A 461,373-nucleotide genomic window follows, 5' to 3' on the forward strand; every position below is an offset into this window, starting at 1 on the left:
CTCTAATCTTATCGGCCTGATCCTGCGCGACTTCAGCGACAGCTTTTCCATCAAGGTGATGGCGAGCATCGTCCAGGAGCTGGAGAAGCAGGGGTATATGGTTTTTCTCGGCCAGCCGCTGAACGATAGTGAACATCTGGAACGCACCCTGCTGTCGTTTAAGCAACAGGGTGTGGCAGGGGTTATTTATCTTGCGTCCGATACCTGCACGCCTGCCCTGCCTGAACAAATCCGTCAGTGCCCGCTGCCGCTGGTGGCGGTTTCTCAGTCTCTGCTGAATGAAAAGTGCAACCTGGTGATGCGCGATAACCGCCAGGCGGCGAACCTTGCCGCGCGCTATTTGATTGAGCGCGGGCACCGCAACATCGCCTATATTGGCGGCCGGGAAGGCTGCCTGATCCGCGAGCAGCGCCTGCTCGGCTTTCGCAGCGCGATGACGCAAAACGGGCTGGTCCTGCGCGATGAATTTTCCCCCGCCTGCAGCGACGACACGCAGGCCGCCGCGATGGCAACGCGCCAGCTGCTTGAGAAAAACAGCTCCATCACCGCCCTGCTCTGCCATTCACCGGATGCCATGATCGGCTCTATTTCCGGCATACATCAGGTCGGCCGTACCGTGGGGAAAGATGTGTTCCTGACCCAGCAGGTTGCGCTGGTCGGCTTTGAAGATATGCTCCACATTAACCTCACCTCGCCGTCATTTACCTACGTCTCCTCGGCCAGCGACGAAACCGGGCGCCAGGCGGCGGGGCTGATTATCCGTAAGCTGAAAGAGCCGGATCTGCAAACCCAGCGCATTACCCTTTCCGGGCAGCTTATCGCGCGGGAGTCAGCGTAAAATCAGAATGTAGCACAGGTTTTCTGGTGCGAGATTACTGCTATATTTCCATGATTTGCCATGGATAATCGCGATGCCTACCGTTATCACTCACGCCGCTGTACCTCTTTGCCTGGGCTTAGGCCTGGGAACTAAAGTTATCCCTCCCCGCCTGCTGTTTGCCGGCGTCGTGCTCGCCATGCTGCCGGACGCCGACGTGCTGGCGTTCAAACTTGGCGTCGCCTACGGCAATATTTTCGGCCACCGCGGCTTTACCCATTCGCTGCTGTTTGCCTTTGTGGTGCCGATACTCTGCGTTTTCATAGGGCGGCGATGGTTCATGGCCAGCCTGACGCGCTGCTGGCTGTTCTTAACGGTCTCGCTGCTGTCGCACAGCCTGCTGGATTCCGTTACCACCGGCGGGAAAGGCGTCGGCTGGCTGTGGCCGTGGTCAGATGAAAGGTTCTTCGCGCCGTGGCAGGTGATTAAGGTCGCGCCGTTTGCGCTGTCGCGCTACACCACGCCGTACGGGCATCAGGTGATTATCTCGGAACTGCTGTGGGTGTGGCTGCCGGGGGTAGTGCTGATGGGGTTGTTGTGGTGGAGAAAACGTGCGCGCTGATGCCCTCACCCCGGCCCTCTCCCACAGGGAGAGGACCGAACGATCCCCTCTCCCTGTGGGAGAGGGTTAGGGTGAGGGTGGAAATTACTTACGACGCCAGGTCGTCCCCTGCGGGCCGTCTTCCAGAATAATGCCCATCTCGGTCAGACGATTACGCGCCGCATCCGCCGCCGCCCAGTCTTTGGCCTGACGCGCTTCCAGACGCGCCTTAATCAACGCTTCAATCTCCGCCACTTCGCCGTCGTCCGCCTGCGCGCCGCTCTGCAGGAACGCGTCCGGCTCCTGCTCCAGCAGGCCGAGCACGGAAGAGAGCTTGCGCAGATGGGACGCCAGGGCATTTGCCGCGGCCATATCCTCTGACTTCAGGCGGTTCACTTCGCGCGCCATGTCGAACAGCACGGAGTAGGCTTCCGGGGTGTTGAAGTCGTCGTTCATCACCTCAATGAAGCGCGCTTCGAACGCCTCGCCGCCCGCAGCAGGAACAGACCTGTCGGTGCCGCGCAGCGCGGTGTAGAGACGCTCCAGCGCCGAACGCGCCTGCTTCAGGTTCTCTTCGCTGTAGTTCAGCTGGCTGCGATAGTGGCCGGACATCAGGAAGTAGCGCACGGTTTCCGCGTCGTAGTACTTCAGCACGTCGCGCACGGTGAAGAAGTTGCCGAGCGATTTCGACATCTTCTCGCGGTCAACCATCACCATCCCGGAGTGCATCCAGTAGTTAACGTACTCGCCGCCGTGGGCGCAGGTAGACTGCGCGATTTCGTTTTCGTGGTGCGGGAACATCAGATCCGAACCGCCGCCGTGAATATCGAAGTGTTTGCCGAGCTGCTTGCAGTTCATCGCGGAACATTCAATGTGCCAGCCCGGACGGCCTTCGCCCCACGGGGACGGCCAGCTTGGTTCGCCCGCTTTGGACATTTTCCACAGCACGAAGTCCATCGGGTTACGCTTCACGTCAACCACGTCAACGCGCGCACCGGCCTGCAGCTGATCCAGATCCTGACGCGAAAGCGCGCCGTAGGTTGGGTCCGTTGGCACCGAGAACATCACGTCGCCGTTATCCGCAACGTAGGCGTGACCGCGTTCGATCAGCTTCTCGGTGATGTCGATAATTTCATGGATATGGTGGGTCGCACGCGGCTCGCTGTCCGGGCGCAGAATGTTTAAGGCGTCGAAATCCTTGTGCATTTCGACAATCATACGGTCCACCAGCGCAACGAAGCTTTCGCCGTTCTCATTAGCGCGCTTGATGATTTTATCGTCGATATCGGTGATGTTACGCACGTACTTCAGGCTGTAGCCCAAGAAGCGCAGGTAGCGTGACACTACGTCGAAAGAGACAAACGTACGGCCATGGCCGATGTGACAGAGATCGTAAACCGTAATACCACACACGTACATGCCAACTTCCCCGGCATGGATAGGTTTAAATTCCTCTTTTTGGCGCGTCATTGTATTAAAGATTTTTAACATCGAAGATTCCATGTAAACACGTGTGTGGACGAAAACCGGGTATTCTACCCGTAATTCAAACCCGAAGCAGCACACAATGCAAGGTGATCGCATCCTGTGGTTATGCTATAACAAGCCCCTATAGATGACCCGAACGCGGGTCGATGTACCACAATAACGGAACAGGATGCAAAAATGGTTACTTTCCACACTAATCATGGCGATATCGTAATCAAGACCTTTGATGACAAAGCGCCTGAAACAGTTAAAAACTTCCTGGACTACTGCCGCGAAGGTTTCTACAACAACACTATTTTCCACCGCGTGATCAACGGCTTTATGATCCAGGGCGGCGGTTTCGAACCTGGTATGAACCAGAAAGAGACCAAAGAAGCGATCAAAAACGAAGCAAATAACGGTCTGAAAAACACCCGCGGCACGCTGGCAATGGCCCGTACCCAGGCGCCTCACTCCGCAACCGCACAGTTCTTCATCAACGTGGCAGACAACGACTTCCTGAACTTCTCTGGCGAAAGCCTGCAGGGTTGGGGCTACTGCGTATTCGCAGAAGTGGCTGAAGGTATGGACGTGGTTGACAAGATCAAAGCCGTCTCTACTGGCCGCAGCGGTATGCACCAGGACGTTCCTAAAGAAGACGTTGTGATTACAAGCGTGACCGTCAGCGAGTAATTGGTGGCGACACTCTTTATTGCGGATCTGCATCTGCAAACGGAAGAACCGGCGATCACCGCCGGTTTTCTGCGTTTTTTACGCGGTGAAGCGAAAAGCGCCGACGCGCTGTACATTCTGGGCGACCTGTTTGAAGCCTGGATTGGCGACGACGATCCTAACCCGCTGCACCGTGAAATAGCTGCCGCCATTAAAGCACTCGTGGATTCCGGCGTTCCCTGCTACTTCATTCACGGCAACCGTGATTTCCTGCTCGGCAAGCGCTACGCCCGCGAAAGCGGCATGACGCTGCTGCCTGAAGAGCAGGTGCTCGATCTCTATGGCCGCAAGGTACTGATCGTGCACGGCGACACGCTCTGCACCGACGATACCGGCTACCTAGCCTTTCGCGCTAAGGTTCACACCCCGTGGATCCAGACGCTGTTCCTGGCCCTGCCGCTGTTTATCCGCAGCCGCATCGCCGCCAAAATGCGCGCGGGCAGCAAAGCCGCCAACAGCAGCAAATCCATGACCATTATGGACGTTAACCCGCAGGCGGTCGTTAACGCCATGGAGAAGCATCACGTCCAGTGGCTTATCCACGGGCATACCCATCGCCCTGATGTCCATACTCTGATGGCCAACGGCGAACCCGCCCACCGCGTGGTGCTGGGCGCGTGGCACGCTGAGGGCTCGATGGTCAAAGTCACGCCGCAAGGCGTTGAGCTCATCGCCTTTCCTTTCTGATTCTCCCACCGCACTAAATGATCAAACACATTCAATTTTATTGAATGATATCGGCAAATTGTTTCGATTTTAATCACTCCATGGTCGGTCTATTATTTATCACATCAGGGCAACACACCCTACTACAGACAAAACACTTAAGGAATACGACCATGAAAACCATCAAAACTTTCGTTGCAGTTGCTGCTCTCTCCCTGGTTTCTTTCGGTTCTTTCGCCCAGAGCGTTAGCGCGACCGGTTCAACTCTCGACCGTGCAGAAGCAAAAATTGCCGCTCAGGCTGCTGAACAGGGTTCGTCTTACAAAATCACCAGCGCACAGTTCAACAACCGCGTACACATGACTGCAGAACTGACTAAATAAGAACCTGGATTGCCGTGCCGCCAGCTGAGACTAGCGACAGCGACAAGATGATGAGGAAGGAACAAAGAATGAAAAAAATCAGCATCGTGAGCGCCCTGCTGCTAGCAGCCTTAGTGTCCAGTGGCGCGATGGCAGCGGAGAATCGCTTCTCCATGCCAGAAGCAGGCTCAAACAGGGACACCGGCATGGTGAATCATATTGACGTCAGCCACGCGTTCGACAAAGCGAACCTGACCGCAGGGGATCTTCAGTAAAATCCGCGCAAAACAGACCGCTCTACGCGGTCTTTTTTGTTATGCATTCCCGCCCACAACGGCTCATCTTTTAACCGCGCAACCGTTTTCCTTGCCCGTATTACATGCTATTCTCTGTGCCCTCGAAAGCAGTGTGTTTCGCACCACAGGAGTTTTAAGACGCATGTCTTCCCGCAATAATCCGGCGCGTGTCGCCATCGTGATGGGGTCCAAAAGCGACTGGGCTACCATGCAGTTCACCGCCGAAATCTTTGAAATCCTGAATGTTCCGCACCACGTTGAAGTGGTCTCCGCGCACCGTACTCCTGACAAACTGTTTAGCTTCGCCGAAAGCGCCGAAGAGAATGGTTATGAAGTGATTATTGCCGGTGCGGGCGGCGCAGCACATCTGCCGGGCATGATTGCCGCCAAAACGCTGGTACCGGTTCTGGGTGTTCCAGTGCAAAGCGCCGCGCTAAGCGGCGTGGATAGCCTCTACTCTATCGTCCAGATGCCGCGCGGCATTCCTGTCGGCACGCTGGCGATCGGCAAAGCGGGTGCGGCAAACGCAGCCCTGCTGGCAGCCCAAATCCTGGCGACTCACGATAAAGACCTGCACCAGCGTCTGGCCGAATGGCGTAAAGCCCAGACCGACGAGGTGCTGGATAACCCGGACCCGCGGGGTGCGGCATGAAGCAGGTTTGCGTTCTTGGCAACGGTCAGCTAGGCCGGATGCTGCGTCAGGCCGGTGAACCGCTGGGCATTTCCGTCTGGCCCGTCGGGCTGGACGCCGAGCCGGAAGCCGTGCCGTTCCATCAGAGCGTGATTACCGCTGAGATCGAACGCTGGCCGGAAACCGCGCTGACCCGCGAGCTGGCCCGTCACAACGCCTTCGTGAACCGCGACGTTTTCCCGATCATTGCTGACCGTCTGACGCAAAAGCAGCTGTTCGACAAGCTCGGCCTGGCGACCGCGCCGTGGCAGCTGTTGTCGGATAAAAGCGAATGGAATGACGTTTTCGCCATGCTGGGCGAACTGGCCATCGTGAAGCGTCGCGTTGGCGGCTACGACGGCCGCGGGCAGTGGCGACTGCGCGCGGATGACGCCGCCGAGCTGCCGGACGACTGCTACGGCGAGTGCATCGTTGAGCAGGGCATTAACTTCAGCGGCGAAGTGTCGCTGGTGGGCGCGCGCGGGCACGACGGCCACACCGTGTTTTACCCTCTGACCCATAACCTGCATCAGGACGGCATCCTGCGCACCAGCGTCGCCTTCCCCCACGCGAACGCCGAGCAGCAGGCGCAGGCGGAAGAGATGCTTTCAGCCATTATGCACGAGCTGGACTATGTCGGCGTCATGGCGATGGAGTGCTTCATCACCCCGGCCGGCCTGCTGATTAACGAGCTAGCGCCGCGCGTGCACAACAGCGGCCACTGGACGCAAAACGGCGCGTCCATCAGCCAGTTCGAGCTGCACCTGCGCGCGATTACCGAGCTGCCGCTTCCGCAGCCGGTGGTGAACAGCCCGTCGGTGATGATCAACCTGATCGGCACCGATCTGAACTACAGCTGGCTTAAGCTGCCGCTGGTGCATTTGCACTGGTACGACAAAGAAGTACGTCCGGGGCGTAAAGTAGGCCACCTGAACCTGAACGATTCGGATACCGACCGCCTGAGCGCCACGCTTGAAGCGATCTCCCCTCTCCTGCCGCCAGAATACGCGAGCGGCATTGTCTGGGCACAGTCAAAGCTGAAATAGCTCTCCCTTCGCCGGGGAGTTGATATTCCTCCTCCCCGGCGTAAAATCCCCGCCCATTGCTGCTTAGCTTTCTTCTGGAATAACCATGAACGATGGAACGGACTATCGCGCGATCCTCGCGTCCGGTACCCCTTTAATCGACGTTCGCGCGCCGATCGAATTTGCACAGGGCGCGATGCCCGCCGCGCTCAACCTGCCCTTGATGAACGATGACGAGCGTGCCGCCGTCGGCACCTGCTATAAGCGCCAGGGGCCCGACGCGGCGCTTGCGCTCGGCCATAGCCTGGTGAACGGCGAGACGCGTGAAGCGCGTATCAACGCCTGGCGCGAAGCGAGCCTTGCGCACCCGGAGGGCTATCTCTGCTGCGCGCGCGGCGGCCAGCGTTCGCATATCTCGCAGGCGTGGCTCAAAGAGGCGGGCATCGACTACCCGCTGATCCGCGGCGGCTATAAGGCCCTGCGTCAGGCGGCGATACAGGCAACAGTTGAGCAGTCGCAAAAGCCGATGGTGCTTATCGGTGGCTGTACCGGAAACGGCAAAACCCTGCTGGTGAAGCAGCACGCGCAGGGTGTCGATCTGGAAGGGCTGGCGCACCATCGCGGTTCGTCGTTTGGCCGCACGCTCACGCCGCAGCTTTCCCAGGCCAGCTTTGAAAATCACCTTGCGGTTGAGCTACTGAAAAAAGATGCCGCACGCTGGGTGCTGGAAGACGAGGGCCGGATGATTGGCTCCAACCACCTGCCGGAGTGCCTGCGCGACCGCATGGTTGACGCCCCTATCGTTGTCGTTGAAGACCCGTTTGACGTCCGCCTTGAACGCCTGCGCGAAGAGTATTTCGATCATATGTGGACGGATTTTTCTGCTGCGTACGGTGAAGAGGCGGGCTGGAAGGAGTACAGCGAGTACCTGCATCACGGCCTGTTCGCCATTCGCCGCCGTCTGGGGCTGCAGCGGTATGCGGAATTCACCGCGCTGTTAGATTCCGCGCTGCTGGAACAGCAACGCTCTGGCAGCACGGACGCGCACTTCAGCTGGCTTGCGCCGCTTTTGAAGGACTATTACGACCCAATGTACGGCTATCAGCTGGAGAAAAAGGCGGAAAAGATTGTGTATCGCGGTACGTACGCAGAAATTGCTGAGTGGCTTGATCGCTGAAAAATAAAGCCGGGTGGCGAGGTAAAAGCAAAACGGCAACTAGGGTTGCCGTTTTTAATGTTTGTTCCCTCTCCCGTGGGAGAGGGTTAGGGTGAAGGCATCAGGCCGCACCCTACAAGACGGCTTAGAAGTCGTAACGCAGACGCACCAGGTTCATGTCGCCCAGGTTGTCGGTGCTGGAGGTGAACACGTGTTCGTAATCCACGCGGAAACCGTAATCCAGCTGGAAGCTGATACCCACACCGTTGTCGATGCGCTGGTAGTTACGGCCGTTCACGTACTGAATACGGTCACCCATGAAGTAAGGCTGGATGGATTTAACCGCATACTGACCGATTGGGAACTTGTAGCCCGCAAAGTATTCAATACCCCATGCGTCACCGGCGAAGTAGTCGTTAACCGACACTTTTTTGGTGGTCATGAAGTTCTGATACCAGCCGCCGCCGGCGGAGAAGGTCCAGTTGTCCGGCGTCCAGCTCAGCGCGGTACCGAGAATGTTCTGGTCGTAGGTTTTGCTGTCGCCGTTGTCCGGGTTACGCATGTCCGCGCGGGTGTAGTTCCACGCTGCGCCCCAGGTCAGATCGGTGGTCAGGTGATAATCCAGACCCAGCGAGCCGCCGCCTTTACGCTTGTAACGCAGGCCGTTACCCGGCAGGTATTCGCTGTCTTCAAACAGGTAGGATGCATAGATGTCTGCATCGCCAACGGTTTTCTTGTACTTCAGCATCTGGCGTGAACGATAAGAACCGTCGTAGTCGCCGTTGATGCCGTTGCCCGGTGCCTGGCCGATCATGTCGTAGTCCCAGATATCGGTTTTCGCGCCAACCACATCATAGTAAACGCTGTTCTGTTGACCGAAGGTCAGCGTACCCCAGGTGTCGCTCTTCAGACCGGTGTACAGCATACGACGAGACGTGTCGTGCGCACCCTCGGCGTAGTGGTTATCCCAGTTGAACTGCGCTGGAATGTTCACACCCAGCTCGTAGTAGCTGATCCAGCTGATGTCATCAAACAGATAGTAATCTGCTGCGAAACGGAAACGGGTGCCGCCGTCAAAGCCGTTACGCTTATAGCTGTTTTTACCGTCGTCGCCGGTCATGTTCTGGAACTGAGGACGAATACTGCCGCCAACGGTGAAATTCAGACGGCTCAGCGGGTTACCCGCCTGAGGATCTTGCTTAAGTACTGTGATTTCCGCCTGGGATGCGAAAGACGTCAATGCCACCGCCGCGCCGATCGTTACCGCCAGCGCTGATTTTTTTATAGTCATTATTTTTCCTTGATAGACACGCTGCTAAATATTTAGCAGGTGAATATTAACTGGAAATAATGGGGCTGTGTGGGCGGGTTTTTAATGTTTTGTGCTACTAAAGCTTGTGGTATTACCGATTTGTGCTACTAAGTGATTACGCACCAGCATATAAACCGGCGCGCAATCATCACGGAAGTGAATTAACTGACAAACTGGCGAAACAGCGCTTTGCCCTTGAGCAAACGCGTACCAAGCCAGCCGCCGCACAGGGACAACAGCACCGCGCCGCAGACGGGCAGCGTGATCCACAGCCGCCAGTCGGGCTCCCACGGGAAGTCGAAGACCTTTGTCTGCAGCACCGCCAGCGCGGTTTCTGCGCCAATGGCCGCCACCAGGCCTGCCACCAGCCCCAGCAGGGCAAACTCGCTCCAGAGCGTCGCGCGCAGCAGGCGCTTGCTGGCCCCCAGCGTGCGGTAAACCACCAGCTCCTGATGCCGCTGGCGCATGCCAACCTGCACCTGCGCCAGCAGCAGCAGCACGCCGCAGATCGTCACCAGCACCACCATGACTTCCAGCGCGCGGCTTACCTGCTCCAGCACCTGCCCCACCTGCTTCAGGATCGCGCCGATGTCCAGCAGGCTCACCGTCGGGAACTCCCGGTTGAGCTGGGTCAGCATGCCGTTGCCGTTTTCCCAGCGGAAGCTGGTCAGCCAGCTTTGCGGCTGACCGTCCAGCGCGCCTGCCGGGAAGATGAAGAAGAAGTTCGGCCGCAGGCTTTCCCAGTCCACCTTGCGCAGGCTGGTCACTTTGGCGCTGAAGTCCTGAGTGTCGCCGGTAAAGGTCACGCTGTCCCCTAGCCCCACGTTCAGACGCTTCGCCAGCCCCTCCTCCATCGATACTTCACCCGCCTTTGGCGGCCATGTTCCGGCGGTAATCGGGTTATGGTCAGGGCGCGTCTCCTGCCAGGTCAGGTTAAGCTCGCGGTTAAGGGACTCATCCTTATTTCCCTCCGTCGGCTGCCCGTTGATCTGCGTCAGGCGCGCGCGCACGATCGGATAGAACGACTCCGGTATTACCTGATGCTCCGACAGGAAGCCCTTCAGCGGCGTCACCTGCTCAGGGGCAATGTTGATCAGGAAATAGTTCGGGCTTTCCGGCGGAAGCTGCTGCTGCCAGCGGTCCAGCAGATCGCCGCGCAGTACCAGCAAAAGCGCCAGCAGCATAAACGACAGCGAAAACGCCGAGAGCTGGCTGAGCGTAGACCACGGCTGGTGCAGCAGGCGGTTGACCGCCAGCCGCACGGGAAGCGATTTAACCGTCAGCTTTCTCAGCAGGTTAAGCAGTATCCAGCCCACTACGCCGCACAGCAGCGCCAGAACAACCGCCCCGGCGAGTACGGCCCACAGCAGCGTGCTGCCGCCCATCAGCCAGGCCAGCAGGCCAACCGCCACGGCGATAATCACCGGAAGATAAAATTTCAGCGGCCAGACGTTGGCCACCACGTCGCGGCGCAGCACGCGCAGCGGCTGGGTCGCAAGCAGCAGGCGATAAGGGCGTAACCCCACCAGCAGCGAGATCGTCGTCATCGCGCCAACTGCCCACAGCCACGGCCAGAGGCTGGCGGGCGGGAGCGCGGCGGGCAGCACCGGCTTGAGGAGCACCATCAGCAGCTTTTCAAACAGCAGCCCGATGGCTCCGCCGGTCACGGCCGACAGCGCCAGCACCATCAGCCACTGGCCGACAATCAGCTTGCGCAGCTGCGCCCTGCCCGCGCCGAGCGTTTTAAGGATTGCCACCAGATCGTAACGGCTGCGGCAGTAATGCCCCATCGCTACGGCTACCGCAGCCACGGCCAGCAGCAGGGTTAACAGCGCCGACAGCAGCAGGAACTGCTGAGAACGTTCAAGGGATTTGCCGAGCGCCCCCTCGTCCTGCTCCAGCCCGTACCAGCGGTGTTCCGGCTTGAGCTGCGGCAGTAGCCATTTTTCATACGCATAAAGCTGCGCGGGCGTGCCGCCAAACTTATAGCGCCAGGTGACGCGGCTTCCCGGCTGCACGGCGTTGGTTTTCGCCACGTCGGCGGCGTTCATCAGCAGACGCGGCGCAAGCTGAAACGGGTTAAAGCCCGAGTCGGGTTCCTGTACCACCTCTCCGGCTATTTTCAGCGTGGCGTCACCCACGTCGATGCTGTCACCCGTTTTCAGGTTCAGCAATGCCATAAGACGCGGGGCCAGCAGCACATTGCCGGATGTCGGCTTCAGCCCCGGGGGGCTGGTTTGCAGTTCGCCGTACATCGGGTAGATATCATCGACGGCTTTGACGCTGGCCAGCTGCGGCGTATCGCCCGCAAAGGTCATGGTCTGGAACGTTATCTGCTCGCCGACCTTCAGCCCCAGCCTGCGGGCCTCGTCAATCCACGCTGGGGATATCGCGCGCGAGCTTTGCAGCGTTCTGTCTCCCGCCATAAATTCACGGCTTTGCTGGCTGAGCCCTTTTTCCATGCGGTCGCTGACGCTGCCCAGCGCCAGCACGCAGGCCACCGCAAGGCTCAGCGCCAGCCAGACGATCAGCAGCGAAGGCGAGCGCCATTCGCGCCAGAACCAGCGGGCAATCATGCTTCCTCCTGGAGAATACCGTTCACCAGGCGCAGGCGGCGATCGCAGCGGGCGGCGAGCTGCGGATCGTGGGTGACGAGAATCAGCGTCGTGCCGTGCTCGCGATTGAGCGTAAACAGCAGATCGGCAATTTTGTCCCCGGTATGACGGTCGAGATTGCCGGTTGGTTCATCGGCGAATAACACCTCAGGCCGGCCGTTAAACGCCCGAGCCAGCGCCACGCGCTGCTGCTCACCGCCGGAAAGCTGCGCCGGAAGATGGTCAAGCCGTTTGCCCAGCCCCAGCTGCTCCAGCAGCGCTTTCGCATGATCGCGGCTTTCTCGGGTGTTTTCACCGCGCAAAAGCCCGGGCAGCTCGACGTTTTCCAGCGCGTTTAGCGTCGGAATAAGCATGAAGGACTGAAAGACGAAACCGATATGCCGGGCGCGCAGCGCGGCGCGGGCCTCTTCATCAAGCGCATGCAGCGGCTGGCCAACCAGGTTCACTTCGCCACTGCTGCCGTCATCAAGCCCGGCTAAAATCGCCAGCAGCGTGGACTTTCCGGAACCGGATTCGCCAATCAGCGCGATGGTTTCGGCGCGTTTGACAACGAGTTCAACTCCGGTGAGGATGGATAGCTCGTGTTCTCCCTGACCGACGGACTTCTTAAGACGATGAACTTCAACAATGTTTTCCGCTGGCATTTGCCCTTCCTGTTTTTGATGCTGATGACCTTCCGCGCCGCGGCTGCGGACACGTTACTGGTTCTCGGCGACAGCCTGAGCGCAGGCTATCGCATGGCAGCCAGTGCGGCATGGCCGGCACTGCTGAATGATAAATGGCAAACGCAAACGACCGTCATTAACGGCAGCATCAGCGGCGATACCTCGCAGCAAGGCCTGTCGCGCCTGCCGGCCCTGCTCAAGCAGCATCAGCCGCGCTGGGTGCTGGTGGAGCTTGGCGGTAACGATGGGCTACGCGGCTTCCAGCCTCAGCAAACGGAGCAAACGCTGCGCACCATTCTGAAGGACATTAAGGCTGCAAACGCGCAGCCGCTGCTGATGCAAATTCGCCTGCCCGCCAACTACGGTCGTCGGTATAATGAGGCCTTTAGCGCGATCTACCCTAAGCTTGCCAAAGAGTTTGATATTCCGCTGCTGCCATTTTTCATGGAAGAGGTCTATCTCAAACCCCAGTGGATGCAAGACGATGGTATTCACCCCAATCGCGATGCACAGCCGTTTATTGCCGACTGGATGGCAACCCGGCTGGCCCCTTTAGTTAAACATGACTCCTGATTACGCGGAGATCCTGACAGGTAAAGTTATGCAAAAATCGGTCTTAATAACAGGATGTTCCAGCGGAATTGGTCTTGAAAGTGCCCTTGAGCTGAAGCGCCAGGGTTTTTGGGTGCTGGCGGCCTGCCGCAAACCCGAGGACGTCGAGCGCATGAACAGCATGGGCTTTACCGGCGTATTGCTGGATCTCGACTCGCCGGAGAGCGTTGAACGCGCCGCGGACGAGGTCATTGCCCTGACCGACAACCGCCTGTTCGGCCTTTTCAACAATGCCGGCTACGGCGTTTACGGCCCGCTGGAGACCATTACGCGCGAGCAGCTGGAACAGCAGTTTTCCGCGAATTTCTTCGGCGTACATCAGCTGACCATGCGCCTGCTTCCCGCCATGCTGCCGCACGGTGAAGGACGTATTGTGATGACCTCTTCGGTGATGGGGCTGATTTCCACCCCCGGCCGCGGTGCCTACGCCGCCAGCAAATACGCCCTTGAGGCCTGGTCAGATGCCCTGCGCATGGAGCTGCGCCACAGCGGCATTAAGGTGAGCCTGATTGAACCCGGCCCCATCCGCACCCGCTTCACGGAAAACGTCAACCAGACGCAGTCAGACAAGCCGGTCGAAAACCCCGGCATTGCCGCACGGTTTACGCTGGGCCCGGAAGCGGTCGTCGCCAAAGTGCGCCATGCTTTTGAGAGCACTAAACCCAAAATGCGCTATCCGGTCACGCTGGTGACCCATGCTGTAGGCTGGTTAAAACGCCTGCTGCCGGGCAGAATGATGGACAAAATTTTACGCGGTTGAGTTGAAGCATCCCCGCTCACCCCCATGTAAAGAGTAAACCGATAAAAGAGAATGCCGCATGTCCGTACAGAATATCGTCAACATCACTGAAGCTAACCTGCAACAGACCCTCGAACAGTCGATGGCGAAGCCGGTACTGTTTTACTTCTGGTCTGAACGCAGCCAACACTGCCTGCAGCTGACGCCGGTACTGGAAAGCCTGGCCGCGCAGTACAACGGCCAGTTCATTCTGGCGAAGCTGGACTGCGACGCCGAGCCGATGGTGGCCTCTCAGTTTGGCCTGCGCGCCATCCCAACGGTATACCTGTTCCAGAACGGTCAGCCTGTGGATGGCTTCCAGGGCCCGCAGCCTGAAGAGGCCATTCGCGCCCTGCTGGATAAAGTCCTGCCGCGCGAAGAGGAGCTGAAGGCGCAGGAAGCCGTAGCGCTGATGCAGGAAGGCAAGTACGACGAGGCGCTGCCGCTGCTGAAAGAGGCCTGGCAGCTGTCGAATCAGGATAGCCAGATTGGCCTGCTGCTAGCGGAAACGCAGATTGCCCTGCACCGTTCAGAAGATGCCGAAGCAGTCCTGAAAACGATCCCGATGCAGGATCAGGACACCCGCTATCAGGGTCTGGTTGCGCAGATTGAACTGCTGAAACAGGCGGCTGATACCCCTGAGATCCAGCAGCTCCAGCAGCAGGTTGCCGCGAGCCCGGACGATGCGGCGCTCGCCAGCCAGCTGGCGCTGCAGCTTCATCAGGTTGGGCGTAACGAAGAGGCGCTTGAGCTGCTGTTTAGCCATCTCAAGAAAGATTTGGCTGCTGCCGACGGTCAGGCACGTAAGATGTTCCAGGAGATCCTGGCCGCCCTGGGCACCGGTGACGCCCTGGCGTCGAAATATCGTCGTCAGCTGTACGCGCTGCTCTACTAACAAAAAAATGCCCGGTGGCGGCTTCGCCTTACCGGGCCTACAAAAGCCGATATTACCCCGTCTTTTTCAACTGCGTTACCACCAGCTGGTGACGCGAGTTGTAAAACTTCCGATAGGTCAGGTAGCAGGCAATAATGGTCGACAGGCTTGCCGTTGAGAGCAGCATAAAGGTGACCATAATCTGATACTTAATCGCTTTTACCGGATCGATCCCCGCAAAAATCAGCCCCGACATCATGCCGGGCAGGCTCACCAGCCCCACCGTTTTCGCCGAATCCACCGTTGGGATCAGCGACGAGCGAATGCTTTCTCGGATCAGTCGCGCAGAGGCTACTTTCGGCGTTGCCCCCAGGCTTAACTTCTCCTGTAGCTGCTGCTGTTCACTGTTAAAGCGCTGGCCGAGGTTGTTGTAGCACAGCCCGACGGCTACCATCGCGTTACCGGCGATCATCCCGGAAATCGGAATCACCTGCATCGGGGTAAACTCGATAGAACCGGACAGCACCAGCACCGCCAGCGTGAGCGCCGTTCCGGTGGTGATGGCGATAAACGATGAGATAAAGGCTTTATCGATATATTTGCTTCGCTTCTGCGCGTTCCATGCCGCGTTGAAGCAGATAAAGAGCACCATCAGCAGCGTTAACACCGCATGGTTAACGTTGAAAATGTACTTCAATACGTACCCAACGATAATAAGCTGGATGACCGCGCGGCAAATACTCCACAGGATATCTTTCTCCAGCCCCAGCTTTTCCCGGTAGCTCACCAGGATCGCCACGAACACCAGCACCATCGACAGCGCCAGCGATCCGTTGGTTATATTATGTTCACCCACGGTTTTCCTCCTGCATTTTCCCGCCCTGCGGCTGAAGCCTGATGACATCGTCCGCGTGCGTAATTTCGTTTGCGTCGTGCGTCACCCACAGCACGGCGATGTTCTGCTCGCGCGCGTAGCGATGAATGATGTCGTCAACGTTACGTTTGTTGGCATCGTCCAATGCGCTGGTGATCTCATCCAGCAGCAGCACCTTCGGCAGGAACTGCAGGTTGCGGATCAGCGATACCCGCTGCTTCTCCCCCCCCGACAGCTCGTGAATGGATTTGGTCAACGTCTCCTCAGACAGGCCAAAGCGGGTGAGATCGGTGATGAACGCTTCAGGCTCCGGCGTTTTGCTGCGGATCTGCCAGGGGAAAATCAGATTGTCATATACCGTATCGCCAAACAGCGACGGCGTTTGCACACAGTAAGAGACCTGCTGGCGATACTCTTCCGGCGACAACTTCATGATGTCTTTGCCTTCAAAAAGGATCGCGCCCTCCGTTGGGCTAAGAAGAGACGCCACCAGCTTCAGCAACGTACTTTTGCCACAGCCCGACGGGCCGGTGATGAGCTTGAATTCTCCCGGAGAAAGACTGAGGTTGACGTGCTGAAGGATGGTGTTATTCGCCACACGGAAGCCGACGTCCCTGATCTGCAATAACGCGTTTTTATTGTTCATGTTTTTTCCAGTAGCTATTGAGCATTATTAGCATAATCCGTGCAGCGCGTTCGTCACAACGCGTTTTAGCCACCCTTTCCCCACGATGACTTTGCGTTGTGTTTAAGGTGTATTCATTAGACATTCTTTACACTTGAACTTTACAGTTTACGGTGTGACCTTGCCTACACTTCCGCACCCAGGGTTTAGAACATTCGTTAAAGTGGTGTTAAACTCTGCGCGCAACACAACCAGGAAGTACCATAATGTCTAATAATCACACTTTTTATGAGTTCTCTGAACTTGAGCCAGGCGTGAAAACCATCGATCAACTTCTTGCCGCGATTGCCTCAGAGGCGGTAACCGCTTATGTATTCGGCGGGGAGCTTGTTCGGTTTGTTAAAGGCCTGCTGAAGATGAAGCCAGTCATTCAGCTCAAAAATTGCCGCTTTGCGTTTGATGACGGTACGCGCTTTGTCGAAATCGACGGCAAAGGGAATGTTAAAGAGTTCGCGCCCGGTCAGGTTCCGGCCTGGTTCCAGTCTCCCGGTGATTTCGCCCGGGGGCAGTGGTTAGTTAACCATAATTTTGCCGATTTAATGACGCCAGCGTTTATCAGCGCCTTTATCGAACGTTTTCCTGACGTTAAGAAAAGACGCGAACATGCAAACCTGCTTTTTGATCTGCAGTTAAATAAGTTAGCTCACGCAGCTGCTCAGCCTGCGGCCAAAAGGATCGGCAATATTCTGGGGAAAACGACGAAGCCAAGGGTGACGGACCTGCAGTCTTTTGAACTGTTCAGCCAGTTCTATGCGCGAATGAAAGCCGCCGTTAATTCAGACCAGTTCCCAACGTTACAGATCCTGACGGGTCACCCGTCGTTGAATGAAGCGCCAACCTCCCTCAAGGGAGCCGTTCGCACGTGGTTCAAGGGGATCACGGGCCAGCTCCCGCCAAACAATAAACGCGTGGGAGCAGGCAATGCGGAGCTTTTCTGTGCGCCAATCCGTGAACAGCTGCAGCAGGTAGAGGAGATTGGGCTGGAGGTCTTTTACCAGGGGCTATCAAGAGCGATTGCTGACGCGGGTGAAGATGCCCTGATTGCCGACTTCACCTACAGCGTCCACTAAGTCTTTTAAAACGCTACGCCCTGCCCCTCCAGCAGGGCTTTTTAATACAAGAAGTCTGTTTCCCACCTCTTTACAGGGGCGAATTTCTCGCCAATAGCCGATATACTAACGAACAACAAACACGCAATTTTTCTGGTCACAGCATTCAAAACAGGAGGTTTTATGCTCATCGTTGTTCCTGTCCTTATCTTCGTTGCGCTGGTTATTGTGGGCGCCGGTGTCAAAATTGTCCCTCAGGGTTACCAGTGGACCGTAGAGCGCTTTGGGCGCTATACCTCAACGCTGCAGCCGGGCTTGAGCCTGATTGTGCCGTTCATGGACAGAATCGGACGCAAGATCAACATGATGGAGCAGGTGCTGGACATCCCTTCCCAGGAGATCATCTCTAAGGACAACGCCAACGTCACCATTGACGCGGTCTGTTTTATTCAGGTGATTGATGCGCCAAAAGCGGCATATGAGGTCAGCAACCTGGAGCTGGCTATCGTCAACCTGACGATGACCAACATCCGTACCGTTCTCGGCTCGATGGAGCTGGACGAGATGCTCTCTCAGCGTGACAGCATCAATACCCGCCTGCTGCACATCGTCGATGAAGCCACCAACCCGTGGGGCATCAAGGTCACCCGTATTGAGATCCGCGACGTTCGCCCACCCGCCGAGCTTATCTCTTCAATGAACGCCCAGATGAAAGCGGAGCGAACCAAGCGTGCTTATATTCTGGAAGCTGAAGGGGTACGCCAGGCGGAGATCCTGAAAGCGGAGGGTGAAAAGCAGTCGCAGATCCTGAAAGCCGAGGGCGAACGTCAGTCTGCATTCCTGCAGGCGGAAGCGCGTGAGCGTTCGGCAGAAGCAGAAGCCCGCGCCACGCAGATGGTGTCGGAGGCGATTGCCGCCGGTGACATCCAGGCCGTGAACTACTTCGTTGCGCAAAAGTACACCGATGCGCTGAAAGAGATTGGTTCCGCCAGTAACAGCAAGGTGGTGATGATGCCGCTGGATGCCAGCAGCCTGATGGGCTCCATTGCGGGAATTGCAGAACTGATCAAAGACAGCGGAAACGAGCGCAGAAAATGATTGAGCTTATCGTCGCACATCCCCACGCCTTCTGGCTGAGCCTGGGTGGCTTATTGCTGGCGGCAGAGATGCTCGGCGGCAACGGCTACCTGCTCTGGAGCGGTGTCGCCGCGGTAATCACCGGGCTTGTCGTCTGGCTGTTACCCGTCGGCTGGGAGGGGCAAGGGGCGTTATTTGCCGTGCTTACGCTGGTGGCTGCCTGGCTATGGTGGCGATGGTTAAATAAGCGGGTGAAAGAGCAGAAACCCGCCGATGCTCATCTTAACCAGCGCGGGCAGCAGATTGTCGGCAGGCGTTTTACGCTGGATACGGCGCTGGTGAACGGACGTGGGCACATGCGCGTCGGCGATAGCTCCTGGCCCGTCGTAGCCGACAGCGATCTCAGCGCCGGTACCCAGGTTGAGGTCACTGCGGTAGAGGGCATTACCCTGCGGGTCAAAGCCTGCTAGGCATGCGCCTTGCGATGACAGCAGCCGGAAAGATTATCGATAATCGGACACTCGGCGCTGTCGTCGCCAGGGCATGATTCCGCCAGCCCGAGGAGCTGCTCGCGCATCGCCTGCAGTTCAACAATATGGCGTTCGATCTCCGCCACTTTTTCCAGCGTGCGCTTTTTCACGTCGGCACTGTGGCGCTTCGGATCGTTGAACAGGTTAACCAGCTCGCCGCACTCTTCAAGATTAAAGCCCACCTGCCTTGCCTGGCGCAGAAGCGTCAGTTCATCAAGATGCAGCTGCGTATAGCTGCGGTAGCCGTTTTCACTGCGCAGCGGCGGCGTGACCAGCCCCTTCTCTTCATAAAAGCGGATCGCTTTGCTGGTTAGCCCGGTTTTTTTCGCAACGTCGCTGATATTCACATTTCCCCCTTGACCTTCTCCTTGATGGAAGGTTTAACCTTCATAACTGTTAGCGAAAAGCATCGTGAAGGTCAATAACTGACCAGATAATTATACGGGAGTTTTGTTATGTCTCAAACAATCAACCTGACGCTGGACGGCCTCTCCTGCGGCCACTGTGTCAAACGCGTGAAAGAAAGCCTGGAGCAGCGTCCTGACGTTGAGAGCGCTGATGTCACTATCGATCGTGCCGCCGTCACCGGCAGCGCCAGTGCGGATGCGCTGATCGATACCATCAAACAGGCCGGTTACGGGGCGGAGCTGAGCCACCCAAAGGCTAAACCGCTGGCAGAGTCATCATCTCCGTCGGAAGCGCTGACAGCGGACACTCCTGAGCTTCCGGCAGCTGATGATATTGATGACAGCCAACAGCTGCTGATCAACGGCATGAGCTGCGCCAGCTGCGTCTCCCGGGTACAGAATGCGTTGCAGGCCGTACCGGGCGTCGCACAGGCACGGGTCAACCTTGCGGAGCGTACTGCGCTGGTGATGGGCAGTGCCTCCGCTGCAGAATTAGTGCAGGCCGTTGAGAAAGCGGGCTACGGTGCGGAGGCCATTGAAGATGATGCCAAACGCCGCGAGCGCCAGCAGGAAACGGCGGTTGCCACCATGAAGCGCTTCCGCTGGCAGGCGATTGTCGCGCTGCTGGTCGGTATTCCGGTAATGGTGTGGGGCATGATGGGTGACAACATGATGGTCACCGACGACAACCGCACGCTGTGGCTGGTGATTGGTCTGATAACGCTTGGCGTAATGGTATTTGCAGGCGGTCATTTCTACTCAAGCGCCTGGAAGAGCCTGAAAAATCGCACGGCAACGATGGATACCCTGGTCGCTCTGGGTACTGGTGCGGCATGGCTCTACTCAATGAGCGTGAACGTCTGGCCCCAGTGGTTCCCTATGGAGGCGCGGCATCTTTATTATGAAGCGAGCGCGATGATTATTGGCCTGATCAACTTAGGCCACATGCTCGAAGCCCGCGCGCGTCAGCGCTCCTCAAAAGCGCTGGAAAGACTACTCGATTTAACCCCGCCGACGGCACGCGTAGTAACGGACGACGGTGAAAAAAATGTTCCGCTGGCGGACGTCCAGCCGGGAATGACGCTGCGCCTGACGACCGGTGACCGCGTTCCGGTCGATGGCGAAATTACCCAGGGCGAAGCCTGGCTTGATGAAGCCATGCTGACCGGTGAACCCATCCCCCAGCAGAAAGCGCAGGGCGATGCGGTGCATGCCGGGACGGTGGTTCAGGACGGTAGCGTGCTGTTCCGCGCCAGCGCCGTCGGCAGCCATACCACGCTCTCGCGCATTATTCGCATGGTACGCCAGGCGCAAAGCAGCAAGCCGGAGATTGGCCAGCTGGCTGATAAGATCTCCGCCATTTTTGTGCCCGTTGTTGTCGGTATTGCCCTGCTCAGCGCGGCCATCTGGTACGTTTTCGGCCCGGCACCGCAGATTGTCTACACCCTGGTGATCGCCACCACGGTGCTGATCATCGCCTGCCCGTGCGCGCTTGGCCTCGCCACGCCGATGTCGATCATCTCCGGCGTCGGACGTGCCGCCGAGTTTGGCGTGCTGGTGCGTGATGCCGATGCCCTTCAGCGGGCGAGCACGCTCGATACGCTGGTGTTTGATAAAACCGGGACGCTGACGGAAGGTAAACCGCAGGTTGTCGCGGTGCATACCGTCGACATCTCCGAGGCTGACGCGCTGCGCCTCGCCGCCGCGCTGGAGCAAGGTTCCAGCCATCCGCTGGCCCGCGCCATCCTCGATAAAGCGGGCGATGCCCCCCTGCCGCTGCCGGGCAACTTCCGCACCCTGCGCGGCCTTGGCGTAAGCGGTGAAGCCGAAGGCCACACGCTGCTGCTGGGTAATCAGGCGCTGCTGAAGGATAACGGTATTGATACCTCGGCGCTTGAGAGCGAGCTGAACGCTCAGGCTTCGCAGGGCGCAACGCCGGTTCTGCTCGCCGTAGACGGCAAAGCGGCCGCGCTGCTGGCCGTTCGCGACCCGCTGCGACAGGACAGCGTCGATGCGTTAAAACGCCTACACCGCGCGGGCTACCGGCTGGTGATGCTGACGGGCGATAACCCGACTACCGCCAACGCCATTGCCAAAGAGGCGGGTATCGATGACGTTATTGCGGGCGTGCTGCCGGACGGCAAAGCGGAGGCAATTAAAAACCTGCAAAATCAGGGCCGTCAGGTGGCAATGGTCGGTGACGGTATCAACGATGCCCCCGCGCTGGCGCAGGCGGAAGTGGGGATTGCGATGGGCGGCGGGAGCGATGTCGCCATTGAAACGGCGGCCATTACCCTGATGCGCCACAGCCTGATGGGCGTTGCGGACGCGCTGGCAATTTCAAAGGCCACGTTGCGCAACATGAAGCAGAACCTGTTGGGCGCATTTATCTACAACGCGTTTGGCATCCCGATTGCCGCGGGGATCCTATGGCCGCTGACCGGCACGCTGCTGAACCCGGTGGTGGCAGGGGCCGCGATGGCGCTCTCCTCCATCACCGTGGTGAGCAACGCCAACCGTCTGCTGCGGTTTAAACCGAAGGATTGAACCTTCTTCTCCTACGCGCTAGCATGAACCTTTCCGGTCATGGAGCGCGTATGAGCCTGTTTAATCGTATAAAAGCGTCGTTTCGCGCTCTCTTCCCCCGCCGCTATGCCTGGCCCGGCCTGGACATCTCCCTTGCCGGCGGCCAGCACCTGCACCTGGTGGGCAGCATCCACATGGGCACGCAGGATATGTCACCGCTGCCGCCCGGCCTGTTAAAACTGCTGAAGCATGCTGATGCCCTGGTCGTTGAAGCCGATATCTCGGGCCATGAGTCGCCGTTTGCGGGGCTTGAAAGCGCTCTGCCCCTGCATGAACGCCTGAACGATGCACAGCTCGCCGAACTGACGCGCCTCGCCGATGAGGTGGGCGTGTCGCTCTCTATGCTGGACACCCTTCCGCTGTGGCAAATTGCGATGGTGTTACAGGCTACGCAGGCGCAGCGTCTCGGATTGCGGGGAGACTACGGCATAGACTATCAGCTGTTGAATATAGCAAGGGCGCGCAACATGCCCATCATCGAGCTGGAAGGCACCGACAGCCAGATTGCCCTGCTACGCCAGCTGCCCGATGACGGCCTGATGCTGCTGGACGATACTCTGACCCACTGGCACACCAACGCCCGCCTCCTGCAAACCATGATTGGCTGGTGGCTGGACGCACCGCCGACGGGCGCAAAGCTGGCGCTACCGTCGACGTTCAGCGAATCGTTGTATGACGTGCTGATGAACGAGCGCAACGTGGCGTGGCGGCAAATGCTGCACGATCTCCCTCCCGGACAGTATGTTGTCGCGGTTGGGGCGCTGCATTTATACGGAGAAGGGAATTTACCGTCGCTGCTGAAATAAAAAAAATGGCCAATATCTCTATTGGCCCGTCAAAGAGGAATTTCATCGTTTTTATTATGCCGAAGGAGACCTTCGGTTGAGCCGATTGTCGCTCAAAGTAACCATCACTGCCAATACTATTGCGCAAGATGGTGCTATTTTTTAGACAAGCGTCAGGGGTATGCTGTTGGCATGAACCGTCTGTCGTAAGAAGGATAGCTATGACTCCCGCCGTTAAATTACTCGAAAAAAACAAAATTTCTTTCCGGATCCACACCTACGATCACGATCCGAATGAAACCAACTTTGGTGATGAAGTGGTGCGCAAACTGGGGCTGAACGCTGACCAGGTCTACAAAACCCTGCTGGTGGCGGTAAACGGCGATATGAAACACCTCGCCGTCGCGGTTACGCCCGTTGCCGGTCAGCTGGATCTGAAAAAGGTCGCCAAAGCGCTGGGGGCAAAAAAGGTCGATATGGCGGATCCGATGGTTGCGCAACGCACTACCGGCTATCTGGTTGGCGGGATCAGCCCGCTCGGGCAGAAAAAACGGCTGCCAACGCTGATTGATGCGCCTTCCCAGGCGTTTGACACCATCTTTATATCCGGCGGCAAACGCGGGCTGGATATTGAGCTGGCGGCGGGCGATCTGGCAAAAATGCTGGACGCGACGTTTGCGGATATTGCGCGCCGGGATTGAGAAATTGCCCGGTGGCGCTGCGCTTACCGGGCCTACGATTCGAATGTAGGCCGGGTAAGGCGAAGCCGCCACCCGGCAAAAAAAAACCGCACTACTCCCAGCTCACCTCACCCTTCGGCTCGTACGCATTCACATCAATCGGTGAATTCTGCTGGATATACTGCTTCAGCACTTCCGCATCGATAAAGCCGGTATTTACGTAGCCCGGTTTGGTATCAATATGCGGATAGCCGTCGCCGCCCGTAGCGTTAAAGCTTAGCGTCGCAAGACGGTACGTTTTGGCAGGATCGACCGGTTCACCTTTGATTTTAAGATCGTTAAGCTTGCCGTCCTTCGCGACAAAGCTGACGTTGGCAAACTGCGGATAGGCGCCCGAGTCCGGCTTCATCTGCGCTACGGCAGTCAGGTATTCGATCGCCTCTTTGCCGCTCATGTCCGCATAGACCACCACGTTGCCGAACGGCTGCACCTTAAGCACGTCTTTGTAGGTGATATTTCCGCCTTCGATGGAATCACGAATACCGCCGCCGCTCATCACGCCAAAATCCGCACCGGTGCGCGCCATTTGCGCCGCCAGCAGCAGGTGCCCCATGTTGGTCTGCACGAAGCGGACTTTGCTGCGATCCCCTTCCAGGCGACCGTTCAGCGTGCCAATCTTCACGTCCAGCTGGGCTTTACCTTTGCTCTGGAACGGGGACAGAAGGGAGAGCATCTGCTGGTTCTCAGCAATCTCAGGCGTATAAAGAACGCGCTCGCTTTTCCCGTCCGGGTAGGTCACTTTCTTCTTCAGGTTGACCGGAATAAGCTGATAGTGCACCAGCTTCATCTCGCCGTTACGGAACTCAAAGTCCGCGCGGCCAACGTATTTTCCCCACTCGTGGGCCTGCACAATCCAGATATCGTTCTGACGGTCCGGCGCGCACGGCGTGCCCGGCACGTAATCCACCTGCTTTTTGTTTTCTGACGCCATGCACACCGGATCCTGTGAGTGACCGCCCACAATCATTGCCAGTGAGCCTGCCGGCAGGCTGCGCGCCATCTCCACGTCGCCCGGCGCGTTGGAGCCGTGCGCGCCGTTATCGTAGTGGCCCATGTGGGTAGTGGCGATGATGACGTCCGGCTTTTCGTTTTGCTGCAGCTCCTGAATCACCAGCTTCGCTTCGTCCGCCGGTTTGCGGAACTCGATATCGGTAAAGAATTCAGGATTACCGATTTTTGCCGTGTCGTCGGTGGTTAAGCCAATGACCGCAATTTTTAAGTCCTGACGCTTGAACAGCGCCCATGGCTTGAACAGACGCTCGCCGGTGCTTTTCTGGTAAATATTGGCGGAGAGGAACGGGAATTTAGACCACTTCTCCTGCTGGCGCAGCACGCTCAGCGGGTTGTCGAACTCGTGGTTACCGACGGCCATGGCATCATAGCCAATCAGGTTCATACCGCGAAAGTCAGGTTCGGCATCCTGTAAATCGGATTCCGGCACCCCGGTGTTAATATCGCCTCCTGAGAGCAGCAGCACGCTGCCGCCCTCTGCGGCAACCTCTTTGCGAATGCCGTCCACCAGCGTTTTTTGCGCCGACAGGCCGTATTCACCGTATTCGCTGCGCCAGAAATGACCGTGGTGATCGTTAGTATGCAGAATGGTGATTTTATAGGTTTTGTCTTTTTCATATGCCTGTGCGGGCAGGCTTGCCAGCCCCCAGGCCGCTATCAACGCCAGCGCGACGCCACGCTTCATTAACTTCATCATCTCTCTCCCTGACCAATAGACAAACGCAAAAATTACAGTGACTCACAAGAATAGACAAATATGTTTTCAGAATTGCGACTTTCTTCAAATGTCACAGACGGGTATGTTAGTTGGATAATAATTACACCCTGCATTTCTAATAACAAACGACGTGGTATTTATATTTATGGCAATCAGTGAATCAACCCAGCCCGTTCCGGGCGCGCCGGCGTCTCCGCCGCAATCGCGAACTTCCTTTAAAGTTTTAGGTGCAATCAGCCTTTCTCACCTGCTCAACGACATGATCCAGTCGCTGATCCTGGCAATCTACCCGCTGCTGCAGTCCGAGTTCTCGCTAACCTTCGTGCAGATCGGGATGATCACCCTCACCTTCCAGCTGGCCTCCTCGCTGCTGCAGCCGGTCGTGGGCTACTGGACGGATAAATACCCGATGCCGTGGTCTCTGCCGATTGGCATGTGCTTTACCCTGAGCGGGCTGGTGCTGCTGGCGATGGCCGGCAGCTTTGAAGCGGTGCTGGTCGCTGCCGCGCTGGTGGGTACCGGTTCATCGGTCTTCCACCCGGAATCGTCCCGCGTGGCGCGTATGGCCTCCGGCGGCCGTCACGGGCTGGCGCAGTCTCTGTTCCAGGTTGGCGGTAACTTTGGTAGCTCCCTCGGCCCGCTGCTGGCGGCGGTGATTATCGCCCCTTACGGTAAAGGTAACGTCGCGTGGTTTGTGCTGGCCGCGCTGCTGGCGATTGTGGTACTGGCGCAAATCAGCCGCTGGTATGCCGCGCAGCATCGCGTGAACAAGGGAAAACCTGTAGCGAAGGTTATCAATCCCCTCCCACGTAATAAGGTTATTCTGGCCGTCAGCGTGCTGCTGGTGCTGATTTTCTCGAAATACTTCTATATGGCGAGCATCAGCAGCTATTACACCTTTTATCTGATGCAAAAATTCGGATTATCGGTACAAAACGCGCAGTTTCACCTGTTTGCCTTCCTGTTTGCAGTAGCAGCAGGCACGGTAATCGGCGGGCCTGTGGGCGATAAAATTGGGCGGAAATATGTGATTTGGGGTTCGATCCTCGGCGTGGCACCTTTTACCCTCCTTTTACCGTATGCGAGCCTTGAATGGACGGGGATTTTGACCGTTATCATTGGTTTTATCCTCGCCTCCGCCTTTTCGGCTATCCTGGTCTACGCGCAAGAGCTATTACCTGGGCGTATCGGTATGGTTTCCGGGCTCTTTTTCGGTTTTGCCTTCGGGATGGGTGGCCTGGGAGCCGCGGTGTTAGGGATGGTCGCGGACCATACCAGCATCTTCCTGGTCTATAAAATCTGTGCTTTCCTGCCACTTCTGGGGATGTTGACCATATTCCTGCCTGACAACCGTCATAAAGCGTAATATAAGGGACGCCAAAGTTTAACTTTGGCGTCCTGTCGCCCTGATGCCATAAGGGTTTCTTCTTCTTCGCCCCGCCAAATTTGTCATAACCTGCTTTTTTTCACGCATATTGCTGTTTTATTCAAAGTTCAACAATTATTCATAAACATAAGCGTGAAAATTGTCATAAACTATTATTCGGCCTTTTGGTATTTATACCAAAAATGGAACACTCACCGCGAAAGGAGACGGAATGCACCACGCCACACCGCTTATCACCACCATTGTTGGTGGACTTGTGCTTGCTTTTATCCTCGGCATGATTGCCAATAAACTGCGTATTTCTCCTCTTGTAGGCTATTTGTTAGCGGGTGTTCTGGCGGGTCCCTTCACGCCGGGTTTCGTGGCGGATACCAAACTGGCTCCCGAGCTGGCGGAATTAGGCGTGATTCTGCTGATGTTCGGCGTGGGCCTGCATTTCTCACTGAAGGACCTGATGGCGGTAAAGTCTATCGCCATACCGGGAGCGATCGCCCAGATTGGGGTGGCCACGCTGCTGGGGATGGCGCTTTCAGCGATGCTGGGCTGGTCATTAATGACCGGCATCGTGTTTGGGCTGTGTCTTTCAACCGCCAGTACCGTGGTGCTGCTGCGCGCGCTTGAAGAGAGACAGCTGATAGACAGCCAGCGCGGACAAATCGCGATTGGCTGGCTGATTGTTGAAGATCTGGTGATGGTGTTGACGCTGGTACTGCTGCCTGCCGTTGCCGGGATGATGGAAAAAGACAACGTCGGCTTTGCCTCGCTGGCGCTGGATATGAGTATCACCATCGGTAAAGTCGTGGCGTTTATCGCCATCATGATGCTGGTGGGTCGCCGTCTGGTGCCGTGGATCCTGTCCCGCAGCGCGGCGACGGGTTCACGCGAGCTGTTTACCCTTTCTGTTCTTGCCCTTGCGCTGGGGATCGCCTTTGGCGCCGTTGAGCTGTTTGACGTCTCCTTTGCCCTGGGCGCGTTCTTCGCCGGGATGGTGCTGAACGAATCCGAGCTGAGCCACCGCGCGGCGCACGACACTCTGCCGCTGCGAGACGCCTTCGCCGTGCTGTTCTTTGTCTCCGTCGGAATGCTGTTTGATCCGCTGGTTCTGATCCAGCAGCCGCTGGCGGTGCTGGGCACGCTGGCGATCATTATCTTTGGTAAGTCCGTTGCCGCCTTCTTCCTGGTGCGGATGTTTGGCCACTCGCCGCGTACGGCACTCACTATTGCCGCCAGCCTGGCGCAGATCGGTGAATTCGCCTTCATCCTGGCGGGCCTGGGCATGGCGCTGAACCTGCTGCCGCAGGCGGGTCAGAATCTGGTGCTGGCGGGGGCGATCCTCTCCATCATGCTGAACCCGGTGCTGTTTGCCCTGCTGGAAAAATACCTCGAGAAAACCGAAACCCTCGAAGAGCAGACGCTGGAAGAAGCAACGGAAGAAGAGAAGCAGATCCCGGTGGACATCTGCAACCATGCGCTGCTGGTCGGCTTTGGCCGCGTGGGTAGCCTGCTGGGTGAAAAACTGATGGCGCAGGGTATCCCGCTGGTGGTAATTGAAACGTCGCGCACCCGCGTTGACGAGCTGCGCGACCGTGGCATTCGCGCGGTGCTGGGCAATGCGGCAAACGAAGAGATCATGAATCTGGCGCATCTGGACTGCGCCCGCTGGCTGCTGCTGACCATCCCGAACGGCTACGAAGCCGGCGAAATTGTGGCCTCTGCCCGCGAGAAGTGCCCGCATATCGAGATTATCGCGCGAGCGCACTATGACGATGAGGTGGAGTACATCACCGAGCGCGGTGCGAATCAGGTGGTCATGGGTGAACGTGAGATTGCGAATACGATGCTGACGCTGCTGGAAAAACCGCCGGTTGAAGAGGCAGTGACGGGGTAAGTTTTGAGCGGCCTGATGCCCTCACCCTGGCCCTCTCCCACAGGGAGAGGGAACAAACACCAAAACGGCAACCACTGGTTGCCGTTTTGCTTTTACCTGTCCCAATACGCCTCTTCAAGGCTGTCTTCCCGCTCCGGCAGGCCGCGCGTTAAGCGCGGAGAGTGCTGGTTCAGCACCTGGTAGCTCACGCGGTTAGCGTACTTACACACCTGCGCAAACGACGAATAGGTCAGCCAGCTAAACGTGTGTTTGCTGGAGTTAGGCACGTTGGTTTTGTGGTAGGCATTGGCGGTGATGTCGTGCAGCAGCGCCGCCAGCGCGCCGTCGCCCGCGCCGTTGGTGTTCATGATCTTCTCCGGCCCGCCCATGTACGGCGCGATGTGAGAGTAGATACGCAGCGGGTTGGTGCAGTCTTTATGGCGCATACCGCGGCTGAACTCGTACTGGTTGAACTCGGCAATCGCTCCCGGCAGCAGCGGGTGCTGGGTTTTTCGCTTGCTCTCTTCTTCCGTGAAGCCCGCCATATACAGGCCAACCGGTCCGGCGGTGCAGAGCACCAGATCCACCCAGTCCAGCGCTTTATCAGACGCCAGCAGCGGATCGCTCTCGCCGGTTAACGCTTCTGCCTCTTCTTCGTTCATCGCCAGAATCGAAACGTGCTCCTTCAGGAAGGCTTGCCACCACTCCGGGTTGTCGGCAATGACGAATTTCGTCCCCAGCGTCAGAACAACAGGAACGTCATATTTTTTCGCATACTCAATCGCCTTCATGGTCGCTTCCGGCATCGGCTCGCCCGGCTTGCAGCGCACCAGATAGGAGGTCAGCACCAGCGCAGAAGCGCCCGCGATAACCGCTTCCGGAATACTCTCTGCGCGCAGCTTGTTCATGTGGCCCGGGCTGATGGCAAAGGTACGCTCACCGGATTCGCCGATCAGGGTAAAGCAGCGGCCAATCGGCCCGTCGACGCCCTGCAGGTAGTTCAGGTCGGTACGGCTGGAGGTGTTGCACAGGTAGCGGTAGGCGTAGCCGCCGATTTCGATATTGCTGCACATCACGCCCAGCAGGACCGAGCGGTCGTCCGCCAGCACCGAGTAGTTGTGCATAGTGTTGCCGATGGTGCCACCGGCAAACTGGTGGGTGATCAGGTTTTCACGCACCAGCTCCTGATACAGAGCTTCGGCAACGTCGTCTTCAATGACCAGCGAATGCCCGGCGCTCAGACCGTAACGCGCAACAAACGCATCATCCACTTTGGCTTCAATATCCACCAGCGTCTGGTCGATACCCACCACCCATGCGGCGCTGGTTTCGTTTACCGGCTGAATTTGCTGCAGGAGCGGATCGCGAGCGTTGACGGGGAAATAGTGCTTGGATTTACGTTTACCGGGAAATTTCATGGTCTGAACTGTGCAAGGAATAGAAGCCGGGAATGGTAGCACAAACCCGGCCTGTAGCGCGATCAGCGGCTGTTCGTCACCAGCGAGACCATCATATCGATATGCTCAGGAGAGTCGTTAAGCGCCGGAATATACTCGTACTTTTCTCCGCCCGCTACGAGGAAGAACTCTTTATTTTGTACGGCAATCTCTTCCAGAGTTTCCAGACAGTCTGCCGAGAAGCCCGGCGACATCACCTGAATATGCTTCACGCCCTTCTCGCCCAGCATTTTGAGGGTTTCGTCAGTATACGGCGTTAGCCACGGCTCGCGGCCAAAGCGCGACTGGAAGGTCATCATCACCTTCTCCGGCGGCAGGCCGAGCGCGGAGACCAGCTCGCGCGTAGTATCGCGACAGCGCTGCGGGTAGTCGTCGCCTTCATCGGCGAAGCGCTGCGGAATGCCGTGATAGGAAAGCAGCAGCAGATCCGGCTCGCCGTGCTTCTCAAACGACGCGCGCGCGCTGCTGGCGAGGGCCTTGATGTACAGATCGTTATCCGCGTAGTCGCGAATAAAGGTCACCGCAGGAATGCGTCGACGCGTCTTCAGAATTCGCGCCAGCTCGTCCCAGACGGCGGCCACCGTGGAGCAGGAATACTGCGGATAGAGCGCCAGCACCACAATGTGTTCAACGCCCTGCGCGAGCAGTGCGTCCACCGCGCTTTTCAGCGAGGGTTTACCGTAGCTCATGCCGAGCGCAACGGGCATATCCGGCAGGCGGGCGGCCAGCGCTTTTTCCTGACGGCGGCTGTACACCATCAGCGGCGAGCCCTCCTCCATCCAGACGGACTGGTAAAGTTTTGCCACGCGCGGAGAACGAATCGGCAGAATGACGCCACGCAGCAGCGGCCACCACAGCAGTCTAGGGGTATCCACAACGCGCGTATCGCTCAGAAACTGACGCAGATAACGGCTTACCGCTGCGGGGGTGGGGGCTTCGGGGGTACCTAAATTGGCAAGCAGGATGCCGGTTTTTGCCTGACTCATTCACGCCTCATAACCATTTGACTGGCTGATGATTGTATCTGAAAAGCGCGTAAACGGAACCAATTGCAGTGAAAGGGAAAATGGGAATTTTTCTCACCCGGAGAACCCGGGTGAGAGCGGTGCAGTTAGCCGAGGATTTTTTCCAGCTCTGCACGTACGTCGGCAACGGCCTGGGTGCCGTCTACTTTCACGTATTTGGTGTTACCCGCCTGCGCTTCTTTAGAGTAGTAGCCGATCAGCGGCGCGGTCATCTGATGGTACTCCACCAGGCGCTTACGCACGGTCTCTTCCTGGTCGTCTTTACGGGTGGTCAGCTCTTCGCCGGTCACGTCGTCTTTGCCTTCAACCTTCGGCGGGTTGAATTTGATGTGGTAAACGCGGCCTGAAGCAGCGTGTACGCGACGTCCTACGATACGGTCAACGATCAGCTCGTCCGGCACGTCGAACTCCAGAACGTAGTCCACGTTGATGCCCGCTTCTTTCATGGCGTCAGCCTGAGGAATGGTGCGCGGGAAGCCGTCCAGCAGGAAACCGTTACGGCAATCTTCCTGAGTGATGCGTTCTTTTACCAGGGCGATAACCAGCTCGTCAGTCACCAGCTTGCCTGCGTCCATGATGTCCTTCGCCTGTTTGCCCAGCTCGGAGCCAGATTTAACAGCGGCACGCAGCATGTCACCGGTAGAGATTTGCGGAATACCGTATTTCTCCATGATGAACTGAGCCTGAGTTCCTTTACCCGCGCCCGGAGCGCCAAGCAGAATAATACGCATTGCGAAAATCCCCTCAAAAGTTGGTTCAATTTTTCAAAAGCGCTAAACAATACCATCAGAACGGACGTGGCTCAAGGAAGGCGGGGAGGCTGAAACGGTTAAGGGGGGAGATAATTTGGGATAGTGCTGTCTGGTGCCCTCACCCCGGCCCTCTCCTACGGGAGAGGGAGAAGACCAGGGGAGGCGTGGTCAATTACGCCAGCAGCAGCGCATTCACACGCTTAATGAACAGGTTAGGATCTTCCAGCGTGCCGCGCTCGGCCAGCAGGGACTGATCCAGCAGCAGCTCAACCCACTCGGCGAAGCGTGCTTCGTCCTGGGTATCCGCCGCGCGTTTCACCAGCGGGTGATCCGGGTTCAGCTCGAAGATATATTTCACTTCCGGCATCGCCTGGCCCGCAGCCGCGAACAGTTTCGCCATCTGGGTGCCCATCTCGTCCGCATCGGTGGTAACGATCGCCGGGGTGTCGGTCAGACGGTGCGTGAAGCGCACCTCTTTCACGCGCTCGCCCAGCAGAGTTTTCACGCGCTCAACGAACGGCTCCAGCGCCTTCTCGGCCTCTTTCGCGCTTTCGTCCACTTCATCCGCCAGCTTGTCGATGGACTCGTCGGCTTTGGCCACGGACTGGAAGGATTTACCGTCGAACTCGGTCAGGTAGTTCATCATCCACTCGTCGATGCGGTCAGAAAGCAGCAGCACTTCGATGCCTTTCTTACGCAGCAGCTCCAGGTGCGGGCTGCTCTTCGCCGCAGCGTAGCTGTCTGCGGTGATGTAGTAGATCTTCTCCTGCCCGTCTTTCATACGGGAGATATAGTCTTCGAGCGATACGGTCTGCTCGGAGGAGTCGGTATGCGTAGAAGCAAAGCGCAGCAGTTTAGCGATGGTTTCTACGTTCGCCGTGTCTTCCGCCGGGCCTTCTTTCAGCACCAGGCCGAACTGTTTCCAGAAGGTCTGGTATTTTTCCGCGTCGTCTTTCGCCAGTTTTTCCAGCATCTGCAGCGTACGCTTGGTCAGCGCGTTGCGCAGGTTGCGGGTCACCGTGCTGTCCTGCAGAATTTCACGCGAAACGTTCAGCGGCAGATCGTTGGAGTCGATCAGGCCGCGGGTGAAGCGCAGGTAGTTCGGCATGAACTGCTCGGCGTCATCCATGATGAACACGCGCTGCACGTACAGCTTCAGGCCGTGCTTGTGATCGCGGTTCCACATATCCCACGGTGCCTGCGCCGGGATGTACAGCAGGCTGGTGTACTCCTGCTTCCCTTCCACGCGGTTGTGGCTCCAGGTCAGCGGGTCGGTAAAGTCGTGGGCAATGTGCTTATAGAATTCGTTATATTCGTCGTCTTTGATTTCAGACTTGTTGCGCGTCCACAGGGCCTGCGCCTTGTTGATTTTCTCCCAGGAGACCACGGTTTCACCGTCCTGCTCTTCCTGTTTCTCAATCTCAACCGGCAGCGCAATGTGATCGGAATACTTGCTGATGATGGAGCGCACGCGCCAGTCGTTCAGGAAATCATCTTCGCCTTCGCGCAGGTGCAGGGTGATTTCGGTGCCGCGATCCGCTTTGGTGATGTCATCAACGGTGTATTCGCCCTCACCGTGGGATTCCCACAGCACGCCGTTTTCCGCGCTGTCGCCCGCCGCGCGGGTACGCACGGTGACTTTGTCCGCCACGATAAACGCCGAGTAGAAGCCCACGCCAAACTGGCCGATCAGCTGGCTGTCTTTCGCCTGGTCTGAGCCCATGGACTCAAGGAAGGATTTGGTGCCGGATTTGGCAATTGTCCCGAGGTGGTCAATCACCTCATCACGGTTCATACCAATGCCGTTATCGGCGATGGTCAGAGTGCGGTTCTCTTTATTGAAAGAGACGCGCACGCGCAGCTCGCCGTCGCCTTCATACAGATCCGGGTTCGACAGCGCGCGGAAGCGCAGCTTGTCCGCCGCATCGGATGCGTTGGAAATCAGCTCGCGCAGGAAGATTTCTTTATTGGAATACAGGGAATGGATCATCAGGTGCAGAAGCTGTTTTACTTCTGACTGGAAACCACGGGTTTCTTGTCCTTTCATCTAAGTCGACCTCAACAATGCCATTTAATGGGGTTTTAAAACGTTGAGTGAGAGATGGGGATAAGGGGGAGAATTTTCAAGCGGAGGCCACAAATGCAGCCTCCGTTTGGTCAGAAAATAATCTTGTGACGCCCGGCCAGAGAGTGCGACAGCGTGGTGCCGTCGACCATTTCCAGCTCGCCGCCTACCGGCACGCCGTGGGCGATGCGGCTGGCGTCAACGCCGTACTGTGAGCACAGCTCGGCGATGTAGTTGGCGGTCGCCTCCCCTTCCACCGTCGGGTTGGTGGCGAGGATCACTTCTTTGATGGTCTCGGACTCAAGACGCTGTTCAAGGCGGTCAAGACCGATATCATCCGGGCCGATGCCGTCCAGCGGGGAGAGATGCCCCATCAGCACGAAATAGCGGCCGGAAAACTGCCCGGTTTGTTCGATGGCGTAGATGTCCGCAGGACTCTCCACCACGCAAATCTGACCATTTTCCTGGCGACGCGGGTTCGTACAGATGTTACACACGTCCTGCTCTGTAAAGGTACGGCAATCCGCACAGTGACCAATTTCTGACATGGCGCGGGTCAGAGCCTGCGCCAGGCGCATCCCGCCGCTGCGGTCGCGCTGCAGGAGCGTGAACGCCATGCGCTGCGCCGACTTCGGGCCAACGCCCGGCAGGCAGCGCAGTGCTTCCATTAGCTGCGTGAGCAGCGGACTGGTTTGCATCAGAATGGCATCTTGAAGCCCGGCGGCAGCTGCATGCCGCTGGATACAGAGGCCATTTTCTCTTTCTGGGTTTCGTCGATACGGCGCGCTGCGTCGTTAAACGCGGCTGCAACCAGATCTTCCAGCATATCTTTGTCGTCTTCGAGCAGGCTTGGGTCGATTTCCACGCGGCGGCAGTTGTGCGCACCGTTGATGGTCACTTTCACCAGACCGGCACCGGATTCACCCGTGACTTCCAGCTGAGCGATCTCTTCCTGCATCTTCTGCATTTTTTCCTGCATCTGCTGAGCCTGCTTCATCAGGCCACCCAGACCGCCTTTTCCACCGAACATAGGCTTCTCTCTCTTTCACGTTTAAGGATTACAACCGTAAGTCAGACTCACGATCAAATGGGGCGAATACTCTCTTCATCCAGATCGGCGTCGAAGAACCGGCGCAGAGTCTGGATGTTGTTATCCGCGATTATCGACTCACGCGCCTGCGCGAGCTTCTCTTCATAAATAGCCTGACGCCACTCCAGCGGCGTTCGCACCGCCGGATTATCATCTTCAATGATAGTCAATTCAACCGGCACGCCCTGTACTGCGGCGAGCGCCTCCGCCAGCGCCTTTTGTGCGCCAGGGGAGTTCAGGTGCCGCTGGCTGGGACGCAGATGCAGACGCACCTGATTGCCTTCCTGCTCTTTCCAGGCGTTCAGCGCAACCTGCTCAACCAGCTTCGGCAGCTGCAGCCTGCTGACCTCAGCGGCCCAGGCATCGCGTTCGATAGACTCTTCGGCGAGCTTCGCGGAAAGCTCCGGCGTCTTTTCATGCTCAAGCGCTTTCTTCAGCGCTTTTGGCGTGGCAACCTCTTCCTTCACCGTCTCGATGATGGTGGTCGCCTTCCAGCGGTATGCCTCTTCTTTCGCCGGGGCTTTTTGCTCGAGCGCGGACGGTGTCGGGCGCGACTGTACGCGCTCCGTTACCGAGGCCAGTCGTTCAAGCGCGGCGTTGTTAACCGGCCGCGCTCTTGAAGGCGCTGCCGGTTCACTCTTTTTTGGTTTGGTTGCTCCCTGCGCACGCTGCAGCTGGCTTCGTGCGGCAAGCACCGAACTGGTGGCATCCGACAGCGGCACGTTTTGCGGCGGCGGCGTCGGCTGCGGTGTCACCTGCTGCGGCGACATCACGGCCGTGGGTGCGGCCGGCGCGAAAGACTGCCGCGACACCTCCGGCTCCGGCAGCGGCATGCGCGGGTGGAATGCCAGCGCGCGCAGCAGCGTCATTTCAACGCCCATGCGGCGGTCCGGTGCGAACGGCAGCTCTTTGCGGCCAATCAGCAGCGTCTGGTAGTAAAGTTGAACGTCAGCAGGCGGTACGGTACGGGCAAGCTCACGCATCCGGTGTTCGATGGTCGCCATATCCGCGCCAATCGCCGACGGAGAGAGCTGCAGCATGGCCACACGGTGCAGCAGGCTGAGCATTTCGACCAGCAGCGCTTCCCATTCCACACCGCGGGCGGCGGCGGCATTCACCAGCGACATCACCAGCTCACCGTTGGCGGCAATCATCGCTTCGATAAGCGACAGCGCCTGATCGTCGTCGAGCGTGCCGAGCATGGTGCTGACCGCGTCGGTCGAGAGCTTGCCGTCACCGCTGGCAATCGCCTGGTCGGTCAGGCTCAGTGCATCACGCAGGCTGCCGTCGGCCGCGCGGGCCAGCAGCTGCAGAGCGCGCGGTTCGTGGACAATTTTCTCTTCATCAAGAATGTGTTCCAGCTGAGCGCGGATCTGTTCGACGTCCAGCGCCTTCAGGTGGAACTGCAGGCAGCGCGACAGGATCGTGACCGGCAGCTTTTGCGGATCGGTGGTCGCCAGCAGGAACTTCACGTGCGCGGGCGGCTCTTCCAGCGTCTTCAGCAGGGCGTTAAAGCTGTGGCGAGACAGCATGTGCACTTCATCAATCAGGTAGACCTTGAAGCGGCCGCGCGCCGGGGCGTACTGCACGTTATCCAGCAGGTCGCGAGTGTCTTCCACTTTGGTGCGCGAGGCGGCGTCGATTTCGATCAGGTCGACAAAACGCCCCTGCTCGATTTCACGGCAGTTATCGCACACGCCGCACGGCGTGGCGGTGATCCCGGTTTCGCAGTTCAAACCTTTTGCCAGCAAGCGGGCAATAGAGGTTTTTCCGACGCCGCGGGTGCCGGAGAAAAGATAGGCGTGATGGATGCGACCTAGCGACAAGCCGTTCGCCAGGGCCGTCAGCACATGTTCCTGACCGACAACGTCAGCAAAGGTTTGTGGTCGCCATTTACGGGCTAACACCTGATAACTCATGGGCAGGCTCTGCAACGCTGGAAGGTGAATTTATGGAGGGGAATGCTATCACAACCTCACTCATTGAGCGAGGTTGTGAGGAACGGGATTAGTGACCCGGGAATGGCACCAGGCTGTAGCTGGTAATACCTTGTTTTTCCAGGCGCTGTTCGCCGCCCAGATCGAACAGGTTGATGATGAATGCCGCGTCGGTCACTTCACCACCCAGACGACGGATCAGCTTCACGGTCGCTTCGATGGTGCCGCCGGTTGCCAGCAGATCGTCCACCACCAGCACTTTGTCGCCTGGCTTGATGGCATCCACGTGGATTTCCAGCTGATCGGTGCCGTATTCCAGCTCGTAGCTCTCTGCGATGGTTTCGCGCGGCAGTTTGCGCGGCTTACGCACCGGCACAAAACCTACGCCCATCGCCAGCGCAACCGGTGCGCCAAACAGGAAGCCGCGGGCTTCGGTACCTACTACTTTGGTGATCCCGGCGTTTTTATAACGCTCCACCAGCAGTTCAATGCTGAGCGCGTACGCTTTCGGGTCTTCCAGCAAGCTGGTGACATCACGGAAAAGAATGCCAGGCTTTGGGTAGTCCTGGATGCTTTTGATGCTGTTTTTCAGAAATTCAAGCTGCTGTGCAGTTGCGGTCATCGGTTTGTGCCTAAGTGAAACAGTGTTACTCACGGCGCGCAACGAGTCGGTAAAGGTAACAATTGCTTAACCTTTAACCAGGCGCACCTGTGCTCGAAAACGGTCGAATTTACTGGCTGTACGCAATAATTGCAACAGCCATGATGAGGCTTCAGTGCTTTTGTTGCTTTTCATCCACCACGGGGATCCGCCACATGAAGATGAGCAGGCAGGTGAGGATCGCCAGCAGCAGGATGCGCACCCACGTCATTTTTACCAGCCATAGTGAAATGGCGAAGGTTATCAGTATTATGGCAACCGCGCGCGGTTTAGCACCCGGCGGCATTGCCCGGTGTTTTTGCCAGTAACGCAGATAGCCGCCAAACCAGGAGCGGTAGAGCAGCCAGTGGTGAAAGCGCGGCGACGAGCGGGCGAAGCACCAGGCCGCCAGCAGGATAAACGGCGTGGTCGGCAACAGGGGCAAAACGACGCCGAGCGTGCCAAGCACTACCGCGAGCCAGCCAATGATGATTAAAATAGTACGCTGCATAATGCGAATCGTTATCAAACTGAACGGCTACTTTACCACTGGAGAGCGTTTTGAAAACAGCCCTGCTTCTTGAGACGCTACAAAATCAGCTGATCGCCTTACGCGCGCAGGCCACGCCGCTGATGGGGCACGCCACGCTCAAGCCGCGCTTCGACCGACAGCTTTTCCGCACCCGCAGTACCCTAATTCAGGATTACCTTGCCGAGGCGCAGCACAATCTCGACGAGCTTCGCCACGCGGTGGAGAACGCACAGCAGCAGCAGGTGGCATGGCTGGCGGAGCATCTCGCCGAGCAGATCACCGCCCTGCACCGCGAAATCGCTGCATGGCCACTGCGCGCCTGGGACAGCCCTTCGCCGGGCCTCGGCAAATGGCAGCGCAAGCGGCTGGAGAACCAGGAGTTTGAGCGCCGCCTGTTTGAAATGAAGCGCGAGCGCGAGGCGCGCCTTAACAACAGCGAGACGCTGGAAGAGCAGCAGCTATTGATGCGCGAGATTAGCGCCCTGGAAGGCCGCATTGCCCGCTGCCGTCAGGCGCTGGATGAGATTGAGCGCGTTATTGAACGTTTGACCCGTTAACAGGAGCCACACAGATGTCACTGGAAAATGCACCCGATGAGGTCAAGCTGGCCGTGGATTTGATTATGCTGCTGGAGAACCACGAGCTCCCGGTTGAGACGGTGCTGAAAGCGCTGGAAATTGTGCGGCGGGATTTTGAGGGGAAATTACCCTCACCCCGGCCCTCTCCCTGAGGGAGAGGGGGAAAACATCCGCAGATGTTAAGCGGGAGTGGGGTCATCCCCCTTAATCTCGCGCTTCACTTCCGTATGCTCTTCACCTTTTTCGTTACGCAGGTGAACCTCAAGCTGGTTGAAGGCGATATTAATGTCGTTTTCACGGCACAGGCGATCGATCGCGCGGTTCAGTTCGTCGACGGTGTAGCTGCGATCGCGCAGCTCGCGCACGTACAGGCGCAGCTCGTGGTCCAGCGTGCTCGGCCCGAAGGTGGTGAAGAATACCGCCGGTGCCGGATCGTGCATGACTTTCGGATGTTCGGACGCCGCCTGCAGCAGCACCTCTTTCACCTTGTCCAGATCGGAGCCATACGCTACGCCGAGGCGGATCACTACGCGGGTGGTGGTATCTGAGAGCGACCAGTTGATCAGGCGCTCGGTCACGAACGCTTTGTTCGGGATGATCACCTCTTTGCGATCGAAATCGGTAATCGTGGTCGCGCGGATACGGATCTTGCTAACGGTCCCCGAGAAGGTGCCGATGGTGACGGTATCGCCGATACGCACCGGACGTTCGAACAGGATGATTAGGCCGGAGACGAAGTTACCGAAGATCTCCTGGAGGCCGAAACCAAGACCGACCGAGAGGGCGGCGGCGAGCCACTGCAGCTTATCCCACGAGACGCCCAGCGAGCCAAAGACCGTCATCGCGCCGACAATAATGATGACGTAGTTCAGAATGGTGGTGATGGCGTATGACGCCCCCTGACGAAGGTTCAGGCGGGACAGTACCAGCACCTCCAGCAGACCCGGCAGGTTGCGGATGAGTGCCCAGGCGACCACCAGCGAAACCAGCGCAAAGAGCAGGCTGCCCATGGTCACGCTTTTCATCACCGTGACACCGGCTTCGGTTCCGCTGTACTGCCAGAGGGTAACGCTATCAAGGTAAGCGAACACGGTGATTAAATCCGACCAGATGGCCCAGAACATCACCCCGAACAGCGCCACCATCACCAGCATGGTAATACGCATCGTCTGCTGGTTGACCTGCTCAAGGGCAATGGTCGGCTCTTCCTGCGGCTCAGCCCCTTCGGCCCCCTCTTTCACCTGATGCTGGCGACGGGCAATAGCACGGCGGTAGGCAATGCGACGCGCCGCCACGCTCAAACCGCGCAGTACGGTCTGGAACAGCAGGTTCCACACAATCACAAGGTAAACTGTTTCAATCCAGCGGCCCGAGAGGCGCAGCGTGGTATAGAAATAGCCCGTTGCCGTCAGCACCATCAGCGCCAGCGGAATGATCGCCAGCACCGTTACGGTAACCAGACGAAGATTGTGGGACTCTTTATCACGCCAGCTATCGCGGCACATTGGCCACATCAGAACGGCAATAAGCAGCAGGTTCAGCATAATGACCAGCTGCCCCAGCACGTCATCCATCAGGTGCAGCGGGGAAAGCTCGGCCACAACCGACCAGAAGTGCAGCGGCAGCAGCGCCAGGCTGATGCGCACAATCTGGCGGCGCCAGTGGCTGGTGAGCTGTTCCGGCATGTTGAAGTGACGCACCGCCACGCCGTCTTTTTCCAGCACTTTCCAGCACAGGCCAAACACCAGCCAGAACAGCGCCAGTTTTTTACTGAATGCCCACAGCAGATCGCTAATATTTAGCTGCATCGTCAGCAGGATCAGACCGGTGGCCAGGATCAGCAGGCAGACCGGCAGCGCGCGGATCAGGTCAATCAGGATCGCTTTCGGCGTGTGCAGCTGGCTGTCGTTTCGCAGCTGCCCCACTTCGGATGCCAGCTTCGCCTGATAGGTTTTCAGCCAGTTCAGACGCCAGCGAATTAGCCCGGCGATAAGCAACAGCGGTAATCCCGCCAGGAAAGCTATCATCACCGCAGGCCACGCCTTCTCCCAGTTGACGGTGATTTTCATGCTCTTGATTTGAGATTTCAGCGCCTCGGGGAAGGATTTAATCCAGTCCCAGTCCATCGGCTTGTTGCTGTTCACCCAGAAAATCTGCTGGGTCAAAATCTCCTGCAGGCTTTTCGATACGCTGACCAGCTGCTGCTGGTTGATCTGCAGGTTGATGGCCATCATCAGCTGGTTGCCCAGCTGTTTATTGAGCTGGTCGAGCAGCTCGCGGCGCATATCCACCACCTGCAACAGCGCGTCATGCACTTCCGGATTCACCTCGGCGGAGTGACCCTCTTCCACTTTAGCGACAAAGTTATCGCTCTGGAAAAGCGCGTCGCGCTGCTGGTTAACGTCAAACTGCTCCAGACGCAAATCCGCAATGCGGTTGGTCATGTCCTCCAGCTCGTCAGCTGACGGCAGCGTCTGCTGCTGCTGGTACAAAATACGAGACAGCAGAAGGCTGCCTTTCAGAACGGCGATCTGCTCTTTGATGTTACGTTCGGCCTGCAGCGCACGATCCAGCCAGTTTTTAACTTTGATGTTTTGCTGGACCAGCGAGTTACCGCTTTCGGTAGCCTGAATCAGGCGCTGGCTCAGCTGATGGTTAACATCCAGCTCCTGCTTCACCAGCGGGTTGGCCTGAATGCGGGCAGTTTCATCAGGCGATACGGCTTCCTGAGCCGTTTTTTCCGTCAGCGTCAGGCGCTTGCTGTTTACCGCCTCCTGCAACAGCTGGAGCTGGTGCTCCAGGCGGTTGATGTTCGCAGTGACGTAATCGCGCTGTTTTTGCAGCGTGTCCTGCAGCACCGTATTCCCTTCCAGGCTTTTACGCTGCTGTTCAATTTGCGCATTGAGCAACGCCTGCTGAACCAGCAGCAACGTCTGCTGCGTCGGTCGAAGCGCCCCGTCACCCACCGAAGTTCCATTCAGGCGGTTACGGATTTGCTGCAGCTGCTGCGACGCGCTATACATCGCGTTCTGCACGCGCTCTGGCTGGGTTTGCAGCGAAACCAGCTGGCTGTTATAGGTCGCAAGGTCGGACTGGGCCGTTTGCAGATCGTCCAACAGCTGCGCCACGCGCGACTCCAGCTGACGCAGCGAAAGCGTGGCAAGCGTTTTGCGCGTCTCGGTATCGTTATCAACGTCGCTCAGGGCATTGAGCGACTCCGTCGCCTTGCGCATGTTCTCAGGCGCCTGTGCGACCTTCTGGCGAAGCTGCGCGGTTTCCGCTTTTACGCGCTCAATTTTATCAATGGACTCCAGCGTTTCCGTCAGATCCTGCTGGATGAGCTTATCCTGAGGCGTGAGGTCTTTTTGCTTATTCAGGGTATCCAGCTGCGACTGAACGTCGGCGCGCGTGGGGATGTCACTGGAATTATCTGCACGCGCATAAGAAAGAGGCGCTGCTGCAAGGAAAAACAGCATGGCAAAAATAAATGCAAGAACGGGATGTTGCGAGCGATTGGTGAGCAGCATAGTCGTGAGTGATGTCAGAAGATGACCGAAAATAGTCCGGCGTGCAGAATATCACGCTCGCCTGTAGCAGAATAGCGTGAACATTCTTATCTGAGACAATTAGGCGTTGAGCGAAGGGGTTTCGCTGCGCAACGTTGGGCAAAACTGGCACATCTCCAGCAAAATGGTGACATAGCTTCGCGCTTCTGCTTTGAGGTCAAAGGACTGCGGTGCAAAGAGCCAGTTTTCCATCAGGCCCGAAATATAGCTGCGCAGCAGGATCGCCGCCCGACGGGTCAGTAAATCCGGGGGTAACATTTTTGCCTGGATGCATTGGCTGAGCGTCTGCTCTATGCGGTCGTAACTCTCCAGACACAGGCTGCGCTGCGCCTGCTGGACAACCGCCATCTCTCCCACGAACTCGCATTTGTGGAAGATAATTTCCATCATCAGCCTGCGACGCTCCTCAACAACAGTTGCTTCAAGGATATATACTAGAATTTCTCTTAATACTGAGAGTGGATCGTCGGGGAATTTTGCCCGATACTCAGTCTCAAGATCGCTAATGCTGGACTCTGAAAGTTGCCAGATTTCACCGAACAGATCTGACTTATCTTTAAAATGCCAGTAAATCGCTCCCCGCGTGACGCCCGCGGCCTGAGCAATCTGCGCCAGCGAGGTTGCCGAAACACCCTGCTGAGAAAACAAACGCATTGCCACATCCAGAATGTGTTGACGAGTTTCAAGCGCTTGTTGTTTGGTTTTTCGTGCCATACGTCGGTGAATTTACAGGAGTCAGATTTACATACATTTATGAATGTATGTACCATAGCATGACGATAATATAAACGCAGCAATGGGTTTTTGGACTCAGGACCATTGATCAATTTGAAATCGGACACTCGAGGTTTACATATGAACAAAAACAGAGGGTTAACGCCTCTGGCGGTCGTTCTGATGCTCTCAGGCAGCTTAGCGCTTACAGGATGTGACGACAAACAGGCTCAACAAGGAGCTCAGCAGGCGCCTGAAGTAGGTGTCGTGACGCTCAAATCCGAACCTCTACAGATAACAACCGAACTACCAGGCCGCACCAGCGCTTACCGCATTGCGGAAGTTCGTCCTCAGGTAAATGGCATCATCCTGAAACGTAACTTCACCGAAGGTGGTGACGTTAAAGCCGGTGAGTCTCTGTATCAGATTGATCCAGCAACCTATCAGGCGTCTTATGAAAGCGCGAAAGGCGACCTGGCAAAAGCTGACGCTGCGGCCAAAATTGCCCAGTTAACGCTGAATCGCTACAAAAAACTGCTCGGTACGAAGTACATCAGCCAACAGGATTATGATACTGCCCTGGCGGATGCACAGCAGGCTAACGCCGCCGTCGTGGCAGCAAAAGCGGCTGTCGAAACCGCACGCATCAACCTGGCCTATACCAAAGTCACCTCACCTATCAGCGGTCGCATTGGTAAATCTTCCGTAACGGAAGGGGCACTGGTACAGAACGGCCAAACCACAGCGCTGGCCACCGTGCAGCAGCTTGACCCGATCTACGTCGACGTGACGCAGTCCAGTAACGATTTCCTGCGCCTGAAGCAAGAGCTGGCAAACGGCACGCTGAAGCAGGAAAACGGCAAAGCCAAAGTTGAGCTCGTGACCAACGACGGTATCAAGTTCGCTCAGGCAGGCACACTGGAATTTTCTGATGTGACGGTCGATCAGACCACCGGCTCCATCACCCTGCGTGCGATTTTCCCGAATCCTGACAACACGCTGTTGCCGGGGATGTTCGTTCGCGCACGTCTGGAAGAAGGGACTAACCCAACCGCAATTCTGGTTCCGCAACAGGGTGTGACCCGTACGCCGCGTGGCGATGCGAGCGCGCTGGTTGTGGGTGCAGATGACAAAGTCGAGACGCGCAATATCACCGCAACCCAGGCGATTGGCGACAAATGGCTGGTGACGGAAGGTCTGAAAGATGGCGATCGCGTGATTATTACTGGTTTGCAAAAAGTTCGTCCTGGCGCGCAGGTTAAAGCACAGGAAGTGAAATCTGACGAGAAACAACAAGCTTCGGCCGCAGGCCAGTCAGAACAAACCAAGTCTTAACTTAAACAGGAGCCGTTAAGACATGCCTAATTTCTTTATCGATCGCCCCATATTTGCGTGGGTGATCGCCATAATCATCATGCTAGCAGGGGGACTTGCGATCCTGAAGCTGCCCGTCGCGCAATATCCAACGATTGCGCCACCGGCGGTAACAATTTCCGCAACCTACCCTGGGGCTGATGCGAAAACGGTGCAGGATACCGTTACGCAGGTTATCGAACAGAACATGAACGGTATCGATAACCTGATGTACATGTCCTCAAACAGTGACTCAACCGGTACTGTTCAGATCACCCTGACCTTCCAGTCAGGTACGGATGCTGACATCGCGCAGGTTCAGGTGCAGAACAAACTGCAGCTGGCGATGCCGCTGCTGCCGCAGGAAGTACAACAGCAGGGCGTGAGCGTCGAGAAATCGTCCAGTAGCTTCCTGATGGTTGTTGGCGTTATCAACACCAACGGCACCATGACGCAGGAGGATATTTCCGACTACGTGGGCGCCAACATGAAGGACGCCATCAGCCGTACCTCGGGTGTGGGTGACGTACAGCTGTTCGGTTCTCAGTACGCGATGCGTATCTGGATGGACCCGAACAAACTGAACAACTTCCAGCTGACGCCGGTCGACGTGATCAGCGCCATTAAAGCGCAGAACGCCCAGGTTGCAGCCGGTCAGCTCGGCGGTACCCCGCCGGTGAAAGGCCAGCAGCTTAACGCATCCATCATCGCGCAAACGCGTCTGACCTCCGCAGATGAGTTCAGCAAAATTCTGCTGAAAGTGAATCAGGACGGTTCTCAGGTTCGCCTGCGCGACGTGGCGAAAGTGGAACTGGGCGGTGAGAACTACGACATTATCGCGAAGTTCAACGGTAAACCGGCTTCCGGTCTGGGTATCAAACTGGCGACAGGTGCTAACGCCCTGGACACCGCAACGGCTATTCGTGCAGAGCTGAAGAAGATGGAACCTTTCTTCCCGTCAGGTCTGAAAATCGTTTACCCGTACGACACCACGCCGTTTGTTAAAATCTCGATTCACGAAGTGGTAAAAACCCTGGTTGAGGCGATTATTCTCGTCTTCCTGGTAATGTACCTGTTCCTGCAAAACTTCCGTGCGACGCTGATCCCAACCATCGCCGTGCCGGTTGTACTGCTCGGGACCTTCGCGATCCTGTCCATATTTGGCTACTCGATAAACACCCTGACGATGTTCGGGATGGTGCTCGCCATCGGCCTGCTCGTGGATGACGCCATCGTGGTGGTAGAGAACGTTGAGCGTGTGATGGCGGAAGAAGGCCTGCCGCCGAAGGAAGCAACCCGTAAATCCATGGGCCAGATCCAGGGCGCGCTGGTCGGTATCGCGATGGTACTGTCCGCGGTATTTATCCCGATGGCCTTCTTCGGCGGCTCCACCGGTGCGATTTACCGTCAGTTCTCCATCACCATCGTTTCCGCGATGGCGCTGTCTGTACTGGTCGCGTTGATCCTGACGCCTGCCCTGTGTGCCACCATGCTGAAGCCGATTCAGCAAGGCGGCCACGGCGAGCACAAAGGGTTCTTCGGCTGGTTTAACCGCATGTTCGAGAAGAGCACGCACCATTACACCGACAGCGTGGGCAACATCCTGCGCAGCACCGGTCGTTATCTGCTGCTCTATATCATCATCGTGGTGGGCATGGCTTTCCTGTTCGTTCGTCTGCCAAGCTCGTTCCTGCCGGATGAAGACCAGGGCGTGTTCCTGACGATGGCACAGCTCCCGGCGGGCGCATCGCAAGAACGTACCCAGAAAGTGCTGGATGAAGTGACCGACTACTATCTCAACAATGAGAAAGCGAACGTTGAATCCGTGTTTGCGGTTAACGGCTTTGGCTTTGCGGGCCGTGGTCAGAACACCGGTATTGCCTTCGTTTCTCTGAAAGACTGGGCGGATCGTCCGGGCGATGAGAATAAAGTAGAAGCGATCACTGGCCGCGCAATGGGCACCTTCTCGCAGATTAAAGATGCGATGGTCTTCGCCTTTAACCTGCCAGCGATTGTTGAACTGGGTACCGCGACCGGCTTCGACTTCCAGCTAATCGACCAGGGGGGTCTGGGTCACGAAAAACTGACGCAGGCGCGTAACCAGCTGTTTGGTGAAGTTGCGAAGCACCCTGACCTGCTGGTTGGCGTGCGTCCTAACGGCCTGGAAGATACCCCGCAGTACAAGATCGACATCGACCAGGAAAAAGCACAGGCGCTGGGCGTATCCATTAGCGACATCAATACCACGCTGGGCGCAGCCTGGGGCGGTAGCTACGTTAACGACTTCATCGACCGTGGTCGCGTGAAGAAAGTGTACGTGATGTCCGAAGCGGAATACCGCATGTTGCCGAACGATATCAACACCTGGTTCGTTCGCGGCAGCAACGGGCAGATGGTGCCGTTCTCCGCCTTCTCAACGTCGCACTGGGAATACGGTTCGCCGCGTCTGGAACGCTATAACGGGCTGCCATCCATGGAAATCCTCGGTCAGGCCGCGCCAGGCCGAAGCACCGGTGAAGCCATGAACCTGATGGAAGAACTGGCCGGGAAGCTGCCTGCGGGTATCGGCTATGACTGGACGGGTATGTCCTATCAGGAACGTCTTTCCGGTAACCAGGCCCCTGCCCTGTACGCCATCTCACTGATTGTGGTGTTCCTGTGTCTGGCGGCACTGTACGAGAGCTGGTCGATTCCGTTCTCCGTTATGCTGGTGGTTCCACTCGGGGTTATCGGTGCGCTGCTTGCCGCAACGTTCCGTGGGCTGACCAACGACGTTTACTTCCAGGTGGGCCTGCTGACAACCATTGGCCTGTCGGCGAAGAACGCGATACTTATCGTGGAATTCGCCAAAGATCTGATGGAGAAAGAAGGCAAAGGCCTGATTGAGGCAACGCTTGATGCGGTTCGCATGCGTCTGCGCCCAATCCTGATGACGTCACTGGCGTTTATCCTTGGGGTAATGCCGCTGGTTATCAGCTCCGGTGCAGGCTCCGGTGCACAGAACGCCGTAGGTACTGGCGTAATGGGCGGGATGGTTACCGCGACGGTTCTCGCGATCTTCTTCGTACCGGTGTTCTTCGTGGTGGTTCGCCGCCGCTTCAGCCGGAAGAATGAAGATATCGAGCACAATCATTCAGTAGATCATCACTGATACCGGTTTCATCCGATCAAAAGGCCGCATTAGCGGCCTTTTTCATTTGCAGAAAAAATCATAAAATACGCTTATTGTCGGTCTATTTATTTTCTGCCATCGTTATTAGGCCTATCATAATTACCGGAAAACTTAATCGTAGAGCTAACGCTTTTTTTAATTTCATTTCACCGCAAAAATTATTAGGAATATTCCTAACCCACAGCCCCGTATAGATAAAGTCTGAAAAAAGACTTCAATTGAACGAAAATGTTAACTGGATGAAATGTAAGGTGGCGGTAAAAAATGGCTGCGTTAACGATCGTGTCTTTCCTGCCACGATGAACATTTGCGTACCTCCTCGCAGCATCGCGTTTTAATTGTAATTTTTCGTAATAGCGCGGTGAAATCTTGATCAGAGTGGCTTATAGTTAGAGTTATCAGGAACACAGCACCCGTGTGGCTAAGTTAGTTGTATCCATCCCGACAATGATGTTCGGTGAGTAAGAAATCACTCAGAAGGGGATGCGCTATGGACGAGTACTCGCCAAAAAGGCATGATATCGCGCAGTTGAAATTTCTCTGCGAATCCTTGTACCATGACTGCCTTGCCAATCTTGATGAAAGCAACCATGGCTGGGTAAATGACCCAACGTCTGCCATCAATCTACAGCTAAACGAGCTGATAGAGCATATCGCGACCTTCGCACTTAATTATAAAATTAAGTACAATGAAGATAATAAGCTGATTGAGCAAATTGACGAATACCTGGACGACACCTTTATGTTGTTCAGCAGCTACGGCATTAACGCACAGGATTTGCAGAAATGGCGTAAATCAGGAAACCGACTATTTCGCTGCTTCCTTAACGCAAGCAGAGCGAACCCTGTTAGCCTTTCCTGTTAAAATTATTACAATTACCAAGGTGAATTTATGTCTGATAAACCATTAACAAAAGTCGATTATTTGATGCGTCTGCGACGCTGTCAGTCAATCGACACGCTCGAACGCGTAATTGAAAAGAATAAATACGAGCTACCTGATAATGAACTGGCGGTATTTTATTCAGCCGCTGACCATCGTCTTGCTGAGCTAACAATGAATAAACTTTATGACAAAATCCCTACTTCTGTGTGGAAATTTGTTCGTTAATTCCTGAAGTGTGTCTGTAGAGTTTCTACGTCACCCATTTAGCAAAATTTACCTTCGCGTTACGATCCCTGTGTGACAGACGGGCCCCCGCTTGAAGTGCGCTTATCGGCAACTAAGTTGTGATTGTTATCACACAGAAATTCCGGGAACGTTCCCTTTCCTGTTGTTCCCCTTTACTCTAGGGGAATCCATCATTTCAGAGACATTCCCATGAGCGAAGAGAAGCAGAAGATGATTGCAGGCGAGCATTACCGCCCGGGCGATACCACCTTACGAGAAGACCGCCTGCGCGCCCGCCATTTGATCCATCGCTATAACCACACTGCACCCGACGAGAAAACAGAACGCAAAGCGTTGCTGGCCGAGCTGCTCGGACAAAGTGACGGTGCCTACATCGAGCCCAGCTTCCGCTGTGACTACGGTTACAATATTTTCCTGGGCAAAGCGTTCTATGCCAATTTTGACTGCGTGATACTGGACGTCTGTCCCGTGACGATTGGCGACAACTGCATGCTCGCGCCTGGCGTACATATCTATACCGCCACCCATCCTCTTGATGCGTCTGAACGCAACAGCGGCGTTGAGTACGGTAAACCGGTGACCATTGGTCATAACGTCTGGATCGGCGGACGTGCGGTGATTAATCCTGGCGTAACCATCGGTGATAATGTTGTTGTGGCCTCAGGCGCCGTTGTCACCAAAGATGTGCCGGCAAATGCCGTGGTGGGGGGGAATCCGGCGAGGATCGTTAAAATGCTGGAGGCGTAAAGCGCGTAACTGTTATGGTTTTTCACCTCGTAACTGTTACTTTTTTCGATCTGACGGCTCTCCTAAAATAGGCAGATCCCCTGTATTGTCAACATTCATGAAGGTTAAAAATGACCGAGATACAGCGCCTGCTTACCGCCACCATCGACGATCTGAATACCCGCGAAAAGCGCGATAATCGCCCGCGCTTTAGCATCAGCTTTATTCGCAAACATCCTGGCCTGTTTGTCGCGATGTACGCCGCCCTGCTGGCAACGCTTGTCGTTATGCTCACGTCCGAAACGCTGGTAGATTCCGTCTGGCTGCTGGTTGTGCTGTTTGTGGTGTTCAATGCGTTTTTCTTTTTCGACGTTAACCCGCGCTACCGCTATGAAGACATCGACGTGCTTGATTTTCGCGTCTGTTATAACGGCGAGTGGTATAACACCCGCTTTGTGCCCTCTGAACTGATCGACACTATTCTGCATTCACCGGCAGTCGAACCCGTTCAGAAAGAGAAGCTGCAGAAAATGGTGTCGACGAAAGGCGAGCTGTCGTTCTACGACGTCTTTACGCTTTCCCGCCCCGCTGCTGCGTAATCAACGTTTGTAAACGTCGAATGCCCGGCGTGAACTGTGAAGCAGAGGTATTGCCATACCCCATGACCAGACCGGTTTGCCCCTGCTTCGTATCAAGGTAGTACCCGCTTAAGGCCGCGGGCGCCAGCTGAAAGGCGCTGGCCTGCTGAACAATGGCCTTGTCATCTATCCCGTCAATCGCCACCGTCAGATGCATCCCCCCTTCCCCTGCCAGCACGCGGTGCGAAACGTGCAGCTCAGCGCTGAGCACCTCGCGCAGCTGCCGGTAGCGTTTACGATACAGTCGACGCATGGCAGCAAGATGACGGGCGTAATGGCCCTCTTCAATAAACAGGGCCAGCGTGCGCTGCTCGGCACGGTGTCCCCCTCGCAGTAAAGAGCCGATTGCCGGGCGCGCGGCCTCTGCCAGCGCAGAAGGTAAAACCATGAAGCCGATGCGCAGCGAGGGAAACAGCGTTTTGCTGAACGTCCCAAGGTAGACCACGGGCGCATTTTTCAACATGCCCAACATGGCAGGCACAGGCTCCCCGGCGTAACGAAATTCGCTGTCGTAGTCATCCTCAATAATCCAGGCCTTATGCTCTTTAGCCAGCTCAAGTAACGCCAGACGCCGACGGGCGCTTAATACGCTTCCACAGGGAAACTGATGCGACGGTGAGGTGAAGATAAACGAGGGAGGCGAAACCTGTCTCCCTTCCCAGTTCATACCTTCGTCATCCACCGGCATGCCGTACATGGTTAAGCCGGATTTCGCAAACGCGCTTTTTGCTCCCGCGTATCCGGGATCTTCAATCCATACAGCGTCACCCGGCTCGCTCAGCAGCTGTGTACAGAGGTTAACCCCTTCCAGCGCACCCTCGGTAATCACAATCTGGCTGGCGTCACAGTCTATCCCGCGCGACAGCGCAAGATGGCGGGCTATCGCCCTTCGCAGAGACGGCTCTCCCGCAGGGTCTCCGTAGCCCAGTAGCGCACTTCCCTCTTCACGCAGCACGCGATCGAACAAGCGCCGCCACAGCGGCAGGGGAAAATAGTTAATCGCAGGCGTGCCGGGCGTAAAAGCCGGAACGGGCGTACCTCTCGGGGTCGGAGCAGGCAGAAGTGCTACCCGTTTTGCAAGCGAGACGGTCAGTTCAGGAAAAGCCTGCTGCCTGGCCCTGCGCGCCAGCTGCGCCACGCGCGTCCCCTGTCGGCTGCGCAGTAAATACCCTTCAAGCGTGAGCTGTTCCAGCGCGGCGTTAACGGTATTCCGAGAAACGAAAAGCTGCTGCGCAATGATGCGGGATCCCGGTAAGCGACTTTCAGCCTGCAATCGTTCCTGCAGGATCATCTCCCTCAGGGCAAGATAAAGCGTGCGCTGGAGGCTCTCCTCCTCACGCTTGTTCAGTGCGGCATTTAACAGGGCATAAAATTCATCGCCGGGTATATTCATATTCGCCTCCGTGGTACCACAAGAACATACTTCACTGGATCTTCTTAAGGAACCAGTAATTACTTAATCTTGGATTTCATTGCACCGACATGGAAATTAAGATGAATACATTCAATCAGTTTGGGCAGCCCGTTGGCGAAGCGCTTATCGACTGGCAGCCGCGCCAGCCGCCTTCGCGCGTAACGCTAAAGGGCCGCTATTGTTACCTTGAACCTCTGCGCGTCGATCATGCGGACGCCCTGTTCCGTGCCTATCATCTGGCAGAAGACACCCGCAGCTGGACATGGCTGCTGCGCGAGCCGGACGCAACGGCGGCCGATTTTTCCCAGTGGGTCGCGGGCGTAAGCGATCTCCCCGACCCCATGCATTTCACCGTATTCGATAACCAGACCCACTCTCCGGTGGGAACCCTGGCGCTGATGCGCATTGATCCTAAAAATGGCGTGGTGGAAGTCGGCCATGTGCATTTCTCGCCGCTGTTAAGCCGCACGCCGATGTCCACGGAAGCGCAATATCTTCTGATGCAGTACGTCTTCGACACGCTGGGGTACAGGCGCTATGAGTGGAAGTGCAATAGCCTGAATGAACCCTCACGCAGGGCCGCGCTGCGTCTCGGCTTTCAGTATGAAGGGCGCTTTCGCCAGGCGCTGGTCATAAAAGGCCATAACCGGGATACCGACTGGTTTTCGATCATCGACGCAGAGTGGCCAGCGCTGGCCAAGGCGTTTGAGAACTGGCTTGCCACCGACAATTTTACCGCCGATGGCACGCAGAGAAGATCCCTGGAAAGTTGGCGTAAGACCGGCTTTTAGCGTCTTTTTTTACGACCCTGGACGGCTTTAAAGCGTGGATTGGATTTACAGATGACGTACAGACGCCCTTTGCGTTTGACTATCTGGCAATCCGGGTGGCGCTGCTTCGCGCTGCGCAGTGAGTTAAGCACCTGCATGATTAACCTCGCTTCGCATTAATAAAGCCGCCAAAACGCTTGCGGAAGCGCGCCGCGCTGCCGTCCGTGGAGAACGTTTTCTGCTTACCGGTATAGAACGGATGCGATTTTGAAGAAACCTCGATGGTGATGTACGGATACGTTTCACCGTCGAGCGTAATTTCACGGTCCGTTTTAATCGTTGAACCGACTTTAAAGTATTCATTTGCACTGGTGTCGTGAAACACCACGGTGCGATAGGCTGGGTGAATATCAGGCTTCATAATAGACTCTTTATGTTTTGTTATAACATAACAAAAATAATATCCGAGCCTTGCTGCAAAAACAACCCCTCGGCGGGTATCCCAAACCCGAAATTTTTTCTGATTTCCCCCTGCACAAACGAATTCTAAGACTTTCACATGCTATAACTATATCATTTCGCAATAAAATCTTTCTCCACTGGCGAGCAAACTCTGTGCCCCCGGGAGCGGGCATCTGAGGAAGGAAACGGCTGCATGAGAACCCGACATCTGGTTAGCCTGGTCACAGGCATACTGATCTTTTCTGTGCTGGTACCGATTTGCCTCAGTATCTGGCTGGCACATCGCCAGGCTGAAGATAAATTTGTAGATGCGCTGGATAACTATGCCTCGCGGGTGCTCTTACGCTCAGACCGGGTTGTCGATCAGGCCAAGGAAGCGCTCACTCAGCTGCAAAGATTTGAAGGGGGTCCCTGCAGCCACCTGCACCTACGGGAAATGCGCAGGGTCGCCTTCTCGTGGCGTTATGTTCAGGAAGTGATCTATATCGACAACCTGAAGCCGCTCTGTTCTTCTCTGGAACAGGCCAGCAACGCTCCGGCCTTTCCGCCCCCCATGCGCATTACCGAAGATGGTTACAGCGCGTGGATCACCCCGCAAAACGATCTGGGCTTTAACCGCTACATGGCCGTTCTGGGAAAAGGCCACTACCTGGTCATGATAGATCCCGCCTCGCTGGTGGACGTGATCCCCTTCGGCGAGATTGCGATGGAAGCGGCGCTGGTGGGCAGCGCGACCCATCTTGTTTTCGCCAGCAGCAATAGGCTTGATCCGCATATCCGCGACCTCATCAAGGATCGGGAAAACACAAGCATTCAATACAACGGGTCAATGTACATACTGAAGCCCGTTCCTGAGCTGGGGTTCAACGTCGTGGCGTGGGCATCGTTAAAACCGCTGGCGGAAACCTGGCATCAGCAGCTCCTCTTCTGGCTACCCTTTGGCATATTGATTAGCCTGGTCGCTGCGCTCTTTGTCCTGCGGATCCTTCGCCGCATTCAGTCCCCCCGCAACCGGCTGATGGATGCGATAAACAGCCGGGAGATTGTGGTTCACTATCAACCCATCGTTGAGCTCAGCAGTGGAAAACTGGTGGGGGCAGAAGCGCTGGCGCGCTGGCCGCAGCCGGACGGAAGCAGCCTGTCTCCCGACATATTTGTCTCCCTGGCTGAGCAAACGGGACTGATCTCAGACCTGACCCGGCTCATCATCGAAAAAGTGTTCGAGGATATGGGCAGCTGGCTGCACCTGCATCCCGATCAGCATGTTTCCATTAACCTCGCGCCCGCGGATCTCATCTCCGGCAAACTGCCGCCGCTGTTAAGCCGGCTCCTGAACCACTGGCAGGTTCAGCCTCAGCAAATCGCCCTTGAGCTAACCGAGCGCGGCTTTGCCGATCCGAAAATCAGCGCGCCGGCCATCGCCGCATTCCGGCGCGCCGGCCATGCCGTCTACATCGATGATTTCGGAACCGGCTATTCCAGCCTCAGCTACCTGCAGGATCTGGACGTGGATACGCTGAAAATTGATAAATCCTTCGTGGATGCGCTGGAGTATAAGAACGTGACGCCGCACATCATCGAAATGGCGAAATCACTCAATCTGGCAATGGTCGCCGAAGGGATCGAAACGGAAGGTCAGCTGGCCTGGCTGCATCGCCACGGCGTGCAGTACGGTCAGGGCTGGTTCTACAGCAAGGCGCTGCCAAAAGTGGAGTTTATTCTCTGGGCCGATAATAACCTTGAGACGAACGCGGGCTAGCCCCGCAGTGCGGCCGCAGAGCGTGGCCGCACCGTCGGGACGATTACGCCTGACGCCAGCTAAAGGCGTAGCGCAGCTGCCGGTCTGGCAGAATAAATTCCGCCGAAACGCTTGGGCTCCAGGAATCATCTCCCCCAACGCCCATATGGAACGCATCCAGACTGAGCCAGCAGCCCGGCTCGTCGCGCAGCAGGTGCCGGTGCGTTGTCTCACGCAGCTGCTGCTGGCCGTGGCGGCTCAGCGAGAAGTGGAAGTTCCCCTGAAGCACGTGCGCACCCACGGCGAGCTCGCGCGTATCACAGCGCAGGCCATTTTCCGTCGGGAAGATGTAAGGCGTCTGCAGGGCAGCCAGCGGCAATTCCCAGCGCCCCTGCTGAGCGGCCAGCTTCCTGTCCGGATAGTTCTCCAGCGGGCCCAGCCCCAGCCAGCTTGCTTTTTCCGGCGTCTGCGCCAGCTGAACGTTAAGGCCAATGCGCGCGGGCTCAGGGATATCGGACGCCACCTGCACCTGCACGTCAGCGTGCAGCACGCCGCGGTCATCCACGCGCCAGAGTTTATGGCTCACAAACAGCGCTTTGTCGCCATGTTCCCAGACGTGCAGCGTTCTCACTACCACCTCTCCGGCATGCTGTTCCGCTTCACACGCCAGCACGCGCGCAGACATCTCATACATTCCCGCCGCTTTCCAGCGTTCGACCCATGCGTTCGGGTCAATTCGGGTCGCTTCGCTGACGCCAATATCGTTATCCAGCGGCGCGCGGGTAAAGTTATCCGTCAGCGGCGTTAGCAGGGTTTCCGACGCCTTGTTCCACCACTGAGTAAGATTTCCTGACGCACGGCTGAACTGCCAGCGCTGCTGCCCATGGGTTATTTCCAGCACGTCGTCCAGAATGGTCAGGACCGGCGGGATGCCCGCAGGCTGACGTGGCGCAATGTACAGCGGTACCGGAAGCGGCCATTGATCCCACGCGCAGCGGTGGTTGGCCGGTGACCACGGCGTTGCCTGCGGCTGGACCACCTCCACGTTCAGCCAGAGTTCACCCTGCTCGGCCGTAAGCTCAGGCAGCGGTATCTCGAGACGCTGAGTGCCCTGCGGGGCGACGGAGAGCGCAACGTCACCGGAGGCCAGCGCCTGCCCGTCCCGCGCGATGGACCACTTCAGCAGCTCGTTGTCGGTCTGGCGGAACAGGTAATCGCTGTGCACGTCAACCACCAGCGGGCGAGTACTCACCAGCGTAAAGGTGAAGAACTGCTGCGCACGCTGCGCTTCATAGAGCGCCGGATGCGGCGTACGGTCGGGGAACACCAGTCCGTTAAGGCAGAACTGTCGGTCATTCGGTTTATCGCCAAAATCCCCACCGTAGGCCCAGAAGGCGTTGCCGTTTTCATCTTTTTTCGTCAGAGCCTGATCGACCCAGTCCCAGACAAACCCGCCCTGCAGGCGCGGGTGGCTGCGAAATGCTTCCCAGTATTTGGCGAAGCCGCCGAAGCTGTTGCCCATGGCGTGGGCGTATTCGCACAGGATCAGCGGACGCGCTTCATCCGGCATTCCGATCCATTTTTTAATCGACCATTTCGGCACCGCCGGGAACGGCTGATCTTGATCGACGCGCGCGTACATCGGGCAGACAATATCCGTTGCCGCCGTATTGGCCCCGCCGCCTTCATACTGGACGGGACGCGTCGGGTCGGTGGTTTTCAACCAGCGGTATAGCGCATCGTGATTCGCGCCGTGCCCGGATTCATTCCCCAGCGACCAGATGACGATCGACGGATGGTTGCGATCGCGTTGCACCATGCGTGTCACGCGCTCGCTCATGGCAGGCAGCCAGCGAGGATCGTCAGAGAGACGGCTCATCGGAACCATGCCATGGGTTTCGATATTGGCCTCGTCGACAACGTACAAACCATAGCGATCGCAGAGGCTGTACCAGAGGGGGTGATTTGGGTAGTGCGAGCAGCGAACGGCGTTAAAGTTATGCTGTTTCATTAGCTCAATATCGTGGCGCATCGTTGCTTCATCCATCACCTGACCGTGCTCAGGATGGTGCTCATGGCGGTTAACGCCGCGGATCAGCAGCGGTTTTCCGTTCACCTTCAGCAGGCCGTTGCTGATTTCAACGCGGCGGAAACCCACGTCGCAGGCTTCCACATCCAGCGTCTTACCCAAGGGATCCAGAAGCGCAATCGTCAGGCGATAAAGCTCCGGCGTTTCGGCGCTCCACAGCGCGGGTTCCTTAACGGGGATCGCGACCGTAAGCCGCTCGGCCCAGTTTCCGCGCTCGTCCACGATGGCGGATCCTGCCCGCTGAGTCGCGGCGGCGCACCGTTCGCCGTTGCGCCACAGGGTTAACGCTACGTCGCACTCCGCGTAGCGATTACCTGCCAGCGCAACCTCAACCTTCAGCACCGCACGGTCGAACTCGGCGTTCAGATCGGTCACCGTGTGGTAGTCGGCAATCCGTGTTTCAGGCTTATGCAACAGCGTCACATCGCGGAAAATACCGCTCATGCGCCACATATCCTGATCTTCCAGGTAGCTTCCGTCACACCAGCGCAGAACCATGACCGCCAGGCGGTTCTGGCCAGGGCGCAGCGCCGTTGAGAGATCAAACTCGGCGGGCAGGCGACTGTCCTGCGAATAGCCTATCCACCGTCCGTTACACCACAGGTGGAACGCAGAATTCACCCCGTCGAAGACAATACGGGTTTGGCCGTTCTCCAGCCACTCGTCATTCATCTCAAATGTGAGCGAGTAACAACCGGTAGGGTTTTCTGCCGGAACGAATGGAGGGTTTACCGGTATTGGATAGGTTACGTTGGTGTAGACGGGGGTATCAAAGCCCTGCATCTGCCAGTTCGACGGGACGGGCATGGCGACCGCATCCGCGCCATCCTCCGTGATCCAGGCTTCAGGTACCTGCTCTGGTGCACTAAAGAAGGTAAAGCGCCAGGTTCCGTTAAGCGAACGTCTGCTGGGTGACGCGCTCTCTTCTCTGGCAGACAACGCATCGCGCCAGCTGTGTAAAGGCGCATGTGCGGCCAGACGGTTCCATTGGGTGACGCCGGGATTTTCCCAGTCACGACGAGCCAGAAGTGCGCTGAGGGTCAGCGGCGATGTGTTGGACATGTTAACCTCTTTGCGAAGCGCTCACAATTTTAGCCAACATGCCCTGGTGAACCACGCGGGTAAAGCGTTCGATCTCTTAACAGCGAGTCAGATCACAAAAGAATCACCCCCGCGCGAGCTGCTCCGCCAGCAGCGCGAGGCTTTTGAGCCGCTGCGCCAGATCTTCACGATCCGCCTGCTGCGGCGTGCACGGCGCCGTGGAGTGACGGGCGACCAGCGTGACGGGAAGCTGCACTTGCCAGTGCTTTTCACCGCGAGTCGGTGCCAGCAGCCATTCCACGCTTCGCTCGCCTGCCTCGCGAAACGCCTGTCGAACCGTGGTCAGCGGCGGGGAAAACCAGGCGCTGTCCGCCGTATCGTCAAAGCCAACTACCGAGATTTGACCGGGAACCGCAATCCCCTTCTCCGCGCAGGCGCGCATGACGCCCAGCGCCATTTGATCGTTCGCCACGAGGATCGCCTCGGGTATTTTTGCGCCTGCCAGCAGCTGATGCCCTTTTTCATAGCCTGAGGCGGCGCTCCAGTTGCCGTGCGCTTCTCCAGCGGGCTCAAGCCCCGCCTGAGCCAGGGCGTTTTTCCACCCCGTCAGGCGCGCTCGCGCAGAAACCGAACTTTCCGGGCCGCTGAGCAGCGCAATGCGCCTGTGCCCCAAAGAAAGCACATGCTCAGCGCCCAGGCGGGCACCCTGTTCCGCATCGAATACGAGGCTATTCACCTGCGCGGAACCGGAAACATCGAGAAAGAGGATCGGGACGGGCGAAGCCAGTGATGCCAGCCGTTCCGCCTGCGCATCGTCCAGCGGCACATTCACCAGCAGGGCTTCCACCCGCTGGGCCAGCAGCTCTTGCAGGGCGGCCTGGCACCGATCCGGCTGCTCAACCATAGAGATCAGCACGCTCGCCCCCTGCTCAACCGTGCGGGATTTCACGACGGAGGCGATTTGCGACGGAGCATGCAGGGCAAGATCGGTGGTTATCAGCCCCAGCGTGCGGGTACGTTTACCGGCCAGCTGCTGTGCCCCGCGGTTTGGCACATAGTGCAGTTCCGCCATGGCCCGCTGGACCTTTTCCCGCGTCCGGGCGGAGACATGCTCCGCATCGTTAATCACGCGGGAAACGGTCTGATAGGAAACGCCGGCAGCGCGGGCAACGTCATAAAGAGTGATAGCTTTCATGTGTCCAGGCTTCACGAAAAGAGATACCGCTATTCTGGCATACCTGTGCGATGAATACCTGTGAGCGCTTCGCAGAATTAAACAATTTGCTCAGGCTGGGGTATCTTCTGCACGGCGGGCTTATGGCGGAACCACGGCAGGCAGATTTGGATCATTGGGCCGATGGTCAGGGCGTAGACTACCGTCCCCACGCCGAACGAACCGCCGAGAATACAGCCGATAATTAACACGCTCACCTCGATGCCGGTCCGCACGCTGCGAATCGACCATCCCAGGCGAGCATGGATACCCGTCATCAGGCCGTCTCGCGGGCCTGCCCCAAAGCCCGCGCCAATATACATGCCCGTTGCAACGGCGTTCACCACAATGCCGGAGAGCAGGAGGGTGATGCGAACCGGTAGAGAGGTCAGCTCGGGGATCAGCGCCATGGACGCATCTGCCGCCAGGCCGATACAAATCACGTTACTGATGGTACCGAGACCGGGAAGTTGACGCAGCGGTATCCACAGCAACAGCACCGCCGCGCCGGTCAAAATAATCACCGTTCCGATACTCATCCCCAGCTGCAGCGCCACGCCAAGGTGAAAAACGTCCCACGGATCGACACCCAGATCCGAACGAATAAACATCGCGGTTGACAGGCCGTAAAGCCCTAAGCCGACATACAGTTGTACCAGACGACGCAGCATTTTTTATTTTCTCCGATGAACCAGACTTCCATCCTGAACGAAAATGGCTCTATGATTAATGTCCAGTTTTCAAATAGTGGCCTGCATATGTCATCACGTCGATTCGGAAGCCAGTCTTTACTGCGCCTGCTAGGGCACTGGCAGCAAACGTCATCCCGTACCCCACTGTGGCGTCAGCTTGCCGACGCGATACGTCTCCTGATCCTGGATGGCAGGCTGGCCCTCGCGACGCGCTTGCCCGGGGAACGGGAGCTGGCTTCCGTGCTGGAGGTGAGCCGCACCACCGTCAGCAGCGCGCTGGCTCACCTGCGGGAAGAGGGATATCTGGAGAGCCGTCACGGCAGCGGCTCGCGCGTGATCCTGCCGGATACTCGTGCCATACCGACCCTGTCAGCTGCCAGCGCGGCGCTGGATCTCTCCACTGCCGCACTCAATGCCGGGCCTGAGATCCATCAGGCTTATACCCATGCGCTCGCGACCATTCCGCAGCACCTTGTCTTGACGGGATACGATCAGCTTGGGCTGTTGGCACTGCGCGAAGCCATTGCCGCCCGCTACACCGCGAGGGGGCTTCCAACCCAGGCGGATGAAGTGATGGTGGTGAATGGTGCGGTCAGCGGCTTTGCGCTGGTGCTGCGGATGATGACCGGCCCGGGGGATCGCGTGGTGGTTGACCATCCCACCTATCCACTGGCGATAGCCGCCATTCAGGGGGCGCAATGTCGGCCCGTGGGCGTGTCGTTACCGGAAAAAGGCTGGGATACGGATGGCTTTGCTGCAACCCTTGCCCAGACGGCGCCGCGCCTGGCCTACCTGATGCCGGATTTTCATAACCCAACAGGGCGCTGTATGGACCGCGCAACCCGTCAGTCCATAACCGACATCGCAGCGCAGACCCGCACCACGCTGGTTGTCGATGAAACGATGGTGGATTTGTGGTTTGACGCCCCGCCGCCCCCGCCGCTGGCCTCGTTTAACCCGCAGGCAAACGTGATAACGCTCGGCTCCGCCGGGAAAAGCTTCTGGGGCGGGCTCCGTCTTGGGTGGATCCGCGCCTCCTCGCGCACCATCGCAACGCTGACCCAGACGCGAGATACTCTTGATTTGGGATCGCCCATGCTGGAACAGCTGGCGACACAGTGGCTTATTGAAAACAGCGATACGTTCCTGCCCGCCCGGAGGAAAATGCTGAAGGAACGCCGCAACCGTTGCAGCAGGCTCTTGCAAACGCACTTCCCGGAATGGACATTTCATGAGGCTGAAGGTGGGCTTTCCTGGTGGATAGAGCTGCCCGGAATGCTGGCGACGCAGCTGGCGGCACGAGCCGAAACGCTGGGGATTAATCTGGGGACCGGCACGCGGTTTGGGCTGTCCGGTGCGTTCGACCGCTACCTGCGCATGCCCTTCTCGCTCGACCCGGCTCAACTTGAAGAGGCGCTGATAAGAATTAAACCGCTTTGGCTGGCGCTGAATAAAAGCCCACCGGCAATTAAACGAAGCCTGGTATAATTCACATAATAAAAACTGCTGACTGTAACGCGTGCAGTCAGCAGTTTTCATGAGGGAGGATTCAGTGCTGAGGAGGAATAGGGAAACCTTTCAGTGAAATAACAAACATTTCGCCTTCTTTCTTTATTTTTGCACCGGTATCACACCAGTCAGATGCAATACGAAAGAACTCATCACTTCCTACATTCCAGCCGAGACGTACATGCTTCACGTAGCCTGAACGCAACAAATCGCAGGCTTCTTTGTAGTCACAGGCAGTTGACGGTTGTTGTTTCATTTTCTCTTCTTCAGAATTTTACGTAATGCTTTGATTTCTTTAGGAGTAAATGGAGATACGCTCTCTTCTTCCGTATGCTGATTATCGATATCCTCTTCCGATACTCCCGCCTCTTCTACTGCTTCAAATGCCAGCAGCAGCAGTTTCTCTGTGGTCACGCTTAAATTCTCATTATTCACTTCGGCATAGTGGCGAAGTCTTTCTTTAAGCGCTTCATCAATTTTAACGTTTAGTACCGCAGTGGCCATGATTATCACTTCCCTTCGGAATAAGTTCTTTATTTAATACACGAAGTTATCTTGCTAATCCAGATATATATTTTTTGCTTATGACAGAAAAAAGACGCCCAATAATAAAATGACAGTCTATTATTACAGGTTTATGACAATAATATTTCAAGTGAATGAAAGATATATTACACGCGCGAGAAAAGGCCTTTTTTTAATAAGGTTATTTTAGCTGGTAGTACGCTGAGGATGTGAAGGGGGCAGAAATGGGTGGGGGCCCTGCCAGCTACATCCCGGCACACACGTCGTCTGCCCTGGCTGCTTCCTTCCGGACCTGACCTGGTGAACAGAGTAGCGTTGCGGGAGAACCAACAGAGCCCCCATTGAGAGCGTTGATAACCAACGCGCAGCCGCATTATCCCTGTGCTGCCCAGCAATTGCAAGCCGCTGAGATCTGGATGCTGGTTTATTGCGCAAACTGGCGCAGCAATCAGCGCAGTCTTCGTTTAACATGATGCCATTATCTTCGCGGCCGAAATAACAATGAACGAACAAGACTCTTTTCCCCAGCGCGTATGGCAAATTGTGGCCTCTATCCCGGAGGGCTATGTCACCACCTATGGTGACGTTGCGCGGCTTGCGGGTTCTCCTCGCGCGGCGCGCCAGGTGGGCGGCGTGCTGAAACGGCTGCCGGAAGGAAGTACGTTGCCCTGGTATCGGGTGGTAAATCGCCACGGCGCGATTTCACTCACCGGGCCAGATTTGCAGCGCCAGCGTCAGGCACTGTTGTCAGAGGGGGTACACGTATCGGGATCGGGGCAAATCGACTTGCAGAAGTATCGCTGGAGATACTGACGCCCTCTTCAGCGAAGAGGGCGTAAGGCGAGATTACAGCTGAGTAGGCGGTGTAGGCAGCGCTGGCTGATTAGCCTGCGGCGACAGAGGTACTTCTGTTTGCTGCACCGGCACCAGGTTCAGGTCGACCTTGGTCCCACCGTTGTTGACCGCTTCCTGCACGGTATCGGTAATAAAGACCAGCTTGTCGTTGATCGTTACTGCCGCACTCAGCAGGATACGCGCGTTGGGCTGCACGTCTGATGGGTTATACGGCAACACGAAGCTGAACGGCGCCTGTTTACCCTCTGTACGAACGGCACGCTGCGCCAGCACCTTCGACGGCGCATCGGCCAGGGACGCATCAGACAGCGTTACGGTTAATACCGCGTCTGGCGGTAAGGCGACTTTCTGCTTAATCCAGATAGTACCGGAAACATTTGGCTGCTGAATGGACTGCTGTGAAAGTGTGTTTATTCCATTCGCATCTGCAGTGGGCACCGGAACCTGCGCGCTCTTACCGGCACAGGCGGACAACGCCACCGCAATAGCTACACCACTTAGCATTGGCACGAGTTTCATTGAAGTCTCCTTATCATCAATGCACCAGCGGGATCGATCCCATCCGATGTCGTTTCATTCACATAACGTAAACAAGTGTGGCACAAATCACTGATTAATGCCTAATTTCGTCCCGATATTCAGACTAATCTACCCATCGGACCACTTTCATTTCTGCGTTATACTCAGCCTATCTATCGCCACGGCGTTTTATTGAGGACGACTATGAGTCAGGCACTGAACAATCTGCTGACATTACTGAACCTGGAAAAAATTGAGGAAGGACTCTTCCGTGGACAGAGCGAAGATCTCGGCTTACGCCAGGTTTTCGGGGGACAGGTCGTGGGACAGGCGCTGTATGCCGCGAAGGAAACCGTCCCTGCAGACCGTCTGGTGCACTCATTTCACAGCTATTTCTTACGCCCTGGCGACAGCGCAAAACCTATCGTGTACGACGTTGAAGTTTTACGCGACGGCAACAGCTTCAGCGCACGCCGCGTGGCGGCCATTCAGCATGGCAAGCCGATCTTTTACATGACCGCCTCATTCCAGGCGCCGGAGCCGGGCTACGAACATCAAAAAACGATGCCGCCCGCTCCCGCTCCGGACGATTTGAAATCTGAAACGGAGATTGCCCGGGCGCTGGCGCATCTGCTGCCCCCTCAGGTGAAAGAGAAATTTCTGTGTGACAAACCGCTGGAGATTCGTCCTGTCGAATTCCATAACCCGATGAAAGGCCACACCGCTGAACCCAGGCGTCAGGTCTGGATGCGAGCCAATGGCGCCGTGCCGGAAGATCTTCGCGTACATCAGTACCTGCTGGGCTACGCGTCTGATTTCAACTTCCTGCCGGTTGCGCTACAGCCGCACGGCGTTGGGTTCCTGGAGAAAGGGATGCAGGTCGCAACCATTGACCACTCCATGTGGTTCCACCGTCCGTTTGATATGAATGAATGGCTGCTCTACAGCGTGGAGAGTACGTCAGCGTCGAGCGCTCGCGGGTTTGTGCGTGGGGAGTTTTATACGCAGGACGGCGTGCTGGTGGCTTCTACGGTGCAGGAAGGGGTGATGCGTAACAGAGGGTGATGTTGTGCGGCCTGATGCCCTCACCCTGACCCTCTCCCACGGGGAGAGGGAATACATACTAAAAACGGCAACGAAGTTGCCGTTTTGCTGTTTATTAGGCGTTATACGCATTCTCGCCGTGGCTGTTGACGTCCAGACCTTCGCGCTCCTGCTCTTCCGGTACGCGCAGACCCACCGTCATGTCCGCCAGCTTGTAGCCGATAAACGCAACCACGCCAGACCAGACGACGGTAATCGCGATACTTTCCAGCTGTACCAGCACCTGGTGAACCATCGTTACGCCTTCTGCATAACCTACGCCACCCAGAGATTTCGCGGCAAAGATACCGGTCATGATACAGCCGACGATGCCGCACACGCCGTGTACGCCGAACACGTCACAAGGGTCATCAACGCGCAGAACGCGCTTCAGCGCCGTCACGCCCCACAGCCCGGCCAGACCCGCCACGATGCCAACCAGCAGCGCGCCGCCGACGCCAACGTAGCCACACGCCGGGGTGATACCGACCAGTCCAGCAATCGCACCAGAACAGGCGCCCAGCAGAGACGGTTTACCGCGTACGGCCCACTCGCCGAAGACCCAGGAGAGAATCGCGCCCGCCGTGGCAACAACCGTGTTCACGAAGGCCAGCGCTGCGATTTCGTTCGCTGCACTTGCTGAACCGGCGTTGAAGCCGAACCAGCCAAAGTAAAGGATGGCTGTACCGGTGAACACCATCGGCAGGTTGTGCGGTTTGAATGCTTCCTTACCGAAGCCCACGCGTTTGCCAATCAGGTATGCCCCCACGAGACCTGCTACAGCGGCGTTGATGTGAACAACGGTACCGCCTGCAAAGTCCATCGCACCATGAGACGCCAGCAGACCGCCGCCCCAGACCATATGCGCAATCGGCACATAGGAGAGCGTCAGCCAGACCACGACGAAGATCAGGACGGCAGAGAAGCGAATACGTTCCGCCAGCGCGCCGACAATCAGCCCTACGGTGATACAGGCGAACGAGCCCTGGAACGCAACGTGGATGTACTGATAAAAACTGCCCATCAGCGCGGTCAGCTCAATATTCTTTAGCATTGCCCAGTTAAAGCTGCCGAAGAAGGCGTTACCTTCACCGAAGGCCAGCGAGTAGCCGTAGACAACCCACAGCACGCAGACCAGTGCGAACGTCACGGCAACCTGCGTCAGCATGGAGAGAACGTTTTTGCCGCGGATCAGGCCGCCATAGAACAGCGCAATGCCCGGAATAGTCATGAACAGCACCAGCGCGGTGCAGATCATCATAAAAGCGTTATCGGCTTTGTCTGCCACCGCAGGCGCAGCCAATGCCAGGCCCGGCAGCAGTGCCAGCGACCCCAGACCCGTTTTGAGTGTTGCTATCTTCATTTTCTCGATCCCTATCACTGTGTGCCAGGCGTTATTTACAGTGCCGCTTCGTCAGATTCGCCTGTACGGATGCGAATGACGCGCTGCAGTTCAGCAACGAAAATTTTGCCGTCGCCAATTTTGCCGGTGTAGGCCGCTTTGCTGATGATATCGATGACTTCATCGAGCTGATCGTCCGCAATGGCCACATCAATTTTTACTTTTGGCAGGAAGTTAACGCTGTATTCCGCCCCGCGATAAAGCTCGGCATGACCCTTCTGACGACCAAAGCCTTTCACTTCGGTGACAGTCAGTCCCTGAATACCCATGGAAGACAACGCTTCACGCACGTCTTCGAGTTTGAATGGTTTGATTACAACCGTAACCAGCTTCATAAATCCCCTCCAGTCAGAATTCGGTAATGGCCGCAGCTAACACGAAAGATATTGCAAGGGGTGTGCCAGAATTGAAAACAGAGGGGAAACGCGGCGTAACGTGCCTGAAATAGCGCGCTCTCACGTTGTGGCGAAAAAAAACGCACCATGACGGTGCAGGGTGCGTTTCCATTTTGCACCAACAGCTGAGGCTGTCAGCGCGTTGCCTGTTTTTGGTGCATCAGGCGCTAAGCGACTCTTCTTCCCGCGCGCTGGCAGCCAGCTCTTCGCCAGCCAGCTGAAGCTGGTACATCTGCCAGTAGCGCCCTTTAGCCTCAAGCAGCTGCCGGTGCGTGCCGCGTTCAACGGCCTGGCCGCGATGCAGCACCAGAATGGTATCCGCCTCGACGATGGTTGAGAGACGGTGGGCAATGACGACCAGCGTCGTGTGGTCACGGACGGCGGCCAGCGCCTGCTGAATGGCCTGCTCGGTGCCGGAGTCTATACTGGCCGTCGCTTCATCCAGAATCAGCACCTGCGGCGTTTCGATCAGCACGCGCGCCAGCGCCAAAAGCTGCTTTTGCCCGACGGAGAGGTTATTGCCCTGTTCGCCGAGCTTCGTGTTAATACCGTCGCTTAGCCCACGCGCCAGATCGGCCAGCTGAACTTTCTCCAGCACGTCCCAGACCCGATCCTGGGTAAAAGGCCGCCCCAGCGTGACGTTGGCGTAAAAGGTATCGGCCAGCACGACCGGGTCCTGCTGCACCATCGCGACGCCTTTACGCAACACATCGTGGCTAAGGGATTCCAGAGGACGCCCGTCCAGACGGATCTCCCCCTGGGTTAACGGGTAATAGCCCATTAGCAGGCTGGCGAGGGTACTTTTACCGCTTCCGGTATGCCCCACCAGCGCGACAAATCCGCGAGAGGGAATATCCAGATTGATGTCCTGCAGCACAAGGCGATCGTCACGATAGGCAAACGAGACGTTATCAAACGCAATCGCGCCGCTTTGCAGCGGGCGGTCGTCGTTTCCGTAGGTCTGACGCGGCCTGTCCATCAGCTCAAAGACGCGCTCCCCGGCAACCACCGCCTGCTGCAGCATGGATTGCTGGGTAGTGAGTTCAATGAGGGGCTCATTAAGGCGCCCAAGGTAGCTGATAAAGGCGTAAAGCACCCCAACCTCAATAGTCCCGCGGGTTGTCAGGCCGAACATCATCAGCAGGCCGCAGAGCACCAGCGCCGAGAAAAGACTCAGCAGCGGGCGCAGCAGGAAACCGTCGAGGCGCAGCGTCTGCATACGCGCCATATAGTGCGAACGGCTCGCTTCCCCCATCCGCTCGCCAAAGCGCGCCTGCTGGCGGAACTGCTGGATGACGCTCATGCCGTTGATCACTTCGTTGAAGCCATCGTTAATATCGGCCAGATAGGCGCGCACCCGGCGAACTATTGGCGTGCTGTAGCGCTGATAAATGATCATCACAATCAGCACTGCCGGGAAAATGGCGATCGCCACCAGCGCCATGCGCCAGTCAAGGCTGAACATCGCCACCAGCATTGCGCCAACCAGCGCCGCGCTGCGAAGCACGGTCGCCACGACGGTCACGTACAGATCGCGGATCACCTCGGTGTCGTTAGTGACGCGTGAAATCACCTGCCCGACCGGCTGGGTGTCGAATTCACTCAGCGGCTGGCGAAGTGCTGCATCCATAACATCGGTACGCAGCTGCTGTACGACCCCAACCGCCGCGCGGTTAAAGAGCAGCGACTGCGCATAGTGCAGCCCCGCTGCCGTCAGCTGCAGCCCCACGTACGCCACGCCTAGCCCGGCCACCAGCCCCAGGGGCAGATAGCTTTTCGCCACCATATTGTCGATGAAATAGCTGATAAGCAGCGGGCCCGTCACTTCAGCAATCGCCGCAATCCACAGCAGTAGCACGGCGACGGAGAGCGGTTTGCGCCACGGTGAGCCGTAGGCCAGAAGACGCTTCAGCGTCGGCCACATCGTTCCGAGCTTACGCATGCGTCTCCTCCTCGTCCTGTACTGGGGCATCGTCAAGCGCCGCCTCAAGCTGCTGATAGCGGTACATATCGCGATACCAGCCCGGCTGTTCGGCAAGCCGATCGTGCTGCCCGCGCTGGGCAATGTGTCCGTGCTGCAATACCAGAATTTCACTGGCTTCCGTCAGCGCCGACAGGCGGTGGGCGCTGATGATCACCGTACGCCCTTCTCCCCACTGGCGCAGGTTGTGCAGGATCTGGTGCTCTGTGCGTCCATCAACGGCGGAAAGCGCATCGTCCAGGATCAGAATTTCAGCATTCAGCAGCAGCGCGCGGGCAATAGAAATACGCTGTTTTTGCCCGCCGGAAAGCATGACACCGCGCTCGCCAACCTCCGTTTCATACCCCTGCGGCAGACGCAAAATATCCTCGTGCACGCTGGCCAGGCGCGCCACGTTTTCGATCTCTTCCTGCGTCGCGGCAGGGTGGCCGAGAGCAATGTTGTTGGCGATGGTATCTGAGAATAAAAACGGCGTCTGGCTGACCACCGCCAGGCGGCTGCGCCAGCCGTCTAACAGCAGGTTGGTCAGCGGAACGTCGTGGAAACGAATATCGCCCTGCGTCACGTCAAAATGTCGCTGCAGCAGCGACAGAATGGTGCTTTTACCGGATCCCGTTGGGCCGCAAATCCCCAGCATCTGGCCGGGCTGCAGCGTAAAGCTGACGTTTTCGAGCACCGGGTGGGCGGTCTGCGGATAGCTAAACGACTGGATATCGGCCTTCACCACGCCGCGCCCTTCCGGCACCGGCTCGCTGCCGTCATTCACTACCGGCGCCTCGGCCAGCATGGCGCGAATGCGGGTGTAGGCGGCGCTGCCGCGCTCAACGATGTTAAACATCCACGCCAGGGCCAGCATCGGCCAAATCATCAGCCCCAGATACATCGCAAAGCTGGTTAGCTGGCCAAGGGTCATTGAGCCCTGCACCACCAGCCAGCTTCCGCCGCCGATCGCCAGCAGATTTGCCGTGCCGATTGCGATATAGATCGTCGGGTCAAAACGGGCATCAATGCGCGCAACGCGCATGTTTTTTGCGCCTGTTTCTGCTGCATCGGCGGCAAACAGCGCGGACTGACGGTCTTCCAGACCAAAGGCTTTAATCATGCGGATGCTGGTCATGCTCTCCTGGGTGCGATCGTTGAGCGATGAAAACGCCGCCTGCGCCAGCTTGAAGCGCTCGTGCAGCTTTTCACCGTAGCGATTGATCGCCAGCGCCATGACCGGCATCGGCAGCAGCGCCAGCAGGGTCAGCTGCCAGCTAATCTGGGTCGACATAACAATCAACACCGCACAGCCCATCACCAGCGAATCCACCAGCGTGAGCACCCCTTCCCCGGCGGCAAAGACCACGCGGTCCACGTCGTTGGTGGCGCGGGCGATGAGATCCCCGGTGCGGTGGCGGAGGTAAAACTCCGGGTGCTGGCGGCTTAACTGGCGATAAAAATCTTCGCGCAGCTCGACGGCCAGCTGATAGGACGCACCGAATAAGAGAACGCGCCAGACGTAGCGCAGCAGGTAAACAATCACCGCGGTCAGCACCAGCGTGCCAACCCACATCAGCACCCGTGCGGTGGTGTAATGTTGTTCCGTAACGCCATCCACGACGTATCCCACCACCTTTGGCGGGATCAGCTGCAAAATGGCAATGATAATAAGCAAGGCCACAGCGCCGAGGTAGCGCTGCCACTCCCGACGAAAGTACCAGCTTAATTGGGCAAATAATCGCACGCGGTTTGTTCCTGAAGGTATTTAACGAAGTTATTCAATGGGTAGCGCAGTGGTGTACTTAATCTGTTCCATGGCGAAGCTTGAGGTGACATCCGACAAGCCCGGTACGCTGTTAACCAGCCGCTTGTAGAAATCATCGTAGCGCTTCATATCGGCGACCTGAACGCGCATCAGGTAGTCATACTCTCCGGCCATGCGCCAGAAGCCAAGCACTTCGGGCATCTCGGAAACCTGAGTCACGAACCGACAATACCACTCGCTGCTGTGATGCTGCGTTTTTATCAGGACAAACGCCGTCAGGCCAAGCCCCAGTTTTTCGGGATCCAGGAGCGCAACGCGCCCGAGCAGAATGCCGTCATCTTCCAGCTTCTTGAGGCGTTTCCAGCAGGGTGTGGTGGTCAGATTAACGGCATCGGCCAGCGCCTGCAAAGAGAGGGTGCAGTCAGTTTGCAGCAATGAAAGCAGCTTGCGGTCAATTTTATCTAGCATACCCACCTCATAGAGAAAATTTTTCTCCCTTCATTCTATTTTAAAGGCCAGATAGCAACAATTTTTTCTGTGCTTTTCGCTATGCTGGGCACAAAATGACAAACGGATAAACACGATGAATAGCACCTGGGTTAAACATGCCATCAGCGAAATCAATGCCGACTACCAGCGCTCGGCGGACACCCATTTAATCCGCCTTGCCCTTCCGGGGTTTGCGGGCATTCAGCTCTACCTGAAAGATGAAAGTACCCATCCCACCGGTAGCCTGAAGCATCGCCTGGCGCGTTCGCTATTCTTGTACGGCTTATGTAACGGCTGGATTAAAGAGGGTACGACCATCATTGAATCCTCGTCCGGTTCAACGGCGGTGTCCGAAGCTTACTTTGCCCGCCTGCTGGGCCTGCCGTTTATCGCCGTGATGCCCTCCTGCACCGCGAAGCGCAAGGTCGAACAGATCGAATTTTACGGCGGCCGCTGCCACTTTGTAGAAAGCGCCTGCGAAATCTACGCCGCCTCTGAAATGCTGGCCCGCGAGCTAAACGGCCACTATATGGACCAGTTTACCTTCGCCGAACGCGCCACCGACTGGCGCGGCAATAACAACATTGCCGACAGTATTTTCCGCCAGATGACCCACGAGCCGCATCCGGTCCCTTCCTATGTTGTCATGAGCGCGGGTACCGGCGGCACATCTGCCACCATCGGGCGCTATATCCGCTGTCAGGGTTATGACACCCGGCTGATGGTGGTTGACCCGCAGAACTCCGTGTTCCTCGACTACTGGCAAAGCCGCGATGCCGCCCTGCGCAGCCCGGTGGGCAGTAAAATCGAGGGGATTGGCCGTCCGCGCGTCGAGCCGTCGTTTATTCCTGACGTGGTCGATGAGATGCTCCGCGTACCGGATGCAGCCAGCGTGGCTACCGCGCACTGGCTGGAAACGCAGCTTGGCCGCAAGGTTGGCGCGTCGACGGGAACGAACATGTGGGGCGCGCTTCAGCTTGCCGCCCGCATGCGCGAAGAGGGCCGCACCGGTTCAATCGTCACGCTGCTGTGCGACAGCGGCGAGCGTTACCTTGAGACCTATTACAACGCGGAGTGGGTGCAGAATAATATCGGCGATATCGCGCCGTGGAAGGCGCAGATTGCAGAGCTGGTGAAATAAAAAAAGCCAGACCGAAGCCTGGCTTGCTGGAAGGGTCTCACTATTCGGGGGAATACGGGAGGTTGTTTTTGTCCAGCCAATGCGTCAAAAAATGGGACACCGCTTCGTTACGGCAGTGGCCAATAACCGGCAGGTGAGGAAGCTCTGCAATCAGCTGCGGCATCGCATTCCCCATAATCAGACCGCGACCAACGCTGCCCAGCATTTCGCGGTCGTTCATGGCGTCGCCAAACGCCATACAGTCCTGCATCGTTAAGCCCAGGTGGTCGCTCAGGACCGCCAGGGCAGATCCTTTGTTACAGCCGACCGGCAGCACTTCCAGACAATCCACCGCCGAGAAGGTCAGGTGTGCCCGATCCCCCAGCGCCTCATTGAGCTGGATGCGCAAGCGGCAGAGATCGTCGTGATCGCCGCAGAAGCAAATCTTCGTCACCGCATGGGCAGGGATCCGACGCAGGTCGACAAGCTGATATTTAAAGCCGCTGTAGACGTGCGCGTGTAGCAAATCCGGAATTTCACGGCCGGTGAACCAGCCCTCATCGTTAAACACGTGAATGCTGGCCTGCGTATCCCAGGTGCTGTGCAGCACGATATCCGCCACTTCCGGATTGAGATCCTGACGGTGCAGCACATCGCCTTCAACGGAGTGAATACGCGTCCCGTTGCCGGTAATCAAAAACGCATCAAGGGAAAACGCCCCCAGCAGATGGCGCATCTCCAGCACATGACGGCCGGTGGCAAACGTCAGGGTGACATCACGTTCGTTCAGGCGCTTCAGGGTGCTCAGGGTTTTATCCCCTAAACGGTGATCCGGCATTAACAGCGTGCCGTCCATATCAAATGCTGCGAGCCGAGCCATGATTACTCCCGAAATGTGATGCGTTTAACTTGTGGATCAGTATTGCGTGAGATATACGGAAGTAATAGTGAATAGATGATAATTATTGTTCCGGATTTATCATGCGCCAGCTTAACCGCCTTAACCAGTATCAACGCCTGTGGCAGCCCTCCGAGGGTGCCCCCCAGCAGGTCACCGTTACGGAACTTGCCAGCCGCTGTTTTTGCAGCGAAAGGCATGTTCGCACGCTTCTGCGTCAGGCGCAGGACGCGGGCTGGCTACGCTGGCGCGCGCAGTCCGGACGCGGCAAGCGCGGGGAGTTAACGTTCTACGTCACCCCAGAATCACTGCGCAATTCGATGATGGAAGAGGCGCTAAAGAGCGGACAGCAGCATAACGCCCTTGAACTGGCGCAGCTGGCGCCCGAGGAGCTACGCAGCCTGCTGCATCCCTTTTTAGGCGGCCACTGGCAAAACGACACCCCGACGCTTCGTATCCCCTACTATCGCTCGTTGGATCCGCTTCATCCCGGCTTTTTACCCGGCCGGGCGGAGCAGCATCTGGCCGGGAACGTGTTCTCCGGGCTGACGCGCTTTCAGGGCAACAGCAGCGAGCCTACGGGCGACCTGGCGCACCACTGGGAGGTATCTGATAATGGTCTGCGCTGGCATTTTTACATCCGCTCTACGCTGCACTGGCATAACGGCGATAAAATCGAGACGGCGCAGCTGCAGCGAAGCCTGACGGCGCTGCTGGCACTCCCCGCGCTGCGTAAGCTGTTCCAGAGCGTATTGCACATTGAGGTGACGCACCCGCAGTGCCTGACCTTTACGCTGCATCAGCCGGATTACTGGCTGGCACACCGGCTGGCGACCTACTGCAGCCGTCTGGCCCATCCGAACCAGCCCATGACGGGCTGCGGGCCGTTTAGGCTGAGCGTGTTCGATACCGATCTGGTTCGCCTGGAAAGCCATGAGCAGTACCATCTTAGCCACCCGCTGCTGAAGGCGATCGAGTTTTGGATAACCCCTACCCTGTTTGACTATGGCCTTGGGACAAGCTGCCGTCATCCGGTGCAGATCGCTATTGGCGAGCCTGACGAACTGGAAAGCCTGCGGCTGGTGAGCAACAGCACCAGCCTGGGCTTTTGCTATCTCACGCTAAAGCAGAGCGCACGGCTGACGGATATGCAGGCAAGGCGACTCATCAATATCATCCATCTCTCGGCGCTTCTGCATACGCTTCCGCTAAACGAAGGGTTAATTACCCCAACGGAGGAACTGCTTCCCGGTTGGTCAATTCCCCGCTGGCCGGATTTAACGGAGGTAGCGCTGCCGGAAAAACTGACGCTGATCTACCATCTTCCCGTTGAGCTGCACACCATGGCAAGCCAGCTAAAACAGTACCTTGCGCAGCAGGGATGTGAACTTAACGTTATCTTTCACGACGCCAAAACCTGGGACGGGTGCGTGAGGCTGGCAGAGGCAGACATCATGATGGGTGACAGGCTGATTGGCGAAGCGCCGGAGTATACGCTTGAGCAGTGGCTACGCTGTGATGCCCTCTGGCCACACCTGTTAAGCGCGCCGCAGTTTGCCCATCTGCAGGCCACGCTGGATGCGGTACAGACCCAGGCCGACGAACAGGCGCGGCACGCTGGCCTGAAAGCCATATTCAGCCAACTGATGGAAAACGCGGTCATTACGCCGCTGTTTAACTACCAGTATCAAGTTAGCGCCCCGCCGGGCGTTAACGGCATTCGGCTCAATACCCGCGGCTGGTTTGATTTCACCGAGGCCTGGATCCCGGCGCCTAAATCGTGAAGAAGCTGGTCGCCGCCGTAGCCAGGCGGTAACATGACGTTTTTATCGTAACTGTCGAGATGATTTATGAAACGTGCCGTCGTCGTGTTCAGCGGAGGACAAGATTCCACAACCTGTCTGGTTCAGGCCCTGCATCAGTATGATGAAGTTCACTGCGTCACCTTCGATTATGGCCAGCGCCATCGCGCGGAAATCGACGTGGCCCGTGATCTGGCGCTTAAACTGGGCGCGCGCGCGCATAAGGTGCTGGACGTAACGCTGTTAAATGAACTGGCCGTCAGCAGCCTCACCCGCGACAGTATTCCCGTACCGGACTACGAACCGGACGCCAGCGGCATTCCCAATACCTTCGTGCCTGGCCGCAATATTTTGTTCCTGACCCTGACGGCGATTTATGCCTACCAGGTGAAAGCTGAAGCCGTCATCACCGGCGTGTGCGAAACCGACTTCTCCGGCTATCCAGACTGTCGCGATGAGTTCGTGAAGGCGCTCAATCACGCGGTAAACCTGGGTATGGCGAAAGAGACGCGCTTTGAAACACCGCTGATGTGGCTTGATAAAGCGGAAACCTGGGCGCTGGCCGACTACTGGGGCAAGCTGGATTTGGTCCGCAGCGAAACCCTGACCTGCTACAACGGCATTAAGGGCGACGGGTGCGGCCAGTGCGCCGCCTGTAATCTGCGCGCGAACGGGTTGAACCACTATCTTGCCGATAAAGTCGGCGTGATGGCCGCGATGCAGAAAAAAACCGGGCTTAAATAGGGCTATTTCACCGTGCTGTCGAAGAGTTTCACGCCGGCAGCACGAGTGACTTTCATTAGCGTTGTCAGCGTTGGGTTGCCGTTATCAGACAAGGTTCGATATAGCTGCTGACGCGACAGGCCAGCTTTGGCAGAGATTTCACCGATGCCGCCACGGGCTTCGATAACCTGACGAAGGGCAATAAGATAAGCAGGGATCCCATGATCTTCATAGATCTCTTCCAGTGCTATCTGGAGGTAACGCTGGGCGTAGGAAGGATTTTCTCGTAGCATTTTCACCACAGCATCATGGTGGCTAACGGAACTCGCATATTTTTGTTTAGTGGCGCTCATCCGATTGTCCTTTTGATTGATGATCTTTCCAGTAGTCTATTGCCAGTTTGATATCCGCTTTCTGGCTCTTTTTGTCACCACCGATCAGTAACAATAAAACCTGCCGATTCTCTACAGCAAAATAGATCCTATAGCCGGGACCACTGTCGACTCGCATCTCCCAGACACCTTCCCTGAGGTACTTGTAATCGCCAAAATTACGTTTTATCGCGCGGTTGATCCGCACCAGGATCCGGAAAGCAACATCCGGATCCCTTCGGTTCATTTTTTCTATCCATTCATCAAACGGCACCTTCCCGTCACGGGCCTGATAGCGTTCAACAACGTAGTCCCTGTCCATTATTCTATCCCTGAAAATTCCCTTTGTCTTTTATAAAAGACAAAAATCTACACGATAATCAGCTCCAGCTTCTCTCGCAGCTCCCCTTCCAGCGGCAGCGCTTTCTGCGTTTTCAGATCGATACAGACAAAGGTAATCAGCGCATCGGCCACTACCTGTCCTTCGGGATCCAGCGTCACTACCTGGCTTAACACCCCGCTTTTACCGTTTAGCTGCTGAACCTGACTGGTGACGGTTAGCACATCACCCAGTACGGCCGGGCGTCGGTAGTTGATGTTGATGTTGACGACCACGAACGCGATGTTGTGTGCGGTCAGCCACTGAAAGCTCTCGCTGTTTTCCAGCCCGTCCCAGCGCGCCTCTTCAAGGAACTCAAGATAGCGGGCGTTGTTAACGTGCTGGTAAACGTCGAGGTGAAAACCGCGTACTTTGATTTTTGTCTGCATAGCGCAATAGCCTTTACTGTTATTGTAGGATGAGAGGTCACAACTGGTATGACCTCTTTATCCTGGCAAATTTTTGCCGCAGTGCAAGAAATTGCGTAATTACAGCGTCAGGTGTGAGAGGTTGCGCTCAACTAGCGCGCCGCCCATTCCCGGCACCTGCTTGAGATCGTCCACCGTTTTGAAAGGACCGTACTCTTCGCGGTAGCTCACAATGGCCTGGGCCTTTTTAAGCCCCACTCCGTTCATCGCACGCGCGAGATCTTCTGCCGATGCCGAGTTGATGCTGACTCGCGTACCGTCATCTTCTGCGCTTTTACCCGCTTCCGTCGCTTTTGATTGCGGTGTACCCTGCGCGGTTGAATCTGATTTCGTCTGTACCGCCTGCGATTTCGCCGCGGGTGACGCCGCCAGCGCGCCTGCGCTCATCCCGGTGGTGGCAATAGCCAGCGTAATTAACAGTGCTTTGATTCCACGTTTCATGCTGTTTTCTCCTTGTTTGTTGACAGCCACGTCACAGTAGCCGCACGGGGAAACAGGCACAAACAGCGGATTTCAGAAATGGAAAAGGCCGCGAAAGCGGCCTTTAGTTTTTGCAGTGCGTTACGAAAATCTGCGAACAGACACGTAATTATTGCTGCTGAGTAATCGCATCACCCAGCTTGATTTTGGCTTCTTTACGCAGGTTGCTCATCATCGCTTCGAAGGCAATCTGGGCATTATTCTGGGTGATACCCTGCACCATTGCTTTCTTCTGCTCTTCCGGCATGGTGCCCGCTTTCACTTCGTCGAGTGCCAGCAGAACCACGTTACCCTGCATATCGGTTGCGCTACCAAAACTTGGTTTGTCCTTCGCCGGCAGGCTCAGACCAAATGCCGCCTGGCTAACAGGATCCTGACCGGTACGGCTCAGGGTTTTCGCCTCACCGAAGCTCAGCCCCGCCGCTTTCAGCGCGTCATTTTTACCCGCCTTCAGGTCGACAAGGATCTTCTCAGCATCCAGTTTTGCCTGCTGTTCCGCTTTGTTATGCTTAACCTGCGCAACAACCTGATCCTTCACGTCTGCCAGCGGTTTAACTGCCTCAGCTTTGTGTTCGCTGACGCGCAGAACGAACGCGCGGTCGCCGTCGACGGTAATGATGTCGGAGTTGCTGCCCGGCGTGCCGTTCTCTCCCACCAGCCCACCGTTGAAGATGGCATCAGAAACTGGCTTAAAGTTCAGCTCTTCCGGCAGGTTGTCATGACCAAACCAGCCTGTCTCAACCGCTTTAACACCCGCAGCCTGCTCTGCACCCGCCAGAGATTCGTTATCGTTGCTCGCGGCATCGCTCACCTTCTGCTGCAGCGCATAGAAAGCGTCCAGCGCTTTCTCTTGCTTCACTTTCGCCGCGATATCGTCACGAACGTCAGCCAGCGGCTTGGTTTTTGCAGCCTGAACATCGTCCAGACGAACCACCAGGAAGCCAACAGAAGATTTGATCACACCTGAAAGCTGGCCTTTGTCTTTCAGACCCGCACCTTTCAGTTCATCAGGCGTTGTGGCCTCTTCCAGCCAGCCCATATCACCGCCATTTTTAGCAGAGATAATGTCGGTGGATTTTGCTTTCGCTACGGTCGCGAAATCTGCACCCTTGTTCAGTTCGTCCAGCACCGCTTTTGCATCTGCTTCAGTTTTGGTCTGAATCACGCTGTAACGGTTACGCTGCGGCTGAGTGAACTGATCCTGATGCTGGTCGTAATAAGACTGAATATCCGCGTCAGAGGCGGTTTCCTGCAGCGCAGCCGCATCAAGCTTGATATAGCTTACGCGGAACTGCTCGGGGGCAACGAAGCTGTTCTTGTTTTGCTCGTAGTACGCATTGATCTCTGCGTCGCTAACCTGCTGCTTCGCCGCCAGCGCATTCACATCGATGGTTGCCTCACGCACCACGCGTTGCTGGGCCACCAGCGCAGCCAGTTCGTCGGTTTCACCTTTGAGCATGAAATCGGTACCCACAACAGCGTTAATCAGCTGCTGAGTGGTGAGCTGGTTACGCAGCGCCTGTGCGTACTGATCGGCCGTCATGCCCATCTGGTTCACAATGCTGTTGTAACGGGCGTTGTCGAACTTGCCGTTAGACTGGAATGCCGGGGTCGAGAAGATGGCTTTTTTAACCTGCTCGTCGCTGATGCCCAGGCCCAAATCCTTCGCATACTGATCGAGCAGCGCTTCGTCGATGAGGCGGTTCAGCGTCTGCTGACGCAGCGTTTTCATATAGCCTTCATTCGCCGCAAGCTCGGAGAACTGGTCACCCAGCTGCTGCTGCATGCGGTTACGTTCACCCGCGAAAGCGTTCTCGAACTGCCCACGGCTGATTTCCTGGCCGTTCACTTTAGCGGCGTAGTTAGCGCCACCGCCGATAAGGTAACTGCTCACGCCGGTCAATATGAACGACAGGATAATGAGACCGAATATAATCTTGAGCACGAGACTGTTAGCAGCCGTGCGTAAGCTGTCCATCATGGTGTAACAACACTCCGCTGTATGTGACTGGTTACCTGACGCTAACGGAAAATCCTTACCGCTGCGCGTAAAGTCGTATTGTGACAAGAAACCAGTACGATTGTCAGCCCACAACTCGCATAAACTCGAACAAATCAGGCCTGGACAAACAAAAAAGGCACATCAAACGATGCGCCCTTGTACTTTTCGGCTTCCCTTAAGCGGGAAAGCAATCAGTTTACTGCGTCTTTCAGCGCTTTACCTGCACGGAAACCCGGCACTTTAGCCGCAGCAATGGTGATCTCTTTACCGGTCTGAGGGTTGCGGCCAGTACGGGCAGCACGCTCTTTAACAGCAAAAGTACCGAAACCTACCAGTGCAACGTCGTCCCCAGCCTGCAGAGATTCAGTAACAGAAGCAATTAAAGCATCTAACGCACGTCCAGCTGCAGCTTTAGAAATATCAGCACCCGCAGCAATTTTGTCAATCAGTTGAGATTTATTCACTGTTCTCTTCCTCTCTTTATAATTTATATCGCGCCTGAATCCTTCACAACGCGACCGCGCAGCAGTTATATCAGGCCTGCCATGACCTTACAACACCCGTTGTTGATGGCTAACCCAATCAGCAATCTAAATTAGCTATACAAAAAAAGGCTGGCAAGCCCGAAATGGCTTACCAACCTTATTTTTATTGACGCTCTTTGCGCGAGGTCACTATTTTGCGGTTACAACCTGCATTCCGGAGGGTTCATTCTGCAGTGCGAGACTCAGAACTTCCTCAATACGTTTAACCGGATGGATCTGCAGATCGGCAATCACGTTGTCCGGAATCTCTTCCAGATCGCGTTTATTCTCGTAAGGGATCAATACGGTTTTGATCCCACCACGATGTGCCGCCAGCAGTTTCTCTTTCAGTCCACCGATTGGCAGTACCAGGCCACGCAGGGTGATTTCACCCGTCATCGCCACATCAGCACGTACCGGGTTACCCGTCAGGCAGGATACAAGTGCCGTACACATTGCGATACCGGCGCTTGGGCCATCTTTTGGCGTCGCCCCTTCAGGAACGTGAACGTGGATGTCGCGTTTTTCATAGAAATCCGCGTTGATGCCCAGTTTTTCCGCACGCGCACGCACTACGGTCAGCGCAGCCTGAATAGACTCCTGCATGACTTCACCCAACGAGCCGGTGTAGGTCAGCTTGCCTTTACCCGGTACGCAGGCGGTTTCGATGGTCAGCAGATCGCCGCCCACTTCCGTCCACGCCAGACCGGTCACCTGGCCAACGCGGTTCTCATTGTCCGCACGACCGTAGTCGAAGCGCTGAACGCCGAGGTACGCATGCAGGTTATCGCCGTTAATCACGATGTGCTTCAGGCTCTTATCCAGCAGCAGCTGTTTAACCGCCTTACGGCACAGCTTCGAGATTTCACGCTCAAGGCTACGCACGCCCGCTTCACGGGTGTAGTAGCGAATGATGCCGACAATCGCGCTGTCCTCTACGGTCAGCTCGCTGGCTTTAAGCGCGTTACGCTCAATCTGCTTCGGCAGCAGGTGCTGTTTAGCAATGTTCAGCTTCTCGTCTTCGGTATAGCCGGAAAGACGGATCACTTCCATACGGTCGAGCAGCGGAGCCGGAATGTTCATGGAGTTAGACGTCGCCACGAACATGACATCGCTCAGGTCGTAGTCCACTTCCAGGTAGTGATCGCTGAACGCCACGTTTTGTTCTGGATCAAGCACTTCCAGCAGCGCCGAAGCCGGATCGCCGCGCATGTCAGACGACATTTTGTCGATCTCATCCAGCAGGAACAGCGGGTTTTTAACGCCCACTTTCGCCATTTTCTGGATCAGTTTACCCGGCATGGAGCCGATGTAGGTACGGCGGTGACCGCGGATTTCCGCTTCATCGCGCACGCCACCCAGCGCCATACGGATATACTTACGTCCGGTCGCTTTAGCGATGGACTGGCCCAGAGAGGTTTTACCTACCCCCGGCGGTCCCACCAGACACAGGATTGGGCCTTTAATTTTGTTCACACGGCTTTGTACCGCGAGGTACTCAAGAATGCGGTCTTTCACGCGCTCAAGGCCGTAGTGGTCGGTGTCCAGGATCTCCTGCGCCTGACGCAGGTCTTTTTTGACCTTGCTGCGGGCGTTCCACGGAACCTGAACCATCCACTCAATGTAGCCGCGTACAACGGTCGCTTCAGCCGACATCGGAGACATCATTTTCAGCTTCTGCAGTTCTGCTTCCGCTTTCTCTTTCGCCTCTTTCGGCATCTTCGCCGCGTCGATTTTACGCTTCAGCGCTTCGTTTTCGTCCGGCGCGTCGTCCATCTCGCCCAGCTCTTTCTGAATGGCCTTCATTTGCTCATTCAGATAGTACTCACGCTGAGATTTCTCCATCTGCTTTTTCACACGGTTGCGAATACGCTTCTCAACCTGCAGCAGATCGATTTCAGACTCCATCATCGCCATCAGATATTCCAGACGTTCATTAACGTCGGACATTTCCAGCACGGACTGTTTGTCAGCCAGCTTCAGCGGCATGTGTGCAGCGATGGTGTCCGCCAGACGCGCAGGATCGTCGATGCTGTTCAGCGACGTCAGCACTTCTGGTGGGATTTTCTTGTTCAGCTTGATATAGCCTTCAAACTGGCTAATCGCGGTGCGCACCAGCACTTCCTGCTCGCGCTCATCAAGCTCAGGCGAATCAAGGTACTCTGCCTTCGCAGAGAAGTGCTCGCCATCGTCTGACAGCGTGGTAATACGCGCACGCTGTAAACCTTCTACCAGCACCTTAACGGTGCCGTCAGGCAGCTTCAGCATTTGCAAAATAGAGGCCACGGTCCCGACGGTGAAAAGATCGTTTACACCCGGCTCATCCGTTGATGCTTCTTTCTGCGCAACCAACATGATTTTTTTATCATGATCCATGGCGGCTTCGAGGCAACGGATAGATTTTTCCCGCCCTACAAATAAGGGTATGACCATGTGCGGATAAACCACCACATCGCGCAACGGCAATACGGGGATTTCAATGCGTTCAGAACGCTCAGGATTCATAGAGCTCTCTCTTAGTTTAGTGTCCGCCAGGTAAGCTGGTCATGTAACTGTGCTTCACACAACCATTAACATGTAACCAGTATATGGGGATGTTTCCCACACATTCAACGTCATGAATACGGAAAAAGCAAAGGGGAGATAAAATCCCCCCTTTTTGATTAACTGCTTGTATGATTTGGTGAATTATTCGCCAGATGCCTGCTGGGCTTCCGGTTTACCGTAAATCAGCAGTGGCTTGGTCTGACCGCTAATGACGGACTCATCGATAACCACCTTCTCGACATCTTCCATGGACGGCAAATCGTACATGGTATCGAGCAGAGCTGCTTCAACGATGGAACGCAGACCACGTGCACCGGTTTTACGGATCATTGCCTTCTTGGCAATCGCATCCAGCGCTTCGTCACGGAATTCCAGATCTACGCCTTCCAGATTGAACAACGCCTGATACTGCTTGGTCAGCGCATTTTTCGGCTCTTTCAGGATCTGAATAAGCGCGTCTTCACTCAGCTCGTTCAGCGTCGCTACAACCGGCAGACGACCAATGAACTCAGGGATCAGACCAAACTTGATCAAATCTTCTGGTTCAACCTGCGACAGCAGCTGCCCTTCGTTCGGTTTTTCAGACGAGGCTTTCACCGTTGCGCCAAAACCAATGCCGGAGCCGGTTTCAACACGGTGAGAGATCACTTTATCCAGACCGGCGAATGCACCGCCACAGATGAACAGGATCTTGGAGGTATCAACCTGCAGGAACTCCTGCTGAGGATGTTTACGACCACCCTGTGGCGGAACCGCAGCAACGGTACCTTCAATCAGCTTCAGCAGCGCCTGCTGTACACCCTCACCCGATACATCACGGGTGATGGACGGGTTGTCTGACTTACGAGAGATTTTGTCGATCTCATCGATGTAGACGATCCCGCGCTGTGCTTTCTGTACGTCGTAATCGCACTTCTGCAGCAGTTTCTGGATGATGTTTTCAACGTCTTCACCCACGTAACCGGCTTCGGTCAGGGTGGTGGCATCCGCCATGGTGAACGGAACATCCAGCAGGCGCGCCAGCGTTTCTGCCAGCAGCGTTTTACCGGAACCGGTCGGCCCGATCAGCAGGATGTTACTTTTACCCAGCTCCACACCGTTGCTGGTATCGCCGTTACGCAGACGTTTGTAGTGGTTATATACCGCCACCGCCAGCACTTTCTTCGCCTGCTCCTGACCGATGACATAGTCGTCAAGGTGATGACGAATTTCATGCGGTGTCGGCAACGCGCTACGCTCACGGTGCGGGGCAACTTCTTTAATCTCTTCGCGAATGATGTCGTTACATAAATCGACACACTCGTCGCAGATATACACGGACGGCCCGGCAATCAGTTTACGCACTTCATGCTGGCTTTTGCCGCAAAAAGAGCAGTACAGCAGTTTGCCCGAACCATCTTTGCGTTTATCTGTCATGAGTCCAAACCTCTTTTTAAGTTCTTTGTGCCGCACATGACGACGCAAATGCCATTCTCAGACGCAAGCTGCTTTCGGCAGAATGCCGCCCTACCTTAGTATAGCGGCACACTCGCGTCGCGGGCATCAATTACGATGGGTCAAAACGGAGTCGACTAAGCCGTACTCAACTGCCTCAGGTGCAGAGAGGAAGCGATCGCGTTCGGTATCGCGCTCGATCTGCTCGAGAGGTTGACCCGTATGCTGCGCCATAAGTTCATTCATGCGCGCTTTTACTTTCAGAATTTCTCGAGCGTGGATTTCGATATCCGTCGCCTGGCCCTGGTAACCACCCAGCGGCTGGTGAATCATCACGCGGGAATTTGGCAGGCAGAAACGCTTGCCTTTCGCCCCTGCGGTTAACAGGAATGCCCCCATGGATGCGGCCTGTCCCATACAAATGGTGCTAACATCCGGCTTGATGAATTGCATGGTGTCGTAAATAGACATACCAGCCGTAATCACGCCGCCTGGCGAGTTGATGTACAGATAAATGTCTTTTTCCGGGTTTTCCGCTTCCAGAAACAGCATCTGCGCCACAATCAGGTTTGCCATGTGGTCTTCCACCTGGCCGGTCAGAAAGATAACGCGTTCCTTGAGCAGACGGGAATAGATATCAAAAGAACGCTCACCACGTGAGGTCTGTTCAATAACCATTGGCACCAGAGCCATATGGGGTGCAAAGTTATCTCGTTCGCCACTGTATGACATTTCCGTCTCCTGGATCAAAATTGAAAACACCTGCTGTACTGATTGTAACCTTATGGACGGATTATCAGCCAGTCTCATTCATCGTGATTACATACTTATGGGGTTCACAGTGCCCTATTTCAAGCATAACAATCTTTTGTTGTTACGCTAACACTGAAAGGGCGTTTTAGCACTCTTCCTGGGCTATTGGTGTGATAAAAAAAACCCGTCGCCGGAAGGCAACGGGTTTTCTGTTCAAACTTTAAACCGTTGGGGCGAAATTACGCCTGCTGGTTCATCAGTTCGTTGAAAGAGGTCGCTTTTTCGGACACTTTAGCTTTCGCCAGTACCGCTTCAACAGCCTGCTCTTCCAGTGCGACGTTGCGCATGTTGTCCATCAGCTCTTTGTTCTTACCATAGAACTCAACAACTTCTGATGGGTCTTCGTACGCAGAAGCCATCTCTTCGATCAGGCCTTTAACGCGCTCTTCGTCAGCTTTCAGCTCGTGGGTACGAATCACTTCGCCCAGCAGCAGGCCAACAACAACGCGGCGTTTCGCTTGCTCTTCGAACAGCTCGCGCGGCAGTTCCATCGCTTGCTGCTGGTTGCCACCGAAACGCTGTGCAGCCTGACGGCGCAGAACGTCGATTTCGCTGTCGATCAGTGCAGCTGGAACGTCAATCTCGTTCGCTTTCACCAGACCGTCGATCGCCTGAGATTTCACACGGTTACGCACAGCACCGTTCAGCTCGCGTTCCATGTTCTTACGCACTTCGGTACGCAGGCCTGCAACAGAACCATCTTCCACGCCGAAACGTTTGATGAATTCTTCAGTCAGTTCTGGCAGTTCGCGCTCTTCAACTTTCTTCAGGTTGATAACGAACTTCGCTGCTTTCCCTTTCAGGTTTTCAGCGTGGTACTCTTCAGGGAAGGTCACGTCGATGGTGAACTCTTCGCCCGCTTTGTGGCCTTTGATACCGTCTTCGAAGCCTGGGATCATACGACCCTGGCCCATTGCCAGTACGAAGTCAGACGCTTTGCCGCCTTCGAACTCTTCGCCGTCTACAGAACCGGTGAAGTCGATGGTGACACGGTCTTCAGCGTCAACTGCGCCTTCTTTATCTTTCCAGTTCGCCTGCTGCTTGCGCAGGGTGTCCAGCATGCCGTCAACGTCTTCGTCAGTCACGGAAACAACCGGCTTTTCAACCTCGATAGATTCCAGACCTTTCAGCTCAACTTCCGGGTACACTTCGAACTCTACGGAGTAGGTGAAGTCTTCGCCCTGCTTGTATTCGCCTGGAACGTAGTTTGGCGCGCCAGCTGGATTAATTTTTTCTTTGATGATCGCATCGATAAAGTTGCGGCTCATCAGTTCACCCAGCACATCCTGACGCACGGAAGCGCCATAACGCTGAGCAACAACATTCATTGGAACTTTGCCCTTGCGGAAGCCGTCAATACGTACTTTTTTTGCTACGTTGACCAGCTCGCTTTTCACAGCAGTTTCGATGCTGTCAGCAGCGATAGTAATCGTTACACGGCGGCCAAGGCCTTGAGTGGTTTCAACTGAAACTTGCATCTTGTTACCTCAAAAAAATCACAGTGCTCGGTCAACTCTGAATCTGTCTGTGTTTACCGGGATGCTCTCTTAGTGCAGATTCACATTCCCTGTCGCCAGAATCATCCCGAAGACATTCAATAAGACGCGGCATTATAGCGGCATCACTTAGGTGAGTCGAGAACGGTTGGGGCTAGTTGCTGCGGCTTTTTTCACACTTTACGGCTATTTTTAGCCTTAAAATCGCACCATCCGCTCAAAACTCAGACAAAACAAAACGGCCCGGAGGCCGTTTCGACGAAATCTCTATGCAACATACTGGAAATACTCCGGCTGTTGCAAATCCGATTTTTCAGGCTAAGGTGCCTGCACCGCGACAGGGCGGTGATGCAACTACCGTATCCTGCAAGCCTTCCCATTCCTTAATGGTATAGGTATGCAATGCTAGCGCATGCACGGTCGTGGAGAGTTCTTCCGACAGGGTGCTGTAGATCATGCGATGTCGGTTCAGGAAACGTTCTCCCTGAAAACGATCGCTGACCAGAACCACTTTGAAGTGGCTTTCAGAACCCGCCGGCACGTTATGACGATAGCTTTCGTCGACAACTTCGAGGAAAACAGGGTCGAACGCTGCCCTTAATTTATCTTCTATCTGCTCACGTATCATCATGAAATTACTCCTCCGACAACCCCAGGATGTCACCCATCCCTTTAAATATTAGCCGCTTTTACCGTTTCCATTACATTAAGACAACAAATATTTAGCTTTCGTCTGATTTTCTCATTCAAAGGAATGAAGTTAACTGTGAGGCTCACACGTTTTGTCATTTACGGGTGGAGAAAAGGGCTAAGCGGGTCAGATTTCAGACAAGGCGATGAATTTACATGCGTTGACCACTTCCCCTGGCCGTTGGCGATGTTATGATGGCGGCAATTTTTCTCTTTATATGCTTACGATTCGTTGAGAACCTGAAAATGTTAAAAAAAATCTTCTTTCCGTTGGTAGCACTTTTCATGCTGGCAGGCTGTGCAACCCCGCCAACGACAATTGATGTTTCACCAAAAATCACCCTGCCTCAGCAGGATCCAAGCCTGATGGGCGTGACCGTTAGCATCAACGGTGCCGATCAGCGTCAGGATCAGGCGCTGGCGAAAGTCACTCGCGACAATCAGCAGGTTGTCCTGACCGCTTCCCGCGACCTGCGCTTCCTGCTGCAGGAAGTGCTGGAGAAACAGATGACCTCCCGCGGTTACATGGTTGGCCCAAGCGGCGCGGTTGATCTGCAGATCATCGTGAACAATCTGTACGCAGACGTATCCCAGGGTAACGTTCGCTACAATATCGCGACCAAAGCCGATATCGCCATCATCGCAACCGCGAAGAACGGCAATAAGATGAACAAAAACTACCGTGCGAGCTATTCGGTTGAAGGCGCATTCCAGGCGTCCAACAAAAATATCGCCGACGCGGTTAACAGCGTGCTGACTGACACTATTGCCGATATGGCACAGGACACCAGCATTCACGACTTCATCAAGCAGAACGCGCGTTAATCCCGCTGACTGACCCGGTGCATAGCCGGGTCAGTTTTATAAAACATGTCCAGTCACTACTTACGCATTTTCCAGCAACCGAAATCAGCCATTCTGCTGATCCTCGGCTTCGCCTCCGGTTTACCGCTCGCGCTCACCTCCGGCACGCTCCAGGCGTGGATGACCGTCGAGAATATCGATCTCAAAACCATCGGCTTCTTCTCGCTTGTCGGCCAGGCTTACGTCTTTAAGTTCCTGTGGTCGCCGGTGATGGACCGCTACACGCCGCCGTTCCTCGGGCGACGTCGCGGTTGGTTAGTAATAACGCAGCTTCTCTTGCTCATGGCGATCGCCGCGATGGGCTTTCTTGAACCGTCAACGCAGCTGCGCTGGATGGCCGCTCTTGCGGTGGTCATCGCCTTCTGTTCCGCTTCGCAGGATATCGTTTTCGACGCCTGGAAGACGGACGTTCTGCCCGCTGACGAGCGCGGTGCCGGGGCGGCCATTAGCGTACTCGGCTATCGTCTTGGGATGCTGGTTTCCGGCGGTCTGGCGCTCTGGCTTGCCGACCGCTATCTCGGCTGGCAGGGCATGTACTGGCTGATGGCCGCGCTGCTCATCCCCTGTATTATTGCCACCCTGCTTGCACCTGAACCAAGCGACGTGATCCCGGTTCCACGCTCGCTGGAGCAGGCCGTTGCCGAACCGCTGCGCGACTTCTTTGGCCGCAACAATGCCTGGCTCATCCTGCTGCTGATCGTCCTTTATAAGCTGGGCGATGCGTTTGCCATGAGCCTGACCACGACCTTCCTCATCCGCGGCGTCGGGTTTGATGCTGGCGAAGTGGGGGTAGTAAACAAAACGCTCGGCCTGTTTGCCACTATCGTCGGCGCCCTGTACGGCGGCGTGTTGATGCAGCGTCTGACGCTGTTCCGCGCCCTGCTGATCTTCGGCATCCTGCAGGGGGCATCGAACGCGGGGTACTGGCTGCTTTCGATCACCGATAAACATATGATCAGCATGGCGACGGCGGTGTTCTTCGAAAACCTCTGCGGCGGGATGGGAACGGCAGCCTTTGTCGCCCTGCTGATGACCCTGTGCAACAAATCATTTTCCGCCACGCAGTTTGCCCTGCTCTCGGCGCTTTCCGCCGTCGGACGCGTTTACGTTGGCCCCATTGCCGGCTGGTTTGTTGAAGCCCACGGCTGGCCAACCTTTTATCTCTTCTCGGTGGTCGCGGCCGTACCGGGGATTTTATTGCTGCTGGTCTGTCGCCAGACGCTGGAATATACCCAGCGTACAGAACACTTTATGCCGCGTACCGAATATCATCGAGCCTACCGCTTTGCCTTACGTCTGCTAATGGTGGGTTGCCTTGCGCTGGTATTATGGCTTGCGGTGCTGATCGTCAATGCGACAACCGCGCTGGCGCTCCCGCTTGAAGGCCTGTTGCTGGACATCGGCGCCCTGCTGGCTATCGTCGGGATCGTGCTTGGTGGCGTCCTTGATTATCTGGCTTTACGCAAAACGCAATTGACCTGAAGAAAAAAGCGAAAGGTTATTTCCCGTTGTAATCACGATGCGTAATTATAACGGGAGAATAAACGCCAGCTGATAAAAAAAATATTTGTTGTTTTGTGCGGGATAGCTTTCGGAAATTATAGGAGCCAATTCCAAAACGGTATTTTTCATTAAACGATTCAGCTTTTGAAAGATTGAATTTTCGTTTTTTAATTGTCTTTATATTGATAATTATTTGTTAATTTTTTGTATATTTTTAACAATGGTTATACCAATTGCCCCTTTTAGGGTATGCTTGGGGGACCATTCGTTATAAAGCCCATGCCGTGCGGCTTTTGTCTGAAAAAGCGACATAATTTGCAACACTTGTGACATGCGCGGCAGAACCCAGTAACACCTTCCTGACACAGTCCTAATGATGTTTACAGTAATGTAACCTTCCCGTAAAATGCCCCCACACTTTAAACGCCACCAGACTCCGTGGAATTGAGGTCGTTAAATGAGACTCGGGAAATACAATAAAAGTTTGGGATGGTTGTCATTATTCGCGGGCACTGTATTACTCAGTGGCTGCGATTCTGCACTACTAGACCCCAAAGGACAGATTGGACTGGAACAACGTTCACTGATTCTGACGGCATTTGGCCTGATGATGATTGTGGTTATTCCAGCCATTTTGATGGCTGTTGGTTTCGCCTGGAAGTATCGTGCGAGCAATAAAGATGCGAAGTATAGCCCTAACTGGTCACACTCCAATAAAGTGGAAGCTGTGGTCTGGACGGTACCTATTCTGATCATCCTGTTCCTTGCCGTGCTGACCTGGAAAACCACTCACGCGCTTGAGCCAAGCAAACCGCTGGTTCACGATGAGAAACCTATTACCATTGAAGTCGTCTCCATGGACTGGAAATGGTTCTTCATCTATCCGGAGCAGGGCATTGCTACCGTGAATGAAATCGCCTTCCCGGCGAACACTCCGGTTCAGTTCAAAGTGACCTCCAACTCCGTAATGAACTCCTTCTTCATCCCACGTCTGGGTAGCCAGATTTACGCGATGGCCGGTATGCAGACTAACCTGCACCTGATCGCGAATGAAGCAGGCACCTACGACGGTATCTCCGCCAGCTATAGTGGCCCGGGCTTCTCGGGTATGAAGTTCAAAGCTATCGCTACGCCAGATCGCGCCGCTTTCGACCAGTGGGTTGAAAAAGCGAAGCAGTCTACTAACACCATGTCTGACATGGCGGCGTTCGACAAAGTGGCTACACCTAGCGAATACAACAAGGTGGAGTACTTCTCTAATGTGAAACCTGATTTGTTCAAGGACGTTATTGGCAAATTTATGGATCACGGCAAGAGCATGGACATGACCCAGCCTGAAGGCGAGCACAGCGCGCACGAAGGTATGGAAGGCATGGACATGAGCCACGCGGAAACCGCTCACTAAGGGGCCGAGGAAGAAAATGTTCGGAAAATTGACACTGGATGCGGTGCCGTACCACGAACCGATTATCGTGATTACGGTGGCTGCAATTATCATCGGTGGCGCAGCCTTACTGGGCTTAATCACTTACTTCGGTAAGTGGAGCTACCTGTGGAATGAGTGGCTGACCTCGGTTGACCACAAAAAACTCGGTATCATGTACTGCATCGTCGGTATCGTCATGTTAATTCGTGGCTTTGCGGATGCGATCATGATGCGTAGCCAGCAGGCGCTCGCCTCGGCGGGTGAAGCCGGCTTCCTGCCGCCGCACCACTACGATCAGATCTTTACCGCCCACGGCGTTATCATGATCTTCTTCGTGGCGATGCCGCTGGTTATCGGCCTGATGAACGTTGTCGTTCCGCTGCAAATCGGCGCGCGCGACGTTGCGTTCCCGTTCCTGAACAACCTGAGCTTCTGGTTCACGGTTGTCGGCGTTATCCTGGTTAACCTGTCACTGGGTGTGGGCGAATTCGCACAGACCGGCTGGCTGGCATACCCGCCGCTTTCAGGAATTGAGTACAGTCCTGGCGTAGGCGTCGATTACTGGATTTGGGCGCTTCAGCTCTCCGGTGTCGGTACTACCCTGACCGGTATCAACTTCTTCGTGACCATTATCAAGATGCGTGCCCCTGGCATGACCATGTTCAAGATGCCGGTATTTACCTGGGCATCTCTGTGCGCCAACATCCTGATTATTGCTTCATTCCCAATTCTGACCGTCACCGTCGCGCTGCTGACCCTGGACCGCTACCTGGGCACCCATTTCTTCACGAATGATATGGGTGGCAACATGATGATGTACATCAACCTGATTTGGGCCTGGGGTCACCCGGAAGTGTACATCCTGGTTCTGCCGGTCTTCGGGGTGTTCTCCGAAATCGCAGCAACCTTCTCGCGTAAGCGTCTGTTTGGTTACACCTCTCTGGTGTGGGCAACCGTGTGTATTACCGTTCTGTCGTTCATCGTTTGGCTGCACCACTTCTTTACCATGGGTGCGGGCGCGAACGTAAACGCCTTCTTCGGTATCACCACCATGATTATCGCCATCCCTACCGGGGTTAAGATCTTCAACTGGCTGTTCACCATGTACCAGGGCCGTATCGTGTTCCACTCAGCGATGCTGTGGACCATCGGCTTCATCGTGACCTTCTCCGTGGGTGGGATGACCGGCGTACTGCTGGCGGTACCGGGCGCTGACTTCGTACTGCACAACAGCCTGTTCCTGATTGCGCACTTCCATAACGTTATCATCGGTGGCGTAGTCTTCGGCTGCTTCGCTGGCGTAACCTACTGGTGGCCAAAAGCGTTCGGTTTTACCCTGAACGAAAAATGGGGTAAACGCGCGTTCTGGTTCTGGATCATCGGCTTCTTCGTAGCATTTATGCCGCTGTACGTGCTGGGCTTCATGGGTATGACCCGTCGCCTGAGCCAGCAGATTGATCCGCAGTTCCACCCAATGCTGATGGTTGCAGCGGGCGGCGCAGTGCTGATTGCCTGTGGTATCGCGTCTCAGCTGATTCAGTTCTACGTGTCTATTCGCGACCGCGACCAGAACCGTGACCTGACCGGTGACCCGTGGGGTGGCCGTACGCTGGAGTGGGCGACCTCTTCTCCTCCGCCGTTCTATAACTTCGCCGTTGTGCCGCAGATCCATGAACGCGACGCATTCTGGGAAATGAAAGAAAAAGGTGAAGCGTATAAGCAACCTGCTCATTACGAAGAGATCCACATGCCGAAAAACAGCGGCGCGGGCATCGTTATTGCCGCATTCGCAACGGTATTTGGTTTCGCAATGATCTGGCACATCTGGTGGATGGCGATTGTTGGCTTTGCCGGCATCGTAATCAGCTGGATTGTGAAGAGCTTTGACGAGGACGTGGACTACTACGTACCAGTCCGTGAAGTTGAAAAGCTGGAAAATCAGCATTTCGACGAGATTTCTAAAGCGGGGCTGAAAAATGGCAACTGATACTCTGGCGCACTCAACTGCCCACGCGCATGAGCATGCGCACCACGATACGGGACCGATGAAAGTCTTCGGTTTCTGGATCTACCTGATGAGCGACTGCATTCTGTTCTGCTGTCTGTTCGCGACCTATGCCGTTCTGGTGAACGGCACGGCGGGCGGCCCGGCTGGCAAGGACATTTTTGAGCTGCCGTTCGTACTGGTAGAAACCGCACTGCTGCTGTTCAGCTCCATCACCTACGGCATGGCGGCTATCGCCATGTACAAAAACAACAAGAGCCAGGTTGTCTCCTGGCTGGCGTTGACCTGGCTGTTTGGTGCTGGCTTTATCGGGATGGAAATCTATGAATTCCATCACCTGATCATGGAAGGTTTCGGCCCGGATCGCAGTGGCTTCCTGTCCGCGTTCTTCGCGCTGGTAGGTACCCACGGTCTGCACGTAACTTCTGGTCTGATCTGGATGGCGGTACTGATGTTCCAGGTACACCGTCGCGGCCTGACCAATACTAACCGTACCCGCATCATGTGCCTGAGCCTGTTCTGGCACTTCCTGGACGTGGTATGGATCTGTGTGTTCTCTGTTGTTTATCTGATGGGGGCGATGTAATGAGTCATTCAAACGATCATGGCGCTTCCCACGGTAGCGTAAAAACCTACATGACAGGTTTCATCCTGTCGATCATCCTGACGGTGATCCCGTTCTGGATGGTGATGAACGGTTCTGCATCTAAGCCGGTTATTCTGGGCGTCATCCTGGTAACCGCTGTGATTCAGATTCTGGTGCATCTGGTTTGCTTCCTGCACATGAACACCAAGTCCGATGAAGGCTGGAATATGACGGCCTTTATCTTTACCGTGATTATCATCGCTATCCTGGTAGTCGGTTCCATCTGGATTATGTGGAACCTTAACTACAACATGATGGTTCACTAAGAGCGGCGAGTATGTTTAAGCAATACCTGCAAGTAACAAAACCAGGCATCATCTTTGGCAACCTGATCTCCGTGATTGGAGGGTTCCTGCTGGCCTCTAAGGGCAGCATCGATTACGCCCTCTTTATCTACACGCTGGTCGGTGTGTCACTGGTTGTTGCGTCCGGTTGTGTATTTAACAACTACATCGACATGGATATCGACAAGAAGATGGAAAGGACCAAAAATCGGGTGCTGGTGAAAGGCCTGATCGCCCCTTCCGTCTCGCTGGTGTACGCCACCTTGCTGGGTATTGCTGGCTTTATGCTCCTGTGGTTTGGTGCTAACCCGCTGGCCTGCTGGCTGGGGGTGATGGGGTTCGTTGTCTATGTGGGCGTCTACAGCCTGTATATGAAACGTCACTCCGTTTACGGTACGCTGATTGGTTCTCTCTCCGGCGCTGCGCCGCCGGTGATTGGCTACTGCGCCGTCACGAACGAGTTCGACAGCGGTGCGCTGATCCTGCTGGCTATCTTTAGCCTGTGGCAGATGCCGCACTCCTATGCCATCGCGATTTTCCGCTTTAAGGATTATCAGGCAGCGAACATCCCGGTTCTGCCGGTCGTGAAAGGCATTTCGGTTGCCAAGAACCACATCACGCTCTACATCATCGCCTTTGCTGTAGCAACGCTGATGCTCTCTCTGGGCGGTTACGCTGGATATAAATATCTGGTCGTGGCAGCTGCGGTGAGCGTCTGGTGGCTCGGTATGGCCCTGCGGGGGTATAAAGTGGAAGATGACAAAGTTTGGGCACGCAAGCTGTTTGTGTTCTCGATTGTCGCCATCACCTCTCTGTCCGTGATGATGTCCGTGGACTTCATGGTGCCAGATTCACACAGCCTGCTGACGTACGTCTGGTAAGCGTGCTGAATTGAAAAAGCCAGGTTAATCACCTGGCTTTTTTTTTGCCCGGCGGCGCTACGCTTGCACGGGCCTACGGGATCGGTAGGTCGGGTAAGGCATTGCCGTCACCCGCCGCGGTTTTGCACGATGGTAATATCTCTTAAACAAACACCTGTTTACCGCACTTAACGCCCCGCCTAAACTAGTGCCTGCTTTTGAACTGAGGTGGTAATGAACGATTATAAAATGACGCCAGGCGAGCTACGCGCGACCTGGGGCTTAGGGACTGTTTTCTCGCTACGGATGCTTGGCATGTTTATGGTCCTGCCTGTTCTGACCACGTACGGTATGGCACTGCAGGGCGCCAGCGAAGCGTTGATTGGCCTGGCCATTGGCATTTACGGTTTGGCCCAGGCGGTCTTCCAGATCCCCTTTGGTCTGCTTTCAGACCGCGTCGGCCGTAAACCGCTGATTGTCGGCGGACTGCTGGTGTTCGTGCTCGGCAGCATTATAGCCGCCCTCTCCCACTCCATCTGGGGCATTATTCTTGGCCGCGCCCTGCAGGGCTCCGGCGCGATTGCCGCCGCCGTGATGGCGCTGCTGTCGGACCTCACCCGCGAGCAGAACCGCACCAAGGCGATGGCCTTTATCGGCGTCAGCTTCGGCGTGACGTTCGCGATTGCGATGGTGCTCGGCCCGATCGTTACCCATAAGCTGGGCCTGCACGCCCTGTTCTGGATGATTGCGGTACTGGCGACTATCGGTATTGCGCTGACGCTTTGGGTGGTGCCCGACAGTAAAAATCACGTCCTCAACCGCGAGTCCGGGATGGTGAAAGGCTGCTTCAGCAAAGTGATTGTCGAGCCGCGCCTGCTGAAGCTGAACTTTGGCATTATGTGTCTGCATATCCTGCTGATGTCGACCTTCGTCGCCCTGCCCGGCCAGCTTGCCGCCGCGGGCTTCCCCGCCGCCGAGCACTGGAAAATCTATCTGGTGACGATGCTGATCTCATTCGTCTCCGTGGTGCCGTTTATTATCTACGCGGAAGTGAAGCGCAAAATGAAGCGCGTTTTCGTGGGCTGCGTGGCGCTCCTGCTGATTGCCGAAATCGTGCTGTGGGGTTCTGGTCCGCACTTCTGGGAACTGGTTATCGGCGTACAGATCTTCTTCCTGGCCTTTAACCTGATGGAAGCGCTGCTGCCGTCGCTCATCAGCAAGGAATCCCCTGCCGGCTACAAAGGGACGGCAATGGGCATTTACTCCACCAGCCAGTTTCTCGGCGTGGCGATTGGCGGCTCGCTCGGCGGGTGGGTGGACGGCCTGTTTGATTCGCAAACCGTGTTTCTTGCGGGGGCATTGCTGGCGATGGTCTGGCTGCTGGTCGCCAGCACCATGAAAGAGCCGCGCTACGTAAGCAGCCTGCGCGTGGAAATTCCGGATGATGTCGACATTAGCGATGCGCTGAAAGCGCGTCTGGCAGCAAAAGAGGGTGTAACTGACGTGCTGATTGTCCCGGATGAACGCAGCGCCTACGTCAAAATAGACAGTAAGGTCACCAACCGCTTCGAGGTAGAACAGGCTTTGAAAGCGTAAAAAAATGCCCGGTTGAACCGGGCATTTTTGTTTTAATCGCGGAAGTTTTTGAACTGGAAAGGCTGCCCCAGATCGCCGCCGCGAATAAGCGCCATCACGCCCTGCAGATCGTCACGAGATTTCCCGGTCACGCGGATCTCTTCGCCCTGGATTTGCGCCTGAACCTTCAGCTTGCTGTCTTTGATAAGCTTAACGATTTTCTTCTGCACCGCGCTCTCGATGCCCTGCTTCAGCTTGGCTTCAACGAACCAGGTTTTGCCGCTGTGCACGAACTCTTCCGGCACGTCCAGCGAGGTTCCTTCAATGCCGCGCTTCAGCAGCTTGGCGCGCAGAATATCGAGCAGCTGGTTAACCTGGAAGTCAGACTCGCTCAGCACCTTGATGGTCTTATTTGCGTCGTTCAGTTCAAAACTCGCCTCAACGCCGCGAAAATCGAAACGTGACTCAACTTCACGGCTTGCGTTGTCCACGCCGTTGCGAACTTCCTGGATATCAACTTCGGAAACAATATCGAAAGATGGCATCTTTTCTTCTCCTTTCATTTTTGTTGCGTTGCATAATACCCGCAACAAGGCATAACTCAAAAGCATAGTCGACGGCGCTATACTTAGGCCGTAACACCTGGCGCAGTTGCAGGTGAGGAGGATAAATGAAAATTACAGTGCTCGGATGCGGCGCTCTGGGCCAGCTTTGGCTGACCGCGCTATGCAAGCACGGACATGAAGTTCAGGGCTGGCTGCGCGTGCCCCAGCCCTACTGCAGTGTAAACCTGATTGCTGAAGACGGAAGCCTCTTTAACGAATCTCTTACCGCTAACGATCCCGATTTCCTGGCACAAAGCGACCTCCTGCTGGTGACGCTCAAGGCGTGGCAGGTTTCAGATGCGGTAAAGACGCTGTCCGCACAACTTCCCCCCGGCTCGCCCGTTTTGCTGCTGCATAACGGTATGGGAACGATTGATGAGCTGAAGAGCATTCCTCAGCCCCTGCTGATGGCCACCACCACCCACGCTGCGCGTCGCGACGGCAATATCATTATTCACGTAGCCAGCGGTGTGACGCATATCGGTCCGGCCCGCGAGCAGGACGGCGACTACAGCTATCTAGCGGATGTTCTACAGAAGGTGCTCCCGGACGTAGCGTGGCACAACAATATCCGTGCGCAACTCTGGCGCAAACTGGCGGTGAACTGCGTGATTAATCCGCTGACGGCGCTGTGGGATTGCCCAAACGGCGAGCTGAAAAACCATCCGCAGGAGATCGCCACGCTCTGTGAAGAAGTCGCTGCCGTAGTTGAACGCGAAGGCTTGCACACTTCGGCCGAAGATTTACGTTATTATGTCGAGCAGGTTATTGATAGTACGGCAGAAAATATCTCGTCGATGCTGCAGGACGTTCGGGCGTTACGCCACACCGAAATCGACTACATCACCGGCTATCTGCTAAAGCGCGCCCGTGCCCACGGCATTGCGGTGCCGGAAAACGCGCGTCTGTACGATCGGGTTAAACGTAAGGAGAGTGAGTATGAGCGCAACGGCACTGATATGCCTCGCCCCTGGTAGCGAAGAAATGGAAGCCGTCACCACCATCGACTTGATGGTGCGCGGCGGTATTGCGGTGACCACTGCCAGCGTCGCCAGCGACGGTAATCTGGCGATCGCCTGTTCACGCGGGGTGAAGATCCTTGCGGATGCGCCGCTGGTTCAGGTGGCGGACGGGGATTACGACATCATCGTGCTTCCCGGCGGCCTGAAAGGGGCAGAATGTTTTCGCGACAGCCCGTTACTGGTGGAAACCGTGCGTCAGTTCCATCTGTCCGGCCGCATCGTCGCCACAATTTGCGCTGCCGCCGGTACGGTCCTGGTTCCTCACGATATCTTCCCCATCGGCAATATGACCGGTTTCCCGGGGCTGAAGCATACGATCCCGGAAGAGCATTGGGTGGATAAACGCGTCGTCTGGGATCCGCGCGTCAACCTGCTCACCAGTCAGGGGCCCGGTACCGCGATTGATTTTGGCCTCAAGATTATTGACCTGCTGGTCGGGCGTGAAAAAGCGTACGAAGTCGCGTCGTCGCTGGTGATGCCGGCGGGGATTTATAATTACTATGAAGAGTAGTGCATAAAAAAGCCGGGTGGCGGCTACGCCTTACCCGGCCTACAAATGCACGGTACCGTAGGCCCGGTAAGCGAAGCGCCACCGGGCGAGAAACTACGGGCGATACACCTTCACATTCGCAAAGCCCTGCTCGCGCAGATACAGCGCCTGCAGACGGCTCATCACCCCTCGCTCACACCACAGCAGGTAGGTTTTGCTCTTATCGAGGTCGCCGAATTTGGTGCTCAGCTTGTAGAACGGCAGAGGCATCACCTCTACACCCTCAACATTCAGCGGTTTGGCATCCTGTTCGTCAATCGAACGGATATCTACAATCACGTCATTAGCGCTAAAACCGCTGACGGTTTCCACTTCAACCACGTCCTGCTCGGTCTGCTGGGCAATCTCGCGGATATCGATGTTTGACGCTTCCGCCACCACCTTCTCCAGGATCGCGAAATCGAAGTTTTCTTCTTCCGCTTCAATCTTCGCCTTCACCGCTTTGACGGTCGGGCTTTTTGAGATCACGCCGCAGTATTCCGGCATCGTGCGCGCAAAATCTTCGGTGCCGATTTCGCGCGCCAGATCGATGATGTGCTCTTTGTCGTGGGAGATCAGCGGACGCAGGATCAGCGTATCAGACACATTGTCGATAAGACGCAGGTTGGTCAGCGTCTGGCTGGAGACTTGGCCCAGCGCTTCGCCGGTAACCAGCGCCTGCACGCCGTAACGCTCGGCCACTTTGGATGCAGCACGCACCATCATGCGCTTCAGCACGACGCCCATCTGGCCGTCGTCCACTTTCTCGAGGATTTCGCCAACCACGGGCTCAAAGTTGATCGCCACAAAACGCACGCGGTGGGAGCTGCCGAAGCGGTTCCACAGGTAATGCGCCACCTGACGCACGCCGATTTCATGCGCCGCGCCGCCCAGGTTGAAGAAGCAGTAGTGTACGCGACAGCCGCGACGCATCAGCATATAGCTGGACACGCCGGAGTCGAAGCCACCGGAGATCAGCGACAGCACGTCTTCCTGAGTGCCGATCGGGAAACCGCCAATACCTTCGTAACGGCCTTTCACCAGCAGCAGGCGATCGTTTTCGATCTCAAGGTTAACGGTCACTTCTGGGTTGGTCAGACGCACGCGCGCAGACTCAACGTGCTGGTTCAGACCGCCGCCGACGTAACGTTCAACTTCAATGGAGCTGAACTCGTGCTTGCCGCGACGCTTCGCGCGCACGCAGAAGGTTTTGCCTTCGATCTGCTCGCGGTACTGCGCCAGCGCTTTTTCGAAGATGTCATGCATATCGGTGAACGGGACATCTTCCACTTCCAGAATATGGTGGATACCCGGAATACGGGTCAGCGCGTCGCGAATATCAAGGCGTTTGTTCTCGTCTTTGGCGCGGACTTCTACGTGGTCCCAGTGGCGCACCACGGCAAGGGTTTCGTCGTAGTGCTTTAATACGTTACGGATGTTCCCGGTGAGAATTTTAATAAAGCGCAAACGCACAGATTGGCTTTTGATGGTGATTTCAGGGAACAATTTAATGATAAACTTCATGGCGGCAATGTTTCTTAGGCAAGCTTATAAAGGCTTGTAGTGGAAAATGATACAGCAGCCCACACCCGTGGCTGCATCCAGGCGCGCAAGTATACCACCATCGCGCCGCTCGCGTTATTTGATAATTGCCCCGAGTCCGTTACCATGATGGGGCGAAGAATATAAGAGTTAATTCACTATGCCGAAGAAGAACGACGCACCGGCCAGTTTCGAAACTGCGCTGAGTGAACTGGAGAACATCGTTACCCGTCTTGAAAGCGGCGATCTCCCGCTGGAAGAGGCGCTCAACGAATTCGAGCGTGGCGTGCAGCTTGCGCGTCAGGGGCAGGTCAAACTGCAGCAGGCCGAGCAGCGCGTGCAAATCCTGCTTTCCGACAGCGAAGACGCGAAAACCACGCCTTTTACACCGGACGCCGAGTAAATGGATTTTGCCAACGAGCTTCAGGCGCGCGTCGTTCGCGCCAACGACGCCCTGCGCCGTTTTATTGCGCCACAGCCTTTTCAGAACACTCCACTGGTTGAGGCCATGCACTATGGCGCACTCTTGGGTGGAAAGCGCCTGCGCCCGTTCCTGGTGTACGCCACGGGCAAGATGTTTGGCATCAGCGAGACCACGCTGGACGCCCCGGCAGCCGCCGTTGAGTGCATCCATGCCTACTCGCTGATCCACGATGATCTGCCGGCTATGGATGATGACGATTTGCGTCGCGGCCAGCCAACCTGCCACATCAAGTTTGGCGAAGCGAACGCCATTCTGGCGGGCGACGCGCTGCAAACGCTGGCGTTCTCGATTTTAAGCGATGCGCCAATGGTTGAAGTGAGCGACCGCGATCGTCTGGCAATGGTGTCCGAACTGGCGATGGCCAGCGGCGTTGCCGGAATGTGTGGCGGTCAGGCGCTGGATTTAGAGGCAGAAGGTCGTCAGGTTAATCTGGAACAGCTGGAGCGCATCCACCGTCATAAAACGGGCGCGCTCATTCGTGCAGCCGTTCGCCTTGGCGCGCTGAGCGCGGGTGAACAGGGGCGCAAAGCGCTGCCGACTCTGGACAGATACGCAGAAAGTATCGGTCTGGCATTCCAGGTTCAGGATGACATTCTGGATGTGGTGGGCGATACTGCAACATTGGGTAAACGTCAGGGTGCGGACCAGCAGCTTGGCAAAAGTACCTACCCCGCCCTGCTGGGCCTTGAGCAAGCCCAACGTAAAGCCCGGGACCTGATAGCGGATGCCCGCCAGTCGCTGAACCAGCTGGCCGCGCAATCACTGGATACCTCGGCACTGGAAGCGCTAGCGGACTACATAATCCAGCGTGATAAATAAAACAACCTATCTCGATGAGCCTTTGATGAGTTTTGATATTGCCAAATACCCGACGCTGGCGTTAGTAGACTCCACCCAGGAGTTACGCCTGTTGCCGAAAGAGAGCCTGCCGAAGCTGTGCGACGAACTGCGTCGCTACCTGCTCGACAGCGTTAGCCGCTCCAGCGGTCATTTCGCCTCCGGGCTTGGCACGGTTGAGCTGACCGTGGCGCTTCATTACGTCTATAACACGCCGTTCGATCAACTCATCTGGGACGTCGGCCACCAGGCCTATCCGCACAAAATTCTGACCGGCCGTCGCGATAAAATTGGCACCATTCGTCAGAAGGGTGGCCTCCACCCCTTCCCGTGGCGCGGTGAGAGCGAGTACGACGTGCTGAGCGTCGGCCACTCCTCTACCTCCATTTCGGCGGGTATCGGTATTGCCGTTGCCGCCGAGAAAGAGAACAAGCAGCGCCGCACCGTCTGCGTCATTGGCGACGGGGCGATCACCGCCGGTATGGCATTTGAAGCCATGAACCACGCGGGGGATATCAAGCCGGACATGCTCGTTGTCCTCAACGATAACGAAATGTCGATCTCCGAGAACGTCGGCGCGCTGAATAACCATCTGGCGCAGCTGCTCTCCGGCAAGCTCTACTCCACCCTGCGCGAAGGTGGCAAGAAAGTCTTCTCCGGCGTACCGCCGATTAAAGAGCTGCTCAAACGCACCGAAGAACACATCAAAGGCATGGTGGTGCCGGGCACCCTGTTTGAAGAGCTGGGCTTTAACTACATCGGCCCGGTAGACGGCCATGACGTGCTGGGGCTGGTGACGACGCTCAAGAACATGCGTGACCTGAAAGGCCCGCAGTTCCTGCACATCATGACCAAAAAAGGACGTGGCTACGAACCGGCGGAAAAAGATCCGATTACCTTCCACGCGGTACCGAAGTTCGATCCTACCAGCGGCTGTCTGCCAAAAAGCAGCGGCGGCATGCCGAGCTACTCGAAAATCTTTGGCGACTGGCTGTGTGAAACGGCGGCCAAAGACAACAAGCTGATGGCGGTAACGCCTGCCATGCGTGAAGGCTCCGGCATGGTGGAGTTCTCAAAAAAATACCCTGACCAGTATTTTGACGTGGCGATTGCCGAGCAGCATGCGGTGACGTTTGCGGCGGGACTGGCGATTGGCGGCTACAACCCGGTGGTGGCGATTTACTCCACCTTCCTGCAGCGCGCCTACGACCAGGTGATCCACGACGTCGCCATCCAGAAGCTGCCGGTGCTCTTTGCTATTGACCGCGCGGGCATTGTGGGGGCCGACGGCCAGACGCACCAGGGCGCATTTGACCTCTCCTTCCTGCGCTGCATCCCGGACATGGTGATCATGACGCCAAGCGACGAGAACGAATGTCGCCAGATGCTGTTCACCGGCTACCACTACCAGGACGGCCCGAGCGCGGTTCGCTATCCGCGTGGAAACGCGGTGGGCGTTGAGCTGGCTCCGCTGGAAAAACTTGAGGTGGGTAAAGGTCTGGTGAAGCGCCGCGGCGAGAAAGTGGCGATCCTGAACTTCGGCACATTAATGCCGGAAGCGGCAAGCGTTGCCGAAACGCTGAACGCCACGCTGGTGGATATGCGCTTTGTGAAACCGCTTGATGAATCCCTGATCCTCAGCATGGCGGAAGGTCATGACCTGCTGGTAACGCTGGAAGAGAACGCCATCATGGGCGGCGCGGGCAGCGGCGTAAACGAAGTGCTGATGGCGAACCGTAAAATGATCCCGGTGCTGAACCTCGGCCTGCCGGATCGCTTTATTCCTCAAGGCACGCAGGACGAGGCCCGCGCGGCTATTGGCCTGGATGCCGCCGGTATCGAAGCCAAAATCCGCTCCTGGCTGGCATAACCCCTCCCCTTTTCTGCTCCTGCTATGCTTAAACGTAATGTTTAAAACAGCAGGAGCGGACCGTGCAATACAATACATTAGGAAAAACTGACCTTAAGGTTTCCCGACTGTGCCTGGGCTGTATGACCTTTGGCGAGCCTGACCGGGGTAAACACGCCTGGACGCTGCCGGAAGAGAGCAGCCGCCCCATCATTAAACGCGCCCTCGACGGCGGCATTAACTTTTTTGATACCGCCAACAGCTACTCCGACGGCAGCAGCGAGGAGATCGTTGGCCGCGCCCTGCGCGACTTTGCCCGACGCGAAGACGTGGTCGTTGCGACCAAGGTGTACCATCAGGTTGGCGATTTGACTGAAGGTCTTTCCCGCGCGCAGATCCTGCGCTCCATTGACGACAGCCTTCGCCGCCTGAACATGGATTACGTGGACCTGCTGCAGATCCACCGCTGGGACTACAACACCCCAATTGAAGAGACGCTGGAAGCGCTGAACGACGTGGTGAAAGCCGGAAAAGCGCGCTACATCGGCGCATCGTCTATGCATGCTTCGCAGTTTGCCCAAGCGCTGGATCTGCAGGCGCAGAACGGCTGGGCGCGCTTTGTCAGCATGCAGGATCACTACAACCTGATCTACCGCGAAGAAGAGCGCGAAATGCTGCCGCTATGCTACCAGGAAGGCGTGGCGGTGATCCCCTGGAGCCCGCTGGCGCGAGGCCGCCTGACCCGCCCGTGGGGTGAAACCACCGCCCGCTCGGTGTCTGACGAGTTTGGCAAAACGCTGTATGAAGGCACAGAGGGCAGCGATGCGCTGATTGCCGAACGTCTGGCAGGCATTGCCGACGATACGGGCGCAACGCGCGCGCAGGTCGCCCTGGCGTGGCTGCTGAGCAAACGCGGCGTTGCGGCACCGATCATTGGCACGTCGCGCGAGGAACAGCTGGATGAGCTGCTGAGCGCGGTGGATTTAACGCTAACGCCGGAGCAGATTGCCGAGCTGGAAACGCCGTATCAGCAGCATCCGGTGGTTGGGTTTAAGTAAGCCCTCTCCCTAACCCTTTAATCCGTAGGCCGGGTAAGGCGAAGCCGCCACCCGGCAATACAGAGCGCACGAACTTACGCGAAGTGATCGTACCCTTTCCAGTCCAGCGTAACCGGAGCACCTTCCCGGACAAACTTCAGCCCTTCGCTCTCCGGCATGATTTGACCAATGCAGGTAAATTTCGCGCCAAGATGCGCTAACGCCACGTCCAGCGTTCCACGGTTCAGCTCAGGAACGGTGAAGCACAGTTCGTAATCCTCGCCGCCGGAAAGCGCCCAGCGCAGCGCCTGCTCAGGTTCCACATGGCGAAGCAGTTCCTCAGACAGCGGGAAGAGATCCAGATCAACGCGCGCGCCGACGCTGCTGGCCTGCAGAATATGACCGAGGTCTGAGATAAGCCCGTCAGACAGATCGATAGCCGAACTTGCCCGCTCGCGCAGCGCCTGGCCGTGCAGAATACGCGGTGTTGGGCGCAGGTGACGCTTCACCAGGTAGGCCGCATCGTCGGCATCTTCAACCGTTAAGCGATTCTGAAGGATAGCTAACCCAGCGGCGCTGTCCCCCGGCGTACCGGTCACGTAGATCCAGTCACCCGGCTTCGCGCCCGAGCGCTTCAGCGCGCGGCCAACCGGCACGTAGCCGTGGATTGCCAGCGTCATCGACAGCGGCCCGGCGGTGGTATCACCGCCAATCAGCTGCATATCGTAATAATTCAGCTGTTCAAACAGCGCGTCGCTAAACGCTTCAAGCCAGGATTCATCAACATCGGGAAGGGTCAAGGCGAGGGTTAACCACGCGGGATCGGCTCCCATGGCGGCCAGGTCGCTCACGTTGACGGCCAGCGCTTTGTACGCCAGATCGGCAGGATTGATATCCGGCAAGAAATGACGTCCGCACACCAGGGTGTCGGTGCTGATTGCCAGCGTCTGTTTTTCGGGAATATTGAGAAGTGCACAGTCATCGCCAATGCCGGTTTCAACATCAAGACGAGAGGTTCTGACACGATCGAAATAACGGGCAATCAGGGAGAATTCGCCGCATGCCATACGTTATGCCTCAGCAAATTAAATAAAAAAACCGGAGCCGCACTGCCAAAAAGGCAATGCAAGACTCCGGTTGGCGGATCACTTTTTGTGGGGACGGATCGCAGGTGCAGCTTTATCCAGCACGCCGTTAACAAACTTGTGGCTGTCTTCAGCGCCGAAGGTTTTCGCCAGTTCGATCGCTTCGTTGATAGCCACTTTGTACGGCACATCATCACGTTTAGACAGCTCAAACAGCGCGATACGCAACACTGCTTTTTCAACCTGGCCCAGCTCTTCGAGCAGGCGGGACAGATATGGCTTCATCAGACCATCGAGATACGCGCTATTAGTCGCCACTCCCGACAGCAGTTCACGGAAGTACAGAACGTCAACGTCTTTCACGTCCTGTTCTGACAGGAACTGGTATTCAACATCAGCGATGTCGTTCTGGGACAACTGCCAGGAGTAAAGCGCCTGAACGGCACATTCACGGGCGCGGCGACGAGCAGCAGGTTTCACGGAATTCCCCTTACAAAAAAATCAGGCCTTGATGGCTTTCAATACATTGATCATTTCAAGCGCGGTCAGTGCAGCTTCTGCACCTTTGTTACCGGCTTTGGTGCCAGCACGTTCGATGGCTTGTTCAATACTTTCGGTGGTCAGCACGCCGAACGCGACAGGGATTTCAGCATCCTGTGCAACGTGTGCCAGACCGTTGCTTGCACCGCCCGCAACGTATTCGAAGTGCGCAGTGCCGCCACGAATAACAGTACCCAGCGCAATCACCGCGTCGTATTTACCGGTTTTCGCCAGCGCGCCGGCTGCCAGAGGCAGTTCATAAGCACCTGGAACCCAAACAACGGTAATGTTGTCATCTTTAACCTGGCCGATACGTTTCAGGGCGTCAATCGCACCTTCAAGCAGGCTGTCGTTGATGAAGTTGTTGAAACGCGCAATGGTGATGGCGACGCGAGCGTCCGGGGTAGCTACAGCAGCTTCAATAATGTTCATACTCTTCCTTTACGGGTTCATTTGGCCCCGCAGGGGGGCGGATTTTATCATAATACTTTGCGCACTGCTTCCCTATTTCAGGAGCAATTACGCTGTCGTTAAGTGGAGGCAGACATCCGGACCTACCGGACGAATCTCGCTAAATTTGAGTTGCGGTGCATCAGCCAGTTTTTCAAGGCCGGGCAGCACAAACAGGCCACGCGCGTCGTTGCCTAACAGTTTAGGCGCAACGTAGACGAGAAGCTCGTCCACCAGCCCCGCCTGGAGCAGCGCGCCGGCGAGCGTTGGGCCCGCTTCCACCCAGATGCTGTTCACCTGCTGCTTGCCCAGCAGCATCATCAGCACCACCAGATCGAGATGCCCATTGTGCTCTGGCACCATAATGCTGCGTAGGCCTTCCGGCCATTCACGCGTATCTTCCTTCGTGCGGGCAATCCAGGTTTCGCCCGGCTGCTGCACAATGAGATGTTCCGGCGTCACGCGGTTCTGGCTATCAATGATAATCCGCAGCGGCTGGCGCAGGGTTTCCTGCGGATAGAGCGCCTGGGTATCGGCATTCAGCTCGTTCCAGCGCACGGTCATGGCCGGATCGTCAGCCAGAACGGTTTCGCTGCTGGTGAGAATAGCATGGCTTTGCGCGCGCAGACGTTGCACATCGCGCCTTGCCTGTGGCGAGGTTACCCACTGGCTCTCGCCGCTTGCCATTGCCGTGCGGCCATCCAGCGAGGCGCCCAGCTTAAGCTGGATATACGGGAAACCGGTGCGCATGCGCTTCAGGAAGCCTTTATTCAGGGCCTCTGCATCCTGCATCATCAGGCCATGGCTGACGTCGATCCCTTCCTGCTGGAGGCGGTACAGGCCGCGCCCGGCCACCTGTGGATTCGGATCCTGCATCGAAGCAACCACGCGCGCGACGCCTGCCGCAATCAGCGCGTCGCAGCACGGCGGCGTGCGCCCGTGATGGCTGCAGGGTTCCAGCGTGACGTAGGCCGTCGCGCCGCGCGCCTTCTCACCCGCCATGCGCAGGGCATGCACTTCGGCATGCGGCTCGCCGGCGCGGTGGTGATAGCCTTCGCCCACAACCTCGCCGTCTTTAACAATGACGCACCCAACGTTCGGGTTGGGATGAGTAGTAAAACGACCGCGCTGCGCCAGCTTCATGGCTCGCGCCATGTAAATTTCGTCCTGCATGGGCCTAATCCTGTAAGCGGGCGATCTCTTCGCCAAATTCTTTGATGTCTTCGAAGCTGCGGTAAACGGAAGCGAAGCGGATATAGGCGACTTTATCGAGCTTTTTCAGCTGCTCCATCACCAGGTTGCCGATCATCTTGCTCGGCACCTCGCGCTCGCCTAAGCCACGAAGATAAGATTTGATATGGTTTAAGGCCATTTCCACGTCGTCCGCGCTGACCGGACGTTTTTCCAGCGCCTTCAGCATTCCGCTGCGCAGCTTCTCTTCGTTGAAGGGCTCACGCACATCATTACTTTTCACGACGCGCGGCATCACCAGTTCAGCAACCTCAAAGGTCGTGAAACGCTCGTTGCACACCAGACACTGCCGACGACGGCGAACGGAGGACCCTTCGCCCACGAGGCGAGAGTCAATGACTTTGGTATCCACAGCGGAGCAAAATGGGCAATGCATACGGTGTCCCTGTTATCTGGTTAACTGATTTCTATTTTACCCTGAACTGGCCTGACAACAAAGGAAGAGCTTTTTGAGACAAAGGATCTATGCCTGACGCCCTTAAGATGTCTACCATTATCAGGATCCGTTATTTCAAGGAAATAAACGCAATGACAAGACGTTACCTGAAAATTCTGCTGGTGGGGAGCCTCTTCACCCTTAGCGCATGTGCACAGCAAACTGAAGTCCGCCAGATGAAACAAAGCGTGAATACGCTAAATACGGCGCTGGACAAGCTGAACAAAGAAACCGTTAAAATCACCCAGCAAAACGCCCTCAACGCCAAATCCGCCAGCGGCGTGTATCTTCTGCCAGGCGCCAACACGCCTGCCCGCCTGAAAAGCCAGATCGGTACCTTAAAGATGTCTCTGGTGAATGTTGCGGCGAATGCAGATGGTACTCGCGCAACATTACGTATACAGGGCGAGTCTAACGATCCGCTTCCCGCGTTTACCGGCACCGTAGAGTGGGGGCAGATCCAGGGCACTACAGAGAGCTATCAGGAGGTGAACGTCAAGAACCAGCTCTTTACGGCTCCCGCCAGCACGCTGGCGCCGAGCGACGTTGATATCCCGCTGCAGCTGAGCGGACTCACTCCTGAACAGCTGGGCTTTATCCGTATCCACGACATACAACCCGCCGCGCAATAACCCCCCTTTTTGCGGAGTGCAGTGTCACTCCGCTAACATTTACATTTCGTATGGATTGGCAACATAAATGTTTGCCGTTACAATCCCGGCCGTTTAAAGTACGCAAACGTGAACGCAATCGATTACGCGTGTGAGAGATATGTGAAACAACACATATTTTTGTGAGCAGGGATTCCTATAATAGGCTCCGCAGAAACACGAAATATTTAGAAACGCAATTCGCGCATTTTTCACTCCCGGAAGGGAATTTCAATCAGTGGCATGATTATGAAAAAAACATTACTCGCAGCCGGTGCAGTACTGGCACTGTCCTCCTCTTTCACTGCTAACGCAGCGGAAAACAATAAACCAGAATATGTTTCCGACTGGTGGCACCAGAGCGTTAACGTGGTCGGCAGCTACCACACCCGTTTCGGACCACAGATCCGCAACGACACCTACCTGGAATACGAAGCGTTCGCCAAGAAAGACTGGTTTGATTTCTACGGCTACATGGATGCACCGGTCTTCTTCGGCGGTAACACCGACGCGAAGGGTATCTGGAACCACGGTTCCCCACTGTTTATGGAGATCGAACCGCGCTTCTCCATCGACAAGCTGACCGGTTCTGATCTGAGCTTCGGTCCGTTCAAAGAGTGGTACATCGCGAACAACTATATCTACGACATGGGCCGTAACAAGTCCGGCCGTCAGAGCACCTGGTATATGGGTCTGGGTACCGACATTGACACCGGCCTGCCGATGAGCCTGTCCATGAACGTGTACGCGAAATACCAGTGGCAAAACTACGGTGCAGCGAACGAAAACGAGTGGGACGGCTACCGTTTCAAAGTGAAATACTTTGTGCCAATCACCCAGCTGTGGGGCGGCAACCTGAGCTACATCGGCTTCACCAACTTTGACTGGGGTTCAGACCTGGGCGACAACGACTTCCGCGATCTGAACGGCAAGAAAGCACGCACCAACGACTCCATCGCGTCCAGCCATATCCTGGCGCTGAACTACGATCACTGGCACTACTCCGTTGTTGCGCGTTACTGGCACAACGGTGGTCAGTGGAACGACGACGCTAGCCTGAACTTCGGCAACGGCGACTTCAGCGTCCGTTCTACCGGCTGGGGTGGTTACCTGGTAGTGGGTTACAACTTCTAATCAGTGCGGATTTCGCCCGGTGGCGCTACGCTTACCGGGCCTACGATCCGAATGTAGGCCGGGTAAGGCATCGCCGCCACCCGGCTTTTTACTGCTTAACTTTCCGCAAAAAATCCGCCAGAGACCTGTCCGCACTCTCGCTAAAGCGTCTTTCCGTCAGTGCAATATTCAAACACCTGTCGAGCCGGAAACAGCGATAGTCATCGCGCCGCTCGCACCACGCCGCCAGCAGCCAGTGCTCGCCCCAGAAGAACAGCCCCAGCGGCTGCACCTCACGCCAGGAGAGCTGCCCGGCTTCATCGCGATAATGCAGCGCCAGCACGCGCTGAGCCGATATCGCCTGATGGATCACATCAAATCCGCTGCGGGAATGAGGCTGAAGCGCGATATCCGGCGCATAAATCCGCGTCTGCTCCGCCTTGCGTCTGCTCTCCTCTGGCAGAATAGCCAGCACCTTCTCCTGAGCCGACTCCAGCTCGCGGGATAGCGACTCTCCGCCCCAGGTTTTCAGCAGGCGAATCGCCACCATCAGCGCCTCGGACTCTCTGTTGGTCAGCATCAGCGGCGGCAGGTCAAAACCCGACATCAGCCGATATCCGCTCCCCGCTTCGCCCTCCACCGGCACGCCGGAGAGCGACAGGTCGCGGATATCCCGGTAAACCGTGCGTTCAGATACGCCGAGCCTCTCCGCCAGAAGCGCTGCCGTGGTCAGACGCCTGCCGCGCAGGACCTGCACAATCTGAAACAAACGGTCAGCGCGTCGGGTCATGTTTTTTCAGCTCTCAGACAGGTTGATGGAGGCCAACGCGATTACCTTCGCTGTCGGTAAACAACGCTATAGTGCCAATACCGTTTGGCAGTTCCAACGGCCCGAATACGCACTCACCGCCTGCGGTAACGATACGGTCGAGCGTTGCCGCCAGATTGTCAGTATGCAGGTAAATAATAGCGCCCTGCTGTGACGGCGTAATACCGTCAAATTTAGCGAGCGCGCCGCCGGTTGCCGGGTCTTCATGCGGAAAAATGGCCAGCTCTGCGACATCCATTTTCTCGCGCTTCAGCGTAACCTGCATCACGGGTTCATAAAATTTGATGGCGCGATCCATATCAGCGACCGGGATCTCAAACCAGTTAATCACATTTTTCATACGTCCTCCTGCCTGTTGTTTGGGTTCAGGAGAAGTCTACGACAGGGCTCCTGACAGCATACTGTCAGGAGTGTTTGTCAGCAGCGGGCAAAAAAAATCCCGGCCAACTGACCGGGATTTCGATAGCGCTTCAGACGATGTCTTACGGCAGAATTGACGGCTGATCCGCCCCTTCTTTTTCGACCTTCTGCTGGAGCAGGTGCTCGCGCTTCATGCCGAGCTTCAGTGCCAGCGCGGACGCGACGTAAATAGACGACGCCGTACCGATAGACACACCGATCAGCATGGTCAGCGAGAAGCCTTCCAGCACCGGGCCGCCGAAGAGATACAGCATCAGGATAACCATTAAGGTCGTTCCGGATGTGATCAAGGTACGATGCAGCGTCTGGGTCAACGACACGTTGAAGATTTCGTACGGCGTGCCGCGACGGATCTTACGGAAGTTTTCACGAATACGGTCAGATACCACGATACTGTCGTTCAGTGAGTAACCGATAACGGACATCAGGGATGCCACAATCGTCAGGTCAATCTCAATGTGGAACAGAGACAGTACGCCCATGGTGATCACCACGTCGTGCGCCAGTGCGATAACCACCCCTGCCGCCAGTCGCCACTCGAAGCGGAAACCAACGTAAATCAGGATGGAAATCAGCGCCACCATCAGCGCCATCGCGCCGGTCTGCGCCAGGTCTGCACCCACGCTCGGGCCGACGAACTCAATACGCTTCACCGTCGCATGCTGGTTGGTCGATTCGTTTACTACCTGCACGACCTTGCTGCCCAGCTCCTGGCTGCCGTTAGCATCGTGCACTGGCGGCATACGCACCATGATGTCACGGCTGCTGCCGAAGTTCTGCAGCAGCGGCTCTTCAAAGCCCGCTTTCTGCAGAGACAGACGCATTTCGTCCATATCGACCGGTTTTTCCAGGGTGATTTCAATCACCGTACCACCGGTAAAATCGAGACCCCAGTTAAAGCCCTTCACGCCCATAATGACGATGGACAGAATCAGCAGAAAACCTGAAATGCCGAAGGCCCAGTAGTCCCAGCGCATAAAGTCCCAGACTTTACGGCCGTGGTTCAATTGTTCAACAGTATATTCCTGTGCCACAACGCACTCCTCAGATAGACAGCTTTTTGACGCGCTTGCCGCCGTACAGCAGGTTCACGATGGCACGGGTGCCGACAATAGCGGTAAACATCGACGTTGCGACACCGATACCGGTAGTAATCGCAAAGCCTTTGATCGCGCCAGTACCCACTGCATACAGGATAAGAACCTTAATCAGTGTTGTTACGTTCGCATCGAAGATGGAGCTGAACGCTCCTTTGTAGCCTTCTTCAATCGCCTGCTGTACAGAACGACCGTTGCTCAGCTCTTCTTTGATACGTTCGTTTATCAGTACGTTGGCGTCGACCGCCACCGCAAGGGTAAGAACGATACCCGCAATACCCGGCATGGTCAGCGTCGCCCCCGGCAGCAGGGACATAATGCCGATAATCAGCACCAGGTTCGCCACCAGCGCGGAGGTCGCAATCAGACCAAACTTCTTGTAGAAGAAGATCATGAAGAGAATGGAGACCACCAGGCCGGCCAGACACGCTTCCAGACCCTGCTTGATGTTCTGCATACCCAGGGTTGGACCGATGGTACGTTCTTCAACAATCTGGATTGGCGCAATCAGCGCACCGGCACGCAGCAGCAGCGAAAGCTGACGCGCTTCGTTCGGGTTGTTGATACCGGTGATACGGAAGCTGTTACCCAGACGAGACTGGATATTGGCGATGTTAATCACCTCTTCCTCTTTCACCAGCACGGCACGGCCGTTAGCGTCTTTCTTACCGCTGTCTTTGTACTCCACAAACAGGGTCGCCATCGGTTTGCCGATATTGTCCTTGGTGAAGTTAGACATGATGTTACCACCCGCGCTGTCAAGCGAGATGTTAACCTGCGGCTGATTGTATTCGTCCTGGCTTGAAGTGGAGTCGGTGATGTGGTCACCGGTCAGGATCACGCGTTTGTACAGCACAACCGGCTGACCTTCGCGAGTCTGTTTCACTTCGGAGTCACCCGGGATACGGCCAGAGGCAGCAGCGGACTGATCGACGTTAGAGTTAACCAGACGGAATTCCAGCGTTGCCGTCGCGCCCAGAATCTCTTTCGCACGCGCGGTATCCTGGATACCCGGCAGTTCAACCACGATACGGTCAGCACCCTGACGCTGTACCAGCGGCTCAGCCACGCCCAGTTGGTTTACACGGTTACGCAGGATGTTGATGTTCTGCTGAACGGCATACTCACGCGCTTCGCTCAGACGCGCATCCGTCATCACCGCGCGCAGCTGGTTGCTGCCCTGAGAGGTGATCACCAGATCGCGGTGACGCTGAGACAGATAAGTTACAGCCTGATCGCGCGCCGCGCTGTCGCGGAACGTGATGCTCATGCCGTAATTATCTTCTTTACGCACGGTGGTATAGGCGATGCCTTTCTCACGCAGATCGCTGCGCAGGCTGTCGATATTCTGTTCCTGCAGCTTGCCAAGCGCGGTATCCATATCCACTTCCATCAGGAAGTGAACGCCACCACGCAGGTCAAGACCGAGTTTCATTGGCTCTGCGTTCAACGCAGCCAGCCAACGCGGGGTTGCAGGAGCAAGGTTAAGCGCCACGACGTATTTATCACCCAGCACGCCCATCAGCGCTTCACGTGCGCGGAGCTGCGTGTCGGTGGTGTCGAAGCGAGCAAGAATTGCGCCCTCTTCCAGTGCCACAGACTTAGCGGTAATTTTTTCTTCTTGTAACGTTTTCTGGACCTGGATCAGCGTTTGCTCACTGGCGGCGACACCGCGCGCGCCAGTGATTTGAACGGCCGGATCCTCACCATACAGGTTGGGAAGCGCATACAGTAGGCCGACAACAATGACGACCACCAGCATGACGTACTTCCACAAAGGATAACGGTTTAACACGGCAGTTCCCTTTGGGAAAAGTTGGGATTACAGCGCCTTCATGGTGCCTTTCGGCAGAACGGCAGCTACGAAGTCACGTTTGATAACCACTTCAGTGGTGTCGTTCAGGGCGATAGCAATGTAGCCGCTTTCCGCTACTTTGGTCACGCGACCTACCAGGCCACCGTTGGTCAGCACTTCATCGCCTTTCGCAATGGAGTTCATCAGGTTTTTGTGCTCTTTGGTGCGCTTCTGCTGTGGACGCAGGATCATGAAGTAGAAAATCAGACCAAACACAACCAGCATCAGAATCAGAGACATCGGGCTGCCCTGTGATGGCGCGCCAGTTGCTGCTACCGCATCAGAAATAAAAAAGCTCATTCAAATTCCCTCATTATTAAAATTAATCAACGTTCAAAGGTGGGACATCCCGGCCCTGACGTTGGTAGAAATCGGTCACGAAGCTCTCTAATTTACCCTCTTCGATAGCCTTACGTAAACCAGCCATTAAGCGCTGATAATAACGAAGATTATGAATGGTATTGAGACGCGCGCCCAAAATCTCGTTGCAACGATCGAGATGATGCAAATACGCGCGAGAATAATTGCGACAGGTATAGCAATCGCACTCGGAATCGAGCGGGCTGGTGTCACTCTTATGCTTCGCGTTACGGATTTTCACCACGCCATCGGTAACGAACAGATGCCCATTACGCGCGTTACGGGTTGGCATCACGCAGTCGAACATATCAATGCCGCGACGCACGCCTTCCACCAGATCTTCTGGTTTACCCACGCCCATCAGGTATCGTGGTTTATCCGCCGGGATTTGCGGGCAGACATGCTCCAGAATACGGTGCATATCTTCCTTCGGCTCACCCACAGCCAAACCGCCGACAGCGTAGCCATCAAAGCCTATCTCTACCAGACCTTTAACGGAGATATCGCGTAAATCTTCGTAAACGCTGCCCTGGATAATGCCGAACAGCGCATTTTTGTTCTGCAGGGAGTCAAAACGGTCGCGGCTGCGCTGCGCCCAGCGCAGAGACATCTCCATGGAGCGTTTTGCATAGTCCCAGTCCGCCGGGTACGGCGTACATTCGTCGAAGATCATCACGATGTCGGAGCCGAGATCGTACTGAATCTCCATCGATTTTTCGGGATCGAGGAAAATCGGATCGCCGTTGATTGGGTTACGGAAGTGAACGCCCTTTTCGGTGATCTTGCGGATATCGCCCAGGCTGAACACCTGGAAGCCGCCGGAGTCGGTCAGGATTGGGCCTTTCCACTGCATGAAATCGTGCAGGTCGCCGTGCAGCTTCATGATCTCCTGACCAGGACGCAGCCACAGGTGGAAGGTGTTACCGAGGATAATCTGTGCGCCAGTGGCTTCAACTTCTTCCGGCGTCATCCCTTTTACGGTGCCGTACGTGCCCACAGGCATAAACGCAGGGGTTTCCACCACGCCGCGATCAAACACCAGGCGACCGCGACGCGCGCGGCCATCGGTGGTATCGAGTTCAAATTTCATTTTTTCTCCGACGTCAGAAAAACAGTCCAACGTTGTAAAACGGTGCCGCGGAGTTATTCCCCGACACGCTCATTCAAAGCCTGCGGATTGTACGTGATAAACATCGCGTCCCCGTAGCTAAAAAAGCGATATTTTTGTTCTACCGCAGACTTGTAGGCGTTCATCGTATGCTGATAGCCCGCAAATGCGGAAACCAGCATAATCAGCGTCGATTCAGGCAGATGGAAGTTGGTCACCAGGGCATCAATGACTTTGTACTGGTAGCCAGGGTAGATAAAGATCTGCGTATCGCCAAAGAACGGCTCGATAAGATCGCGCTTCGCCGCCTGCGCGGCGCTCTCAAGCGAGCGCACGGACGTCGTCCCGACCGCCACGACGCGGCTACCGCGCGCTTTCGCCGCCAGCACCGCGTCCACAACCTCCTGAGGCACTTCGGCATACTCAGAGTGCATGATGTGATCTTCAATGCTGTCCACGCGCACAGGCTGGAAGGTGCCCGCGCCGACGTGCAGCGTCACGAAGGCCATCTCAATGCCTTTCGCGCGCAGTTTTTCCAGCAGCGGTTCGTCAAAGTGCAGGCCCGCGGTCGGTGCCGCAACCGCGCCAGGCTTCTGGCTGTAGACGGTCTGGTACAGCTCGCGGTCAGCCTCTTCGTCCGGACGCTCAATGTACGGCGGCAGCGGCATGTGGCCGATGGCGTTGAGAATGTCCAGCACCGTGCGCTCGTCGTCGAACGCCACCTCGAACAGCGCGTCGTGGCGCGCGGTCATGGTCGCCTTGATGCTTTCGTCATCGCCCAGCAGCAGCTCCGCACCCGGCTTCGGCGCTTTAGAGGCGCGAATATGTGCCAGAATACGTTTATCATCGAGCATACGTTCGACCAGCACCTCAATCTTGCCGCCGCTGGCTTTACGGCCAAACAGGCGCGCCGGGATCACGCGGGTATTGTTAAAGACCAGCAGATCGCCAGGGTTGAGCTTGTCGAGCAAATCGGTGAAAGTACCGTGCGTCAGCTCGCCCGTTGGCCCGTCCAGTGACAGTAAGCGACAGCTGCTGCGCTCAGGCATTGGATAGTGAGCAATCAGGGATTCAGGTAGTTCAAAGGAGAAATCGGCGACGCGCATGACGTATACTCGTGACTTAAAAACAGGCGGCATAGTCTAGTGCTCACACCCTCTTGCTGCAACAACTAGCCGCTTCTGGACAAATAAAACGCATGAATTTTCTCGCTCACCTGCATCTCGCTCATCTCGCTGACAGCTCCCTTTCCGGCAATTTGCTGGCCGATTTTGTGCGCGGTAACCCCGCGGAGGACTATTCCCCGGAGATTGTCGACGGGATTTTTATGCACCGCCGTATCGATGTGCTGACCGATAACCTGCCCGAGGTAACGGAGGCCAAGGCGTGGTTTCGCCCCGAAACCCGCCGCGTCGCGCCGATTACGCTCGACGTCATGTGGGATCATTTCCTGTCGCGCCACTGGTCACAGCTTTCACCGGACATGCCGCTGCCGGAGTTCGTGCGCTATGCCCATCAGCAGGTGTCGGTTATTTTGCCAGACTCGCCGCCGCGCTTTGTGAACCTGAATAATTACCTGTGGTCGGAGCGCTGGCTGGAGCGCTATCGCGAGATGGACTTCATCCAGAATGTGCTCAACGGCATGGCGAGCCGCCGCCCGCGCCTGGATGCGCTGCGCGATTCGTGGTACGACCTGGATACACATTACGACGCGCTGGAAACGCGCTTCTGGCAGTTTTACCCGCGCATGATGGCGCAGGCGAGAAACAAATCGCTATGACTGTATTTATATTGATAGGCGAAATCTTATTGAACGATTGTCGCCACCTCTTTGTCTTATTCGCGAACACTCTCTATACTGGCCCGCGTTGCGTTCCAAATAACCTTAGTATCTACAGGAGAATCATATGGTTCTGGTAACTCGTCCGGCTCCGGATTTTACAGCTGCAGCAGTTCTGGGCAACGGTGAAATCGTTGAAAACTTCAACTTCAAGCAGCACACCAACGGTAAAGCGACCGTTCTGTTCTTCTGGCCAATGGACTTCACTTTCGTTTGCCCGTCCGAGCTGATCGCGTTCGACAAACGTTACGAAGAATTCCAGAAGCGCGGCGTGGAAGTTGTTGGCGTCTCCTTCGACTCTGAATTTGTACACAACGCATGGCGTAACACCCCTGTCGAAAACGGCGGCATCGGTGCGGTGAAATACGCGATGGTTGCGGACATCAAACGCGAAATCCAGCAGGCTTACGGTATCGAACACCCGGACGCTGGCGTTGCGCTGCGTGGTTCCTTCCTGATCGACGCAAACGGCATCGTACGTCACCAGGTTGTGAACGATCTGCCGCTGGGTCGTAACATCGACGAAATGCTGCGCATGGTTGACGCGCTGCAGTTCCACGAAGAGCACGGTGAAGTGTGCCCGGCTCAGTGGGAAAAAGGAAAAGAAGGTATGAACGCGTCTCCAGACGGCGTGGCTAAATACCTGTCCGAGAACGTATCCAGCCTGTAATCGGCACGGTTTACGAAGAAGGCCCGCTTATGCGGGCCTTTTTGTTTTAAAACGCGAAGCAGGAACAGCCTAATACGCCCCAGAATGCCTGCTCGTCCGACACCGGAATAGCCGACTGGCGCGCAATGCCGTGCGCGTGGCCGTGCACGCCGCAGCTGCCGATGCACTGATGCATCTGCACCACCGCCCCGACCCTGCTGGCTGCGGGCGGCGCTGAGCGGTAATGGCCGGGCACTTTCACGACCGGCGACCACTCCGGTACCACCGGAATCGGCGGCGGCGACAGCGGGCTGAAGTGCCCGGCAGCGTACACTACCTTGCCGTCCACCACGGTCAGCACCGATTCAATGCCCTTAATCTCCTCTTCCGGCACGCTGAAGTAGTCTTTCGACAGCACCACCAGGTCGGCCAGTTGCCCCTCGACCAGACGGCCTTTTTTGCCCTGCTCGCTGGAGAACCACGCGCTGCCTGCGGTCCACAGCTCCAGCGCCACCTCACGCGGCAGACGATTGTTATCGTCATACATCGCCAGCCCGCCGACGGTGCGCCCGGACACCAGCCAGTACAGCGCCGTCCACGGGTTGTAGCTCGCCACGCGGGTGGCATCCGTCCCGAGCCCGACCGGCACGTCCAGCTCCAGCATTTTCGCCACCGGCGGCGTGTGTTTCACCGCCTCCTTGCCGTAGCGGTCGACAAAATACTCACCCTGGAACGCCATGCGGTGCTGCACCGCGATCCCGCCGCCGAGCGCCTTTACGCGTTCAATATTGCGCTCGGTGATGGTCTCCGCGTGGTCGAAGAACCAGTGCAGGCCGTTGAAGGGAATATCGCGATTCACCTTCTCAAATACGTCGAGCATGCGGCTGATGGATTCGTCATAGGTGGCGTGCAGGCGGAACGGCCAGCGGTGTTCCACCAGATGACGCACCACGCGCTCCAGCTCGTCCTCCATCCCTTCCGGCAGGTCGGGGTGCGGCTGGAGGAAGTCTTCGAAATCTGCCGCCGAGAAGACCAGCATCTCGCCCGCCCCGTTCGCACGATAAAAGTCCGTCCCCTGCCCCGGCTTGAGCATATCGGTCCAGCGCTCAAAGTCTTCCAGCTCCTGCTTCGGACGCTGGGTAAACAGGTTATAGGCGATACGCACGGTCATCTGCTCTTTGGCGTGCAGCTCGGCAATCACTTCATAATCTTCCGGGTAATTCTGGAAACCGCCGCCCGCATCGATGGCGCTGGTCAGCCCAAGGCGGTTCAGTTCGCGCATAAACTGGCGGGTGGAGTTGACCTGCTGCTCAATCGGCAGTTTCGGCCCTTTTGCCAGCGTGGCGTAGAGGATCATCGCATTAGGCTTCGCAATCAGCATCCCGGTCGGGTTGCCGTGGTTATCACGCACGATTTCGCCGCCCGGTGGATTCGGCGTTTCTTTGGTGTAGCCAACGGCTTTCAGCGCGGCGCGGTTGAGCAGCGCGCGATCGTAGAGGTGAAGCACGAACACTGGCGTATCCGGCGCGGCCTCGTTGAGTTCTTCGATGGTGGGCATCCGGCGTTCGGCAAACTGGAACTCGCTCCAGCCGCCCACCACGCGTACCCACTGCGGCGATGGCGTGCGATCGGCCTGATCTTTCAGCATGCGCAGCGCATCCACCAGCGAGGGCACGCCTTCCCAGCGCAGCTCAAGGTTGTAATTCAGCCCGCCGCGGATCAGGTGCAGGTGGGAATCGTTCAGACCCGGGATTACCGTGCTCCCCTTCAGGTCAACGATCTGCGTCCCCTGGGTCGCGTAGCTCATGATGCGATCGTAGTTACCCGTGGCAAGGATCTTGCCGTCAGCGATCGCTACCGCCTCCGTGAGCGGGTTTTCGCGATCGAGGGTATGGATCTTACCTTTGGTTAAAATCAGTGTGGCAGTTTGAGACATAACGTACTCCTTTAAGCCGAATCAGGCTTTTTTCAGCCATCCGGCAAACAGACGGGTCACGATGGGCATCCACAGCCAGACCACCAGCGCGACCACGCAGGCATCGTTAATCAAATGCAGCAGCAGCGAGCCTTTCAGGCCAGGAAGCAGCGCGCCGGTTACCAGCGGCACCATGTTGGTGCTGGGGAAAATCACCAGCAGGGTGATAAGAAACTGTTTCCACTGCTTAGGCTTGCGCACGTGCGGCTCAGGCGGCGTAAACCAGAATGCCGGCTCGGTGCGCACGTCGGTTTTATCCCCTTCCGCCAGCAGCGGTTCGATCTCTTTAACCAGCGCATTGCGGGTGTCGGAGTGCGTCCACGCGTCGAGGTGCTCGATGGTGTCGAAGCGAATAATCACCGTCCACAGGTTTTGCCCCTCCGACGGGCGAATAACGTTCGCGCCCAGATGGCCGGGGAATTCCGCCGCGACGGGCATGATCTTGCCCAGCCACTGTTCGTAACGCTCAGCCTGCCCCGGAAGCAGCGTGTGGGTGATCACCAGCGTCACATGTGATGTTTGCGCCATAAGAGTTCCTGGTCATTGAGGGGGCGGAAAACCCGCCCCGAAAGGATTACGCCTTGCGCTCAGGCGCGCCGTGAACGAGGGTGTAGGCATAGTCGACGCCCATGCCGTACGCCCCGCTGTGCTCGCGCACCAGATCCATCACCGCGTCGTAGGTGCCTTTGCGCGACCAGTCGCGCTGGTACTCAAGCAGCACCTGCTGCCAGGTGACCGGAACCGCCCCCGCCTGCACCATACGGTCAATGGCGCGTTCGTGAGCGTCAACGGAGGTGCCGCCGGAGGTATCGGTTACCACGTAAACTTCAAAGCCTTCGTCCAGGGCCATCAGCGCCGGGAAGGTCAGGCACACTTCGGTCCACAGCGCTGAGATGATGAGTTTCTTGCGGCCCGTTGCCTTGACTGCCGCAACAAACGCATCATCTTCCCAGGAGTTCATTGAAGTACGTTCAATCGGTTTAACGTCCGGATGCACCGCCAGCAGTTCTGGCCAGATATAGCCGCTAAAGCTTTTCGTTTCGACGGAGGTATAAATAACGGGTACATCAAAAATTTTGCCGGCTTTCGCCAGGGCAACCGTATTATTCTTCAATAGCTGTCTGTCAATATTGGCCACGCCAAAGGACATTTGCGGCTGGTGATCGATAAAAATCAGTGTGGAATTGGATGGATCAATCAGTTCACGAATAGACATAAAAGTACCTTTTAAACAATAAGTTAAAAGCCAACGATTGTGTGTGCTATATGAGAAAGGGCCCTGACTGATAAAGCAATTTGAGTATAGCGAGAATTGATCGTGCGGATAGTAAAGATATTTGTCCCCTCTGTTGAATTAAACCGAACAAGATGGGGAAAACAGAACAGCCAGCGATATACGCTGGCTGCTGCTAAGGGTTAATTACCGAACCAGACGGAGGCGGAAACGGCGGGTAACGAGAGGACGCCATCCTGAACCGTGCCTTTCCCCTCTTTCAACTGCCACGCCTTCACGTTGAGCAGCGGAGAGTCGTCCTGCACCACTTCGCAGGCCTCGCCCCGGTTAATCGCCACCAGCACGCGCTGCTGGTTATAGACGCGGGCAAATACCACCACGTTGTCGTGGGCATACACCACCTGACAGCCGCCGTAGCGCAGGGCGAGACTCTGCTTACGCAGTTTTGCAAGACGCTGATACAGGCTGAACAGCACCTTGTCCTGCTTCTCTGGCTCCCACGGGAAGGTTTTACGACAGAACGGATCGTTGTTGCCGTCCAGCCCAACCTCGTCGCCGTAGTAAATGCACGGCACCCCAGGCCAGGTAAAGAGCCAGGTGACCGCCAGCGGCAGCCGCGCCACATCCTTGCCGAGCAGGGATTTGAAACGGGCGGTATCGTGGCTGTCGAGCTGGTTAAACATCCGCAGCTGCTGCTGATGAGACAGACCGGCGCGATAGTTCTCCATCCACGCCATACAGGTTTCGGCGTCGATATGATTCGGATCGTAAGAAATATCGGTGTTAGCGAGGAAGCCCCAAAGCGGGAAGGTAAACCCGCGATAGTTCATCGACGCATCCTCCGCATCGGCCTGCAGCCACTGGCGCGCGTCGCCAAAGTGCTCGCCAAAGACAAACGCCTCCGGCTGAGCCTGTTTTGCAGAACGGGTGATGCCCGCGACGTGCTGCAGATTGTTCCGCGCCCCGCCCGCTTCACCCAGCATATGCACCACGTCCAGACGCCAGCCGTCCATGTTCCACGGCGCTTTCAGCCAGTGGCGCACGATGCTGTCCTCACCGCCGTAGATTTCATTCACGAGCGTTGGCGACTGGAAATCGAGCTTCGGCAGGCTGGCATACCCCAGCCAGTCGAGCGCGCGACCATCTTCGCTAAAGCTATACCAGTCGCGCTGCGGCGAATCCGGATTATGGCATGCCCCGCCCATCGACTGGTTATGGCGGTCAAACCATGCGTGAGAGTCGCCGCTGTGGTTGAACACGCCGTCAAGAATCAGGCGCATGCCTTCGTTTTGGGTGTTCTTGCGCAGGCGCAGCAATGCTTCGTCACCGCCAAACTGTTCGTCAACGTGGCGATAATCCTGAGTATCATATTTATGTACGCTCGGCGCCTTAAATACCGGGTTCAGGTACAGCGCCGTCACGCCAAGCTTTTTCAGGTACGGAAGCTTTTCGCTGATGCCGTCGAGATCGCCGCCGTAGAAGGTCGATCCGCCCGCCTGCGCCGTAAGCGGTTCATCCCACGCTTTCATGATGATGTCGTGTCCGGCGGCGTGGTGGTAATAAACCTTATCCTGCTGTGCGGTGCGCTTATCGCTGCGCGCAAAGCGGTCCGGGAAAATCTGGTAGAACACCTGATCGTTAACCCACCGTGGGCCATTATCCGGGTAATCCACGGCAAACTGCTCCAGCCTGGCCGGTGGAAAACGGCTGAATCCCTGCGGGGTAAACCACAGCTGACGATGGTTCCACAGCAGCTTGAAAGCGTAGCGACGACGCGGCTGTCCGCTGCGCAAATCGATATTAGCCCGCCACGCGGTCACGCCCGGCTGCGGCTGGCTGCGCTGTTTGTGCATTTTCAGCGTCGTTTCTTCGTTATCCACTTCCGCGCGGAGCGTCACGCGTTCAGGCTGATTTTCCCCCGCCAGCCAGAGCGTAATCACAAGGTTGTCTTTGTTTTGCTTAACAAATGGGGCAACCGGAAGGTGCCAGGCATTTAACATCACGAATCCCCTTTGATGAAATTGACGTCACCTTGCCACAGGGTGGTTAAGGTTAGCTCATCATGCAAAGGTTTATTAGGGGAGGAGGACGGGGGATGAGGCACCGGTGCAGCCTGGTGCCCTCACCCTAACCCTCTCCCACGGGGAGAGGGCAAAAGGATGTTACTGTGCTTCTGCCAGCTGACGGTCGTGTCGGCGCTTAAACATCCAGCCCACCAGCAGCAGGGCGATCCACGCGAAGCCCACGTACAGGGAGATACGGGTATCCGGATGGTAGCCAATCAGGGCAATAATAAAGACCAGGAAGATCAGGCCGACCACGGTGGTTGGCACGCCGCCCGGCACTTTGAACTTCAGCGCTTTGGCCTCTTCTGGCGACAGGCGGCGACGGAAAGCAATCTGCGACAGCAGGATCATGATCCACACCCACACGGTGGCGAAGGTCGCCAGCGAGGCAATCACCAGGAAGACGTTCTCCGGCATGATGTAGTTCAGGTACACCGAGAACAGCAGCGCCACGGTCATCACCACCACGGTCACCCACGGCGTTCCGCGGCGCGAAGTTTTCGCAAACACCTTCGGCGCGCTGCCCTGCTCTGCCATCCCGTGCAGCATACGGCCTACGCCGAAGACGTCACTGTTGATCGCCGACAGCGACGCGGTCAGCACCACAAAGTTGAGAATGCTGGCGGCAAAGGCGATGCCCATGTGCTGGAAGGTCAGTACAAACGGGCTGCCGTTGGTGCCGACCTGATTCCACGGGTAGATGGACATAATCACGAACAGCGTACCCACATAAAACACCAGAATACGCATCGGCACGGAGTTGATGGCGCGCGGGATGGACTTCTCCGGGTCTTTCGCTTCACCGGCGGTAATGCCGATAATCTCGATACCGCCGTAGGCGAACATCACCATCTGAAGCGACATCACCATGCCGAGCCAGCCGTTGCTGAAGAAGCCGCCGTTGCTCCACAGGTTATGAATGCCGGTCGGCTGGCCGCCGTTACCGATACCCCAGATGATGATGCCGAAACCGGCGAGGATCATGATAATGATGGTCGCGACTTTGAAGAACGAGAACCAGAACTCCAGCTCGCCGAACACCTTCACGCTCATCAGGTTGACGGCGCAGATGATCAGCACCACGCTCAACACCCATATCCAGTGCGGTACGTCGGGGAACCAGACGCCCATGTAGATCCCAAACGCGGTTACGTCGGCAATCGCCACAATCAGGATTTCAAAGCAGTAGGTCCAGCCGGTGATAAAGCCTGCCAGCGGGCCTAAGTTTTCTTGTGCATAGCGCGAGAAGGAGCTGGCGGACGGGTTGTGAACAGACATCTCTCCCAGCGCGCGCATAATGATATAGGCCGCAACCCCACCGATAATGTACGCCAGCAGCACGCTTGGACCGGCCATTTTGATGGCATCTGCCGAGCCATAAAAAAGACCGGTGCCGATAGCAGAGCCCAGCGCCATAAAGCGGATGTGGCGCGTGCTCAGTCCACGCTTAAGTTTGTTAGTGCTTTCCATTTAAATCTTGCCATTCAACACGAAAAAAACAAAAAACCACGGGGCCTTAAGCCCCGTGGTTAAACAGTTTGTTGCCGTTGATTAATGGGCGTTCGATGCGACCTGACGCCCTGCAGCACGGTCCCAGATAATCGCCAGAACCAGCGCAACAACGGTAGGCATCAGCCAGGCCAGGCCCTGCTCGGACAGCGGCAGACGCTGTGTCCAGGCAGGCAGCACGTCTGTAAATGCTGATGCTTTGATCCCGTCAAGGATACCAAAAATCAGGCTGATAAACATGGCTGGTGCAATAATTCGCGACGAGTTGTTCCACCACGGACGGGTGAAGCTCAGCACCACCAGCACAATGCACGGCGGATAAATGGCCGTCAGCACCGGAATAGAGACCTGAATCAGGTGGCTCAGACCGAGGTTCGATACCGCCATAGAGAAGATGCCGAGGATAAACACCAGCGTGCGGTAAGAGAGCGGCAGATACTGAGCAAAGAACTCTGCGCACGCGCAGGTCAGGCCAACAGCGGTAACCAGACACGCCAGGAAGATCAGCGCCGCCAGCAGCATGCTGCCCGCACCGCCAAAGGTGTGCTGAACGTAAGCGTGCAGGATAGCCGCACCGTTCGCGTTTTGGTCAACCAGCGTTGCGCTGTCAGAGCCCAGGCGGAACAGCGCCAGGTACAGCAGCGTCAGGCCCACGCCGGCCATCAGGCCAGCCCAGATGGTATAGCGCGTCAGCAGACGTGCTTCGGTCACGCCACGGGAGCGCGCGGCGTTAACGATAACAATACCAAACACCATGGCGCCCAGCGTATCCATGGTCAGGTAGCCGTTCACAAAGCCGTTAGAGAACGCCGCGTTCTGGTACGCATCCATCGCCGTACTGATAGGACCCGCCGGCCAGACGATAGCGGCAACCGCCAGCACAATCAGCGCGACGATTTTCAGCGGAGCGAGGAAGTTGCCCACGGTGTCCAGCAGCTTGCCCGGATAGAGGGAAACCAGAATCACGATCGCAAAGTAGACCAGGCTGTAGATAAACAGCGGCATCGCGCCGTCACCGGTCAGCGGGGCAATACCCACTTCGAAGGAAACCGTTGCCGTACGCGGCGTAGCGAACAGCGGGCCCACGGCCAGATAGCAGACGGTCGCCAGCAGAACGCCAGCCACTTTGCCAATCGGCGTGCTCAGGCTATCCACGCCGCCGCCGACCTTCGCCAGCGCGACAACGGTCAGAACCGGTAGACCCACGGCCGTAATCAGGAAGCCAAACGCAGCGGTCCAGACGTGTTCACCCGCCTGTAAGCCAACCATTGGAGGAAAAATGATATTACCTGCGCCAACGAACAGCGCAAATGTCATAAAGCCCAGCGCGATGATGTCACGCGATTTTAAATGATGGGTCATAAAACCTTACTGCCTGTGGATGTGGTGTTGAAAACGTTGAGATTTTCGCCATCCCGTACGGGACGATACAGCGGAAAATTTGCTCAATTTCAGCGGGATATGCTCCCGTCCTGGCGTGGAGAAGAATAGTTTTTCGATTTACCACGCAAATACAGTCGGTCTGACAGTATATGGGGGGCAATTTAAACGCTTATAACGTTTAAAGGCAAGGTGGGATCGTAAAACCAGAACAATATGCCAGCATGAAAATACAAACCAGCACATCAGGCTAGTTATAAGAAAAACGCATGGCTAATCATGCGAACAAAAAAACATCAACCGTATAAAATTCATTCGCGTTTCGCTTGACCGCAAAGCAAACGGGCCAGCAATGGCTGGCCCGTGGAAAGGAATAATGACAGGTCCGCTATCAGGCGCTTTTTTTGGCAATTAATCGTTCCGGAATCACGAAGCTGAAGCGGGTTCCCTTGCCTAAGGTGCTCTGGATATCGAGACGGCTCTCATGGTGATTCACCGCGTGTTTCACAATCGCCAGCCCCAGGCCGCTGCCTCCGGTTTGTCGCGAGCGCGCTTTATCGACACGGTAGAAACGTTCGGTAAGACGCGGGAGGTGTTCAGATGAGATCCCCGGCCCGTTATCCTCAACGCTAAACTCCGCGCCCGCTGCGGTAGGCTGCCAGCGCACCCAAATATGCGTTCCTTCCGGCGTATGGTTCACCGCGTTATAGACCAGATTGGAGATGGCGCTGCGAAGCTCGTCTTCGCTGCCAAGCACTTTAAGGGTGTTATCGACCTCAAAGGTGAACTCATGTTTTTTATGGCTGAGCGTCTGCGCTTCACGCTCCACGACCCGCAGCATCATTGGCACATCGATGGTGTCAGTCAGCGCAAGCGAGGGGGCCGCTTCAATCTTCGAGAGCGTAAGAAGCTGTTTGACCAACCCCTCCATCCGGTGGGTTTGCTCCCGCATGGTGTGCAGCGCTTTCTCGCGCGGCGCGCCTTCCAGGATCTGCTCCTGCATCATCTCCAGATATCCCTGCAGCACCGTCAGCGGCGTGCGCAGCTCATGGCTCACGTTGGCGAAGAAATTACGCCGCGCGCCTTCCAGCTGGTGCATCTGGGTGACGTCGCGCGCCACCATCAGCCACTGCCGATCGCTGTAGGGCATCACGCGAATTTCAAGATGCCGACCATTATTGAGCTTCAGATTGTGCGGACGCGTAAATTCGCGCGTTTTGAGATACTGCGTGAACTCCGGGTAACGCAGAAGGTTGAGGATGTTCTGTCCGTTATCGTCCGGCCAGCGCAGGCCCAGCAGCTGTTGCGCCAGGCCGTTACACCAGAAGATGGTGCCCTCTTCTGTGGTCAGAATGACCGCATCCGGCAGCGATTCTGCACCGCTTCGGAAACGTTTGATAAGGCTTCCCAGCTCGCGGCGGCGCTTTTTATTTCGCATCTGCATCTGGTGCAGGCCGTACAGCAGCGGCTCCCAGCTTCCGCTCCCCGGCGGGGGCGTCATACTTCTGTCGACCCACAGCCACCAGGAAAGACGCAGTAAATTCCAGAAATGCCAGATCAGCAGGCCGGTGACTGCCGCCAGCAGAAACCAGGGTAGATGTCCAAGAAAGGCCCCCAGAATGAAGGCCGGAATACAGCATAAGATCAGTTCAAAGACGAGCCTTTTCCATGACAGACGTTCCAGCACGCGTCACACTCCTGTCATTGTTCAGAAACGGGTTGAGAAACGATAACCCGTGCCGCGGACCGTCTGCACCATGCGATCGTGGCCGCTCAGTTCCAGCGCTTTACGCAGGCGGCGAATATGGACGTCAACCGTTCGGTCTTCGACATAGACGTTAGTTCCCCAGACGTTATTCAGCAACTGCTCGCGGCTGTAAACGCGTTCCGGGTGCGTCATAAAGAAGTGTAAAAGCTTAAACTCGGTCGGCCCCATGTCGAGGGGATTTTCGCCCGTCATGACACGGTGTGAGGTTGGGTCAAGGCTCAGGCCCTGCATCTCAATCACCTCTTCTACCGCCATCGGGGAAATACGGCGCATAACGGCTTTGATGCGGGCCACCAGCTCCTTCGGGGAGAACGGCTTGGTAATGTAATCGTCCGCGCCGGTTTCCAGACCGCGCACGCGATCCTCCTCTTCACCGCGCGCCGTGAGCATCACAACCGGGATATCGCGGGTCATCGCTTCACGTTTAATGTGTTTGATGAACTGCAGTCCAGAGCCACCCGGCAGCATCCAGTCCAGCAGAATCAGATCGGGCCAGGGTTCATTCAGCTGGTTCACCGCGCTGTCATAATCTTCCGCTTCAACCGGCTGGAAGCCATTTTGTTCGAGCACGAAGCACACCATTTCACGAATTGGAGCTTCATCTTCTACGACCAGAATACGTCTCGCCATACTTTGCCCTGTCTTATCTTATTTAAATTACAAGTTTGTAATGCGGCGTCATTATGCGTCAGATTTATGACAGATTTATGAAAAACATTACCACCATAACTGGCAAACTGTTGTTTTATGACAGCGGTTATTTTCCGTTCCCTGACAGTTTATAATCCGCACCATCATTTTTCGCCACGGATCTCTTATGCGCATACTTCACACCTCGGACTGGCATCTGGGTCAAAACTTTTACAGTAAAAGCCGCGCCGCAGAACATGAAGCGTTCCTGAACTGGCTGCTGAAGACGGCTCAGTCGCATGACGTTGATGCCATTATTGTCGCGGGTGACATCTTTGATACCGGACAGCCGCCGAGCTATGCGCGTGAGTTATATAACCGCTTCGTGGTCAACCTGCAGCAGACTGGATGCCATCTGGTGATTGTTGCCGGAAACCACGACTCCGTGGCCACGCTCAATGAGTCTCGGGATATTCTGGCGTTTCTCAATACCACCGTGGTCGCCAGCGCAGGGCATGCGCCGCAGATCCTGAAAAAACGCGACGGCACGCCGGGGGCCGTGCTGTGCCCGGTTCCCTTCCTGCGCCCGCGCGATATCGTGCAAAGCCAGGCGGGGCTGTCCGGCGGCGAAAAGCAGCAGCATCTGTTACAAAGCATCACCGACTATTATCATCGGCAGCATGAAGATGCCTGCGCCCTGCGCGGTGAGCTGACGCTCCCGGTGATTGCCACCGGACATCTCACTACCGTCGGTGCCAGTAAAAGTGACGCCGTACGTGACATCTATATCGGCACGCTGGATGCCTTTCCGGCGCAAAACTTCCCGCCAGCCGACTACATTGCGCTCGGACATATACACCGGGCACAGATCGTCGGCGGCGCGGAGCACATTCGCTACTGCGGTTCCCCCCTCGCGCTCAGTTTCGATGAAACCGGCAAAGCCAAATCCGTCCACCTGGTGAGCTTCACCGACGGTAAACTCAGCGCGGTAGAGACGCTTGAGGTGCCCGTTACCCAGCCGCTGGCGGTGCTGAAAGGCGATCTCGACGCCATCACCGCACAGCTAGAGCAGTGGCGCGGCGCGGCGCTTAATCCGCCCGTCTGGCTGGATATCGAAATCACTACCGACGACTACCTGCACGATATGCAGCGAAAAATTCAGTCGCTGACGGAAGATCTGCCCGTGGAGGTGTTGCTGGTGCGCCGCAGCCGTGAACAGCGCGAGAAAATTCTTCTCGGCGCCCAGCGTGAAACCCTCAGCGAACTGAAGGTGGAAGAGGTGTTTGAACGCCGCTTGTCCCAGGAAGAGATTGACGACGACAAGCGCGCAAGGCTTAACGAGCTATTCGCCCATACCCTGCACGCGCTCAACGATGAGGAAGAAAACGCATGAAAATTCTGAGCCTGCGTCTGAAAAACCTCAACTCACTCAAGGGCGAGTGGAAAATTGACTTCACCGCCGAGCCTTTTGCAAGCAACGGGCTGTTTGCCATTACCGGCGCCACCGGCGCGGGCAAAACCACCCTGCTTGACGCCATCTGCCTCGCGCTGTACCACGAAACCCCGCGCCTGCAAAAAGTGTCTCAGGCGCAAAACGACCTGATGACCCGCGATACCGCCGAGTGCCTGGCAGAAGTGGAATTTGAGGTAAAAGGCATAGCCTACCGCGCTTTCTGGAGCCAGAACCGCGCGCGTAATCAGCCGGACGGAAATCTGCAGGCTCCGCGCGTGGAGCTGGCGCGCTGCGAAGACGGCAAGATTCTGGCCGACAAGGTAACGGATAAACTTGAGCAAACCGCGGCGCTCACCGGGCTGGACTATGGCCGCTTTACCCGCTCCATGCTGCTCTCTCAGGGGCAGTTTGCCGCTTTTCTTAACGCCAAACCCAGCGATCGCGCGGAACTGCTGGAGGAACTCACCGGAACGGAAATTTACGGCCAGATTTCCGCCATGGTCTTTGAAAAGCACAAAGCCGCCCGCAGCGCGCTGGAGATGTGCGAGGCGCAGGCCGCAGGCATCGTACTGCTTAGCGAAGAACAGCAGCAGCAGTTGCAGCAAAGTTTGCAGTCACTTACTGACGAAGAGAAAACGCTTCTCACGCAGCAGCAGAGTCAGCAGAAGGATTTTCAGTGGCTTACGCGTCAGGATGAACTCCTGCGCGAGCGGGAGCGCGCCGCGCTTTCTCAGCAACAGGCGCAACGGGCGCTTGCGGAGGCGGCACCTGACCTGGCTAAGCTCCAGCATGCGCTGCCTGCCGCCCGGCTCCGCCCGCTGTGGGAGCATCAGCAAGAACAGACGTCACGACTGGCGCAAACGCAGCAGCGAATTGCTGAAGTAAATACTCGCTTACTGGCAAAAACTGCCCTGCGCGCGCGGATCCGTAACGCGGCGCAGCAAAACCGGCTGCAGCTACAGGCTGAACTCGCCGCCCTGGCTCAGTGGCTGGCAGAACATGACCGGTTCCGCCTGTGGGGCCAGGAAATTGCAGGCTGGCGGGCACACTTCTCTCAGCTCAATCGCGATAAACATCAGCTGGCTACGCTGGCTGCGCGCATCGCTGAATTGCGCCAGAAGCTGGCTGGCCTGCCGGTGAGTCCCCTGACGCTGACGGCAGACGAGGTTGCTGCGGCAATGGAGCTGCTGGGGCAATCCCGCGCGCTGCGTCAGCGTCTGACCGCGCTAAACGCCCGCTATCAGCCGCTGCAAAAACGCCTGCGTCAGAATAATGAAAGCGTACAAAAAGCGCAGGCGGAACAGTTAAAACTCAATGAAACCCTGGCCCTGCGTCGACAGCAGTACAAAGAGAAAAACCAGCACTTTGTCGACCTGAAGGCACTGTGCGAGAGCGAAGCGACGATCAAAAAGCTGGAAAATTATCGCTCCCAGCTTGAGGCAGGTAAACCCTGCCCGCTGTGCGGTTCCAGCGAACACCCCGCCGTTGAGTCGTATCAGGCGCTTGAGCTCACGGATAACCAGCGCCGCAGGGATACCCTGGAAAAAGAGGTCGTCGCGCTTAAAGAAGACGGTCTGCTGGTGCTGGGCCAGGTTAATGCCCTGTCACAGCAGATCCAACGCGAGACAGACGAAGCGCAGGCGCTCTCTCAGGAAGAGCAAGCGCTCACTAAAGAGTGGCTGGAAGTGTGTGCCTCTCTCAATATTACGCTGAATATTCAGGATGATATTGCCCCGTGGATGAGCGAGCAGGAACACTACGAGCGGCAGCTTTATCAGCTCAGCCAGCGGTTGACGCTGCAAAGCCAGCTTAGCCAGCAGGAAGAACAGGAGCGTCAGTATCAGCAACAGCTGGCGGCGACGCGTGAGGGTCTGGAAAACGCCCTGGCGGCGCTGTCGCTTAACGTTCCTGAAGAGGGAACAGAGGCCGTCTGGCTGAAGACCCGCGAAACCGAATTCGCGCAGTGGCAGGAGAAACAGACCCAGCACGGCGCCACCCAGGAGCGTATTAACGCCCTGACGCCACTTCTGGACACCCTTCCGGCGGGGGATAGCACAGAAGCCGAAGCGGTTATTCCTGACGGCTGGCGTGAAGTTCACGACGAGTGCGTGTCGCTGCAAAGCCAGCTTATCGCACAGCAGCAGCAGGAGACGCTGGAGAGTGAACGTTTGCAGCAGGCGCAGTCTCAATTCAGCGCGGCCCTGTCAGCCAGCCACTTTGACGATCGAGACGCGTTTCTTTCCGCGCTTCTTGATGCCGACACCGTTCAACACCTGGAAGAATTAAAGCAGATGCTGGAGAAGCAGATACAGCAGGCTACGGCGCTCTTTGCCCAGGCGGAGCAGCAGCTGCAGAGCCATCAGGCGCTGCGTTCGGATGAGCTTAATGCCGACGCCCAAACGCTGCAGGCCCAGCTGCAGCAGCTGGCGCAGCAGCTGCGTGAGAACACCACTCGCCAGGGTGAGATCCGCCAGCAGCTCAAGCAGGACAGCGATAACCGTCTGCACCAGCAGGCGCTCATGCGGCAAATTGACGAGGCGGCACGTCTGGCCGATGACTGGGCCTATCTGAACGCGCTGATTGGCTCAAGCACCGGCGACAGATTCCGCAAGTTTGCTCAGGGGCTGACGCTGGATAATCTGGTCTGGCTTGCTAACCAGCAGCTCAACCGCCTGCACGGACGCTATCTGCTTCAGCGTAAGGTCAGCGACGCGCTGGAGCTGGAAGTGGTCGATACCTGGCAGGCGGATGCTGTCCGCGACACCCGCACGCTTTCAGGCGGCGAGAGTTTCCTGGTGAGCCTGGCGCTGGCGCTGGCGCTTTCCGACCTGGTCAGCCATAAAACGCGGATTGACTCCCTGTTCCTGGATGAAGGTTTCGGCACGCTCGACAGCGAAACCCTGGATACCGCGCTGGATGCGCTCGACGCCCTGAATGCTACCGGGAAAACCATTGGCGTGATCAGCCACGTTGAGGCGATGAAAGAGCGCATTCCGGTGCAGATCAGGGTGAAGAAGATTAACGGGCTGGGATATAGCAGGCTGGACAGAGAATTTTCGGTGGGGTGAATGGGGGGACGGTGCGGTCTGGTGCCCTCACCCTGGCCCTCTCCCACAGGGAGAGGGAATAAACCTTAAAAACAGCAACTTGTGTTGCTGTTTTGCTTTTCCCTTGCCTCACCCTGGCCCTCTCCCACAGGGAGAGGGTACAAACATTAAAAACGGCAACGCAGGTTGCCGTTTTGCGTTTATTCCGGCCACAGCCACGCCGCGCCGCGCACGCCGCTGGAATCTCCGTGCACCGCTTTGCGTATCGGGGTTTCACACTCCCCTCCGAAGACCCACTGTTTCACCAGCGTCGGCACCGTCGCGTACAGGCGGTCGACGTTGCTCATGCCGCCACCCAGCACAATCACGTCCGGATCGAGAATATTGATCACGTGCGCCAGCGATTTCGCCAGCCGCGTTTCGTAGCGGCTGAGCGCCAGCTCAGCGAGCGGATCGTCTTCTTCAACCAGGCGCATAATCTCGTTACCCTTCAGCGGCTGGCCGCTCAGGCGATGGTAATCGGTCGCAAAGCCCGTGCCGGAAATAAAGGTCTCAATACACCCCTGCTTGCCGCAGTAGCAGGGTACTTCAGCGCGGTATTTGAGCTCATCTTCATCCATCCACGGCAGCGGGTTGTGCCCCCACTCGCCTGCCGTTCCGTTACCGCCAATGTGTGAACGGCCACCGAAGGCCACGCCCGCCCCGCAGCCGGTGCCGATAATCACTGCAAAAACGGTCTGCGCCCCGGCAGCGGCGCCGTCAATGGCCTCTGAAACCGCCAGGCAGTTGGCATCGTTAGCCAGTCGGACCTCGCGGTTCAGGCGCGCGCTCAGGTCCTTATCAAAGGGCTGACCGTTAAGCCACGTCGAGTTAGCGTTTTTAACCACGCCGGTATAGGGCGAAATCGAGCCTGGGATCCCCATTCCGACACTCCCCGTTTCCCCCGTCGCCTGTTCAGTCATCTCAACCAGACGGGCAATCGTCTCAATCGTCTGCTGATAATCATCGCGCGGCGTGGGCAGCCGGTGGCGGAACAGCTGCTCCCCCTGCTCGCTCAGCGCAATGACTTCCGTTTTGGTGCCGCCCAAATCAATCCCAATACGCACAGGACACTCCTCATTATTTTGATTATCAACAGAGTAGAAGCCGGCTACCCGATTAGCAATGCAAGCGATGCGACAATTCGTTATCATGCCCGCTGATTTAACGACAAGGCCGTGGAAATTATCATGCTGTGGTTCAAAAATTTGATGGTTTACCGTCTCAGCCGCGACGTTTCGCTGCGTGCAGAAGAGATGGAAAAACAGTTAGCCGCTTACACCTTTTCCCCTTGCGGTAGCCAGGATATGGCCAAAACCGGCTGGGTCCCGCCGATGGGTTCACAAAGCGATGCCCTGACCCACGTCAGCAGCACCGGTCAAATCATCGTCTGCGCCCGTAAAGAGGAAAAAATCCTGCCAACGCCGGTGGTCAAGCAGGCGCTGGAAGCCAAAATCTTCAAGCTGGAAGCCGAACAGGGCCGTAAGCTGAAAAAGACTGAAAAAGATTCTCTGAAAGACGAAGTGCTGCACTCTCTGCTGCCGCGCGCCTTTAGCCGCTTTAGCCAGACCATGATGTGGATCGACACCGTCAACGGGCTGATCATGGTGGACTGCGCCAGCGCCAAGAAAGCAGAAGATACGCTGGCCCTGCTGCGCAAAAGCCTTGGCTCGCTGCCGGTAGTGCCGCTGGCACTGGAAACCCCGATTGAGCTAACCCTGACCGAATGGGTTCGCAGCGGTACGGCCGCGCAGGGCTTCCAGATCCTCGATGAAGCGGAGCTAAAAGCGCTGCTGGAAGATGGCGGCGTGATCCGCGCGAAAAAACAGGATCTGGTGAGCGACGAAATCGCCGTACACATTGAAGCGGGCAAAGTCGTAACCAAACTGGCCCTTGACTGGCAGCAGCGTATTCAGTTCATGATGTGCGATGACGGCTCGGTGAAGCGCCTCAAGTTCTGCGACGAGCTGCGCGATCAGAATGAAGATATCGACCGGGAAGACTACGCCCAGCGCTTTGACGCGGACTTTATCCTGATGACCGGCGAGCTGGCGGCGTTGATTCAGAATCTGGTTGAAAGCCTTGGCGGCGAAGCACAGCGCTAACAGGCAAAATGTAGGCCGGGTAAGCGAATGCGCCACCCGGCTTGCTTTTATTTCAGGTAGCGGCACAGATAAGAGGTGGGTTCAGCAACCTGCAGATGAAACTCGCTGTGGCCAGGAACGTTGAAAACCGCTCCGGCAGAATAGACTTTCCATTCCGTTTCACCCGGTAATAAGACGTTCAGCGCACCGCTGACAACCGTCATCTCTTCAGCTTCTGCGGTACCAAAGGTGTATTCACCTTCAGCCATAACGCCGACACTGGCGCGGCCAGTGCTGCTGCTGGTAAAACCGATGGATTTCACTTTACCGGAAAAGTATTCGTTACTTTGAAGCATGAACTGGCCCTTATATTTATAGATAAAAATCCACTATAGGGGCCATGCTCATGGCCTGTCACGTAAAATCATTACACCAGTAATTCCGACGCCAGACGGGCCATCAGAACGTTCGACAGCAGCACGGGGACATCAAGCGCCTTTTGCAGTAAATCGCGATGCCGCTGATGGAACCCCAGGCAGTCCAGCATCAGGACATCCGCCCCTCTGTCGAGCAGCTCCTGCCCGGCCGCAATAAGCTTGGCTTCGCTGTCCCAGAAGGGATTGGCCAACGCATACAGCGGTATTCGTTCAAGCACGCTCCACTTCACCGTCTGGTTATCCAGAAGCTCCTCAATGGGGACAATAACCCCCACCTGATGACCATCAACGATCGAGGCCACCAGCGGCGGAATAATCCGCATCGGCTCCAGCAAGATCGAATTGCGCGCAACCAGTCCTTTAATCGGTGCGGTGCTCATCAGTAAAATCACGTCATAGCCTTGATTGTCGAGCACTTCTATCACCCCCTGCAGCGCGCGCTCGATTTTTTGCCGTGACACATTTGCCAGTTTACCGTCACTTAATAACGTCGGTAGAGCATCCTCCCCCTCGTCTATAGCGTAGTCTTCCATGACCTCGTCCCGACTCATCTTACCCAGCAGGCTAAGATGCGTGATCTGTTGTTCTGAGACATGCTCCGTCAGGAGCGGTAATACTTCGCTTACAGGGACCACACCAATGGTGAGGATCGCCAACGTCGCCTTCATCTTGATCGCCTTCCATTACTACCACAGCGGTTACACAGGTACAGGCTCACTACGCTGCACAGTTCATTTTTTCAACAAAACAGCACCAAGCGTAGCAGGGGATCTCTGCACCGAAGTGTAAAGATCCCCTGCCTGGTAAGAATCTACCTGTAATAACTGAATATTAACCCGTGCTTAACATTCACGGTGGGTTAAAAGTGTGATTTGAGCACGGTTTTAGGCGGTTTAGGAATTGTGTCAGGACTTTTCAGGATCTTCGTAGCGCCGCTTAGCGTCCAGCGCTTCCTGCTCGGTTTCATGTTCACTAATCAGCGAATCGGGTTTGGGGTGATCTGCGCGCAGCTGATACCAGGTAACGGTTTGATCGCCGTTACCTTTCTCGACGGTAACGATACGTGCTTCGCGCGGATAGGGAGGTCTGGTTGGCATAGCTCATCCTTTTTTTATGTCTGAGCTATCAGTATAGACGGCGGTTAGCTGGCGCAGGCCAAACGAAGGGCGGTAATAATCTGAATAACAACCTCTTCCGGCGATGCAGAGGCGTCCACAACGTGGTGTGCCGCCTCGCGGTAAAGTGCATCACGCTCCGCCAGAACCTCGCTGACTTCGTCACTGAGCGGCTTAGCCGTGAGCGCCGGGCGTTGCCCCTCTTCAGGAAACGCTTCCAGACGCGCCACCAGGGTAGAAACCGGCGCACAGAGATAAATCACAATCCCTTTCTCACGCATAAACTGCCGGTTGTACTCAGCCAGAATAATTCCGCCGCCCGTTGCAATGATGGTCGCAGGTGAGGTAACCGCTTCCAGCGCCGCGGTTTCACGTGCGCGAAAGCTTTCCCAGCCTTCTGTTTCGACAATCTCAGCAATGGTTTGGCCCGCATGCTCCTGAAGCCAGTGGTCAGTATCGACAAACTGACTCTGGCACGCGCGCGCCAGTTCCAGGCCAACGGTGGTTTTCCCACAGCCGCGAGGGCCAACTAAAAAGATGGGTGGGTTCATAACCAGGTGTTCCCCTTGATGCCGGAAGGCTGAAGACTGTAAAGAATTGATTGCAGAAGATGTTGCGTTTACTTTACTGCAAAGCGGTACGGGATGACAACCCTGTGGAGGCCACACTGTACCACATTTTGACAATGGTTATCATTACGCCGTGCGACGCTTAACCTCGAGCAGCCATTTATCCAGCTCGGCGGCGAACTGCTGGCGATCGCGCTGGGACAGGCTGTCCGGCCCGCCGGTCTGCACGCCGCTGGCACGCATCGTGTCCATAAAATCACGCATCGTCAGCTTTTCACGGATGGTGGAAGGCGAATACCGCTCACCCCGCGGGTTTAGTGCAGCAGCCCCCTTCTCCAGCACTTCGGCGGCCAGCGGAATATCTGCAGTGATCACTAAATCCTCCGCGCTGCACAGCCGCACAATCTCGTTATCCGCCACGTCGAACCCGGCCGGGACCCGCAGGGACCGGATGAATTTAGAAGGCGGCACGCGGATATTCTGGTTCGCCACCAGCGTAAGCGGCATCTGCACACGATCGGCAGCACGAAATAAAATCTCTTTAATCACATTCGGACAGGCGTCCGCATCAACCCAAATCGCCATAATGTCACCCTTGTATTGCAATGACGGCTATTGTCGCCTGCTTTTCGTTGTTAAGCTATAAACCTATCAATCAGCGATAACAACGCATAATAACGGAGAGACGTGATGGAGAAGAAAATCGGGTTTATCGGCTGCGGCAACATGGGCAAAGCCATCCTTGGCGGTTTGATTGCCAGCGGGCAGGTCCTGCCGGGTCAGATTTGGGTTTATACCCCTTCACCAGACAAAGTAGCGGCGTTACGCGACGAGTACGGGATCAACGCGGCGGAAAGCGCACAGGAAGTCGCTCAGGTCGCCGATATCGTGTTTGGCGCCGTTAAACCGAACGTCATGATCAAAGTGCTGAGCGAAATCACCTCCAGCCTCAATAAAGAGACCCTCGTGGTATCGATTGCCGCAGGCGTCACTCTCGACCAGCTGGCGCGCGCCCTCGGTCATGACCGTAAAATTGTGCGCGCCATGCCAAACACGCCGTCGCTGGTTAACGCCGGCATGACCTCCGTCACGCCGAACGCGCTGGTCACCTCCGAAGACGTGGCCGACGTGCTGAACATTTTCCGCTGCTTCGGTGAAGCTGAAGTCATCGCCGAGGCCATGATCCATCCGGTCGTGGGCGTGAGTGGCTCAGCGCCGGCCTACGTCTTTATGTTTATCGAAGCGATGGCAGATGCTGCCGTACTGGGTGGAATGCCGCGCGCGCAGGCCTACAAATTTGCCGCGCAGGCGGTGATGGGCTCCGCCAAAATGGTGCTGGAAACCGGCAAACATCCGGGTGAACTGAAAGATATGGTCTGCTCGCCGGGCGGTACCACCATCGAAGCCGTGCGCGTGCTGGAAGAGCGCGGGTTCCGCTCGGCCGTCATTGAGGCGATGGCAAAATGCATGGAAAAATCAGAGCAGTTGAGTAAATCCTGACAGCGATTGCCGGGCGTCAGGCCGCCACTTCCGTGCGGCCGCGTCCGGCATTTTTAGCTTTATAGAGAGCAACGTCCGCCGCTTTCAGCCATTCACGATAGTGCCCGAACTGCGGTCCCCACGGCGCGACCCCAACGCTGATACGCAGCCTCTCCGTCGGCGCGCCGGGCAGCGGCATATTTTTCAGGCGTTCGTGCACGCGGGACATCGCGGCAATCGCGCTTTCCGCAGTCGTCCTGGACATAATCACCGCAAATTCATCCCCGCCGAAACGACCAATAACATCACACGAGCGCAGGGTAAGCTGCAGCTGCCGGGTAATAGCCACTATCGCTTCATCGCCCACATCGTGGCCCCAGGTGTCGTTAATGCTCTTGAAGTGATCGATATCGATGAGCAAAATCGTCGCCAGATATTGGCTGCGGCGGCATTTATCAAATTCATTACGCAGGAGTATCTCCCAGTGGCGGCGGTTGAATACGCCGGTCATGCCGTCACGGGTGCTCATTAGCTCAAGCCGCCGTTTATGTTCTGCCAGCCGAAGCGCCGTCCGATGGCTGACCCAGGCGAACAGCATCGGGTACAACATCAGCACCGGCAGCGTCAGCCACCACTCCAGAGGGCCTGGCGAAAGCAAAACCAGACTGCCGGTCAGCTGCAGCGTCACCAGGGCCGTGAGCAGCGTAATAATGATACCGACCATAAAGAGCCTAAAGCCGCCCGATCCCAACAAATTCATGCCGATCATCACGATCAGCGCCGCCGTGGGCAAGGCCATCACGCCCATCAGCCCTATCCAGACGCCAGCGATAACGGCGTCTATCTTTAGATTGAAGATTTCCCTGCAGTGAGGTGCTGGCGAGCGACAGGCAAGCTGCCAGGCCAGATGGGGCCAAATGAAGGCCCAGCCGACCAGTAATAGCCACCAGCCGCCGGCAAGAAAATGGGTGACCAGCACACCCGCTATGGGGAAAAACATCGCTGCCAGCCCCACCGTGCGCGCCAGCCGAACTCGCCGGGCAAACTGAATGCCGGAACGGTGTGAGTCATCCTGAGAAAGATCCTGATTCAACTCTTCCCGAATGTTCTCTTTGTTGTAATAGATTTCATCATTCATCATTTTTGGGAATATTCTGAAACAATTTCCCAAATTATAGAGAGGGGGCCTGCGGGGAAAGTATGAAATTTCGGGTGAGCCAGAACCACGACTCACCCGTTAGGACTACACCGCTTTCTTGAGGCAAGCACTCATGAATTTGCTGCGATCGTCGCCTTTAAGCATCTGCTGCGTGGCCTGGGCATTGCACTCGCGCATTTTTTGCTGCTGCGGCGTCAGGCTTTTTTCGCCCGGTTTGGCTGCACCATTTTTGAGGCAATCGCTCATATACGTTTTACGGGCGTCGCCTTTCAGGGTTTGCGCGGTGGCCTGCTGATTACAGGTGGTCATGCGCTGCTGTTGAGGGGTCAGGGTCTTTTCTGCCGCATTTGCGGACGCCATCAGAAACACGCCTGAGAGTAGGGTAACCAGTATTGTTGTTTTCATTGCACCATCCTTTTGTGAACATACACAGTAAGTCTGGTTCGTGGCGGGAAAAAAACCACCCGACGGTTACGATTTCCGCCGGGCGTTGTTCTTATTTCAGCCCAAGCGCAGCCTTCATGGTGTAGAACAGATCCGTCTGGTCCGTCAGTCCAACCACGTTTGCCGCATGCGGACCGTACGCCGCAATGCGCAGCTGCGTGCCGGTATGTTCCATAGACTCTTCTTCAGAGTTGCCATAGCTCATGACCATCACCGCACCATCTTTGGTGTTCAGCGCCTGCGTCAGACCCGGCGCTTTGGTGTCTGATGGGATAATCTGGCTGGCGTGCGCATGGTCAGCGGTGACCACGACCAGGGTATTACCGTCTTTTTTCGCGAATTCCAGCGCTTTCTGCACCGCTTCGTCCAGATCGACCGTTTCACCAATCTGGCCGCACGGATTCGCGGCATGGTCTTGTTTATCAATTGACGCACCTTCTACCTGCAGGAAGAAGCCTTTTTCGCTCTTGCTCAGCAGAGAGATAGCTTTATCCGTCATCGCCGCCAGCGTCGGAACGCTGCCATCGCGTTTCGGGTTTGGCGTACAGGTCACCGCAGGTTTGTCGATATTGCCGTGATAAGAGGCTTTCGGCCCTTCCCAGCGAACCGGCATGTTACCTTCAGAGAAGAGCCCCAGCAGCGGTTTATCCTGATTCGCTTCCGTAATGGCGGCCAGCGAGGCCGCATCGCTCACCATCTGATAGCCCCGCGCCTGCGCCTGCTCGCGCAGCGTTTTCCCCTGCCACTCGCCCGCCGTTGCGGATTCGGCAAAGGTTTTCGCCCCGCCGCCCAGCGTCACGTCGGGACGTGCGTTCAGTAACTGCTCGGTAATCGACCCCTTGCCGCCTTTTTCCAGCGCATTGGCTGGGCATTTTTCGCTGGTGACGGACGGACCGTAGCATTTACGGGACGTGACATGCGAAACCAGCGCGGCCGGCGTCGCGTCCTGCAGCTCGGCGGTAGAAACGTTGCCGGTTGCCAGCCCCGCCGCTTTCGCCATTTCGAGAATGGTTTGATGATCTTTTTCGTGAATATCCACGCCCAGCGCACCGTTATAGGTTTTCACGCCGGTTGACCACGCCGTTGCAGACGCGGCGGAATCCGTTACGTAATCCGGTTTTCCGGTTTTTTTGTCCAGCGCGTAATGGGTATATTGTCCCGTAAGCGGTAACGCATCAATCCCCTTAAAGAAGCCGCCCGCCCCTTCGGCATAATTTCGCGCGGCCGTAATTTCGGAATCCCCCATACCGTCGCCAATCAGCAGAATTATATTTTTTGCTGGCTTATCATTCAGCGAAGCGCGAATAGCCGCGGTTTGATCTTCAGAAAGTCGGCGTGCGCCGCCGGGCTGGGTGATATCACCCTGCGCTGCACGATTATCCAGGACTGCGGTATTCGTGGTATCGGCATGAGTGACGGGGGTAAATAACAGCGGGATTAATGCGATGAAAAGTGCGCTCTGTTTCAATTTATTTTCTCCATGTACAAATACGTAAAAATAAAAACAGAGCGACTATAGGCAACCTGCATGACATTTCTATGACAACCCGTCACGTCCTGTGACGGTTTAACTGCGCGGATGCCTTAACAGCTTCTTTACGTATTGGTGGAGCATCTCCGCGTCCTGCGCTGGCACCACTGAATCCGGCTTGGCGTTGTCCAGCGCGCCTTCGATGCTGTCGATCAGCGCTTGCTGATCCTGTTTGGCCATGTTTCTCAACAGTGCGGTAACCACAATTTCCAGCGCCTCGACCTGAGCGACCAGTTCTTTTGACTCTTCTTCCTTTTGTGCAAGCTTAACCAGCAACTCAGCAATGAGATTTTTCATCGTGCTATTTCCTTATGGGATTTTTCCTGAAATTAGCACTCTCATTGAGTAATGCAAAGAGGAGAAAAGTATTATCTTATGCAAAAGTGACCTCGCTGCCAAAATAGAAGTATCCGGCCGTCAGCGAAACGTTTTTCTATTACTCTACAGCCACATTCCGTTATATAAAAATGTGGCTACCATAAGAATATATAATGCATCAGCGGGCAGATTTTTCCGCCGCTAATTCCCTGCGTCGACGCAGGGCAAATGCCAGCTGAATAATATTCAGCAAGACCACCACTGCCGTGGCGGCAAATACCCAGCGGAAACCGGCCATCGCGGAGACAGAAGCCCCGATAAGAGGACCAGCAACGTTCCCGAGGTACATAAACGACTGGTTATAGCCAAAAATGCGCCCGGTGACCTGGTCGCTGGAGTATTTTACCAGCAGGGTTTGCACAGCCGGCAGCATGGCGCCATCGGCAAACCCGAGCAGGAAGCGCAGAACCCCAAGCTGCAGCGGCGACGTCACGAACGACATGGCAAAAAAGAGTATGACCGCAAAAATCAGCGTTGCCATCAGTATGCGTGCCGTGCCGATCCTGTCACCTAACTTTCCGAGGCGCGGCGCGGAGATGAGCGCAGATACGCCGGGCACTGCGGCAATCATGCCGCTCAGAAACGCAATATTGCTGCTGTCCGGCGCCATCGATTTAATGAACAGTGCAAGGATAGGCCCGACAGAGCCGTTACAAAGCTGGATGACCATCGTGGTCACAAAAAGGCTGATCATCAGGCCAGGGTAAGGCAGCGTGGCAAACACCGCCCTGCCGCTCAAACGCTCGGATTTGCTGACGACAGGACGCCCGCCCTCTTTGATCAGAAATAGCGTGACCAGAAAACTGACGACCAGCAGGATCGCCGTAATCAAAAATACCGCCCGCAGACCCACGTGATCGGCGAGAAAGCCCCCCATCAGCGGGCCACCAATAACCCCGCTGATCTGCGCCGTTGAGAGCGTGCTCAGCGCCCAGCCGCTGCGTTCGCGGGGAACCTGTGAGGCCACCAGCGCCATGGCATTGGGAATATACCCGGAGGTTAGCCCCATAATCGCGCGCAGGATAAACAGCTGCCAGACGTTTGTGGCAAAAGCCTGCAGCAGAATCGCAATCGCCATCCCCAGCGACGCGCGCAGCAGCATCAGCTTGCGTCCTTTGCGATCCGCCAGGCTGCCCCACATTGGGGAGACAATCGCAGAGACCAGGAAGGTGACGCTGAACGTCAGGCCTGACCACATTGAGAGGGCTTCATGGGACGAAACGCCCAGCTGAGAAACGTACAGCGGCAGAAAGGGCAAGATCTGGCTGATGGCCAGTCCGGTAAAGAAGCAGCCGAACCAGACCGAGATGAGGTTTACTTTCCAGGATTCCATAACAGAATTAATCTTCATTTTTAGGCGAATTCGCCTACAGATTAGCAAGTTACGTACCTTTACGGTGCGCCAGAGATGCGGCGTGGCTGACTTTGGTGTTTTATCTTCCCAGTCATCATATTTGTGAAACATGTCACAAATTATCCATTTCAACGCGGAAGATTATGCTTTAGCGGCACAGACCGAAACCGCGCATTCCGAGATGAAAATGGTTGGCGTGCGCCGCGTTGTACTCCGGTCCCAGACCGTTGCCGTAATAGCCGCAGCTTGCTGCCAGCAGCGCCTGAAGCCAGGGCTGCGTTTTTGCTGACCGCCACCCCTTCAATACGGTGATCCGCTCCCCGTTTGCCAGCCGAAACGCGCTGATATCCAGCGCCTCTGCCGTCGCATGTTCACTGCGTCGCGCATCAGGGCGATGGTAAATATTCCGGCAGGCAAAGCTGCCCACGTGCTCAATCCGGGTAAGTTCGCTTCCCATAAAGGTTTTGGTGAGCGGCCTGGCCTGCTGGCTCACAAACAGTGCGGAGCTCAGCGCCAGCGGACAGCTGGCCAAAAAACTGCTGTTCAGGCTCACGGGGCCAAAGTCACGCACCCGCACCACGTTGCTGAGCGGACACTCGCCTGCGCTATCGGCCACCGCCTGCGTGCGGATGAGCGCGCGCTGATTGGCCTGGGACAGCAAACGCTCACACGCATGAGGCGTCAGGCGGCGAAGTTTAAACTGCGTAATTTTACCGGGCGGATCGTCAAGCGTCAGCGGGGTGAAAGGATTGTAGTAGGACGGCAGCCAGCGGTAACCCACTGTTGCGACAGCGACAATAAGGCAAACGGTCAGTACACTTTTTCCTTTCACACTCCCCCCTCGGCATGCTCAAAACATTATGGCAGAAGGCCGCGAAACCCGCCGGGCATCGTGGTATGTTATTGGCTTTTCGTCAGACTGGAAGAGAGTGAAATGACCAAGCAGCGGGTAGGTATTGTCTTTGGGGGAAAGTCAGCAGAACACGAGGTTTCATTGCAATCGGCCAAAAATATCGTCGATGCCATTGATAAAAACCGTTTCGACGTGGTGCTGCTGGGCATTGATAAACAGGGCCAGTGGCACGTTAACGATGCAAGCCAATATCTGTTAAACGCTAACGACCCCGCCCACATTGCGCTTAATCCTTCTGACATCAGCGTAGCGACCGTGCCAGGCCAGGTTCAGGGGCAGTTCATTGACGCCGGTAATGCACAGGCCCTGACCCAGATTGATGTGGTGTTCCCGATCGTACACGGCACGCTGGGCGAAGACGGTTCACTGCAGGGCATGCTGCGTATGGCTAACCTGCCGTTTGTCGGCTCCGATGTGCTGGGCTCTGCAGCCTGCATGGATAAAGACGTCACCAAGCGCCTGCTGCGTGATGCCGGGCTAAATATTGCGCCGTTCGTTACGCTCACACGCGCAAACCGCGAAAAATTCACCTTCGCCCAGCTCTCAGAGAGGCTGGGTCTGCCGCTGTTCGTCAAACCGGCGAACCAGGGATCGTCCGTCGGCGTCAGCAAAGTAAACACTGAAGCACAGTTTACCGAAGCCGTGCGGCTGGCATTCGAGTTTGACCACAAGGTAGTGGTTGAGCAGGGGATCAAAGGACGTGAGATTGAGTGCGCCGTACTGGGGAATGATTTTCCGCAGGCAAGTACCTGCGGTGAAGTGGTGTTAAACAGCGATTTCTACTCTTACGACACCAAGTATATTGATGATAAGGGCGCGCAGGTTGTGGTACCCGCCGCCCTCGATCCCGCCATCAACGACAAGATCCGTGCGATCGCCGTCGAAGCCTATCAGGCGCTCGGCTGCTTCGGTATGGCGCGCGTTGACGTGTTCCTCACGGCCGAGAACGACGTGGTGATCAACGAAATTAATACGCTGCCGGGCTTCACCAACATCAGTATGTATCCAAAGCTGTGGCAGGCAAGCGGAATCAGCTACCCTGAGCTGATCACCCGCCTGATCGAGCTGGCGCTGGAGCGTTACGCCGCTGACAGCGCCCTCAAAAGCTCCGTCAACGGTTAACCCCCCTACTTAGCCGCGTCCGTCTCGTCCGCTGTCGCCTCTTCCGGGCGGCGGCGGATGATAAATCCCGCCAGCCAGAAGCTAATCACCCAGGTCACCAGGCCAACGGCATAGGTTTGCCAGCCTTTCGCTTCGAACCCCAGCAGCCCCACAACACCGTTAAGAATAAAGATCAGGCCAATAGCAAAAGCGTAGTAGTGCCAGTCACGGCGTAGTTTGGATGTGAGCTTCATGACGACTCCGGCAGAAAAAAACTATCCTCTCACAGTTTTACGGCCAGGTCTGTGGCGAATGCGGAAATTCTGAAACGCGACGCAGTTTCACTTAAGTTTCCGAATTGTGATGTGCTGCAGAAATCGACAATCCAGGAGTAATCGCTGGGCAAAATTACCACGATTCTGATATTGACAAATGCTATGACCTGTCACACTTCACCTGTAAGACGCGTATAAAACAGTGTGCTATTTCGGGAGGTCTTTATGGCTGATTTTACATTGTCGAAACCGATTTTTGGCGGCAAACAACCAAAAACCTCCACGGCGGGTAATATTGCCTACGCCCTGTTTGTGTTGTTCTGCTTCTGGGCAGGCTCACAGCTCCTCAACATGCTGGTTCATGCTCCCGGTGTTTATGAACACCTGATGCAGGTTCAGGATAACGGGCGCCCTCGCGTGGAGATTGGTTTCGGCGTAAGCACCCTGTTTGGTCTGGTCCCCTTCCTTGCAGGCTGTATGGTTCTGGGCGTTATCGCGTTAGTGCTTCGCCTGCGACGTCGTTTCTAAAGCCCCATACAGCGCGCCCGGCGGTCATCGACACGTTTTGCGAACCAGGCCGTGGTCAGATTACGCGTGATCTTCGGGCTTTCAAGCTGTATCCCCGGCAGCATGGCCTTCGGTAGCGTTTTACCGCTCTTCTGCTCTGCAAGCTTAAAGACCTGCTGATACAAATCTGTTTTCTCAAATGCCAGGCTGTCGCCCTTCTCCAGCTGGCGGCGAATCTCGTTGTTGCTCATATCCAGCTTTGTTGCCAGTTTGCGCACCGCACGCTCGGTGGTTCCTGCCTCGCTGCTGCCGTAAGCGATCAAATCGCCATCCAGCGCCAGCTTAATCCCGCTTGCGCGGCTGACGGCATTCTGGAACGCCGCGTTCCGGCTCGCATACCAGCCTGCGTTGAAGTCCGCAAAACGGTACAGCGGCTCGCTGTAGTTTGCCGGATAGTTCAGCAGGTGATAGGTGCCAAACCATAGCCCACCGCGCAGGGAAAATACCTCCTGACGCACCGTTCCATCAATTTTCCACGGATAGCCATCGGTATGTTTTTCGGCGAACGCAATGCTGACCTGCATTGGGCCGCCGGTATGCACCGGATTAAGCGAGCCAAACAGCTTCTGCCCCATCGGCACCATGCTGATGAAATCATCGAAAATGGCGCTCAGCTGCTTCTCGGTTTTCACCGAATCCAGCCGTTCGCTGTAGCTTTTGCCGTTTGGCGAGGTGATTTTTAGCGCGGTATGGACCAGGAAAACCGGTATATGCATCGATTCGGCGCGGCGGTCGATCTCCTTCCAGGCGATCTTATTTAGCCCCGGCACGGCAGGATCTGACTGGTACATGGATTCCTGCTGCGCGACGGCCAGCACCGAGCAGATATTCTCCTCGGTGGGGGCTATCTTCTGGCTTTCAAAAGTCTTTGCCAGTGCCTCTGCCCACGCGTTGCGATCCTTCACGCTGGCGGGCATTTTTTGCCGGACAACGCTTGCGACATCCACCGGCTTTTCACCCTTTTTAAGTGGCGCAGCCCCTTTCTCAGCACAGCCCGCCAGCACAAAGGCAGCCAGTAAGGACAGCGGTAACGCGCGCGGTACGGCAAAGGTCATAGCAACTTCCTGTATTAACTGAATGTATGGGTCACTTCCTGCAGGTCTTTGTCGTCCAGCTCACGCTCAAAGCTGCGTAAACGTTTATAGATGGACATCAGCTCGACCAGCGTGGTCCAGGAGCTGATCAGATACTGGAACGAGCCGCGAACCTGCCCAAAGACGTTGGTGATCTGCGTCATCAGACCGAGCGTAATAGTACCCGCAACAATCGACGGGAACAGCAGGAACAACCCGAAAACGTTATCAACCTGCAGGTATAAGATACGCGCGATGTTGAAATACATGTAGTGGAAGTAGAGGCGGAAGTAGTTACGACGCACCGCGCCAAACAGTTCGCGCACGGTTGGAGGCGACGCGCGGTTGGCATCATCTTCACCGTAGACCAGCTCCTTACGGTAAGCGGCTTCCACGCGCTGGTTTTTAAACTCCAGGCCCGGCAGTTTGATCCCCACCACTGCCAGCAGGCCCGTTCCCATCAACGACCAGACGATCGCGGCAATTACCAGACCATACGGCAGATGACCGATAATCGGTAGCTCAGGAACGTGCGCAGAGAGGGTCACCAGCACCGGCAGGAAGGCAATCAGCGTCATAATGGCGTTGATAAAACTGGTTCCCATGTCCTCAAGGGTAGAGGCAAAACGCATGGTGTCTTCCTGCACGCGCTGCGCAGCGCCTTCAATATGACGCAGGTGCTGCCAGTGCGCCATATAGTGTTCGTTCATCGCGGTACGCCAGCGGAAAACGTAGTGGCTGACGAAAAAGTTATTCATCACGCCGATAACCACCGCAATAAGGGCGATGCCGAGGAAAATGCCCACTTCATGGTAGAACTGATTAATCGTCACCTTGTGCGGTGAACTGAGCGCGGTCTGGATCAGGTCGTAGAAGGGTGCATACCAGGCGTTAACGGCCACCCCCACTTCCACCAGGAACCAGGTCACAAAGATGATCAGTGACGTACCCAAAATCGACCAATACTGCCAGCGGTGCGGTGAGTAGATAAACCAGAAAACTGCAAAGAGCCCCACGCAAACCGTGTAGTAAGCATAAAACAGCAAATAGCTCAGCGACCAGAAGCGTGCGGCGCTAATCGGCACATCGCCCGTTGCTCCCGTGATGCGCGTCAGCCACGCTCCGCCGCCAGCCTGCCAGAAAATGACAGCGATCAGCGCCCAAATAAATGCCGACAGGAAAAATGGCCCCGGCTTTGGGAAAAAAGACTTAAACATTATGCTTCCTTCTTGTTGTTATGGATGTTGCTGTGCTCAACACATCACCACACGAAAATCCTGCCTGAGCCAGCCTGCCGGCTCAGGCAAAAAGGTCAGACCCGAGGGTTTATTATTAGTTCGCTTTCCAGTTTTCGAGAATTGTTTCGACGCGTTTCACCGCGGGAGGATTGGCTGGGGCAATGAAGTTACGCCAGACATCGTTGTAGTGGCTAATCAGAATCTGAGCATCCGCTGCCGGACGATTACTCGTGGTGTGGGCATCCTCCGCAACGGTAATGAGGTATCCCCGGCTAACGCCGTTCTTGAACGTGGCATCAACGCAGTAATCGGTAGCGCAGCCGCAGATAACGAACTCATGGACTCCGAGATCGCGTAACAGCCCCTCAAGCGTAGTGTGGTAAAAGGCATCGCAAGCGGTTTTGGTTACGTAGAATGCATCCTTTGGCTGGCGTAGTTCAGGCAGAAGCGCAAATCCTTCGCTTCCCTCTTCCAGCCCACCCGCCTCGGTATGCTGAATGAAAATCACCGTATCGGCGGCGTGGGTGAGCTGATTGATCAGTGAGACACATTTTTCACGTTGACGACGTGGGGTTTCAAAGACCCCATTCTGCATATCAACGACCATAACCACACGCTTCTCAGACATACCCATCCCCGAAAGATTGAATGACACATGCGTCTATCATAAGCCCGATGTCACAAAATGGGAGGTGGCTCGCAAGTAAATTGTTCTTATTTACCCATGGTTACGTTTTTCTCGCTATCGTTATGCAATTCGGGTCATTGCACGGCTCCGATTAGTAGTATAAATACCCATTACTTTCCCAATTCACTTGATGGATGTTTTTTTGTTGAAACGTTGTCTGCTCTCTTTTGCCGCGCTCTGTGCGGTAAGCTTCTCCACCGCCCAGGCAGCACAGCCGCTGACGGCCCCGGTTTTGGCCTCTGATATTGCCGATCGCTATGCGAACCTGATTTATTACGGTAGCGGCGCAACGGGAATGGCGCTGGTGGTGATTGACGGTAACCAGCGAGTGTTTCGCAGCTTTGGCGAAACGCGACCGGGAAATAACATTCACCCTCAGCTGGATTCGGTTATCCGTATCGCCTCTATTACCAAGCTGATGACCAGCGAAATGCTGGTGAAGCTGCTCGACCAGGGCGTGGTGAAGCTCGACGATCCGCTCAGTAAATACGCGCCTCCTGGCGCACGAGTTCCGACATATCAGGGCACACCGATCCGGCTGGTCAACCTGGCGACGCATACCAGTGCCCTGCCGCGCGAACAGCCCGGCGGCGCGGCGCATCGTCCGGTCTTTGTCTGGCCGACACGCGAGCAGCGCTGGAACTACATGAGCACCGCAACGCTGAAAACCGCGCCGGGCTCTCAGGCATCCTATTCGAATCTGGCGTTTGACCTGCTGGCCGATGCGTTAGCAACAGCATCAGGCAAGCCTTACGCAAAGCTGTTTGAAGAGCAGATTACGCGTCCGCTGGGTATGAAGGACACGACCTTTACCCCCTCTCCGGATCAGTGCGGCCGTCTGATGGTTGCGGAGAAAGGTGCCAGCCCGTGTAACAACACCCTTGCGGCGGTCGGTAGCGGTGGAGTGTATTCCACGCCGGGCGACATGATGCGCTGGATGCAGCAGTTCCTCTCTTCGGATTTTTATGCACGCAGCAGCCAGGCTGACCGTATGCAGACGCTGATTTACCAGCGCGCCCAGCTGCACCGCGTTATCGGAATGGATGTCCCCGGTAAAGCCGATGCCCTCGGCATGGGCTGGGTGTACATGGCACCAAAAGATGGCCGTCCGGGCATTATTCAGAAAACCGGTGGCGGCGGCGGATTCATTACCTACATGGCGATGATCCCGCAGTCAAACGTCGGTGCGTTTGTGGTCGTTACCCGCTCGCCTAACACGCGCTTTATTAATATGAGTGACGGCATTAATAATCTGGTTGCCGAGCTCAGCGCCAACAAAGCCCAGGTGCTCACGGCATCTAATTAGTATCAATAGTCCGCGGGCAAACGGTTAATGCTGACCAGTTTGCCCCGGCTCATATTGATGTAATTTCCCTGTCGCAATGCAGCCAGAACCTCCGCGACAACCGAGCGCGAGATCCTCGTACTTCGCTGAATATGATTCATAACACCAATTTTTGAGCGCAGCGAGTCATCCCACTCGGCCATGTTGAGCAGCATTGCACGGATCTGGCTATACGAGTTATTTCCAACAAGCTGCGTATCGCGTTTACCCAGTATATGGTTTATCCAGGACAGCCAGCAAAAAGCCTCTTGCCAAAGGGATCCCTCCTGAATACGCTGTCGCGACGTTGAGGCGGGTAAATAAAATCCACTAGAGGACGTATGTGCCACCATCTCATATTCCTGATGCGTATCATTTATCCATGCACTCAGACCAAAAATATAAGGCGCTCTGGCGATACCTACGAGAAGTCCATCTGATTTTCGATGGATTGCAATAATGCCTGTCTTTATTACAAACGTATAAGGCTCATCGTCTTTATTGCCAATTGAGATTATTTTCTGCGGCGTGGCCTTGAATGGGGTGCTGGCAACTTCCAGACACTGTACGAGCCGGCTTAATTCAGAAAGCGGTTTCGCATCGACTTTCATGCAGACCTCTGGTCATCTGTATCTGTCGGTTCTATATTATTTTTAAGCTAAATAAAAAAGCGGGGGAAAAATCCCCCGCTCTGATATTTTACCAGGTGTATTTCACGCCCAGATTTGCTCCCCAGTTCTGGTCAACGTCGCCGCCGCCCAGATAGGTTGCATCGGTATACGCGCTGAAGTTCTTAGTGAAGCTGAACTGTGTGCCCAGACCCACGCGAACCGCAGAACCTTCCACGCCGTTATCTATGCTGTCACCGTTGATGTCGGCATTGTTATCGGCATCGTCATACACGTAGGCCAGCTTGAAGTATGGTGTCAGAGCCTGATCGCCACCGTAGCTGAAAGTATAGCCCGCATCCACCCCAAGCTCATAACGCATGCTGTCATAAGACTGACCGTCGATACGCATGTCGTTGCTCAGCTGGTAGTCATCTCCTGACTGGAACAGACCGGAGACCGCCGCGTAAGGAGTGACATAGCCTGACAGGTTTGGCTTCCAGTCATAGCCCAGCTTCATACCGAAGCCTACCGCATCGGTAGTGGTGTTACCGTCAACGTACTGGCCGTTGCTCATGGTCGCGGAGAGATCGTTGTTGAAGCGGGTATAGCTCAGTGAACTGTCGAGGAACAGATCGTTCATGAACTTCGCTGAGGCATAGATCATCGCGGTCTGGCTGTCCTGATCGACCTGACCCGTGCGGTCGCTAATGTCGCCTTTCGCGAAGCCTGCAGCGCCACCGACAATCCATTTAGCATTGTTGCCGTCAATCTGCGTATCCAGGCCGACCATAATGCCGCTTACGTCCTGATCGTAGCTTACGCTGCCGTTATCCGCGTCAAAGTTGCCGCCGAAGTAGCTTACCCACGCTCCGCCGTTATCGGCCAGGCCGTGACGGCTATTGGTCAGACGAGCGCCAACGGCATCCTGCTGCAGGTTCCAGATGTTGGTGTTAGCAGAAGGAATGCTGAGCGCCATGTTAGCGTAGTCGGTCAGCTCTTCCTGCTGGAGAACAACCGTGTCGCCTTTCTGCTGCGCCTGATAGGTATAGGCACCTAAATCGGCTTTGTTTGCGGCAGTAAAGCTGGCTGCGGTATCCGCGTTATTGTCATAAACGCGAACAATCTCTTTGTTTTTGTAATCAGCAACGGAACCTGCACCGGTCGCATCATCGATGCGCACTTTATAGTTACCCGCCACGTCACCGTTCACTGACAGGTGGCCGTCAGAGTTCAGCGCAACCACGCCATAGTCGTAGTCCGCTTTGCTCCGATCGTTAGTGATATAGCGCGCGTTGTTCAGGTCGCTGTTGAGCACATAGTCACGGCTGGCAACGTTCAGTACACCGCCGTCGGTCAGTACCATGTTATGCGTATCAACCTGGCCCAGCCCCAGCGCCAACTCTGCACCGTTATCCACGGTAATGGTGTTAGCATACAGCTCTGCAGTTTCTTCCGTCAGCGCCGCGCGGCTGTAGCTATCAAGATACAGGCTGTCGGTTGCAACCGCGCCGCTGTCGCCGATATTCAGAGAAGATGCGTTAGTCAGGGTGATGGTATCCGCCAGCAGACCCGAGTTTTCAACATTGACCTGCGACTGGTTATTCACCGCCAGGGTGTCGATGTTTGATACCTTGCGGGTATCCCACTCCGAGCCATTATCCAGTGTCACATTGAACAGACCGCTCTGATATACCTCTTCGCCTGCAACATGACCGTTGCTGTCGAAGGTAGAGTCCGGCCAGATGCTGTTAGGTGTCAGCGCGCGCCAGTCTACATTGCTGTAGCCCTGACCATACATCTGCGCAGTACCGATGGCTTCAACGCTGGACTGCGCTGCCCCCACCCACTTGCTGCCGTTAGTCAGAGTGACATCCAGCGTATCGGTGCCATCCCAGCCGTTAGTGGTTGGGTTATACACGCCATCATCGGTGGTGTCCGTTGCCGGATCGCCATTCTCGTAGAAGTTGTTGTCAAAGGTGCTTGAGAAAAGGATGTCGCCGGTGATGGTCGAATGATCGAACGTGGCGGTGGTCTGCATCGCGTTGTCAGAGGCGCCAGCTGCAACGATCAGCGCCGCATCATCCGCCGCGGTGGCGTTCGTTTCACCGTAGTCACTCGGCTTCGCGGTTTGACCGTAGAAACCGCTGGTACCCAGATCGCTGTAGGCGCCCGAGGTCAGCACAGAGTCTTTAACTACGAGCGTATCCGTGAACACGTTGCTACTGTTGGCAACGCCTTCAACGCCGTCGTATGGGGTATTATCCAGCTCCTGATAACCCTGCGTCAGCGTAATACCCGCCACGTGGGAGTTATTCTGGATAACAATATCAGACTCCACGTCCAGCGTAATCGCGTTACCGAGGGCATAGGTATCCAGATAATGAGTGTCCGAAGTCTCGCCATTCACTACGTCATACGCGTAATGCTCGTAGGTATCGTTGATGGTGCTGTTATCGACGGTGAGGCTGAAACGGTCATACTGAGAATGAGCCGTGCCATCCGGATCTACGCTATCGGAACAGCTCGTGGTCATACATTCAGAGGTGATCATGCCATTGATAGTGCTGTTCGAAATGCTCAGCGCATTCGCCCGGCCGTTAACGCCATCATCAAGATAGTAGGTTGAAATAACGCCATTTACCGTTGATTTGTTAATTACCGGATAAATATCACCATCGTGGGTTGCATCTGTGTAACCCCAATCTGCGTATCCATAATACCAGGGAGTAGATGCTGTATTATCATATCCAAAAGTATTATATGTCGTGCCGGAAATATCCTTCGCATTGGCCTGAGAAGCGATAGCCAGAGTGCAGGCTAATGCAAGTTGAGATACAACCAGTTTCTTTTTCCATGTTTGCATTGGGTCATCCCTCCTCAGGGACGTAAGCAAGTTTGTCCATCAAATCATTTAGCAATGTTAATTGCGGAGAGAATTATGCAGTTTCATTTAGAAAAGGTTCAATGAATGATTCAATTAAGTCCGTATCCAGACAAATAGCCAGAACCAGTTAAGAAAAAAAGATCGTCAAAGATTAATATTATAAAAACATTAACTTAGTAATAATATCGCCTGAGCACCAATAATATATCAATGATAAATAAATCATCCTTATTTATATATTAGAAGAGACACAGATATAAAACTAATAATTCAGAACCTCGTCTCTTCAGACCTGCGCGCAGTATATATTACTCCGCAGCCAACTGACGCATGCCGCTTTGGTTAAATCAAAATGCCCACTTTAGTAAAACACCCTACCCCGCTTTCAGGTACACTGAGCCTCTTTGTTCCACAAACGTCAGGCATACCATGACCGATTTAATTGCACGTCCCCGTCGCCTGCGCAAGTCACCCGCACTGCGCGCTATGTTTGAAGAGACAACACTATCCTTAAACGATCTGGTGTTGCCGATTTTTGTTGAAGAAGAGATCGATGACTACAAAGCCATTGATGCGATGCCGGGCGTGATGCGCATTCCGGAAAAACATCTGGCGCGTGAGATCGAACGTATCGCCAATGCGGGCATCCGCTCGGTGATGACGTTTGGCATCTCCCACCACACGGACGCCACCGGCAGCGATGCCTGGAAAGAAGATGGCCTCGTCGCCCGCATGTCGCGTATCTGCAAAGAGAGCGTACCGGAGATGATCGTGATGTCCGATACCTGTTTCTGCGAATATACCTCTCACGGCCACTGCGGCGTGCTGTGCGATCACGGCGTGGATAACGACGCGACCCTGCAAAACCTCGGTAAGCAGGCCGTTGTTGCCGCCGCCGCCGGGGCGGATTTCATCGCGCCTTCTGCGGCGATGGACGGACAGGTCCAGGCGATCCGCCAGGCGCTGGATGCGGCGGGTTTCACCGACACCGCCATCATGTCCTACTCCACCAAATTCGCCTCGTCCTTCTACGGTCCGTTCCGCGAAGCAGCGGGTACTGCGCTGAAGGGCGATCGCAAAACCTACCAGATGAACCCGCTGAACCGTCGCGAAGCCATCCGCGAGTCTCTGCTGGACGAAGCCCAGGGCGCTGACTGCCTGATGGTCAAGCCGGCTGGCGCGTATCTGGACATCCTGCGTGACATCCGCGAGCGTACCGAGCTGCCGCTGGGCGCATACCAGGTCAGCGGCGAGTACGCGATGATCAAATTCGCCGCACAGGCGGGTGCCATCGATGAAGAGAAAGTGATCCTCGAAAGCCTGGGGGCGATCAAACGCGCGGGCGCGGACCTCATCTTCAGCTACTTCGCGCTGGATCTGGCTGAGAAAAAAATCCTCCGCTAATCTTCACCAAACTGCAATACAACCGACATCTGCTCCTTCTACTGTCTTCGCAAGACGGCAGGAGGAGTAACCATGTTTAGTCTCGACAGCGTTCTCGACGATCTTTGGCCTCAGGCGAGGCCCGCCCCCTGGCAAAAAAGTCTGTTAAAACGGCTATTCTACGAAGAAGAATTCCAGCAGTTTGCCGCAAACCATCGCCACCTGAAGGGGCTGGATATGGTGGAGCACGTTCTGGAACACCTCGATATTCTCTGCACCGTTTCCGCCCGCGATCTCGAACAAATCCCTGAACATGGCCCGCTGGTCATTATTGCCAACCACCCGACGGGTACGCTGGACGGGCTGGTGCTGATGTACGCCGTCTCCCGCGTGCGACGCGACGTTAAAGTTGTGACCAACCGGATGCTGACGCATCTGGAACCGCTCAGCTCGCTGTTTATTCCGGTGGACAATATGGGCGGCAAGACGGCGAAATCGTCGCTGGTGCAGATGGAACAGCATCTGCAAAACGCGGGCGTGCTGATCTTCTTCCCGGCCGGAGAAGTTTCCCGCCCCACGCGCAAAGGCATTCGCGACAAAAAGTGGCACTCTGGCTTTATCAAACTCGCCAGCAAACTGCGCACTCCGCTGCTGCCGGTGCATATTCAGGCGCACAACAGCCTGCTCTTTTATGCCAGCACGCTGGTGTCGCCAACGCTTTCCATGCTGCTGCTGATGCAGCAGATGTTTCGCCGCCGCCACAGCCAGCTGCCGATAAAAATTGGCCCGCAGATTGCCTGGCGCAGCTGGTTCAGCACCACCCTTTCGTCGCGTGAGATGGCCGAGCAGTGCCGTCAGCACGTGATGCGTCTTGGCAAGGGATTGCCCGGCGTCTTTAAAACGCACTGCGCCATTGCCCGCCCGGAAGACAGGGCCACGCTGAAGCGGGAACTGGCGCAGGCGGAATGTCTGGGTAAAACCGGCGACGGCAAAAGCATCTATCTTTGGCAGCGCAACGGTCAGGAAGACGCGCCTGTGCTGCGCGAGCTGGGGCGTCTGCGTGAGATTGCCTTTCGCGCCGTGGAAGAAGGGAGCGGGAAACGACGGGATACCGACACCTACGATGATGATTACCTGCACCTGATCCTGTGGGATAACGACGATCTGGAGATCGTCGGCGCGTATCGTTTTATGCCGACCGCCCGGCAGGTGGAAAAGCGTGGCGTCGAGGGGCTGTACAGCCACAGCCTGTTTCACTACGACGACAAAATGCAGGACGTGCTGGATCACGGTATTGAGCTGGGGCGCAGCTTTATTCAGCCGCGCTACTGGGGACGCCGCGGCCTGGATTATTTATGGTCTGGGATTGGGGCCTATCTGGCGCGCTATCCGCACTATCGCTACCTGTTTGGCCCGGTCTCAATCTCCGGCGGCTTACCGCCCGCCGCGCGGGATCTGCTGGTGGCATTTTACCGCCTGTGGTTCCCGGCGACGCATCCGCTAGCCGCGTCACGTCAGCCGTATCCCGCATCGCTGCCGGACGTGCTCGCGCAGTTCGGCGGTGTGGATTACGTGGACGATCTGACGAAGCTGAAATCCCTGCTCGGCAATCTTGGCTGCGGCATTCCGCCGCTCTACAAACAGTATTCCGAGCTCTGCGAACCCGGCGGCGTGCAGTTTATTGATTTTGGCAGCGACCCGGCGTTCAACAACTGCGTCGACGGGCTGGTGCTGGTTGATTTGTGTTACCTGAAGGCGAACCGCTACCAGCGGTATATTGAGGCGCACCTTTAACCTCTTTGCCCGGTGGCGCTACGCTTACCGGGCCTACAATGAAACGTAGGCCGGGTAAGGCATCGCCGCCACCCGGCAATCAAGGCGCACGGTAAAACGGTTTATCACCCAGAATCGTCGCCCGCTGCATAATCCGGCGCTGCGGAAGATAGTCCGCATTCGCATAGTGCTGCGTCACGCGGTTATCCCAAATAGCCAGGTCGTTCTCCTGCCAGCGCCAGCGCACCTGAAACTCCGGCTTAGTGATATGCGCGAACAGGAATCCCAGCAGTGCCTCACTCTCTTTCTCGGACACGTCCACAATGCGCGTCGTGAACCCTTCGTTCACAAACAGCGCCTGCTTGCCCGTGACCGGATGGGTCCGCACTACCGGGTGCAGCAGCGGAGGATGCTTCGCAACCGCCTCCTGCCAGCGCTGATGTTCCTCTTCCGTTTTACGGTACTTGTATTCCTGGAACGATTTTTTAAAGTCGTGCTCTGCCCGCAGCCCGCTCAGAAGCGTCCGTAACGGCGCGGAGAGCGCCTCATACGCCGCAATGCCGCTGGCCCACAGGGTATCGCCGCCGGTTTCCGGCAGCAGCTTCGCCGCCAGAATCGCCCCCGCCGGCGGCGTATCGATAAAGGTCACGTCGGTGTGCCAGTTGTCGTTATCCGGCGGGTTATCGTTGTGGGTATCCAGAACGATAATTTCCTCAACGCCCTCCGCATGCGGATAGACCGGATGGATATGCAGGTCGCCAAAACGCAGCGCCAGCGCGCGCTGCTGCTGTGGGGTGATCGCCTGCTCGCGCAGGAACACCACCTGATGGCGCAGCACCGCGTGATACAGCTGCTCGAACTGGTTATCACTCAGCGGACGGGTCACATCCAGGCCCGACACCTGTGCACCAATGTACGGCCCCAGCGGGGTAATGGTCAGACGTTCACTCATTGTATTTCTCCATGCCAGGGCGTCAGGCGGCGCTGTAACGCGCGCAGCCCCAGTTCTAATCCAAAGGCGATCGCGGCGATCACCGCGATCCCTGCCAGCACCACGTCAGTCGCCAGGAACTCTCCCGCCGACTGCACCATAAACCCAAGGCCGCGCGTGGCTGCAATCAGCTCCGCCGCCACCAGCGTGGACCAGCCCACGCCGAGGCCGATGCGCAGCCCGGTTAAAATCTCCGGCAGCGCGCCCGGTAAAATCACGAACAGCAGCACCTGCGTGCGGCTGGCGCCAAGCGACTGCGCCGCGCGAATGCGCACCTGCTGGGCGCTCTTCACGCCCGCCAATGCCGACATGGCCACCGGGGCAAAAATCGCCAGGTAAATCAGCAGGATTTTGGAGGTCTCGCCGATGCCGAACCAGATCACCATCAGCGGCAAATAGGCCAGCGGCGGCACCGGGCGGTAAAGTTCAATGAGCGGATCGAGAATGCCGCGCACCGTCGGGCTAAGGCCCATCGCGATCCCGACCGGGACACCGATAACCACCGCCGCCAGCAGCGCCACCAGAATGCGCGCCAGGCTGGCGCCCAGGTGCTGCCACAGCGTCGCATCCATAAAGCCCTGCGGCCCGGCGATGGTAATAAGTTTGGCCAGCACCTGTCCCGGCGGCGGCAGAAACAGCGGGCTGACCCACTGCTGGGCAGCAACCGCCCACCACACCGCCAGTAACACCAGAAGCGTACCGACGCTCAACGTGATTTGGCGCGAGAAAGGCCAGCGCAGCCCCAGACGCGTGCGGCGCGTTTTTTCACTGAAGACGATGCTCATGAGAATGCCTCCCGTTGTTCAAACACGCGGCTTAAGACGTATTCACGCTTTTCGATAAACTGCGGATCGGATTTAATGCTGCGCACCGGTTCACCGGCCACATAGCGGCGCGCAAACTCGAGCGGCAGACGCTCCAGCACGCGGCCCGGCCCGGGCGATAACAGCACCAGTTCGGTCGCCATAAACACCGCCTCTTCGATGTCGTGCGTAATCAGCAGCACCTGCTTGCCCGTTTCATGCCACAGGCGCAGGAGCAGGGTTTGCATCTGCTCGCGGGTGAACGCATCCAGCGCCCCGAACGGCTCGTCCAGCAGCAACAGCTGCGGATTGGCTGCCAGCGCGCGGGCGATCCCAACGCGCTGGCGCTGGCCGCCGGAAAGCTGCCAGATAAAGCGTTTTTCAGCGCCCTCCAGCCCTACTTTTTTCAGCATCTCCCGCGCGGTTGCCAGCCGTTGTTCGCAGGCAACGCCGGCGAGCTGCAGGCCAAACGCCACGTTTTCCTGCACGTTGCGCCAGGGCAGCAGACCTTCGTTCTGGAAGACCACGCCGCGCTCTGCGCCGGGCCCTTCAACTTTTTTACCTTCAAGCTGGATAGCGCCATGCTGATAAGGGACAAACCCGGCGATCAGATTCAGCAGCGTGGTTTTCCCGCACCCGGACGGTCCCAGCACGACAAGCAGCTCACCGCCGTCCAGCGTCAGGTTGATATCTTCCAGCGCGGGCTTGCCACCGTAATCGGCGTACAGGTTTGTAATATTCAGCATGGCGGGCTCCTTATTTCACAAAGCGGTCGGTGACGTACTGGCTGTAATCCGCCGCGACCGCAGGCACTTTGCCCTGCTCTTTCAGGAAGGTGGCGGTATCCACAATCGCTTTATTGACCGGACCGGTCAGCTGTTGAACCTGCTGGGCAGGCGTCAGATAAGTATTGCCCTTCACCAGACCCGGCACGTCCGCTTCCGGCACGCCGCTCAGGCGGGAGAGTTTTTCCAGGTTGGCGGGCTGCTTCAGCCATTCATCTGGGTTACTGATATAGGGCTGCTGGGCGTCAATCGCGCTTTTGGCGAACGCTTTGACCACCTCAGGATGTTTCTCGGCGAAGTCTTTACGCACCACCCACACGTCAAGCGTCGGCGCGCCCCACTGGCCCACTTTTTCGGAGTCGGTCAGCACGGTGCCGTCTTTTTCCAGCTCGTTAACCGCCGGAGCCCAGACGTAGGCGCCGTCAATGTCGCCGCGCTGCCAGGCAGCGATAATCGCCGGCGGCTGCAGGTTGAGAATTTGTACCTGACCCGGCTTGATGCCCCAGTGTTTCAGGGCTGCCAGCAGGCTGTAATGGGTGGTTGAAATGAACGGCACGGCGATGCGCTTGCCAATCAAATCTTCCGGTTTAGTGATAGTTTTCTTCACTACCAGCGCTTCGGAGTTGCCGAGCTGGGATGCGAGCAGGAAAACTTCAATCGGCACCTGCTGGCTGGCCGCTACCGCCAGCGGGCTGGAGCCGAGATTGCCAATCTGCACGTCGCCGGAGGCCAGCGCCCGCACGATTGCCGCGCCGCTGTCGAACTTGCGCCAGTCGACTTTCGCCCCGCTCTCTTTCGCGAAGGTGTTATCTGCCTGCGCGACTTTCGCCGGTTCCGCAGAGGTTTGATACGCGACGGTGACGTCCACCGCCTGCGCCTGAAATGCCCACAGCGCCAGTGCGCCGAGAAGTGTGATACGCGATGAAATTGCCATAGTGCCTGCTCCCCTTGTTGTTATGGAGGCAGTATTTCCGGCGCGGTAATTTTGATAAAGGAATAAAAATGAATCGCTCATAACGATTCGTTTTTAGATAAAAAGTGGGAAAGGATAGTGAATTTTGTGCGGTTGTTTCGCCGGGTGGCGCTGCGCTTACCCGGCCTACGGTTCGTGCAATTTGTAGGCCGGGTAAGGCGTAGCCGCCACCCGGCAAAGCACTCAGCGCTGCGCGTTCAGCTCAGCGATGTCTTTCGGCGTGGTGCGACAGCATCCGCCAATCAGCTTCGCCCCCGCAGCCAGCCACTGCGGCAGGTACTCCACCAGCGTCTCGCACGCTTCACCGTGGTGGTGCCATGTTTTACTCACCGCGTCATAGTGCTCGCCGGAGTTTGGATAGACCACCAGCGGCAGCGTCGTGAGGCTTTGCAGGTGCTTCAGCGCCGCGGTGGTGTTTTCCAGCGCGATGCAGTTAATGCCCAGCGCCACAATCTGCGGATAATTTTCCAGCACGCCGATCGCCTCACGCAGCGGCGTACCGTCGCTCAGGTGCTCGCTGTCGCGTAGGGTAAACGAGAACCACGCTCTGGCGCGCGGATATTCGGCCAGCAGCGCCGCCAGCGCTTTAATCTCCGCAAAGGACGGCAGGGTTTCGCAGGCCAGCAGGTCTGCCCCTGCGTCCAGCAGCGCTTCCACGCGCGGACGGTGAAATTCTGTGAATTCGTCAGCGCTACGCACGTAGTCACCGCGATACTCAGAGCCATCCGCCAGATACGCGCCGTACGGCCCAACGGAACCGGCCACCAGCAGCGTGCCTGCACTGGCGTTCTCGGCCAGGTATGCTTCCCGCGCCTTGCGCGCCAGCTCCACGCTTTTACCGATCAGCGCGCGGGACTGCGCTTCGTCCAGCCCGCGAGTCGCAAAGCCCGCAGGCGTGGCCTGATAGCTGGCGGTGATCGCCACCTGTGCGCCTGCGCGGTAGTAATCAAGGTGGACGTCACGGATAAGCTCCGGCTTTTCCACCAGCACGTTGGCAGACCAGAGGCTGTCTGCCAGGTTACAGCCGCGCGCTTCCAGCTCCGTTGCCATCGCGCCGTCCAGCACCACAAACGGCTGCTTTTCAAGGAGGGCGGTAAGCGGATTATTCTGCGACATGTTCAGGCTCCTGCGTTGTCAGGTTTCGGGTCAGGTAGTAGGCACCATAACACAGCGCGACGAACGGTAGCCCGCAGTAAAGGGCAATGCGCTGGCTTGGGTCAAACCAGAGGCCGACGCAGGCCACCACGCAGAGGATAAAGCCCAGCACCGGCACCACCGGATACCACGGCGCACGGTACTGCAGCGCAGAGAGCGGCTGGCCAGACTGCAGATGGCGACGACGGAACATAAAATGCGACGCGCAGATGCTGATCCACACCGCCACTACCGCAAAGCCGGAAATCGCCGACAGCGCGACAAACACCGTGTCCGGCGCCACGACGCTTGAGAACAGCGCCAGCACGCCGCCGAGCATTGAGACCGAGAGCGCCGTCAGCGGCACGCCGTTTTTGTTCACGCGGGCAAAGCAGCGCGGCAGCGTTTTCTCATTCGATAGCGACCACAGCATGCGGCCCGAGGCGTACAGCCCGGAGTTCGCCGCCGAGAGGATCGCCGTCAGGATCACAAAGTTAAAAATATCCGCCGCGTAAGGAATACCGACTTTTTCAAACACCAGCACGAACGGGCTTTTTTCCACCCCGGCCTGCTGCATCGGGATCAGCGCTGCCAGCACAAACACGGTCCCGATAAAGAAGATAATGAGGCGCGCTATGGTCGTGCGGATCGCCACCGGAATGACCTTGTGCGGGTTTTCGGTTTCACCCGCCGCGATGCCGATAAGCTCGGTGCCGGAGAAGGCAAAGTTCACCGCCACCATGGTCATCAGGATCGGCAGTCCGCCGTGCGGGAACCATCCCTCGGCAGTGATATTGCTCAAGCCCGGCGCGGGTGAACCGTCCTGCATCGGAATAAACCCGAAGATCGCCGCGCCGCCGAGGATGATAAAAGCGATGATGGTGATCACCTTCACCAGCGAGAACCAGAACTCACCTTCGGCAAAGAAGCGCGTCGAGATAACGTTGAGGCCAAATATTACCGCGCAGAACACCACGCACCACGCCCAGACGGGCACCTGCGGGAACCAGTACTGCATGCAGAACCCTGCGGCGGTAAAGCTCGACCCGAGCGCAACGGTCCAGGTGAGCCAGTAGAGCCACGCCACGGTGTAGCCCGTCGCCGGGCCAAGATAGCGGGCGGCGTAAACGTGAAACGCGCCGGTTTCCGGCATCGCCACGGAAAGCTCGCCCAGACACTGCATCACCAGCCAGACCACCAGCGCGCCAATGAGGTACGCCAGCAGCGTGCCCGCCGCGCCGGTTGTGGAAATGATGTATCCCGTATTGAAGAATAACCCTGTGCCGATCACGCCGCCCAGCGAGAGCATAATCAGGTGGCGCGTTTTCATGGTGCGCTTTAGCTGCCCATTGTCATGTTCTGTTTGCATATCACCTTCTAAACGTATGGACATCTAAACATCCAAAGAAGGTGTGTTATACCGTGATTGTTAATAAAAAGCTAGCCAACCAGCCGCAGGCGGGCTCGACGCGCGCCGAGTCTGGGATGGGTTGTGAGGATCACGTAGAGAATCGGACGCCAGGCCATAAGCACCTCCGCAAGCAGATGCTTACAGCATGGTGCGGGAAGAGGCGATCTTCGGTCAGTCGAAAGTGGTATCCGTGAAGAGCAAATTCATACCGCCACACTGTCCACAGGACGGGTAAGGCGCAGCCGCCACCCGGCGGAAGGGTTGGTAATTCTCACAATCAGTTCTATAGTCGTCACAGATTATTCGTTACCAGGACTCACTATGCGCTTTAATGGACTGACCAAAGGTTTCTTCATTTTTATTCTCGCCCTCGTTACCTGGGCCTTCTTCGATGTGCTGTCGCCCTACTTCTCCGCCATTTTATGGGCCGCCATTCTGACCATCATCTTCAACCCGGTAAAAAACAAGCTGCGAACGGCGCTGGGAGAGCGCAACGGGCTGGCGTCGTTTCTGACGCTCTGCATTATCTGCCTGATTGTCTTTATTCCCTTGATGGTGATCCTCTCCTCGCTCGCCATTGAGCTGAACGTGGTGTATACCAAGCTGCAGCAGAACAACACCCAGTTCCCGGAAGTCGTCGCGGGGATCTTTAACCGCCTGCCCGACTGGGCCAGCGGCTTCCTGGCGGATCACAACCTCACTAACGCCGAGCAGATCCAGAAAAAGCTTTCCGATGTGGCATTACAGGGCGGGCAGTATCTGGCGGGCAGCGCGTTCCTGATCGGCAAAGGCACGTTCGGGTTTGCCATCAGCTTCGGCATCATGCTCTACCTGCTGTTCTTCCTGCTGAAGGATGGTCCGTATCTGGTGCGTCAGATCCTCGACTCTCTGCCGTTGTCTGACTTCGCCAAGCAGCACCTTTTCGCCAAGTTCGTCGGCGTCTCCCGCGCGACGGTAAAAGGGACGGCAGTGGTCGCCGTGGTTCAGGGCACGCTCGGCGGCATCGCGTTCGCGATTGTCGGCATTGACGGCAGCGTACTCTGGGGCGCGCTGATGGCGTTCCTCTCGCTGGTGCCTGCCGTGGGCTCGGCGATTGTCTGGGTACCTGCCGCCATCTTCCTCTTTGCCACCCACCAGCTGTGGCAGGGGCTGTTTATCGTCGGTTTCTTCGTCATTATCGTTGGGCTGGTGGATAACATCCTGCGCCCTCTGCTGGTCGGCAAAGACACTAAAATGCCGGACTACCTGATTCTGATCTCGACCCTTGGCGGGATGGAGCTGTACGGGATCAACGGCTTTGTGATTGGCCCGCTGATTGCGGCGCTGTTTATCGCTTGCTGGAACCTGTTCTCCGGCCGCGATCACGAGGGTAACGCCGAAGAGCTGGACGCTGACTTCATCGAAGAGGGAAAAAACCCGCCAGATTTATAACGTTCCCTGCATATCGGGCGGCTCCATGCCGCCTTTTTTTATACGCTAAATCAAACATTTTCTATAATTTGAAAGAACGCTCTTCCACTCTTGTCGTAGAAGGATCCCACAGGTGCGAATCGCCACGATAACAAACTGGGCCTACGGTGCCACGGTGTGCCTGACCATCGCCTCTGGCATCGTTATGCTGATGGCATCCCACGCCGACAACGTGGAACGACAGGCCGTTAAGCAACGGCAGGTGTTCGACCAGCTGACGGAAGATGTAGAGACAGATGCCTGGATGCTCTCTGACCTGGCGCGCCTGTTCGTTATCAAAAAAGATCCGAACATTCTTGAGGAGTATCAGCAGAAAGAGAGCACGTTCAGCGGTATGGAAAGCCGGCTGGAGAAATTAAAAGATAACGGTGCATCGGGCGAAGAGCTGCTGCTGCTCCGGGAAGGGTTAAACATCATTGATGAACTGCAGGACGAGCAAAAAACCGCACTGAGCAGTATGTCACGAGGCGAAGAGCAGCAGGCCGTTGCCCTGCTTTATGGTACCTATTATGAACAAGAGCTGGAGCGCGCTCAGAGAGAGATCGACCATTTCCGCCAGATACTTGATAAGCGCATCATCGCCGACGTGCAGGCCGCCACGAAAACGTCAAAAAACCTGCGAACAGCCTCTGAGGTCATGGTCGGACTGACCGCCCTGCTCTTTCTGTTCGTGATGGGCTTTATTCTTAAGCGTCGCGTGCTTCATCCGGTAGTGCGGCTGAGCGACGTGGTGCATCGCCTGGCCTCGCAGGATTACGCCGTCGAAACCCCGCACTTCACCCAGATCGACGAAATTGGCGACATGGCGCAGGCCATTCACATCTTCCGTGAAAACGGACTTGCGCGGCAGCGGCTGGAAAAAGAGCGCGATGCCGACTGGGCCATCCGCGAACTGCTGGCGCGCATGACCCAGCGACTGCAGGGCTGCGAAAACTTCGCCGACGTGATTAATGTGGCCGAGCTTTTTGCCCCCAACATTGCGCCTGGCGTTTCCGGGCGCTTGTATATTCTCGATCGCGAGGCGTGGGAAATGCGCTGCGCGGCTGAATGGTTCTCTCCTGAAGGTGAAAAAAAGCCTTTCCCCCCTGACGCGTGCTGGGCCGTCCGCCGCGGGCAGAGCCATCCGCCGGTCAGCGGCGAGCCGGATATTGCCTGTTATCACCTGCCTGAATCGCAAAATCATCGGTCGCTGTGCGTGCCCTTAATTGCCCAGGGCGAAGCCATCGGCCTGCTCTCTTTCCAGAACATCACGCCGGAAACCGCGCCCTCGCGCGCCTATCTGGAGCTGATGGCTGAGGCGCTGGGTCTGGCGCTGGCCAACCAGCGCTTGCGCGACGCCCTGCTGGAAAAAGCCCTGTTCGATCCGCTCACCGGCCTACGTAATCGCCATCATCTGGAAGACACGTTACGCACGCAGATGACGCAGGCCGCGCGCAATAATGAACCGATAAGCTGCCTGATGATCGACATCGATCACTTCAAGAGCATCAATGACCGTTTTGGCCATGAGGCCGGGGATCTGGTGATTAAAAGCGTAGGGGCCATTGTTCAGCGTGCGGTACATGATTCCGGCCTGGCCTTCCGCTACGGGGGAGAAGAGTTTCTCGCGCTTCTGGCGGGTGCGAATGAAAAGGCGGCATTTGCCTGCGCGACGGAGATCTTCAACGGCGTGCATGCGCTATCCCTCCGCTACGGGCTGTCTGAAATTGGCCCGGTGGATGTCTCTATCGGCATCGCCAGCTATCCAGAGCACGCCCAGAGCGACAACCTGCTGCGCGCAGCAGATGTAGCGCTGTACCGGGCGAAGGAGCTGGGGCGTTCGCGGATTGTGAGTTTTGGTATGCTGGAGGCAGGATAACGCCGGCACTGCGGCCCATCCCCACGGCTGTTCCCTCATAAAGAATATGCGTCCCATAGCAGCTGCCCGGCAGCGCTTTTCTCGCGGCCTCCAGCGGACGCGATATCGCGTGCCGATCGGCTTCACAATTTTTATGCCAGGCTATTCCCCTGTAAAAAACAGGTGTTATTATTCACCTCGTAAATACCTTTCAACTCTCACCGAGGCTTTGATGCTGGAGAATGTAATCATCAGATAATCAGTTTCCCGCCCTTTTCAGGACGGACTGGTTATCGCTGCGCCTAAACCTTACGCACGCACCTGCCGGTGTGGGCTCGTTTTTACGCATGATGATTAAACAGGTTTTCCGGTATGAATTTATCCCGTCAGGAACAACGTACCTTACACGTTCTCGCAAAAGGTGGACGTATTGCGCACGTCCGCGACAGCGCTGGCCGCGTCACTTCAGTTGAATGCTACACCCGCGAGGGGATGCTTCTCAGCGACTGCACGCTCGCCGTCTTTAAAAAACTCCGCACCAAGAAGCTGATCCGCTCTGTAAACGGACAGCCTTACCGCATCAACGCCACCGGGCTGAACAACGTTCGCGCCCAGCTGGATAATCGCTAAGGAGCAGTGATGAATACACCTTATACAGACCGCTACGACCGTGCTTTTTTACTCGACACCATGATGGGTCCAAACGCCATGCGCCTAACCGAGGAGCTGGTGGCCCAGCTTCCGATAGCCCCAGGCATGCGTATTCTGGATCTCGGCTGCGGGAAAGGGATCTCCTCTATTCTGCTTGCCGAGAAATACGGTGCGACGGTTTTTGCCGCCGACCTGTGGATCACCCCCACCGAGAACGCAGAGCGGTTCACCGCGCTGGGGCTGGACGGGAAAATTTTCCCGCTTCTGGTAGATGCAACAAAAGAGATCCCCTTTGCGCATGACTACTTTGACCTGATCGTCAGCGTGGACGCCTATCAATATTTCGGCAGCAACGACACCATGCTCGCAACACTGCTGCCGTACCTGAAACCTGGCGGGTATTTTGCCGCCGCGGTCCCGGGTTTTATCGGGGACTATAGCGAAGACAACTTGCCCGACGTGGTGAAACCGTTCTGGACGCCCGAGTGGTATTTCTACCCGCTCCACTGGTGGAAAACGCTTTGGGAGAAAGAGCCGGGCATTACGCTGAACACGGTGCGCGAAATGGACACCTGCCAGCAGGCCTGGGACGAGTTTATGACGTGCGACATCGCGCAGGAGATGATGGTGCCGATCATGGAGGCCGGCGCCGGAGCGTATTTTAATATGATCCAGCTTGTCGCCCAAAAACGGGAGTAATCTTTGCCCGGCGGCGCTGCGCTTGCACGGGACTACAGTGTAGGCCGGGTAAGCGCAGCGCCACCCGGCAGTTCATCGCTTGCTCATCGCCAGCTTTGCGGCAAACAGCAGGAACACGACGCCGGTAGTTCGGTCCATCCACTTCACTACGGCAGGCTTCTTCAGCACATCCGCAGCATACCCCGTCGCAATAATCAGCGTGAGTGACCAGAGTGTGCCAATCAGCACATGAATCCCGACCAGCAAAAACGTCCAGGCAAAAGGCGAATGTCCTGCGGGAATAAACTGCGGGAGAAACGAAACGTAAAAGATGCCCATTTTAGGGTTCAGGACATTCCCCAGCATGCCGCGCAAAAAGCCGTTACCGCTGCGGGAAGAGCCTTCTGCTGAGAGGGAAAACTGCTGTCGCGGGCGAAGCAACAGCTGGAGGCCGAGCCAGCACAGATACGCTGCACCACACCACTTTAGCAGCGAGTACGCGACTTCAGAGACGGCCAGCAGCGCACCCAGACCAAACGCCACCACTGCCCCCCAGATAAAGCAGCCAGTATCAATTCCCAGCGCGACGTGTACGGCTTTTTTACTGCCGTCAGCGGCGGCGGTTCGCAGGATCAATGCCGTGTCGAGGCCGGGGGTGAGCGTCAGAAGCGTGGCAGCGAAGGTGAATGCAAGAAGGGCATCGGTGACGGACATGCTGTTTCTCCGAAAACGCAAAGCGTAATGGGAAGTTAACAATACCGCAACACTAAAAATGAGGATGCCATTGCAATCAGTATGCTGTTGACGTCAATCAGAACAATAAAAAGACCCGCATTACGCCGTAACAGGTTATAGGCCCGTAATATTCTCTATACTTCTGTTCGGACAGCTGTAATTTGTGCGACATCCTTCCTTACCGCGTCGACCAGATCGGCAACCGCGCTAATCACCTGCCCGTTCTCTGATGCAATACGGGAGAAGCCGAGACGTTTTAGCTGTTCCGTATCGAGTCCCGAACACACCGCGTGCGCCCTCAGTAAGGCGTCCGCCAGCTCCTGATGCTTTCCACTGTGCATCGACAGCAGCATTTTTTCCTGACTGCGGCGATCCAGTCGGGCGAATGCCTGAAGCATTTCACTGTAATGCAGGAATTTATAATCAAAAGGTTTTGGTGAACTGTATAAGGCTTGGGAAGACGTTTGAATGGTGCGATAATAGGAACACAACAAAACCAACATAACCATTGATAAATAAATATATTTCCTTGTTTCATCTTTATAAATGCCCCCTTTTGTGCCCCCACCTCGTTTTTCATGCGACTCGTTGAGCCTTTCATCGAGTCGCTAATCTCACCAATTTCTTCACAGACCGTGCAAGCCTTCTCAGCTCTTTAAGCCGTCCCCTCACTGACGCGATCTGCTAAGAACAATATTACTTACTTCCCGATAAGAACAACTGTTCATTAATCCACATGCTTTTCTGGCATGATGGATATCTGTCACGGTCAGATATGGCGCTTGTCCTTGTGAGGAAAATCCACTGCGATCGATACGGGCTAACTCATATTTCTCCACCAGAAAGTTAATAGCATTAGCCAGAGTGATATCGGCATCAATATGTTCCTGTATGACGGTTTCATCATAGAAAGGTGTATCGTTTAGCGTCAGGCCATAATGCTGTTCCAGCAGACGACTAAGTAACATTTTCCAGATAGTCACGGGCGACAGGCATGGCCTCGCCGCCCGCAAATTTGTTGCAGGTAGAAATTTCATTTTTTCTCTCGTGAAAGTAATTAACGTTGTGTGGGATAAACGGCGATGTATACGTAACCACAACTACCAAGCGTATCGGCTTCGCAGGTAAAACCGTTGTGGTAGAGAGTGACACAGTGATGGTGACAGGGGATCAGTTCACCAGTGGTCAGCATCGATTCCATCTGGCTGATGAAGTGTGGAAATGCGTCATTCAATTTGAAGCATTCCGTATCGCTGAAATTGCCTATCAAACTAGCCCTGTCAGCCAGATAATGCAGCCGGTTACCTTCCTGAACTAATCTGGCACCAAACCGTGGAACAATATCGCTTTTTAGACCCCATTCATGGGCTGGTATTAATGACATAAAAATCTCCCTTTAAAGCAAACCAAGCTCAGCAAATGACGCCACCTCGTTTCCCACCACAAGATGATCCAGCACACGTACTTCCACTAGTGCCAGCGCTTTCATAATCCTCTGAGTAATATGTTTGTCCTGCTGGCTGATTTCTGTCGTGCCGGACGGATGGTTGTGTGCCAGAATGACCGCAGCGGCGTTATGTTTCAGGGCTGATTTAACCACCTCGCGGGGATGCACTTCGGTATGGCTGAGCGTGCCGGTAAACAGTGTTTCTCGCTCCAGCAGGCAATGCTGATTGTCGAGATACATCACGATGAAAACTTCCCGCTCCAGGCTAGCCATCTGCAGTTGCAGCCAGGTTTTTGTGAGGCTGGTGGAGGTAAATGACTCACTCGGTTGACGCTGGTATTTCTCCAGCAGACGTAATGCTCGCTGGATGACTCGCTGCTCGTTTGCAGGAAATACAGGGGATAAATTGATCGTAGACATGGTTGTTCCTCAGAAAGAAAAGCCCTTCCGAATTTTCGGAAAGGCGTTTAGGGAGAATGGTGGAATGGTTCATGAAGCAAGCTGCAGCATATTCTCAGCCATCACCCAGAGGGCACGGTTGAGCTTCACATCACCGTCAATACCTGTCACTGCTCGGGTATGGGCGCGCTTTCCTTTGGTTGTTCTCCCCGAGAGCCCGCCTTTGATCAGGTTTTCCTGAATGCGCTGGTAAGTGGTCCAAAGGTCGTTGCTTTCGTCCTGCCAGCGGCGTGGGGAAAGTATCTGCGTCTCTGTCACCGGTTGGTGCTCCTCACCGAAGCGATATGTCAGCGCCGCTTTCGCCATCGCCTGCTGAGCGGGCGGCGGCAACAAAAGCGACTGCATGGCATCGCGTTTCTCTTCTACCCGGTCAAATATTCCCAGTACTTCGTAGGCCCCTTCGATGACTTTCTCTACTACGTTGCCTTTATGCGGGACGCGCACCTCGCCAAAACTCTCACCGCAAATCAGCCCATTTTGGCAAACTGCTCTGAATAACCCCGGTAGCATCTGATATGAGCTGGAGCCGTCGTGGCTATTCAGCAGAATAATTTCGGGAACCTGTTTGCCAGTAATCTGGCCTTCACGACGCAGGCGCAGCATGTGCTTCGTATGCTCTCGTTTGCTCTGGTCGCGGACTCTGGTCTGGCACGCGAAGAATGGCTGGAAACCTTCGCGTTGCAGGTTATCGAGAAGGGTAATTGTCGGGATGTAGGTATAGCGATCGCTACGGGATTCATGTTTTTCTTCGCTGAAGACACTGGGCACATAATGAGCCAGTTCGTCGCGAGTTAACGGGCGGTCACGACGAACAAGGTTGACTGCACCAAAGCGGCTGGCTAAACGGGTCATAGTTGATTCCTTTTAAAACGGACATAAAAGCCACTCCAGTAGAGTGGCATTGGATGGAAGATAAAATGTTCAGGGAAAGGCTGGTGGCTGGCTCTGCTGTGGCGAGAGTTCTCTGTCAGGTAATGCCGGTGGTATTTGCTTTTCGGCCTGGTGATGTTGTAATCGCCGCAGAATAAAGGGTTTACTGTACTGGAAGTATCGAAGACACCATTCGTGCTTAACGACTCGCCTTATGTTCAAAGGTAAGCGTTCATACGCTTTGCTGCACACCGATAAAACAAAGGCATCATCATTGATTCTGTCCTCTGCTATTGCAGCCAGCCCTTTTATAAAGGAACGCTTCAGCTTTTGTCGAAAGTTAGCTTCCAGGTGAGCTTCGGAATCGGAAGGTGATAGTACGTCTGGTACAGGTGCTGGCACGCAAACCGTGTTTCCTGATTGGGACTTTTCAGGCAAGCGTGGCGAGTTTTTTTATGAGTCTTATCAGGCTATAGGTCATCAGGCTGGCTCCCATTGCTTGGCATACGGCCGACTTACTTCTCAGCAGAGTGAGCCCTGCGACGCTGAAAACAACGGGCCAGGTCAGCCCAAATGATTCTGCATCTGGCGTTGTATTGTCCGGGGATTTTTTAGTTTTCATAGGTTGGTCCAAAAGGTGTCCGGTACAGCAGGAAGCTTATACCGGACTGGAAGAGTAATTAGGGGAGATCGACTGAGGCTATTTCCTCAGAAGCGTTTGTGGGGCCACTGTAAACGCCGACATATTCATTTTGAGGGAAGATAATTACTGCATTTTTCTTCGGATCAAAAGAGCAACCTCTTAATCCTGCAATTGCGGCGGTTTTCCCGGAGCTTGTGTTTTTGACAATCAGTTTGTTGTCTGCACAGTTGCTGGCTTTAACAAAACTCACCACATAACCGTCCTGCTCTGCGACGGTTTCAGCGGTCGTTGATTTTGGCCCAGACTTACGTTCTTTCTGCCCGCTTGCCCGATCGCTGCTATAAGGAATATATTGCGCAGCATCATTCCGCATGGTCGGTGGATCATTGTTCAGACCAAGATATACAGGACAACTGGAGGCACCCACCTCGCAGCTCTTTTCGACAATAGCACGTGACGGCCAGCCTTTTGTGCCGATGTAGGCAGCACCGGTTTCATCCAGGCAATAGGTTTCCTCCCATGAGTAATTTTTATTCTGACCCGGCATAGTGCGGGTCGTTACGAGACAAGTCAGAGCCTTAACCGGTTTACTGTCGTAGCGGATAAAGTTCTGTTCAAGCGGTGATGCTGCGTACAATAAAGGAGAGATATTCGCTGCAGCCGCCTTGCTCTGTGCCTCCGCGCTGAAACCAGCTTTATTGTTGAGTTTTACGCTGACTGCCGCATCGTTCATTTCGCGAAGCATTTCACCACCGCCATCTGTCAGAAAGAACGTGTAGCGTTCTGGATGAATATTACCGGGAATGGTGATGGCAAAGCTGAAGGCCGGGAGCGAAAGCGTACAGAGTAAAATAAGGCGTGAAATGAATGTCGCCATATAAAGATATCCTTACTGATGATTAACAATGCGGGAGCATGGGCTACCGGATGGGGTGGTTAATGGCTGATGCAGTCTTCCCAATTAAGACCCTCCAGAGCTTCCCTGAGCCCTGCGGTATTGAAGGGGTGAGATACGGATTTATTCATCCGGGTGATTTCAATTTGCCCATGGCTGTCTGTGTTTTTGAGCGCTATAAAAGCCGCCTCATTCGGAGGGTAATGAACTGCATTGATATTGATTCCCATAGCTTCTTTCCCATTATCTGGTATATACATTGGCTCCTTATCTGACCCGCTGTAGCTCACTATCAAATGACTGTCCCGGCAGGTGAGCGTCATACGCTCTCCGGCGCTATTGTCGGCGTTAAGTTCAAACTCCATCGCATTGACAGTGCCAAACCAGTTGCCCCATTGCTGCTCCGGGCCCATTGCATGCACAGCACCACTGAACAATGCTGCGTCGAAAAGAAATGAAGGGATGATCTTCAACATAGATATTCCTTACTGTGTGTTTTATAAGCGGAAGTGGGCCTTTTTTGCATAAAAGGCCACTTGATCGTATGCATTTGAGAGGAGATGGGATAATCGTTAATACAGATCAGTTTTACGCAATTGATCGTCATTACCTATAATAAAAACGATCAATATCAATATATTAATAGTTTTCACCTATCATGCGTTTGATTTCGATCGGTATAACAGATCAATGTACAGAAGCCATACCGGTAATACATACCGGCGTGGCATCATACAGGTAATACAGGCATGAAATAATCTGGAATGCGCAATAGAATGAATTATACTGAATGTTACCGGCGTCTCAGTAAACATCCCAGGAAATATAATCGTTAATAAGGCAGCCACATAAATGGATGATTGCCATCGTATTTATCGTCCATGTTTTCATCAGCTGGATGGGGACTGCTTTTCTCATTCAATGCCCCCATGGCCTCCGAGGGAGTTTTTTCATAGGGTAATTCCACACAGGATTGCGTTGCAATTTGACTGACAGGGACGTTATTATCTTCCGGCACTCTATTTTCAGAGGATACCTTCGATTTCTTCTGGCTTCGGGACTTCCTCCTGGCATTCCTGCCTTCCCACGCTTTATTGAATCGTTTTATAAAATCACTGTCTTTATGATACCAGCATGTGTAAAGGCAACGAATGATAAGGCATTTCTCTGCATTAGAGGCAGGTTTAAGATACGGCATTAAAGTAGCTGTATTTATATGCACTGAACTTTCGATCATATTTTTAAGCGGGCCATTAGCATTATATTCATCATGCTTCACAATGGAAGGATGATATTGAGCAAGCTGAGCTAATGTTGATGCCGGGTACTGTTGCGGTATATATTGAGCAACCTGAGTCAGTGTTGTTATATGAGGGGGATGATATATATTTTGATAATCCATGATAAAATTGCTGTTTTGCGATGCGTTTTGATAGTTACTCTCTTGTCTTTCTTTCTCTGACTCTTTATTTTGTTTTCTTTTTTTTGCGCCTTCTTTGATGTTGGCTCTGTCTTTTTGAAAGTACTTCCAGGCCCATTCACACTTCTCTTTTTCTTTTTTATTTAAAGGAAACTTATCTTTATAGATATACAAACGATACCATTCTGTTCTTATGGTATTCATCAACTCAATTTTGTCCTTTAAACCGGAATCACAACGATCAAAAAAATCGGTGATGGTGAGCATTCGTTCTGTGTGATTTGCAGGGTACTGGATAAGATTGAGTTGATCATAAGTTAATATTTGAGATATGGGTGGATTGCCATAAACCTGTGCATCAGGAAGAGTAGAGAATAATGAAGGCGTCTTAATATTTATTGTTCTTATAACCAGCCAGACATAATAGCATGCGTCTGGGCAGTTTTTTATCCATGCAAAATCACGTGAAGGTATGAAGCGCTCATTAACATTCATTCGGATAGCTCTGATGAATCCATTTGCTATTTCAGGATGATAAAATGAATGTACTGCTGTGTTAATTACTCTGGATGCCTGCCGGTTATCCATGGAATAAAGGTGGCTAATGTTTAATGAATTAATAGAAGGTTTTAAATGATAATTTAATATCGCGGACTCATACTGGTAAAACCACCTGTAAAATCTTAACTCCCTCTCACTTTTTAATTTTACAACTGACTCATTCCTGCTCATTCGATTCCCCTCACTCACCGTATACGTTTCCCATCCCTCAGCCACCCGAGTGTCAGTCACAGGGTGTTTCATGGCGTTGACTATAGCAAATTCATAGGGAAAAACGTAGGTGTTAAATCATCTGAAGAAGCTATGAATACTGAGTTTAATGCAGGAAAAGTGAAAATTCATACCCTTCAGATATGCTGGAGTAAAGCGATGGATGTGAGCGCAACGCGCAGCATCCAAAAGAGGGAAGAGAAGGTTATGGACCGGCTGCACAGCCATGACGTTAAAATATGGCCACTGTTACGTCATTCGCGTCTCCTGTTCATAAAAGTAAAATCTTACATATGCGACCCATGACATGAAAGGATGCCGACCGGTGTCCTCCTGTTACATTTACGGAGACATGTCATGAACACGATTGATATTTACGAAGATAGATTTGTCAGCATGCAGTTTATTACCGAAATGACCGGTTTGTCTGATAAGTGGTTTTATAAAATGGCTCAGCAAGGTAAATTTCCAAAACCTGTAAAGTTTGGCCGCAGTTCCCGCTGGATTGAACGTGAAGTAAAAGAATGGTTTGAAGCCCGCATTAATGAATCGAGAGCATAAAGACAATTAAAGATAGTGATAAAAAGATCACTAACTTTACACCATGATTTTATATTTCCGTGTCTTGTCGCACATGAGTTTCATGTGATTTATAAAGGCGGTTTATTTATTATTGTGTTTAATGCATTATCAAATGACCTTTAATACATTATCACCTATCAATAATACTTCATATAAACATGCGATATCACATCCAGTGTAGTTTCACACAGGTACATTGTGTTATCGCACAAGTATCACCTCTGATATGACTATTCATACTGAATATCATACAAAGACATTCATTCAATAAACACCCTTACATATTGCCAGTTAGCTATTGTTGACTGGCTTTAGAGAAATACATTATGGACTTACCAGAATCAATACTGTTATCTCACGCTGAATATCACATTGAGAATAACAATCCTTATCTCATCATATCCGATGACAATGAATTCAGGTTCAGAGTAGAACAACTGGACAGTTGCCTTAAAACTCTCAGCAGAGGACGTAAGTTACCCTTCACTATTTTGTATAACCGTTCAGGATACAAAGAGAGTGCAGAGTCAGCCATCATTCTTGATGCCATCCGTTATCTCAATATGTTGCCCCTGGATGCGATGAAAGTACGAATAGCTAATCCACGTATAGCAACTTTCCAGCGTTTATTTACTAGCGCCGATTTATATTCGCGTGTTCATAATGGGAAAATAGCAGGGGCAGACACTGTTACTACAGCAGAAATACTGAATAAACTGATACAGGATTACCGGTTTACTGTGAGTCAGGCAGGATTTAAACAAGCATGCAGAAAGTACCAGAGGGCTTCGGTTAAAAACCTGAAGGGAGTGATGAATTACATCAGACATCTGCAGGAGCGTCATTCGCGACTTCTGGTCTTGCGGGTTGATTTATCATGGGCAAATGAGCATAAAGATGATATCACTGCTGATGATGCCCGTAAGCACCGTCAGCAGCTGTTTCGTAATATGCAAAAGAATCCAATGTTTCGCCATGTCCTCGGGACGATATGGAAACTGGAATATGGCCCACAACGTAAATTTCATTACCACATGCTGTTTATCTTAAATGGAAATAAGGCACAACAGGATGGCGTGATTGCTCATGCTTTCGGGAAATACTGGAATGAAACCATTACTAAAGGTAGAGGCATGTTCTACAACTGCAACGCTTACAAAGAGCGTTATGAGGACTGCTGCCTCGGCAAACTGAAACGCGGTGACAGTAGTAAGGACAAGGGGTTACTTAAAGCGCTAAGTTACATCACCAAGATCGATACCTGTGCCCGACTGGTTCTCCCTGGAAATGCCAGAACCTTTGGTCGCGGAGAAGTACGTTCATTGAAAAAAGGAAGAGAACATAAATAGGCCGGTTAACCTAATCCGTTGTAACTGTGGGTAATGCTTCCTTCCCTCCTTCTATCCACAAAGCCAGCTAACCATGCTGGCTTTTTTCATTTGTTACGGAGTTCATGATGCATTACTTCGTCTTACCAGCATTCAGGAGTCGATCAGAGTTTTACCGCGGCAAAGCGACTTTCCGGTAAACCGGCGAATACGGCGGATTCAGCCTTTAACAATGCACCATCATACTTCGATGGTGCGGAGAGCCCCACGTTGGCTGTAGTACAATAAAGCGTTGTCAGATTTTCACCTGCCAGTGTTGGGCACGTGTTCTGAACACCTGGTGAGGGCAAAATACAGTCCGTAGTTCCATCGGGACGGTAACGTACCACACGATGTCCACCCCATTCAGCGTTCCATAAATAGCCCATTGCATCAACACATGAGCCATCAGGTGCCCCTTCTCCTTCTATTTCAACAAACACGCGCTGGTTATTCAGAGAGGGGTAGTCGCAGCAAAAAATGCGGCCCTGCATCGAGTCGCAGTAATACATTGTGTCACCATCCGGGCTAAAACAAATGCTGTTGGGTATAGCTACACGGGGTAGCGGCAGTGTCTCAATAGTCATTTTTGCCGCATTGAGTCTGTGAAATTCACCAATGGCTTTAACAGGATAACCATCATCCATTGTACCGAAAATAAAATTACCAGAGCGGTCGCAGCGACCATCACCTGTGCGGGTTCCCGCTTCTCCTGGCGTGGCTGCGATAGTAGTGAAAATACCGGTACTGAGTTCGTAAAAACCAAACCTGGACGCCAGCCCCATTAACAATACGTCCTCATTTTCGGTGAGGGCAAAGGATCCGAGGCGTTCAGGCAGAGACCAACGCATCACGACCTCAGATCCTTCTTCTGAAGCAAGTAGTTCACTCCTTTCAATGTCAGTCCAGTAGAGTCTGCGTGTTCTTTCACACCAGACAGGGCACTCTCCCAGCAAATTTCTGACATCAGCTGCTACTGAAAACATCTTATTTCTCCGGTGGGATACAAAATACACATTATGCATATGTTAATGAATACGGACGTCTGCGCATGGCAAACGTCCGTCTGGGGCAGGAACAGTCATTATGTTAGTGCAGAAAACGCTCAGAAAGACGATCGCCGAAAAGCATGATGGCCAGACCGGCCAGCATAACCAGCATCCCGCCCAGTTTTAACAGCGAAACAGGACGTCTTATGGCACCCAGAAGACCGAAGTGATCGATCATCTGTGACGACAGTAACTGTCCTACAATCGCCAGTCCGAGAAGGGCTGAAAACCCGATTTTGGGTGCCAGTACCACATAGCTAAAAAGGGCTCCGGCCCCGATCAGCCCGCCCGCCAGACTCCAGATGGGCTGAGAAGGAATGGCCGCTAGAGAGGCGAACAATCCCCCACGCAGCAGCGAGTAAATCCCCAGCACAAATGCTCCGGCAGAGAAGGAAAATAATGCGGCGGTAACCGAATCGCCTCCAAGTCCTCGTGCAAGCTGGCTGTTCAGGGTCGTCTGCAGGGTTATCCCAAGACCTGCGGCAAAAGCGATTATGTAATAAATCATGCTCATGCGTTTCATACCTTTCAGTGTGCCTGCTCCAGCGGCAGGAAGGTTTCTGCAAATATGTCAGGTTTATATCCAGCAGCGGCAAACAGATGTTCGCGAGATTCATCAATCGCTGCATGAAGGCGTGCACTGTCGACGCCAATAACCTTCCCGTTCTGTTTAACAATACGTCCGCCAATCATGACGGTATCGATGTTGCTGCGCTCAGTTGCATGTACCACCGTGCCAAACGCATTTCCGTTAGGATAGAGGTTAATGTCGCCGGCATTGATCAGGATGAGATCGGCCTGCTTTCCTGGCGTCAGACTGCCGACTTTGTCCTGCAAGCCTGCACAGTAAGCGCCATCGACGGTCGCTGCCTTGAGAAGTTGTGCTGCAGGAAGCGTTGTAAGAGAATGTTCCGAGTCGCAGCAGTGCTGATGCTTGTGCATCCCCATGACACGTTGCAGGTAAAATGCCACACGCATTTCCATAAACATGTCGGTACTGTAGGACGTTTCGTTGTCAACGCTCAGACCCGGCGTGATACCGTGTCGATATGCAGCCTCAATAGCAAACATGCCATCTTCGATGCCATAATGCGCATCGGAGCGCGGGCAAACGTTAACCCGGACCCCGGCTTCGCGCAGGATTTTCCATCCCTCGTCCGGCAGAGCCGTGCAGTGATTGAAAATATTATCCGGACCCAGCAGCCCCTGCTGATGCAGCGACTCAAGTTCAGACCCCATCTCAGCGCCAAAGAACTCAGTCACAATCGGCAGTCCCAGCCTGCGGGCCTCGGCCCACAACTTTGGTTCCAGCTGGGCCATGACTGCGAGAGAGACCAGGCTATCAGGGTTGTCGGTGAAATACTTCTCCTGCAGACGCTGCCAGTTTCCCGGCCAGTGCGCGTTATCCCATTCGCCGGCTACTGGTGCGCCGGAAGCATGAATGGCGCGAATACCGGTATCAAGCAGGGCCTCGACGGCGGCATCGGAATGCGCTGCGGTTCTGCTGTTGTGCGAGTTATCGATCATCGTGGTGATGCCCGCGTCAATAGCGCCCAGCGCCGTCAGCAGGTTGCCAACATAGATATCGGCAGGACGGTAATATTTAGCGAAGGAAAAGTGCGTGGCATTGCTGTAGTCGTCCAGACAGGTGGCGTTTGGGTTAATGCGGCGCAGCTGTCCTTCCCATGCGTGACGATGAGAATCGACCATTCCCGGCATGACGATCATGTTGCTGGCATTAATGACATGCGCACCCGGGACATCAAGGTTCTGACCCACGGCGGTAATCGTTGAGCCGTTGATCAGAATATCGCCGCGCTCAATGTTACCGACGTTCTTGTCCATGCTCAGTATCGTCGCGCCACGAATCAACGTAACCTGTGAAGTGACATTCTTGTTGTTAACAATATTTCTGATGTAACCGGTCATAAACTTGCCTCTTTCCTGATTAATGGGGAAACGATATGCCACGTCATTAGCCTGAAAAAGATGCTTAAAGCGTTTTCATAATTCACAATTCGCGAATAATCAGACTCACTTTTACTTAGGAGCAGAACGATGGATCGGATTCACGCTATGCAGGTTTTTACGCGGGTTGCTGAAGCCGGGAGTTTTGTACGCGCGGCAGAAACACTTTCACTGCCTTCTTCCACAGTTACCAGCACGATTAAAAACCTGGAGAAATACCTGCAGGTGCGTCTGTTGAACCGCACGACAAGGCGGGTCAGCCTTACTCCTGAAGGCCTGCAATATCTGGCGCAGTGTCGGGAGATTCTGTCGCTAATTGAACATAGTGAATCCAGCCTGACTGATTCCATCAAACGCCCTCAGGGGCGGCTGCGGGTTGATATGCCTGGCGGAATCGCCCATTTCATCATCATGCCCAACCTGAAAGACTTTTACCGGCTTTATCCGGATATTTACCTTATGATTGGCGTGAGCGATCGGCAGGTCGATCTTGTGCAGGAAGGGGTGGATTGCGTCATACGAACCGGTGAATTAACGGACTCCACACTGGTTGCCCGTCCGCTTGGCCGGTTTCGCTGGGTGACCTGCGCCTCGCCGGACTATCTCAGGAAGTTCGGTGTCCCTGAGACGCCTGAAGCGTTGTCACAACATCGGGCGATTCATTACTTTTCCGGTTCTGGAAGACGCAATAGTGAACTGCGTTTTACACGAGGCACTGAGGCCTTCTCTGTTCCGGTTGAGGGGGATGCAGCCGTTAACGAAACGGGACTCTACATCAGACTGTGTCTTGAAGGTTTTGGGCTGGCGCAGCTCGCTGAGAATGTGATTTCGGAGAATCTGCAGCAAGGCAAACTGATCGAGGTTCTGGCAGACTGGCAGCCCCCCTCCGTGCCGGTAACGATGCTCTATCCGCATCAGCGTTTTCTCTCTCCCGCCGTGCGTGCTTTTGCTGACTGGATCTCCGGACTTTTCAACGAGGGCGCAGGTGAGAAAGGTCTTTCCGGTAAAAGACGGCTCCGGTAAGAGGACAGCTCTTCAGTACGACAACTAATAACCCCCTCAGCAGAGGAACCGAACGTTCCCCTGCTGTGTCTGTGAATTCAGCCCGGCTGCAGTGCAGGTTCCAGGTGAGCGTTTCGTCCGGCAGCCATTCCGGTGCAGGCGCCTGCGACTGCGATTGCTGTGGTCATCAGTAATGGCACCGTCCAGCCTCCGGACAACTCTTGTACTTTGCCCAGCAACAGCGGACCCGTCGCCGCCATCAGATAACCGACACTCTGCGCCATGCCTGACAAGGCGGCAGCATCACCCGCATTTTTAGTACGCAGCCCGATGAATGTCAGCCCCAGCATCATGCTGGCACCTGAGCCGAAGCCGAGAAGCGCGGCCCACAGCATCGCCATAGCCGGCAGATACAGGATGCCGATAAAGGACACTGCGGTTAACAGGCTGACGCCAGCAGCAGCTAATTTCTGATCGTTGAGACGACGCAGCGTGGCCGCCAGAATCAGGCCGGGAATGGCGGTGGTCAGCTGAAGGATGCCGTGTACCTCGCCAGCCTGAGCTGAGGAGAGTCCACTGTCCGTAAGAATGGCTGGAAGCCAGCCCACCGCAACATAAAACGGCATCGCATTCAGGCCCATAAACAGGGTGACCTGCCATGCCAGAGGCGAGCGCCAGACCGCGACGGACGCCGCTTGTTTCTCACCCGCTGCTGGCAGCTGATGCTTGTTCGTTAACTGCGGCAACCATAAAAGCAGCGCAAGGAACGGTGCTATAACCAGCATGGCTAACGCGATGTTCCATCCCCAGCTCTGCGTCAGAGGAATGACAATGGCTGAACCAATGGCACCCGCGGCACCCATGGTGATGGAATACGCCCCCGTCACAGAAGCCACGTTGCCGGAAAAGTCACGTTTGATAAGACCTGGCAGAAGGACATTGCCCAGGGCAATCCCGATACCTATTAATATGGTTCCGCCATAAAGCGCCCAGACGCTGCCTGTGGAGCGAAGCAGGATGCCTGCAGAAATCACGGCCAGGGCACCAAAAAGGGTGCGTTCCAGGCCGTACTTGCGGGAGATGGATGCGCTCAGGGGTGAAAAGGAGGCAAAGGCCAGTAAAGGTAGCGAGTTAAGCAACCCAACGGCTGTGATACTTAGCCCAAAATCATGGCGAATAGACTCTAAAACGGGTGCGATAGCGGTAAAAGGAACACGCAGGTTAATGGCGATAAAAAGGATGCCGGTCACAAGTATGACTGAAGACCATTTGTTCGTCGTGTGGGACATAAATTTTGCTTTCTCTGGAAAAAAGAAAGACTTTAAAGAACGCATGAGTTACAGAATATAGATAACCTGACAACATATAGCTAAATCATGCCAGTTAATAAAAAAATCGTGACCTCGCCGGAGGAGTTTAACGCCGATGCTTTCAGTCAGGCTGCTATTGCCCTGCATGTATCATCGTCAGGCGAGTATGCCGGGCAGAGTCCGCACACTCATCGCAAGGGACAACTTATTCTCTCTTTGCGCGGTGCAGTGAGCTGTGAGGTTGAGGATGCGCTGTGGCTTGTTCCACCGGGACATGCAGTCTGGGTTCCGGGTGAAATCCCTCATAGTTGCCGGATTACGAAGAATGCAGATACCTGCTTTCTGTTTATCGAACCCGGCGCGGCGGTGATGCCGGAAATCTGCTGTACCCTGGCGATTACGCCTCTGGTCCGCGAGCTTGTTATGTATCTTGCAGAGCAGGAACAGGTTTATTCTCCTGACAGTAAAACCGCCAGGCTCGCAGCAGTGCTGCTGGAACATATTCCGGATGTGCCGGTTAAAGCGCTCCATCTTCCCGTATCGGATCATCCTAAAATCCGGAAAATGGCTGAGGCACTTTTTAATGAGCCAGATGACCGGCGAACGTTAAAGCAGTGGGCTGCTCAACTGGCCATCAGCGAGAGATCTCTGGCCAGACGGATAAAAGAGGCAACAGGAATGAGCTTTGGTCGCTGGCGTCAGCAACTGCATTTAATGATAGCCCTGAGCCATCTGGCAGAAGGTCAGCCAGTGCAGCGCGTCGCCGGAATGCTGGGATATGATTCGGTCAGCGCGTTTATTACGATGTTTAGGAAAGCGCTGGGTAAATCACCGACGCAGTATTTCTCGTCCCTAAACTAATGCAAAACAACACAAACCGGATTTTTTTTAAACAACGCTAACGTCCGCTCATCGCTCACAGCGGACCTTTAGCTCAGTTAGCATGTCCGCTCAGTGCCAAAAGCGGAAGTTGGCACCCTACCGCCAGGATTCCTGATACTATTGATTTAAATATGTTAAATGATTTTCCCAGCTGTTTGATTAATCTGGTACAGTTATTTTTGTTTACAAAAAACCTTCAATATCTAAAAATCAATGCGGCATTGTCTCAAAAAGCAAATGGCTAAGGCGCTGTGACGAGGCTCATTTATTGATGTCTATTTTCAGCATAAGCTAACTCACCTCAGATATTTTCTCCAGGAGAGAACTAACCGGCAATGTTAAGAAAACGCGGAAATTTTCTGGAGTTAGTCGATTCAATCCGGGGTACACGTGTGACAAAAAAACTCAAAGTTGATGCGACAAAACTTTTTGAATCCATGGCATACCAGATCCACGTCGCCATTGAGCATTGTCACGCCCTCGAGGATGGAGATGAGCTTTGGATTGAAGTGCTTGGTGATGTTTCGATCCCTGGCAAGTCACAAACAGAAGTCAAAAATTACTCAGATGAATTGACCGATTCACATGAAAACTTCTGGAATACTCTTAACAACTGGCTTGACCCGGACTTTGATCATACCCAATTCGTGGACCTTATTCTTCTGACCACGCAGCCTTACAGTGAAAGAACCGCCTTTGATGGCTGGAATGAGATGACCATCAATGATCGACTTAAAGTGCTGACTGATATCCATAAAAGTTCAGAAGTCCGTTTCACTGAGGCACAGAGGCGTAAAGAAGAAAAGAAAGACGAGCGTATGCCTGGCGAGAAAGAAGTTTCCCGCCCTGCTGAGCCGTCAAGAACTGTTCGCCTGCAGCGTATCATTATGGATGACATGAAGCGTGATTTGTTGCTTGAGTTGCTGCCTAAAATCAGGATCTGGACTGAGCAGCCAGGCCTGAACGATCGGATAGCTAAATATAAGAAACGTTACCTCAAGGGCATCCTTCCAAGTAAACATAATGATTTTCTGAACGATATGTTTGGTTTTATGACAGATGCGATCAAGATTACGGAAGGATGGAAATTTGAGGTCGGGGAGTTTGATAAAAAATTTGCTGATCTTACCCGCCGTTACATGCATGGCACGGTAGTTTTTCCGATTATCGATAGTAATGCAATCAAAGACAAAGCCGCAAAAATGGACGTCAGCAATGATCGTTATGCACAAAAACTGACTGAAATTGGGGCGACTAAGCGAGATATCATTCTGGCTGCGGGAGACATGTTACATGCGGAAAAATATCTCTATGAGCTAACTAAGCATTTCGACACCTCACAGCAGGAAGTCGATGAATACTGGGACGGCGAGCTATCGCGCCATCTCAGTAAAAGGAAGAGCGCCATGATTAAATTTAAAAAGTCCTCGATGGAAGAATTAAAGGACGAGTCCCTTGCTTTTTATCACGAACGTCAGGGTGAAGCCGTTACTGTATTTAGCCGTTACAATTCTACACCCGCTACTTTCCGGAATGGAATTTATCACCTGCTCGCCGATGAAGAACCTGAGGATACCGACGATGAGTTCCACTGGAGGCTGTGGGAATGAAATCGAAAGCTATCAATCATCTCTTTACACTTCAGCGATCCCCTATTTTGCTTGCCCCCTGTCTTCACCAATTTTATACACAATATGCCTCACGTGAGCGAGATCTGCTGCTGAGTTATCTCGTACTCCCAATGCTGCTGTCTCCACCTATGCAGGCCTTTCTGATTCATGCTAAAGAATCCAGCAGTCTAAGAACAATGTGCTCCCAGCAGTCGCGACTGGTGGGTTTAACGCACCTGGTGCAGCAAAATAAATCCCTAACACATGCCTCGTTGCTTTTTCTCCAGGCGACAGAAAGTATTGAAGTCACTGACAGTCTTTCCGTTAAATCCCTGCATGCCGTCGATACAGGAGGTGCTAATCCGGTGCATTTAACCGCTGCTAGCCGCCTGGCGGTTTTGTTCGCCGAAGTGGATATCGTTACCATTTATAGAACGTTAGGATTCAAATCACTATGACATGCTTCGTAAAATATATCGGTGTAGCGGATACGCAGAATAAGATTCATAAAGTGAGCCTCACGCCTGGACTGAACGTCATTACAGGCAAGTCTTCAACAGGAAAGAGCGCGGTACTCGAAATTTTCGACTACTGCATGGGTAGTTCTGAAGATACGATACCCGTTGGGATTATCACCGAACGCGCAGAGACGTTTTTTATTGCGCTGCAGTTCCCACGATACGCAGTTATCGCCGCGAGAAAAAAGAAATCTGACCTATGCTTTTTGATTGATGTTCCAGGTGTCGATCCCGACCATCTGTCAGCGCTGATAGAAGACCCCGCCGCGTTATTCGGTTCTGAACAGGGCATGCCTCTGAGTGCGTTCAAAAAAAATCTGGGCCGGCATTTTGGCGTAACCATGGAAAACGTCGATGAGTCCCCCTTAAAGCTGTTGTCAGGTCGTCACAAATCCCCAACGCCCACCGTGCGCAGTTTTTCTTCATTTATGCTGCAGCACCAGAATCTTATAGCTAATAAGCACGCAATCTTTTACCGCTTTGACGAAAAGGAAAAACGAGACCAAGCCATCAAGCACTTCAAGATCCTGATGGGGCTGGTGAATGAAGATTATTTTGATCTTCACAAAGAATTTGAGCTCGCTAAATTTGAGCTGGGCAGAGTAAAGCGTCAGATCCCAAAGCAGACTCAACGAAAAGCCATGCTTACCGACCGCTATAACCGTTACCTAAAAGAGTATTTGAGCCTCGCGGGTAAGCCACTTATTGAAGGTCAGGGTGAAGCCATCTACGCCCGTCCGGCCATGTGGCTTAAACATATTTCAGGGAGCACAGTCAGCGTGAATGTCCTCTCTGATCAGATCGAAGCGCAAAGAGACAAGCTTGAGAAAGAGCGAGCTGAAGTGCTGGGAAAAAAACGGAAAATTCAGGGACAGTTGAGGCTAATCAAAGATTCTAGGGCTTCTGCAATACAATTCACGCAAGACATGTCCAAGAGCCATCTGCCCGGTTCTGCGACGTTGTCTCACGTCTATTGCCCGATGTGTAAAGCAGAAAACTCTTTACCCATTGTTGAGGTCAACAAGCTTACGGAGGCAATAACATGGTTGAACGATGAGCTTGCATTCTCTGCATATGCGCGTGAGAGCTTTGAAGGAGAACGCCGGAAGTTAGAGGAGGAACTGGATGCCCTCAATGATTCCCTTTCCCTGATTCAGGAGAGTATTGAGCCATTTGATGAAGAGTTTTACAGGCTCCAAACTGGTGGTTCGATAAACGAACAGGCAATAAAAGCTAAAATTCGACTTGAGCTGGCTATCCAGGAGCAACTGGACAGACCGGTAACGGATCTCGACGAACTGGAAACCTACTGGCGCGCTAAGGTTATCCGGCTTTCAGACCGTCTGGCAAAATTTAATATCGAACGTAGTTTGCATGAGCTCTCAATCAGCATTAATGACAAAATGTGTGAGTATGGTGATCTCTTCGATTTTGAAGAGACCTACAAGCCCTCGGCTCTCCGTTTTGATACTGAGACGTTCGATTTATGGTATCAACAGGATCCCAAAAATCGTGTTTATTTGCGCGCAATGGGAAGTGGAGCCAACTGGCTTTACTCGCACCTGGCACTCTTCATGGCTTTACATCATCAGTTTGCAGCGCATTCCAAAAGGGGATGTAAAATCCCACCAATTCTGTTTTTAGACCAACCGACACAGGTTTATTTCCCCGCGGCATTGGACGATGCGGATAAGTTCAGGCCGAAAGAGCTTGCAAGACAAAACCGGCGTGAAAACATTCTGGATGACGATATGAGAGCGGTAACGAATATGTTTACCCAACTGGCAAAATTCTGTGAAAAGACAGGAGAAGAAACCGGAGTGATCCCGCAGGTGATAGTCTCTGACCACGCAGATAATCTTATTTTAGGAGAGGGTTATCATTTTCAGGACTATGTAAGGGCTACCTGGCGTTCACGCGGTGAGGGGCTGATAACTCATGATGAGTGAACCTCTCTTTAGGGAGGTCCTTCTTCGCTGAGCGGATAAACTTTCTAAAGCCAAACTCACTGCCTCACGCTTGCTGGGACCCCGCTTTCCTGCTCACTCTTGATAACCGCCCACGGGCGGTTGTTGCGCATATCATTCATATTCAGTGACCGGGTGCAGCCGTTTACCGATATTCTTCAGGTGCTTCCTCTGCTGGTTCAGCGCTCCCCAAAGGATTTTGGCTGGCTGCGCTCACGCTGGAGTACGGAGTTGCTGTCCCGCATCATCAACCAGATTTTTAACCTGACACTGCATAGCGCCACTCTGCACCGATACCTGAAACGTGCGGGCATTGTCTGGCGCAGAGCCGCGCCAACGCTGAAAATCCGGGACCCGCGGTATGAAGAAAAACAGCTTGCTATCGAACAGGCGCTGAGTGAGGCTCCGGCAGAACATCCCGTGTTTTATCAGGATGAAGTCGATATCGACCTGAACCCTAAAATTGGCGCGGACTGGATGCCCAAAGGGCAGCAGAAACGTATCGCCACGCCGGGGAAGAACCAGAAGCATTATCTGGCAGGCGTACTACATTCGGGTACCGGGAAAATCCACTATGTCAGCGGCAGAAGTAAGAGTTCTGATTTATTTATCAGCCTGTTAGAAGCATTACGGGGCACATACCGACGAGCGAAAACCATCACGCTGGTACTTGATAACTACGTCATTCATAAAAGCCGCAAAGTGGAACGCTGGCTGGAAAAGAACCCGAAGTTCCGGTTGCTGTTCCTGCCAGTATATTCACCATGGCTGAATCCGATAGAGCTGTTGTGGTTATCGTTACACGAAACCATAACGCGAAATCATCAGTGCCGGTATATGTGGTAGTTGCTGAGACAGGTCAATCAGTTTATGAAGGCTGCCTCGCCATTCCCTGGCAAGCAACACGGTCTGGCTAAAGTGGAGCGGTAATATGCGAAGTTATTTAGTCATTGCCTGCTAGTGATCGATGGCTACGACATCTTTCGGAAACCTCTGAATGCCTCTATGATAGTAGCCAGGGTGACGTCGTGACGGAATTCCTCAATGAAATGTTACTGCCTTTTCCCTTTCCGCTGCATAAAGTACCTTCGTTCATCCGGCTAAGTGACCTTATTAGCGGTAGTCCATCGAAAATATCAAATCAGCACCCTTGATCGATAGCGAGCCATACATGGAAAGTACCGAAAGCAATAACCTCTATAGTAAATTGACTGACGGCTTCGAACACGCGGTCGTTCATGTCGCAGTGATTGTACCGCCAAGCTCTACTTCTGAGCAGCCCCCTCTACGTTTGCTGTTCGCATCGGTCTGGTTGCTGGCATCAGGAAGGCAAGCTCCTATAAGACCTCCCAAGCCTTACTTCAAAAAATTTAACAAAGAAGGCGGCATTGCGGTCGATCGTATAGTCATGACAGCAGAAGAGGCCATCAAGTGGTATCGAAGTGAATCCAAAGAACTTCATACACCGACTCCTCTTCATAGTTTCCGGGCTAATTCTGATGGCGAGCCCCTCACAAGTGGCAGGCTAAGCGACTTTCCAAGATGGCCAGTACTGGGTGTACCAATGGAAAGTGAAGACATTACGCTGAGATCTGAGCGTTCTTCACTCCCCTTCCGCAATCTTGGTATCATCAGGTATTCACGCCGAATTTCAGACAGCCAGGAATGGCCGAGCTTTCTTGACACAGATGGACAAAGCAAGCAGTGCCAGGAAGCTTTTCAATTCTTGGAGCACCACATGCACGTCGATTTTAGGGAGTATCCTGAATATTTGGGTGGGATGGCGCTCGCTGTCCCTGATTGTGACGTTCATTCTGTCCGACAGTTCGTTGACCCTAGAGAGGACGGTTCCGAATTGTTGTACTTCCATGTGAGGCCTCACCCTGGCCGGAAACTCAAAAATCTCAGCTTGACTTCGATGGAAGGACAAGAAGGGATGCTCACCTCCTTCGATACAGTTCCTGTACCAGAGGATGGCTTGGTTGTGATTGAAAGGCCTTCCACCATCCACGGCTCTGGTCTTGTCCTCACACATACGGAACGCGGTGTCTTGCTGCAAACGCCCATGCGACAATTCATACGACAAATGAACATGAGGACTGAGATAGTAGAGCGACGTGTCAAGGTTAGTTCCCCAGAAACAGATAGAAAGAAAAGTCCAATCAATGAGTATTTTACCGAAAAAAAAACCTTAGCTTCCTCACAAACATGGGGTGAAGCACCATACACAGCAGACGCCTTCCAGCGTTTGTTAGAGGCGAAAAACGAGCGACTCCTTAATTACAGCGCCCAAATTTATGATCAGACATGGTTTACAGCTAACCAGCGCAAGGAAGCACTCGATCACATCAGGAAAAAGCTCAAGCATGCGCGCTCAAGCATCTTCATAGCCGATCCCTACTTCAGTGCAAACCAAATATCCCAATACCTATTTGCTATTGAGCGAGACGAGGTCAAGATACAAATCCTTACTTCAAAAAATGCTTTCAAACAGATCAAAGAAGCGGGATCAGGTATTGAAGCCGATAGTGAGGAGGAACTGGACACACAGCAGGCATTGCTGCAAACCCTAACTATCTTCCATGCCAGCCACAAAAACAGCATTGAAATAAAAGTCGCCAATACTGAAAGTAGCCTGTTCCATGATCGATTCATCGCGGTCGATGGACGTGTATGGATGATCGGCAGTTCTTTGAACTCTATCGGTATACGGCCAACGCTGACCATGCGCATACCCCATGGTGAAAAAATACTCACCCACCTCACGGACCTTTTTAACAATTCTATCCCTTTGAAGGACTTCAAAGTCCTGAAAGGAGCGACAAAGAAGATATGTGTGTATTGCGGGCGTGGTATGGCAGACGCTAAAGAAGCGAAAGGTGGGACTAAGGCTCAAGGTAAACCGGACGCACAAGGGACGCAGGATGCGGAAACGCGGGGTGAACAGGACATTGATAATGGTTAAACTTCTGTCACAAAATAATGTCAGTATGCTCACTCCGGTGGTAGAGGCAAATTTTACTCCGCAGCTACTTATACCTTGCGAGGCACCCTACCGGGACGAGTCTCGTCATCATTTCCCATGTGCCAATGCCATGATTGCTCGTCGTGAGGCACCGAATGTACGGTTAGTCGAGGAGTTTGAAAAAGCACTTAGTACTGCTCGAGAGGTGTGGATAATTGACAGGCACTTATTTTCTGCAGATGGTCAGAAGCCCGATCATAATCGAAGAATAAATCATGTTGTGGAGTGGTTTTACACAGAACATATTAAAACAATAAAAATTTTGACTGGTTATCATAGTTTACAGAAAGACATCGAGAAAGCTTTCGAGGATTTAAAGCAGGTCGTAACAGAAGACCGTTCCAAACTCTCCTCACCTATAACAGTAGAGCTCTCATTTACCCTCAAAGACGCCGACTGTATTCACGATCGCTTTGCTATCATCGATAACGAATTATGGCATTTTGGCGCAACTGTCGGCGGTTTTCACCGAGATGTAAATGCCGTGAGTAGAGGCTGGAATGCTGAGGCTCATGATGCCGTGCAATTTTTTGAAACAGTTTGGAAGATGGCCAACATTAAAGGGAAGAAATAGGCATGAACAAAGAATGGCATTTGCCGCCTGCTTATGAATCGGAAAGATATAAATCGTACATAATCGCAGAGTCAGTTATTGAAGAGTTTGCAGAAGGTAACTTTTCTTCTCCCAATCCATTGATCACTTCTGTTATTGAGTACTTCTTTGCTCAGGATGATGCCAAGAATGCCATTAAGAGGTTTACCACCATCCTAGGTGGTTCCAATGAGGACTTCGATGCGTCAGACGATCCAAAAATTCAGGCTGCCCTGGCGATTGGAATTGTAACGACATGGGCCTCTTCAGAAACCGAAAACCGATATAACGCCTTTAAGGCTCTCGTCCGAAACTCATGGTGGCTTGAACATTTGTGGACGGAAGTTGCACTGGCTATAGCTTTAAAAAATGCTTCTTTCAAAGAAGCATTATTAGATTTAGCCGAACAACATTTCGTCGATGCTGAAAAAAAACTGCTTCAGGAAGATGGGGTTGATCCATACAATCCTAACACCCTCGATGAAATTTGGTACGGGCATGCTAGGGAAAGCCGGTTCGATCAATCCAGTTGGCCATGGATTGAATTAATGGCGAAACTTGATCCAGAAAAACTGTTCAAATGGATGAATTCGACAAACAATCTAATCTTGATCAATCGAGTACTCGGCAGCCCGGAGTTTTACCGTAATTACGAACTGTGGGAACAGTTCACACTCTGGTCTCAACCGAGTTTCAAAAATGATGGTTCATGGGATGGTGCTATATTGCTTCCCAGCTTGCTCAGGCATGGAAGTGCGAAAATCCTCCACATAGCCAATGGCGAAGAATATCATCCGTCAGTGCTAGAGCAGCACGTCAAGTCACTGCTAGCCAGTTTTGTTGATACTGTCTCTAAAAGAACCGATTTCGAGGGGCTTTTTAAGCGGTGGGGCACATGGCTCACTCGGCAACACCTTAACTTCCCTGATAATAATTCGGATAAAAAACGACCTCTAAGCAGCCAAGACATATTATGGGCATTAGCCGAAAAACTCCCTATTCCCTATTCACCAGCCGTTTCCGGACAATTGAATTTTTCTTGGGAGCCATGGGTTTACCAATCCATGCTGGCACTACTACATTCGAACTACCCCGACAAGTTTCCGATACCGGATGTCAGTGCTTTCATCAAAGAATGGAACTTGACACCTACCGAGTGGGACGCTTCCAAAGGTAAGTCGCTTCGAAGCCATGTTAGCCAATATCATGCCACTCAGCCCAACAACTATGCTTGCCGAGTGCTTGGATACTCTGTCGCATTGAGCGATAACTTCACCAGCCACTGGTTGAGCATGTGGAACTCTAGTGTTGCGCTGAGAGAAATCCTCGAATTCCGTCCCATTTATAAAATTTCTAAGGAATGGCAACCTTCTGATGCTTCGGGACTGATGCGCATATTGGTTGACGTAGGCTTGGGAATTCTGGACTGTACTACCAACGCGCAGGAAACGCTCAATCCCGAAATACTTAAGCAATCCGCCGCGCTATTTCAAGCGCTGTGGGAGGCTACAACTGAGATGTTGAGTATTGACTTCTATGGTGACGACTTCTGGCCAATCATGCAGCAACACCTAGTCATTCGTCGACTACGGTGGACAGTCGAAGCAAAGATCGCGAATGAAGGTCATTACAGCACGTGGCTTGATCAAGCCGCTTACCCAACGTCACGGGAAACATTGGTTTTAGTCTCCAGTAATCCTTGTTCACTCATAAGCCTTCTTCCCCTGCTTGTGCAAAACCAGATTCCCAAGCAAGACTTGAAGGACTTGTTAAATCAAGCCGAAATTGACTTGGAGTCTCTTGCATCGAGTGCAGTCAGATACCAGGGTGGTCCTGAGAGGAAATTCAAGATACATCCTCATCACGTCAACTTGATCGAAGAGTTAGCTTGGGTCAACAAATGAAATTGGGGTGAAACGCTTTCGACTTTTGGATACATCCTTCTCGTTCATAGGTGAAGTCATGTCCCTCCAGCATGGCCGGCTTTGTGCCAGAAACGGTAGAGGAGCATCTTAAGATGCCGGACTTAAAATGTTGCGATAAAGAACAATACGTGCAATATTGAACACAAAGTGCAATATGTAACGATCAGTTCAATTCTAACAGGTGGCTATTGTGAATAAATTGTACGAGCTAAAACATTTTGTGAAAGGCGACAGAATTCATGTTCAGGCTCAACAAATATGGTTAATTCTCGTTAGCCATATCGAAAGTTCCAAACTGAGTAACCCTCGCCCGCGATGGGTGCAACCTATTACGTACAGTGAAGTCGCTTCCCGCATGAAACGTGAGGAGCCGAATGCCGGATTGTTTCTTTCGAGACAATTGGGCATCTTGGGTAATTTGTGCCTTGAAAATGGCTTACCACCCATCAACTGCATCGTTGTCAACAAAAGTACTCGTGTACCGGGAAGTGAAGTTGTGCTGACAGGTGATGATTCGCTTGATGACGATCAGAAGGCAGTGTTCAGTTATGACTGGTTTAGTGTAAGAGTACCTACAACAGGAATGCTGCGTAGCGTTTGGGAAGACAGGGCTAGCTGGAAATAAAATTCGCCAGACCGAAGCATTTTAGTGTGCTCCGGTCTGGCCTGCTCTTGATTTCACCAACAGTTACATCCTATTCGTCAGGTTGTGTTCATTATCCCATCAACAGAGGATGTATGGGCTGCGATCACAACATCGTAAAACAGCCCAAAGGACTCAGCCGAATGTACGTTTTCCCGGTTGTACCCAATGCAGTCTCAGACTCTTAAATAACATCTCGTGATGAGTCACGAGGCGCATCTGCCTTCTGCTATCATTTTGTGCCAGAAGCATAACTTGTCTGAACATCATTTTAGGATAATAAACGATTCTGGATAGATCTGCCGCAAAAAATGAGCAAAATTCAGTTGCATACTTTACGTGAAACCTCATCATAAAAAGGTTTTTTACTTTAAAGAGGGGTTTTAAGTTGGAAATTTCATCTCTGAAACTTAAAGGTTTTAGGAATTTTAAAGATGCATACATCAAGTTTAATTCGAACACTCTAATCATCGGAGCTAATGATGTTGGCAAAAGTAATATGCTGCATTCGCTAAGAATGCTATTAGATAAAAGTGTCTCAGAATCAGAAATTGAACCAAATGAACTTGATTTTCATTTAGAAAAAGGAAAATCATGTGAAGAATTTGAAATTGTCATTCATTTTAAAGATATTAATGAAGATGCAGTACTTTCGATTTTGAAAGGGAATGTCAGTGACTCAGGTGAATCATTCATTAAGTATGTCGCACAAAAATCTGATCTCAGCTACAAACTTTTTATTGGTGATTCTTTAGAGTCTTTACAAGAAATCAATTCTCGCTATTATCTTAAATTCGTAAATTTAAAATATATTCAGTCACAACGAGATTTGGAGAGGTTTATTCGCAAAGAAAAAAGACAACTCTTAAAAATTGCACAGCAATCATTGAACTCTGATGAAAGAGAAGAAGATGATGATTTGTTAGGAGAGATAAGTTCAGATTTACATTCAATTAATGATAAAATATCTCAGCTTATATATGTAGAAAGAGCAACAAAAGAAGTCAACGATGAGCTAAAAAAACTTGCACATCATTACTCTGAATATTCTGTACAGTTAGATACTGGGGCAATTGGAATAAATGACTTTATTGATAACCTACAACTTGGAGCTAATACAAATGGCTCTAACGTAATGCTTGGAGGAGACGGGCGAAACAACCAAATCTTATTAGCATTATGGAAAGCGAAAAGTATTAAGGAACATGATATAGATAACGAAGTTATCTTCTATGTTATCGAAGAACCTGAAGTACACCTACACCCTCATCAACAGAGAAAATTAGCTGATTATTTGATAGCTGAACTTCCAGGTCAAACAATCATTTCATCCCATTCCCCCCAAATAGCGGTAAACTTCGAGCCAGACTCAATAATAAGATTGCTTGACAGGGAGGGACACACTGTAGCCGCAAGTGAAGGATGCTCTAAAGGTATTTCAGATGGCTGGGAAGATATGAGCTATCGGATGAGTATATTGCCAGCAGAATCATTCTTTTCAAATGGTGTTTTTTTAATCGAAGGGCCATCCGAAATTTTATTTTACCATTCCTTAGCTAAAAGTTTAAATATTGATCTGGATTATTTGAATATTTCATTAATATCAGTGGATGGAATATCATTTAAAATATATGCAGCAATACTTGATGCTTTAGAAATTCCATGGGTAATGCGAACTGATAACGATATATCAAAGCTAAAAGGTCAAGAGAAGTGGAACTTTGCAGGCATAAACCGATGTTTAGATATAGTTGGTATCGAAAAGTTTGAGCATAGCGACAAAAAAATTACATCTCTAGATACTCTTACCAACGGTGACTGGCAAACAGTTTCTGAGGAAATAAATAAATCGGGAGTGTATTTGTCAAAAATTGATTTAGAAACCGATCTTGTCGAGGAGATGAGTGCTTCAATATTAGATGCGTTAGATAAAAAAGATAATCAAAGCGCAATTGAATACTTACAAAAGAAAAAAGCAATCCGAATGCGTATGCTTCTAAAAAAAATCAAAAAAGACCTTCATACCCTTAACTCAGGTGATCTGGCTAAACCGCTAGACCACCTTGTAAAAATAGTTAAAGGTGAATGAAATGAGTGTTTTCTCTCCAACTACTCAGCAAATATTAGCCATTGATTACCCTAAAAGCATGGTAATAACAGCATGTCCTGGAAGTGGTAAAACTACAGTTATAAAAGAAAAGATTAGAAATATTACCGCCTGTCTTCCTGAGCATAAAGGTGTCATTGCAATTACATTCACAAGGAAAGCAAGTTCAGAACTAGAGCGCAGATGTAAGGCGGAAGGACACGATACAAAACACAGTTTCTTCGGTACGATTGATAGTTTTTGCTTGAAGGAGATAATCATTCCATTTCTTCCAAGAATATGGGGGGGTAAACCAACAGAATGCAAAGTATTAAAGGGGTTAGAGTCTCCATATAAACATTACCTCAAGGAAGAATTTATTGGCACACCATCATTCGTTAATGTCAATGAAGATTCCGGTTATAAGAAACTGTACGATGAGGGAATGCTTTGGATGAGTTCATTTGCTGCCTTAGCATTAAAAATACTTAATGAATCTCCTGCAGCAACGCGATATATCAAAGCGAGATATAGCCATATATTTATAGATGAATATCAAGATTCATCCTTATCTCAGCATCAATTATTTCTAAAAATAAATGAACTTGGTTTATGCTCTATTGCTGTTGGTGATGTTTGGCAATCAATTTATGAGTTTCGAGGTGGAAATGCTGAGCTGTTACTTGACTTGGTTAGAGATAAGCAGGTGTTTGCACATTTTGAAATAAATTTAAATCATAGATGTCATCCATCAATAATTAATTATGCATCTAGGCTACTCGATTCAAATTTCGTGTTATTACCAAGCGAAAGCATCAATGTTTACAGAAAGAGATTATCTGGGAACTTAAAAGATGTTTCGATGACAATATCATCATGGATTTCAAAATGGTTAAATGAAAGAAGATGGGGGTTGGAGCAAGCTAACCAAGTAGCTATTTTTGCAAGAAAAGAGCAATCATTGCTATTATTATGCTCAGGATTAACATCAAGTTTTAGAGTTTATATTGATACACCATTAGATAAACTGGACACAGAATGTTCAGATTTATATAAAGACCTTCTAGCGTATAGGTATAAGGCCATAGGTACTGCGCAAGAGTTAATTAATAAAGTATTTGGTGGATTGATTATAAATGACAATCATCAGTTTTTATTAAGAAAAAAAATTAAAACCCTCAGGGGTAAACTAACAAATGAGGAACTAATTAATAAGTTCCACGAAATCGCTGAAATGCTAAATATTCAGTTTTCTATACCTAATGATAATGCAGTTTTTGACGTTATATCAGACGATATTTACTTAAAGCAGTTTATGCCATTAGATAAAAATGAAGTTCAAGTCATGACCCTTCATAAGTCTAAAGGGCTTGAATTTAAAATAGTATTGCATTTGGATATGGATGAATGGTCTTTTCCATATAGATCAGTTAATGAAGTTGATAGAAATACAGCACTATATCCCAGCCTTCCGCAAGAAACAAACCTTCATTATGTTGGTATTACAAGAGCTGAGAAATGCTGCGTATTAATTAATGCGGAGTTACGCCAAAACTCGACTGGGGCATTTAAGAACTCTGAACCATCTTACTTTTTCAAGTTACCCCAACTAGAGGGTCTTTATCGCTAGGAAATACTGGTGCATATTAAAATATGCACCATATTTATTTTTATCTGCTTTAAATATCATCAATGGCTTCTGCATTAATAAATATAATTAACACATTACATATTGATGGTTTTTAGTTGTGGAAAGGAATTTGTACTATCTCTATCAACAATAAAAGTGTGCAGATAATTCCCATACCACTGCATCATTTCCCTACGCCCCTCCAAATACTGCGCATGGTTGTAAGTCCCACGTATCGCGTTCTTATCCACATGCGCAAGCTGCGTTTCAATCCACGCTGAGTTAAAGCCTTCTTCATGCAGGATGGTACTCATCGTGTGACGAAAACCATGCCCTGTAACCTTCCCCGTATATCCAATCCGCTTGAACACCTGATTTATACTCGCTTCGCTCATCGTTTTGCGGGGATCATTTCGCCCTGGGAATACCAGTGGATATTGCCCAGTCATCACTTTGAGCTGCTGTACGATTTCCAGCGCTTGGGTAGAAAGGGGGACAAGATGGGGCCGTTTCATCTTCATACGCTCGGCAGGTATTTCCCACACCGCTTTTTCAAGATCAAACTCACTCCAGGAAGCACCTCGGAGCTCGCCAGTGCGAACTCCCGTAAGGATCAGAAGACGTGCTGCAAGAACAACTAACGGGCTTCCTGTGTAGCCTGCGAGGGCTTTAAAGAAGTCTGGTAACTCCTCAACAGTCAGGAAGGGATAATGCTTTGATTCATGCCCTGACATCGCGCTGGTTAGATCTGCTGCAGGGTTGTATTCCGCACGGCCAGTAACGATGGCGTAACGAAAAACTTCGCTGCAGCGCTGGCGAACCTTCTTAGCCTTCTCTGTCGCGCCACGGCTTTCCATTCGACGCAGCACATTAAGCAGAACCAGCGGTTTGATTTCATTCACCGGTTGTTGGCCGATATAGGGAAAAATATCTTTATTAAAGGCTTCGATAATGTCCGAGGCATAACCTTCTGACCATCTGCTCACCTTCGTTCCATGCCATTCAAGTGCCACAGCCTGAAACGTATTATTGAGCTGCACATTTCGAACCAGCTTTTCTTCTTTCTTGGCAAACGATGGATCGATACCCTCGGCCAGTTTTTTCTTGGCTTCATCACGTAGCGCCCTCGCTTGTGCAAGAGACACTGCTGGATAAACACCAAAAGCCATACGCTTCTCTTTTCCATTGAAGCGATATTTCATTCGCCAGTATCGAGAACCAGAGGGCACAACCTCAAGATACAAACCAGCACCATCTGCCAGCTTGTAGGCTTTCTCTCTGGGTTTAGCAGCGTCTACCTGTCGTGCATTTAGCTTCATTGGGGGCATCTCCCTGGACCGAACATAGAATGCCCCCACTTATGCCCCCAACTGCAACTTGATTTCGGTTGAGTCCAGTTGATAACAGGAGATAAGATACGAGCCAGAAACCGCAGTATACGGGCTTTTAGTTGATTTCGGTAGACTTGGGAAGAGTTTGAAATGGTGCCGATAATAGGAGTCGAACCTACGACCTTCGCATTACGAATGCGCTGCTCTACCAACTGAGCTATATCGGCCCTGAAAGGCCGGTTACGAGCGTAACCACGGGGCAAAAGAGTAGATCTAACCGGGTGATGCGTCAATGGCCTTGTGAATCAAACGGCTATTTTTGCATCACCCGAGATTCATTACGCACGAATCGTATCGTCACCGAAGCCGATCCACTTGTAGGTGGTCAACGCTTCCAGCCCCATCGGTCCGCGCGCGTGCAGTTTTTGGGTGCTGACCGCCACCTCAGCGCCGAGACCGAACTGGCCGCCGTCCGTGAAGCGTGTGGAGGCATTGACGTACACGGCGGAAGAATCCACTTCGTTCACGAAGCGATCGGCATTGCGCAGGGTGCGCGTCAGGATCGCGTCAGAATGCTGCGTGCCGTGTTCACGAATGTGCGCAATGGCGTCGTCGAGGTCCGCAACCACCTTCACGTTCAAGTCCAGCGACAGAAATTCGTCGTCATACTGCTCGGCTTTTACGGGAACAACGTTAGCCGGGCCGTCCTGAAGCAGCGTAAGCGCGTTGGCATCTGCATGCAGCGTCACGCCGCTTTCCGCCATCTGCTTGCTCAGCGCAGGCAGGAAGACGTTCGCGATGCCCTGATGCACCAGCAGCGTTTCCACGGTGTTACAGGTGCTCGGACGCTGGGTTTTGGCGTTCACGATAATCTTCAATGCCGGTTCAATCTCCGCGGTGTCATCCACCACGATATGACACACGCCGATACCGCCGGTGATCACCGGAATGGTCGACTGCTCGCGGCACAGCTTGTGCAGGCCCGCGCCGCCGCGTGGGATCAGCATGTCGATATATTTATCCATACGCAGCATTTCATTCACCAGCGCACGGTCCGGGCTTTCAATCGCCTGCACGGCGCCCGCCGGCAGACCGCACTCTTCCAGCGCCTGCTGGATGACTTTCACCGTCGCGGCGTTGGTGCGCCAGGTCTCTTTCCCGCCGCGCAGAATGGCGGCGTTTCCGGTTTTCAGGCACAGGGAGGCGACGTCAACGGTTACGTTTGGACGCGCTTCGTAAATCACACCGATAACGCCGAGCGGCACGCGGCGACGCTCCAGACGTAAGCCGCTGTCGAGCAGCCCACCGTCAATCACCTGCCCTACCGGGTCAGCGAGGCTGCAGACCTGACGAACATCGTCGGCAATACCTTTCAGGCGCGCAGGGTTCAGCGCCAGACGGTCAAGCATCGCGTCGCTCAGACCGTTGCGGCGGGCTTCCAGCAGATCCTGCTCGTTGGCGAGCAGAATTTCCTGAGACTGTGATTCCAGATAATCAGCGATTTTTTCCAGCACGCGGTTTTTCTCACGGCTGGAAAGGAGCGCCAGTTTGTAAGAGGCGGCCTTCGCGGCTGCGCCCATTTGTTCCAGCATGTTCTGGCTCCTTAACGAATAATCATGTCATCGCGATGCACGGCAACCGGGCCATATTCATAGCCCAGGATGGCGTCGATCTGCTGCGAGTGATGACCCGCAATGCGGCGCAGCGCGTCGCTGTTATAGCGGCTCACGCCGTGGGCAATGTCGCGACCTTCAAGGTTACGGATGCGAATCACTTCACCACGCGAGAAGTTGCCTGTCACGCTTTTAATTCCTTTTGGAAGCAATGAGCTTCCCCTTTCCAGAATTGCGGCGGTGGCGCCTTCGTCCACGGTGAGCTCGCCTGCCGGAGGCGCACCGAAAATCCAGCGCTTGCGGTTTTCGAGCGGGGATTCCTGAGCGTGGAAGCGCGTGCCCACAGAAATACCCTCCATCACGTCGCCAATCACGCCCGGGCGGCTGCCCGCAGCGATGATGGTGTCGATGCCGGCGCGGCAGGCTACGTCTGCTGCCTGCAGCTTGGTGCCCATGCCGCCGGTGCCGAGGCCAGAAACGCTATCGCCCGCGATGGCGCGCAGCGCATCGTCGATGCCGTGTACGTCGGTAATCAGCTCCGCTTCCGGGTTGGAACGCGGGTCAGCGGTGAACAGCCCCTGCTGGTCGGTGAGGAGCAGCAATTTATCCGCACCCGCCAGAATGGCGGCCAGCGCGGAAAGGTTGTCGTTGTCGCCCACCTTAATTTCAGCGGTCGCAACGGCATCGTTCTCGTTAATTACTGGAACGATGTTGTTGTCCAGCAGCGCGCGCAGCGTATCGCGCGCGTTCAGGAAACGTTCTCTGTCTTCCATATCCGCGCGCGTCAGCAGCATCTGCCCGACGTGAATGCCATAAATGGAGAACAGCTGCTCCCAGAGTTGAATGAGTCGGCTTTGTCCCACGGCGGCCAGCAGCTGTTTGGAGGCGATCGTCGCGGGGAGTTCGGGGTAGCCCAGGTGTTCACGCCCGGCGGCAATCGCCCCCGAGGTCACAATAACGATACGATGCCCTGCGGCATGCAGCTGAGCGCACTGACGCACAAGCTCAACAATGTGGGCGCGATTAAGGCGGCGCGATCCGCCTGTTAATACACTGGTACCGAGTTTTACCACCAGCGTCTGGCTATCACTCATGATTCTCTGCCGTTCAACGATAAGGGAAAATGATGTTAATCAGACGTTTTAACAGGTGTCAGCCCCGTTGCCAACTGCCTTAGCACATCACGAAACACTTTGTTGCGCGGGATCAGGAAGCGTAGCGGCAGATTTTGACGTTTTTATTACCGAAATAATAAATCACAGTTTTTTAAAATTATTCTTAGTTTGTCATAAAACTTTCATTCCAGAACGATAAAACCCTTCCTGTTTTTTCACGGGACTTAAGCATGAGCTTATCGTCCAGCGAATTTTTAGCGCGTATATAACACTCAGGATTGAAAATGAAAAAGAGCACTCTGGCATTAGTGGTAATGGGCGTAGTTGCTTCCGCATCTGTTCACGCAGCAGAAGTTTATAATAAAAACGGTAATAAGCTGGACGTGTACGGCAAAGTTAAAGCAATGCACTACATCAGTGACGATGCTTCCAAAGACGGTGACCAGACTTACGTGCGTTTCGGCTTCAAAGGCGAAACGCAGATTAACGATCAGCTGACCGGTTACGGCCGCTGGGAAGCCGAATTCTCGGGTAACAAAGCCGAGAGCGATGCGACTCAGAAAACGCGTCTGGCCTTTGCAGGTCTGAAACTGAAAGACTTTGGCTCGCTGGACTACGGTCGTAACCTCGGCGCGCTGTATGACGTTGAGGCCTGGACCGATATGTTCCCTGAGTTCGGCGGCGACTCTTCCGCGCAGACGGATAACTTCATGACCAAGCGTTCCAGCGGCCTTGCGACCTACCGTAACACTGACTTCTTCGGTGCGGTTGACGGTCTGGATATGACGCTTCAGTACCAGGGTAAAAACGAAAACCGCGACGCTAAAAAACAGAACGGCGACGGCTTTGGTACCTCTCTGAGCTATGATTTTGGCGGCAGCGACTTCGCGGTCAGCGGCGCGTACACCAACTCTGACCGTACCAACGATCAGAACCTGCTGGCACGTGGTGAAGGTAAAAAAGCGGAAGCCTGGGCAACCGGTCTGAAATATGACGCTAACGATGTTTACCTGGCGGCGATGTATTCTGAGACCCGTAATATGACCCCTATTTCGGGTGGCTTTGCGAATAAAGCGCAGAACTTCGAAGTTGTGGCGCAATATCAATTTGACTTTGGTCTGCGTCCGTCCCTGGGCTACGTTCAGTCTAAAGGCAAAGATATTGAAGGTATCGGCGACGAAGATATCGTGAAATATATCGATGTGGGCGCGACCTATTATTTCAACAAGAACATGTCTGCGTTTGTTGATTATAAAATCAACCAGATCGATGACGACAATAAGCTGGGCGTGAGCAGCGATGACATCGTTGCCCTGGGTATGACGTACCAGTTCTAATCCTGTGGAAATAAAAAAACCGGCTTGATGCCGGTTTTTTTTATTGTCGGGGATTCATGCGGTCTGGTGCCCTCACCCCGGCCCTCTCCCACAGGGAGAGGGAGAAGACCATCAGGCCGTTAGCTTCACCGCTTCGCTGGAAAAATCATCCGCAGGCTCCAGCTTCAGATCCAGCGTTGCCAGCAGCGCGCTAGCCTTGCCGAGATACTCTTTCAGCGTATGCTCAAGGCGGTCGATCACTTCCTGGTCTTTGATAGGCGCCGCTTCCCAGTACCCGTCTTTGTTAAACAGGCCAAACTGGTAGCTATAGGTAAACCGTTTTTCCTCTGCTTCCATTTCCATCCACCAGCCCCAAAACTCCCGTTTTTCGGGTGCAGGCTTCACGTTGACGCAAACAGCCAGGCAGTCGAAAAAAAAGCGATTCTCTTCACATTGCTCTTCTCGAATATACGGGCCAAGAGCCATGAACTTCTTAATCAGTCTACTTTTCGGGTGTCCACTCGGTAACGTCATTGCGATCTCCTTTTGTGAAGCCACTGTTTTATCAAACCATCAAAATTTAGCAATCTATTAACACAATCTCTGCGCGATCCAGCCCGTAATCTCGTTCAACGCTTTGTCAAAATTCTGATACACCGGGCTGAACGGCACCTCAAGCAGTTTGCCATCCGAAGATGACGAGGTGATTAAGCGCGACTCTTCCTCCGGGCTGAACGGATCGTTCTTCCAGAACCCTGACAGCATCGGCGTTGGGCAACGGCGGCCCAATAACCCCTGCGTTTTTAACGAGTAGCGATTGAGCTCAACGCGCAGCGCTTCGTCCGATGCATCATGCATGCCAAGCCGGCTGGCCAGCACGTCCAGGTACATCTCCGGTACGCTGCCCTGCCGGGTTGGATCGCTGAGCAACGCGTGCACCACCGGGCCAAGACAGGCCACTGCTTTCAGGCGGGACGACTCCAGGTAAGCCAGACGCACCGCGACGTTCGCTCCGAAGCGGAAACCAAACGCCGCCACGCGGGTATGGTCAACCCACGGAATATTTTCCAGCGCCTTAAGCGCATGCTGGTGCAGCAGGCTCGAATCCTGAGTGAGCTTCCACTTGGAAGAGAAGCCAATAGAAGGCATGTCGAGCGTCAGCATCGCGATCCCTTTCGGGGCGAAGTAGCGCTCATACAGGCTGTAATAGTCAATCTGCAGGGCGTCCAGCCCCCCGCACATCAGGACGGTCGGGAACGGCCCCTCGCCTTCCGGCATATGCAGGAACCCGGTGACGGGGGCACCGCCGGGGATCGTGAACTCAAGCTCGCGCATCTGGCCCGGCAGACGCTGGGCGGCCTCTTCATAGGCGCGATTTGCCAGCGCCTGCGCCTGCTCGGCCAGCTCATCTCCTTTCAGGTGAGGGTAAGCGGCGATGCTATAAAGGTTAGCCGCATGCAGCCAGTGCTTGCCGCTGCGCGCGGCGTCCTCTTCCTGGCTCGCCTTTTGCTGCCAGAGCATCGCCTGCTTAGACCATTCGTAAATCCAGTTGCCGCCGCGATAGCCCACCACCGTATCGTAGAGTTCGCTGTCGGTACGTTCAGACTCGCTCATCACGATACGCGCCTGCACGTCAAGGATTTCACGCGGATCGATACCGCGCCAGATCCACATCAGGCGGTTAATCATGCGATACCAGTGGGGCACGTTTTTACCGTCTAACGCTGACTGCACGGAAGGCATGATGCCAGGGTTAAACCGACGCACCAGCGTCGACGTTTCAGGATGCTTGAAACGGGGTTTGAAGAGAGTCTCGGTGAGATTCGCCTGCGTCATTGCATTGCCTCCATGGATACGTCAGATGAAGACTATTGTAACGCGCTGCGGACTAAAAAGAACAACGCCCGGCATGCCGGGCGTGTAAAGTTACGTGCTGGTATTAACGGCCTGAAATAGGCGGTACGAAGACCACGCCCATATCCCATGGCTGTTCAATCCAGGTATCCTGAGGGATATCAATCACGTAATCATCAACCAGTGGGCGACCAGCAGGTTTGGCGAAGATCGTGACGAAGTGCGCTTTTGGATACATTTCACGGATAGCCACCGCGGTACCGCCGGTATCCACCAGGTCATCGATAACGATGAAGCCTTCACCGTCGCCTTCCGCGCGCTTCAGCACGGTCAGCTCACGCTGGTTGTCGTGGTCATAGCTGGAGATACATACGGTATCGACATGACGAATACCCAGCTCACGTGCCAGCAGCGCCCCCGGTACCAGACCGCCACGGCTAACGGCAATAATGCCTTTCCACTGTTCGGAAGGCATCAGACGCGCAGCCAGTTTGCGTGCGTGAATCTGCAACATGTCCCAGGTGACGACGTATTTTTCGCTCATGTGAAGTGTCCCAGCCTGTTTATAAACGGCTTAAAAAGTGTTCTAGGGGGAAATAGGTTGCGCGAGATTATAGAGATCTGACGCACTAAAAACCAGTGTTTAGCGCCCTGAGCCTGAGTTTTTACATGCTTTATGCTACCCGCCGCCGGAGAAAGTGGTATTCTCAAAGGCATCTCGCAAGCCTGACTTGTGGTAACTATTAACCTGCTAACCCTGTGACCTGCAACATTGTTTTGCAGTGCATCGACAAGGAGACTTATCGTGTCTGAACTGTCTCAGTTATCTCCACAGCCCCTGTGGGATATTTTTGCCAAAATCTGCTCTATTCCGCACCCTTCCTATCACGAAGAACAGCTTGCCGAACATATTATGGGCTGGGCGAAGGAAAAGGGCCTGCACGCCGAGCGTGACCAGGTTGGCAACATTCTGATCCGTAAACCCGCAACTGCAGGCATGGAGAACCGCAAACCGGTTGTGCTGCAGGCGCACCTGGACATGGTTCCACAGAAAAACAACGATACCGTTCACGACTTCACTAAAGATCCTATCCAGCCGTACATCGACGGTGAGTGGGTGAAAGCGCGCGGCACGACCCTGGGCGCGGATAACGGTATTGGTATGGCCTCTGCACTGGCAGTCCTGGCGGACGACAGCGTTGAGCATGGTCCGCTGGAAGTCTTGCTGACCATGACCGAAGAAGCGGGCATGGACGGGGCGTTCGGTCTGCAGGCTAACTGGCTGCAGGCGGACATTCTGATCAACACCGACTCCGAAGAAGAAGGCGAGATCTATATGGGCTGTGCGGGCGGGATCGACTTCATCTCTACCCTGCCGCTGTCCCGTGAAGCCATTCCTGCTGGCTTCGAGACCTTCAAGCTGACGCTGAAAGGGCTGAAGGGCGGCCACTCCGGCGGCGATATTCACCTGGGCCTGGGCAACGCCAACAAACTGCTGGCACGTTTCCTGGCGGGCCACGCGGCCGAGCTGGATCTGCGTCTGGTAGATTTCAACGGCGGCACCCTGCGCAACGCGATCCCACGTGAAGCCTTCGCCACCGTCGCCGTGCCTGCTGCGAAAGCAGACGAGCTGAAAAAACTCTCCAGCGTTTATCTCGACATCCTGAAAAACGAGCTGTCTGAGAAAGAGAAAAACCTGACCGTGGTGCTGGAATCTGTTTCTACAGATAAAGCGGCGCTGACCGCACGGTCACGCGACGGCTTCGTTCAGCTGCTGAACGCAACGCCAAACGGCGTGATCCGCAACTCTGACGTCGCGAAAGGCGTGGTCGAAACCTCGCTGAACGTGGGCGTAGTGACCATGGCTGAAGACAGCGCGGAGATTATCTGCCTGATCCGCTCTCTGATCGACAGCGGCAAAGAGTACGTGGTGAGCATGCTGGAATCCCTGGGCACGCTGGCAGGCGCGAAAACGTCTGCAAAAGGCAGCTACCCGGGCTGGCAGCCGGATGCAACCTCTCCGGTCATGGCGCTGGTGCGTGAAACCTATCAGCGTCTGTTCAACAGCACGCCGAATATTCAGGTTATCCACGCCGGTCTGGAATGTGGTCTGTTCAAGAAACCGTATCCGGAGATGGACATGGTGTCTATCGGGCCAACCATCACCGGCCCGCACTCGCCGGATGAGCAGGTTCATATCGAAAGCGTTGGCCACTACTGGACGCTGCTGACTGAACTGCTGAAGGCGATCCCAGTTAAGTAACACCCTCACCCCAGCCCTCTCCCAAAGGGAGAGGGTGAAAAACCTCTCGCCACCGGGCGTTTTACAATCCCAAAACCAGCTGCCGCTCTAACTGCGGATCCAGCAGCGTGACGTGCAATCCCACCAGCCTCACCCCGCGCCCGCCTCGTCGTTCTTCCCATGCCTTTTTCGCCGTCGCGATAAGATCCTCTTTATTCAGACGCGGCCAGACGTGTTCCTGCGTGGTCTGCTGAAAATCGTTGAATTTTAACTTGATCCCCTGACGTGCGATCAGCAGGTCCGGTTTCACCTTGATTAAGCGCCGCTCCAGCTCGGGATAGAGCTGCTCTGTGATAATGGTCTCGCAGTCAGACCAGTCGTGGATGTCTTCAATTAACGTGCGTTCAACCCCAACGGATTTTCGCAGCCGTTCGCTGTTTACGTCACGATCGTCAATGCCCTGGCTGCGCTCCCACAGCACGCGGCCAAACTTCCCGAAGCGCTTGAGCAGCATGGCGAGGTCGCTTCGCTGTACGTCTTCACAGGTGCGCAGCCCCATGTTTTCAAGCTTTGCGGCCGAGACTTTACCCACCCCCGGAATTTTGCCAAGCGGCAGCGTCTTTAAAAACGCCGGAACCTCTTCAGGGGTGATGACGTACTGGCCGTTGGGTTTATTTAAGTCGGACGCGATTTTAGCGAGAAACTTCACCGGCGCGACCCCCGCTGACGCGGTCAGGTTCAGCTCGTTGAAAATGGTCTGGCGAATTTCCTGAGCCATCAGCGTGGCGGAACCGTGGCAGTGCAGGCTGTCAGTCACATCGAGGTAGGCTTCATCCAGCGAGAGGGGTTCAATCAGTGACGTGTAACGCGAGAAGATCTCCCGGATATGCACCGACGCTTCCTTGTACGCCTCGAAGCGGCCGGGCAAAAGGGTGAGATGCGGGCAGAGCTTGAGCGCCGTCGCGGTCGGCATGGCGCTGCGCACGCCAAATTTGCGCGCGGGGTAGTTGGCGGTGCTGATCACACCGCGCTGAACGCGGCTGCCGCCAATGGCGATGGGAATATCCCGCAGCGCCGGGTTGTCTCGCATCTCCACTGCGGCAAAAAAGCAGTCCATATCGACATGGATTATTTTGCGCATAGTAAGCCCTCACTCATCACTGGATAAGTATACAGTAAATAAATGAGGGTTGAGAAGCGGATGTAAGAACGCCGGGTGAAGGCTTTGCCTTACCCGGCCTACAAAAACTTAAATAATGCGCTGCTGTTCACGGGCCATTCTTTTTTTCCGGGCATCGCAGGGTTCCGGGCAGTCGCAAACCTTTTCCATACCGAGAGATGAAATCCCCCCACAGCTGCCCTGAATGCTTTTACGCTTAACGATCCAGCCTAAAGACATACCGAATACCACCAGCACAAACACGGCGAATGTTGCCAGAAACGTCACCATCATTAGCCTCCAAAGTCATCGAGCATGATGTTTTCGTCTTCCACGCCAAGGTCGTGAAGCATCTTGATCACGGCGGCGTTCATCATTGGCGGCCCACACATATAGAACTCGCAGTCTTCCGGGGCCGGGTGCTGCCTGAGATAGTTTTCATACAGCACGTTGTGGATGAACCCCGTGTAGCCGGTCCAGCTATCTTCCGGCTGCGGATCGGAGAGCGCCACGTGGAAGGTAAAGTTCGGGTTCTCACGCGCGAGCTGTTCAAACTCCTCGTCATAGAACATTTCCCGCAGCGAACGCGCTCCGTACCAGAAGCTGATTTTACGCTGGCTGCCAAGCCGCTTGAGCTGGTCGAAAATATGCGAGCGCATCGGCGCCATACCGGCACCGCCGCCGATAAAGACCATTTCCGCGTCGGTATCTTTAGCGAAGAATTCCCCGAACGGGCCGGAAATCGTCACCTTGTCGCCCGGCTTGAGTGACCAAATGTAGGAAGACATAATGCCCGGCGGCGCGTCCGGCACGTTAGGCGGCGGCGTGGCGATACGCACGTTCAGCATGATGATGCCTTTCTCTTCCGGATAGTTTGCCATGGAGTAGGCGCGCAGCGTTGGCTCCTTCACCTCAGAGACAAAGCGGAAGAGATTAAATTTATCCCAGTCGGCACGGTATTCGTCCGGTACGTCGAAATCAGTATACGCCACGGTATGCGCCGGGCACTCAATCTGGATGTAACCGCCCGCCCGGAACGGAACGCTCTCTCCTTCTGGAACGCGAAGCTTCAGCTCTTTAATAAAGGTGGCTTTGTTATCATTGGAGATAACCTCGCACTCCCATTTTTTAACGCCGAAGATCTCCTCCGGGAGCTCGATTTTCATGTTCTGGCGCACCGCGACCTGGCACGCCAGCCGACAGCCCTCTTTTGCCTCGCGTTTCGAAATGTGCGAAAGCTCGGTTGGCAGGATATCGCCGCCGCCCTCCTTCACTTTTACGCGGCACTGCCCGCAGGAGCCGCCTCCGCCGCAGGCTGAGGAGACAAAAATCCCGTTACCGGAAAGCGTGTTAAGCAGCTTGTCGCCGGCAGGCGTGCGGATCTGATTCTGCGGATCGTCGTTGATATCAATAACGACATCGCCTGCGTTCACCAGCTTCGCGCGTGCGGCCAGAATCAGCCCCGACAGCACCAGTACAATCAGCGTGAACATCACCACGCCAAGAATTATTTCCATCTGTTAGCCCTTATAGCTGCACACCGGAGAAGGACATAAAGCCCAGCGCCATTAGCCCGGTGGTGATAAAGGTGATCCCTAAGCCGCGCAGCCCTGCGGGCACGTTGGCATATTTCATTTTTTCGCGGATCCCCGCCATGGTGACAATCGCCAGCATCCACCCGATACCGGAACCAAAGCCATAAACAACCGACTCGCTGAAGTTGTAGTCGCGCTGAACCATGAACGACACGCCACCGAAGATGGCGCAGTTCACCGCAATCAGCGGGAGAAAAATCCCCAGGGCGTTGTAGAGCGAGGGGAAATACTTATCGAGGATCATCTCAAGGATTTGCACCAGCGCGGCAATCACCCCGATAAAGGTGATGAAGTTCAGGAAGCTGAGATCGACCCCCTCCACCAGCGCGCCGTCCCGGAGCACGTAGTTAAACACCAGGTTGTTAATAGGCACAGAAAGCCCCAGCACGACCGTCACCGCCACGCCCAGACCAAATGCCGTCGACACCTTTTTGGACACCGCGAGGAAGGTACACATGCCCAGGAAGAACGCGAGCGCCATGTTTTCAACAAACACCGCGCGCACAAACAAACTCAGGTAATGAGCCATTGTCGGTTACTCCTTTTCCTGCTGTTCAGGCTTCAGCGTGCGAATCAGCCAAATCAGCAAACCGATAATGAAAAATGCGCTGGGTGCCAGCAGGAACAGACCGTTTGGCAGATACCAGCCGCCGTTCTGCACCGTGTCGAGCACCGTGATGCCAAACAGCTTGCCGCTGCCAATCAGCTCGCGCAGGAACCCTACCGTCAGCAGGATCGCGCCGTAACCAAGGCCGTTGCCGATACCGTCCATAAAGCTCGCCAGCGGCGGCATTTTCATGGCGTACGCTTCCGCACGCCCCATCACGATACAGTTGGTGATGATCAGCCCGACAAACACCGACAGCTGTTTTGAGGTTTCGTAGGCGAAAGCGCGCAGCAGCTGATCGACCACGATCACCAGCGAGGCGATGATCGCCATCTGCACGATGATCCTCACGCTGTTCGGGATGTGGTGACGGATCGTGGAGATGAACATGCTGGAAAACGCCGTCACCAGCGTGACCGCCACGGTCATCACCAGCGCGGTTTCCAGTTTGGTGGTCACCGCCAGCGCCGAACAGACGCCCAGAACCTGGAGGGTGATCGGGTTATTGGCTAACAGCGGGCCAATGAGCACCTTTTTAACTTCTTTGAGTTCGCCCGTATCAGCCATTGTTCAGCGCTCCTTCACGTACGTTTTTCAGGAAAGGACCAAAGCCCAGCTCGCCCATCCAGAAATCAAAACTGTGCTGCACCCCGTTGGAGGTGAGCGTCGCCCCGGAAAGCCCGTCTACGGCGTAGTCGTCTCCCGGACGTGCCGCCCCTTTCATCACTCTCAGCGCGGGCTGGCCGCTGTCGTCGAGCACTTTCTTCCCGACGAACTGCGCACGCCAGTTAGGGTTCTCAATTTCGCCCCCAAGCCCCGGCGTTTCGCCCTGGTCATAATACGTAATGCCTTTGACCGTACGGCCATCGGGATCCAGCGCCACAAAGGCGTACATCATTGACCATAACCCGTTGCCGTAGATGGGCAAAACCACTTCCTGCACGCGCTTTTGTTCATCGCGGACCAGGTAGATCTCCGCAAGATTGCTGCGGCGCTTAATGCCCGCCGGGTCCTGTGATGCATCAAGGGCGGTGCTCATCTGCGGATCTTTTAGCGCCTGCGCCTGGTTATATTTCGCCGGGTCTTTGTCCAGCAGTTCACCGGTTTTCAAATCCACCAGCCGTGTGGAGATGCGTTCTGCAAATACCTCCGCAACGTCATCCTTCGTCATCCCTTCCTGCATCAGCCCGGCGACGGCGAGAATATTGCGCTGTTTATCCAGCGCGCGCTGTTCCTGCTGCAGCGGCTTTAACCCCACGGCAGAGCCGGCCACCACAACCGAACAGACAAGGCAGAGCACCAGCACCACCAGCAGCGTTTTGCTGATGCTGTCGTTATTTTTAACCTCAGCCACGCGCCTTCCTCCGCTTAATGTTGGCGCGCACGACCAGGTAGTCGAACAGCGGCGCAAACAGGTTGGCAAATAAAATGGCCAACATCATCCCTTCCGGATACGCCGGGTTGACCACGCGAATCAATACGCACATCACGCCAATGAGCCCCCCGTAGCTCCATTTACCTTTGTCGGTAAACGAGGCTGAGACCGGGTCAGTCGCCATAAACATCATGCCGAAGGCAAAGCCGCCGAGAACCAGATGCCAGTACCACGGCATTGAGAACATCGGGTTGGTGGTTGAACCAATAAGATTGAACAGCGTGGCGGTGAGCACCATGCCCACCATAACGCCCGCCACGATGCGCCAGGACGCCACGCGGCCAAACAGAATAATGGCCCCACCGAGCAAAATCATCAGCGTAGAGACTTCCCCAATGGAGCCCGGGATGTTGCCAATAAAGGCATCAAGCCAGGTGACAGGCTGGCCCGTCGCGTTGTTAACCAGCGTTTCGCCGCCGCCTGCCGCCCACTGTGAAAGCGGCGTCGCGCCGGAGAAACCGTCTGCCGCCGTCCACACCAGGTCGCCAGAGATTTGCGCCGGATAGGCAAAGAACAGGAACGCACGCCCCGCCAGCGCCGGGTTGAGGAAGTTACGCCCGGTGCCGCCGAAGATCTCTTTAGCAATGACCACGCCAAAGCTGATCCCCAGCGCCGCCTGCCAGAGCGGCAGCGTCGGGGGCACAATCAGCGCAAACAGAATAGAGGTAACGAAGAAGCCTTCGTTGATCTCGTGCTTGCGGATGATGGCGAACAGTACTTCCCAGAAACCGCCCACGATAAAGACGGTCATGTAAATCGGCAGGAAGAAGACGGCGCCCAGCGTCATCATGCTTATCCAGCCTGCCTCAGCGCTGAAGCTCACGCCGAGGGACTGCGCCAGACGGTAGTGCCAGTCAGACTGGATGACCTGCGCCAGCTGCGGTGCATCGTACAGATGGTGCAGCGCCGGGATGGTCTGCAGGCCGACGTTGTACATCCCCCAGAACATGGCCGGGAAGACCGCAAACCAGACCAGAATCATCATTCGCTTGAGGTCGATGGCGTCGCGAACGTGCGCCGCCCCCTTCGTCACCAGCCCCGGCGTGTAGAATATGGTCGCCGTCGCTTCATACAGCGGGTAATACTTTTTCAGCTTACCCTCGGTGAAGTGCGGCTCTATTTTTTCAAAGAGGTGTTTTAAGCCCATCGGTTATCCTTCCTGCTCAATGCGGGTTAACACCTCGCGCAATACGGGTCCGTATTCGTATTTGCCCGGACACACATAGGTACAGAGCGCCAGATCTTCTTCGTCCAGCTCCAGGCAGCCCAGCGCCTGCGCCCCGTCAGTGTCTCCGGCAAGGAGATCGCGCAGCAGCACGGTCGGCAGAATGTCCAGCGGCATCACGCGCTCGTAGTTACCAATGGGTACCATCGCACGCTCACCGCCGTGGGTGCTGGTGGAGAAGTTAAAGAGCTTGTGGCGCAGGAAGTGGCCCAGGGTGGTGCGAGTGACGGAGAACTTATCCGCGCCGGGCAGCACCCAGCCGAACAGCTCTTTCTCACGTCCTTCCTGCACGATGCTCACCTGAAGATGGAAGCGTCCCAGATAAGCCTGCGCCCCCACCGCATGGCGGCCGCTGAGCACGGAGCCGGAAATCAGACGGTTCTCGCCCGCTTTCGTTTCGTCTGCCAGCAGTTCGTGGATATCCGCGCCCATAAGGGTGCGCACCAGGCGGGGATTGACCGCCTGCGGCCCACCGAGGGCAATTACACGTTCAGCACACAGTTCGCCTGTCGTGAAGAGCTTCCCGATGGCAATCACGTCCTGATAGTTAAGGTGCCAGACCTGCTTCGTCAGGCTCACCGGTTCCAGGAAGTGGATATGGGTTCCCACCAGCCCCGCCGGATGCGGGCCGGCGAATTCATTAAAGGTGACTTGCCCGTGAGAATGGCCCCCGAGCTTGCCGCCGCTGGCCTGACAGACATGCACCTTGCCCGAGGTCAGGCGCGTTAACACGGTCAACCCGGCATCAAACGCCTTTCGCTGCGCCAGAATAACGGGCTGCGGATCTACGCTGAGCGGGTTGGTGTCGATTGCCGTAACGAATACAGCGGCAGGTTCGGTGCCGGGCACCGGAGATTTGCTGAAGGGACGCGTGCGAAACGCCGTCCATAAACCGGACTCCAGCAGCTGCGCCTGTACAGCATCCCGGCTCAGCGTAGTGAGGTCTTCTGGATCATAGCGCGCAAACTCGCGCTGCTCGTCGCCGTCAATGCCGATGACGACCGACTGCAGAATGCGGCGCTCCCCCCGGTTGATCGCCACGACGGTGCCGCTGGCGGGGGCCGTAAACAGGACGCCGGGATTTTTTTTATCTTCGAAGAGCGCCTGGCCCTTAACGACGCGATCGCCCTCCTGCACCCGCATTGAGGGGCGCATCCCCAGATAGTCGTCCCCCAATATGGCGACATGACGAATGCTGGCGCCCGTTGCCACGTGCTGTTCAGGCACGCCGGAGATCGGCAGATCAAGTCCTTTTCTGATTCTAAACATGTGGTTAGCAGGTATCCATGAACAACAATCCAGTGGGAGCGAAGTTTATCATTTTCCCCCTGACGAGTGCAGGGAATCCGCGGCTGAGCGCGCCAAATTGCGAGCTATTGCGCAAAGTTCCTGGAGTCAGGGCGGTTTGGATCGGTTATAAAGTCAAACTAATGTGTAAACCCAAAGGTTGGCTCTTGCGAAAATCTATATCGGTGCTAATGTGAGCGCTCCTGTCCAGATTTATCTGATTTCGGGTTTCTTTTGCCGTCCTGGCAAGTTGGTCATAGTTTTATCAAGGAACCAGTAGTATGCGTAAAATCGCATTGTTCATTGCGATGCTTCTGATGCCGTGTATTTCGTTTGCCGGGCTGCTCAGCAGTAATAGCTCAACGACGCCGGTCAGCAAGGAATATAAACAGCAGTTAATGGGATCGCCGGTTTATATTCAAATATTCAAGGAAGAGCGCACGCTCGATCTGTTTGTGAAAATGGGCGAGACATATCAGCTGCTTGATAGTTACAAAATTTGTAACTACTCCGGCGGGCTGGGGCCAAAACAGCGTCAGGGCGATTTCAAAAGTCCGGAAGGGTTTTATAACGTTCAGCGTAACCAGCTAAAGCCTGACAGCCGCTTCTACAAAGCGATTAACATCGGCTTCCCGAATGCCTTTGACCGTGCACACGGTTATGAAGGTAAATATCTGATGATCCACGGCGCCTGCGTGTCCGTCGGCTGTTACGCGATGACCGACTCCGGCATTGATGAAATTTTCCAGTTTGTGACCGGCGCGCTCGTCTTCGGCCAGCCTAACGTTCAGGTCAGCATTTATCCGTTCCGCATGACCGATGCCAACATGGCGCGTCACAAGTACTCGACCTACGCGGAGTTCTGGAAACAGCTGAAACCGGGCTACGACTATTTCGCCCAGACCCATAAGCCGCCGATTGTCTCCATCGTGGATGGCCGTTACGTGGTCAGCAAGCCGCTGAGCCACGAAGTCGTCCAGCCGCAGCTGGCGTCAAATTACGCGGTCCCCGAGGCAAAATAGTACCCACTCGCCTGGCATAATCTTTTGCCAGGTTTCGTTGCCCGTTAGCGGCTGCGTCGCAATGACCGTGACCACATCGTTCGGTGTGGTCTCTTTCTGAAAGTCTATCTCCACATCCTGATCGAGCAGCGTAGCGACGCCAAACGGCGCGCGGCGCGTTATCCAGAACAGATTCGTCGAGCAGAACGCCATCACGTAGCGCCCGTCGGACAACAGCATGTTAAACACGCCTTTTTCACGTAGCTCAGACGCCAGCGTCGCGATGTATTTGAATACGGCGGCCATGTTGCCCGGAGTACGCGGGTAGCGCTCTGTCAGCTTGTGCAGCAGCCAGCAAAAGGCTTTTTCGCTGTCGGTTTCACCTACGGGGCGGAAGTTTCCCGTTTCCAGCGATTTATAGCCCGTGAGCTGCCCATTGTGCGCGTAGGTCCAGTTACGGCCCCACAGCTCGCGGGTGAAAGGATGGGTGTTTTCCAGCGCCACTTCGCCGCGGTTTGCCTGGCGGATGTGCGCAATCACCGAGCGGGACTTGATGGGGTAGTCCTGCACCAGTTTGGCAATCGGTGAGTTAAAGCTGGGCTGTGGATCTTTGAACGTGCGACACCCTTTGCCTTCGTAGAAGGTGATGCCCCAGCCGTCTTTATGCGGCCCGGTTCCCCCGCCGCGCTGAACCAGCCCGGTGAAGCTAAAGCAGATATCGGTTGGCACATTGGCGCTCATCCCGAGCAGTTCGCACATACAACACCTCCACAACAGCGGGGGCAAGAGTGCCCCCAGCGAAGTCTTACTTAACCATCTCTTTTTCGATCAGTTGAATCAGGATATGGATCACTTTGATGTGAATTTCCTGAATACGGTCAGCATAACCGAAGTGCGGAACGCGAATTTCGATATCCGCTGTACCGTCCATCTTACCGCCATCTTTACCGGTCAGGGTGATGACCTTCATCCCTTTTTCACGCGCGGCGGCGATCGCTTTGATCACGTTGCCGGAGTTGCCGGAGGTCGAAATCCCCAGCAGCACGTCACCTTCACGTCCCACCGCTTCAACGTAGCGGGAAAAGATGTAGTCGTAACCGAAATCGTTGCCAACGCAGGAGATGTGGCTCACGTCGGAAATCGCAATCGCCGGGTAGCCCGGACGGTTTTCACGATAGCGTCCGGTCAGCTCTTCTGCGAAGTGCATCGCGTCACAGTGAGAACCCCCGTTACCGCAGGAGAGCACTTTGCCGCCGGCTTTAAAGCTGTCGGCCAGCAGGACGGCTGCGCGCTGAATAGCGTGAATATTGGCATCATCTTTCAGAAAGTTTGCCAGCGTTTCCGCCGCTTCGTTCAGTTCGTTACGAATAAGATCCTGGTACATGAGGATAATCCTTCAGTATTGATGAAATAACACAGTGGAGTGTACCGGATAGCGATAAAAGCGAGAAGCTAAAGCCATGCGAAACGTCCGGCGTTTTGATTTTTTGTGCCGACTAAAACGCGAACAATGTGAACCAGGTTGTAATTATTTTGTAAACACATTGCTAAAGGAATTCACATCAACTACAACCATATCATCACAAGTGGTCAGACCTCCTACAAGCAAGGGAGCTTTTCTTTATGATGATTTTGAGCATTCTCGCAACCGTTGTTCTGCTCGGTGTGCTGTTCTATCACCGCGTAAGTTTATTCCTGAGTAGCCTGATTCTACTGGCCTGGACGGCTGCGCTTGGCGTCGCAGGTCTCTGGAACATCTGGCTTTTGGTTCCGCTGGCCCTCATCCTTTTGCCGTTAAACCTGACCCCGATGCGTAAATCAATGATCTCCGCACCGGTGTTTAAGGGCTTCCGCAAAGTGATGCCGCCGATGTCGCGCACCGAGAAAGAAGCGATTGACGCAGGCACCACCTGGTGGGAAGGCGACCTGTTCCAGGGCAACCCGGACTGGAAAAAGCTGCACAACTATCCACAGCCGCGCCTGACCGCAGAAGAACAGGCCTTTATCGACGGTCCGGTGGAAGAAGCGTGCCGCATGGCCAACGACTTTGCCATCACCCATGAAATGGCCGATCTGCCGCCGGAGCTGTGGGCGTATCTGAAAGAACATCGCTTCTTCGCGATGATCATCAAGAAAGAGTACGGCGGGCTGGAGTTCTCGGCCTACGCTCAGGCTCGCGTGCTGCAAAAGCTGGCGGGCGTGTCGGGGATCCTGGCGATCACCGTTGGCGTGCCAAACTCCTTAGGCCCGGGCGAACTGCTGCAGCATTACGGTACTGAAGAGCAGAAAGATCACTATCTGCCGCGTCTGGCACGCGGTCAGGAAATCCCCTGCTTCGCGCTGACCAGCCCGGAAGCGGGCTCCGATGCAGGCGCCATTCCGGATACCGGCGTGGTCTGCATGGGCGAATGGCAGGGCGAGCAGGTGCTGGGCATGCGCCTGACCTGGAACAAACGCTATATCACGCTGGCGCCTATCGCCACCGTGCTGGGTCTGGCCTTTAAGCTCTCTGACCCGGAAAAACTGCTGGGAGGTGAGGAAGATCTGGGCATTACCTGTGCGCTGATCCCAACCTCTACCCCGGGCGTTGAAATTGGTCGCCGTCACTTCCCGCTGAATGTGCCGTTCCAGAACGGTCCAACCCGCGGGCAGGATATTTTTGTGCCGATTGACTACATCATCGGCGGCCCGAAAATGGCCGGTCAGGGCTGGCGTATGCTGGTGGAATGTCTGTCGGTCGGCCGCGGCATTACCCTGCCGTCGAACTCAACCGGCGGCCTGAAGTCGGTGGCGATGGGGATTGGCGCTTACGCCCACATCCGCCGTCAGTTCAAAATCTCCATCGGCAAGATGGAGGGTATCGAAGAGCCGCTGGCGCGTATCGCGGGCAACGCCTACGTGATGGACGCTGCCGCCTCTCTGATTACCTACGGCATCATGCTGGGTGAAAAACCTGCCGTGCTGTCCGCGATTGTGAAGTATCACTGTACCCACCGCGCGCAGCAGTCGATCATTGACGCGATGGATATCGCAGGCGGTAAAGGCATTATGCTCGGCGAAGGCAACTTCCTGGCGCGCGGCTATCAGGGCGCACCGATTGCCATCACCGTGGAAGGGGCGAACATCCTGACCCGCAGCATGATGATCTTCGGCCAGGGGGCAATCCGCTGTCATCCGTACGTGCTGGAAGAGATGGCCGCCGCGCAGAACAACGACGTGGACGCTTTCGACAAGCTGCTGTTCAAACATATCGGTCACGTGGGCAGCAATAAGGTACGCAGCTTCTGGCTAGGCCTGACGCGCGGTCTCACCAGCGCTACCCCAACCGGTGATGCGACCAAACGCTATTATCAACACCTGAACCGCCTGAGCGCCAACCTGGCTCTGCTGTCGGATGTTTCCATGGCGGTTCTGGGCGGCAGCCTGAAGCGTCGCGAGCGTATCTCTGCCCGTCTGGGCGACGTGCTGAGCCAGATCTTCCTGGCCTCTGCGGTACTGAAGCGCTACGACGACGAAGGCCGACAGGAAGCGGATCTGCCGCTGGTGCACTGGGGCGTCCAGGATGCAATGCATCAGGCCGAGCAGGCGATTGATGACCTGCTGGCAAACTTCCCGAACCGCTTTGTGGCAGGCGCGCTGCGCGCGGTGATCTTCCCGACCGGCCGTCATCATCTGGCCCCGTCCGACGTGCTGGACCACAAGGTGGCGAAGATCCTGCAGGTACCGAGCGCAACCCGCTCCCGAATCGGCCGCGGCCAGTTCCTGGAACCTGCACCGCATAACCCGGTCGGCCTGCTGGAAGAGGCGCTGCTGGACGTGATGGCTGCCGATCCGATTCACCAGAAGATCTGTAAACAGCTGGGTAAAAACCTGCCGTTTACGCGTCTGGACGCACTGGCAAAACAGGCGCTGGCCGGTGGCATTATCGATAACGCTGAAGCCGCAATTCTGGTGAAAGCGGAGGAGAGCCGCCTGCGCAGCATTAACGTGGATGATTTCGAACCGGAAGAGCTGGCGACGCAGCCGGTAAAGCTGCCGGAGAAGCACCGCAAACCTGAAGCCGCGTAACGCGTTCCGCTCTGATAGACCCCGCCCCGCGCGGGGTTTTTTATTGCCACATTTTCCCGTTATGACGTGCTACAGTGAAAAAAAGCGGTCGTTTGAGGAGTCTGTATCGTGCCTGGTCTGAAGATTTCAATTTTGCAGCAACCTTTAGTGTGGATGGATGGCCCAGCCAACCTGCGCCACTTCGATCGCCAGCTGGAAGAGATTACCGGGCGCGACGTGATTGTCCTGCCGGAAATGTTCACTACCGGCTTCGCCATGGAAGCGGCTAAACAGTCGATGCCGCAGGAAGAGGTGGTGGCGTGGATGCATGCCAAAGCGCAGCAGACCAACGCGCTGGTCGCCGGCAGCGCCGCACTGCAAACCGAACGCGGGCCCGTGAACCGCTTCCTGCTGGTTGAGCCGGAAGGGAAAGTGCATTTTTACGATAAACGTCACCTGTTCCGCATGGCGGATGAGCATCATCACTATGAAGCGGGTAACGAACGGGTGGTGTTTGAGTGGCGCGGCTGGCGCATTTTGCCGCTGGTCTGCTACGACCTGCGCTTCCCGGTCTGGTCTCGCAACCGCAACGATTATGACCTGGCGCTGTACGTCGCCAACTGGCCAGCGCCGCGCTCGCTGCACTGGCAGGCGCTGCTGGTGGCGCGCGCCATTGAGAACCAGGCGTACGTGGTGGGCTGTAACCGCGTGGGAACGGACGGCAACGGGCATCACTATCGCGGCGACAGCCGAGTGGTGAACCCGCAGGGTGAAATTATTGCCACCGCCGAGCCGCATCAGGCGACGCGCATTGATGCGGAGCTGTCGTTAACGGCGCTGAAGGAGTACCGGGAGAAGTTTCCGGCATGGCAGGATGCGGATCCGTTTAGCATTGGGTGAAAAAAAGCCGGGTGGCGGCTACGCCTTACCCGGCCTACGAAAGCTGCAATTTTCCCCTCCCCCCCTCTCCCTGTGGGAGAGGGGGGGATAAAACATTAACTCACCAACGCCTGCCCGTCTTTGCGGCTCTCCGTCGCGGCAACGTAGTGCCCTTCCGGCATACGGTAAATCACCTGCGCGCCGCCGAAGTTGTAATCCTGCAGCGGGTCTTCCACCACGATCTTGTGCCCGCGCTCGCGCAGCGCCGCGATCGTATTGCGATCGAACGTCGATTCAACGATCACCTCCCTGCCCTGCACCACGCGCCAGCGCGGAGCGTCAATTGCCGCCTGCGGGTTTTGCCCGTGCAGCATAATGCGCAGCGCCATCTGCATGTGCCCCTGCGCCTGCATTGGCCCGCCCATCACGCCGAAGGACATCAGCGGCTTGCCGTTACCGTCCATCGCAAATCCCGGAATGATGGTGTGGAACGGACGCTTGCTGCCCGCCAGCGCGTTCGGGTGCGTTGGATCCAGCACAAACCCGCAGCCGCGGTTTTGCAGGCTGATCCCGGTGTCCGGCACCACGATGCCGGAACCAAAGCCCATAAAGTTGGACTGAATAAAGGAGATCATCATCCCGCTGGAATCCGCGGCGCTGAGGTAGACCGTGCCGCTCTGCGTCGGTGAACCGTAAACGAAGTCAGAGGCGCTGTCGTGGTTAATAAGCGCGGCGCGCGATTTCAGATAGTGGTCGCTCAGCAGCTCTTTGGCGGCGAACTCCATATGCTCTTCGTCCGCCACGTAGCGGTCGAGATCCGCCAGCGCCAGCTTCATAGCCTCGATGGAGAGATGCAGCCCCTGCACGGAGTCCGGGTGATGCTGCTCGATGCCGCACTGCTCGAGAATGCCGAGCGCAATCAGGGTGGCGATCCCCTGGCCGTTTGGCGGCAGCTCCTGCACCGAACCGCCCGCGAAGTCGCGCGACAGCAGCTCCACCCAGTCCACGCGGTGGTTCGCCAGGTCCTCTTCGGTCAGATGCGCGCCGTGCTCTTTCGCAAAGGCGGCAATTTTCTGCGCCAGCTCGCCCCGGTAAAACGCGTCGCCGTTGGTTTTCGCAATCAGCTCCAGCGAGTTCGCCTGCGCCGGGTTACGGAAAATCTCCCCTACGCGCGGCGCGCGGCCTTCCGGCGCGAAGCAGGCGCTGAAGCCGGGCTGGTCTTTCAGCTTGTTATAGCCGCGCTGCCACAGGTGACCAATCAGCGGAGAAACCGGGAAACCGTTGCGCGCGTAGTCTATGGCAGGCTGCGCCAGCGTGGTCAGCGGCAGCGTGCCGAAGCGTTCCGCCAGCGCGACCCAGCCGGATACCGCCCCCGGCACGGTCACCGCGTCCCAGCCGATTTCCGGCACCGCCGTTTTACCGGCAAACAGATCCGCATGCCAGCTGGCCGGCGAGCGGCCCGAGGCGTTCAGACCGTGAAGCTTTTCACCGTCCCAGACGATGGCAAAGGCGTCGCTGCCGATCCCGTTGCCGGTCGGCTCAACCACCGTCAGCGCCATCGCCGTCGCAATCGCTGCATCCACCGCGTTGCCGCCCAGCTGCAGCATCTTCATCCCCGCCTGCGCCGCCAGCGGCTGCGAGGTCGCCACCGCGTTGTGGCCCAGCATCGGCGGGCGACGTGAATCGTAACCAGTCGTAAAATCAAGCGCTTTGGTCATCATGACTCCTTAGTCGTGGCGCGGATCGAGCGCATCGCGCAGCCCGTCGCCGAGTAAATTAAAGCCCTGTACCGCCAGGAAAATGGCGATACCGGGGAAGACAGACATCCACGGCGCCTGCTCAAGGAAGCCTTTGGCGGTGTTGAGCATGGAGCCCCAGGACGGGTTCGGCGGCTGCTGCCCTAAACCCAAAAACGAGAGGCTGGCTTCGGCGATAATCGCCGAGGCGATGGCCAGCGTGGCCTGCACGAGGATCGGCGACATCACGTTAGGCAGGACGTATTTAATGATTATCCAGCGGTCCGGCAGGCCAATCGCCCGCGCGCCGTCGATGTACTCTTCGTTGCGAATGGCGATCACCTGGCCGCGCGTCAGGCGGGCGAAGATCGGCATTGCCGAGAGACCGATGGCGATCATCGCATTCGTCAGGCTTGGGCCTAAGAACGCCCCGAGCGCGATCGCCATGATCAGGAACGGGCAGGCCAGCAGCGCTTCAATGAAGCGTGAGATAACGCCGTCCCACATCTTATGGAAGTAGCCCGCCACCAGCCCCAGCGGCACGCCGATGACCACCGCAATCACCACCGACATACAGCCCGCCATCAGCGAGGTGCGCGCCCCCCAGATAATGCGGGACAGGATATCGCGCCCCAGCTCGTCGGTGCCGAACCAGTACATCGCCGACGGCGCTTTGCGCACCGCCAGGAAGTTAGCTTTGACCGGATCGAACGGGGCGATCCACGGCGCCAGTAGCGCAAGCAGCACAAAGAAGCCCACCACCACGGCCCCCATCACCGCGCTTTTGTTGGCGACGAATTTCTTGAGCACCCGGTTCTGCGCGCGCGGCAGCGCGGGCGCAACGGTTTGAGTCGTCAGTTCCGCCATGGTTAACCTCGCATTTTCGGGTTGATAAGAACGTAGAGCACGTCGGCCAGCAGGTTGAGCATCAGGAAGCCGATCGCCACGATCAGCACCACGCCCTGCACCACCGCGTAGTCACGGTTGAATACCGAGTCGACGATCATCTTGCCGAAGCCCGGAATGGTGAACACCTGCTCGGTCAGTACCGCCCCGCCCAGCAGCTCGCCGAACAGCAGCGTGGTGAGGGTGATCACCGGCACCAGCGCGTTGCGAAACGCGTGCTTCAGGATCACCGCTTTTGGCAGCAGCCCTTTCGCCCGCGCGGTACGGATGTAATCCGCCTTCAGCACCGCGATCATCGAGGCGCGGGTGTGGCGCATCAGCGTCGCCGCCAGCCCCGTGCCGAGCACCGAGGCAGGCAGCAGCAGCGTGCGCAGGTTCTGAAGCGGATCTTCACTGAACGGCACGTAGCCGGAGGCGGGCAGCCACTGCAGGTTCACCGAGAAGACCAGAATCAGCAGGATCCCCAGCCAGAAGTGCGGTATCGAGATCCCCGAGATCGCCACAAAGTTCGCCCCGTGATCGACCCAGCTGTTTTTGTTCACCGCCGCGAGGATCCCCATGCTGATTCCAAACACCAGCGCGATAATCATCGCCAGCAGCGACAGTTCTACCGTCACCGGCAATTTGCTGGCAATCAGCTGCGTGACCGGCTCGTGCGTGCGTAAGGAGACGCCCAGGTCGCCCTGCAGCGCGCGCGTCAGCCAGTTAAAGTACTGCACGGGAATGGGCGCATCGAGGTTCAGCTCCGCACGCAGCTGGGCGATAACCGCGGGGTCGCGCTCCTCCCCGGCCATGGCGATCAGCGGGTCGCCGGGCAGCAGCTTTTGCAGCCCGAACACCATCATGCTCACCAGCAGCAGGGTCGGGATGGCCAGCAGCAGACGTTTGCAAATCAGTTCCAGCATGGGTTCTCCTCAGGACGTTTATTTCGCCAGCGTTAAGCCGGCCAGACGCACGATGCCGTCCGGATAAGGTTTAAAGCCCTGCACGCTCTTGTTCAGGCCGAAAATACGCGGCTCAAAGTAGAGGTAGGCAATCGGCATGTCGGTCTGGAGCTGCTTCACTACCTTGTCGTACAGCGGCTGGCGTGCGGACTGATCGGTGCTCTGGCGCGCCTGGGTCAGCCACTCGTCGACCTGCGCGTTGCTGTAGCGGCCGTCGTTCAGGGTGCCTTTGCTGTTGATAAAGCCGTAGATGCTGCCGTCCGGATCCGGGCGTCCCGACCAGCCGGAGAAGCTCAGCTGGTAGTCACCGCTCTGCTGGCGATCCAGCAGCGTGGCGAATTCGGTCATCTGCAGGTTGAGGGTGAAACCGGCTTCGGCCACCATCGCCTGCAGCACCTGGCCGACCTGCTGCGAGGTTGGGTTGTTTGGCACCAGCAGGTTGACGGTCAGCGGCGCGGTGATGCCTGCCGCTTTCAGCAGGGCTTTGGCCTTGTCGACGTCACGCGGCGGCACCGGCAGCTTAACGTGGTACGGGCTGACCGGTGAAAACGCCTGGTTCGCCGGGGTGTAAAGCCCCTCAAAGACCACCTGGTTCAACGCATCGCGGTCAATCGCCAGGGAGAAAGCTTCGCGCACGCGGGCGTCCTTGAACGGATCGTTCGCCGGAACCTTGCCGTTGTTGATGTTGAAGGTGATGCCCTGATAGCCCAGGCCGGTTACCTTCGCCAGCGCCAGCCTGCTGTCGGCTTCCACGGTTTTGACGTCGCTGGCGGCAATGCCCTCGGTCAGGTCGAGATCGCCCGCGCGCAGGTTTGCCAGGCGCACGGAAGCATCCGGGATCGGCAGGTAGATGATTTTGTCGAAGTGGTAGGCGTCTTTATTCCAGTAGTTGTCGAAGCGCGTCAGAACGATACGGTCCTGCGAGACGCGGCTGTCGAATTTGTACGGGCCGGAACAGACAGGGTGGGCGGCAAAGTCGGGCTTTTTCGCCGCCTCGGGGGCCATCATCGCCCCCGCGCGGTCGGTGAGCTGCATCAGCAGGGCGGCATCAGCCGTTTTCAGGTGCAGGGCAATCTGCATCGGGCCGGTGACCTCTACCGACTCAACGGAGGAGATCTCGCTTTTGCGCAGGGAGCCTTTTAAGGTCAGGGCGCGGTCGAGGTTGTATTTTGCCGCGGCGGCATCGAATTTCTCACCGTCGTGGAAGGTAACGCCTTCGCGCAGATTGAGCGTCAGGGTTTTACCGTCTTCGCTCCAGGCCCAGTCTTTTGCCAGACCCGGCACGACCTTCAGGTTTTCATCCACGTCCACCAGCCTGTCGCACAGGGAGGCAAACACGAAGCGGCCGTAGTAGGTGCGCGCCAGATACGGGTCGAGCATGTCCGGGTCTGCCCCCAGGCCAATTCGCAGCACGCTTTCAGAATGGGCGGGCAGCGCCGCGCCAAGCAACATAACACTTCCCAGTACGGTCAAAAGAGAATTACGCATTGTCATTATCATGAGTTCCTTGAAGGAAGGGAGGAGTGAGTAGCCGCGTGTTCAAACAGCGCGCGGCGGCGCAGAAATGCGGCGGATGGCGGTGCAACCTGGATAACGCTGCGATCGCGATTAATCTCCTGCCAGCGGTGGCAGGCAACCTGACGTCCGCCGTCCAGCACCTGATTAATCGGCTCGACCTGGCGGCATTCATCGGTAACGTACGGGCAGCGGGTGTGGAAACGGCAGCCGGACGGCGGGCTGGCCGGGTTAGGCAGATCCCCCTGCAGCAGCGGCGCGTTTCGCTCAACGCCCGGCTGCATTTGCGGTGCAGAGGCGATCAGCGCCTGCGTGTAGGGGTGCAGCGGCGCGTCGAAGATCTCATCCACGGTGGCAAGCTCGACGATTTGCCCGAGATACATGACCGCCACGCGGTCGCTCATGTGGCGGATTACCGCCAGGCCGTGGGCGACAATCACCATCGTCAGCCCCAGCTGGTGCTTCAGGCTTTCCAGCAGGTTCACCACCTGCGCCTGGACGGAGACGTCCAGCGCGGAAACGGGCTCATCGCCCAGCAGCAGCTTTGGCCCCGACGCCAGCGCGCGCGCAATGCCGATACGCTGGCGCTGCCCGCCGGAGAACTCGTGCGGATAGCGCCCGGCCCAGGCTGCAGGCAGGCCAACGGTTTTGAGCAGCTCGGCAACGCGGTACTGCCGATCCGCTTTTTTCATGTTCTGATGCAGCCACAGCGGCTCGCCGACGATCTGCTCCACCGTCATACGCGGGTTCAGCGAGGCGAAGGGATCCTGAAAGATAATCTGCAGCTCGCGGCGAAGCTGGTTCAGACGAGCGCCCGAGGCGTGGGTGATCTCCTCTCCCTGATAAAACACGCGCCCTTCGCTGGCGGCCAGCAGGCGCAGCAGCAGACGGCCGAGGGTGGATTTTCCGGAACCGGATTCGCCCACAATCGCCAGCGTTTCGCCCGGCATGACGGCAAGCGAAACGCGGTCGACCGCCGTGACAAACCGCGCCGGGGCAAAGAGTTTTTTCGGTCCGGGGAAAAGCTTGCTCAGATCGCAGGCTTCAAGAATGGGCGTGGTCATGCGGTCTCTCCCAGGGCAATGTGGTGTTCGAGCGGCACGCGGAAGCAGGCAACCTGATGGCCGGCGCCGAGCGCGGTGAGCTGCGGTTTTTCAGCGTGACAGCGCGTCTGCGCGAAGGGGCAACGCGTCGCAAAACGGCAGCCCGTCGGCATGGATTCCGGCAGCGGCACCGACCCGGGAATGGTCGAGAGCTGGCCCTTGCGTGCGCCAAGCGACGGAATCGAGCCCATCAGGCCGATGGTGTATGGGTGCTGCGGGTCGGCAAATATCGCCTCAACGCTCCCCTGCTCCACCACCTGGCCGGCATACATGACCGCCACCTGCTGCGCAACTTCCGCCACCACGCCCAAATCGTGGGTGATCATCAGCACCGCCGTGCCCGTCTCGTCTTTCAAGGTGTTAAGCAGGGTGAGAATTTGCGCCTGTATGGTGACGTCGAGCGCGGTGGTGGGTTCATCTGCAATCAGTAATTTAGGATGGTTGATGAGCGCCATGGCAATCATCACGCGCTGGCGCATGCCGCCGGAAAGCTGATGCGGATAAGCCTTAAGGCGCATTTCCGCCGCCGGGATCTGCACCTTTTCGAGGATCTGCAGCGCGACCGTCATCGCCTCAGCTCGCGAGACGTTCTGATGGCGCATGACCGCCTCACTGAGCTGGTCGCCCAGCGTGAACGCCGGATTGAGCGAGGTCATTGGCTCCTGGAAAATCATCGCCAGCTCGCTGCCGCGCAGGCCTGCGTATTCCCGCGGCGAGAGCTTTCGCAGGTCGTGGCGGCGAAACTGCATCTCGCCGCTGACAATCTGCGCGCTGGCGGGCAGTAAGCCCATCAGCGCCAGCGATGTGATACTTTTCCCGCAGCCAGATTCGCCCACCAGCGCCAGCGTTTCGCCCGCCCTTACGGCCAGCGATATGCCATCGAGCACGCTAACCGGGGAGCCTGCAAACCTAACGTTAAGGTTTTGCAGCCTCAGTACGGGGGCGGCGTCCTTAAAGGGTATTGTCGTCATAGCGTGGAGTCGTCCTCAAGGTGAATGGCCTGTATAAGGGCGGTTTGCAGTGTGAGTAAGTGCTCACGCATGGCGGCCGCGGCTTCATTAGGCTGGCGATGGATAATCGCGGACATGATTTTGTGATGGTGGTCGTTGTAGCTATCGACACGTTCAGGGGTGCGGGCAAGCTCGCGCAGATGCTGCCAGCTGGGTTCACGGCGGACGGCATCAATGGCATCGAAAAGGCCGAGCATCAGGCGGTTACCTGCGGCCTCCGCAATGGCGCGGTGGAAGGCGCTGTCCCACAGTTCGTTGAGATCGCGGTCATCCGGGCTGACCTTATCAATGCGTTCCAGCATGCGCTGCATGAGCGCGAGGTTTTCCCTGGTGGCACGCAGTGCCGCAAGCCGGGCCAGGCCGGGTTCGAGCTGTAGACGAGCTTCCATCACTTCCAGAAGGTTGGTTTGCTGAACCAATCCCTGAAGGGCCAGCGGCTCAACGGGCGCAGCAGGACCAATAAAGGTGCCTTTGCCCTGCTTACGCCAGATACGCCCTTCTTCTTCCAGCACGTCCAGCGCGCGACGCACTTCACGTCGACCTACGCCGAGAGTATCCGACAGCTCACGTTCAGTGGGCAGCGGAATGCCTGGTGTTGACTCGTGCTGGTTGATTAGCCCGCGCAGCTGCTCAAGCGCGGTGCTGGAATTTGCCAGAAACCGTGACGGTTTTTCCATATTGGTTCGCTCGCTTTCATCATGACTTTATTTTTATTAACGATAAGTTATTGATATGAAATGAAGCTTATCGTGCTAATGATTAAGCAATAAGCGAACCAATAAATGATTGGTTTATGAACCTTGTGGAAATTAAGCGGTAACTAAATGATTTTCTATGAATTATTTTTACATAATTATTACATTCAGAGACGGAAAGATGCGTGTTTAAAGGGATTAAAGCACAAAATAAGTGCAATAAATGCACCAACACAGTGCGAATGTAAAATTAATGCACTAAAATAGTTAATTAATGGTTAACAAAAAGAAATGAGTCACTGGTGTTTTGTCCCCTCCACTGTGTATCCACTGCCTTAGCGTCTGGCGGTGGGCCATAAGGCGGCTAAAAACGAACGCTACCTGTCAGCAGTGTCCGTCTTGAGAGTATCCCTAAACCGGCAATGAGCGCTCAAAGGCGCGGATAGATAGATAAACATTATTTGATAATTTCATGTGGGGATAATAATACGCTCCATGTAATCTATAATTATAAACATTCTGGCTTATAAAGAAGGCAATCATTAATCAAAAGATAACAGATTTAAACCTGGCAGCATTTGACGCTGTATAAATCACAGTATTTTGGATATTTCGGTGACCTAAATAATCCTGTATAAGTCGAGTGTCACATCCTTTATCTGCCAGGGCATAACCACACGCATGACGTAACATGTGCGGATGCACATCAATATTAATATTCGCAGCCTGTCCAGCCTCTCGAAAAATACGATACAATTGCTGTCTGGATATCTTTTTACCGTGCCTCGACAAAAAAAGATACTCCGACTCCGAGCCTAAGTAGCCCGCTCGTTTCTGCATCCATGCTTTTAGCGCCACCAGCTCACGGTGTTGCAGAGGGTGTTGTACCGAAAATCCATTTTTTAGCCTTGAGATATAGATTATTTTGTTAGAAATTTCGATATCCCTCAACTTTAATTGCGACAACTCGCTTACGCGCAGTCCGTGTATAAAACACATTAACAGCATGCATTTATTTCTTTCACTGTTTTTTGTGGTAGCCACGGCAGAGATTAATCGTTCAACCTCATGCACGGTCAGGTATTTTCTTCTCTTCATTGTCATATTTCTTTTTTTATATTTTCACTTTTTCGTCTACACCTTACACTCATAAACATTAACTGCGGGCAAGGACATCAGCGACATATGAAAAACTCATCATTCAGTTAAATCAGGTGATTTTTTAGTACTGCCCAGATAAATTTATCATACGGGAAAACATTAAGGATATTTTTTGATTCAATAAGATAATTACTTCATCATTGTGCAAAACTTAGCGCAGTCAGGATTCGCAGTCACATAATCCTGGCCTGGAAAGATTAAATCACAATGAGATGGAAAGTTGGAAGTGCAATTTTTTATAAAAACGGAACGAATGCGGAACCCTGGCACTCTGAAAGACTACAAATTAGATTTATAAACTATAAATAAAACATTTAATAGATTATTAAACCTTAAAATACAATTAAAATGCCAGGTAACAGAGGATTCATCTAAAAGAGAGCAAATAAAATACATTTATGGGAAATGACTTAAAGTTTAATAGGAATACCCGTTCCATACCTTATGAAGATCATAACGCAGTGAAATAGAAACAAACAATTTCCTTTAAAAACATCTAGTTATATAAATTTCAACACGCTATTTTTTAACTTATAAAAAATAATTGAAATGTTTACCTTCCAATCAATTAGTGAGAAAAATCTTATTAACTCGGTTTTTTCTGAGATAATGAGTAAGAATTCTCCCCCTCCATAAAACGTTTTACGTTTTGAATTTGTCGCACTTATGCGGTGTGGACTAAGAGTAAGTAGCACATAATGCAAAATTCTAACCTTTGGTCCGGCAACATGCATGGTCAAGCTCCCCTCACAGGCTTTCCCTACAACTTAAGCAAAGTATGAGATGGCTAGATTTTGTTGGTAAAGAACGGGATAAGGATATCGACGTTCTTGAAAAGAATAAATTGAAAAAATGACGCATTTTCAAAACCAAATTTACTCATAATCGTTGATCTTACCTGATAAATCGATCGGAGAGATAAGCATGCATGTTCTGAAATTGAATGAACATTATGTTCGGCAGCAAGGTAGCGAATCATCGAACATTCACTTTTCGTTAATCGAGCACAACGGCTTTTTCCCGTCCGGGAGTCTCGCCCACAGAAGATGTCGTTCAGGCTGCGTTTGAACTCAAGCAACGATTGTTTGCTCTCAATCAGGTAGCTTTTCCCAGGTTTGAAGGGCGTAAAGGCGCCAGTTTTACCCCCTTGTAACCAGACGATTTTCTTGAAGGTGCATGCTTCAAACATACTCAGCAGGGATAACCATTTTCCCTGTATATAGATATCGTTATCCACAATTAGCACAACAGAGCTGTCATTTCCCCACAGTTTACTGTGAAGATTATCATCATTTAATCTGACGTGAATAACGGTCGATTGCTGATACAATTGCGATATACCAAAATACAACCAGTAGTTATCAGTGAGGACAACGATGGGACTCTGATTAATGCGACCGCCCTCCACTGCGTTAACGCGTTTTTGCCTAATCATCTACCCCTCCTCCTTGATTAAATACACTGCTTAGCTGTAAAAACAGTTCCGAATCCGTCCTGATATCAAGCTTACGCATCGCGTTACACTTATGAGCGCTGATGGTTTTGATACTTAATTGCTTCATCTGAGCAATTTGCTGCAGATCCATACCGTGAAACAGATGCTTTAAAACATCCATTTCGCTTCGGGTTAATCGGGATGTGACACAAGGATGAGCCTCGGTAACTCGCGCAAGATCGCTACAGATTTTCGGGCTCAGGACGTGTTTTTTATCAAACGCCTGCCTGAAAAAACTCTCCGTATCCTGAAGTGACTCCACGCGTGCAATCACGCTGATGTTGTAATAATTCAGCAGATTTCGCAGCACATTGCTGTCATGGCAAGAGGTATAAACCACGATTGTCATGTCAGGAAACATGGCGTTCATTCGCAGCAGAGTTTCAAGCCCTGCCTGGACGTCCTCCTCAAAGCTTTGCAGGTCGGTGACCAGAAGATCGACGGGCTGATACATCAGGGCTTCCTGCATTTTGCGCAAACTCAGCTCCTGAAGCAGGATTTCATAATCATTGTTAATGGATTTAATCAGCGTCGAGAGCCCAAAAAGCGTCAAGGGATGGCTATCCATTAATGCTACGGTTCGTCGTGGGGTGCATGTCTGATTCATCAGGCTTTTCGCTCCTTGCTGGCCGGGGCTCCCGGCGCTTATCCATTTAAAAATACGGGTGAAATCAAAGGCCCGAAGTGGGTCCCACTTTCGCCATCCATGTTCCCTGAGCAAAGAGTTCACTATCATTGTGAAAACCCAGCTTCATCATAGCGTTACGTTTATGGGTACTAATGGTGCGAATATCGCGATGCAGCGTATGGGCCACGCTGGACACGCTCTGGCCGGAGAACAAACAGGCGAGGACATCTAGCTCTCTGGCGGTGAGCGCGGCATTTTTTGGGGTCGTTTTGGCAATAAGCTGCTGCACTTTTGGGCTCAGCCACTGCTGGCACCCTTGCATGCCTCTGGTAATACACTGCGTTAACGCCAGTGCAGGTTCATGTTTCAACAGGATGCCGTGTGCTTTAGAGGACACAAGCATTTCAAGCACGCGGTAGTCGCTAAAATCAGTACAAATCACAATCTTCATTGTGGGATGCGCTTCGCGCAAGTGCGCCAAAAGTCTCAGTCCATCGAGCATGAGTTCGTTTTCGCCACACACATCCATGATCAGCAGTGCAGGCGGCGCGATGAGAATTTGCGATGAAATTTCAGCAAGCGTGTGTACGACGTTTATCGGCTCGCGGATGCCGCAGGACGTCATCAGGACCTGCTTGATACCCAGCGCGGTGACTGAGCATGCATCCATGATCAATACCCCTTCCCCTTCAGAACGAGCGGGAGATAGGCGTGATGAGACATGGAGTGCCGTCAGGTTGTTAACACAGTTCATCTTCCCTCCTTGTTTTCTCAGTAACCCTCCCTGACGGGAGCATTTTCTGGAACAGATGCCTTACGTTATGCACGGGTCGCTTCTTGCGACCCGCTTCCTCACTCAATCATTGATAGGTAAAGGTGACCTGCATCGTTCCAACGATAGTTCCCGGTGTTGCATTGCCCTGCGCGGTATAAACGCGCGCAAGCATGTTGAACGTGGTACTGCGGCTTGCGGAATCAATGTTCTGCTGCATTTGCGCCGCATTTCCCAGCGGCGTGCCCGCGGAGTTTTGCACCTCGATTTGCACCTGAGACGCCGTGCCGGTGTTCGCATACATACTGCTTTCGACGTCATCCGCCGTGCCGTTCAGGGTCATGGTGGCAACCGTCGTCGAAACGGGACATTCGCTGAGTACAATTGAAAAAGGTTTCCAGTCTGTCGACGAACCAGGCTCTGCCAGCGATGACGCCTGGATTTTCTGGCCCAGGTCCACATTCAGCCCGCCAGACGGCAAATCGATGCTGCATGGCGAGGCTTTAATGTTGCCCGTGATGTTAAGTTGCGTATCAGCACTCGCCGGGGATGAAAGTACTACCGCAGCCAGCCACAGCATCAAGGCGGGCATTTTCCCCATGTTGTTCACATTGACCATTGCTTCCTTAACCATTTATTTTCCCTTCCCGTTTCATCGCGGAGTTACTCTATTTCAGCGCGTATCGTCGCTGTCGCATTGAAATCACCCGTGTCTGGCGTATTTCCCGTGGTATTAACCGGGAATAATTGAATTGCCGAGGTACCCACCTGCGCGGCGTAGTCCATGGTGAGCGGCAGACGTCCGCTTAATGGCGCAACGGTAGTTCCCGCGGCATCCTGAATTTTGACGCCTACGTCGCTGTTGGTCGTCGATAATACGGTTGGGTCGTTTGCATCCGGGGTCCCCTGGAATGAGAGACTCACCTTGACGCCTTCCGAAATATTGGTGCAGGCGACGTTAAAATTGACGTTTTTAGGCGTGAAGTTTTTCGCCATTTCACCCTTGGTGGCAATATCGCCTGACATAATGTCGCCGAATGGTACGGTGATAACCCCTCCGCCGTTGATCTCGCACGATTGCGGCACAGTCACTGACCCGCTCATCCACACGGTGGAGACCGGCACGGTAGACTGTGTCAGGGCATCGGAAGCGATATAGACATCAACGACTTTGGTCAGCGGGATAGCCTGAACCCCAACAAACGGACGCTTGAAGTATAAAGAGATCGACCCACGCGCCCCGGTAGCATAGGGATATCTGGCGCAGTTGACCGCGGTATTCTGGTTACTTACGCTTGTGAACGGCGTCGCTTTATTCGCGCCATATCCGCCCGCGATATACACCTCACTCGCCACCGCCAGATATTCGCTAATGCTGTAATAATTGAGGTTACCGTCGGTGTAGGCGAGCCCGGTATCCGGCACTTTTGCCGTGACGTACGCACCGGTATACGTACCGGTGCATGAACAAGTCACGTTGTAGTTTCCGCTCAGGTTCCACTGATAGGCGTTGTTAATAATTCTGCCCGTGGTGTTCTGCGTCGGATCCTGTAATAAATAATCCATCGGGAAGTTGTACGTCTTCGTGCCATCCGTTGGGGCACAGTCGCTGGCATGCGCGCGGGCACTCAGCGTGCCACCGGCCAGCGCCAGAAGAAGTAACGCCGCTTTTTTGCCACCGAAGGAACGGCATGAGGTGATATTGGCAATAAACATTTTCATGCGATTGATCATGTCCCTGTCCCGCCTTAACGGCAGTCTCCATTAATAAGTTGAATACCCGATGCAGCCGTTTGTTCTGGCAGACGATAGTTGACCAGGCACGTCTGAGCCGCTGACGTCCCCCATTTCACCCTGAGCGTCCCGCTGTCCGGCAGGCCGGACAGATAAACCTGCCCGCCGTCGCCAACGATGCTACCGTTACTTTTCTTGTCGTCGTTGAGGCCAGCCATTGCGCCGAACGGCACCGGCTCACCGTTTGCACGCGCGATCATCATCAGCACACGTCGACCGACGTTCGGATCAAAGTCAGCCCGTACCACGGCGCCGCGCGTTGGAATGACCGACGTACTGGTCAGGGTCATATCCACGTTGTCCGGTAAGGTTGCGGTATCAAGAGATATCTGGTTACGGCGATACGCCGTGGCGTATGGCACCACGGCATAACCACGCCAGTCGGTTTTTACCCCGGTATTGCTGGAGATGCTTACATCGTCCGCGCCCGGCGCTTTGACCAGTACCACCGTTTCGCTCAACGGTTGTGAAAGGGTTACGCCATTTTCATGAACCACAATGCCTCCCTGGAGACCGTAATCCATACGGCGCTGGCTACGGTCATAGCCGTAACCGGCATTCACTTCACCGTAAGTCCCTTTGTAATCCGCGCTGGCGTAACCGTTCGCACCCTGTCCCTGAGTGGTGTATCCCTGGCTGATGTTGTAGTTAAGGTTGCCGTCACGTAATGCTGTACCGCTCAGCCCCACGTTATGGGAGGTGCTACCATTTTTGCTACTGTTGAGGTTATAGGTGGCATAACTTCCCGGCAGCCATTTGCTGAGTGGCACGCTGATATTCATGGCAACAATTTGATCGGTGTAGTAAGTGCGGTGACCGTAGCTGTCCATGCCGTTTCGGTTGTAGGTGTAGTTCACCCCCCATGAGATACCTGACCAGGTGTTGTTATATCCCACACTCGCTGATTCGCTCGAACGGTCGTTGTTCCAGTATTCTTCTTTTACAAGGCTTAAAGAGAGCGCGCCGCCCTTTTGCCATAAGTTCTGGCTAAGGGTTAGTTCTGCCCGGCTCTTCTTGTGGTCGCTGTAATAACTGTTGCCGCTGGCATAGCTTTCCAGGGCTTCCTGAAGGGTATAGAAACCTGACGTCGAATAACGGTAGCTGGCCAGACTGAAGTTGGTGCCCGTCTCCACGAAGCTCTTACCGTAGCGCAGCCGCCAGGACTGGCCATTTTCTTTCTGAGCATCTTCCTGCTTGGTCCAAGCCTGCGTCACGTCAGCAGAAAGGGCACCAATGCGACCAAGGTTTTGCCCAATCCCGACCGCCACGGACTGATATTTACTTGCCGCCTGGATACCACCATAAACGGTAGCTCCGTGCGACAAGCCATAAATTGCGGTGCCCTGAGTAAACGGGGTCTTCTCAACATCATCGTTGTACGAGCGGTATTGACCGCTGGTAAAGCTGTATTTCAGGTGACCCTCACGCTGAAGTACCGGTACGGAAGCGAAAGGAACGACCAGCGTTCGCTCGGTGCCATTCGCTTCTTTAATCGTGACATTCAGATCGCCGCTGCCCGCCGTGGGGTAAAGGTCGGAAATGGCAAACGGCCCGGCAGGGACATAGCTTTGGTAGATAACGTATCCGTTCTGACGGATAGTGACCTGCGCATTACTTTGCGCTATTCCCCTTACTACTGGCGAATAGCCTTTCATGCTGTCCGGGAGCATATCGTCGTCCGAAGCAAGCTGAACGCCGCGGAAAGGCACAGTATCAAAGACCTCCGTCGGCGAGTTACTGTCGCCCAGCGTCAGCTGGCTTCTCAGTGCCTGAATATCACGTTGCAAATAGGTATTGATGGAGTCCCAGCTTTGGTTACCCTTGCTGTCGCGGTTCCAGGTGGAATAGTTGCGCAAACGCCAGGCACCCAGGTTGGCCCCGGAACGAAGGTTCAGGTAATAGGTGTTGGAATTATTCGTGTCACTGTTGCGCGCATCGGTGTTCGCACCGCTGAAGCTGTAATTAAGCAACAGAGCCGGAATTCCCGAATCCCATTTATCTGGCGAGACATAACCGCGTGCCTGCGAATTCAAGGCCGCCTGCGGAATGCTCAAATCCAGCCTCTGCTGGTCAAAGCGGAAATTAGCGGAGGACTGCGCAATTGAACCGGTAAAATTGGCACATTCATCTGTGGCCTGAATGCCCGGAAACATACCTATTTTGACGCCCATATCGCGTAGCAGTTCTCCGCTCAGACACGGCTGAAGGCTTTGCTTACCGGCAGCGTCAGTGGCCAACGCGAATTTAACGTCGCGAGTATCAACAGCTGAACCATTGAGATAAATATCAACACGGTAGGTGCCGGGGGCCTGTAAATCGCCGTCTTCAAAGATAGATAAATCAGCGTTACCCTGAACCGGGTTATCGATTTCTAATAAGGCAGGATTGAAATACTCTGCCGCATTGACCGCCCCCATTCCGCCGATTAAAAGCGCAACCTGACATGCGATAAGGCGCGCAAGACGGGACAGCCTGAAATTGGCCGCAACAGGAATCTTGGTTATTTCATTCATTTTCGTTGTTCCATGTGTTAACGCAGCTTAACGCTTGCGTTCATCACTTCCTTATTGACAGACGTAACAGCCCCCTGACGGCGATATCAGATAGTGCCCGTCATCGCTTTGCTGGTACCGCCATAGTCGTTAATAAACTGCCAGGACAGTGCCCCTCCGGCGGCGCTGGCCGGCAATTCAAAATTGGCCTGCGATTGCGGCGCGACTATGTTGGCGCTCTTCACCGCCGTGCCGTTGATGTTGACGTTGAAGAACGTGATGTAATGCGCGGAGGGGTTGGTTACCTGAAGTTGGTTACCGACACGTTTCCAGGTAAGGGTTTTCGCCGCCTCTTCAAGCGTGCTTTTCACCCCAGCAGGACGGAAAATAAGCTTTATGCGTGTCTTCACCGCAATTTGCAGCGTGTTTTGCCTCTTCTCCGCAGAAGGAATCGATTTGATATTCAGCCAGAACAGGGACTCTTTCGTCTCCGGGAGATCCCCACCAGCACGAACCACGCGCAAAATGTTTTGCTGATTACCGTCCAGGCGGAATAGAGGAGGTGTAACGATAAACGGAGCTTTGCTGGCCGGAACGCCCGCGCGCGCTTCCCCGCCGTCGACCCATGACTGAATTAAGTAAGCATGTTTGTCAGGATTACTGATATTGATGGATGACTCTTTCTTTGCACCGTCATAGATCAGACGCGTACCGCCAACCACTACACCCGCCTGCACTAACGTGCTGAAGGTCATTAATACTACTGCCACCGCAGCTGTGCGCCATGTATTCATGGTGTCTCTACCTGTCTTAACATTCAAAAAGATCAGAGGCACACACGGCCTCTGATCTGATTTAGCTCTATCGAATTACTGATAAACGACAGTGAACTGAGTTACGCCGTTCGCATCACCCACGGTGACTGAATCAGTCAGAGAGATATAACGCGCGCTGAAGTCCAGGTTGTTAGGACCGGTGCTTACCAGAGGGTATACGGAGGAGTCTTCGTACAGTGGAACAACTTTGTTCTGGCTGTCAGAGATCTGAATACCCACGCCAGTTGCCGTGCTGTCACCTGCGGTCAGTGCCAGAATGCTGTTATCACCGGAAACCTGGTTACCATCGAAACGTACGGTTGCGCCAGTTACGGTGTCCGGGCAGTCGGTCAGTACCAGAGTGAATTTCTTAGCCGCAGCCAGAGAGCCTGCAACTGGGAAAGCGGTACGAGCGATGTTGCCCAGGAAAACGTCCTGGTTCTGAGATGCGGTATCGATAGTACAAGCAGCATCAGTGATGGTGCCGGTGAAGTTAACGGCACCATCGGCAGCGAATGCAGAAGAAGCAACAGCAGAGGAAGCCATCAGAGCAATAGCAAGAAGAGTCTTTTTCACGAGTGTTATCCTATAAACAATGAAAGACGATATACCTGTTTTACGGCTATCGAATTAGTCATGACAAAACCATCTGTCATTCCTTTATTTAGTCCATGAGTTTCCGCCTCAATTAATAAATCGCCGAACGGGCTTACCCGATTCAGAAACGATTCATTTTGAACTAAAGTGACTCCTTTGGTTTTTTATGCTGAACAACGAATAAATAACAACATAAAAAACCAATATGCGTGACTGTAACGGGTTTTGATGGGCGTGTTTTTTAAGCGACAATAAAATTTGGTGTAACGAGTGGCAGGGATATAAGAAAAAACCGAGAGAGAAGGCGCGGCTGTCAAATACAGAATTCGTCCATAACGCATTGAAAATACGATATTAACAGCAAATTATTAGGCATTAATACATTGTGAGTTGACAGAAATTTACCGCTTGATTACAGTATGTTCCAATTTAGTTCAAAATGACTCCCTTGAAATAATTAATTACATCTCAACTACCAGACTTCTTTAAATCTATTAGCATTACTTGCCGTATAAATTACGGTATTCTGTATATTCCGATGACCTAAAAAATCCTGAATCAGTCGGGTATCTATTCCTCGGTCTGCCAGAGCGAATCCACAGCCATGTCTTAACATATGGGGATGTGCGTTAATTGTCAGATTGGCTGCCTGGCTGTAATTCCTGATCAACCAATAAATTCGTTGCCGGGATAATTTCGCGCCCCGATTAGAAAGAAATAGCCAGTCGGTATCTGCTCCACGATATTCTTTTCTCTTATTCATCCACAGCATTAATGATTTCCTTTCGCGTCTGTAAAGTGGATGAACGGTTGAAAAGCCATTTTTCAAACGATGTATATAGATATTGTTCCCCTCGATATCGATATCGGACAGGCGCCAACTGCTGATTTCACTGACCCTACAGCCATGGATGAAGCACATCCAGATCAGGCAGTAGTCCCGCTCCGCATGCTTACCGCGCAGCGTAGCCTCAAGCAGTTTCTCAACTTCGAACGGCGTCAGGTATTTGCGATTTTTCATAGTGCCTCTTCATGTTCATGGTGGTCCCAGATAAGCATTGATTTCGGTAGCACTCACCCAAAAATGCTATTCTGATATCGGAAATGTCCTCTCGAGAAAAAAGAGAGATGATGGTGCATTATCTAATAATAGCGTTAAATTTAGTCAGTGAGTTTATAAACCCTCCTTTTGATAAGGTATAATTATAATAATGTATTTATTCCCAATATACGTCTTAAAGGATAATACAGCAAATAAAAGGGAATGAAAGGCGGTCTTTGCGCCAGAAAAAATTAGAGATATGTATATAAAAAAAGCCATCGCGACAAATGGCTTTAAAGATTGCACATACTTCAACCTAACGATAACGCTTTATTCAGCAGTGCCCCAGGTGAAACAAACGCTATAATTGCCTAATTTCACGCTATTTTTTGCCAATTTCCCGGCATTTTATGGGGTGATATTCCATCATGAACGGCACTCTTATGAGGATTTTTCTGAGAATTAAAGTGGTTCCCCCTCAGAATATGCACAGCGTTTTTTTTGATAACGGAGGCGAATAGCGGCGAGCAGGGCTTTTTTACCTTCAGTCCCATCGACTGCGGCAGGTGAATGTGGGTAATAGCAGGGATAAAGGCAGGAACAACCTGAGGTATTGTCGGGAACAAAAAAAAACAGGACGTGTTAGGTCCTGTTTGAGCCTTGCAGAATGAACGCTATCGATCAGGCAGAGAGGCCGCCGTCCAGAATCAGGGTTTGCCCGGTCATATAGGTACTCTCATCGCTCAGAAGCCAGGCGGCGGCGGCGGCCACTTCGGTGACTTTACCAAAACGTTTCATTGGGATCGTTTTACGTAAATCTGCCCGTTTCTCTTTGGGGATAGTGTGCATAATGTCGGTATCAATGTAGCCCGGAAGCAGGCAGTTAACTCGCACGCCAAAACGTCCTAGCTCGATCGATAATGTTCTCGCCAGACCAATCATTGCCGCTTTACTGGCTCCGTAGGCGCTTTGCCCGCTATTACCTTTCACGCCAGTCACTGACGACATCAGCACTACCGAGCCTCCCCCCTGCATCATCATGGGTTCGAGCAGCAGATGGTTCCAGTAAAAAATGGCATTGAGGTTAGTGTCCATCACCTGACGCCAGTTCGCCGGACTTTGATGAATATGAAGCGCATCGAGAGTGATACCGGCATTGTGTACGACCCCAAAAGGGGAACCATAGCGCGCCAGCAGATCGGCGGCCAATCGGGTTACCGCCTGCTCATCACTTCCGTCGCACTGATAGCCTTCCACCATGCCTGGTAAACTCTCACATTCGCGCTCCACGTCATGCGCCGCATCGCTATCCTTGCACCAGGTGAAGATCACATTCCACTGCTTTGCCAGACGTAATACCGTTGCACGCCCTATTCCACGGCTCCCGCCGGTGACTAAGATCCATTGATTACGCATCGCTTAGTGACTTTTTTCGCTGAGATACTGGCACAGCTCACCCAGCGTCATGTCGACGTTATTGATGAAAACGTCAGCTTCAATCGTGACGCCAAACTCTTTTTTCGCCAGCACCATCAGTTCCACATAATCCAGGCTGTCGAGTTTAAGTCGATACAGAGGCATCTCAGGAGAGAGATCGTCCATCTCCAAATCTTTTGCATCACACAGCATTTCACAAACCTTGCTGTAAACGTCATCAAATTGAGCCATGATTTATTCCTTTAACGTAGTCAGTTAATAATGTTGTTATGTCTTATTCAGCCAGCGGGCCGGTTTTTAGCGTTGCCGACACTGATATCAGCGGATGATTGGCCCGCCATGCCTGAATGCCTGCAACCAGAACCAGTCCAGCCTCTTTTTCGCCCATGACCAGCGTCGGCAGGACGGAGTAATGTAAAGGTTCACAGGCTGAACCTTCGCTTGCAGGCTCGAGCAGCAGGGGCGAAAAACGAGTTTCGTGGTGGGTCTGTACCACCCGCACAAGCCTGAAAATGTCGCTCAGCCTCGCCGCCTCATGCCCGGCGATAATACGCTGTACGGTCTCAAGCGTTTCCGTGGCGTTTACCAGCTGGCGAAAAAGCACCGCGTCATAAAAGCTCCACTGCGGGGCTGTTTGAGGTTCAACGGTCTGGAATTGCTGAAACAGCGTTGATAATTCTTCCCTTCCCAGCGTGTTCGCTCGCGTGGCTGGGGCTAACACCAGGGCATGACTCTCACCGAGCTTGCTTCTCATACTGAGCGCCTGGGTCTGAGCATGGCGTAACGTGCCGGAGACCTGCTGCAGACCTTTAGGCTGTGATTCGCTTAACGCTATCTGATAGGGTTGTTCGCATAGCACGGGTTCACACAGCCGACAGTTGAAAAGCAGACCGGCTGAGGACAACGTCTGTTTTTCCAGCGCCTGGCTTAGGCCCAATTTCACCTCAAGCATCGCGCGCATGCCGTGCACGCAGACGTCCTCCATGCCAAGATGCTTCGCCTCAGCGGCATCAAAATGGATAGGATTGTAGTCACCGGAAAATGCGGCCCAGCGTTCGGCGTCGCGCAGCGTGTAGTACAGGGACATTATTGCCCCCGTCCGATAACCAATGCCGCATTTGCGCCGCCGAATCCGAAGCTCAAATTGAGCGTGAGTGAGAGCGCGGCGGGACGATGGATATTGGGGACATAATCCAGGTCGCATGCCGGATCGGGCGCATCAAGATGACAGGTAGCGGGCATAATCTGCTGCTGCAATGCCTGCAGGCAAATGATGGATTCAAAGCTGCCCGCTGCGGCAATCAGATGCCCGCTATAGGATTTGGTGCTCGAACATGGCGTGGCGTAGGCCGCCTCTGCGCCCAGCGCAATTTTAATGGCCTCGGTCTCATTGAGATCGTTTAGCGGAGTTGAAGTGCCGTGCGCATTAATGTAATCCAGATCGCTGGCCTCAACGCCGGCCTGGCTGAGGGCACGCCGGATGGTCTGCACCCGGGCAATTTTATCCTCGGCCGGAGCGGTAAAATCATAGGCATCAGAGTAATTCCCGTACCCGAGAATTTCGCCAAGGATCGTTGCGCCGCGCGCAATGGCTGACTCATACTCCTCCAGACATAAGACCGCAGCGCCTTCGCTGAGAACAAAACCGTTACGATGCTGGCTAAATGGACAGCACGCACGGGTCAGTTCCTCTTGCTCACTCGCCAGCGCACCAAGAACGTCAATATTCCACACCGCCGAATCCGAGCGCAGGGACTCACCCGCCCCTGCCAGCATCATATTTGCGTAGCCGTTACGGATCAGCTCAAATGCGTCCCCAATGGCGATGGTTCCGGTAGCGCAGGCGGCTACCGGCGTGTTCTGATATCCGCGTAGCCCCCAGAGAAGGCTGACGGCAGCGGTGGCGGCGTTAGGCATTGAGAAGAAACAGCCGAAGGGCGATCCCACCCCCGTACGCATGTAGTCTTCATAATGAATCTGGGTTTCATCCTGCCCCGCCCAGCCAGTGCCCATGATGACGCCGCAATCGCGCAGATCGTAATAGTGCTCGGGTTTTTCGTCGCCAAAGGCCATCTGCATCGCCTCCCTCGCAGAGGCCAACGTCAGGCGCGCAAAACGCGGCAGTCGACGACGGATCGCAGCGGGCACTCCCTTGAGCGAAGGTTCCTCATCGATCAGCCCGTAAAAGCGAGATTTGATCCCGGCGGCCGATTTGTCGCAATAGCGATACCCGGGCTTGTAGTCCATGATGGCCGCCCAGCTTTCAGCGGAATTCATCCCCAATGGGGTAACCGCGCCATAGCCGGTGACCACCACCCGGCGTGGCCTTTTCGAGGTCTGTAAAATATCCGTTTGCATGATTTATCCTTGTTGATTCACGGTGTCGTTTTCCCCACCCCCCAGCGCCAGCCAGAGTTTCATCGTGGAATACAGATAGTTGTATTGGGTTTTCACCAGCGCGTTTTCGCTATCCAGCAACGTGTTTTGCGCATCCAGCAGCGTTTGATACACCACGGCACCGTGGCGATACTGGCTTTCCACCAGCGTCAGTCGCTGCTGGCTTAACGCCAGATCGTCCAACTGACGCTGTTTTTCCTGCTGCCAGGTCAGGCGCTGCGACATTGCGTTATCGATATCCTGCAATGCGCTATAGGAGGCTTTCCTGAACTGGATCGCCGCGGTCTGTACATCCAGCTCGGACTGTTCGATGGTGAGGCGTACCTTGTTCCACTGGATGAACGGCAGATCCAGGGCTGAACCCAACGTTCTTGCCGGATTACTGAACCACTGTTGGAAAATGGCCGCCCCGGCATTGAGCGACGCATTCAGCGTCAGAGAGGGATAAAAGCTCAGGTGCGCAACATCCGAACCGGCCAGCGCAGCACGTAAATTAAGTTCTGCTGAATGAACATCTGGCCTTCTGGCAATAACCTCCAGCGGCAGGCGCTGGGCCACCGGCACGCTTTGATGAATATCCAGCCCATCTCGTTGTGCAGGGTACTGACCCGGTGGACGACTCAGTAAAATCGCGAGGGCATTACGGCTTTCATCACGCTGCTGAGAGAGATCCTGCAGGCTTACCTCCCGACTGAGAACGGTTTGCTGCGCCTGCAGGTAATCAAGCTGGCCGAGATCGCCGGCGCGCCAGCGAGAAGTCACCATCTTCAGCGTTTCCTGAGCAATGTGCAGGCTCCGCTGCATATTGGCGATTTGCTGGTTCAGGCTGGCTATCTGCCAGTAGAGTTGGGACGTTGTGCCAATCAGCGTCAGGGCGGTGGCCCGCAAATCTTGTTCCGATGCCTTGGCCAGCCAGTCGGACTGCTCACGCGTGCGCGCCAGCTTTCCCCACAGATCCAGCTCATACGAGGCCGACAGAGCATTGCTGTAACTCTCCGCGGGTGTCGTATTGCGTCGCAAATTCTGGGTATTACTTGCGCTGGCGCTGGCGGAAAAATCCGGCGTCACATTAAGATTTGAAATACCTGCTGCGAGTAGCGCCTGCTTAAGCTTGATGCCTGCCAGCGCCAAATCGTTATTAGATTGCAGGCTGGCAACAATAAGATTTGATAACGTCGGATCGCCGAAGTTGTCCCACCAGTGAGGGGTAAAATGCGCCACGCCTTCACCTGTATCCTGCACGCGCCAGGCATCGGGGACGGAAAGTAGCGGCCGTTGATATTCACTTTTCAGTGCCTGGCCACAGCCGACAAGCAGCATAGCCATCGCCGCCGTTACGGATAGCGTAAATGTATTCATTCTCGTGCCAGCGCCTCCGTCGGGTGCAAACGGGCAGCATTGCGTGCCGGGAAAAAGCCAAATCCCAGCCCGATCAGCGCGGAGAATCCGCAGGCCAGAAGGATCGGTGGCCAGGTAAAAATCATGGTGAATTCCTGGGTAATCTGAGAAAAGATCAGCCCCGCCACGCCTGAGCCGATAATGCCGATCAGACCACCAAGCGTACAAATAACCATCGCTTCGATCAGGAACTGCCGCATGATGTCTACCGGGCGGGCCCCCACCGAGAGACGAATGCCAATTTCATGCGTTCTTTCCGTCACGGAGACCAGCATGATGTTCATCACGCCAACGCCCCCGACCAGAAGAGAGATCCCCGCAATCGCGGTGATCAGCAGCGTCATCGACTCCGACGTTTTGCGGATCGTTTTCGTCAGCTGATCGTTGGTCATGGTAAAGAAGTCACGCTTGCCATGGGCAGAGTCGAGCAGTTGTTCAACCTGCTGCTGAGCGACTTCAATGGGGTAGCCGTCAGCAATACGGAGCGTAATTGACTGCAGCGGCGTATCACCTGACATACGTTCCAGCAGGGAGGTATAGGGGATCCATGCGGCGAGCTGCTCACCGATATACTTCGGCCCTTTTTTATCCGCCACGCCAATAATTCGGAATGGGACGCCGGACAGTTGGATGATGTCGCCCAGCGGATCCTTCCCCTCGCCAAACAGCGTGCTGCTGATGTTGGGATCAATGATCACCACCGGCTCACGATCGTCGAGATCGCGCGGCGTAAAACGGTTTCCGGCAATAAAATGCAGACCCTGCACGCGAAAGAACCCGTTGCTGACGCCCGACAGTGAAACCAGTACCTGTTTGCCTCCACGAATCGCTCTTACGGTCTTACTGACGACAGGTGAAAGGCTATCGATAAAAGGCTGCTTGCCGAGGAGCTCTACATCATCGAGGGTCAATGAGCGTTCGAAGTCCGGACGCGGCTGATCCCACCCCAGTCCGGGCTGGATCTCGATGGTGCTTGTACCAAGCTGGCTTATCTGGCTAAGAATATTTTGCCGCGCGCCCTCACCCACCGCCATGGAAGAGACGACTGAAGAGATGCCGATAATAATGCCGAGCATGGAGAGAAACGCCCGGATACGGTGGCCCAAAAGAGAGCGCCACGCCATACGCACAGCCTCTTTTATGCTCTGCCAGAGCGGCGTTCGCCCGGTGGTGGTAATGGTCGGTAACCCCTGAGATGTCACCTGCGGTATAGCCGGGTTGACGCGATCGGCGACAATCTGGCCATCATGGATTTCAACGATGCGCTGGCACTGCTCTGCAATGCTTCGGTCGTGGGTCACGATAATCAGCGTATGCCCGGACTGATGGAGACCATGCAAAATCGCCATCAGCTCCTTGCCGCTGGTGCTATCCAGCGCACCGGTAGGCTCATCGGCGAGGATCACAGGCGCGCCGTTCATCAGGGCGCGCGCGATACTGACGCGCTGCTGCTGACCACCCGAAAGCTGGGCAGGCCGGTAGTGCAGGCGGTTACCTAACCCTAAACGGTTCAGCAGAGACTCAGCCCGCGATTGACGTTCGTGAGCGGGCATATCCGTATATAGCGCCGGGATCGTGACGTTCTCAATGGCCGTCAGATAGGGCATCAGATGATAGCGTTGAAAAATAAACCCCAGATACTGGCTGCGAAGCTGGGCCAGTTGTTCACTGCTGGCCACCTGCGTAGACACGTCCATAATGCGCATTTCGCCTTCCGACGGCTTATCCAGGCAGCCAAGGATATTCATCAGCGTCGATTTTCCCGATCCCGATGCGCCAATAATGGCTAACATCTCGCCGGCATTAACGCGCAGGGAAATATCCTTCAATACGGTGACGGCCGCATTGCCTGAACCGAAACTACGAGAAATATGCGAAAGCTCGATAACCGGAAAGTTAGCCATTTGCGGTCCCTGCGGAAGGTTGCATCACCACGCGTTCGCCTTCATGAAGGCCATCGATCACTTCGATATACTGTCTGTCGTTAATCCCGACGCGAACGAGCCGCTGCTCCGGGATATCGCCCTTCATCACCTGGACATAGTAACTGTCTCCCCCCTGCGGCTGGCCGAGGGCCATCACCGGCAACCGCAGCACGTTTTTGGCCTGCTCGGTGACGATAAACACCTGTGCCGTCATTGAGGTACGGAGAAGATGCTCAGGGTTCGGCACGGTAAATACACCGTTGTAATACACAGCGGAAGGCTGTTGTGACTGCGCGCTCACGCTCTCATCCTGCAAAGCGTCGTTGGGGGCATCCTGAAGCGCGCCCATAACGCTGTGATAACGATGTTTAGGTTCGGCAACGACATAGAACGACAGCGGCTGGCCCGGATGAACTTTGAGAATGTCGGTTTCTGAAATTCGAGTTTGTACGGTCATGGTGTCGACATTTGCCAGCACCAGGATGGTCGGCGCCGTTTGTGACGAGACCACGGTTTGCCCCTCTTTGGTGACAATTCCCAACACCTGACCATCCACGGGCGCGACGATGCGCGTATATCCCAGGTTGGCTTTCGCGGTTTCCAGTGCCATCTGCGCTTGTACGATTTGCGCCTCGTTGACTTTGATCTGCGCCTTTTGGGTATCGACTTTGGCCTGCGACTGCTCCAGGTTGCTTTTCATTCCCGAACCGTCACGATCCATCTGCAGCTGTCGTTTAAGCTCGAGCTGATACTGCTTTAAGGTGAACTGTGAAGCCTGCTTCTGCGCGATTGCACTCTCCAGCTCGGCCTCTGATTTACGCAGTTCGCTCAGCTGCAGCGTGGGGTCAATTTCAGCCAGCAGCTGATCTTTACGCACCCGATCCCCGGCGCGGACATACAGCTTTTTTAGCTGCCCGTTAACCTGAGCCCCCACATTGACCTGGGCTGAAGGTTTGAGGATCCCGGTCGCCAGCACGGTTTTTTCGATGTCACCACGGTCGATGACGTGCGTGATTACCGGCGCGGCGGTGCCAGACATCATGTTATGTACTCCCCACCCTCCGGCTATCAGCAGGATGACCACCAGCACCGACAACGCAAGGAATGCCTTGCGGTTTCGGGTTGCCAGCATCGGGAACTGCTTCACTGAAAAGCTCACGCCAGCTCTCCCTGAGTCTCATTGGCAACGGAGACTTCGCGCAGGAACGTTTTGACTTGCCCATCTTTCAGCACGCAGACGCGGTCAAATAAAGGCAATGCCGTTTCGCTGTGCGTTACCGTGATAAGCGTTTTTCCATATTCACTGCAGTGGTCAATAAGGGTTTGCATCACCTGCAACGCGGTTTGTTCATCAAGGTTGGCTGTCGGCTCGTCCAGCACCATGACCGGGCAATCGCTATACATCGCACGTGCCAGCATCAGCCGCTGGCGCTGCCCAAGGGAGAGCGCGGGATGGCTTTCACGAATCAGCGCATTTTGTTTACCCGGTAGACGATCGATCGCCTCGGCGAGGTTCAGATCGCGTAAGGATTTATCAATACGCAACTGCTTCACGGCATCGTGGTGACGATCAAAAAGCGTGATGTTTTGCAGGACGCTGGTGTTGAACAGAATGTCTTCCTGGCTCTGCAGGAATAAAAGCTTATGCGCCTGACGCGTGCTCACCGGCTGTCCATCAGCCAGAATGTCGCCCACCTGAGGTTCAATTAGCCCGGAAATCGCTTTCAGAAGCGTACTTTTCCCTGCCCCTGACTCACCGATAATGGCCAGCGTTTCGCCACGGAAGACCTCCAGAGAAAGATCCTGAAGTACCGGTTTACCTGGCTCATAGGCAAACTGTACCCCACGGTAGCTGAGCTGATGAGTAAACTGTGCCAGAGGCGGTAGTTCAGTACCGTCCCCCTCTTTTTTAACCTGCGGGAACAGGTCAGCGGCACGCGTATCAATGACATGCAGCTGGTTCTTCTGAAGAATCGAGAAAAAGATTTGCGTGATGTAGGCGGTAAAAATCTGGCGTACAAAGCTATAGGCGAAGAACTCTCCTAACGAGATACGGTTATCTTTCAGCAGCGGTAAGGCCAGAAACATGAAAAAGACCATTTCAAGGCTGCCGATCAGCTGATAGAGACTGCTTTTCACCTGCTCATAAACTTTTTGTTTCTGTCTGAAATCAAAAAGGGATAACGCATAGCCGGCAAAATCCGTCTGACGCTGCCCCTTCAGGCCCGCCGATTTCAGCGTCGCGAAGCCCTGGATAGATTCCAGCAGAAAGTCGCTTTGCTCCGCACTTTTAACCTGAATTTGCTGCGTATAATAACGATCGCGGAAGATGGCCCATACGCTAACCAGCCCCATTAACGTCACGCCCACGGCAGATATTGCCGCAAGCAATGGGCTGATATAGCACATCACCGCTAATGCAATGACGCCAACCACCCAGTCGATTCGCAGGCCGTTATCCAGTTCGATTTTTTGAGCGGCCGCTATCTGCCAGTTGGAGAAGCGGCTGTAGATTTCACCCGGGCTGCGCTTTTCAAAAAAGGAGAGCGAGTTGCTTAACAGGCTGGCAAAGCCGCTCACGCTTTGCATCACCACAAATCGCTTGATAAAGCGCTCTGTTACGCTGCGTACAACAAAGGCCAACAGGGTCGACACGACAAACGCCAGCAGGTAATAAAAATACGGGAAAGTCTTTTCGCCTCCGGACGAGAATACGTTGTTGATGGCGGTGCTGACCATTATTGGCATGATAAACAGGGTCAGCGAGACCAGAAATGCCAGCAGCATCAGTCGGTAAATACCCGGAATGGCAGCAGTCTGCTTCAGGCTCATACATTCCAGCGCGCGGAAACGACGGGTGCGCTTTTGTTGATCCACTGACGGTGTGGCCCCGCCGCTCTCCTGGTCGAGTACCAGCGCATAGCCGCTGATTTCTGTTTTCAACGCGGCGACAGGAAGCAACTGCTCCCCAATGGCGGGGTTCATAACGCAAACATAGCTGCCCTGACGGTAGGCCAGCAGGACATAATGGCTTGCACCGTAGTGCAAAATGGCCGGTAAAGGGAGTTCGGAGATCTCGTTCAAATCGAACGCCACCGGATAGGCCGGGACGGCTAGCTCGCTCAGAATGTCGCACATCGTTGACAGCGCAGTGCCGTGAGAGGATGCAGGGAAACGCTCGCGCAGCTCTTCCAGAGGTGCATGAATACCCTGCGTTTCAGCCAGCATTGAAATACAGGCCAGCGCACATTCATTCGTCTCAGCCTGATAAACTATTTTTGGAATGACATTGTCCATAATTACACCTCAACACGCAGGTTCTTATTTTTCGTTACGCTGATTTTCTTTTTACACATTTTTAATCATTTATAAAAAACAGCGAGTGTGAATGCCATAGCATCCAGTCAGTCGAATAATCACGAATACTTTGTTCAATAATACGAGGCATTTCTGCCTTCAGACTTTTTGCGGTTACAGGGTTATGGATGTATATCTTTAATCCCTTATCAAAATAGAGATGATAAAACACCACCTGCGCCGACATCATTCTGGCCAATCGGATAATCCCGCTATGTAAAGAAGCCGGCCGATTAAACAAGTTGCAATGTAATTTCTCAACCTTATCTTTAGTGGCAAAGTGGGTGAAGTCGGGAGTGATATCTGGGAACAAAATAATATTGCGCTTGTTTTCTGCCGCCTCCATCACCGATTTCATTAAATTACCGGCAATATTTTTATTATCTTCATGAATTGAACAATAAGTAAGATCTACGCCTCCCAGCTGTCGCTCGGCTTCGGAATGGGCGTCCGCACTGCGCGAGGTGATCACCGTTGCTTTTCCAGGGTACGCCGCTGCCCCCACCATCGTAGTCAAAACATCCGAAACCATATGCAGTGGAGCAAGGATCACCGGCTGCCCTGCCCGCTGAAGCGGCTCGACAACGCTATTAAGCTGTGCCGAACAGGCTGCCAACTCTCGCAATAGCCGGCGGTTTTGTCCGTAGGTCACAGCCTGAATCAGCAGCTGCCTTCTCTGAGTCAGCCAGACATAATCAAATTTCTTTTTATCATCGAGTAAGCATTGGCGGTTAGACTCTGCAACCGCTGCACGCAGCTTCACATTGCGTGGTACTAGTTTTAAAAATCGCCTGATATGTGCAAACCCAAACACAATACGGTAATGCAAGCGCCGGAATAATAAACAATGTGCCCTGTAGCCAATCAGCTGAAGTTTATATACCAGCCACTGGCACCTGGCAGTGAAATTTCGCCAAAACAGCGCGCACCACAGGGCATAAAATTTCATACTTACTCCGGTGCTTTACCTGTTTTCAAAATTGAGAGCAATTTTTCAGAAAATGATGGGAAATCACGGTCCTGAATAGCAACCCATTTTTTAGCAACAATAAAGGTCGGGGTAGCATTGATATCATAATATTGAGAAACACGAGTCATATAATCCAGACGTTTTTTTACTTCCGCGGACTGGCTAATTTTACGGTATTCAGCGACATCAATTTTATTGTCTTCCAGCCATGCGTCACGCTTTGCCGGGTCGCCTAAATCAATTTTATGCTTCATAACGGCATCATAAGCGCTCTGCCGATACGCTTCTTCAATGCCCATTACCTGAAGGGTTGCGAAGACGGGTGCATAGCGCGCCAGACCGCCCTGGTTGTCCAGACTGAAATGAAGGCGCACCAGCTTTTTCCCGGCAGGCATACTTTTTTCCAGCGCCTCGACATTCTTTTCGTTTATCTCGCAATAATGGCAACCGTACGAGAAGATCTCAATAATGTCTTGCCCATCAGCTATTGGGCTTTGGGTCAGTTTTTCAGCTGAAATTGACGTCAGCACCTGCTGCCCATCATCACTGCTTTGGTTTAAGACAAAAGTATGGAACCAGGCTGTGGTAATCACCGCTGAAACAACCGCAACAAAAACGGTATATGCCAGCACGTAGAGAATTCTTTTTTTCATGTGAGGCGTTCAATCCTGAATGTTATAATACGATGGCTGCGTTACAGAATATTTTCACGTGGGCGTTGTATTAATAAAACAACGCCCATAAGAATAAATCGTTGAGACATTACTCTTATTAAATGCGACTAAAAGAGTTCTTAGCCTACGTTACCGCAGTTGATGATTGCTGCAGCCGTGAAGGTTTTAGTCACAACGCCATTTTTGTCAGTACAGGTTTTCACTGCATTACAAACAGTAGCATCGCCAACCAGATTCAGTTCGAAGCTGTTGACACAAGTAGTGGTACCGCCAACAACTGCGCTTGCTTCAGACATATTGATTTTTTTCATCTGTGATTTCCTTATTTAAATATTAAAGTATGTAGTATGAGCTATTATCGTTTGGCATATATAGATACATGCCTGCAGAGATAACCTGTATCGTTATCATTTCTGCATCCCATAATGACAATTCTGAAGTATTGTATTTCAGGACCTCATTATCGGATAGGGCGCATAGTAGTAGCGTTTTTTGGAATAGGCAATATGCTGAAAGATCTGATGACGGGCAAAAATAAACAGCATCACTCTCATTGCCGCAGGATATTTCTTACATTAACTACAGCCTTTATCCGACAATAAAAAAGTTCCCTTACCTTATTAAAGATCTTCCCTTCCAATCAGGCAGGATGTTTCTTAGGAAGAAACAGGGTTTAGAGGATCTTTAGGCTGAAATTTTTTTAAACTTTTTTTACGGAACAGAAAAGTGCTGAGACTGGTTCAGTGCAGGAGAGAGTGAAGAGAGATCGCAGGCATGCTCTGACTTCGCTGAAGAAGCCAGGACTTAATGATTTTGTATGAAATCAGGAAAACGAAAAGGGCCACGTTATAAATAACGTGGCCCTGAATAGTGGCGGAACGGACGGGACTCGAACCCGCGACCCCCTGCGTGACAGGCAGGTATTCTAACCGACTGAACTACCGCTCCACTGTTCCCGTTTGGGGAACGAGGCGAATATTACGGTCTGCCTCCCAACTCGTCAACGCTTTTTCTTAGCTTTTGAATCGTTTGCTGCAAAAATCACCCAAACGGCGATTTTACACGCATTCTGCCGCGCGGTTATGCACGCCACATACAGCTTCCGCCCTTCTTCTGCACGAGATCGAGGCGAGATTCATGGTTAAGCAGCTCTTCATCGCTGGCTAAAACAACCCGCAACCGGCTCGCCTGACGCACAACGCGCTGAATGCCCGCTTCACCCTGCGTCTGCTGGGAATCATTTTCCGTACTGAACTTCATCGACGTCTGGCCGCCGGTCATCGTCAGATAAACATCCGCCAGAATCTGGGCATCGAGCAATGCGCCGTGCAGCGTACGCTTGGTGTTGTCTATCTCATAGCGCGAGCAGAGCGCATCGAGGCTGTTACGCTTGCCGGGGAACATCTTCCTCGCCAGCGCCAGGCTATCGGTCACTTTACAGAAGGTGTTGGTCTTCGGAATATCGCGGTTCAGCTTGCTGAATTCATAATCCATAAAGCCGATATCGAACGATGCGTTATGAATGACGAGCTCAGCCCCTTTGATGTACTCGAGGAATTCGTCCGCGACATCGGCAAAGGTGGGTTTATCCAGCAAAAACTCATCGGCAATCCCGTGAACACCGAACGCTTCCGGGTCCACCAGCCGGTCGGGCTTGAGGTAAACGTGGAAATTGTTCCCCGTCAGACGACGGTTCACCACCTCAACGGCACCGATCTCGATGATCTTGTGCCCTTCGTAGTGCGCGCCGATCTGGTTCATACCGGTGGTTTCGGTATCAAGAACAATCTGGCGAGTAATTGCAGTGCTCATAGCGGTCATTTATGTCAGACTTATCGTTTTACTGAACGTTTCGAATACAGGAAGTCTACCAGAGATGCGTAAACAGGTAGAAATTTTCACCGATGGATCTTGTCTCGGCAACCCGGGGCCAGGCGGCTATGGCGCAATCATGCGCTACCGCGAGCACGAAAAAACCTTTAGCGAAGGCTATTTCCTGACGACAAACAACCGCATGGAGCTGATGGCGGCCATCGTCGCGCTGGAAGCCTTAAAGGAACACTGCGACGTTGTACTGAGTACCGATAGCCAGTACGTACGCCAGGGCATCACCCAGTGGATACACAACTGGAAAAAACGCGGCTGGAAAACGGCAGATAAAAAGCCGGTTAAAAACGTTGATCTCTGGAAGCGTCTGGATGCGGCACTAGGCCAGCACCAAATCAAATGGGAATGGGTCAAGGGCCATGCGGGCCATCCGGAAAACGAACGCTGCGACGAGCTGGCGCGTGCGGCTGCGTCCAATCCGGCCCATGAGGACACAGGCTACCAGCCTGAATCCTGATCAGGGTTTTCTGTACTGCCGCGTGGCGCCAACGGTCTGACGAATCTGCGTTTTCGATTTACTCTGCTTCATTGGGTTGAGCGTAAGCGGAATTGTTCGCTTACGCGCCACAATAAACTGCATACAGCCCAGGGCCGGTAAATGCGTGCTCAACACGACCCCGCCCTTCCGCGCCCAGGGCAGCACCTGAAAGCCACCGTAGCTGAGCACTTCGAAGTTTAGCAGCGAAAGCCAGTCCAGCTGACGCATCATGGTAAACATGCGGCTGTTATAGGGCGGCGTGCGGCGTAACACCGGCACCAGCTTACGCATCCCCATTAAGCTCAGCGGATTGAAGCCGCTCAGTATCAGCCAGCCGTCATCAATCAGGACGCGATCGGCTTCGCGTAACAGGCGATGGGGATCGCTACACCAGGGTAAGGTATGCGCAAGCAGGCAGGCATCAACGGATTTCTCCGCAAACGGCAAATGCAGCGGGTCCGCTTTGACCTGAACGGGCGATCCATCGAGAGAAACATTAACCTGATGAGAGATAGCGCAGCTTTCGGTATTGATTTCCGCGCTGAGATTGCCAATCTTAAGCAGGTGAAAACCATACATTTTTGCGAGCCAGGGCTTAAGCTGTAGTTCTAATGCCTCGCGATAGTATTCACCCCAGGGCAATTCTGCCCAACGTTCCGGTGCTGCGACAGTCTGAGGTATCCTTGCCGGTTTCATCAACACATCCGCCACGCTGTAAGAGGTAATGTATGAATCTTATCAGTATTCCTGCCTTTGAGGACAATTACATCTGGGTTTTAGTTGACGACGATCGCCGCTGTATCATCGTCGATCCGGGCGAATCCGCGCCGGTTTTGCAGGCTATAAAGGAAAATCGCTGGCAGCCTGAAGCGATACTCCTCACCCATCACCATCACGATCATGTTGGCGGCGTGCCTGACCTGCTCGCACAGTTTCCGCATCTGGCGGTTTACGGACCGGCCGAGACACAGGATAAGGGGACGACGCAAGTAGTCGAAGAGGGCGAAAATGTCCTCATACGGGGATACGAATTTTCCGTATTTGCCACACCAGGTCACACTTCCGGACATATTTGTTACTACAGCAAACCTTATCTTTTTTGCGGTGACACGCTGTTTTCTGGCGGCTGCGGAAGGCTTTTTGAAGGTACTCCAGCTCAAATGTATCAATCTTTACAGAAAATTAACGCACTACCCGACGATACGCTCATATGTTGCGCGCATGAGTATACATTAGGGAATATGAAGTTTGCTGCGAGCATTTTACCTGACGATCGCGCCATTCAGGATTATTACCTGAAAGTGAAGGAGTTACGTGCAAAAAACCAAAATACACTCCCCGTAACTCTTAAAAATGAGCGTAAAATAAATGTATTTCTAAGAACCAATGATATTGATTTAATTAACAAAATTAACCAAGAAACAAATTTGCAACAACCAGACGCGCGATTTGCATGGTTAAGGTCAAAGAAAGATAACTTCAGATAATTGCGGGTTGCCTTTTCAAAATTTCGCCGTTATCATCGCTCGTCTTTTAAGCAACTATTGACACACACATGAAGGCAAAAGCGATATTACTCGCCTCTGTCCTGCTTGTAGGTTGCCAGTCGCAAAACGGCAGCAACGTACAACAGCACGCACAGAGCCTTTCTGCAGCTGGTCAAGGGGAAGCAGGGAAGTTTACAAGTCAGGCGCGATGGTTGGACGATGGGACATCTTTCGCGCAGGAACAAGACTTGTGGGCCTCTATTGGCGACGAGCTAAAGATGGGAATTCCGGAAAACACCCGGATTCGCGAACAGAAACAGAAGTATTTGAGAAATAAGAGCTATCTCCACGATGTAACGTTACGGGCAGAGCCGTATATGTACTGGATAGCCGGGCAAGTTAAGAAACGTAACATGCCTATGGAGCTGGTACTCCTACCCATAGTGGAGAGCGCTTTTGACCCACACGCAACGTCTGGCGCCAATGCCGCAGGCATTTGGCAGATCATTCCGAGCACAGGGCGCAATTATGGTTTGAAACAGACCCGCAGCTACGATGCGCGTCGTGATGTTGTCGCTTCAACGACAGCCGCTCTCGACATGATGCAACGTCTGAACAAGATGTTTGACGGTGACTGGTTGTTAACGATCGCTGCGTATAATAGCGGTGAAGGTCGTGTAATGAAGGCAATGAAAGCGAACAAAGCGCGTGGAAAATCCACCGATTTCTGGTCACTGTCACTGCCTCAGGAAACGAAGATTTACGTACCGAAGATGCTGGCATTGAGTGATATTCTCAAGAACAGCAAGCGTTACGGTGTACAACTGCCAACACCAGACGAAAGTCGTGCACTGGCGCGCGTTCGCCTCAGCAGCCCGGTTGATATTCAACAGGTTGCCGATATGACGGGCATGTCGGTAAGTAAACTGAAAACCTTTAATGCAGGCGTTAAAGGCTCAACCCTGGGAGCAACTGGCCCGCGGTATGTGATGGTTCCGCAGAAACATGCAGAGCAATTACGTGAGTCTTTGGCTTCGGGTGAAATTGCTGCCGTTCAGTCAACGCTGATCGCAGATACTTCGCCGGTAAGCAGCCGCAGTTATAAGGTCCGTTCAGGTGATACGCTCTCGGGCATTGCTTCACGTTTAGGCGTGAATGCGAAAGAGCTACAGCAGTGGAATAATCTGCGCAGTTCTGGTCTGAAGGTGGGTCAAACACTGACGGTGGGTGCGGGTAGCAGCGCACAGCGACTGGCCAAAAACAGCGATAGCATTACCTATCGCGTGCGTAAGGGTGATTCTCTGTCCAGTATTGCCAAACGTCACGGCGTGAACATCAAAGATGTCATGCGCTGGAATGATGGTACTGACAATCTGCAGCCAGGCGACCAGCTCACGCTGTTTGTTAAAAACAGCGCTACGCCAGATTCCTGATTACACGATCTCTGATAAAAAGGCACCGATTCCCCCGGTGCCTTTTTTGTTTTAGCCTGCTTTTTGTGCTTCAACCATGATGGTATCGCTGGTAAACGAACCGTCATCCTGCAATTCAAAGTAAGCCTTCACTTCCCCTGATGCGCTGTCCTGATACATTCGAATAGCCTGGCTTAACGCTTCTGGCGTACGCATACGCGCGATCCATGAGCTGAACTCCAGCGGTAAGCGATCGGTTATCAATGAGCGTGAAATTAAACCTGCCTCGGTAATCAATGATAACCACTGCCCGCTGGAGTAATTTTGCACGTGGGATGTATCGCGCAGGGCTTCAACCGTTTGCAGCCAGATATCCCGAACCGGATGACCCGGCGACATCACGTCCATAATAATGCAGACCCCGCCCGGCTTAAGCACGCGTTTGACTTCACGCAGCGCCTGCCCGACATCATGCCAGTGGTGTGCGGAGTAGCGGCTAATGACAACGTCAAATGACGCATCCTCGAAGGGTAACGATTCTGCATAACCCTGGCGCGTAGCGACGTTGTTTAACCCTTTGGCTTTTGCAGCCTCCGCCACTACCTCCAGCATCTGGCTGGAGAGATCGTACGCGGTGACGTGGGCTACCTGCAGTGCGGCAGTAAAGCTGGCGTGCCCTGCTCCGCAGCCTAAATCCAGCACCTGTGCCTCCGGGAAGGCCGCCAGGCGCTCACCGAGCCTTATGAGATCGCGGCCAGAAGCATGCACGGCGCTGCTGAGATACGCACTGGCCTGTGAGCCAAACTGTTTTTCTACGTTGTCATGATGGGAGTGTGTTGTTGTTGTCATTTTGCTGTCCTTGTATTGATGAAAAATAAAGGGCAGCACCTGCACAGGCCTGCCCCACGGCAGACCTGACACACCATTACTTATCAGGTTTGCCGGGACTGAATTCTACTAGTAGTGGATTGTGATCGGAGGCGCGCGTCACCAGAACGGAGGCATCGTGCACGCTCAAACCACGATAGAAGACGAAATCGAGAGGGCGACCAAAGGCTTTCTTGCGCTGGTCATCGCTAAAACGGACTTCACGCAGCGACATTTCGCGCGCAAAGCGGTACAGCGCATTCATACGCGGGCGACTCCAGGCATTGAAGTCACCGGCCATAATGATAGGCCCGCTGTGATGCGCAATCTGATCGCCAATGGGAAGTAACTGCTTACTATACACATCCACGCCGAGGCTGAAGTTCACCGCGTGGATATTTACGACCATCAGCATTCGAGTATCCGGCAAAGGATAGACTGTTACCAGCGCCGACTTGGCAAGGCGCAGGATAGGCTCGCGCTCTCGCAGCGGGCAGCAGTAGACCGGATGCGCGGCTGACAGAGTCATCACCCCTGAGGGATGCTGCGGTAAGACGAACGCAGGCACCTGATCGGCGGCAAGATAGTTAGTCGTTGCAAACCTGACCAGCTCCGGCGTCGTTTGCGCCTCCTGCAGCAGAACCAGATGGGCATCTTTGCCAAAATTCTTGAGCACGGATAACCACTCCGCGCGCTGTTGTTTAAAGATGTTCCACACCAGCACCCGAATTTTTTCATCGCTGCTTAGCGGTGTACCGGCGGGCAATGCCTGGCTGATGCTCGCAAATGATCCCGGAGGCATAATTCTCTCCGCGGGCATTCCAGCAACATAACGCATGGCATAGGTATTCTTTCGCACTTTTGGAAACAACCTCTATAACGTGAACCAGCCCGGAAAACGGACTGGTTCTAATGTTATAGGGACTTTAGGTCATACTTTCAACGCTATTTCTCAGAAAGCGCTTTCCAGTTTTGTAAGCAAGCGCTTACTGATAATTATCCCAGCGCTACTCGGGCCGGTTTATCAAGGCGCCCGCTGACCCCAATCAGCAGGAAAGCGACGAGAACAATCACTGCCCCAATCCACGGCGTTTGCGTCAGGCCAAAATGTTCTACCGTCTGACCACCGATGACGGAACCGAGGGCGATACCGATGTTAAACGCGGCGATGTTCAGACCAGAGGCTACGTCCACTGCGTTTGGCGTATAAAGTTCAGCTTTTTGCACAACATACACCTGCAGCCCGGGTACATTACCAAAGGCGAAGATCCCCATCACCAGCACCGTGACCAGCGCAGCGTATTGCATCGACGCGGTGAACTGGAACACCATGAGCAGAACAACCAGCGCGGCAAAAATGAATTTTAAAGCCGGCACTGCGCCGTGCTTATCAGCCAGCTTGCCGCCCCAGATATTGCCTACCGCCACGGAGATGCCGTAGCCCAACAAAATCCAGCTCACTGCACTCGGGGAAAAGCCCGCGAGATCCTGCATCATTGGCGCCAGGAAGGTGAAAGCAGTGAACACACCTCCGTAGCCTAGCGCTGTGACGGCGTAGATAAGCAGCAAACGTGGATGAGTGAGGACTTTCAGCTGATCGCTCAGGCTGGCGCTCGCACGGCCTGGAATGTTTGAAGGCACCAACAGCACGCTGCCCACCAGAGCGATAACGCCCAGCAACGACACGGCCAGGAAGGTTTCGCGCCAGCCGAAGTGTTGGCCTATAAACGTCCCTAACGGCACGCCGGTAACCAGCGCAACGGTCAGCCCACCGAACATAAGTGCAATGGCCGATGCTGCTTTCTCTTTAGGCACCAGACTGGTCGCTATAGTAGAACCGATCGAGAAAAACACGCCGTGTGCAAGGCCGGTAAGCAGGCGGGCGATCACCAGCGTGGCGTAGTCCGGTGCCTGCCAGGCCAGAATATTGCCCGCGGTGAAAAGCGCCATCAGAGCAACCAGAAGCTGCTTACGCGGGAATCGTCCGGTCAGCGCCGTCAGTACAGGCGCGCCGACAGCCACGCCCAGGGCGTAGATAGAAACCAGCAAACCGGCAGAAGGCAGGGAAATAGCAAGTTGGTTAGCGATGGTAGGAACCAGTCCAACGATAACAAATTCGGTCGTGCCAATTGCAAAGGCACTGATCGTCAGGGCAAGTAGCGCCAGTGGCATAAAATACTCCGTCTCTTCAGTATTAAGATGACAAGAAGTATGCGGCAGTGCTTAAATAACAAAAATGGTCAAAATATCAATTGAATTTTGCAGGTGGTGCAACAATGAAAGCAACGTCGGAAGAGCTGACTATCTTTGTCGCCGTCGTCGAAAGCGGCAGCTTTAGCCGCGCAGCAGAACAGCTGGGGCAGGCTAATTCGGCCGTTAGCCGCTCGGTGAAAAAGCTGGAGATGAAGCTTGGGGTTAGCCTGCTTAACCGCACGACGCGCCAGCTGAGCCTGACGGAGGAAGGAGAGCGCTATTTTAGACGCGTGCAGTCTGTTCTGCAGGAGATGGCTGCTGCCGAAACGGAGATTATGGAGACACGGAGCACGCCGCGCGGGCTGTTGCGCATCGATGCTGCAACGCCTGTTGTACTGCACTTTCTGATGCCGCTAATAAAACCCTTCCGCGAACGCTATCCGGAGATGACGTTATCTTTAGTCTCCTCCGAAACGTTTATCAACCTCATCGAACGTAAGGTCGATGTCGCGATCCGGGCAGGAACCCTAACGGACTCAAGCTTGCGCGCCCGCCCCCTCTTTGCCAGCTATCGTAAAATTATTGCATCACCACAGTATATTTCTGAGCATGGAAGTCCCGAGACGGTGGAAGAATTGAAGCAGCATATGTGCCTTGGCTTCACGGAGCCTGTCTTACTGAATACCTGGCCCGTTGCCTGCCATGACGGGCAGCTTCATGAAATCACGTGTGGCATATCATCAAACAGCGGGGAAACGCTAAAGCAGCTTTGCCTCACCGGGAATGGTATTGCCTGCCTGTCGGATTACATGATCGATAAGGAGATCGCGCGCGGTGAGCTTGTGGAGCTGATGGCCGATAAGCGCCTGCCGGTTGAGATGCCTTTTAGTGCGGTCTATTACAGTGACAGAGCGGTAAGTACACGTATACGCGCTTTTATCGACTTTCTGAGCGAGCATATAAAAACAGCTCCCGAAGGAGCTGTATGAGGGTTTAAGGCACAAAGGGTGGGTGAAGATTAATCCCAGTCTGGCGCTAACCCTTCCGGGCTCACCAGACGATCGTTGCAATCCAGTGCAGCGATCGCTTTTTTGTCTGCTTCGTCCAGCTTGAGATCCAACGCAAGCAGGTTGCTTGCCAGATTTTCACGCTTGGTTGATGAAGGGATCACAGCGTAACCTTCACCGATCGCCCAGGCCAGGATCACCTGCGCAGCAGTGGCGTTATGTTTCTCTGCAATGCGTGCAATAACGTCATCTTTCAATGCCTTACCGTAAGCCAGCGTCATGTAAGAGGTAATGTGGATACCGTGCTGTTTTGCCCAGTCCACCACCTTGCGGTTTTGCAGGTATGGGGACAACTCGATCTGGTTGGTCGCTATGTTTTCTGCACCAACAGAAGCAATCGCTCTTTCCATCAGAGGGATCGTGAAGTTGGAAATACCAATTTCTCGTATTAAACCCTCTTTCTTCGCTTCCAGAAGCGCCTGCATGAACTCTTCTACTGAAACAACATCGTTTGGCGACGGCCAGTGGATCAACGTCAGATCAACGTAATCGGTACGCAGCTTTTTGAGGCTCTCTTTCAGACTTGGGATGAGCTTGTCTTTGCTGAGATTCTCAATCCAGATTTTAGTGGTGATAAAAAGTTCGCTACGCGGCACGCCGCTCTCTTCGATAGCCTGGCCAACAGCAGCTTCGTTTTCATAGATTTGCGCTGTATCAACGGCACGATAGCCCAGTTCCAGTGCGGTTTTTACAGATGCAATTACAACGTCGTCTTTCAGGCGGAAAGTACCCAGACCAAATACAGGGATCGTCATATTATTCCTCGTTAATCATTATGTTCGTAAACTGAGGAAGATTATCGCGGGTACGGTTATGAAGAAAAAGGGCCTAAAAAGCAGAGGATTTTTGCTAATTTAGCAACAATTGTATCGCAGGCAAGAAAAAAGCCCTGAGCGTTAGCTCAGGGCTTTTAATAAGTGGCGGAACGGACGGGACTCGAACCCGCGACCCCCTGCGTGACAGGCAGGTATTCTAACCGACTGAACTACCGCTCCACCGAAGACTTCTGTAACCACCGGATTAATGCACCGGCTTACTACTTAATTTGATGCCTGGCAGTTCCCTACTCTCACATGGGGAGACCCCACACTACCATCGGCGCTACGGCGTTTCACTTCTGAGTTCGGCATGGGGTCAGGTGGGACCACCGCGCTAAAGCCGCCAGGCAAATTCTGTTAAATCTGTATCAGGCTGAAATTGATTGTCTGTCTCTCGTCGCCGAAACAGCTTCGGCGTTGTAAGGTTAAGCCTCACGGTTCATTAGTATCGGTTAGCTCAACGCATCGCTGCGCTTACACACCCGACCTATCAACGTCGTAGTCTTCAACGTTCCTTCAGGACCCTTAAAGGGTCAGGGAGAACTCATCTCGGGGCAAGTTTCGTGCTTAGATGCTTTCAGCACTTATCTTTTCCGCATTTAGCTACCGGGCAATGCCATTGGCATGACAACCCGAACACCAGTGATGCGTCCACTCCGGTCCTCTCGTACTAGGAGCAGCCCCCCTCAATTCTCCAGCGCCCACGGCAGATAGGGACCGAACTGTCTCACGACGTTCTAAACCCAGCTCGCGTACCACTTTAAATGGCGAACAGCCATACCCTTGGGACCTACTTCAGCCCCAGGATGTGATGAGCCGACATCGAGGTGCCAAACACCGCCGTCGATATGAACTCTTGGGCGGTATCAGCCTGTTATCCCCGGAGTACCTTTTATCCGTTGAGCGATGGCCCTTCCATTCAGAACCACCGGATCACTATGACCTGCTTTCGCACCTGCTCGAGCCGTCACTCTCGCAGTCAAGCTAGCTTATGCCATTGCACTAACCTCCTGATGTCCGACCAGGATTAGCTAACCTTCGTGCTCCTCCGTTACTCTTTGGGAGGAGACCGCCCCAGTCAAACTACCCACCAGACACTGTCCGCAACCCGGATCACGGGTCTACGTTAGAACACCAGCCATTAAAGGGTGGTATTTCAAGGTTGGCTCCACGCAGACTGGCGTCCACGCTTCAAAGCCTCCCACCTATCCTACACATCAAGGACCAGTGTTCAGTGTCAAGCTATAGTAAAGGTTCACGGGGTCTTTCCGTCTTGCCGCGGGTACACTGCATCTTCACAGCGAGTTCAATTTCACTGAGTCTCGGGTGGAGACAGCCTGGCCATCATTACGCCATTCGTGCAGGTCGGAACTTACCCGACAAGGAATTTCGCTACCTTAGGACCGTTATAGTTACGGCCGCCGTTTACCGGGGCTTCGATCAAGAGCTTCGCGTTGCCGCTAACCCCATCAATTAACCTTCCGGCACCGGGCAGGCGTCACACCGTATACGTCCACTTTCGTGTTTGCACAGTGCTGTGTTTTTAATAAACAGTTGCAGCCAGCTGGTATCTTCGACTGATTTCAGCTCCATCCGCAGGGACTTCACCTACACATCAGCGTGCCTTCTCCCGAAGTTACGGCACCATTTTGCCTAGTTCCTTCACCCGAGTTCTCTCAAGCGCCTTGGTATTCTCTACCTGACCACCTGTGTCGGTTTGGGGTACGATTTGATGTTACCTGATGCTTAGAGGCTTTTCCTGGAAGCAGGGCATTTGTTACTTCAGCACCGTAGTGCCTCGTCATCACACCTCAGCGTTAAAAGAAGTCCGGATTTACCTAAACTTCCCGCCTACATGCTTAAACCGGGACAACCGTCGCCCGGCTAACATAGCCTTCTCCGTCCCCCCTTCGCAGTAACACCAAGTACAGGAATATTAACCTGTTTCCCATCGACTACGCCTTTCGGCCTCGCCTTAGGGGTCGACTCACCCTGCCCCGATTAACGTTGGACAGGAACCCTTGGTCTTCCGGCGTGCGGGCTTTTCACCCGCATTATCGTTACTTATGTCAGCATTCGCACTTCTGATACCTCCAGCACCCCTCACAGGACACCTTCAACGGCTTACAGAACGCTCCCCTACCCAACAACGCATAAGCGTCGCTGCCGCAGCTTCGGTGCATGGTTTAGCCCCGTTACATCTTCCGCGCAGGCCGACTCGACCAGTGAGCTATTACGCTTTCTTTAAATGATGGCTGCTTCTAAGCCAACATCCTGGCTGTCTGTGCCTTCCCACATCGTTTCCCACTTAACCATGACTTTGGGACCTTAGCTGGCGGTCTGGGTTGTTTCCCTCTTCACGACGGACGTTAGCACCCGCCGTGTGTCTCCCGTGATAACATTCTTCGGTATTCGTAGTTTGCATCGGGTTGGTAAGCCGGGATGGCCCCCTAGCCGAAACAGTGCTCTACCCCCGAAGATGAGTTCACGAGGCGCTACCTAAATAGCTTTCGGGGAGAACCAGCTATCTCCCGGTTTGATTGGCCTTTCACCCCCAGCCACAAGTCATCCGCTAATTTTTCAACATTAGTCGGTTCGGTCCTCCAGTTAGTGTTACCCAACCTTCAACCTGCCCATGGCTAGATCACCGGGTTTCGGGTCTATACCCTGCAACTTAACGCCCAGTTAAGACTCGGTTTCCCTTCGGCTCCCCTATACGGTTAACCTTGCTACAGAATATAAGTCGCTGACCCATTATACAAAAGGTACGCAGTCACCTAACAAGTAGGCTCCCACTGCTTGTACGTACACGGTTTCAGGTTCTTTTTCACTCCCCTCGCCGGGGTTCTTTTCGCCTTTCCCTCACGGTACTGGTTCACTATCGGTCAGTCAGGAGTATTTAGCCTTGGAGGATGGTCCCCCCATATTCAGACAGGATACCACGTGTCCCGCCCTACTCTTCGAGTTCACAGCATGTGTGCTTTCGTGTACGGGACTATCACCCTGTACCGTGCGACTTTCCAGACGCTTCCACTAACACACAAGCTGATTCAGACTCTGGGCTGCTCCCCGTTCGCTCGCCGCTACTGGGGGAATCTCGGTTGATTTCTTTTCCTCGGGGTACTTAGATGTTTCAGTTCCCCCGGTTCGCTTCGTTAAGCTATGTATTCACTTAACGATAGTGTGTCGGAACACACTGGGTTTCCCCATTCGGAAATCGCCGGGTCAAAGGTTCATATCACCTCGCCGGCGCTTATCGCAGATTAGCACGTCCTTCATCGCCTCTGACTGCCAGGGCATCCACCGTGTACGCTTAGTCGCTTAACCTCACAACCCGAAGATGTCTCTTTCGACACATCATCGACTTGCGAAAATTTGAGAGACTCGAACACACCCTTAAAGGTGTGTCGTTTCAATTTTCAGCTTGATCCAGATTTTTAAAGAGCAAAACTTCGCAGTGCACCTTTTCAGGTTCACTCTGAAGTTTTCTTGTATTTCGCAGTAAAAGGATGGTGGAGCTATGCGGGATCGAACCGCAGACCTCCTGCGTGCAAGGCAGGCGCTCTCCCAGCTGAGCTATAGCCCCATCGTATGACTAACCTCTTCAAATTTGCTTCGCAAATTTGGTAGGCCTGAGTGGACTTGAACCACCGACCTCACCCTTATCAGGGGTGCGCTCTAACCACCTGAGCTACAAGCCTGCAGAGATTTTTACTGCTATTTTTTCATCAGACAATCTGTGTGAGCACTACAAAGGCAGGTTCTTTAAGGTAAGGAGGTGATCCAACCGCAGGTTCCCCTACGGTTACCTTGTTACGACTTCACCCCAGTCATGAATCACAAAGTGGTAAGCGCCCTCCCGAAGGTTAAGCTACCTACTTCTTTTGCAACCCACTCCCATGGTGTGACGGGCGGTGTGTACAAGGCCCGGGAACGTATTCACCGTAGCATTCTGATCTACGATTACTAGCGATTCCGACTTCATGGAGTCGAGTTGCAGACTCCAATCCGGACTACGACGCACTTTATGAGGTCCGCTTGCTCTCGCGAGGTCGCTTCTCTTTGTATGCGCCATTGTAGCACGTGTGTAGCCCTACTCGTAAGGGCCATGATGACTTGACGTCATCCCCACCTTCCTCCAGTTTATCACTGGCAGTCTCCTTTGAGTTCCCGGCCGGACCGCTGGCAACAAAGGATAAGGGTTGCGCTCGTTGCGGGACTTAACCCAACATTTCACAACACGAGCTGACGACAGCCATGCAGCACCTGTCTCAGAGTTCCCGAAGGCACCAAAGCATCTCTGCTAAGTTCTCTGGATGTCAAGAGTAGGTAAGGTTCTTCGCGTTGCATCGAATTAAACCACATGCTCCACCGCTTGTGCGGGCCCCCGTCAATTCATTTGAGTTTTAACCTTGCGGCCGTACTCCCCAGGCGGTCGACTTAACGCGTTAGCTCCGGAAGCCACTCCTCAAGGGAACAACCTCCAAGTCGACATCGTTTACGGCGTGGACTACCAGGGTATCTAATCCTGTTTGCTCCCCACGCTTTCGCACCTGAGCGTCAGTCTTTGTCCAGGGGGCCGCCTTCGCCACCGGTATTCCTCCAGATCTCTACGCATTTCACCGCTACACCTGGAATTCTACCCCCCTCTACAAGACTCTAGCCTGCCAGTTTCGAATGCAGTTCCCAGGTTGAGCCCGGGGATTTCACATCCGACTTGACAGACCGCCTGCGTGCGCTTTACGCCCAGTAATTCCGATTAACGCTTGCACCCTCCGTATTACCGCGGCTGCTGGCACGGAGTTAGCCGGTGCTTCTTCTGCGGGTAACGTCAATCGACAAGGTTATTAACCTTATCGCCTTCCTCCCCGCTGAAAGTACTTTACAACCCGAAGGCCTTCTTCATACACGCGGCATGGCTGCATCAGGCTTGCGCCCATTGTGCAATATTCCCCACTGCTGCCTCCCGTAGGAGTCTGGACCGTGTCTCAGTTCCAGTGTGGCTGGTCATCCTCTCAGACCAGCTAGGGATCGTCGCCTAGGTGAGCCGTTACCCCACCTACTAGCTAATCCCATCTGGGCACATCTGATGGCAAGAGGCCCGAAGGTCCCCCTCTTTGGTCTTGCGACGTTATGCGGTATTAGCTACCGTTTCCAGTAGTTATCCCCCTCCATCAGGCAGTTTCCCAGACATTACTCACCCGTCCGCCGCTCGTCACCCAGGAGCAAGCTCCCTGTGCTACCGCTCGACTTGCATGTGTTAGGCCTGCCGCCAGCGTTCAATCTGAGCCATGATCAAACTCTTCAATTTAAGTTTGATGCTCGTGAATTAAACTTCGTAATGAATTACGTATGTTCACTCAGAGACTTGGTATTCATTTATTGTCCGAAGACATTAAGAATCCATGTCACTTTGAGTGCCCACACAGATTGTCTGATAAATTGTTAAAGAGCAGTGCAACGCGGCTTTCGCTCACCGTTGCGAGGTGGCGTATATTACGCTTTCCTCTTTCAGAGTCAACCCGTTATTTCAGGATTTTTTCTCTTCAACCGACCCGGTTGTTTGTGAAGTGATTCACATGTTCCGTGTCGATGGAGGCGCATTATAGGGGGCCGTCGAGGAATGACAAGCGGAAAAATGCATTTTTATTTCAACCGCTCATCTTTTCACCAAAAAGGCTATTTTTGGTGCTTTTTAATCTCTTTTGGCAACTCAGCCAGACTATTAATCACCCAATCCGCTGCATTTTCTGCTTCTGGCGTTACGGGTTTACCGGTGCGAACTAATATTTTGGTTCCAACACCAGCAGCTGCTGCTGCCTGCATATCTTCCAGTTTGTCGCCCACCATATAAGAAGCAGCCATATCAATCTGCAGGAACTCCTGCGCAGAGATGAACATCCCGGGATGTGGCTTACGGCAGTCACACGCCTGGCGATACTCTTCTACTGTTCCCTGTGGGTGATGCGGGCAATAGTAGATACCATCGAGATCCACACCGCGGTCAGCCAACGACCAGTCCATCCATTCCGTGAGCGTCTCGAACTGCGCCTCGGTGAATTTACCGCGTGCAATGCCCGACTGGTTCGTTACGACCACCAACGCATAGCCCATCTCTTTCAGCTGGCGCATGGCATCTATTACGCCTTCGATAAACTCGAACTCATCAATCTCATGCACGTAACCATGATCCACATTAATCGTGCCATCACGATCGAGAAAAATTGCGGGTACTGATTTTGCCACCGGTTTGCTCCTGAAAAAGGCATGTTCAGCTAGTATCTCATGAATCACAGCGCAATAAAGTGCTCATCGCACAGAGTTGGATTGATTTAGACGTCTGGATGCCTTAACATCCGTTTTGTTTACGGTCATCGCCCGTATCTGGCAGAACAAAATGCCACGGCTAACTTACATACGATAAAAATAATCTAATGATTAAACTTTCCAATATCACCAAAGTGTTCCAGCAGGGGAACCGATCCATTCAGGCGCTGAACAACGTCAGCCTGCATGTTCCTGCTGGTCAAATTTATGGCGTCATTGGCGCATCGGGTGCAGGTAAAAGTACGATGATCCGTTGTGTTAACCTGCTTGAACGTCCAACCCAGGGCAGCGTAGAAGTGGGCGGTCAGGAACTTACCGCCCTCTCAGAGAAAGAACTCACCAAAGCGCGCCGCCAGATTGGCATGATCTTCCAGCACTTTAACCTGCTGGCTTCCCGCACCGTTTTTGGCAACGTTGCTTTGCCGCTGGAGCTGGACAACACGCCTAAAGAAGAAGTGAAGCGTCGGGTCACTGAACTGCTGGACCTGGTCGGTCTGGGCGATAAACATGATAGCTACCCGGCGAACCTGTCCGGTGGGCAAAAGCAGCGTGTTGCCATTGCCCGCGCGCTGGCAAGTAATCCTAACGTGCTGCTGTGTGATGAAGCGACGAGCGCACTGGATCCGGCGACTACGCGTTCTATTCTCGAACTGTTGAAAGACATTAACCGTCGCCTGGGCCTGACGATCCTCCTTATTACGCACGAGATGGATGTAGTGAAACGCATCTGTGACTGCGTGGCGGTCATCAGCAACGGTGAACTGATCGAGCAGGACACGGTAAGCGAAGTGTTCTCGCATCCGAAGACGCCGCTGGCTCAGCAGTTTATTCAGTCCACGCTGCATCTGGATATTCCGGAAGATTATCTGGAGCGCTTGAAAGCAGAAGCGGCAGCAGACAGCGTTCCGATGCTGCGCATGGAGTTCACCGGTCAGTCCGTTGATGCCCCGCTGCTTTCAGAAACCGCGCGTCGCTTTAACGTGAACAACAACATCATCAGCGCGCAGATGGATTACGCCGGTGGCGTGAAGTTCGGCATCATGCTGACGGAAATGCACGGTACACAGGAAGAAACCCAGGCTGCAATTGCCTGGCTGCAAGAACATCATGTAAAAGTAGAGGTACTGGGTTATGTCTGAGCCGATGATTTGGCTGCTGGTTCGCGGCGTTTGGGAAACGCTGGCAATGACCTTCGTATCGGGTTTCTTCGGTTTTGTGATTGGACTGCCGGTAGGCGTGCTGCTGTACGTCACGCGCCCGGGTCAAATCATTGAAAACGCGAAACTGTATCGCACCCTCTCTGCGCTGGTGAACATCTTCCGTTCTATCCCGTTCATTATTCTGCTGGTATGGATGATTCCATTTACCCGCGTGATCGTCGGGACGTCTATTGGCCTGCAGGCGGCCATCGTTCCGCTGACCGTTGGCGCTGCGCCGTTTATCGCCCGCATGGTGGAAAATGCCCTGCTGGAGATCCCAACCGGTCTTATCGAAGCCTCTCGCGCAATGGGCGCCACGCCGATGCAGATTGTGCGCAAAGTTCTGCTGCCTGAAGCGCTGCCGGGTCTCGTTAACGCAGCAACCATCACGCTCATCACGCTGGTTGGTTATTCTGCAATGGGCGGTGCCGTTGGCGCAGGCGGTTTAGGTCAGATTGGTTACCAGTACGGCTATATTGGTTATAACGCTACCGTAATGAATACCGTTCTGGTATTGCTGGTTGTTCTGGTTTACTTAATTCAATTCTCTGGCGATCGTATCGTCCGGGCTGTTACTCACAAATAACGTTAAACACAACACAAACTCGACGAGTTAAGGATAAAACATGGCGTTTAAATTAAAGACCTTTGCAGCGGTAGGCGCGCTGATCGGCTCTCTGGCACTGGTGGGTTGTGGTCAGGACGAAAAAGATCCAAACCATATCAAAGTGGGCGTTATCGTGGGTGCAGAGCAGCAGGTTGCTGAAGTTGCACAGAAAGTTGCTAAAGAGAAATACGGTCTGGACGTTGAGCTGGTGACCTTCAACGATTACGTTCTGCCGAACGAAGCGCTGAGCAAAGGTGATATCGACGCTAACGCCTTCCAGCACAAACCATACCTGGACCAGCAGATCAAAGACCGTGGCTACAAGCTGGTTGCGGCGGGTAATACCTTCGTTTACCCAATTGCGGGTTACTCCAAGAAGATCAAATCTCTGGACGAACTGCAGCCTGGTTCTCAGGTCGCTATTCCAAACGACCCAACTAACCTTGGCCGTTCCCTGCTGCTGCTGCAGAAGGTTGGTCTGATCAAACTGAAAGACGGCGTCGGTCTGCTGCCAACCGTGCTGGACGTTACCGAAAACCCGAAAAATCTGAAACTGGTTGAGCTGGAAGCACCGCAGCTGCCACGTTCTCTGGACGATGCACAAATTGCTCTGGCGGTTATCAACACCACTTATGCAAGCCAGATTGGCCTGACCCCAGCGAAAGACGGCATCTTCGTTGAAGACAAAGACTCCCCGTACGTTAACCTGATCGTGACTCGCGAAGACAACAAAGACGCGGAAAACGTGAAAAAGTTTGTTCAGGCTTACCAGTCTGACGAAGTTTACCAGGAAGCCAACAAGGTGTTTAACGGCGGCGCTGTTAAAGGCTGGTAATCTCACCGCAGTGTAATATCATCAAGACGGGCTTATGCCCGTCTTGTCATTTGTGCGGCCAACTGATTCAATATCTGACGTTTTGATTATCCACTGAGGAATTATTATGCGTGCTTTACCGATCTGTCTTTTAGCACTCATGCTGAGCGGCTGTTCTATGCTAAGCAGATCTCCTGTTGAACCTGTTCAAAGCACTGCAACCCCGCCAAAAGCGGAGCCAGCAAAACCGAAAGCGCCTCGTCCTGCGCCGGTACGTATCATTACTAAAGCCGACGATCTCGTGGGCAAGCCATTCCGTGAGCTGGGTGAAGTGAGCGGCGAATCCTGTCAGGCAAGCAATCAGGATTCACCACCGAACATCCCGACCGCCCGTAAGCGTATGCAGATTAACGCGTCAAAAATGAAGGCCAATGCGGTGCTTCTGCACAGCTGCGAAGTGACCAGCGGTACGCCAGGCTGCTACCGCCAGGCGGTGTGCATCGGATCTGCGCTTAACATTACGGCGAAATGAGTTCATTTCAGTTCGAGCAGATAGGCGTTATCCGCTCTCCTTATAAAGAGAAGTTCGCCGTGCCGCGCCAGCCTGGCCTCGTGAGCAGCAGCGGTGGTGAGCTTCACTTAATCGCGCCTTACAATCAGGCCGATGCGGTACGCGGGCTCGAAGCGTTCAGCCACTTATGGGTTGTGTTTGTGTTTCACCAGACCATGGAGGGAGGCTGGCGTCCTACCGTGCGCCCTCCTCGCCTGGGCGGCAATGCCAGAATGGGCGTGTTTGCGACCCGCTCAACCTTTCGTCCCAACCCAATCGGGATGTCGCTGGTTGAACTGAAAGACATAAGCTGTCAAAAGGATCGGGTGATATTGAAGCTCGGTAGCCTGGACCTGGTTGATGGCACGCCGGTTATCGACATCAAGCCGTACCTGCCTTTTGCCGAAGCGCTACCGGATGCTCGCGCCAGCTATGCTCAGGACGCGCCGCAGGCGAATATGCCTGTTAGCTTCACGCCGGAATTAATCTCCCAGCTCAGCCAGCTCGAAAAGCGCTATCCTCGCCTGCGGGACTTTATCGTTGAAGTGCTTGCTCAGGATCCTCGTCCCGCCTACCGTAAAGAAGAGGACGCAGGGAAAACGTACGCCGTCTGGCTGCTGGATTTTAACGTCCGCTGGCGCGTGACTGAGGCAGGTTTTGAAGTCTTTGCCCTGGAACCCAGGTAATTTTAACCTCCTCTCTTTTGGCATCTTTGCCACACTGGTAAACTAAACCACTTTTTTGTGTCAGGCTGGTATCTCAGCCTGTTCCAATCGTCGAAACGGAAACGTAACAACATGCGTACTAGCCATTATATGCTCTCCACTCTGAAGGAGACACCTGCCGACGCCGAGGTGATCAGCCACCAGCTGATGCTGCGCGCCGGGATGATCCGCAAGCTGGCCTCCGGGTTATACACCTGGCTGCCGACCGGCGTGCGCGTCCTGAAAAAAGTCGAAAACATCGTGCGTGAAGAGATGAACAACGCCGGTGCAATCGAGGTGTTAATGCCGGTCGTTCAGCCCTCTGAACTGTGGCAGGAGAGCGGTCGCTGGGAGCAGTACGGTCCGGAACTGCTGCGCATTGCCGATCGTGGCGAACGTCCGTTTGTCCTTGGCCCGACGCATGAAGAGGTCATTACCGATCTGATCCGTAATGAGCTGAGCTCATACAAGCAGCTGCCGCTGAACTTCTTCCAGATCCAGACCAAGTTCCGTGACGAAGTGCGCCCGCGCTTTGGTGTGATGCGTTCTCGCGAGTTCCTGATGAAAGACGCCTACTCTTTCCATACTTCTCAGGAGTCGCTGCAAGAGACTTACGACGCAATGTATGCGGCTTACAGCAAAATCTTCTCCCGTATGGGTCTGGATTTCCGCGCGGTACAGGCTGATACCGGTTCTATCGGCGGGAGCGCATCGCATGAGTTCCAGGTACTGGCGCAGAGCGGTGAAGACGATGTGATCTTCTCTGACTCCTCTGATTACGCGGCGAACATCGAGTTTGCTGAAGCACTGGCACCAAAAACGCCACGCGCTGCTGCCACCGAAGAGATGAAGCTGGTTGATACGCCAAACGCGAAAACCATCGCCGAGCTGGTTGAACAGTTCAACCTGCCGATTGAAAAAACGGTGAAAACCCTGCTGGTGAAATCTACCGAAGGCAGCGCATATCCACTGGTTGCCCTGCTGGTGCGTGGCGATCACGAGCTGAATGAAGTGAAAGCCGAGAAGCTGCCTCAGGTTGCCAGCCCGCTGACGTTCGCAACGGAAGCAGAAATCCGCGCCGTCGTGAATGCCGGCCCGGGTTCACTGGGCCCGGTTAATATGCCAGTCCCTGTGGTGGTTGACCGCACGGTAGCTGCGATGAGCGACTTCTCCGCGGGTGCTAACATCGACGGTAAACACTACTTCGGCATCAACTGGGATCGCGATGTGGCGACGCCAGAAGTGGCTGACATCCGTAACGTCGTTGCCGGCGATCCAAGCCCGGACGGACAGGGCACGCTGATGATCAAACGCGGTATCGAAGTGGGCCACATCTTCCAGCTGGGTGATAAATACTCCCGCGCGATGAACGCTGCCGTTCAGGGTGAAGATGGACGTAATCAGGTTCTGACGATGGGTTGCTACGGTATCGGTGTGACGCGTGTGGTAGCGGCTGCTATTGAGCAGAACTACGACGAGCGCGGCATCGTCTGGCCTGACAACATCGCTCCGTTCCAGGTCGCTATCCTGCCAATGAACATGCACAAGTCTTATCGCGTGCAGGAGCTGGCTGAAAAACTCTACGCTGAACTGCGTGCGCAGGGTATCGAAGTGCTGATGGACGACCGTAAAGAGCGCCCGGGCGTAATGTTCGCCGATATGGAACTGATCGGTATTCCACATACCGTAGTCATCGGTGACCGTAACCTCGACAGCGACGAGATTGAATACAAATACCGTCGCAGCGGCGAGAAGCAGATGATCAAGACTGGCGACATTCTTGACTACCTGGTGAAAGCCATCAAAGGCTAAAAAACAAAAACCCCGCTCCGGCGGGGTTTTTTAATGGCTCAAGAGCGGCTTATTTGCTGTTACAGTCTTTGCCCGCAACAAACTTCGCGTCTTTGTCAGCCACCAGCGTTTTCACCATCTCACCGCTGTCCGGGTTTGGTTCCAGCGTAAAGTGACCGTCAACCGTCAGCAATACCGGCTTGCTGTCATTGCCGCGCGCGACGGCATAATCACGCTCGAGCTGAGCATTGTTCGCCACGCTGACTTTCTTTCCGGTGGCGCAGTCGGTAAAGATTGCCGCATCCGCCATGTAGAAATACATCCCGCGCATCGCCATTGGCGTTGCGGGCAGCGCTGCTTTAACCGGTGCCAGCGTGTAGTTGAACTGAGACTCAATCGGATTCCCCTCGCGATCGAGCATCTCCATTCCTTCGCCTTTCGCGCGGAAATAGGTTTTATCCCCGGTCGTGTCCGTCAGCACCAGCTTCTCCGCCGTGCGTGCCCACGTCCCGTAAGTGGCGAAGGACGACGGCTCTTTAGCGCCCTGATAGCGCTGGTTCATCACCCAGGTGCCATCTTTTTGCAGAAAGAGTGAGGTTTCGATACCTTCGCAGTCCGCGCAAGGTAAGACGCCACGCCAGCTTTGCTGCATCGGCTTTAAATGTTCAGTTTGGGTTGGCTGTAATACCTGCGTTTCCGAACGGTTATTACACCCGAAGAGCGCAAACAGCGTACTTACCGCCAGCGCTGACCATAATGCTTTTTTCACAATGAATTCCTTATGAAATGTGTGTTCCCTTTCGTCACTCTGTTGGGCGACGAACTTTACCGCGTAGTGCTTTCACTGTGGATTTCTGCGCCTTCGACGATAGCCGACGCTCTTTCGACGCGCGCGTTGGCCGCGTTGCCCGACGGCTTTTCTGCACGGCGGTTAATTCTTTTATCATCGCCACCAGACGCGCTATCGCCGCTTCGCGGTTCAGCTCCTGGCTACGGTACTCCTGGGCTTTAATCACAATGACGCCATCGCTGGTGATCAGGTGATGGCTGGCCGCAAGCAGGCTTTCTTTATAATACTCTGGCAGGCTGGAGGCCCGAATGTCAAAACGCAAATGAATAGCCGTTGAGGCCTTGTTAACGTGCTGCCCACCCGCACCCTGCGCGCGGATAGCGGTGATCTCCAGCTCGTTATCCGGAATGCTTACGTTTCGGGACAAAACAATCATGACGCCGGTTGCCACGCCGTTAAGTGGATTTCCAGATTATTCTGAGAATCAGACAGCCAGATCGCGCCGTCCTGAATCGTCGCCTGCAGGACCATTGTCCGGCCAGCAAATTCACTCAGCTGCGCCAGCTGTTCATCATCCAGATACCAGACGGTGAGGTTTTTAAACTGGCTACACTTGCTCTTGCTTTGCTGCCACCAAATCTCCGCAGCACGCTGATTATACGCGAATAACGCCACTTCTGCGGACTGGGTACACGCCTTTTTAACCCTGCGCTCGTCGGGCAGGCCGAGCTCAATCCACAAATCGATACCCATGTGATCGTTACGTAGCCAGGCTTCAGGCTCGTCTTCAGCGCTTAACCCACGGGAAAATTGCAGACGTTCGTCGGCATACTTGATCCACGCCAGCAGGCGCAGCATCATGCGCTCCTGGGTTTCAGAGGGGTGACGCGCCAGCGTCAGTGACGCATCCAGAAACTGGTTGCGGTCAAGGTCCGCCACGTTGACCACAGCTTTATAAATTGTCGCTTTCAGCGCCATGAGAGAACTCCTTACGATTCAGGCGCACATTGTAGCGAAAACAGCGGCAAAAGGCTGTTACCGGTGATGAATACACCGCTATCAAGGCTCTGATATTGCTTAAATGAGTATGGTATAGTCACCTTGCTAAACTGGGTTTAACTTCGTAGGCTTAATGATATCTCACAGTAAGCCAGTACGCTGGCGGGAGGGGATGTGAATAATTATTGTGAGTTAATTCGCAAACGGTATGCGGAAATCGCCAGCGGCGATCTGGGTTATATCCCCGACGCGCTGGGCTGTGTATTGAAAGTGCTTAATGAAGTGGCCTCTGATGAGAGCCTTTCAGAATCGGTCAGGGAAAAGGCAGCGTATGCTGCGGCGAATTTACTGGTGAGCGATTATGTCGATGAATGAAACTTATCAACCCATCAATTGTGATGACTATGACAACCTCGAACTCGCCTGCCAGCATCATTTAATACTGACGCTGGAGCTAAAAGATGGCGAAGTGCTGAAGGCGAAAGCCAGCGACCTGGTGTCTCGTAAAAACGTTGAATATCTGGTCGTGGAAGATGCGGGTGCGACGCGGGAGCTTCGCCTCGACAAAATTGCCAGTTTCAGTCACCCGGAAATCGGCACCGTTGTGGTGAGCGAATCCTGATGTCATTAACGGGCAGCCCTGCTGCCCGTTACACTCTCCACGTGAAAGCAACGCCCTCTTCAGCCCATCCCTCTTCCGTGACAAAAACCCCCGCAGCCGCAATCAGCGTCTCCCCGTAAAACAGCAGCGGTGTAGCATCACGCCGCCAGGGCGGTACCTGGCATTCCTGCCAGATTTTTTTCAGCTTCCGCCCGCCGTTTCGCCCGACAATATGCAGCATTCCCCCGGCCTTAAAGCGCACGGTGACCGGTTCATTTGCTTCTGGCAGACGCACGTGCCCCGTATTCTCCAGGAATACGCTGCCCGCGCCGTGGGGTAATAGCAGCGCATCCTCCACGGACGGCCAGCTGAGCACAACATCAGAGAGCGAAGGACGGGATTTTATCCACCAGAGCCTCCCCTGATAGCGCCTGACCTCAAAACCGTTCAGATAGACGCTCGGCGTGGCATCTTCACGCGCCTGAGCCACTTCATCCCATAATCTGTTCAGCATCGCTCGCGACGGCATGGACGCGTGGCGGGAAGCCAGCCAGCGGCGTAAAACGGCCGCACGGCGGACCGCACTCATCGCTTCCAGCGGCGCAATTGCCAGCGCTCCCTCTGGAGAAATCAGTTCGGCCAGCTCTTCGCTCAGCAGCTCATCCAGCAGAATTTCCTGCTCGGCGCAGAGCATGGCGCTACGGGCCGTTGCTTCTGTAAAGTGCCCCCAGCGTTCGGTCAGTAACGGTATCACGCGCAAACGCAGGAAGTTGCGGTCATAGCTGTCGTCCTGGTTGCTCTCATCTTCAATCCAGCTCAGACGATGTTCACGAGCCCAGTCCTCAAGAGAAGCGCGCGTCTCGCTAAGCAGCGGCCGGATGAGCTGTGCGCCGGCAAAATCAGCGCGCTCGGGCATGGCGGATAGCCCCGCCGGGCCGCTTCCCCGCTTAAGCGCAAGCAAAAACGTTTCACACTGATCGTCCAGATGCTGTGCCGTGACAAGGGCTTCGCCGGGCCGTAATGCGCTGGCAAAAGCGGCGTAGCGGGCTTTACGTGCCTGCGCCTCAACGCCCAGCCCTTCATCATGAAGCGTCACCCGTTCAACGCGCAGTGGGATATCCCACTTTGCGCAGAGTGCTTCACAGTGCGCCACCCACTCGTCGGCATGCGGACTTAACCCATGGTGGATATGCATCGCCCGAAGCTGAACGTCGGGTTCCCGATCGCGCCAAAGCTTCAGGCGATGGAGAAGAACCGTAGAATCCAGGCCACCGCTGAACCCCACCAGCAGCTGGCGGTACGGTGAAACGACTTGCGCAATAGCGGGTGAGGTCATAGGAATTTACACATAAAAAATGCCCGAACTGAGCGGGCATTATCACACAGGATGAGGATTACTGCTGGTAAAGCTCCAGCGGCAGGCCGTCCGGATCGTTGAAAAAGGTGAACCGCTTATCGGTAAACGGATCGACGCGGATCGCTTCGCACGTCACGCCGTGAGATTCCAGATGCTTCACCGCGCTATCAAGGTCATCAACGCTGAAGGCCAGATGACGCAGACCACAGGCTTCGGGGCGAGACGGTCGAGCAGGCGGAAAAGGAAAAGAGAACAGCTCAATCACGTATTGCCCGTTTAGCGCCAGGTCACCTTTCCAGGAGTCGCGCTCCTCGCGGTAGGCCTCGCTTAGCAGCGTAAAACCAAGAATGTCGCAGTAGAACGCCTTGCTCTGCGCGTAATCGGTGGCAATGATCGCAATATGATGAACCTGTTTTAAACCCAGCATAGCTTCTCCTTTTTATGATGCCCTGAACGTTACAACCGAAAACCCAAGGCTGGCAAGCGCTCACCCTTATTTTAGGACTCGCACCCAGTACACGCCGCTTTCATCGCGTTTCGCCCCGTGGATATCCGTCTCAAAGCCCGGATAGTGACGACCAACAGAACAGAGCATCAGCAGGAAATCGAGCACCGCCCTGCTCGCTTCAGCGATCATCTCTCCCGGCATCAGCAGCGGCACCCCCGGCGGATAAGGCAGTATCATGTTGGCCGAGACGCGTCCAACCAGATTTTCCAGCTCAATGGTTTCCACCTCGCCCTTCACCTGACGCTGCCACGCGTTGTGCGGCGTCAGCTTCATCTCCGGCAGAACGTCAAACGCCTGCAGCATCAGGCGCGGCAGATCGTGCTGGCGGATCAGCTTGTGGATCCCCTGAGCAAGATCCTGGATGCGCATATTGCGGTAGAAGTCAGGATCTTCCGCATAGAGATCCGGCAGCATATTCTTCACCCGCAGGTTCAGATCGTATGCGCGCTTAAACTCCATCAGGCCGCGCAGCAGGCCCATTGCCCGCGTTTTGTCGATCCCAATACTGAACAGGAACAGCAGGTTATAGGGCCCGGTTTTCTCAACTACCACGCCGCGCTCATCAAGGAACTTCGCGACCAGTGCGGCTGGGATCCCTTCGTCGCTCATGGTGCCGTGCTCGTCCATGCCCGGCGTCAGGATAGTCACCTTCACCGGGTCGAGGAACATATGGTCTGCATCCGCGTCGCGGAAGCCGTGCCAGCTTTCACCCGGTGCGACCGGCCAGCACTCCGCCTCGTCAATCTCTTCCGGCTGCCAGATATCAAAGAACCAGCCGTCGGCTTCCTCTTTCAGCCGCTGAACCTCTTTTCGGAAATGCAGAGCGCGCTCCACCGAACGGTTAATCAAACGCTTGCCCGGATTGCCGCGCAGCATTGCCGCCGCCGTTTCAATTGAGGCCACCAGCGGATAGCTCGGTGAGGTGGTGGTGTGCATCATAAAGGCTTCGTTGAAGGTATCTTCGTCGTACTCGCCTTTAATGTGAATGAGTGAGGCCTGGGAAAAGGCGGCCAGCATTTTGTGCGTCGATTGGGTTTCGAAAAACACTTTACCCGGCACGCGCTCGCCGCTCATGCCGCTTTTCCCGGAATAGATCGGGTGGAAATTGGTGTAAGGCACCCAGGCAGAATCAAAATGGATAGACGGCACGTCCAGCGTCTGCTTGATCCAGTTGGTGTTGTACAGCAGCCCATCGTAGGTGGAGTTGGTGATCACAGCGTGGACAGGCCAGCTTGCGCCAGGGGTCGCCGCAACCTTATTTTCGATTGCGCCATGCGTAAACTCACGGCGCGGAATGCCGCCAAGAATGCCCAGCGCGTTGCGCGTCGGCGACAGCCAGATCGGTACGACGTCGCTCATCATCAGCAGATGCGCCAGCGATTTATGGCAGTTACGGTCGATGAGCAGCGTGCTTCCTGCAGGTGCAGCGTACATCCCGACGATTTTGTTGGAGGTCGAGGTGCCGTTGGTCACCATGTAGCTCTGCTCGGCGCCGAAGGTGCGGGCGATATACTCTTCGGCTTCCAGGTGCGGGCCGGTATGGTCGAGCAAAGACCCTAACTCAGTGACCGAAATCGACACGTCCGCTTTGAGGGTATTGCCACCGAAAAAATCATAGAACAGGCAGCCTACGGGGCTTTTCTGATAGGCCGTCCCCGCCATATGGCCGGGCGTGCAGAAGGTGTATTTGCCTTCCTTCACGTAGGTGAACAGCGCGCGGGTAAACGGCGGCGTGATGTTATCGAGATATTCGCCGGTGTATTGCTGAATGCGGGTCGCAATGTCTTCCGCCACGCCGAGGGAGTACTCAAAGAACCACAGCGCCATACGCATATCCTGGGCGCTGACGTCCATCGTCGAGTGGGTGTTGATAAACGCGTACAGCGGGAGATACTCGTTCAGCTTGTTGATCTCGCTGCACAGCTCCAGGTCATATTCATCCCAGTCAAAGATCACGCCGCAGATGCGCGGGTTGTGCTCGATGAACTTCAGCAGGTCGGCGCTGTTATGCGGCCAGATCAGCTGATATCCGCGGGACTGCAGGGCTTGCTCCAGCTCCTTGATGGGCTCATCTTTATAAAAGACGCCGTGTGGCCCCATGATGGCAATGATGTTCATGGCGTACCTCCTTAAAAAACATTAGCTAAGCATAGCCAGGGTAAACCGCAGGTATAAAAAAAGCCGCAACAATGTGCGGCTTTTCAGATAATTGTGAAGCTTACGCGTAACCGTAGGTCATCAGACGCTGATAGCGACGGTTGAGCAGGTCTTCTTTGCTCAGCACGTCGAGGTCTGCCAGATCCGCCAGCAGCTGCGCCTTCAGGGAAGCGGCCATCACTTCCGGCTTACGGTGTGCACCACCCAGCGGCTCCGGGATGATGGAGTCGATCAGCTTAAGCTCTTTCAGGCGTGGGGCAATGATGCCCATCGCTTCTGCTGCCAGAGGCGCTTTGTCAGCGCTTTTCCACAGAATGGACGCACAGCCTTCCGGAGAGATAACGGAATAGGTGCTGTACTGCAGCATATTCACTTTATCACCCACGCCAATCGCCAGCGCACCGCCGGAGCCACCTTCACCGATAACGGTACAGATGACCGGCACGCTCAGGCGAGACATCTCACGCAGGTTGCGTGCGATAGCTTCAGACTGACCGCGCTCTTCCGCACCCACGCCAGGGTAGGCGCCCGGGGTGTCGATAAAGGTGATGATTGGCATATTGAAACGCTCAGCCATCTCCATCAGACGCAGGGCTTTACGGTAGCCTTCTGGTGCAGGCATACCAAAGTTACGGCGAATCTTTTCTTTGGTTTCACGGCCTTTCTGATGACCAATGATCATCACCGGGCGTCCATCCAGACGTGCGATACCGCCAACGATAGCTTTATCGTCAGCGTAAGCGCGATCGCCTGCCAGTTCGTCAAACTCATCAAACGCCATGCGGACATAATCCAGGGTGTACGGGCGCTGTGGGTGACGCGCCAGCTGGGCTACCTGCCATGCGCCGAGATCGGCAAAGATTTTGCGCGTCAGTTCTACGCTTTTCTCGCGCAGACGATGCACTTCTTCGTCGATGTTAATATCCAGTTTTTCATCCTGACGGCTAACTGCTGTCAGAGAATCGATTTTCGCTTCCAGCTCTGCAATCGGCTGTTCGAAATCAAGGAAATTCAGACTCATAGTATTCCTGTATTAGTCAAACTCCAGTTCCACCTGCTCCGAACCAATGAGGCCACGGAGATCGTTCAGTAAACGATCGCTCGGAGAGACACGCCACGTTGCACCAAAGCGCAACCGCGCGCGTGCATCCGCCCTCTGATAGTAGAGATGTACTGGAATGGTCCCCGAGCGGTGGGGTTCCAGAGACTGACGGAGTCGGTTTAAAAGCTGGTCATCAATTTGCCTGTCCGTCAGCGAGATAGCAAGCCCGCGAGCATATTTTTCACGGGCTTCGTCAATGTCCATCACTTCGCGGGCGGTCATTTTAAGCCCCCCGCTGAAGTCATCAAAGCTGACCTGTCCGCTGACGATAAGTATGCGGTCTTTTTCCAGCAAATGCTGGTATTTATCCAGCGCGTCGGTGAACAACATCACCTCCAGACGCCCGGAACGGTCATCCAGCGTGCAGATGCCGATACGATTGCCGCGCTTGGTGACCATTACCCTTGCAGCAATCACGAGCCCCGCAGCCGTGGTGATTTTACCACGATCTGTCGGATGCATGTCTTTTAGCCTGTTGCCGCCGACATAGCGCTCAATTTCCTTAATGTACTGGTTGATTGGGTGCCCCGTCAGGTACAAGCCTAACGTTTCACGTTCACCATCCAGCACCACCTGTTCTGGCCAGGGTTGGCAGTTAGAATAGGACTGCTCAATCTGCTCTGGCTCTTCCGCCAGCACGCCAAACATATCCGCCTGGCCTATGGCTTCCGCTTTTGCGTGCTGATCCGCCGCTTTCAGCGCATCACCGAGCGAGTTCATCAGCGCGGCGCGGTGCGGGCCCAGCCTGTCGAACGCGCCGGACATGATCAGTTTTTCGAGCACGCGGCGGTTCAGCTTTTTGGTGTCGGTACGGGCGCACAGATCGAACAGCTCGCGGAAGTAACCGCCGTTGTTACGCGCCTCGATGATCGCCTCAATAGGCCCCTCACCCACGCCTTTGATCGCGCCGATACCGTAAACGATTTCCCCGTGTTCATTGACGTGGAAATGGTACAGGCCTGAGTTAATGTCCGGCGGCAGGATCTTCAGCCCCATGCGCCAGCACTCGTCCACAAGGCCAACGACCTTCTCGGTGTTGTCCATATCGGCGGTCATTACCGCCGCCATAAACTCAGCTGGATAGTGCGCCTTCAGCCACAGCGTCTGATACGAGACCAAAGCATAGGCGGCAGAGTGAGATTTGTTAAACCCATAACCCGCAAATTTCTCTACAAGGTCAAAGATTTTAATCGCCAGTTCGCCGTCAATACCGTTTTTTCTCGCGCCTTCTTCGAAGGTGCCGCGCTGCTTGGCCATCTCTTCCGGCTTTTTCTTACCCATCGCTCGACGCAGCATGTCCGCGCCGCCAAGGGTGTAGCCAGAGAGCACCTGGGCAATCTGCATAACCTGTTCCTGATACAGGATGATGCCGTAGGTTGGCTCCAGTACCGGTTTCAGGCATTCGTGCTGCCACTGAACGTCTGGGTAGGAAATCTCTTCGCGCCCGTGCTTACGGTCGATAAAGTTATCTACCATCCCTGACTGCAGCGGGCCCGGACGGAACAGGGCCACCAGGGCGATCATATCTTCGAAGCAGTCAGGCTGCAGGCGCTTAATGAGATCTTTCATGCCGCGGGATTCAAGCTGGAAGACGGCCGTCGTCTCCGAGCGCTGCAGCATGTCGAAACTTTTTTTGTCATCCAGCGGGATGGCAGCAATGTCTATTGGCTCAAGGCCCTGCTTTTCCCGGCGCGGGTTGATCATCTTTAGCGCCCAGTCGATGATCGTCAGCGTACGCAGGCCGAGGAAGTCGAACTTCACCAGCCCGGCGTATTCCACGTCGTTCTTATCGAACTGAGTAACCGGGTGCTGGCCCGCTTCATCGCAGTACAGCGGTGCGAAGTCGGTGATTTTGGTCGGGGCGATAACCACGCCCCCTGCGTGCTTACCGGCGTTACGCGTGACGCCTTCCAGCTTGCGCGCCATGTCGATCAGCGCTTTAACTTCCTCGTCGGCCTCGTAAATTTCAGGCAGCTGCGGCTCGGCTTCAAAGGCTTTCGCCAGGGTCATCCCCGGATCGGGCGGCACCAGCTTAGAGATGCGATCGACAAAACCGTAAGGATGCCCCAGCACGCGGCCCACGTCGCGGATTACCGCTTTTGCCGCCATCGTACCGAAGGTAATAATCTGTGATACCGCATCACGGCCGTACATGTCCGCTACGTGCTCAATAACCTGGTCGCGTTTTTCCATACAAAAGTCGACGTCAAAGTCGGGCATGGAGACACGTTCCGGGTTAAGGAAACGTTCGAACAGCAGGTCAAATTCCAGCGGATCGAGGTCGGTGATTTTCAGCGCGTAGGCCACCAGCGAGCCTGCACCGGAGCCTCGGCCCGGGCCTACCGGCACACCGTTATCCTTCGACCACTGGATAAATTCCATTACGATCAGGAAGTAGCCCGGGAAGCCCATCTGGTTGATCACCTGGAGTTCAATATCCAGACGTTCGTCGTACGGCGGTCGTTTCTCGTTACGTTCGGCTTCATCCGGGAACAGGAATTCCAGACGCTCCTCAAGCCCTTCTTTCGATTTCACCACCAGGAAATCTTCCGTGGTCATATCGCCTGTCGGGAACTGTGGCAGGAAGTATTCACCCAGGCGCACGGTAACGTTACAGCGCTTCGCTATCTCAACGCTGTTTTCAAGCGCTTCCGGGAGATCGGAGAAGAGCTCGCACATCTCGTCTTCGCTGCGCATGTACTGCTGCGAGGAGTAGTTACGCGGACGTTTCGGATCGTCGAGCGTAAAGCCGTCATGGATCGCCACGCGAATTTCATGCGCGTCAAAATCGCCCGCTTCAAGGAAACGTACATCGTTCGTCGCCACGACGGGCAGCCCGCGCTCTTCCGCAAGCGCGACCGCCGCATGCAGGTAGTTTTCTTCGTCGGCGCGTCCGGTGCGGATCAGCTCAAGGTAATAGCGATCCGGGAAATGTTCTTCGTAGAACGACACGCACTGGTCCACCAGCGCGCTGTTGCCGCGCAGCAGGCATTTGCCGACGTCACCCATGCGGCCGCCGGAGATCAGCAGCAGGCCTTCATTCAGCTCGGCCAGCCAGTCTCTGTCGATCCACGGCCCCTGCGCGCCATAGCCGCGCTGATAGGCTTTTGAGATAAGCAGGGTAAGGTTCTGATAACCCGTGTTGTTCATCGCCAGCACGGAAATCTGGCTCATTTCATCGCCGAGCAGCTCGCTCTGCACGTGAAAATCCGCACCGACGATAGGTTTCATCCCCACGCCGTGCACCGTCCCGTAGAACTTCACCAGGCCACACAGGTTGGTAAAATCGGTGATCGCCAGCGCAGGCATGCCAAGCGCGGCCGCCTTTTTCACAAGCGGTCCGGTCTTTGCCAGCCCATCGATCATGGAGTAGTCGCTATGCACCCGCAGGTGTACGAAACGTGGTTCAGCCATCTTCAGATTCCGCGTTACTTAATTGCTTGCGTCTTGATTCAGGACACCCGTCCCAGCGCGCGTTTAACCGGGCCAAAACTGCGCCGATGGTGTTCAGTTGCGCCATGTTCAGCCAGCTTTTCCAGATGAAAAGCGGTTGGATACCCTTTGTGCTGGGCAAACCCATACGCGGGATACGTGAGGTCCAGCGCGGCCATTTCGGCGTCGCGTGTCACTTTGGCAATGATAGAAGCCGCACTGATTTCGGCGACCCGGCTGTCACCTTTAACCACAGCCATTGATGGCATGGGCAGTGCAGGGCAGCGGTTTCCGTCGATCAGGACATATTCAGGCACGATCTTAAGGCCGGCGACCGCACGCTGCATCGCCAACATGGTGGCATGCAGAATGTTCAGTTCGTCGATCTCGTGCGGCTCAGCGCGCCCCAGACTCCAGGCCAGCGCATTTTCCGTGATCTCATCAAACAACGCCAGACGGCGCTTTTCAGACAGTTTTTTAGAGTCATTCAAACCAACGATCGGACGCGCAGGATCCAGGATCACCGCAGCCGTGACAACGGCACCCACTAATGGGCCGCGCCCGACTTCATCCACACCGGCAACGAGATGCGTGTGTGGGTATATAAATTCCATCATCTTGCTAGCTCCAGCACCGCATCCGCCGCTTGCTCATCGGCATTACAGCGGATCTGCTGATGCAGTTCGCGGAAGGTGTCATGCATCTGGTGGCTGGTTTTGCCATCGGCAAGCAGCGGCAATAGCGCATCGGCCAATGCCTGCGGCTGGCATTCATCCTGCAAAAGCTCTTTCACCAGCTCACGTCCGGCAAGCAGGTTTGGCAGGGAAACGTAGTCGGTTTTGACCAGACGTTTCGCCAGCCAGAAGGTGAATGGCTTCATGCGGTAACCCACCACCATCGGGCATTTCGCCAGCATGCACTCCAGTGCAGCAGTGCCAGAGGCCAGCAGGGCGGCATCACTCGCAACCATCGCCTCACGGCCCTTCCCGTCCAGGAGATGGACATGGAGATCCGGCGCCACTTCCGTTTTTATGCGTTCAAACTGCTCGCGACGTTTGGCATTGACCAGCGGCACGACCACTTCAAGGTCAGGGTACGTTTCGCGAAGAATCTGAGCTGTTCTGAGGAAATCAGCACTCAGCATCTCGACTTCTGCGCCACGGCTTCCCGGCAGCAGCGCCAGGCAGTGAGCGTCATGAGGGATACCCAGCACGTCGCGCGCCGCATTTTTATCCGGATCCAGCGGCATGGCATCCGCCATGGTATGGCCGATAAAGCGGCATGGAACGTTAAATCTGTCGTAAAACGCTTTTTCGAAAGGCAGGAAAGCCAGCACCAGATCGGTGGATCTCCCGATTTTGAAAACGCGTTTCTGTCGCCACGCCCAGACGGACGGACTGACATAGTGGATGGTCTTGATACCCTGCTTTTTCAGGTTCCCTTCGAGGGTAATGTTGAAATCAGGTGCATCAATACCGACAAAAACATCGGGCTTGAGGTCGGTAAAGCGGCGGGTGAGATCGGCACGAATATGCAGCAAGCGGCGTAGACGCCCCAGCACCTCGACGATGCCCATCACGGCCAGCTCTTCCATCTCATACCAGGCTTCACAGCCCTCGGCCTGCATCAGCGGGCCAGCAACGCCAACAAAACGGGCGTTAGGCACGCGCGCCTTCAGCGCACGGATAAGACCTGCACCAAGAATATCGCCGGAGGTTTCTCCGGCGACCAGGGCAATCGTAAGCGGACGACTGTCGACCATTAACGAATCAGACCCCTTGTTGAACGGTCAAAGAACTCCATGAACGCGTTCACTTCCGGGTGCTTATTCGCCAGCTCGGCAATTTCCGGCTTTGCCTCTTCCAGCGTTTTGCCGTTACGGTACAACTGCTTGTACGCGTTGCGGATCGCCGTAATTGCCTCTCGGCTAAAGCCACGACGCTTGAGGCCTTCAATGTTCACGCCAAACGGCGTGGCATGGTTACCCTGCGCAATCACGTAAGGTGGGACGTCCTGCGCCACACCCGAGCATCCGCCGACCATCACGTGTGCACCAATGATGCAGAACTGATGGACTGCGGTCATGCCGCCGATAATTGCGAAATCGTCAACCGATACGTGTCCCGCCAGCGTTGCGTTGTTGGCGAGAATACAGCGGCTACCTACCGTACAGTCATGCGCAATGTGCGCATTAACCATAAACAGGTTGTCGCTGCCTACCTTCGTCAATCCACCGCCCTGCACTGTTCCACGATGAATGGTGACGCTTTCGCGAATACGGTTACGATCGCCGATTTCCAAACGGGTCGACTCACCAGCATATTTTAAATCCTGGTTTACTTCGCCGATGGAGGCGAACTGATAGATCTCGTTATTGCAGCCAATGGTTGTATGACCATTCACCACGACGTGAGATTTCAGTACTGTACCCTCACCAATTTCGACATGGGGTCCAACAATACAAAACGGACCGATGTGAACGTTAGCACCAATGATGGCACCCACTTCCACAATAGCAGTAGGATGAATAAAGGCAGATTTATCAATCACGTATCAGGACTCCCGGCTTCTCGCGCACATCATAGTCGCTTCGCAAACAACTTTGCCGTCAACCAGAGCTACGCCTTTGAAGCGAGTCAGGCCACGACGCGTTTTTTCAAAAGTGACTTCCATGATCATCTGATCACCAGGCACGACTGGACGCTTGAAGCGCGCTTCATCGATACCCGCGAAGTAATAAAGTTCACCTGGCTCCAGTTTACCAACGCTTTTAAACGCCAGAATACCGGTAGCCTGTGCCATCGCTTCCAGGATCAACACACCCGGGAAGATAGGCTTACCAGGGAAGTGTCCCTGGAAGAACGGCTCGTTAACGGAGACATTTTTCACTGCGCGCAGAAAACGACCTTCTTCAAAATCCAGCACACGGTCTACCAGCAAAAACGGGTAACGGTGCGGCAGAAGTTCTAAAATCTCTTCAATATGCAGAGTATGAGTGTCAGTAGTCAAAATACTCTTCCTGTCAAATGTACCAAATAGCAATAATAACACGGCCTGCCGGTTTATAAGAAAGCCGACAGGCCGGGAAAAATAGCGTTAAACAGATGAACGCTTAGTCTTGTTGATCGATCTTGCGCTCAATCGCTTTGAGGCGCTTGCTCATATCATCAATATTCATCACCAGAGCAGCTGTTTTACGCCATACCTTGTTCGGTTGCAGCGGAATGCCTGAGGAATAGACGCCCGGTTCAGTGATAGGACGCATTACCATGCCCATTCCTGTCACCGTCACCTTGTCGCATATTTCCATGTGGCCGTTGATCACGCTGGCACCGCCAATCATGCAGTAACGACCAATTTTGAGGCTACCGGCCATGATAACGCCGCCCGCAACTGCGGTATTGTCGCCAATCACAACGTTATGTGCAATCTGACACTGGTTATCGATGATAACACCGTTGCCAATAATGGTGTCGTCCAGCGCACCGCGGTCGATGGTCGTACAGGCGCCGATCTCAACACGATCGCCGATAATCACGCGACCAAGCTGCGGGATCTTAACCCAGTTACCGCGATCGTTAGCATAGCCAAACCCGTCAGAACCGATCACCGTACCGGACTGAACGAGGCAATTTTCGCCGATCTCTACTTCATGGTAAACGGACACATTAGCCCACAGACGGGAGCCTGCGCCAATTTTAGTCTGTTTTCCAACAAAGCAGCCAGGGCCAATGACCACGTTATCGCCCAGCACAACGCCGGACTCGATAACGGCATTAGCGCCAACTGCAACGTTGTTACCCAGCTGCGCCGTCGGATCGATTGCAGCGCTGGCCGCAATGTTTTGCGCCGGCTGCGGCGTGGTATCAAGAATTTGGGCCATGCGTGCATAGGTCAGGTAGGGATTTTTCACTACCAGTGCAGCGCTCGCGGCAAACGGGAGATCGTCCTGCGTCAGTACGACGGCAGACGCCTGGCATTGGGCCAGGTGTTCACGGTACTTGGGGCTTACCATGAAGGTAATGTTGCCCGCTTTAGCAGATTGCATGGACGCAACAGCGGTGATGACGATATCGCCATCACCGTGTAATTCTGCATCCAACTGCTGAGCTAAATCAGCCAGTCGAATTGAAGGCATTACTTATTTAACCTGTTTCAGAACATCAGCGGTGATGTCTTTAACATCGCTGCTGTTGAAAGCTACGGCGTTCGCATCCACAACCAGATCGATGCTCTGATCGGCAGCAACTGCTTTAACAGCAGACTGAATACGCGTCACCAGCTTACCACGCTCTTCGTTAGAACGACGCTGACGATCCTGCTCGAAAGCCTGAGCTTTCTGGGAGAAGGTCTGGCGCTGTGCCATCACGTCTTTTTCCAGTTTGCTACGATCGCTCGCTTTCATGGTAGAACCATCACGCTGCAGACGCTGCATTTTAGTCTGGAGGTCACCTTCCATACGTTGCAGTTCGCCAGCACGGCCTTTGAATTCGTTTTCCAGAGTCGCAGAAACACCTGTTTTCTGTGCAACCTGCTGGAACAAATTACCCATGTTGACGATTGCAATTTTGTCTGCTGCCTGAGCAGACGTTGCCATCGCTAAACCGAGACCTGCAGCTAATAACCACTTTTTCACAATTAACTCCTTACCATCCCATTGGCACCCGAAGGTGCCGTTCTTTGCGTGGCAAGGCGACCGTTTTACCGATCGCCGGTTGTCAGCGCTACACTGCCAACGCATTCCATTGCAGCGGATTATTACCAGGTTTTACCAATGTTAAACTGGAACTGCTCCGCTTTGTCTCCATCGTATTTCTTGAACGGCTGGGCGTAAGAGAAGACCAACGGCCCCAGCGGTGACATCCATTGTAATGCGATACCTGCAGACATGCGAATATTGCCCGGATCGCTGTAGTCAGGAATACCGGCCGCACGCGTCTGGGCTGTATTCTCCCAGTTGGTATCCCACACCGTACCGGCATCCATAAAGAAGGAGGTACGGACGGAGTTCGCGTATTTGTCGCTGATAAACGGCGTAGGCGTGATGAACTCAAGGCTCGCCACGGCCATGGCGTTACCGCCCACCGCATCATCAGAGCTACAGACTTCAGAAGAGGATTTCTTATCGCAGTTATCCTCGTCGTTTCCACCGTAGTAAGCCGCTTTCGGACCAATGTTGTTGGACTGGAAGCCACGAACGGTGCTTGAACCACCGGCGTAGAAGTTCTCATAGAACGGCAGCTCTTTGCCGCCTAAGCCATCACCATAGCCCCAACGGGTACGACCGAGAACAACCCATTTATGGTCGTCGTCAATCGGGAAGTAGGACGCGGTATCCAGCGTCACCTTGTAGAACTCGTTATCGGAGCCCGGAACGGTCACTTTACCGTTCAGGTTGACACGAGAACCCTCTGTCGGGAAGTAGCCACGGTCAAGACGGTTGTACGTCCAGCCGTAGTTGAAGGTGAAGTCATCGGCAGCAAAACCGTTGTTATCGCTGGAGGTGCTCGCCGACTGGCCGATAGAATCCAGATAACGCCACATCGCGACCTGCGGCTGCATGTTGGACAGGTCGTTATGCACGTAACCTAAACCAGCACGCAGGGTGTTGTATTCGTTAATCGGGAAGCCGAGCGTACCGTCTACACCGTAACTCTTGTTGGTATAGGAGGACAGATCTGCATCGTCAGCTTTAAAGTCGTTGTAGAAGATACGACCGCCCAGGCTCACACCGTCAACGGTGAAGTATGGGTTAGTAACCGAGAACTCAGAATAGGTCTGGTAGTCGTTTTTCGTGCCGTTGATACCGACGGAGTAGCCCGTACCCAGCCAGTTATCCTGCTGGACACCGACCTGGAAGCTCACGCCACTTTCAGTACCGTAGCCTACACCGAAGTTGAAGCTACCGGTGTTACGCTCTTTCACCTTATACACGACATCAACCTGATCCGGGCTGCCCGGAACGCGCTGAGTATCGGTATCGACGGTTTCAAAGTAACCCAGACGGTTCAGACGCTCTTTACCCTGATCAACGAGATCGCTGCCGAGCCACGCCCCTTCCATCTGGCGCATTTCGCGACGCAGAACGGAATCTTTGGAGGTATCGTTACCCTCGAAGCGGATCTTACGCACGTAGAAACGGTTACCCGCATCAACGTTAACGTGAAGCTTAACGGTTTTATCCGTATCGTTGATTTCAGGCTGAGTTTGCACACGCGGATACGCATAACCATAACGGCCGAGCAGCTTCTTAATGCTGTCTTCCATTTTGGTCACTTTCGAACCGCTGTACAGATCGCCCGGCTGGATCTTAGTCAGTGATTCAATCTCAGCAGAATGCCCGGCCAGGTTTCCACTTACTTCAACACCAGAAAGCGTGTACTGATCGCCTTCAGTAATGTTAACCGTAATGTAGATCCCTTTCTTGTCCGGAGTCAGACTTACCTGAGTCGAATCGATGTTGAAACGCGCGTAACCACGATCCAGATAGTAGCTGCGCAGCGTTTCTAAGTCGCCCGCCAGCTTCTGTTTCTGATACTTACGATCGCCAACAACGTTCCACCACGGCACTTCGTCACGCAGCTGGAAGGTCGAGATCAGTTCGTCGGTGCTGAACGCGTGGTTACCCACGATGTTGATCTGTTGGATCTTCGCGGAAACACCTTCCTGGAAGACCAGTTTCAGGTCAACACGATTACGCGGTAGCGGAGTAACAACCGCCTTCACGCTGGCACTGTATTTACCGACGCTGTAGTAGAAGTCCTCCAGACCTTTTTCGATGTCTGAAAGGGTTGTGCGGTCCAGGGATTCACCCACACGGACACCAGATGCTTCAAGGTTTTGCTTGAGCATGTCATCTTTCACCGACTTATTGCCGGAGAAGGTGATACTGGCGATCGTTGGGCGTTCTTTTACCTGCACCAGCAGCGTATCACCATCGCGCAGGACGCGAACGTCCTCAAAGTTGCCAGTGGCAAACAGAGCACGGATGGTGTTACTGATATCTTCATCATTAACCGTATCGCCGGGGCGTACAGGCATACTGAGGAGGGCCGCACCAACGGCGACACGCTGGAGGCCTTCGAAATGAATGTCTTTCACTACGAACCCGTCAGCACCGTATACGGTGGCGCTGCTAAACAGCAGCGACGCTATGAGCAACTTTTTCATCGCCATCGTTATTATGCGTTCTTCCTAACACTCTCTTACAACCGAGAGAAATCATTGAAAAGTGCAAGCCCCATTAACAGCACCAGCAAAATCGAGCCAATGCGATAACTAAAGTCTTGAACTCGCTCGGATACCGGTCCGCCTTTAAGCTTTTCAATCGCTAAAAACAGCAGATGACCCCCGTCTAACACGGGAAGCGGGAACAGGTTGATTATCCCAAGGTTCACGCTAATGAGCGCGAGGAACATGAAATAGTAAATCACCCCGAATTCCGCTGACATCCCAGCCCCCTGAGCAATCGAAATAGGCCCACTGAGGTTGTTCAGTTTCACATCACCGGTTATCAATTTCCCCAACATGTTTACCGTTAGCTTCATCAGTTGCCATGTTTTATCCGTGGCTTCAAGGATGGCGCTGAACGGCCCATACTGGCGTATTGTCTTGTACTCATCTGGCAGTGGGATCACTTTCGGCACTACGCCTGCAAACCCTTCTGCCTTTCCGCTGCCCGATTTGGTATCCGGGATTAGCGTCAGCGAGAGCGGACTCCCCTGCCTTTCCACTTCCAGCGCGAGCGATGTACCCGGATTATCACGCACCAGAGTAACAAAGGTCATCCACTGTGTTAATGGCTGACCATCGACTTTAACGATCCTGTCGCCCGCTTGCAAACCTGCTTTACTCGCCGCCGAATTCGCCTGTACTTCGGCTAATACCGGCTCGATTTGCGCGCCGCGTGGTCGAATCCCCAGAGCGGAGACGGGATCTTCTTTATCAGGCTCGAAACGCCAGTGGCGTAAATCCAGCACTTTTTCCTGCCGCTGGTCAGATCCAAAAGGCGATACGCTGACAGTCGTCTGCTCATCGCCAATTTTCGCAACCAGCTGCAATCGCACGGCATCCCAATCAGGGGTTTCGATGCCATCAATCGCTTTAAGTTCCATTCCCGGTGTAATTTGCGCACTGGCCGCGACGGAACCGGAGGTAATTTCGCCGACAACCGGGCGCACGCCAGGGACACCGATGATGAACACCAGCCAGTAGGCGAAGATAGCGAAGAGGAAATTGGCTACCGGACCGGCAGCGATGATGGCAGCACGTTGACCAACGGTTTTGTTGTTAAACGCACTGTGTCGGAGTTCTGGGGCAACAGGCTCAACACGTTCGTCGAGCATTTTGACGTAGCCGCCCAGGGGAATAAGCGCAATGACAAATTCGGTGCCCTGCTTGTCGGTACGTTTCCAGAGCGATTTACCAAAACCGATGGAGAATCGTTCTACCCGCACACCGCAGCGCCGAGCAACCCAGAAATGGCCAAATTCATGCACGGTAATCAGTACACCCAGTGCAACAATGAACGCCGCCAGATTCCAGAGAATACTCAGCATAAAACCTTCCGTTAAATCGTCCCGAATACCAGTAAAAGCAGGCAAGCAAACACCGGAACCGCCGCCGTCAGGCTGTCAATGCGATCCAGTATTCCGCCATGTCCTGGAATAAGGTGACCACTGTCCTTTATCCCTGCTTCACGCTTAAACATACTTTCGGTTAAATCACCCAAGACCGATGCCAGCGCAGCGAAAATCGAACATACCAGCAGCGTTGACGGTGCAACCTCAAGATTCGCCCAGACGCCGTAGCCCCAGGAGATGATCGCTGCCGTAAACAGGCCACCGATGAAACCTTGCCAGGTTTTGCCCGGTGAAACTTTCGGCGCCAGTTTATGTTTGCCGAACAGTTTACCAAACATATAGGCCCCAGAGTCAGCCCCCCAGACGAGAATCATCACATAAAGTAGCCACAACGCACCGCTGTAGTGATTGTCATCGTAGTGCCAGGCGCGCAGCGCGAGCATACCCCAGAAAAAAGGAACAATTGTGAGCAGCCCAAAAATAAGGCGCAACACTTTGGAATTGCGCCATATTGCCGCTGAGCCTGGATAGAAAAGCACCAGCAACAACGCAACAACCCACCATGCCAGCGATATCCATAAGGATCCGGCCACCAGCGGCTGGTGAATATCGTGATGATATTCAGGCATAGTGAACATCATCAGGGCCAGTAAAAAGCCACAGAGCACAGCCAGCCAGACCCGCTGAGTGCGCGAGGTAAAGCCGCTAAGCTGTCCCCATTCCCACGCGGCGAGCATACACACCACCAGCGTAACAATAGCGAAACCCACCGGGGGCAGTAAAAACAGCGCCGCGATGACAATGGGTATTAATACAAAAGCGGAAATCAGGCGATACTTCAGCAAAAGCTACCCCCATCAGGCGTTGTCGCCACCAGGCTCGGTGCCACCGAAACGACGCTCTCGATTAGCAAAGGCATGCAGCGCACCTTCAAAGTCTTGTTCATCAAAATCGGGCCAAAGAACATCAGTAAAGTAAAGTTCGGCGTAGGCAATTTGCCAAAGCAAAAAGTTACTTATGCGGTGTTCTCCCCCTGTCCTAATTACCAAATCCACAGGCGCCAGTTCATTCATGCAGATTTGCTGACCCAGCGCCTCTTCATCAATTTGGTCGGGTCTCAACAGCCCTTCCTGAACCTGCTCGGCCAAATGCCGAACACCCTGGATAATATCCCAGCGTCCACCGTAGTTCGCCGCGATATTGAGCGTCAGGCCGGTGTTCTTTTCCGTCAGCGCTTCTGCTTTGCGAATACGTTCCTGCAAACGCGAGTTAAAACGACTGGTATCGCCAATAATCCGCAGGCGGACGTTGTGGCGGTGCAGGCTTTTTACTTCGCTGTCGAGCGCCCACACAAACAGTTCCATCAACGCAGTCACTTCCTGCGCAGGTCGATTCCAGTTTTCACTGCTAAAAGCATAGAGCGTTAACGCATCAATGCCGTTATTGGCGGCAAAAGAAACGGCGCGGCGGACAGATTTCGCCCCAGCTTTATGCCCAAAGGCCCGTATCTTCCCTTGTCTTTTCGCCCAGCGGCCATTGCCATCCATAATGATTGCTACATGGCGACAGCCATGCGCTGGCAAGTTTTCGCTTATTGGTTGATTCGCAGACAACATAACGCGTTTTTAGTCCCTGAAAAGGATTTAGCGGTACTCAGGAATACTGAAGCCTATACATAAAAAAGCCGTGTCAAACCACGGCTTACCTGACCACATAAAGTCAAATTCCTGCGATCAGGTGGCGCAGACTATATCACTGAAGCCCAACGCTAACAAATAGCACGACGACTGGTGCTTGCTTTATCACCAGCTTGCGAGACGCGTCACCTGTTTGCGCGCAACAATACGGGCCTCTGCATCCACTGCCAACACCTCTTCCACGCTTTGAGGCTCACGCAGATCCATCATCTCAAGCACTGAGAGATTCAGCGCCGCGATATCGGTAAAACGGATCTGCTGATTCAGAAATGCCTCAACGGTGATCTCATTGGCCGCATTAAGTGCTGTCGTCGCCGCTTGTCCCTGGTCAAAGGCCGTCATCGCAAGCTTCAGGCACGGATAACGGTCATAGTCAGGCTCGCTAAACGTCAGTGAACTCAGCTTGCAAAAATCGAGCGGTTTCACCCCGGACTTCACCCGGTGTGGCCACGCCATCGAATGTGCGATTGGCGTACGCATATCCGGCTCGCCCAGCTGCGCAAGCACGCTGCCATCCTGATAGCGTACCATTGAGTGGATCACCGACTGCGGGTGGATCAGCACTTCCATCTGTTTCGCCGACGCATTAAACAGCCAGCGAGCTTCTATGTATTCCAGACCTTTGTTCATCATGGTGGCAGAATCGACGGAGATCTTACGTCCCATCGACCAGTTCGGATGACGGCATGCCTGATCCGGCGTCATTGCGCTCAGTTCAGACAGCGGCGTTTCACGGAACGGGCCACCAGACCCGGTAAGCAAAATCGACACAACGCCATTTTGCTCCAGGTCAGCGTACCCCAGGTTCTGTTGAAAAGGTTGCGGTAAACTCTGAAAAATCGCGTTGTGCTCGCTATCAACAGGCAAAAGACGCGCTCCGCGCTGTTTGACGGCGTCCATAAACAGGCGCCCGCAGGTTACCAGCGACTCTTTGTTCGCCAGCAGCACATCTTTACCGGCATCGATAGCCGCGAGCGTCGGCAGTAGCCCGGCCGCCCCAACGATGGCGGCCATCACCTGATCGACCTCATCCAGGGCAGCCATATCACAGGCCGCCTGTTGCCCGCTCAGCACTTCAGTGCTGCTGCCCAGCTCCTGAAGCCTGGCTTTAACCTGGCGAGCGCTCTCTTCGTCATCCATCACCGCAAAACGGGGCGTGAACTCCAGGCACTGCTCGACCATACGCTGCACGTTCCTGCCGGCCACGAGAGCGGTCACGGTGTAGCGTTCAGGATTATGGCGAACAACGTCGAGAGTGCTGCAACCGATAGAGCCGGTTGAGCCGAGGAGTGTTAAATGCTTCATGAGATGCCCGAAAAAAGTTAGACCAGATAAAAGCAAAACGCCGCCAGCAAGACACGTGGTCCCTCTGAACGGCGTTTATCAGTGTAAGACAGAAATCAGAACTGCATCAGTTCAGCTTCTTTATCTGCCAGCGCCGCATCAATTTTCTTGATGGCCGCGTCAGTCATCTTCTGCACGTCATCCTGAGAACGACGGTCGTCATCTTCACTGATCTCTTTTTCTTTCAGCAGCGCTTTTACTTTATCGTTCGCGTCGCGGCGTACGTTACGTACGGAAACACGACCCTGCTCGGCTTCGCCACGCACTACTTTGATCAGGTCTTTACGACGTTCTTCCGTCAGCGCAGGCAGCGGAACGCGGATATCAGCGCCCGCAGAGCTTGGGTTCAGGCCGAGGTCAGACGCCATAATGGCTTTCTCAATGGCCGGGCTCATAGAACGATCGAATACGTTGATTTTCAGCGTACGGGTATCTTCTACGGTAACGCTCGCCAGCTGACGCAGCGGAGTTGGCGTACCGTAGTATTCTACGATGATGCCATCCAGCAGGCTTGGTGAAGCACGGCCAGTACGGATTTTGCTGATTTGGTTTTTGAACGCTTCTACGCATTTATCCATGCGCACTTCAGCATCTTTTCTGATGTCGTTAATCACGTTACGGATCCTTGAAAACTTGTCTCAGGCAGACTAACCGCCAGCACAGCGCTACAGGTGTGCTAAGTATAGTCGCGTTTAATTCATGACAACGCCAAAGGCGTGTCCGGGTAAGATACCACTACAAAGTAAAGCGGAATCTTACCTGTATTTATCGCCGACGGAAATTATTCCGTGATCAAAGTGCCTTCTTTTTCACCCATGACCACGCGACGCAGTGCGCCAGGCTTGTTCATGTTGAAGACACGGATCGGCAGTTTGTGGTCACGAGCCAGCGTGAAGGCGGCAAGATCCATCACTTTCAGCTCTTTATCCAGCACTTCGCTGTAGGACAGCTGATCGTACATGGTTGCAGAAGGATCTTTTGCCGGATCGGCGGTAAACACGCCATCCACTTTGGTTGCTTTCAGCACCACGTCGGCTTCGATTTCGATACCGCGCAGGCAGGCTGCGGAATCGGTAGTAAAGAACGGGTTACCCGTACCGGCGGAGAGGATCACCACGCGGTTGTTGCGCAGCAGGCTGATGGCCTCTGCCCAGCTGTAGTTGTCGCACACGCCATTCAGAGGAATAGCGGACATCAGGCGGGCGTTCACATAGGCGCGATGGAGCGCATCACGCATTGCCAGGCCATTCATCACGGTTGCCAGCATACCCATGTGGTCGCCCACAACGCGGTTCATCCCCGCTTTCGCCAGACCAGCACCACGGAAAAGGTTGCCACCGCCAATGACCACGCCAACCTGAATGCCAAGTTCGACCAGTTCTTTGATTTCCTGTGCCATGCGGTCAAGGATGCTTGCGTCAATACCGAAGCCTTCCGTTCCCTGCAGCGCTTCGCCACTCAGCTTAAGCAGAATGCGTTTGTACACGGGTTTTGCATTGGTAGCCATGTTTCTTTCCTGAGACTGTCAACGATTAAGATGGGGGTTAATTCTGGCGACATGTTATGCCGCAAACCAGCGCAGGGATACAGTAACCTGTCTGATTTTGTGTGACGGGTGACAAAAAGAAGCCGCCCTCAGGCGGCTCCTTTTCAATCATTAAGACTGCTTGGACATTGCAGCAACTTCTGCTGCGAAGTCAGTCTCAACTTTCTCGATGCCTTCGCCCACTTCGAAGCGGATGAAGCCAGTTACGTCAGCGTTGTGCTCTTTCAGCAGCTGAGCAACAGACTTGCTTGGATCCATAACGAAAGGCTGGCCAGTCAGAGAAACTTCGCCGGTGAATTTCTTCATGCGGCCTTCAACCATTTTCTCTGCGATTTCTTTTGGCTTACCAGACTGCATCGCGATGTCCAGCTGAACCTGGTACTCTTTCTCTACCACTTCAGCAGACACGTCTTCTGGCTTAACGAATTCTGGCTTGCTTGCAGCGATGTGCATTGCCAGCTGTTTAACCAGCTCTTCGTCAGCGCCTTTAGCAGCAACCAGAACACCGATACGTGCGCCGTGCTGGTATGAACCCAGAACGTCGCCTTCCAGTACAGAAACACGACGGATGTTGATGTTCTCACCGATTTTAGCAACCAGAGCAACACGTTCTTCTTCGAACTGTGCTTTCAGAACTTCAACGTCAGTGATTTTGCCAGCAACAGCTGCGTCCAGAACTTTGTTCGCAAATGCCTGGAAACCGCCATCTTTAGCAACGAAGTCAGTCTGGCAGTTAACTTCCAGAATGATACCGTAGTTGCCTTCGATCTTAGTGATGATCACGCCGTCAGCAGCAACGTTGCCTGCTTTTTTAGCTGCTTTGATCGCACCGGATTTACGCATGTTTTCGATTGCCAGCTCGATGTCGCCGTTCGCTTCAGTCAGCGCTTTTTTGCAATCCATCATGCCTGCGCCAGTACGCTCGCGCAGCTCTTTTACCAGGGATGCGGTAATTTCAGCCATTCTTAAATCCTCGGGAGATGTGAACTGCCCGGCCGGGGCCAAACAGTATAAATTGAAAAAAGGGGCCGATAATTGGCCCCTATTCATACACGGTACTAATAAGGGGTAAAACCTTATTATTCAGCTTCTACGAAGCTTTCTTCCGCCTGAGAAGCCAGATCCTGAGAACGACCTTCACGTACGGTAGTCGCTACAGCACCCAGGTACAGGGTAACTGCGCGGATTGCGTCGTCGTTACCCGGGATAACGAAGTCAACACCGTCCGGATCGGAGTTGGTATCAACGATAGCGAATACCGGGATACCCAGGTTGTTAGCTTCTTTGATTGCGATGTGCTCGTGGTCAGCGTCGATAACGAACAGCGCGTCTGGCAGGCCGCCCATGTCTTTGATACCGCCCAGGCTGTTTTCCAGCTTGCCCAGTTCACGAGTGCGCATCAGCGCTTCTTTCTTAGTCAGCTTGTCGAAAGTACCGTCCTGAGACTGAGTTTCCAGATCTTTCAGGCGTTTGATTGACTGACGAACGGTTTTCCAGTTAGTCAGCATGCCGCCCAACCAGCGATGGTTCACGAAGAACTGGTCGCAGCTGTTAGCAGCTTCTTTCACAGCTTCGCTTGCAGCGCGCTTAGTACCAACGAACAGAATCTTACCTTTACGGGAAGAGATCTTGTTCAGCTCAGCCAGGGCTTCGTTGAACATTGGTACAGTTTTCTCAAGGTTGATGATGTGAACTTTGTTACGCGCGCCGAAGATGAAAGGCTTCATTTTCGGGTTCCAGTAACGGGTCTGGTGACCAAAGTGAACACCAGCCTTGAGCATGTCGCGCATGGAAACAGTTGCCATGTTTAAAACCTCTATAGTAAAAGTTGGGGTTAAGCCTCCACGTATCCCATATTACCGACCCCAAAGGGCACCCCGGAATATGTGCCGATACGTGTGTGTTGTTACACAAAGTGAGATTTATCGCCTCCGTCCATTCTGTGTATATGAAATGGATCGGAAGTCCGGCGCGCTTTATACCACAAAACAGGGCCGGAAACCAATCATTGTTGACGGTGGGTGCTGTTAATGATTCTCAATTTGGCACGGGGTGCGCCAGACTGATACCATTGACGACACGTAGATTAGTATTGTCGAAAAAATCGACACCGATGGACAGATTACATGGCTATCTCTATTAAGACCCCTGAAGAAATTGAAAAGATGCGCGTCGCCGGTCGTCTGGCCGCGGAAGTGCTGGAAATGATCGAGCCGTATGTCAAACCGGGCGTCAGCACCGGCGAACTGGACCGCATCTGTAATGACTATATCGTTAACGAGCAGAAAGCGGTTTCCGCCTGCCTCGGCTATCACGGCTTCCCGAAGTCCGTCTGCATCTCTATTAATGAAGTGGTGTGTCACGGCATTCCGGATGACGCTAAGCTGCTGAAAGATGGTGACATCGTGAACATCGACGTGACCGTCATTAAAGACGAGTACCACGGCGACACCTCTAAGATGTTCATCGTAGGCAAGCCAACCATTCTTGGCGAGCGCCTGTGCAAGGTGACGCAAGAGAGCCTCTACCTGGCGCTGAAGATGGTGAAACCGGGCATTCGCCTGCGCACACTTGGCGCGGCTATCCAGAAGTTTGTGGAAGCAGAAGGTTTCTCCGTAGTGCGCGAATACTGCGGTCACGGCATTGGTCGCGTCTTCCACGAAGAGCCGCAGGTTCTGCACTATGATGCGGATGACGGCGGCGTGGTCCTGCAGAAAGGCATGACCTTCACCATCGAGCCGATGGTGAACTCTGGCGATTACCGCATCCGTACCATGAAAGACGGTTGGACGGTGAAAACCAAAGACAGAAGCTTGTCTGCACAGTACGAGCATACTATTGTGGTGACGGACAACGGCTGCGAAATTATGACGTTGCGCAAGGATGACACCATCCCGGCGATACTGACGAACATTGAGTAAGAAGAAGCCGGCAAATGCCGGCTTTTTTAATGGCGATAGCTTTTTCTTATGGGTGGCACACGATGAGTAATCTTTTACCCGAACAGTATGCTAACACAGCCCTTCCCACCCTCCCCGACCAGCCCGATAATCCGGGCGTCTGGCCGCCGCACGAGCTGAAGTGCGCCGACATCAAAGCGCATATGGACGTCTTCCAGCGCTGGCTGGGAAGCGCCTTTGACGCGGGTATTTCTGCCGAGCAGCTTATCGAAGCGCGGACCGAATTTATTGACCAGTTGCTGCAGCGCCTGTGGATAGACTACGGCTTCGGGCAGATTAGCGACGTGGCGCTGGTTGCCGTCGGAGGCTATGGCCGCGGAGAACTGCATCCGCTTTCGGATATCGACCTGCTGATCTTAAGCCGCAAAAAGCTGCCGGACGAGCAGGCGCAGAAAATCGGCGAGCTGCTGACGCTGCTGTGGGACGTGAAGCTGGAAGTGGGCCACAGCGTGCGCACCCTGGAAGAGTGCCTGCTGGAAGGGCTATCTGACCTGACCGTCGCCACCAACCTGATTGAAACCCGCCTGCTGATCGGCGACGTCGCGTTATTCCTCGAGCTGCAGAAACATATCTTCAGCGACGGGTTCTGGCCATCGGAAAAGTTCTTCGCCGCGAAGGTTGAAGAACAAAATCTACGCCACCAGCGCTATCACGGCACCAGCTACAACCTCGAACCCGATATCAAAAGCAGCCCCGGCGGCCTGCGCGATATCCACACCTTACAGTGGGTCGCCCGCCGTCATTTCGGCGCCACCTCGATGGACGAAATGGTCGGTTTTGGCTTTTTAACCGAGGCCGAGCGTAACGAGCTCAACGAATGTCTGCACCTGCTGTGGCGCATCCGTTTCGCCCTGCATCTGGAAGTCACCCGCTACGATAATCGCTTACTGTTCGACCGTCAGCTCAGCGTTGCCCAGCGCCTCAACTATAGCGGTGAAGGCAACGAGCCGGTTGAACACATGATGAAGGATTTCTTCCGCGTCACCCGCCGCGTCACGGAACTGAACCAGATGCTGCTGCAGCTGTTCGATGAAGCGATCCTGGCCCTGACGGAAGATGAAAAGCCGCGCCCGATTGACGACGAATTTCAGCTACGCGGTACGCTTATCGATCTGCGCGACGAAACGCTGTTCATTCGCGAGCCGGAAGCGATCCTGCGGATGTTCTACACCATGGTTCGCAACAGCACGATCACCGGGATCTACTCCACCACCCTGCGTCATCTTCGTCATGCGCGCCGCCACCTGAAACAGCCATTGTGCTATATCCCGGAAGCGCGCGCCCTGTTCCTGAGCATGCTGCGCCATCCTGGCGCCGTCAGCCGCGGGCTGCTGCCGATGCACCGCCACAGCGTACTGTGGGCCTACATGCCGCAGTGGTCGCATATCGTCGGCCAGATGCAGTTCGATCTTTTCCACGCCTATACGGTGGATGAACACACCATCCGCGTGATGCTCAAGCTGGAAAGCTTTGCTCAGGAAGAGACGCGCTCCCGCCATCCGCTGTGCGTCGATCTGTGGCCGCGCCTTTCTCACCCGGAGCTGATCCTGATCGCCGCCCTTTTCCACGACATCGCCAAAGGCCGCGGCGGCGACCACTCGGTGCTGGGCGCGCAGGACGTGCTCAAGTTTGCCGAGCTGCACGGTTTGAACTCGCGTGAGACGCAGCTTATCGCCTGGCTGGTCCGCCATCATCTGCTGATGTCGGTCACCGCCCAGCGTCGCGATATTCAGGATCCGGAAGTCATTAAGCAGTTCGCCGAAGAGGTGCAAACGGAAAACCGTCTGCGCTATCTGGTCTGCCTGACGGTGGCCGATATTTGCGCCACCAACGAAACCCTGTGGAACAGCTGGAAGCAGAGCCTGCTGCGCGAGCTGTACTTCGCCACGGAAAAACAGCTGCGCCGCGGGATGCAAAACACCCCGGACATGCGCGAGCGCGTTCGCCACCACCAGCTGCAGGCGCTGGCGCTGCTGCGGATGGACAATATTGACGAAGAGGCGCTGCATCAGATTTGGGCGCGCTGTCGTGCCAACTACTTTGTACGCCACAGCCCAAACCAGCTCGCCTGGCACGCGCGTCATTTGCTGAAACATGACCTGTCGAAGCCGATGATCCTGCTCAGCCCACAGGCCACGCGCGGCGGGACGGAGATCTTTATCTGGAGCCCTGACCGCGCCTACCTGTTTGCCGCCGTCTGTGCGGAGCTCGACAGGCGTAACCTGAGCGTTCACGACGCGCAGATTTTTACCACGCGCGACGGCATGGCAATGGACACCTTTATTGTGCTGGAGCCGGACGGCAGCCCGCTGTCGTCGGACAGGCATGAGGGGATACGCTTTGGTCTGGAGCAGGCGATTACCCAGCACAGCTGGCAGCCGCCGCAGCCGCGTCGTCAGCCGTCAAAACTGCGTCACTTTACCGTCGATACCGAGGTTAATTTCCTGCCGACCCACACCGACCGTAAATCGTTTCTGGAGCTGATCGCGCTCGACCAGCCGGGACTGCTCGCCCGCGTCGGCCAGGTTTTTGCCGATCTGGGAATTTCGCTTCATGGCGCCCGAATTACAACCATTGGCGAGCGAGTAGAAGATTTATTTATAATCGCGACAGCGGACCGGCGTGCCCTTAATAATGACCTGCAGCTTGAAGTGCAACAACGGTTGACAGCAGCCCTCAATCCAAACGATAAAGGGTGACGTGTTTTTTAGTGAAATGGAAAGAGTAAACAATGCAGCAGTTACAGAACGTTATTGAGTCCGCTTTTGAGCGTCGCGCCGAGATCACCCCGGCAAATGTGGATACCGTTACGCGTGAAGCGGTAAACCAGGTTATTTCCCTGCTGGATTCCGGCGCGCTGCGCGTGGCAGAAAAAATCGACGGTCAGTGGGTCACTCATCAATGGCTGAAGAAAGCCGTGCTGCTCTCTTTCCGTATCAACGATAACCAGGTTATCGACGGAGCAGAAAGCCGCTACTTCGATAAAGTGCCAATGAAATTCGCGGACTACGACGAAGCGCGTTTCCAGAAAGAAGGCTTCCGCGTCGTGCCGCCAGCGGCAGTTCGCCAGGGCGCATTCATTGCGCGCAACACCGTGCTGATGCCATCCTACGTGAACATCGGCGCCTACGTTGATGAAGGCACCATGGTGGACACCTGGGCGACCGTCGGCTCTTGCGCGCAGATCGGTAAAAACGTTCACCTGTCCGGCGGCGTCGGCATCGGTGGCGTACTGGAGCCACTGCAGGCTAACCCAACCATCATCGAAGACAACTGCTTCATCGGGGCGCGCTCCGAAGTGGTTGAGGGCGTGATCGTTGAAGAAGGCTCCGTGATCTCCATGGGCGTTTACATCGGCCAGAGCACCCGCATTTACGATCGTGAAACCGGTGAAGTGCACTACGGTCGCGTTCCGGCAGGTTCTGTCGTCGTGTCCGGCAACCTGCCGTCGAAAGATGGCAAGTACAGCCTGTACTGTGCGGTTATCGTGAAGAAAGTAGATGCGAAAACCCGTGGCAAAGTCGGTATCAACGAACTGCTGCGCACCATCGACTAAGTCGGTATTGCGTTAAAAAAACCCGCCTGCTGGCGGGTTTTGTTTTTCTACGCTTTGGTAATGACAACCGGCACGCTTTTATAGGCGGGCGTCAGGCTTTCAGCATCTACTGCATCCAGCGACAGCAGCACGTTCGCTTCAGGCAGGTACGCGCCAATCGATCCGGCAGCCATGCTGTAAATCACCACCGTCAGCCCCCGCATTTCCCGCCCTTCGGCAGGCTGGCCGCTATCCTCCAGCGCCTGCACGTTGACCACATCGCCCTGAACCAGCCCGCGCGCTCTGGCCTCAGCCTCGCTCAGGAAGACAACATCCCGGCGGCCGGTAATACCGCGGTAACGATCGTTCATACCATAGATCGTGGTGTTGTACTGATCGTGGCTGCGCAGCGTCGCCAGCACCAGGGTATCGGAGGGGTGATGCTGAAGGTCAACGGCAGTATGACATCCCACCACGAAGTTCGCTTTCCCGTTCGGCGTATGCCACTCACGACGTGAAGCCGGGGTATCCATACGAAATCCGCCAGGCTCAGCGATTCGGGCGTTGTAGTCGGCAAACGCCGGGATCACCGCTTCAATCGCCTCCCGGATCAGCGCGTAGTTGCCGCTCATCTCTTCCCAGTTCACCAGGGAGTCAGGCAGCGCGGCGCGCGCCATTTCCGCCACAATAGCAGGCTCGGATTTCAGCCAGCGCGAAGCCGGCTTGAGGCCGCCGCAGGAGGCATGGACCATCGACATGGAGTCTTCGACGGTGACGGACTGGATGCCCGTGGCCTGAAGGTCACGTTCGGTTCTGCCCAGCGCAGGCAGCAGATAGTTATGCTTCGCCAGCAGCAGGTGCGAGCGGTTGAGTTTGGTGGCGATATGTACCTGCATATCCAGCGTTTTCATGGCGGCAAAGGTGCGCTGCGGTTCAGGCATCGCCACCGCCAGGTTACCGCCCATACAGATCAGCGCTTTGGCCTCTCCTCGCTCTATGGCGCGAATGCTCTCCACGCTGGAACGCCCGTGTCGACGCGAAACCCTGATGGCAAAACGATCCTCCAGACGCTTCAGGAACTCCTCAGGTGCGGCCTCGTTGATCCCCACCGAGCGATCGCCCTGCACGTTGGAATGGCCGCGCAGCGGACATATCCCCGCGCCAGCCTTGCCCATATTCCCCTTCAACAGCAGCAGGTTAACCAGCTGCTGAACGTTTTCGGTGCCGTTTTTATGCTGGGTGATCCCAAGACCATAGCAGATGATGGTGGCGCGGGATTTGTTATAGCTGTCCGCCAGATCTTCCATCTGGCCGTGCGTCAGCCCGCTTTCCTTTTCCAGCTCGGCCCATTTGCACTTGCGCAAGTCCTCATACAGCGCCGAATAACCGGCGGTATGCTCAGCGATAAACGCATGATCGAGGCACGGCTGCTGGTCGAGCAAAATCCGGGCTTCATCCATCTCGATCAGGGCTTTCATGATCCCTTTAAGCAGCGCGGAATCCCCGCCCATTCTCACCTGGTAGTAGCGGCTGCTTAGCATTGTTGCCTGCCCGGTGAACATCTCCTTCGGGCTTTGTGGAAAGCTAAACCGCTCAAGGCCGCGCTCCGCCAGCGGGTTAATCGAGATAATTTTGCCCCCGCGTTTAGCCACCTCCCGCAGGGTAGTCAGCATACGTGGATGGTTAGTGCCCGGGTTGTGCCCAATACAGATCACCAGATCGCAGTGCTCGAAATCATCCAGCTCTACCGTCCCTTTTCCAAGGCCAATAGACCGCGTCAGCCCCGCGCTGGTTGGGCCGTGACACATGTTGGAACAGTCCGGAAAATTACTGCTGCCGTATTCCCGTGCGAAAAGCTGGTACAGGAAGGCCGCTTCGTTGGAGGTACGCCCTGAGGTATAAAACTCTACCCGTTCCGGAGAATCATAGCTGCGCAGGCGTTCGCCGATCTCCTTAAAGGCGACATCCCATTCAACCGCCTGCCAGCGGTCCGTCGCGGCGTCGTATTTCATCGGATGGGTTAAACGACCGCTATTTTCCAGCTCATAGTCGCTGTAATGCCACAGCGTAGAAACCGGATGACGACTAAAAAATTCAGGGGAGGCTTTCTTGCTGGTGGTTTCCCAGGAGACCGCCTTAACGCCGTTTTCGCACAGCTCCATCGGCGCGCGGTGGCCGGGATCTGGCCATGCGCAGCCGGGGCAGTCAAAGCCCGAGACCTGGTTCATCTTAAACATAGCGATAATATCGCGGGCGACAGCCCGTTGCGAAAATACCGACGCGGTGACGGCTTTTACTGCGCCCCAGCCTCCTGCCGGGCCCTGATAGCCATTAATACCTGCAACACCCTTTTTCATTGCGACTGCTTATTTACCGACAATTATTTATGGCGGCTACGGTAGCAATTTCACTCTCATATTGATTTCCTCTTGACGAGGTAGCTAAAAACTACAATAAACGAGTTAGGTTTATGCTCCTTGCTTGCGTGCAGACAGGCGAAAATGGAGTACCGTTTGCTGGGATGCTCCCGCTTTTTGCATATGAGGGTGGCGAAAAAGGATTTTTTCGTTAATTATTCAAAGGTTATGTTGAGATAAGGGTACCGCTATGTACGATAATCTGAAAAGTCTGGGCATTACCAATCCTGATGAAATTGATCGTTACAGTCTCCGTCAGGAAGCCAATAACGATATTTTGAAAATCTATTTTCACAAGGACAAAGGGGAATTTTTCGCCAAAAGCGTGAAGTTTAAATACCCGCGCCAGCGCAAGACCGTCGTGGCAGACGGTGTTGGCCAGGGTTATAAAGAAGTACAGGAAATCAGCCCTAACCTGCGCTATGTGATCGATGAACTCGATCAGATCTGCCAGCGCGATCGTACTGAAGTCGATCTCAAACGTAAGATCCTGGATGACCTGCGTCATCTGGAGAGCGTTGTTACCCACAAGATCAGCGAGATTGAAGCGGATCTTGAGAAGTTAACTCGTAACAAATAATTTAGGTGCGGTCTGATGCCCTCTCCCACAGGGAGAGGGTGAAAACTGCATACAGCATCAACGCTGCTCGTCTAACTGAAGCGCCACGTACAGCAGCAGCCTGTCGTCAAAATTCCCCAGATCCAGCCCCGTCAGCTCCGAGATTCGGTTAAGCCGATATTCCAGCGTATTGCGATGAATAAACAGCGCTTTCGACGTCGCCAGCGGCTGCACGTTATGGCGAAACCACGCCTGCAGCGTGCGGCGCAGCAGGCCGTTGTTGTCCATCGCCTTCAGGCGCACCAGCGGACGCGCCAGCTCATTGGCCTGCCAGCCGCCGCGCAGGCTGTCGAGCAGCACCGGCAGCATCAGGTCCTGGTAAAAGTAGCTTCGGCTTTCCGGCATGCGCTGCTTGCCCACCATCATCGTGGTACGCGCGGTGCGCCACGAGCGGGCAATGCTGCCCGGCCCGGTAAAGTAGTTGCCCAGCGCAACGCGAAAACGCAGCTGACCGTTCTCTTTCATTCGCGCGATGAGTTGATCCACGCGGCGGCGGTGATCTTCCGCATCCCAGCGGCCAAACTGATTGAGCGCGGGCTTAAGCACCACCATTTCAGTAAGAGAGACGATCGCCACCAGGTTATTGCGCTCCGGCGTTGCCAGCGCATTCTGCAGCTGCTGCAGCTCAGCCATCGCGCTGTCCACGCCAAGCTGGCCGCTGTCCACTTCAATCATCGCCACCACGCGCGGTTGATTCAGGTCGATACCCAGGCGCTGCGCCCACTCGTTCAAGGCAGGCGTGTGTTCCTCCGCCTGAATGAGGTTCATGACCAGTTCTTCACGCAGGCGGCTATCCTGCGCCAGCAGGTGCATCAGGCGCGATTGCTCCAGCATCATCTCCGCCGTCATACAAACCAGCTCGCCGTATTTACGCAGGGATTCCGGCTCCCCGGTCAGGCCGATAACGCCGACGATTTCACCTTCGAGACGCAGCGGTAAGTTGATGCCCTGACGAACGCCGTGCAGGTGTTTTGCGACCGCATCGTCAATATCGACCACCCGCCCCTGAGAAAGCACCAGCAGCGCACCTTCGTGCAATTCCCCAATGCGCTCCCGATCGCCGCTGCCAATAATGCGCCCGCGGGCATCCATTACGTTGATATTGGTATCGATAATGCGCATGGTGCGCGCCACGATATCCTGCGCCATTTTGGTATCAAGATGCCAGCCAGCCATGTAACCCTCCTGTGAGCAGAGCTCAAGCATAGGGGAGTTCATTAAGAGCCGCATTGTGCGGATGCACAAAGAGAGAGTGAGATGTATGGACTTGTGGAAAGGGTCACAGAAAAAAGAAAAGCCCCTGCCGTATCGCGACAGGGGCTAAAGGGGATTATTGCATCAGCAGGTAGATGGAGGAGTCTCCACGCTGAATATTCAGCGCCAGCACGGAAGGTTTGCTGTCGAGAATTTTGCGCAGTTCAGCGATGTTTTTCACCGGCTGCTGGTTAGCGCCCATGATCACGTCACCTTTTTTCAGGCCGATACGCGCAGCCGGTGAGTTCGCTTTCACGTTGTTCACCACCACGCCTTTATCTTCACCCTTATTGCTCATCTCGGCACCTTCGATACCGCTGAAGATGGTGCTGGAATCAACCTGATTCTGGCTGCTCTGCTGCAGTTCCAGGCTCACGTTAACCGGCTTACCGTCACGCAGCAGGCCAAGGGTCACTTTGCTGCCAATCGGCATTGAGCCCACTTCGGCACGCAGCGCGGCAAAGCTGCTGATCGGCTTCCCGTTCAGGGAGGTGATCACGTCACCCGCTTTAATGCCCGCTTTCGCCGCGGAGGAGTTCGGCATTACCTGGCTGACGAACGCCCCGCGCTGGGCGTCAACTTTCATCGCTTTCGCCAGCTCGGAGTTCAGCTCGGTACCGAGGATACCCAGCTCACCGCGTTTCACCTGGCCATACTGCACCATTTGCGCGGTCAGGTTTTTCACCATATTGCTTGGAATAGCAAAGCCGATACCGATGTTGCCGCCGTCCGGCGCCAGGATCGCGGTATTGATACCAATCAGTTCACCGTTCAGGTTCACCAGCGCACCGCCGGAGTTACCGCGGTTGATCGCAGCGTCCGTCTGGATGAAGTTTTCGTAGTTTTCAGCATTCAGGCCGCTACGGCCCAGCGCAGAAACGATACCCGAGGTCACGGTTTCACCCAGGCCGAACGGGTTACCGATCGCCACGGTGTAATCCCCGACGCGCAGCGCGTCAGAGTCGGCAAGCTTAATCGCCGTCAGGTTTTTCGGATCCTGAATCTGAATCAGGGCGATGTCGGAGCGCGGGTCTTTACCCACCACTTTCGCATCAAACTTGCGGCCATCGCTCAGCTGTACCTTAATGGTGCTGGCATTATCGACAACGTGGTTGTTGGTCACCACGTAGCCTTTCGCTGCGTCAATGATGACGCCCGAGCCCAGCGCCATGAATTTTTGCTGCTGGCCGCCGCCGCCCTGGCTGTCATCCCCTGCACCGCCGCCCTGACAGAACGGAGAGCTCTGGAATGGCGAACCGTCCTGGCAGAACGGCGAGTTGTCGCCAAAGAACTGCTGGAAGTTACGCGGCATACGCGGCGTATTGACGGTCGTGCTGCCCTCAACGTTGATACTCACCACCGATGGCATCACTTTTTCGAGCATCGGTGCCAGGCTTGGCATCTGCTGCGCGGTTGCTGCCGACGACGCGGTCTCGGCTGCAGTCGCAGCCACAGGAGACAGCGCTAAACCTAAACTCAGAGCCAGTGCACTCATTGCTAATGTGGTTTTTTTCATGTTTCTCAATCTCGATTTACCAGATAACGCAAAATTGCTGTGTAACTCAGATTCGTTTTATACCGCTTAGTTCCGGGATTAAGTTTATGGAAAAAGTAAAAATTTATTGGTCGTCTTTACAAAACTCCGGAATTATTCAACGGCCATGAGCTTTCGGTATTCGTCCCAGGCATACAAATCCGTCATACCGCTGATATAGTCCTGGATAAGACGACAGCGATAATAATATTCCAGTACCGGCCATTCGGCAGACCGTCTGTCCAGTTTACCGATCGCTTCGACATACGCCAGGCGATGGCGTGTCGACAATTTCTGATAAAGCCGGGATTCTATCGGCAGTCGCCGCACGCGCTCGTTCTCCACCAGCTCGCTAAACTCCTCGACGGATAATTGCAGCAGAGGAGCATAAATGTCCAGTAACCCGCTGATTACCCGATATCCCTGTAATTCTAACTGCTCAACGTCCGGATGGCTAAACACGTGCCGCATTGCGACGTGTTTATAGAGTTCAAGAAGCTGGCTAAAGCTGCTGTCGTCTTCCAGCAGCGCGTGATTAAATTCTCCGCTGAAAACCAGCGGTAAATTATCAATAAAACGCGAGGCCGCATATGGCACCAGTTTATTTAATGTGTTGACCCGTAAATACATAAAGAACTGATCTTCAGTGCTGCGGCTTAATGAATTGGATCGAGATTTTTCCCAGGCATTTTCGACAACCTGAGCAAACAACGACCCTTTTTCATGCGGGCCCCAGGCATCATAAAGATGCTGATAAAGTTCCTCGACGCTGAATATTCTTTTCTCAACGGCGTCTTCCAGATCAGCAACGCAATAGGAAATGTCGTCGGCGGCTTCCATAATCCAGGTTAAGGGAAAGCGACCGTGCGGTGCCAGGGAGAGTTCTTTGCGTAGCCGGTCAATATAGGCTTCTTCTGAGAGGTAATAGCCCGGTTTTTTCATCAAATAGCTGTGTGATGCGGGCGTTTCCCCCATCCACCAGGCGGGTCGCGTATATTTAAGAATGCAGCCCACCTGCGCCCACGTCAGGTTCATTCGCATCAGGGAATGCACCAGGCGGATCCCCTGGGCGTTGCCTTCAAAATGGCAGAGATCCTGACGCACCTTGCGGCGCAGATCGTTTACTCCTTCCTCCCCTTCCCGCAGGCGTAAATCCCGCACCACGCAGCGGTCATCGCTGAGCGGCTGGCTTTTGGCATCCAGCGGGAAAAGTCGCTGCCTGAACCAGTCGTTAATCGCGGCTTCACCGAAATGACCAAAGGGCGGATTGCCGATATCGTGCATCAGACAGGCCATCTCAACGATGCTTTCGAACGGCCCGGTCAGTTCGTCCAGACCGTAGGTTTCCAGCAGCCGCTGCTCTTTGAGGCGGCTCAAAATCTCTTTAGCAATATAACGGCCGACCTGCTGAACTTCCATTGAATGGGTTAAACGCGTGCGCACCGCAGCATTACGCTCCAGCGGAAACACCTGGGTCTTTTGCTGTAGCCGACGAATGGCCGGCGAGTTTATGATTCGCCCGCGATCGCTCTCAAAAATACGCAGGATCTCATGTTCATTTTTTTCGCCTTGAGGCGAACGGAAACGTCGGTGCCAGTTAATTTTGGTGCGAAAATCGATTGGTGCCATGTGCTCCCCCGCGTGAGAATGCGTTTCCCCTTAACCGCATGATAGACTATGCATCTTAACAAGGCACATCGCGAGTAAATCTATGAAAATCGGCATTATTGGTGCAATGGAAGAAGAAGTTACGCTGCTGCGTGACAAAATTGAGAACCGTCAGACCCTGTCACTGGGTGGCTGCGAGATCTATACCGGCCAGCTGAACGGTGTCGACGTTGCTCTGCTGAAATCAGGCATCGGTAAAGTGGCGGCTGCACTGGGCGCAACCCTGTTGCTCGAACGCTGCAAGCCAGACGTGATCATCAACACCGGTTCTGCGGGTGGCCTGGCGCCGACGCTGAAAGTGGGTGATATCGTCGTTTCCGATGAAGCACGTTACCACGACGCAGACGTGACCGCGTTTGGCTATGAATACGGTCAGCTTCCGGGCTGCCCGGCAGGGTTTAAAGCAGACGATAAGCTCGTTGCGGCAGCAGAAACCTGCATCGCTGAGTTAAACCTGAATGCGGTGCGCGGCCTGATTGTCAGCGGTGATGCCTTTATCAACGGCTCCGTTGGCCTGGCGAAAATCCGTCACAACTTCCCGCAGGCGGTTGCCGTTGAGATGGAAGCGACCGCGATTGCTCATGTTTGCCACAACTTCCAGGTTCCGTTCGTGGTGGTTCGCGCCATCTCCGACGTGGCTGACCAGCAGTCCCACCTGAGCTTTGACGAGTTCCTGGCCGTCGCGGCCAAGCAGTCTACCGTGATGGTAGAAAGCCTGGTGCAGAAACTGGCGCGTGGCTAAACCCATCCTGAGGGCGCTTGCCGCCCTGCTTCTGCTCGCACCGGCATGGCTTTTTGCCGTGCCGCGTGTGATTACCCTCTCCCCCGCCAACACCGAGCTGGCCTTTGCCGCCGGGATCACGCCCGTTGGCGTTAGCAGCTTTTCAGACTACCCGCCGCAGGCCGCGGGCATTGAACAGGTGTCGACATGGCAAGGGATGAACCTTGAGCGCATCGTGGCGCTTAAGCCCGACCTCGTGCTGGCCTGGCGCGGTGGAAACGCGGAGCGGCAGGTTAACCAGCTCAGCTCGCTGGGCATCAAGGTAATGTGGGTAGATGCGGTGAGTATTGAGCAAGTCGCTCACGCGCTGCGCGCGCTCGCCCCCTATAGCCCGACGCCGGAAAAAGCCGAACAGGCAGCGCTGCAGATGCTCAGTGACGCTGCCGCCCTGAAAACGCGGTACGACACCCCCACAAAAAAGCGCGTATTCCTGCAGTTTGGCAGCCAGCCGCTGTTTACCACCGGGCAGGGCTCTATTCAAAACCAGGTCCTGGAGATCTGCGGGGGCGAGAATATCTTCGCCGCCAGCCGGGTCCCGTGGCCGCAGGTTAGTCGGGAACAGGTTCTGGCCCGCCAGCCGCAGGCTATCGTGGTGGTCGGAAGTGCGAGCGAGATTCCTAAAGTTGAACAATTCTGGCAAAGCCAGCTAAAAATACCGGTAATACCCCTTAACAGCGACTGGTTTGAACGCGCCAGCCCGCGTATTATCCTCGCCGCTAAACAGCTCTGTGCCGCACTGGCAGAGAGTCACTAACAGTTACCTACCCCCTTTCGAGGATTTAACGATGCTCGTTTATTGGCTGGATATTCTTGGCACAGCCGTTTTTGCTATCTCCGGCGTTTTGCTCGCCGGAAAACTGCGCATGGATCCGTTTGGCGTGCTGGTGCTTGGCGTTGTGACGGCGGTGGGCGGCGGAACGATCCGCGATATGGCGCTGGCGCATGGTCCGGTATTTTGGGTTAAAGATCCGACGGATCTGGTGGTGGCGATGGTCACCTGCCTGTTAACGATTGTCCTGGTTCGACAGCCTCGCAGATTGCCGAAATGGATACTGCCGGTCCTGGACGCCGTGGGTCTGGCGGTGTTTGTCGGCATTGGGGTGAATAAAGCCTTTAACGCGGGAACGGGCCCCATGGTCGCGATCTGCATGGGCGTGCTAACCGGCGTCGGCGGCGGGATTATCCGTGACATTCTGGCGCGCGAGGTGCCCATGATCCTGCGCACCGAAATCTACGCCACGGCCTGTATCGTTGGCGGCATTGTCCACGCCACGGCTTATTACACCTTTGCGGTTCCGCTGGAGAATGCCGCGATGCTGGGAATGGTCGTCACGCTGGGGATACGTTTAGCGGCGATACGCTGGCACCTGAAGCTGCCGACGTTTGCGCTGGATGACAGGTAAACGCAAAACGGTAACCGCAAGGTTACCGTTTTTAGTCTTTTCTCCCTCTCCCTGTGGGAGAGGGCCGGGATGAGGGCATCAGCCCGCACCTCTTAAATACTGAACGAAGAGCCACACCCGCAGGTGCTTGTCGCGTTCGGGTTCGTCACCACAAAGCGCGAACCTTCCAGACCTTCGGTGTAATCAACCGCACCGCCCACCAGATATTGCAGGCTCATCGGGTCAACCACCAGCGCGACGCCCTGCTTCTCGATAGTCATATCACCATCGTTGATCTGGTCGTCAAAGGTAAAACCATACTGGAAGCCGCTGCAGCCACCACCGGTAATATATACACGCAGTTTCAGATCCGGATTGTCTTCGTCGGCAATCAGGACTTTCACTTTTTTGGCTGCTGCTTCGGTAAATTCGAGCGGCACTGCTACTACGTCATCACTCATTTTATGCTCCCATGAATACTGCTTACTGCAATTGGGTAAAAATCACCCAATTCTTTTTTTCATTATCTAATACCCTGGTAATTCATTCAAGTATTCTGCGACGCGGCTTGGTCTGCATCCTGCTTCGCCAGGGTGCGGGCAAGAATGGTGGAGTATAGCGGTTTTCCACCCAGGAATTGGGCTAATAGTGTCGCGCCAAGACAGGTAATGATCATTGGCAATATGAGCTGATAATTGTCGGTCATCTCCAGAACCAGTACAATCCCGGTCAGCGGCGCGCGCAGGGAGGCGGCCAGAAGCGCTCCCATTCCGGCAATGGCAAACGTACCGGCATCAAGGTGATACGTGGGAAAACCCGCCTCTGCGGCCATGCCAAAGGCCGTACCCAGTAAGGTACCGAGCGCCAGCATCGGCGCGAAGATCCCGCCCGGTGCGCCGGAAGAGAAGCAGAGCACCGTAGTGATCACGCGGGAAATAAACAGGAACAGCAGCAGGCCGACGCTGAAATTGCCCGCCGCCGCAATGGGGATCAACCCGAACCCACCGCCTGTCGCATTGGGCTCAATCAGGCCGATGATGCCGCACATCCCGCCCAGCAGGCCGCCCACCAGCACCCATCGGGTTGTATTACCGCCGTGAATACGCTGGAACATATCCTGAGCGCGCAGGATCAGCGTATTAAACAGCGGCCCGACAATGCCAAACACCATGCCGAGGATCAGATATAGCCACAGCGTATTCACCGGCGCATTAGTGAGTTTCCCCACTTCAATCACCGCCCCTTCGCCGTTGAAAATACGAAAAACGATGCTCGACATTATCACGCCGGTAAAAACCGCTTTAATGGAGATGAGGTTGTAACGAAACTGCGCGCGCATCTCCTCAATGATAAAGAGGATCCCCGCCAGCGGGGCGTTGAACGCTGCGGAAAGCCCCGCCGCCGCGCCGGTTGCAAGCAGCGTATGGCGCGCTTCGGCACTGCGCATGCGGAAAAGATCGCCCACCATGCGCCCTACGTTCCCGCCAAGCTGAACCGTTGGCCCCTCTCGCCCAAGCACCATCCCGGCGCCAAGGGTCCCCATGCCGCCGATAAACTTCACCGGGATCACCCGCCACCAGCGTACCGGACGCAGCTCTTCCAGCGCCCCTTCGATCTCCGGAATGCCAGAGCCCCCGGCTTCCGGAGCAAATTTACGTACCAGAAAATAGCCCACCATCGCTAAAAGCGCGGACAGGCCAAACGCCCACACCCAAACCCATCCTCCGCGCTCTGCAAACCCGGCGAGCGTGCCGAGGCGCCAGCCGATCACGGCATTGACCGCTTTTTCAAAGGCGACGCCGACCAGTCCAGCGAGGGTGCCGACCACGGCGGCAGCCAGCAGGATCGCCAGCGGCGTTTTATCGCGGTTGAGCAGCCGTCGAATGCTGATACGGTGTCGTGCCCGTGCTAACTGCTGTTCTTCAAATGAGGAGTTTGCTTTCATTGTCTGTTCTTTTCGTCATACAAAACGCCGCAAGGATTTTACCAGAGACCGTCGCGTCGTCTGATGAAAAATCCTTAACAATTGTTTATGCATTAATGGGGCAAAAATTTCATAACGTTCAGCGAATCACTTAGAATAGTGTGCTTAACCATTTTATACGAACCAGGAACGATGCCATGAGCAAGTCTGAAAACCTCTACAGTGCAGCCCGCGAGCTTATTCCGGGTGGCGTGAACTCACCCGTCCGCGCGTTTACCGGCGTAGGCGGCACGCCGCTGTTTATTGAACGTGCTGACGGCGCATACCTGTTTGATGTCGACGGCAAAGCCTATATCGATTATGTCGGCTCCTGGGGTCCAATGGTGCTGGGTCATAACCACCCTGCCATTCGCAACGCGGTGATTGAAGCGGCTCAGCGCGGCCTGAGCTTCGGTGCGCCAACCGAGATGGAAGTTAAAATGGCGGAACTGGTCACCGAGCTGGTGCCGACAATGGACATGGTGCGCATGGTGAACTCCGGCACCGAAGCCACCATGAGCGCCATTCGCCTGGCGCGCGGCTTTACCGGCCGCGACAAGATTATCAAGTTCGAAGGCTGCTACCACGGCCACGCGGACTGCCTGCTGGTGAAAGCGGGTTCCGGCGCGCTGACGCTCGGCCAGCCGAACTCGCCGGGCGTACCGGCTGATTTCGCCAAACACACCCTCACCTGCACCTATAACGATCTCGACACCGTTCGCGCGGCGTTCGAGCAGTATCCGCAGGAGATTGCCTGCATCATCGTTGAGCCGGTCGCGGGTAACATGAACTGCATCCCACCGCAGCCTGAGTTCCTGCCGGGCCTGCGCGCCCTGTGCGATGAGTTCGGCGCGCTGCTGATCATCGACGAAGTGATGACCGGTTTCCGCGTGGCGCTGGCGGGGGCACAGTCTTACTACGGCGTTGAGCCGGACCTGACCTGCCTCGGCAAAATCATCGGCGGCGGCATGCCCGTCGGCGCATTCGGTGGCCGTAAAGACGTGATGGAAGCCCTGGCCCCGACCGGCCCGGTTTACCAGGCGGGAACGCTGTCCGGTAACCCCATCGCGATGGCCGCCGGTTTCGCCTGTCTGACGGAAGTGGCGCAGCCGGGTATTCACGAAACCCTGACCGACCTGACCACGCAGCTGGCAAACGGCCTGCTGGAAGCGGCAGAAGAAGCGGGTATTCCGCTGGTGGTTAACCACGTTGGCGGGATGTTCGGGATCTTCTTTACCGATGCGAAAACCGTGACCTGCTATCAGGACGTGGTGAAATGCGACGTGGAACGCTTCAAGCGCTTCTTCCACCTGATGCTGGAAGAGGGCGTGTATCTGGCACCGTCAGCGTTCGAAGCGGGCTTTATGTCCGTGGCGCACGGTACAGAAGACATCAACAACACCATCGACGCGGCGCGTAAGGTATTCGCGAAGCTCTAAGGGCATGGCCGGGTGGCGCTAACGCTTACCCGGCCTACGATGTTCTCCCTCTCCCCGTGAGAGAGGGCCGGGGTGAGAGCATCAGGCCGCATCTGACTATCGGCTCTGCTTTCTCAACAGATAAATAAAGTACGGCGCCCCGATAAAGGTCGACAGCAGACCCGCCGGGATCTGATACGGGAACAGCACCATCCTTCCGCACCAGTCTGCAAAGACCAGCATCACGCCGCCCGTCAGGGCTGACATCACGATATGCGGCATCGTCCGGCGGAAACCCATCATTCTGGCAATATGCGGCGCCATCAGCCCGACAAAACTTAATGGGCCAATGGTCATCGTCGCCGCAGCCGTCAGGCACGCCGCCAGCAGCAGCAGCCCGACGCGCGTTGGCGTCAGCGCCATCCCCACCGCACGCGCGGTTTCACCACCGAGCGGCAGAATGGTCATCCAGCGGCGGCACAGCGGCACAATCGCCAGCAGAACAATCATCACGATCCCGGTATTCACCACCTGTCTGCCGGTGGCCCCGTAGGTTGAGCCAGCTATCCAGGTCAGGATCTGCGCCATGCGCGGATCGCCGCTCGCCTGCAGCATCATCAGCAGCATGGTAAACGCGGTGCTGAGCGCCATCCCCGCCAGCAGCATACGGTGAGGCGAAAAACCGCCTCGACCGGAGGCAACAAGGATGATCAGCAGCGTGACCGCCGCGCCAATGCTCCCGGCAGGCATCAGCCAGCCGAAGGCATTTCCCGGCACCAGGAACAGCATCAGCACCACGCCAAAGGCTGCACCGGAGCTGATCCCCAGCACTTCAGGGCTCGCCATCGGGTTACCGGTCAGGCGCTGAATAATACAGCCCGCTACCGCCAGCATTACGCCCGCGATCAGCGCGGAGAAGATACGCGGCCAGCGCCACTGCAGCAGGTCGTTGAGTAAATCCCCCGTTGCCCAGTGCCAGCCCGTCGCGTCGCGCCCCAGGGAAAGGGCCGCAAACGATGCCACGATCAGCACCGCCAGACCGGCCAGGCTAAACCACAGCAGCGACTGACGCTCGGCGTGGACCTTGTCCCCGGCATCCATCGCCGGGGCGCTGATGCTGCGCAGTCGCGGCAGGAGCCACAGCAGCAGCGGCGCACCGATCAGCGCCGTCACTGAACCGGTAGAGACCTCCATCCAGACCCGCGCCAGCCAGAGAATAATTTGGTCGGACAGCCAGAGGATCAGCGCCCCAATCAGCGGCGCCAGCATCAGGCGCGCCAGCAGGCGACGCGCCCCGAGCATTTTCGCCAGCAGCGGCGCAAACAGGCCGATAAAGCCGATAATGCCAACCGCGTTCACCAGCAGGGCGCTTAGCACAATCGCCAGAGTTAACGCCGCAAGGCGAGCCAGTGACAATGCCAGCCCAAGGTTGCGCGCCACCCCGTCGTCCAGCCCCATCAGGGTGAGCGGACGCAGCAGCAGCAAGGTCAGCACCACGCCGCCAGCCAGCTGCGGCCACAGGCGCTGCACCACGCTCCAGTCGGTCTGGGTCAGCGTTCCGGTACTCCACAGGAACATGCTTTGCAGCTGATCGTGATGGAAAAGCACCAGCAGCTGGTTGATGGCCCCGCAGTAGAGGCTGACCACCAGACCCGCCAGAATCAAGGTAACCGGCGAAAGACGTTTCCCCCACGCCACGCCGAAAACTAATGTCCCCACCACGCACGCCCCGGCAAGGGCGGCAAACTGCGAGGTTAACGCCCCCGGCAGCGCCCACAGCGTGGTGATGGTAATGCCAAGCTGCGCCCCGGTCGCAACGCCCAGCGTGGTCGGCTCCGCCAGCGGGTTACGCAGCACCTGCTGGAACAAGACGCCCACCAGGCCTAACCCGGCGCCGACCAGCAGCGAGATCGCCAGGCGTGGCAGCAGGCTGTAGTGGAACAGCATTTGCTGAATGTTGTCGATATCCGGCGCGGCAAAGGCAGTACCCCACTGTCCGCGCGGTAGCGCCGTCGACAGGTTGAACCAGGTCAATGCCAGCGCGGCGAGGAAAATAAGGGTCAGCAGCAGCGCAGGAAAGCGGGCAATACGCGTATTCATGCTTTGCCTCCCATTGCGTTATCCAGCACGCGGGCAAAATGCATGGCCGACAGCGTCGCGCCGTAGAACCATACCGCAGGTGCTCGCTTGAAGCGCTGCTCGCGCACGAACGGCATCGCCTGCCAGAGCGGGGTGGCCATCAGCGCCTGCATGTCGCGTTCGTTGCCGTGATCGAAGCACAGCACGTCGACGTCGCGAAACTGTGCCAGGCGGTCAATCCCCACGGCGGTGCTGCCCCAGAAGGTCATCTCTCCTTCCCAGGCGTTACGAATGCCAAAGCTATCGAGCACTTCCTGGAACAGGCAGTTTTTGCCGAAGACCAGCATGTGGCGGGCGTCCAGCAGGGTGACCATCAGCAGCGGACGATCTCCACGGTTGGCAAAGCGCGGCTTCAGGGAGTCAATCAGCGCATCGAATTCGGCGAGGTGTTTTTTCGCCTCCGCCTCACGGTTCAGGAACTGCGCCATCTCGTTGATAGAATTTTTTGCCATGGTCAGCGGCTTTTTCCCGTCGCTGAACGAAAAACCCCGGCCAGGGGCAATCTTCGCCATGGTCTCTTCTGACGGGCCATACCCGGCAGACCAGAATAAAAAGGACGGCTTCATTTGCGTCAGCAGCTCGAGGTTCGGCTCGGTACGCAGGCCGATATCGATAACCGAGTCCGGGAGTTTCGGCTCGTTCACCCACAGTTTGTAGTTGGGTATATCGGCTACGCCATAGGGCGTAACGCCCAGCGCCAGCATCAGTTCGACGGGCAGCCATTCCAGCGCCACGATACGGTGCGGATCGATCCCGGCCGCATGGGCCGTATTCATTTTGAGCAGCAGCGGAGAGAGCGCTATGGCCGTCAGCAGGCGACGGCGGCTAAGGAGTAGATTATCCAGCATCAGTACACAAAGCTCACCGGTGCAGCCCCGGCAGGGTGAGGCAAAATCCCCATTGGAATACCGTAGATCTGTTCCAGCGTGTCGCTGCGCATCAGCTCAGACGGCGTGCCCTGAGCGATAGCTTCGCCGCCGCGCAGCGCGACCAGATAATCACAGTAACGCGCGGCCATGTTGATATCGTGCAGCACCGCGATCACCGTCAGACCGCGCTGCTGGCTTAAGCGGTGCACCAGCGCCAGCACGTCAACCTGGTGGGCAATATCCAGCGCGGAGGTCGGCTCATCCAGCAGCAGACAGCGGCTATCCTGCGCCACCAGCATTGCAATCCACGCGCGCTGACGTTCCCCGCCGGACAGGCTGTCCACCAGACGGTGCGCCAGCGGCTTTAGCCCGACCAGCGCAATCGCCTCTTCCACTTTCTCTCTGTCGGCCACGCCGAAGCGCCCAAGCGCCCCGTGCCACGGATAACGCCCAATCGCCACCAGCTCGCGCACCGTCATCCCTTCCGCCTGCGGCAGCTGCTGCGGCAGGTACGCGACTTTGCGGGCAAAGGCTTTACTGTTCCAGCTCTCCAGCGGCTGACCGTCCAGCAGAATATCGCCCTCTGACGGCGGCTGATGGCGGCCCAGCATTTTAAGCAGGGTCGATTTACCGGAACCGTTGTGGCCAATCAGGCCCGTGACTTTACCTGCGGGAAAGGTCAAAGAGAGCGGATGCAGCAGGGTGCGCCCGGGTACGCGAAAGGAGAGATTGTTGAGCGTAAAGGTGGTGTCGGAGTGGATGTTATTATCCTGCATGTCAGCCAACTTAAATAAAAAGGGCACGGCGAACCGTGCCCAAAGAGAGATTAGAAGCGGAAGGTCGCGGTGGCAACAACCTGACGTTCAGCACCCCAGAAGCAACCGTAGGTGTTGAAGCAGCTGGCTACGTACTCACGATCGAACAGGTTGTTCACGTGAAGCGCGACGTTGGAACCGGCCATGCCTACGCGCGCAAGATCGTATCTAACCAGCGCATCAACCAGGGTATAGCTGCCCACGGTGAAGGTATTCGCCGGATCGCCTTTGCTGGAGCCGGTATAACGAACGCCGGTACCCAGCGTCAGGCCAGACAGCGGACCATCAAACATGGTGTAATCACCCCACACGGATGCCATGTGTTTTGGCACCTGCGCTGGCGTGTTGCCTTTGTACTTGGTGTCGGTGGTGTATTCAGCATCGGTGTAGGTGTAAGAACCCACTACGTTAACGCTCGCAGAGAGGGCCGCTTTCGCTTCCAGCTCTACGCCACGGGCACGGATCTCACCGCCTTCAACCGACCAGAATGAGCCCGCAGGATCTGCCATCAGGTTGTTGGATTTGGTCAGCTGATATACCGCACCGGTGAGCACGATCGGACGATCGCTCGGCACATATTTCACGCCCGCTTCGTACTGTTTACCTTTAGACGGTGCAAATGTCTTACCGCCTTCGCCTACCGTTGATGCAGGTTCGAAAGATTCGCTGTAGCTGAAATACGGCGTTACACCATTATCAAACAGGTAGTTAACGCCACCACGCCAGGTGAACTCTTTATCGTCGCGAGAGTCGGTAGTGCCTGCAACCCGATTCAGAGAATCCTGTTTGGCCCAGTCGTAACGACCGCCCAGCGTGACCAGCACTTTATCCCACTCAATCTGATCCTGAGCGTAAACGCCGGTCTGCTTCTGCTTGTTCAGCACCTGGTAAGCGCCTGACGGCCCAGGGTGTGAACCGAAATCAAAGTCGCCACGATCGAGGTTATAAATATCGGATGGTGCAACGGATCCGGCATAGCCGAACCAGGAGTCGATGTCATTACGCATACGCATGAAATCAACGCCAGTCAGCAGAGTATGATCGAGAGAACCCGTCGCGAACTTGCTCTGCAGCTGCGTATCAACAGTGAAGTTTTCCAGCTTCTCGTTATCGATAACATACTGACGAGTCAGCGTGTGCCCCCACTGCGACTGAGGAACGCTCGCGCAAGGGCTTGAGGCCGGATTACTCGAATAGAGCGGATCGGAACACATGCCATAGCCGTAGACGCTATTTTGCGAGGTTTTATTCTGCGCATAGCGCAGGTTCTGACGCACGGTAAAGGTGTCGTTGAATTCGTGGTCGAAGCTATATCCCACCATTTTCTGGTTGCGGGAATAGGTATTGTTCTTCGCGCCTTCGTTGAAGTTTGTCGGCAGACGATCGCCGTTCGGCAGCGGATCAACCGTCCCCTCTTTAGGCAACCAGCCGTAGTAGCCCGTTTCAGGCTCGTTCTGGAAATAAGAGAGGAACGTGAAGGTGGTTTTGTCATCCGGACGCCAGGAGAAAGCTGGCGCGATGGCATAACGCTGCTCGCCTTTATTTTCCTGCTGCGAATTGTTGGAACGCGCAACGCCCGTTAAGCGGTAAGAGTAAACGCCGTCATCGTCGATTGCATCGCTGAAGTCAAAGCCGGTCTGGAACAGGCTGTCTGTTCCGACTTTGAACTGGATCTCTTTCAGCGGCTCGGTTGTTGGGCGCTTACTCACCATGTTCAGCAAGCCGCCAGGGCTGCTTTTTCCGTACAGAACGGAAACCGGACCGCGCAGGATTTCCGCGCGCTCCAGCATATAAGGGTCAATCACCGCGTCGTTATAGAAGTTGCCCTGCATCTTCAAGCCGTCGAGGTAGTTGTTCTGACTCTGGTTGTCGGCCGCGAAGCCGCGGATCACCAGATAGTCATAGGTATTTGACGCACCACGAGTACCCACCGCTACGCCCGGAGTATAGCTCAGGGCTTCTTTAACCGAGCGTGGCTGATGCAGCGCCATCTCTTCGGCCGTTACCACAGAAATAGACTGAGGCACTTTTTGAATTGGGGTGTCCGTTTTGGTCCCGGTCGCGGATTGTCTCGCGGCGATGGTCGCAGCAGGCCCCCAGGCACTTTCCTGTGCAGCCGGTGCGGCAGTTACGGTGATAGTTTCTTCTTTTTTCGTGGTTTCGGCAGCCTGGGCATAAGCAGACATGCCGGCAACCGCTGTGGCGACGACGACCGCGATTTTACGCAGCGACGTGTTATTTGGCTGAGCAGTATTGGAAAGCGCCATGATGGTTCTCTGATGAAAGAGTGAATGATAACGTAAACGAGAATTATTATTATGACCGCAGAATAATATGCGAAAGCCTGGCTGCATAGCAAGCAGTAAGCGCCCCTACAAGATTTAAGGGTTTAAGAATTAACCAGATGAAAATAGAGGGTTAATAAAGTTAGAGAAATGTTCGCCAAAGCCCGTCGAAACGGGCCTGAGGACTTAACGGTAGAAAAGTTCGAAGGTCGCGACGGCGTCGACTTTCCCGGCTTTAACTTCCCCCGTTTTGATGTACCGGGCTTTGAGTGGGATCTCTACCGGAACGTTCTCCTGGGTGCGGGCTATTGCCGCGTAGTGCTGGTCGAACTGCAGCACCGTATCGTTCTTGTCGAGGATTTGAATACCGACACCGCTTGCAGCGTTGTCTCCGGTAGCGATGTTGAGGATATTGCCATCAGTTACGCCAGTCGACCCCGCACGGGTGAACTGATAATCAATTTTTGTCCCGGCGGCGCAGTCGGTGATGTCAATCCTGAAACGACCGTCAGTCAGGATGTCGGAATACTGACCATTAAAATCGTGCGCATTGACCGTTTCCAGCGGTACGTAGATGTTTTTATCCACCAGGTTACAGGTGTTTGTCGTGATGTGAACACTCGTTGGTGAAAAGCGGATTTCCCCTATCACGTCGTTATCGTAAGTTTCATGAGAGGTTAACAGGGACGTATTAAGATCGCCCTCCTCGACCTCGCCGATAACGATCAGCTGAGCGGTAGCCCGATAATTGTAATTCGTTGAAAAGCTTCTGATCATGCCCAGGTAAGTTTCTGGCCTGATAATGTCATCCTCGTTATAGCCGGGAAACTGGGTTGAAGACGCGGCAACGCGAACGCCGATCCCGGCCACGTTGGTTTTATAAACCCCGGGCAAAACATCTTCACGCGCATCAGCGTCGCTCAATGAGAGGTAGCCTCTACGTACCCGAACGGAATCGCCATCACAGTGTTGCGCAATATCACCTGATTCAACGCTTGCGTCGTAAATAATGGTACCGACCTGAACGTCTGGCTCAAGCTGGATGACAGCGGGTAGGTTGAAGGTAACAATTCCGCCGCTACTCCCGCCTCCCGTGAATGTACAAATGGCGAAGGCCGGAACTGAAAACAGCATGATTAGGCCAGCCATTGCGCTGATGAAAAGTTCTCTGCTACGCCTCATTGGCAATTTACCGTCATTTTCAAAAGAGTTGCTGAGCGCCCGGGAGGGATATCCCCTGCCCACGCACACCGTTGATCGCGCCCGTCACCCCACTGCACATTCAGGGAAACCGCTTCATGCAGACCGGTGAGCCAGACTTCTCCCTCATCACCGACGAGAGCCGTTGCGCTTTCCTGCGTGACAATGGCGCCGAACGGCACCGGACTGCCGTGGAAAAGCAGCGTGATAAGCGCACGCTTCCCCACTCGCGCATCAAAATTCGCCGAGACGGCTGCACCTTTTGTTGGGACAACATCCTGGGTAGCGGCGGCAATTTCAATATCTTCACGATCCTGGGTGTTGACCGTAATACCGTTTTTCCTGTACGCCGTCAGGGAAGGGACAATCGCGTTTCCAAAGCGATCGGTGTAGATCCCTCGCCCGTTCTGAACGTTGACGTTAACCCCGTCTTTGATATGCACAATGGCAAAGGCGTCGCGCACGGATTGTCCCAGCGTGACTCCATACTCATGCGCCACGATGGAACCCTGCGCGCTGTAGTTCCACTGTCGGTTATCCCCTCCGTAGCTATACCCCAACCCGACGTCACCGGCAGATCCGCGGTAACGCCCGGATACGCTGCCGCCGTAGCCGGTACCGTGATTGGCATAGGTCTGCTGCAGGTTATAGCTGAGGTTGTTATTCTCAAGAGCCGTGCCGCCGATCCCTGCCTGATGCGAAACGAATCCACCGCGGGCAGTGTTAGCGCTGTAGGTAGACCAGGCGTTCGGTAGCCAGCGAGAGAGGGGAACGTTGACCATCAACGCCATTTGCCGATCGGTATCGGCGTCCGGCGTGCGGGTCAGGCTGTAGTTTACCGACCAGGTTATACCTCGCCAACCGGAGCTCAGCCCCGCGCTGACGCTGCGCTCGTATCCGGGCATGTTCCAGTAATCCTGCTGATAAGCATTAAGGTAGGCCGAGCCCCAGTCGGAAACGCGTTGGGACAGATTCACCTGCATGCGGCTGCGCCGATTATTTGTTCGCCGATAGGTGTAAATGCCGTCGTCGATCTCGCCGTCACGCTGGTCGATCGCTTCCTGAAAGGTATAGAACCCTGAGGTGGAATAGCGGTAGCTGGCAAGCGTCACCCTGGTGTCGGTATCCGGAATATCCTTTGAATACTGAGCGCGCCATGACATCCCGCGGGCATCATCTCGTCCATCATCAAAAGCCGTACGGGCGGCGGTGACATCCACGGATGCCGATCCAAAACGGCCAAGATCGGCGCCGAACCCCGCCAGCAAAGCGTGATACAGCGATGCGCCGAGCGCGCCGGCGTAAGCCGTTACGCCATAAGGCAGGCCGTAGATAGCCGTCCCCTGCATAAAAGGGGGCTCATCCTCACCTTCACTACCGCGATAGCGCCCTGCCGCCAGCGAATATTTGAATGCTCCTTCCCGCTGTAGCACCGGCACCGATGCGCTGGCCTGGATGAAGCTGTGTTCGCTGCCGTCGGCTTCTTCCACCGTCACCTCCAGATCCGCACCGGATGTGACCTGGCTTAAATCGCGGATCTCAAAGGGTCCCGGAGAGACGCTGCTTTGATATAGGGTGTAACCGTTTTGCCTGATGGTGACCTTTGCATCGCTATTTGCGATACCACGCACCACGGGAGCAAACCCCTGCTGGCTGGTAGGCAGCATGGAAGTATCCGTTTCCAGCTTCACGCCGGCCATTTGCACGCTGTCGAAAAGCTCGCCGCTCGTGTACGTCTGGCCTATTTCAAGCTGGCTTTGCAGGGTTTTGATATCACGCTGCAGCGTGCTGGCGATTGCATCCCAACCGGCGCCGTCACTCCAGGTGCTGTTATTACGCAGTCGCCACGCGCCCAGGTTGATCCCCGAGTCCAGGCCAAGCCATGCAGATGACGTTTTACCCGAGCTGTAGTGCTGCTGAGAGCCGCTGAACTGGTAGCTTGTCCAGGCGGCGGGCGCGCCGTCATCCCAGAATTTCGGGTTGATAGCGCCAGCCGCAGCCTGGTCGCGGTATTTTTGCGGGATCACCAGCTTGAGCGTCTGATTATCCTGGTCGTAATCGTAGCGAGCATTATCAATGAAATGCGAGATGTCATCGATATTCGCCGCCTCGTCCAGGTCTTTCATGTCGGGGATCGTGTCGACTTTTACCCCTAAAGCACGCAGATCCGCTTTGGTTAGCTCCGGTAACAGGCGCTGCTTATCGTCAGACAAGATCCAGCTCACCGGGCGTTTATCCACAACCTCCCGATCCCACATAATGGTCGTCAGAAAGCGTCCGGGCAGTAGCCCATTATCATTAATGAATTTTTTTAGCGTGGCGGTATTTTCCAGCGGGGTGTCCATCTCCAGGATCCGCAGGTTGAATTCGTCATCTGCACGGGCAGGCAGGATCAATGCCAGCAGCGCCAGCGCGATGCCATACAGAGCCTGTTTGTAGAGCGGAAATGACGACATAGGATACCCGCATCGCGTGTTTAGAGAGCCTGCCTGCGCTCAGAGGTTTGCGCGCCGAAATCGTTGATAGCCGTCCAGGTCACGGGCCCGCTTGCAGACTGAGGCACGGAGAAAGCCTGCTCGCTGAAGGGCGCAACCATCATTGAAAGCGCACCCGGCAGGTTTTTTGTCTCAACCACCGGAACACTTTTGCCGCCTACGGCCAGCTCGCCAAAAGAGACGTAAAAAGGCGTTGGGTTTTTCGCAATAAGCGCGCTGCCCTGACGGCGGAACGTGATTTTTTCATAGGCCAGCAGGGCATCCGCTTCTTTCAAATCTGATGGACGCCAGAAAAGCTTCAGGCGCGTCTTCATCGCGAATTGCAGCGTATTCTTGTCCTTAAAATCGGGTGATAGCGCGGCGACTGATTTCACATTGGCCAGAAACAGCGACTCCCGGTCTGCCGGCAGATTTTTTTTATCGCCAGTAAAAATAATGTGTAAAAGCGTCTGGCGATTTTCCTGTAATTTGTAAACCGGAGGCGTAATGATGAAAGGCGCTTTTGCATCATTGGGATAACTCACCCAGCTTTGCACCAGATAACGAGCATGGGATTCTTTATTTTTCAGCGCAATTTGCACCTCAGTTTTGTTCGAGGGATAAATAATTCGCGTTCCACCAAGAACCACGCTTGCCTGTACCGAACAGCACGCAGCAATTAAGGCACCGCATAATAATTTCAATAAATAATTCATACCACGTTCCAGAAGGCAGCCTTTTCAGGCTGCCAGAAAATAATTTAACGATATACAACCTCGAACGTCGCGGAGGAAGAATAGTGGCCTGCTGTGGGTTTGGTATCACCAACCTGAATAACCTTCGCGGTGTAGTTAAAGACCGATGCAGTTTCGCCAGTAGCATCGTTCGCGACATCCGTACCGGCTTCAGGGGTAGAGCCGTTGAAGAGCACATCGCCTTTGGTGCCATTATCATTGCTGACGGTGATGCCAACGTTGGTTGCGTTGCCCGCGCCAGAGAGATCGTTCTGGAGGCGTTTATAGGCGGCGTCCGAGGTGGTGCCACTGAACTTAAGGTTCAGTTTGGCAACCAGCGGGTCGCATTTTTTCACTTCAATCCTGAACGCTTTGGAAGTGCCCACAGATCCATCACCGTTATAGTCGGCAGGATAAGTATCGTCGAATGTGACCGTCGACATATTAGAACCTGCACCATCAACATCAATTTCACAGGTATTTGCCACAATTTTACCGGCAAAATTTACCGTGCCGGAATCATTCGCTGCAAATACCGGTAGAGAAAGCGCAGCCATAAGCGCGCCGCCCAGCACCGTTGAAACAACATATTTACTCATAACAATATCCTTATATGTGATGATGAAAATATTCACTCTTGATATATACAAAAATGTAGGGATACCCCTTTAGGAATATCCTGAGAGGCCAGTGAATGTCTGGAAGGGATTTAATCAGATTATTCTTCGCCAAGTCTACATCACAAAAAGACAATAGCCGCAGTCTCAAGTACAACATCTTGTTTTAGATAAAAAGTCCAAAACTTAATAATTCTACATTTTAAATTTAAAATTTTTAAAATATTAACGAATGTAAATATAAAAAAGGCCGCTTAATCCTTAAGCGGCCTTTTATTCAGGGTACTAATTAGTTCCCGCCAAACATGTCCTTGATCCAGCCAGCGACACCGTCGCTGTCTTTCTTCTCATTCTGCTGCTGGGCCGGCTGCTGCTGCGGCTGCTGCGGCTGAGACGACTGGTCAAACGGGTTGCCCGTCGGCTGTTCAGGCTGACTCTGCTGGCACAGCGAGTCTGGATTCGTTGTCCAGACAGGCAGGGTGCGCATACCGCCGCCGCAGATGAAGTTACCGGAACCATCCACGCCCATATCAACGATATCTTCTGGCGCGACAAGGTTCAGCGGCACCGGAGACTGATTCGCCAGATAGCGCTGGTAAATCGACATCGCCCCGCTCGCACCGTACAGTTTGGTTGGCTGGTTATTGTCGCGGCCCACCCAGGTAATCACCACTTCGCGGCCATCAATCCCGGCGAACCAGGTATCGACGTTGTTGTTGGTGGTCCCGGTTTTACCCGCCAGATGCAGGCCAGGATACTTCGCCCCAAGCTGACGGCCCGTACCACGCTGCACAACCTGCTGCATGGTCCACAGCGTCATGTAGGCTGCCTGTGCTGGTACAGCGCGTTCCGCCTGCGGGAAGCTCTGGTAGAGCACGGAGCCATCTTCCGCAATCACCGACCGCAGTGCAGAGAGCTGCGCACGGTTACCGCCGCTGGCAATAGTCTGGAACGCCTGCGCCACTTCGATTGGCGTCAGGTTCAGCGCGCCCAGGATCATCGCCGGCACCGGATGCAGCTGATCTTTCGGTACGCCCAGCTTCTGCCAGGTATCGGTGATGGCCGGCAGGCCCAGCGCCATTCCCAGGTTAACCGTTGGCACGTTCATGGAGCGGGTTAACGCATCCACCAGCATTACCTGACCGCTGAACTGTTTATCATCGTTCTGCGGAGACCATACCTGGCCGTTAGGCTGACGCAGGGAGATCGGTGCATCGGCAATCCAGGTATTGAGACGATACTGGTTTGGCTGGCTCAGCGCGGTCAGATAGGTCGCCGGTTTTGCCAGGGAACCAATCGAACGACGCGCCTGCATAGCGCGGTTGTAGCCCGCAAACTGTGGCTCTGCGCCGCCAACCATGGCGCGGACTTCGCCGGTGTTACGGTCAACCACCACCATCGCGGTTTCCAGGTCGCTCAGCTTGCGCTGTTTTTTAAGAACCGGAATGCCTTCCACCGCGGCTTTTTCTGCGGCGTCCTGCGCCACGGAGTCAAAGGTGGTGAAGATCTTCACGCCGGAGAGGTCTTTCACCTTGTCACCGAGCTTAGACTGCAGCTCCTGGCGAACCATCTGCATAAACGCAGGCTGCGGAGAGATCACGCCGCCGCGCGGCTGAACGCCCAGCGGACGCGCGCTCAGCATGTCGTACAGCTCCTGGTCAATCACCTGCTGCTGTTGCAGCAGACGCAGGACGAGGTTACGACGCTCCAGCGCCAGCTTCGGGTTACGCCACGGGTTGTAGATCGACGCCCCTTTCACCATGCCCACCAGCAGCGCCTGCTGGTCGAGGCTCAGCTCTTCCACCGGACGGCCAAAGTAGTACAGGCTCGCCAGCGGGAAGCCGCGGATTTCATTATCCCCGCTCTGACCGAGGTACACCTCGTTCATGTACAGCTCAAGAATACGATCCTTGCTGTAACGGGCATCCATCAGTACGGCCATGTACGCTTCGTTGGCTTTACGCCAGTAGGAGCGCTCGCTGGAGAGGAACAGGTTCTTCACCAGCTGCTGGGTCAGCGTACTTGCCCCCTGCACCGTGCGCCCCGCCGTCAGGTTCGCCAGCACCGCACGGCCAATAGAGTAAAGGCTGATGCCGTCGTGCTCGTAGAAGTGACGGTCTTCGGTTGCCAGCAGGGTATCGACCAGCAGGTCCGGGAAGCCGTTACGCGCCACGAACAGGCGCTGCTCGCCGTTAGCCGACGACAGCATGGTGATCAGCCGCGGATCGAGACGGAAGAAACCGAACTGGCGGTTATTATCCATGTTCTCGATAGTATCCAGACGATCGCCATCGAAGGTCAGACGCGCGCGCACCTGCCCCTCTTTGCTGTCCGGGAAATCGAACGGACGGCGGATCATCTCAATGCTTTTTGCCTGCACGGTAAATTCGCCAGGACGCGTCATCTTCGTGACCTGACGATACTGCGTGGCCTGCAGCAGTTTCACCATCTCGTTCTTGCTGATGGACATCTCTGGCTCAAGGTTCACCATACGGCCATAAACCGCCGCAGGTAGCTGCCAGACTTTTCCGTCAATACGGCTGCGGATCTTCTGATCCAGATAGACGCCGTAAATGGCGATCAGCACGACAAAAATAATAAACAGCTTCAGCAGCAGCCAGAACCAGCCGCGCTTCCCACGAGGCTTGCGCCCTTTGCCTTTCCCTTTCCGCGGCATCGGTTCTTCATCCTCATCATCGTCTTCGTAGTCATCGTCATAGTCCTCATCTCTGAGTCGACGACGGCTCACCTTTTCTTTTGCCGGACGCGTTGGTTTTCCCTTACGTCCTATTGGCTCGCGGTCATTCCCCGCCATGCTTTTTCTCCGCAACATTCAGGCGCAAAGGCCAGATTTTCTTATCTTTCACAGGACAGTGAAAGAAGAAATCTCTCAAAATTGGTTTTCTCCCTCTCCCCGTGGGAGAGGGCCGGGGTGAGGGCATCAGGCCGCACAGCCTAGGCCGTACAGTCCAGGCCGCACTCCCCTCTTTCACCTAACTTACGAATACTTCTTCGTCCGCCGCGTTGGCGCCGTGTTCGCCGGGTCGTCCGGCCAAACGTGTTTGGGATACCGCCCTTTCATCTCTTTTTGCACGTCCCGGTAGCTTCCGGCCCAGAACGCCCCCAGATCGCGGGTAATTTGCAGCGGCCGATGGGCGGGAGACAACAGCTCCAGTACCAGCGGCACGCGCCCTTCCGCAATGGAAGGCGTGGTTGCCTCACCAAACATCTCCTGCATTCTTACCGCCAGCGCCGGAGGGTTATCCTCGTGATAACGAACGGCAATCCGGCTTCCGGTCGGCACAGTGTAATGCCCTGGCAGTTCACTATCCAGACGTTGACGTAATGACCAGTCCAGTAAATTCTGTAACGCAACCTTAACATCAAGCGCTTTCAGCGCCCTCAGCGAGTGTACGCCGCTCATTTGCGGCAGCAGCCACTGCTCAAGCGTTGCAAGCAGCGTCTCATCATCCACCGCTGGCCAGGCATATTCCGGCAGCCACTTAGCGGCGCAGTGCAGACGAATGCGGTACTGCTCGGCCTCCGGCGTCCAGTTCAGGACGCTTAGCCCTTTTTCCCGGATGCCGTTCAGCATCGCCTGGTGTAACTCTTCTTCCGACGGCTTCGCCAGCGGCTTCGTCAACAGGGTCAGTTTGCCAATCTGGCGGCGGCGAAACGCTTTCAGCGTTCCCTGAGCATCGTCCCATTCCACGATGTCGGACTGCTGAATCAGCTGCGGGCAGGCGCGCGTCAGGGCATCAATATCCACGGCGATCGCCTGCAGGATACGCGCGTCCGGGGCATGGCTGCCCTGCAGCAAAAGCGGCGCGATCAGCCACTCGTGCCGCGTCAGCGCGTCGTCACTGTCCAGCATCGCGCCCATACCGTTTGCCAGCTGATAACGGCCGTCTACGCCGCGCCGACGCGCGATCCTGTCCGGAAACGCCCCGGCCAGCAGGGCGGCAATCTTGTCGCTGTCAGGGGAGCCGCCACGGCTGTTAAGCCGTCTGCTAAGCTGTTGCGCCCGCTGCTGCCAGTTGCTCTGGCTGCGAGAGAATGCCTGCGCCAGATCGCTGCTTCCACCGCGCGGGGGCTCCTCAAGGATAGCCGCCAGTTTTGCCGCCGTGGCAATTTCGTCTTCGCCCTTTGCCGACAGCAGCATCGCCGCAAGGCGGGGGTCATTGCCCAGCGCGGCCATTTTCTGCCCGCGCGATGACAGCCTTTCACCGTCTAACGCACCAAGCAGGCCGAGCAGCGTACGCGCCGCAGCGAGGTTGACGGCGGGCGGTGGGGTAAGCCAGGTCAGCTGAGCCGGATCAGGGCAGCCCCACTGCAAAAGGTCCATCATCAGGCCGGACAGGTCGCTTTGTAAAATCTCAGGGGTACTCTGCTGCGCTGCGCGTTCCGCCTGCTCCGCGCTGGTTAAGTGCAGGCAGATACCGGGCTCAAGACGCCCCGCGCGGCCTGCACGCTGCACCATTGACGCCTGGCTGATACGCTGCGTAATCAGCCTGGTCAGCCCGGTGCGCGGGTCAAAGCTGGCCACCCTCTCCTGCGCGCTGTCAACCACCAGGCGAATGCCTTCGATGGTCAAGCTGGTTTCTGCAATATTGGTCGCCAGTACCACCTTACGCTGCCCTTCTGGCGCGGGAAGAATGGCTTTACGCTGGTCACCCAGCGACAGCGCGCCGTAGAGGGGGCAAAGCACCACGTCGCTGCCGACGCGGGCAGCAAGCTGCTCCTGCACGCGCTGAATCTCACCCACGCCGGGCAAAAACAGCAGCAGCGAGCCGGGCTCCTGACGCAGCAGCTCGGCTGTCGCAATGGCGACGGCTTCGTCAAAACGCTGATGGGATGAAAGCGTCTGGTAGCGACGTTCGACCGGGAACGCCCGTCCTTCTGAGGAGATAACCGGGGCATCAGGTAAAGCCTGCTGCAGGCGCTCGTTATCGAGTGTCGCCGACATGATCAGCAGCCGGAGGTCGTCTCGCAGGCCCTGCTGAACGTCCAGCAGCAGCGCCAGCGCCAGATCCGCCTGCAGGCTGCGCTCGTGAAATTCATCCAGAATCACCAGCCCGACGCCCGTCAGCTCCGGGTCGTTTTGCAGCATCCGGGTGAGAATGCCCTCGGTCACTACTTCAAGGCGCGTTGCCGGGCCGACGCAGGTTTCCGCCCGCATCCGGTAGCCCACCGTCTCGCCGGGCTTTTCATTCAGCAGCTCCGCCAGGCGCTGCGCCACGTTACGCGCCGCCAGCCTGCGCGGCTCGAGCAGGATGATTTTCCCGTTGATATTGCCGTCTTTCAGGATCTGCAGCGGTAGCCAGGTGGATTTACCGGCTCCCGTAGGGGCATTCAGCAAAACCTGCGGGGCATTGTGTAAGGCTGCGAGAAGTTCAGGAAGGACGACGGCGACCGGCAATGAGGACACTAACAGCTCCAGAGGGTTAACATTAGTCGGCGTACATTGTAGCATCGGCGCATATCATTACCGAGTCCCCCGTATGTCTGAGTCGAAACGGCTATTTTTTGCCATAGAACTGCCCGCCCCCCTTCAGCGGAAAATTGTCCGCTGGCGCGCGGAACATTTTCCGTCGGAAGCGGGCCGCCCTGTTGCCGCAGCGAATATGCATCTGACGCTGGCCTTTTTGGGCGACGTCAGCGCTGAAAAACAGCGCGCCCTGGCGTCAATGGCCGGACGCATTTCCCAGCCGGGGTTTACGCTCAACCTTGACGACGCCGGACAGTGGCTGCGCTCTCGCGTAGTCTGGCTAGGGACGCGACAGCCGCCGCGCGGCGTGCTGCAGCTTGCCAACATGCTCCGCGCTCAGGCGGCACGCAGCGGCTGCTACCAGAGCCCGCAGCCGTTTCATCCTCATATCACCCTGTTGCGCGATGCGGGCCAGGCGGTTGCCATTCCGCCCCCCGGGTTTCACTGGTCCTTTTCGGTGAAAGAGTTCGCGCTTTATGAATCTGTCTTTGCGAAAGGACGCACCCGATACACGCCGCTACAGCGCTGGTCGCTGGGCGACGCTATAAGGAATTCCGATGAAGTTTAGTCCTGCCCTGCAGCACGCCACGCTGGTCCAACGCTACAAACGCTTCCTTGCCGACGTGATCACGCCCGAGGGCGAACAGCTCACGCTGCACTGCCCCAACACCGGTGCCATGACCGGCTGTGCCACGCCGGGTGACAGGGTCTGGTATTCAACATCAGAAAATACTAAACGCAAATACCCCCACACCTGGGAAATGACCGAGACGCAAAACGGAGCATTTATTTGTGTGAATACCCTGCGCGCAAATCAGCTGGTTAAGGAAGCTCTGACCAACGGCTCAATACCCGAACTGGTAGGTTACGGTACGCATAAATGCGAAGTGAAATATGGCGATGAAGGCAGCAGAATTGACTTTATGCTACAGGCGGAAGACCGGCCTGAGTGCTATATTGAAGTAAAATCAGTGACGTTAGCGGAACAGGAAAACGGCTTCTTTCCGGATGCGGTAACGCTACGTGGGCAGAAGCATCTGCGGGAGCTGATGAGTGTTGCGGCGGCGGGCAAACGCGCCGTATTGCTGTTTGCCGTTTTGCACTCAGCTATAGAGCGATTTTCTCCCGCCCGCCATATCGATCCTAAATACGCGCAATTGTTGAATGAGGCACAAAAGCATGGGGTAGAGGTTTTCGCTTATAAAGCGGAACTTTCTGCCGATAATATGACTCTGAGATCCTCTCTTCCCATTGTCTTATAAGGGATTAGACGATTGACGATAAAGTGTTCTGGCCGCGTGCGCAAATACGCTTTTCCTCACAGGCTTGTCAAGTGTTACGTTTAGCTAATTGCCTTAAGGAAAAGCATCTGCTATTTATAGCGACCTGATTTTTCCCCCAACACGGGGATCGATAGTGCGTGTTAAGGAGAAGCAACATGCAAGAAGGGCAAAACCGTAAAACATCGTCCCTGAGTATTCTCGCCATCGCTGGGGTGGAGCCGTATCAAGAGAAGCCGGGCGAAGAGTATATGAACGAAGCCCAGCTGTCGCACTTCAGGCGTATTCTTGAAGCATGGCGTAATCAACTTAGGGATGAAGTCGATCGCACCGTTACACATATGCAGGATGAAGCTGCAAACTTCCCGGACCCGGTAGACCGTGCCGCTCAGGAAGAAGAGTTCAGCCTCGAACTGCGTAACCGTGACCGCGAGCGCAAGCTGATTAAAAAGATCGAGAAAACGCTGAAAAAGGTCGAGGACGAAGATTTTGGCTACTGCGAATCCTGCGGTGTTGAAATCGGTATTCGTCGTCTGGAAGCGCGTCCAACCGCCGATCTCTGTATCGACTGTAAAACGCTGGCTGAAATCCGCGAAAAACAGATGGCCGGTTAATACCGCTCTGTCTACACACGTTAAAGGCGGGAGACTCTCCCGCCTTGTTACAGTGACTATGTCTGAATCACACTATATTGGGCGCTTTGCGCCATCTCCTTCCGGTGAACTCCACTTCGGCTCATTAATTGCCGCCCTCGGCAGCTACCTGCAGGCACGCGCCCGTCAGGGAAAATGGCTCGTTCGTATTGAAGATATCGATCCCCCGCGTGAAGTTCCCGGTGCAGCAGAGACCATTCTGCGTCAGCTGGAACATTACGGTCTTCACTGGGACGATGAGGTACTCTGGCAGTCACAGCGCCATGACGCCTACCGGGAACGCCTGGCCTGGCTCTACGATCGGGGGCTTTCCTACTACTGCACCTGCTCGCGTGCACGCATACAGAGCCTCGGCGGCGTTTATGACGGCCACTGCCGCACGCGCCATAACGGCCCGGATAATGCCGCCGTGCGTATGCTGCAGCGCGCGCCCGTCACCCGTTTTAACGATCTGCTGTCGGGTGAGATTCAGGCCGACGAACGGCTGGCGCGCGAGGATTTCATCATCCATCGCCGCGACGGCCTGTTTGCCTATAACCTGGCGGTGGTCGTGGACGATCATTTCCAGGGCGTGACGGAAATTGTGCGTGGAGCGGACCTGGTAGAACCGACGGTGCGGCAAATCTCGCTATATCATCAGTTTGGCTGGGCAGCGCCTGATTACATTCATCTGCCGCTCGCGGTCAATGAACAAGGCAATAAACTGTCCAAACAGAATCATGCTCCCGCCTTGCCGGACGGCGATCCGCGCCCTGTTTTGATCGACGCGCTGCGATTTCTCAACCAGACTGTAACCGGTGAATGGCAGGATCTGAGTATCGATGAATTGCTTAGAATAGCGATAGCAAACTGGTCGCTCAGTGCCGTGCCTAAAATCCAGCATTCTCAAATGCGCTGCGCTGAGCTATGATTAGCCGCTTTTTTTCATAACAAAACACACTACGAGGTGTACCATTTTTACCCGAGTCGCTAATTTTTGCCGTAAAGTGCTAAGCCGCGAAGAGAGCATGGCGAACGAGGCTATTGCGCAAAATCGCATGTCGGTTATTCCGCGTGAGCAGCACAATATTTCACGCAAAGATATCAGTGAAAATGCCCTCAAGGTGCTCTATCGTCTGAATAAAGCAGGCTACGAGGCCTACCTCGTTGGCGGTGGAGTGCGTGATTTACTGCTGGGCAAAAAACCAAAAGATTTCGACGTGACGACCAGCGCCACGCCCGATCAGGTGCGTAAATTATTCCGCAACTGCCGTCTTGTTGGCCGCCGCTTCCGTCTTGCTCACGTCATGTTTGGGCCAGAAATTATTGAAGTGGCGACGTTCCGCGGCCACCACGAAGCGGGCGTATCCGATCGCGCAACCTCACAGCAGGGCCAGAACGGCATGCTGCTGCGTGACAACATCTTCGGTTCTATCGAAGAAGATGCCCAGCGTCGCGATTTCACCATCAACAGCCTGTACTACAGCGTGGCAGATTTCACCGTGCGTGATTACGTCGGCGGCATGCAGGACCTGAAAGATGGCGTGATTCGCCTGATAGGCACGCCGGAAACGCGCTACCGCGAAGATCCGGTACGCATGCTGCGCGCCGTGCGTTTCGCCGCCAAGCTGAGCATGCGCATCAGCCCGGAGACGGCAGAGCCAATCCCTCGCCTGGCAACGCTTATCAACGACGTGCCGCCTGCCCGCCTGTTTGAAGAGGCGCTGAAGCTGCTGCAGGCCGGCTACGGGTTTGAAACCTATACGCTGCTGCGCGAATACAATCTGTTCCAGCCCCTGTTCCCGACCATTACCCGCTACTTCACCGAAAACGGCGATAGCCCAATGGAGCGCATGATTGCGCAGGTGCTGAAGAATACCGACAACCGTATCCACAACGATATGCGCGTCAATCCGGCGTTTCTGTTTGCGGCCATGTTCTGGTATCCCTTGCTGGAAACGGCGCAGCGGATCACGCAGGAAAGCGGCCTCGCCTATTACGATGCGTTTGCCCTGGCGGCAAATGACGTGCTGGATGAAGGATGCCGCACGCTGGCTATCCCGAAGCGTATTACCACGCTGGTGCGTGACATCTGGCAGCTTCAGCTGCGCATGTCGCGTCGTCAGGGTAAACGTGCCTGGAAGCTGATGGAGCATCCTAAGTTCCGCGCCGCGTTCGATCTGCTGGCGCTGCGCGCCGAGATTGAAAAGAATCAGGAACTGCAGCGTCTGGCGCAGTGGTGGGGTGAATTCCAGGTCTCTGCACCGCCTGAGCAAAAAGGGATGCTGACTAACCTGGATGACGAGCCGGAACCGCGTCGTCGTCATCGCCGCCCGCGCAAACGCGCGCCGCGTCGTGAAGGCTCTGCATGACCCTCGCGTATATCGCCCTCGGCAGCAATCTGGCCTCTCCGCTGGAGCAGGTCAACGCTGCCGTTCAGGCGCTGGGGGAGATACCGCACAGCCGTATTGAGGCGGTCTCCTCATTTTACCGTACGCCTCCGCTGGGGCCTCAGGATCAGCCTGACTACCTCAATGCCGCCGTGGTGCTGAACACCGCGCTGGATGCCGAAACGCTGCTGGATAATACCCAGCGTATCGAACTGCAGCAGGGCCGCGTGCGTAAGGCCGAACGCTGGGGGCCGCGCACGCTCGACCTCGACATTATGCTGTTTGGCCACGAGGTCATTCACACCGAGCGCCTTACCGTTCCCCATTACGACATGAAAAACCGCGGGTTTATGCTTTGGCCGCTGTTTGAAGTCGCCCCCGATCTTATCTTCCCTGACGGTAACTCGCTTAAGTCTATTCTTGACGGCCTTGGTGCGGAAAAACCGGCCCGCTGGTAGCCTCCTTTCTTTCTCGTTTAACCGCTCAATATTTGTGGTTAATCGATTGCCTAAAATCATTGTTCCCTCGAACGTTACTGTTAGAATGCGCAAAGATTCGCTTTGTGACCATCAGGAAACAGTATGAAACCAACCACCATCTCCTTACTGCAGAAATGCAAACAGGAAAAGAGACGCTTCGCCACCATCACCGCGTACGACTACAGCTTCGCCAGGCTGTTTGCCGAAGAGGGTATTAACGTCATGCTGGTCGGGGATTCGTTAGGGATGACGGTACAGGGACACGACTCCACGCTGCCAGTGACGGTAGAGGATATTGCTTACCATACGCGGGCCGTACGCCGCGGCGCCCCGGCCTGCCTGCTGCTTTCCGACCTGCCGTTTATGGCGTATGCCACGCCCGAGCAGGCCTTTGAGAACGCGGCGGCAGTAATGCGTGCCGGTGCCAACATGGTCAAAATTGAAGGGGGCGCCTGGCTGGTCGATACGGTGAAAATGCTCACCGAACGCGCCGTGCCGGTCTGCGGGCACTTGGGGCTGACGCCGCAGTCTGTAAACATCTTCGGCGGCTACAAGGTGCAGGGGCGTGGAGATGCGGCGCAAACGCTGTTAGACGATGCCGTGGCGCTTGAAGCCGCAGGCGCACAGCTGCTGGTGCTGGAGTGCGTTCCGGTTGAGCTGGCTAAACGCATCACCGAGGCGCTCGCTATTCCGGTGATCGGCATCGGCGCAGGCAACGTCACCGATGGTCAGATCCTGGTGATGCACGACGCCTTTGGCATTACCGGCGGACATATCCCGAAATTTGCCAAAAATTTCCTGACAGAAGCAGGCGACATGCGCGCCGCTGTGCGGCAGTATATTGCCGAGGTTGAGTCCGGCGTCTATCCGGGCGAAGAACACAGTTTCCATTAAGGAGTCTTGTTGTGCTAATCATTGAAACCCTGCCGCTGCTGCGCCAGCACATCCGTCGTGCGCGTCAGGAAGGTAAGCGTATCGCACTGGTCCCAACCATGGGCAACCTGCATGACGGCCATATGAAGCTCGTTGACGAAGCCAGGGCTCGTGCAGACATCGTGGTGGTCAGTATCTTCGTAAACCCAATGCAGTTTGACCGCGCAGACGACCTGGCGCGCTATCCGCGCACGCTGCAGGAAGATTGCGAGAAGCTCAAAAAACGCCATGCGGACATTGTCTTCTCGCCTGCGCCGGCGGATGTGTATCCTCAGGGCACAGAAGACGCGACCTACGTTGACGTCCCGGGCATTTCGACCATGCTGGAGGGCGCAAGCCGTCCGGGCCATTTCCGCGGCGTGTCGACCATCGTCAGCAAGCTGTTCAACCTGGTGCAGCCTGACGTTGCCTGCTTCGGCGAAAAAGATTTCCAGCAGCTGGCGCTGATCCGCAAGATGGTTGCAGACATGGGCTACGACATCGAGATTGTCGGCGTGCCGATCGTGCGTGCGAAAGACGGCCTGGCGCTGAGCTCCCGCAACGGCTATCTGACCGCCGAGGAGCGTAAAATCGCGCCGGGCTTAAGCAAGGTGATGAATACGATGGCGGAGCAGATTCTGGCTAAAGAGTTAACGACCGAAGAGATCGTCGCCCTCGCCGAACAGGCGCTGAACGATAAAGGCCTTCGCGCTGACGACGTACAAATCCGAGATGCAGACTCGCTTCTGGAGCTTTCAGAGACCAGCAAACGTGCGGTAATTCTGGTAGCGGCATGGCTTGGCCAGGCGCGTCTGATTGATAACAAAGTGGTTGAGCTGGCGTAGTTCTTCACCCTTGATAATTAAAGGTAAACGTAATGATTCGCAAAATGCTGCAAGGTAAGCTTCACCGTGTGAAAGTCACTCAGGCCGACCTGCACTACGAAGGCTCCTGCGCGATCGACCAGGATTTTCTCGATGCGGCAGGTATTCTGGAAAACGAAGCCATTGATATCTGGAACGTGAACAACGGCAAACGCTTTTCTACCTATGCGATTGCCGCCGAGCGCGGGTCTAAAATCATCTCCGTCAACGGTGCGGCGGCGCACTGCGCTGACGTGGGCGATATTGTGATTATCGCCAGCTTCGTCATGATGTCTGATGAAGAAGCGCGTCGCTGGCAGCCAAAAGTCGCCTACTTTGAAGGTGAAAACGAGATGAAACGCACGGCTAAGGCGATTCCGGTCCAGGTGGCATAAGCATATCGCTATCAGTGTTAATTACCCGAGACATTATTCGGGTAATTAACTCATAGAAAACGCGCATAGAATTATTTTATTTATATAGATTTATTATCGTTTGATATAACCACCATTTATGCACCTCTTAAATATTATTAACCATCATTATCAGCCAGTTACACAGCAATAAATTATCTACAAATTCGTTTAAGTATTTCTAACGATAAACGACTTTTCACGGCCATTATCCTTCACTTAGAATCCAGTTCCCGAAATATGAGTTCGGCATGAACATTAGCTTTGCGGAGCATCAGCTTTGCGTATGTTCTTTTTCTAGCATTTAATATGGATATAAAAAATGTCTTTTAAAAAATTAGGTCTGGCAACTGTAGTAGCAATGGTTCTGAGCGCAGGTTCTGCAATGGCGGCTGATGTTCCTTCAGATACAGGAACTATCACCTTCCACGGTATGGTTTCTAACAACACCTGTAAAGTTTCTCTGGATCAGAAAATTGACCAGGACGGTAACGATTTCGACGTTAACCTGGATACCGTGTTTGTAAAAGATTTCGCCAGCGATCTGGGCCTAACCAGCGTCCTGGGCGAGAAGAAATTCGCGCTGACGCTGACCGGCTGTGATTCTGCTACCGTTTCCAAAGCATCGGCTCAGTTCGATTCCTGGGCGGGTTCTTCTTCCACTTCCGGCGGCCTGCTGGTTCCACCAACAAACACCCAGGGCGCGGCGAAGAACGTCAATCTGGTTCTGTCAAACGATGGCAACTCCGCCACAGATCAGATCAAACTTGATCAGACCAACAACTCTCAGAAAGCCACTATCGATACCAATGGCGCAGGCGCACTGTACTACCGCGTTGCTTACACCCAAGGTCAGGGCTGGGATGCTGCCAGCAATCCAGTAACTGCGGGTGTTGTTCAGGCGCAAGCTGCTTTCACTATGATCTACGAATAATTCTAAGAACATAGTTTAAAAGCATGACTCATCCCCTGACGTCCGTTGGGGGATTATTGATATCATTCCAACAGGAAGTGGAAAAATGTTAAGCACGTCATTTTATAAGGGATTAAAAGTAGCTTGCCTCACCGCTGCCGTTTTTTCTTCATTTCAGGCAAGTGCAGATATCGTTATTTCTGGTACGCGTATTGTTTATCAGCAGTCGCAGAAAGATGTTATTGTTTCTTTAGACAACCGGGGTAAAAAGCCACTTTTGGTTCAGTCATGGCTTGATGACGGTCGTGATGACACTAACCCACAAGAATTAAAATTACCGTTTATTATTACTCCGCCTGTATCCCGTATTGATCCACAAAAAGGTCAATCTGTTCGCATCTCCTATCTGGGTGGCTCACTCCCACAAGATCGTGAATCATTATTCTGGTTTAATGTTCTTGAAATTCCACCGAAATCAAAATTGAAAGACGGTGAAAGTCCAAACCAGCTTCAGCTGGCATTTCGCACGCGTATTAAACTCTTTTTCCGTCCTGACGGCCTGAAAGGTACGCCAGGGGATGCAGCCGCGCGAATAACGTGGTCACAGCAAAAGCAAGGTAGTAACGTAAATCTGGTCGCACGCAACGACTCTCCTTACAACGTCGCCATTTCAAGCGTAAAACTGAAATCAGCAAACAAAGAGTATCAGGTTGAGCATAAATCTATTTTACCGTTCAGTACTCAAATAATGCAGGTAAAAGGATTAAGTAATAATTCAGCCGGCTCTGTTGCTTACGAAACCATTAATGACAATGGCGGTTCTGATACTTTCGAAAGCAAAGTGAATTAATAACGACACTATCGCCACATTATAAATATAAAGCGTATGAACACTGTAAAGCGTTCATACGACGACTTGTCTGGATGAAGCATGCTATTTCAACGATCACTTTTATGTCTCGCTATCTGTGCCGCATTTCCCTTGCAGGCCAGCGAGAATGAAAAAAAAACTGTAGACACCGCATCCGAAGCAGAATCGGCCATTGAATTTAATGATCAATTTCTTATCGATAATGGCGGGGGTATTAATGTCGATCGTTATGCTTACGGTAACCCCGTTCTGCCGGGTACTTACCGTGTAAAAGTGAATTTGAATGGCAATTCAAAATCCACGGTCGAGATGACATTTATTGATAACAACACGCCACGTGCCTCAGCATGTCTGACTAAAATCACGCTGTCCCAGGCAGGTGTTGATACCAGCATATTAGGCGATGATGTTAAAGACGACGAAACGGCTTGCGTCGATATCAAAAAATATTATCCCGGTGCTTCTGCGAATTTTGATAGCAGCAAGCAAGAAATGGATTTGAATTTTCCACAGATATATGTGCTTAAACTCCCGGCAGGCTATGTTGATCCATCCTTGTGGGATAACGGCGTTCCCGCCGGATTACTTTCTTACGATCTTAACACCTGGCACAGCGAATCTAACGGAACAAGCTCTGATACCGCCTATGCGGGACTGCACTACGGGCTGAACCTGGGCCCATGGCGTTTACGTTCTCGCGGCAGTATGAACTGGGACAGCGATAATGGTTCACATTACTCCAGCCAGGATATTTACCTTCAACGTGATATCACGCCGCTGAATGCGCAGATGGTAATGGGTGACTCCTTCACGCGTGGCGACACCTTTGACTCGGTGAGCCTGCGCGGTGCGCGCATGTATAATGATGACCGTATGCTCCCACAAGGCGCTACGGGCTACGCGCCAGTAATTCGTGGTGTAGCAAACAGCAATGCCAAAGTCAGCGTAATGCAAAGCGGCAACAAAATTTATGAGACCACCGTTCCGCCGGGTGCATTTGAAATTAACGATCTCAGTACTACGGGGTATGGCAACGATCTCATCGTGACCGTAGAAGAGGCTGATGGGAGCAAACGGTCGTTTACCGTTCCGTTCTCTTCGGTAACGCAAATGCTCCGTCCTGGTTCCAGCCGTTGGGATGTCGGTTTAGGCGAACTGAACGATGATTCTCTGCATGACAAGCCAAACGTTGGCTACGCAACCTACGCGTATGGTCTGAATAACACCTTTACCGGTTACGTTGGCGCGCAATATACAGATATGGATTTCTATGCTGGCCTGCTTGGGCTGGCGATGAATACCAGCATTGGCGCATTTGCATTCGATATAACCCAATCCTATGCCGATATAGACGGGCTGGACACGCTTAAAGGACAGAGTTATCGACTGACCTACAGCAAAATGCTGGAAGCGACAAACACCTCCCTGAACGTAGCGGCCTATCGCTTCTCAACGGAAGATTACCTCAGCCTGAATGATGCAGCCTCTTTACAGGACAGTATTCATCACCAGGAATACGGTAACCGTTCCTATGACAGCAATGCTCAACTTTATGCTGACTATCAGCGTACCAAAAATCAGGTGCAGGTCAGTCTTAACCAACCGTTAAATGTTAACGGTGAGGAATACGGCTCTCTCTATATTAGCGGTACCTGGCAGGATTACTGGAACGATAGCAGTTCAACCTCTGACTACAGCGTGGGCTACAACAATAGCTTTGCTTACGGCAGCTATAGCGTTTCACTCCAGCGCACCTACAACGAATCAGGTGAAAAGGATGACAGCGTTTATCTCAACGTCAGCGTCCCATTCAGCGTATTTGATAAAAACAGAACGCAGTCTGGCGGGTTCAATAATATCAACATGAGCCTGCGATCTGATTTGAAAGGCGGTACCAGCTTCAACTCAACGGCAAGCGGTAGCTCCAAAAACAGCGAGGTGAGTTACTCCGTCAGCGCTGCCTCAAACGGAGGTAACTACGGCAACCTGAACCAATTAAGCGGCTACAGCTCCTGGAACAGTCCTTACGGCCCTCTCGGTGTCTCGGCATCCTTTGGCGATGACAATAGTAAACAGTATTCCGCGAGTTATAACGGCGGGATGGTTGTTCACTCAGGTGGAGTCGTATTTACGTCAGGCAGCATTGGCGAAACGGATTCCCTGGCGCTGGTGAAAGCCAGTGGTGCGACGGGTGCACGTCTGGGCTATGGCCAGAGCCGTATTAATAGCTCCGGATACGGAATCATGCCGTATATGTCTGCCTACAGAGAAAACCGTGTCTCACTCGATATCAGTACTCTCGAAGCGGATGTCGAAATCAAAAATACAAGTGCAGTTGCCGTTCCACGCAATGGCTCCGTTGTATTAGTGAATTTTGAGACGGACGAAGGTCGTTCACTTGTGCTGGAACTACAGCGTTCTGATAAAGGCTTTATTCCGTTGGGCGCAGATGTGCTGAACGAGAAAAATGAACCTATCGGAACGGTAGGCCAGGCGGGACAGGCCTATGTCCGTGGCGTGGATGAGCGAGGCGTCCTTCGAGTGGTTTGGGGAAGCGGCGATGCCAGTTCTTGCACCGTGCATTATCAGATTCCAGACAATGCGAAGAAAGCGGGTCTCACCACCATTCTGAACAATCAGCAGTGTCAAATGTAATGGTATCTACAACAGGGAATCACGCCCATGGGAAATAATATGAAGAAGCAACGTTGCGGTTATTCGTTAATCGCATTAGCAATATTAGCGATAACGGGATCAGCATCAGCAGCCGATCTCAATGTCAATTTCACTGCCAATATTCGCGAAACCACTTGCGATATGAAGTTGGTTGGTGGTGAAGGTTCAGATACGCAGCAAACGCTGACCATCGGTAACAATGGTCAAGTGCGTATTGACGATGTCAAAGCTGGCACCGCAAATGCAGCTTTTAAACTCGTAATAATTGAATGCCCATCATCACTGACCTCATTAAAAACTACTATCAAGGGCACTAAATCGGCTGATTTGCCCTCCGGGATTATGAATCAGACCCCCACCACCAGCGGAGGTGCAGACTTCTCTGCCGTCGAAATTGCCAGAGCCGATGCCCCAGATGCCCCATTTATCATTAACTCAACCGTCGATGCAGAGCGCCTTGTCTGGAAGAGGGAAGATATTGACAACAAGGAAGTTCCTTTAGTCGCCACATTACGTGAAACCAAGACAGACAGCATGACTATTGGCGATTTTCAAGCCGTGGCAACCTTTGAGTTCATTTACGAATAATTGGCGCAGGGATATGGAGCAATACTATGAAATTTAAAGCAAAATTTATCGCCTTGTCCGTTTCTGCCCTTCTATTCTCTGGAATGGCAAGTGCGGCGATTACAGGCACGGGCAGCGTTGAGATGACAATTAAAACAACCGTCACATCAGGTACCTGTACCGCAAAGCTGGTTAACGGCGGGGGCGCAGAAGCGTCGGAAATAGGCTTTGGTGATGTTTTCAAATCCGATCTGGTCAATAAGACCCGCGTTGAACCGCTGAAAATAGTGTTTAGCAATTGTTCAGGTGTATCAAAAGCCACAGTCGCAGCCGCAAAAGGGGCCGATGGGAAATGTGATGGTTCTTATGAGAGCGGACAAGCCTACTTTGGCGGAAAGGCAACTGCCTTCGAAGTTTGGTCAGGTGCCGTAGATACAGGCGTACAGTTGAAGTGCAAGAATCCTCCCTCTCCACAGGAAGTTATCATTGCTGACGGCGCGGGTGAATTTCCAATGAACTCACGTATTGTCCTTGGAAAGGATAGATCGATGAGCGATGTTGCTACAGGTGCCGTTACAGCCCCGGTGACATTTACTATTGCCTACCCATAATTCCAGGAACCATCATGCAACAATCACCGTTTACTTTAAACCAGCCCGGTCTTGTGTTGCTAATGGGATTGGCTGGCGGTTTCCTGCCTGGCGTAAGCCAGGCAGGCTCTGGACTCGACGTAAATCTGACAGCCAATATTGTGAATAGCACCTGTCGGCTAAGCGTTGAAAACGGAGGAGAAATCTATCTCCCCAACGTTATGCGCAGTTGGTTTTATAACAGCGATGGTAGCGATCGCTTTACCGCGACCGATGAGGCAGGCGGTACGCCTTTTACGATCCATGTTGATGACTGCTATGGGGATAGCACCACGGCAAAGAAACTCAATTTTGGCTTTTCCCCGCAGTCGGGTTTCTGGCCAGGACAAAATCAGGTTTTTAAAAGCGATGATACGGCGGCCGGATCGGCAAAAAATGTCGGCGTTGTTGTCTTCTCTGATAAGAATAAAACCAACGTTTTGAACAGCGATGGGACATCAAAAGTCGTTTATGACGTGAGTGGACAAGGAACCGCGTTTTTAACGGACTATCAGTTCTATGCCCGGTATCAAAATATCGGACTGGTCGCAGGCGGTACTGTCACCAGTAAGGTGCGGGTCGACGTCACGTATGAGTAATAACGAGAACAGGAAAAGGATGAGAATGTTCAACGGCTTAATTTATAGCATTAATGTTAAAAGGTCAGTGGTTCCAGGATCCATTGCCTTGTTGCTGTTCATGAGCCAGACATGCCTGGCAACTGAGTGCGCATTTGGTGACGGACACGGCGGTACAACAACGCTAATCAATGCCGAATATAAAGGTGGCCCGATACGCCTTCCTTCCCCAGGGACATCTTTTAACTCTGTCGGCAATGGGGTATTCAATATCAACCTGTCGCCCGGTATCCAGGCAGACTGCAACAACGGAACCAATGGCAACAGCCTGATGTCACAAACTGCCCCTGGACTCATGGTGGGTAGCCATAGCGGTAATGCCATCTTTGCAACCAATATTCCGGGTATCGGGTTTACATTAAGGGTGCATACGGCTGAATCAGACGGGGGGTCTGGCGGTTATTTTGCCACAAACACCACCGGCTGGAAGGACCTAACCGGGGGGCAACCTACGGAAAACTGGGACAATAAGTGGATTAACACTTCAGCGCAGATTTTTATCGGCCCCGAGTATAAGGGGAACCCGGATAAAGTCACCGTTCTAACGCCTAAAGCGGGGACTATTGGTCAGATGGGGCTTGGCGATCCTAATGACAGTGATAACCGTCCGTGGACATTTATTGTAAATGAAAGCTCGTTTCAGATCCCTATTGTTCTTCCCACTTGCGATACGGTGATGCTATCAAATGGCGGAAATGATGTTGATTTAGGGGATTACTATGTATCCGATATTAAAAATAATCACATCAGAGATATTCCTTTTGCCATTCAGGTAAGTAACTGCACCAGCGTAGCAACGTTCACTACCAAACTCACAGCCACAAATGTGACCGGTGCCAGCAGCGACCTACTGGGTAATACGCTTACGTCGGCAGCTGAAGGGGCGGGTGTAAAAATTGTGTATGATGGAACGACCCAATTAATTCCGAATAGCGCGGCCTCAGCCTATGCGTTGACTGATAGCGCAATTCCTGGCTCAAAAGAAATTGGTTTTATCGCACAGCTGGTTTCCAATGGAAGCACAGTGAAACCCGGCTCGTTTAAAGCCACTGGCGTGTTCACCCTTTCCTACGATTGACCCCTACCCCTGCGGCTGATTACTGATCAGCCGCGACATCGTCTCCAGCGAGTCCGTTCTTAAAATATACAGGCGCTTCAATAAGAACGGATTATCACCCGGCTTCACCTTCCCTTTCACCGTCGTCACCGCCAGATGGAAACCGGCGTCGTTCGCCGCCTTTATGGCTTTATTGTCGTAGCCGCCGAAGGGATACGAAACATAGAGCACGTGCGGGTTGAACTGCGCCAGCGCGCGCCGCGAGCGCTCAAAATCAAACAGGATCACGTGATAGCTTCGGCTCAGGAGAATCGGATGCTTATAACCGTCCACGCGATGCAGGAAGTGGGTGTGGGACTGAATATCGAACACATCCTGAATCCCCTTAATCTCCTGCACGCTCATAAACTGCAGCGATTTAGGGTCCCACTTCTGCGGACGCCCCTTAATGCGGGAAGAGATAGTAAACGCGGTGGCGTTAAAGCCGTACTCCTTCAGGATGGGATACGCATAGCGGCTCACCGATTTAAGGCCATCATCAAAGGTGATCACCACCGATTTTGCAGGCAGGTTCATTTTGTTACGCACGTACCCTTCCAGCTGGTACATCGTCAGCGTGGTGTAGCCCTGATCGCGTAGCCAGGCCATCTGGTTATTGAACGCCCTTACGCTGGTGGTCGTGGAGGTATGCCGAAAGCGCGTGTTCTCCTCATCCCGCAGGATATGATGGTATGTCAGGACCGGAAGGCCGCTATCCTCCTGCGCGTCCAGGCTGCTGATCCACGCCAGACGGTTACCGATGCGGATTTGATACCAGGTCTGGTTCAGGCGGTCTTTGAGCTTGTTAAGAATGGGGTAGCGGAGATTCGGGCTCATCGTACCGAACGGTGCGCTCCCGCTGTTGGGGGCGTTGTACACCGGGGTGTCTTTCCAGGTGATAAGATTCTGATTGCTCAACGGTTTGTTGAGATCGCCCAGGCTGTCCTCTACACGCTGTTTTCCCTGGACATTTTCAAGGTGATCTTTATCGATAAACCCCGTGCCGAAGCCAAAACGAAACTCGTAGTAGTCTGCGGAAGTCGGCACAACGGCCAGGATCTGCCCGGCACGGACGTTGCCGACGTTGATCACATTATTCCCCACCTGCGCCCAGATGGCCGCATCCTCGGTGGTTTGCATATAGCGGGGAGGTAGCCCTTGTTGGCTAATTAAACTGGCCGAGACGCCGCCGGAAACCAGCAGCAAAAGCAGGAAAATAACGCGCATGAACATGGGATATAAATCGACACGGGAAATCAGTCGCCATTGTAACAAAAGCGACATCAATACCAATGTTTAATTCTTATACAGGTCATGAAGCAGAACAAACGGCGGGTTTTTCTGCTGCTGGTGCCACAGGCTGCTCACGCCGGGAATATGCTTATCAACAATAGCATTACGGAATGCAGCGCTGGTTAGGGTGTCACGCAGAGGGTACATCGCTTCCAGCAGCGCATAGTTAATGCCGGAAATGACTTCGCAGTTCTCGTGCTTGTGGCTTAACAGCGCTGCAGAACGGTAAGGCGCCGCGCCGGATTTATCGGTCAGAAAGATCACGCCATCGCCGGTGTCGGTTTCATGCAGGGCGTCGCACATCATCCGGCTGAGCATATTGGTGCTCAAACCCCGCCAGTAATTCACCGCACGGCACTGCGGCAGCGGGCCAAACCTGGCTTCAAGCTTATCCAGCATAACCTGCGCCTGTTCATCGTGGCAGGTAATAACCCATCCCAGCATAACTTCCTCCTTAGCAGGCAAGTAGTTTAGCGAAGTGAAGGTTAGCTTAGGGTGATAACTGTCAAAGAAAAGTGCCCGGCAAACAGAATGTCTGCCGGGCGGAAGGTTAGCTACGCAGCCCGCGTCCGCGCTGGATCAGATACCAGCACAGCAGGTAGAAGGCAATAATAAACACCGCCAGCACGGCCACCGTAGTGAACAGCGGCACATCGGTAATGCCAAGGAAGCCAAAGCGGAAGCCGCTAATCATGTAGACAATCGGGTTCAGGTGCGACAGCGCCTGCCAGAACGGCGGCAGCAGCGTCAGGGAGTAGAACACCCCGCCCAGATAGGTCAGCGGCGTCAGCACGAAGGTCGGGATAAGGCTGATGTCATCAAACGTTTTGGCGAATACCGCATTCAGCAATCCGGCCAGCGAGAACAGAATCGCCGTCAGCAGCAGCGTCAGCGCCACGAACAGCCACGAATGGACCTGGAACGGCACGAAGAACAGCGAAATCGCCGTCACCAGAATGCCGACACAGAGGCCGCGCGCCACGCCGCCGCCCACGTAGCCGGCGATGATCACGTGCGTTGGCACCGGGGCCACCAGCAGCTCTTCAATGTTGCGCTGAAACTTGGCGCTGAAGAACGACGATGCCACGTTGGCGTAGGCGTTGGTGATCACCGCCATCATGATCAGACCCGGCACGATGAACTGCATGTAGGTAAAGCCGTGCATCTCACCAATGCGGGAACCGATCAGGTTGCCGAAAATGATGAAGTAGAGCGTCATGGTGATCACCGGCGGCACCAGGGTTTGCACCCAGATGCGCATAAAGCGGTTGATCTCTTTTGCCCAGATGCTTTTCAGCGCCACCCAGAAAAGATGCGTCATGCCTTGTCTCCTTGTTTTTGATGCACCAGAGAGACAAACAGCTCTTCCAGTCGGTTCGCTTTGTTACGCATGCTCAGCACCTGAACGCCCTGGGCGCTCAGCTGAGAGAAGACGCTGTTGACGCCCTGCTCGCGCAGCACTTCCACTTCCAGCGTTGAGGTATCCACCAGACGATAGTTGTACCCTTCCAGCTTCGGCAGCGGGCTTTTCGCCGCGAGGTCGAGAATAAAGGTTTCTGATTTCAGCTTGGAGAGCAGATCTTTCATCGAGGTGTTTTCCACCAGCTCGCCGTGCTGGATGATGCCGATGTTGCGGCACAGCATTTCCGCCTCTTCGAGGTAGTGCGTAGTCAGAATAATGGTGGTGCCTTTATCGTTCAGATCCTTCAGGAAGCCCCACATGGAGCGGCGCAGTTCAATATCCACGCCCGCGGTCGGTTCATCGAGGATAAGCAGCTTTGGCTCGTGCATCAGCGCTCGGGCAATCATCAGGCGGCGCTTCATCCCACCGGACAACATGCGCGCACGTTCGTTACGCTTTTCCCACAGATCGAGCTGCTTAAGGTACTTTTCGCTGCGCTCAAGCGCCTCTTTACGTTCAACGCCGTAGTAGCCAGCCTGATTGACGACAATCTGCTGCACCGTCTCGAACGGGTTAAAATTGAATTCCTGCGGTACCAGCCCCAGCTGGCGCTTGGCGTTGACCACGTCCTTTTGCAGATCGTAACCAAACACGCTCACCCGGCCGGATGTTTTGTTCACCAGCGAGCTGATGATCCCGATAGTGGTGGATTTCCCCGCCCCGTTCGGTCCCAGAAGCGCATAGAAATCTCCCGCTTCGACCTTAAGATCTATTCCGCGCAGCGCCTGAACGCCGCCCGGATAGGTTTTTTTAAGCTGCTCAAGCTCCAGTGCAATCGCCATGAATTTAACTTACCTATAGTTCTGACACACGTTGTGTGGTTTCATTAAAAGTCGGGTTACCCTATAGTAGCGCAACGCAATTACTTGGTTACAGGCCGTTAACGTCCATGAATGACATAGATACACTCATCAGCAACAATGCACTATGGTCAAAGATGCTGGTTGAAGAAGACCCCGGATTTTTCGGGAAGCTGTCGCAAGCGCAGAACCCGCGCTTTCTATGGATTGGATGTTCCGATAGCCGCGTACCGGCAGAGCGCCTGACCGGCCTCGAACCTGGCGAACTCTTTGTTCACCGTAACGTTGCCAACCTCGTCATTCACACCGATCTTAACTGCCTTTCTGTCGTTCAGTATGCTGTTGACGTGCTGGAAGTCGAGCACATCATTATTTGCGGCCACTACGGCTGCGGCGGCGTGCAGGCGGCGATCGAAAATACCGAACTGGGGTTAATCGATAACTGGCTGCTGCACATCCGCGATATCTGGTTCAAACATAGCTCACTGCTGGGCGAGATGCCGCAGGAGCGCCGTCTCGACACCCTGTGCGAGCTGAACGTAATGGAGCAGGTTTATAACCTGGGCCACTCGACGATTATGCAGTCAGCCTGGAAACGTGGGCAGAAGGTTTCCATCCACGGCTGGGCGTACGGTATTCACGATGGCCTGCTGCGCAACCTGGAAGTGACCGCCACCAACCGCGAAACGCTGGAGCAGCGTTACCGATCGGGGATTGCCAACCTCAAGCTTAAGCATGTGAACCATAAATAAACAAAGCCGGGGATTTTCTCCCTCTCCCTGTAGGAGAGGGACGGGGTGAGGGCATCAGACCGCACCCAATACGTTTTACTCGTCGAGAATCACAACCTTGCCAACATACGGCAGATGGCGATAGCGCTGCGCGTAGTCGATGCCATAACCGACGACGAATTCGTCCGGAATAGAGAAGCCAACAAACTCAACCGGCACCTGCACTTCACGGCGCTCAGGTTTATCCAGCAGCGTACAGATCGCCAGCGATTTAGGCTGACGCAGGCTCAGGATCTCGCGCACCTTAGAGAGCGTGTTGCCGGAGTCGATGATGTCTTCAACGATCAACACATCTTTGCCACGAATATCTTCATCCAGATCTTTCAGGATTTTCACATCACGGGTTGTGGACATGCCGCTGCCGTAGCTGGAGGCGGTCATAAAATCGACCTCATGGGACACCTGCACTTCACGGCACAGGTCAGCCATGAACATGAAAGAGCCACGTAAAAGACCCACCAGCACCATTTCGCTGCCGCTGTCCTTGTAATGTTCGGTGATTTGATGACCCAGTTCGGCGATACGCGCTTTGATCTCGGCTTCCGGGATCATCACTTCAACAGTATGTTTCATATTACTAACCATATGATTTTAATGAAAATCTCTCAATGCAGGGGAGTATATTTCCGGCATCGATACGCAAGCCCGCCATTATACCAGCAAATAGACAAGCCTGGCGTATGAGTTATAAAAGCAAATTTTGTGATTCCGATCACACTTGTTAATACCTATAATTAGTTGCTAGCAAATTATTAACAAAAACTGACGAGTACACTTTCTATGGCTGAAACAAACTCTAAACAGCCGCGTCTACTGGTGACATTAACAGCAGCGTTCGCAGCCTTCTGCGCGCTGTATCTGTTAATCGGTGGCGTCTGGCTGGTCGCTTTAGGCGGCTCCTGGTACTACCCGATTGCGGGTCTGGTTATGGTTGCCGTAACCGTCCTGCTGTTGCGTAGGAAACAATCTGCACTGTGGCTGTATGCCGCATTACTCCTCGCCACCATGATCTGGGGCGTCTGGGAAGTCGGGTTCGACTTCTGGGCACTGACGCCGCGCAGTGACATCCTGGTCTTCTTTGGTATCTGGCTGATCCTGCCGTTCGTCTGGCGTCGCCTGATTGTGCCGTCCAGCGGTGCTGTAGCCGGTCTGGTCGTTGCGCTGCTGATTACCGGCGGCATCCTGACCTGGGCCGGTTTTAACGACCCACAGGAAATCAACGGTACGCTGAACGCGGAATCAACGCCTGCTGCCGCGATCTCGCAGGTTGCGGACGGCGACTGGCCTGCCTATGGTCGTAACCAGGAAGGTCAACGCTACTCTCCGCTGAAGCAGATCAACGCGGACAACGTGAAGAACCTGAAAGAAGCCTGGGTATTCCGTACCGGCGACCTGAAAATGCCGAACGATCCGGGCGAACTGACCAACGAAGTGACGCCGATTAAAGTGGGCGACATGCTTTACCTGTGTACGGCGCACCAGCGTCTGTTCGCGCTCGACGCGGCCACCGGTAAAGAGAAATGGCACTTCGATCCGCAGCTGAATTCTAATCCGTCCTTCCAGCACGTGACCTGCCGCGGCGTGTCTTACCATGAAGCGCGCGCCGATAATGCCAGCCCGGAAGTCATCGCCGACTGCCCTCGCCGCATTATGCTGCCGGTCAACGATGGACGCCTGTTCGCAATTAACGCCGAAACGGGCAAGCTGTGCGAAACCTTTGCCAACAAAGGTGTCCTGAACCTGCAGACCAACATGCCGGACACTACGCCGGGCCTGTATGAGCCAACCTCACCGCCAATCATTACCGATAAAACCATCGTGATTGCCGGTTCGGTAACGGACAACTTCTCCACGCGTGAAACCTCCGGCGTTATCCGCGGTTTCGACGTAAATACCGGTAAACTGCTGTGGGCCTTCGACCCGGGCGCGAAAGATCCAAACGCGATCCCATCGGACGAGCACACCTTTACCTTTAACTCGCCAAACTCCTGGGCACCGGCCGCGTATGACGCGAAGCTGGACCTGGTCTACCTGCCGATGGGTGTCACCACCCCGGATATCTGGGGCGGTAACCGCACGCCGGAGCAGGAGCGTTACGCGAGCGCGATCGTGGCGCTGAACGCGACCACCGGCAAGCTGGCGTGGAGCTACCAGACCGTTCACCACGATCTGTGGGATATGGATATGCCGTCCCAGCCGACGCTGGCGGACATTACCGTTGACGGTAAAACCGTTCCGGTAATTTACGCCCCGGCGAAAACCGGGAACATCTTCGTGCTGGATCGCAGCAACGGCAAGCTGGTTGTGCCTGCGCCGGAAAAACCGGTTCCGCAGGGTGCGGCTAAAGGCGATTACGTCAGCAAAACGCAGCCGTTCTCTGACCTGAGCTTCCGTCCGAAGAAAGACCTCAGCGGTGCAGACATGTGGGGTGCCACCATGTTTGACCAGCTGGTGTGCCGCGTGATGTTCCACCAGCTGCGCTATGAAGGCATCTTCACGCCGCCGTCTGAGCAGGGCACGCTGGTCTTCCCGGGTAACCTGGGGATGTTCGAGTGGGGCGGGATCTCCGTCGACCCGAACCGTCAGGTGGCGATTGCCAACCCAATGGCGCTGCCGTTCGTTTCCCGTCTGATCCCACGCGGTCCGGGCAACCCAATGGAGCAGCCGAAAGACGCGAAAGGCAGCGGTACCGAAGCTGGTATCCAGCCGCAGTACGGCGTTCCGTATGGCGTGACGCTGAACCCGTTCCTGTCTCCGTTTGGTCTGCCGTGTAAACAGCCTGCCTGGGGTTACATCTCCGGTCTGGATCTGAAAACCAACCAGATCGTGTGGAAAAAACGTATTGGTACGCCACAGGACAGCATGCCGTTCCCGATGCCGGTTCCGGTGCCGTTCAATATGGGTATGCCGATGCTGGGTGGCCCAATCTCTACCGCCGGTAACGTGCTGTTCATCGCGGCAACCGCAGATAACTACCTGCGCGCGTACAACATGACCAACGGTGAGAAACTGTGGCAAGGCCGTCTGCCGGCCGGTGGACAGGCAACGCCGATGACCTATGAAGTGAATGGCAAGCAGTACGTTGTCATCTCTGCGGGCGGTCACGGTTCGTTTGGCACAAAGATGGGCGACTACATCGTCGCGTATGCACTGCCGGATGACAGTAAGTAACTGAAAAGCCGGGTGGCGGCTACGCCTTACCCGGCCTACGGAAATATGCAAAACGGCAACTTCGGTTGCCGTTTTTGTGTTTATTCCCTCTCCCTGTGGGAGAGGGTCAGGGTGAGGGCATCAGGCCGCACGACTCTAAACGGTGAACCCCAGCATCATCCCCGTATCCTCATGCTCCAGCAGATGGCAGTGCGCCATATAGGCAAACTCCTTCGGCGCGTCGTGGTCAAACTTCACCAGCACCTCACTGACACCGCCTTCCACCTTCACCGTATCCTTCCACCCCGAGCGATGCGCGTCAGGCGCTTTACCGTTCTCGGAGAGAATGCGGAACTGCGTGCCGTGGATATGGAACGGGTGCAGCATCATGTCGCCCTCGCCTGAGATCGTCCAGCGTTCGAACTGCCCCTTCGCGGCGGCAAACATCGGCGTGTTCATGTCAAACGCTTTACCGTTGATGCGGTTGGCATTATGGAAGTCAAAGCCATGACCGCCATGATTCATGCCGCCCATTTTGCCGTGGTCCATATTCATGTGGCCCATCATCTGCCCGTGGTGCATCCCGGCCATCGCCTGATTACCGTACTTCTCCATCAGCGCCTGCATGCCCATCATGTCGAGCATCGGGTCCATGGAGAGCTGCAGCCTGCGCTGAGTGAGGCCATCAAGCGCAGGCAGCGCTGGCAGCGTAGTTAGCGTGTCCGGCAGCATACCGGAGGCAGCAATCTGCAGCGGCTGGATACGCAGCACCGGGTGCGCTTTATCGAATGGCGTAACGGCCATCCCCATCTGGCTGACCGGCAGGGTGACCAGGTCAAAGGCTTTTCCATCGCTGATGTCCACCAGCACCTCGAAGCGTTCGCCCATCAGCATCGGCAGCTCGCTCACCTTCACCGGCTCCGGCAGCAGGCCGCCGTCGCTCGCGACCACATACAGCGGACGGTTGTCGCTGGCGGCAAAATTCAGCGAGCGCGCGTTACAGCCGTTAAGCAGTCGCAAACGCAGCCAGCCCTTTGGGGCCGCGTGCTGAGGAAAAATCGCACCGTTGGCCAGCAGCGTATCGCCAAACCAGCCGACCGCCGCGCTCATCACATCCAGCTGATAGTCAATCTGCCCGTCGGAGGTGAACTTTTTATCCTGCACAATCACCGGAATATCGTCGATGCCCCACTGTTTCGGCAGGCGCAGCAGGCGGCTTTCGTCATCTTCAATAAGCACCAGCCCCGCCAGCCCCATCGCCACCTGGTGGCCCGTTTTGCCATGCTGATGCGGATGGAACCAGCAGGTGGCCGCGCGCTGGTCAGGCGTAAAGGTCACGCTGCGCTTGCCGCCGGGTTTAATCACGCCGTGCGGGCCACCGTCCACCTCGCCCGGCACTTCCAGACCGTGCCAGTGCAGCGTGGTTTCTTCGGCAAGCGTGTTGTGAATATCCACCGTCACCGCTTTCCCCTTGCGCAGCTGAAGCGCCGGGCCGAGCAGGTTACCGTTATAGCCCCAGGTAGTCGCGGTATTGGCACCAAAGGTCGTTTTACCGGACTGCACGACAAGCTGGATGCGGCTACGGGCATCTGCAGTGAGAAGTTCAGGGACAGGTAAGGCGGGTCTGTCGGCCGCAAAAGCCGCGCGGCTCCATAGCGGTAGTGCGCTGGCAACACCCAGCGCAACGGAATATTTTAAAAATTCACGACGTTGCATGTTCATTTCCTTATTTCCAGGCGGCGATCTTTTGAGCATAAACCCTCCCCTTACCGGAAGGTCAAGCATGGCGGCAATAATAAAGATCGTCGGCCTGGCATCAAGTATGCTAACGTTAATTTTCCGTGATGCAGTGGTAGAAGCAATGAAGACGTTTTTCAGAACAATTTTGTTCAGTAGCCTGATGGCGATGTGTGCGAACAGTTACGCGCTGAGTGAAAACGAAGCAGAAGATATGGCCGATTTGACGGCAGTATTTGTTTTTCTGAAAAACGATTGTGGATACCAGAATTTACCCAACGGGCAAATTCGTCGCGCACTGGTCTTTTTTGCCCAGCAGAACCAATGGGATCTCAGCAACTACGACAGCTTCGACATGAAGGCGCTCGGTGAAGACAGCTACCGGGATTTAAGCGGTATTGGCATCCCCACTGCAAAAAAATGCAAAGCGCTGGCTCGCGATTCACTCAGCCTGCTCGCCTACGTGAAGTAACCTTCCCGACGCCCATTTGTTGACTCTCTAACCGCTTGACGGCGGTTATGCGTTGCCCCCTTCTGCTGGATGTAATGGATGCTACTGAAGGAGATGACAGCCCATGACCGACAAAACGGTATGGCAAGAAACGCTGCATGACCAGTTTGGTCAGTACTTCGCCATTGATAACGTGCTTTATCATGAGAAAACCGATCATCAGGACCTGATAATCTTCGAGAACGCCGCCTTTGGCCGCGTGATGGCGCTGGACGGCGTGGTGCAAACCACCGAGCGCGATGAGTTTATCTATCACGAAATGATGACCCACGTTCCGCTGCTGGCCCACGGCCACGCGAAACACGTGCTGATCATCGGCGGCGGCGACGGCGCGATGCTGCGTGAAGTCTCTCGCCATAAGTCGATTGAGTCTATCACCATGGTGGAAATCGATGCCGGCGTGGTCTCGTTCTGCCGCCAGTACCTGCCGAACCACAACGCCGGCAGCTATGACGATCCGCGTTTCAACCTGGTCATCGACGACGGCGTCAATTTCGTTAATCAAACTACCCAAACCTTTGATGTCATCATCTCTGACTGCACCGATCCTATCGGCCCGGGCGCGTCGCTGTTTACCTCGTCGTTTTATGAGGGCTGTAAACGGTGCCTGAATCCCGGCGGGATTTTTGTGGCGCAAAACGGCGTTTGCTTCCTGCAGCAGGACGAAGTACTCGACAGCCACCGCAAGCTGAGCACCTACTTTAGCGACGTCAGCTTCTACCAGGCCGCCATTCCGACCTACTATGGCGGGATCATGACCTTTGCCTGGGCGACGGACAACGAGGTGCTTCGCCACCTTTCAACCGAAATTATCCAGGCGCGCTTCCACCAGGCCGGGCTCAAATGCCGCTACTACAATCCGGCCGTCCATACCGCAGCATTTGCCTTGCCGCAGTACCTGCAAGACGCACTGTCCTCAAAGGGGGTGAGCTAATTGAAAAAGCTGAAACTGCATGGCTTTAACAACCTGACAAAAAGCCTGAGTTTTTGTATTTACGATATCTGCTACGTCAAAACGGCAGAAGAACGCGATGGCTATATCGCCTATATCGACGAACTCTACAACGCCAACCGGCTGACGGAAATCCTGTCAGAAACCTGCTCGATTATCGGCGCCAATATCCTGAACATCGCGCGTCAGGATTATGAACCTCAGGGTGCAAGCGTCACCATTCTGGTGAGTGAAGAGCCGGTAGACCCAAAGCTTATCGACAAAACCGAGCATCCGGGCCCGCTGCCGGAAGCGGTCGTCGCACACCTCGACAAGAGCCATATCTGCGTGCACACCTACCCGGAAAGCCATCCTGAAGGCGGGCTATGCACCTTCCGCGCGGATATCGAAGTGTCTACCTGCGGCGTGATCTCCCCGCTGAACGCGCTGAACTATTTAATCCACCAGCTTGAATCCGATATCGTGACCATTGATTACCGCGTGCGTGGCTTCACCCGCGACGTTAACGGCATGAAGCACTTCATCGATCACGAGATCAACTCCATTCAGAACTTCATGTCTGAGGACATGAAGTCGCTGTACGACATGGTGGACGTGAATGTCTATCAGGAGAACATCTTCCACACCAAGATGATGCTCAAGGAGTTCGACCTTAAGCACTATATGTTCCATACCCGGCCTGAAGATTTAAGCGAAGAAGAGCGTAAGGCCATCACGGACCTGCTCTGGAAAGAGATGCGCGAAATCTACTACGGCCGCAACATACCGACCGTGTAGAAGGCACCGGGAGCAGGGACGCTCCGGTGTGTTATTTCTGTTTCATAAACTCGCGGTAGGCATTCACCACCTGAAGAAAGTCTTCTACGCCGCACAGCGACAGACTCTCTTCGTCGTAGTAGCTCATCCCCTCTTCCATCTCATCACCGGTAAACTCCAGCTGGTTGGCGCGCACCATCACCTCTTCGCCATCCATCCACAGCGTGTATTCATGCCCGGCACGCTGCCAGGAGCGTTCACTGCCTTTCACCGTATTTGCCGCCTGTTCAACTTCATCAAGAAGCGCGAGATTCTCTTTCACCTCTTCGTTAAACCAGTGTCCTACGGCTTCGTGGCCCATCGACATACGCACTTTCACCACTCCGGTGATGTCGCGCAGAAATTCGTAATCCATAGTATTTTCCTCTGCAAAGCCATTAGGGTAATTATCGCAGCAGAGAAGAAGAAAAAAAGCGTGAGAGGTGGGAGGAATGAAAATAAAAAGGTGAGAGCAAGACCCTGCGGCCTGATGCCCTCACCCCGTCCCTCTCCCACGGGAGAGGGTGCAAACACTAAAAACCGTCTCGTGGAGACGGTTTTGCTGTTTATACTGCCGTCTGGAAGATAACCCCGTCAGCCTTCTCGGTGTACTGAGAGAGCTGGTCGAAGTTCAGATAGCGATAGGTGTCTACCGCCGTCTTATCAACCTGAGCGACAAAGGTCTGGTACTCTTCCGGCGTTGGCAGTTTGCCAATCAGCGCCGCAACCGCCGCCAGCTCCGCAGAGGCCAGGAAGACGTTCGCACCGGTACCTAAACGGTTCGGGAAGTTACGGGTAGAGGTAGAAACCACCGTCGCACCGTCCGCCACGCGCGCCTGGTTGCCCATGCACAGGGAGCAGCCAGGGATTTCAATACGCGCACCGCTCTTACCGAACACGCTGTAGTAACCCTCTTCGGTCAGCTGAGCCGCGTCCATACGGGTTGGCGGCGCCACCCACAGGCGGGTTGGCAGCTGGCCCTTATGGGTATCCAGCAGCTTACCGGCCGCGCGGAAGTGGCCGATGTTGGTCATGCAGGAACCGATGAACACTTCGTCGATCTTCTCACCCTGCACCGCAGAGAGCGGACGGGCGTCGTCCGGATCGTTAGGCGCGCACAGGATTGGCTCTTTAATATCCGCCAGATCGATGTCGATCACCGCCGCGTACTCTGCGTCAGCGTCGGCTTCCAGCAGCTGCGGGTCCGCCAGCCATTTTTCCATGCCCTGGATACGACGCTCCAGCGTACGACGGTCGCCGTAGCCTTCCGCAATCATCCACTTCAGCAGCACGATGTTGGAGGTCAGGTACTCTTCAATTGGCGCCTGGTTCAGCTTGATGGTACAGCCCGCAGCAGAACGCTCGGCGGAGGCATCGGTCAGCTCGAACGCCTGCTCTACCTTCAGATCCGGCAGACCTTCAATCTCCAGAATGCGGCCAGAGAAGATGTTTTTCTTACCCTTCTTCTCAACGGTCAGCAGACCCTGTTTGATGGCATAAAGCGGGATGGCGTGAACCAGGTCGCGCAGGGTGATACCCGGCTGCATTTTACCTTTGAAGCGCACCAGCACCGATTCCGGCATATCCAGCGGCATCACGCCAGTCGCCGCAGCAAACGCCACCAGACCAGAGCCCGCCGGGAAAGAGATACCGATTGGGAAACGGGTATGGGAGTCACCGCCGGTACCCACGGTATCCGGCAGCAGCATGCGGTTCAGCCAGGAGTGGATAACGCCGTCGCCCGGACGCAGGGAGACGCCGCCGCGGTTCATGATGAAGTCTGGCAGCGTGTGGTGCGTAGTTACGTCAACCGGCTTCGGATACGCCGCGGTGTGGCAGAAGGACTGCATCACCAGGTCAGAAGAGAAGCCCAGGCACGCCAGGTCTTTCAGTTCGTCACGGGTCATTGGGCCGGTGGTGTCCTGAGAACCTACGGAGGTCATCTTCGGCTCGCAGTACGCGCCAGGACGAATACCGGCTACGCCGCACGCGCGGCCAACCATTTTTTGCGCCAGCGAGTAGCCGCGGTCGCTTTCCGCCACGTCTTTCGCCTGACGGAAAACGTCTGAGTGCGGCAGGCCCAGCGCTTCACGCGCTTTGGTGGTCAGGCCACGGCCGATGATCAGCGGAATACGGCCACCGGCGCGCACTTCGTCGATCAGCACGTCGGTTTTCAGCTCGAAGCTTGCCAGCAGCTCGTTGGTTTCGTGGTTACGGACTTCGCCTTTGAACGGGTAAACGTCAATCACATCGCCCATGTTCAGGTTGTTCACGTCCACTTCAATTGGCAGCGCGCCAGCATCTTCCATGGTGTTGAAGAAGATAGGGGCAATTTTGCCACCCAGGCACAGACCGCCGCCGCGCTTGTTCGGCACGTGAGGAATGTCATCGCCCATGAACCACAGCACGGAGTTGGTTGCGGATTTACGGGAAGAACCGGTACCTACAACGTCGCCCACGTAGGCCAGCGGGTAACCTTTTTTCTGCAGGGCTTCGATCTGTTTGATCGGGCCAACGGCGCCCGGCTGATCCGGTTCGATCCCTTCACGGGCGTTTTTCAGCATTGCCAGGGCGTGCAGAGGGATATCCGGGCGAGACCATGCGTCCGGGGCCGGAGAGAGGTCATCGGTGTTGGTTTCACCGGTCACTTTGAACACGGTAACGGTGATTTTTTCAGCCAGCGCGGGACGGTTCAGGAACCATTCGGCATCTGCCCACGCCTGCATAACCTGCTTCGCGTAAGCGTTGCCCGCTTTGGCTTTTTCTTCGACATCATAGAAGTTATCGAACATCAGCAGCGTTGTAGAGAGCGCTTTGGCGGCAATCGGCGCCAGCGTTTCATTATCCAGCGCGTCAATCAGCGGATGAATGTTATAACCACCCTGCATGGTGCCGAGCAGTTCAATCGCTTTTTCTGGAGTAACCAGCGGGGAGGTGGCATCGCCTTTGGCGATAGCAGCAAGGAATCCGGCTTTAACGTAGGCAGCTTCATCTACGCCAGGCGGTACACGGTTGATCAACAGATCTAACAGGAATTCTTCTTCGCCCTTAGGCGGGTTCTTCAGCAGCTCGACGAGCGCGGCCATTTGGGTTGCATCTAAAGGTTTGGGTACAATTCCCTCGGCGGCACGTTCTGCTACGTGCTTACGGTATTCTTCTAGCACGACGGTTCTCCTCGCTCTCATTGTCATATGCGGCCGGCGTTCTCTTCACGCTCCTGTGAGACAGCAGTTTGTAGGGTAAATGCCCGATACCGCGTCGGGCAGCATAGCAGGATTTCTGCACAGTGTTAATCCGTTTACAAAAAAGCAACATTAAATAATTTGCTGAATCGTTAAGGATGGTATAGCGCGAGGAGAAGGCGAATTTAGGGCACAAAAAAACCGCCAGATAGCGACTTATGTTGCCGTTGCAGCATCTCCCAGCGGCTTTTTATCCATCACATATAATTGTGTAATAAATGCACACACTCTTTATCCGGACGCACCGGGTGGTTTCCCAAGAAAAGTCAAAACTGTAAGGCACGGGTGAATAATACTCGCGGCAACAAGAACGCCTCACGGCACAGCGCTTGTCTCCCTGGAGTCACTTTATGAAGTTGCCTTTTAAGCCCCATCTGCTTGTCCTTTTGTGCAGTGCCGGTCTGTTTGCCGCCTCTGGCGTCATGTTTGTTAAAAGTCGTGCAACGGAACCCGTTACCCCCGCCCCCGTCGCACAACAGTCGGCAGTAGCCCAACCCGCCCCTGTCGTCGCGCCTGCGTACTCCGCCGCACAAATCGATCAGTGGGTCGCCCCTGTCGCGCTCTACCCGGATGCGCTGCTGTCGCAAATTTTGATGGCATCGACCTACCCGGCCAACGTCATTCAGGCGGCACAGTGGTCAAAAGACAACCCTAAAATGCAGGGCGATGCCGCTATTCAGGCCGTTGCTGGCCAGCCGTGGGATCCGAGCGTGAAGTCGCTGGTTGCCTTCCCTCAGCTGATGTCGCTGATGGGTGAAAACCCGCCGTGGGTGCAAAGCCTCGGAGATGCGTTCCTCGCCCAGCCGAAAGATGTGATGGACTCGGTGCAACGCCTGCGCCTGCTGGCGCAGCAAACCGGAGCCTTACAGTCCACGCCGCAGCAGACGGTCACGACCGTGACAAAACCCGCACCGGCGAAAACGACCAGCAGCGAGTCGACAACCAGCACCGCAGCCACGACGAGCCCAACGGTCATCAAGATTGAATCTGCCGATCCGCAGGTGGTGTACGTCCCCACGTATAACCCGAATACGGTTTACGGCACCTGGCCCAACGCGGCCTACCCGCCAACCTATTTGCCGCCCTCTCCTGGAGAGCAATTTACCGACAGCCTGGTCAAAGGCCTCGGCTTCAGCCTGGGCATAGCAACCACCTACGCTATCTTCAGCAACATTGACTGGGATGATGACGACGACTGGGATCACCACCATCACGACGACTGGGATAAACACGGTGGTTATAACCGCAACGGCGATAACAACATCAACATAAACGTCGATAACTTCAACAAAATCAGCGGCGAGCGTCTGACGGATGCCAACCGCACCTGGCAACATAACCCTGCCTATCGTGAAGGCGTGCCTTATCCCACTAACCAGCTTAATAGCCGCTTCCACGCCACCAGTACGCCTGCGGGGCTCAGCGCGACGCAGCCAAAACCGATCAATCGCGATAACCAACGCCAGGCCGCGATGGCTCAGATGGAGAAATCCACCGGGAAAACCTTCCCGCAAACGGCGCGTTCGGGGACGAAAGATGCCCAGCGGCAGGCGTCAAATCAGCAATTGAAGCAGATTTCACAGCGTAATAACTACCGGGGCTACGACACCAAACCGCAGACGGCGAAGCGGAGCAGCACGCAACCGCGCGAGGATCGTCAGGCTTCGGCGCACGGGCAGGAGAAGCGGGTTGCGCAGACGGCACAACAGCGCACCGCTCAGCAGCGGAACGTTCAGCAGCGTGCAAGCCAGCCGCGCGCCAATGCTCTAAGCGGCAACGACAGCCGCTCGGCCAGCTGGCAGGCGCAGCAGCAGCGAGGCGCGCAGAGCCGACAGGTATCTGCTGCTCGTCACCAGCAGCCACGGCAGATGTCTGGTAGCCGGGCTGAACACCGTGAACTCCGTCATCGTTAAGGGAAGCGACATGAAAACAAAATTACTCAGTGGAATGGTGCTGTTCATGATGTCGGCCACCGCGATGGCGCAACAGTCTTTCAGCACGCCCGCTCAGGCCACCGATGCGCTGGTCACCGCCATCAGTGAGCAAAACGAGGTGACGATGAGCAACCTGCTCGGGGAAAACTGGCGCGACTACCTGCCAACTGAAGGCGTCGACCCTGATGCAGTAGACCGCTTCCTGCGCGACTGGAAAGTGCGTCATGACACCATCGTGAACGGCGATACGGCACATCTTGTTGTCGGAGACAGCGACTGGCAGCTCCCTATTCCGGCGATCAAAACCGCCGCTGGCTGGCAATTTGATATGCAGGAAGCCGCAGAAGAGATCCTCACCCGGGAAATTGGACGCAACGAGCTCGCGGCCATTGAAGCCCTTCATGCGTACGTGGATGCGCAGCAAAGCTATTTCGCGATGAACCACAAATACGCTCAGAAAGTGGCAAGTTCAGAGGGGAAAAAAGATGGGCTCTACTGGCCGGTCTCGCCTGGCGAAGCGCCAAGCCCACTCGGCCCGGCATTCAGTCCGAAAGAGCCGGGTACAGGCTATCACGGGTATCGATTCCGTATCCTTCCCGATACTAACGGCTTTGCGATGGTCGCCTGGCCCGTCACTTACGGTCAGACCGGTGTGATGAGTTTCATGATTAATCAGGACGACAGGGTGTACCAGAGCAATCTTGGCAGCGATTCAGAACATAAAGCAAACGCTCTCACCGCATACCATCCGGATAAAACCTGGCACCCCGTCGCCCCGTAAATCAGCAAGGCCGGGTCAGGCGAAGCCGCCACCCGGCTGTTCTTCTTACAGGATATTCGCCACTGATTTCGCCAGCTGCGCTTCAAGCACCGGCTTCGCCTCTTCGAACTTCAGATTTACCTTGTTGGCGTTAGACACCACGCGGGTCTGATACTTCGCGCGATCGCCCTGCTCGCTGCTGGTCTGCAGCTTCACGCCGGAGGTCCCCTGGCGCAGTGCTGCGATATTATCAGTCGTCACTTTCGCTTTGCTGCGCTCGGAGATCTGCAGGTCGGTTACCATCGTGTAGTTCACGTCTTCCACCATGGCATCTGCCGCCATACCGATCAGACCCGCCGCGAGGCCCACGCCCAGCGCTGCGCCGGAAGAGTTGCTGTTATAAGCCGTGATACCTGCACCCAGCGCAGCCCCGACGGCAGCACCTTCATACCCGGTTTTCAGATAGCCCTGCGCCTCACGCAGGTCCATCTTATCGGCTTTCAGCACGTTAGCCTGCACCCAGTAGTAGGCGCCGTCTGGAGAACTCGTCACTTTGTAGCCTTTGGCGGTCAGGTCGTTCGCCAGCAGGGTCTGCAGGTTGCTCATGTCTTTATCGGAGGTGTTTTTAACCTGAATGTAGACCGTTTTTTCACTGGAGGGCTCAAGCCAGACGGTTTCGCTCATCTGGGTTTTCACCTCCAGATTACGTTTCTTAACCGCCGTCGTTACCGCACCGCACCCTGTCAGGGTCAGCGCTGCCGCCACTAAGCCAATCACCGCGACTTTCTTTAAAGACATGTGTTTCCCTTTTTTCGTGTAATAAAAGAGTCCAGAACCCCTAAACCGCGCGGCCAGTAGCCACACAATGGTGCAAAAAGTATCGGCAGATAAACGAAAATTTTTAGCGGAAATATCAATTAGATGACTACTAAAACGGGTAGTTTCAGGCAAAAAAAAACGCCTCCGAAGAGGCGTTCATCAAGCAAAAAGAAACTTATTTCTTTTTCGCTTTCGCGTTTGGCAGGTCGGTGATGCTACCTTCAAACACTTCGGCCGCCAGGCCCACGGACTCGTGCAGAGTCGGGTGAGCGTGGATGGTCAGCGCGATGTCTTCAGCGTCACAGCCCATTTCGATAGCCAGACCGATTTCACCCAGCAGCTCGCCGCCGTTGGTGCCGACAATCGCACCACCGATGACGCGGTGAGTCTCTTTGTCGAAGATCAGTTTGGTCACGCCATCTGCGCAATCGGAAGCGATAGCACGGCCAGAAGCAGCCCACGGGAAGGTGGCGGTTTCGTAGCTGATGCCTTTCTCTTTCGCTTCTTTTTCGGTCAGACCCACCCAGGCAACTTCTGGCTCGGTGTAGGCGATTGATGGGATCACCTTCGGATCGAAGTAGTGCTTCATGCCGGCGATAACTTCAGCGGCAACGTGACCTTCGTGAACACCTTTGTGTGCCAGCATTGGCTGACCGACGATATCGCCGATAGCAAAGATGTGCGGCACGTTGGTACGCAGCTGCTTGTCAACGCGGATGAAGCCACGGTCGTCCACTTCCACGCCAGCTGCGCCAGCGTTGAGGTTTTTACCGTTCGGCACGCGGCCGATTGCTACCAGCACGGCGTCGTAACGCTGCGCTTCAGCAGGGGCTTTTTTGCCTTCCATGGAAACGTAAATACCGTCTTCTTTCGCTTCAACGGCAGTCACTTTGGTTTCCAGCATCAGGTTGAATTTCTTGCTGATGCGTTTGGTGAAGACTTTAACGATGTCTTTGTCTGCAGCCGGGATAACCTGGTCGAACATTTCAACCACGTCAATCTCTGAACCCAGCGCATGGTACACGGTACCCATTTCCAGACCGATGATGCCGCCACCCATAACCAGCAGGCGCTTCGGCACTTCTTTCAGTTCCAGCGCATCGGTGGAATCCCACACGCGCGGATCTTCATGTGGAATGAACGGCAGTTCAATTGGGCGAGAGCCTGCCGCGATGATCGCGTTGTCGAAGTTGATCACGGTTTTGCCGTTTTCGCCTTCAACTTCCAAGGTGTTCGCACCGGTGAATTTACCCAGACCGTTTACCACTTTCACTTTACGGCCTTTGGCCATACCCGCCAGACCGCCGGTCAGTTGAGTGATAACTTTCTCTTTCCAGGTACGAATTTTGTCGATATCGGTTTTCGGCTCGCCGAAGACGATGCCGTGGTCAGCCAGCGCTTTGGCTTCTTCGATAACTTTCGCTACGTGCAGCAGCGCTTTAGAAGGGATACAGCCGACGTTCAGACAAACACCGCCGAGGGTGCTGTAACGTTCTACGATGACGGTTTCCAGACCTAAATCCGCTGCGCGGAACGCTGCGGAGTAACCTGCCGGGCCTGCCCCAAGTACTACGACCTGAGTTTTGATTTCTGTGCTCATCATGACCTCTTAATTTATACCCGTCGTCCACCGGGTCGTTCTATCCGCTCGTATTTTACAAAATTGTTAACAATTTTGAAACAACAAACGGCTCACGAATTGTCGCTTTCGCCAATAACCTCAAAAACACCATGAGATTATCAGAAAAAAGCCGGCCGACTGGCCGGCTTTTCGATTACATCACCAGGCGGCGAATGTCGCTCAGCGTGTTGTTGATGATGGTGATGAAACGCGCACCATCAGCACCGTCGATCACGCGGTGGTCGAAGGACAGAGAGATTGGCATCATCAGACGCGGCACGAACTCTTTGCCATTCCACACCGGCTCCATCGCGGACTTGGACACACCGAGGATAGCCACTTCAGGCGCGTTCACAATCGGCGCGAAGTGGGTCGTACCCAGGCCGCCGATGCTGGAGATAGTGAAGCAACCGCCCTGCATTTCGCCAGCAGTCAGCTTACCATCGCGCGCTTTCTTGGAGATCACGGTCAGTTCGCGGGACAGCTCGGTAATGCTCTTCTTGTTCACGTCTTTGAAGACCGGAACAACCAGACCATTTGGCGTATCAACCGCAACACCGATGTTGATGTATTTCTTCAGCGTCAGCTTCTGGCCGTCTTCGGACAGGGAGCTGTTGAAGCGTGGCATCTGTTCCAGAGCCGCAGCAACCGCTTTCATGATGAAGACCACTGGGGTGAATTTCACGTCCAGTTTACGCTTCTCAGCTTCGGCGTTCTGCTGCTTACGGAACGCTTCCAGATCGGTGATATCGGTTTTGTCGAAGTGCGTAACGTGCGGGATCATTACCCAGTTACGGCTCAGGTTAGCACCAGAGATTTTCTGGATGCGGCCCAGCTCCACTTCTTCGATTTCGCCGAACTTGCTGAAGTCCACTTTTGGCCATGGCAGCATGCCCGGGATACCGCCACCGGCGGCTGCAGCAGGTGCAGCTTCGGCACGTTTCACCGCATCTTTCACGTAGGTCTGAACGTCTTCGCGCAGGATACGACCCTTACGGCCGGTCCCTTTCACTTTCGCCAGGTTCACGCCGAACTCGCGCGCCAGGCGACGAATCAGCGGGGTCGCGTGGACGTAAGCGTCATTTTCAGCGAACTCAGATTTGCCTTCTGCTTTTGCAGCAGGGGCCGCGGCAGGTTTAGCCGCCTGAGCCGGTGCAGCAGCAGGGGCTGGAGCTGCAGCCGGAGCTGCGGCAGGCGCAGCGCCTTCCACTTCGAAGACCATAATCAGGGAGCCGGTAGACACTTTGTCGCCGGTGCTGATTTTGATCTCTTTAACGGTACCCGCGAACGGCGCAGGGACTTCCATGGAAGCCTTGTCGCCTTCAACGGTGATCAGTGACTGTTCAGCGGCAACTTTATCGCCCACTTTCACCATCACTTCGGTCACTTCAACTTCGTCACCGCCGATGTCCGGTACGTTAACGTCTTTCGCACCGCCGGCAGCTGCTGGTGCAGCAGCCGGAGCCGGAGCAGCGGCCTGTGCTGGCGCAGCGGCAGGTGCAGCACCCGCCACTTCGAAGACCATGATCAGGGAGCCGGTAGACACTTTGTCGCCGGTGTTGATCTTGATCTCTTTAACGGTACCCGCGAACGGAGCCGGCACTTCCATAGAGGCTTTGTCGCCTTCTACGGTGATCAGTGACTGCTCGGCCGCAACGGTGTCGCCCACTTTCACCAGGATTTCAGTAACTTCAACTTCGTCACCGCCGATGTCAGGCACGTTTACTTCTTTCGCTGCCGCGGCAGCTGCTGGAGCAGCGGCGGCCGGAGCGGCTTCTTTCTTCTCTTCCTGCGCAGGTGCAGCAGCTGCTGCACCGTCGGCGGAATCGAAAATCATGATCAGTTTGCCGGTCTCGGTTTTATCGCCAACAGAGACTTTGATCTCTTTAACGATGCCAGCCTGAGGAGACGGCACTTCCATAGAGGCTTTGTCGCCTTCTACGGTGATCAGCGACTGTTCAGCTTCAACCTTGTCGCCCACTTTGACCAGGATCTCGGTGATTTCAACTTCATCAGCCCCGATGTCCGGTACATTGATTTCGATAGCCATTATTCTTTTACCTCTTACGCCAGACGCGGGTTAACTTTATCTGCATCGATGTTGAATTTGGTAATTGCTTCCGCAACCACTTTCTTATCGATTTCGCCACGTTTAGCCAGTTCGCCCAGTGCTGCTACAACCACGTAAGAAGCATCAACTTCGAAGTGGTGACGCAGGTTTTCGCGGCTGTCAGAACGACCGAAGCCGTCGGTACCCAGTACGCGATAATCATCAGCTGGAACGTAAGTACGAACCTGCTCAGCGAACAGTTTCATATAGTCAGTAGACGCCACCGCCGGTGCATCGTTCATCACCTGAGCGATGTACGGAACGCGCGGGGTTTCCATTGGGTGCAGCATGTTCCAACGCTCACAATCCTGGCCATCACGCGCCAGCTCAGTGAAGGAGGTCACAGAGTACACGTCGGAACCTACGCCGTAGTCTTTCGCCAGGATCTGCGCTGCTTCACGAACGTGACGCAGGATAGAGCCGGAGCCCAGCAGCTGAACTTTACCTTTGCTACCTTCGAGGGTTTCGAGTTTGTAGATACCTTTACGGATACCTTCCTCGGCACCTGCTGGCATTGCCGGCATGTGGTAGTTTTCGTTCAGGGTGGTGATGTAGTAGTAAATGTTCTCTTGCGCTTCACCGTACATGCGGGTCAGACCGTCGTGCATGATGACGGCCACTTCGTACGCGTAAGACGGGTCGTAAGAGATACAGTTAGGGATAGTCAGAGACTGAATGTGGCTGTGGCCATCTTCGTGCTGCAGACCTTCACCGTTCAGGGTCGTACGTCCGGAAGTACCGCCTACCAGGAAGCCGCGAGCCTGCTGGTCGCCTGCCTGCCAGCACAGGTCACCGATACGCTGGAAACCGAACATGGAATAGTAAATGTAGAACGGGATCATCGGCAGGTTGTTGGTGCTGTAAGAGGTCGCAGCAGCCAGCCAGGATGCGCCTGCGCCCAGCTCGTTGATACCTTCCTGCAGGATCTGGCCTTTCTCGTCTTCTTTGTAGTATGCAACCTGCTCACGGTCCTGCGGGGTATACTGCTGGCCGTTCGGGCTGTAGATACCGATCTGACGGAACAGACCTTCCATACCGAAAGTACGCGCTTCGTCGGCGATGATTGGAACCAGACGATCTTTGATCGACTTGTTCTTGAGCATCACGTTCAGGGCACGAACGAAGGCGATAGTGGTAGAGATCTCTTTGTTCTGCTCTTCCAGCAGCTGAGAGAAGTCTTCCAGCGCCGGCAGTTCCAGCTTCTCGGTGAAGTTTGGCTGACGAGCTGGCAGGTAGCCTTTCAGAGCCTGACGACGTTCGTGCAGGTACTTGTGCTCTTCAGAACCTTCCGGGAAGGTGATGTAAGACAGGTTTTCTACCTGCTCATCGGTCACTGGAACGTTGAAACGGTCGCGGATATAACGCACGCCGTCCATGTTCATTTTCTTAACCTGGTGAGCGATGTTTTTACCTTCTGCGGTATCACCCATGCCGTAACCTTTGATGGTGTGGGCCAGGATTACAGTCGCTTTACCTTTGGTTTCCTGCGCTTTTTTCAGTGCAGCGTAGACTTTCTTCGGATCGTGACCACCGCGGTTCAGGGCCCAGATCTGCTCATCAGTCCAGTCTGCAACCAGCGCTGCGGTTTCAGGATATTTACCGAAGAAGTGCTCACGAACGTAGGCACCGTCTTTGGATTTGAAGGTCTGGTAGTCGCCGTCAACGGTTTCGTTCATCAGCTGGATCAGCTTACCGCTGGTGTCTTTACGCAGCAGCTCATCCCAACGACCGCCCCACATGACTTTAATCACGTTCCAGCCAGCACCGCTGAAGATGCCTTCCAGTTCGTTGATGATCTTGCCGTTGCCGGTTACCGGACCATCCAGACGCTGCAGGTTACAGTTGATGATGAAGCACAGGTTGTCCAGCTTCTCACGGGTGGCGATGGTGATCGCACCTTTAGATTCTGGCTCATCCATTTCGCCGTCGCCCAGGAAGGCGTATACGGTCTGCTCGGAGGTATCTTTCAGACCACGGTGTTCCAGGTATTTCAGGAATTTAGCCTGATAAATCGCACCGATTGGACCCAGACCCATAGATACGGTCGGGAACTGCCAGAATTCAGGCATCAGTTTAGGGTGCGGGTAAGAAGACAGACCTTTACCGTGAACTTCCTGACGGAAGTTATTCATCTGCTCTTCAGTCAGACGACCTTCCAGGAATGCACGTGCATAGATGCCCGGAGAGATGTGGCCCTGGAAGTACACCAGATCGCCACCGTCTTTCTCGTTCGCTGCACGGAAGAAGTGGTTGAAGCACACTTCGTAAACGGTTGCAGAAGACTGGAAGGACGCCATGTGGCCACCCAGTTCCAGGTCTTTTTTGGATGCGCGCAGAACGGTCATGATGGCGTTCCAGCGGATTGCAGAACGGATACGACGTTCCAGATCCAGATTGCCCGGGTATTCCGGTTCGTCTTCGACGGCAATCGTGTTTACGTAGTTGTTAGCCCCTGCACCTGCAGCAACCTTCACGCCGCCTTTGCGCGCTTCTGAAAGGAGCTGATCAATCAGATACTGAGCGCGCTCAACACCTTCTTCACGGATGACCGATTCGATCGCCTGTAGCCAGTCGCGAGTTTCGATCGGATCCACGTCATTTTGGAGACGTTCTGACATGGGGGTATTCCTTATCTATCTAATACGTTGATTTGTCTGGAACCTGTCCCATTGTATTTTCGCCAGAAAACACAATAAGACAGGTTCTGCGTTTAGTTGCCGCGCTCTAAAAGTACCTGGCGCTTAATCCTTTCGTTGCTGTATGCGGCGTAATGAACGTTCGCGACGCGATTGTTCACGGCTGCGGTCCAGCAAGATTTCCTCAATGAAAGCCAGATGGCGGTGCGACGCTTCGCGCGCCTGCTCCGGTTCCCCGGCCATTATCGCCTCGAATACTCGGGTGCGATGGTTGCTTACCAGTGGGAGCATGTCCCGACGGGCATACAACAATTCAAAATTTTGACGAACGTTCTGGGCCAGCATGGGCTCCATGCAGCGTAGCAGATGGAGGAGCACCACGTTGTGCGCCGCTTCGGTGACGGCAATTTGATACTGGACAACGGCACTGGACTCGGCGTCTAAGTCGCCGGACTGCTGTGCCCGTTCAATGGCCTGATGCAGCTCGCGGATACGCTCGCGATCTTCATCATTGCTGCGAAGGGCGGCGTAATAGGCCGCAATACCTTCAAGCGCGTGACGGGTCTCAAGCAGATCAAACTGGGATTCTGGGTGGTCAGAGAGAAGTTCTACCAGCGGGTCGCTGAAGCTCTGCCACAGGCTGTTTTGAACAAAGGTTCCGCCGCCCTGGCGACGAAGCAGCAAGCCCTTTGCTTCGAGACGTTGAATCGCCTCACGCAGAGAGGGACGTGAAACGTCGAACTGTTTTGCCAGCTCGCGTTCTGGCGGAAGTTTTTCACCCGGGCGCAGTGTCCCTTCGAGGATCAAAAACTCCAGCTGCTGCTCAATCACATCGGAAAGTTTTGGTTGGCGAATTTTGCTGTAGGCCATATTCCCTGTCTTACGCCTTTTTGCCCGGAGTCAATTGGTCTTACCAATTTAAAGTTCGTATCGCTAAAGTAACAAAGTATTCACCTTCTGTCCATATTGGTTTTGATTGAAATCAGTAAACCCTGCACATTTTAACAACCTTACAGAAATAACGTTTCAGAAATGTAACTTTGCACAAATGAGTTCTTTACTACCAAAGAGGCAGTTTTAACCTTAATGAAACGAGGGTTTTTGCAATCTGAAGCGATTCAACAACGCAAATAATGAAAATTCGCCCACTTATGGAGCATTTCTATTCTATAGCTTGGGGTATGAAGGGTTAACGGGCCGATTTACAAATGCTTTCTTTTTATTCAAGTCGTCATCGTCCCTTCATAAAGCAGGTGCATTCGCTGGCGCTTACCACTATTCTTGCGCTTACGGAAGTCATCTCCGCTTTTTTCGGTATCATTAACCGTAAAGAAATAAATACAGAATATGGACTTTCATAATTACACACGCTCAGCGTGAACATAACAACCACACACGAGGTTTCAAATGGAAGCTCAACAGCACGGCGATCAGCTAAAGCGCGGGCTTAAGAACCGCCACATACAGCTCATCGCACTGGGTGGTGCTATCGGTACCGGCCTGTTTCTGGGAAGCGCATCCGTAATCCAGTCCGCCGGTCCTGGCATTATTTTGGGTTACGCTATCGCCGGTTTTATTGCCTTTCTGATTATGCGTCAGCTGGGTGAGATGGTCGTTGAAGAGCCGGTTGCAGGCTCGTTCAGCCACTTTGCCTATAAGTACTGGGGAAGCTTTGCCGGTTTCGCCTCCGGCTGGAACTACTGGGTGCTGTACGTCCTGGTTGCCATGGCTGAGCTTACCGCCGTCGGGAAATACATTCAGTTCTGGTATCCCGAGATCCCAACCTGGGCTTCTGCTGCGGCCTTTTTCGTCCTGATTAACGCCATTAATCTGACCAACGTAAAAGTGTTCGGAGAGATGGAGTTCTGGTTCGCCATTATTAAAGTGGTTGCCGTTGTGGCGATGATCATCTTTGGCGGCTGGCTGCTGTTCAGCGGCAACGGCGGCCCGCAGGCAACGGTACGCAACCTGTGGGAGCAAGGCGGGTTCTTGCCTCACGGCATGACCGGCCTGGTGATGATGATGGCGATCATCATGTTCTCCTTTGGCGGGCTGGAGCTGGTGGGGATCACCGCCGCGGAAGCAGACAACCCGGAGCAGAGCATCCCGAAAGCTACCAACCAGGTTATCTACCGCATACTGATCTTCTATGTGGGCTCGCTGGCCGTGCTGCTCTCCCTGCTGCCGTGGACGCGCGTGACCGCCGATACCAGCCCGTTCGTGCTGATCTTCCACGAGCTGGGCGATACCTTCGTGGCGAACGCGCTTAACGTCGTGGTGCTGACCGCTGCCCTCTCCGTGTACAACAGCTGCGTCTACTGCAACAGCCGTATGCTGTTCGGCCTCGCTCAGCAGGGTAACGCCCCGAAAGCGCTTCTCAATGTTGATAAACGCGGCGTGCCGGTGAATACCATTATTGTGTCTGCAGTGGTGACGGCGCTCTGCGTGCTGATCAACTACCTGGCACCGGAATCGGCCTTTGGCCTGCTGATGGCGCTGGTGGTCTCGGCCCTGGTGATCAACTGGGCGATGATAAGCCTGGCGCACATCAAGTTCCGCCGCGCTAAGCAGCAGCAGGGTGTGACTACCCGCTTCCCAGCCCTGCTTTACCCGCTGGGTAACTGGGTGTGCCTGGTGTTCATGGCGGCCGTGCTGGTCATCATGCTCATTACCCCGGGCATGGCGATTTCCGTTTACCTGATCCCGGTCTGGATTGCGATCCTCGGCGTGGGCTACATGGTTAAGCAGAAAAACCAGAAAGCGGTGAAAGCGCACTGATAATCTCCACTCTGTGCCCGTTATTGCGGGTACAGAGTGGTGTTACCTTCCTCACAAATTCTCGCCTACAGCAATTTTATCCATATCACCGCCTTTATCCTGCAACGCATATATTCGTGAGCCAGCGAATAATTCTCTCCATACCGTAACCCGGAGAGCTGTCGATGGATAACAATAAACTGTCAGTAAAAGAAAAGATCGGCTATGGCATGGGCGACGCTGGATGCAATATCATCTTCGGCGCCATCATGTTGTTTGTTAACTATTTTTATACGGATATTTTTGGCCTCGCACCTGCGCTGGTTGGCGTACTGCTGCTGTCTGTCCGCGTGATTGACGCCGTAACGGACCCGATCATGGGCGCAATTGCCGACCGCACCCGCAGCAAATATGGGCGGTTTCGTCCATGGCTGCTGTGGATTGCGTTCCCCTACGCGCTGTTCAGCATCCTGATGTTCACCACCCCAGACTGGAGCTATAACAGCAAAGTTATCTATGCCTTCGTCACCTACTTCCTGCTGTCGCTGACCTATACGGCCATCAATATTCCCTACTGCTCGCTGGGCGGCGTGATCACCAACGACCCAAAAGAGCGCGTTGCCTGTCAGTCCTATCGCTTCGTGATGGTCGGTATCGCCACGCTGCTGCTGTCGCTTACGCTGCTGCCGATGGCTGACTGGTTTGGTGGTGATAACAAGGCCAAAGGCTACCAGATGGCGATGACCGTGCTGGCGCTGATTGGTACCTGCATGTTCCTGTTCAGCTTCTCTACCGTGCGCGAGCGCGTACGCCCGGCCGTACAGACCCACGACGAGCTGAAAAACGACCTCAAAGACGTGTGGAAGAACGACCAGTGGGTACGCATTCTGCTCCTGACTCTTTGCAACGTCTGCCCGGGATTTATCCGCATGGCCGCCACCATGTATTACGTCACCTGGGTGATGGGCCAGAGCACCCACTTCGCCACGCTGTTTATCAGCCTTGGCGTCGTGGGCATGATGCTCGGCAGCGTGCTGGCAAAAGTGCTGACCGACCGCTGGTGTAAGCTGAAGGTATTTTTCTGGACCAATATCGCGCTGGCGATTTTCTCAGCCGCCTTCTACTTCTTCGACCCGAAAGCCACGGTCACCATCGTGGTGCTCTACTTCCTGCTCAACATCCTGCACCAGATCCCGTCTCCGCTGCACTGGTCGCTGATGGCCGACGTGGACGACTATGGCGAGTGGAAAACCGGGAAACGCATCACGGGGATCAGCTTCTCCGGCAACATTTTCTTCCTGAAGCTGGGGCTGGCGATTGCCGGGGCGATGGTGGGCTTCCTGCTCTCCTGGTACGGTTACGACGCGGGTGCGAAAGCGCAAAGCGCGGACGCCATCAACGGGATCGTGCTGCTGTTTACCGTCATTCCGGGCATTGGATACTTGGTTACCGCTGGGGTGGTACGCCTGCTGAAAGTGGACCGCGAAACCATGAAGCAGATCCAGTCCGATCTGGAAAAGCGACGCGCCAACTACCGCGAGCTGAATGATTACCAGGAACTTAAAGCCGCAGAGACTAAATAAGGAAAGCCGAATGCAGACCTGGCCAAACCCGTTTATTGAACAACGCGCCGATCCGTATATTTTGCATCATGAGGGGCAGTACTATTTTATTGCCTCCGTGCCGCAGTACGACAGGCTGGCGATCCGCCGCGCTGACTCGCTTGAAGGGCTGCGCGGTGCCGACGAGGTGGTCGTCTGGCACAAGCCCGAGACCGGCCCGATGAGCCAGCTGATCTGGGCGCCGGAGCTTCACCACATCGACGGTAAGTGGTACATCTATTTTGCCGCCACGCACACCCAGGCGCTCGACGCGCTCGGGATGTTTCAGCACCGCATGTTCGCTATTGAATGCGCGGATGGCGATCCGCTCACCGGCACGTGGGTAGAAAAAGGGCAGATCAAAACGCCTTTCGATACCTTCGCCCTGGACGCCACTACCTTTGTTCATCAGGGGAAACGCTGGTATCTGTGGGCGCAAAAAGCGCCGGATATCACCGGCAACTCCAATCTTTATCTGTGCGAAATGGAGAACCCCTGGACGCTGAAAGGCGAGCCAGTGATGCTCAGCAAGCCGGAGTATGACTGGGAGTGTCGCGGGTTTTGGGTGAACGAAGGCCCGGCGGTGCTGGTTCATGGCGATAAGCTGTTTATCAGCTACTCCGCCAGCGCAACCGATGAGAACTACTGCATGGGATTACTGTGGATAGAGATGAGCGCCGACCCGCAAGACCCGGCAAACTGGCATAAAGCCCCGCGACCGGTATTCGTCACCAGCTATGAGAATCGTCAGTACGGGCCGGGCCACAACAGCTTTACAAAGACGCAGGATGGGGAAGACGTGCTGGTGTATCACGCGCGTAACTACACCGAAATTGAGGGCGACCCGCTGTACGATCCGAACCGCCATACCCGCCTGAAGCTGGTCCGCTGGGACGAAAACGGGATGCCTGATTTTGGCATCCCGCCTGCGGATACGCTTTAACCGCTGCGGCGCGCTGGCTTATACCAGCGTGCCGTAAATGGTCAGCAATGCCACGACCACCACCACAACAAACGACGTTTTCTTCGCCATGGAGACGGCCGCTTTTGGCGTTTCCACTTTGTCCGCGTGCGGCTCACGCGCCAGCGAGAACTGGGCCAGACGCGTTAATACGTGATATTGCGAGGTATGGCGATCGCCCAAAGAGGCAAACCACGCGGGCAGCGCTTTTTCACCATGGCCAATCAGCGCATAAACCACGCCGACTAAACGCACCGGCAGCCAGTCCAGCACGTGCAGAATGGCATCAATCCCGGCAAGCAGACGCTCGTGTGGCGTCAGGTAGCGCGCCAGCCAGGTCTGCCAGGCGCGCAAAAATGCATAGCCCATCAGCAGAACCGGCCCCCACGGGCCCCCGACCACAAACCAGAACAGCGGTGCCAGATAGTAGCGGAAGTTAATCCACAGCAGCGCGTTTTGCAGCTCGCGCAGGAACTCACGTTCGTTGCAGTCCGGCGGCACGCCGTGGATCAGGGTCAGCTCGCTCGCCATTGCGCTTCGCGCATGGGCGTCATCGCGAGACGCCGCTTTCAGATAAGCGTGATAGTGCAGGCGCACCTTGCCTGCGCCAATACAGAGTACGCCGAGCAGGATCCATACCACCAGCAGCGGCACGTTGAAAAAGAGCCCGTAAAGCGCGCGCAGCAGCAGGAACGTAATGACCATCACGCCAGCCGTCATTAGCAGCGTGCGCAGCATGGAAAAATGTTTGATCCGGCGGAAGATAACCTCCAGCCGATGATCCAGGTGCCAGTGTTCGCCCAGCTTAAACAGGCGTTCAGCAATCATTACCAGCAGCATGGTAAACAACGTCATGTCATCTCCTTATCTGACGAGGCGGTAAGCATGGCGCGAAACCGGGACCAGTCGAATGCCGGGCCGGGATCGGTTTTTCTTACCGGGGCAATGTCGCTGTGCCCGGTAATATTCTCCGCAATCGAAGGGTACACCCCGATTAGCGTCTGGGTAACAGCAGCCAGCTGTTGGTACTGCGCATCGGTGTAGGGGAGGCTATCCGTCCCTTCCAGTTCAATGCCAATGGAAAAATCGTTGCAGCGCTCGCGCCCATGATACATCGACACGCCCGCATGCCACGCGCGTTTATCAAAAGGAACATACTGAACTACCTCGCCATCACGACGAATCAGACAGTGAGCCGATACGCGCAGAGAGGCAATTTCAGCAAAGAAAGGATGGGCATCGGGATCTATGGTTCCCGTGAATAACGCATCGATCCACGGGCCACCAAATTCGCCCGGCGGGAGACTGATATTATGAACCACCAGCAGTGTGGGCTTTTCATCCTCCGGGCGGCAATCGTGGTGCGGCGAGGGCACATGCCGCGCGTCCACCAGCCATCCGTTTTCTAACAACATGCTGGAACTCCTTATGTATGGTGCAGTTACTCGGTTCAGAGTAGCATGTTTCAATATTATGATTCGTTACCAATTTGGAGTTTTATCATGCCGCCTCGCCGCTACAACCCCGACCACCGACGTGACGCCCTTCTGGAACGTATTAACATGGATATCCCGGCAAGCGTTGCTCACGCTCTGAAAGAAGACCTGGGCGGAGACATCAGTGCCGACAACGATATTACCGCACAATTGTTGCCAAAAGAGACGCGCTCCCATGCGGTGATTATTACCCGTGAAGCGGGCGTTTTTTGCGGAAAACGCTGGGTTGAAGAGGTCTTTACCCAGCTGGCGGGTGACGATGTTCAGGTAACCTGGCACGTTGAAGATGGGGATGCTCTCACCGAAAACCAGCCGCTGTTTGAGCTGGCTGGCCCGTCCCGCGTGCTGCTCACCGGCGAGCGTACCGCACTTAACTTCGTGCAGACGCTTTCCGGCGTTGCCAGTGAGGTCCGCCGCTACGTTGACCTGCTGGCCGGCACCCGCACGCAGCTGCTGGATACCCGCAAAACGCTGCCGGGCCTGCGCACCGCGCTGAAGTACGCGGTACTCTGCGGCGGCGGCGCAAACCACCGTCTGGGGCTATCGGATGCCTTCCTGATAAAAGAAAACCACATTATTGCCTCCGGCTCCGTGCGTCAGGCGGTGGAAAAAGCCTTCTGGCTGCACCCGGACGTTCCGGTTGAAGTCGAAGTCGAAAGCCTTGAAGAGCTGGATGAAGCCATTAAGGCGGGCGCAGATATCATCATGCTCGATAACTTCGAAACGGAGCAGATGCGCGAGGCGGTAAAACGCACCAACGGTCAGGCGCAGCTTGAAGTCTCCGGCAATGTGACCTTCGATACCATCCGTGAATTCGCGGAAACGGGCGTCGATTACATTTCCGTCGGCGCGCTAACCAAACATGTTCGCGCTCTCGATCTCTCGATGCGTTTCAAATAGCGTTGCCTCCCCTCTCCGCCCGGAGAGGGGAAATTCAGCCCGGCTCGCAAATTCAAAGCCATTCACTGCAACCCCGCGCGAATTCCCTGAAAGCCTCTTCACGTTCCTTATTTTGCCCCTCGTCTCCCTCTCCTCTCGCTGCCAGAGTAGCGCCACCAAACCGGAGGAGCAGATATGAACAAACAACACGGATTCACTCTTATTGAGCTGATGGTGGTGATAGGCATTATTGCCATTCTGAGCGCCATTGGCGTACCCGCCTACCAAAATTACCTGCGAAAAGCAGCCCTTACCGACATGCTGCAAACCTTTGTTCCCTACCGCACCGCCATTGAGCTTTGCGCCCTGGATCGCGGCGGCGTGGAGAGCTGCGATGCAGGCACAAACGGCATCCCATCCCCGGCGACAACGCGCTATGTGTCAGCGATGAGCGTGGCTAAAGGCGTCGTGTCATTAACCGGCCAGGAGAGCCTGAACGGTCTTGAGGTGCTCATGACGCCAGTCTGGAGCGACGCCAATGGCATGACGGGCTGGACGCGCGACTGCAGGATCGACGCCGATAGCGCGCTCAAGCTGGCCTGTGAAGATGTCTTCCGCTTCGACAGCAACTAACCGAAGGGGAATACAATGAATTCAGAACAGCTAATGGCGCTGTGCCAGCGTCACCACGCCCTGCTACTCGCGAGTGACGCAGACACGATCGGCATTGCCGTGGTGGGAAACCCCGGGGCTGAACTCATGGAAGCACTCCGCTTCGCGACGCAAAAGCGCATCGATATCGAATGCTGGACCGCCGAACGGATGGAGAAACAACGACAGCTTGCCTCACCGGCCAGCCTGCCGGGCGTATCTTCAGCAGGCCCAGCGGCGGATATACTCAACCACACCTTGCTTCAGGCCCTGCATCAGCGAGCGTCCGATATACATATCGAACCGACGGAAAACGGCTGTCAGATCCGTTTGCGTATTGACGGCGTTCTTTACCCTCAGCCTCAGCTTACCGTCGCGTCAGGAACCATTCTTATCGCGCGGCTCAAAGTGTTGGGTAACCTGGATATCGCCGAGCGTCGCCTGCCGCAGGACGGTCAGTTCACGGTTGAGCTGGCAAACGAGAGCGTCTCTTTTCGCATCGCCACGCTTCCCTGCAGCGGAGGAGAGAAAATCGTGCTGCGCTTGCTTCATCAGGTCCAGCAGGCGCTGGAGATTGGGCAGCTGGGTATGAGTGAAGACCAGCAGAGGCGCTTTTCCGGCGTACTGAATCAACCGCAGGGGTTAATTCTGGTCACAGGCCCCACCGGCAGCGGTAAAACCGTGACGCTTTACACGGCGCTCCAGGCGCGAAACACGCCTGACGTGAATATTTGCAGCGTTGAAGATCCGATAGAAATTCCGCTTGCGGGGTTAAACCAGACGCAAATTAACCCTCGCGCAGGGTTGACCTTCCAGAGCGTGCTGCGCGCCCTGTTGCGCCAGGATCCAGACATTATCATGGTGGGGGAAATTCGAGATGGTGAAACGGCAGAAATCGCCATCAAGGCCGCGCAGACCGGGCATCTGGTGCTGTCCACGCTTCATACCAACTCCACAACGGAGACGCTTATCCGCCTGCAGCAGATGGGCGTCGCACGCTGGATGATCTCATCAGCGCTTTCGCTCGTCATTGCCCAGCGTCTGGTTCGACGGCTGTGCCCACACTGCCGGAAGGACGCCAGCTGCCACGCGGAATTACCTCGCGCCGTATGGCCTCGCCCGCTGCCACGCTGGCAGCCCGGCGGCTGCGATCGCTGCTATCACGGTTACTACGGTCGCGTTGCCCTTTTCGAAGTGCTGGAAATTGACAATACGCTGCGTCAGGCCATTGCCGGCGGGGAGAATAGTGAGGTGATAGAAGCCAGCGCACGCCAGGGAGGAATGACCTCCTTATTTGAGCATGGCTGCATGGCCATTGAGCAAGGGCTGACCACGCTTGAGGAGGTGATCCGCGTCCTGGGAATGCCCGATGGCAAGTAACCAGCTCTGGCGCTGGCGGGCGCTGACAGCGGAGGGCGAACTGCATACGGGAACACTTTGGGCCATAGATCGCGACGCTGCAGTATTGGCGCTAGTTCAACGTGAACTGCACCCACTGGCGCTCACGCGCTGCATGCAACGCCACCGGTGGCAGGGTCATCACTGCTACGCTGTTTTTCGCCAGCTCGCCACGCTCCTTCACGCAGGCCTGACGCTTTCTCAAAGCCTGCAAATGCTGGCGGAGCAGCATCCTTTAACGCATTGGCAGGCGCTGCTGCACAGCCTTGCGAACGATCTTAGTCAAGGCTGTGCTTTTTCAGCAGCCATGGCGAAATGGCCTACGGTATTCAGCCCGCTCTATATTTCGATGATAAAAACGGGGGAGCTGACGGGAAAGCTGGAGGAGTGCTGTCGCGAGCTTGCGCAGCAGCAGAAATCTCAGCAGCTGCTTAGTGCGAAAGTTAAAAAGGCACTGCGCTACCCGCTGATCATCCTGACGCTTGCCGCGCTTGTGGTGCTGGCGATGGTCACGCTGGTGCTGCCTGAATTCGCCGCTATCTACAACACCTTCAATACCCCCCTTCCCCTGCTCACGCGGGGAGTGATGGGGCTGGCAGCATTCATCCAGAAGCACATCGTCATGATGGCCGTTCTGCTCGTGCTGGCGATCGGCGCTGTATATAAATTGAGGAATCACCCGCGCTCGCAGCGGATGTTGCTACGGCTGCCTGTTCTGGGAACGCTGATGCGCGGGCAAAAGCTGGGACAGATTTTCACCGTGCTGTCATTAACGCAGCAGGCCGGTATCGCCTTTTTACAGGGGCTGGAAAGTGTCGAAGAGACCGTTGAGAACCCGTACTGGCAAGGCATACTTAGGGAGATCCACGAACGTGTCGAAGGGGGAATGCCTGTCTGGGCATCGTTTCACAAAGCGGCCGTTTTTACGCCACTCTGCATCCAGCTGATTCGAACCGGTGAAGCCTCTGGCGCACTCGATATGATGCTGGTAAACCTTGCTCGTCACCATACGGAGCAGACGTTCCAGCAGGCAGATAACCTGGCTGCGCTTCTGGAACCGTTACTCTTGATTGTCACCGGGTTGATTATCGGCACGCTGGTGGTGGCTATGTATCTGCCCATTTTTCATCTGGGAGATGCCATGAGTGCGGGATAGTACTGAACGGTGCTGGCGCATGGAGATGCGCCAGCGGGGGCCATTACAGGCTATTAAATACGCGGTTTTCCTGCTCCTGAACGCGGATAAACGTCGTACGTTTAGTCAGCTCTTTCAGACGGGATGCGCCCACGTAGGTGCACGCCGAGCGCAAGCCGCCCAAAATATCACGCGCGGTGATTTCCACCGGGCCGCGCAGAGGAAGCTTCACGGTTTTGCCTTCTGCGGCACGGTATTTTGCCACGCCGCCGACGTGACGGGTCATGGCGGATTCAGAGCTCATACCGTAGAACAGCATAAATTTCTCGCCGTTCTCTTCAACAACGGTACCACCGCTCTCTTCGTGACCGGCCAGCATACCGCCGAGCATCACGAAGTCCGCGCCGCCGCCAAAGGCTTTCGCAACGTCGCCTGGCATAGTGCAGCCGCCGTCGCTGATGATCTGGCCGCCCAGACCATGCGCAGCATCGGCACACTCAATCACGGCAGACAGCTGCGGATACCCGACGCCGGTTTTCACACGCGTGGTGCACACGGAACCCGGGCCTATACCCACTTTTACGATGTCTGCACCGGACAGAATCAGCTCTTCGCACATTTCACCCGTCACCACGTTGCCCGCAATGATGGTTTTTGTTGGCCAGGCATCGCGCGCTTTGCTGACGAACTGGACGAAGTGTTCGGAGTAACCATTCGCCACATCGATACATACAAAGTTCAGCGCCGGATTAGCATTCAGGATCTGTTTGGTTTTTTCGAAATCAGCATCGGACGTACCGGTAGAGACCATCACATGCTTCACAACGTCAGCAGACGCAGAAGCAACAAACGCGCTCCACTCTTCGGTGCTGTAGTGCTTGTGAACTGCGGTAAGGACATCGAACTGTGCCAACGCGGTTGCCATCTCGAAGGTACCGACAGTATCCATATTAGCCGCGATGATCGGCACGCCAGACCAGGTCTGACCGGAATGCTTAAAGGTGAATTGACGTTCGAGTTCAACGTCTGAGCGACTTTTCAGTGTAGAGCGTTTAGGGCGGATAAGAACGTCTTTGAAACCTAACTTCAGATCTTCTTCGATACGCATGTGCGGATTCCTGGGGTTAGAGGCAAATTTGTTAAAAGCACAACTCCAGTGACGTTATCATACGCACTAATACCTGCTCCGCAAGACTGCGAAATTCTCTTTTTTTACGCTACAATCCTATAAATTTACCTGGTAAAAAGCAGGTAAACGGAGCCAAACATTTGCTGCAACATGTTTATTTTTTAAGCAACTGATTTTAATAATGAATAATTCCCAGGATTTGATTTAATGGGGTATATCGTCGCGTTAACCGGCGGCATCGGTAGTGGCAAAAGCACCGTTGCGGACGCCTTTTCTCGTCTCGGCACCACGATTGTTGATGCCGATATCATTGCCCGTCAGGTGGTAGAGCCAAATACACCCGCGTTAAACGCCATTGAGGCCCGCTTCGGTAGTACCATCATCAATGCTGATGGCACGCTTAATCGTCGCCAGCTACGTGATTACATATTTTCTGAATCTTCAGAAAAAAACTGGCTTAATGCCCTGCTCCACCCCATTATCCACCTGGAAACTCAGCGCCAGATCGCCGCAACCCGTTCACCTTACGTTCTTTGGGTCGTTCCGCTGCTGGTGGAGAACCAGCTTCAGACGAAAGCCGATCGTGTTCTGGTCATCGACGTTGATCCCGAAACGCAAATTCAGCGAACCATGGCACGCGATCGCGTTTCGCGCGAGCATGCTGAACAAATTCTTGCCGCTCAGGCCACGCGCGCCCAGCGCCTTGCCGTTGCGGATGATGTTATTGATAATAACGGCGCACCAGATGCCATTGCATCGGATGTTGCCCGTCTGCACGCGCAGTATCTGACGTTTGCCGCGCAGGCCGTTGCACAGGAAAAACCATAATGTCGACTCACATTCTTTTTGAGCACCCACTGAATGAAAAAATGCGTACCTGGCTACGCATTGAATTTCTCATTCAACAACTCTCACAGTATCTGCCCGTTAACGATCATGCCACGGCTCTGCCTTTCTTCCGCAACGTCGGCGATCTGCTGGACGTCATTGAACGCGGAGATGTCCGCACAGAGTTGCTGAAAGAGCTTGAGCGCCAACAGCGTAAACTGCAGGCGTGGACGGAAGTGCCGGGCGTCGATCAAAGCCGTATTGATTCTCTTCGCCAGCAGCTGAAAAACAGCAGCAGCGTGCTGATGACCGCGCCGCGCGTTGGGCAATTTTTACGGGAAGACCGCTTAATCGGCCTGGTGCGTCAACGTTTGAGTATCCCTGGCGGATGCTGCAGCTTTGATCTGCCAACGCTTCACATGTGGCTACATATGCCACAAGCGCAGCGTGATGCCCAGGTGAATAGCTGGATGGCAAGCCTGGAACCGATGAATCAAACGCTGTCGCTGGTACTCGATCTGATCCGTAACTCGGCGCCTTTCCGCAAGCAAACCAGCCTGAACGGTTTCTATCAGGACAACGGTGATGATGCCGACCTCCTGCGCCTGAACATGTCCCTGGGCGAACAGCTCTATCCGCAAATTTCCGGGCATAAAAGCCGCTTTGCGATTCGCTTCATGCCGCTGGACAGCGAAAACGGCACCGTGCCGGAACGCCTCGATTTTGAACTGGCCTGTTGTTAAGGAGTGCCGATGTCTGACGTAACCACCGTAAGCTGCCCGACCTGTGGAAAAACCGTCGTCTGGGGCGAAGTGAGCCCATTTCGCCCATTCTGCTGCAAACGCTGTCAGTTAATTGACCTGGGCGAATGGGCGGCAGAAGAGAAGCGCATTCCGAGCGAGGGCGACCTCTCTGACAGCGATGACTGGAGCGAAGAGCAGCGATAGTCCTGAAAGCCTGCTGACGCTTCGCTTAGCAGGCCTACGGTTTTGCCACTAATCTTAGGATCACGGGCTCATTAGCCGGCGGGAATTTATCTGCGTCGGTCGCATTAAGCTCAACCCAGTTACCCGGCTGTCCCTCTTTACCCCAGGGCTCTCCTTCCCAGTTCTCGACAAGCCAGAACCACAGCGTGATGTGCCGGTCCGGAAACTGGTACTCCAGTTTATCAAACAGCGTTGCACCCAGCGGCGTTATCCCTACCTCTTCCTGAAGCTCTCGCACCAGCGCCTGTTCCGGCGTTTCACCTGATTCGATTTTCCCGCCGGGAAACTCCCACTTGTTCGCCATGTGGGCATCAGCCGCACGCTGGGTTATGAAGAATTGGTTTTGCGGATTGCGAATGATCCCGACGGCGATTTGCAGTTTTTTCATATTGTTACTCCCATAAAAAAGGCGCAGATATCTGCGCCTTTTCGATTCGTTAACGTCTTAGTTCAGACGGCCGTGGCACGACTTGTACTTCTTGCCGGAACCACATGGGCACGGATCGTTACGGCCCACTTTACGATCGCCCGTCTGCGCAGCGATCGCGGCAGCCGCTTCGCCTTCGTCGGTCTGGTGGCTCAGCTGTTGCATCTGCGCCAGACGTTCAGCTTCTTCGCGACGCTGTTGCTCCATCGCTTCCACTTCTTCCGGCATACGCACCTGAACCTTGCTCAGGGTGCTGATCACTTCATACTTCAGCGATTCCAGCATAGACGCAAACATGGCGAAGGACTCGCGCTTGTACTCCTGCTTTGGATCTTTCTGCGCATACCCACGCAGGTGGATACCCTGACGCAGGTAGTCCATTGCGGCCAGGTGCTCTTTCCACAGGGAATCCAGCGTCTGGAGCATCACGCCTTTTTCGAAGTGACGCATCATCTCAGCGCCAACCACTTCTTCCTTACGCTTGTAAACGTCCAGTGCGGTTTCGAAGATACGCTCACGCAGGGTCTCTTCGTGCAGCTCAGGCTCTTTGTCCAGCCACTCTTTGATTGGCAGCTCAAGGTCGAAGTCGTTTTTCAGACGTTCCTGCAGGCCTTCGATATCCCACATCTCTTCCAGAGACTGCGGTGGAATGTGGCCATCGATGGTGGCTTTAAACACGTCCTCACGGATGCTGTTAATGGTTTCGCTTACGTCAGACACGTCCAGCAGTTCGTTACGCTGGGTGTAGATGGCGCGACGCTGGTCGTTGGCAACATCATCATATTCCAGCAGCTGCTTACGAATATCAAAGTTGCGGCTTTCTACCTTACGCTGCGCGTTCGCAATCGCTTTGGTCACCCACGGGTGCTCGATCGCTTCGCCAGGCTTCATACCCAGTTTACGCATCATGCCGGAAACGCGGTCAGAGGCGAAAATACGCATCAGCGCATCTTCCATAGACAGGTAGAAGCGGGAAGAACCGGCATCACCCTGACGACCCGCACGGCCGCGCAGCTGGTTATCGATACGACGAGACTCATGGCGCTCGGTACCAATAATATGCAGACCACCGGATGCCAGAACGGCATCGTGACGAACCTGCCAGTCGGCTTTAATCTGCGCGATCTGTTCTGGCGTTGGGTTTTCCAGCTCCGCCACTTCAGCCTGCCAGCTACCGCCGAGCATAATATCCGTACCACGACCCGCCATGTTGGTGGCGATGGTCACGGCTCCCGGATAACCCGCCTGCGCAACGATATCCGCTTCTTTAGCGTGGAATTTGGCGTTCAGTACGTTGTGTTTGATGCCCGCTTTGGTCAGCTCATTGGAAACCACTTCGGATTTCTCGATGGAGATGGTCCCCACCAGCACCGGCTGGCCCGCCGCGGTACGATCGCGAATATCTTCGATGATCGCCTGAATTTTTTCCGCTTCGGTCATGTAGACCAGATCCGGCATATCCTTACGGATCATCGGACGGTTTGTTGGAACAACCACGGTATCCAGCTTGTAGATGGAGCTGAATTCAAACGCTTCGGTATCTGCAGTACCGGTCATGCCTGCCAGCTTCTCGTACAGGCGGAAGTAGTTCTGGAAGGTAATGGACGCCAGTGTCTGGTTTTCGTTTTGAATATCAACGCCTTCTTTGGCTTCAACGGCCTGGTGCAGGCCGTCGGACCAGCGACGACCCTGCATGGTACGGCCGGTGTGTTCATCAACGATGATCACTTCACCGTCTTTCACGATGTAGTCAACGTCGCGGGTAAACAGCGCGTGGGCACGCAGTGCAGCGGTCACATGGTGCATCAGCATGATGTTAGTCGGTGAGTACAGTGACTCACCCTCTTCCATGATGCCCTGCGCAACCAGCAGCTCTTCAATCTGAACCAGGCCGCGTTCGGTCAGGTTCACCTGACGCGCTTTTTCATCAACGGAGAAGTGACCTTCCCCCTGGAAGGTGTCGGAGTCTTCTTTCTCCTGGCGCAGCAGGTGTGGAATGATTTTGTCGACTTTACGGTACATCTCGGAGCTGTCTTCAGCCGGGCCGGAGATGATCAGCGGGGTACGCGCTTCATCGATCAGGATGGAGTCCACCTCATCCACCAGCGCATAGTGCAGCTTACGCTGAACGCGCTCTTCAGGGCTGAACGCCATGTTGTCGCGCAGATAATCGAAGCCGTATTCGTTGTTGGTACCGTAGGTGATGTCCGCGTTATAGGCTTCACGCTTGGCGGGTGCCGGCAGGCCGGACATGTTGATACCCACGGTCAGGCCCAGGAATTCGAACAGCGGACGGTTGTTTTCGGCATCACGCTGTGCCAGATAGTCGTTGACGGTAACGACGTGAACGCCTTTACCGGTCAGCGCATTCAGATAAGCAGGCAGCGTTGCGGTCAGGGTTTTACCTTCACCGGTACGCATTTCTGCGATGCAGCGTTCGTTAAGTACCATACCGCCCAGCAGCTGCACGTCGAAGTGACGCATGCCGAATACACGCTTACTTGCTTCACGCACGACGGCGAAAGCTTCCGGGATCAGGTTCTCTAACACTTCCCCTTTTTCCAGACGCGCGCGAAACTCTGCGGTTTTGGCTTTTAGCTCGTCGTCAGACAGCTTCTCCATCGCCGGCTCCATGCCGTTGATGACGGTGACGGCTTTGCGCATGCGGCGCAGGGTACGATCGTTACGACTACCAAAAACTTTGGTTAATAATTTGATTAACATAATAAATTCTCAAACGCCCCAGATGGGCAGATAAATTAAGGTATTGAAAAAGCGTTAATTTAGCTGAGGCGCTGTGGCCCGGCGCGGATGCCATGAACCTGGCTTATCCAGGTCGAAACCGAGAAGGCTGCGGGGGGAACGAAAGCGGTTAACGCCGTCTGACGAACCGTAACAGGCGGCTGGCTATCCTGCGTCAGCAGCGCGTTAAGCGTGTCGAGCAGAGCAAGATGCTGAGCCTGTTCAGGCAGCGCCTCTTCCGCAGCAGGCATGGTCTGAGGTGCCATCGCAAATGACAGATGGCGAATAACGGTGCGGATAGCGTGCTGGTGCCAGTAATCGACGGTAAAATTCGGGCGGCGGTTGGCTTCGAGCCATGCGAGGTTAGTAAAGTTAACCCGCGTGGATAAATCGTGTTTGGTGGTGGTTGTCTTTGTGGGTGCTGCGGCTTCAGCACTGTTGCTGAGCGCAGGCAAGCCGAGACTCGCCGCGACCATCCCTAATAAGAGATGCGGCCAGAAGTAACGTCTGCCAAGTTGTCGCCAGCGCGTCAGTATTCCGCTCACTTGCTCCACCACATAAGCCAGCCTTGTGTAGGCTGAGGTCAATTATTCTTTTTAGCGCCCAGATATTACCACTAAAGCCATGGCACGGCAGCAGGAATGACGTCATGCGGCAGGTAAAAACGGTCAAGAATTCAGCTAACGCACAGATTCTCTGCGACTGACGGATGGCCACGGAAGGCTGGGGCAAAACAGAGAAGGGTAAAAATAAAAACGACTGGTCTTCCTGGCCGGAGAGAGTACCAGGTTAACCAGTCGATTTTTTACGAAACGGCTTTAACCGTTACGCCAGAACCATAGTCGGGGCTTTGAACGCCAGCGGCAGTTCTGCTTCGTCTTCGAAGGTCACATATTCCCAAGCTTCCTGTTTTGCCAGGACGGCCTGCAACAGTTTGTTGTTCAGCGCATGACCGGATTTAAACGCGGTAAATGCACCAATGATGTTGTGACCACACATGAAGAGGTCGCCGATGGCATCCAGCATTTTGTGACGAACGAATTCATCTTCAAAACGCAGGCCGTCTTCGTTCAGTACGCGATAATCGTCAACAACGATGGCACAATCGAAGCTGCCGCCCAGGCACAGGCCACGGGACTGCAGATATTCGATATCACGCATAAAGCCGAAAGTACGCGCACGGCTGATCTGGCGCATAAACGCATCAGCAGAGAAGTTCATCGCATAGCGCTGGGTGCTGGCATCAATCGCCGGATGGTTAAAGTCGATGGTAAAGTCCAACGAGAAACCATTGTACGGTTTGAATTCAGCCCACTTGTCGCCATCTTCGACGCGAACGGTATCTTTGATGCGAACAAATTTCTTCGCGCAGTTCAGTTCTTCGATGCCGGCATCCAGCAACAGATAAACGAACGGAGCAGCACTACCATCCATAATCGGGATTTCTGGCGCATCGACTTCAACAATAATGTTGTCGATACCCAGACCCGCCAGGGCGGCGTTCAGGTGCTCTACGGTAGAAATCCGCACGTCATGCTCGTTGACCAGACAAGTACAGAGCATAGTATCACGCACAGATTTGGCATCGGCCGGAAAATCTACCGGTGGATTCAAGTCGGTGCGACGATAGATGACCCCGGTATTGGCCGGCGCAGGGCGCAGCGTCAGTGTGACTTTTTTGCCGGTATGTAAACCGACGCCAGTCGCCTGAACGATACGTTTAAGTGTCCTTTGTTTGATCATCGTATAATCTCGCCAAATTAACTATCCAACCGAGAGTGTATATCACTAACGGTGGGCCAGTTTAGCACAAAGAGCGCAAATCCCCAAATTCCAGCCAATTCTTAGTCAGCTTGCTTACGCAGGAACGCTGGGATATCCAGATAATCTGGCTCTTTCGCCGTTTGTGGAGTGGTATCGTTAACCACTTTCGCGGCCGGTTTTTGCTCCTGAGTCAGCGGAGACATGCCGTGCTGCTGGTAACGATCCATAACCGGCTGCTGAGTCTGCTTGTTGGTCACCAGGGTGATCTCAGGACGCTTGTCCATACCGATACCGGTGGCAACAACCGTTACACGCAGCTCGTCGTTCATTTCCGGGTCAAGAGAAGTACCGATTACCACGGTCGCGTTGTCGGAAGCGAACGCACGGATGGTGTTACCCACGGTTTCGAACTCATCCAGACGCAGGTCGAAACCAGCGGTAATGTTGACCAGCACGCCGCGCGCACCGGACAGGTCGATATCTTCCAGCAGTGGAGAAGAGATGGCCATTTCAGCCGCTTCTTCTGCACGATCTTCACCGCTTGCCACGCCAGAGCCCATCATCGCATAGCCCATTTCGGACATCACGGTGCGAACGTCTGCAAAGTCAACGTTCATCAGGCCAGGACGGGTAATCAGCTCAGCGATACCCTGAACCGCGCCTTTCAGCACGTCGTTTGCTGCGCCAAAGGCGTCCAGCAGGGAGATACCGCGACCCAGAACTTTCAGCAGTTTGTCGTTCGGGATGGTAATCAGAGAGTCCACATGTTTGGACAGCTCGGTGATACCCTGCTCCGCGAATGCCATACGCTTCTTGCCTTCAAAGTTGAAAGGCTTGGTCACGACAGCAACGGTCAGGATACCTAAATCTTTTGCCACTTCAGCGACAACTGGTGCTGCACCGGTGCCGGTACCGCCACCCATGCCCGCTGCGATGAAGACCATGTCTGCACCATCCAGTGCGGCGCGCAGGGCTTCACGATCTTCTTCTGCCGCATTACGGCCGACTTCCGGGTTAGCGCCAGCGCCCAGACCTTTGGTAATGCCACCGCCGATCTGAATGGTCTGGCCAACGGCCGTCTTACGCAGTGCCTGTGCATCGGTGTTGACCGCAAAGAATTCAACGCCTTCGATGCGTTCACGCACCATATGCTCTACGGCGTTACCGCCGCCGCCACCGACGCCGATGACTTTAATCACCGCGTCGTTGGTTAATTCCATAGGTTCAAACATAATCTCTCTCTCCGTTGTGCCTGTCGCCCGAGACCGCTAATTCTCTCCGGTCTCTTAAAAAAATTAAAACTCTTTTCGCAACCAGGTGTTAAGTCGTTTGACCCAAGACCCCACCGAGACGCGTTTTTCCACTTCTGCTTCACCACTCAAATGGGATTCTTTCCCGTAGTGCAGCAGGCCCACGGCCGTTGAGTAATACGGCTCCTGAGCGTAATCCGTTAAACCGGTAATATTCAGCGGCGCACCAATACGCACCTGCGTATGGAACACGCGCTGAGCGCAGGCCGCAAGACCTTCAATTTGCGCTGCCCCGCCGGTTAATACAATCCCCGCCGCAAGATGATGTTTAACGCCCTGCTGGCGAAGCTGTTCCTGTAACTGCAAAATCTCTTCGTTGACCAGGTTGAGCAGCTCGGTATAGCGCGGCTCAATCACCTCTGCCAACGTCTGGCGCTGCAGGCTGCGCGGTGGACGACCACCGACGCTCGGCACTTCAACGCTCTCATCTTTGCCCACGATAGAACCCAGTGCGCACCCGTGGCGGACTTTAATGGCCTCTGCATCGCTCGGTGGCGTACCAAAGGCGTAGGCAATATCGCTGGTCACAACGTTCCCGGCATAAGGGATCACTTTGGTGTGGCGCAGCGCGCCGCCGGTATAGACAGCCATGTCCATTGTACCACCACCAATATCGACCACACAGACGCCCAGTTCACGTTCATCTTCGGTCAGCACGGAATAACTCGCGGCCAGACCGGCGAAAATAAGTTGGTCAACTTTCAGGCCACAACGTTCAACGGCTTTGACGATGTTCTTCGCCATATCGTTGTGACATGTGATCAGGTGCACTTTTGCCTGCATACGCACGCCGGAAAGACCGACCGGGTTCTTGATCCCTTCCTGGTAGTCAATCGCATATTCCTGCGGGATCACGTGCAGCACGCGGTGCTCATCGCGAACGCGCACGGACTTCGCCGTATGCACAACGTTCTCAACGTCTTCCTGCGTCACTTCTTCTTCAGAAATCGGCACCATACCGATTTCGTTCTGGCAGCTGATGTGCTTGCCAGAAAGGGCCAGATAGACAGAGGAGATCTGGCAATCCGCCATTAATTCAGCCTGATCGATGGCGCGCTGTACGCATTTCACCACCGACTCAAGGTCATTTACCCCACCTTTATCCATACCACGGGACGGGCAGCTGCCCACGCCAATGATATTGACCATACCGTCGGGCAGAACTTCCCCTACTAAAGCGGCAACCTTCGCGGTGCCAATCTCCAGTCCAACTACCAGTTTTCTGTCCGTCGCCTTGATCATTGTTGTTCTGCCTGTACCTGTGCCTGATTCTGTTGCTGATTAGGTTCCTCGACCGGAGCCGGCTCCCAACCGACTGCTGCGCCTGAGTCATAGCGCAAATCAACGTAGCTTATCCGTTTGCCGTCCGTCTGCGCCTGCTGCTGTAAAACCGGGTAAAGTTCTACAAAACGCGCCAGACGTTTCATTGTGTCGCCGCGGCCAAGGTTGAGCTTAATGCCATTCGTTAACGTCAGCTGCCAGGAGCGGCGCGCCGTCATCGCGGCATCTTTTAACGTAAAGCGGTTCTTAGCCAGCACCTGTCCCATATCGCGAAAACCCTGTAACACTTCATTTTCGCTGCCTTCCGGGCCATACAACATCGGTAAATTTTGCTTGTTGACGCGATCGCTTGGGACGCTGAAGGAATTTCCGTCCACGTCTACCATGTGCTGATCATTCCAACGCGCAATGGGCACATATTCAACCAGATGAATCTTCAATTCATCAGGCCATTGCTTTCTTACGCTCGCCTGTTTTATCCACGGCAGACGTTCAATCTGGCTCTGGATAATATTGACGTCCTGCGTCATAAAGGTGCCAGGCGAACCCAGCGCCAGAATAGACTGGCGAATATCATCGTTACGCGTGTAGTGACGCTCGCCGGTCACCACAAGCTTAGAGAGCGGTAAACGCTGCGCATCTTCCATCCAGCCCAGCACCATCCAGCCGCTGATAAACACGGTGCACAGCACCCCGAGCAGGAAAATAATTCCTGCAAGACGCGTTCCATTACTCCGGCGTGAAGAAGAATATTCTTCCTCTTCTTCGCGGTTGCGCGTGTTCAATGCAGCCTGAGACATATCAGCCCGCCTGGTCCAGAATACGTACGACTAACTGCGAGAAGCTCATTCCCGCCTGACGCGCCGCCATCGGCACAAGGCTGTGGCTGGTCATGCCTGGAGAAGTGTTGGCTTCCAGCAGGTAAAATTGCCCATCACTGTCGAGCATCACATCAATGCGTCCCCAGCCGCGGCACCCCAGAACATTCCAGGCTTTAAGCACCAGAGACTGTAAATCTGCTTCACGTTCTGCTTCAAGACCACTTGGGCAGAAATATTGCGTCTCATCAGAGAGATACTTCGCCTCATAATCATAGAAGACTCCGGCGGGTTGGATGCGAATTGACGGTAAAATTTCTTCGCCAAGCATCGCGACGGTAAATTCCGGCCCGCTGAGCCATTTTTCAATCAGAACTTCTTCATCATGTTGAAATGCCAGCGCTAAGGCAGAGGATAAATCCCCTGCTTTATCGACTTTGGACATTCCCACGCTTGAGCCTTCGCGGCTCGGCTTAACAATAACCGGCAGGCCCAGTGCAGCAATGCGTGTATTAACGCTGTCTGACAGGCCCAATTCAAATTCACGACGCGTCAGCGCAACCCATGGCGCAACGGGCAGCCCCGCCCCTTGCCACAGCAGTTTGCTGCGCAGTTTATCCATGGAAATGGCAGACGCCATAACGCCGCTGCCGGTGTACGGCATGCCGATTAACTCCAGCAATCCCTGCAGCGTGCCGTCTTCACCACCGCGACCGTGCAGGGCGATGAAGACTTTATCAAAGCCCATCGCTTTCAGCTGCGTCACATCGGCCTCTTTAGGATCGACCGGGTGCGCATCCACGCCGCCTTCACGCAGGCCCGCCAGCACGGCTGCGCCTGAGTTCAGGGAAACCTCGCGCTCGGCGGAGGTGCCGCCAAACAGGACAGCAATCTTATCAGCCATGACGCCCGTCCTCCTGAGTTTGCGGCTTCAGTTTGATTTCGGCTAAGGTACGGGCGATTTTGCCGATATTTCCCGCACCCTGAATCAGAATCAGATCGTTACCCGTCAGCACCGGCGCGAGAATTTCCGCTGCCTGAGCCGGGTCGGAGACCAGAATTGGGTCCACTTTACCGCGTCCACGGATGGTACGACACAGAGAACGGCTGTCCGCGCCCGGAATCGGCGTTTCGCCCGCGGAATAAACGTCCAGCATCAGCAGCGTATCGACCTGCGACAGCACGTTGGCGAAATCGTCATACAGATCGCGGGTACGGGTGTAGCGGTGCGGCTGGAAGATCATCACCAGGTTTTTATCCGGCCAGCCCGCGCGTGCCGCTTTGATGGTTGCATCCACTTCCGTTGGGTGGTGACCGTAGTCGTCCACCAGCATGGCGGTACCCGCTTTGCCGTTTACGGCGTCGAGCGGGAATTCGCCGAGGAAGTCGAAGCGACGGCCTGTACCCTGGAAGCTTTCCAGCGCGCGCAGGATCGCCTCGTCTTCAATGCCTTCTTCCGTGGCAACAGCCACCGCCGCCGCCGCATTCAGGGCGTTATGACGGCCCGGCGCGTTCAGCGTAACCTGCAGCAGCTCTTTGTCCTGACGCGCCAGGGTGAAATGTCCCTGCGCCCCAACCTGCTTGTAATCTTCCACACGCACGTCAGCGTCTTCGCTGAAACCGTAGGTGGTAATCTGACGCCCAACGCGCGGCAGCAGCTCGCGGATCACCGGATCGTCGACGCACATTACCGCACGTCCATAGAACGGCAGATTGTGCAGGAAATTAATAAAGGTCTGTTTGAGATTCTCGAAGTCGCCCTGGTAGGTATCCATGTGGTCAGCTTCGATGTTGGTGACAATCGCCACCATTGGCTGCAGGTGCAGGAACGACGCATCGCTCTCATCCGCTTCTGCAATCAGATAGCGGCTGTGCCCCAGACGCGCATGCACGCCTGCCGCTTTTACCAGGCCGCCGTTGACGAACGTCGGATCCAGTCCGGCCTCGGCGTAAATGCTGGATACCATTGCCGTGGTCGTGGTTTTACCGTGCGTACCCGCAACCGCGATGCCGTGACGGAAACGCATCAGTTCCGCCAGCATTTCAGCACGGCGGATCACCGGGATACGCGCTTCATGCGCGGCAACGATTTCCGGGTTGTCAGAGGAGATGGCGCTGGACACCACCACCACGCTCGCATCGCGCACGTTTTCCGGGCGATGGTTGAAATAGATAGTCGCCCCAAGCGACGCTAACTGCTGCGTAACAGGGTTTGGCGCCAGATCGGAACCGCTGATCTGATAACCTTCGTTAGCTAACACTTCGGCAATACCGCCCATGCCAGCACCGCCGATGCCGACAAAGTGAATGTGCCGGACGCGACGCATCTCGGGCACGATAGAACGCAGTTTCGCCAGTTGTTGTGTATTCATTCTCTAAACGCCATCGACTACTCAAAAAATTCGTGCAGCGCAACACGCGCTGCGAGGGTTAAGCCTGGGCTGCCAGGCTCACTTCTTTTGCCACTCGTTCTGTCGCATCCGGGATAGCCGTCGCGCGCGCGCGCTGCGCCATCTCCAGCAATGCGTCTCTGTTCCAGCCCGCCAGAGTGGTGGCGACCGCATCGGCGGTAAATTGTGGCTGCTCAAAAATCTTCGCGGCGCCGGCTTTTTCAAGCGGCAGCGCATTCCAGTACTGCTGGCGGTCTTTGTGCTGGAAAGGCACAAACAGCGCAGGCAGGCCCGCGGCGGCAATCTCACTCACCGTTAATGCACCCGAACGACAGACCACAACGTCGGCCCAGGCGTAGGCTGCGGCCATATCGTCGATAAACTCCGTCACTTTATGCTGCGGCTGCCCCGCTTCGGCGTAAGCCTGCTCAACGGTCTGCTGAGCGCCTTTACCGCTCTGATGCCAGATAGTCACGGCATCGCCCAGCTTTGCGGCAACCTGCGGCATCGTCTGGTTCAGGATGCGAGCCCCCTGAGAACCGCCGACGACCAGCACGCGGACCGGGCCTTCACGGCCGTTCAGGCGAGCCTCAGGCAGCGGTAGCGCCAGCACATCGACGCGCACTGGGTTTCCGACGACATCCGCTTTCGGGAACGCGCCAGGGAATGCCTGCATCACTTTAGTGGCGATTTTCGCCAGCCATTTGTTGGTCAAACCGGCGATACCGTTCTGCTCGTGCAGCACCACGGGAATGCCCAGCGACCATGCCGCCAGCCCGCCGGGGCCAGACACATACCCGCCCATGCCCAGCACCACATCAGGCTTAAACTGCTTCATGATGGTGCGCGCCTGACGCCAGGCGTTAAAAATACGCACCGGGGCCAGCAGCATTGCCTTGAGGCCTTTGCCCCGCAGGCCGGAAATACGAATAAAGTCGATCTCAATACCGTGCTTCGGTACCAGGTCGGCTTCCATGCGGTCTGCGGTTCCCAGCCAGCGTACCTGCCAGCCCTGATCCATTAAATGGTGCGCAACCGCGAGCCCCGGGAACACGTGTCCGCCGGTACCGCCTGCCATCACCATTAACCGCTTCGGTTGATTCATCGTGAACCTCGTGTAAACGCCTGTGCTTTCTCCAGACGCGTCTCATAATCTATACGTAACAAAAACATGATGGCCGTCGACATAATCAGCAGACTCGAACCACCATAGCTTATCAGCGGCAACGTCAGGCCCTTGGTCGGCAGCATGCCTGCTGCGGCCCCAACGTTAACCAATGCCTGGAAGCTAAACCAGATACCAATTGAGCAGGCCAGAAAACCTGAGAAGCGGTGATCGATCTCCAGCGCTTTACGGCCAATCGACATGGCGCGGAAAGCGACGAAGAATACCATTAATAGTGCCAATACCACACCGATATAACCCAGCTCTTCCCCAATAATGGAGAAGATGAAGTCCGTGTGGGCCTCAGGTAAATACTCCAGTTTTTGCACCGAGTTACCTAAGCCTTGCCCCCAGACTTCACCGCGGCCAAACGCCATCAACGACTGCGTCAGCTGATAACCGCTGCCGAACGGGTCTTCCCAGGGGTTCCAGAACGAGGTCACGCGGCGGATACGATACGGCTCGGCGAGGATCAGCAGCACAACCGCAGATATCCCCATCCCGATGATGGCGATGAACTGCCACAGCTTGGCCCCGGCCAGGAATAGCATCGCCAGCGTGGTCACAAACAGTACGACTACGGTACCGAGGTCAGGCTGCGCCAGCAAGAGCACGGCAAGAACCAGGATTACTCCCATCGGTTTCAAAAAGCCGCGAAGGTTGTTACGCACTTCATCAACTTTACGCACCAGGTAGTTTGCCAGATAGCAGAACAGGGAGAGCTTGGTGAACTCGGCCGGCTGAATACGCAGCGGACCGAAGGCAATCCAGCGCGATGCCCCGTTAACGGAGCTACCCACGACCAGTACAATCAGCAGCATGACGATCGACGCGATCAGCATGGCCGTACTGTGGCGCTGCCAGAACGCCATCGGCAGGCGCAAGGTCACCATCGCAAGACAAAACGCCAGGATGATGTACAGCCCGTCACGCTTGGCAAACAGGAAGGGATCGTTAGCGAGACGCTGGCCAACAGGCATCGACGCTGACGTCACCATGATAAAACCGATCGCCGCCAGCCCCAGCGTAAGCCAGAACAGCATGCGGTCGTACATGATCAGGCTATCGGAATCTTTATCCCGCGAAGCCATCACCCAGCCTTTCAGGGCCGCAAAAAGCCACACCAGAATTCCAAATCCTGGCAGGCGCGGCATTTTCAGGCGAGGGAGAGATAAACGCATCAGCCTAACTCCTTCGCCAGGCGGGTAAAGACATCACCACGCTGTTCGAAATTCTTGAACTGATCGAGGCTGGCACATGCGGGTGAAAGCAGCACCATATCGCCAGGCTTGACGCGCGGGGCAATCAGACGCATCGCCTGTTCCATTGTCTCGGTTTGTTCGGCAACCTCAGGGCGCAGTGCAGCCAGTTGGCCACCGTCACGACCAAAGCAGTACAGACGGACGTTATCTCCGGCGAGATACTGTTTCAGGGAGGAGAAATCAGCAGACTTACCGTCGCCGCCAAGCAGCAGATGCAGCGTGCCCTCCACGTGCAGGCCGTTCAGGGCCGCCTCGGTGCTTCCCACGTTGGTGGCTTTGGAGTCGTTGATCCAGCGCGCGCCGTTGTGCTCAAGCGCCAGCTGGAAACGGTGCGCCAGGCCGGTATAGGTGGTCAGCGCTTTTAAACTTGAAGAACGCGGCAGGCCAACGGCATCCGCCAGCGCCAGCGCCGCCAGGGCGTTGGTGTAGTTATGCTGACCGGAAAGCTTCATCTCTTTCACGTTCAGCACTTTCTCACCCTTTACGCGCAGCCAGGTTTCGCCCAGCTGGCGGTTCAGATGGTAGTCACCCATGGTGATACCAAAGCTGATGCAGCGTTCGTCGGCGCCGCGTACCGGCATGGTCAGCGCGTCGTCGGCATTGACCACGCAGACTTTGGCATTTTCATAAACGCGCAGTTTGGCCGCGCGGTACTGCTGCAGGCCAAACGGGTAGCGGTCCATGTGATCTTCGGTCACGTTCAGGATCGTCGCGGCGGCGGCATGCAGGCTGGAGGTCGTTTCCAGCTGGAAGCTGGAGAGTTCCAGCACATACAGCTCACAGCCCTTATCCAGCAGCATCAGCGCGGGCAGCCCGATATTGCCGCCCACGCCCACGTTCATGCCTGCGGCTTTCGCCATCTCGCCGACCAGAGTAGTAACGGTGCTTTTACCGTTTGAACCGGTAATGGCGATAATCGGTGCCTGCGCTTCGCGGCAGAACAGCTCAATATCGCCAACAATCTCAACGCCCGCGTCAGAAGCGGCGCTGAGTGAAGGATGCGCCAGCGCCATGCCAGGACTTGCAACAATCAGATCGGCTGCCAGCAGCCAGTCATCATTCAGACCACCAAGGTGGCGTTCAACCTGCTCCGGCAGCGTGTCCAGACCCGGCGGAGAGACACGCGTGTCCATCACGCGCGGCGTCACGCCGCGCGCAAGGAAAAAGTCCACGCAGGAAAGACCGGTCAGGCCCAACCCGATGATAACGACTTTTTTGCCCTGGTAATCTGCCATGATTAACGTACCTTCAGCGTTGCCAGGCCAATCAGCACCAGCATCAGCGAAATAATCCAGAAGCGCACAATGACGCGCGGCTCCGGCCAGCCTTTCAGTTCATAGTGGTGGTGAATCGGTGCCATACGGAAGATGCGCTGACCGCGCAGCTTGAAGGAGCCGACCTGCAGAATGACCGACAGGGTTTCAACCACAAACACGCCGCCCATGATCACCAGCAGGAACTCCTGACGCAGCAGCACGGCAATGATGCCCAGCGCGCCGCCCAGCGCCAGCGAACCGACGTCACCCATAAAGACCTGAGCCGGATAGGTGTTGAACCACAGGAAGCCCAGCCCCGCCCCGACAATCGCCGTACAGACGATCACCAGCTCACCCGCGTGCCGCAGATACGGTATATGCAGGTAGTTCGCAAAATTCATGTTACCGGTGGCCCACGCCACCAGCGCAAAACCGCCCGCAACGAAGACGGTCGGCATAATCGCCAGACCGTCCAGGCCATCGGTCAGGTTAACGGCGTTACCGGTACCGACAATAACGAAGTAGGCCAGCAGGATGTAGAACAGCCCAAGCTGCGGCATCACGTCCTTGAAGAACGGGACTACCAGCTCGGTGGCCGGCGTGTCTTTTCCTGCCAGGTACAGCGCAAAGGCCACGCCCAGCGCAATCACCGACATCCAGAAATACTTCCAGCGGGCGATCAGACCTTTGGTGTCTTTGCGCACCACTTTGCGGTAGTCATCAACAAAACCGATGATCCCGTAGCCAATCAGCACGGTCAGCACGCACCAGACGTACGGGTTAGAGGGATAAGCCCACAGAAGCACAGAAACAATAATCGCGGTCAGGATCATGATCCCGCCCATGGTTGGCGTTCCGCGCTTGCTAAAGTGTGATTCCGGACCATCGTTACGCACGACCTGGCCAAAAGAGAGTTTTTGCAGACGGGCAATCATGCGCGGGCCCATCCACAAGGAGATGAACAGCGCAGTCAGCAGGCTGACGATGGCGCGAAACGTCAGATAGGAAAAGACGTTAAAGCCTGAATAATATTTGACCAAATGTTCGGCCAGCCAAACTAACATGTTCCGTTCTCCTGTAATGCGTGCACAACCTCTTCCATGGCGGCACTACGTGAACCTTTCACTAAAACAGTCACAATTTGTTTTTCTGTAATCAACGTCTTAAGACGTTCAATCAAAGCGTCTTTATCGGCAAAATGTTCGCCTACGCCGCTGGCCTGGCTTATTGCCTGGCTCAGTTCTCCTGCGCTCAGCACGCGGTCCAGTCCCGCGGCTTTCGCGGCGTCGCCCACCTGTGTATGACAGGCTTCGCTTTCATTGCCCAACTCCGCCATGTCGCCAACCACCATCACGCGGTAGCCGGGCATTTCAGACAGCACCTGCACCGCCGCCGTCATTGACCCGACGTTGGCGTTATAGGAGTCATCCAGCAGCAGCTTGTTTTCGGAAAGCCTAATCGGGAACAGACGCCCGGGAACGGCTTTTAAATTTGCCAGACCCGTTTTAATCGCTTCATGCGACGCGCCCACCGCCATCGACAGGGCCGCAGCAGCAAGGGCATTGGCGATGTTATGACGACCCGGCAGCGGCAGCAGCACGTCAACACCCCCCGTTGGGGTATTCAGCGTGAACTCCGTGCCATGCGACGTCACATGGATATTGGTCGCGGTAAAATCACTGTTGGCCGCATTCGGCGAGAAGCGCCAGGTCTTACGCGCCCCAATGATGCTCTGCCAGTTCAGCCAGTCGTTGTTATCGGCATTCATGATGGCGATACCGTCAGCCGGCAGGCCGGTGTAAATCTCACCTTTGGCCTTCGCCACGCCTTCCAGCGACCCGAAGCCTTCAAGGTGAGCAGCCGCCAGGTTGTTCACCAGCGCCGCTTCCGGACGGGTCAGGCTCACGGTCCAGGCGATTTCGCCCTGATGGTTTGCCCCTAGCTCGATCACCGCAAATTCATGCTCTTTGGTCAGACGGAGTAATGTCATCGGCACGCCGATATCATTATTTAGGTTGCCCGCGGTATAAAGCGTGTTGCCACACTGGCCGAGGATCGCCGCCGTCATCTCTTTGACGGACGTTTTGCCCGATGAGCCCGTCAGCGCCACGACGCGAGTCGGAACCTGCTGGCGTACCCATGCTGCCAGTTCACCGAATGCCAGACGCGTATCTTTCACCACTATCTGCGGCAGCTCGATATCGAGCTTGCGGCTGACCAGCAGCGCGCCCGCGCCGTTCTCTTTGGCCTGACCCGCAAAATCATGCGCGTCAAAGCGTTCACCTTTCAACGCCACAAACAGACAACCCGCTGTCACCTTCCGGGTATCCGTCGTTACGGCGTCAATGGTCAGATCCTGACCGTGCAGTGCGCCCTGCAGGATGGCAGCGGCCTGGCCTAGCGTAAGGCTAATCATGCCACCACTCCCAGCAGACGCGCTGCCGTCACGCGGTCTGAATAGTCCAGACGGCGATTGCCAACAATCTGATAATCTTCATGACCTTTGCCGGCGAGCAGAACCACATCGTTCTCCCGCGCCTGCATGATGGCGTTAGTCACCGCTTCAGCACGGCCTTCGACTACGCGCGCGCGGCCCGCGTCCAGCATACCCGCAAGGATGTCGTTGATAATGGCGCGCGGCTCTTCGGTACGCGGGTTGTCATCGGTCACCACCGGAATATCCGCGAACTGTTCGGCAATGGCGCCCATCAGCGGGCGTTTGCCCTTGTCGCGATCGCCGCCGCAGCCAAACACGCACCAGAGCTTACCGGCGCAGTGCAGGCGAGCCGCTTCCAGCGCTTTTTCCAGCGCGTCCGGCGTGTGGGCATAATCGACGACAACGGTCGGTTTACCCGGCGCGCTGAACACTTCCATTCGGCCACAAACCGGCTGCAGACGCTCGGCGGTGCTCAGCAGTTCGGCCATCGGATACCCGAGTGCCAGCAGCGTAGCCAGCGCCAGCAGAAGGTTGCTGACGTTGAATGCGCCCATCAGGCGGCTTTCAATCTCACCCTCACCCCATGACGAGGCAAAGCGGATCGTCGCGCCGCTGTCGTGATAAGTCACCTCAACCGCCTTTAGCCAGCGGCCGTGGCAGTTCGGGTTAATATTGTCTTCCATTGAAACCGCCACCGCATCCGGCAGCTTCGCCAGCCAGCGACGACCGACTTCATCGTCGGCGTTGACGATCGCCTGGCCGCTGTGGTGGGTTGAATAGAGCAGCCATTTCGCGGCTTCGTAGTGCTCCATATCACCGTGATAATCAAGATGATCGCGGCTGAGGTTAGTGAACACGGAGGCCGCAAACTTCAGCGCTGCCACGCGGTGCTGTACCAGCCCGTGGGAAGAGACCTCCATCGCGGCGAAGGTTGCGCCCTGCCCCGCCAGACCTGCCAGCACGTGCTGTACGTCAACGGCAGAACCGGTGGTATTTTCCGTCGGGCTCACTTTGCCCAGCAGGCCGTTACCGACGGTGCCCATGACGGCGCCGGTTTCACCCAGCAGCTGCGCCCATTGCGCCATCAGCTGCGTGGTGGTGGTTTTTCCGTTCGTCCCCGTCACGCCAACCAGACGCAGCTGGTCGGAGGGTTCATGATAGAAACGTCCTGCCAGCGCGGAGAGACGCTCATTCAGCTGGCTGAGATAAATAACCGGCACACCGTGCATTTCACGGATTTCACCGTCGGTTGCCTCATCTTTGGCCTCCGCAATAATGGCAGCAACACCTTGCGCAATCGCCTGCGGGATATAACGACGCCCGTCCGCCTGATGACCCATCACTGCCACAAAGAGATCGCCAGAAGCAGCCACACGGCTGTCCAGTATCATCTCCCGCAGTGCTCGCTCCGGTGCATTTGGCACCCACGGAGCGAGAAGGTCGCGCAAATTACGATCTGCCACCTGTACCCTCGCCTTGATTAGTTACAAATTCACTTTTGTCGCCCGTCGCCAGCGCATCCGGTTCAATGTTCATGGTGCGCAACACGCCGCCCATGATGGCCCCGAATACCGGCGCAGAAACGGCGCCGCCGTAGTATTTACCCGCCTGTGGATCGTTGATAACGACCACCAGCGCAAAACGCGGATTGCTTGCAGGCGCAACGCCTGCGGTATAGGCAATGTATTTATTGATGTAGCGGCCATCCGGCCCCACCTTCTTCGCCGTACCGGTTTTAATGGCAATGCGGTAGCCTTTAATCGCCGCCTTCACGCCGCCGCCGCCGGGCAGCGCCACGCTTTCCATCATATGAACAACGGTACGAACGATAGATTCCGGGAAGATACGCTCGCCCGGAACCGGTGGATCAACTTTGGTAATCGACAGCGGGCGATAGACGCCATAGCTGCCAATCGTTGCGTAGACTCGCGCTAACTGTAACGGGGTTACCATTAGCCCGTAGCCGAAAGAGAAGGTGGCCCTCTCTATGTCAGACCACCGTTGTTTTTGAGGATATAAGCCACTGCGTTCTCCGACCAACCCCAAATTGGTCGCTTTTCCCAGCCCAAAACGTGAGTAAGTCTCTACTAACGCTGAGGACGGCATCGCTAACGCCAGCTTGGAAACACCGACGTTACTCGACTTCTGTAAGACCCCGGTCAGGGTCAGCTCGCTGTAACGGGCCACGTCTTTAATTTCGTGTCCATTAATGCGGTAAGGAATCGTATTCAGAACGGTACTTTCATTAACAATGCCACGCTGTAGCGCGGTCATTACCACCATCGGTTTAACCGTCGAGCCAGGTTCAAACACGTCGGTGATGGTACGGTTACGCATCACATCCTTCTGCGTACCGGTGAGATTGTTAGGGTTGTAGGACGGGCTGTTGGCCATCGCCAGCACTTCACCCGTGCTGACATCGACTAGCACGGCACTGCCCGATTCCGCTTTGTTAAAGGCCACGGCATTGTTCAGTTCGCGGTAAACCAGCGCCTGCAGGCGTTCATCGATACTCAGCGCAAGGTTGTGTGCGGCCTGGCTGTCCGTTGAGGAAATATCCTCGATTACGCGACCATAGCGGTCTTTACGCACAATGCGCTCGCCGGGCTGTCCGGTGAGCCACTTATCAAAGCTTTTTTCAACGCCTTCAATCCCCTGGCTATCAACGTTAGTAAAGCCAATGAGGTGAGCAGTGACTTCGCCGGAGGGATAATAACGGCGTGATTCCTCACGAAGATGAATACCCGGCAGCTTCAATTTTTTGATGTAGTCCGCCATGTCCGGGTTCACCTGGCGCGCCAGATAGATAAAACGCCCTCTCGGGTTCGCATTCACGCGTGACGCTAACTGGTCCAGCGGCATCTTCAGCGCATCCGCAAGCGCCTTCCAGCGGTTATCGAGCGTGATGCCCCCGGCGTCGTGCAGCTCTTTCGGATCCGCCCAGATAGCCTTCACCGGCACGCTCACGGCCAGCGGACGACCGGAGCGATCGGTGATCATGCCACGAGACGTTGAGACTTCCTGCACGCGCAGGGAGCGCATGTCCCCCTGACGCACCAGCATGTCAGGTGCGATAATCTGAAGCCACGCCACGCGACCCAGCAGGAACCCCAGGGCCAGTAAAATGCAGCCGCAAAGCAACGCAAAACGCCAACTGACAAAGTTGGCCTGTTCTTCCTGACGTTTTGGTTTTAGCGTTTTTGCCGCTGCTTTCATGCGTCGCGTTTTCCCTTATTTTTGTACTACGATATTTTCCTGTGAAGGATCAACATGCTGCAGCTGCAGCTTTTCCGTTGCGATCCGTTCAACCCGGCTGTGATCGCCGAGCGCGTTTTCTTCAAGGATCAGATTTCGCCATTCAATATCCAGCGCATCGCGTTCCAGTACCATCTGCTCGCGTTGCGCAGTTAATAAACGGGTATGGTGGGCCGTCGTAACGACCGTGATAGCCGTGACAATGATGCAAATGAACAAGCAGAGTGGCAGCTTCCCAAACCGCAAAAGATCGTCACCGATCACGCCAGGCAAGGCATGGCGCTCGTTGCTTCCTAACGAATCCTTAACTTTGCTTAGGGTCTCTGTCACTCTGCCGATCATGCGTTCGTCCTTTCTGCAATACGCAGCACTGAACTACGGGCACGTGGATTCTCTGCCACCTCTTCTTCGCCCGGCATCAACTTGCCTAATGCTCGCAGCTGACGGCCGCCCAGTTTCCTGAGCTGTTCTTCCGTCATCGGCAGCCCCGCTGGAACCTGCGGACCGCGGCTCTGTTCACGCATAAAGCGTTTCACAATGCGGTCTTCCAGCGAATGGAAGCTGATGATGGACAACCGCCCTCCCGGGGCGAGCACGCCGAGCGAGCTTTTTAGCGCCAGCTCTATTTCCTCCAGTTCACTGTTTACCCAGATGCGAATCGCCTGGAAGGTACGCGTCGCGGGGTGTTTGTGCTTATCCTTGACCGGCGTTGCGGCCGCAATCACTTCGGCCAGCTGTTTGGTACGGGTCATCGGATCGATACGGTTGCGCTCAACGATGGCGCGCGCAATGCGTTTACCGAAACGCTCTTCGCCAAAGGTTTTGATCACCCATGCAATATCGGCTTCATCAGCGGTTTGCAGCCATTCAGCGGCAGACTGGCCGCGCGTCGGATCCATGCGCATGTCCAGCGGGCCATCGCGCATAAAGGAGAAGCCGCGTTCAGCATCATCGAGCTGGGGTGAGGAGACGCCAAGATCGAGAAGGATTCCGTCGATCTTGCCCGTAAGATCGCGCTCGGCAGCATAGTCCGCGAGCGCAGAGAAAGGTCCATGCACGATGGAAAAACGTGGGTCATCGATGGTTTGCGCAACGGCAATCGCCTGCGGATCGCGATCGATGGCCAGCAGACGTCCTTCCGCTCCAAGCTGAGAGAGGATCAAACGCGAATGACCACCGCGACCAAACGTGCCATCAATGTAGACGCCGTCCGGACGAATATTCAGGCCGTTGACGGCCTCGTCCAGCAGCACCGTTGTATGTTTATAATTTTCCATCATATTTATAGAGACAAGTCCTGCAGCCGTTCCGACAATGTTGCGGAATCGGACTGCTCAGCGTCGATATCTTCCTTGACCTGTTGATACCAGGTCGTTTCATCCCACAGTTCAAACTTGTTGAACTGCCCGACCAGCATCACTTCTTTGGTCAGACCGGCATGCTGCCGCAGCACAGGCGCAATCAGTAATCGCCCTGCGCTGTCCATCTGACACTCACTGGCATGTCCCAATAACAACCGCTGCACGCGGCGTTCCTGCGGGTTCATGCTCGACAGTCGCGACAGCTTTTGCTCAATAATTTCCCATTCGGGCAAAGGGTAAAGCAGCAGGCAGGGGGAGTTGATGTCAATGGTGCAAACCATTTGACCTGAAGCGTTCTCGATCAGCTGGTCGCGGTATCGGGTTGGTACCGATAAACGCCCTTTACTGTCGAGATTGACTAACGTTGCTCCACGGAACATGCCAGCCTCACCCCTCCTCGCCACTTTAACCCACAAATTCCCACCTAAAGGAGTTTACGGAGCGAGGGAAAAGCTTGTCAAGCCAGGACTCTCTCTATACTGGCCCGAAAGGCCTCTATTTACAGAGATAAACAGACCTGGTTAATAACTGCACAACTGGCGAGGCAAAATTAACGTTATGAATATTTGTAAGAAAAAAAACGAATATGCACACTAGCGTTAAAGCTCACTCGATATCATCGCAGATAAATATAAAGTGTCAGTTTGCGACGCGGGCGGCATTTTAAGACATATCGGCAGGGGATAACAGCGCCAGATTCAACATGCCGCCACGCGGAGTGCCCAGCAGGTGAACGGATTAGGGTTAAGCGAGAAAAAACGTCTGAATATTCATCGACAGAACGGCCTTTGTAACAAAATAATACAAAAAGCTTTTATGAAAACGGTATAAATGTTCTTTAAAAGGCAATTTAAAAGCCAAACTGAATTAAGAAAAATAGCAGGCTATGATTCCTAAGGAATTATCTCATTTTTTATCGGGGAATTATTTGCGCCCATTTTTTCTTAATCCGGGGCAGTTTTCACCACCCCGACGCATTCATTAATGGCGGCTCAAAAATCCGCGGCGGTAGAGATTTCGTTTAATACGCGTCAGCCCTGGCTTAGGCTTACGTGGCTCATCCAGGCTTGCCAGAACGATCTCCAGCACGCGTTCAGCCACATCGCGGTGGCGTTGAGCCACTGCCAGCACCGGACACTGCAGGAAGTCGAGCAGTTCGTTATCGCCAAAGGTTGCGATGGCCAGATCGGAAGGGAGCTGTCCGTCGCGACGCAACGTAACATCCATCACCCCCTGCAGCAGCGCAAATGACGTTGTGAACAACGCCTGCGGCATCGGATGCGTTTCCAGCCACTTCTCAAACAGCTGGGCGGCCGCTTCGCGCTCGTAGCTATTGGCATACAGATAATGAACGTCACGCGGATCGTCTTTCCAGGCCGTGCGGAACCCTTGCTCGCGCAGGAAGCTAACCGAAAGTTCTGGCAATGCACCGAGGTATAGCACCGTTTCAGCCGGGAAGGTTCTCAGCTCAGCGGCCAGCATTTCTGCATCGTCCTGATCGGCACCCACGACGCTGGTGAAATGTTCGCGATCCAGCGCGCGGTCGAGCGCCACAATCGGGAAGGGGTCGTTCGCCCAGCGCTGATAAAACGGATGCTCCGGCGGTAATGAGGTGGATACGATGATGGCATCAACCTGACGCTGCAGCAGATGCTCAATGCAGCGCATTTCGTTGTCAGGCTGGTCTTCGGAGCAGGCGATCAACAGCTGATAGCCCCGCTGGCGGGCCTGACGTTCAAGATAATTGGCGATGCGGGTATAGCTGGTGTTTTCCAGATCGGGGATCACCAGACCAATAGAGCGGGTGCGCCCGGCACGTAAGCCGGCTGCGACAGCATTCGGATGGTAGTTATGCTCACGAACCACCGCCATAACTTTTTCAACGGTCTTATCGCTGACACGGTACTGCTTAGCTTTACCGTTAATCACATAGCTGGCCGTTGTTCGTGACACGCCGGCTAGCCGGGCGATTTCATCCAGTTTCACAATTGCCCCTTAAAAAAAGAAAAGAGTCCATGGCCTTGTCAAGGTTATGGTTAAATCTTTTAACATCTAAACGCAGAATAGTCACCGCGGCAATCGCTTTTATCTGCATTCGCGGCGGTTTGAGCAAAAAAAAAGCCCGGCTTTGGCAACCGGGCAGAAAGAGGCGAACCTTTTTGACAACTAACGCATGATTTTATCGCCGCGCGACAGGCCAACGATGCCAGAGCGCGCGACTTCAACAATTTTTGCCACATCCCGCACAGAGGACAGGAAGGCATCCAGCTTGTCACTGGTTCCGGCAAGCTGAACGGTATAAATAGAAGGGGTCACATCAATGATCTGCCCACGGAAGATATCCGTGTTGCGTTTAACCTCTTCGCGACCGTAGCCGCTGGCCTGAATTTTCACCAGCATCACTTCACGCTCAACGTACGCGCCCTGCCCCAGTTCGCTCACGCGCAGAACATCAACCAGCTTATGCAGCTGTTTCTCAATCTGCTCAAGCACCTTGGCATCGCCTACCGTCTGGATAGTCATGCGTGAGAGTGTAGGATCGTCCGTCGGGGCCACCGTCAGGCTTTCTATGTTGTAACCACGCTGGGCAAAAAGCCCGATAACGCGCGACAGTGCACCTGACTCGTTTTCCAGTAATACAGATAATATCCGGCGCATATCAGGTTCTCTCCGTTTTGCTTAGCCACATTTCGTCCATACCGCCGCCGCGAATATGCATCGGATAAACGTGCTCGGTGCCATCAACAATGACGTCCACGAAAACCAGACGGTTATTTTTAACATGCGCGAGCGCTTCGCTGAGTTTTGCTTCCAGCTCCGCGGGATCGCTTACGCGGATACCAATGTGGCCGTAGGCCTCCGCCAGGCGAACGAAGTCAGGCAGTGACGTCATATACGACTGAGAGTGGCGGCCCGAGTAAATCATATCCTGCCACTGCTTCACCATGCCGAGGTAACCGTTGTTCAGGTTCAGCACCAGCACCGGTAGCTCATACTGCAATGCGGTAGAGAGCTCCTGAATATTCATTTGAATACTGCCGTCACCCGTTACACAGATCACCGTTTCATTGGGCAGCGCCAGCTTAACCCCCAGCGCGGCAGGCAGACCGAAGCCCATCGTACCCAGCCCGCCTGAGTTGATCCAGTGGCGGGGTTTATCAAACGGATAATAAAGTGCGGCAAACATCTGGTGCTGGCCCACGTCAGACGTCACATACGCGTCGCCTTTGGTGAGACGCCAGATCGTTTCGATCACGGCCTGCGGTTTAATGTTTTCGCTTTGCGCGTCATACCTCAGGCACTGCCGTCCACGCCACTGCTCAATTTGCTGCCACCAGTCGCGGATCTCATCCAGAGGTTGCGCCACCGTCTCCTGCGTAAGCAGATCGAGCATTTGATCCAGAACCTGACGCGCATCCCCAACGATCGGCACATCAGCGGGCACCGTTTTGGAGATAGAGGTCGGGTCAATATCGATATGCAGCACGGTGGCGTTAGGACAGTACTTCGCCAGATTATTGGTGGTACGGTCGTCAAAGCGCACGCCGACAGCAAAGATCGCATCGGCGTTATGCATCGTCATGTTGGCTTCATAGGTGCCGTGCATGCCCAGCATGCCCAGCGCCTGACGGTGCGTTGCCGGGAACGCGCCCAGCCCCATTAATGACGATGCAACAGGAAGATTCAGTTTTTCAATCAGCTCGCGAAGCTGCACTTCACAGGCAGAGTTCACCGCTCCGCCACCTACATAGACAACCGGCTTTTTAGCCGCCAGCAGGGTTTGCAGCGCACGCTTGATCTGGCCTTTATGCCCCTGCGTCGTTGGATTGTACGAGCGCATGCTCACCGAGTCGGGCCACGCGTAAGGCAGCTTATTCGCCGGGTTGAGGATATCTTTTGGCAAATCTACTACCACCGGTCCCGGACGCCCGCTCGCCGCGAGCCAGAAGGCTTTTTTCAGCACGCCCGGAATATCTTCCGTCTGCTTCACCAGGAAGCTGTGCTTAACGACGGGACGTGAAATCCCTACCATGTCACATTCCTGGAATGCGTCGTAGCCAATCAGCGAGGTCGCTACCTGCCCGGAGAGGATAACCAGTGGGATAGAGTCCATGTACGCAGTGGCAATCCCGGTGATGGCGTTGGTGGCCCCGGGTCCAGACGTGACCAGGACCACACCGACTTCACCCGTCGCACGCGCCAGCCCGTCAGCCATGTGCACAGCGGCCTGTTCGTGGCGCACCAGAACATGGTCAATGCCGCCCACGGTATGAAGCGCGTCATAAATATCGAGAACCGCGCCTCCGGGATAGCCGAACACCTGCTTTACGCCCTGATCGATAAGCGATCGGACGACCATTTCCGCGCCAGACAACATCTCCATGCTTCGCCTCCAGGCTTTTTGTTATAGACGGCAGCAGAATTCATTTCCGCGCCGTCTTCTGACGGGGGAAACCCATCTTATATTTTGCAGAGTGATCGCTACCTTAACCGCTCGTTATGAGGCAGGCAATTAGCAAACCGGAAGGGGTAAACGGGGATAAAAGCAGAAAAAGCAGGCAATTCCATGGTAACTGGTGAATTCGTCTAGAATACGAGGAAGCGATAATAATTCATCGCTTAAAATGAGGATGATTCAGGAAATCATCTATTTTTGAGCTCGGCACAGCGAAGAAAAATAATTCATAAAGAATAAAAAACCATTATGTTGAAAAGCTGCAGGATAAACCACATACGTTTGTGCGATTTATCCCGAATGGCTCATCGACGACAAACGTTCACGAGCAGCTCTTCCATCCATTGATGTCCTTTATCTCTACCCGCGGCCTCATGCCAGGAAAGATAACAGGTACGGCTATTTAGCTTGAGCGGTAATGGCAAAACTTGCAGGTTAAGCTGCTCTGAAAACTCTTCAGCCAGCCAGCGCGGTGCGATGGCGACCAGCTGGGTTTGTGAGACCACGTTCAATACGCTCATCATTGCCATCCCCTGATACGCCACGCTTGCTTGTTTATCCGCTGTGTCATACCACGGCTGGCTAAATGAAGCATATCTGTCGAGAGCAACTACGGCATGCTGTTCATTATAAACATCAGTTTCGCGCAGGGGTGAATTCATACGCGGGTGTTTTTTACTGGCAACTAACACCATTTCATCTTTAAACAGCGGGACGCAGGAAAATTCCGGGCGACGAAATTCTTCATACCCCAGAACAAACTCCGTTTCCTGATAACGAAGCTGATGCTCAGTGTTCTGGTTAAGAGACGATTTAAATATCAGGTGAATATTTGGCGCGATAGCTTCAACTTTATTGTATATAACAGACGTCAAATAGTTATCTAACGGGCTGCATACGCAAAGATGAAATACTCGCTCGCTGCTTAAGGGTTCAAAGCCCGAACCCGGTAGCTCATTTTGTACGAGCTGCAGCGCCTGGCGGATGGAACCGAACAGCTGAAATGCACGCGCGGTAGGCTGGATACCTCTCCCGTAACGCACAAACAACTCGTCATTAAACATGACCTTAAGCCTGGCCACGGCATTGCTCACCGCAGGCTGAGACATGCCAAGGGATTGTGCTGCTCGCGTAATATTCTGTTCCTGCATCACCGCATCAAACACGGTTAACAGATTAAGATCCACGGTGCGTAACTGCGGTTTAACCCCATCACAGGCATGAGATTGATTAATATTATTTTCTGGCATCTTTGACTCCACTGTCACGCTAAACTCCCTTTGCCAAGGTACTGTAATAAGTTCGAAAAATATGATTTACCATGCATATACGACCAGCGAAAGCGAATTATTTAAAATTCGGAAAATATAAAGGATGCCGCATCAAAAAAGGCCCTTTATCATCTGATTGACGAAGAGATAAAAAACGGCTTAATTGATATCAATAACATTAGGGTTGGCATGAAACCATAATTCAAACAAATAAACAATCACCCCTCAGGTTAATGATGACTTAAGTATTATTTAACTATTAACACGCTTCTATACCTGTTAGTTAACAACCGGATTGAATATTGCACCGCTAATACTTTCCAAAACCATTCACCGGAGTTATAAAATAATGAATTATAAACGATTTCATATCACCATGACGGCAGTTATCCGGTTATGTGAAATTGATACTAATTATATTTAAATCATACCAGCGATGAATTTCCAGTCCAAAAATAGACAATCCGATCGGTCATGAATGAAAAAACCAGCACAATTAGCTAAAGTAAATTCTCTTCCCTCCCCCGCTCATCAGCGTGTTTTACCGTGCAGGGGTTGACATGAGTCAACGTATCCAGTACCACTAAAAGCATATTGAATTTAACGGAGCACGATTCATGACACGCACCATTCGTTTCACCAGCCTACTACTACTAAACGCATCCACTGTGCGCGGTAGACTGGCGGGCGAAATTCAGCGTTGAATCGTCACCAGTAACACTAAGAACCCGCGCCATTGCGCGGGTTTTTTTATGCTCGTAGCAAGGCGCCCTAAGACTGACAAGGACCTAACCCATGAGCCAGCAAGTCATTATTTTCGATACCACGTTGCGTGACGGTGAACAGGCATTACAGGCGAGCCTGAGTGTAAAAGAGAAACTGCAGATTGCGCTGGCTCTCGAACGCATGGGTGTCGACGTAATGGAGGTAGGTTTCCCTGTCTCTTCCCCGGGTGATTTCGAATCCGTACAGACCATTGCCCGAACGATTAAAAACAGCCGCGTATGTGGACTGGCGCGCTGCGTTGAGAAAGATATCGACGTTGCAGCCGAGTCATTGAAGGTTGCCGAAGCCTTCCGTATCCATACCTTCATTGCGACCTCGCCGATGCACATCGCAACCAAACTGCGCAGCACGCTGGACGAGGTTATCGAACGCGCGGTGTATATGGTTAAACGCGCGCGCAACTACACCGATGACGTTGAATTCTCCTGCGAAGATGCAGGCCGTACGCCGATTGAAGATTTGGCGCGCGTAGTGGAAGCAGCCATCAATGCGGGTGCCAGAACGATCAACATCCCGGACACCGTCGGCTACACCATGCCGTTTGAGTTCTCCAACATCATTACCGGCCTGTATGACCGCGTACCGAATATTGATCAAGCGATTATCTCCGTGCATACCCACGACGACTTGGGTCTGGCGGTGGGTAATGCCATCGCTGCCGTCCACGCCGGCGCGCGTCAGGTTGAAGGTGCGATGAACGGTATCGGTGAACGCGCGGGTAACTGTTCGCTGGAAGAAGTGATCATGGCGATTAAAGTGCGTAAAGACATCATGAACGTGAATACGCGCATCAATCACAACGAAATCTGGCGCACCAGCCAGACCGTCAGCCAAATCTGCAATATGCCGATTCCGGCTAACAAAGCGATTGTCGGCACCGGTGCCTTCGCGCACTCCTCGGGTATTCATCAGGACGGCGTCATTAAGAATCGTGAAAACTACGAAATCATGACCCCTGAATCCATTGGTCTGAATCAGGTACAACTGAATCTGACCTCTCGCTCCGGCCGTGCGGCCGTGAAACACCGCATGGAGGAGATGGGCTACAAGGACAGCGATTACAACATGGACCAGCTGTACGACGCCTTCCTGAAGCTGGCAGATAAGAAAGGTCAGGTCTTCGATTACGACCTGGAAGCGCTGGCGTTCATCAACAAACAGCAGGAAGAGCCGGAGCATTTCCGTCTGGATTACTTCAACGTGCAGTCCGGCTCCAGCGACATCGCGACCGCCTCAGTCAAGCTGGCCTGCGGCGATGAGATTAAAGCCGAAGCGGCAAACGGTAACGGCCCTGTGGATGCCATCTACCAGGCGATTAACCGCATCACCGAGTACGACGTTGAGCTGGTTAAATATGACCTGACGGCCAAAGGCCAGGGCAAAAATGCGCTGGGCCAGGTAGACATCGTGGTCAACTATAGCGGCCGCCGCTTCCACGGCGCAGGCCTGGCGACGGACATCGTCGAATCCTCCGCAAAAGCGATGGTGCATGTCCTGAACAACATCTGGCGCGCCGCCGAAGTCGAAAAAGAGCTGCAACGCAAAGCTCAGAATAAAGAGAACAACAAGGAAACCGTGTAATGTCGAAGAATTACCATATTGCTGTGTTGCCGGGTGACGGTATTGGCCCGGAAGTGATGGCACAGGCGCTGAAAGTACTGGAAGCCGTTCGCTCGCGTTTTGCGATGAAAATTTCGACCAGCCACTACGACGTGGGTGGTGTGGCTATCGATAACCACGGTACGCCGCTGCCAAAAGCGACCCTTGAAGGCTGCGAAAATGCCGACGCCGTGCTGTTTGGCTCCGTGGGTGGCCCAAAGTGGGAACACCTGCCGCCGGCAGAGCAGCCTGAGCGCGGCGCGCTGCTGCCGCTGCGTAAACACTTTAAGCTGTTCAGCAACCTGCGCCCGGCGAAGCTGTATCAGGGCCTGGAAGAGTTCTGCCCGCTGCGCGCCGACATCGCGGCCAACGGCTTTGACATCCTGTGCGTGCGTGAGCTGACCGGCGGGATCTACTTTGGTCAGCCAAAAGGTCGCGAAGGCAGCGGCCAGCATGAAAAAGCGTTTGATACCGAGGTGTATCACCGTTTCGAAATCGAACGTATTGCCCACATCGCGTTTGAGTCTGCGCGCAAGCGCGGCCATAAAGTGACGTCTATTGATAAAGCGAACGTGCTGCAGTCGTCCATTTTGTGGCGTGAAATCGTCGGCGAAATTGCTAAACAGTACCCGGACGTTGAGCTGTCGCACATGTATATCGACAACGCGACCATGCAGCTGATTAAGGATCCTTCCCAGTTTGACGTGCTGCTGTGCTCCAATCTGTTCGGCGATATTTTGTCAGACGAATGCGCGATGATCACCGGCTCCATGGGCATGCTGCCGTCCGCAAGTCTGAACGAAGAAGGTTTTGGCCTGTATGAACCTGCTGGCGGCTCCGCGCCGGATATCGCGGGCAAGAACATTGCGAACCCGATCGCCCAGATCCTCTCTCTGGCCCTGCTGCTGCGCTACAGCCTGGATGCAGGCGATGCGGCTACCGCAATTGAAAACGCCATTAACCGGGCGTTAGAAGAAGGCATCCGTACCGGCGATTTAGCGCGCGGCACGGCGGCAGTCAGTACCGATGAAATGGGCGACATCATTGCCCGCTATGTCGCTGAAGGGGTGTAATCATGGCGAAGACGTTATACGAAAAGTTGTTTGATGCGCACGTGGTCTACGAGGCACCAAACGAAACCCCGCTGCTGTACATCGACCGCCATCTGGTGCATGAAGTGACCTCTCCGCAGGCATTTGACGGCCTGCGCGCGCACAATCGCCCGGTGCGCCAGCCGGGTAAAACCTTCGCGACGATGGATCACAACGTCTCGACCCAGACCAAAGACATCAATGCGTCCGGTGAGATGGCCCGCATTCAGATGCAGGAGCTGATTAAAAACTGCAGCGAGTTCGGCGTTGAGCTGTACGACCTGAATCACCCTTATCAGGGCATCGTCCACGTGATGGGGCCAGAACAGGGGATTACACTGCCGGGCATGACGATCGTTTGCGGTGACTCCCATACCGCAACCCACGGCGCATTTGGCGCGCTGGCGTTCGGTATCGGCACGTCTGAAGTCGAACACGTACTGGCGACGCAGACCCTGAAGCAGGGCCGCGCCAGGACCATGAAGATTGAAGTGAAGGGCAAAGCTGCACCGGGCATCACCGCGAAAGACATCGTGCTGGCGATTATCGGCAAAACCGGCAGCGCGGGCGGTACCGGTCACGTTGTCGAATTCTGCGGCGAAGCCATTCAGGCGCTGAGCATGGAAGGCCGTATGACCCTGTGCAACATGGCCATCGAGATGGGCGCCAAGGCGGGTCTGGTTGCGCCAGACGAAACAACCTTCAACTATGTGAAGGGGCGTCTGCACGCGCCAAAAGAGCAGAATTACGTTGATGCAGTTGAATACTGGAAAACCCTGAAGACCGACGACGGCGCGACGTTTGATACCGTTGTTACCCTGCAGGCGGAAGAGATTGCGCCGCAGGTGACCTGGGGAACTAACCCAGGCCAGGTGATTTCCGTCAACGACAGCATTCCCGATCCGTCCTCCTTCGCCGATCCGGTCGAACGCGCCAGTGCGGAAAAAGCGCTGGCCTATATGGGCCTGAAGCCAGGCGTGCCGCTGACCGATGTGGCCATTGATAAAGTGTTCATCGGATCCTGCACCAACTCTCGCATCGAAGATTTACGTGCCGCTGCAGAAATCGCAAAAGGCCGTAAAGTCGCGCCGGGCGTTCAGGCGCTGGTTGTTCCGGGTTCTGGTCCCGTAAAAGCGCAGGCGGAAGCGGAAGGGCTGGACAAGATCTTCATCGACGCGGGCTTTGAATGGCGCCTGCCCGGCTGCTCCATGTGTCTGGCCATGAACAATGACCGCCTGAATCCGGGCGAGCGCTGCGCCTCCACCAGCAACCGTAACTTCGAAGGCCGTCAGGGCCGCGGTGGACGCACCCATCTGGTCAGCCCGGCAATGGCCGCTGCGGCTGCAGTCACCGGCCATTTCGCCGACATTCGCAGCCTGAAATAAGGAGACAATCATGGCAGAGAAATTTACCCAAAAAACAGGCCGGGTTGTCCCGCTGGACGCCGCTAACGTTGATACCGACGCGATTATTCCTAAGCAGTTTTTGCAGAAAGTCACCCGTACCGGCTTTGGTGCGCACCTGTTTAACGACTGGCGTTTCCTGGATGACAAAGGCGAAGTGCCTAACCCGGAATTTGTACTCAACTTCCCGGAATACAAAGGCGCGTCGATTTTACTGGCGCGAGAAAACTTTGGCTGCGGCTCGTCGCGTGAACACGCTCCCTGGGCGCTGACCGACTACGGTTTTAACGTGGTGATTGCCCCGAGCTTCGCGGATATCTTCTACGGCAACAGCTTCAACAACCAGCTGCTGCCGGTGACGCTGAGCGATGAAGAGGTTGATGAGCTGTTTGCGCTGGTGCAGGCAAATCCGGGAATGTCGTTTGAGGTTGATCTGGAAGCGGAAGTGGTCAAAGCGGGTGACAAAACCTACAGCTTCAGCATTGACGCCTTCCGTCGCCACTGCATGCTGAACGGGCTGGACAGCATTGGCCTGACGTTGCAGCACGAAGATGCTATCTCCGCATACGAGAAAAAACAGCCCGCGTTTATGGGCTAAGGCAATGGCCCGCAGCGCGCGGGCCATTGATAAGGGTGCGTTGAGGCTCAACCACTCTGGAGAGGCGGGGAACTTTCCCCCGCCAATACCGCTAACGTTTTGCTTCGTAAGACAACACTGCCGCCAGCTCTGTTTTCTCCTGTCTGAAGTGCAGCTCACACAGCGAGTCGCGCACCATCCAGGTGAAGATCAACAGCGTCGTACAGATCAAAAACAAACCTAACAGCAGAGTACGTTTTGGCATTCCAGCCTCCTTATTGCTTTTCGGCAATGAAGAGACTAACCTCGCAATGATCGTTGTGAAGTTTGTCTCCCCATCAATTTTTTGATGCGGGACTCTCCACTGTTTGCCTCTTGCGAAAGCCTGAGGCAAACAGCCTCAAGCACCCGCCACGCACTCTATTCGCCTTCTTCGTTCCTGTCAGAAAGTCGTTTCATTTCGTGAAGCCGCCTTCCAGATTCAGACATCTTTAACGCGGCAGGTCAGCGCCAGCGTGACGACCGAAATCGCCGCAATCATCCAGTACACCGAGGCGTGGCCATAGCTTTGCGACAGCGCCCCCTGAATCACACCGGCAAGGATAACGCCCGTCGAAATGCTGTTGGTGAAAAGCGTGGTCGCTGAGCCTGCTCGCCCCGGCATTAGATCCTGGAACCAGAGCATCCCTATCCCGGCAACGATCCCGATGAAAACCGCGTTAAACAGCTGCAATGCCAGCAGCGCCTCCCGCGAATGGAAAAAGATCAGCCCCGCGTAGAACAGCACCCCGGCCGCCACGGCAACGATCATCATCCTGCGTTTTCCAAAGCGCTTCACGTAATACCCGGCCAGGATCATCGCCGGAATTTCCAGCCCGGCGGCGGTACCCATCAGGAGCCCCGCGAGCTTGTCCGGTAACCCCAGATCGCTGCTGATCCACAGCGGCATATCGATGATGTACATGGTGTTGCAGGTCCACATCAGGGTGGAGGCGATAAACAGCATGCGGACGTTCTTGTCCTGCCAGCCGCTCACCTGGGTGATGGGCCTGTCAGCCGGCTGTTCAACCCGCGCCACCGACGGCAGCACAAAGGCAATCAGCGCCAGGCTGATGACAAATATCCCCGCCGCGATGGAAAACATCATCGTGAAGCCGTAATTCAGCGCCAGCATAAAGGCCAGCGGCGGGCCGATGACCCATGCCAGCGAGAGCTGCGCTCGCATCACGGAGCTGAACATCACCACCTCTCGCGCCGAGCTATCGGCATACTCGCGGGCCAACGCAAACAGCTGCGGCATGGCGGTATTCGCCAGTGAAGCCAGCAGTACGCCACAGGTGATCAGCGTCAGGTAATGACGGTTGAAGGCAAACAGCAGCGCGTTGCCCACGGCCATGGCACAGCAAAAGAGGATCAGCCTGCGGCGATCGCCCTGGCTGTCAGAGCGTTTCGCCAGCCACAGGCTGACCAGGATCCCGGCAATCGCGTTGACGGTATAAAACAGCCCCACCCAAAACGGCTGTGCTCCGACCTCACGGCTGAGGAACAGGCTGAGCGTCGGTGCCTGAAGCGCCCCCGCCACGCCCATCATAAAGGCCACCAGCATAAAAGCGGCATACACGCCGTTCAGGCGTCGCCCCATCGTCATCAACCAGAGCATGCGCAAATCCTTGTGAAAGCGAATCGAAATTGGGTGAAATAGTAAACGAAAAAAGCCAGCAAAAACATTTTGCTGGCGGGTGATTAGCACCAATACTCAGTCACACATGATCGAGGCGAGTTAGCGAGAAGAGATCGGATTCGTAACGTCCCACTGCATCAGTTCTTCTAACGTTTTCAGCCGTTGCTCTGCACACCGGCGGGCCAGCCAGGACACTCCTTTTGTCGCTGAAAAGTACTGCTGATAAAACTGACGTGCGGTAGACCTCTTCATAATTTACCTCCTCGCTTCATCGAGAAGAATTATTGGCCTAATATAGGGATAAATAAATTGCTGGTTTTTTGTCAGGAGTTCCCCTTTTATGCCGTCTGGTCGTCTGCAACAACAATTTATCCGCCTTTGGCAGTGCTGCGAGGGGCAATCGCAGGAGACAACGCTGAACGAGCTGGCGGAACTCCTTAACTGTTCGCGTCGCCATATGCGCACGCTTCTGAACACTATGCAGCAGCAGGGCTGGCTAAACTGGGAGGCGGAGGCAGGACGCGGCAAGCGCTCGCGCCTGACCTTTCTCTATACCGGCCTGGCGCTGCAGCAGCAGCGGGCGGAAGATCTGCTGGAGCAGGATCGTATCGATCAGCTGGTGCAGCTGGTAGGCGATAAAGCGGCCGTGCGCCAGATGCTGGTTTCCCATCTCGGACGCAGCTTTCGTCAGGGCCGCCACATCCTGCGGGTGCTCTACTACCGTCCGATGAAAAACCTGTTGCCCGGCACGGCCTTACGCCGCTCGGAAACGCATATGGCCCGGCAAATCTTCAGCGGCCTGACGCGCATAAATGAGGAAAATGGGGAACTGGAAGCGGACGTTGCGCACCACTGGCAGCAGCTTTCCCCGCTGCACTGGCGCTTTTTTTTACGGCCCGGCATCCATTTTCACCACGGACGCGAGCTGGAGATGGCCGACGTTATCGCCTCGTTGGCGCGTGCCCGCAGGCTGCCGCTTTACTCGCATATTTCACGCATCCATTCCCCAACCGCCTGGACGCTGGATATTGAGCTCTCGCAGCCGGACAAATGGCTACCGTGGCTGCTGGGCTATGTCCCTTCGATGATTTTGCCCGCCGAGTGGGAATCGCTGAATAATTTTGCCAGCCAGCCGATTGGCACCGGCCCCTACTCTGTCTCGCGCAATAACAATAACCAGTTGAAGATCCGCGCGTTTGATGACTATTTTGGCTACCGGGCGCTTATCGACGAAGTGAACGTCTGGGTGTTGCCGGACCTCAATGAAGAGCTGAGCGCCGGGCTGACGCTGGAAGGGCCGACGACGGGTGAAAAGGCCGTCGAAAGCCGCCTTGAAGAGGGCTGTTATTATCTGCTGTTTGACCGCCGCACCCATCGCGGCGCAAATCACGAGGTGCGTGAGTGGATCAGCCACATTCTGGCCCCTGCGAATCTGATTTATCATGCCGACGTTCAGTATCAGGCATGGTGGTTCCCGGCCTACGGCCTGCTTCCACGCTGGCACCACGCGCGTCCAGCGCGTAGCGAAAAGCCCGCAGGGCTGGAGTCCATCACCCTGACCTACTACCGCGAGCATGTGGAGCATCGCTTTATTGCCAGAATCATGACTCGACTGCTGGCGGCCGAAGGGGTAACGCTGGAGGTCAAAGAAGTTGACTATGACGAATGGCACCAGGGAGATATCACCAGCGATATCTGGCTGAACAGCGCCAATTTCACCCTGCCGCTCGATTTCTCGCTCTTCTCGCACCTGTATGAAGTCCCGCTGATCCAGCACTGCATCGATCGGGACTGGCAGCAGGACGCCGCCTTGTGGCGCGCGGGCGAAATGAATTTAGCCACGTGGTGCCAGGCTTTACTTGCCGAACAGGCGATCGTGCCGCTGATCCACCACTGGCTGATGATCCAGGGACAGCGCAGCATGCGCGGCCTTCGGATGAATACCCTGGGCTGGTTTGATTTTAAATCCGCCTGGTTTGCGCCGCCGGAGCCATAACGCTTTCGTAATATTCACCAAATCATTACAATAGCGCCGTTCTCAACGGGGTGCTGCATCACAGATGTGCGCTGAGATAATACCCGTCGAACCTGATCCGGATAACGCCGGCGAAGGGATTTGAGGCTGTCGCTCAAAATCCTTTGCCACTCAACTTTGAGGTGCAAAGTGTTAAAAAAAGTTCTTCCCCTGCTGGCGCTTTTTGCGCTGCCTGCTTTTGCGAAGCCCGTCCTGACGGTCTACACCTATGACTCCTTCTCTGCCGACTGGGGCCCTGGCCCGGTAGTCAAAAAAGCCTTTGAAGCCGACTGCGGCTGCGAGCTGAAGTTTGTCGCGCTGGAGGACGGCGTTTCGCTGCTCAACCGTCTGCGTATGGAAGGCAAAAACAGCAAAGCCGACGTGGTGCTTGGTCTGGATAACAACCTGCTGGACGCCGCCTCGCAAACCGGGCTATTTGCCAAAAGCGGCGTAGCGACGGATGCCGTTAACGTGCCGGGCGGGTGGAAGAACGACACCTTTGTGCCGTTCGACTACGGCTACTTTGCGTTCGTGTATGACAAAAACAAGCTGAAAAGCCCGCCAAAGAGCCTGAAAGAGCTGGTTGAAAGTGACCAGAAGTGGCGCGTAATTTATGAAGATCCGCGTACCAGCACCCCGGGCCTTGGCCTGCTGCTGTGGATGCAGAAAGTCTACGGCAATAAAGCCCCCGAAGCGTGGCACAAGCTGGCGGCCAAAACCGTCACCGTCACCAAGGGCTGGAGCGAAGCCTACGGCCTGTTCCTGAAAGGCGAAAGCGACCTGGTGCTGAGCTACACCACCTCTCCGGCCTACCACATCATCGCCGAGAAGAAAGACAACTATGCTGCTGCTGACTTCGCCGAGGGCCACTATCTGCAGGTGGAAGTCGCCGCGCGTACCGCCGCCAGCAAACAGCCGGAGCTGGCCGAGAAGTTCCTGAAATTTATGGTTTCACCAGCGTTCCAGAACGCCATTCCCGCGGGCAACTGGATGTATCCGGTGACTAACGTGACGCTGCCTGCAGGCTTCGACCAGCTGACTAAACCAACAACCTCGCTCGAGTTTACGCCGCAGCAGGTCGCCGCGCAGCGTGCCGCATGGGTAAGTGAATGGCAACGCGCCGTCAGCCGCTGATTCCCGGCTGGTTAATCCCCGGGCTGCTTGCCGCCGTTCTGATGGTGGCGGTCAGCCTGGGCGCTTTTCTTGCGCTGTGGCTTAACGCGCCGGAGAGTAACCTGCTCGCGCTCTGGCACGACGGCTACCTCTGGCACGTTATCCGGTTCTCCTTCTGGCAGGCGTTTCTCTCTGCGCTGCTTTCGGCGATCCCGGCCATTTTTCTGGCGAGAGCACTGTATCGGCGGCGTTTTCCAGGCAGGCAGGCGCTGCTGCGCCTGTGCGCCATGACGCTGATCCTGCCGGTGCTGGTAGCCGTGTTTGGCATCCTGAGCGTGTATGGCCGTCAGGGCTGGCTGGCCTCTCTTTTTACGATTTTAGGGCTGGAGTGGACCTTCTCCCCCTACGGGCTGAAGGGCATTCTGCTCGCGCACGTCTTTTTCAATATGCCGATGGCTACGCGCCTCTTTTTACAGGCGCTGGAAAATATCCCCGGTGAGCAGCGGCAGATTGCCGCCCAGCTCGGCATGCGCGGCTGGTCCTTCTTCCGCTTCGTTGAGTGGCCGTGGCTGCGCCGCCAGATCCCGCCCGTGGCGGCATTAATCTTCATGCTCTGCTTTGCCAGCTTTGCCACCGTGCTGTCTCTTGGCGGAGGGCCGCAGGCCACCACCATTGAGCTGGCGATCTATCAGGCGCTGAGTTACGACTACGATCCGGGCCGCGCCGCGTTATTAGCGATAGTACAAATGCTCTGCTGTCTTGCGCTGGTGCTCCTGAGCCAGCGCCTGAGCAAAGCCATTTCTCCCGGCAGTAACCAGATAGCAGGCTGGCGCGATCCGCAGGACAGCCTGCACGGCCGCATCACCGATTTTATCCTTATCGCGCTGGCGCTGGCGCTTCTGCTGCCGCCGCTGATGGCCGTTATCGTCGATGGCCTGAACCATAATCTCCTGTCAGTGCTGCAACAGCCGATCCTCTGGCAGGCAACGTGGACCTCGGTACGCATCGCGCTGGCTGCCGGACTGCTCTGTGTTACCCTGACCATGATGCTGCTCTGGAGCAGCCGTGAGCTCTATGCCCGGCAGGCCCGTAAGGCCGGACAGGCGATGGAGCTAACGGGAATGCTGATCCTGGCGATGCCCGGCATCGTGCTGGCAACGGGGTTCTTTTTACTGTTCAATAGCACCATCGGCCTGCCGGAAAGGGCCGACGGCATTGTGATTTTCACCAACGCCCTGATGGCCATTCCTTACGCGCTCAAAGTGCTGGAAAACCCGATGCGCGACGTGAACAGCCGCTACAGTTTGCTGTGTCAGTCGCTGGGCATGCAGGGCTGGCAGCGGCTGAAAGTGGTGGAACTCCGCGCCCTGAAACGCCCGCTGGCGCAGGCCCTGGCCTTTGCCTGCGTGCTGTCGATTGGTGATTTCGGCGTGGTGGCGCTCTTCGGCAATGAAGATTTCCGCACCCTGCCGTTCTGGCTGTACCAGCAAATTGGCTCTTACCGCAGCCAGGACGGCGCGGTCACGGCGCTGTTACTGCTCGTGCTGTGCTTTACGTTATTTACCGTTATCGAAAAACTTCCGGGGCGCGATGTTAGAACTGACTGATGTAACCTGGCTTTACCAGCACCTGCCGATGCGCTTCACGCTCTCCGTGCGCCAGGGGGAGATGATTGCCGTGCTTGGCCCAAGCGGCGCGGGGAAAAGTACGCTGCTTAATTTGATTGCCGGTTTTTTGCAACCGGCGAGCGGATCGATAGTGATTGAAAACCGGGACCATACCCGAACTCCGCCGGCAAAGCGTCCGGTCTCAATGCTGTTTCAGGAAAACAACCTGTTTACCCATCTGACGGTGCGGCAAAACATCGCGCTGGGAATGCATCCGGGACTAAAGCTGAACGACGCCCAGCGTCAGAAGCTGGAGAGCATTGCCGCACAAATGGGGATCACCGAGTTCATTGACAGGCTGCCGGGTGAGCTTTCCGGCGGTCAGCGTCAGCGCGTGGCGCTGGCACGCTGTCTGGTACGCGCACAGCCGGTGCTGCTGCTGGATGAGCCGTTCTCTGCGCTCGATCCTGCTCTGCGTCAGGAGATGCTCGCCCTGGTCCAGGACGTCTGTCAGCGCCAGCAGCTGACGATGCTCATGGTGTCGCACAGTATTGAAGATGCCGCACGGATTGCGCCGCGATCGGTGGTGATCGCCGAAGGGCGTATTTTGTGGGATGGAAAAACAGAAGAACTGCTGAGTGGTAAAGCGGGGGCGTCTTCACTGTTGGGCATTCGTGCGGTCTGATGCCCTCACCCTTGCCCCTCCCACAGGGAGAGGGTACAAACATCAAAAACGGCAACCCGTTGCCGTTTTGCTTTGACCTTGTGCGGTCTGATGCCCTCTCCCTTTGGGAGAGGGAAAACACCTTAACGGCTCACCACTTTCATTAGGATCTCTACGTACACCGGCATCAGCGGGTGGCGGATCAGCGCCACCAATGCCACCACCGCAACCCCCAGCATCAGCGGAGCCAGCCAGAGCAGACGCGTGCGGGGAAGATAGCGCGTCAGGCGATCGACGCTCGCCTTCGCGCTGCGCCACAGCCGCCAGCAGAGCCAGACCGCCAGCCACAGCAGCACCGCCGTTCCCAACAATAGCCACTTAAACTCGCCGCTCTGCATCCCTTCAGGAATATCAACGGTTGCACCGGCGAGGATCCCCGGCAGGAAGTAGAACGGCGGCCAGAAAACGCAGCCGATGATGTTCGGCACCACGAATTTCGCGACGGGCAGATCTAACATCCCCGCCACCATCGGCACCAGCGGACGCGTAGGCCCAACGAAGCGGCCAACGAGGATGGTGAACATGCTGTGCTGATGCAGCGCGTGCTCGGTCTTATCCAGCAGCGCCTTGTTCTTTTTCATGAATGACCAGCGGTGCAGCGGCTTTTTAAAGCGCCACCCCAGCCAGAAGGAGATCCAGTCGCCCAGTAAACAGCCGACGATACCGGCCATCCACGCCTGCCAGAAGTTAACCTCACCGCTGCCGATAAGCGCGCCAAGCCCCGCCATCATCACGGTGCCGGGCAGGATCAGCCCAACCAGCGCCAGCGATTCCAGAAACGCCACCAGCGCCACGGCGATGAGCGAATACATAACGGACTGGGTAATAAAGTGTTCCAGCAATGCCTGCATAACTATTCCGGTCAGAAAACGAATCAGGGATTCTGCTTAGCGCCCTGTACCGCGTCAAGACATCAATTGTCTGAATAGTTTACAGGGTGCTTTCTGAGTTCACCTGTTTGTTTATCTTTATTTACCGATCATTCACATCCGGCGCGGAATTCGCTCGGGCTGGCGCCGGTGCATTTTTTAAAGACGCGAGAGAAATAGAGCTGATCTTCAAAGCCCACGTTGCGCCCCACGGTCGCGACGGGCATTCGGGTGGTGCTGAGCAGCAGCTTCGCCTGGCTGATGCGCTGATCCTCGCGCCAGCTGAGCACGCTTACGCCAAGCTGCTGGCGGAACAGGTGTGACAGGCGAGACGGCGAAAGACAGACGTGCTGGGCGACGCTGGCAATATCAAACTGGCTGTCGGCCAGGTGATCGCTGATGTACTGACAGGCGTCGCGCACGCGGTTATCCAGCGGCGGGTTGAGCGACTCGTTGATCGCCTCCATCCGGCGCAGTAGCACCTGTTCAAGCAGGTTAATCGCCAGCAGCTCTGCATAGCGTCCGCCGGCCTGTCCCGCCTCAATAATCTGGGCAAACAGCTCGCGAAACTGCGACAGATGCGCCTCATCCGGGCGATAAAAACCGGTGTGCGCAAAAATGGCGGGCCACGAAAGCCACTCCTGCCAGTAAGCGCGCGGGCGGAAGTAGACCCACTGGTGATACCACTCTTTGGCATCCGGGTGACGGCCGTAGTGGTGGATCTCCCCCGGCGGAAACAGCAGCATATCGCCAGGGCGGCAAACAAACTGCTGGTCGCCGTTTTTAATGACCCCCTCACCGCGCACGGTGAGATTCAAAATATACCCTTTCATCCCGAGCGGGCGGTCGACGTAGAAATCGAGATAGCCTTCTGCTTCGATAGGCGTCAGCCCCGCGACCAGATGGGCGTTAAACGAATAACCCGGCAGGAGCGGATCGTTTTGCGGTTCAGCCATAAATTCAATACTCCCAACGGTCCTGAAGGAAACCAATTGTCCATATCGTTAAAAGCAGTATAAAAACGGCCCGTGAAAAGCGCCAAACGGTATTACGCTTCTTTTACGGCCGCCATGATTCAGCCTTCCCCCCTGATTTTTCCGCCATGACGGGCAGATGAGCAGTAACAAAAGTGTCTATAAGTACGGCAGAAATGTCCACATTGAATATTTGCACGGCGTCACACTTTCAATCGTAACAGCAATTTAGTCCATAAGATTAGCGGATCCTGCCTGACGATTTTCGCCCCCAGTCTCTAATGTTCTTCCATACCTGTTTTTTGATGGAGCAACACCATGGCAATTGCGATTGGCCTCGATTTTGGCAGCGACTCGGTTCGCGCGCTGGCGGTGGACTGTACGACCGGCCAGGAAATAGCAACCAGCGTTGAGTGGTACCCGCGCTGGCAAGAAGGGCGCTACTGCGATGCGCCAAACAACCAGTTCCGTCACCATCCGCGTGACTATATCGAGTCGATGGAAGCGGCGATGAAAGCCGTGCTGGCTGATCTCAGCGAAGAACAGCGTGCTGAGGTTGTCGGCATCGGCGTCGACAGCACCGGCTCGACGCCTGCGCCTGTTGATGCCGAAGGCCGCGTGCTGGCCCTGCGCCCTGAGTTTGCTGACAACCCGAACGCCATGTTCGTACTGTGGAAAGACCATACCGCCGTCGAAGAAGCCGAAGCCATCACCCGCCTGTGCCATCTGCCAGGCAAAAGCGACTACTCGCGCTACATCGGCGGCATTTACTCCAGCGAATGGTTCTGGGCCAAAATTCTGCACGTCACCCGCGCTGACGCGGCGGTCGCGCAGGCTGCCGCATCGTGGATTGAGCTGTGCGACTGGGTGCCTGCCCTGCTCTCCGGCACCACGCGTCCACAGGATATCCGCCGCGGCCGCTGCAGCGCCGGGCATAAATCGTTATGGCATGAAAGCTGGGGCGGCCTGCCTCCGGCCGCGTTCTTCGATGAGCTAGACCCCATCATCAACAAGAACCTGAAATACCCGCTGTTTACCGACACCTTCACCGCCGATATTCCGGTCGGCACGCTCTGCGAATCGTGGGCGAAACGCCTGGGGCTTTCGCAAAACGTGGCCATCTCCGGCGGCGCGTTTGACTGCCATATGGGCGCAGTAGGCGCGGGCGCTCAGCCCAATACCCTGGTGAAGGTCATCGGCACGTCTACCTGCGACATTCTGACGGCGGATAAAGCCACCGTCGGCGACCGCGCGGTGAAAGGCATCTGCGGCCAGGTTGACGGCAGCGTGGTGCCGGACTTTATCGGCCTTGAAGCCGGTCAGTCCGCGTTTGGCGATATCTACGCCTGGTTTGGCCGCGTGCTCGGCTGGCCGCTGGACCGGCTGGCGGCGGCGCATCCTGAACTGAAAACCCAGATAGCCGAGAGCAAAAAGCAGCTTCTGCCACAGCTCACCGAAGCCTGGGCGAAAAATCCGTCTCTCGAACACCTGCCGGTGGTGCTGGACTGGTTTAACGGCCGCCGCACGCCGTTTGCCAACCAGCGCCTGAAAGGGGTCATTACCGACCTTAATCTGGCAACCGACGCGCCTGCGCTGTTCGGCGGCCTGATTGCGGCCACCGCCTTCGGCGCGCGCACCATTATGGAGTGCTTCACCGAACAGGGCATCGACGTGAACAACGTGATGGCGCTCGGCGGCATCGCCCGTAAAAACCCGGTGATCATGCAGGCCTGCTGCGACGTGCTGAATCGTCCGCTGCAGATTGTGGCCTCCGATCAGTGCTGTGCCCTGGGCGCGGCAATTTTTGCCGCCGTGGCCGCAGGAGTGCATGCAGACATCCCGGCCGCGCAGCAGCACATGGCGAGCGCCGTCGAAAATACCCTTCAGCCCCGAGCCCAGCAGGCGCAACGCTTTGAACAGCTTTATCAGCGCTATCAGCAATGGGCAAAAAGCGCCGAACTTCACTATCTCCCTGTCGCCGCCCCGGCCAAAAGCACCGCGGACACTACGGCAACCCTGACACATTAAGGACACGATGATGACCATTTTTAATAACTATGAAGTGTGGTTTGTGATTGGCAGCCAGCATCTGTACGGGCCGGAAGCGCTGCAGCAGGTGACGAAACACGCGGAGCACGTGGTTAACGCGCTGAACGCTGACGCTAAACTGCCGTGCAGGCTGGTGCTGAAACCGCTGGGCACTACGCCTGACGAAATTACCCACATCTGCCGCGACGCCAACTACGACGATAAATGCGCAGGTCTGGTGGTGTGGCTGCACACCTTCTCACCGGCCAAAATGTGGATCAACGGTCTGTCTATCCTCAACAAGCCGCTGCTGCAGTTCCATACCCAGTTCAACGCTTCCCTGCCGTGGGACAGCATCGACATGGACTTTATGAACCTGAACCAGACCGCGCACGGCGGCCGAGAGTTCGGCTTCATCGGCGCGCGCATGCGTCAGCAGCACGCGGTGGTGACCGGCCACTGGCAGGATGGTAAAGCTCAGCAGCGTATCGGCTCCTGGATGCGCCAGGCGGTCTCTAAGCAGGATACCCGCCACCTGAAAGTGGTGCGTTTTGGCGACAACATGCGTGAAGTGGCGGTCACGGACGGCGATAAAGTCGCTGCGCAGATCAAGTTCGGCTTCTCCGTGAACACCTGGGCCGTGGGCGACCTGGTGCAGGTGGTGAATGAAATCAGCGATGGCGACGTGAGCGCGCTGGTGGACGAATACGAAAGCAGCTACCGCCTGACCGCTGCGGCGCAAATTAACGGCGACAAGCGCCAGAACGTGCTGGACGCTGCGCGCATCGAGCTGGGCATGAAGCGCTTCCTGGAACAGGGCGGCTTCCACGCCTTTACGACGACCTTTGAAGATCTCCACGGCCTGAAACAGCTGCCGGGTCTGGCGGTGCAACGTCTGATGCAGCAGGGCTACGGCTTTGCGGGCGAAGGCGACTGGAAAACTGCCGCTCTGCTTCGCATCATGAAGGTGATGTCAACCGGTCTGCAGGGCGGCACCTCCTTCATGGAGGACTACACCTACCACTTCGAAAACGGCAACGACCTGGTGCTCGGCTCGCACATGCTGGAAGTGTGCCCGACGATCGCCGTAGAAGAGAAACCGATCCTCGACGTGCAGCACCTCGGCATTGGCGGTAAAGCGGATCCGGCACGCCTGATCTTCAACACCCGCACCGGCCCGGCGATCAACGCCAGCCTGATCGACCTGGGCGATCGTTTCCGCCTGCTGGTGAACTGCGTCGATGCGGTAGAAACGCCGCACTCGCTGCCGAAACTGCCGGTCGCCAACGCCCTGTGGAAAGCACAGCCAGACCTGCCAACCGCGTCTGAAGCCTGGATTGTGGCCGGTGGCGCGCACCACACCGTCTTCAGCCACGCGCTTGACCTCAACGACATGCGTCAGTTCGCCGAGCTGCACGATATCGAGCTGACCGTCATTGATAACGACACCCGCCTGCCCGCCTTCAAAGACGCGCTGCGCTGGAACGAAGTCTATTACGGTTCAAAACGCTAAGCCCTGAATGCCCGGTGGCACTGCGTTTACCGGGCCTACGATTCTGTAGGCCCGATAAGCAAAGCGCCATCCGGCAGGAGACAACAATGTTAGACGATCTCAAACGTCAGGTGCTCGAAGCCAACCTGGCGCTGCCGAAACATAACCTCGTGACCCTGACCTGGGGTAACGTCAGCGCCGTTGATCGTGAAAAGGGCGTATTCGTGATCAAGCCTTCCGGCGTGGATTACACGGTGATGACCGCAGAAGACATGGTGGTGGTCAGTATTGCCACCGGCGAAGTGGTGGAAGGGAAGAAAAAGCCCTCCTCCGATACGCCAACCCACCGCCTGCTGTATCAATCCTTCCCGACCATCGGCGGCATTGTGCATACCCATTCGCGTCATGCCACCATCTGGGCGCAGGCGGGTCAGTCCATCCCGGCCACCGGCACCACCCATGCGGACTACTTTTACGGCACAATTCCCTGCACGCGCCTGATGACCGATGCGGAAATCAACGGGGAGTACGAGTGGGAAACCGGCAACGTGATTGTCGAAACCTTCGAAAAGCAGGGTATCGACGCCGCGCAGATGCCGGGCGTGCTGGTGCACTCGCACGGCCCGTTTGCCTGGGGCAAAGATGCCGAAGATGCGGTGCATAACGCCATCGTGCTCGAAGAGGTCGCCTATATGGGGATCTTCTGCCGGCAGCTTGCTCCGCAGCTGCCGGATATGCAGCAAACTCTGCTGGATAAACATTACCTGCGCAAGCACGGCGCAAAAGCGTATTACGGGCAGTAGCTTGTAGGCTGGATAAGCGCAGCGCCATCCGGCAAAACAGACACTGTATAAAACCCCAGCAAACACCCCTTAACCAGGCTATAATCAGGCCTGGTTTTGTTTTTGGGGTAACGCCGTGACGCAGGCGCAAGAAGGCTTTTTACTGACCCGACACTGGCGGGATACGCCTCAGGGCACTGAGGTTGAGTTCTGGCTGGCGACGGACAACGGCCCGCTTCACGTTACGCTGCCTGCGCAGGAATCCGTGGCCTTTATTCCTGAAGCCCACGTCGAAAAAGTGAAGCAGCTGCTGCGCGGCGAAAGTCACTGGCGCCTTACCCCGCTTGAACTTAAAGATTTCCACCGTCAGCCGGTTTACGGCCTCTACTGCCGCGCCCATCGGCAATTAATGCGCTATGAAAAACTGCTTCGTGAAGCAGGCGTGACGCTTTATGAGGCCGACATCCGCCCGCCTGAACGCTTTTTGATGGAGCGGTTCATCACCGCCCCCGTCTGGGTTGATGGCACCGCGCAAAACGGCAGGCTCGTTAACGCGCGCCTGAAGCCCAACCCGCACTATCGCCCGCCGCTGAAGTGGGTCTCTCTGGATATCGAAACCACCCGCCACGGCGAGCTTTACTGCATCGGCCTTGAAGGCTGCGGGCAGCGGGTTGTCTATATGCTTGGGCCACCGAATGGCGATGCGTCTACGCTCGATTTTCATCTTGAATACGTCAACAGCCGCCCGCAGCTGCTGGAGAAGCTTAACCAGTGGTTTGCCGAGCACGATCCCGACGTGCTGATCGGCTGGAACGTGGTGCAGTTCGACCTGCGCGTCCTGCAAAAACACGCCGAGCGTTACCGCATCCCGCTAATGCTGGGGCGCGGAGGCGGCGAGCTGGAGTGGCGCGAGCACGGTTTTAAGAATGGCGTTTTTTTCGCGCAGGCTAATGGTCGCCTGATTATCGACGGCATCGAGGCGCTGAAATCGGCCTTCTGGAGCTTCTCCTCTTTCTCGCTTGAAGCGGTGTCGCAGGAGCTGCTCGGCGAGGGCAAATCCATTGACAATCCGTGGGACAGAATGGATGAGATCGACCGACGCTTTAACCAAGACAAACCGGCGCTGGCGACCTATAACCTGAAAGACTGCGAGCTGGTCACGAAGATTTTCCATAAAACCGAGATCATGCCCTTTCTGCTGGAACGCGCGACGGTGAACGGCCTGGCTGTCGACAGGCACGGCGGATCGGTGGCCGCGTTCGGCCATCTTTATATTCCCCGCATGCACCGCGTGGGCTACGTCGCCCCCAACCTCGGCGACGTACCGCCGCAGGCCAGCCCGGGTGGGTATGTGATGGATTCACGCCCAGGGCTTTACGACTCCGTTCTGGTGCTGGACTACAAAAGCCTGTACCCGTCGATTATCCGCACCTTCCTGATCGACCCGGTAGGGCTGGTTGAGGGCATGGTGCAGCCGGACGATGCGCACAGCACGGAAGGCTTCCTCGGCGCACGTTTTTCGCGTGAAAAACACTGCCTGCCGGACATCGTCGGCAGCATCTGGCACGGCCGTGATGAGGCTAAACGCCAGGGAAACAAGCCGCTTTCGCAGGCGCTGAAGATCATTATGAACGCCTTCTACGGCGTATTAGGCACCAGCGCCTGCCGCTTCTTCGATCCGCGTCTGGCCTCCTCCATCACCATGCGCGGGCACGAGATTATGCGCCAGACCAAAGCGCTGATTGAATCCCGGGGCTATGACGTTATCTACGGCGACACGGACTCCACCTTCGTGTGGCTGAAAGGCGCACACGCGGAAAACGACGCTGCCCGCATCGGTAAAGAGCTGGTGGCTTTTGTGAACGACTGGTGGAATACCCATTTGCAAAAAGAGCGGCTAAGCAGCACGCTCGAACTCGAGTTTGAGACCCATTTTGCCCGCTTTTTAATGCCCACCATTCGCGGGACCGATCAGGGCAGCAAGAAGCGCTACGCCGGGCTGATTCAGGAAGGCGACAAGCAGCGGATGGTCTTTAAGGGACTTGAAACGGTGCGCACGGACTGGACCCCGCTGGCGCAGCAGTTCCAGCAAACCCTCTACCTGCGGATCTTCCGCAACGAGCCGTATCAAGACTACATCCGCGAAACCATCGCCAGCCTGATGGCCGGCGAGCTGGATAACCAGCTGGTTTACCGCAAACGCCTGCGCCGCCCGCTGGCGGAGTATCAGCGCAACGTCCCGCCGCACGTGCGCGCCGCGCGTCTGGCGGACGAAGAGAACGTACGGCGGGGGCGCGCCCAGCAGTATCAAAACCGGGGCAGTATTAAGTACGTCTGGACCACCAGCGGCCCGGAACCGGTTGATTATCAGCAATCGCCCCTCGACTACGATCACTACCTGACGCGTCAACTTCAGCCGGTCGCGGAGGGAATTTTGCCCTTGATCGACGATGATTTTGCTACACTAGTGACAGGGCAACTTGGCCTATTTTGACGCGTGACGAAATGGCTGCCATCCAGTACCATAGCGCCCTTTCCATTCCCGGACCCATTTTTCGACGACCGTCTTTTTTGACGGGGGTCGAACTATTGCCTGCAATTAAAGATTAGAGCCGAACAACTATGCCTTTTACACTTGGTCAACGCTGGATCAGCGATACAGAAAGCGAACTTGGATTGGGAACCGTCGTAGCAATCGATACGCGTATGGTGACCCTCCTCTTCCCTGCCACCGGTGAAAACCGTCTGTACGCTCGCAATGACTCCCCAGTTACCCGCGTGATGTTCAATCCGGGCGACACCGTGACCAGCCATGACGGCTGGCAGCTCAAGATTGAAGACGTAAAAGAAGAGAATGGACTGCTCGCCTATATTGGGACTCGTCTGGATACGGATGAAGCCAATGTTATCCTGCGCGAAGTGCTGCTCGACAGCAAACTGGTCTTCAGCAAGCCGCAGGATCGCCTGTTTGCCGGGCAAATCGACCGCATGGACCGCTTCTCCCTGCGCTATCGCGCGCGTAAGTTCCAGAGTGAACAGTACCGCATGCCGTGGAGCGGCCTGCGCGGTCAGCGTACCAGCCTGATCCCGCACCAGCTGAATATTGCGCATGACGTTGGCCGCCGCCACGCGCCTCGCGTGCTGCTGGCTGATGAAGTGGGGCTGGGGAAAACCATCGAAGCGGGTATGATCCTGCACCAGCAGCTGCTCTCCGGCGCGGCCGAGCGCGTGCTGATCGTGGTTCCGGAAACCCTGCAGCACCAGTGGCTGGTCGAAATGCTGCGCCGTTTCAACCTGCGCTTCTCGCTGTTTGACGACGAGCGCTATGCCGAAGCCCAGCACGACGCTGACAACCCGTTTGAAACCGAACAGCTGGTGATCTGCTCCCTGGACTTCGTGCGCCGCAGCAAGCAGCGCCTGGAGCACCTGTGCGACGCCGAATGGGACATCATGGTGGTTGACGAAGCGCACCACCTGGTCTGGAGCGAAGATGCGCCAAGCCGCGAATACATGGCAATCGAACAGCTGGCCGAGCGCGTGCCCGGCGTCCTGCTGCTGACCGCAACGCCGGAGCAGCTGGGCCTGGAAAGCCATTTCGCCCGTCTGCGCCTGCTCGATCCAAACCGTTTCCACGACTTTGAGCAGTTTGTCGAAGAGCAGCAAAACTACCGCCCGGTTGCCGATGCCGTTGCGCTGCTGCTGGCGGGCAACCGTCTCTCTAACGACGAGCTGAACACCCTGAGCGATTTGATTGGCGAGCAGGATATCGAGCCGTTACTGCAGGCCGCTAACAGCAACAGCGACGATGCGGAATCGGCGCGCAAAGAGCTGATCGACATGCTGATGGACCGCCACGGCACCAGCCGCGTGCTGTTCCGTAACACCCGTAACGGGGTGAAAGGCTTCCCGAAACGCGAGCTGCACACCATCAAGCTGCCGCTGCCAACCCAGTACCAGACGGCGATTAAAGTCTCCGGCATCATGGGTGCACGTAAGAGCGCGGAAGAACGCGCGCGCGATATGCTCTACCCGGAACAGATTTATCAGGAATTTGAAGGCGATACCGGCACCTGGTGGAACTTCGACCCGCGCGTAGAGTGGCTGATGGGCTACCTGACCGCGCACCGTTCCCAGAAAGTGCTGGTGATCTGCGCCAAAGCCGCCACCGCGCTGCAGCTGGAGCAGGTCCTGCGCGAACGTGAAGGTATTCGCGCTGCCGTGTTCCACGAAGGGATGTCCATCGTCGAGCGCGACCGTGCGGCGGCCTGGTTTGGTGAAGAGGACAGCGGCGCACAGGTTCTGCTGTGTTCTGAAATCGGTTCTGAAGGCCGTAACTTCCAGTTCGCCAGCAACCTGGTGATGTTCGATCTGCCGTTTAACCCGGATCTACTGGAGCAGCGTATCGGCCGTCTGGACCGTATCGGTCAGGCGCATGATATTCAGATCCACGTCCCGTATCTGGAAAAAACCGCCCAGTCCGTGCTGGTGCGCTGGTTCCATGAGGGTCTGGACGCGTTTGAGCACACCTGCCCGACCGGCCGCACCATTTACGATCAAGTTCATAGCGACCTGATCGGTTACCTGGCGGCACCGGAAACGACCGAAGGTTTTGACGACCTCATCGCCTCCTGCCGCGAGAAGCACGACGCGCTGAAAGCGCAGCTGGAACAGGGCCGCGACCGCCTGCTGGAGATCCATTCCAACGGCGGCGAAAAAGCGCAGGCGCTGGCAGAGAGCATCGAAGAGCAGGACGACGACACCAGCCTGATCAGCTTCTCTATGAACCTGTTCGATATCGTCGGCATTAACCAGGACGATCGCGGGGAGAACATGATCGTGTTAACCCCGTCCGATCACATGCTGGTTCCGGACTTCCCGGGCCTGCCGGAAGACGGCTGCACCATCACCTTCGAACGTGATGTGGCCCTGTCCCGCGAAGATGCCCAGTTCATTACCTGGGAGCACCCGCTGATCCGTAACGGACTGGACCTGATCCTCTCGGGCGATACCGGCAGCAGCACCATTTCACTGCTGAAGAACAAGGCGCTGCCGGTCGGTACGCTGCTGGTGGAGCTGATCTACGTTGTGGAAGCGCAGGCGCCGAAACAGCTGCAGCTCACCCGCTTCCTGCCGCCAACGCCTGTGCGTCTGCTGCTGGATAAAAACGGCACTAACCTGGCGGGTCAGGTCGAGTTTGAGAGCTTTAACCGTCAGCTTAGCGCGGTTAACCGCCACACCGGCAGCAAACTTGTCAATGCGGTCCAACAGGACGTGCACGCGATTCTGCAGCTGGGTGAAACGCAGGTCGAAAAAGCGGCCCGCGCGCTGATTGACGCGGCGCGTAACGAAGCCGACGATAAACTCTCTGCCGAGCTTTCGCGTCTGGAAGCGTTAAAAGCGGTGAACCCAAACATCCGCGACGATGAACTGGCTGCGATTGAGAGCAATCGTCAGCAGGTGCTGGAGAGCCTGGATCAGGCAAGCTGGCGTCTGGACGCGCTGCGTCTTATCGTTGTGACGCATCAGTAAGCGGAGCGCAAAATGGTTATGGAGCCCTACCATCCACCGATGGATCCCTGGCTGGTCATTCTGTATCAGGATGAGCACATTATGGTGGTCAACAAGCCGAGCGGCCTGTTGTCCGTGCCGGGCCGTCTGGATGAGCACAAAGACAGCGTGATGACGCGCATTCAGCGTGATTATCCGCAGGCTGAGTCTGTCCATCGTCTCGACATGGCCACCAGCGGCGTGATTGTAGTGGCTCTGAATAAAGAGGCGGAACGCGAGCTGAAACGCCAGTTCCGCGAGCGCGAGCCGAAAAAACAGTACGTGGCGCGCGTCTGGGGCCATCCGGCGACGGCGGAAGGTCTGGTGGATCTACCGCTGATTTGCGACTGGCCGAACCGTCCGAAGCAGAAGGTCTGCTACGAAACCGGCAAGGCGGCGCAAACCGAGTATGAGGTGCTGGAGTACGCGCCGGATAATACCGCGCGCGTACTGCTCAAACCGATTACCGGGCGCTCGCACCAGCTGCGCGTGCATATGCTTGCCCTGGGCCACCCGATCCTGGGCGACCGGTTCTACGCCCCGCCCGAAGCGCTGGCGCGAGCGCCGCGCCTGCTGCTGCATGCTCAGATGCTCACCATTACCCATCCGGTTTTCGGTAATGCGATGACCTTTAAAGCCCCGGTAGACTTCTAAAAAAAGGGCCCGACATCGTCGGGCCCTTTTTTATTTGAAACCTTTTTGCTCTTTTATGAGCTCGTAGGCTTTCTGAATTTCCTGCGCTTTCTGCTTTGCCATCTCCATCATCTCTGGCGGTAAACCTTTCGCCACCAGCTTATCCGGGTGATGCTCGCTCATCTGCTTACGGTAGGCGCGCTTGATGGTTGTCGCATCGTCCGTCGGCTTCACGCCCAGCACGTTACAGGCATCTTCAAGCGTAGGACCACGCTGCGCCTGCTGCCAGCCGCCGCCCGAGGACTGCTGTTGCTGATAACCGCCGCCAAACTGCGCCCCGCCCTGCATCATGCGCAGGAACTGGTCGAACTGCATGCGGGAAATGCCCAGCTCTTCAGCAATGACGTACAACACGTCGCGCTCGTTGGGATGCAAAGAACCGTCGGCGAACGCCGCCTGGATTTGAATCTCCAGAAACATCCGAATTAAATCAAAACGTCCGAAGCAGATGCTGCGGAATTGACGCATTTTTTCGCGCAGCGGATAGTTATCAGCTTTACCGATTCGAAACGCATTTTGCGCCGCCACGCGGGAATCACCGTGGAGATTCATGCGATCCATAAAGACGCTGGCAATCTGGATATCGGCTTCCGTTACACGCCCTTTTGATTTGGTTAAGTGCCCCATTACCTCAAAGGTCGTCGAGAAAAAGAGTGACTGACGCTCGCGCTGGTTTGCAAACCAGGCCATTTTGCGGCTGCGCGCCTTATCGAACATATGGCCAATAATAAGCCCGAGTACGATCCCCCAGAACCCGCCACCCATGATGATGGCGAACGCAACGCCGATTATTTTACCCCAATACTGCATATACTCCCCGGATAGTCATGTTCCTGGTTCGACGCAACGCCATAATCACTGTGTTCAAGCCACGGTCAATTGAAGGACATCGCCTATAATTTGCTTTATCATACTCGTCATTCGATAGCGAGCCTAACACTCTGGCACGCAAACGGGCAGGATTAACGCTGGCACTGCGATGATGAGTAAGATAGTCTCTGAGCGTTTGTAAGCCGTAGCCACTGATGACGGAACAATAAAATATAACGTATGAAAAAACGTATCCCCACCCTCCTGGCCACCATGATTGGTGCCGCCCTGTACAGCCAACAGGGGCTGGCCGCCGATCTCGCCTCGCAATGTATGCTTGGCGTTCCAAGTTTCGATCGTCCGCTGGTGAAGGGCGATACGAATGACTTGCCGGTAACCATCACTGCCGACAGCGCGAAAGGTAATTATCCTGACAATGCGACCTTTACGGGCAATGTCGATATTAACCAGGGCAACAGCCGTCTGCGGGCAGATGAAGTGCAATTGCATCAGAAGCAACCGGAAGGCGCGGCAGCACCAGTCCGTACGGTAGATGCGCTGGGTAATGTGCACTATGACGACAACCAGGTCATCCTGAAAGGTCCGAAAGCCTGGTCAAATCTGAATACCAAAGATACCAACGTCTGGGAAGGTGACTACCAGATGGTGGGCCGTCAGGGCCGCGGTGACGCAGACCTGATGAAACAGCGCGGCGAAAATCGCTATACGATTCTGGAAAACGGAACCTTTACCTCCTGCCTGCCAGGCTCCAACACCTGGAGCGTAGTGGGTAGCGAAGTTATTCATGACCGTGAAGAGCAGGTTGCTGAAATCTGGAACGCCCGCTTTAAGCTGGGCCCGGTCCCCGTTTTCTATAGCCCTTATCTGCAGCTTCCCGTGGGCGACAAACGTCGTTCAGGCTTCCTGATCCCGAATGCCAAATACAGCACCTCGAACTACTTTGAGTTCTACCTGCCGTATTACTGGAACATTGCGCCAAACATGGATGCGACGATTACGCCGCACTATATCCATAAGCGCGGCAACGTCATGTGGGAAAACGAGTTCCGTTACCTGACCCAGGCGGGTACAGGCCTGATGGAGCTGGACTATTTGCCGTCGGATAAGGTATTCCAGGACGAACATCCAACCGAAGGTGATAAACACCGCTGGATGTATTACTGGCAACATGCCGGGGTGATGGATCAGGTCTGGCGCTTCAACGTAGACTACACCAAGGTCAGCGATCCGTACTATTTCAACGACTTTGACTCCAAGTACGGTTCCAGTACCGATGGGTACGCTACGCAGAAATTCAGCGTCGGCTACGCTATTCAGAACTTTAACGCCACGGTATCGACTAAACAGTTCCAGGTCTTTAGCACCCAGAACACCAGCACGTACGGTGCGGAACCGCAGCTGGACGTTAACTGGTACCAAAACGATGTGGGTCCGTTCGACACCCGCGTTTACGCCCAGGCGGTGCATTTCGTCAATACCAACTCTGACATGCCAGAGGCAACGCGTGTGCACCTGGAGCCGACGATCAATCTTCCCGTATCCAATGATTGGGCAAGTCTGAATACCGAAGCCAAGGTTATGGCCACGCATTATCAGCAGAAAAACGTGGACTGGTACAACAACCGCTACAATACCGATCTTGAAGAGTCTGTAAACCGCGTTCTCCCTCAGTTCAAGATGGACGGCAAGCTGATCTTCGAGCGCGATATGGGCCTCCTGGCCGATGGTTACACCCAGACGCTCGAACCTCGTATGCAGTACCTGTACGTGCCTTATCGCGACCAGAGCAAAATTCAGAACTACGACTCCTCTTTCCTGCAGTCTGACTATAGCGGCCTCTTCCGCGACCGTACCTACGGTGGTCTTGACCGTATCGCGTCAGCGAACCAGTTAACGACCGGTGTGACATCTCGTGTTTATGATGATGCTGCAGTTGAACGTTTTAACGTTTCTGTTGGTCAAATCTACTATTTCACCGAGTCTCGTACCGGTGATGACGACATTAACTGGGAGAAAGACAACAAAACGGGTTCACTGGTATGGGCGGGTGATACCTACTGGCGCATGACCGATCGTTGGGGTCTGCGTGGCGGCCTGCAGTACGACACGCGTTTAAATAACATCGCGACCAGCAGTTCAGCCATCGAATATCGTCGTGATGAAGATCGTATGGTGCAGTTGACGTATCGTTATGCCAGCCCGGAATATATCCAGGCGACGCTGCCAAACTATGCGAAAGCAGACCAATACAAGGACGGGATTTCGCAGGTGGGTGGAGCAGCGAGCTGGCCTATCGCCGATCGCTGGTCAATTGTAGGCGCGTACTACTTTGACACCAACACCAGTAAACCTGCTGACCAGATGGTAGGTCTGCAATACAACTCCTGCTGTTACGCGCTGCGCGTCGGTTACGAACGCAAGCTTAACGGCTGGGATACACAAAACAGTCAAAGCAAATACGATAACGTGATCGGTTTCAACGTCGAGTTGCGCGGCCTGAGTTCTAACTACGGCCTGGGCACGCAGCAGATGCTGCGCTCGAACATTCTGCCGTACCGTAGTTCCTTGTAATGTGCTTGATTTACAACGTAATCCGCTTTGCGGTTAATTGAAATGGAAAAAGTATGAAGAACTGGAAAACGCTGCTGCTCGGTGTCGCCATGGTTGCAAATACCAGCTTCGCGGCTCCCCAGGTTGTCGATAAAGTCGCAGCCGTGGTGAACAACGGCGTCGTGCTTGAAAGTGACGTTGACGGTTTGATGAAATCCGTAAAGCTCAACTCGGGCGAATCAGGTCAGCAGCTTCCGGATGACGCAACGTTGCGCCATCAGATCCTGGAACGCCTGATTATGGACCAGATCGTTCTGCAGATGGGTCAGAAAATGGGTGTGAAGGTCACTGACGAGCAGCTCGACCAGGCGATTGCGAACATCGCGAAGCAGAACAATATCTCCATGGATCAGATGCGCAGCCGCCTGGCCTACGATGGTATTAGCTACGCGACCTACCGTAATCAGATCCGCAAAGAGATGCTGATTTCAGAAGTGCGTAACAACGAAGTACGTCGTCGCGTCACCATTCTGCCTCAGGAAGTGGACGCGCTGGCAAAACAGGTCGGGAACCAGAACGATGCAAGCACTGAGCTGAACCTGAGCCATATCCTTATCCCACTGCCAGAAAACCCAACGTCCGATCAGGCTGCGGAAGCGGAAAGCCAGGCGCGCTCTATTGTGGATCAGGCGCGTAACGGCGGCGACTTCGGCAAACTGGCCATTAGCTACTCTGCTGACCAGCAGGCGCTGAAAGGCGGCCAGATGGGCTGGGGACGTATTCAGGAGCTGCCATCCCTCTTCGCTCAGGCGCTGAGCACCGCGAAGAAAGGCGATATTGTCGGTCCAATCCGTTCAGGTGTCGGCTTCCACATTCTGAAGGTGAACGATCTGCGCGGTCAGAGCCAGAACATTTCCGTTACTGAAGTGCACGCTCGCCACATCCTGCTGAAACCGTCACCGATCATGACTGACGATCAGGCCCGCGTGAAGCTTGAGCAAATTGCCGCAGACATTAAGAGCGGTAAAACCACCTTTGATAAAGCGGCAAAAGAGTTTTCTCAGGATCCGGGTTCTGCTAACCAGGGCGGCGATCTGGGCTGGGCTGCGGCCGATATCTACGATCCGGCTTTCCGCGATGCGTTAATGAAGATGAATAAAGGCCAGCTGAGCGCGCCCGTACACTCTTCCTTCGGCTGGCATCTGATTGAACTGATGGATACCCGCAACGTCGATAAAACCGATGCAGCGCAGAAAGACAGAGCCTACCGTATGCTGTTTAACCGTAAGTTCTCTGAAGAAGCGGCCACCTGGATGCAGGAACAACGCGCCAGCGCTTACGTGAAAGTCCTGAGCAACTAATGAAACAGCACCGTGTTGTTATCACGCCCGGCGAACCCGCCGGGATTGGTCCCGACCTTGTCGTCCAGCTCGCCCAACGGAGCTGGCCGGTAGAACTGGTCGTCTGCGCAGATGCAACACTTTTACAAGACCGGGCAAAACTGCTCGGTCTGCCTTTAACGCTGCTCCCCTACGTTGAAGGCCAGGAGCCCGCACCGCAGCAGGCTGGCACTCTCACCCTGCTTTCCGTTCCTCTTCGCACGCCTGTTGTCCCCGGTCAGCTGAGTACCGAAAATGGTCACTACGTTGTCGAGACGCTGGCGCGGGCCTGTGATGGTTGTCTGAACGGTGAATTCGCGGCGCTGATCACCGGCCCTGTGCACAAGGGGGTGATTAACGAAGCCGGGATTCCGTTTACCGGACACACCGAGTTCTTCGAAGAGCGCTCGCACAGCCCGAAAGTGGTGATGATGCTGGCAACGGAAGAGATGCGCGTTGCGCTGGTGACCACCCATCTGCCGATCAAAGCCATTCCTGATGCCATCACTCCTGAGCTCCTGCGCGAGATTATCGGGATTTTGCATCATGACCTGCAAACCAAATTCGGCATCCCACAGCCGCACTTGCTGGTCTGCGGCCTGAACCCTCATGCGGGTGAAGGTGGTCACATGGGTACCGAAGAGATCGACACCATTATTCCCGTGCTCGACGAAATGCGGGCGAAAGGGATGAACCTCAGCGGGCCACTGCCTGCGGACACCCTTTTCCAGCCCAAATACCTGGATAATGCCGATGCCGTGCTCGCGATGTACCACGATCAGGGCCTGCCCGTGCTAAAATACCAGGGCTTTGGCCGTGGCGTGAATATCACCCTCGGTTTACCCTTTATTCGAACGTCCGTTGACCACGGTACTGCGCTGGATCTGGCAGGCCTGGGGAAAGCGGATGTCGGCAGTTTTATTACGGCGCTTAATCTCGCCATCAAAATGATTGTTAATACTCAATGACTAATCGAGTCCATCAGGGCCACTTAGCCCGTAAACGTTTCGGGCAAAACTTCCTCAACGATCAGTTCGTGATCGAAAGCATTGTCTCGGCTATCAATCCACAGAAAGGCCAGGCGATGGTCGAAATCGGCCCGGGTCTTGCCGCGCTGACCGAGCCAGTAGGCGAACGCCTCGACGAACTGACCGTCATCGAACTGGACCGCGACCTGGCCGCACGTCTGCAAACGCACCCGTTCCTCGGGCCGAAGCTGACCATTTATCAGCAGGATGCGATGACCATGAACTTTGGCGAACTGTCAGAGAAAATGGGCCAGCCGCTGCGCGTGTTCGGTAACCTGCCGTATAACATTTCCACACCGCTGATGTTCCACCTGTTTAGCTATACTGATGCCATTGCCGACATGCACTTTATGTTGCAGAAAGAGGTTGTAAACCGTCTGGTTGCAGGGCCGAACAGTAAAGCGTATGGTCGTTTAAGCGTGATGGCACAATATTTCTGCAACGTGATCCCGGTGCTTGAAGTGCCGCCATCCGCATTTACGCCGCCACCGAAAGTGGACTCTGCGGTAGTGCGCCTGGTGCCGCACAAAACGAAGCCATACCCGGTTAAAGAGCTACGCGTGCTGAGCCGCATCACGACAGAAGCTTTCAACCAGCGCCGTAAAACGATCCGCAACAGCCTGAGCAATTCGTTTACCGTTGAGGTGTTAGCCGAGCTGGGGATCGACCCGGCAATGCGTGCGGAGAACATTTCCGTAGAGCAGTATTGCAGGCTGGCTAATTACATCAGCGAAAATGCCCCGCCGAAGGAGAGTTAAGCCATGATTGATTCGCCCCGCGTATGTGTCCATGTACAAAGCATCTATGTCGAATCGCAGTCCTCACCGGACGACGAACGTTTTGTCTTTGCTTACACCGTGACCATCCGCAACCTGGGGCGGACGCCTGTGCAGCTGCGCGGGCGCTATTGGCTTATCACCAACGGCAATGGCCGTGAAATCGAAGTCCAGGGTGAGGGTGTGGTCGGTGAACAACCGCACATCGCCCCTGGCGAAGAGTATCAGTACACCAGCGGCGCGGTGATTGAAACGCCAATGGGTACCATGCAGGGCCATTATGAAATGGTCGACGTCGATGGTAACGGATTCCGCGTTGCCATTCCTGTGTTCCGTCTCGCCGTAACAACATTCATTCACTAATCCAATGTCTACATATCTGATTGGCGACGTTCACGGTTGCTACGATGAACTGATCGCGTTGTTAAAGCAGGTCGACTTTACCCCCGGTGAAGATACGCTCTGGCTCACGGGCGATTTAGTCGCACGCGGCCCCGGCTCGCTGGACGTGCTGCGCTTTGTCAAATCACTGGGCGACAGCGTGCGCCTGGTGCTGGGCAACCACGACCTTCATCTTCTGGCGGTCTATGCCGGAATCAGCCGTAACAAGCCAAAAGACCGCATTACGCCGCTGCTTGAAGCGCCGGATGCCGATGAGCTGCTCAACTGGCTGCGTCGTCAGCCGCTGCTGCAGGTTGATGAAGAGAAAAAGCTGGTGATGGCCCACGCCGGGATCACCCCTCAGTGGGATCTTGAGACGGCAAAAACCTGCGCCCGTGACGCAGAAGCGGTACTGGCGAGCGACTCCTATCCGTTCTTCCTGGATGCGATGTACGGCGATATGCCGAACAACTGGAGCGACGATCTCAGCGGCCTCGCGCGCCTGCGTTTTATCACAAACGCCTTTACGCGTATGCGTTTCTGCTTCCCGAACGGGCAGCTGGATATGTACTGCAAAGAGACGCCTGAAACTGCGCCTGCGCCGCTTAAGCCATGGTTCGCTATACCGGGGCCGGTGACAAACGAGTACAGCGTGGCGTTTGGACACTGGGCGTCACTTGAAGGGAAAGGCACGCCGGAAGGCATTTATGGCCTGGATACGGGATGCTGCTGGGGCGGGGATTTAACCTGCCTGCGCTGGGAAGATAAGACGTACTTTGTGCAGCCATCCAACCGTCAGCTGGACTTAGGAGAAGGTGAGGCTGTCGCCTCCTGAGAAATACCCTCTCCGAAGGGGAGAGGGGTACATCACTTAACGACGTTCCAGAATTTCGAAGCAGTAGCTGTGTGAGTTCTGCGCGTCAGCATCATGGAATTCGCTGAAAACGGATTCCCACTCGTCCGGATCGTAATCCGGGAAATGCGTATCCCCTTCCACTTCCGCATCAATGTGGGTCAGATACAGTTTCTGCGCTTTTGGCAGGAACTGCTCATATACGCGACCGCCGCCAATCACCATGATCTCTTCGGCGTCACCGCAGGCGGCAATCGCTTCATCAACGGACTTCACCCACTGAACGCGATCGTCACTGCCCGGCTGGCTACTGATAACGATATTCTTACGGCCCGGCAATGGACGACCAATCGACTCCCAGGTCAGGCGGCCCATCACTACTGGCTTGTTTAACGTCGTGCGTTTAAACCATGCGAGATCGGCAGGCAAGTTCCACGGCATGGCGTTCTCCATACCGATAACGCGGTCTACCGCCAGCGCTGCAATCAGACTGATCATTGAAAATTTCCCGGATGCAAAAAATTGCCGCCACTATACGGAAAGCTTAATCTTTCGTCGACTGGCGGCACGGTAAAGAAACAGAAATTTTTTAATATTGCTGGCAACTCCTCTTCACGCGGAGGGTTTACTCTCCGGTTCGTCCTCGGGATTGCCCGTATGTTTACCCTCTTCCGTTCCCTGCCAGCCGTGACGCTGAGTCAGGGACAGGTGATTACGATCCTCGTTAATGATTTCCGTCAGCATCGCGCTGGTACGTTTGAAGACCGCCGCGCGCTCAGACGCCGTGCTGCCCGCCATCGCCACCATCTCTTCCACCATATCGGTATTAAAACGGCGGAACAGGTCGGCACGCTCGCGCGCTTCATAGGCGCCCAGCCCCAGGCTTTCCAGCGCCATTCGGCCTGATTTAAGCGCGCCTTCGAAGGTTTCACGCTCGGGCGCCGCCACGCCCGCCTGGCGCAGCTGGATGTAATGATCCACATCGCGCGCGCGGGAAATAATCGTCAGGTTAGGGAAGTGCTCCTTCGCCAGCTCCACCATCTCCATGCTGGCCTTCGGATCGTCGATGGCGTTAATCAACACCTCGGCTTTCGCCGCTCCCGCCGACTCCAGCAGATCGACACGGGTTGCATCGCCGTAGAAGACCTTCATGTCGAATTTGCGCAGGGTATCCACATGGTCAGGATCGTGATCGAGAATAACCATTTTGACACCGCTCGACAGCAGTAAACGACCGGTGATCTGCCCGAAACGTCCGAACCCGGCGATGATTACTCGCGGCTGCTCCTCGTCAATTTCATCCGCTTCGCGCGCCTGCCCGCTGTCCGATTTTTCCAGACGGGTCAGCAGCACCAGCAAAACAGGGGTTGCGGCCATCGACAGCGCCACGGCAAGCGTCAGCGCCTTCGCCCACTCGGGATCCAGTACGTTTGCCATCTGCGCGGCGCCAAAGACCACGAAGGCGAACTCACTCCCCTGCCCCAGCAGCACGGCAAACCAGCGGCGCTGCTTGTTCGGCACGTTTAGCGGGCGGGCAATCAGCCACAGCATAGCCATTTTAATGACCAGGAAGCCGACCAGCAGGATGAGGATCCGCAGCGGGTGGGTCACCAGCGTGCCGAAGTCGATAGACATCCCCACGCCGATGAAAAATAGCCCCAGCAGCAGCCCCTTAAACGGCTCGATATCGCTTTCCAGCGCGTGTCGGTATTCGGAGCTTGCCAGCAGAACGCCTGCCAGGAAAGCGCCCATCGCCATCGACAGCCCGGCCTCTTCCAGCAGCAGACCAAAGCCAAATACCAGGAACAGAGCAACGGCGCTGAACACTTCGCGCAGGCCCGAACGGGCAACGAACCGCAGCAGCGGGCGAGTCACGTATCGACCAAGCAGGATCACCAGCGCCAGCGCGCCGGCCACCTTCAGCGCTGAGAGAGCAAACGCACCCAGCGTGGTGGATGCACCGCTCGCCGCCAGCAGCGGGATCATCGCCACCAGCGGAATGGCGGCAATATCCTGGAACAGCAGCACGGAGAAGGCGCTGCGCCCCATCTGAGAGACCGTCAGGTTACGCTCGTTCATTGCCTGCATGGCAATGGCCGTTGAGGAGAGCGCCAGCGTCATGCCGATAAGCTCGGCGACCTTCCACTCCATCCCCAGCAGGATGCAGAACCCGCCCAGCAGAAGGCCGCAGGCCAGCATCTGCAGCGCACCGCCGCCGAATACGGAGGCGCGCAACGTCCAGAGACGCCGCGGATCCAGCTCCAGACCAATCACAAACAGCATCAGCACCACGCCGATTTCCGCAAAATGCAGGATCGACTCGGCGTCCGTCACCAGGCGGAAGCCCCACGGGCCGATGACGCAGCCAGCAATCAGATAGCCGAGCACCGAGCCAAGCCCAAGGCGAACCGCCACGGGCACAATCAGCGCCGCCGCGCCGAGATAAATCAGCGCCTGTATCAGCGTATGGCTATCCATTGTGCGTCTCCTGCCACTCGAGTAAGCGTTGTTTGTAGTGGCGAGCCTGCGCCTGCAGCGTTTCGTCATCGCAGACAAAGGTACAGTGCATCGCAAAGGGAGGCAGCCAGTTCAGACCACAGTAAAGGGCAGTAGCCTGCAGCGGCTGCGCCAGCACCTCAAAGCCGGGGAAGGAACCGATGGCGAAATGACTCTCACCGCCGCCGGTGGTCACGGCCCACATCAGGCTTTTACCCTGCAGCGCTCTGCCGTTATGCCCGTAGGCCCAGCCGTGGGAGAAAACTTTATCAATCCACAACTTCAGTAAGGGAGGCATGCTGTACCACTGCATGGGGTGTTGCCAGACGATCAGATCGGCACGGGAGAGCGCCTCCTGTTCGGCGGCGACGTCAATATTGAAATCGGGATAGAGTTGATAGAGGGAACGTATCTCTACGTTATCAAGCGTCCTTACCTGATCAAGCATCCGCTTATTCGCATGCGAGTGTTGCGGATAAGGGTGCGCATAAATAATTAGAATCATTGATTAGCCTGTTGTTTTACTGCTTTCTTTTACCAAAAGAGTGTAGTCAGTAATTCAACAGGCTAATAGTGAATATTATTGACGGGCTAACGTCAGAAATCTGAACTAGTTATCCAGTTCGCCCATCGATTTCACCTGGTCACGGTTGATCTGCTCGGTTTGGCCGGTTTCGGCGTTTTTGTACGACACCAGGCCGGTATCGTCATCCACCTGCGGTTTGCCGTCGGTCACAATGGTGCGGCCATCGGTGGTTTTCACCGCCTGGTTAGATGAACAACCGGCAACGGTAAACATGGCAGTGGCAGCCAGAACGGAAGCGATCAGTAGTTTATTTTGCATGGTGTTTTCCCCTGCTCTCAGTTGAATTTTGTTATCGACCTAACCATTTTAGGCTAACTGACTGAAAGCGGATGGAAAACCAGAAGGTTCTGAAGATGGGAAGAATGCCCGGCAACGGTGTGTCGCCGGGCATTTGAACTTACTTGTTAATCTGCGCGTGCATTTCCTGCACCGAAATCACCTTCTCGGTGGCATCCGCGTTCAGCGCCATGGCCGTTGCGAAACCGCCGTTCAGGGTGGTGTCATAGTGCACTTTGTACTGCAGCGCGCTGCGGCGAATCAGCTTAGAGTCTTCAATCGCCTGGCGGCCTTCGGTGGTGTTGATGATGTAGGTGTATTCGCCATTCTTGATACGGTCCTGAATGTGCGGACGGCCTTCATGCACCTTGTTCACCAGACGCGGGTTGATGCCCGCTTCGCCCAGCACAATCGCCGTGCCGTGGGTTGCATCCAGCTCGAAGCCCTGTTTCAGCAGCTTAGCGGCCAGGTCTACCACGCGCTCTTTGTCGCCTTCGCGAACGGAGAGCAGCGCACGGCCTGATTTTCTCATGGTGGAGCTACTGCCCAGCTGCGCCTTCGCGAACGCTTCTGCGAAGGTGCGCCCCACGCCCATCACTTCCCCGGTAGAGCGCATTTCTGGCCCTAACAGCGGGTCAACGCCCGGGAATTTGTTGAACGGCAGCACCACTTCTTTCACCGAGTAGTACGGTGGGATGATCTCTTTGGTCACGCCCTGCTGTGCCAGCGTCTGGCCCGCCATCACGCGCGCCGCCACTTTCGCCAGCGGAACGCCGGTGGCTTTGGAGACGAACGGTACGGTACGAGCCGCGCGCGGGTTCACTTCAATCAGGTAGACTTCGTTGTCTTTCACCGCGAACTGAACGTTCATCAGGCCGCGAACCTGCAGCTCGATGGCCAGCTTCTGCACCTGCTGGCGCATCACGTCCTGGATTTCCTGACTCAGCGTGTAGGCTGGCAGAGAACAGGCTGAGTCGCCGGAGTGTACGCCCGCCTGCTCAATGTGCTCCATGATGCCGCCAATCAGTACCATTTCGCCGTCGCAGATGGCGTCAACGTCCACTTCCACCGCGTCGTCGAGGAAGCGGTCGAGCAGCACTGGCGCATCGTTCGACACGCTCACCGCGGTCTGGAAGTAGCGGCGCAGGTCGGCTTCGTCGTAAACGATTTCCATCGCGCGGCCGCCCAGCACGTACGAAGGACGCACCACCAGCGGGTAGCCAATCTCTTTCGCCTTCTCAACGGCCATCTCAATGGCGGTCACGGTGGCGTTCGCAGGCTGCTTCAGCTTCAGACGGTCAACCGCCTGCTGGAAACGCTCGCGGTCTTCCGCACGGTCAATCGCGTCCGGGCTGGTGCCGATAACCGGCACGCCTGCTGCTTCCAGCGCGCGCGCCAGCTTCAGCGGGGTCTGGCCGCCGTACTGCACGATAACGCCTTTAGGCTTCTCGATACGCACGATTTCCAGCACGTCTTCCAGGGTTACCGGCTCGAAGTAGAGGCGGTCAGAGGTGTCGTAGTCGGTCGATACGGTTTCCGGGTTACAGTTGACCATGATGGTCTCGTAACCGTCTTCGCGCAGCGCCAGGGAGGCGTGCACGCAGCAGTAGTCGAACTCGATGCCCTGGCCGATACGGTTTGGACCGCCGCCCAGCACCATAATCTTGTCGCGGTCGACGGACGGGTTCGCTTCGCACTCGTCTTCATAGGTGGAGTACATGTAGGCGGTGTCGGTTGAAAACTCTGCCGCACAGGTATCCACGCGCTTGTAGACCGGGTGCAGGTCGTACTGGTCGCGCAGCTTGCGGATTTCCGCTTCACGCACGCCCGCCAGCTTGGCCAGACGCGCATCGGCGAAGCCTTTACGCTTCAGCACGCGCAGGAAATCAGCGTCCAGTCCGGTGATGCCCAGCTCAGCCACCTGCTCTTCCAGACGCACCAGCTCTTCAATCTGCACCAGGAACCAGCGGTCGATGTTGGTCAGGTTGAACACGCCGTCGACGGACAGGCCAGCGCGGAAAGCATCGGCGATGTACCAGATACGCTCAGCGCCCGCGTCCTTCAGCTCGCGACGAATTTTCGTCAGCGCTTCCGGGTCGTCCAGGCTCACTTTCGGGTCGAAGCCGGTCGCGCCCACTTCGAGGCCGCGCAGCGCTTTCTGCAGGGATTCCTGCTGCGTGCGGCCAATCGCCATCACTTCACCGACAGATTTCATCTGGGTGGTCAGACGGTCGTTCGCGCCTGCGAATTTCTCGAAGTTGAAGCGAGGAATTTTGGTCACAACGTAGTCGATGGACGGCTCGAAGGACGCAGGGGTGCGGCCGCCGGTGATGTCGTTCATCAGCTCGTCGAGGGTATAACCCACCGCCAGCTTCGCCGCCACTTTCGCAATCGGGAAGCCGGTCGCTTTAGAGGCCAGCGCGGAGGAACGGGACACGCGCGGGTTCATTTCGATAACAATCAGGCGGCCGGTTTTCGGGTTCACGGAGAACTGCACGTTAGAACCGCCGGTTTCCACGCCGATTTCACGCAGTACCGCCATCGAGGCGTTACGCATGATTTGATACTCTTTGTCGGTCAGGGTCTGGGCTGGCGCAACGGTGATGGAGTCGCCGGTGTGGATACCCATCGCATCGAAGTTTTCGATGGAGCAGACGATGATGCAGTTGTCGTTTTTATCACGCACCACCTCCATCTCGTACTCTTTCCAGCCAATCAGCGATTCATCAATCAGCAGCTCTTTGGTTGGGGAGAGATCCAGACCGCGTTCGCAAATTTCTTCGAACTCTTCGCGGTTGTAGGCAATGCCGCCGCCGGTGCCGCCCATGGTGAACGATGGACGGATGATGCACGGATAGCCTACGTCAGCCGCGACGGCCAGCGCTTCTTCCATATTGTGTGCGATACCTGAACGCGCGGTGTCGAGGCCGATTTTCTTCATCGCCACGTCGAAGCGGCGACGATCTTCTGCTTTATCAATCGCGTCGGCGGTCGCGCCAATCATGGTCACGCCGAACTCGGCCAGAACGCCCTGGCGCTCCAGTTCCAGCGCGCAGTTCAGCGCCGTCTGGCCGCCCATGGTCGGCAGAACCGCGTCCGGACGCTCTTTTTCAATGATTTTACGCACCACTTCCCAGTGAATCGGCTCGATGTAGGTTGCATCAGCCATTTCCGGGTCGGTCATGATCGTTGCCGGGTTAGAGTTCACCAGGATAACGCGGTAACCCTCTTCGCGCAGGGCTTTACACGCCTGCGCGCCGGAGTAGTCGAATTCGCAGGCCTGGCCGATAACAATCGGGCCAGCGCCGAGGATCAGGATGCTTTTTATGTCTGTACGTTTTGGCATTGTCTTCTCAGCTCCTGATTATTTAGCGGTCTTACGGTATTGCTCGATAAGTTCGATGAAATGATCGAACAGCGGTGCGGCATCGTGCGGGCCCGGGCTCGCTTCAGGGTGACCCTGGAAGCTGAACGCTGGCTTATCGGTGCGGTGGATGCCCTGCAGGGTGCCGTCGAACAGTGACTTATGGGTAACGCGCAGGTTAGCCGGCATCGAGGCTTCATCGACGGCAAAGCCGTGGTTCTGGGCGGTAATCATCACCGTGTCGTTATCGATGTCTTTCACCGGGTGGTTACCACCGTGGTGGCCGAACTTCATCTTAACGGTGTTCGCCCCGCTCGCCAGCGCCAGCAGCTGGTGGCCGAGGCAGATGCCGAATACCGGGATGTCGGTTTCCAGGAAGGATTTAATGGCGTCGATAGCGTAATCGCACGGCGCCGGGTCGCCCGGGCCGTTAGAGAGGAAGATGCCGTCCGGGTTCATCTTCAGCACGTCTTCAGCGGACGTTTGTGCAGGAACCACCGTCAGGCGGCAGCCGCGGTCAACCAGCATGCGCAGGATGTTGCGCTTGGCGCCAAAATCGTAGGCGACGACGTGGAAAGGCAGCTCGCTCTCGGCTTTCGCTTCCGGCAGGTCGCCTTCCAGCGTCCAGCTCCCCTGCGTCCAGCCGTAGGCTTCGGCCGTCGTCACTTCTTTCGCCAGGTCCATGCCGTTCAGGCCCGGGAAGGCTTTCGCTTTTTCCAGCGCCAGCGCCGCATCCAGATTATCACCCGCGATGATGCAGCCGTTCTGAGCACCCTTCTCGCGCAGCAGGCGCGTTAACTTACGGGTATCGATATCGGCAATCGCCACGATGTTATGGCGCTTAAGGTAAGAAGAGAGGTCTTCAGTGTTGCGGAAGTTGCTGGCAATCAGCGGCAGGTCGCGAATGACCAGGCCTTGCGCATGTACCTGAGAGGATTCTTCGTCAGCAGCGTTGGTGCCGACATTGCCGATATGAGGATAGGTAAGAGTAACGATTTGGCGAGAATAGGAAGGATCAGTGAGGATTTCTTGATAACCGGTCATTGAAGTATTGAAAACGACTTCCCCAACCGCCGAACCCGTTGCCCCTATGGCCCGACCGATAAACTGGGTTCCGTCTTCCAGAACCAATAGCGCTGACTTAATCAAAACACCCTCCAGAGAATATTCACTCACTTTATTTGCATATTAATTCACAACACCGTTATGAGCAACGCAAATTTGTTGCCGGCGGATTTTCGGCAAACGGCGGCATTCTGGGGATTTGGTGGGTGAAAGTCAACTGAAAATGGATATTTTGTTTATTCTTTTACGAGCCTGGCGGCCCATGCCCGGATTAAGTGGCAAAAAGATCAGATAAATCACTTTAGAAACCGCTTGCGTACGCAGTTTAATAGAAACGATCGTCTGGCGAGAATAAAAAGTGGACCAAACGGTCAAAATTTACATTGCAGCAACAAAAAACAGCTTAAAGAACCTCACTTTTAATGCGTTAAGCAAAATAAACACCCATAACAGATAAAATAAAAGGGCAATAAAATATTGCCCTATGCAATCAATTAATTACGACTGCAATAACCACATCACGATGGGTAATAACACTTACAAATCGTTGAGATTTAGGACATCTCGCATATCAAAAAGACCGTTACGCTTCCCTTTCAGCCATAGTGCGGAGCGAACGGCGCCGTTTGCAAACGTCATGCGGCTGGATGCTTTATGCGTGATTTCGACTCTTTCGCCAATATCGGCAAACATAGCGGTATGTTCGCCGACAATATCGCCCGCGCGGACGGTGGCAAACCCAATGGTGCCGGGCACGCGCTCGCCGGTATGGCCTTCGCGAGAGTAGACCGCGATGTCTTTCAACTCTTTATCCATTGCATAAGCAATCGCTTCGCCCATTGCCAGCGCCGTGCCTGATGGGGCATCGACTTTATGGCGATGGTGAGCTTCGACAATTTCAATGTCGGTGTAGTCGCCCATCACCTTCGCCGCCTTCTCCAGCAGCTTCAGCATCACGTTAACCCCTACGCTAAAGTTCGCCGCGAAGACAATTGCAATTTCAGCGGATGCGTCCTGAATGGCTTGTTTACCGGCATCGTCAAAACCGGTGGTACCAATTACCATCCCTTTACCGTGCTGACGGCAAAACGCCAGGTGAGCCAGCGTGCCTTCCGGGCGCGTAAAATCGATAAACACGTCAAAGTCATCTTTTACGGCCTCCAGGCTGCTCTGCACGGTTACGCCCATCTGACCTGCGCCCGCCAGCTCGCCTGCATCGGCTCCCAGGAGTGATGAACCTTCACGCTCCAGCGCCGCGCCAAGCGCCACGCCATCCATCTGTAGTGCCGCCTGAATCAGCTGACGGCCCATACGTCCACCCGCGCCCGCAATGGCGACGCGGATCTGTGCATCATGCATAGTTATTCTCTTACGTTAAAATGATGTAAATCGTTTTCAGATTAACCAGCCTTCGCAGAGGCTGCCACAGAAAACGCCGATAATTAGAATTTAATGATAAACAGGGAGAGATATCAGTGAAAGACATGATCGTTAGCGAAAGCCGCATGATTCCCGCACTACCAGCGCGGGCGGCAGGATGATCCGTTTTGCGGGTTCGTCGTTGCCCCGTATGCGGCTGTACAGTAACTCTCCCGCCTTACGACCAATCTCTTTCGCCGCCACCGATACGGTGGTCAATGCGGGCTGCACCAGAGCCGCTTCGGTAATATCATCGAAACCGACCAGCGCAAAATCACGTCCCGCCTCACGGCCCATCTTGCGTAGGCTTTGCATTACCCCCAGCGCCACAATATCCTGATAGCAAATCGCCGCGCTGATGTGTGGATGCTCAAGGAGTAACGCCTCCGCCACGCGCGCGCCGTCGCTTTGGCTGGCCTGTGAGGTTCTGATCCAGGCTGGATTCGGCGTCACGCCGTACTCCAGCAGCTTGCTGGTAAAGCCCCCAATACGCTGCGCCCGAGAGCCCGAATTCTGGCTCCCTCCGATGAACGCAATGTGCCGATGACCCATTCTGAGCAGATGCTCCGTCGCCAACTGCGTGCCTAAGAAGTTATCCGTTCCGACAAAATCAAAATCCGGATCGTTCAGCGGGCGCACAACCATGATAGCCGGAATATTGCGCCGCTTCAGACCCTCAAAAAAGGCCTGCGGCGTTTCTCGAGCCGCACACAGCACCATACCGCCGACGTTATTACGCATCAGTGAATCAACAAATTTTTGCTGTCGCTCTGCCGATTCCTCGCTATTCGCCAGAAACAGCATCAGCTCGTGGCGCTCCATTTCATGACTTAGCCCCGCCGTCATCTCACCGTAAAAAGGGTTGGTGATATCGTGCAAGAGCAGCCCGACCTGGTTACTGCTGCGGTTACGTAAATTGGCAGCCGTCTGGTTATAGACGTAGCCGGACTCATCCAGCGCCTTAAGTACGCGCTCGCGCGTGCTTTGCGAGATGCGGCCTTTATTGCAGAGCACCATAGAGACCGTCGCCGTCGACACGCCGGCGCGTTTCGCGACATCGGCCAGTGTAATTCCCGTCATGTTGTCTCCTTCATCGTCACTACAGGTTAATCGAATAACCTGTTTTTTGCATTTATCCCTGTGAGGCTCTTCACATTCCCGCTGCCGATCTGGATTCCATTGCTATTTATGGCGGGTTAATCGCGTTAACCACTCTTCTCAAATGCGGTTAATCGAATAACCTTAAATAACGATTACGGAGGATACAATGACAACCTACGATAAATTCCCCACGGTGGCGATACGGGGTTATGACGACAGCGCCTGGCAAGGCTGGGAGGCGATTACCCGCATCCTTGAGGCACAAACCCAACAGCGCAGCCGCACGGTGCTGGTGATAGATTGCTATCCGGGCGTGCGCATGACCGAGCTTGAAGAGAACGTGCTGCCGCGTCTACGCCCGACGCTGGCGATCGATGCCGAACAGGCGCGACGGGATGAGTGTGCCATCCATGAGATGCTGGCGCGCAACCTCACCGACGATCGCGTCTTTGGCGTTCTCTCCTGCCACCAGCTGGGTGAATTTTTCGATTCAGCGCGCCTGGAGGCGTTGCAGGATCGGGTGAACCAGTGTTCCGAGGGGCTGATTGTTATCTACGGAGCCGGTGCGACGCTTGTTCATCCGGGTGATGTGCTGGTATATGCCGATCTGCCGCGCTGGGAGATCCAGCAGCGTATGCGCCGGGGTGAGACAGGAAACTGGGGCGCAGGGAATCAGCAGGAAGATATGCTTCGTCGCTACAAGCGCGCCTTTTTTGTCGAGTGGCGCGTCTTCGATCGCCACAAAACGCCGCTGCTCAGGCGCACCGATTATGTACTGGATACAACCCAGCCGGACCAGCCCGCGATGGTCAGCGGCGAGGCCCTGCGAGCCGGGCTGAAGCAGATAACCACCCAGCCTTTCCGCGTGGCGCCTTTTTTCGATCCCGGCGTCTGGGGCGGCCAGTGGATGAAGCAGCAATTCAATCTCGATCCCTCTGCACCCAATTACGCATGGTGTTTTGACTGTGTGCCCGAGGAGAACAGCCTGTTACTGCGTTTTGGCGCAGTGCGGATCGAGATCCCCTCTCAGGATCTGATTTTACTTGAGCCTCGTGCTCTGCTGGGCGAGAAGGTTCACGCGCGTTTCGGCGCAGAGTTCCCGATCCGCTTTGACTTCCTCGACACCGTGGGTGGCCAGAATCTGAGCTTTCAGGTCCACCCCGTTACGGAGTACATCCAGCAGCAGTTTGGGATGCACTATACCCAGGATGAGAGTTATTACATCCTGGAAGCCGAGCCGGGTGCCGTCGTCTATCTGGGTACAAAAACCGGCACCGACCCTGAGGCCATGATGGACGATCTCAGGCGCGCGGGTCGCGGTGAAAAACCGTTTGATGACGACCGCTTCGTTAATCAGATCCCGGCGAAAAAGCACGACCATTTCCTGATCCCCGCAGGAACAGTGCACTGCTCCGGCGCGGGAACCATGGTGCTGGAGATCAGCGCTACGCCGTATATCTTCACCTTCAAACTGTGGGACTGGGGCCGCCTGGGCCTGGACGGGCTGCCGCGCCCGGTACACCTGGAGCACGGTGAAAAGGTGATCGACTGGCAGCGCGACGCGCAGTGGGTTCATCAGCATCTGGTGAATCAGTTTGAACCTGTCGCGGAGGGAAACGGCTGGCGCGAAGAGCGAACTGGCCTGCACGAGCGTGAATTTATCGAAACCCGCCGCCACTGGTTTAGCGAACCCGTTGTGCACCACACCGGCGGCGGCGTGAACGTGCTGAACCTGGTAGAGGGCGACGAAGCGATTGTCGACAGCCCAACCGGTGCATTTGAGCCGTTTACCGTCCATTACGCCGAAACCTTCATCATTCCGGCCAGCGTGGGGGAATATCGCATTTCACCGTCAGCCGGTGCTTCCGGCCCCCCCCTGGCGACCATCAAAGCCTGGGTAAGGAGCTAACGATGATTCATTTTATTGTCGCCACGCACGGCCCATTAGCCGCCGCGCTGCTGGAGAGCGGCCGGATGGTGTACGGCGACCTCCCCGGCGTACACGCTGTTTGCCTGACCGAACAGGCGGGAATAGAGGGCTTCCGGCAGGATTTCAGCGCCACGCTGGATGCGGCAAGCGTCAACGCCGACGGCGTGCTGGTGCTGTGTGACATGCAAAGCGGCACGCCGTGGAACGTAGCCTGTGAAGCCGCGTTTAACCCGCATACGCAGCCGCCGGTCGCCGTGGTGGCAGGGGCCAACTTTCCGATGCTGCTGCAAACCGACGAGGTGATGATGGCATGCGATGTTCATCAGGCTGCCGGGCAGCTTATCGAACTTACTCTGCCAACGCTGGTACAGGCGAAACCGGCAGAGACTGAACAGACAGACGATTTTTAAGGAGCCGCATATGAGTATTTCTTTTGTACGCATTGACGACCGCGTGATCCACGGGCAGCTCATTACACGTTGGGCCAGGGAGCTGCCCTGCGACGGCATCGTTGCCATTGACGATGCCGTTGCGGCCGATCCGCTGTTATCGTCGGTCATGAAAGGGGCCGTATCAGATACCAAAGTATGGCTGTTCGATACGGCAACCGCGATCGAAAAACTGCCAAAAGTGATTGCCAGCGAGAAGCGCTATTTCGTGATTGGCAAATCACCGCTCACGCTGCAGCGCATTGAGCAGGCGGGCATTAGCCTTAAAAACAGTAACGGGAAAATAAACGTGGGGCCGATGAGCGCTCGGGCTAACGCGATCGCCATCGGCCCGAATCAGTCGGTAACGAAAGACGAAGCGGCGGCGTTCGAGTGGCTGACCAGTCAGGGACACGCCATTGAATTCCGCCTGGTTCCCGATGCCAGTTTTTATACCTGGCAGGATGCCAGACAAAAGCTGAAATAAGGAGCAGATCATGATTATCGAAGCGGCTTTAATTGGCCTGCTGTGTTATCTGGGCGCGCTCAGTAGCCCGTGGCTTTTAGGGCTGACCGGCGGCTGGTATCTCATCTCCCGGCCGCTCATTTCCGGAATGCTGGTTGGCCTGATCCTGGGCGACATCAAAACCGGGATTATGATTGGCGTAGCGGTACAGGCGGTGTATATCGCAATGGTAACGCCCGGCGGCTCGATGCCAGCAGATTTAAACTTTGTGGCTTATCCGGCCATTGCGCTGGGGATACTTTCCGGCAAAGGACCTGAGGTTGCCGTCGCGCTGGCGGCGACGATTGGGATTGCCGGAACCATTCTCTTCAATGCGATGATGGTGCTGAACTCCTTCTGGAACCATCGTGCCGATGTGGCGCTGGAGAACGGCGACGAGCGCGGGCTCTACCTTAACAGCGCCGTCTGGCCGCAGGCGATGAATTTTGTGCTGCGCTTTGTGCCTACCTTTATCGCCGTCTTTTTTGGCGCGCAGTACATTAGCGGTTTTATGGACAGTCTTCCGCACATCGTTCTCTCCACCATGAACGTGCTCGGCGGCATCTTGCCCGCCGTCGGTATTGCCATCCTGCTTAAGCAGATCATCAAAAGCTATACCATGCTCATCTATTTCCTGGTGGGCTTCGTCTGTATCGTTTTTTTGAAACTCAATATGGTCGCGCTGGTGATCGTGGGCGCCCTGCTGGCACTGATTCACTACAACTATAAACCCGAGGCACCGCAGGCCGTGGCTTCAGCATCAGCCCCTGACGACGAGGATGAATTCTGATGGAAGAACGTAAACTCACCCGCAAGGATCTGCGCCGCTGCTGGCGAGCGTGGATGATGCATAACCTCTCCTCAATGAGCTTTGAACGCCTTGAATCCTTCGGCTTTTGCCTGAGCATGCTGCCGGTCGCAAAAAAGCTTTATCCCGACGCGGTACAACGTACCGAGATGCTGCGCCGTCACGCGTCGTTCTACAACACGGAGCCACAGATTGGCGCGATCGTTAACGGTATGGCGCTGGGTCTGGAGGAGAAAAAAGCCAACGGCGAGCCGATTGACGGTGAAACCATAAACACGCTGAAGGTAGGCCTGATGGGGCCAATCGCCGGGATCGGTGATTCGATGATCCCCGGGATGCTTATCCCGATCCTCCTTAGCATCGGAATGGCGCTGGCGGCAGGGGGAAATATCCTCGGCCCGCTGTTTTACACCGTGGCCTGGCTGGCCATCATTATCCCCGGCTCCTGGTTCCTGTTTATGAAAGGCTACCAGATGGGGTCAGGCTCGGTGGAGATGCTGGTCAGCAGCAAATCTACCCGGCTACGGGAAGCGCTCTCGCTGCTGGGCGTCTTCGTCATGGGCGGCGTGGCGGCGAGCTACGTAAAGCTCGGCACCGGTCTGGAGTTCATCACCCGGGATGGGGTTAACATTCACATTCAGCAGATGCTGGACGGTATTTTCCCACAGCTGCTTCCGCTGGCGGTGGTACTGGGGACCTGGTATCTGATGGCAAAACGCGGCGTGTCGCCGGTAAAAGCCATGATATTGCTGCTTATACTGGCAGCGCTTGGCGTGGCGTCCGGTTTGTTTGCCGGATAAGAAAACCGGGGCAATGCCCCGGCTTCTTTATGGATGGAAGTTATTCCACAGTTCTGCGACTTTATCCGGACGCGAAATAAACTGGAACCGTGCGGGATCGTCAATAAACTGCTGATAAACAGGCGCATCAGTGATGCCGAACTCCGGATAACCGCGCGGCGTAATCATCTGCAGTCGCCCAGGTCTGTAATGACCGTTGTGCTGCCAGACAATATGATTTCCCTGAACTAAGGGATACCAGGCCAGACCTTTTCGCGCACGAACAGCCTCATACTCAAAGCCATATTCTCGATCGCACCACGCACCAAACGTCAGCGGCTCATTGGGCGAGGCCGAAATCGTCGCATGACCCCATCCGGGAGGGACCAGTACCTTTTCACCCGGCCCCGCGAGCACCGCAAAACAACGTCCCGGATCGTCGTCAACATACACCTGCATGTAGATAATCGCTTTACCCTGCCAGATTTCGTACAGCTCAGGCGGCGACCATCCGCTGTGCTGGCTAATGCGGTGAACATGCCCCTGGCTGCGGACCGGCTCATCGCCCAGCGTGCCCGCCGCGTAGGTAACCACACCAAAAAGCAGCATGCGTTTTTCGAGTTCGGGCCTGTCCGCCAGACGCGCCACGTCCATCGCGATAGCATACACCTGTTCAGGCCCTTCGCAGTCCGGATTGCGCAGCGACGGGCGGATCTGATCCAGCGTTCTGATCTCCGGCATCGGCCCGGTAACGTCATCTCCGTAGCAAAAACCGAGCGGCTGACGGGTGATGGTCATATCAAGACCATAGTTAGCCATGGCGCACCTCGTAACCTTCCCCGGAGGCAAAGACCCGCAGGGCGAAGCCCTCTGCCAGCAGCGCATAGTCGTGTCCCGCGATGCCTGGCCAGACGGCAAGGGAGGATAGCGTCTCGTTGCCAGTGTTAATCAAACGATGCGCTGTAAAAGGAGGAATAATATGCACAGAGCCTGCCGTCACCTGCTCAAGACGCGCGTCGCCCGCCTCCGTTTGCAACAGCAACAAGCCGCATCCGCGCAGGCCAAAATAGACCTCGCCCTGTTCACGGCGCCGGTGAAAATGACCGCGTGTCATAAAAAACTCATCACCGATTTTGCCGGCGTAAAGATGGGTCACGCCGACATACAGCGCCCCATCGTTCGACGGGGTATCGAACATTTCAACATCATAGACGCGCTGCTGCGGTTCGCAGCCACGCCAGGCGTCGTTATCATTGAACACGTCTGGCAGATCGGCGATGTGAGTCGTCTTGCAGAGTAGCGGACCGTTAGTGAATACACCGCTGGCCCACGCCACATGGGGTGGCAGGATAATATCAGGGATCATGTTTCTCTCCGGCCCGAGGAGAACAACATGATAAGCCTACCAGATTAAACGATTAACCTCTTACCCGGAGGCCCACTATGTCGGGTTAATCACACTCCTTTTACTCCTGCTCGCCAAGTGCATAGGTGATTACCAGCTGTCCTTTTTTCATTTTCAGCCCGAGGAGCTGCATCTCCCCTATTTCCGCCAGCTGTTTTACATGCGTTCCGCCACAGGGATAGGCCGGGAGATCGCCAAAGCGAACCTTGCGCCTGCCCGCTTCAATTTCGGTGTGACGAAGCAGGTTGTCCGCTTTCCAGTCGTCGATAATTGCGCTTAGCTGAGCTGCATCAGGCATTGGGGCATCCTGCTCCCGTGGCGTAAAGGTAATTCGCCCTTCGCCTGGCCAGTGATGAGCTTTCACCGGCTGCCAACCAAAGTATTCACCGGCATAACCTATCAAATGGCCAGCGCTGTGCCAGCGGGCATGACGCCTGCGCGCACTTTTATCGACCTGCATTTCCACCTCGCCGGGCACAAGCGGCCGAGCCAAAATGTGAATAATCTGGTCCCCGCGCAGGCTCACGCCCTCCACCGCGATCCCCGAGATCAGGCCCCGATCCGCTGGCTGTCCGCCACCCTGCGGATGGAAAAGGGTCTGATCCAGCTCAACGGCGTAGCGGCCATCAGTCTCTTCAGTACACCGGATCACCTTCGCGCGGCCCGCTGTCGCTT

General features: G+C 55.1%; 414 protein-coding genes, 5 tRNA genes, 3 rRNA genes, 1 other RNA gene, 2 pseudogenes, 1 riboswitch and 1 other annotated feature (2 of these 427 running past the window's edge). Of the genes and pseudogenes, 165 read left to right on the forward strand and 260 right to left on the reverse strand.

The window, feature by feature from the left end; translation table 11 throughout:
* Positions 1-838 carry the 3' portion of a Mal regulon transcriptional regulator MalI gene (gene malI / locus D5067_RS17260; RefSeq protein ID WP_119935225.1) on the forward strand. 179 nt of this gene lie to the left of the window's left edge, so 838 of the gene's 1,017 nt are visible here — the last part of the coding sequence; its start codon lies beyond the left edge, outside the window; the stop codon is at positions 836-838.
* A gap of 73 nt (positions 839-911) precedes the next feature.
* Positions 912-1,439, forward strand: coding sequence for a metal-dependent hydrolase (locus D5067_RS17265; RefSeq protein WP_119935226.1), 528 nt, complete (start codon positions 912-914; stop codon positions 1,437-1,439).
* An 84-nt stretch (positions 1,440-1,523) separates the two neighbouring features.
* Here the strand turns inward: D5067_RS17265 and cysS are convergent, their stop codons facing one another.
* On the reverse strand, positions 1,524-2,909 hold the full coding sequence (gene cysS / locus D5067_RS17270; protein ID WP_119935227.1) for a cysteine--tRNA ligase: 1,386 nt from the start codon (positions 2,907-2,909) through the stop codon (positions 1,524-1,526).
* A gap of 174 nt (positions 2,910-3,083) precedes the next feature.
* On the opposite strand from cysS, the gene ppiB reads away from it, so the two are divergent.
* The 7 genes from ppiB (at position 3,084) to mnmH (ending at position 7,813) form a co-directional block, all read left to right on the forward strand.
* Positions 3,084-3,578, forward strand: a complete 495-nt coding sequence (gene ppiB, locus D5067_RS17275) for a peptidylprolyl isomerase B (RefSeq protein WP_119935228.1) — start codon at positions 3,084-3,086, stop codon at positions 3,576-3,578.
* A 3-nt stretch (positions 3,579-3,581) separates the two neighbouring features.
* The gene (lpxH, locus tag D5067_RS17280) at positions 3,582-4,304 is read left to right on the forward strand and encodes a UDP-2,3-diacylglucosamine diphosphatase (RefSeq protein WP_119935467.1); all 723 of its coding nucleotides are present in this window, start codon (positions 3,582-3,584) and stop codon (positions 4,302-4,304) included.
* 152 nt (positions 4,305-4,456) lie between these two features.
* Positions 4,457-4,666, forward strand: coding sequence for a YdgH/BhsA/McbA-like domain containing protein (locus tag D5067_RS17285; RefSeq protein WP_119935229.1), 210 nt, complete (start codon positions 4,457-4,459; stop codon positions 4,664-4,666).
* A gap of 68 nt (positions 4,667-4,734) precedes the next feature.
* Positions 4,735-4,920 (forward strand): hypothetical protein, encoded by a 186-nt coding sequence (locus tag D5067_RS17290; protein WP_119935230.1) that lies wholly within the window; start codon positions 4,735-4,737, stop codon positions 4,918-4,920.
* Between the two features lie 163 nt (positions 4,921-5,083).
* Positions 5,084-5,593, forward strand: coding sequence for a 5-(carboxyamino)imidazole ribonucleotide mutase (gene purE, locus D5067_RS17295; protein ID WP_119935231.1), 510 nt, complete (start codon positions 5,084-5,086; stop codon positions 5,591-5,593).
* Positions 5,590-6,657 (forward strand): 5-(carboxyamino)imidazole ribonucleotide synthase, encoded by a 1,068-nt coding sequence (purK, locus tag D5067_RS17300; RefSeq protein ID WP_119935232.1) that lies wholly within the window; start codon positions 5,590-5,592, stop codon positions 6,655-6,657. The genes purE and purK overlap by 4 nt, the downstream gene beginning before the upstream one ends.
* 85 nt (positions 6,658-6,742) lie before the next feature.
* Positions 6,743-7,813, forward strand: a complete 1,071-nt coding sequence (mnmH, locus tag D5067_RS17305; RefSeq protein WP_119935233.1) for a tRNA 2-selenouridine(34) synthase MnmH — start codon at positions 6,743-6,745, stop codon at positions 7,811-7,813.
* Positions 7,814-7,937: 124 nt separating this feature from the next.
* On the opposite strand, the gene D5067_RS17310 is transcribed toward mnmH, so the two are convergent.
* The 3 genes from D5067_RS17310 to ybbA form a co-directional block, all read right to left on the reverse strand.
* Complete coding sequence (locus D5067_RS17310; protein ID WP_119935234.1) at positions 7,938-9,083, reverse strand: porin; 1,146 nt, start codon at positions 9,081-9,083, stop codon at positions 7,938-7,940.
* A 182-nt stretch (positions 9,084-9,265) separates the two neighbouring features.
* Entirely contained in the window at positions 9,266-11,680 is a 2,415-nt protein-coding gene (ybbP, locus tag D5067_RS17315; RefSeq protein WP_119935235.1) for a putative ABC transporter permease subunit YbbP, read from the reverse strand.
* The gene (gene ybbA, locus D5067_RS17320; RefSeq protein WP_119935236.1) at positions 11,677-12,363 is read right to left on the reverse strand and encodes a putative ABC transporter ATP-binding protein YbbA; all 687 of its coding nucleotides are present in this window, start codon (positions 12,361-12,363) and stop codon (positions 11,677-11,679) included. Before ybbA ends, ybbP begins: the two co-directional genes overlap by 4 nt.
* On the opposite strand from ybbA, the gene tesA reads away from it, so the two are divergent.
* The 3 genes from tesA to D5067_RS17335 are packed head-to-tail and all read left to right on the forward strand — an operon-like array spanning position 12,334 to position 14,669.
* On the forward strand, positions 12,334-12,957 hold the full coding sequence (gene tesA, locus D5067_RS17325) for a multifunctional acyl-CoA thioesterase I/protease I/lysophospholipase L1 (RefSeq protein WP_119935468.1): 624 nt from the start codon (positions 12,334-12,336) through the stop codon (positions 12,955-12,957). The two genes, ybbA and tesA, sit on opposite strands and share 30 nt — an antisense overlap.
* Positions 12,947-13,756 carry an SDR family oxidoreductase gene (locus D5067_RS17330; protein WP_210433783.1) on the forward strand — a complete coding sequence of 270 codons (810 nt, stop codon included), beginning with the start codon at positions 12,947-12,949 and terminating at the stop codon, positions 13,754-13,756. Before tesA ends, D5067_RS17330 begins: the two co-directional genes overlap by 11 nt.
* Positions 13,757-13,814: 58 nt before the next feature.
* Positions 13,815-14,669, forward strand: a complete 855-nt coding sequence (locus tag D5067_RS17335; RefSeq protein ID WP_119935238.1) for a co-chaperone YbbN — start codon at positions 13,815-13,817, stop codon at positions 14,667-14,669.
* Positions 14,670-14,721: 52 nt separating this feature from the next.
* Here D5067_RS17335 and fetB read toward each other — a convergent pair whose 3' ends face one another.
* Both fetB and fetA read right to left on the reverse strand, forming a co-directional pair.
* Positions 14,722-15,462, reverse strand: a complete 741-nt coding sequence (fetB, locus tag D5067_RS17340; protein ID WP_374208616.1) for an iron efflux ABC transporter permease subunit FetB — start codon at positions 15,460-15,462, stop codon at positions 14,722-14,724.
* A 34-nt stretch (positions 15,463-15,496) separates the two neighbouring features.
* Complete coding sequence (gene fetA, locus D5067_RS17345; protein WP_119935240.1) at positions 15,497-16,168, reverse strand: iron efflux ABC transporter ATP-binding subunit FetA; 672 nt, start codon at positions 16,166-16,168, stop codon at positions 15,497-15,499.
* 245 nt (positions 16,169-16,413) lie between these two features.
* On the opposite strand from fetA, the gene D5067_RS17350 reads away from it, so the two are divergent.
* From D5067_RS17350 to D5067_RS17360, 3 genes are all read left to right on the forward strand, one after another.
* Positions 16,414-17,277 (forward strand): hypothetical protein, encoded by an 864-nt coding sequence (locus tag D5067_RS17350; protein WP_119935241.1) that lies wholly within the window; start codon positions 16,414-16,416, stop codon positions 17,275-17,277.
* 162 nt (positions 17,278-17,439) lie between these two features.
* On the forward strand, positions 17,440-18,354 hold the full coding sequence (locus tag D5067_RS17355; protein ID WP_119935242.1) for an SPFH domain-containing protein: 915 nt from the start codon (positions 17,440-17,442) through the stop codon (positions 18,352-18,354).
* A complete protein-coding gene (locus D5067_RS17360; protein ID WP_119935243.1) occupies positions 18,351-18,803 on the forward strand; it encodes an NfeD family protein in 453 nt (150 codons plus the stop codon). Before D5067_RS17355 ends, D5067_RS17360 begins: the two co-directional genes overlap by 4 nt.
* On the opposite strand, the gene cueR is transcribed toward D5067_RS17360, so the two are convergent.
* Positions 18,800-19,210 (reverse strand): Cu(I)-responsive transcriptional regulator, encoded by a 411-nt coding sequence (gene cueR / locus D5067_RS17365; protein ID WP_119935244.1) that lies wholly within the window; start codon positions 19,208-19,210, stop codon positions 18,800-18,802. The genes D5067_RS17360 and cueR overlap by 4 nt on opposite strands.
* A 108-nt stretch (positions 19,211-19,318) precedes the next feature.
* Here cueR and copA point away from each other — a divergent pair, with 108 nt between their 5' ends.
* The 3 genes from copA to ybaK all read left to right on the forward strand — a co-directional run bounded on the left by copA (position 19,319) and on the right by ybaK (position 23,342).
* Complete coding sequence (gene copA / locus D5067_RS17370; protein WP_119935245.1) at positions 19,319-21,817, forward strand: copper-exporting P-type ATPase CopA; 2,499 nt, start codon at positions 19,319-19,321, stop codon at positions 21,815-21,817.
* 50 nt (positions 21,818-21,867) lie between these two features.
* On the forward strand, positions 21,868-22,662 hold the full coding sequence (locus D5067_RS17375) for a TraB/GumN family protein (protein ID WP_119935246.1): 795 nt from the start codon (positions 21,868-21,870) through the stop codon (positions 22,660-22,662).
* 200 nt (positions 22,663-22,862) lie between these two features.
* The gene (gene ybaK / locus D5067_RS17380; protein ID WP_119935247.1) at positions 22,863-23,342 is read left to right on the forward strand and encodes a Cys-tRNA(Pro)/Cys-tRNA(Cys) deacylase YbaK; all 480 of its coding nucleotides are present in this window, start codon (positions 22,863-22,865) and stop codon (positions 23,340-23,342) included.
* Positions 23,343-23,433: 91 nt separating this feature from the next.
* On the opposite strand, the gene ushA is transcribed toward ybaK, so the two are convergent.
* On the reverse strand, positions 23,434-25,086 hold the full coding sequence (gene ushA, locus D5067_RS17385) for a bifunctional UDP-sugar hydrolase/5'-nucleotidase UshA (protein ID WP_119935469.1): 1,653 nt from the start codon (positions 25,084-25,086) through the stop codon (positions 23,434-23,436).
* 169 nt (positions 25,087-25,255) lie between these two features.
* Between ushA and D5067_RS17390 the strand changes: the two genes are divergently transcribed.
* Both D5067_RS17390 and ybaL read left to right on the forward strand, forming a co-directional pair.
* Positions 25,256-26,476, forward strand: coding sequence for an MFS transporter (locus D5067_RS17390; protein WP_119935248.1), 1,221 nt, complete (start codon positions 25,256-25,258; stop codon positions 26,474-26,476).
* A gap of 232 nt (positions 26,477-26,708) precedes the next feature.
* A complete protein-coding gene (ybaL, locus tag D5067_RS17395) occupies positions 26,709-28,385 on the forward strand; it encodes a YbaL family putative K(+) efflux transporter (RefSeq protein ID WP_119935249.1) in 1,677 nt (558 codons plus the stop codon).
* A 92-nt stretch (positions 28,386-28,477) separates the two neighbouring features.
* Here the strand turns inward: ybaL and D5067_RS17400 are convergent, their stop codons facing one another.
* From D5067_RS17400 to D5067_RS17440, 9 genes are all read right to left on the reverse strand, one after another.
* Positions 28,478-29,782 (reverse strand): inosine/guanosine kinase, encoded by a 1,305-nt coding sequence (locus D5067_RS17400; protein ID WP_119935250.1) that lies wholly within the window; start codon positions 29,780-29,782, stop codon positions 28,478-28,480.
* Positions 29,783-29,844: 62 nt separating this feature from the next.
* Positions 29,845-30,807, reverse strand: coding sequence for a ferrochelatase (hemH, locus tag D5067_RS17405; RefSeq protein ID WP_119935251.1), 963 nt, complete (start codon positions 30,805-30,807; stop codon positions 29,845-29,847).
* Positions 30,808-30,932: 125 nt separating this feature from the next.
* Positions 30,933-31,577 (reverse strand): adenylate kinase, encoded by a 645-nt coding sequence (gene adk, locus D5067_RS17410; protein ID WP_119935252.1) that lies wholly within the window; start codon positions 31,575-31,577, stop codon positions 30,933-30,935.
* Between the two features lie 193 nt (positions 31,578-31,770).
* Positions 31,771-33,645 (reverse strand): molecular chaperone HtpG, encoded by a 1,875-nt coding sequence (htpG, locus tag D5067_RS17415; RefSeq protein ID WP_119935253.1) that lies wholly within the window; start codon positions 33,643-33,645, stop codon positions 31,771-31,773.
* A gap of 110 nt (positions 33,646-33,755) precedes the next feature.
* Complete coding sequence (gene recR, locus D5067_RS17420; RefSeq protein ID WP_008499298.1) at positions 33,756-34,361, reverse strand: recombination mediator RecR; 606 nt, start codon at positions 34,359-34,361, stop codon at positions 33,756-33,758.
* Entirely contained in the window at positions 34,361-34,693 is a 333-nt protein-coding gene (locus D5067_RS17425; RefSeq protein WP_010428194.1) for a YbaB/EbfC family nucleoid-associated protein, read from the reverse strand. The genes recR and D5067_RS17425 overlap by 1 nt, the downstream gene beginning before the upstream one ends.
* A gap of 53 nt (positions 34,694-34,746) precedes the next feature.
* Complete coding sequence (gene dnaX, locus D5067_RS17430) at positions 34,747-36,672, reverse strand: DNA polymerase III subunit gamma/tau (RefSeq protein ID WP_119935254.1); 1,926 nt, start codon at positions 36,670-36,672, stop codon at positions 34,747-34,749.
* Positions 35,353-35,417, reverse strand: a sequence feature (DnaX frameshifting element). It overlaps the preceding gene by 65 nt.
* Before the next feature lie 88 nt (positions 36,673-36,760).
* Positions 36,761-37,312, reverse strand: coding sequence for an adenine phosphoribosyltransferase (apt, locus tag D5067_RS17435; RefSeq protein ID WP_010428187.1), 552 nt, complete (start codon positions 37,310-37,312; stop codon positions 36,761-36,763).
* 151 nt (positions 37,313-37,463) lie between these two features.
* Positions 37,464-37,841, reverse strand: a complete 378-nt coding sequence (locus D5067_RS17440) for a DUF454 family protein (RefSeq protein WP_119935255.1) — start codon at positions 37,839-37,841, stop codon at positions 37,464-37,466.
* Between the two features lie 50 nt (positions 37,842-37,891).
* Between D5067_RS17440 and priC the strand changes: the two genes are divergently transcribed.
* The gene (gene priC / locus D5067_RS17445) at positions 37,892-38,419 is read left to right on the forward strand and encodes a primosomal replication protein N'' (protein ID WP_119935256.1); all 528 of its coding nucleotides are present in this window, start codon (positions 37,892-37,894) and stop codon (positions 38,417-38,419) included.
* A gap of 14 nt (positions 38,420-38,433) precedes the next feature.
* A pseudogene (gene rsmS / locus D5067_RS17450) lies at positions 38,434-38,623 on the forward strand (pleiotropic regulatory protein RsmS).
* On the opposite strand, the gene mscK reads toward rsmS, so the two are convergent.
* Positions 38,620-41,967: a mechanosensitive channel MscK gene (gene mscK / locus D5067_RS17455; protein WP_119935258.1), complete on the reverse strand. Its 3,348-nt coding sequence runs from the start codon at positions 41,965-41,967 to the stop codon at positions 38,620-38,622. The pseudogene rsmS and the gene mscK overlap by 4 nt on opposite strands.
* Before the next feature lie 99 nt (positions 41,968-42,066).
* Entirely contained in the window at positions 42,067-42,720 is a 654-nt protein-coding gene (gene acrR / locus D5067_RS17460) for a multidrug efflux transporter transcriptional repressor AcrR (protein ID WP_119935259.1), read from the reverse strand.
* A 141-nt stretch (positions 42,721-42,861) separates the two neighbouring features.
* On the opposite strand from acrR, the gene acrA reads away from it, so the two are divergent.
* From acrA to D5067_RS17490, 6 genes are all read left to right on the forward strand, one after another.
* Positions 42,862-44,055 carry a multidrug efflux RND transporter periplasmic adaptor subunit AcrA gene (gene acrA / locus D5067_RS17465; protein ID WP_119935260.1) on the forward strand — a complete coding sequence of 398 codons (1,194 nt, stop codon included), beginning with the start codon at positions 42,862-42,864 and terminating at the stop codon, positions 44,053-44,055.
* Between the two features lie 22 nt (positions 44,056-44,077).
* The gene (acrB, locus tag D5067_RS17470; RefSeq protein ID WP_119935261.1) at positions 44,078-47,224 is read left to right on the forward strand and encodes a multidrug efflux RND transporter permease subunit AcrB; all 3,147 of its coding nucleotides are present in this window, start codon (positions 44,078-44,080) and stop codon (positions 47,222-47,224) included.
* A gap of 511 nt (positions 47,225-47,735) precedes the next feature.
* A complete protein-coding gene (tomB, locus tag D5067_RS17475) occupies positions 47,736-48,110 on the forward strand; it encodes an Hha toxicity modulator TomB (protein WP_119935262.1) in 375 nt (124 codons plus the stop codon).
* A gap of 27 nt (positions 48,111-48,137) precedes the next feature.
* A complete protein-coding gene (gene hha / locus D5067_RS17480) occupies positions 48,138-48,356 on the forward strand; it encodes a hemolysin expression-modulating protein Hha (protein WP_119935263.1) in 219 nt (72 codons plus the stop codon).
* 210 nt (positions 48,357-48,566) lie between these two features.
* Complete coding sequence (maa, locus tag D5067_RS17485; protein WP_119935264.1) at positions 48,567-49,124, forward strand: maltose O-acetyltransferase; 558 nt, start codon at positions 48,567-48,569, stop codon at positions 49,122-49,124.
* Positions 49,125-49,234: 110 nt separating this feature from the next.
* Positions 49,235-49,702, forward strand: a complete 468-nt coding sequence (locus D5067_RS17490; protein WP_119935265.1) for a YlaC family protein — start codon at positions 49,235-49,237, stop codon at positions 49,700-49,702.
* On the opposite strand, the gene pdxR is transcribed toward D5067_RS17490, so the two are convergent.
* On the reverse strand, positions 49,674-51,134 hold the full coding sequence (pdxR, locus tag D5067_RS17495) for a MocR-like pyridoxine biosynthesis transcription factor PdxR (RefSeq protein WP_119935266.1): 1,461 nt from the start codon (positions 51,132-51,134) through the stop codon (positions 49,674-49,676). The genes D5067_RS17490 and pdxR overlap by 29 nt on opposite strands.
* 101 nt (positions 51,135-51,235) lie before the next feature.
* On the opposite strand from pdxR, the gene D5067_RS17500 reads away from it, so the two are divergent.
* Positions 51,236-51,946: a GNAT family N-acetyltransferase gene (locus tag D5067_RS17500; RefSeq protein ID WP_119935267.1), complete on the forward strand. Its 711-nt coding sequence runs from the start codon at positions 51,236-51,238 to the stop codon at positions 51,944-51,946.
* Here D5067_RS17500 and ykgO read toward each other — a convergent pair.
* On the reverse strand, positions 51,943-52,083 hold the full coding sequence (ykgO, locus tag D5067_RS17505; protein ID WP_003859006.1) for a type B 50S ribosomal protein L36: 141 nt from the start codon (positions 52,081-52,083) through the stop codon (positions 51,943-51,945). The two genes, D5067_RS17500 and ykgO, sit on opposite strands and share 4 nt — an antisense overlap.
* Before the next feature lie 2 nt (positions 52,084-52,085).
* Positions 52,086-52,346 (reverse strand): type B 50S ribosomal protein L31, encoded by a 261-nt coding sequence (locus tag D5067_RS17510; RefSeq protein ID WP_119935268.1) that lies wholly within the window; start codon positions 52,344-52,346, stop codon positions 52,086-52,088.
* Positions 52,347-52,580: 234 nt separating this feature from the next.
* Here D5067_RS17510 and pdeB point away from each other — a divergent pair, with 234 nt between their 5' ends.
* Positions 52,581-54,146: a cyclic di-3',5'-guanosine monophosphate phosphodiesterase PdeB gene (pdeB, locus tag D5067_RS17515; RefSeq protein ID WP_119935269.1), complete on the forward strand. Its 1,566-nt coding sequence runs from the start codon at positions 52,581-52,583 to the stop codon at positions 54,144-54,146.
* 43 nt (positions 54,147-54,189) lie between these two features.
* On the opposite strand, the gene D5067_RS17520 is transcribed toward pdeB, so the two are convergent.
* The 3 genes from D5067_RS17520 to yczE form a co-directional block, all read right to left on the reverse strand.
* Positions 54,190-57,276 (reverse strand): beta-galactosidase, encoded by a 3,087-nt coding sequence (locus tag D5067_RS17520; protein WP_119935270.1) that lies wholly within the window; start codon positions 57,274-57,276, stop codon positions 54,190-54,192.
* A gap of 103 nt (positions 57,277-57,379) precedes the next feature.
* Entirely contained in the window at positions 57,380-58,450 is a 1,071-nt protein-coding gene (locus tag D5067_RS17525; RefSeq protein ID WP_119935271.1) for a LacI family DNA-binding transcriptional regulator, read from the reverse strand.
* Between the two features lie 77 nt (positions 58,451-58,527).
* A complete protein-coding gene (yczE, locus tag D5067_RS17530) occupies positions 58,528-59,139 on the reverse strand; it encodes a membrane protein YczE (protein WP_119935272.1) in 612 nt (203 codons plus the stop codon).
* An 87-nt stretch (positions 59,140-59,226) separates the two neighbouring features.
* On the opposite strand from yczE, the gene yczR reads away from it, so the two are divergent.
* The gene (gene yczR / locus D5067_RS17535) at positions 59,227-60,648 is read left to right on the forward strand and encodes a MocR-like transcription factor YczR (protein ID WP_119935470.1); all 1,422 of its coding nucleotides are present in this window, start codon (positions 59,227-59,229) and stop codon (positions 60,646-60,648) included.
* 61 nt (positions 60,649-60,709) lie between these two features.
* On the opposite strand, the gene D5067_RS17540 is transcribed toward yczR, so the two are convergent.
* The 3 genes from D5067_RS17540 to ffs all read right to left on the reverse strand — a co-directional run bounded on the left by D5067_RS17540 (position 60,710) and on the right by ffs (position 61,526).
* Entirely contained in the window at positions 60,710-60,925 is a 216-nt protein-coding gene (locus D5067_RS17540) for a hypothetical protein (RefSeq protein ID WP_119935273.1), read from the reverse strand.
* Positions 60,922-61,173 (reverse strand): hypothetical protein, encoded by a 252-nt coding sequence (locus D5067_RS17545; RefSeq protein ID WP_063155355.1) that lies wholly within the window; start codon positions 61,171-61,173, stop codon positions 60,922-60,924. The genes D5067_RS17540 and D5067_RS17545 overlap by 4 nt, the downstream gene beginning before the upstream one ends.
* Before the next feature lie 256 nt (positions 61,174-61,429).
* An RNA gene (gene ffs / locus D5067_RS17550) (signal recognition particle sRNA small type) lies at positions 61,430-61,526 on the reverse strand.
* Positions 61,527-61,695: 169 nt separating this feature from the next.
* On the opposite strand from ffs, the gene D5067_RS17555 reads away from it, so the two are divergent.
* Positions 61,696-62,007 carry an MGMT family protein gene (locus D5067_RS17555; protein WP_119935274.1) on the forward strand — a complete coding sequence of 104 codons (312 nt, stop codon included), beginning with the start codon at positions 61,696-61,698 and terminating at the stop codon, positions 62,005-62,007.
* Between the two features lie 33 nt (positions 62,008-62,040).
* Here the strand turns inward: D5067_RS17555 and D5067_RS17560 are convergent, their stop codons facing one another.
* Entirely contained in the window at positions 62,041-62,568 is a 528-nt protein-coding gene (locus D5067_RS17560; protein WP_119935275.1) for a YbaY family lipoprotein, read from the reverse strand.
* A gap of 204 nt (positions 62,569-62,772) precedes the next feature.
* Here D5067_RS17560 and tesB point away from each other — a divergent pair, with 204 nt between their 5' ends.
* A complete protein-coding gene (tesB, locus tag D5067_RS17565) occupies positions 62,773-63,633 on the forward strand; it encodes an acyl-CoA thioesterase II (RefSeq protein WP_119935276.1) in 861 nt (286 codons plus the stop codon).
* 94 nt (positions 63,634-63,727) lie between these two features.
* Here tesB and amtB read toward each other — a convergent pair whose 3' ends face one another.
* From amtB to D5067_RS17590, 5 genes are all read right to left on the reverse strand, one after another.
* Complete coding sequence (gene amtB / locus D5067_RS17570) at positions 63,728-65,014, reverse strand: ammonium transporter AmtB (protein WP_119935277.1); 1,287 nt, start codon at positions 65,012-65,014, stop codon at positions 63,728-63,730.
* A 35-nt stretch (positions 65,015-65,049) separates the two neighbouring features.
* Positions 65,050-65,388 (reverse strand): P-II family nitrogen regulator, encoded by a 339-nt coding sequence (gene glnK, locus D5067_RS17575; RefSeq protein WP_119935278.1) that lies wholly within the window; start codon positions 65,386-65,388, stop codon positions 65,050-65,052.
* Between the two features lie 220 nt (positions 65,389-65,608).
* Positions 65,609-67,390 (reverse strand): SmdB family multidrug efflux ABC transporter permease/ATP-binding protein, encoded by a 1,782-nt coding sequence (locus D5067_RS17580; protein WP_119935279.1) that lies wholly within the window; start codon positions 67,388-67,390, stop codon positions 65,609-65,611.
* Complete coding sequence (locus tag D5067_RS17585) at positions 67,383-69,155, reverse strand: SmdA family multidrug ABC transporter permease/ATP-binding protein (RefSeq protein WP_119935280.1); 1,773 nt, start codon at positions 69,153-69,155, stop codon at positions 67,383-67,385. The genes D5067_RS17580 and D5067_RS17585 overlap by 8 nt, the downstream gene beginning before the upstream one ends.
* A 30-nt stretch (positions 69,156-69,185) precedes the next feature.
* Positions 69,186-69,644: an Lrp/AsnC family transcriptional regulator gene (locus D5067_RS17590; RefSeq protein ID WP_119935281.1), complete on the reverse strand. Its 459-nt coding sequence runs from the start codon at positions 69,642-69,644 to the stop codon at positions 69,186-69,188.
* A 115-nt stretch (positions 69,645-69,759) separates the two neighbouring features.
* On the opposite strand from D5067_RS17590, the gene D5067_RS17595 reads away from it, so the two are divergent.
* On the forward strand, positions 69,760-70,806 hold the full coding sequence (locus D5067_RS17595) for a PLP-dependent cysteine synthase family protein (protein ID WP_119935282.1): 1,047 nt from the start codon (positions 69,760-69,762) through the stop codon (positions 70,804-70,806).
* Between the two features lie 40 nt (positions 70,807-70,846).
* On the opposite strand, the gene cof is transcribed toward D5067_RS17595, so the two are convergent.
* Positions 70,847-71,665, reverse strand: a complete 819-nt coding sequence (cof, locus tag D5067_RS17600; RefSeq protein WP_119935283.1) for an HMP-PP phosphatase — start codon at positions 71,663-71,665, stop codon at positions 70,847-70,849.
* Between the two features lie 101 nt (positions 71,666-71,766).
* On the opposite strand from cof, the gene D5067_RS17605 reads away from it, so the two are divergent.
* Together D5067_RS17605 and queC are read left to right on the forward strand one after the other, a co-directional pair.
* Complete coding sequence (locus tag D5067_RS17605) at positions 71,767-73,467, forward strand: SgrR family transcriptional regulator (RefSeq protein WP_119935284.1); 1,701 nt, start codon at positions 71,767-71,769, stop codon at positions 73,465-73,467.
* Positions 73,468-73,533: 66 nt separating this feature from the next.
* The gene (gene queC / locus D5067_RS17610; protein WP_119935285.1) at positions 73,534-74,229 is read left to right on the forward strand and encodes a 7-cyano-7-deazaguanine synthase QueC; all 696 of its coding nucleotides are present in this window, start codon (positions 73,534-73,536) and stop codon (positions 74,227-74,229) included.
* 2 nt (positions 74,230-74,231) lie between these two features.
* Here queC and D5067_RS17615 read toward each other — a convergent pair whose 3' ends face one another.
* The 11 genes from D5067_RS17615 to bolA all read right to left on the reverse strand — a co-directional run bounded on the left by D5067_RS17615 (position 74,232) and on the right by bolA (position 85,313).
* Complete coding sequence (locus D5067_RS17615; protein WP_374208617.1) at positions 74,232-74,501, reverse strand: addiction module antidote protein; 270 nt, start codon at positions 74,499-74,501, stop codon at positions 74,232-74,234.
* A gap of 46 nt (positions 74,502-74,547) precedes the next feature.
* On the reverse strand, positions 74,548-74,901 hold the full coding sequence (locus D5067_RS17620; protein WP_119935287.1) for a type II toxin-antitoxin system RelE/ParE family toxin: 354 nt from the start codon (positions 74,899-74,901) through the stop codon (positions 74,548-74,550).
* A gap of 47 nt (positions 74,902-74,948) precedes the next feature.
* On the reverse strand, positions 74,949-75,347 hold the full coding sequence (locus D5067_RS17625) for a YbgC/FadM family acyl-CoA thioesterase (protein WP_119935288.1): 399 nt from the start codon (positions 75,345-75,347) through the stop codon (positions 74,949-74,951).
* A 99-nt stretch (positions 75,348-75,446) separates the two neighbouring features.
* Entirely contained in the window at positions 75,447-75,827 is a 381-nt protein-coding gene (locus D5067_RS17630) for a helix-hairpin-helix domain-containing protein (RefSeq protein WP_119935289.1), read from the reverse strand.
* A 148-nt stretch (positions 75,828-75,975) separates the two neighbouring features.
* Positions 75,976-77,847, reverse strand: a complete 1,872-nt coding sequence (ppiD, locus tag D5067_RS17635; RefSeq protein ID WP_119935290.1) for a peptidylprolyl isomerase — start codon at positions 77,845-77,847, stop codon at positions 75,976-75,978.
* 212 nt (positions 77,848-78,059) lie between these two features.
* Positions 78,060-78,332, reverse strand: coding sequence for a nucleoid-associated protein HU-beta (gene hupB, locus D5067_RS17640; protein ID WP_002444653.1), 273 nt, complete (start codon positions 78,330-78,332; stop codon positions 78,060-78,062).
* Positions 78,333-78,542: 210 nt separating this feature from the next.
* Entirely contained in the window at positions 78,543-80,897 is a 2,355-nt protein-coding gene (gene lon, locus D5067_RS17645) for an endopeptidase La (RefSeq protein ID WP_119935291.1), read from the reverse strand.
* Positions 80,898-81,080: 183 nt separating this feature from the next.
* Entirely contained in the window at positions 81,081-82,355 is a 1,275-nt protein-coding gene (gene clpX, locus D5067_RS17650) for an ATP-dependent protease ATP-binding subunit ClpX (RefSeq protein WP_119935292.1), read from the reverse strand.
* Positions 82,356-82,481: 126 nt separating this feature from the next.
* Positions 82,482-83,105: an ATP-dependent Clp endopeptidase proteolytic subunit ClpP gene (gene clpP, locus D5067_RS17655; RefSeq protein WP_010428105.1), complete on the reverse strand. Its 624-nt coding sequence runs from the start codon at positions 83,103-83,105 to the stop codon at positions 82,482-82,484.
* 260 nt (positions 83,106-83,365) lie between these two features.
* Positions 83,366-84,664 (reverse strand): trigger factor, encoded by a 1,299-nt coding sequence (gene tig / locus D5067_RS17660; protein ID WP_119935293.1) that lies wholly within the window; start codon positions 84,662-84,664, stop codon positions 83,366-83,368.
* Positions 84,665-84,995: 331 nt separating this feature from the next.
* Entirely contained in the window at positions 84,996-85,313 is a 318-nt protein-coding gene (bolA, locus tag D5067_RS17665; RefSeq protein WP_119935294.1) for a transcriptional regulator BolA, read from the reverse strand.
* 305 nt (positions 85,314-85,618) lie between these two features.
* On the opposite strand from bolA, the gene D5067_RS17670 reads away from it, so the two are divergent.
* The 8 genes from D5067_RS17670 to D5067_RS17705 all read left to right on the forward strand — a co-directional run bounded on the left by D5067_RS17670 (position 85,619) and on the right by D5067_RS17705 (position 94,556).
* A complete protein-coding gene (locus D5067_RS17670; RefSeq protein WP_119935471.1) occupies positions 85,619-86,197 on the forward strand; it encodes a lipoprotein in 579 nt (192 codons plus the stop codon).
* Between the two features lie 45 nt (positions 86,198-86,242).
* A complete protein-coding gene (gene ampG / locus D5067_RS17675) occupies positions 86,243-87,718 on the forward strand; it encodes a muropeptide MFS transporter AmpG (RefSeq protein WP_119935295.1) in 1,476 nt (491 codons plus the stop codon).
* Positions 87,719-88,196: 478 nt separating this feature from the next.
* Positions 88,197-89,144 carry a cytochrome o ubiquinol oxidase subunit II gene (gene cyoA, locus D5067_RS17680; RefSeq protein WP_119935296.1) on the forward strand — a complete coding sequence of 316 codons (948 nt, stop codon included), beginning with the start codon at positions 88,197-88,199 and terminating at the stop codon, positions 89,142-89,144.
* Between the two features lie 16 nt (positions 89,145-89,160).
* Positions 89,161-91,152 (forward strand): cytochrome o ubiquinol oxidase subunit I, encoded by a 1,992-nt coding sequence (cyoB, locus tag D5067_RS17685; RefSeq protein ID WP_119935297.1) that lies wholly within the window; start codon positions 89,161-89,163, stop codon positions 91,150-91,152.
* On the forward strand, positions 91,142-91,756 hold the full coding sequence (locus D5067_RS17690) for a cytochrome o ubiquinol oxidase subunit III (RefSeq protein ID WP_119935298.1): 615 nt from the start codon (positions 91,142-91,144) through the stop codon (positions 91,754-91,756). Before cyoB ends, D5067_RS17690 begins: the two co-directional genes overlap by 11 nt.
* A complete protein-coding gene (locus D5067_RS17695; RefSeq protein WP_090279615.1) occupies positions 91,756-92,082 on the forward strand; it encodes a cytochrome o ubiquinol oxidase subunit IV in 327 nt (108 codons plus the stop codon). The genes D5067_RS17690 and D5067_RS17695 overlap by 1 nt, the downstream gene beginning before the upstream one ends.
* An 11-nt stretch (positions 92,083-92,093) precedes the next feature.
* Positions 92,094-92,981, forward strand: a complete 888-nt coding sequence (gene cyoE, locus D5067_RS17700; RefSeq protein WP_119935299.1) for a heme o synthase — start codon at positions 92,094-92,096, stop codon at positions 92,979-92,981.
* 213 nt (positions 92,982-93,194) lie between these two features.
* A complete protein-coding gene (locus D5067_RS17705) occupies positions 93,195-94,556 on the forward strand; it encodes an MFS transporter (protein ID WP_119935300.1) in 1,362 nt (453 codons plus the stop codon).
* Between the two features lie 32 nt (positions 94,557-94,588).
* Here D5067_RS17705 and D5067_RS17710 read toward each other — a convergent pair whose 3' ends face one another.
* Positions 94,589-95,080: a YajQ family cyclic di-GMP-binding protein gene (locus D5067_RS17710; protein ID WP_119935301.1), complete on the reverse strand. Its 492-nt coding sequence runs from the start codon at positions 95,078-95,080 to the stop codon at positions 94,589-94,591.
* A gap of 125 nt (positions 95,081-95,205) precedes the next feature.
* On the opposite strand from D5067_RS17710, the gene panE reads away from it, so the two are divergent.
* Together panE and yajL are read left to right on the forward strand one after the other, a co-directional pair.
* The gene (panE, locus tag D5067_RS17715; RefSeq protein ID WP_119935302.1) at positions 95,206-96,117 is read left to right on the forward strand and encodes a 2-dehydropantoate 2-reductase; all 912 of its coding nucleotides are present in this window, start codon (positions 95,206-95,208) and stop codon (positions 96,115-96,117) included.
* Positions 96,080-96,673, forward strand: coding sequence for a protein deglycase YajL (gene yajL / locus D5067_RS17720; protein ID WP_119935303.1), 594 nt, complete (start codon positions 96,080-96,082; stop codon positions 96,671-96,673). Before panE ends, yajL begins: the two co-directional genes overlap by 38 nt.
* 93 nt (positions 96,674-96,766) lie before the next feature.
* On the opposite strand, the gene thiI is transcribed toward yajL, so the two are convergent.
* Positions 96,767-98,215 carry a tRNA uracil 4-sulfurtransferase ThiI gene (thiI, locus tag D5067_RS17725; protein WP_119935304.1) on the reverse strand — a complete coding sequence of 483 codons (1,449 nt, stop codon included), beginning with the start codon at positions 98,213-98,215 and terminating at the stop codon, positions 96,767-96,769.
* 178 nt (positions 98,216-98,393) lie between these two features.
* Between thiI and xseB the strand changes: the two genes are divergently transcribed.
* From xseB to D5067_RS17745, 4 genes are all read left to right on the forward strand, one after another.
* Positions 98,394-98,636 (forward strand): exodeoxyribonuclease VII small subunit, encoded by a 243-nt coding sequence (gene xseB, locus D5067_RS17730; protein WP_119935305.1) that lies wholly within the window; start codon positions 98,394-98,396, stop codon positions 98,634-98,636.
* Positions 98,637-99,536: a (2E,6E)-farnesyl diphosphate synthase gene (ispA, locus tag D5067_RS17735; protein WP_119935306.1), complete on the forward strand. Its 900-nt coding sequence runs from the start codon at positions 98,637-98,639 to the stop codon at positions 99,534-99,536.
* A 25-nt stretch (positions 99,537-99,561) separates the two neighbouring features.
* Positions 99,562-101,424, forward strand: a complete 1,863-nt coding sequence (gene dxs / locus D5067_RS17740; protein ID WP_119935307.1) for a 1-deoxy-D-xylulose-5-phosphate synthase — start codon at positions 99,562-99,564, stop codon at positions 101,422-101,424.
* A 62-nt stretch (positions 101,425-101,486) separates the two neighbouring features.
* Positions 101,487-102,461: an aldo/keto reductase gene (locus D5067_RS17745; protein WP_119935308.1), complete on the forward strand. Its 975-nt coding sequence runs from the start codon at positions 101,487-101,489 to the stop codon at positions 102,459-102,461.
* 74 nt (positions 102,462-102,535) lie between these two features.
* On the opposite strand, the gene thiL is transcribed toward D5067_RS17745, so the two are convergent.
* The 5 genes from thiL to nrdR all read right to left on the reverse strand — a co-directional run bounded on the left by thiL (position 102,536) and on the right by nrdR (position 106,142).
* Positions 102,536-103,507, reverse strand: coding sequence for a thiamine-phosphate kinase (gene thiL / locus D5067_RS17750; RefSeq protein WP_119935309.1), 972 nt, complete (start codon positions 103,505-103,507; stop codon positions 102,536-102,538).
* Positions 103,508-103,585: 78 nt separating this feature from the next.
* On the reverse strand, positions 103,586-104,005 hold the full coding sequence (nusB, locus tag D5067_RS17755) for a transcription antitermination factor NusB (protein WP_006809908.1): 420 nt from the start codon (positions 104,003-104,005) through the stop codon (positions 103,586-103,588).
* Between the two features lie 21 nt (positions 104,006-104,026).
* On the reverse strand, positions 104,027-104,497 hold the full coding sequence (ribH, locus tag D5067_RS17760; protein WP_006176874.1) for a 6,7-dimethyl-8-ribityllumazine synthase: 471 nt from the start codon (positions 104,495-104,497) through the stop codon (positions 104,027-104,029).
* 87 nt (positions 104,498-104,584) lie between these two features.
* Positions 104,585-105,688, reverse strand: coding sequence for a bifunctional diaminohydroxyphosphoribosylaminopyrimidine deaminase/5-amino-6-(5-phosphoribosylamino)uracil reductase RibD (ribD, locus tag D5067_RS17765; protein WP_119935310.1), 1,104 nt, complete (start codon positions 105,686-105,688; stop codon positions 104,585-104,587).
* A 4-nt stretch (positions 105,689-105,692) separates the two neighbouring features.
* A complete protein-coding gene (gene nrdR, locus D5067_RS17770) occupies positions 105,693-106,142 on the reverse strand; it encodes a transcriptional regulator NrdR (RefSeq protein WP_008503337.1) in 450 nt (149 codons plus the stop codon).
* Positions 106,143-106,294: 152 nt separating this feature from the next.
* Between nrdR and D5067_RS17775 the strand changes: the two genes are divergently transcribed.
* Together D5067_RS17775 and D5067_RS17780 are read left to right on the forward strand one after the other, a co-directional pair.
* Positions 106,295-106,834: a SadB/YajI family lipoprotein gene (locus tag D5067_RS17775; RefSeq protein ID WP_119935311.1), complete on the forward strand. Its 540-nt coding sequence runs from the start codon at positions 106,295-106,297 to the stop codon at positions 106,832-106,834.
* 267 nt (positions 106,835-107,101) lie between these two features.
* Positions 107,102-107,986, forward strand: coding sequence for a nucleoside-specific channel-forming protein Tsx (locus tag D5067_RS17780; protein WP_119935472.1), 885 nt, complete (start codon positions 107,102-107,104; stop codon positions 107,984-107,986).
* Positions 107,987-108,074: 88 nt separating this feature from the next.
* On the opposite strand, the gene D5067_RS17785 is transcribed toward D5067_RS17780, so the two are convergent.
* The 7 genes from D5067_RS17785 to queA form a co-directional block, all read right to left on the reverse strand.
* Positions 108,075-108,755, reverse strand: coding sequence for a helix-turn-helix transcriptional regulator (locus D5067_RS17785; RefSeq protein ID WP_119935312.1), 681 nt, complete (start codon positions 108,753-108,755; stop codon positions 108,075-108,077).
* A 13-nt stretch (positions 108,756-108,768) separates the two neighbouring features.
* Positions 108,769-109,134, reverse strand: a complete 366-nt coding sequence (locus tag D5067_RS17790; protein ID WP_119935313.1) for a VOC family protein — start codon at positions 109,132-109,134, stop codon at positions 108,769-108,771.
* A gap of 142 nt (positions 109,135-109,276) precedes the next feature.
* Positions 109,277-110,248, reverse strand: coding sequence for a protein translocase subunit SecF (gene secF / locus D5067_RS17795; RefSeq protein ID WP_119935314.1), 972 nt, complete (start codon positions 110,246-110,248; stop codon positions 109,277-109,279).
* A 10-nt stretch (positions 110,249-110,258) separates the two neighbouring features.
* A complete protein-coding gene (gene secD / locus D5067_RS17800) occupies positions 110,259-112,106 on the reverse strand; it encodes a protein translocase subunit SecD (protein ID WP_119935315.1) in 1,848 nt (615 codons plus the stop codon).
* Between the two features lie 27 nt (positions 112,107-112,133).
* Entirely contained in the window at positions 112,134-112,466 is a 333-nt protein-coding gene (yajC, locus tag D5067_RS17805; protein WP_042320789.1) for a preprotein translocase subunit YajC, read from the reverse strand.
* 22 nt (positions 112,467-112,488) lie between these two features.
* On the reverse strand, positions 112,489-113,616 hold the full coding sequence (gene tgt, locus D5067_RS17810) for a tRNA guanosine(34) transglycosylase Tgt (protein ID WP_089599266.1): 1,128 nt from the start codon (positions 113,614-113,616) through the stop codon (positions 112,489-112,491).
* Positions 113,617-113,669: 53 nt separating this feature from the next.
* On the reverse strand, positions 113,670-114,740 hold the full coding sequence (gene queA / locus D5067_RS17815; RefSeq protein WP_119935316.1) for a tRNA preQ1(34) S-adenosylmethionine ribosyltransferase-isomerase QueA: 1,071 nt from the start codon (positions 114,738-114,740) through the stop codon (positions 113,670-113,672).
* A 92-nt stretch (positions 114,741-114,832) separates the two neighbouring features.
* Here queA and acpH point away from each other — a divergent pair, with 92 nt between their 5' ends.
* A complete protein-coding gene (gene acpH, locus D5067_RS17820) occupies positions 114,833-115,414 on the forward strand; it encodes an ACP phosphodiesterase (protein WP_119935317.1) in 582 nt (193 codons plus the stop codon).
* A 127-nt stretch (positions 115,415-115,541) separates the two neighbouring features.
* Positions 115,542-116,144, forward strand: coding sequence for a peroxiredoxin C (locus D5067_RS17825; RefSeq protein WP_010428037.1), 603 nt, complete (start codon positions 115,542-115,544; stop codon positions 116,142-116,144).
* Between the two features lie 46 nt (positions 116,145-116,190).
* On the opposite strand, the gene D5067_RS17830 is transcribed toward D5067_RS17825, so the two are convergent.
* From D5067_RS17830 to phoB, 8 genes are all read right to left on the reverse strand, one after another.
* On the reverse strand, positions 116,191-118,059 hold the full coding sequence (locus D5067_RS17830) for an amidohydrolase (protein WP_119935318.1): 1,869 nt from the start codon (positions 118,057-118,059) through the stop codon (positions 116,191-116,193).
* A gap of 21 nt (positions 118,060-118,080) precedes the next feature.
* Entirely contained in the window at positions 118,081-118,626 is a 546-nt protein-coding gene (locus D5067_RS17835; protein WP_119935319.1) for an antibiotic biosynthesis monooxygenase, read from the reverse strand.
* 46 nt (positions 118,627-118,672) lie between these two features.
* Complete coding sequence (locus D5067_RS17840; RefSeq protein ID WP_119935320.1) at positions 118,673-119,314, reverse strand: hydrolase; 642 nt, start codon at positions 119,312-119,314, stop codon at positions 118,673-118,675.
* 200 nt (positions 119,315-119,514) lie between these two features.
* Entirely contained in the window at positions 119,515-121,332 is a 1,818-nt protein-coding gene (gene malZ, locus D5067_RS17845) for a maltodextrin glucosidase (RefSeq protein ID WP_119935321.1), read from the reverse strand.
* A gap of 162 nt (positions 121,333-121,494) precedes the next feature.
* Positions 121,495-122,868: a proline-specific permease ProY gene (gene proY, locus D5067_RS17850; RefSeq protein WP_119935322.1), complete on the reverse strand. Its 1,374-nt coding sequence runs from the start codon at positions 122,866-122,868 to the stop codon at positions 121,495-121,497.
* A gap of 81 nt (positions 122,869-122,949) precedes the next feature.
* Entirely contained in the window at positions 122,950-124,269 is a 1,320-nt protein-coding gene (gene brnQ / locus D5067_RS17855) for a branched-chain amino acid transporter carrier protein BrnQ (RefSeq protein WP_119935323.1), read from the reverse strand.
* A gap of 409 nt (positions 124,270-124,678) precedes the next feature.
* Positions 124,679-125,974, reverse strand: a complete 1,296-nt coding sequence (gene phoR / locus D5067_RS17860; protein ID WP_119935324.1) for a phosphate regulon sensor histidine kinase PhoR — start codon at positions 125,972-125,974, stop codon at positions 124,679-124,681.
* 21 nt (positions 125,975-125,995) lie between these two features.
* Positions 125,996-126,685, reverse strand: a complete 690-nt coding sequence (gene phoB / locus D5067_RS17865; RefSeq protein WP_003859122.1) for a phosphate response regulator transcription factor PhoB — start codon at positions 126,683-126,685, stop codon at positions 125,996-125,998.
* A gap of 187 nt (positions 126,686-126,872) precedes the next feature.
* Between phoB and sbcD the strand changes: the two genes are divergently transcribed.
* The gene (gene sbcD / locus D5067_RS17870) at positions 126,873-128,078 is read left to right on the forward strand and encodes an exonuclease subunit SbcD (RefSeq protein ID WP_119935325.1); all 1,206 of its coding nucleotides are present in this window, start codon (positions 126,873-126,875) and stop codon (positions 128,076-128,078) included.
* Positions 128,075-131,206, forward strand: a complete 3,132-nt coding sequence (sbcC, locus tag D5067_RS17875) for an exonuclease subunit SbcC (RefSeq protein ID WP_119935326.1) — start codon at positions 128,075-128,077, stop codon at positions 131,204-131,206. The genes sbcD and sbcC overlap by 4 nt, the downstream gene beginning before the upstream one ends.
* Positions 131,207-131,385: 179 nt before the next feature.
* Here sbcC and mak read toward each other — a convergent pair whose 3' ends face one another.
* Positions 131,386-132,291: a fructokinase gene (gene mak / locus D5067_RS17880; RefSeq protein WP_119935327.1), complete on the reverse strand. Its 906-nt coding sequence runs from the start codon at positions 132,289-132,291 to the stop codon at positions 131,386-131,388.
* Positions 132,292-132,414: 123 nt separating this feature from the next.
* Between mak and rdgC the strand changes: the two genes are divergently transcribed.
* On the forward strand, positions 132,415-133,329 hold the full coding sequence (gene rdgC / locus D5067_RS17885) for a recombination-associated protein RdgC (RefSeq protein ID WP_119935328.1): 915 nt from the start codon (positions 132,415-132,417) through the stop codon (positions 133,327-133,329).
* 47 nt (positions 133,330-133,376) lie between these two features.
* On the opposite strand, the gene ppnP is transcribed toward rdgC, so the two are convergent.
* From ppnP to D5067_RS17910, 5 genes are all read right to left on the reverse strand, one after another.
* Positions 133,377-133,664, reverse strand: a complete 288-nt coding sequence (gene ppnP, locus D5067_RS17890; protein ID WP_119935329.1) for a pyrimidine/purine nucleoside phosphorylase — start codon at positions 133,662-133,664, stop codon at positions 133,377-133,379.
* A 71-nt stretch (positions 133,665-133,735) separates the two neighbouring features.
* On the reverse strand, positions 133,736-134,413 hold the full coding sequence (locus D5067_RS17895) for an AroM family protein (protein ID WP_119935330.1): 678 nt from the start codon (positions 134,411-134,413) through the stop codon (positions 133,736-133,738).
* 237 nt (positions 134,414-134,650) lie between these two features.
* A complete protein-coding gene (gene yaiA, locus D5067_RS17900) occupies positions 134,651-134,842 on the reverse strand; it encodes a protein YaiA (RefSeq protein ID WP_003859135.1) in 192 nt (63 codons plus the stop codon).
* 44 nt (positions 134,843-134,886) lie between these two features.
* The gene (aroL, locus tag D5067_RS17905) at positions 134,887-135,411 is read right to left on the reverse strand and encodes a shikimate kinase AroL (protein ID WP_119935331.1); all 525 of its coding nucleotides are present in this window, start codon (positions 135,409-135,411) and stop codon (positions 134,887-134,889) included.
* Positions 135,412-135,555: 144 nt separating this feature from the next.
* Positions 135,556-136,014, reverse strand: a complete 459-nt coding sequence (locus D5067_RS17910) for a YaiI/YqxD family protein (protein WP_119935332.1) — start codon at positions 136,012-136,014, stop codon at positions 135,556-135,558.
* Positions 136,015-136,119: 105 nt separating this feature from the next.
* On the opposite strand from D5067_RS17910, the gene proC reads away from it, so the two are divergent.
* A complete protein-coding gene (gene proC / locus D5067_RS17915; protein WP_119935333.1) occupies positions 136,120-136,929 on the forward strand; it encodes a pyrroline-5-carboxylate reductase in 810 nt (269 codons plus the stop codon).
* Positions 136,930-136,945: 16 nt separating this feature from the next.
* Here the strand turns inward: proC and adrA are convergent, their stop codons facing one another.
* The 6 genes from adrA to D5067_RS17945 all read right to left on the reverse strand — a co-directional run bounded on the left by adrA (position 136,946) and on the right by D5067_RS17945 (position 142,606).
* On the reverse strand, positions 136,946-138,049 hold the full coding sequence (gene adrA, locus D5067_RS17920) for a diguanylate cyclase AdrA (RefSeq protein WP_119935334.1): 1,104 nt from the start codon (positions 138,047-138,049) through the stop codon (positions 136,946-136,948).
* A gap of 102 nt (positions 138,050-138,151) precedes the next feature.
* On the reverse strand, positions 138,152-138,472 hold the full coding sequence (psiF, locus tag D5067_RS17925) for a phosphate starvation-inducible protein PsiF (protein WP_119935335.1): 321 nt from the start codon (positions 138,470-138,472) through the stop codon (positions 138,152-138,154).
* A gap of 91 nt (positions 138,473-138,563) precedes the next feature.
* On the reverse strand, positions 138,564-139,979 hold the full coding sequence (gene phoA, locus D5067_RS17930) for an alkaline phosphatase (RefSeq protein ID WP_119935336.1): 1,416 nt from the start codon (positions 139,977-139,979) through the stop codon (positions 138,564-138,566).
* A 99-nt stretch (positions 139,980-140,078) separates the two neighbouring features.
* Positions 140,079-140,339, reverse strand: coding sequence for an anti-adapter protein IraP (gene iraP, locus D5067_RS17935; RefSeq protein ID WP_119935337.1), 261 nt, complete (start codon positions 140,337-140,339; stop codon positions 140,079-140,081).
* Positions 140,340-140,538: 199 nt separating this feature from the next.
* Entirely contained in the window at positions 140,539-141,753 is a 1,215-nt protein-coding gene (locus D5067_RS17940) for a multidrug efflux MFS transporter (protein WP_119935338.1), read from the reverse strand.
* 169 nt (positions 141,754-141,922) lie between these two features.
* Complete coding sequence (locus D5067_RS17945; RefSeq protein ID WP_119935339.1) at positions 141,923-142,606, reverse strand: extensin-like domain-containing protein; 684 nt, start codon at positions 142,604-142,606, stop codon at positions 141,923-141,925.
* Positions 142,607-142,708: 102 nt separating this feature from the next.
* Here D5067_RS17945 and ddlA point away from each other — a divergent pair, with 102 nt between their 5' ends.
* Positions 142,709-143,809, forward strand: coding sequence for a D-alanine--D-alanine ligase (gene ddlA / locus D5067_RS17950; protein ID WP_119935340.1), 1,101 nt, complete (start codon positions 142,709-142,711; stop codon positions 143,807-143,809).
* Between the two features lie 5 nt (positions 143,810-143,814).
* On the opposite strand, the gene D5067_RS17955 is transcribed toward ddlA, so the two are convergent.
* Complete coding sequence (locus D5067_RS17955) at positions 143,815-144,042, reverse strand: DUF2754 domain-containing protein (RefSeq protein WP_119935341.1); 228 nt, start codon at positions 144,040-144,042, stop codon at positions 143,815-143,817.
* A gap of 246 nt (positions 144,043-144,288) precedes the next feature.
* Between D5067_RS17955 and D5067_RS17960 the strand changes: the two genes are divergently transcribed.
* Positions 144,289-144,591: a DUF2755 family protein gene (locus tag D5067_RS17960; RefSeq protein WP_119935342.1), complete on the forward strand. Its 303-nt coding sequence runs from the start codon at positions 144,289-144,291 to the stop codon at positions 144,589-144,591.
* Here D5067_RS17960 and D5067_RS17965 read toward each other — a convergent pair.
* From D5067_RS17965 to D5067_RS17975, 3 genes are all read right to left on the reverse strand, one after another.
* The gene (locus tag D5067_RS17965; protein ID WP_119935343.1) at positions 144,588-145,685 is read right to left on the reverse strand and encodes a DUF1615 domain-containing protein; all 1,098 of its coding nucleotides are present in this window, start codon (positions 145,683-145,685) and stop codon (positions 144,588-144,590) included. The two genes, D5067_RS17960 and D5067_RS17965, sit on opposite strands and share 4 nt — an antisense overlap.
* A 14-nt stretch (positions 145,686-145,699) precedes the next feature.
* Complete coding sequence (gene sbmA / locus D5067_RS17970; protein WP_119935344.1) at positions 145,700-146,920, reverse strand: peptide antibiotic transporter SbmA; 1,221 nt, start codon at positions 146,918-146,920, stop codon at positions 145,700-145,702.
* Positions 146,921-147,035: 115 nt separating this feature from the next.
* Entirely contained in the window at positions 147,036-147,569 is a 534-nt protein-coding gene (locus tag D5067_RS17975) for an isochorismatase family protein (RefSeq protein WP_119935345.1), read from the reverse strand.
* A gap of 205 nt (positions 147,570-147,774) precedes the next feature.
* Between D5067_RS17975 and ampH the strand changes: the two genes are divergently transcribed.
* Positions 147,775-148,935 carry a D-alanyl-D-alanine-carboxypeptidase/endopeptidase AmpH gene (gene ampH / locus D5067_RS17980; RefSeq protein ID WP_119935473.1) on the forward strand — a complete coding sequence of 387 codons (1,161 nt, stop codon included), beginning with the start codon at positions 147,775-147,777 and terminating at the stop codon, positions 148,933-148,935.
* Between the two features lie 2 nt (positions 148,936-148,937).
* Here the strand turns inward: ampH and D5067_RS17985 are convergent, their stop codons facing one another.
* Both D5067_RS17985 and D5067_RS17990 read right to left on the reverse strand, forming a co-directional pair.
* A complete protein-coding gene (locus tag D5067_RS17985) occupies positions 148,938-149,564 on the reverse strand; it encodes a helix-turn-helix domain-containing protein (protein WP_119935346.1) in 627 nt (208 codons plus the stop codon).
* An 88-nt stretch (positions 149,565-149,652) separates the two neighbouring features.
* Positions 149,653-152,427: an autotransporter outer membrane beta-barrel domain-containing protein gene (locus D5067_RS17990; protein ID WP_119935347.1), complete on the reverse strand. Its 2,775-nt coding sequence runs from the start codon at positions 152,425-152,427 to the stop codon at positions 149,653-149,655.
* Between the two features lie 450 nt (positions 152,428-152,877).
* Here D5067_RS17990 and hemB point away from each other — a divergent pair, with 450 nt between their 5' ends.
* Both hemB and olsF read left to right on the forward strand, forming a co-directional pair.
* Entirely contained in the window at positions 152,878-153,852 is a 975-nt protein-coding gene (gene hemB / locus D5067_RS17995; protein WP_119935348.1) for a porphobilinogen synthase, read from the forward strand.
* 72 nt (positions 153,853-153,924) lie between these two features.
* Positions 153,925-155,625 carry a bifunctional ornithine lipid synthase OlsF gene (gene olsF / locus D5067_RS18000; RefSeq protein WP_119935349.1) on the forward strand — a complete coding sequence of 567 codons (1,701 nt, stop codon included), beginning with the start codon at positions 153,925-153,927 and terminating at the stop codon, positions 155,623-155,625.
* A 79-nt stretch (positions 155,626-155,704) separates the two neighbouring features.
* Here the strand turns inward: olsF and tauD are convergent, their stop codons facing one another.
* The 6 genes from tauD to mmuP all read right to left on the reverse strand — a co-directional run bounded on the left by tauD (position 155,705) and on the right by mmuP (position 161,659).
* The gene (gene tauD, locus D5067_RS18005) at positions 155,705-156,556 is read right to left on the reverse strand and encodes a taurine dioxygenase (protein ID WP_119935350.1); all 852 of its coding nucleotides are present in this window, start codon (positions 156,554-156,556) and stop codon (positions 155,705-155,707) included.
* Positions 156,553-157,380: a taurine ABC transporter permease TauC gene (gene tauC / locus D5067_RS18010; RefSeq protein ID WP_119935351.1), complete on the reverse strand. Its 828-nt coding sequence runs from the start codon at positions 157,378-157,380 to the stop codon at positions 156,553-156,555. The genes tauD and tauC overlap by 4 nt, the downstream gene beginning before the upstream one ends.
* The gene (gene tauB / locus D5067_RS18015) at positions 157,377-158,144 is read right to left on the reverse strand and encodes a taurine ABC transporter ATP-binding subunit (RefSeq protein WP_119935352.1); all 768 of its coding nucleotides are present in this window, start codon (positions 158,142-158,144) and stop codon (positions 157,377-157,379) included. Before tauB ends, tauC begins: the two co-directional genes overlap by 4 nt.
* Positions 158,145-158,154: 10 nt before the next feature.
* Complete coding sequence (gene tauA, locus D5067_RS18020) at positions 158,155-159,117, reverse strand: taurine ABC transporter substrate-binding protein (protein WP_119935353.1); 963 nt, start codon at positions 159,115-159,117, stop codon at positions 158,155-158,157.
* Positions 159,118-159,339: 222 nt separating this feature from the next.
* Positions 159,340-160,272 carry a homocysteine S-methyltransferase gene (mmuM, locus tag D5067_RS18025; protein WP_119935354.1) on the reverse strand — a complete coding sequence of 311 codons (933 nt, stop codon included), beginning with the start codon at positions 160,270-160,272 and terminating at the stop codon, positions 159,340-159,342.
* The gene (mmuP, locus tag D5067_RS18030) at positions 160,259-161,659 is read right to left on the reverse strand and encodes an S-methylmethionine permease (protein ID WP_210433784.1); all 1,401 of its coding nucleotides are present in this window, start codon (positions 161,657-161,659) and stop codon (positions 160,259-160,261) included. Before mmuP ends, mmuM begins: the two co-directional genes overlap by 14 nt.
* Positions 161,660-162,022: 363 nt before the next feature.
* Between mmuP and D5067_RS18035 the strand changes: the two genes are divergently transcribed.
* The 4 genes from D5067_RS18035 (at position 162,023) to D5067_RS18050 (ending at position 166,358) form a co-directional block, all read left to right on the forward strand.
* Positions 162,023-163,132, forward strand: coding sequence for an AI-2E family transporter (locus tag D5067_RS18035; RefSeq protein WP_119935356.1), 1,110 nt, complete (start codon positions 162,023-162,025; stop codon positions 163,130-163,132).
* Between the two features lie 112 nt (positions 163,133-163,244).
* A complete protein-coding gene (locus D5067_RS18040) occupies positions 163,245-165,029 on the forward strand; it encodes a diguanylate cyclase (RefSeq protein WP_119935357.1) in 1,785 nt (594 codons plus the stop codon).
* A gap of 351 nt (positions 165,030-165,380) precedes the next feature.
* Entirely contained in the window at positions 165,381-165,638 is a 258-nt protein-coding gene (locus tag D5067_RS18045) for a YjhX family toxin (RefSeq protein WP_119935358.1), read from the forward strand.
* 9 nt (positions 165,639-165,647) lie between these two features.
* On the forward strand, positions 165,648-166,358 hold the full coding sequence (locus tag D5067_RS18050) for an SAM-dependent methyltransferase (protein WP_119935359.1): 711 nt from the start codon (positions 165,648-165,650) through the stop codon (positions 166,356-166,358).
* A gap of 72 nt (positions 166,359-166,430) precedes the next feature.
* Here D5067_RS18050 and D5067_RS18055 read toward each other — a convergent pair whose 3' ends face one another.
* The 10 genes from D5067_RS18055 to D5067_RS18100 form a co-directional block, all read right to left on the reverse strand.
* Entirely contained in the window at positions 166,431-167,051 is a 621-nt protein-coding gene (locus D5067_RS18055; RefSeq protein ID WP_119935360.1) for a LysE family translocator, read from the reverse strand.
* A gap of 155 nt (positions 167,052-167,206) precedes the next feature.
* Positions 167,207-167,470, reverse strand: coding sequence for a hypothetical protein (locus D5067_RS18060; protein ID WP_125914537.1), 264 nt, complete (start codon positions 167,468-167,470; stop codon positions 167,207-167,209).
* A 270-nt stretch (positions 167,471-167,740) separates the two neighbouring features.
* Positions 167,741-168,109 (reverse strand): TA system toxin CbtA family protein, encoded by a 369-nt coding sequence (locus D5067_RS18065; RefSeq protein WP_119935361.1) that lies wholly within the window; start codon positions 168,107-168,109, stop codon positions 167,741-167,743.
* 20 nt (positions 168,110-168,129) lie between these two features.
* Positions 168,130-168,456, reverse strand: a complete 327-nt coding sequence (locus D5067_RS18070; RefSeq protein ID WP_119935362.1) for a type IV toxin-antitoxin system YeeU family antitoxin — start codon at positions 168,454-168,456, stop codon at positions 168,130-168,132.
* A 12-nt stretch (positions 168,457-168,468) separates the two neighbouring features.
* The gene (gene radC, locus D5067_RS18075) at positions 168,469-168,939 is read right to left on the reverse strand and encodes a RadC family protein (RefSeq protein ID WP_119935363.1); all 471 of its coding nucleotides are present in this window, start codon (positions 168,937-168,939) and stop codon (positions 168,469-168,471) included.
* A gap of 69 nt (positions 168,940-169,008) precedes the next feature.
* Positions 169,009-169,830, reverse strand: a complete 822-nt coding sequence (locus D5067_RS18080; RefSeq protein WP_119935364.1) for a DUF932 domain-containing protein — start codon at positions 169,828-169,830, stop codon at positions 169,009-169,011.
* Positions 169,831-170,278: 448 nt separating this feature from the next.
* On the reverse strand, positions 170,279-170,470 hold the full coding sequence (locus D5067_RS18085) for a hypothetical protein (RefSeq protein WP_090048325.1): 192 nt from the start codon (positions 170,468-170,470) through the stop codon (positions 170,279-170,281).
* 58 nt (positions 170,471-170,528) lie between these two features.
* Positions 170,529-171,368 carry a hypothetical protein gene (locus D5067_RS18090; protein WP_119935365.1) on the reverse strand — a complete coding sequence of 280 codons (840 nt, stop codon included), beginning with the start codon at positions 171,366-171,368 and terminating at the stop codon, positions 170,529-170,531.
* 59 nt (positions 171,369-171,427) lie between these two features.
* Complete coding sequence (locus D5067_RS18095; protein WP_119935366.1) at positions 171,428-171,862, reverse strand: hypothetical protein; 435 nt, start codon at positions 171,860-171,862, stop codon at positions 171,428-171,430.
* A 356-nt stretch (positions 171,863-172,218) separates the two neighbouring features.
* Positions 172,219-173,538 (reverse strand): hypothetical protein, encoded by a 1,320-nt coding sequence (locus tag D5067_RS18100; RefSeq protein WP_133302814.1) that lies wholly within the window; start codon positions 173,536-173,538, stop codon positions 172,219-172,221.
* Between the two features lie 396 nt (positions 173,539-173,934).
* On the opposite strand from D5067_RS18100, the gene D5067_RS18105 reads away from it, so the two are divergent.
* Entirely contained in the window at positions 173,935-174,138 is a 204-nt protein-coding gene (locus D5067_RS18105) for a helix-turn-helix transcriptional regulator (protein ID WP_023334626.1), read from the forward strand.
* A 347-nt stretch (positions 174,139-174,485) separates the two neighbouring features.
* Positions 174,486-175,508, forward strand: coding sequence for a YagK/YfjJ domain-containing protein (locus D5067_RS18110; RefSeq protein ID WP_119935368.1), 1,023 nt, complete (start codon positions 174,486-174,488; stop codon positions 175,506-175,508).
* A 143-nt stretch (positions 175,509-175,651) separates the two neighbouring features.
* On the opposite strand, the gene D5067_RS18115 is transcribed toward D5067_RS18110, so the two are convergent.
* The 3 genes from D5067_RS18115 to D5067_RS18125 all read right to left on the reverse strand — a co-directional run bounded on the left by D5067_RS18115 (position 175,652) and on the right by D5067_RS18125 (position 178,504).
* Positions 175,652-176,512, reverse strand: a complete 861-nt coding sequence (locus D5067_RS18115; protein WP_119935369.1) for an SMP-30/gluconolactonase/LRE family protein — start codon at positions 176,510-176,512, stop codon at positions 175,652-175,654.
* Positions 176,513-176,615: 103 nt separating this feature from the next.
* Positions 176,616-177,089: a DMT family transporter gene (locus tag D5067_RS18120; protein ID WP_119935474.1), complete on the reverse strand. Its 474-nt coding sequence runs from the start codon at positions 177,087-177,089 to the stop codon at positions 176,616-176,618.
* Positions 177,090-177,103: 14 nt separating this feature from the next.
* Complete coding sequence (locus tag D5067_RS18125) at positions 177,104-178,504, reverse strand: amidohydrolase family protein (protein WP_119935370.1); 1,401 nt, start codon at positions 178,502-178,504, stop codon at positions 177,104-177,106.
* 129 nt (positions 178,505-178,633) lie between these two features.
* On the opposite strand from D5067_RS18125, the gene D5067_RS18130 reads away from it, so the two are divergent.
* Positions 178,634-179,566: a LysR family transcriptional regulator gene (locus D5067_RS18130; RefSeq protein ID WP_119935371.1), complete on the forward strand. Its 933-nt coding sequence runs from the start codon at positions 178,634-178,636 to the stop codon at positions 179,564-179,566.
* 77 nt (positions 179,567-179,643) lie between these two features.
* On the opposite strand, the gene D5067_RS18135 is transcribed toward D5067_RS18130, so the two are convergent.
* Positions 179,644-180,834 (reverse strand): MFS transporter, encoded by a 1,191-nt coding sequence (locus tag D5067_RS18135; protein ID WP_119935475.1) that lies wholly within the window; start codon positions 180,832-180,834, stop codon positions 179,644-179,646.
* 87 nt (positions 180,835-180,921) lie between these two features.
* Here D5067_RS18135 and D5067_RS18140 point away from each other — a divergent pair, with 87 nt between their 5' ends.
* The 11 genes and pseudogenes from D5067_RS18140 (at position 180,922) to D5067_RS18190 (ending at position 195,733) form a co-directional block, all read left to right on the forward strand.
* Positions 180,922-181,716 (forward strand): AraC family transcriptional regulator, encoded by a 795-nt coding sequence (locus D5067_RS18140; protein ID WP_119935372.1) that lies wholly within the window; start codon positions 180,922-180,924, stop codon positions 181,714-181,716.
* 413 nt (positions 181,717-182,129) lie between these two features.
* A complete protein-coding gene (locus D5067_RS18145; RefSeq protein WP_133302815.1) occupies positions 182,130-183,347 on the forward strand; it encodes a hypothetical protein in 1,218 nt (405 codons plus the stop codon).
* Entirely contained in the window at positions 183,344-183,805 is a 462-nt protein-coding gene (locus D5067_RS18150; RefSeq protein WP_119935374.1) for a three component ABC system middle component, read from the forward strand. Before D5067_RS18145 ends, D5067_RS18150 begins: the two co-directional genes overlap by 4 nt.
* Entirely contained in the window at positions 183,802-185,814 is a 2,013-nt protein-coding gene (locus D5067_RS18155; RefSeq protein WP_119935375.1) for a DUF3732 domain-containing protein, read from the forward strand. The genes D5067_RS18150 and D5067_RS18155 overlap by 4 nt, the downstream gene beginning before the upstream one ends.
* 159 nt (positions 185,815-185,973) lie before the next feature.
* Positions 185,974-186,762 (forward strand): annotated as a pseudogene (locus D5067_RS18160) (IS630 family transposase); the annotation flags it as partial.
* A 241-nt stretch (positions 186,763-187,003) separates the two neighbouring features.
* The gene (locus D5067_RS18165; RefSeq protein ID WP_119935376.1) at positions 187,004-188,797 is read left to right on the forward strand and encodes a VPA1262 family N-terminal domain-containing protein; all 1,794 of its coding nucleotides are present in this window, start codon (positions 187,004-187,006) and stop codon (positions 188,795-188,797) included.
* Positions 188,790-189,431 carry a hypothetical protein gene (locus D5067_RS18170; RefSeq protein WP_119935377.1) on the forward strand — a complete coding sequence of 214 codons (642 nt, stop codon included), beginning with the start codon at positions 188,790-188,792 and terminating at the stop codon, positions 189,429-189,431. Before D5067_RS18165 ends, D5067_RS18170 begins: the two co-directional genes overlap by 8 nt.
* A 2-nt stretch (positions 189,432-189,433) precedes the next feature.
* On the forward strand, positions 189,434-191,353 hold the full coding sequence (locus D5067_RS18175) for a hypothetical protein (RefSeq protein WP_119935378.1): 1,920 nt from the start codon (positions 189,434-189,436) through the stop codon (positions 191,351-191,353).
* 211 nt (positions 191,354-191,564) lie between these two features.
* On the forward strand, positions 191,565-191,999 hold the full coding sequence (locus tag D5067_RS18180) for a hypothetical protein (RefSeq protein ID WP_071789127.1): 435 nt from the start codon (positions 191,565-191,567) through the stop codon (positions 191,997-191,999).
* A gap of 406 nt (positions 192,000-192,405) precedes the next feature.
* Positions 192,406-194,106, forward strand: a complete 1,701-nt coding sequence (locus tag D5067_RS18185) for an ATP-dependent nuclease (RefSeq protein ID WP_119935379.1) — start codon at positions 192,406-192,408, stop codon at positions 194,104-194,106.
* Position 194,107: 1 nt separating this feature from the next.
* Complete coding sequence (locus tag D5067_RS18190) at positions 194,108-195,733, forward strand: UvrD-helicase domain-containing protein (protein ID WP_119935380.1); 1,626 nt, start codon at positions 194,108-194,110, stop codon at positions 195,731-195,733.
* 95 nt (positions 195,734-195,828) lie between these two features.
* On the opposite strand, the gene D5067_RS18195 is transcribed toward D5067_RS18190, so the two are convergent.
* The 4 genes from D5067_RS18195 to proB form a co-directional block, all read right to left on the reverse strand.
* Positions 195,829-197,052 (reverse strand): tyrosine-type recombinase/integrase, encoded by a 1,224-nt coding sequence (locus tag D5067_RS18195; RefSeq protein WP_023326746.1) that lies wholly within the window; start codon positions 197,050-197,052, stop codon positions 195,829-195,831.
* Positions 197,053-197,215: 163 nt separating this feature from the next.
* A tRNA-Thr gene (locus D5067_RS18200) sits at positions 197,216-197,291 on the reverse strand.
* Between the two features lie 111 nt (positions 197,292-197,402).
* A complete protein-coding gene (proA, locus tag D5067_RS18205; protein ID WP_119935381.1) occupies positions 197,403-198,656 on the reverse strand; it encodes a glutamate-5-semialdehyde dehydrogenase in 1,254 nt (417 codons plus the stop codon).
* Between the two features lie 11 nt (positions 198,657-198,667).
* A complete protein-coding gene (gene proB / locus D5067_RS18210) occupies positions 198,668-199,771 on the reverse strand; it encodes a glutamate 5-kinase (protein ID WP_014882684.1) in 1,104 nt (367 codons plus the stop codon).
* 305 nt (positions 199,772-200,076) lie between these two features.
* Here proB and phoE point away from each other — a divergent pair, with 305 nt between their 5' ends.
* A complete protein-coding gene (gene phoE, locus D5067_RS18215; RefSeq protein WP_119935382.1) occupies positions 200,077-201,129 on the forward strand; it encodes a phosphoporin PhoE in 1,053 nt (350 codons plus the stop codon).
* 111 nt (positions 201,130-201,240) lie between these two features.
* On the opposite strand, the gene crl is transcribed toward phoE, so the two are convergent.
* From crl to gpt, 3 genes are all read right to left on the reverse strand, one after another.
* Positions 201,241-201,642, reverse strand: a complete 402-nt coding sequence (crl, locus tag D5067_RS18220) for a sigma factor-binding protein Crl (RefSeq protein WP_119935383.1) — start codon at positions 201,640-201,642, stop codon at positions 201,241-201,243.
* 57 nt (positions 201,643-201,699) lie between these two features.
* Positions 201,700-202,944: an esterase FrsA gene (frsA, locus tag D5067_RS18225; protein WP_119935384.1), complete on the reverse strand. Its 1,245-nt coding sequence runs from the start codon at positions 202,942-202,944 to the stop codon at positions 201,700-201,702.
* A 103-nt stretch (positions 202,945-203,047) separates the two neighbouring features.
* Entirely contained in the window at positions 203,048-203,506 is a 459-nt protein-coding gene (gene gpt / locus D5067_RS18230) for a xanthine phosphoribosyltransferase (RefSeq protein WP_010427903.1), read from the reverse strand.
* A gap of 261 nt (positions 203,507-203,767) precedes the next feature.
* Between gpt and pepD the strand changes: the two genes are divergently transcribed.
* Positions 203,768-205,225 carry a cytosol nonspecific dipeptidase gene (gene pepD, locus D5067_RS18235; protein ID WP_119935385.1) on the forward strand — a complete coding sequence of 486 codons (1,458 nt, stop codon included), beginning with the start codon at positions 203,768-203,770 and terminating at the stop codon, positions 205,223-205,225.
* A 61-nt stretch (positions 205,226-205,286) separates the two neighbouring features.
* Here the strand turns inward: pepD and dinB are convergent, their stop codons facing one another.
* The 8 genes from dinB to D5067_RS18275 form a co-directional block, all read right to left on the reverse strand.
* A complete protein-coding gene (dinB, locus tag D5067_RS18240; RefSeq protein ID WP_119935386.1) occupies positions 205,287-206,345 on the reverse strand; it encodes a DNA polymerase IV in 1,059 nt (352 codons plus the stop codon).
* Positions 206,346-206,453: 108 nt separating this feature from the next.
* Positions 206,454-206,657 carry a (Na+)-NQR maturation NqrM gene (nqrM, locus tag D5067_RS18245; RefSeq protein WP_119935387.1) on the reverse strand — a complete coding sequence of 68 codons (204 nt, stop codon included), beginning with the start codon at positions 206,655-206,657 and terminating at the stop codon, positions 206,454-206,456.
* Positions 206,657-207,880, reverse strand: coding sequence for an NADH:ubiquinone reductase (Na(+)-transporting) subunit F (gene nqrF, locus D5067_RS18250; RefSeq protein WP_119935388.1), 1,224 nt, complete (start codon positions 207,878-207,880; stop codon positions 206,657-206,659). Before nqrF ends, nqrM begins: the two co-directional genes overlap by 1 nt.
* A gap of 10 nt (positions 207,881-207,890) precedes the next feature.
* Positions 207,891-208,487, reverse strand: coding sequence for an NADH:ubiquinone reductase (Na(+)-transporting) subunit E (gene nqrE, locus D5067_RS18255; RefSeq protein ID WP_063451768.1), 597 nt, complete (start codon positions 208,485-208,487; stop codon positions 207,891-207,893).
* A 6-nt stretch (positions 208,488-208,493) separates the two neighbouring features.
* Positions 208,494-209,132, reverse strand: a complete 639-nt coding sequence (locus D5067_RS18260; protein WP_119935389.1) for an NADH:ubiquinone reductase (Na(+)-transporting) subunit D — start codon at positions 209,130-209,132, stop codon at positions 208,494-208,496.
* Positions 209,125-209,919 (reverse strand): Na(+)-translocating NADH-quinone reductase subunit C, encoded by a 795-nt coding sequence (locus D5067_RS18265; RefSeq protein ID WP_119935390.1) that lies wholly within the window; start codon positions 209,917-209,919, stop codon positions 209,125-209,127. Before D5067_RS18265 ends, D5067_RS18260 begins: the two co-directional genes overlap by 8 nt.
* On the reverse strand, positions 209,912-211,147 hold the full coding sequence (locus D5067_RS18270) for an NADH:ubiquinone reductase (Na(+)-transporting) subunit B (RefSeq protein WP_119935391.1): 1,236 nt from the start codon (positions 211,145-211,147) through the stop codon (positions 209,912-209,914). Before D5067_RS18270 ends, D5067_RS18265 begins: the two co-directional genes overlap by 8 nt.
* A 3-nt stretch (positions 211,148-211,150) precedes the next feature.
* On the reverse strand, positions 211,151-212,494 hold the full coding sequence (locus D5067_RS18275; RefSeq protein WP_119935392.1) for a Na(+)-translocating NADH-quinone reductase subunit A: 1,344 nt from the start codon (positions 212,492-212,494) through the stop codon (positions 211,151-211,153).
* Positions 212,495-212,793: 299 nt separating this feature from the next.
* On the opposite strand from D5067_RS18275, the gene dpaA reads away from it, so the two are divergent.
* Positions 212,794-213,534, forward strand: coding sequence for a peptidoglycan meso-diaminopimelic acid protein amidase (dpaA, locus tag D5067_RS18280; RefSeq protein ID WP_119935393.1), 741 nt, complete (start codon positions 212,794-212,796; stop codon positions 213,532-213,534).
* Here dpaA and D5067_RS18285 read toward each other — a convergent pair.
* Both D5067_RS18285 and lpcA read right to left on the reverse strand, forming a co-directional pair.
* The gene (locus D5067_RS18285) at positions 213,505-214,272 is read right to left on the reverse strand and encodes a class II glutamine amidotransferase (protein WP_010427885.1); all 768 of its coding nucleotides are present in this window, start codon (positions 214,270-214,272) and stop codon (positions 213,505-213,507) included. The two genes, dpaA and D5067_RS18285, sit on opposite strands and share 30 nt — an antisense overlap.
* A 46-nt stretch (positions 214,273-214,318) precedes the next feature.
* Positions 214,319-214,897, reverse strand: coding sequence for a D-sedoheptulose 7-phosphate isomerase (gene lpcA, locus D5067_RS18290; protein ID WP_119935394.1), 579 nt, complete (start codon positions 214,895-214,897; stop codon positions 214,319-214,321).
* 239 nt (positions 214,898-215,136) lie between these two features.
* Here lpcA and fadE point away from each other — a divergent pair, with 239 nt between their 5' ends.
* Together fadE and D5067_RS18300 are read left to right on the forward strand one after the other, a co-directional pair.
* Positions 215,137-217,581: an acyl-CoA dehydrogenase FadE gene (fadE, locus tag D5067_RS18295; protein WP_119935395.1), complete on the forward strand. Its 2,445-nt coding sequence runs from the start codon at positions 215,137-215,139 to the stop codon at positions 217,579-217,581.
* Positions 217,582-217,689: 108 nt separating this feature from the next.
* Positions 217,690-218,460, forward strand: coding sequence for an amidohydrolase (locus D5067_RS18300; protein ID WP_119935396.1), 771 nt, complete (start codon positions 217,690-217,692; stop codon positions 218,458-218,460).
* Positions 218,461-218,555: 95 nt separating this feature from the next.
* Here D5067_RS18300 and D5067_RS18305 read toward each other — a convergent pair whose 3' ends face one another.
* From D5067_RS18305 to dnaQ, 30 genes are all read right to left on the reverse strand, one after another.
* Positions 218,556-220,157, reverse strand: coding sequence for a gamma-glutamyltransferase family protein (locus D5067_RS18305; protein WP_119935397.1), 1,602 nt, complete (start codon positions 220,155-220,157; stop codon positions 218,556-218,558).
* Between the two features lie 9 nt (positions 220,158-220,166).
* Positions 220,167-221,042 carry an ABC transporter permease gene (locus tag D5067_RS18310; RefSeq protein ID WP_119935398.1) on the reverse strand — a complete coding sequence of 292 codons (876 nt, stop codon included), beginning with the start codon at positions 221,040-221,042 and terminating at the stop codon, positions 220,167-220,169.
* Between the two features lie 2 nt (positions 221,043-221,044).
* Entirely contained in the window at positions 221,045-221,986 is a 942-nt protein-coding gene (locus tag D5067_RS18315; RefSeq protein ID WP_119935399.1) for an ABC transporter permease, read from the reverse strand.
* A gap of 18 nt (positions 221,987-222,004) precedes the next feature.
* Positions 222,005-223,519: an ABC transporter substrate-binding protein gene (locus D5067_RS18320; protein ID WP_210433785.1), complete on the reverse strand. Its 1,515-nt coding sequence runs from the start codon at positions 223,517-223,519 to the stop codon at positions 222,005-222,007.
* Positions 223,520-223,521: 2 nt separating this feature from the next.
* A complete protein-coding gene (locus D5067_RS18325) occupies positions 223,522-224,604 on the reverse strand; it encodes an ABC transporter ATP-binding protein (RefSeq protein ID WP_119935400.1) in 1,083 nt (360 codons plus the stop codon).
* Positions 224,601-225,614 (reverse strand): ABC transporter ATP-binding protein, encoded by a 1,014-nt coding sequence (locus D5067_RS18330; protein ID WP_119935401.1) that lies wholly within the window; start codon positions 225,612-225,614, stop codon positions 224,601-224,603. The genes D5067_RS18325 and D5067_RS18330 overlap by 4 nt, the downstream gene beginning before the upstream one ends.
* On the reverse strand, positions 225,611-226,330 hold the full coding sequence (locus tag D5067_RS18335) for a FadR/GntR family transcriptional regulator (RefSeq protein WP_119935402.1): 720 nt from the start codon (positions 226,328-226,330) through the stop codon (positions 225,611-225,613). Before D5067_RS18335 ends, D5067_RS18330 begins: the two co-directional genes overlap by 4 nt.
* 564 nt (positions 226,331-226,894) lie before the next feature.
* Positions 226,895-227,446, reverse strand: coding sequence for a tyrosine-type DNA invertase (locus D5067_RS18340; RefSeq protein WP_119935403.1), 552 nt, complete (start codon positions 227,444-227,446; stop codon positions 226,895-226,897).
* A gap of 850 nt (positions 227,447-228,296) precedes the next feature.
* Positions 228,297-228,944 carry a helix-turn-helix domain-containing protein gene (locus D5067_RS18345; RefSeq protein ID WP_119935404.1) on the reverse strand — a complete coding sequence of 216 codons (648 nt, stop codon included), beginning with the start codon at positions 228,942-228,944 and terminating at the stop codon, positions 228,297-228,299.
* Entirely contained in the window at positions 228,937-229,611 is a 675-nt protein-coding gene (locus D5067_RS18350) for a LuxR C-terminal-related transcriptional regulator (RefSeq protein WP_125914524.1), read from the reverse strand. The genes D5067_RS18345 and D5067_RS18350 overlap by 8 nt, the downstream gene beginning before the upstream one ends.
* Positions 229,612-229,675: 64 nt before the next feature.
* A complete protein-coding gene (locus D5067_RS18355) occupies positions 229,676-230,386 on the reverse strand; it encodes a LuxR C-terminal-related transcriptional regulator (protein WP_235843228.1) in 711 nt (236 codons plus the stop codon).
* A gap of 106 nt (positions 230,387-230,492) precedes the next feature.
* Positions 230,493-231,038, reverse strand: coding sequence for a fimbrial protein (locus tag D5067_RS18360; RefSeq protein WP_119935407.1), 546 nt, complete (start codon positions 231,036-231,038; stop codon positions 230,493-230,495).
* Positions 231,039-231,067: 29 nt separating this feature from the next.
* Positions 231,068-232,126 (reverse strand): fimbrial protein, encoded by a 1,059-nt coding sequence (locus D5067_RS18365; RefSeq protein WP_243544813.1) that lies wholly within the window; start codon positions 232,124-232,126, stop codon positions 231,068-231,070.
* A 26-nt stretch (positions 232,127-232,152) separates the two neighbouring features.
* On the reverse strand, positions 232,153-234,711 hold the full coding sequence (locus D5067_RS18370) for a fimbria/pilus outer membrane usher protein (protein WP_119935408.1): 2,559 nt from the start codon (positions 234,709-234,711) through the stop codon (positions 232,153-232,155).
* 86 nt (positions 234,712-234,797) lie between these two features.
* Positions 234,798-235,484 (reverse strand): fimbrial biogenesis chaperone, encoded by a 687-nt coding sequence (locus tag D5067_RS18375; RefSeq protein ID WP_119935409.1) that lies wholly within the window; start codon positions 235,482-235,484, stop codon positions 234,798-234,800.
* Positions 235,485-235,559: 75 nt separating this feature from the next.
* The gene (locus D5067_RS18380; RefSeq protein ID WP_119935410.1) at positions 235,560-236,081 is read right to left on the reverse strand and encodes a fimbrial protein; all 522 of its coding nucleotides are present in this window, start codon (positions 236,079-236,081) and stop codon (positions 235,560-235,562) included.
* Between the two features lie 493 nt (positions 236,082-236,574).
* Complete coding sequence (locus D5067_RS18385) at positions 236,575-237,123, reverse strand: tyrosine-type DNA invertase (RefSeq protein ID WP_119935411.1); 549 nt, start codon at positions 237,121-237,123, stop codon at positions 236,575-236,577.
* A 702-nt stretch (positions 237,124-237,825) separates the two neighbouring features.
* A complete protein-coding gene (locus D5067_RS18390) occupies positions 237,826-238,560 on the reverse strand; it encodes an SDR family NAD(P)-dependent oxidoreductase (protein WP_119935412.1) in 735 nt (244 codons plus the stop codon).
* Between the two features lie 3 nt (positions 238,561-238,563).
* Positions 238,564-238,812: an acyl carrier protein gene (locus tag D5067_RS18395; RefSeq protein ID WP_119935413.1), complete on the reverse strand. Its 249-nt coding sequence runs from the start codon at positions 238,810-238,812 to the stop codon at positions 238,564-238,566.
* 43 nt (positions 238,813-238,855) lie between these two features.
* Positions 238,856-239,668, reverse strand: coding sequence for a MaoC/PaaZ C-terminal domain-containing protein (locus tag D5067_RS18400; RefSeq protein ID WP_160117935.1), 813 nt, complete (start codon positions 239,666-239,668; stop codon positions 238,856-238,858).
* Positions 239,668-240,939 (reverse strand): beta-ketoacyl-[acyl-carrier-protein] synthase family protein, encoded by a 1,272-nt coding sequence (locus D5067_RS18405; RefSeq protein ID WP_119935415.1) that lies wholly within the window; start codon positions 240,937-240,939, stop codon positions 239,668-239,670. Before D5067_RS18405 ends, D5067_RS18400 begins: the two co-directional genes overlap by 1 nt.
* Positions 240,940-240,942: 3 nt before the next feature.
* Entirely contained in the window at positions 240,943-242,337 is a 1,395-nt protein-coding gene (locus tag D5067_RS18410; RefSeq protein WP_119935416.1) for an efflux transporter outer membrane subunit, read from the reverse strand.
* Complete coding sequence (locus D5067_RS18415; RefSeq protein ID WP_119935417.1) at positions 242,334-244,280, reverse strand: ABC transporter permease; 1,947 nt, start codon at positions 244,278-244,280, stop codon at positions 242,334-242,336. Before D5067_RS18415 ends, D5067_RS18410 begins: the two co-directional genes overlap by 4 nt.
* Entirely contained in the window at positions 244,273-245,433 is a 1,161-nt protein-coding gene (locus tag D5067_RS18420) for an efflux RND transporter periplasmic adaptor subunit (protein WP_119935478.1), read from the reverse strand. Before D5067_RS18420 ends, D5067_RS18415 begins: the two co-directional genes overlap by 8 nt.
* A gap of 23 nt (positions 245,434-245,456) precedes the next feature.
* Complete coding sequence (locus D5067_RS18425) at positions 245,457-247,598, reverse strand: peptidase domain-containing ABC transporter (RefSeq protein ID WP_119935418.1); 2,142 nt, start codon at positions 247,596-247,598, stop codon at positions 245,457-245,459.
* A 61-nt stretch (positions 247,599-247,659) separates the two neighbouring features.
* Complete coding sequence (locus D5067_RS18430) at positions 247,660-248,607, reverse strand: lysophospholipid acyltransferase family protein (RefSeq protein WP_119935419.1); 948 nt, start codon at positions 248,605-248,607, stop codon at positions 247,660-247,662.
* 2 nt (positions 248,608-248,609) lie between these two features.
* Positions 248,610-249,281: a DsbA family protein gene (locus D5067_RS18435; RefSeq protein WP_119935420.1), complete on the reverse strand. Its 672-nt coding sequence runs from the start codon at positions 249,279-249,281 to the stop codon at positions 248,610-248,612.
* Positions 249,282-249,421: 140 nt separating this feature from the next.
* A complete protein-coding gene (locus D5067_RS18440) occupies positions 249,422-249,613 on the reverse strand; it encodes a DUF4762 family protein (RefSeq protein ID WP_119935421.1) in 192 nt (63 codons plus the stop codon).
* A gap of 560 nt (positions 249,614-250,173) precedes the next feature.
* Positions 250,174-250,250, reverse strand: a tRNA-Asp gene (locus D5067_RS18445).
* A gap of 132 nt (positions 250,251-250,382) precedes the next feature.
* Positions 250,383-251,114 carry a DNA polymerase III subunit epsilon gene (dnaQ, locus tag D5067_RS18450; protein WP_199746126.1) on the reverse strand — a complete coding sequence of 244 codons (732 nt, stop codon included), beginning with the start codon at positions 251,112-251,114 and terminating at the stop codon, positions 250,383-250,385.
* A gap of 64 nt (positions 251,115-251,178) precedes the next feature.
* Between dnaQ and rnhA the strand changes: the two genes are divergently transcribed.
* Entirely contained in the window at positions 251,179-251,646 is a 468-nt protein-coding gene (rnhA, locus tag D5067_RS18455) for a ribonuclease HI (protein WP_119935423.1), read from the forward strand.
* Here the strand turns inward: rnhA and D5067_RS18460 are convergent, their stop codons facing one another.
* A complete protein-coding gene (locus D5067_RS18460; protein ID WP_119935424.1) occupies positions 251,647-252,363 on the reverse strand; it encodes a class I SAM-dependent methyltransferase in 717 nt (238 codons plus the stop codon).
* Between the two features lie 32 nt (positions 252,364-252,395).
* Here D5067_RS18460 and gloB point away from each other — a divergent pair, with 32 nt between their 5' ends.
* Both gloB and mltD read left to right on the forward strand, forming a co-directional pair.
* Positions 252,396-253,154 (forward strand): hydroxyacylglutathione hydrolase, encoded by a 759-nt coding sequence (gene gloB / locus D5067_RS18465; protein WP_119935425.1) that lies wholly within the window; start codon positions 252,396-252,398, stop codon positions 253,152-253,154.
* 68 nt (positions 253,155-253,222) lie between these two features.
* Positions 253,223-254,587 (forward strand): murein transglycosylase D, encoded by a 1,365-nt coding sequence (mltD, locus tag D5067_RS18470; RefSeq protein WP_119935426.1) that lies wholly within the window; start codon positions 253,223-253,225, stop codon positions 254,585-254,587.
* Between the two features lie 51 nt (positions 254,588-254,638).
* Here mltD and D5067_RS18475 read toward each other — a convergent pair whose 3' ends face one another.
* The 3 genes from D5067_RS18475 to D5067_RS18485 form a co-directional block, all read right to left on the reverse strand.
* Positions 254,639-255,415: a class I SAM-dependent methyltransferase gene (locus D5067_RS18475; RefSeq protein WP_119935427.1), complete on the reverse strand. Its 777-nt coding sequence runs from the start codon at positions 255,413-255,415 to the stop codon at positions 254,639-254,641.
* A gap of 76 nt (positions 255,416-255,491) precedes the next feature.
* Positions 255,492-256,292 (reverse strand): endonuclease/exonuclease/phosphatase family protein, encoded by an 801-nt coding sequence (locus tag D5067_RS18480; RefSeq protein ID WP_119935428.1) that lies wholly within the window; start codon positions 256,290-256,292, stop codon positions 255,492-255,494.
* A 137-nt stretch (positions 256,293-256,429) separates the two neighbouring features.
* Positions 256,430-257,605: an MFS transporter gene (locus D5067_RS18485; RefSeq protein WP_119935429.1), complete on the reverse strand. Its 1,176-nt coding sequence runs from the start codon at positions 257,603-257,605 to the stop codon at positions 256,430-256,432.
* 104 nt (positions 257,606-257,709) lie between these two features.
* On the opposite strand from D5067_RS18485, the gene yafC reads away from it, so the two are divergent.
* On the forward strand, positions 257,710-258,615 hold the full coding sequence (gene yafC / locus D5067_RS18490) for a DNA-binding transcriptional regulator YafC (RefSeq protein ID WP_119935430.1): 906 nt from the start codon (positions 257,710-257,712) through the stop codon (positions 258,613-258,615).
* 29 nt (positions 258,616-258,644) lie between these two features.
* On the opposite strand, the gene dkgB is transcribed toward yafC, so the two are convergent.
* From dkgB to gmhB, 8 genes are all read right to left on the reverse strand, one after another.
* On the reverse strand, positions 258,645-259,448 hold the full coding sequence (gene dkgB / locus D5067_RS18495; RefSeq protein WP_119935431.1) for a 2,5-didehydrogluconate reductase DkgB: 804 nt from the start codon (positions 259,446-259,448) through the stop codon (positions 258,645-258,647).
* Between the two features lie 163 nt (positions 259,449-259,611).
* A tRNA-Asp gene (locus D5067_RS18500) sits at positions 259,612-259,688 on the reverse strand.
* A 55-nt stretch (positions 259,689-259,743) separates the two neighbouring features.
* Positions 259,744-259,859: ribosomal RNA gene (gene rrf, locus D5067_RS18505) — 5S ribosomal RNA — on the reverse strand.
* 73 nt (positions 259,860-259,932) lie between these two features.
* Positions 259,933-262,838 (reverse strand): 23S ribosomal RNA (locus D5067_RS18510).
* Between the two features lie 183 nt (positions 262,839-263,021).
* A tRNA-Ala gene (locus D5067_RS18515) sits at positions 263,022-263,097 on the reverse strand.
* A 38-nt stretch (positions 263,098-263,135) separates the two neighbouring features.
* Positions 263,136-263,212 (reverse strand) — tRNA-Ile (locus tag D5067_RS18520).
* Between the two features lie 70 nt (positions 263,213-263,282).
* Positions 263,283-264,822, reverse strand: a 16S ribosomal RNA gene (locus D5067_RS18525).
* Together the 16S, 23S and 5S rRNA genes with 3 tRNA genes alongside form the textbook arrangement of a ribosomal RNA operon.
* Before the next feature lie 368 nt (positions 264,823-265,190).
* A complete protein-coding gene (gene gmhB, locus D5067_RS18530) occupies positions 265,191-265,757 on the reverse strand; it encodes a D-glycero-beta-D-manno-heptose 1,7-bisphosphate 7-phosphatase (RefSeq protein ID WP_119938462.1) in 567 nt (188 codons plus the stop codon).
* Positions 265,758-265,945: 188 nt separating this feature from the next.
* Between gmhB and metN the strand changes: the two genes are divergently transcribed.
* The 6 genes from metN to proS all read left to right on the forward strand — a co-directional run bounded on the left by metN (position 265,946) and on the right by proS (position 271,524).
* Positions 265,946-266,977 (forward strand): methionine ABC transporter ATP-binding protein MetN, encoded by a 1,032-nt coding sequence (gene metN, locus D5067_RS18535; protein ID WP_119938461.1) that lies wholly within the window; start codon positions 265,946-265,948, stop codon positions 266,975-266,977.
* A complete protein-coding gene (locus D5067_RS18540) occupies positions 266,970-267,623 on the forward strand; it encodes a methionine ABC transporter permease MetI (protein WP_008501881.1) in 654 nt (217 codons plus the stop codon). The genes metN and D5067_RS18540 overlap by 8 nt, the downstream gene beginning before the upstream one ends.
* A gap of 40 nt (positions 267,624-267,663) precedes the next feature.
* Positions 267,664-268,479 carry a methionine ABC transporter substrate-binding lipoprotein MetQ gene (gene metQ / locus D5067_RS18545; protein WP_119938460.1) on the forward strand — a complete coding sequence of 272 codons (816 nt, stop codon included), beginning with the start codon at positions 267,664-267,666 and terminating at the stop codon, positions 268,477-268,479.
* 106 nt (positions 268,480-268,585) lie between these two features.
* Positions 268,586-268,990, forward strand: a complete 405-nt coding sequence (gene rcsF / locus D5067_RS18550) for an envelope stress sensor lipoprotein RcsF (protein ID WP_119938459.1) — start codon at positions 268,586-268,588, stop codon at positions 268,988-268,990.
* Positions 268,987-269,694 carry a tRNA (N6-threonylcarbamoyladenosine(37)-N6)-methyltransferase TrmO gene (tsaA, locus tag D5067_RS18555; RefSeq protein WP_119938458.1) on the forward strand — a complete coding sequence of 236 codons (708 nt, stop codon included), beginning with the start codon at positions 268,987-268,989 and terminating at the stop codon, positions 269,692-269,694. Before rcsF ends, tsaA begins: the two co-directional genes overlap by 4 nt.
* Positions 269,695-269,805: 111 nt before the next feature.
* Complete coding sequence (gene proS, locus D5067_RS18560; RefSeq protein WP_119938457.1) at positions 269,806-271,524, forward strand: proline--tRNA ligase; 1,719 nt, start codon at positions 269,806-269,808, stop codon at positions 271,522-271,524.
* Between the two features lie 49 nt (positions 271,525-271,573).
* Here the strand turns inward: proS and nlpE are convergent, their stop codons facing one another.
* The 3 genes from nlpE to D5067_RS18575 are packed head-to-tail and all read right to left on the reverse strand — an operon-like array spanning position 271,574 to position 273,271.
* Positions 271,574-272,272: an envelope stress response activation lipoprotein NlpE gene (gene nlpE, locus D5067_RS18565; RefSeq protein ID WP_119938456.1), complete on the reverse strand. Its 699-nt coding sequence runs from the start codon at positions 272,270-272,272 to the stop codon at positions 271,574-271,576.
* Between the two features lie 34 nt (positions 272,273-272,306).
* Entirely contained in the window at positions 272,307-272,729 is a 423-nt protein-coding gene (gene arfB, locus D5067_RS18570) for an alternative ribosome rescue aminoacyl-tRNA hydrolase ArfB (RefSeq protein WP_119938455.1), read from the reverse strand.
* Positions 272,726-273,271: a YaeQ family protein gene (locus D5067_RS18575; protein ID WP_119938454.1), complete on the reverse strand. Its 546-nt coding sequence runs from the start codon at positions 273,269-273,271 to the stop codon at positions 272,726-272,728. The genes arfB and D5067_RS18575 overlap by 4 nt, the downstream gene beginning before the upstream one ends.
* Positions 273,272-273,466: 195 nt before the next feature.
* Here D5067_RS18575 and D5067_RS18580 point away from each other — a divergent pair, with 195 nt between their 5' ends.
* Positions 273,467-273,667 carry a YaeP family protein gene (locus D5067_RS18580; protein ID WP_006173580.1) on the forward strand — a complete coding sequence of 67 codons (201 nt, stop codon included), beginning with the start codon at positions 273,467-273,469 and terminating at the stop codon, positions 273,665-273,667.
* The gene (gene rof, locus D5067_RS18585; protein WP_006173581.1) at positions 273,654-273,914 is read left to right on the forward strand and encodes a Rho-binding antiterminator; all 261 of its coding nucleotides are present in this window, start codon (positions 273,654-273,656) and stop codon (positions 273,912-273,914) included. The genes D5067_RS18580 and rof overlap by 14 nt, the downstream gene beginning before the upstream one ends.
* 28 nt (positions 273,915-273,942) lie before the next feature.
* On the opposite strand, the gene tilS is transcribed toward rof, so the two are convergent.
* From tilS to rpsB, 20 genes are all read right to left on the reverse strand, one after another.
* Positions 273,943-275,229, reverse strand: coding sequence for a tRNA lysidine(34) synthetase TilS (gene tilS, locus D5067_RS18590; protein WP_119938453.1), 1,287 nt, complete (start codon positions 275,227-275,229; stop codon positions 273,943-273,945).
* Between the two features lie 58 nt (positions 275,230-275,287).
* A complete protein-coding gene (locus tag D5067_RS18595; protein ID WP_119938452.1) occupies positions 275,288-275,677 on the reverse strand; it encodes a VOC family protein in 390 nt (129 codons plus the stop codon).
* 66 nt (positions 275,678-275,743) lie between these two features.
* Positions 275,744-277,876, reverse strand: a complete 2,133-nt coding sequence (locus D5067_RS18600; protein WP_119938451.1) for a lysine decarboxylase LdcC — start codon at positions 277,874-277,876, stop codon at positions 275,744-275,746.
* 100 nt (positions 277,877-277,976) lie between these two features.
* Positions 277,977-278,936, reverse strand: a complete 960-nt coding sequence (accA, locus tag D5067_RS18605) for an acetyl-CoA carboxylase carboxyl transferase subunit alpha (RefSeq protein WP_119938450.1) — start codon at positions 278,934-278,936, stop codon at positions 277,977-277,979.
* Between the two features lie 12 nt (positions 278,937-278,948).
* Positions 278,949-282,431, reverse strand: coding sequence for a DNA polymerase III subunit alpha (gene dnaE, locus D5067_RS18610; protein WP_119938449.1), 3,483 nt, complete (start codon positions 282,429-282,431; stop codon positions 278,949-278,951).
* A gap of 38 nt (positions 282,432-282,469) precedes the next feature.
* Positions 282,470-283,066, reverse strand: coding sequence for a ribonuclease HII (rnhB, locus tag D5067_RS18615; RefSeq protein WP_119938448.1), 597 nt, complete (start codon positions 283,064-283,066; stop codon positions 282,470-282,472).
* A complete protein-coding gene (gene lpxB, locus D5067_RS18620) occupies positions 283,063-284,211 on the reverse strand; it encodes a lipid-A-disaccharide synthase (RefSeq protein WP_119938447.1) in 1,149 nt (382 codons plus the stop codon). Before lpxB ends, rnhB begins: the two co-directional genes overlap by 4 nt.
* On the reverse strand, positions 284,211-284,999 hold the full coding sequence (gene lpxA / locus D5067_RS18625; RefSeq protein WP_119938446.1) for an acyl-ACP--UDP-N-acetylglucosamine O-acyltransferase: 789 nt from the start codon (positions 284,997-284,999) through the stop codon (positions 284,211-284,213). Before lpxA ends, lpxB begins: the two co-directional genes overlap by 1 nt.
* A 3-nt stretch (positions 285,000-285,002) precedes the next feature.
* On the reverse strand, positions 285,003-285,458 hold the full coding sequence (gene fabZ, locus D5067_RS18630) for a 3-hydroxyacyl-ACP dehydratase FabZ (protein ID WP_010426706.1): 456 nt from the start codon (positions 285,456-285,458) through the stop codon (positions 285,003-285,005).
* Between the two features lie 103 nt (positions 285,459-285,561).
* A complete protein-coding gene (lpxD, locus tag D5067_RS18635; protein ID WP_119938445.1) occupies positions 285,562-286,587 on the reverse strand; it encodes a UDP-3-O-(3-hydroxymyristoyl)glucosamine N-acyltransferase in 1,026 nt (341 codons plus the stop codon).
* 3 nt (positions 286,588-286,590) lie between these two features.
* Entirely contained in the window at positions 286,591-287,085 is a 495-nt protein-coding gene (gene skp / locus D5067_RS18640; protein WP_119938444.1) for a molecular chaperone Skp, read from the reverse strand.
* Between the two features lie 122 nt (positions 287,086-287,207).
* Complete coding sequence (bamA, locus tag D5067_RS18645) at positions 287,208-289,625, reverse strand: outer membrane protein assembly factor BamA (RefSeq protein WP_119938443.1); 2,418 nt, start codon at positions 289,623-289,625, stop codon at positions 287,208-287,210.
* A 29-nt stretch (positions 289,626-289,654) separates the two neighbouring features.
* Positions 289,655-291,007, reverse strand: a complete 1,353-nt coding sequence (rseP, locus tag D5067_RS18650) for a sigma E protease regulator RseP (RefSeq protein ID WP_119938442.1) — start codon at positions 291,005-291,007, stop codon at positions 289,655-289,657.
* An 11-nt stretch (positions 291,008-291,018) separates the two neighbouring features.
* Positions 291,019-291,876 (reverse strand): phosphatidate cytidylyltransferase, encoded by an 858-nt coding sequence (gene cdsA, locus D5067_RS18655; protein WP_119938441.1) that lies wholly within the window; start codon positions 291,874-291,876, stop codon positions 291,019-291,021.
* Between the two features lie 12 nt (positions 291,877-291,888).
* The gene (ispU, locus tag D5067_RS18660) at positions 291,889-292,647 is read right to left on the reverse strand and encodes a (2E,6E)-farnesyl-diphosphate-specific ditrans,polycis-undecaprenyl-diphosphate synthase (RefSeq protein ID WP_119938440.1); all 759 of its coding nucleotides are present in this window, start codon (positions 292,645-292,647) and stop codon (positions 291,889-291,891) included.
* A gap of 186 nt (positions 292,648-292,833) precedes the next feature.
* A complete protein-coding gene (gene ispC / locus D5067_RS18665; protein WP_119938439.1) occupies positions 292,834-294,033 on the reverse strand; it encodes a 1-deoxy-D-xylulose-5-phosphate reductoisomerase in 1,200 nt (399 codons plus the stop codon).
* 95 nt (positions 294,034-294,128) lie between these two features.
* Positions 294,129-294,686 (reverse strand): ribosome recycling factor, encoded by a 558-nt coding sequence (gene frr, locus D5067_RS18670; RefSeq protein WP_006173607.1) that lies wholly within the window; start codon positions 294,684-294,686, stop codon positions 294,129-294,131.
* 167 nt (positions 294,687-294,853) lie between these two features.
* Positions 294,854-295,579 (reverse strand): UMP kinase, encoded by a 726-nt coding sequence (gene pyrH, locus D5067_RS18675; protein ID WP_006173609.1) that lies wholly within the window; start codon positions 295,577-295,579, stop codon positions 294,854-294,856.
* A gap of 150 nt (positions 295,580-295,729) precedes the next feature.
* Complete coding sequence (gene tsf / locus D5067_RS18680) at positions 295,730-296,581, reverse strand: translation elongation factor Ts (RefSeq protein ID WP_119938438.1); 852 nt, start codon at positions 296,579-296,581, stop codon at positions 295,730-295,732.
* Between the two features lie 116 nt (positions 296,582-296,697).
* Positions 296,698-297,423 carry a 30S ribosomal protein S2 gene (rpsB, locus tag D5067_RS18685; RefSeq protein ID WP_119938437.1) on the reverse strand — a complete coding sequence of 242 codons (726 nt, stop codon included), beginning with the start codon at positions 297,421-297,423 and terminating at the stop codon, positions 296,698-296,700.
* Between the two features lie 321 nt (positions 297,424-297,744).
* Between rpsB and map the strand changes: the two genes are divergently transcribed.
* From map to dapD, 3 genes are all read left to right on the forward strand, one after another.
* The gene (gene map / locus D5067_RS18690) at positions 297,745-298,539 is read left to right on the forward strand and encodes a type I methionyl aminopeptidase (protein ID WP_119938436.1); all 795 of its coding nucleotides are present in this window, start codon (positions 297,745-297,747) and stop codon (positions 298,537-298,539) included.
* A 62-nt stretch (positions 298,540-298,601) separates the two neighbouring features.
* The gene (gene glnD / locus D5067_RS18695) at positions 298,602-301,277 is read left to right on the forward strand and encodes a bifunctional uridylyltransferase/uridylyl-removing protein GlnD (RefSeq protein WP_119938464.1); all 2,676 of its coding nucleotides are present in this window, start codon (positions 298,602-298,604) and stop codon (positions 301,275-301,277) included.
* A 32-nt stretch (positions 301,278-301,309) separates the two neighbouring features.
* On the forward strand, positions 301,310-302,134 hold the full coding sequence (dapD, locus tag D5067_RS18700; protein ID WP_008501915.1) for a 2,3,4,5-tetrahydropyridine-2,6-dicarboxylate N-succinyltransferase: 825 nt from the start codon (positions 301,310-301,312) through the stop codon (positions 302,132-302,134).
* Between the two features lie 47 nt (positions 302,135-302,181).
* On the opposite strand, the gene D5067_RS18705 is transcribed toward dapD, so the two are convergent.
* Positions 302,182-304,470 (reverse strand): FdhF/YdeP family oxidoreductase, encoded by a 2,289-nt coding sequence (locus D5067_RS18705; protein WP_119938435.1) that lies wholly within the window; start codon positions 304,468-304,470, stop codon positions 302,182-302,184.
* A gap of 250 nt (positions 304,471-304,720) precedes the next feature.
* Between D5067_RS18705 and D5067_RS18710 the strand changes: the two genes are divergently transcribed.
* Positions 304,721-305,110 (forward strand): DUF3461 family protein, encoded by a 390-nt coding sequence (locus D5067_RS18710; RefSeq protein ID WP_012016111.1) that lies wholly within the window; start codon positions 304,721-304,723, stop codon positions 305,108-305,110.
* A 57-nt stretch (positions 305,111-305,167) separates the two neighbouring features.
* Here the strand turns inward: D5067_RS18710 and cdaR are convergent, their stop codons facing one another.
* The 3 genes from cdaR to dgt form a co-directional block, all read right to left on the reverse strand.
* Complete coding sequence (gene cdaR / locus D5067_RS18715) at positions 305,168-306,325, reverse strand: DNA-binding transcriptional regulator CdaR (RefSeq protein WP_119938434.1); 1,158 nt, start codon at positions 306,323-306,325, stop codon at positions 305,168-305,170.
* A gap of 154 nt (positions 306,326-306,479) precedes the next feature.
* Complete coding sequence (gene degP, locus D5067_RS18720) at positions 306,480-307,919, reverse strand: serine endoprotease DegP (RefSeq protein ID WP_119938433.1); 1,440 nt, start codon at positions 307,917-307,919, stop codon at positions 306,480-306,482.
* Positions 307,920-308,051: 132 nt separating this feature from the next.
* On the reverse strand, positions 308,052-309,566 hold the full coding sequence (gene dgt, locus D5067_RS18725; protein WP_119938432.1) for a dGTPase: 1,515 nt from the start codon (positions 309,564-309,566) through the stop codon (positions 308,052-308,054).
* Between the two features lie 82 nt (positions 309,567-309,648).
* On the opposite strand from dgt, the gene mtnN reads away from it, so the two are divergent.
* Genes mtnN through D5067_RS18740 form a run of 3 tightly spaced genes read left to right on the forward strand, consistent with a single transcriptional unit; the run spans position 309,649 to position 311,789 of the window.
* Complete coding sequence (mtnN, locus tag D5067_RS18730) at positions 309,649-310,347, forward strand: 5'-methylthioadenosine/S-adenosylhomocysteine nucleosidase (protein ID WP_119938431.1); 699 nt, start codon at positions 309,649-309,651, stop codon at positions 310,345-310,347.
* Positions 310,340-311,140, forward strand: a complete 801-nt coding sequence (gene btuF, locus D5067_RS18735; protein WP_119938430.1) for a vitamin B12 ABC transporter substrate-binding protein BtuF — start codon at positions 310,340-310,342, stop codon at positions 311,138-311,140. Before mtnN ends, btuF begins: the two co-directional genes overlap by 8 nt.
* A 31-nt stretch (positions 311,141-311,171) precedes the next feature.
* Positions 311,172-311,789, forward strand: a complete 618-nt coding sequence (locus D5067_RS18740) for a TRIC cation channel family protein (protein ID WP_119938429.1) — start codon at positions 311,172-311,174, stop codon at positions 311,787-311,789.
* Positions 311,790-311,881: 92 nt separating this feature from the next.
* On the opposite strand, the gene erpA is transcribed toward D5067_RS18740, so the two are convergent.
* Together erpA and clcA are read right to left on the reverse strand one after the other, a co-directional pair.
* The gene (erpA, locus tag D5067_RS18745) at positions 311,882-312,229 is read right to left on the reverse strand and encodes an iron-sulfur cluster insertion protein ErpA (protein ID WP_119938428.1); all 348 of its coding nucleotides are present in this window, start codon (positions 312,227-312,229) and stop codon (positions 311,882-311,884) included.
* Positions 312,230-312,315: 86 nt separating this feature from the next.
* Entirely contained in the window at positions 312,316-313,713 is a 1,398-nt protein-coding gene (gene clcA / locus D5067_RS18750; RefSeq protein ID WP_119938427.1) for a H(+)/Cl(-) exchange transporter ClcA, read from the reverse strand.
* 176 nt (positions 313,714-313,889) lie between these two features.
* Here clcA and hemL point away from each other — a divergent pair, with 176 nt between their 5' ends.
* Positions 313,890-315,170 carry a glutamate-1-semialdehyde 2,1-aminomutase gene (hemL, locus tag D5067_RS18755; protein ID WP_119938425.1) on the forward strand — a complete coding sequence of 427 codons (1,281 nt, stop codon included), beginning with the start codon at positions 313,890-313,892 and terminating at the stop codon, positions 315,168-315,170.
* A gap of 96 nt (positions 315,171-315,266) precedes the next feature.
* Here the strand turns inward: hemL and fhuB are convergent, their stop codons facing one another.
* The 10 genes from fhuB to hrpB all read right to left on the reverse strand — a co-directional run bounded on the left by fhuB (position 315,267) and on the right by hrpB (position 331,710).
* A complete protein-coding gene (fhuB, locus tag D5067_RS18760) occupies positions 315,267-317,249 on the reverse strand; it encodes a Fe(3+)-hydroxamate ABC transporter permease FhuB (RefSeq protein ID WP_119938423.1) in 1,983 nt (660 codons plus the stop codon).
* On the reverse strand, positions 317,246-318,136 hold the full coding sequence (gene fhuD / locus D5067_RS18765) for a Fe(3+)-hydroxamate ABC transporter substrate-binding protein FhuD (protein WP_119938422.1): 891 nt from the start codon (positions 318,134-318,136) through the stop codon (positions 317,246-317,248). Before fhuD ends, fhuB begins: the two co-directional genes overlap by 4 nt.
* Positions 318,136-318,933, reverse strand: a complete 798-nt coding sequence (gene fhuC / locus D5067_RS18770; RefSeq protein ID WP_119938421.1) for a Fe3+-hydroxamate ABC transporter ATP-binding protein FhuC — start codon at positions 318,931-318,933, stop codon at positions 318,136-318,138. Before fhuC ends, fhuD begins: the two co-directional genes overlap by 1 nt.
* Before the next feature lie 50 nt (positions 318,934-318,983).
* Positions 318,984-321,239 carry a ferrichrome porin FhuA gene (gene fhuA, locus D5067_RS18775; protein WP_119938419.1) on the reverse strand — a complete coding sequence of 752 codons (2,256 nt, stop codon included), beginning with the start codon at positions 321,237-321,239 and terminating at the stop codon, positions 318,984-318,986.
* Positions 321,240-321,443: 204 nt separating this feature from the next.
* Entirely contained in the window at positions 321,444-322,391 is a 948-nt protein-coding gene (locus D5067_RS18780) for a fimbrial protein (protein ID WP_235843336.1), read from the reverse strand.
* Positions 322,392-322,435: 44 nt separating this feature from the next.
* Positions 322,436-324,913: a fimbria/pilus outer membrane usher protein gene (locus tag D5067_RS18785; protein WP_119938418.1), complete on the reverse strand. Its 2,478-nt coding sequence runs from the start codon at positions 324,911-324,913 to the stop codon at positions 322,436-322,438.
* A 20-nt stretch (positions 324,914-324,933) separates the two neighbouring features.
* Positions 324,934-325,647 carry a fimbrial biogenesis chaperone gene (locus D5067_RS18790; RefSeq protein WP_119938416.1) on the reverse strand — a complete coding sequence of 238 codons (714 nt, stop codon included), beginning with the start codon at positions 325,645-325,647 and terminating at the stop codon, positions 324,934-324,936.
* A 44-nt stretch (positions 325,648-325,691) separates the two neighbouring features.
* Positions 325,692-326,264, reverse strand: coding sequence for a fimbrial protein (locus tag D5067_RS18795; protein WP_210433816.1), 573 nt, complete (start codon positions 326,262-326,264; stop codon positions 325,692-325,694).
* Between the two features lie 307 nt (positions 326,265-326,571).
* Positions 326,572-329,097 (reverse strand): bifunctional glycosyl transferase/transpeptidase, encoded by a 2,526-nt coding sequence (gene mrcB / locus D5067_RS18800; RefSeq protein WP_119935479.1) that lies wholly within the window; start codon positions 329,095-329,097, stop codon positions 326,572-326,574.
* A gap of 183 nt (positions 329,098-329,280) precedes the next feature.
* Positions 329,281-331,710: an ATP-dependent helicase HrpB gene (hrpB, locus tag D5067_RS18805; protein ID WP_119935480.1), complete on the reverse strand. Its 2,430-nt coding sequence runs from the start codon at positions 331,708-331,710 to the stop codon at positions 329,281-329,283.
* 73 nt (positions 331,711-331,783) lie between these two features.
* Between hrpB and thpR the strand changes: the two genes are divergently transcribed.
* The 16 genes from thpR to D5067_RS18885 all read left to right on the forward strand — a co-directional run bounded on the left by thpR (position 331,784) and on the right by D5067_RS18885 (position 346,111).
* Positions 331,784-332,338 carry an RNA 2',3'-cyclic phosphodiesterase gene (thpR, locus tag D5067_RS18810; RefSeq protein ID WP_119935481.1) on the forward strand — a complete coding sequence of 185 codons (555 nt, stop codon included), beginning with the start codon at positions 331,784-331,786 and terminating at the stop codon, positions 332,336-332,338.
* On the forward strand, positions 332,328-333,032 hold the full coding sequence (gene sfsA, locus D5067_RS18815) for a DNA/RNA nuclease SfsA (RefSeq protein WP_119935482.1): 705 nt from the start codon (positions 332,328-332,330) through the stop codon (positions 333,030-333,032). Before thpR ends, sfsA begins: the two co-directional genes overlap by 11 nt.
* Before the next feature lie 176 nt (positions 333,033-333,208).
* A complete protein-coding gene (gene dksA / locus D5067_RS18820; RefSeq protein WP_003829221.1) occupies positions 333,209-333,664 on the forward strand; it encodes an RNA polymerase-binding protein DksA in 456 nt (151 codons plus the stop codon).
* A gap of 58 nt (positions 333,665-333,722) precedes the next feature.
* Entirely contained in the window at positions 333,723-334,613 is an 891-nt protein-coding gene (gene gluQRS / locus D5067_RS18825; protein WP_119935483.1) for a tRNA glutamyl-Q(34) synthetase GluQRS, read from the forward strand.
* A 43-nt stretch (positions 334,614-334,656) separates the two neighbouring features.
* On the forward strand, positions 334,657-336,054 hold the full coding sequence (gene pcnB, locus D5067_RS18830; RefSeq protein ID WP_210433791.1) for a polynucleotide adenylyltransferase PcnB: 1,398 nt from the start codon (positions 334,657-334,659) through the stop codon (positions 336,052-336,054).
* Complete coding sequence (gene folK, locus D5067_RS18835; RefSeq protein WP_119935485.1) at positions 336,051-336,530, forward strand: 2-amino-4-hydroxy-6-hydroxymethyldihydropteridine diphosphokinase; 480 nt, start codon at positions 336,051-336,053, stop codon at positions 336,528-336,530. Before pcnB ends, folK begins: the two co-directional genes overlap by 4 nt.
* A gap of 123 nt (positions 336,531-336,653) precedes the next feature.
* Positions 336,654-337,445, forward strand: a complete 792-nt coding sequence (gene panB, locus D5067_RS18840) for a 3-methyl-2-oxobutanoate hydroxymethyltransferase (protein ID WP_119935486.1) — start codon at positions 336,654-336,656, stop codon at positions 337,443-337,445.
* An 11-nt stretch (positions 337,446-337,456) separates the two neighbouring features.
* Positions 337,457-338,308, forward strand: a complete 852-nt coding sequence (gene panC / locus D5067_RS18845) for a pantoate--beta-alanine ligase (protein ID WP_119935487.1) — start codon at positions 337,457-337,459, stop codon at positions 338,306-338,308.
* A 32-nt stretch (positions 338,309-338,340) separates the two neighbouring features.
* On the forward strand, positions 338,341-338,721 hold the full coding sequence (gene panD / locus D5067_RS18850; RefSeq protein WP_006173750.1) for an aspartate 1-decarboxylase: 381 nt from the start codon (positions 338,341-338,343) through the stop codon (positions 338,719-338,721).
* 340 nt (positions 338,722-339,061) lie between these two features.
* On the forward strand, positions 339,062-339,673 hold the full coding sequence (locus D5067_RS18855) for a fimbrial protein (protein ID WP_119935488.1): 612 nt from the start codon (positions 339,062-339,064) through the stop codon (positions 339,671-339,673).
* Positions 339,674-339,758: 85 nt separating this feature from the next.
* Entirely contained in the window at positions 339,759-340,502 is a 744-nt protein-coding gene (locus D5067_RS18860) for a fimbrial chaperone (RefSeq protein ID WP_119935489.1), read from the forward strand.
* 81 nt (positions 340,503-340,583) lie between these two features.
* On the forward strand, positions 340,584-343,178 hold the full coding sequence (locus tag D5067_RS18865) for an outer membrane usher protein (RefSeq protein ID WP_119935490.1): 2,595 nt from the start codon (positions 340,584-340,586) through the stop codon (positions 343,176-343,178).
* Positions 343,179-343,217: 39 nt separating this feature from the next.
* A complete protein-coding gene (locus D5067_RS18870) occupies positions 343,218-343,787 on the forward strand; it encodes a fimbrial protein (protein ID WP_119935875.1) in 570 nt (189 codons plus the stop codon).
* A 26-nt stretch (positions 343,788-343,813) separates the two neighbouring features.
* On the forward strand, positions 343,814-344,377 hold the full coding sequence (locus tag D5067_RS18875) for a fimbrial protein (RefSeq protein WP_119935491.1): 564 nt from the start codon (positions 343,814-343,816) through the stop codon (positions 344,375-344,377).
* Between the two features lie 14 nt (positions 344,378-344,391).
* Entirely contained in the window at positions 344,392-344,994 is a 603-nt protein-coding gene (locus D5067_RS18880; protein WP_119935492.1) for a fimbrial-like protein, read from the forward strand.
* Positions 344,995-345,019: 25 nt separating this feature from the next.
* Positions 345,020-346,111 (forward strand): fimbrial protein, encoded by a 1,092-nt coding sequence (locus D5067_RS18885; protein ID WP_160117936.1) that lies wholly within the window; start codon positions 345,020-345,022, stop codon positions 346,109-346,111.
* Between the two features lie 3 nt (positions 346,112-346,114).
* Here the strand turns inward: D5067_RS18885 and D5067_RS18890 are convergent, their stop codons facing one another.
* From D5067_RS18890 to D5067_RS18905, 4 genes are all read right to left on the reverse strand, one after another.
* Positions 346,115-347,362 carry a polysaccharide deacetylase family protein gene (locus D5067_RS18890; RefSeq protein WP_119935494.1) on the reverse strand — a complete coding sequence of 416 codons (1,248 nt, stop codon included), beginning with the start codon at positions 347,360-347,362 and terminating at the stop codon, positions 346,115-346,117.
* Between the two features lie 63 nt (positions 347,363-347,425).
* Positions 347,426-347,866, reverse strand: coding sequence for a PTS sugar transporter subunit IIA (locus tag D5067_RS18895; RefSeq protein WP_119935495.1), 441 nt, complete (start codon positions 347,864-347,866; stop codon positions 347,426-347,428).
* Between the two features lie 106 nt (positions 347,867-347,972).
* Positions 347,973-348,743 (reverse strand): ABC transporter permease, encoded by a 771-nt coding sequence (locus D5067_RS18900; RefSeq protein WP_119935496.1) that lies wholly within the window; start codon positions 348,741-348,743, stop codon positions 347,973-347,975.
* Positions 348,740-349,666, reverse strand: coding sequence for an ABC transporter ATP-binding protein (locus D5067_RS18905; protein WP_119935497.1), 927 nt, complete (start codon positions 349,664-349,666; stop codon positions 348,740-348,742). The genes D5067_RS18900 and D5067_RS18905 overlap by 4 nt, the downstream gene beginning before the upstream one ends.
* 107 nt (positions 349,667-349,773) lie before the next feature.
* Between D5067_RS18905 and can the strand changes: the two genes are divergently transcribed.
* Complete coding sequence (gene can / locus D5067_RS18910) at positions 349,774-350,436, forward strand: carbonate dehydratase (protein ID WP_119935498.1); 663 nt, start codon at positions 349,774-349,776, stop codon at positions 350,434-350,436.
* 75 nt (positions 350,437-350,511) lie between these two features.
* On the opposite strand, the gene hpt is transcribed toward can, so the two are convergent.
* Positions 350,512-351,048, reverse strand: a complete 537-nt coding sequence (hpt, locus tag D5067_RS18915) for a hypoxanthine phosphoribosyltransferase (protein WP_162844781.1) — start codon at positions 351,046-351,048, stop codon at positions 350,512-350,514.
* A gap of 207 nt (positions 351,049-351,255) precedes the next feature.
* Here hpt and D5067_RS18920 point away from each other — a divergent pair, with 207 nt between their 5' ends.
* Positions 351,256-353,646, forward strand: a complete 2,391-nt coding sequence (locus D5067_RS18920; protein ID WP_119935500.1) for a glucose/quinate/shikimate family membrane-bound PQQ-dependent dehydrogenase — start codon at positions 351,256-351,258, stop codon at positions 353,644-353,646.
* Between the two features lie 135 nt (positions 353,647-353,781).
* On the opposite strand, the gene cueO is transcribed toward D5067_RS18920, so the two are convergent.
* Positions 353,782-355,341, reverse strand: coding sequence for a multicopper oxidase CueO (gene cueO, locus D5067_RS18925; RefSeq protein WP_119935501.1), 1,560 nt, complete (start codon positions 355,339-355,341; stop codon positions 353,782-353,784).
* A 145-nt stretch (positions 355,342-355,486) separates the two neighbouring features.
* On the opposite strand from cueO, the gene D5067_RS18930 reads away from it, so the two are divergent.
* From D5067_RS18930 to speD, 3 genes are all read left to right on the forward strand, one after another.
* Positions 355,487-355,834, forward strand: a complete 348-nt coding sequence (locus D5067_RS18930; RefSeq protein WP_025756784.1) for a YacC family pilotin-like protein — start codon at positions 355,487-355,489, stop codon at positions 355,832-355,834.
* Positions 355,835-355,937: 103 nt separating this feature from the next.
* Positions 355,938-356,807 (forward strand): polyamine aminopropyltransferase, encoded by an 870-nt coding sequence (gene speE / locus D5067_RS18935; RefSeq protein ID WP_119935502.1) that lies wholly within the window; start codon positions 355,938-355,940, stop codon positions 356,805-356,807.
* The gene (gene speD, locus D5067_RS18940; protein WP_119935503.1) at positions 356,808-357,602 is read left to right on the forward strand and encodes an adenosylmethionine decarboxylase; all 795 of its coding nucleotides are present in this window, start codon (positions 356,808-356,810) and stop codon (positions 357,600-357,602) included.
* A 31-nt stretch (positions 357,603-357,633) separates the two neighbouring features.
* Here the strand turns inward: speD and yacL are convergent, their stop codons facing one another.
* Positions 357,634-357,996, reverse strand: coding sequence for a protein YacL (gene yacL / locus D5067_RS18945; RefSeq protein ID WP_119935504.1), 363 nt, complete (start codon positions 357,994-357,996; stop codon positions 357,634-357,636).
* Between the two features lie 190 nt (positions 357,997-358,186).
* Positions 358,187-360,784, reverse strand: a complete 2,598-nt coding sequence (acnB, locus tag D5067_RS18950) for a bifunctional aconitate hydratase 2/2-methylisocitrate dehydratase (protein ID WP_119935505.1) — start codon at positions 360,782-360,784, stop codon at positions 358,187-358,189.
* Between the two features lie 428 nt (positions 360,785-361,212).
* Here acnB and D5067_RS18955 point away from each other — a divergent pair, with 428 nt between their 5' ends.
* Together D5067_RS18955 and D5067_RS18960 are read left to right on the forward strand one after the other, a co-directional pair.
* On the forward strand, positions 361,213-362,775 hold the full coding sequence (locus D5067_RS18955) for a DUF3300 domain-containing protein (RefSeq protein ID WP_119935506.1): 1,563 nt from the start codon (positions 361,213-361,215) through the stop codon (positions 362,773-362,775).
* A gap of 10 nt (positions 362,776-362,785) precedes the next feature.
* Positions 362,786-363,577, forward strand: a complete 792-nt coding sequence (locus D5067_RS18960) for a DUF2950 family protein (RefSeq protein ID WP_119935507.1) — start codon at positions 362,786-362,788, stop codon at positions 363,575-363,577.
* Between the two features lie 45 nt (positions 363,578-363,622).
* Here D5067_RS18960 and traT read toward each other — a convergent pair whose 3' ends face one another.
* The 5 genes from traT to pdhR form a co-directional block, all read right to left on the reverse strand.
* Complete coding sequence (gene traT / locus D5067_RS18965; RefSeq protein WP_119935508.1) at positions 363,623-364,354, reverse strand: conjugal transfer complement resistance protein TraT; 732 nt, start codon at positions 364,352-364,354, stop codon at positions 363,623-363,625.
* 196 nt (positions 364,355-364,550) lie between these two features.
* A complete protein-coding gene (gene lpdA, locus D5067_RS18970; protein ID WP_119935509.1) occupies positions 364,551-365,975 on the reverse strand; it encodes a dihydrolipoyl dehydrogenase in 1,425 nt (474 codons plus the stop codon).
* 175 nt (positions 365,976-366,150) lie between these two features.
* Positions 366,151-368,046 (reverse strand): pyruvate dehydrogenase complex dihydrolipoyllysine-residue acetyltransferase, encoded by a 1,896-nt coding sequence (gene aceF / locus D5067_RS18975; RefSeq protein ID WP_119935510.1) that lies wholly within the window; start codon positions 368,044-368,046, stop codon positions 366,151-366,153.
* A 14-nt stretch (positions 368,047-368,060) separates the two neighbouring features.
* Positions 368,061-370,724 carry a pyruvate dehydrogenase (acetyl-transferring), homodimeric type gene (gene aceE / locus D5067_RS18980; RefSeq protein ID WP_119935511.1) on the reverse strand — a complete coding sequence of 888 codons (2,664 nt, stop codon included), beginning with the start codon at positions 370,722-370,724 and terminating at the stop codon, positions 368,061-368,063.
* Positions 370,725-370,847: 123 nt separating this feature from the next.
* Positions 370,848-371,612, reverse strand: a complete 765-nt coding sequence (pdhR, locus tag D5067_RS18985; RefSeq protein ID WP_119935512.1) for a pyruvate dehydrogenase complex transcriptional repressor PdhR — start codon at positions 371,610-371,612, stop codon at positions 370,848-370,850.
* A gap of 537 nt (positions 371,613-372,149) precedes the next feature.
* Here pdhR and aroP point away from each other — a divergent pair.
* The 3 genes from aroP (at position 372,150) to D5067_RS19000 (ending at position 376,043) form a co-directional block, all read left to right on the forward strand.
* Positions 372,150-373,520: an aromatic amino acid transporter AroP gene (gene aroP, locus D5067_RS18990; protein ID WP_119935513.1), complete on the forward strand. Its 1,371-nt coding sequence runs from the start codon at positions 372,150-372,152 to the stop codon at positions 373,518-373,520.
* A 164-nt stretch (positions 373,521-373,684) separates the two neighbouring features.
* Positions 373,685-375,082: a glycoside-pentoside-hexuronide (GPH):cation symporter gene (locus tag D5067_RS18995; protein ID WP_119935514.1), complete on the forward strand. Its 1,398-nt coding sequence runs from the start codon at positions 373,685-373,687 to the stop codon at positions 375,080-375,082.
* A 10-nt stretch (positions 375,083-375,092) separates the two neighbouring features.
* Positions 375,093-376,043 (forward strand): glycoside hydrolase family 43 protein, encoded by a 951-nt coding sequence (locus tag D5067_RS19000; protein WP_119935515.1) that lies wholly within the window; start codon positions 375,093-375,095, stop codon positions 376,041-376,043.
* A gap of 18 nt (positions 376,044-376,061) precedes the next feature.
* Here D5067_RS19000 and ampE read toward each other — a convergent pair whose 3' ends face one another.
* Both ampE and ampD read right to left on the reverse strand, forming a co-directional pair.
* Positions 376,062-376,916, reverse strand: coding sequence for a beta-lactamase regulator AmpE (ampE, locus tag D5067_RS19005; protein ID WP_119935516.1), 855 nt, complete (start codon positions 376,914-376,916; stop codon positions 376,062-376,064).
* On the reverse strand, positions 376,913-377,476 hold the full coding sequence (gene ampD, locus D5067_RS19010) for a 1,6-anhydro-N-acetylmuramyl-L-alanine amidase AmpD (RefSeq protein ID WP_119935517.1): 564 nt from the start codon (positions 377,474-377,476) through the stop codon (positions 376,913-376,915). The genes ampE and ampD overlap by 4 nt, the downstream gene beginning before the upstream one ends.
* An 87-nt stretch (positions 377,477-377,563) precedes the next feature.
* On the opposite strand from ampD, the gene nadC reads away from it, so the two are divergent.
* From nadC to hofC, 4 genes are all read left to right on the forward strand, one after another.
* Positions 377,564-378,457 (forward strand): carboxylating nicotinate-nucleotide diphosphorylase, encoded by an 894-nt coding sequence (gene nadC, locus D5067_RS19015; protein WP_119935518.1) that lies wholly within the window; start codon positions 377,564-377,566, stop codon positions 378,455-378,457.
* A gap of 174 nt (positions 378,458-378,631) precedes the next feature.
* The gene (gene ppdD / locus D5067_RS19020) at positions 378,632-379,069 is read left to right on the forward strand and encodes a prepilin peptidase-dependent pilin (protein WP_119935519.1); all 438 of its coding nucleotides are present in this window, start codon (positions 378,632-378,634) and stop codon (positions 379,067-379,069) included.
* A gap of 15 nt (positions 379,070-379,084) precedes the next feature.
* Complete coding sequence (gene gspE / locus D5067_RS19025; protein ID WP_119935520.1) at positions 379,085-380,467, forward strand: type II secretion system protein GspE; 1,383 nt, start codon at positions 379,085-379,087, stop codon at positions 380,465-380,467.
* Complete coding sequence (gene hofC, locus D5067_RS19030) at positions 380,457-381,641, forward strand: protein transport protein HofC (RefSeq protein ID WP_119935521.1); 1,185 nt, start codon at positions 380,457-380,459, stop codon at positions 381,639-381,641. Before gspE ends, hofC begins: the two co-directional genes overlap by 11 nt.
* Positions 381,642-381,684: 43 nt before the next feature.
* Here hofC and D5067_RS19035 read toward each other — a convergent pair whose 3' ends face one another.
* The gene (locus D5067_RS19035; protein ID WP_119935522.1) at positions 381,685-382,728 is read right to left on the reverse strand and encodes a GMP reductase; all 1,044 of its coding nucleotides are present in this window, start codon (positions 382,726-382,728) and stop codon (positions 381,685-381,687) included.
* Between the two features lie 228 nt (positions 382,729-382,956).
* On the opposite strand from D5067_RS19035, the gene coaE reads away from it, so the two are divergent.
* Genes coaE through yacG form a run of 3 tightly spaced genes read left to right on the forward strand, consistent with a single transcriptional unit; the run spans position 382,957 to position 384,524 of the window.
* A complete protein-coding gene (gene coaE, locus D5067_RS19040) occupies positions 382,957-383,577 on the forward strand; it encodes a dephospho-CoA kinase (protein WP_119935523.1) in 621 nt (206 codons plus the stop codon).
* A complete protein-coding gene (gene zapD, locus D5067_RS19045) occupies positions 383,577-384,320 on the forward strand; it encodes a cell division protein ZapD (protein ID WP_119935524.1) in 744 nt (247 codons plus the stop codon). The genes coaE and zapD overlap by 1 nt, the downstream gene beginning before the upstream one ends.
* A gap of 9 nt (positions 384,321-384,329) precedes the next feature.
* Positions 384,330-384,524 carry a DNA gyrase inhibitor YacG gene (yacG, locus tag D5067_RS19050; protein WP_119935525.1) on the forward strand — a complete coding sequence of 65 codons (195 nt, stop codon included), beginning with the start codon at positions 384,330-384,332 and terminating at the stop codon, positions 384,522-384,524.
* A gap of 34 nt (positions 384,525-384,558) precedes the next feature.
* Here the strand turns inward: yacG and mutT are convergent, their stop codons facing one another.
* The 23 genes from mutT to leuO form a co-directional block, all read right to left on the reverse strand.
* A complete protein-coding gene (gene mutT / locus D5067_RS19055; RefSeq protein ID WP_119935526.1) occupies positions 384,559-384,951 on the reverse strand; it encodes an 8-oxo-dGTP diphosphatase MutT in 393 nt (130 codons plus the stop codon).
* A 57-nt stretch (positions 384,952-385,008) separates the two neighbouring features.
* Positions 385,009-387,714 carry a preprotein translocase subunit SecA gene (gene secA, locus D5067_RS19060; RefSeq protein ID WP_119935527.1) on the reverse strand — a complete coding sequence of 902 codons (2,706 nt, stop codon included), beginning with the start codon at positions 387,712-387,714 and terminating at the stop codon, positions 385,009-385,011.
* Positions 387,715-387,773: 59 nt separating this feature from the next.
* Complete coding sequence (gene secM, locus D5067_RS19065; RefSeq protein WP_160117937.1) at positions 387,774-388,277, reverse strand: secA translation cis-regulator SecM; 504 nt, start codon at positions 388,275-388,277, stop codon at positions 387,774-387,776.
* Positions 388,278-388,557: 280 nt separating this feature from the next.
* On the reverse strand, positions 388,558-389,475 hold the full coding sequence (gene lpxC / locus D5067_RS19070) for a UDP-3-O-acyl-N-acetylglucosamine deacetylase (RefSeq protein ID WP_014068905.1): 918 nt from the start codon (positions 389,473-389,475) through the stop codon (positions 388,558-388,560).
* A gap of 101 nt (positions 389,476-389,576) precedes the next feature.
* Positions 389,577-390,728, reverse strand: coding sequence for a cell division protein FtsZ (gene ftsZ, locus D5067_RS19075; RefSeq protein ID WP_119935529.1), 1,152 nt, complete (start codon positions 390,726-390,728; stop codon positions 389,577-389,579).
* Positions 390,729-390,791: 63 nt separating this feature from the next.
* A complete protein-coding gene (gene ftsA / locus D5067_RS19080) occupies positions 390,792-392,048 on the reverse strand; it encodes a cell division protein FtsA (protein ID WP_010426970.1) in 1,257 nt (418 codons plus the stop codon).
* A complete protein-coding gene (ftsQ, locus tag D5067_RS19085; protein WP_119935530.1) occupies positions 392,045-392,887 on the reverse strand; it encodes a cell division protein FtsQ in 843 nt (280 codons plus the stop codon). The genes ftsA and ftsQ overlap by 4 nt, the downstream gene beginning before the upstream one ends.
* Before the next feature lies 1 nt (position 392,888).
* Positions 392,889-393,809, reverse strand: a complete 921-nt coding sequence (locus D5067_RS19090) for a D-alanine--D-alanine ligase (protein WP_119935531.1) — start codon at positions 393,807-393,809, stop codon at positions 392,889-392,891.
* Positions 393,802-395,277, reverse strand: coding sequence for a UDP-N-acetylmuramate--L-alanine ligase (gene murC, locus D5067_RS19095; RefSeq protein ID WP_119935532.1), 1,476 nt, complete (start codon positions 395,275-395,277; stop codon positions 393,802-393,804). The genes D5067_RS19090 and murC overlap by 8 nt, the downstream gene beginning before the upstream one ends.
* 58 nt (positions 395,278-395,335) lie before the next feature.
* Positions 395,336-396,400: an undecaprenyldiphospho-muramoylpentapeptide beta-N-acetylglucosaminyltransferase gene (gene murG, locus D5067_RS19100; RefSeq protein WP_119935533.1), complete on the reverse strand. Its 1,065-nt coding sequence runs from the start codon at positions 396,398-396,400 to the stop codon at positions 395,336-395,338.
* Positions 396,397-397,641 carry a cell division protein FtsW gene (gene ftsW / locus D5067_RS19105; RefSeq protein WP_119935534.1) on the reverse strand — a complete coding sequence of 415 codons (1,245 nt, stop codon included), beginning with the start codon at positions 397,639-397,641 and terminating at the stop codon, positions 396,397-396,399. Before ftsW ends, murG begins: the two co-directional genes overlap by 4 nt.
* On the reverse strand, positions 397,641-398,957 hold the full coding sequence (gene murD / locus D5067_RS19110; protein WP_119935535.1) for a UDP-N-acetylmuramoyl-L-alanine--D-glutamate ligase: 1,317 nt from the start codon (positions 398,955-398,957) through the stop codon (positions 397,641-397,643). The genes ftsW and murD overlap by 1 nt, the downstream gene beginning before the upstream one ends.
* 2 nt (positions 398,958-398,959) lie before the next feature.
* Positions 398,960-400,042: a phospho-N-acetylmuramoyl-pentapeptide-transferase gene (gene mraY, locus D5067_RS19115; protein ID WP_119935536.1), complete on the reverse strand. Its 1,083-nt coding sequence runs from the start codon at positions 400,040-400,042 to the stop codon at positions 398,960-398,962.
* Positions 400,036-401,394 (reverse strand): UDP-N-acetylmuramoyl-tripeptide--D-alanyl-D-alanine ligase, encoded by a 1,359-nt coding sequence (murF, locus tag D5067_RS19120; protein WP_119935537.1) that lies wholly within the window; start codon positions 401,392-401,394, stop codon positions 400,036-400,038. The genes mraY and murF overlap by 7 nt, the downstream gene beginning before the upstream one ends.
* Complete coding sequence (gene murE / locus D5067_RS19125; protein WP_119935538.1) at positions 401,391-402,878, reverse strand: UDP-N-acetylmuramoyl-L-alanyl-D-glutamate--2,6-diaminopimelate ligase; 1,488 nt, start codon at positions 402,876-402,878, stop codon at positions 401,391-401,393. The genes murF and murE overlap by 4 nt, the downstream gene beginning before the upstream one ends.
* Entirely contained in the window at positions 402,865-404,631 is a 1,767-nt protein-coding gene (gene ftsI / locus D5067_RS19130) for a peptidoglycan DD-transpeptidase PBP3 (RefSeq protein WP_119935539.1), read from the reverse strand. The genes murE and ftsI overlap by 14 nt, the downstream gene beginning before the upstream one ends.
* Before the next feature lie 15 nt (positions 404,632-404,646).
* Positions 404,647-405,012, reverse strand: a complete 366-nt coding sequence (gene ftsL, locus D5067_RS19135; RefSeq protein WP_119935540.1) for a cell division protein FtsL — start codon at positions 405,010-405,012, stop codon at positions 404,647-404,649.
* Complete coding sequence (gene rsmH / locus D5067_RS19140) at positions 405,009-405,950, reverse strand: 16S rRNA (cytosine(1402)-N(4))-methyltransferase RsmH (RefSeq protein WP_119935541.1); 942 nt, start codon at positions 405,948-405,950, stop codon at positions 405,009-405,011. The genes ftsL and rsmH overlap by 4 nt, the downstream gene beginning before the upstream one ends.
* 2 nt (positions 405,951-405,952) lie before the next feature.
* Complete coding sequence (gene mraZ / locus D5067_RS19145) at positions 405,953-406,411, reverse strand: division/cell wall cluster transcriptional repressor MraZ (RefSeq protein ID WP_014882537.1); 459 nt, start codon at positions 406,409-406,411, stop codon at positions 405,953-405,955.
* 601 nt (positions 406,412-407,012) lie between these two features.
* Positions 407,013-408,017, reverse strand: a complete 1,005-nt coding sequence (gene cra, locus D5067_RS19150) for a catabolite repressor/activator (protein WP_119935542.1) — start codon at positions 408,015-408,017, stop codon at positions 407,013-407,015.
* Positions 408,018-408,197: 180 nt separating this feature from the next.
* Positions 408,198-408,689, reverse strand: coding sequence for an acetolactate synthase small subunit (ilvN, locus tag D5067_RS19155; RefSeq protein WP_119935543.1), 492 nt, complete (start codon positions 408,687-408,689; stop codon positions 408,198-408,200).
* Between the two features lies 1 nt (position 408,690).
* A complete protein-coding gene (gene ilvI, locus D5067_RS19160; protein WP_119935544.1) occupies positions 408,691-410,415 on the reverse strand; it encodes an acetolactate synthase 3 large subunit in 1,725 nt (574 codons plus the stop codon).
* Between the two features lie 377 nt (positions 410,416-410,792).
* Positions 410,793-411,737: a transcriptional regulator LeuO gene (gene leuO, locus D5067_RS19165; RefSeq protein WP_119935545.1), complete on the reverse strand. Its 945-nt coding sequence runs from the start codon at positions 411,735-411,737 to the stop codon at positions 410,793-410,795.
* Positions 411,738-412,375: 638 nt separating this feature from the next.
* Here leuO and leuL point away from each other — a divergent pair.
* From leuL to leuD, 5 genes are all read left to right on the forward strand, one after another.
* Entirely contained in the window at positions 412,376-412,462 is an 87-nt protein-coding gene (gene leuL, locus D5067_RS24165; RefSeq protein WP_119935546.1) for a leu operon leader peptide, read from the forward strand.
* 91 nt (positions 412,463-412,553) lie between these two features.
* Positions 412,554-414,125 (forward strand): 2-isopropylmalate synthase, encoded by a 1,572-nt coding sequence (gene leuA / locus D5067_RS19170; RefSeq protein ID WP_119935547.1) that lies wholly within the window; start codon positions 412,554-412,556, stop codon positions 414,123-414,125.
* Positions 414,125-415,216, forward strand: a complete 1,092-nt coding sequence (leuB, locus tag D5067_RS19175) for a 3-isopropylmalate dehydrogenase (protein WP_119935548.1) — start codon at positions 414,125-414,127, stop codon at positions 415,214-415,216. The genes leuA and leuB overlap by 1 nt, the downstream gene beginning before the upstream one ends.
* 2 nt (positions 415,217-415,218) lie before the next feature.
* Entirely contained in the window at positions 415,219-416,619 is a 1,401-nt protein-coding gene (gene leuC, locus D5067_RS19180) for a 3-isopropylmalate dehydratase large subunit (protein ID WP_119935549.1), read from the forward strand.
* A gap of 10 nt (positions 416,620-416,629) precedes the next feature.
* Positions 416,630-417,235, forward strand: a complete 606-nt coding sequence (gene leuD / locus D5067_RS19185; protein WP_119935550.1) for a 3-isopropylmalate dehydratase small subunit — start codon at positions 416,630-416,632, stop codon at positions 417,233-417,235.
* A gap of 91 nt (positions 417,236-417,326) precedes the next feature.
* Here the strand turns inward: leuD and D5067_RS19190 are convergent, their stop codons facing one another.
* From D5067_RS19190 to sgrT, 3 genes are all read right to left on the reverse strand, one after another.
* Positions 417,327-417,479 (reverse strand): Hok/Gef family protein, encoded by a 153-nt coding sequence (locus D5067_RS19190; RefSeq protein ID WP_119935551.1) that lies wholly within the window; start codon positions 417,477-417,479, stop codon positions 417,327-417,329.
* A gap of 216 nt (positions 417,480-417,695) precedes the next feature.
* Positions 417,696-418,874 carry a sugar efflux transporter gene (locus tag D5067_RS19195; RefSeq protein ID WP_119935552.1) on the reverse strand — a complete coding sequence of 393 codons (1,179 nt, stop codon included), beginning with the start codon at positions 418,872-418,874 and terminating at the stop codon, positions 417,696-417,698.
* Positions 418,875-418,994: 120 nt separating this feature from the next.
* Positions 418,995-419,147, reverse strand: a complete 153-nt coding sequence (sgrT, locus tag D5067_RS19200) for a glucose uptake inhibitor SgrT (RefSeq protein WP_119935553.1) — start codon at positions 419,145-419,147, stop codon at positions 418,995-418,997.
* An 88-nt stretch (positions 419,148-419,235) separates the two neighbouring features.
* Between sgrT and sgrR the strand changes: the two genes are divergently transcribed.
* From sgrR to thiQ, 4 genes are all read left to right on the forward strand, one after another.
* Positions 419,236-420,891: an HTH-type transcriptional regulator SgrR gene (gene sgrR, locus D5067_RS19205; RefSeq protein ID WP_119935554.1), complete on the forward strand. Its 1,656-nt coding sequence runs from the start codon at positions 419,236-419,238 to the stop codon at positions 420,889-420,891.
* 36 nt (positions 420,892-420,927) lie between these two features.
* Positions 420,928-421,028, forward strand: a riboswitch (TPP riboswitch).
* A gap of 31 nt (positions 421,029-421,059) precedes the next feature.
* Complete coding sequence (gene thiB / locus D5067_RS19210) at positions 421,060-422,043, forward strand: thiamine ABC transporter substrate binding subunit (RefSeq protein ID WP_119935555.1); 984 nt, start codon at positions 421,060-421,062, stop codon at positions 422,041-422,043.
* Complete coding sequence (gene thiP / locus D5067_RS19215) at positions 422,019-423,629, forward strand: thiamine/thiamine pyrophosphate ABC transporter permease ThiP (protein WP_119935556.1); 1,611 nt, start codon at positions 422,019-422,021, stop codon at positions 423,627-423,629. Before thiB ends, thiP begins: the two co-directional genes overlap by 25 nt.
* A complete protein-coding gene (gene thiQ, locus D5067_RS19220) occupies positions 423,613-424,314 on the forward strand; it encodes a thiamine ABC transporter ATP-binding protein ThiQ (protein WP_119935557.1) in 702 nt (233 codons plus the stop codon). Before thiP ends, thiQ begins: the two co-directional genes overlap by 17 nt.
* A 122-nt stretch (positions 424,315-424,436) precedes the next feature.
* Here the strand turns inward: thiQ and D5067_RS19225 are convergent, their stop codons facing one another.
* Both D5067_RS19225 and araC read right to left on the reverse strand, forming a co-directional pair.
* Positions 424,437-425,204 (reverse strand): DedA family protein, encoded by a 768-nt coding sequence (locus D5067_RS19225; RefSeq protein WP_119935558.1) that lies wholly within the window; start codon positions 425,202-425,204, stop codon positions 424,437-424,439.
* 128 nt (positions 425,205-425,332) lie between these two features.
* The gene (gene araC, locus D5067_RS19230) at positions 425,333-426,178 is read right to left on the reverse strand and encodes an arabinose operon transcriptional regulator AraC (protein WP_119935559.1); all 846 of its coding nucleotides are present in this window, start codon (positions 426,176-426,178) and stop codon (positions 425,333-425,335) included.
* Positions 426,179-426,514: 336 nt separating this feature from the next.
* Here araC and araB point away from each other — a divergent pair, with 336 nt between their 5' ends.
* The 6 genes from araB to rluA all read left to right on the forward strand — a co-directional run bounded on the left by araB (position 426,515) and on the right by rluA (position 436,699).
* Positions 426,515-428,224 carry a ribulokinase gene (araB, locus tag D5067_RS19235; protein ID WP_119935560.1) on the forward strand — a complete coding sequence of 570 codons (1,710 nt, stop codon included), beginning with the start codon at positions 426,515-426,517 and terminating at the stop codon, positions 428,222-428,224.
* A 10-nt stretch (positions 428,225-428,234) separates the two neighbouring features.
* Positions 428,235-429,737: an L-arabinose isomerase gene (araA, locus tag D5067_RS19240; protein ID WP_119935561.1), complete on the forward strand. Its 1,503-nt coding sequence runs from the start codon at positions 428,235-428,237 to the stop codon at positions 429,735-429,737.
* A gap of 86 nt (positions 429,738-429,823) precedes the next feature.
* Positions 429,824-430,519 carry an L-ribulose-5-phosphate 4-epimerase gene (araD, locus tag D5067_RS19245; protein ID WP_119935562.1) on the forward strand — a complete coding sequence of 232 codons (696 nt, stop codon included), beginning with the start codon at positions 429,824-429,826 and terminating at the stop codon, positions 430,517-430,519.
* A 115-nt stretch (positions 430,520-430,634) separates the two neighbouring features.
* On the forward strand, positions 430,635-432,992 hold the full coding sequence (gene polB, locus D5067_RS19250; protein ID WP_119935563.1) for a DNA polymerase II: 2,358 nt from the start codon (positions 430,635-430,637) through the stop codon (positions 432,990-432,992).
* Positions 432,993-433,120: 128 nt separating this feature from the next.
* A complete protein-coding gene (rapA, locus tag D5067_RS19255) occupies positions 433,121-436,027 on the forward strand; it encodes an RNA polymerase-associated protein RapA (RefSeq protein WP_119935564.1) in 2,907 nt (968 codons plus the stop codon).
* 12 nt (positions 436,028-436,039) lie between these two features.
* Entirely contained in the window at positions 436,040-436,699 is a 660-nt protein-coding gene (rluA, locus tag D5067_RS19260) for a bifunctional tRNA pseudouridine(32) synthase/23S rRNA pseudouridine(746) synthase RluA (RefSeq protein WP_119935565.1), read from the forward strand.
* A gap of 30 nt (positions 436,700-436,729) precedes the next feature.
* Here rluA and djlA read toward each other — a convergent pair whose 3' ends face one another.
* A complete protein-coding gene (djlA, locus tag D5067_RS19265; RefSeq protein WP_119935566.1) occupies positions 436,730-437,548 on the reverse strand; it encodes a co-chaperone DjlA in 819 nt (272 codons plus the stop codon).
* A gap of 240 nt (positions 437,549-437,788) precedes the next feature.
* Here djlA and lptD point away from each other — a divergent pair, with 240 nt between their 5' ends.
* From lptD to apaH, 6 genes are read left to right on the forward strand one after another with little or no spacing between them, the layout of a single operon-like run.
* Positions 437,789-440,140: an LPS assembly protein LptD gene (gene lptD / locus D5067_RS19270; RefSeq protein ID WP_119935567.1), complete on the forward strand. Its 2,352-nt coding sequence runs from the start codon at positions 437,789-437,791 to the stop codon at positions 440,138-440,140.
* A gap of 53 nt (positions 440,141-440,193) precedes the next feature.
* A complete protein-coding gene (surA, locus tag D5067_RS19275; protein ID WP_119935568.1) occupies positions 440,194-441,480 on the forward strand; it encodes a peptidylprolyl isomerase SurA in 1,287 nt (428 codons plus the stop codon).
* Positions 441,480-442,466, forward strand: coding sequence for a 4-hydroxythreonine-4-phosphate dehydrogenase PdxA (gene pdxA, locus D5067_RS19280; protein WP_119935569.1), 987 nt, complete (start codon positions 441,480-441,482; stop codon positions 442,464-442,466). Before surA ends, pdxA begins: the two co-directional genes overlap by 1 nt.
* Positions 442,463-443,284 carry a 16S rRNA (adenine(1518)-N(6)/adenine(1519)-N(6))-dimethyltransferase RsmA gene (gene rsmA, locus D5067_RS19285; protein WP_119935570.1) on the forward strand — a complete coding sequence of 274 codons (822 nt, stop codon included), beginning with the start codon at positions 442,463-442,465 and terminating at the stop codon, positions 443,282-443,284. The genes pdxA and rsmA overlap by 4 nt, the downstream gene beginning before the upstream one ends.
* 3 nt (positions 443,285-443,287) lie before the next feature.
* Positions 443,288-443,665 (forward strand): Co2+/Mg2+ efflux facilitator ApaG/CorD, encoded by a 378-nt coding sequence (apaG, locus tag D5067_RS19290; protein ID WP_119935571.1) that lies wholly within the window; start codon positions 443,288-443,290, stop codon positions 443,663-443,665.
* Between the two features lie 4 nt (positions 443,666-443,669).
* Positions 443,670-444,518, forward strand: a complete 849-nt coding sequence (gene apaH, locus D5067_RS19295; RefSeq protein ID WP_119935572.1) for a bis(5'-nucleosyl)-tetraphosphatase (symmetrical) ApaH — start codon at positions 443,670-443,672, stop codon at positions 444,516-444,518.
* Positions 444,519-444,554: 36 nt separating this feature from the next.
* Here the strand turns inward: apaH and folA are convergent, their stop codons facing one another.
* From folA to D5067_RS19335, 8 genes are all read right to left on the reverse strand, one after another.
* Positions 444,555-445,034, reverse strand: a complete 480-nt coding sequence (gene folA / locus D5067_RS19300; protein WP_119935573.1) for a type 3 dihydrofolate reductase — start codon at positions 445,032-445,034, stop codon at positions 444,555-444,557.
* A 114-nt stretch (positions 445,035-445,148) separates the two neighbouring features.
* A complete protein-coding gene (gene kefC, locus D5067_RS19305; RefSeq protein WP_119935575.1) occupies positions 445,149-447,014 on the reverse strand; it encodes a glutathione-regulated potassium-efflux system protein KefC in 1,866 nt (621 codons plus the stop codon).
* Positions 447,007-447,537, reverse strand: coding sequence for a glutathione-regulated potassium-efflux system oxidoreductase KefF (kefF, locus tag D5067_RS19310; protein ID WP_119935576.1), 531 nt, complete (start codon positions 447,535-447,537; stop codon positions 447,007-447,009). Before kefF ends, kefC begins: the two co-directional genes overlap by 8 nt.
* 105 nt (positions 447,538-447,642) lie before the next feature.
* A complete protein-coding gene (locus tag D5067_RS19315) occupies positions 447,643-447,876 on the reverse strand; it encodes a YgdI/YgdR family lipoprotein (RefSeq protein ID WP_010427047.1) in 234 nt (77 codons plus the stop codon).
* A 139-nt stretch (positions 447,877-448,015) separates the two neighbouring features.
* The gene (carB, locus tag D5067_RS19320; RefSeq protein ID WP_119935577.1) at positions 448,016-451,240 is read right to left on the reverse strand and encodes a carbamoyl-phosphate synthase large subunit; all 3,225 of its coding nucleotides are present in this window, start codon (positions 451,238-451,240) and stop codon (positions 448,016-448,018) included.
* 18 nt (positions 451,241-451,258) lie between these two features.
* Positions 451,259-452,407, reverse strand: a complete 1,149-nt coding sequence (gene carA, locus D5067_RS19325; RefSeq protein ID WP_119935578.1) for a glutamine-hydrolyzing carbamoyl-phosphate synthase small subunit — start codon at positions 452,405-452,407, stop codon at positions 451,259-451,261.
* 453 nt (positions 452,408-452,860) lie between these two features.
* A complete protein-coding gene (dapB, locus tag D5067_RS19330) occupies positions 452,861-453,682 on the reverse strand; it encodes a 4-hydroxy-tetrahydrodipicolinate reductase (protein ID WP_119935579.1) in 822 nt (273 codons plus the stop codon).
* Between the two features lie 132 nt (positions 453,683-453,814).
* Positions 453,815-454,822 carry a LacI family DNA-binding transcriptional regulator gene (locus tag D5067_RS19335; protein ID WP_119935580.1) on the reverse strand — a complete coding sequence of 336 codons (1,008 nt, stop codon included), beginning with the start codon at positions 454,820-454,822 and terminating at the stop codon, positions 453,815-453,817.
* Positions 454,823-455,009: 187 nt separating this feature from the next.
* Here D5067_RS19335 and D5067_RS19340 point away from each other — a divergent pair, with 187 nt between their 5' ends.
* The 5 genes from D5067_RS19340 to D5067_RS19360 are packed head-to-tail and all read left to right on the forward strand — an operon-like array spanning position 455,010 to position 459,314.
* On the forward strand, positions 455,010-456,752 hold the full coding sequence (locus tag D5067_RS19340) for a class I mannose-6-phosphate isomerase (protein WP_119935581.1): 1,743 nt from the start codon (positions 455,010-455,012) through the stop codon (positions 456,750-456,752).
* A 2-nt stretch (positions 456,753-456,754) separates the two neighbouring features.
* A complete protein-coding gene (locus D5067_RS19345) occupies positions 456,755-457,183 on the forward strand; it encodes a PTS sugar transporter subunit IIA (protein ID WP_119935582.1) in 429 nt (142 codons plus the stop codon).
* A gap of 10 nt (positions 457,184-457,193) precedes the next feature.
* Complete coding sequence (locus tag D5067_RS19350) at positions 457,194-457,688, forward strand: PTS sugar transporter subunit IIB (protein WP_119935583.1); 495 nt, start codon at positions 457,194-457,196, stop codon at positions 457,686-457,688.
* Positions 457,689-457,698: 10 nt separating this feature from the next.
* Positions 457,699-458,496, forward strand: a complete 798-nt coding sequence (locus D5067_RS19355) for a PTS mannose/fructose/sorbose/N-acetylgalactosamine transporter subunit IIC (RefSeq protein WP_119935584.1) — start codon at positions 457,699-457,701, stop codon at positions 458,494-458,496.
* Positions 458,496-459,314, forward strand: coding sequence for a PTS system mannose/fructose/sorbose family transporter subunit IID (locus D5067_RS19360; RefSeq protein ID WP_119935585.1), 819 nt, complete (start codon positions 458,496-458,498; stop codon positions 459,312-459,314). The genes D5067_RS19355 and D5067_RS19360 overlap by 1 nt, the downstream gene beginning before the upstream one ends.
* 27 nt (positions 459,315-459,341) lie before the next feature.
* Here the strand turns inward: D5067_RS19360 and D5067_RS19365 are convergent, their stop codons facing one another.
* The 3 genes from D5067_RS19365 to D5067_RS19375 all read right to left on the reverse strand — a co-directional run.
* Complete coding sequence (locus tag D5067_RS19365; RefSeq protein ID WP_119935586.1) at positions 459,342-460,112, reverse strand: glucose-6-phosphate isomerase family protein; 771 nt, start codon at positions 460,110-460,112, stop codon at positions 459,342-459,344.
* Positions 460,105-460,659: a glucose-6-phosphate isomerase family protein gene (locus D5067_RS19370; RefSeq protein ID WP_119935587.1), complete on the reverse strand. Its 555-nt coding sequence runs from the start codon at positions 460,657-460,659 to the stop codon at positions 460,105-460,107. Before D5067_RS19370 ends, D5067_RS19365 begins: the two co-directional genes overlap by 8 nt.
* A 100-nt stretch (positions 460,660-460,759) precedes the next feature.
* Positions 460,760-461,373 carry the 3' portion of an alanyl-tRNA editing protein gene (locus D5067_RS19375; protein ID WP_119935588.1) on the reverse strand. The gene runs 28 nt beyond the window's last position, so only the last 614 of its 642 coding nucleotides appear in the window; its start codon lies off the right edge, out of view; its stop codon occupies positions 460,760-460,762.

The sequence above is a fragment of the Enterobacter huaxiensis genome (assembly GCF_003594935.2).
GTDB classification, from domain to species: domain Bacteria; phylum Pseudomonadota; class Gammaproteobacteria; order Enterobacterales; family Enterobacteriaceae; genus Enterobacter; species Enterobacter huaxiensis.

Coding starts and splice junctions, on each gene's coding strand:
- D5067_RS17265 (WP_119935226.1), top strand. CDS start 912: ATGCCTACCGTTATCACTCACGCCGCTGTACCTCTTTGCCTGGGCTTA.
- cysS (WP_119935227.1), bottom strand. CDS start 2,909: ATGTTAAAAATCTTTAATACAATGACGCGCCAAAAAGAGGAATTTAAA.
- ppiB (WP_119935228.1), top strand. CDS start 3,084: ATGGTTACTTTCCACACTAATCATGGCGATATCGTAATCAAGACCTTT.
- D5067_RS17285 (WP_119935229.1), top strand. CDS start 4,457: ATGAAAACCATCAAAACTTTCGTTGCAGTTGCTGCTCTCTCCCTGGTT.
- D5067_RS17290 (WP_119935230.1), top strand. CDS start 4,735: ATGAAAAAAATCAGCATCGTGAGCGCCCTGCTGCTAGCAGCCTTAGTG.
- purE (WP_119935231.1), top strand. CDS start 5,084: ATGTCTTCCCGCAATAATCCGGCGCGTGTCGCCATCGTGATGGGGTCC.
- purK (WP_119935232.1), top strand. CDS start 5,590: ATGAAGCAGGTTTGCGTTCTTGGCAACGGTCAGCTAGGCCGGATGCTG.
- mnmH (WP_119935233.1), top strand. CDS start 6,743: ATGAACGATGGAACGGACTATCGCGCGATCCTCGCGTCCGGTACCCCT.
- D5067_RS17310 (WP_119935234.1), bottom strand. CDS start 9,083: ATGACTATAAAAAAATCAGCGCTGGCGGTAACGATCGGCGCGGCGGTG.
- ybbP (WP_119935235.1), bottom strand. CDS start 11,680: ATGATTGCCCGCTGGTTCTGGCGCGAATGGCGCTCGCCTTCGCTGCTG.
- tesA (WP_119935468.1), top strand. CDS start 12,334: ATGAACTTCAACAATGTTTTCCGCTGGCATTTGCCCTTCCTGTTTTTG.
- ybbA (WP_119935236.1), bottom strand. CDS start 12,363: ATGCCAGCGGAAAACATTGTTGAAGTTCATCGTCTTAAGAAGTCCGTC.
- D5067_RS17330 (WP_210433783.1), top strand. CDS start 12,947: ATGACTCCTGATTACGCGGAGATCCTGACAGGTAAAGTTATGCAAAAA.
- D5067_RS17335 (WP_119935238.1), top strand. CDS start 13,815: ATGTCCGTACAGAATATCGTCAACATCACTGAAGCTAACCTGCAACAG.
- fetB (WP_374208616.1), bottom strand. CDS start 15,462: ATGGTGCTGGTGTTCGTGGCGATCCTGGTGAGCTACCGGGAAAAGCTG.
- fetA (WP_119935240.1), bottom strand. CDS start 16,168: ATGAACAATAAAAACGCGTTATTGCAGATCAGGGACGTCGGCTTCCGT.
- D5067_RS17350 (WP_119935241.1), top strand. CDS start 16,414: ATGTCTAATAATCACACTTTTTATGAGTTCTCTGAACTTGAGCCAGGC.
- D5067_RS17355 (WP_119935242.1), top strand. CDS start 17,440: ATGCTCATCGTTGTTCCTGTCCTTATCTTCGTTGCGCTGGTTATTGTG.
- D5067_RS17360 (WP_119935243.1), top strand. CDS start 18,351: ATGATTGAGCTTATCGTCGCACATCCCCACGCCTTCTGGCTGAGCCTG.
- copA (WP_119935245.1), top strand. CDS start 19,319: ATGTCTCAAACAATCAACCTGACGCTGGACGGCCTCTCCTGCGGCCAC.
- D5067_RS17375 (WP_119935246.1), top strand. CDS start 21,868: ATGAGCCTGTTTAATCGTATAAAAGCGTCGTTTCGCGCTCTCTTCCCC.
- ybaK (WP_119935247.1), top strand. CDS start 22,863: ATGACTCCCGCCGTTAAATTACTCGAAAAAAACAAAATTTCTTTCCGG.
- ushA (WP_119935469.1), bottom strand. CDS start 25,086: ATGAAGTTAATGAAGCGTGGCGTCGCGCTGGCGTTGATAGCGGCCTGG.
- D5067_RS17390 (WP_119935248.1), top strand. CDS start 25,256: ATGGCAATCAGTGAATCAACCCAGCCCGTTCCGGGCGCGCCGGCGTCT.
- ybaL (WP_119935249.1), top strand. CDS start 26,709: ATGCACCACGCCACACCGCTTATCACCACCATTGTTGGTGGACTTGTG.
- D5067_RS17400 (WP_119935250.1), bottom strand. CDS start 29,782: ATGAAATTTCCCGGTAAACGTAAATCCAAGCACTATTTCCCCGTCAAC.
- hemH (WP_119935251.1), bottom strand. CDS start 30,807: ATGAGTCAGGCAAAAACCGGCATCCTGCTTGCCAATTTAGGTACCCCC.
- adk (WP_119935252.1), bottom strand. CDS start 31,577: ATGCGTATTATTCTGCTTGGCGCTCCGGGCGCGGGTAAAGGAACTCAG.
- htpG (WP_119935253.1), bottom strand. CDS start 33,645: ATGAAAGGACAAGAAACCCGTGGTTTCCAGTCAGAAGTAAAACAGCTT.
- recR (WP_008499298.1), bottom strand. CDS start 34,361: ATGCAAACCAGTCCGCTGCTCACGCAGCTAATGGAAGCACTGCGCTGC.
- D5067_RS17425 (WP_010428194.1), bottom strand. CDS start 34,693: ATGTTCGGTGGAAAAGGCGGTCTGGGTGGCCTGATGAAGCAGGCTCAG.
- dnaX (WP_119935254.1), bottom strand. CDS start 36,672: ATGAGTTATCAGGTGTTAGCCCGTAAATGGCGACCACAAACCTTTGCT.
- apt (WP_010428187.1), bottom strand. CDS start 37,312: ATGACCGCAACTGCACAGCAGCTTGAATTTCTGAAAAACAGCATCAAA.
- D5067_RS17440 (WP_119935255.1), bottom strand. CDS start 37,841: ATGCAGCGTACTATTTTAATCATCATTGGCTGGCTCGCGGTAGTGCTT.
- mscK (WP_119935258.1), bottom strand. CDS start 41,967: ATGCTGCTCACCAATCGCTCGCAACATCCCGTTCTTGCATTTATTTTT.
- acrR (WP_119935259.1), bottom strand. CDS start 42,720: ATGGCACGAAAAACCAAACAACAAGCGCTTGAAACTCGTCAACACATT.
- acrA (WP_119935260.1), top strand. CDS start 42,862: ATGAACAAAAACAGAGGGTTAACGCCTCTGGCGGTCGTTCTGATGCTC.
- acrB (WP_119935261.1), top strand. CDS start 44,078: ATGCCTAATTTCTTTATCGATCGCCCCATATTTGCGTGGGTGATCGCC.
- tomB (WP_119935262.1), top strand. CDS start 47,736: ATGGACGAGTACTCGCCAAAAAGGCATGATATCGCGCAGTTGAAATTT.
- hha (WP_119935263.1), top strand. CDS start 48,138: ATGTCTGATAAACCATTAACAAAAGTCGATTATTTGATGCGTCTGCGA.
- maa (WP_119935264.1), top strand. CDS start 48,567: ATGAGCGAAGAGAAGCAGAAGATGATTGCAGGCGAGCATTACCGCCCG.
- D5067_RS17490 (WP_119935265.1), top strand. CDS start 49,235: ATGACCGAGATACAGCGCCTGCTTACCGCCACCATCGACGATCTGAAT.
- pdxR (WP_119935266.1), bottom strand. CDS start 51,134: ATGAATATACCCGGCGATGAATTTTATGCCCTGTTAAATGCCGCACTG.
- D5067_RS17500 (WP_119935267.1), top strand. CDS start 51,236: ATGAATACATTCAATCAGTTTGGGCAGCCCGTTGGCGAAGCGCTTATC.
- ykgO (WP_003859006.1), bottom strand. CDS start 52,083: ATGCAGGTGCTTAACTCACTGCGCAGCGCGAAGCAGCGCCACCCGGAT.
- D5067_RS17510 (WP_119935268.1), bottom strand. CDS start 52,346: ATGAAGCCTGATATTCACCCAGCCTATCGCACCGTGGTGTTTCACGAC.
- pdeB (WP_119935269.1), top strand. CDS start 52,581: ATGAGAACCCGACATCTGGTTAGCCTGGTCACAGGCATACTGATCTTT.
- D5067_RS17520 (WP_119935270.1), bottom strand. CDS start 57,276: ATGTCCAACACATCGCCGCTGACCCTCAGCGCACTTCTGGCTCGTCGT.
- D5067_RS17525 (WP_119935271.1), bottom strand. CDS start 58,450: ATGAAAGCTATCACTCTTTATGACGTTGCCCGCGCTGCCGGCGTTTCC.
- yczE (WP_119935272.1), bottom strand. CDS start 59,139: ATGCTGCGTCGTCTGGTACAACTGTATGTCGGCTTAGGGCTTTACGGC.
- yczR (WP_119935470.1), top strand. CDS start 59,227: ATGTCATCACGTCGATTCGGAAGCCAGTCTTTACTGCGCCTGCTAGGG.
- D5067_RS17540 (WP_119935273.1), bottom strand. CDS start 60,925: ATGAAACAACAACCGTCAACTGCCTGTGACTACAAAGAAGCCTGCGAT.
- D5067_RS17545 (WP_063155355.1), bottom strand. CDS start 61,173: ATGGCCACTGCGGTACTAAACGTTAAAATTGATGAAGCGCTTAAAGAA.
- D5067_RS17555 (WP_119935274.1), top strand. CDS start 61,696: ATGAACGAACAAGACTCTTTTCCCCAGCGCGTATGGCAAATTGTGGCC.
- D5067_RS17560 (WP_119935275.1), bottom strand. CDS start 62,568: ATGAAACTCGTGCCAATGCTAAGTGGTGTAGCTATTGCGGTGGCGTTG.
- tesB (WP_119935276.1), top strand. CDS start 62,773: ATGAGTCAGGCACTGAACAATCTGCTGACATTACTGAACCTGGAAAAA.
- amtB (WP_119935277.1), bottom strand. CDS start 65,014: ATGAAGATAGCAACACTCAAAACGGGTCTGGGGTCGCTGGCACTGCTG.
- glnK (WP_119935278.1), bottom strand. CDS start 65,388: ATGAAGCTGGTTACGGTTGTAATCAAACCATTCAAACTCGAAGACGTG.
- D5067_RS17580 (WP_119935279.1), bottom strand. CDS start 67,390: ATGCGTAAGCTCGGAACGATGTGGCCGACGCTGAAGCGTCTTCTGGCC.
- D5067_RS17590 (WP_119935281.1), bottom strand. CDS start 69,644: ATGCTAGATAAAATTGACCGCAAGCTGCTTTCATTGCTGCAAACTGAC.
- D5067_RS17595 (WP_119935282.1), top strand. CDS start 69,760: ATGAATAGCACCTGGGTTAAACATGCCATCAGCGAAATCAATGCCGAC.
- cof (WP_119935283.1), bottom strand. CDS start 71,665: ATGGCTCGGCTCGCAGCATTTGATATGGACGGCACGCTGTTAATGCCG.
- D5067_RS17605 (WP_119935284.1), top strand. CDS start 71,767: ATGCGCCAGCTTAACCGCCTTAACCAGTATCAACGCCTGTGGCAGCCC.
- queC (WP_119935285.1), top strand. CDS start 73,534: ATGAAACGTGCCGTCGTCGTGTTCAGCGGAGGACAAGATTCCACAACC.
- D5067_RS17615 (WP_374208617.1), bottom strand. CDS start 74,501: ATGCTACGAGAAAATCCTTCCTACGCCCAGCGTTACCTCCAGATAGCA.
- D5067_RS17620 (WP_119935287.1), bottom strand. CDS start 74,901: ATGGACAGGGACTACGTTGTTGAACGCTATCAGGCCCGTGACGGGAAG.
- D5067_RS17625 (WP_119935288.1), bottom strand. CDS start 75,347: ATGCAGACAAAAATCAAAGTACGCGGTTTTCACCTCGACGTTTACCAG.
- D5067_RS17630 (WP_119935289.1), bottom strand. CDS start 75,827: ATGAAACGTGGAATCAAAGCACTGTTAATTACGCTGGCTATTGCCACC.
- ppiD (WP_119935290.1), bottom strand. CDS start 77,847: ATGATGGACAGCTTACGCACGGCTGCTAACAGTCTCGTGCTCAAGATT.
- lon (WP_119935291.1), bottom strand. CDS start 80,897: ATGAATCCTGAGCGTTCTGAACGCATTGAAATCCCCGTATTGCCGTTG.
- clpX (WP_119935292.1), bottom strand. CDS start 82,355: ATGACAGATAAACGCAAAGATGGTTCGGGCAAACTGCTGTACTGCTCT.
- clpP (WP_010428105.1), bottom strand. CDS start 83,105: ATGTCATACAGTGGCGAACGAGATAACTTTGCACCCCATATGGCTCTG.
- tig (WP_119935293.1), bottom strand. CDS start 84,664: ATGCAAGTTTCAGTTGAAACCACTCAAGGCCTTGGCCGCCGTGTAACG.
- bolA (WP_119935294.1), bottom strand. CDS start 85,313: ATGATGATACGTGAGCAGATAGAAGATAAATTAAGGGCAGCGTTCGAC.
- D5067_RS17670 (WP_119935471.1), top strand. CDS start 85,619: ATGTTAAAAAAAATCTTCTTTCCGTTGGTAGCACTTTTCATGCTGGCA.
- ampG (WP_119935295.1), top strand. CDS start 86,243: ATGTCCAGTCACTACTTACGCATTTTCCAGCAACCGAAATCAGCCATT.
- cyoA (WP_119935296.1), top strand. CDS start 88,197: ATGAGACTCGGGAAATACAATAAAAGTTTGGGATGGTTGTCATTATTC.
- cyoB (WP_119935297.1), top strand. CDS start 89,161: ATGTTCGGAAAATTGACACTGGATGCGGTGCCGTACCACGAACCGATT.
- D5067_RS17690 (WP_119935298.1), top strand. CDS start 91,142: ATGGCAACTGATACTCTGGCGCACTCAACTGCCCACGCGCATGAGCAT.
- D5067_RS17695 (WP_090279615.1), top strand. CDS start 91,756: ATGAGTCATTCAAACGATCATGGCGCTTCCCACGGTAGCGTAAAAACC.
- cyoE (WP_119935299.1), top strand. CDS start 92,094: ATGTTTAAGCAATACCTGCAAGTAACAAAACCAGGCATCATCTTTGGC.
- D5067_RS17705 (WP_119935300.1), top strand. CDS start 93,195: ATGAACGATTATAAAATGACGCCAGGCGAGCTACGCGCGACCTGGGGC.
- D5067_RS17710 (WP_119935301.1), bottom strand. CDS start 95,080: ATGCCATCTTTCGATATTGTTTCCGAAGTTGATATCCAGGAAGTTCGC.
- panE (WP_119935302.1), top strand. CDS start 95,206: ATGAAAATTACAGTGCTCGGATGCGGCGCTCTGGGCCAGCTTTGGCTG.
- yajL (WP_119935303.1), top strand. CDS start 96,080: ATGAGCGCAACGGCACTGATATGCCTCGCCCCTGGTAGCGAAGAAATG.
- thiI (WP_119935304.1), bottom strand. CDS start 98,215: ATGAAGTTTATCATTAAATTGTTCCCTGAAATCACCATCAAAAGCCAA.
- xseB (WP_119935305.1), top strand. CDS start 98,394: ATGCCGAAGAAGAACGACGCACCGGCCAGTTTCGAAACTGCGCTGAGT.
- ispA (WP_119935306.1), top strand. CDS start 98,637: ATGGATTTTGCCAACGAGCTTCAGGCGCGCGTCGTTCGCGCCAACGAC.
- dxs (WP_119935307.1), top strand. CDS start 99,562: ATGAGTTTTGATATTGCCAAATACCCGACGCTGGCGTTAGTAGACTCC.
- thiL (WP_119935309.1), bottom strand. CDS start 103,507: ATGGCATGCGGCGAATTCTCCCTGATTGCCCGTTATTTCGATCGTGTC.
- ribH (WP_006176874.1), bottom strand. CDS start 104,497: ATGAACATTATTGAAGCTGCTGTAGCTACCCCGGACGCTCGCGTCGCC.
- ribD (WP_119935310.1), bottom strand. CDS start 105,688: ATGCAGGACGAAATTTACATGGCGCGAGCCATGAAGCTGGCGCAGCGC.
- nrdR (WP_008503337.1), bottom strand. CDS start 106,142: ATGCATTGCCCATTTTGCTCCGCTGTGGATACCAAAGTCATTGACTCT.
- D5067_RS17775 (WP_119935311.1), top strand. CDS start 106,295: ATGACAAGACGTTACCTGAAAATTCTGCTGGTGGGGAGCCTCTTCACC.
- D5067_RS17780 (WP_119935472.1), top strand. CDS start 107,102: ATGAAAAAAACATTACTCGCAGCCGGTGCAGTACTGGCACTGTCCTCC.
- D5067_RS17785 (WP_119935312.1), bottom strand. CDS start 108,755: ATGACCCGACGCGCTGACCGTTTGTTTCAGATTGTGCAGGTCCTGCGC.
- D5067_RS17790 (WP_119935313.1), bottom strand. CDS start 109,134: ATGAAAAATGTGATTAACTGGTTTGAGATCCCGGTCGCTGATATGGAT.
- yajC (WP_042320789.1), bottom strand. CDS start 112,466: ATGAGCTTTTTTATTTCTGATGCGGTAGCAGCAACTGGCGCGCCATCA.
- tgt (WP_089599266.1), bottom strand. CDS start 113,616: ATGAAATTTGAACTCGATACCACCGATGGCCGCGCGCGTCGCGGTCGC.
- queA (WP_119935316.1), bottom strand. CDS start 114,740: ATGCGCGTCGCCGATTTCTCCTTTGAACTACCTGAATCCCTGATTGCT.
- acpH (WP_119935317.1), top strand. CDS start 114,833: ATGAATTTTCTCGCTCACCTGCATCTCGCTCATCTCGCTGACAGCTCC.
- D5067_RS17825 (WP_010428037.1), top strand. CDS start 115,542: ATGGTTCTGGTAACTCGTCCGGCTCCGGATTTTACAGCTGCAGCAGTT.
- D5067_RS17830 (WP_119935318.1), bottom strand. CDS start 118,059: ATGTCTCAAACTGCCACACTGATTTTAACCAAAGGTAAGATCCATACC.
- D5067_RS17835 (WP_119935319.1), bottom strand. CDS start 118,626: ATGGCGCAAACATCACATGTGACGCTGGTGATCACCCACACGCTGCTT.
- D5067_RS17840 (WP_119935320.1), bottom strand. CDS start 119,314: ATGTCTATTCGTGAACTGATTGATCCATCCAATTCCACACTGATTTTT.
- malZ (WP_119935321.1), bottom strand. CDS start 121,332: ATGTTAAATGCCTGGCACCTTCCGGTTGCCCCATTTGTTAAGCAAAAC.
- proY (WP_119935322.1), bottom strand. CDS start 122,868: ATGGAAAGCACTAACAAACTTAAGCGTGGACTGAGCACGCGCCACATC.
- brnQ (WP_119935323.1), bottom strand. CDS start 124,269: ATGACCCATCATTTAAAATCGCGTGACATCATCGCGCTGGGCTTTATG.
- phoB (WP_003859122.1), bottom strand. CDS start 126,685: ATGGCGAGACGTATTCTGGTCGTAGAAGATGAAGCTCCAATTCGTGAA.
- sbcD (WP_119935325.1), top strand. CDS start 126,873: ATGCGCATACTTCACACCTCGGACTGGCATCTGGGTCAAAACTTTTAC.
- sbcC (WP_119935326.1), top strand. CDS start 128,075: ATGAAAATTCTGAGCCTGCGTCTGAAAAACCTCAACTCACTCAAGGGC.
- rdgC (WP_119935328.1), top strand. CDS start 132,415: ATGCTGTGGTTCAAAAATTTGATGGTTTACCGTCTCAGCCGCGACGTT.
- ppnP (WP_119935329.1), bottom strand. CDS start 133,664: ATGCTTCAAAGTAACGAATACTTTTCCGGTAAAGTGAAATCCATCGGT.
- D5067_RS17895 (WP_119935330.1), bottom strand. CDS start 134,413: ATGAAGGCGACGTTGGCGATCCTCACCATTGGTGTGGTCCCTGTAAGC.
- yaiA (WP_003859135.1), bottom strand. CDS start 134,842: ATGCCAACCAGACCTCCCTATCCGCGCGAAGCACGTATCGTTACCGTC.
- aroL (WP_119935331.1), bottom strand. CDS start 135,411: ATGAACCCACCCATCTTTTTAGTTGGCCCTCGCGGCTGTGGGAAAACC.
- D5067_RS17910 (WP_119935332.1), bottom strand. CDS start 136,014: ATGGCGATTTGGGTTGATGCGGACGCCTGTCCGAATGTGATTAAAGAG.
- proC (WP_119935333.1), top strand. CDS start 136,120: ATGGAGAAGAAAATCGGGTTTATCGGCTGCGGCAACATGGGCAAAGCC.
- adrA (WP_119935334.1), bottom strand. CDS start 138,049: ATGATGAATGATGAAATCTATTACAACAAAGAGAACATTCGGGAAGAG.
- psiF (WP_119935335.1), bottom strand. CDS start 138,472: ATGAAAACAACAATACTGGTTACCCTACTCTCAGGCGTGTTTCTGATG.
- iraP (WP_119935337.1), bottom strand. CDS start 140,339: ATGAAAAATCTCATTGCTGAGTTGCTGGTTAAGCTTGCACAAAAGGAA.
- D5067_RS17940 (WP_119935338.1), bottom strand. CDS start 141,753: ATGGAATCCTGGAAAGTAAACCTCATCTCGGTCTGGTTCGGCTGCTTC.
- ddlA (WP_119935340.1), top strand. CDS start 142,709: ATGACCAAGCAGCGGGTAGGTATTGTCTTTGGGGGAAAGTCAGCAGAA.
- D5067_RS17955 (WP_119935341.1), bottom strand. CDS start 144,042: ATGAAGCTCACATCCAAACTACGCCGTGACTGGCACTACTACGCTTTT.
- D5067_RS17960 (WP_119935342.1), top strand. CDS start 144,289: ATGGCTGATTTTACATTGTCGAAACCGATTTTTGGCGGCAAACAACCA.
- D5067_RS17965 (WP_119935343.1), bottom strand. CDS start 145,685: ATGACCTTTGCCGTACCGCGCGCGTTACCGCTGTCCTTACTGGCTGCC.
- sbmA (WP_119935344.1), bottom strand. CDS start 146,920: ATGTTTAAGTCTTTTTTCCCAAAGCCGGGGCCATTTTTCCTGTCGGCA.
- D5067_RS17975 (WP_119935345.1), bottom strand. CDS start 147,569: ATGTCTGAGAAGCGTGTGGTTATGGTCGTTGATATGCAGAATGGGGTC.
- D5067_RS17985 (WP_119935346.1), bottom strand. CDS start 149,564: ATGAAAGTCGATGCGAAACCGCTTTCTGAATTAAGCCGGCTCGTACAG.
- D5067_RS17990 (WP_119935347.1), bottom strand. CDS start 152,427: ATGCAAACATGGAAAAAGAAACTGGTTGTATCTCAACTTGCATTAGCC.
- hemB (WP_119935348.1), top strand. CDS start 152,878: ATGACCGATTTAATTGCACGTCCCCGTCGCCTGCGCAAGTCACCCGCA.
- olsF (WP_119935349.1), top strand. CDS start 153,925: ATGTTTAGTCTCGACAGCGTTCTCGACGATCTTTGGCCTCAGGCGAGG.
- tauD (WP_119935350.1), bottom strand. CDS start 156,556: ATGAGTGAACGTCTGACCATTACCCCGCTGGGGCCGTACATTGGTGCA.
- tauC (WP_119935351.1), bottom strand. CDS start 157,380: ATGAGCATCGTCTTCAGTGAAAAAACGCGCCGCACGCGTCTGGGGCTG.
- tauB (WP_119935352.1), bottom strand. CDS start 158,144: ATGCTGAATATTACAAACCTGTACGCCGATTACGGTGGCAAGCCCGCG.
- tauA (WP_119935353.1), bottom strand. CDS start 159,117: ATGGCAATTTCATCGCGTATCACACTTCTCGGCGCACTGGCGCTGTGG.
- mmuM (WP_119935354.1), bottom strand. CDS start 160,272: ATGTCGCAGAATAATCCGCTTACCGCCCTCCTTGAAAAGCAGCCGTTT.
- mmuP (WP_210433784.1), bottom strand. CDS start 161,659: ATGCAAACAGAACATGACAATGGGCAGCTAAAGCGCACCATGAAAACG.
- D5067_RS18035 (WP_119935356.1), top strand. CDS start 162,023: ATGCGCTTTAATGGACTGACCAAAGGTTTCTTCATTTTTATTCTCGCC.
- D5067_RS18045 (WP_119935358.1), top strand. CDS start 165,381: ATGAATTTATCCCGTCAGGAACAACGTACCTTACACGTTCTCGCAAAA.
- D5067_RS18050 (WP_119935359.1), top strand. CDS start 165,648: ATGAATACACCTTATACAGACCGCTACGACCGTGCTTTTTTACTCGAC.
- D5067_RS18055 (WP_119935360.1), bottom strand. CDS start 167,051: ATGTCCGTCACCGATGCCCTTCTTGCATTCACCTTCGCTGCCACGCTT.
- D5067_RS18060 (WP_125914537.1), bottom strand. CDS start 167,470: ATGCTTCAGGCATTCGCCCGACTGGATCGCCGCAGTCAGGAAAAAATG.
- D5067_RS18065 (WP_119935361.1), bottom strand. CDS start 168,109: ATGAAATTTCTACCTGCAACAAATTTGCGGGCGGCGAGGCCATGCCTG.
- D5067_RS18070 (WP_119935362.1), bottom strand. CDS start 168,456: ATGTCATTAATACCAGCCCATGAATGGGGTCTAAAAAGCGATATTGTT.
- radC (WP_119935363.1), bottom strand. CDS start 168,939: ATGTCTACGATCAATTTATCCCCTGTATTTCCTGCAAACGAGCAGCGA.
- D5067_RS18080 (WP_119935364.1), bottom strand. CDS start 169,830: ATGACCCGTTTAGCCAGCCGCTTTGGTGCAGTCAACCTTGTTCGTCGT.
- D5067_RS18085 (WP_090048325.1), bottom strand. CDS start 170,470: ATGAAAACTAAAAAATCCCCGGACAATACAACGCCAGATGCAGAATCA.
- D5067_RS18090 (WP_119935365.1), bottom strand. CDS start 171,368: ATGGCGACATTCATTTCACGCCTTATTTTACTCTGTACGCTTTCGCTC.
- D5067_RS18095 (WP_119935366.1), bottom strand. CDS start 171,862: ATGTTGAAGATCATCCCTTCATTTCTTTTCGACGCAGCATTGTTCAGT.
- D5067_RS18100 (WP_133302814.1), bottom strand. CDS start 173,538: ATGAGCAGGAATGAGTCAGTTGTAAAATTAAAAAGTGAGAGGGAGTTA.
- D5067_RS18105 (WP_023334626.1), top strand. CDS start 173,935: ATGAACACGATTGATATTTACGAAGATAGATTTGTCAGCATGCAGTTT.
- D5067_RS18110 (WP_119935368.1), top strand. CDS start 174,486: ATGGACTTACCAGAATCAATACTGTTATCTCACGCTGAATATCACATT.
- D5067_RS18115 (WP_119935369.1), bottom strand. CDS start 176,512: ATGTTTTCAGTAGCAGCTGATGTCAGAAATTTGCTGGGAGAGTGCCCT.
- D5067_RS18120 (WP_119935474.1), bottom strand. CDS start 177,089: ATGAGCATGATTTATTACATAATCGCTTTTGCCGCAGGTCTTGGGATA.
- D5067_RS18125 (WP_119935370.1), bottom strand. CDS start 178,504: ATGACCGGTTACATCAGAAATATTGTTAACAACAAGAATGTCACTTCA.
- D5067_RS18130 (WP_119935371.1), top strand. CDS start 178,634: ATGGATCGGATTCACGCTATGCAGGTTTTTACGCGGGTTGCTGAAGCC.
- D5067_RS18135 (WP_119935475.1), bottom strand. CDS start 180,834: ATGTCCCACACGACGAACAAATGGTCTTCAGTCATACTTGTGACCGGC.
- D5067_RS18140 (WP_119935372.1), top strand. CDS start 180,922: ATGCCAGTTAATAAAAAAATCGTGACCTCGCCGGAGGAGTTTAACGCC.
- D5067_RS18150 (WP_119935374.1), top strand. CDS start 183,344: ATGAAATCGAAAGCTATCAATCATCTCTTTACACTTCAGCGATCCCCT.
- D5067_RS18155 (WP_119935375.1), top strand. CDS start 183,802: ATGACATGCTTCGTAAAATATATCGGTGTAGCGGATACGCAGAATAAG.
- D5067_RS18165 (WP_119935376.1), top strand. CDS start 187,004: ATGGAAAGTACCGAAAGCAATAACCTCTATAGTAAATTGACTGACGGC.
- D5067_RS18170 (WP_119935377.1), top strand. CDS start 188,790: ATGGTTAAACTTCTGTCACAAAATAATGTCAGTATGCTCACTCCGGTG.
- D5067_RS18175 (WP_119935378.1), top strand. CDS start 189,434: ATGAACAAAGAATGGCATTTGCCGCCTGCTTATGAATCGGAAAGATAT.
- D5067_RS18190 (WP_119935380.1), top strand. CDS start 194,108: ATGAGTGTTTTCTCTCCAACTACTCAGCAAATATTAGCCATTGATTAC.
- D5067_RS18195 (WP_023326746.1), bottom strand. CDS start 197,052: ATGAAGCTAAATGCACGACAGGTAGACGCTGCTAAACCCAGAGAGAAA.
- proA (WP_119935381.1), bottom strand. CDS start 198,656: ATGCTGGAACAAATGGGCGCAGCCGCGAAGGCCGCCTCTTACAAACTG.
- proB (WP_014882684.1), bottom strand. CDS start 199,771: ATGAGTGATAGCCAGACGCTGGTGGTAAAACTCGGTACCAGTGTATTA.
- phoE (WP_119935382.1), top strand. CDS start 200,077: ATGAAAAAGAGCACTCTGGCATTAGTGGTAATGGGCGTAGTTGCTTCC.
- crl (WP_119935383.1), bottom strand. CDS start 201,642: ATGACGTTACCGAGTGGACACCCGAAAAGTAGACTGATTAAGAAGTTC.
- frsA (WP_119935384.1), bottom strand. CDS start 202,944: ATGACGCAGGCGAATCTCACCGAGACTCTCTTCAAACCCCGTTTCAAG.
- gpt (WP_010427903.1), bottom strand. CDS start 203,506: ATGAGCGAAAAATACGTCGTCACCTGGGACATGTTGCAGATTCACGCA.
- dinB (WP_119935386.1), bottom strand. CDS start 206,345: ATGCGCAAAATAATCCATGTCGATATGGACTGCTTTTTTGCCGCAGTG.
- nqrM (WP_119935387.1), bottom strand. CDS start 206,657: ATGATGGTGACGTTTCTGGCAACATTCGCCGTGTTTGTGCTGGTGGTA.
- nqrF (WP_119935388.1), bottom strand. CDS start 207,880: ATGGAAATAATTCTTGGCGTGGTGATGTTCACGCTGATTGTACTGGTG.
- nqrE (WP_063451768.1), bottom strand. CDS start 208,487: ATGGCTCATTACCTGAGTTTGTTTGTGCGCGCGGTGTTTGTTGAAAAC.
- D5067_RS18260 (WP_119935389.1), bottom strand. CDS start 209,132: ATGGCTGATACGGGCGAACTCAAAGAAGTTAAAAAGGTGCTCATTGGC.
- D5067_RS18270 (WP_119935391.1), bottom strand. CDS start 211,147: ATGGGCTTAAAACACCTCTTTGAAAAAATAGAGCCGCACTTCACCGAG.
- D5067_RS18275 (WP_119935392.1), bottom strand. CDS start 212,494: ATGTTTAGAATCAGAAAAGGACTTGATCTGCCGATCTCCGGCGTGCCT.
- dpaA (WP_119935393.1), top strand. CDS start 212,794: ATGCGTAAAATCGCATTGTTCATTGCGATGCTTCTGATGCCGTGTATT.
- D5067_RS18285 (WP_010427885.1), bottom strand. CDS start 214,272: ATGTGCGAACTGCTCGGGATGAGCGCCAATGTGCCAACCGATATCTGC.
- lpcA (WP_119935394.1), bottom strand. CDS start 214,897: ATGTACCAGGATCTTATTCGTAACGAACTGAACGAAGCGGCGGAAACG.
- fadE (WP_119935395.1), top strand. CDS start 215,137: ATGATGATTTTGAGCATTCTCGCAACCGTTGTTCTGCTCGGTGTGCTG.
- D5067_RS18305 (WP_119935397.1), bottom strand. CDS start 220,157: ATGACCAAAGCGCTTGATTTTACGACTGGTTACGATTCACGTCGCCCG.
- D5067_RS18310 (WP_119935398.1), bottom strand. CDS start 221,042: ATGGCGGAACTGACGACTCAAACCGTTGCGCCCGCGCTGCCGCGCGCG.
- D5067_RS18315 (WP_119935399.1), bottom strand. CDS start 221,986: ATGCTGGAACTGATTTGCAAACGTCTGCTGCTGGCCATCCCGACCCTG.
- D5067_RS18320 (WP_210433785.1), bottom strand. CDS start 223,519: ATGACAATGCGTAATTCTCTTTTGACCGTACTGGGAAGTGTTATGTTG.
- D5067_RS18325 (WP_119935400.1), bottom strand. CDS start 224,604: ATGACCACGCCCATTCTTGAAGCCTGCGATCTGAGCAAGCTTTTCCCC.
- D5067_RS18330 (WP_119935401.1), bottom strand. CDS start 225,614: ATGACGACAATACCCTTTAAGGACGCCGCCCCCGTACTGAGGCTGCAA.
- D5067_RS18335 (WP_119935402.1), bottom strand. CDS start 226,330: ATGGAAAAACCGTCACGGTTTCTGGCAAATTCCAGCACCGCGCTTGAG.
- D5067_RS18340 (WP_119935403.1), bottom strand. CDS start 227,446: ATGAAGAGAAGAAAATACCTGACCGTGCATGAGGTTGAACGATTAATC.
- D5067_RS18345 (WP_119935404.1), bottom strand. CDS start 228,944: ATGATTAGGCAAAAACGCGTTAACGCAGTGGAGGGCGGTCGCATTAAT.
- D5067_RS18350 (WP_125914524.1), bottom strand. CDS start 229,611: ATGAATCAGACATGCACCCCACGACGAACCGTAGCATTAATGGATAGC.
- D5067_RS18355 (WP_235843228.1), bottom strand. CDS start 230,386: ATGAACTGTGTTAACAACCTGACGGCACTCCATGTCTCATCACGCCTA.
- D5067_RS18360 (WP_119935407.1), bottom strand. CDS start 231,038: ATGGTTAAGGAAGCAATGGTCAATGTGAACAACATGGGGAAAATGCCC.
- D5067_RS18365 (WP_243544813.1), bottom strand. CDS start 232,126: ATGAAAATGTTTATTGCCAATATCACCTCATGCCGTTCCTTCGGTGGC.
- D5067_RS18370 (WP_119935408.1), bottom strand. CDS start 234,711: ATGAATGAAATAACCAAGATTCCTGTTGCGGCCAATTTCAGGCTGTCC.
- D5067_RS18375 (WP_119935409.1), bottom strand. CDS start 235,484: ATGAATACATGGCGCACAGCTGCGGTGGCAGTAGTATTAATGACCTTC.
- D5067_RS18385 (WP_119935411.1), bottom strand. CDS start 237,123: ATGAAAAATCGCAAATACCTGACGCCGTTCGAAGTTGAGAAACTGCTT.
- D5067_RS18390 (WP_119935412.1), bottom strand. CDS start 238,560: ATGCGTAATCAATGGATCTTAGTCACCGGCGGGAGCCGTGGAATAGGG.
- D5067_RS18395 (WP_119935413.1), bottom strand. CDS start 238,812: ATGGCTCAATTTGATGACGTTTACAGCAAGGTTTGTGAAATGCTGTGT.
- D5067_RS18400 (WP_160117935.1), bottom strand. CDS start 239,668: ATGTCCCTGTACTACACGCTGCGCGACGCCGAACGCTGGGCCGCATTT.
- D5067_RS18405 (WP_119935415.1), bottom strand. CDS start 240,939: ATGCAAACGGATATTTTACAGACCTCGAAAAGGCCACGCCGGGTGGTG.
- D5067_RS18410 (WP_119935416.1), bottom strand. CDS start 242,337: ATGAATACATTTACGCTATCCGTAACGGCGGCGATGGCTATGCTGCTT.
- D5067_RS18415 (WP_119935417.1), bottom strand. CDS start 244,280: ATGGCTAACTTTCCGGTTATCGAGCTTTCGCATATTTCTCGTAGTTTC.
- D5067_RS18420 (WP_119935478.1), bottom strand. CDS start 245,433: ATGCTGGCAACCCGAAACCGCAAGGCATTCCTTGCGTTGTCGGTGCTG.
- D5067_RS18425 (WP_119935418.1), bottom strand. CDS start 247,598: ATGGACAATGTCATTCCAAAAATAGTTTATCAGGCTGAGACGAATGAA.
- D5067_RS18430 (WP_119935419.1), bottom strand. CDS start 248,607: ATGAAATTTTATGCCCTGTGGTGCGCGCTGTTTTGGCGAAATTTCACT.
- D5067_RS18435 (WP_119935420.1), bottom strand. CDS start 249,281: ATGAAAAAAAGAATTCTCTACGTGCTGGCATATACCGTTTTTGTTGCG.
- D5067_RS18440 (WP_119935421.1), bottom strand. CDS start 249,613: ATGAAAAAAATCAATATGTCTGAAGCAAGCGCAGTTGTTGGCGGTACC.
- dnaQ (WP_199746126.1), bottom strand. CDS start 251,114: ATGAGCACTGCAATTACTCGCCAGATTGTTCTTGATACCGAAACCACC.
- rnhA (WP_119935423.1), top strand. CDS start 251,179: ATGCGTAAACAGGTAGAAATTTTCACCGATGGATCTTGTCTCGGCAAC.
- D5067_RS18460 (WP_119935424.1), bottom strand. CDS start 252,363: ATGAAACCGGCAAGGATACCTCAGACTGTCGCAGCACCGGAACGTTGG.
- gloB (WP_119935425.1), top strand. CDS start 252,396: ATGAATCTTATCAGTATTCCTGCCTTTGAGGACAATTACATCTGGGTT.
- mltD (WP_119935426.1), top strand. CDS start 253,223: ATGAAGGCAAAAGCGATATTACTCGCCTCTGTCCTGCTTGTAGGTTGC.
- D5067_RS18475 (WP_119935427.1), bottom strand. CDS start 255,415: ATGACAACAACAACACACTCCCATCATGACAACGTAGAAAAACAGTTT.
- D5067_RS18485 (WP_119935429.1), bottom strand. CDS start 257,605: ATGCCACTGGCGCTACTTGCCCTGACGATCAGTGCCTTTGCAATTGGC.
- yafC (WP_119935430.1), top strand. CDS start 257,710: ATGAAAGCAACGTCGGAAGAGCTGACTATCTTTGTCGCCGTCGTCGAA.
- dkgB (WP_119935431.1), bottom strand. CDS start 259,448: ATGACGATCCCTGTATTTGGTCTGGGTACTTTCCGCCTGAAAGACGAC.
- metN (WP_119938461.1), top strand. CDS start 265,946: ATGATTAAACTTTCCAATATCACCAAAGTGTTCCAGCAGGGGAACCGA.
- D5067_RS18540 (WP_008501881.1), top strand. CDS start 266,970: ATGTCTGAGCCGATGATTTGGCTGCTGGTTCGCGGCGTTTGGGAAACG.
- metQ (WP_119938460.1), top strand. CDS start 267,664: ATGGCGTTTAAATTAAAGACCTTTGCAGCGGTAGGCGCGCTGATCGGC.
- rcsF (WP_119938459.1), top strand. CDS start 268,586: ATGCGTGCTTTACCGATCTGTCTTTTAGCACTCATGCTGAGCGGCTGT.
- tsaA (WP_119938458.1), top strand. CDS start 268,987: ATGAGTTCATTTCAGTTCGAGCAGATAGGCGTTATCCGCTCTCCTTAT.
- proS (WP_119938457.1), top strand. CDS start 269,806: ATGCGTACTAGCCATTATATGCTCTCCACTCTGAAGGAGACACCTGCC.
- arfB (WP_119938455.1), bottom strand. CDS start 272,729: ATGATTGTTTTGTCCCGAAACGTAAGCATTCCGGATAACGAGCTGGAG.
- D5067_RS18575 (WP_119938454.1), bottom strand. CDS start 273,271: ATGGCGCTGAAAGCGACAATTTATAAAGCTGTGGTCAACGTGGCGGAC.
- rof (WP_006173581.1), top strand. CDS start 273,654: ATGTCGATGAATGAAACTTATCAACCCATCAATTGTGATGACTATGAC.
- tilS (WP_119938453.1), bottom strand. CDS start 275,229: ATGACCTCACCCGCTATTGCGCAAGTCGTTTCACCGTACCGCCAGCTG.
- D5067_RS18595 (WP_119938452.1), bottom strand. CDS start 275,677: ATGCTGGGTTTAAAACAGGTTCATCATATTGCGATCATTGCCACCGAT.
- D5067_RS18600 (WP_119938451.1), bottom strand. CDS start 277,876: ATGAACATCATTGCCATCATGGGGCCACACGGCGTCTTTTATAAAGAT.
- accA (WP_119938450.1), bottom strand. CDS start 278,936: ATGAGTCTGAATTTCCTTGATTTCGAACAGCCGATTGCAGAGCTGGAA.
- dnaE (WP_119938449.1), bottom strand. CDS start 282,431: ATGGCTGAACCACGTTTCGTACACCTGCGGGTGCATAGCGACTACTCC.
- rnhB (WP_119938448.1), bottom strand. CDS start 283,066: ATGATGGAATTTATATACCCACACACGCATCTCGTTGCCGGTGTGGAT.
- lpxB (WP_119938447.1), bottom strand. CDS start 284,211: ATGGTCGACAGTCGTCCGCTTACGATTGCCCTGGTCGCCGGAGAAACC.
- lpxD (WP_119938445.1), bottom strand. CDS start 286,587: ATGCCTTCAATTCGACTGGCTGATTTAGCTCAGCAGTTGGATGCAGAA.
- bamA (WP_119938443.1), bottom strand. CDS start 289,625: ATGGCGATGAAAAAGTTGCTCATAGCGTCGCTGCTGTTTAGCAGCGCC.
- rseP (WP_119938442.1), bottom strand. CDS start 291,007: ATGCTGAGTATTCTCTGGAATCTGGCGGCGTTCATTGTTGCACTGGGT.
- ispU (WP_119938440.1), bottom strand. CDS start 292,647: ATGTTGTCTGCGAATCAACCAATAAGCGAAAACTTGCCAGCGCATGGC.
- ispC (WP_119938439.1), bottom strand. CDS start 294,033: ATGAAGCATTTAACACTCCTCGGCTCAACCGGCTCTATCGGTTGCAGC.
- pyrH (WP_006173609.1), bottom strand. CDS start 295,579: ATGGCTACCAATGCAAAACCCGTGTACAAACGCATTCTGCTTAAGCTG.
- tsf (WP_119938438.1), bottom strand. CDS start 296,581: ATGGCTGAAATTACCGCATCCCTGGTAAAAGAGCTGCGCGAGCGTACT.
- rpsB (WP_119938437.1), bottom strand. CDS start 297,423: ATGGCAACTGTTTCCATGCGCGACATGCTCAAGGCTGGTGTTCACTTT.
- map (WP_119938436.1), top strand. CDS start 297,745: ATGGCTATCTCTATTAAGACCCCTGAAGAAATTGAAAAGATGCGCGTC.
- glnD (WP_119938464.1), top strand. CDS start 298,602: ATGAGTAATCTTTTACCCGAACAGTATGCTAACACAGCCCTTCCCACC.
- dapD (WP_008501915.1), top strand. CDS start 301,310: ATGCAGCAGTTACAGAACGTTATTGAGTCCGCTTTTGAGCGTCGCGCC.
- D5067_RS18705 (WP_119938435.1), bottom strand. CDS start 304,470: ATGAAAAAGGGTGTTGCAGGTATTAATGGCTATCAGGGCCCGGCAGGA.
- D5067_RS18710 (WP_012016111.1), top strand. CDS start 304,721: ATGTACGATAATCTGAAAAGTCTGGGCATTACCAATCCTGATGAAATT.
- cdaR (WP_119938434.1), bottom strand. CDS start 306,325: ATGGCTGGCTGGCATCTTGATACCAAAATGGCGCAGGATATCGTGGCG.
- degP (WP_119938433.1), bottom strand. CDS start 307,919: ATGAAAAAAACCACATTAGCAATGAGTGCACTGGCTCTGAGTTTAGGT.
- dgt (WP_119938432.1), bottom strand. CDS start 309,566: ATGGCACCAATCGATTTTCGCACCAAAATTAACTGGCACCGACGTTTC.
- mtnN (WP_119938431.1), top strand. CDS start 309,649: ATGAAAATCGGCATTATTGGTGCAATGGAAGAAGAAGTTACGCTGCTG.
- D5067_RS18740 (WP_119938429.1), top strand. CDS start 311,172: ATGCTCGTTTATTGGCTGGATATTCTTGGCACAGCCGTTTTTGCTATC.
- erpA (WP_119938428.1), bottom strand. CDS start 312,229: ATGAGTGATGACGTAGTAGCAGTGCCGCTCGAATTTACCGAAGCAGCA.
- clcA (WP_119938427.1), bottom strand. CDS start 313,713: ATGAAAGCAAACTCCTCATTTGAAGAACAGCAGTTAGCACGGGCACGA.
- hemL (WP_119938425.1), top strand. CDS start 313,890: ATGAGCAAGTCTGAAAACCTCTACAGTGCAGCCCGCGAGCTTATTCCG.
- fhuB (WP_119938423.1), bottom strand. CDS start 317,249: ATGAATACGCGTATTGCCCGCTTTCCTGCGCTGCTGCTGACCCTTATT.
- fhuD (WP_119938422.1), bottom strand. CDS start 318,136: ATGCTGGATAATCTACTCCTTAGCCGCCGTCGCCTGCTGACGGCCATA.
- fhuC (WP_119938421.1), bottom strand. CDS start 318,933: ATGCAGGATAATAACATCCACTCCGACACCACCTTTACGCTCAACAAT.
- fhuA (WP_119938419.1), bottom strand. CDS start 321,239: ATGGCGCTTTCCAATACTGCTCAGCCAAATAACACGTCGCTGCGTAAA.
- D5067_RS18780 (WP_235843336.1), bottom strand. CDS start 322,391: ATGCTGTTTTCAGTTCCGGCCTTCGCCATTTGTACATTCACGGGAGGC.
- D5067_RS18785 (WP_119938418.1), bottom strand. CDS start 324,913: ATGTCGTCATTTCCGCTCTACAAACAGGCTCTGTATGGCATCGCGCTG.
- D5067_RS18790 (WP_119938416.1), bottom strand. CDS start 325,647: ATGAATTATTTATTGAAATTATTATGCGGTGCCTTAATTGCTGCGTGC.
- D5067_RS18795 (WP_210433816.1), bottom strand. CDS start 326,264: ATGAGTAAATATGTTGTTTCAACGGTGCTGGGCGGCGCGCTTATGGCT.
- mrcB (WP_119935479.1), bottom strand. CDS start 329,097: ATGGCGGGGAATGACCGCGAGCCAATAGGACGTAAGGGAAAACCAACG.
- thpR (WP_119935481.1), top strand. CDS start 331,784: ATGTCTGAGTCGAAACGGCTATTTTTTGCCATAGAACTGCCCGCCCCC.
- sfsA (WP_119935482.1), top strand. CDS start 332,328: ATGAAGTTTAGTCCTGCCCTGCAGCACGCCACGCTGGTCCAACGCTAC.
- dksA (WP_003829221.1), top strand. CDS start 333,209: ATGCAAGAAGGGCAAAACCGTAAAACATCGTCCCTGAGTATTCTCGCC.
- gluQRS (WP_119935483.1), top strand. CDS start 333,723: ATGTCTGAATCACACTATATTGGGCGCTTTGCGCCATCTCCTTCCGGT.
- folK (WP_119935485.1), top strand. CDS start 336,051: ATGACCCTCGCGTATATCGCCCTCGGCAGCAATCTGGCCTCTCCGCTG.
- panB (WP_119935486.1), top strand. CDS start 336,654: ATGAAACCAACCACCATCTCCTTACTGCAGAAATGCAAACAGGAAAAG.
- panD (WP_006173750.1), top strand. CDS start 338,341: ATGATTCGCAAAATGCTGCAAGGTAAGCTTCACCGTGTGAAAGTCACT.
- D5067_RS18855 (WP_119935488.1), top strand. CDS start 339,062: ATGTCTTTTAAAAAATTAGGTCTGGCAACTGTAGTAGCAATGGTTCTG.
- D5067_RS18860 (WP_119935489.1), top strand. CDS start 339,759: ATGTTAAGCACGTCATTTTATAAGGGATTAAAAGTAGCTTGCCTCACC.
- D5067_RS18865 (WP_119935490.1), top strand. CDS start 340,584: ATGCTATTTCAACGATCACTTTTATGTCTCGCTATCTGTGCCGCATTT.
- D5067_RS18870 (WP_119935875.1), top strand. CDS start 343,218: ATGAAGAAGCAACGTTGCGGTTATTCGTTAATCGCATTAGCAATATTA.
- D5067_RS18875 (WP_119935491.1), top strand. CDS start 343,814: ATGAAATTTAAAGCAAAATTTATCGCCTTGTCCGTTTCTGCCCTTCTA.
- D5067_RS18880 (WP_119935492.1), top strand. CDS start 344,392: ATGCAACAATCACCGTTTACTTTAAACCAGCCCGGTCTTGTGTTGCTA.
- D5067_RS18885 (WP_160117936.1), top strand. CDS start 345,020: ATGTTCAACGGCTTAATTTATAGCATTAATGTTAAAAGGTCAGTGGTT.
- D5067_RS18890 (WP_119935494.1), bottom strand. CDS start 347,362: ATGTTCATGCGCGTTATTTTCCTGCTTTTGCTGCTGGTTTCCGGCGGC.
- D5067_RS18895 (WP_119935495.1), bottom strand. CDS start 347,866: ATGCTGGGATGGGTTATTACCTGCCACGATGAACAGGCGCAGGTTATG.
- D5067_RS18900 (WP_119935496.1), bottom strand. CDS start 348,743: ATGACGCATCTTTTCTGGGTGGCGCTGAAAAGCATCTGGGCAAAAGAG.
- D5067_RS18905 (WP_119935497.1), bottom strand. CDS start 349,666: ATGGCGATTGCACTGGAGCTTGAGCAGCTTAAAAAAACCTATCCGGGC.
- can (WP_119935498.1), top strand. CDS start 349,774: ATGAATGACATAGATACACTCATCAGCAACAATGCACTATGGTCAAAG.
- hpt (WP_162844781.1), bottom strand. CDS start 351,048: ATGAAACATACTGTTGAAGTGATGATCCCGGAAGCCGAGATCAAAGCG.
- D5067_RS18920 (WP_119935500.1), top strand. CDS start 351,256: ATGGCTGAAACAAACTCTAAACAGCCGCGTCTACTGGTGACATTAACA.
- cueO (WP_119935501.1), bottom strand. CDS start 355,341: ATGCAACGTCGTGAATTTTTAAAATATTCCGTTGCGCTGGGTGTTGCC.
- D5067_RS18930 (WP_025756784.1), top strand. CDS start 355,487: ATGAAGACGTTTTTCAGAACAATTTTGTTCAGTAGCCTGATGGCGATG.
- speE (WP_119935502.1), top strand. CDS start 355,938: ATGACCGACAAAACGGTATGGCAAGAAACGCTGCATGACCAGTTTGGT.
- yacL (WP_119935504.1), bottom strand. CDS start 357,996: ATGGATTACGAATTTCTGCGCGACATCACCGGAGTGGTGAAAGTGCGT.
- D5067_RS18955 (WP_119935506.1), top strand. CDS start 361,213: ATGAAGTTGCCTTTTAAGCCCCATCTGCTTGTCCTTTTGTGCAGTGCC.
- D5067_RS18960 (WP_119935507.1), top strand. CDS start 362,786: ATGAAAACAAAATTACTCAGTGGAATGGTGCTGTTCATGATGTCGGCC.
- traT (WP_119935508.1), bottom strand. CDS start 364,354: ATGTCTTTAAAGAAAGTCGCGGTGATTGGCTTAGTGGCGGCAGCGCTG.
- lpdA (WP_119935509.1), bottom strand. CDS start 365,975: ATGAGCACAGAAATCAAAACTCAGGTCGTAGTACTTGGGGCAGGCCCG.
- aceF (WP_119935510.1), bottom strand. CDS start 368,046: ATGGCTATCGAAATCAATGTACCGGACATCGGGGCTGATGAAGTTGAA.
- aceE (WP_119935511.1), bottom strand. CDS start 370,724: ATGTCAGAACGTCTCCAAAATGACGTGGATCCGATCGAAACTCGCGAC.
- pdhR (WP_119935512.1), bottom strand. CDS start 371,612: ATGGCCTACAGCAAAATTCGCCAACCAAAACTTTCCGATGTGATTGAG.
- aroP (WP_119935513.1), top strand. CDS start 372,150: ATGGAAGCTCAACAGCACGGCGATCAGCTAAAGCGCGGGCTTAAGAAC.
- D5067_RS18995 (WP_119935514.1), top strand. CDS start 373,685: ATGGATAACAATAAACTGTCAGTAAAAGAAAAGATCGGCTATGGCATG.
- D5067_RS19000 (WP_119935515.1), top strand. CDS start 375,093: ATGCAGACCTGGCCAAACCCGTTTATTGAACAACGCGCCGATCCGTAT.
- ampE (WP_119935516.1), bottom strand. CDS start 376,916: ATGACGTTGTTTACCATGCTGCTGGTAATGATTGCTGAACGCCTGTTT.
- ampD (WP_119935517.1), bottom strand. CDS start 377,476: ATGTTGTTAGAAAACGGATGGCTGGTGGACGCGCGGCATGTGCCCTCG.
- nadC (WP_119935518.1), top strand. CDS start 377,564: ATGCCGCCTCGCCGCTACAACCCCGACCACCGACGTGACGCCCTTCTG.
- ppdD (WP_119935519.1), top strand. CDS start 378,632: ATGAACAAACAACACGGATTCACTCTTATTGAGCTGATGGTGGTGATA.
- gspE (WP_119935520.1), top strand. CDS start 379,085: ATGAATTCAGAACAGCTAATGGCGCTGTGCCAGCGTCACCACGCCCTG.
- hofC (WP_119935521.1), top strand. CDS start 380,457: ATGGCAAGTAACCAGCTCTGGCGCTGGCGGGCGCTGACAGCGGAGGGC.
- D5067_RS19035 (WP_119935522.1), bottom strand. CDS start 382,728: ATGCGTATCGAAGAAGATCTGAAGTTAGGTTTCAAAGACGTTCTTATC.
- coaE (WP_119935523.1), top strand. CDS start 382,957: ATGGGGTATATCGTCGCGTTAACCGGCGGCATCGGTAGTGGCAAAAGC.
- zapD (WP_119935524.1), top strand. CDS start 383,577: ATGTCGACTCACATTCTTTTTGAGCACCCACTGAATGAAAAAATGCGT.
- yacG (WP_119935525.1), top strand. CDS start 384,330: ATGTCTGACGTAACCACCGTAAGCTGCCCGACCTGTGGAAAAACCGTC.
- mutT (WP_119935526.1), bottom strand. CDS start 384,951: ATGAAAAAACTGCAAATCGCCGTCGGGATCATTCGCAATCCGCAAAAC.
- secA (WP_119935527.1), bottom strand. CDS start 387,714: ATGTTAATCAAATTATTAACCAAAGTTTTTGGTAGTCGTAACGATCGT.
- lpxC (WP_014068905.1), bottom strand. CDS start 389,475: ATGATCAAACAAAGGACACTTAAACGTATCGTTCAGGCGACTGGCGTC.
- ftsZ (WP_119935529.1), bottom strand. CDS start 390,728: ATGTTTGAACCTATGGAATTAACCAACGACGCGGTGATTAAAGTCATC.
- ftsA (WP_010426970.1), bottom strand. CDS start 392,048: ATGATCAAGGCGACGGACAGAAAACTGGTAGTTGGACTGGAGATTGGC.
- ftsQ (WP_119935530.1), bottom strand. CDS start 392,887: ATGTCTCAGGCTGCATTGAACACGCGCAACCGCGAAGAAGAGGAAGAA.
- D5067_RS19090 (WP_119935531.1), bottom strand. CDS start 393,809: ATGGCTGATAAGATTGCTGTCCTGTTTGGCGGCACCTCCGCCGAGCGC.
- murC (WP_119935532.1), bottom strand. CDS start 395,277: ATGAATACACAACAACTGGCGAAACTGCGTTCTATCGTGCCCGAGATG.
- murG (WP_119935533.1), bottom strand. CDS start 396,400: ATGAATCAACCGAAGCGGTTAATGGTGATGGCAGGCGGTACCGGCGGA.
- ftsW (WP_119935534.1), bottom strand. CDS start 397,641: ATGCGTTTATCTCTCCCTCGCCTGAAAATGCCGCGCCTGCCAGGATTT.
- murD (WP_119935535.1), bottom strand. CDS start 398,957: ATGGCAGATTACCAGGGCAAAAAAGTCGTTATCATCGGGTTGGGCCTG.
- mraY (WP_119935536.1), bottom strand. CDS start 400,042: ATGTTAGTTTGGCTGGCCGAACATTTGGTCAAATATTATTCAGGCTTT.
- murF (WP_119935537.1), bottom strand. CDS start 401,394: ATGATTAGCCTTACGCTAGGCCAGGCCGCTGCCATCCTGCAGGGCGCA.
- ftsI (WP_119935539.1), bottom strand. CDS start 404,631: ATGAAAGCAGCGGCAAAAACGCTAAAACCAAAACGTCAGGAAGAACAG.
- ftsL (WP_119935540.1), bottom strand. CDS start 405,012: ATGATCGGCAGAGTGACAGAGACCCTAAGCAAAGTTAAGGATTCGTTA.
- rsmH (WP_119935541.1), bottom strand. CDS start 405,950: ATGATGGAAAATTATAAACATACAACGGTGCTGCTGGACGAGGCCGTC.
- mraZ (WP_014882537.1), bottom strand. CDS start 406,411: ATGTTCCGTGGAGCAACGTTAGTCAATCTCGACAGTAAAGGGCGTTTA.
- ilvN (WP_119935543.1), bottom strand. CDS start 408,689: ATGCGCCGGATATTATCTGTATTACTGGAAAACGAGTCAGGTGCACTG.
- ilvI (WP_119935544.1), bottom strand. CDS start 410,415: ATGGAGATGTTGTCTGGCGCGGAAATGGTCGTCCGATCGCTTATCGAT.
- leuO (WP_119935545.1), bottom strand. CDS start 411,737: ATGCCAGAAAATAATATTAATCAATCTCATGCCTGTGATGGGGTTAAA.
- leuL (WP_119935546.1), top strand. CDS start 412,376: ATGACACGCACCATTCGTTTCACCAGCCTACTACTACTAAACGCATCC.
- leuA (WP_119935547.1), top strand. CDS start 412,554: ATGAGCCAGCAAGTCATTATTTTCGATACCACGTTGCGTGACGGTGAA.
- leuB (WP_119935548.1), top strand. CDS start 414,125: ATGTCGAAGAATTACCATATTGCTGTGTTGCCGGGTGACGGTATTGGC.
- leuC (WP_119935549.1), top strand. CDS start 415,219: ATGGCGAAGACGTTATACGAAAAGTTGTTTGATGCGCACGTGGTCTAC.
- leuD (WP_119935550.1), top strand. CDS start 416,630: ATGGCAGAGAAATTTACCCAAAAAACAGGCCGGGTTGTCCCGCTGGAC.
- D5067_RS19190 (WP_119935551.1), bottom strand. CDS start 417,479: ATGCCAAAACGTACTCTGCTGTTAGGTTTGTTTTTGATCTGTACGACG.
- D5067_RS19195 (WP_119935552.1), bottom strand. CDS start 418,874: ATGCTCTGGTTGATGACGATGGGGCGACGCCTGAACGGCGTGTATGCC.
- sgrT (WP_119935553.1), bottom strand. CDS start 419,147: ATGAAGAGGTCTACCGCACGTCAGTTTTATCAGCAGTACTTTTCAGCG.
- sgrR (WP_119935554.1), top strand. CDS start 419,236: ATGCCGTCTGGTCGTCTGCAACAACAATTTATCCGCCTTTGGCAGTGC.
- thiP (WP_119935556.1), top strand. CDS start 422,019: ATGGCAACGCGCCGTCAGCCGCTGATTCCCGGCTGGTTAATCCCCGGG.
- thiQ (WP_119935557.1), top strand. CDS start 423,613: ATGTTAGAACTGACTGATGTAACCTGGCTTTACCAGCACCTGCCGATG.
- D5067_RS19225 (WP_119935558.1), bottom strand. CDS start 425,204: ATGCAGGCATTGCTGGAACACTTTATTACCCAGTCCGTTATGTATTCG.
- araC (WP_119935559.1), bottom strand. CDS start 426,178: ATGGCTGAACCGCAAAACGATCCGCTCCTGCCGGGTTATTCGTTTAAC.
- araB (WP_119935560.1), top strand. CDS start 426,515: ATGGCAATTGCGATTGGCCTCGATTTTGGCAGCGACTCGGTTCGCGCG.
- araA (WP_119935561.1), top strand. CDS start 428,235: ATGACCATTTTTAATAACTATGAAGTGTGGTTTGTGATTGGCAGCCAG.
- araD (WP_119935562.1), top strand. CDS start 429,824: ATGTTAGACGATCTCAAACGTCAGGTGCTCGAAGCCAACCTGGCGCTG.
- rapA (WP_119935564.1), top strand. CDS start 433,121: ATGCCTTTTACACTTGGTCAACGCTGGATCAGCGATACAGAAAGCGAA.
- rluA (WP_119935565.1), top strand. CDS start 436,040: ATGGTTATGGAGCCCTACCATCCACCGATGGATCCCTGGCTGGTCATT.
- djlA (WP_119935566.1), bottom strand. CDS start 437,548: ATGCAGTATTGGGGTAAAATAATCGGCGTTGCGTTCGCCATCATCATG.
- lptD (WP_119935567.1), top strand. CDS start 437,789: ATGAAAAAACGTATCCCCACCCTCCTGGCCACCATGATTGGTGCCGCC.
- surA (WP_119935568.1), top strand. CDS start 440,194: ATGAAGAACTGGAAAACGCTGCTGCTCGGTGTCGCCATGGTTGCAAAT.
- pdxA (WP_119935569.1), top strand. CDS start 441,480: ATGAAACAGCACCGTGTTGTTATCACGCCCGGCGAACCCGCCGGGATT.
- rsmA (WP_119935570.1), top strand. CDS start 442,463: ATGACTAATCGAGTCCATCAGGGCCACTTAGCCCGTAAACGTTTCGGG.
- apaG (WP_119935571.1), top strand. CDS start 443,288: ATGATTGATTCGCCCCGCGTATGTGTCCATGTACAAAGCATCTATGTC.
- apaH (WP_119935572.1), top strand. CDS start 443,670: ATGTCTACATATCTGATTGGCGACGTTCACGGTTGCTACGATGAACTG.
- folA (WP_119935573.1), bottom strand. CDS start 445,034: ATGATCAGTCTGATTGCAGCGCTGGCGGTAGACCGCGTTATCGGTATG.
- kefC (WP_119935575.1), bottom strand. CDS start 447,014: ATGGATAGCCATACGCTGATACAGGCGCTGATTTATCTCGGCGCGGCG.
- kefF (WP_119935576.1), bottom strand. CDS start 447,537: ATGATTCTAATTATTTATGCGCACCCTTATCCGCAACACTCGCATGCG.
- D5067_RS19315 (WP_010427047.1), bottom strand. CDS start 447,876: ATGCAAAATAAACTACTGATCGCTTCCGTTCTGGCTGCCACTGCCATG.
- carB (WP_119935577.1), bottom strand. CDS start 451,240: ATGCCAAAACGTACAGACATAAAAAGCATCCTGATCCTCGGCGCTGGC.
- dapB (WP_119935579.1), bottom strand. CDS start 453,682: ATGCATGATGCACAGATCCGCGTCGCCATTGCGGGCGCGGGTGGACGT.
- D5067_RS19335 (WP_119935580.1), bottom strand. CDS start 454,822: ATGACGGGAATTACACTGGCCGATGTCGCGAAACGCGCCGGCGTGTCG.
- D5067_RS19340 (WP_119935581.1), top strand. CDS start 455,010: ATGACAACCTACGATAAATTCCCCACGGTGGCGATACGGGGTTATGAC.
- D5067_RS19345 (WP_119935582.1), top strand. CDS start 456,755: ATGATTCATTTTATTGTCGCCACGCACGGCCCATTAGCCGCCGCGCTG.
- D5067_RS19350 (WP_119935583.1), top strand. CDS start 457,194: ATGAGTATTTCTTTTGTACGCATTGACGACCGCGTGATCCACGGGCAG.
- D5067_RS19355 (WP_119935584.1), top strand. CDS start 457,699: ATGATTATCGAAGCGGCTTTAATTGGCCTGCTGTGTTATCTGGGCGCG.
- D5067_RS19360 (WP_119935585.1), top strand. CDS start 458,496: ATGGAAGAACGTAAACTCACCCGCAAGGATCTGCGCCGCTGCTGGCGA.
- D5067_RS19365 (WP_119935586.1), bottom strand. CDS start 460,112: ATGGCTAACTATGGTCTTGATATGACCATCACCCGTCAGCCGCTCGGT.
- D5067_RS19370 (WP_119935587.1), bottom strand. CDS start 460,659: ATGATCCCTGATATTATCCTGCCACCCCATGTGGCGTGGGCCAGCGGT.